Origin of the sequence: Dokdonella fugitiva, from assembly GCF_004342425.1 — a bacterium.
In the GTDB taxonomy this organism is placed as follows: domain Bacteria; phylum Pseudomonadota; class Gammaproteobacteria; order Xanthomonadales; family Rhodanobacteraceae; genus Dokdonella_A; species Dokdonella_A fugitiva.
This window is the reverse complement of the sequence record NZ_SLWQ01000001.1, coordinates 115207-457898: the sequence shown is the minus strand read 5'-3', so window position 1 is coordinate 457898 and position 342692 is coordinate 115207. Positions and strand designations below refer to the sequence as shown.

Annotated in this window: 291 protein-coding genes, 1 tRNA gene and 3 pseudogenes (1 of these 295 running past the window's edge); 180 read left to right on the top strand and 115 right to left on the bottom strand. The window is 69.5% G+C overall.

The window, feature by feature from the left end; translation table 11 throughout:
- Positions 1–1063: InlB B-repeat-containing protein (locus tag EV148_RS18330; protein WP_199222694.1), on the top strand; the 1063-nt coding region annotated here is incomplete at its 5' end.
- Positions 1064–1369: 306 nt separating this feature from the next.
- Entirely contained in the window at positions 1370–1804 is a 435-nt protein-coding gene (locus tag EV148_RS01915) for an LIC_13387 family protein (RefSeq protein WP_131992633.1), read from the top strand.
- Between the two features lie 27 nt (positions 1805–1831).
- Here EV148_RS01915 and EV148_RS01910 read toward each other — a convergent pair whose 3' ends face one another.
- The 5 genes from EV148_RS01910 to EV148_RS01890 form a co-directional block, all read right to left on the bottom strand.
- A complete protein-coding gene (locus tag EV148_RS01910) occupies positions 1832–2935 on the bottom strand; it encodes a hypothetical protein (protein WP_131992630.1) in 1104 nt (367 codons plus the stop codon).
- 2 nt (positions 2936–2937) lie between these two features.
- Entirely contained in the window at positions 2938–5616 is a 2679-nt protein-coding gene (locus EV148_RS01905; protein WP_131992627.1) for a protein kinase domain-containing protein, read from the bottom strand.
- Positions 5603–6262: a cupredoxin domain-containing protein gene (locus EV148_RS01900; RefSeq protein ID WP_131992623.1), complete on the bottom strand. Its 660-nt coding sequence runs from the start codon at positions 6260–6262 to the stop codon at positions 5603–5605. The genes EV148_RS01905 and EV148_RS01900 overlap by 14 nt, the downstream gene beginning before the upstream one ends.
- Positions 6263–6761: 499 nt before the next feature.
- On the bottom strand, positions 6762–8813 hold the full coding sequence (locus EV148_RS01895; RefSeq protein ID WP_131992620.1) for a sodium-translocating pyrophosphatase: 2052 nt from the start codon (positions 8811–8813) through the stop codon (positions 6762–6764).
- A gap of 230 nt (positions 8814–9043) precedes the next feature.
- On the bottom strand, positions 9044–10303 hold the full coding sequence (locus EV148_RS01890; protein ID WP_131992617.1) for a 6-phosphofructokinase: 1260 nt from the start codon (positions 10301–10303) through the stop codon (positions 9044–9046).
- A 151-nt stretch (positions 10304–10454) separates the two neighbouring features.
- Here EV148_RS01890 and EV148_RS01885 point away from each other — a divergent pair, with 151 nt between their 5' ends.
- The 6 genes from EV148_RS01885 (at position 10455) to EV148_RS01860 (ending at position 15055) form a co-directional block, all read left to right on the top strand.
- A complete protein-coding gene (locus EV148_RS01885) occupies positions 10455–11021 on the top strand; it encodes an adenylate kinase (protein WP_131992614.1) in 567 nt (188 codons plus the stop codon).
- Positions 11022–11058: 37 nt separating this feature from the next.
- Positions 11059–11583, top strand: a complete 525-nt coding sequence (locus tag EV148_RS01880; protein ID WP_131992611.1) for a hypothetical protein — start codon at positions 11059–11061, stop codon at positions 11581–11583.
- 32 nt (positions 11584–11615) lie between these two features.
- Positions 11616–13064 (top strand): UDP-N-acetylmuramate:L-alanyl-gamma-D-glutamyl-meso-diaminopimelate ligase, encoded by a 1449-nt coding sequence (gene mpl / locus EV148_RS01875; RefSeq protein ID WP_131992608.1) that lies wholly within the window; start codon positions 11616–11618, stop codon positions 13062–13064.
- Between the two features lie 77 nt (positions 13065–13141).
- Positions 13142–13732, top strand: coding sequence for an LON peptidase substrate-binding domain-containing protein (locus tag EV148_RS01870; protein ID WP_241987942.1), 591 nt, complete (start codon positions 13142–13144; stop codon positions 13730–13732).
- 101 nt (positions 13733–13833) lie between these two features.
- A complete protein-coding gene (locus EV148_RS01865; protein ID WP_131992606.1) occupies positions 13834–14256 on the top strand; it encodes a VOC family protein in 423 nt (140 codons plus the stop codon).
- 73 nt (positions 14257–14329) lie between these two features.
- Positions 14330–15055 (top strand): 2OG-Fe(II) oxygenase, encoded by a 726-nt coding sequence (locus EV148_RS01860; protein ID WP_241987941.1) that lies wholly within the window; start codon positions 14330–14332, stop codon positions 15053–15055.
- A 24-nt stretch (positions 15056–15079) separates the two neighbouring features.
- Here the strand turns inward: EV148_RS01860 and EV148_RS01855 are convergent, their stop codons facing one another.
- The 4 genes from EV148_RS01855 to thiE all read right to left on the bottom strand — a co-directional run bounded on the left by EV148_RS01855 (position 15080) and on the right by thiE (position 18420).
- Complete coding sequence (locus EV148_RS01855; RefSeq protein ID WP_131992600.1) at positions 15080–15730, bottom strand: helix-turn-helix transcriptional regulator; 651 nt, start codon at positions 15728–15730, stop codon at positions 15080–15082.
- 8 nt (positions 15731–15738) lie between these two features.
- A complete protein-coding gene (locus EV148_RS01850) occupies positions 15739–16392 on the bottom strand; it encodes a hypothetical protein (RefSeq protein WP_131992597.1) in 654 nt (217 codons plus the stop codon).
- A gap of 100 nt (positions 16393–16492) precedes the next feature.
- Complete coding sequence (gene hemL, locus EV148_RS01845; RefSeq protein ID WP_131992594.1) at positions 16493–17785, bottom strand: glutamate-1-semialdehyde 2,1-aminomutase; 1293 nt, start codon at positions 17783–17785, stop codon at positions 16493–16495.
- Positions 17782–18420 (bottom strand): thiamine phosphate synthase, encoded by a 639-nt coding sequence (gene thiE / locus EV148_RS01840; protein WP_131992591.1) that lies wholly within the window; start codon positions 18418–18420, stop codon positions 17782–17784. The genes hemL and thiE overlap by 4 nt, the downstream gene beginning before the upstream one ends.
- A gap of 89 nt (positions 18421–18509) precedes the next feature.
- On the opposite strand from thiE, the gene EV148_RS01835 reads away from it, so the two are divergent.
- Positions 18510–18710, top strand: coding sequence for a rubredoxin (locus EV148_RS01835; protein WP_131992588.1), 201 nt, complete (start codon positions 18510–18512; stop codon positions 18708–18710).
- A 26-nt stretch (positions 18711–18736) separates the two neighbouring features.
- Here the strand turns inward: EV148_RS01835 and EV148_RS01830 are convergent, their stop codons facing one another.
- Complete coding sequence (locus tag EV148_RS01830) at positions 18737–20290, bottom strand: DUF6798 domain-containing protein (RefSeq protein WP_131992585.1); 1554 nt, start codon at positions 20288–20290, stop codon at positions 18737–18739.
- 137 nt (positions 20291–20427) lie between these two features.
- Here EV148_RS01830 and EV148_RS01825 point away from each other — a divergent pair, with 137 nt between their 5' ends.
- Complete coding sequence (locus tag EV148_RS01825) at positions 20428–21417, top strand: Stealth CR1 domain-containing protein (protein ID WP_199222713.1); 990 nt, start codon at positions 20428–20430, stop codon at positions 21415–21417.
- Positions 21418–21672: 255 nt separating this feature from the next.
- On the opposite strand, the gene EV148_RS01820 is transcribed toward EV148_RS01825, so the two are convergent.
- The gene (locus EV148_RS01820; RefSeq protein WP_131992579.1) at positions 21673–22113 is read right to left on the bottom strand and encodes a DUF192 domain-containing protein; all 441 of its coding nucleotides are present in this window, start codon (positions 22111–22113) and stop codon (positions 21673–21675) included.
- Positions 22114–22137: 24 nt separating this feature from the next.
- The gene (locus tag EV148_RS01815; protein ID WP_131992576.1) at positions 22138–23073 is read right to left on the bottom strand and encodes a carbohydrate kinase family protein; all 936 of its coding nucleotides are present in this window, start codon (positions 23071–23073) and stop codon (positions 22138–22140) included.
- A gap of 384 nt (positions 23074–23457) precedes the next feature.
- Here EV148_RS01815 and EV148_RS01810 point away from each other — a divergent pair, with 384 nt between their 5' ends.
- From EV148_RS01810 to rodA, 5 genes are all read left to right on the top strand, one after another.
- Positions 23458–24504 (top strand): rod shape-determining protein, encoded by a 1047-nt coding sequence (locus tag EV148_RS01810; RefSeq protein WP_131992573.1) that lies wholly within the window; start codon positions 23458–23460, stop codon positions 24502–24504.
- A 97-nt stretch (positions 24505–24601) separates the two neighbouring features.
- Entirely contained in the window at positions 24602–25540 is a 939-nt protein-coding gene (gene mreC, locus EV148_RS01805) for a rod shape-determining protein MreC (RefSeq protein WP_131992571.1), read from the top strand.
- Complete coding sequence (gene mreD / locus EV148_RS01800) at positions 25537–26025, top strand: rod shape-determining protein MreD (RefSeq protein ID WP_131992568.1); 489 nt, start codon at positions 25537–25539, stop codon at positions 26023–26025. Before mreC ends, mreD begins: the two co-directional genes overlap by 4 nt.
- Before the next feature lie 19 nt (positions 26026–26044).
- Positions 26045–27958 (top strand): penicillin-binding protein 2, encoded by a 1914-nt coding sequence (gene mrdA / locus EV148_RS01795; protein WP_131992565.1) that lies wholly within the window; start codon positions 26045–26047, stop codon positions 27956–27958.
- Complete coding sequence (gene rodA, locus EV148_RS01790; RefSeq protein WP_131992562.1) at positions 27955–29076, top strand: rod shape-determining protein RodA; 1122 nt, start codon at positions 27955–27957, stop codon at positions 29074–29076. Before mrdA ends, rodA begins: the two co-directional genes overlap by 4 nt.
- 85 nt (positions 29077–29161) lie before the next feature.
- Here the strand turns inward: rodA and EV148_RS01785 are convergent, their stop codons facing one another.
- Positions 29162–29641, bottom strand: a complete 480-nt coding sequence (locus EV148_RS01785) for a hypothetical protein (RefSeq protein WP_131992559.1) — start codon at positions 29639–29641, stop codon at positions 29162–29164.
- A 260-nt stretch (positions 29642–29901) separates the two neighbouring features.
- Here EV148_RS01785 and mltB point away from each other — a divergent pair, with 260 nt between their 5' ends.
- From mltB to EV148_RS01765, 4 genes are all read left to right on the top strand, one after another.
- Complete coding sequence (gene mltB / locus EV148_RS01780) at positions 29902–30921, top strand: lytic murein transglycosylase B (RefSeq protein WP_131992556.1); 1020 nt, start codon at positions 29902–29904, stop codon at positions 30919–30921.
- Positions 30918–31901 (top strand): septal ring lytic transglycosylase RlpA family protein, encoded by a 984-nt coding sequence (locus EV148_RS01775; protein WP_131992553.1) that lies wholly within the window; start codon positions 30918–30920, stop codon positions 31899–31901. The genes mltB and EV148_RS01775 overlap by 4 nt, the downstream gene beginning before the upstream one ends.
- Before the next feature lie 113 nt (positions 31902–32014).
- The gene (locus tag EV148_RS01770) at positions 32015–33310 is read left to right on the top strand and encodes a D-alanyl-D-alanine carboxypeptidase family protein (RefSeq protein WP_182517251.1); all 1296 of its coding nucleotides are present in this window, start codon (positions 32015–32017) and stop codon (positions 33308–33310) included.
- A gap of 133 nt (positions 33311–33443) precedes the next feature.
- Entirely contained in the window at positions 33444–33746 is a 303-nt protein-coding gene (locus EV148_RS01765; RefSeq protein ID WP_338419050.1) for a DUF493 family protein, read from the top strand.
- A gap of 955 nt (positions 33747–34701) precedes the next feature.
- Here the strand turns inward: EV148_RS01765 and EV148_RS01760 are convergent.
- Together EV148_RS01760 and EV148_RS18325 are read right to left on the bottom strand one after the other, a co-directional pair.
- Entirely contained in the window at positions 34702–35274 is a 573-nt protein-coding gene (locus tag EV148_RS01760; RefSeq protein ID WP_131992547.1) for a hypothetical protein, read from the bottom strand.
- Positions 35275–35421: 147 nt separating this feature from the next.
- Positions 35422–35568, bottom strand: coding sequence for a hypothetical protein (locus EV148_RS18325; protein WP_158287269.1), 147 nt, complete (start codon positions 35566–35568; stop codon positions 35422–35424).
- A 130-nt stretch (positions 35569–35698) separates the two neighbouring features.
- Here EV148_RS18325 and lipB point away from each other — a divergent pair, with 130 nt between their 5' ends.
- The 4 genes from lipB (at position 35699) to EV148_RS01740 (ending at position 41776) form a co-directional block, all read left to right on the top strand.
- Entirely contained in the window at positions 35699–36385 is a 687-nt protein-coding gene (gene lipB, locus EV148_RS01755) for a lipoyl(octanoyl) transferase LipB (protein WP_131992544.1), read from the top strand.
- Positions 36382–37368, top strand: a complete 987-nt coding sequence (gene lipA, locus EV148_RS01750) for a lipoyl synthase (RefSeq protein ID WP_131992541.1) — start codon at positions 36382–36384, stop codon at positions 37366–37368. The genes lipB and lipA overlap by 4 nt, the downstream gene beginning before the upstream one ends.
- 108 nt (positions 37369–37476) lie before the next feature.
- Entirely contained in the window at positions 37477–39759 is a 2283-nt protein-coding gene (locus EV148_RS01745; RefSeq protein WP_131992539.1) for a carboxy terminal-processing peptidase, read from the top strand.
- Between the two features lie 700 nt (positions 39760–40459).
- The gene (locus EV148_RS01740; protein WP_241987940.1) at positions 40460–41776 is read left to right on the top strand and encodes a chloride channel protein; all 1317 of its coding nucleotides are present in this window, start codon (positions 40460–40462) and stop codon (positions 41774–41776) included.
- Positions 41777–41921: 145 nt separating this feature from the next.
- On the opposite strand, the gene EV148_RS01735 is transcribed toward EV148_RS01740, so the two are convergent.
- From EV148_RS01735 to EV148_RS01720, 4 genes are all read right to left on the bottom strand, one after another.
- Positions 41922–43280, bottom strand: coding sequence for a leucyl aminopeptidase family protein (locus tag EV148_RS01735; RefSeq protein ID WP_241987939.1), 1359 nt, complete (start codon positions 43278–43280; stop codon positions 41922–41924).
- A 109-nt stretch (positions 43281–43389) separates the two neighbouring features.
- On the bottom strand, positions 43390–44112 hold the full coding sequence (locus tag EV148_RS01730) for an HAD family hydrolase (protein WP_131992535.1): 723 nt from the start codon (positions 44110–44112) through the stop codon (positions 43390–43392).
- A 15-nt stretch (positions 44113–44127) separates the two neighbouring features.
- Positions 44128–45414, bottom strand: coding sequence for a substrate-binding domain-containing protein (locus tag EV148_RS01725; RefSeq protein WP_131992533.1), 1287 nt, complete (start codon positions 45412–45414; stop codon positions 44128–44130).
- Between the two features lie 254 nt (positions 45415–45668).
- Positions 45669–47063 carry a DegQ family serine endoprotease gene (locus EV148_RS01720; RefSeq protein ID WP_131992530.1) on the bottom strand — a complete coding sequence of 465 codons (1395 nt, stop codon included), beginning with the start codon at positions 47061–47063 and terminating at the stop codon, positions 45669–45671.
- Between the two features lie 618 nt (positions 47064–47681).
- Here EV148_RS01720 and EV148_RS01715 point away from each other — a divergent pair.
- From EV148_RS01715 to EV148_RS01680, 8 genes and pseudogenes are all read left to right on the top strand, one after another.
- Complete coding sequence (locus EV148_RS01715; RefSeq protein WP_131992527.1) at positions 47682–49829, top strand: adenosylcobalamin-dependent ribonucleoside-diphosphate reductase; 2148 nt, start codon at positions 47682–47684, stop codon at positions 49827–49829.
- Between the two features lie 140 nt (positions 49830–49969).
- Positions 49970–50494, top strand: coding sequence for a hypothetical protein (locus tag EV148_RS18605; RefSeq protein ID WP_199222693.1), 525 nt, complete (start codon positions 49970–49972; stop codon positions 50492–50494).
- Positions 50495–50566: 72 nt separating this feature from the next.
- Positions 50567–51019 carry a histone gene (locus tag EV148_RS01705; protein WP_131992524.1) on the top strand — a complete coding sequence of 151 codons (453 nt, stop codon included), beginning with the start codon at positions 50567–50569 and terminating at the stop codon, positions 51017–51019.
- 414 nt (positions 51020–51433) lie between these two features.
- The gene (locus tag EV148_RS01700; RefSeq protein ID WP_131992521.1) at positions 51434–52231 is read left to right on the top strand and encodes a TSCPD domain-containing protein; all 798 of its coding nucleotides are present in this window, start codon (positions 51434–51436) and stop codon (positions 52229–52231) included.
- Between the two features lie 32 nt (positions 52232–52263).
- Positions 52264–54336, top strand: coding sequence for an AAA family ATPase (locus EV148_RS01695; RefSeq protein WP_131992518.1), 2073 nt, complete (start codon positions 52264–52266; stop codon positions 54334–54336).
- A 160-nt stretch (positions 54337–54496) separates the two neighbouring features.
- Positions 54497–54640 (top strand): annotated as a pseudogene (locus EV148_RS01690) (thioredoxin family protein); the annotation flags it as partial.
- A gap of 97 nt (positions 54641–54737) precedes the next feature.
- The gene (trxA, locus tag EV148_RS01685) at positions 54738–55079 is read left to right on the top strand and encodes a thioredoxin (protein WP_131992512.1); all 342 of its coding nucleotides are present in this window, start codon (positions 54738–54740) and stop codon (positions 55077–55079) included.
- A gap of 61 nt (positions 55080–55140) precedes the next feature.
- Positions 55141–55545, top strand: coding sequence for a hypothetical protein (locus EV148_RS01680; RefSeq protein WP_131992509.1), 405 nt, complete (start codon positions 55141–55143; stop codon positions 55543–55545).
- On the opposite strand, the gene EV148_RS01675 is transcribed toward EV148_RS01680, so the two are convergent.
- Entirely contained in the window at positions 55511–55867 is a 357-nt protein-coding gene (locus EV148_RS01675) for a hypothetical protein (RefSeq protein WP_131992506.1), read from the bottom strand. The genes EV148_RS01680 and EV148_RS01675 overlap by 35 nt on opposite strands.
- Positions 55868–56229: 362 nt before the next feature.
- Between EV148_RS01675 and EV148_RS01670 the strand changes: the two are divergent.
- The 8 genes and pseudogenes from EV148_RS01670 to EV148_RS01635 form a co-directional block, all read left to right on the top strand.
- Positions 56230–56454: pseudogene (locus tag EV148_RS01670) on the top strand (thioredoxin family protein); the annotation flags it as partial.
- A gap of 30 nt (positions 56455–56484) precedes the next feature.
- Positions 56485–56961 (top strand): hypothetical protein, encoded by a 477-nt coding sequence (locus EV148_RS01665; RefSeq protein WP_131992503.1) that lies wholly within the window; start codon positions 56485–56487, stop codon positions 56959–56961.
- A 424-nt stretch (positions 56962–57385) separates the two neighbouring features.
- Complete coding sequence (locus tag EV148_RS01660) at positions 57386–59179, top strand: hypothetical protein (RefSeq protein WP_131992500.1); 1794 nt, start codon at positions 57386–57388, stop codon at positions 59177–59179.
- Between the two features lie 143 nt (positions 59180–59322).
- On the top strand, positions 59323–59868 hold the full coding sequence (locus EV148_RS01655) for an ECF-type sigma factor (RefSeq protein WP_158287268.1): 546 nt from the start codon (positions 59323–59325) through the stop codon (positions 59866–59868).
- A 3-nt stretch (positions 59869–59871) separates the two neighbouring features.
- Positions 59872–62493 (top strand): serine/threonine-protein kinase, encoded by a 2622-nt coding sequence (locus EV148_RS01650; RefSeq protein ID WP_131992494.1) that lies wholly within the window; start codon positions 59872–59874, stop codon positions 62491–62493.
- 230 nt (positions 62494–62723) lie between these two features.
- The gene (locus EV148_RS01645; protein ID WP_131992491.1) at positions 62724–63509 is read left to right on the top strand and encodes a hypothetical protein; all 786 of its coding nucleotides are present in this window, start codon (positions 62724–62726) and stop codon (positions 63507–63509) included.
- A gap of 194 nt (positions 63510–63703) precedes the next feature.
- Positions 63704–64738 (top strand): hypothetical protein, encoded by a 1035-nt coding sequence (locus tag EV148_RS01640; protein ID WP_131992488.1) that lies wholly within the window; start codon positions 63704–63706, stop codon positions 64736–64738.
- A gap of 255 nt (positions 64739–64993) precedes the next feature.
- Positions 64994–65773 carry a potassium channel family protein gene (locus tag EV148_RS01635; RefSeq protein WP_199222692.1) on the top strand — a complete coding sequence of 260 codons (780 nt, stop codon included), beginning with the start codon at positions 64994–64996 and terminating at the stop codon, positions 65771–65773.
- 228 nt (positions 65774–66001) lie between these two features.
- Here the strand turns inward: EV148_RS01635 and bla are convergent, their stop codons facing one another.
- From bla to EV148_RS01615, 4 genes are all read right to left on the bottom strand, one after another.
- A complete protein-coding gene (bla, locus tag EV148_RS01630; protein ID WP_158287267.1) occupies positions 66002–66856 on the bottom strand; it encodes a subclass B3 metallo-beta-lactamase in 855 nt (284 codons plus the stop codon).
- 136 nt (positions 66857–66992) lie between these two features.
- Positions 66993–67358: a hypothetical protein gene (locus EV148_RS01625; protein ID WP_131992482.1), complete on the bottom strand. Its 366-nt coding sequence runs from the start codon at positions 67356–67358 to the stop codon at positions 66993–66995.
- A gap of 219 nt (positions 67359–67577) precedes the next feature.
- Complete coding sequence (locus EV148_RS01620; RefSeq protein WP_131992479.1) at positions 67578–68996, bottom strand: DUF1501 domain-containing protein; 1419 nt, start codon at positions 68994–68996, stop codon at positions 67578–67580.
- 11 nt (positions 68997–69007) lie between these two features.
- The gene (locus EV148_RS01615) at positions 69008–70714 is read right to left on the bottom strand and encodes a DUF1800 domain-containing protein (protein WP_158287266.1); all 1707 of its coding nucleotides are present in this window, start codon (positions 70712–70714) and stop codon (positions 69008–69010) included.
- Between the two features lie 237 nt (positions 70715–70951).
- Between EV148_RS01615 and EV148_RS01610 the strand changes: the two genes are divergently transcribed.
- Complete coding sequence (locus EV148_RS01610; RefSeq protein WP_131992473.1) at positions 70952–72130, top strand: FAD-binding domain; 1179 nt, start codon at positions 70952–70954, stop codon at positions 72128–72130.
- Positions 72131–72196: 66 nt separating this feature from the next.
- On the opposite strand, the gene EV148_RS01605 is transcribed toward EV148_RS01610, so the two are convergent.
- A complete protein-coding gene (locus tag EV148_RS01605) occupies positions 72197–72958 on the bottom strand; it encodes a hypothetical protein (protein ID WP_131992470.1) in 762 nt (253 codons plus the stop codon).
- Between the two features lie 194 nt (positions 72959–73152).
- Here EV148_RS01605 and EV148_RS01600 point away from each other — a divergent pair, with 194 nt between their 5' ends.
- The 5 genes from EV148_RS01600 to EV148_RS01570 all read left to right on the top strand — a co-directional run bounded on the left by EV148_RS01600 (position 73153) and on the right by EV148_RS01570 (position 84010).
- A complete protein-coding gene (locus EV148_RS01600) occupies positions 73153–74385 on the top strand; it encodes a M23 family metallopeptidase (protein ID WP_158287265.1) in 1233 nt (410 codons plus the stop codon).
- Positions 74386–74420: 35 nt separating this feature from the next.
- Positions 74421–76286: an insecticidal delta-endotoxin Cry8Ea1 family protein gene (locus tag EV148_RS01595; protein ID WP_158287264.1), complete on the top strand. Its 1866-nt coding sequence runs from the start codon at positions 74421–74423 to the stop codon at positions 76284–76286.
- Positions 76279–80484, top strand: a complete 4206-nt coding sequence (locus EV148_RS19035; protein ID WP_158287263.1) for a choice-of-anchor Q domain-containing protein — start codon at positions 76279–76281, stop codon at positions 80482–80484. Before EV148_RS01595 ends, EV148_RS19035 begins: the two co-directional genes overlap by 8 nt.
- 167 nt (positions 80485–80651) lie before the next feature.
- Positions 80652–81215 (top strand): ECF-type sigma factor, encoded by a 564-nt coding sequence (locus EV148_RS01575; protein WP_131992461.1) that lies wholly within the window; start codon positions 80652–80654, stop codon positions 81213–81215.
- The gene (locus tag EV148_RS01570; protein WP_131992458.1) at positions 81212–84010 is read left to right on the top strand and encodes a serine/threonine-protein kinase; all 2799 of its coding nucleotides are present in this window, start codon (positions 81212–81214) and stop codon (positions 84008–84010) included. Before EV148_RS01575 ends, EV148_RS01570 begins: the two co-directional genes overlap by 4 nt.
- A gap of 76 nt (positions 84011–84086) precedes the next feature.
- On the opposite strand, the gene EV148_RS19030 is transcribed toward EV148_RS01570, so the two are convergent.
- Together EV148_RS19030 and EV148_RS01560 are read right to left on the bottom strand one after the other, a co-directional pair.
- Complete coding sequence (locus EV148_RS19030) at positions 84087–85748, bottom strand: collagen-like domain-containing protein (protein ID WP_199222691.1); 1662 nt, start codon at positions 85746–85748, stop codon at positions 84087–84089.
- 2 nt (positions 85749–85750) lie between these two features.
- Positions 85751–86062, bottom strand: a complete 312-nt coding sequence (locus tag EV148_RS01560; RefSeq protein ID WP_131992455.1) for a hypothetical protein — start codon at positions 86060–86062, stop codon at positions 85751–85753.
- Positions 86063–86482: 420 nt separating this feature from the next.
- Here EV148_RS01560 and EV148_RS01555 point away from each other — a divergent pair, with 420 nt between their 5' ends.
- Both EV148_RS01555 and EV148_RS01550 read left to right on the top strand, forming a co-directional pair.
- Positions 86483–87568 carry a glucose 1-dehydrogenase gene (locus EV148_RS01555; protein WP_131992452.1) on the top strand — a complete coding sequence of 362 codons (1086 nt, stop codon included), beginning with the start codon at positions 86483–86485 and terminating at the stop codon, positions 87566–87568.
- Positions 87555–89303 (top strand): annotated as a pseudogene (locus tag EV148_RS01550) (glycoside hydrolase family 15 protein); the annotation flags it as partial. The gene EV148_RS01555 and the pseudogene EV148_RS01550, both read left to right, overlap by 14 nt.
- Positions 89304–89657: 354 nt before the next feature.
- Here the strand turns inward: EV148_RS01550 and EV148_RS01545 are convergent.
- The gene (locus tag EV148_RS01545; protein WP_131992446.1) at positions 89658–91109 is read right to left on the bottom strand and encodes a hypothetical protein; all 1452 of its coding nucleotides are present in this window, start codon (positions 91107–91109) and stop codon (positions 89658–89660) included.
- A gap of 380 nt (positions 91110–91489) precedes the next feature.
- On the opposite strand from EV148_RS01545, the gene EV148_RS01540 reads away from it, so the two are divergent.
- Positions 91490–92944, top strand: a complete 1455-nt coding sequence (locus tag EV148_RS01540) for an alpha/beta fold hydrolase (protein ID WP_131992443.1) — start codon at positions 91490–91492, stop codon at positions 92942–92944.
- A gap of 12 nt (positions 92945–92956) precedes the next feature.
- On the opposite strand, the gene EV148_RS01535 is transcribed toward EV148_RS01540, so the two are convergent.
- Entirely contained in the window at positions 92957–94123 is a 1167-nt protein-coding gene (locus tag EV148_RS01535) for a right-handed parallel beta-helix repeat-containing protein (RefSeq protein WP_131992440.1), read from the bottom strand.
- A gap of 220 nt (positions 94124–94343) precedes the next feature.
- Here EV148_RS01535 and EV148_RS01530 point away from each other — a divergent pair, with 220 nt between their 5' ends.
- Both EV148_RS01530 and EV148_RS01525 read left to right on the top strand, forming a co-directional pair.
- On the top strand, positions 94344–95285 hold the full coding sequence (locus tag EV148_RS01530; RefSeq protein WP_131992437.1) for an ABC transporter ATP-binding protein: 942 nt from the start codon (positions 94344–94346) through the stop codon (positions 95283–95285).
- Entirely contained in the window at positions 95282–96043 is a 762-nt protein-coding gene (locus tag EV148_RS01525) for an ABC transporter permease (RefSeq protein WP_131992434.1), read from the top strand. The genes EV148_RS01530 and EV148_RS01525 overlap by 4 nt, the downstream gene beginning before the upstream one ends.
- A gap of 45 nt (positions 96044–96088) precedes the next feature.
- Here EV148_RS01525 and EV148_RS01520 read toward each other — a convergent pair whose 3' ends face one another.
- The gene (locus tag EV148_RS01520) at positions 96089–96424 is read right to left on the bottom strand and encodes a hypothetical protein (RefSeq protein ID WP_199222690.1); all 336 of its coding nucleotides are present in this window, start codon (positions 96422–96424) and stop codon (positions 96089–96091) included.
- A gap of 270 nt (positions 96425–96694) precedes the next feature.
- Here EV148_RS01520 and EV148_RS18785 point away from each other — a divergent pair, with 270 nt between their 5' ends.
- Complete coding sequence (locus EV148_RS18785) at positions 96695–97792, top strand: phytanoyl-CoA dioxygenase family protein (RefSeq protein ID WP_131992428.1); 1098 nt, start codon at positions 96695–96697, stop codon at positions 97790–97792.
- A 1344-nt stretch (positions 97793–99136) separates the two neighbouring features.
- Here EV148_RS18785 and EV148_RS01505 read toward each other — a convergent pair.
- Positions 99137–100495 carry a choice-of-anchor Q domain-containing protein gene (locus EV148_RS01505; RefSeq protein ID WP_131992422.1) on the bottom strand — a complete coding sequence of 453 codons (1359 nt, stop codon included), beginning with the start codon at positions 100493–100495 and terminating at the stop codon, positions 99137–99139.
- 304 nt (positions 100496–100799) lie between these two features.
- Here EV148_RS01505 and EV148_RS01500 point away from each other — a divergent pair, with 304 nt between their 5' ends.
- Together EV148_RS01500 and EV148_RS01495 are read left to right on the top strand one after the other, a co-directional pair.
- A complete protein-coding gene (locus tag EV148_RS01500; RefSeq protein ID WP_131992419.1) occupies positions 100800–101045 on the top strand; it encodes a hypothetical protein in 246 nt (81 codons plus the stop codon).
- A 109-nt stretch (positions 101046–101154) separates the two neighbouring features.
- Positions 101155–101496 carry a hypothetical protein gene (locus EV148_RS01495; RefSeq protein ID WP_131992416.1) on the top strand — a complete coding sequence of 114 codons (342 nt, stop codon included), beginning with the start codon at positions 101155–101157 and terminating at the stop codon, positions 101494–101496.
- A gap of 211 nt (positions 101497–101707) precedes the next feature.
- On the opposite strand, the gene EV148_RS01490 is transcribed toward EV148_RS01495, so the two are convergent.
- Entirely contained in the window at positions 101708–102367 is a 660-nt protein-coding gene (locus EV148_RS01490; RefSeq protein WP_241987938.1) for a gamma-glutamylcyclotransferase, read from the bottom strand.
- A 182-nt stretch (positions 102368–102549) separates the two neighbouring features.
- On the opposite strand from EV148_RS01490, the gene EV148_RS01485 reads away from it, so the two are divergent.
- Both EV148_RS01485 and EV148_RS01480 read left to right on the top strand, forming a co-directional pair.
- Entirely contained in the window at positions 102550–103332 is a 783-nt protein-coding gene (locus tag EV148_RS01485) for a hypothetical protein (protein WP_131992413.1), read from the top strand.
- Positions 103333–103930: 598 nt separating this feature from the next.
- Positions 103931–105094 (top strand): hypothetical protein, encoded by a 1164-nt coding sequence (locus EV148_RS01480; protein ID WP_131992410.1) that lies wholly within the window; start codon positions 103931–103933, stop codon positions 105092–105094.
- Here the strand turns inward: EV148_RS01480 and EV148_RS01475 are convergent.
- Positions 105034–105648 (bottom strand): rhodanese-like domain-containing protein, encoded by a 615-nt coding sequence (locus EV148_RS01475; protein WP_182517101.1) that lies wholly within the window; start codon positions 105646–105648, stop codon positions 105034–105036. The genes EV148_RS01480 and EV148_RS01475 overlap by 61 nt on opposite strands.
- Before the next feature lie 386 nt (positions 105649–106034).
- Between EV148_RS01475 and EV148_RS01470 the strand changes: the two genes are divergently transcribed.
- Positions 106035–106703 carry a hypothetical protein gene (locus EV148_RS01470; RefSeq protein WP_131992404.1) on the top strand — a complete coding sequence of 223 codons (669 nt, stop codon included), beginning with the start codon at positions 106035–106037 and terminating at the stop codon, positions 106701–106703.
- 168 nt (positions 106704–106871) lie between these two features.
- Entirely contained in the window at positions 106872–107546 is a 675-nt protein-coding gene (locus EV148_RS01465; protein WP_131992401.1) for a hypothetical protein, read from the top strand.
- 4 nt (positions 107547–107550) lie between these two features.
- Here EV148_RS01465 and EV148_RS18315 read toward each other — a convergent pair whose 3' ends face one another.
- Positions 107551–108954, bottom strand: coding sequence for an NHL repeat-containing protein (locus EV148_RS18315; RefSeq protein WP_158287261.1), 1404 nt, complete (start codon positions 108952–108954; stop codon positions 107551–107553).
- 153 nt (positions 108955–109107) lie between these two features.
- Between EV148_RS18315 and EV148_RS18310 the strand changes: the two genes are divergently transcribed.
- The gene (locus EV148_RS18310; RefSeq protein WP_158287260.1) at positions 109108–109698 is read left to right on the top strand and encodes a hypothetical protein; all 591 of its coding nucleotides are present in this window, start codon (positions 109108–109110) and stop codon (positions 109696–109698) included.
- Between the two features lie 254 nt (positions 109699–109952).
- Here the strand turns inward: EV148_RS18310 and EV148_RS18305 are convergent, their stop codons facing one another.
- From EV148_RS18305 to EV148_RS01450, 3 genes are all read right to left on the bottom strand, one after another.
- Positions 109953–111764, bottom strand: a complete 1812-nt coding sequence (locus EV148_RS18305; protein ID WP_158287259.1) for a choice-of-anchor Q domain-containing protein — start codon at positions 111762–111764, stop codon at positions 109953–109955.
- A 130-nt stretch (positions 111765–111894) separates the two neighbouring features.
- Positions 111895–114324, bottom strand: a complete 2430-nt coding sequence (locus EV148_RS01455) for a winged helix-turn-helix domain-containing protein (RefSeq protein ID WP_158287258.1) — start codon at positions 114322–114324, stop codon at positions 111895–111897.
- An 86-nt stretch (positions 114325–114410) separates the two neighbouring features.
- The gene (locus tag EV148_RS01450; RefSeq protein WP_131992391.1) at positions 114411–115439 is read right to left on the bottom strand and encodes an NAD(P)H-dependent flavin oxidoreductase; all 1029 of its coding nucleotides are present in this window, start codon (positions 115437–115439) and stop codon (positions 114411–114413) included.
- Between the two features lie 99 nt (positions 115440–115538).
- Here EV148_RS01450 and EV148_RS01445 point away from each other — a divergent pair, with 99 nt between their 5' ends.
- From EV148_RS01445 to EV148_RS01435, 3 genes are all read left to right on the top strand, one after another.
- Positions 115539–116366 (top strand): DUF4097 family beta strand repeat-containing protein, encoded by an 828-nt coding sequence (locus EV148_RS01445; protein ID WP_131992388.1) that lies wholly within the window; start codon positions 115539–115541, stop codon positions 116364–116366.
- A 172-nt stretch (positions 116367–116538) separates the two neighbouring features.
- On the top strand, positions 116539–117087 hold the full coding sequence (locus EV148_RS01440) for a hypothetical protein (protein WP_131992385.1): 549 nt from the start codon (positions 116539–116541) through the stop codon (positions 117085–117087).
- A gap of 243 nt (positions 117088–117330) precedes the next feature.
- Complete coding sequence (locus EV148_RS01435; protein WP_131992382.1) at positions 117331–117762, top strand: hypothetical protein; 432 nt, start codon at positions 117331–117333, stop codon at positions 117760–117762.
- Between the two features lie 206 nt (positions 117763–117968).
- On the opposite strand, the gene EV148_RS01430 is transcribed toward EV148_RS01435, so the two are convergent.
- Entirely contained in the window at positions 117969–120119 is a 2151-nt protein-coding gene (locus EV148_RS01430) for a WD40/YVTN/BNR-like repeat-containing protein (protein WP_131992379.1), read from the bottom strand.
- Between the two features lie 236 nt (positions 120120–120355).
- On the opposite strand from EV148_RS01430, the gene EV148_RS01425 reads away from it, so the two are divergent.
- Together EV148_RS01425 and EV148_RS01415 are read left to right on the top strand one after the other, a co-directional pair.
- Positions 120356–122281 (top strand): CocE/NonD family hydrolase, encoded by a 1926-nt coding sequence (locus tag EV148_RS01425; RefSeq protein WP_131992376.1) that lies wholly within the window; start codon positions 120356–120358, stop codon positions 122279–122281.
- 91 nt (positions 122282–122372) lie between these two features.
- The gene (locus tag EV148_RS01415; RefSeq protein ID WP_158287257.1) at positions 122373–122936 is read left to right on the top strand and encodes a hypothetical protein; all 564 of its coding nucleotides are present in this window, start codon (positions 122373–122375) and stop codon (positions 122934–122936) included.
- Here EV148_RS01415 and EV148_RS01410 read toward each other — a convergent pair.
- Positions 122903–123874: a DUF817 domain-containing protein gene (locus EV148_RS01410; RefSeq protein WP_131992367.1), complete on the bottom strand. Its 972-nt coding sequence runs from the start codon at positions 123872–123874 to the stop codon at positions 122903–122905. The two genes, EV148_RS01415 and EV148_RS01410, sit on opposite strands and share 34 nt — an antisense overlap.
- A gap of 148 nt (positions 123875–124022) precedes the next feature.
- Between EV148_RS01410 and EV148_RS01405 the strand changes: the two genes are divergently transcribed.
- Positions 124023–124775, top strand: a complete 753-nt coding sequence (locus EV148_RS01405; protein ID WP_131992364.1) for an NYN domain-containing protein — start codon at positions 124023–124025, stop codon at positions 124773–124775.
- A gap of 177 nt (positions 124776–124952) precedes the next feature.
- On the opposite strand, the gene EV148_RS18300 is transcribed toward EV148_RS01405, so the two are convergent.
- On the bottom strand, positions 124953–125453 hold the full coding sequence (locus EV148_RS18300; protein ID WP_158287256.1) for a hypothetical protein: 501 nt from the start codon (positions 125451–125453) through the stop codon (positions 124953–124955).
- Between the two features lie 207 nt (positions 125454–125660).
- On the opposite strand from EV148_RS18300, the gene EV148_RS01395 reads away from it, so the two are divergent.
- Together EV148_RS01395 and EV148_RS01390 are read left to right on the top strand one after the other, a co-directional pair.
- Positions 125661–126215, top strand: coding sequence for a CcdC protein domain-containing protein (locus EV148_RS01395; protein WP_131992358.1), 555 nt, complete (start codon positions 125661–125663; stop codon positions 126213–126215).
- Positions 126216–126252: 37 nt separating this feature from the next.
- On the top strand, positions 126253–127263 hold the full coding sequence (locus EV148_RS01390; RefSeq protein WP_131992354.1) for a S1C family serine protease: 1011 nt from the start codon (positions 126253–126255) through the stop codon (positions 127261–127263).
- Here the strand turns inward: EV148_RS01390 and EV148_RS01385 are convergent.
- On the bottom strand, positions 127238–127906 hold the full coding sequence (locus EV148_RS01385) for a TetR/AcrR family transcriptional regulator (RefSeq protein WP_131992351.1): 669 nt from the start codon (positions 127904–127906) through the stop codon (positions 127238–127240). The genes EV148_RS01390 and EV148_RS01385 overlap by 26 nt on opposite strands.
- A gap of 115 nt (positions 127907–128021) precedes the next feature.
- Between EV148_RS01385 and EV148_RS01380 the strand changes: the two genes are divergently transcribed.
- The gene (locus EV148_RS01380) at positions 128022–128513 is read left to right on the top strand and encodes a DinB family protein (protein ID WP_131992348.1); all 492 of its coding nucleotides are present in this window, start codon (positions 128022–128024) and stop codon (positions 128511–128513) included.
- A 75-nt stretch (positions 128514–128588) separates the two neighbouring features.
- Positions 128589–129098, top strand: coding sequence for a TlpA family protein disulfide reductase (locus tag EV148_RS01375; protein ID WP_131992345.1), 510 nt, complete (start codon positions 128589–128591; stop codon positions 129096–129098).
- A 236-nt stretch (positions 129099–129334) separates the two neighbouring features.
- Here the strand turns inward: EV148_RS01375 and EV148_RS01370 are convergent, their stop codons facing one another.
- On the bottom strand, positions 129335–129796 hold the full coding sequence (locus EV148_RS01370) for an OsmC family protein (protein ID WP_131992342.1): 462 nt from the start codon (positions 129794–129796) through the stop codon (positions 129335–129337).
- Positions 129797–129976: 180 nt separating this feature from the next.
- Between EV148_RS01370 and EV148_RS01365 the strand changes: the two genes are divergently transcribed.
- The 9 genes from EV148_RS01365 (at position 129977) to EV148_RS01325 (ending at position 139072) form a co-directional block, all read left to right on the top strand.
- Entirely contained in the window at positions 129977–130219 is a 243-nt protein-coding gene (locus EV148_RS01365) for a DUF1272 domain-containing protein (protein WP_131992339.1), read from the top strand.
- A 224-nt stretch (positions 130220–130443) separates the two neighbouring features.
- Positions 130444–131616 (top strand): phosphoglycerate kinase, encoded by a 1173-nt coding sequence (locus tag EV148_RS01360; protein ID WP_131992336.1) that lies wholly within the window; start codon positions 130444–130446, stop codon positions 131614–131616.
- A gap of 76 nt (positions 131617–131692) precedes the next feature.
- Complete coding sequence (locus EV148_RS01355) at positions 131693–133084, top strand: metallopeptidase domain-containing protein (RefSeq protein ID WP_131992333.1); 1392 nt, start codon at positions 131693–131695, stop codon at positions 133082–133084.
- Positions 133081–133728, top strand: coding sequence for an HAD hydrolase-like protein (locus tag EV148_RS01350; protein ID WP_131992330.1), 648 nt, complete (start codon positions 133081–133083; stop codon positions 133726–133728). Before EV148_RS01355 ends, EV148_RS01350 begins: the two co-directional genes overlap by 4 nt.
- 77 nt (positions 133729–133805) lie before the next feature.
- A complete protein-coding gene (pyk, locus tag EV148_RS01345; RefSeq protein WP_131992327.1) occupies positions 133806–135272 on the top strand; it encodes a pyruvate kinase in 1467 nt (488 codons plus the stop codon).
- A gap of 302 nt (positions 135273–135574) precedes the next feature.
- Entirely contained in the window at positions 135575–136015 is a 441-nt protein-coding gene (locus EV148_RS01340; RefSeq protein WP_158287255.1) for an energy transducer TonB, read from the top strand.
- 45 nt (positions 136016–136060) lie between these two features.
- Positions 136061–137092 (top strand): hypothetical protein, encoded by a 1032-nt coding sequence (locus tag EV148_RS01335; RefSeq protein ID WP_131992321.1) that lies wholly within the window; start codon positions 136061–136063, stop codon positions 137090–137092.
- A 137-nt stretch (positions 137093–137229) separates the two neighbouring features.
- Positions 137230–138240 (top strand): class I fructose-bisphosphate aldolase, encoded by a 1011-nt coding sequence (locus EV148_RS01330; protein WP_131992318.1) that lies wholly within the window; start codon positions 137230–137232, stop codon positions 138238–138240.
- Between the two features lie 121 nt (positions 138241–138361).
- Positions 138362–139072 carry an aspartate/glutamate racemase family protein gene (locus EV148_RS01325; RefSeq protein ID WP_131992315.1) on the top strand — a complete coding sequence of 237 codons (711 nt, stop codon included), beginning with the start codon at positions 138362–138364 and terminating at the stop codon, positions 139070–139072.
- A 284-nt stretch (positions 139073–139356) separates the two neighbouring features.
- Here EV148_RS01325 and cysK read toward each other — a convergent pair whose 3' ends face one another.
- Positions 139357–140313 (bottom strand): cysteine synthase A, encoded by a 957-nt coding sequence (cysK, locus tag EV148_RS01320; RefSeq protein WP_131992312.1) that lies wholly within the window; start codon positions 140311–140313, stop codon positions 139357–139359.
- A gap of 65 nt (positions 140314–140378) precedes the next feature.
- The gene (gene cysG, locus EV148_RS01315) at positions 140379–141842 is read right to left on the bottom strand and encodes a siroheme synthase CysG (RefSeq protein WP_131992309.1); all 1464 of its coding nucleotides are present in this window, start codon (positions 141840–141842) and stop codon (positions 140379–140381) included.
- 323 nt (positions 141843–142165) lie between these two features.
- Between cysG and EV148_RS01310 the strand changes: the two genes are divergently transcribed.
- Positions 142166–143155 carry a LysR substrate-binding domain-containing protein gene (locus EV148_RS01310; RefSeq protein WP_131992306.1) on the top strand — a complete coding sequence of 330 codons (990 nt, stop codon included), beginning with the start codon at positions 142166–142168 and terminating at the stop codon, positions 143153–143155.
- Between the two features lie 15 nt (positions 143156–143170).
- Here EV148_RS01310 and EV148_RS19020 read toward each other — a convergent pair whose 3' ends face one another.
- The 7 genes from EV148_RS19020 to EV148_RS01275 all read right to left on the bottom strand — a co-directional run bounded on the left by EV148_RS19020 (position 143171) and on the right by EV148_RS01275 (position 151446).
- Positions 143171–144040 carry a collagen-like protein gene (locus EV148_RS19020; protein WP_158287254.1) on the bottom strand — a complete coding sequence of 290 codons (870 nt, stop codon included), beginning with the start codon at positions 144038–144040 and terminating at the stop codon, positions 143171–143173.
- Positions 144041–144189: 149 nt separating this feature from the next.
- A complete protein-coding gene (locus EV148_RS01300; protein WP_131992303.1) occupies positions 144190–144912 on the bottom strand; it encodes a phosphoadenylyl-sulfate reductase in 723 nt (240 codons plus the stop codon).
- Entirely contained in the window at positions 144909–146660 is a 1752-nt protein-coding gene (cysI, locus tag EV148_RS01295) for an assimilatory sulfite reductase (NADPH) hemoprotein subunit (protein ID WP_131992300.1), read from the bottom strand. Before cysI ends, EV148_RS01300 begins: the two co-directional genes overlap by 4 nt.
- A gap of 179 nt (positions 146661–146839) precedes the next feature.
- Entirely contained in the window at positions 146840–148657 is a 1818-nt protein-coding gene (locus tag EV148_RS01290; RefSeq protein WP_131992297.1) for an assimilatory sulfite reductase (NADPH) flavoprotein subunit, read from the bottom strand.
- A gap of 112 nt (positions 148658–148769) precedes the next feature.
- Positions 148770–150170, bottom strand: coding sequence for an FAD/NAD(P)-binding protein (locus EV148_RS01285; protein ID WP_131992295.1), 1401 nt, complete (start codon positions 150168–150170; stop codon positions 148770–148772).
- A gap of 14 nt (positions 150171–150184) precedes the next feature.
- Positions 150185–150784, bottom strand: a complete 600-nt coding sequence (locus EV148_RS01280) for a cysteine dioxygenase (protein WP_131992292.1) — start codon at positions 150782–150784, stop codon at positions 150185–150187.
- A 119-nt stretch (positions 150785–150903) separates the two neighbouring features.
- Positions 150904–151446 carry an O-acetyl-ADP-ribose deacetylase gene (locus EV148_RS01275; protein ID WP_131992289.1) on the bottom strand — a complete coding sequence of 181 codons (543 nt, stop codon included), beginning with the start codon at positions 151444–151446 and terminating at the stop codon, positions 150904–150906.
- Between the two features lie 284 nt (positions 151447–151730).
- Between EV148_RS01275 and EV148_RS01270 the strand changes: the two genes are divergently transcribed.
- The 6 genes from EV148_RS01270 (at position 151731) to EV148_RS01245 (ending at position 156819) form a co-directional block, all read left to right on the top strand.
- Positions 151731–152198 carry a MarR family winged helix-turn-helix transcriptional regulator gene (locus EV148_RS01270; protein ID WP_131992286.1) on the top strand — a complete coding sequence of 156 codons (468 nt, stop codon included), beginning with the start codon at positions 151731–151733 and terminating at the stop codon, positions 152196–152198.
- Positions 152195–153310: an HlyD family secretion protein gene (locus EV148_RS01265; protein ID WP_131992283.1), complete on the top strand. Its 1116-nt coding sequence runs from the start codon at positions 152195–152197 to the stop codon at positions 153308–153310. The genes EV148_RS01270 and EV148_RS01265 overlap by 4 nt, the downstream gene beginning before the upstream one ends.
- A gap of 63 nt (positions 153311–153373) precedes the next feature.
- Complete coding sequence (locus EV148_RS01260) at positions 153374–153583, top strand: hypothetical protein (protein WP_131992280.1); 210 nt, start codon at positions 153374–153376, stop codon at positions 153581–153583.
- A 4-nt stretch (positions 153584–153587) separates the two neighbouring features.
- Positions 153588–155117: a DHA2 family efflux MFS transporter permease subunit gene (locus EV148_RS01255; protein WP_199222689.1), complete on the top strand. Its 1530-nt coding sequence runs from the start codon at positions 153588–153590 to the stop codon at positions 155115–155117.
- Positions 155118–155247: 130 nt separating this feature from the next.
- Positions 155248–155841, top strand: coding sequence for a GNAT family N-acetyltransferase (locus tag EV148_RS01250; RefSeq protein ID WP_131992277.1), 594 nt, complete (start codon positions 155248–155250; stop codon positions 155839–155841).
- Positions 155842–155850: 9 nt separating this feature from the next.
- Positions 155851–156819, top strand: a complete 969-nt coding sequence (locus tag EV148_RS01245) for a TrmH family RNA methyltransferase (RefSeq protein ID WP_131992274.1) — start codon at positions 155851–155853, stop codon at positions 156817–156819.
- A 96-nt stretch (positions 156820–156915) separates the two neighbouring features.
- Here the strand turns inward: EV148_RS01245 and EV148_RS01240 are convergent, their stop codons facing one another.
- The 6 genes from EV148_RS01240 to EV148_RS01215 form a co-directional block, all read right to left on the bottom strand.
- Positions 156916–158337 carry a M20/M25/M40 family metallo-hydrolase gene (locus EV148_RS01240; RefSeq protein WP_199222712.1) on the bottom strand — a complete coding sequence of 474 codons (1422 nt, stop codon included), beginning with the start codon at positions 158335–158337 and terminating at the stop codon, positions 156916–156918.
- A 131-nt stretch (positions 158338–158468) separates the two neighbouring features.
- A complete protein-coding gene (mscL, locus tag EV148_RS01235; RefSeq protein ID WP_131992269.1) occupies positions 158469–158864 on the bottom strand; it encodes a large-conductance mechanosensitive channel protein MscL in 396 nt (131 codons plus the stop codon).
- A 126-nt stretch (positions 158865–158990) separates the two neighbouring features.
- A complete protein-coding gene (locus EV148_RS01230; protein WP_131992266.1) occupies positions 158991–159545 on the bottom strand; it encodes a hypothetical protein in 555 nt (184 codons plus the stop codon).
- Positions 159542–160225: a hypothetical protein gene (locus tag EV148_RS01225; RefSeq protein ID WP_131992263.1), complete on the bottom strand. Its 684-nt coding sequence runs from the start codon at positions 160223–160225 to the stop codon at positions 159542–159544. Before EV148_RS01225 ends, EV148_RS01230 begins: the two co-directional genes overlap by 4 nt.
- Positions 160222–160908, bottom strand: a complete 687-nt coding sequence (locus EV148_RS01220; protein ID WP_131992260.1) for a fumarylacetoacetate hydrolase family protein — start codon at positions 160906–160908, stop codon at positions 160222–160224. Before EV148_RS01220 ends, EV148_RS01225 begins: the two co-directional genes overlap by 4 nt.
- 41 nt (positions 160909–160949) lie before the next feature.
- Positions 160950–161372, bottom strand: a complete 423-nt coding sequence (locus tag EV148_RS01215; protein ID WP_131992257.1) for a DUF3052 family protein — start codon at positions 161370–161372, stop codon at positions 160950–160952.
- A 103-nt stretch (positions 161373–161475) separates the two neighbouring features.
- Between EV148_RS01215 and EV148_RS01210 the strand changes: the two genes are divergently transcribed.
- The 4 genes from EV148_RS01210 to EV148_RS01195 all read left to right on the top strand — a co-directional run bounded on the left by EV148_RS01210 (position 161476) and on the right by EV148_RS01195 (position 166053).
- Complete coding sequence (locus EV148_RS01210) at positions 161476–162717, top strand: efflux RND transporter periplasmic adaptor subunit (RefSeq protein WP_131992254.1); 1242 nt, start codon at positions 161476–161478, stop codon at positions 162715–162717.
- 69 nt (positions 162718–162786) lie between these two features.
- Positions 162787–163485, top strand: coding sequence for an ABC transporter ATP-binding protein (locus EV148_RS01205; RefSeq protein ID WP_131993905.1), 699 nt, complete (start codon positions 162787–162789; stop codon positions 163483–163485).
- 70 nt (positions 163486–163555) lie between these two features.
- Positions 163556–164716 (top strand): ABC transporter permease, encoded by a 1161-nt coding sequence (locus EV148_RS01200; RefSeq protein ID WP_131992251.1) that lies wholly within the window; start codon positions 163556–163558, stop codon positions 164714–164716.
- An 11-nt stretch (positions 164717–164727) separates the two neighbouring features.
- Positions 164728–166053 carry an ABC transporter permease gene (locus EV148_RS01195; RefSeq protein ID WP_131992248.1) on the top strand — a complete coding sequence of 442 codons (1326 nt, stop codon included), beginning with the start codon at positions 164728–164730 and terminating at the stop codon, positions 166051–166053.
- Positions 166054–166214: 161 nt separating this feature from the next.
- On the opposite strand, the gene yedA is transcribed toward EV148_RS01195, so the two are convergent.
- Both yedA and EV148_RS01185 read right to left on the bottom strand, forming a co-directional pair.
- The gene (gene yedA, locus EV148_RS01190; RefSeq protein WP_131992245.1) at positions 166215–167135 is read right to left on the bottom strand and encodes a drug/metabolite exporter YedA; all 921 of its coding nucleotides are present in this window, start codon (positions 167133–167135) and stop codon (positions 166215–166217) included.
- A 162-nt stretch (positions 167136–167297) separates the two neighbouring features.
- A complete protein-coding gene (locus tag EV148_RS01185) occupies positions 167298–167585 on the bottom strand; it encodes a hypothetical protein (protein ID WP_131992242.1) in 288 nt (95 codons plus the stop codon).
- Positions 167586–167775: 190 nt separating this feature from the next.
- Here EV148_RS01185 and EV148_RS01180 point away from each other — a divergent pair, with 190 nt between their 5' ends.
- Entirely contained in the window at positions 167776–168105 is a 330-nt protein-coding gene (locus EV148_RS01180; RefSeq protein ID WP_131992239.1) for a Rieske (2Fe-2S) protein, read from the top strand.
- A gap of 6 nt (positions 168106–168111) precedes the next feature.
- On the opposite strand, the gene EV148_RS01175 is transcribed toward EV148_RS01180, so the two are convergent.
- The 6 genes from EV148_RS01175 to EV148_RS01150 all read right to left on the bottom strand — a co-directional run bounded on the left by EV148_RS01175 (position 168112) and on the right by EV148_RS01150 (position 174818).
- The gene (locus EV148_RS01175) at positions 168112–168480 is read right to left on the bottom strand and encodes a hypothetical protein (RefSeq protein WP_131992237.1); all 369 of its coding nucleotides are present in this window, start codon (positions 168478–168480) and stop codon (positions 168112–168114) included.
- Positions 168481–168580: 100 nt separating this feature from the next.
- Positions 168581–170431: an SLC13 family permease gene (locus EV148_RS01170; protein WP_182517137.1), complete on the bottom strand. Its 1851-nt coding sequence runs from the start codon at positions 170429–170431 to the stop codon at positions 168581–168583.
- 132 nt (positions 170432–170563) lie between these two features.
- Positions 170564–171262, bottom strand: coding sequence for a tRNA (guanosine(46)-N7)-methyltransferase TrmB (gene trmB, locus EV148_RS01165; protein WP_131992234.1), 699 nt, complete (start codon positions 171260–171262; stop codon positions 170564–170566).
- Between the two features lie 75 nt (positions 171263–171337).
- Positions 171338–172141: a thiazole synthase gene (locus EV148_RS01160; protein WP_131992231.1), complete on the bottom strand. Its 804-nt coding sequence runs from the start codon at positions 172139–172141 to the stop codon at positions 171338–171340.
- An 80-nt stretch (positions 172142–172221) separates the two neighbouring features.
- On the bottom strand, positions 172222–172422 hold the full coding sequence (gene thiS / locus EV148_RS01155) for a sulfur carrier protein ThiS (protein ID WP_131992228.1): 201 nt from the start codon (positions 172420–172422) through the stop codon (positions 172222–172224).
- Positions 172423–172526: 104 nt separating this feature from the next.
- Positions 172527–174818 carry a DUF6600 domain-containing protein gene (locus EV148_RS01150; protein ID WP_131992225.1) on the bottom strand — a complete coding sequence of 764 codons (2292 nt, stop codon included), beginning with the start codon at positions 174816–174818 and terminating at the stop codon, positions 172527–172529.
- A 277-nt stretch (positions 174819–175095) separates the two neighbouring features.
- On the opposite strand from EV148_RS01150, the gene EV148_RS01145 reads away from it, so the two are divergent.
- From EV148_RS01145 to EV148_RS01100, 10 genes are all read left to right on the top strand, one after another.
- Positions 175096–175169: transfer RNA gene (locus tag EV148_RS01145), tRNA-Gly, on the top strand.
- 91 nt (positions 175170–175260) lie between these two features.
- Entirely contained in the window at positions 175261–175764 is a 504-nt protein-coding gene (locus EV148_RS01140) for an ATP-dependent zinc protease family protein (protein WP_131992222.1), read from the top strand.
- Positions 175761–176675: a 30S ribosomal protein S6--L-glutamate ligase gene (gene rimK / locus EV148_RS01135; protein WP_131992219.1), complete on the top strand. Its 915-nt coding sequence runs from the start codon at positions 175761–175763 to the stop codon at positions 176673–176675. Before EV148_RS01140 ends, rimK begins: the two co-directional genes overlap by 4 nt.
- 121 nt (positions 176676–176796) lie before the next feature.
- A complete protein-coding gene (locus tag EV148_RS01130; protein ID WP_131992216.1) occupies positions 176797–177432 on the top strand; it encodes a hypothetical protein in 636 nt (211 codons plus the stop codon).
- A gap of 102 nt (positions 177433–177534) precedes the next feature.
- Positions 177535–178017 (top strand): hypothetical protein, encoded by a 483-nt coding sequence (locus tag EV148_RS01125; protein ID WP_131992213.1) that lies wholly within the window; start codon positions 177535–177537, stop codon positions 178015–178017.
- Positions 178018–178123: 106 nt separating this feature from the next.
- Complete coding sequence (locus tag EV148_RS01120) at positions 178124–178519, top strand: BlaI/MecI/CopY family transcriptional regulator (RefSeq protein WP_131992210.1); 396 nt, start codon at positions 178124–178126, stop codon at positions 178517–178519.
- On the top strand, positions 178516–180291 hold the full coding sequence (locus tag EV148_RS01115) for a M56 family metallopeptidase (protein WP_131992207.1): 1776 nt from the start codon (positions 178516–178518) through the stop codon (positions 180289–180291). Before EV148_RS01120 ends, EV148_RS01115 begins: the two co-directional genes overlap by 4 nt.
- 415 nt (positions 180292–180706) lie before the next feature.
- On the top strand, positions 180707–181393 hold the full coding sequence (locus EV148_RS01110; protein WP_131992204.1) for a response regulator transcription factor: 687 nt from the start codon (positions 180707–180709) through the stop codon (positions 181391–181393).
- Positions 181377–182675, top strand: coding sequence for a sensor histidine kinase (locus tag EV148_RS01105; protein ID WP_131992201.1), 1299 nt, complete (start codon positions 181377–181379; stop codon positions 182673–182675). The genes EV148_RS01110 and EV148_RS01105 overlap by 17 nt, the downstream gene beginning before the upstream one ends.
- 150 nt (positions 182676–182825) lie before the next feature.
- A complete protein-coding gene (locus EV148_RS01100) occupies positions 182826–184277 on the top strand; it encodes a choice-of-anchor Q domain-containing protein (RefSeq protein WP_131992198.1) in 1452 nt (483 codons plus the stop codon).
- A gap of 37 nt (positions 184278–184314) precedes the next feature.
- Here the strand turns inward: EV148_RS01100 and EV148_RS01095 are convergent, their stop codons facing one another.
- Both EV148_RS01095 and EV148_RS01090 read right to left on the bottom strand, forming a co-directional pair.
- Positions 184315–185232, bottom strand: a complete 918-nt coding sequence (locus EV148_RS01095) for a branched-chain amino acid transaminase (RefSeq protein ID WP_131992195.1) — start codon at positions 185230–185232, stop codon at positions 184315–184317.
- A gap of 58 nt (positions 185233–185290) precedes the next feature.
- Positions 185291–185788 (bottom strand): hypothetical protein, encoded by a 498-nt coding sequence (locus EV148_RS01090; protein ID WP_131992192.1) that lies wholly within the window; start codon positions 185786–185788, stop codon positions 185291–185293.
- A gap of 363 nt (positions 185789–186151) precedes the next feature.
- Between EV148_RS01090 and asnB the strand changes: the two genes are divergently transcribed.
- The 3 genes from asnB to EV148_RS01075 all read left to right on the top strand — a co-directional run bounded on the left by asnB (position 186152) and on the right by EV148_RS01075 (position 190883).
- Positions 186152–187849 (top strand): asparagine synthase B, encoded by a 1698-nt coding sequence (gene asnB, locus EV148_RS01085; RefSeq protein WP_131992189.1) that lies wholly within the window; start codon positions 186152–186154, stop codon positions 187847–187849.
- Between the two features lie 77 nt (positions 187850–187926).
- On the top strand, positions 187927–188484 hold the full coding sequence (locus tag EV148_RS01080) for an ECF-type sigma factor (RefSeq protein ID WP_131992186.1): 558 nt from the start codon (positions 187927–187929) through the stop codon (positions 188482–188484).
- The gene (locus EV148_RS01075; RefSeq protein WP_131992183.1) at positions 188481–190883 is read left to right on the top strand and encodes a serine/threonine-protein kinase; all 2403 of its coding nucleotides are present in this window, start codon (positions 188481–188483) and stop codon (positions 190881–190883) included. Before EV148_RS01080 ends, EV148_RS01075 begins: the two co-directional genes overlap by 4 nt.
- A gap of 3 nt (positions 190884–190886) precedes the next feature.
- Here EV148_RS01075 and metF read toward each other — a convergent pair whose 3' ends face one another.
- Positions 190887–191723, bottom strand: coding sequence for a methylenetetrahydrofolate reductase [NAD(P)H] (metF, locus tag EV148_RS01070; protein WP_131992180.1), 837 nt, complete (start codon positions 191721–191723; stop codon positions 190887–190889).
- A 198-nt stretch (positions 191724–191921) separates the two neighbouring features.
- Between metF and EV148_RS01065 the strand changes: the two genes are divergently transcribed.
- The 4 genes from EV148_RS01065 (at position 191922) to EV148_RS19115 (ending at position 196891) form a co-directional block, all read left to right on the top strand.
- Positions 191922–194348 carry a zinc-dependent metalloprotease gene (locus tag EV148_RS01065; protein ID WP_241987937.1) on the top strand — a complete coding sequence of 809 codons (2427 nt, stop codon included), beginning with the start codon at positions 191922–191924 and terminating at the stop codon, positions 194346–194348.
- 32 nt (positions 194349–194380) lie between these two features.
- Positions 194381–194938: a DUF3228 family protein gene (locus EV148_RS01060; protein WP_131992177.1), complete on the top strand. Its 558-nt coding sequence runs from the start codon at positions 194381–194383 to the stop codon at positions 194936–194938.
- 208 nt (positions 194939–195146) lie between these two features.
- Positions 195147–196343 carry an AAA family ATPase gene (locus EV148_RS01055; RefSeq protein WP_131992174.1) on the top strand — a complete coding sequence of 399 codons (1197 nt, stop codon included), beginning with the start codon at positions 195147–195149 and terminating at the stop codon, positions 196341–196343.
- Positions 196340–196891: a DUF4276 family protein gene (locus tag EV148_RS19115; RefSeq protein WP_131992171.1), complete on the top strand. Its 552-nt coding sequence runs from the start codon at positions 196340–196342 to the stop codon at positions 196889–196891. Before EV148_RS01055 ends, EV148_RS19115 begins: the two co-directional genes overlap by 4 nt.
- 114 nt (positions 196892–197005) lie before the next feature.
- Here EV148_RS19115 and ahcY read toward each other — a convergent pair whose 3' ends face one another.
- The 3 genes from ahcY to EV148_RS01035 form a co-directional block, all read right to left on the bottom strand.
- Complete coding sequence (gene ahcY / locus EV148_RS01045; RefSeq protein WP_131992168.1) at positions 197006–198433, bottom strand: adenosylhomocysteinase; 1428 nt, start codon at positions 198431–198433, stop codon at positions 197006–197008.
- 321 nt (positions 198434–198754) lie between these two features.
- Positions 198755–201694: a hypothetical protein gene (locus EV148_RS01040; protein ID WP_131992165.1), complete on the bottom strand. Its 2940-nt coding sequence runs from the start codon at positions 201692–201694 to the stop codon at positions 198755–198757.
- 79 nt (positions 201695–201773) lie between these two features.
- Positions 201774–202790: a hypothetical protein gene (locus EV148_RS01035; RefSeq protein WP_131992162.1), complete on the bottom strand. Its 1017-nt coding sequence runs from the start codon at positions 202788–202790 to the stop codon at positions 201774–201776.
- Between the two features lie 192 nt (positions 202791–202982).
- Between EV148_RS01035 and EV148_RS01030 the strand changes: the two genes are divergently transcribed.
- On the top strand, positions 202983–204335 hold the full coding sequence (locus EV148_RS01030) for a TolB family protein (protein WP_131992159.1): 1353 nt from the start codon (positions 202983–202985) through the stop codon (positions 204333–204335).
- Positions 204336–204441: 106 nt separating this feature from the next.
- On the opposite strand, the gene metK is transcribed toward EV148_RS01030, so the two are convergent.
- The 7 genes from metK to pdhA all read right to left on the bottom strand — a co-directional run bounded on the left by metK (position 204442) and on the right by pdhA (position 210645).
- Positions 204442–205641, bottom strand: coding sequence for a methionine adenosyltransferase (gene metK / locus EV148_RS01025; protein WP_131992156.1), 1200 nt, complete (start codon positions 205639–205641; stop codon positions 204442–204444).
- Positions 205642–205750: 109 nt separating this feature from the next.
- Entirely contained in the window at positions 205751–206134 is a 384-nt protein-coding gene (locus tag EV148_RS01020; protein WP_131992153.1) for a VOC family protein, read from the bottom strand.
- Positions 206135–206175: 41 nt separating this feature from the next.
- Positions 206176–206643 (bottom strand): cytidine deaminase, encoded by a 468-nt coding sequence (locus EV148_RS01015; protein WP_131992150.1) that lies wholly within the window; start codon positions 206641–206643, stop codon positions 206176–206178.
- A gap of 4 nt (positions 206644–206647) precedes the next feature.
- The gene (locus EV148_RS01010; protein WP_131992147.1) at positions 206648–208060 is read right to left on the bottom strand and encodes a dihydrolipoamide acetyltransferase family protein; all 1413 of its coding nucleotides are present in this window, start codon (positions 208058–208060) and stop codon (positions 206648–206650) included.
- Between the two features lie 34 nt (positions 208061–208094).
- Positions 208095–208451 carry a DUF1304 domain-containing protein gene (locus EV148_RS01005; RefSeq protein WP_131992144.1) on the bottom strand — a complete coding sequence of 119 codons (357 nt, stop codon included), beginning with the start codon at positions 208449–208451 and terminating at the stop codon, positions 208095–208097.
- A gap of 17 nt (positions 208452–208468) precedes the next feature.
- Complete coding sequence (locus EV148_RS01000) at positions 208469–209449, bottom strand: alpha-ketoacid dehydrogenase subunit beta (RefSeq protein ID WP_131992141.1); 981 nt, start codon at positions 209447–209449, stop codon at positions 208469–208471.
- A gap of 116 nt (positions 209450–209565) precedes the next feature.
- Positions 209566–210645, bottom strand: a complete 1080-nt coding sequence (pdhA, locus tag EV148_RS00995) for a pyruvate dehydrogenase (acetyl-transferring) E1 component subunit alpha (protein ID WP_131992138.1) — start codon at positions 210643–210645, stop codon at positions 209566–209568.
- Between the two features lie 182 nt (positions 210646–210827).
- Here pdhA and EV148_RS00990 point away from each other — a divergent pair, with 182 nt between their 5' ends.
- Positions 210828–211685, top strand: a complete 858-nt coding sequence (locus EV148_RS00990; protein WP_131992135.1) for a tryptophan 2,3-dioxygenase — start codon at positions 210828–210830, stop codon at positions 211683–211685.
- Between the two features lie 183 nt (positions 211686–211868).
- Positions 211869–213401 carry a peptide MFS transporter gene (locus EV148_RS00985; protein WP_131992132.1) on the top strand — a complete coding sequence of 511 codons (1533 nt, stop codon included), beginning with the start codon at positions 211869–211871 and terminating at the stop codon, positions 213399–213401.
- 69 nt (positions 213402–213470) lie between these two features.
- On the opposite strand, the gene EV148_RS00980 is transcribed toward EV148_RS00985, so the two are convergent.
- Positions 213471–213911 carry a MarR family winged helix-turn-helix transcriptional regulator gene (locus tag EV148_RS00980; protein ID WP_131992128.1) on the bottom strand — a complete coding sequence of 147 codons (441 nt, stop codon included), beginning with the start codon at positions 213909–213911 and terminating at the stop codon, positions 213471–213473.
- A gap of 68 nt (positions 213912–213979) precedes the next feature.
- On the opposite strand from EV148_RS00980, the gene hppD reads away from it, so the two are divergent.
- The 4 genes from hppD to maiA all read left to right on the top strand — a co-directional run bounded on the left by hppD (position 213980) and on the right by maiA (position 218261).
- Positions 213980–215065 (top strand): 4-hydroxyphenylpyruvate dioxygenase, encoded by a 1086-nt coding sequence (gene hppD / locus EV148_RS00975; RefSeq protein ID WP_131992125.1) that lies wholly within the window; start codon positions 213980–213982, stop codon positions 215063–215065.
- A 56-nt stretch (positions 215066–215121) separates the two neighbouring features.
- Positions 215122–216420, top strand: a complete 1299-nt coding sequence (gene hmgA, locus EV148_RS00970; RefSeq protein ID WP_131992122.1) for a homogentisate 1,2-dioxygenase — start codon at positions 215122–215124, stop codon at positions 216418–216420.
- Positions 216421–216574: 154 nt separating this feature from the next.
- Positions 216575–217567: a fumarylacetoacetate hydrolase family protein gene (locus tag EV148_RS00965; RefSeq protein ID WP_131992119.1), complete on the top strand. Its 993-nt coding sequence runs from the start codon at positions 216575–216577 to the stop codon at positions 217565–217567.
- Between the two features lie 28 nt (positions 217568–217595).
- Complete coding sequence (maiA, locus tag EV148_RS00960; RefSeq protein ID WP_131992116.1) at positions 217596–218261, top strand: maleylacetoacetate isomerase; 666 nt, start codon at positions 217596–217598, stop codon at positions 218259–218261.
- Positions 218262–218275: 14 nt separating this feature from the next.
- On the opposite strand, the gene EV148_RS00955 is transcribed toward maiA, so the two are convergent.
- The 6 genes from EV148_RS00955 to EV148_RS00930 all read right to left on the bottom strand — a co-directional run bounded on the left by EV148_RS00955 (position 218276) and on the right by EV148_RS00930 (position 228202).
- Positions 218276–218704 (bottom strand): CBS domain-containing protein, encoded by a 429-nt coding sequence (locus tag EV148_RS00955; RefSeq protein WP_131992113.1) that lies wholly within the window; start codon positions 218702–218704, stop codon positions 218276–218278.
- Positions 218705–218826: 122 nt separating this feature from the next.
- Complete coding sequence (locus EV148_RS00950) at positions 218827–221835, bottom strand: DUF11 domain-containing protein (RefSeq protein ID WP_131992110.1); 3009 nt, start codon at positions 221833–221835, stop codon at positions 218827–218829.
- A gap of 31 nt (positions 221836–221866) precedes the next feature.
- The gene (locus EV148_RS00945) at positions 221867–222799 is read right to left on the bottom strand and encodes a glycosyltransferase family 2 protein (protein WP_131992107.1); all 933 of its coding nucleotides are present in this window, start codon (positions 222797–222799) and stop codon (positions 221867–221869) included.
- A gap of 71 nt (positions 222800–222870) precedes the next feature.
- Positions 222871–223587: a monofunctional biosynthetic peptidoglycan transglycosylase gene (mtgA, locus tag EV148_RS00940; RefSeq protein ID WP_131992104.1), complete on the bottom strand. Its 717-nt coding sequence runs from the start codon at positions 223585–223587 to the stop codon at positions 222871–222873.
- A gap of 81 nt (positions 223588–223668) precedes the next feature.
- Complete coding sequence (locus tag EV148_RS00935; protein ID WP_131992101.1) at positions 223669–227235, bottom strand: S8 family serine peptidase; 3567 nt, start codon at positions 227233–227235, stop codon at positions 223669–223671.
- Positions 227236–227374: 139 nt separating this feature from the next.
- On the bottom strand, positions 227375–228202 hold the full coding sequence (locus EV148_RS00930; protein ID WP_131992098.1) for a Cif family virulence factor: 828 nt from the start codon (positions 228200–228202) through the stop codon (positions 227375–227377).
- Positions 228203–228520: 318 nt separating this feature from the next.
- On the opposite strand from EV148_RS00930, the gene EV148_RS00925 reads away from it, so the two are divergent.
- From EV148_RS00925 to EV148_RS00910, 4 genes are all read left to right on the top strand, one after another.
- Positions 228521–229510 (top strand): hypothetical protein, encoded by a 990-nt coding sequence (locus tag EV148_RS00925; RefSeq protein ID WP_131992095.1) that lies wholly within the window; start codon positions 228521–228523, stop codon positions 229508–229510.
- 362 nt (positions 229511–229872) lie between these two features.
- Positions 229873–232824, top strand: coding sequence for a TonB-dependent receptor plug domain-containing protein (locus tag EV148_RS00920; protein ID WP_131992092.1), 2952 nt, complete (start codon positions 229873–229875; stop codon positions 232822–232824).
- 70 nt (positions 232825–232894) lie between these two features.
- Complete coding sequence (locus EV148_RS00915) at positions 232895–234703, top strand: tetratricopeptide repeat-containing sulfotransferase family protein (protein WP_158287253.1); 1809 nt, start codon at positions 232895–232897, stop codon at positions 234701–234703.
- Between the two features lie 104 nt (positions 234704–234807).
- The gene (locus tag EV148_RS00910; RefSeq protein ID WP_131992086.1) at positions 234808–235119 is read left to right on the top strand and encodes a hypothetical protein; all 312 of its coding nucleotides are present in this window, start codon (positions 234808–234810) and stop codon (positions 235117–235119) included.
- Between the two features lie 62 nt (positions 235120–235181).
- Here the strand turns inward: EV148_RS00910 and EV148_RS00905 are convergent, their stop codons facing one another.
- Both EV148_RS00905 and EV148_RS00900 read right to left on the bottom strand, forming a co-directional pair.
- On the bottom strand, positions 235182–236768 hold the full coding sequence (locus EV148_RS00905) for a tetratricopeptide repeat-containing sulfotransferase family protein (protein ID WP_131992083.1): 1587 nt from the start codon (positions 236766–236768) through the stop codon (positions 235182–235184).
- Positions 236769–236873: 105 nt separating this feature from the next.
- Positions 236874–237977: a PilT/PilU family type 4a pilus ATPase gene (locus EV148_RS00900; RefSeq protein ID WP_131992080.1), complete on the bottom strand. Its 1104-nt coding sequence runs from the start codon at positions 237975–237977 to the stop codon at positions 236874–236876.
- Between the two features lie 114 nt (positions 237978–238091).
- On the opposite strand from EV148_RS00900, the gene EV148_RS00895 reads away from it, so the two are divergent.
- From EV148_RS00895 to EV148_RS00870, 6 genes are all read left to right on the top strand, one after another.
- The gene (locus tag EV148_RS00895) at positions 238092–238487 is read left to right on the top strand and encodes a DUF4398 domain-containing protein (protein WP_131992077.1); all 396 of its coding nucleotides are present in this window, start codon (positions 238092–238094) and stop codon (positions 238485–238487) included.
- On the top strand, positions 238484–239149 hold the full coding sequence (locus EV148_RS00890; RefSeq protein WP_131992074.1) for a hypothetical protein: 666 nt from the start codon (positions 238484–238486) through the stop codon (positions 239147–239149). The genes EV148_RS00895 and EV148_RS00890 overlap by 4 nt, the downstream gene beginning before the upstream one ends.
- Before the next feature lie 460 nt (positions 239150–239609).
- Positions 239610–239822: an HP1242/YdcH family protein gene (locus tag EV148_RS00885; protein ID WP_131992071.1), complete on the top strand. Its 213-nt coding sequence runs from the start codon at positions 239610–239612 to the stop codon at positions 239820–239822.
- Positions 239823–239963: 141 nt separating this feature from the next.
- The gene (locus EV148_RS00880; RefSeq protein ID WP_131992068.1) at positions 239964–241334 is read left to right on the top strand and encodes a pyridoxal-phosphate dependent enzyme; all 1371 of its coding nucleotides are present in this window, start codon (positions 239964–239966) and stop codon (positions 241332–241334) included.
- A 124-nt stretch (positions 241335–241458) separates the two neighbouring features.
- On the top strand, positions 241459–242469 hold the full coding sequence (locus EV148_RS00875; RefSeq protein ID WP_131992065.1) for an FkbM family methyltransferase: 1011 nt from the start codon (positions 241459–241461) through the stop codon (positions 242467–242469).
- Positions 242470–242683: 214 nt separating this feature from the next.
- On the top strand, positions 242684–243844 hold the full coding sequence (locus EV148_RS00870; protein WP_131992062.1) for a trans-sulfuration enzyme family protein: 1161 nt from the start codon (positions 242684–242686) through the stop codon (positions 243842–243844).
- Between the two features lie 3 nt (positions 243845–243847).
- Here EV148_RS00870 and EV148_RS00865 read toward each other — a convergent pair whose 3' ends face one another.
- The 11 genes from EV148_RS00865 to EV148_RS00815 all read right to left on the bottom strand — a co-directional run bounded on the left by EV148_RS00865 (position 243848) and on the right by EV148_RS00815 (position 257922).
- Positions 243848–246253: a hypothetical protein gene (locus EV148_RS00865; protein ID WP_131992059.1), complete on the bottom strand. Its 2406-nt coding sequence runs from the start codon at positions 246251–246253 to the stop codon at positions 243848–243850.
- 22 nt (positions 246254–246275) lie between these two features.
- Positions 246276–248252, bottom strand: a complete 1977-nt coding sequence (locus tag EV148_RS00860; protein ID WP_241987936.1) for an acetoacetate--CoA ligase — start codon at positions 248250–248252, stop codon at positions 246276–246278.
- A 153-nt stretch (positions 248253–248405) separates the two neighbouring features.
- Complete coding sequence (locus EV148_RS00855; RefSeq protein ID WP_131992053.1) at positions 248406–250499, bottom strand: hypothetical protein; 2094 nt, start codon at positions 250497–250499, stop codon at positions 248406–248408.
- A gap of 315 nt (positions 250500–250814) precedes the next feature.
- Positions 250815–251564, bottom strand: a complete 750-nt coding sequence (locus EV148_RS00850) for a hypothetical protein (protein ID WP_131992050.1) — start codon at positions 251562–251564, stop codon at positions 250815–250817.
- Between the two features lie 50 nt (positions 251565–251614).
- Entirely contained in the window at positions 251615–252079 is a 465-nt protein-coding gene (locus EV148_RS00845; protein ID WP_131992047.1) for a GtrA family protein, read from the bottom strand.
- A complete protein-coding gene (locus EV148_RS00840; protein WP_131992044.1) occupies positions 252076–253023 on the bottom strand; it encodes a WxcM-like domain-containing protein in 948 nt (315 codons plus the stop codon). The genes EV148_RS00845 and EV148_RS00840 overlap by 4 nt, the downstream gene beginning before the upstream one ends.
- Positions 253020–253961 (bottom strand): glycosyltransferase family 2 protein, encoded by a 942-nt coding sequence (locus EV148_RS00835; protein WP_131992041.1) that lies wholly within the window; start codon positions 253959–253961, stop codon positions 253020–253022. The genes EV148_RS00840 and EV148_RS00835 overlap by 4 nt, the downstream gene beginning before the upstream one ends.
- Entirely contained in the window at positions 253961–255076 is a 1116-nt protein-coding gene (locus EV148_RS00830; RefSeq protein ID WP_131992038.1) for a DegT/DnrJ/EryC1/StrS family aminotransferase, read from the bottom strand. Before EV148_RS00830 ends, EV148_RS00835 begins: the two co-directional genes overlap by 1 nt.
- A gap of 168 nt (positions 255077–255244) precedes the next feature.
- Complete coding sequence (locus EV148_RS00825; protein WP_131992035.1) at positions 255245–255565, bottom strand: H-NS histone family protein; 321 nt, start codon at positions 255563–255565, stop codon at positions 255245–255247.
- Between the two features lie 142 nt (positions 255566–255707).
- Positions 255708–257405 (bottom strand): proline--tRNA ligase, encoded by a 1698-nt coding sequence (locus tag EV148_RS00820; protein WP_131992032.1) that lies wholly within the window; start codon positions 257403–257405, stop codon positions 255708–255710.
- 100 nt (positions 257406–257505) lie between these two features.
- Entirely contained in the window at positions 257506–257922 is a 417-nt protein-coding gene (locus EV148_RS00815) for a DUF4124 domain-containing protein (RefSeq protein WP_131992029.1), read from the bottom strand.
- A gap of 150 nt (positions 257923–258072) precedes the next feature.
- Between EV148_RS00815 and EV148_RS00810 the strand changes: the two genes are divergently transcribed.
- From EV148_RS00810 to rimI, 10 genes are all read left to right on the top strand, one after another.
- Positions 258073–258870, top strand: a complete 798-nt coding sequence (locus EV148_RS00810; protein ID WP_131992026.1) for a CDP-alcohol phosphatidyltransferase family protein — start codon at positions 258073–258075, stop codon at positions 258868–258870.
- The gene (locus EV148_RS00805) at positions 258867–260615 is read left to right on the top strand and encodes an ATP-binding SpoIIE family protein phosphatase (protein ID WP_131992023.1); all 1749 of its coding nucleotides are present in this window, start codon (positions 258867–258869) and stop codon (positions 260613–260615) included. The genes EV148_RS00810 and EV148_RS00805 overlap by 4 nt, the downstream gene beginning before the upstream one ends.
- On the top strand, positions 260612–260953 hold the full coding sequence (locus EV148_RS00800; protein ID WP_131992020.1) for an STAS domain-containing protein: 342 nt from the start codon (positions 260612–260614) through the stop codon (positions 260951–260953). The genes EV148_RS00805 and EV148_RS00800 overlap by 4 nt, the downstream gene beginning before the upstream one ends.
- Complete coding sequence (locus EV148_RS00795) at positions 260950–261747, top strand: MlaE family ABC transporter permease (protein WP_131992017.1); 798 nt, start codon at positions 260950–260952, stop codon at positions 261745–261747. The genes EV148_RS00800 and EV148_RS00795 overlap by 4 nt, the downstream gene beginning before the upstream one ends.
- A gap of 1 nt (position 261748) precedes the next feature.
- Complete coding sequence (locus tag EV148_RS18290) at positions 261749–261922, top strand: hypothetical protein (RefSeq protein WP_158287252.1); 174 nt, start codon at positions 261749–261751, stop codon at positions 261920–261922.
- Between the two features lies 1 nt (position 261923).
- On the top strand, positions 261924–262724 hold the full coding sequence (locus tag EV148_RS00790; RefSeq protein ID WP_131992014.1) for an ABC transporter ATP-binding protein: 801 nt from the start codon (positions 261924–261926) through the stop codon (positions 262722–262724).
- A 126-nt stretch (positions 262725–262850) separates the two neighbouring features.
- Entirely contained in the window at positions 262851–263777 is a 927-nt protein-coding gene (locus EV148_RS00785; RefSeq protein WP_131992011.1) for an MlaD family protein, read from the top strand.
- A complete protein-coding gene (locus EV148_RS00780; RefSeq protein WP_131992008.1) occupies positions 263774–264397 on the top strand; it encodes an ABC-type transport auxiliary lipoprotein family protein in 624 nt (207 codons plus the stop codon). Before EV148_RS00785 ends, EV148_RS00780 begins: the two co-directional genes overlap by 4 nt.
- On the top strand, positions 264390–264887 hold the full coding sequence (locus tag EV148_RS00775; RefSeq protein WP_131992005.1) for a hypothetical protein: 498 nt from the start codon (positions 264390–264392) through the stop codon (positions 264885–264887). The genes EV148_RS00780 and EV148_RS00775 overlap by 8 nt, the downstream gene beginning before the upstream one ends.
- 151 nt (positions 264888–265038) lie before the next feature.
- Positions 265039–265473 carry a ribosomal protein S18-alanine N-acetyltransferase gene (gene rimI / locus EV148_RS00770; RefSeq protein ID WP_220484860.1) on the top strand — a complete coding sequence of 145 codons (435 nt, stop codon included), beginning with the start codon at positions 265039–265041 and terminating at the stop codon, positions 265471–265473.
- Positions 265474–265518: 45 nt separating this feature from the next.
- On the opposite strand, the gene EV148_RS00765 is transcribed toward rimI, so the two are convergent.
- Complete coding sequence (locus EV148_RS00765; RefSeq protein WP_131991999.1) at positions 265519–268380, bottom strand: valine--tRNA ligase; 2862 nt, start codon at positions 268378–268380, stop codon at positions 265519–265521.
- A 129-nt stretch (positions 268381–268509) separates the two neighbouring features.
- Between EV148_RS00765 and upp the strand changes: the two genes are divergently transcribed.
- The gene (upp, locus tag EV148_RS00760) at positions 268510–269145 is read left to right on the top strand and encodes a uracil phosphoribosyltransferase (protein ID WP_131991996.1); all 636 of its coding nucleotides are present in this window, start codon (positions 268510–268512) and stop codon (positions 269143–269145) included.
- Between the two features lie 134 nt (positions 269146–269279).
- Here upp and EV148_RS00755 read toward each other — a convergent pair whose 3' ends face one another.
- Genes EV148_RS00755 through EV148_RS00745 form a run of 3 tightly spaced genes read right to left on the bottom strand, consistent with a single transcriptional unit; the run spans position 269280 to position 271646 of the window.
- Positions 269280–269702 carry a DNA polymerase III subunit chi gene (locus EV148_RS00755; RefSeq protein ID WP_131991993.1) on the bottom strand — a complete coding sequence of 141 codons (423 nt, stop codon included), beginning with the start codon at positions 269700–269702 and terminating at the stop codon, positions 269280–269282.
- Between the two features lie 4 nt (positions 269703–269706).
- Positions 269707–270156 (bottom strand): hypothetical protein, encoded by a 450-nt coding sequence (locus tag EV148_RS00750; RefSeq protein ID WP_131991990.1) that lies wholly within the window; start codon positions 270154–270156, stop codon positions 269707–269709.
- Positions 270153–271646 (bottom strand): leucyl aminopeptidase, encoded by a 1494-nt coding sequence (locus tag EV148_RS00745; protein ID WP_131991987.1) that lies wholly within the window; start codon positions 271644–271646, stop codon positions 270153–270155. Before EV148_RS00745 ends, EV148_RS00750 begins: the two co-directional genes overlap by 4 nt.
- Positions 271647–271796: 150 nt before the next feature.
- Here EV148_RS00745 and lptF point away from each other — a divergent pair, with 150 nt between their 5' ends.
- The 4 genes from lptF (at position 271797) to EV148_RS00725 (ending at position 276853) form a co-directional block, all read left to right on the top strand.
- Positions 271797–272948: an LPS export ABC transporter permease LptF gene (lptF, locus tag EV148_RS00740; RefSeq protein WP_131991984.1), complete on the top strand. Its 1152-nt coding sequence runs from the start codon at positions 271797–271799 to the stop codon at positions 272946–272948.
- Positions 272945–274039 carry an LPS export ABC transporter permease LptG gene (lptG, locus tag EV148_RS00735; RefSeq protein ID WP_131991981.1) on the top strand — a complete coding sequence of 365 codons (1095 nt, stop codon included), beginning with the start codon at positions 272945–272947 and terminating at the stop codon, positions 274037–274039. The genes lptF and lptG overlap by 4 nt, the downstream gene beginning before the upstream one ends.
- A gap of 122 nt (positions 274040–274161) precedes the next feature.
- Positions 274162–275292 (top strand): PilT/PilU family type 4a pilus ATPase, encoded by a 1131-nt coding sequence (locus EV148_RS00730; protein ID WP_131991978.1) that lies wholly within the window; start codon positions 274162–274164, stop codon positions 275290–275292.
- Positions 275282–276853, top strand: a complete 1572-nt coding sequence (locus tag EV148_RS00725; RefSeq protein WP_158287251.1) for an FkbM family methyltransferase — start codon at positions 275282–275284, stop codon at positions 276851–276853. The genes EV148_RS00730 and EV148_RS00725 overlap by 11 nt, the downstream gene beginning before the upstream one ends.
- Positions 276854–276865: 12 nt before the next feature.
- Here EV148_RS00725 and EV148_RS00720 read toward each other — a convergent pair whose 3' ends face one another.
- From EV148_RS00720 to gshB, 6 genes are all read right to left on the bottom strand, one after another.
- Positions 276866–278539, bottom strand: coding sequence for a hypothetical protein (locus EV148_RS00720; protein ID WP_131991972.1), 1674 nt, complete (start codon positions 278537–278539; stop codon positions 276866–276868).
- A 71-nt stretch (positions 278540–278610) separates the two neighbouring features.
- Positions 278611–279558 carry an aspartate carbamoyltransferase catalytic subunit gene (locus tag EV148_RS00715; protein ID WP_131991969.1) on the bottom strand — a complete coding sequence of 316 codons (948 nt, stop codon included), beginning with the start codon at positions 279556–279558 and terminating at the stop codon, positions 278611–278613.
- Positions 279559–279574: 16 nt separating this feature from the next.
- On the bottom strand, positions 279575–280021 hold the full coding sequence (gene ruvX / locus EV148_RS00710; RefSeq protein ID WP_131991966.1) for a Holliday junction resolvase RuvX: 447 nt from the start codon (positions 280019–280021) through the stop codon (positions 279575–279577).
- Complete coding sequence (locus tag EV148_RS00705; protein ID WP_131991963.1) at positions 280005–280568, bottom strand: YqgE/AlgH family protein; 564 nt, start codon at positions 280566–280568, stop codon at positions 280005–280007. Before EV148_RS00705 ends, ruvX begins: the two co-directional genes overlap by 17 nt.
- Before the next feature lie 87 nt (positions 280569–280655).
- The gene (locus EV148_RS00700; protein WP_131991960.1) at positions 280656–281516 is read right to left on the bottom strand and encodes an energy transducer TonB; all 861 of its coding nucleotides are present in this window, start codon (positions 281514–281516) and stop codon (positions 280656–280658) included.
- Entirely contained in the window at positions 281513–282466 is a 954-nt protein-coding gene (gene gshB, locus EV148_RS00695; RefSeq protein ID WP_131991957.1) for a glutathione synthase, read from the bottom strand. Before gshB ends, EV148_RS00700 begins: the two co-directional genes overlap by 4 nt.
- Before the next feature lie 446 nt (positions 282467–282912).
- Between gshB and EV148_RS00690 the strand changes: the two genes are divergently transcribed.
- The 6 genes from EV148_RS00690 (at position 282913) to EV148_RS00665 (ending at position 294600) form a co-directional block, all read left to right on the top strand.
- Complete coding sequence (locus EV148_RS00690; protein WP_131993896.1) at positions 282913–283269, top strand: response regulator; 357 nt, start codon at positions 282913–282915, stop codon at positions 283267–283269.
- Between the two features lie 110 nt (positions 283270–283379).
- Positions 283380–283928 (top strand): chemotaxis protein CheW, encoded by a 549-nt coding sequence (locus EV148_RS00685; protein ID WP_131991954.1) that lies wholly within the window; start codon positions 283380–283382, stop codon positions 283926–283928.
- Between the two features lie 60 nt (positions 283929–283988).
- A complete protein-coding gene (locus tag EV148_RS00680; RefSeq protein ID WP_131991951.1) occupies positions 283989–286025 on the top strand; it encodes a methyl-accepting chemotaxis protein in 2037 nt (678 codons plus the stop codon).
- Positions 286026–286132: 107 nt separating this feature from the next.
- On the top strand, positions 286133–292333 hold the full coding sequence (locus tag EV148_RS00675; protein WP_131991948.1) for a hybrid sensor histidine kinase/response regulator: 6201 nt from the start codon (positions 286133–286135) through the stop codon (positions 292331–292333).
- Positions 292326–294068 (top strand): chemotaxis protein CheB, encoded by a 1743-nt coding sequence (locus EV148_RS18285; protein ID WP_158287250.1) that lies wholly within the window; start codon positions 292326–292328, stop codon positions 294066–294068. Before EV148_RS00675 ends, EV148_RS18285 begins: the two co-directional genes overlap by 8 nt.
- A 67-nt stretch (positions 294069–294135) precedes the next feature.
- On the top strand, positions 294136–294600 hold the full coding sequence (locus EV148_RS00665) for a chemotaxis protein CheW (protein ID WP_131991945.1): 465 nt from the start codon (positions 294136–294138) through the stop codon (positions 294598–294600).
- A gap of 5 nt (positions 294601–294605) precedes the next feature.
- Here EV148_RS00665 and EV148_RS00660 read toward each other — a convergent pair whose 3' ends face one another.
- Positions 294606–295040, bottom strand: a complete 435-nt coding sequence (locus EV148_RS00660; RefSeq protein WP_158287249.1) for an RDD family protein — start codon at positions 295038–295040, stop codon at positions 294606–294608.
- Between the two features lie 79 nt (positions 295041–295119).
- On the opposite strand from EV148_RS00660, the gene xerD reads away from it, so the two are divergent.
- The 25 genes from xerD (at position 295120) to EV148_RS00535 (ending at position 324453) form a co-directional block, all read left to right on the top strand.
- Positions 295120–296124: a site-specific tyrosine recombinase XerD gene (gene xerD / locus EV148_RS00655; protein WP_131991939.1), complete on the top strand. Its 1005-nt coding sequence runs from the start codon at positions 295120–295122 to the stop codon at positions 296122–296124.
- 177 nt (positions 296125–296301) lie between these two features.
- The gene (locus EV148_RS00650) at positions 296302–297045 is read left to right on the top strand and encodes a DsbC family protein (RefSeq protein ID WP_158287248.1); all 744 of its coding nucleotides are present in this window, start codon (positions 296302–296304) and stop codon (positions 297043–297045) included.
- A gap of 10 nt (positions 297046–297055) precedes the next feature.
- Positions 297056–297805, top strand: a complete 750-nt coding sequence (locus EV148_RS00645; protein ID WP_131991933.1) for a DsbC family protein — start codon at positions 297056–297058, stop codon at positions 297803–297805.
- Positions 297806–297927: 122 nt separating this feature from the next.
- The gene (gene purL / locus EV148_RS00640; protein ID WP_131991930.1) at positions 297928–301785 is read left to right on the top strand and encodes a phosphoribosylformylglycinamidine synthase; all 3858 of its coding nucleotides are present in this window, start codon (positions 297928–297930) and stop codon (positions 301783–301785) included.
- Positions 301786–301788: 3 nt separating this feature from the next.
- On the top strand, positions 301789–302475 hold the full coding sequence (locus EV148_RS00635; protein ID WP_131991927.1) for an exosortase H-associated membrane protein: 687 nt from the start codon (positions 301789–301791) through the stop codon (positions 302473–302475).
- 76 nt (positions 302476–302551) lie between these two features.
- Positions 302552–304294 (top strand): type II secretion system ATPase GspE, encoded by a 1743-nt coding sequence (gspE, locus tag EV148_RS00630; protein ID WP_131991924.1) that lies wholly within the window; start codon positions 302552–302554, stop codon positions 304292–304294.
- A 115-nt stretch (positions 304295–304409) separates the two neighbouring features.
- Positions 304410–305627, top strand: coding sequence for a type II secretion system inner membrane protein GspF (gspF, locus tag EV148_RS00625; RefSeq protein WP_131991921.1), 1218 nt, complete (start codon positions 304410–304412; stop codon positions 305625–305627).
- 37 nt (positions 305628–305664) lie between these two features.
- Positions 305665–306093 (top strand): type II secretion system major pseudopilin GspG, encoded by a 429-nt coding sequence (gene gspG / locus EV148_RS00620; protein ID WP_241987935.1) that lies wholly within the window; start codon positions 305665–305667, stop codon positions 306091–306093.
- Between the two features lie 86 nt (positions 306094–306179).
- Positions 306180–306641: a GspH/FimT family pseudopilin gene (locus EV148_RS00615; RefSeq protein WP_310734923.1), complete on the top strand. Its 462-nt coding sequence runs from the start codon at positions 306180–306182 to the stop codon at positions 306639–306641.
- Positions 306642–306736: 95 nt separating this feature from the next.
- Positions 306737–307279, top strand: a complete 543-nt coding sequence (locus EV148_RS00610; RefSeq protein ID WP_131991915.1) for a type IV pilus modification PilV family protein — start codon at positions 306737–306739, stop codon at positions 307277–307279.
- Positions 307276–307968 carry a prepilin-type N-terminal cleavage/methylation domain-containing protein gene (locus EV148_RS00605; protein ID WP_131991912.1) on the top strand — a complete coding sequence of 231 codons (693 nt, stop codon included), beginning with the start codon at positions 307276–307278 and terminating at the stop codon, positions 307966–307968. Before EV148_RS00610 ends, EV148_RS00605 begins: the two co-directional genes overlap by 4 nt.
- Positions 307965–308897 (top strand): type II secretion system minor pseudopilin, encoded by a 933-nt coding sequence (locus EV148_RS00600; protein WP_131991909.1) that lies wholly within the window; start codon positions 307965–307967, stop codon positions 308895–308897. The genes EV148_RS00605 and EV148_RS00600 overlap by 4 nt, the downstream gene beginning before the upstream one ends.
- Positions 308898–308901: 4 nt before the next feature.
- Positions 308902–310266, top strand: coding sequence for a PilN domain-containing protein (locus EV148_RS00595; protein ID WP_158287247.1), 1365 nt, complete (start codon positions 308902–308904; stop codon positions 310264–310266).
- A complete protein-coding gene (gene gspM, locus EV148_RS00590; RefSeq protein ID WP_158287246.1) occupies positions 310263–310874 on the top strand; it encodes a type II secretion system protein GspM in 612 nt (203 codons plus the stop codon). Before EV148_RS00595 ends, gspM begins: the two co-directional genes overlap by 4 nt.
- Positions 310871–311593, top strand: a complete 723-nt coding sequence (locus EV148_RS00585; protein WP_131991900.1) for a hypothetical protein — start codon at positions 310871–310873, stop codon at positions 311591–311593. Before gspM ends, EV148_RS00585 begins: the two co-directional genes overlap by 4 nt.
- Before the next feature lie 13 nt (positions 311594–311606).
- Positions 311607–313949, top strand: a complete 2343-nt coding sequence (gene gspD / locus EV148_RS00580; RefSeq protein ID WP_241987934.1) for a type II secretion system secretin GspD — start codon at positions 311607–311609, stop codon at positions 313947–313949.
- Complete coding sequence (locus tag EV148_RS00575) at positions 313939–314349, top strand: hypothetical protein (RefSeq protein ID WP_131991894.1); 411 nt, start codon at positions 313939–313941, stop codon at positions 314347–314349. Before gspD ends, EV148_RS00575 begins: the two co-directional genes overlap by 11 nt.
- 174 nt (positions 314350–314523) lie before the next feature.
- Complete coding sequence (locus tag EV148_RS00570; protein WP_131991891.1) at positions 314524–316029, top strand: hypothetical protein; 1506 nt, start codon at positions 314524–314526, stop codon at positions 316027–316029.
- Positions 316030–316226: 197 nt separating this feature from the next.
- Positions 316227–317666, top strand: a complete 1440-nt coding sequence (locus EV148_RS00565) for a hypothetical protein (protein WP_131991888.1) — start codon at positions 316227–316229, stop codon at positions 317664–317666.
- A 90-nt stretch (positions 317667–317756) separates the two neighbouring features.
- Entirely contained in the window at positions 317757–318731 is a 975-nt protein-coding gene (locus tag EV148_RS00560) for a peptidylprolyl isomerase (RefSeq protein ID WP_131991885.1), read from the top strand.
- A gap of 89 nt (positions 318732–318820) precedes the next feature.
- Complete coding sequence (locus EV148_RS00555; protein WP_158287245.1) at positions 318821–319591, top strand: ABC transporter permease; 771 nt, start codon at positions 318821–318823, stop codon at positions 319589–319591.
- The gene (locus tag EV148_RS00550; RefSeq protein WP_131991879.1) at positions 319588–320793 is read left to right on the top strand and encodes an ABC transporter ATP-binding protein; all 1206 of its coding nucleotides are present in this window, start codon (positions 319588–319590) and stop codon (positions 320791–320793) included. Before EV148_RS00555 ends, EV148_RS00550 begins: the two co-directional genes overlap by 4 nt.
- A complete protein-coding gene (locus EV148_RS00545; protein WP_131991876.1) occupies positions 320786–321676 on the top strand; it encodes a class I SAM-dependent methyltransferase in 891 nt (296 codons plus the stop codon). Before EV148_RS00550 ends, EV148_RS00545 begins: the two co-directional genes overlap by 8 nt.
- A gap of 3 nt (positions 321677–321679) precedes the next feature.
- On the top strand, positions 321680–323545 hold the full coding sequence (locus EV148_RS00540; protein WP_131991873.1) for a hypothetical protein: 1866 nt from the start codon (positions 321680–321682) through the stop codon (positions 323543–323545).
- An 8-nt stretch (positions 323546–323553) separates the two neighbouring features.
- Positions 323554–324453 (top strand): glycosyltransferase family 2 protein, encoded by a 900-nt coding sequence (locus EV148_RS00535; protein ID WP_241987933.1) that lies wholly within the window; start codon positions 323554–323556, stop codon positions 324451–324453.
- Positions 324454–324457: 4 nt separating this feature from the next.
- On the opposite strand, the gene EV148_RS00530 is transcribed toward EV148_RS00535, so the two are convergent.
- The 4 genes from EV148_RS00530 to ettA all read right to left on the bottom strand — a co-directional run bounded on the left by EV148_RS00530 (position 324458) and on the right by ettA (position 330522).
- Complete coding sequence (locus EV148_RS00530; RefSeq protein ID WP_131991870.1) at positions 324458–326440, bottom strand: OPT family oligopeptide transporter; 1983 nt, start codon at positions 326438–326440, stop codon at positions 324458–324460.
- 480 nt (positions 326441–326920) lie between these two features.
- Positions 326921–327739, bottom strand: a complete 819-nt coding sequence (gene pyrF / locus EV148_RS00525) for an orotidine-5'-phosphate decarboxylase (RefSeq protein ID WP_131991867.1) — start codon at positions 327737–327739, stop codon at positions 326921–326923.
- Positions 327740–327854: 115 nt separating this feature from the next.
- On the bottom strand, positions 327855–328844 hold the full coding sequence (locus EV148_RS00520; protein ID WP_241987970.1) for a tetratricopeptide repeat protein: 990 nt from the start codon (positions 328842–328844) through the stop codon (positions 327855–327857).
- 16 nt (positions 328845–328860) lie between these two features.
- Positions 328861–330522 carry an energy-dependent translational throttle protein EttA gene (gene ettA / locus EV148_RS00515; RefSeq protein WP_131991861.1) on the bottom strand — a complete coding sequence of 554 codons (1662 nt, stop codon included), beginning with the start codon at positions 330520–330522 and terminating at the stop codon, positions 328861–328863.
- Between the two features lie 207 nt (positions 330523–330729).
- On the opposite strand from ettA, the gene glyA reads away from it, so the two are divergent.
- From glyA to EV148_RS00460, 11 genes are all read left to right on the top strand, one after another.
- A complete protein-coding gene (glyA, locus tag EV148_RS00510) occupies positions 330730–331986 on the top strand; it encodes a serine hydroxymethyltransferase (RefSeq protein WP_131991858.1) in 1257 nt (418 codons plus the stop codon).
- A gap of 165 nt (positions 331987–332151) precedes the next feature.
- Positions 332152–332670, top strand: coding sequence for a transcriptional regulator NrdR (gene nrdR / locus EV148_RS00505; RefSeq protein ID WP_131991855.1), 519 nt, complete (start codon positions 332152–332154; stop codon positions 332668–332670).
- A 28-nt stretch (positions 332671–332698) separates the two neighbouring features.
- Positions 332699–333766: a bifunctional diaminohydroxyphosphoribosylaminopyrimidine deaminase/5-amino-6-(5-phosphoribosylamino)uracil reductase RibD gene (ribD, locus tag EV148_RS00500; RefSeq protein WP_131993883.1), complete on the top strand. Its 1068-nt coding sequence runs from the start codon at positions 332699–332701 to the stop codon at positions 333764–333766.
- Between the two features lie 52 nt (positions 333767–333818).
- The gene (locus tag EV148_RS00495) at positions 333819–334418 is read left to right on the top strand and encodes a riboflavin synthase (RefSeq protein ID WP_131991852.1); all 600 of its coding nucleotides are present in this window, start codon (positions 333819–333821) and stop codon (positions 334416–334418) included.
- 76 nt (positions 334419–334494) lie between these two features.
- Positions 334495–335592, top strand: a complete 1098-nt coding sequence (gene ribB / locus EV148_RS00490; protein WP_131991849.1) for a 3,4-dihydroxy-2-butanone-4-phosphate synthase — start codon at positions 334495–334497, stop codon at positions 335590–335592.
- A 382-nt stretch (positions 335593–335974) separates the two neighbouring features.
- Entirely contained in the window at positions 335975–336439 is a 465-nt protein-coding gene (gene ribH / locus EV148_RS00485; protein WP_131991846.1) for a 6,7-dimethyl-8-ribityllumazine synthase, read from the top strand.
- On the top strand, positions 336436–336897 hold the full coding sequence (nusB, locus tag EV148_RS00480; RefSeq protein ID WP_131991843.1) for a transcription antitermination factor NusB: 462 nt from the start codon (positions 336436–336438) through the stop codon (positions 336895–336897). The genes ribH and nusB overlap by 4 nt, the downstream gene beginning before the upstream one ends.
- Before the next feature lie 3 nt (positions 336898–336900).
- Positions 336901–337668, top strand: a complete 768-nt coding sequence (locus tag EV148_RS00475; protein ID WP_131991840.1) for a hypothetical protein — start codon at positions 336901–336903, stop codon at positions 337666–337668.
- Positions 337584–338258, top strand: a complete 675-nt coding sequence (locus EV148_RS00470) for a hypothetical protein (protein WP_131991837.1) — start codon at positions 337584–337586, stop codon at positions 338256–338258. Before EV148_RS00475 ends, EV148_RS00470 begins: the two co-directional genes overlap by 85 nt.
- A gap of 18 nt (positions 338259–338276) precedes the next feature.
- Positions 338277–339257 carry a thiamine-phosphate kinase gene (gene thiL, locus EV148_RS00465; RefSeq protein ID WP_131991834.1) on the top strand — a complete coding sequence of 327 codons (981 nt, stop codon included), beginning with the start codon at positions 338277–338279 and terminating at the stop codon, positions 339255–339257.
- Positions 339254–339745: a phosphatidylglycerophosphatase A family protein gene (locus tag EV148_RS00460; protein WP_131991831.1), complete on the top strand. Its 492-nt coding sequence runs from the start codon at positions 339254–339256 to the stop codon at positions 339743–339745. The genes thiL and EV148_RS00460 overlap by 4 nt, the downstream gene beginning before the upstream one ends.
- Positions 339746–339790: 45 nt before the next feature.
- Here EV148_RS00460 and EV148_RS00455 read toward each other — a convergent pair whose 3' ends face one another.
- Together EV148_RS00455 and EV148_RS00450 are read right to left on the bottom strand one after the other, a co-directional pair.
- On the bottom strand, positions 339791–341281 hold the full coding sequence (locus tag EV148_RS00455) for a hypothetical protein (protein WP_131991828.1): 1491 nt from the start codon (positions 341279–341281) through the stop codon (positions 339791–339793).
- Positions 341282–341341: 60 nt separating this feature from the next.
- On the bottom strand, positions 341342–342692 hold the 3' portion of the coding sequence (locus tag EV148_RS00450) for an FAD-binding oxidoreductase (protein ID WP_131991825.1). 14 nt of this gene lie beyond the right edge of the window; only the last 1351 of its 1365 coding nucleotides appear in the window; its start codon lies beyond the right edge, outside the window; its stop codon occupies positions 341342–341344.

Here is a 342692-nt window from a genome sequence, read left to right as displayed (position 1 = left end):
TATCGCGAGCTTCGCGATCGACACGCACACGGTGACGCCGAGCGTGTCGGGTGGCAACGGCACGATCAGCCCGTCGACGGCGCAGACGGTGAACCACGGTTCGACCATCGCATTCACGTTGACGCCGGCCACCAACTACCACGTCGCCAATGTCGCGGGCACCTGCGGCGGTTCGCTCGTGGGCAACACCTACACGACGAACGCGGTGAACGCGGACTGCACGGTCATCGCGAGCTTCGCGATCGACACGCACACGGTGACGCCGAGCGTGTCGGGTGGCAACGGCACGATCAGCCCGTCGACGGCGCAGACGGTGAACCACGGCGCGACCATCGCCTTCACCCTGGCGCCGTCGGCGAACTTCCATGTCGTCAACGTGGCCGGCACCTGCGGCGGTTCGCTCGTGGGCAACACCTACACGACGAACGCAGTGAATGCGGACTGTACCGTCATCGCGAGCTTCGCGATCGACACGCACGTGGTGACGCCGAGCGTGAGTGGTGGCAATGGCACGATCAGCCCGTCGACGGCGCAGACGGTGAACCACGGCGCGACGACGAGCTTCACGCTGACGCCGGCCACGGGCTACCACGTCGTGACGCCGGTCGGCGGTACCTGTGCCGCGGGTACGCTCGTGGGCACCAGCTACACGACGGGACCGATCACGGGCAACTGCACGGTCGTGGCGAGCTTTGCCGCCAATCCGCCCGACCACATCAAGTTCCTGCAGCAGCCCGCCGACGTCCCGCGCGGTGACCGCCTGGGTGCCGTGCAGGTCGCGATCGTCGATGCGTCCGACAACGTCATCGCGACCGACTCCACCTCGCAGATCACGCTGTCGACGAGCGCCTGCGGTGGATCGATCGTGCTCGGCCAGGCCACGGTGAGCAACGGCGTCGCCTCGTTCCCGGCGAACGCGAGCCAGCGCTTCTACACGCTGAGCGCGAGCCGGACGATAGGCGCGGCGAGTGGCGCACTGAGCGGGACGAGCGCCACGTTCAGCGTGACCAACACCGGCAGCCAACTCGTGTTCGCCGACGATTTCGATCTCTGCCGGCTCTGATATCCGCCGGCTTGCGTCCTTCGACCCCGCTTCGGCGGGGTCTTTTTTTCGCGCGGGGCCGGTCAACGCCGCACCGCGCACCGCCTCGAGCGGGGTGTGCCGCCTTGGCCGGCCACATGCCGTCCTTCCTGCGAAAGCGGGACTCCATCCCGATGCTGCGCCTGATGCGCGTGTCTTCCACCGGCGCCGCGGCGGCCCGTGCTACGCTCGCCTCGGCGGGCTTCCGCTCGAATCGCGCGATCCTCCGCCTGCTTGCGTCCACACGGCCGACTGTCCAAACATCGGACACCCCCGGAGATGACGCCCATGTCCGAATCCTCCCTGCGTTCCGGCGTACGCGGCGCCGCCGCCGTGTTGCTCATCGCCAGTGGCGTGCATGCGACCGTGCACTACCGCGCCTTCGTCGACGTCGCTTCGTTCGACGCACCGCGCCGCGCGCTGATGCAGGCGATGCGCGCGTACCCGATCCTGCCGCGCTGGGGCATCGATGCGTGGACGATGTTGTGCGGCTACAGCGTGTGCTTCGCGCTCCTGCTCATGCTGTGCGGCACGCTGCTGTGGTGGATGGGCAAGCACCTCGACGCGTCGCGCCTGCGACCGCTCGCGACGGCGACCGCGATCGTGTTGTTCGCGGGCGTGGGCCTGCTGGCCCTGCTCGACCCGATGCCGGTGCAGATGACCGTGCTTTCGCTCGCGGCCCTGTTCCTCACCGTCGGCGTGCTGCGTGGGCGCCTCGCCTGAGCGTGCCCGCCATCTTCGGCGCGCCGTCTACCAGCGGGCTTCGAGGTCGAACAGCACGCGTCGCGTGTGGTCGGCAAGGCCGTCGCGCTGTTCGCGGAAGCCGGCGAGGCGCAGGCTGAGTCGATCGGTGAGGCCATAGCCGATCCATGGCATCGCGCCGTGCGCGAAGCTGTGGAACCACCAGTCGTCCTCGCTGAACGCGGCGAGCACGGCATCGCGCTGCTGGCGCTGCCAGGCGAAGCCGAGTTCCCATCCGCGCGCGCGGCGGCGATCGCCGGCGACGAGGCTCAGGCGCGCTCCGTCGGCATCGTCGTCGGCGCCGAGATTGCGCACGAGGTCGATGCGCGCCTCGAACGGCCAGCCGCCGAATGCGTGCCGGCCGACGAGCTGCAGGTCGAGCAGGCGGAAATCGCTCGTGAAGCCGTTCGCCGTGCGCAGGTTGGTGCGGCCGAGCCCGTTGATCGCGAGCCGGTGGATGTCGTTGAAGTCGATCAGCGAGAGCATCACCGCGGCATTGCCCGGCGCGCCCTCGTGCCAGCGCCAGGCGAGTTGCAGCGCGCCGATGCGCGAATCGTCGCCGTACAGGTGCTCGCCTGCGAACACGCCGGCGACGAGTTGCAGGCGATCGTAGTCGCCGAGCGCGATCGAATGATCGATGCTGACGCCCGCAGGCCGCAGGTCGCGGTCCCAGACGAGCGGTGACAGTTCGAGCGGCAGTGGCGTCTTGCCGAACAGCAGCGCGGTCGATTCGCCCGCGTGCCAGCGCACGAACAACTGGTCGAGGCCGGCGCCGTCGCTGCGCTCGTTGTCGTTGTTGATGCGGTTGTCGCGGTTGGCATCAGAGCCGAGCGCGAACTTCAGCGCCCCACCGATTTCGAGCTCGGCGCGTGGCGTCCAGGCGAGGCCGGGACGCACGCGTCCGCGCACGCGCTCGAGCGTCGGACTCGGCCGCGCGCCCGGGATGCCGCGGGTATGTTCGTAGCGCACGGTCGCGTCACCGGACCAGGCGAGCGTCGAGCCGGCCGGCGCGTCCTCGGGCGCCTGCAACAGCGGGTCGTCGGTCACCTGCGCGGCGACGGCGCCGGGTGCGGCGAGCAGGGCGAGGCGGCACAGCAGGGCGAGGCGGCGCATGCTCAGACCCTCAGTCCGGCGAGGTCGGCGGCGAGCTCGGCCGCGGAGGCGTAGCGGTCGTCCGGCACGCGCTGGAGGCAGCGGAGGATCACCCTTTCCAGATCCGGGGGCACCTCGGGCCAGAGCGCCGACGGTCGCGTCGGCTCCTGCTGCATCTGCGCCATGTAGATGTCCATCGTCGACTTGCCGGAGAACGGCAGGCCGCCGCAGAACATCTCGGTCATGAGCACGCCGCACGACCAGATGTCGGCGCGCTCGTCGACGTTGCCGCCGGCGAGCTGCTCTGGCGCGCAGTAATTCGGCGTGCCGAGGAAGGTGCCGGGTTCGGTGTGGCCGGGCTGCACGCGTGCGGTCGGCCGGGCGATGCCGAAGTCCATGAGCTTGGCATTCGCGTTCGCCTCGAGGATGAGGTTTTCCGGCTTGATGTCGCGGTGCAGGACGCCGACCGCATGCGCTGCGCCGAGGCCGGCCGCGAGCTGGCGCGCGATGCGCAGGCCGGCCGTGTACGGCACGCGCTTGGCGTCGCGCAGCAGGTAGCGCAGGGTGAGGCCGCGCACGTACTCCATCGAGATGTACGGCAAGCCGCCGATCTCGCCGAAGTCGAACGTGCGCAGCACGTTCGGATGGGTGATGCGCCGGGCGAGCTTGATCTCGTCCTTGAGGCGCTCGAGCTGGGTGCCGTCGGTGAGCGCGCCCGGCTTGACCATCTTCAGCGCGACGAGGTCGTCGAGTTCGAGGTCGTTCGCCTTGTAGACGACGCCCATGCCGCCTTCGCCGAGCACCGAGATGATGCGGTAGCGATTGCCCAGCACGGCGCCCGGGACGATGCCGAGCGTGGTCTTCGCGCCGGGCGACGGCGGCGGCGCGCGCCGCGCGTCGGCCTGCAGGACCGTGCGATCCGCCGGCACTTCGCTTGCCGCGCGCTGCCAGACGTCGGCGAGCACGGCCGCACGCGGCTTGGCGCTGTACGCGCCGGTGACCGCGTGCACGGCGGTCGCGCCGTATTCGCGCGCGAGCGCCTCGCCGAACGCACCGAGCGTCAGCAACTGGCCCGGAGCAGCATCGCAGAGCAGGCGGTGCACCTGCGCCTGCGGCATGCCGAGCAGCGCATCGCCGCCGTGCAGCAGGTCGCCGTCGACGATGCTGCCCGCAGGCGCCGGCTGGTGCTGCGCGCCCGACGCATCGAGCAGTGCCCCCCAGCACGCGAGGGCGCGCCGGTGCGCGTCCTCGCCGTCGAACGCGAACAGCCAGCGCGCGCCTTCGGCGACATGCAGTTCGGCCGCATGCGCGTGCGCGATGTCGTCGAGGCGCGCCTGCAGCGCGCCGAGGTCGGCGATGGCCTGCGCCGGCGTCGTGTCGCCGCGGTCGGCGAGCAGGTGGCGGAACTCGACGCCGAGCAAGGTCGCGGGTGCGCGTCGCGGCAGCGCATCCGGCGTGGTACGGCGGCGTGTCGCCGCGTCCGCCACGACCTCCGCGGCAGGCTCGGGCAGGAAGCGCGCGAGATGGCCGACGTAGCCTTCCATGTCGCTCTTCTCGCGCAGCTCGGACAGCAGCGTGTCGAACGCATGCGACAGGCGGCCGAGGTCGTCGTTGCCGCCGCTGCCGATGCGCGCCTGGTAGTTGCCCGCGGCGGCTTCCTCCGCCGCCTGTGCCATGCGCCGCACCGGACTGAGGATGCCGCGCGAGAGCAGCAGCGAGAGCAGCAGCGCGGCGATCATCGAGGCGATGCCGGCGAGCGCGACCCAGTTGAGGATCGCGCGATAACCCGAGACGAAGCGGTCGGCCGAGGCGAGCACGAGCACGCTGCCGAGCTTGCCGTCCGCGGCGGTGCCCATCGGCCGGGCGCGGCCGATCCAGTCCTGGCCGGCGAAGCGCACGCGGAACTGCTCGACCGCGCGGCCATCGTCGAGCGCCGATCGCACCGACGGATCGAGCGCGGCGATGGCCGGCGCGAGTTCGGCGCCGTTGGCGGCGTCGAGCGAAGTCGCCGCGAGCGCGACCTTGCCGCCGACCGGAATGCGGAACGCGACCTGCGCGCCGCTCGCCTGCGCGACCTTCTTCGCCAGCACGTCGTCGACGCCCTGCGCGACGAGCAGGTAGCCGAGCAGGTCGCGGTCCTGCACGATCGGCATGATCGCGGCCTGGTAGAGCCGGTCGCGCTGGCGCCAGTAGCCGGCGAACGGTGGCGTGTCGTGCAGCGCCGCGGCGACGAGCGGATCGTCGGCGAGCGATTCCTGCACGGACTCGCTGCGATCACTGCGAACGAGCGTGTTGCCCTGGCCGTCGAGCAGGATGCCGAGGTCGAAGCCGAACTCGCGCTGGCGCTCGAGCAGCAGGTCGTGCATCGAGCTGAGGTCGGGTCCGCTCTGACCCTCGACGCCGGGGAGTGCGCCGCCGCCGGCGGCGCTGCCGATGTAGCGCGCGAAGCCCGAATCGGACGCGACGAGGCGCGCATTCGATTGCAGGGTCTCGAGGCGATGCTGCTCGAACTCGCGCTGCACCGCGTCGCTCGTCGCGACCGCCTTGTCGAGCGCGTCGGTGGCGATGCGCTGGCCCTGCGTGTAGGTGACGAGCACCGCGGCGCCGAGCGCGAGCGCGATCAGCAGCGCGGTGGCGAGGAAGAAGCGCAGCGCGAGCGGCAGGGTGAAACCTTTCGCGGGGGAGTGCTCAGTAACCGGCATCGCTGGCCCTTCCGTATGGCTTGCCGAACTTGTTGAGGTGCGGCGGCACGCGCTTCTGCGTGAGATCGAGCTGGATCGCGAGCGGCTTGCCGCCGGCGGCGAGCTTCTGGTGCCACGGCGTCGCGCGGTCGTGCCAGACGACGAGGTCGCCGCTGCCCGCGGGCAGGTTCTTCAGGGTGAATGCCCCGCTCGCGTCGGGGCGCGTGAAGTACGGCGTGTCGAGCACGAGGATGTGGCCGATCATCGACGCGTGCACGTTGCAGAACACGCGCACGTAGCCGGCTTGCGGGAAGGCGACGGTCTCGCCGTCGCCGTTGCCGTACACGCCGACGTCGAACGTGTTCGCGGGCGAGGTCGAGAACGCGTTGTGCAGGATCGGGTCGCGATTCGGGAAGCGTACCGCGCTGCCGACGGTGATCGGCAGGATGCGCGGCATGAACTGCTTGCGCTGCGTGCCCATCACGTACGGCGCCGCCGCGGGCGCGACCTTGGTCGGGTGCGCCGGACGGAAGTAGACGACCGCGTCGGCCGCCTCTTCGCTGCGCAGCGCCTGTCCCTCCGAGACGAGCACGACGCTGCCCGACAGTTCCGCGGCCCGCAACGAAGCCGACACGACCATGGCCAGCACCAGCCATCCTGCACGCATGCGTTTCCCCTCGGCCCGCCGGGCGCACCGCGATCGCGCGCGGCGCGCCCATGCCCCGGCCGCATCATAGAACAAGGTCATGCGCCGGGGCCGGACCGCGGACGCGGAACGGCAGGCGCTCGGCTCCAGTGGACCGGCGATGGCGGGATTGGCTGACAGGTGGCGCGGGTGTCTCTCTTTGCTTGCCCAGGGAGTAGGCACCAAGAGAAAGGGGCGCCCCGCCGCCCGCCGGCGCCGCGGGGACCCGGTGGAGCAGAGCAGTAGAGGAACAGCGAAGCAGGAACAGCGGGAGAGGAAGAGCGGAGGCGGGAAGCTATCCCGTCGTCGTCCCGGGACCCAGCAGCCTTCGGCCTGGCACGGACAGCTCGATTCCGGCTCGCGCCGGAATGACGATGTTCTTGCCTTGCGTGTTTGCTCAGGATGCGCCGCGTCGCCGCATGACGAGCCAAAAACGAAGGCCGCCCGAAGGCGGCCTTCCGATTCGCGTCATGCGCGGCCGTTACAGCAACGGCACGAGCAGCAGTGCGACGATGTTGATGATCTTGATGAGCGGGTTGACCGCCGGGCCGGCCGTGTCCTTGTACGGGTCGCCGACGGTGTCGCCGGTGACCGCGGCCTTGTGTGCATCCGAGCCCTTGCCGCCGAAGTTGCCGTCCTCGATGTACTTCTTCGCGTTGTCCCACGCGCCGCCGCCGGTCGTCATCGAGATCGCGACGAACAGGCCCGTGACGATCGTGCCGATCAGCAGGCCGCCGAGTGCCTGCACGCCGGCCATCGGCCCGCCGATGAAGCGGAAGCCGAACGCGACGATGATAGGCACGAGCACGGGCAGCAGCGACGGCAGCATCATCTCCCTGATCGCGGCCTTGGTCAGCAGGTCCACCGCCTTGTCGTACTGCGGCTTGCCGGTGCCGTCCATGATCCCCTTGATGTCGCGGAACTGGCGGCGCACCTCCTCGACGACCGCGCCGGCCGCGCGGCCGACCGCTTCCATCGCCATTGCACCGAACAGGTACGGGATCAGGCCGCCGATGAGCAGGCCGATGATCACGTAGTGGTTGGAGATGTCGAACGTGAAGACCTGGTCGGGATGCTCGACGCCGAGCTTGTGCGTGTAGTCGGCGAACAGCACGAGCGCGGCGAGGCCGGCCGAGCCGATCGCGTAGCCCTTGGTGACCGCCTTGGTCGTGTTGCCGACCGCATCGAGCGGGTCGGTGACCGCGCGCACTTCCTTCGGCAGCTCCGCCATCTCGGCGATGCCGCCCGCGTTGTCGGTGATCGGGCCGTAGGCGTCGAGCGCGACGATCATGCCGGTCATCGACAGCATCGCGGTCGCCGAGATCGCGATGCCGTACAGGCCCGCGAGGTGGTACGCGCCCCAGATCGCCGCGCACACCGCGATCACCGGCCACGCGGTCGACTTCATCGAGATGCCGATGCCGGCGATGATGTTGGTCGCGTGGCCCGTCGTCGACGCCTTCGCGACGTGGCGCACCGGGCCGTACTCGGTCGCGGTGTAGTACTCGGTGATGACGACCATGGCGCCGGTGAGGACGAGGCCGATCACCGCGCAGCCGAACACGTTCATGGCGCCGTAGGCCGAGGTCGCCATCAGCTGCGTGGTGACCGGATAGAACGCGATCAGCGCGAGCACGCCCGAGACGATCACGCCCTTGTACAGCGCGGTCATGATCTTGCCGCCGCCGTGCTTGACGAAGAACGTGCCGATGATCGAGGCGACGATCGAGACGCCGCCGATCACGAGAGGGTAGAGCACCGCATTCGCGCCGGCGTCCTTCGCCATCACGCCGCCGAGCAGCATCGTCGCGATCAGGGTGACCGCGTAGGTCTCGAACAGGTCGGCGGCCATGCCGGCGCAGTCGCCGACGTTGTCGCCGACGTTGTCGGCGATCACCGCCGGGTTGCGCGGGTCGTCTTCGGGAATGCCGGCCTCGACCTTGCCGACGAGGTCGGCGCCGACGTCGGCGCCCTTGGTGAAGATGCCGCCGCCGAGGCGCGCGAAGATCGAGATCAGCGACGAGCCGAACGCGAGGCCGACGAGCGCATGCAGCGCCTGGTCCTCGGTCCGGCCCATGTGCATGAGCGTGACGTAGTAGCCGGCGACGCCGAGCAGGGCGAGGCCGACGACGAGCATGCCGGTGATCGCGCCGCCGCGGAACGCGACGCCGAGCGCGGCCGGGATGCCGCTGCGCGCGGCTTCGGCCGTGCGTACGTTCGCTCGCACCGAGATGTTCATGCCGATGTAGCCGGTAAGGCCGGACAGGATGGCACCGAGGGCGAAGCCGATCGCCGTCGGCCAATCGAGTGCGAAACCGATCACGACGAGCAGCACGACGCCGACCAGCGCGATCGTGCGGTACTGGCGATTGAGGTAGGCGCGCGCGCCTTCCTGGATCGCCCCCGCGATCGCCTGCATGCGTTCGTTGCCCGAAGGCTTGGCGAGGATCCAGCGGATCGACCATCCGCCGTACAGGATCGCGAGCACCGCGCACGCCAGCGCGATCGTCAAACCGTGTTCATGGAACAGCATCGAACCCTCCCTTGACTCACAGGACTAGACAGGAAAACCCCGGGAAACAGCGCGGCAACTCCGCCCGAGTATAGCCATGCCCCGAAGCCGCGCGCATTGGCGCGGCGCAGCACGCCGCCGTGTCCGTGCGCACGGGATTCCGCGCATCGCGCGCGCCGACCGCGCCAGCCCCGCGCGGCGGGCAGGCCCCGCGACCGGCGGCGGCGCGACGATCGCCGCGCGCCGGCGGATCAGTCGGCGATCTCGTAACGCGGCAGCTTGCGGCGCACCGCTGCGTTCCCGAGGCGCACGTAGTCGGGCAGGCCGTCGCGCAGGTACTTCGGCGGGTCCTCGCCGCGGATCAGCGGCTCGAGGTAGCGGCGCGCGGCCGCGGTGATGCCGTAGCCGTCGCGGGAAATGAAGCCCTTCGGCAGCGTCTTCTCGTGGTTGGCGACACGCTCGAGCGGGGCGGGTTCGATCTTCCAGCGGTATGGCGCGTCGGACGTGCGCACGATGACCGGCATGACCGCGTTCCTGCCCGCGAGCGCGTACTCGACCGCGGCCTTGCCGACCGCCCACGCCTGCTCGGCATCGGTCTTCGAGGCGAGATGGCGCGCCGAGCGCTGCAGGTAGTCGGGCAGGGCCCAGTGGTACTTGTAGCCGAGCTTCTGCCTGACGAGCTGGGCGAGCACGGGCGCGACGCCGCCGAGCTGCGCATGGCCGAACGCATCGCGCGTGCCCGCTTCGGCGAGGAACTGGCCGGCGGCGTTCTTGAGCCCCTCCGACGCGACCACGGTGCAGTAGCCGACGCGCTCGACGGTCGCCTTCACGCGCGCGAGGAACGCGTCCTCGTCGAACGCGACCTCGGGGAACAGGATCAGGTGCGGCGGGTCGCCCGCCTTGCGCGCGGCGAGGCCGCCCGCGGCCGCGATCCAGCCCGCATGCCGGCCCATCACCTCGACGATGAACACCTTCGTCGACGAGGCGCACATCGATTCGACGTCGAGGCTCGCCTCGGCCACCGACACCGCCGTGTACTTCGCGACCGAGCCGAAGCCGGGGCAGCAGTCGGTCACCGCGAGGTCGTTGTCGACCGTCTTCGGCACGCCGACGACGTTGACCGGATAGCCGAGCTCGCGCGCGATCTGCGAGATCTTCAGCGAGGTGTCGGCCGAGTCGTTGCCGCCGTTGTAGAGGAACCAGCGGATGTCGTGCGCCTTCAGCACCGCGATCAGGCGTTCGTACCGCGCGCGGTCCTGCTCGAGCGACTTCAGCTTGAAGCGGCACGAGCCGAACGCGCCGCCCGGCGTATGGCGCAGCGCCTTGATCGCCGCGGCGCTTTCCTTCGACGTGTCGATGAGGTCCTCGCGCAGCGCGCCGATGATGCCGTTGCGCGCGGCGAGCACGGGCACCTTGCGCCGGCGCGCGGTGTCGATGACCGCGGCGGCGGTCGCGTTGATGACCGCGGTGACCCCGCCCGATTGCGCGTACAGCAGCTTGCCCTGGCTCATTCCTGCTCCTTTTCTCCACGTTCCGGCGCGGCCGGCGTGGTTTGACACCATTCAGGCCAGCCGCTAGCGTTGTCGCCATTCTAGGCGCGCCGAGGGGTGCGTCGCGTTCCCCATCGTGAGCATGAGCGCCGCGAGGCGCCATCGGAGCACCATGCGACTCGTTCTACTCGGCGCGCCCGGTTCGGGCAAGGGCACCCAGGCCGAGCTGCTCAAGGCCACGCTCGGCGTGCCGCACGTTTCCACCGGCGACCTGCTGCGCGCCGCGGTCAAGGCCGGCACGCCGCTCGGCCTCAAGGCCAAGGCGGTCATGGAAGCCGGCCAGCTCGTCTCCGACGACATCGTGCTGGCGATGCTCGAGGAGCGCCTCGCGCAGCCGGACGCGAAGGCCGGGTTCATCCTCGACGGCTATCCGCGCAACGTCGCGCAGTGCGCCGCGCTGGAGAAGCTGCTCGAGCGCATCGGCCAGTCGCTCGAGGTCGCGATCAAGCTCGACGTGCCGAGCGAGCTCATCGTCGAGCGCATCGCCGGCCGCGCCGCGGCGCAGGGGCGCAAGGACGACACGCCGGAAACCGTGCGCGAGCGCCTGCGCGTCTACGCCGAGCAGACCGAACCCGTCGCGGCCCACTTCGCGGAGATCGGCAAGCTCGTCGTCGTCAACGGCGTCGGCGAACTCGCCGAGGTGTCGGCGCGCATCATCGCCGCGCTGCCGCGCGCCTGACCCGACGCGGCGCGACGCGCGCCGCCACGCCGCGCGCATGGACGGACGCCCCGCTTCCCTCGCCGCCCGGGTGATCGGGTTGTGCCTGCTGCGCACGCCGCCGCAGGACCTGCCGCATGCACCGCCACTCGTCGTCGGCTTCGCGGTGGCCGGAATTACCCTCGCGACCCTCGTCGGCTTCCTCGTCGGCGAAGCGGACGAGCTGCTGCCGCGTGCGCTCGTCTCCACCGGCGTGCTGCTCGGCTTCAGTGCGACCGCACTGGCGGTGCGCCGCCTCGGTCATCGCTGGGTGCAGACGGCAACGGCCCTGCTCGCGACCGATCTCGCCGTGTCGCTCGTGCAGACGCCGTTCCTGCTCGCAATGCTGCCGATCGCCGATCCCCCGACCGCGGCGCAGGCACTGCTCGGCTGGGTGCTCGTGCTGACATTCTTCTGGCAGCTCGGCATCAATGCGCACATCATGCGCCACGCGATGGACGCGGGCTTCGGCTTCGCGCTCGTGCTCGTCGCGACCTGGGCGATCGCGAACTGGGCGCTGGCCCGCCTGCTGCTCGGCGCCTGAGCGGCGAAGACACGTTACGGAGACATCGCGTCTTGAAGCTGCACATCCTCGGCATCTGCGGCACCTTCATGGGTGGCATCGCCGCGCTCGCGCGCGAACTCGGCCACGAGGTCGAAGGCTCCGACGCGAACGTCTATCCGCCGATGTCGACCCAGCTCGAACGGCTGGGCATCGCGCTGAAGCAGGGCTTCGCCGCCGAGAACCTCATGCCGCCGCCGGACCTCGTCGTCGTCGGCAATGCGATGACGCGTGGAAACGCGGCGATCGAGTACATGCTCGACGAGCGCCTGCGCTACGTCTCGGGTCCGCAATGGCTCGGCGAAACCGTGCTCGCCGGGCGCCGCGTGCTCGCGGTCGCCGGCACGCACGGCAAGACCACGACGACGTCGCTGCTCGCGTGGATCCTCGAATGCGCCGGTCGCGCCCCCGGCTTCCTCGTCGGCGGCGTGCCCGCGAATTTCGGCGTGTCGGCGAGGCTCGGAGGCAAGCCTTCCCTCACGCCACCGTCGGCATCCGCCGACGGTTCCCCCCTCTCCCGCTCCGCGGGGGAGGGACGGTCGCCGACGCCTGCGGCGGCGGATTTCATCATTGAAGCGGACGAATACGACACCGCCTTCTTCGACAAGCGCTCGAAGTTCGTGCACTACCGTCCGACGATCGCGATCCTCAACAACCTCGAATACGATCACGCCGACATCTTTCCCGACGTCGCCGCGATCCAGCGCCAGTTCCACCATCTCGTGCGCACGGTGCCGCGCAGCGGCCGCCTCGTCGTCAACGCCGAGGACGCGCGCCTCGCCGAGGTGCTCGCGATGGGCTGCTGGACGCCGGTCGAGACATTCGGCATCGACGCCGGCGACTGGCGCGCGCGGCTCACCGCAGCCGACGGTTCGTCGTTCGTCGTCGCGCATGCGGGGCGCGAGCTCGGCGAAGCGAGCTGGTCGCTGGGCGGCCGGCACAACGCGATGAACGCGCTCGCCGCGATCGCCGCCGCGCATGCGGCCGGCGTCGAGGCCGCGACCGCGATCGCCGCGCTTGCGACCTTCCGCAACGTCGCGCGACGCATGGAACTCGTCGCGGAACATGCGGGCATCCATGTCTACGACGATTTCGCGCACCATCCGACCGCGATCGCGACGACGCTCGCGGGACTGCGCGCGAAGGTCGGCGCCGCGCGCATCCTCGTCGGCATGGAGCCGCGCTCGAACTCGATGCGCATGGGCGCGCATGCGGACGACCTCGCGCCGTCGCTCGCCGACGCGGATGCGGTCGTGTTCCTCAAGCGACCGGAACTGCCGTGGGACGCCGGGCGCATCGTCGATGCACTTGGCGGGCGTGGCCGCATCGTGGCGAGCGTCGACGCGCTCGTCGCCGACCTGCTCGCGCAGGCACGCGCGGGCGATCACGTCGTGTTCATGTCCAATGGCGGTTTCGAGAACGCGCCGCGCCGGTTCGCGTCCGCCCTTGCCCAACGCCGCTGAAGGCGCCGCCAGGTTCCCGCCGGGCAAACGGCAGGTGCGGGCGCGCGATCCGGCATCGACTTCGCTAGACTGGCCGCGTGCCGCTCGTCGATATACCGCTGTTCCCGCTGTCCGCCGTGCTGTTCCCCGGCGGACCGCTCAACCTTCGCATCTTCGAACGCCGCTACCTCGACCTCGTGCGCGACTGCGCGCGTGACGGCAGCGGATTCGGCGTCTGCCTGATCCTCGCCGGGCGCGAGGCGGGCGACCCCGCGGTGCCGGCGGCGATCGGCACGCTCGCGCGCATCACCGACTTCTGCACCTTGCCCGACGGCCTGCTCGGCATCAGCGCCGAGGGCGGCGAACGCTTCCAGGTCGCGACGACGCGCGTGCGCGACAATGGCCTCGTCCACGGCGAAGTCCGCTTCTGGCCGGACGAGCCCGGCGTCGAGGTGCCGCCCGAGCACGGCCTGCTCGCGACGATCCTCGAGCGACTGCTCGACCAGGTCGGCGGCGCCGCGGCGAAGGTCGACCGCGCGCGCTACGACGACGCGAGCTGGGTCGGCTTCCGCCTCGCCGAAATGTTGCCGCTCGCGCAGCCGGAGAAGCAGCTCCTGCTGCAGATGACCGACCCGGTGCAGCGCCTCGAACAGCTGCAGCACTACATGCCACGTTTCCAGCGCGGTTAGGGCGCGCTCGCGCGCATCGTCGAGCGCATCGGTTTTGGACGACAATGCGGGTCGACCACATCCGGCCGCCAGCCGCGATGCGAGCCTGCGAGGAATCCACCATGAAATACCTGCACACGATGATCCGCGTGCACGATCTCGACGCTGCGTTGACGTTCTTCTGTGACGGCCTCGGCCTGCGCGAGATGCGCCGCAAGGAGAACCCGGCCGGCAAGTTCACGCTCGTCTTCCTCGCCGCCGACGAGTCGCCGGACGCCGAGATCGAGCTCACGTACAACTGGGGCTCGGACGAGGACTACGGGTCGGCGCGCAACTTCGGCCACCTCGCCTTCCGCGTCGACGACATCTACGCGACCTGCGCCCACCTCGCCGCGATGGGCGTGGTCATCAACCGGCCGCCGCGCGACGGCCACATGGCCTTCGTGCGCTCGCCCGACCTCATCTCCGTCGAGCTGCTGCAGAAGGGCGATCCGCTGCCGCCGGCCGAGCCGTGGGCGTCGATGCCGAACTCCGGCAGCTGGTGACGCGCAAGAAGCGGAGCGCGCGGCGGCGTCGTCGCGCGGGATGATCGCGTCCCCGTTCGCCACAGGACCGACCGTGCCCGCTTCCGTTCCATCGCCGCCCGACGCGGCACTCCACCTGTTCGACCGCGCGCGCATCGAGCGCGCACTCGATGCCGACGGCTTCGCGCACGTCGCCCGCTTCCTCGAGGCGGCGAGCTGCCGCGAACTCGCTGCGTGCTACGACGACGATGCGCGCTTCCGCAGCACGATCGCGATGGCGCGCCATGGTTTCGGCCGCGGCGAGTACCGGTATTTCGCCTATCCGCTGCCGGCCGCGCTCGCGCAGTGGCGTGCGGCGTTGTACGAGCGGCTCGTGCCGATCGCCAACCGCTGGCATGCGGCGATGGGCCTGGCGGACGACTTCCCGCCGACGCATGCGGACTTCCTCGCGCGCTGCCATGCGGCCGGCCAGCGCCGGCCGACGCCGCTGCTGCTGCGCTACGGGCCGGGCGACTACAACTGCCTGCACCAGGACCTCTACGGCGCACACGTGTTCCCGCTGCAGGTCGCGATCCTGCTGTCGCAACCGGGTGAGGACTTCGACGGCGGCGAGTTCGTGCTGACCGAGCAGCGCCCGCGCATGCAGTCGCGTGCGCAGGTCGTGCCGCTGTGCCGCGGCGATGCGGTCGTGTTCGCGGTCAACCAGCGTCCCGTGCAAGGCTCGCGCGGCCCCTATCGCGTCGCGATGCGCCATGGCGTGAGCCGGCTGCGCCGCGGCCAGCGCCATACCCTCGGGCTGATCTTCCACGACGCGACCTGACGCGCCGCGTTGCCGCGCGCGGTTTCAGCGCTCACCGCGCGGCCCGAGGCGGAAGCGGCAGGCATGGCCGCCGCGCACGAGGCATTCCAGGTGCTGCACGGGGCGGCCGGTCGCCGCTTCCATGAACGCGAGATCGAAGCGGCACACGTCCGGATGCGCCTTCGCGAGCGCATGGAACACGCAGTTGTACGCCTCGACCTGCGTCTCGCCGTCGCGACGCACCGCGAGCGCCTCGTAGCCGAGCGCATCCAGCTGCTCGGCGAGCGCGCCCGCGGCCTCGTCGTCGTCGACCGTGGCGATGCGCTCGGCCGCGGCGGCGCCGAGTTCGCGCCCGATCGTCGCGAGCAGCGCCTGCACGCCGGCCTTGCCGCTCGCGGCGTAGAGATGTTCGAGCACGCTCGTCGCGATCAGGCCGTAGTGGCGCGGGAACAGTTCGCGCCCCTCGGCCCGCAACACGTAGCGCGCCTGCGGGCGCCCGCCGCTCGGCAGCGCGACGCCGCGCTCGACGAAGCCGGCGGCGATCAACGCGGTCAGGTGCTGCCTGACCGCGTTGTGGCTGATGCCCAGCGTGTCGCAGAGCGTCTCCACGGTCGCGCCTTGCGGCGCGAGCAGCAGCCGGCGCAGCAGGCGTTGCTGCGTGGGGCCGAGCTGTGCGAGCGCGCTGGCGTGCTTCATCGCCGCGCTCAGCTCGCCTTGGCCGGGAACTGCCTGGCGATGCCACCCGCGAGCGCATCGGCAATCGTGTCCATGTGCGCCTGCATCGCGCTCCAGGTCTTCGCCGCGGCGGCGCCATCACCCTTCATGATCTCGCCGACCAGTTGCGCGTGATGGCCGGCGTGCGTGACGAGCAGGCCTTTCACGGCGCTCTCGGCGAGGTTCGGGTTGGCGCCGGAAAGGAACTTCGCGATCGCGTCCGCATTCGCGGTGAGGTCCTGCATCGCCTTCGCGCCCGCTGCGTCATCGCCGGCCTTGCCGGCATCGGTGAGAGCCTTCACGCCGCCCCAGTGGCCGGCGAGGAGTTCGAGCATGCGCTTGCCCGCGGCATCGCCGTAGAAGCCGCCGACGGCGTCGGCGATCTGCTTGGCATTGGCGACGACCGCGTCGGCCGCCGTCTTCGCGGCGCCCGCGTCGGCGGCCTTCACCGCGTTCGCGTAGTCGCGGGTGGTACGGGCATGGCCTTGCCAGAGTTCGCGCATCGCCGCGTGCAGCTTCGGTGCAGCGGGTGCGGCCGCCGGTGTGGCCGCGGACGCCGCCTGCGCCGTCGTCGCGCAGCACGGCACCACGACGAAGCCGAATGCCAGCGCCAGCGCGCCGACGAGGGTAAGGATCGTTTTCATCGGTAGGTTCCTCGAAGGGTCCGCCATGTGACGGAACACCATCGTGCCGGCCGCGGCCGGATAGTAAACCCACCTATGTGCAAAGTCCGCCGGCAGGGCGTCAGCCGGCCGTGGCGGCGTCCCTGAAGGCTGCGCGCGCGGCTTCGATCGTGGCCGCAATGACCTCATCCGTATGCGCGATCGAGACGAAGCCCGCCTCGAACGCGCTCGGTGCGAGATAGACGCCGCGCGCGAGCATCGCGTGGAAGAAGCGGTTGAACGTCGCGACGTCGCAGGCGGTCGCCTGTGCATAGGTTTCCACCTTCGCCGCGTCGGTGAAGAACAGGCCGAACATGCCGCAAATGCGATTGATGGCGAGCGGCACGCCGGCTTCCGCCGCGGCCGCGGCGAACCCGTCCGTGACGAGCCGGGTGCGGCGATCGAGCTGCGCGTGGAAGTCCGGTGTCCGGACCAGGTCGAGCATCGCGAGGCCCGCCGCCATCGCGACCGGATTGCCGCTCAGGGTGCCGGCCTGGTAGATCGGCCCCGCGGGTGCGACCTGCTGCATGATCTCGCGCCGGCCGCCGTAGGCGCCGACCGGCATGCCGCCGCCGATGATCTTGCCGAACGTGCTGAGGTCGGGCGTGATGCCGTAGTGCGCCTGCGCGCCGCCGAGTGCGACGCGAAAGCCGGTCATGACTTCGTCGAAGATGAGCAGCGCGCCATGCTTCGTGCACAGCTCGCGCAGCGCGGCGAGATAACCGTCGCGCGGCAGGATGCAGTTCATGTTGCCGGCGACCGGCTCGATGATCAGCGCGGCGATCTCGTCGCCGTGCTCGGCGAACAGCTGCTGCGCGGCCCCGAGGTCGTTGTACGGCAGGGTCAGGGTGAGGTCGGCGAGCGCCTTCGGCACGCCGGGCGAGGTCGGCACGCCGAGCGTGAGCGCGCCCGAGCCCGCCTTCACGAGGAACGCGTCGCCGTGGCCGTGGTAGCACCCTTCGAACTTCACGATGCGCTGGCGGCCGGTGTAGCCACGCGCGAGGCGGATCGCCGACATCGTCGCCTCGGTGCCCGAATTGACCATGCGCACGACCTCGACCGAAGGCACGATCGCCGCGATCGCCTCGGCCATCGTCACTTCGGCCGCGCATGGCGTGCCGAACGAAAGGCCGTCGCGCACCGCGCGCTCGACCGCTTCGCGCACGCTCGGGTGGTTGTGGCCGACGATCATCGGGCCCCATGAGCCGACGTAGTCGATGTAGCGCGTGCCTTCGACGTCCCAAAGGTACGCGCCGTCGGCGCGCGCGGTGAAGAACGGTTCGCCGCCGACCGACTTGAACGCGCGCACGGGCGAGTTCACGCCGCCGGGGATGCGCGCCTGCGCGCGCTGGAACAGTTCGTGGTTGGTCGTCATCGTCGGCTCGGATCGGATTCGAAGAGGTCGCTGAAGCGGCGCGCCGCCGCGCGCACGTCGCGCGCGCCGAACAGCGCCGAGATCACCGCGACGGCGTCGGCGCCGGCGTCGATGAGTCCCGGCGCATTGTCGTGCGTGATGCCGCCGATCGCCACCAGCGGCAGGCCGAACGCCTTCGCCTCGCGCAGCAGGCGCGGCGTCGCGACGCGCGCGTGCGGCTTGGTAGGCGAGGCGAAGAACGCGCCGAAGGCGAGGTAGTCGGCGCCGGCCGCGGCGTAATGTCGCGCCCGTTCGAGCGAGTCGTAGCAGGACACGCCGATGATCGCGCGCACGCCGAGCCGCGCGCGCGCCGCGGCCGGCTCGACGTCGTCTTCGCCGAGGTGCACGCCGGCGGCGCCGGCGGCGAGCGCGAGGTCGACGTCGTCGTTGACGATGAGCGGCACGGCGTGGCGCGCGCAGAGCGCCTGCAGGGCGCGTGCCTCGTCGAGCCGGCGCGGCGCATCGGCGGTCTTGTCGCGGTATTGCAGGAGCCGCGCGCCGCCGCCGAGCGCTGCCGCGCAGGCGTCGAGCAGATCAGGACGCGGGCCGTCGCTGATCGCGTAGAGTCCGCGCAGGCAGTGGTCGTGGGTGGTCATCGAGGGCGTCGTCCTTGCCGGCGTGCTTTCGCGCGTGCGCGCAAGCTGCGAGAATACAAGGCCTTTCGTTCCCGACCGCCGTTCCCGCAATGTCCGATACCGCCTCCGCCGCCGTCGACGCGCCCTACCGCACCTTCATGTGCGTCGTCTGCGGGTTCATCTACAACGAAGCCGAAGGCTGGCCTGCGGACGGCATCGCGGCCGGTACGCGCTGGGAAGACGTGCCCGAGACCTGGACCTGCCCGGACTGCGGCGTGACCAAGTCCGATTTCGAGATGGTCGAGATCTGAGCCACGCGGTGGCGCGCCGGCCCGCCTCACGGGTCGAGCGCGACCACGCGGTAACCATCGTTGCGGTAGAGCTCGCGCCCCTGCAGCGGGCTCGCCGCGGGTACGACCGCCGTGTGCACGCCGTAGTCGCGCTCGAGCTGGCGGAACCCCTCCGGCGGCAGCCGCGCATAGGCCGCGTCGAGTTCCTCGGCCACGTCGCGCCGCGTCGAGGCCGTCGGCAACCCGTGCGCGGTGACCGCATCGAGGCGGCGCATCCACTCGGCGAGGCCGGCGCCACCATCCGGATTGATCTTGAATTCGACCACGGTCGAGCGATCGCTGCGCGCGGTGAAGCCGATCTGCCCCGGCGGCGTCACGTACGGTCCCGGCGGGCCATGGCGACGGATCCAGCGCGTGACATCGCCCCAGTCGGTCGCGGCCTGCGCTTCGTCGACGAAGCGCAGCGACGGCGGCGCACCGCGAACGAAGCCCGCGACGATCGCGCCGGCGCCGAACAGCAGGGCGAGCGCGAGCGGCCAGCGTTCGCGCCGCTCGCGCGGCAGCGGCGGATTGGACAGCAGCGCCAGCGCGGCGAGCACGGGCACGAACATGCTCAGGCGCAGCAGTTGCAGGCGGGCGATCCAGCCCGTGTGCAGTACGTAGTAGTCGAGGTAGTGCACGAGGGCCAGCAGCATCAGGCAGGCCACCACCTGCAGCAGCGGGCGGAAGCGTTCGCCACGCGCGTCGGCGCGCGCGCGCCAGCGCCGCCACAGCATCGCGAATGCGATGCCGTACAGCGCCACGGCGGCGACGCGGTCGGCGCGGAATTCGAAGTGCTGCGGCATGCGGAACGCGACGTCGTCGGTGCGGGCGATGCCGTCGACGAGTCCCGCCTGCAGCAGCGCCCAGACGTCGAGGAGCGCGGGGCTCGCGATCGCGAGCGCTGCGGCGAGGCCCGGCAGCCAGCGACGCGGCAGCCGCACGACGCCGTCGGCGATCGCGATCGAGCCGAGCACGATGAGCCAGACCGCGCCGATCTGCAGATGGACGAGCGCAGTCGCGCCGGCGAGCGCGAACGCGAGGTTCCAGCGTCGGCGTACGAGCGCGTCGATGCCGAACAGGATCAGCGCGTGGGCGAACGTCGGCGGCATGATCGGGCCGTTGCCGAGGAAGCGGTTCGCCTCGACGCCGCGGTCGAGCCAGGCGAGGCCGATCGCGATCGCGATGCCGAGCAGCAGGCGCCGCGCGGGCGCGAGACCGAGCATGCCGCCGAGGCGCCAGAGGCCGGCGAAGATCGCGGCGAGGCCGGCCACCGTGAGCAGGGCGAGCGCGCCGTTCTCGCCGAACGGGATCGCCAGCATCGCCGCGATCCAGGTGAAGACGTGGTGATGGTGGAAGCGGATCGAGATGCCGAAATCGCCGGGCAGGTAGGCGGGATCGAGGATGCGGCGCATCACCGGCAGCAGGCCGGCGTGGTTCTCGCTGCCGAGGTGGATGCCGTGGTCGAGCGCGATCGCGAGCGCGGTGCACGCGGCGACCATGCCGCTCGCACGGAGCGCGTCGGACGCGCGCGTCCGGCCGGGATTGGAATCGTGGGGCATGGCGCGTTCCGTTCGGGGTGCGACATGCTATCCGCCGCGGCCCGGGGATGTCTCCGCGCGCACCGCTCCGGCACACTACGGGACTTCGGGACGGCCCAGCCGCGGGTCGCCACCAGCGCGCGCGGAGTCCGCACGACATGAACATCGATGCCGTCATCCCCTGGGTCGACGGTGCCGACCCGGCGCATCGACAGCGCCTGGAGGCCCATCTGGCGAGCCGCGGCGGAGGCCGTCCGCCGGCCGCGCGGCCGACGCGCTTCCACGACGCCGGCGAGCTCGACTGGTGCGTCGCCTCGATCTTGCGTTTCGCGCCGTGGTTCCGCCGCATCCACGTCGTGACCGACCGGCAGGAGCCGGCGCTCGTCGCGCGCCTGCGCGGCACGCCCGCGGCCGCGCGCGTGCGCGTCGTCGACCACCGCGAGATCTTCGCCGGCCACGAACACTGCCTGCCGACGTTCAACAGCCGCACGATCAGCGCGGTGCTCTGGCGCATCCCGGATCTCGCCGAGCACTACGTCTGCTTCAACGACGATTTCATGATCCTGCGGCCGATCGAGCCGGCCGCGTTCTTCCGCGATGATCGCGTCGTGCTGCGTGGCGCCTGGCATGCGCAAGCGGGCGCGAGCGCGCTCGCCGGCCTGCGCCGGCTGTTCAAGCGCGCGCGCGGCGATGCGGTCGGGCGCGCGGGCAACCGCGAGGCGCAGGAACTCAGCGCGCGCCTGGCCGGCTTCGGGCGGCGCTATTTCCGCCTGCCGCACGTGCCGTATCCGTATCGCCGCGCGACGCTGCAGGCGTTCTTCGCCGCGCATCCGGACCTGCTCGGGCGGCAGCTCGCGCATGCGCTGCGTTCGCCGGAGCAATTCCTCGCCGAGAGCCTCGCCGCCCACCTCGAGATCGCCGCCGGCCATGCGGCATTCGACGACGACCTGCGCGTCGTCCAGCTCAAGCCCGGCGAGCAGCGCGAATGGCGCCTTCGCGCGAAGCTGCGCGCCGCGGACCGCGACGCGCGCATCGCGTTCGCATGCGTGCAGAGCCTGGATCAGGCGTCGGCCGCGCTGCAAGCGGAGATCGCCGCCTGGCTCGACCGGCGCATCGGGCGGGTCGCCCAGGTGCTTGCGGGCGGGTGAGCGCACGCTGCCCGCGCGGCGCCCCCTCGCGCCCCGATCGCGTCATCCGCGCGACACGCGCGTGGCATCCACGAGCGCTCCAATGGCGCCGTCCAAACGAGGAGGCTGCCATGCGCGTGTTCTTTCCGATCGAAGACGCCGTCGTCGACGACGCGACGGGCGTGCTCGTGCCGTACCGCTGCGGCCTCGCCTGCGCCAACGAACTGCGTGGCGAGCTCGTCCTGCGCGATGGCGTATGGAGCGAGCGGCCGGCGTTCAGCGCTGGATCGTCAGCTCGTCACCCGGAGACACGCCCAGCTTGCGCGCCTGGCCCGCGTTGAGCTCGAGCACGTAGCGGGCCGGCGCGCCGCTCGAATAGGCCGGGCAGGGGTCGGCCTCGCACGGTGGCACGTCGTGCTGCACGCTGACGAGGCGGCGGTCGGCGTCGAAGAACAGCATGTCGAGCGGGATCTTCGTGTTCTTCATCCAGAACGCGCGCGGGATGTCGTCCTGGAACACGAACAGCATGCCGTGGTCGGCCGCCATCTCGGTGCGGTCCATGAGGCCGTGTTCGCGCGTGGCGTCGGTCTCGGCGATCTCGACCGAAAAGCGCTGGCCCTTGAGCTCGACGTGAGGGCCGGAAGCCGCGCAGGACTGGATCAGTGCGCCGAAGGCGACGGTGGCGACGATACGCGTGAACAGGGACGGATGATTCATCGATGGATCTTCTGCGAGGGGGACTCAGCCGAGCGCGTAGCCGAACTGCTGGCGGAACTGGTCGGCGAATTCGGCGTAGCTGAAACGCTGGTTCTGCGTGCCCGGGTGCTCGATCTTCAGCGTGCCCATCAGCGAGGCGATGCGGCCGATGGTCGGCCAGTCCATGTCGCGCATGAGGCCGAAGATGAGTCCCGCACGGTAGGCGTCGCCGCAACCGGTCGGATCGACGACGCGGCGCTCCTGCGCGGGCGGGATCGCGTGCGTCTTGCCGCCGACGTGGATGGTCGAGCCTTTCGGACCCTGCGTGACGATGTACGCCTCGACGCGCTGGGCGATCTCGGCCGCGCTCCAGCCGGTGCGCTGCTGCAGCAGCTGCGATTCGTAGTCGTTGACGATCGCGTAGTCGGCCTGCTCGATCATCGTGCGGAACTCTTCGCCGGAAAACAGCGGCATCGCCTGGCCCGGGTCGAAGATGAAAGGGATGCCCTTCTCGGCGAATTCGCGCGAGTGCTGCAGCATGCCTTCGCGGCTGTCCGGCGCGACGATGCCGAACGTGACGCCCTCGACGTCGCGCACGTGGTGCTCGTGCGAGTTGAGCATCGCGCCCGGGTGGAACGCGGTGATCTGGTTGTTGTCGAGATCGGTGGTGATGAAGCACTGCGGCGTGAACAGGTCCTCGAACACGCTGACGTGGTCGAGGCGGATGCCGCACTGCTTCATGTGCTCGCGGTACGGACCGAAGTCCTGGCCGACCGCGGCGAACGGGATCGGGTCGTCGCCGAGGAGCTTGAGGTTGTAGGCGATGTTGCCGGCGCAGCCGCCGAACTCGCGGCGCATGCGCGGCACCAGGAACGACACGTTCAGGATGTGCACCTGGTCGGGCAGGATGTGCTTCTTGAACTGGTCCTGGAACACCATGATGGTGTCGTAGGCGAGCGAACCGCAGATCAGTGCAGACATCGGGGCTTCCGGAAAGACGGTGGGCAGGGAGCGCCCGCGGCGCCCAAAACCGGAGAAGCTTACCGGGCGGGGCGCCGCTCGGGAATCCTCGCGCGCGGGCCGGCCGGCCGCGGGTCGTGCCGCCGCGGCCGCAAGCGCCGTCGCGGCAAGGGTTTCTTAACTCGAATGTCCTTGCCCACGCATCGGCGCACGACTAAAATCGCGCGCTTTTCCTGCATTTGGAGCGCCCGCGAGGGCGTCTCCGACGCACACGGAACGTGCGGCCGGCCGGCCAACCTGGCCGGACCGGACGCGGCCTGCACGCCGCGGCCATCGCATGCGAACGGGGCAGGACGTCCCGCCCTCGCACCCCACCGGAATTCCAGCAAGGCTCGCGCCGCACACATGTTCAAAGGTCTCCGCGGACTCTTCTCCAACGATCTCTCGATCGATCTCGGCACCGCCAACACGCTGATCTACGTGCGTGGCCAGGGCATCGTGCTCAACGAACCGTCGGTCGTGGCGATCCGCCAGGACCGCGGCCCCGGCGGCCCGCGTTCGATCGCGGCGGTCGGCGGCGATGCCAAGCTCATGCTCGGCCGCACGCCGGGCAACATCATCACCAAGCGTCCGATGAAGGACGGCGTCATCGCCGACTTCACGATGACCGAGGAGATGCTCAAGCAGTTCATCCGCAAGGTGCACCGCGCGCGCATGTTCCGGCCGAGCCCGCGCGTGCTCATCTGCGTCCCGTGCGGCTCGACCCAGGTCGAGCGCCGCGCGATCAAGGAGTCGGCCGAATCGGCCGGGGCGCGCGACGTCTACCTGATCGAGGAGCCGATGGCCGCGGCGATCGGCGCCGGCATCCCGGTGCACGAGGCGCGCGGCTCGATGGTGCTCGACATCGGCGGCGGCACGTCCGAGGTCGCGGTGATCTCGCTCAACGGCATCGTCTACTCGGCCTCCGTGCGCATCGGCGGCGACCGCTTCGACGAAGCGATCATCAACTACGTGCGCCGCAACCACGGCACCCTGATCGGCGAGTCCACCGCGGAAAAGATCAAGGTCGAGATCGGCTGTGCGTTCCCGCAGTCGGAAGTCAAGGAAATCGAAGTCTCCGGCCGCAACCTCGCCGAAGGCGTGCCGCGCATGTTCACGGTCAACTCGAACGAAGTGCTCGAGGCGCTGCACGAGCCGCTGTCGGGCATCGTCAGCTCGGTGCGCAGCGCGCTCGAGCAGACGCCGCCGGAACTGTGCTCTGACGTCGCCGAACGCGGCATCGTGCTCACCGGCGGCGGCGCCCTGCTGCGCGACATCGACCGCCTCATCTCGGAGGAGACCGGCCTGCACGTGCACGTCGCCGACGACCCGCTCACCTGCGTCGCCCGCGGGGGCGGCCGCGCGCTGGAGCTGATCGACCTGCACGGCAGCGATTTCTTCGCGCCCGAATAGCCGGGAATGGGAATGGAGAATCGGGAATGGTAGCGGCGCCCGCTCGTACGATCCCCGCTCTTCCATTCCCCATTCCCGATTCCCCATTCCCCGCACCATGCGCACCGACAATGCCACCACGCTGTTCGCCGAGGGCGCGGTCAGCACGTTGCGGCTGATCGTCTATCTCGCCTGCGCGATCGGCCTCATGGTGCTCGACCATCGCGGCAACTACCTCGAGTCAGTGCGGCGCGCGGGCGGCCTGCTGATCGAACCGGTGTACCGCCTCGCCGCGCTGCCGGCGAACCTCGCGCGCGCGACGCGCACCGCGGTCGCGACGCAGGACCAGCTCGCCAGCGAGAACCGTGCGCTGCGCGAGCAGCTCCTGTTCGCACAGGCACGCCTCAATCGCCTCGACGCGCTGGTCGCGCAGAACGCGCGCCTCAAGGCGCTGCTCGACGCGCAGAAGAACCTCGGCCTGACCGTGCAGTTCGCGCGCCTCATCGACGTCGACCTCGACCCTTACCGGCATCGCATCGTGCTCGACGTCGGCGCGAGCCAGGGCATCGAGGTCGGCCAGCCGGTCATCGACGCGCAGGGCGTAATGGGGCAGGTCGTCGAAGTGTTGCCGAACAGCTCGATCGCGATGCTTATCACCGATGCGACACACGCGATACCGGTCGTGGTCGAACGCACCGGCTTGCGCACGATCGCCTACGGCAGCGGCGCGATCGACGAACTGCAGCTGCCGACGATCCCGATCAGCGCCGACGTGAAGGTCGGCGACCGCCTGCTTACCTCGGGCCTCGGCGGTCGCTTCCCGGCCGGCTTTCCCGTCGGCGAGGTGCGCCAGGTCGGCCAGGACAAGAGCGGCATGTTCATCGCCGCGGTCGCGCGGCCCGCGGCGGCGCTCGACCGCAGCAGCGAAGTGCTGCTGCTGCGCGACCAGCCGCAGCCGTACGGGCCGCCGGCGCCGCAGGACGAGGTCGGCCCGCCGGCCGAACTCGCCGGTCCCGCAGCCGATGCGGCGGCGCCGGCACGGGCGCCGACGCCATGAGTCGCCTGCGTGCGCGCAGCTGGCTCTTCGCCGGCAGCATCGCCTGCGCCTTCCTGCTGCAGCTGATGCCGTTGCCGCCGCTGGTCGAGCCGTTCAAGCCGTACTGGATCGGCCTCGTGCTCGTCTACTGGGCGATCGAGACGCCGGAGCGTGTCGGCCTCGGCTTCGCGTTCCTGCTCGGCGTCGCCGCCGACCTGCTGGTCGGCGAACTGCTCGGCGAACAGGCGCTGCGCCTGCTCGTGATCGCGTTCATCGTACTGCGCTTCCGCGCGCGCCTGCGCTTCTTCCCGGTCTGGCAGCAGTCGCTCGCGTTGCTCGCGCTGCTCCTCAACGACCGCATCGTCATGCTCATGGCACGCGGCTTCTCCGGCGAACCGATGCCGCCGGTGTCGTTCTGGTTCGCGCCACTGACCGGCACGCTCGCGTGGCCGTTCGTGTTCCTGCTGTTCGACGACCTGCGCGCCCGCCTGCGTGCGCACGAATGAAGGCGGGCGAGCGATGCGCATGCGCAGTTCCCGCGTCCGCGAAGGCCGCTACAAGCCGCTGAAGGAAGCGCGCCACGAAGAAGCGCTGTTCCGCCGGCGCGCGCTCGCCGGTTTCCTCATCATCGTCGTCTGCCTCGTCGCGCTCGGCGCGCGCTTCTCGTTCCTGCAGATCGCGCGGCACGAGGAGTTCAGCGCCCGCTCCGATGCGAACCGCGTCCTCACCCGCCCGCTCGCGCCCGCGCGCGGCCTCATCTACGACCGCAACGGCGTCCTGCTCGCCGAGAACGTCGCCGCGTTCCGGCTCGAGATCACGCCCGAGCAGGTGCACGACCTCGCGGCGACGATCGAACGTCTCGGCGAGGTCGTGCCGATCAGCGAGGACGACGTCGATCGCTTCAATGCGCTGCGCAAGGGCAAGCGGTCCTACGAGGGCACGCCGATCCGCCTCAAGCTGTCGGAAGAGGAGATCGCGAAGTTCTCGGTCAACCGCTGGGCCTTCCCCGGCGTCGACGTCGTGCCGTACCTGACGCGCTCCTATCCGCTCGGCGAGGAGTTCGCGCACACGGTCGGCTACGTCGGTCGCATCGACGCGGACGACCTGGCCAAGCTCGACAAGGGCGAGTACGCGGGCACCACGCACGTCGGCAAGACCGGCATCGAGCGCTACTACGAGGAGCGCCTGCACGGCGAGGTCGGCTACGAGAAGATCGAGGTCAATGCCGATCACCGGCCGATCGGCGAACCGCTCTTCCGCGTCGCGCCGAAGCCGGGCGAGAACCTCTACCTCAGCATCGACGCGCGCCTGCAGGAGGCGGCCGAGGCCGCGTTCGAGGGCCGCGCCGGTGCCGCGGTCGCGATCGACCCGCGCAACGGCGAGGTGCTCGCGATGGTGAGCGTGCCGAGCTTCGACCCGAACCTGTTCGTCAACGGCATCGCCAGCGTCGACTATGCCGCGCTGATCGAGGCCGACGACAAGCCGCTGTTGAACCGCCTGCTGCGCGGCAACTACGTGCCCGGCTCGACGATGAAGCCGTTCGTCGGCCTCGGCGGCCTCGAACTCGGCCTGCGCCGTCCCGAGGACACCGTACTCTCGACCGGCGAATTCTTCATACCGGGGCAATCGCGCGCGTACCGCGACGACGTGCGCGGCGGCCAGGGTCGCGTCGACCTCGTGCAGGCGATCGCCAAGTCGGTCAACACTTACTTTTATTCGCTCGCGCTCGACATGGGCATCGACCGCTTCAGCGGCTTCATGACGCGCTTCGGCTTCGGCCAGCCGACGGGCATCGACCTCATGGGCGAGGGCAGCGGCGTGCTGCCGTCGCGCGAATGGAAGCGCGGGCGCTTCAACCAGCCGTGGTATCCCGGCGAGACGGTCATCGCCGGCATCGGCCAGGGCTACTGGGTCGTGACGCCGCTGCAGCTCGCCAACGCCGTGTCGACGCTCGCCGCGCGCGGCGTGCCGCACGCGCCGCACCTGTTGCGCGCGGTGCAGCGGGGCGTCGATGCGAAGATCGAGCCGCTGCCGCCGCCACCGCCGCGCGAGAACGTGATCGAGCGGCCGGCCAACTGGGCGGCCGTGCAGCAGGGCATGCTCGAGGTCGTGCGCAGCGGTACCGCGCGCGGCATCGACGCGGGCTTCCCGTATCCGATCGCCGGCAAGACCGGCACCGCCGAACGTTACTCGCGCACCGGTACCGAATGGACGAGCATCAGCGCGAGCCCGATCGAGCGCCATCAGGTCCTGTTCGAGGCGTTCACGCCGGCGGACGACGCGCGCGTCGCGGTCATCGTCGCGCTCGAGGCCGGGCGCAGCGGCGCGCACGACGCCGCGCCGATCGCGCGCAAGATCCTCGACGCCTGGCTACCCGGCGACCAGCAGCGACAGGCCGAGCTCGGCGCCGGCGGCAGCGAAGGAGCGGCATCGCGATGATCGACGACCTGCTGCACGAATGGCGCCATCGCCTCGCCTCGATCTGGCGCAAGCCGCGCCTCGACCTGCCGTTGCTCGGCGCGCTGCTGCTGCTCATGGGCGTCGGGCTCGCGACCTTGTACAGCGCGAGCGACCTCGACCGCGGCCTGGTGGTCTCGCAGGCGCTGCGCTTCGCGCTCGGCCTGCTGCTCATGATGATGATCGCGCGCGTGCCGCCGCTGACCTTGCGCAACTGGACGCCATGGCTGTACGCGGCGAGCGTCGTGCTGCTCGTGATCGTCGTGATCCACGGCGAGGGCCGCGGCGCGAATCGCTGGCTCGACCTCAGGATCGTGCGCTTCCAGCCGTCGGAGCTGCTCAAGCTCACGATGCCGATGATGATCGCCTGGTACCTCAATGGCCGCCCGCTGCCGCCCGGCTGGGGCACGCTCGGCGCCGCCGGCGCGCTGATCGCGGTGCCGGCCGTGCTGATCGCCAAGCAGCCCGACCTCGGCACCGCGTTGCTGATCACCGCGAGCGGCGCGTTCGGCATCTTCCTGTCCGGGCTCGCCTGGTGGCGCATCGGCGCGCTGCTCGCCGCGTTCGCCGGCATGGTGCCGGTCGCCTGGCATTTCCTGCACGAGTACCAGCGCAATCGCGTGCTCACCCTGCTCGATCCGGAGGCCGATCCGCTCGGCAACGGCTGGCACATCATCCAGTCGAAAATCGCGGTCGGCTCGGGCGGGGTATGGGGCAAGGGCTGGCATCACGGCACGCAGTCGCGGCTGGAGTTCCTGCCGGAGCACACGACCGACTTCATCTTCTCCGTGTTCGCCGAGGAATGGGGGCTCGTCGGCGTACTGCTGCTGCTCGCGCTCTACGTCTTCATCATCGCGCGCTGCCTGTGGATCGCCGCCGAGGCGAAGGACACCTATGCGCGCCTGCTGGCCGGCGCGATCAGCATGTCGCTGTTCGTCTACGTGATGGTCAATGGCGGCATGATCACGGGCATGCTGCCGGTGGTCGGGGTGCCGCTGCCGCTGGTGAGCTACGGCGGCACCTCGGCGGTGTCGCTGCTCGCGGGGTTCGGCGTGCTCATGTCGATCCACGCGCACCGCAAGGTGCTCGCGGTGCAATAGCGGGTCGCCGGGTTCGGCGCGCGATCGCCGGCGTGTCGTCCTCGCCGCCGCGCGCAGCGATGCCTGCGCGCAGCGGCGGCCGCGATCATAGGCAGTGGCCGAGGCTGTCGTAGATCGACGATGCCGTGCCCGGCAGTGCGGTCTGCAGCGGATCGTCGCCGGCGAGCGCCGCGAGGAGTTCGTCGATGGTCGTATGCGGCCCGAGCTGGATCGGGCACTGCCACGTCGGTTGCCGCACTTCGAGCGCGCCGGTGGCCGGATCGATGTCCTCCTCGCTCGCGGCGAACGACCAGACGCAGCGGCCGATGCGGCCGTTGCCGGCCTGCACCGAGCACTGGAAGCGCAGTGGCGCGATGTTGCTGAAGTCGCCTTCGCAGAACGTGTCGCCGCAGATGTCGTCGAAGCCGACGGCGAGGCGCGCGCGCAGGGAATACCAGGCCTCGAACTGCGCGTCGGTGGTGAAGTAGCTGTAGGGGTCGACGTAGCGCGTGCGGTGCGAGTCGGCGTGGGCGGGCCCGGCGACGGCGAGCAGCACGGCGAGAACGGCGATGAAGCGACGGAACATGGACGTCCTCCCTGGACATTGCGCGACGCGGCCACCATGGCGACGCCGCTCCCTGCAGCATCGGCTCGTCGCGATGCGACGGCGATCCGGCGCCGGCGCGCCGGCACGTAGGACAACCGCGTGTCGTGCGTTGCGAAGCAGGCCCGCGCGGACCGGACGCGGTCGCCGCAGGGCAGGCGCTCCGGCCGCGCCCCCCGCGAGGCCTGCACGTTCAGGCATGCGCTCGACGCCGTCGCGCGGCGCGATGGTAGAGTAGGCGCATGCAGGCATCGTTTCGCGCCGCGCGCGCTCATCTGGTCCTCGTGTCGATCTGCCTGCTGGGCGCCGGTCGCGGCTTCGCTGCCGCGACGAACGGCGACATCGGCGCGCCCGGCGCCGACGAACGCGCCTTCGCGGCCGAAGTCGCGCGCGAAGGCGGGCCGCCGGAAGCGGACGTGCTCGCGACACTCGCCGGTGCCAAGGTGCAGCAATCCATCCTCGATGCGATCGCGCGCCCGGCGGAAGCGACGCGGACGTGGCGCGACTACGCGCCGATCTTCCTCACCGACAAGCGCATCGACGACGGCGTCGCGTTCTACCGCGCCAACCGCGAACTGCTCGAGCGCGTCGGCAAGGAGTACGGCGTCGCGCCCGAGATCATCGTCGCGATCATCGGCGTCGAAACGAGCTACGGCGCGATCACCGGCAAGTACCGCGTGCTCGATGCATTGGCGACGCTCGCGTTCCATTATCCTCCGCGCGCCAAATTCTTCCGCGGCGAGCTCAAGCAGTTGTTCCTGCTCGGCGACGCGCATCTCGCCTATCCGATCGATGCATTGCGCGGCTCCTACGCGGGCGCGATGGGCTGGGGCCAGTTCATGCCGACGAGCGTCGCCAAGTGGGCGAAGGACGAGGACGGCGACGGGCGCATCGACCTCTGGGGTTCGCTGCCCGACATCACGGCGAGCATCGCGCACTATTTCGCCGAGCACGGCTGGCAGGCCGGCCAGCCGGTCGCCGTGCGCGCGCAGCCGGCGGCCGATGCGCGCGTGCTGCCCGACCCCGGCCTCGACCCGGTCTACCCGCTGCAGCAGATGGAGGCCTGGGGCTACGCACCGCTCGAGAAGATCGACGCCGACACGCCGTCGACGCTGCTCCGGCTCGACGGCGACCTCGGCGTCGAATACTGGCTCGTGTTCGGCAATTTCCGCGCGATCACGCGCTACAACAAGAGCCCGCTGTACGCGATGGCGGTGTTCCAGCTCGCGCAAGCCATCGCGCGCGGGGCAGGCGAACCATGAGGCGCTGGCGCGTCGCCGCCTGCGCCGGGGCCTGCCTCGCGCTCGCGGCCTGCGCCGGTCATCGCCCCCGCGCCGACGCCGGCGCCTCGGGCGCGCCCCCGCGCACGGCCGCGCGCTGGCCGAACGACACCTCGCGCCCGCAATCGGAGCGCTACGCGCAGCACGCGGACGACGGCCCGGCGGCGCCGCCGATCGACGTCGGCAAGATCCCCGAACCCGTGCCGAAGGCGGAACCGCGCTCGCGCTACGGCAACAAGGAAACCTACAGCGTGCTCGGCCGCACCTACCGCGTGCTGCCCGACGCACGCGGCTACGTCGAGCGCGGCATCGCCTCATGGTACGGCAACAAGTTCCATGGCTACATGACGTCGTCGTTCGAGCCGTACGACATGTACGCGTTCAGCGCCGCGCACAAGACGCTGCCGTTGCCGAGCTATGCACGCGTGACCAACCTCGACAACGGCAAGAGCGTGGTCGTGCGCATCAACGACCGCGGGCCGTTCCACGATGACCGCATCATCGACCTCTCGTACGCGGCCGCGGTGAAGATCGGCGTGTGGCCGAAGGGCACCGCGCGCGTCGAAGTGCGCGCGCTCGACCCCGCCCGCCCCGAGGAGCTGCCGCCGTCGCAGGTCGCGCAAGCGCCGTCGCCGGGCGATCGTCGGATTCGCACGGCCGGCGCAGATCGTGCGCCCGTATCCGCCGCGCCGGTTTCCAGCCCTCGGGCCTCGGCCCTCGGCCCTCCCCGCATCTACCTCCAGCTCGCCGCCTTCGGCGAGCGTGCCAATGCCGAGCGCGCGCTCGCCGAAGCGCGTCGCGCGGGCCTCGATCACGTCGGCATCGAATCGGTCGCGGTCGCCGGCCGCACCGTGCATCGCCTGCGCATCGGTCCGCTCGCCGACACCGAGGCCGCCGACGCGCTGAGCGCGCGCGTGGAGCGCCTCGGCTTCGGTGCGCCGCGCGTCGCGATCGAACGCTGAGCTGCTCCGCCTGAACGGTTCGCATCCGCGGCCGAAATCCGCCCGTGTATTGCCCGACGCGCTCTGCGACAATCGGGGCTTTGTCGTTGGCCGGACCCTACCTCGCGATGAAGCTGCCGTTCCTGTTCGCCCCCGCCGTCCTCCTCGCCTTCGCCGGCGCCGCCGTGCACGCCGAACCGCCCGCGGGCACGCAGGCACCGGCCGCGACGCCTGCGCTGCCGACGCCGCAGCCGGTCGCCAAGCCCGCGCCGGCGATACCGGTGCCGGGCGCGTCGGCAGGCCCGACGCCGCCCGCGCCGGCGATCGACGCGAAAAGCTGGGTGCTCATGGATTACGCGAGCGGCCAGGTGCTGGCCGAGAGCAACATGGACCAGCGCGTCGCGCCCGCGTCGATCACCAAGGTGATGACCTCGTACGTCGTCTCCGCCGAGATCGCGCACGGCAAGATCCATCTCGAGGATCCGGTGTTCATCAGCGAACGCGCGTGGCGCTCGGGCGGTGCCGGCACGGACGGTTCGACCAGTTTCCTGCAGCTCAACAGCAAGGTCGCGCTGAAGGACCTGCTGTACGGCATGATCATCCAGTCCGGCAACGACGCCGCGATTGCCCTGGCCGAACACACCGCGGGTTCGGAAGAGACGTTCGCGCAGCTGATGAACCAGTACGCGGCGAAGATCGGCATGACCGGCACGCACTACGTCGATGCGAGCGGCCTGCCCAATCCCGACCACTACACGACCGCGCACGACGTCGCGCTGCTCTCGCGCGCGCTGATCCACGACTTCCCCGAGGAGTACAAGATCTACGCGATCAAGGACTTCGAGTGGAACGGCATCAAGCAGCACAACCGCAACACGCTGCTGTGGCGCGACGAGACCGTCGACGGCATCAAGACCGGCCACACCTCGGAAGCGGGCTACTGCCTCGCCACCTCGGCCAAGCGCGGCGACCAGCGCCTCATCGCCGTCGTCATGGGCGCGCCGAGCGAGAAGCAGCGCGCTGACGACAACCAGGAACTGCTCAACTACGGCTTCCGCTTCTTCGAGACGAAGAAGCTGTACGCCGCGAACGCTCCGCTGGCGACGCCGGAACTGTGGAAGGGCGCGGTCGCGAACCTGCCGCTCGGGATCAGCGAGGACGTGCTCGTGACCTTCCCGCGCGGTCGCTACACCGACCTCAAGGCGAGCCTCGAGATGCCCGCGCGCCTGGTCGCGCCGATCGGGAAGGGGCAGCAGGTCGGCACGCTCAAGGTGCAGCTCGACGACAAGATGCTCGTGCAGCGCCCGCTCATCGCGCTCGACCAGGGTGCCGAAGGCGGCTTCTTCAAGCGCCTCAGCGACGGCGCCTGGATGTGGTTCAAGGGTGACGCGGGCGCGAACGTGTCCTCGGCCGCGCCCAAGGGCGACTGAGGCCTGCCCGCGGCGGCGGTTGAAAACCGCCGCCCGCACCGTCATCTGGAGGGCATGGACGAAGCGCCGCACACGATGCGGCGCTTCGCGTTTGCGCGGTGCGCCGCGCTTGCCCCGAACCCCTGGATCACCGATGCTGACCGCAATGAAAGACCTCGACGACATCCGCCCGCAGAGCCCCGACCAGGGCTTCCAGTTCCCCGGCGTATTCGAAATCAACGCGATGGGCAGCGCCACGGCCGAGCTCGAGCGCAAGGTCGGCGAGATCCTCGAAGGCCTCGGACTCAGTGTGCTCGCCGGGTCGCAGCGCGTGCGCCCCTCGCGCGCCGGCAACTACGTCTCGGTGTCGGTGAGCTTCACCTGCCCGACGCGCGAGCTCTACGACGCGGCACATGCGGCGCTGCGCGCCGATCCCGCGGTGCGCTGGACGCTCTGACGCAGCACATCGCCGGCAGCACGCCGCTGCTCGTGGTCGTGGAAGCGGCTTCAGCCGCGATGCTTCCGCGGCTCGACGGCGGCACGCGCTGCGCGCGTACCGCCCTACCGGGAAAGCGCATCGCGACCGGCCCAAGCGTGTAGGGCGGTACGCACGCAGTGCGTGCCGCCGACGTGGTGGCCGCAACGTCCGACTGCCATCGTCCGGCAACCGGCATCGGCAATATTCTTTGCGCGACACTGCTCGAAGAGCGATGTCCGCGCCGCTCCTAGGGTTTCGCGACGGCCTGTTTTTCGCTTGGCGATCGCCAGTCCGCGGGTGGCTCGAGCGTGCCCTTGCGCCGATCTCGCCGTGCGCGATCGAATCGCGCAGATAGGCGAGTGCCTCCGCGGACGTCGAGAGGCTGCGCATGCCTCCCTGCCACCCGTCGAGGCGACGCGCGCTCGCGATGTCCGCCGCGGTCATCGCATGCTGCTTGCTCAGCAGCGCGTAGCCGAGGCGCGTGCCGATCAGCGTATCCGAGCGGTCGGACAGGGTCCGGCCGATCGTCACGCAATGCGGCGATTTCTCCACGCAGTTTTTCATGAGCGCGGCAAAAGGCTCGCTGCCCCCCATCGCGCTCATCGTTGCGAACACCGAGGCGGCCATCGCGGCGCGGTCGTCGACGGAGAACGCGACCTTCGTCGAGTCCGGCTCCGTCGGGACGAACCCGGCGAGATGGAGATCGGCGGGCGGCGGAAATTTCCTGACCGCCGCCAGCCACAGGTCGACGGCTTGCTTCACGTGCTGCGAATGGCGGCGGCCCGATGCCATGCGCTCGAGGGTCTGCTTCGGCTCGATCGACGTGTCCGTGAGCGACAGCGCCCACGCCGCCGCATTGTCCGGTTCGAGCCGCTGCAGCCGGGTGCGCGCCGGGGCATCGCCCTGCGTGGCGGCCATCCACTGCACGAAGGCGTCATCGGGGTGCGCCGCGGCGAAGTCGGCCAGCGCGGCCCTCGCGTCGGCTGCGGGATCGGCGCCGGCATCGGACTTCGACGTGGTCGCCGCCATGATCGCGCGCATCGGCGCCGACGCGAGCGCCAGCACGCGCGTGCGCGCGTCGCTGCCCGCTTCCATCGCGTTCGCTGTCGCCATCGGGCGTGCATGCCTGGGCGAGGGCGAATTGGACGGGCGAGGCGCGATAGCTGGTCTGGTTCAGCGCGCCGAGCAGCGCACGCTCGGAAGCGGGCGCCTCGCTCCACATCGGAAGGACAAGGTTGCCTTCCGGATGCGCCATGTAGACCTTGCGCCATTCGGCGATCTCGTCGCCGAGATGATCGTCGGCGCGCGTCGCCGAGGCCATGCGGGCGAGCGCCTCGTCGAGCGCGGCATCGTCGTGTTTCGCCTGCGCGAGCGCGACCGCGTACTGCAGCGCGCCCGCGTTGTCCGGTTCCAGGCGCACGAGGCTGGCGACCTCGGCCACCGGCCACTGCGTCGGGCCGCACTGGCTGCTGTAGTAGCTGCCGGTGTCGGCGGCCATCCACTGCACGAAGGCATCCTGCGGCGCCGCGCGTGCGGCCTGGGCGACGACGTCCTCGCGCTTGCACCGCAGCGCGCCCGGCGTTTCATCTTCATTCCAGGTAGAGCCGTCCCGCGAGGACCTGCTGGCGCGGCGACGTGGCGGCGCGCAGCGCGTCTAGAGATCGCGCTCCACCTGCCGGTAGTCGGTCGGCGTCATGTCGCCGATCGGCGCGTCGTCGATCGGGAGCGGTTCGTCCGAGGCGGCCGCAAGCCCCGTGCCGAGTGCGAAGACGATGCCTGCCACAAGGATTCGTGCCACCATGACCGCCTCCCGCCGCTGTGTAGCAACGCCGCAGCGGCGATTCCGGGGTCGGCGTGGCGATTGCGGGATTTCGCACGCTCGGCCGGTCTTTCCGCTTGCGCCCAGTGCGCCCTGTCCCCATGTCGCCGCGATGTCCCGATCCGTCCTCGTCCGCCGCCTAGGCCGGCAACCCTACGAACCCGTCTGGCGCGCGATGCAGGCGTTCACCGATGCGCGCGGCCCGGATACCCCGGACGAACTGTGGGTGCTCGAACACGACCCCGTCTTCACCCTCGGCCAGGCCGGCAAGTGGGAGCACGTGCTGCTGCCCGGCGAGATCCCGGTGGTGCCGGTCGACCGCGGCGGCCAGGTGACCTACCACGGCCCGGGGCAGATCGTCGCCTACCCGCTGTTCGACCTGCGCCGGCTCAAGGTCGGCGTGCGCGAACTGGTCGACCGGATCGAACAGGCGATCATCGATACGCTCGCGACCTGGAACATCGTCGCCGCGCGCCGCGAAGGCGCGCCCGGCGTCTACGTCGGCGACGCCAAGGTCGCCGCACTCGGCCTGCGCGTGCGTCGCGGCTGCTCGTTCCACGGCCTCGCCTTCAACGTCGCGATGGACCTCGAACCGTTCCATCGCATCAATCCCTGCGGCTATCAGGGTCTCGCCGTCACCCAGGTGCTAGACTTGGGTGGACCAGGCTCGCTCGCCGCGGTGGAAGCGGTCCTGATCGGCGAACTGGCGCGCCAGTTCGGGCTCGACCCCGTGCCCGCCGCCGCCGAAATCCCCCGCGTTCCGACCGGCGACGCCCCGCGCGTCGCGCAGCCCGCATGAGCGACTCCCTGAAGACCATTCCGCTGACCGTCGTCGACGCGCCCGAGAAGCAGCTCGGCGAGGACAAGATCGCGCGCAACCGCGCCGCTTTCGCCGATGCGCCGGTGCTGCGCAAGCCGTCCTGGATCCGCGTGCGCATCCCGCCCGGCAACGCGGTGGCGAAGCTCAAGGCCAAGCTGCGCGAGAACCGCCTCGTCACCGTCTGCGAGGAAGCGTCCTGCCCCAACATCCACGAATGCTTCGGCAAGGGCACCGCGACGTTCATGATCCTCGGCGAGGTCTGCACGCGGCGCTGCTCGTTCTGCGACGTCGCCCACGGCCGGCCGAAGCCGCCCGACCCGCTCGAACCGGCCCACCTCGCCGGCACGATCCGCGACATGGGCCTCAAGTACGTCGTGATCACCTCGGTCGACCGCGACGACCTGCGCGACGGCGGCGCGGCGCATTTCGCCGCCTGCATCAAGGCCGTGCGCTTCGAGAACCCGGGCATCCGCATCGAGATCCTGACCCCGGACTTCCGCGGCAAGGGCCGCATGGAGCGCGCGCTCGAGGTGTTCGCCGCCGAGCCGCCGGACGTGTTCAACCACAACCTCGAGACGCCGCGCGCGCTCTACCGCGAAGTGCGCCCGGGCGCCGACTACGACTGGTCGCTCGAACTGCTCAAGCGCTTCAAGGCGCAGCACCCGGACGTGCCGACCAAGTCCGGCATCATGCTCGGACTCGGCGAGACGTTGGAGCAGATCGAGGAAACGTTGAACGATCTGCGTGCCCACGATGTCGATATGGTTACGATCGGCCAGTACCTGCAGCCGACCGCGCACCACCACCCGGTGCTGCGCTACTGGACGCCGGACGAGTTCAAGGCGATCGAGGAAATCGGTTACCGCATCGGCTTCCAGCACGTCGCGTCGGGCCCGCTGGTACGCTCGTCGTACCACGCCGACGAGATGGCGCACGCGGCCGGCTACGTTCAGGTTGCCTGAGGTAATAGGGAAATCCGGGTGAAATCACCCTCGCCAAAATGCCGTACAGGACGTACGGTGCATCCGTGTCACGTCGCGAAGCGCGTTCGCGCCCAGGAGATCGGTTTCATGCGGAAGTCGCTGCTCTGCCTCGCCCTGGCCGCCGTCGTCGGCCCGGTCGTGTTCGCCAAACCCACGACCGAGGAAGGCGCCGCACCGCTGCTCAAGGCGACGCCGTCGCAGAGCGAAGCCGCGGTCTGGGCGACGCGCTTCCTCACCCACTTCCACTACAAGCCGACGCCGCTCGACGACGCGATGAGCGAGCAGATCTTCAAGCGCTACCTCGACGCGCTCGACGGCGACCGGCTGTTCTTCACCCAGGCCGACATCGACAAGTTCGCGGCCTACCGCACCACGCTCGACGACGCGATCTACAACCAGGACCTCGTCGCGCCGTACGCGATGTTCAACATCTACGAGCAGCGCGTCGCCGAGCGCGTCGCCTACGCGCGCTCGCTGCTGCCCAAGGGCTTCGACTTCAGCAAGGACGAGAGCTACGTCTACGAGCGCGACAAGGCGCCGTGGCCAAAGGACGAGGCCGAGGTCGACGACATCTGGCGCAAGCGCATCAAGAACGACTGGCTGCGCCTCAAGCTCGCCGGCAAGGCCGAGAAGGACATCCGCGAGACGCTCGACAAGCGCTACGCCAACTACCTCGACCGCGTGCGCCAGCTCAACAGCGAGGACGTGTTCCAGACGTTCATGAACGCGTACGCCTCGTCGATCGAGCCGCACACCAACTACCTCGGCCCGCGCGCGTCGGAGAACTTCGACATCGCGATGAAGCTGTCGCTCGAAGGCATCGGCGCGGTGCTGCAGCGTGACGACGACTACACGGCGATCCGCGAGATCGTGCCGGGTGGCCCGGCCGCGCTGTCCAGGCAGCTCAAGGTCGGCGACCGCATCGTCGGCGTCGGCCAGGGCGAGAACGGCGCGATCACCGACGTGGTCGGCTGGCGCCTCGACGACGTCGTCGAGAAGATCCGCGGCAACAAGGACACGGTCGTGCGCCTCGAGGTGCTGCCGGCCGACGCCGGCCCCGACGGCAAGCATTTCACGCTTTCGCTCGTGCGCAAGAAGGTCAGCATCGAGGAGCAGGCGGCGAAGAAGTCGATCATCGAGGTCAAGGACGCGCAGCACACGCGCCGGATCGGCGTGATCTCGCTGCCGACGTTCTACCAGGACTTCGACGCGCGGCGCCGTGGCGACCGCGACTACAAGAGCGCGACGCGCGACGTCGAGAAGCTGCTCGGTGAACTCAAGGCCGACAAGGTCGACGGCGTCATCGTCGACCTGCGCAACAACGGCGGCGGCTCGCTCGCCGAGGCGACCGACCTCACCGGCCTGTTCATCGACAAGGGCCCGGTCGTGCAGGTACGCAACGCGAGTGGCCAGGTCGAAGCCGACGCCGACACGCGCGCAGGCATGGCTTGGGACGGCCCGCTCGCGGTGCTCGTCAACCGCGCCTCCGCGTCCGCGTCGGAGATCTTCGCCGCGGCGATCCAGGACTACGGTCGCGGCGTCATCATCGGCGAGCCGACGTTCGGCAAGGGCACGGTGCAGAACCTCGTCGACCTCGACGACGTCGCGCACAACGAGAAGCCCGCCTACGGCGAGGTCAAGATGACCATCGCGCAGTTCTTCCGCATCAACGGCGGCTCGACCCAGCTGCGCGGCGTCACGCCGGACATCAGCTTCCCGCTCACGGTCGACGCGCAGGACTTCGGCGAGTCGAGCTACGACAATGCACTGCCGTGGACGTCGATCGCGCCGGCGAAGTACCAGCCGGTCGCCGACCTCAAGCCGATCGTGCCGCTGCTCGCCGAGCGCCACGCCGGCCGCATCGCCGCGAACGGCGAGTGGAAGAACTTCGAAGCCGACCTCGCCGACCTGCGCGCACTGCGCGAGCAGAAGACGGTATCGCTCAACGAACAGGTGCGGCGCAAGGAGCGCGACGAGCAGGAAGCCAAGCGCAAGGCGCGCGAGGCGGCCGTTGGCCACGCGGTGCCGGACGCCGATCCGGCCGCGAAGACGCAGCAGAAGCTGACCGACGAAGCGAAGGACAAGGGTGGCCGCAAGTCCGCGGCCGGCGACAAGACCCGCGTCGCCGGCGCCACCGCCGACGACGATGCGGGCGGCAAGCCCGCCCTGCAGGACGACGGCCTGCAACCCGACGAGCGTGGCATCACGACCGAGGTGGCACGCGAGAAGGAAGCGAAGGAGAAGCACGACGTCGTCCTCGACGAAGCCGCCCACATCCTCGCCGATGAAATCAGCCTCGTGCGCTCGGACACCAAGCTCGCGCAGCAGGTGCTGCCGCGCGGTGCGGTGGTGCCACTCGAGGTGAACTGATCGCGCCTGCGGCGACGTGTTGGAGAAGGCCCGGGGTTCCGGGCCTTTTTCGTTGGTGCGCCGTCGCTCATGAGGCGATGCGCTGGCGCGAGCTCCATTCGCGTCCGCGCCGTCATGCGGCGAAAGCCGGAATCCAGCACTTGGGCAAACCGCTCATTCCCGCGAAAGCGGCAATCCATTGTGCTCCTGCTGTCGATGCGCATGGCTTCCATTGCTGGAACGCGGAGCTGTCGCGCGATTCCGCTCGCCTCGGCGGCGAGCAGGTGCCTTCTCTTTGCTTGCCCAAAGAGAAGGCACCAAGAGAAAGGGCACCCCGCGTCGCCGCCCTCGAGCCTTCGCCTCGCGGGTCCGCGGTCGTCCGCACTGCGCGCGATCCATCGCGCGCACCCTTCGGGCCATTTCGGCCGACGCCCGCCGGCGCCGAGGGGACCCCGGCGGAGCAAAGCCAAAGCGCAGAAGCGGAAGCGCAGACGCGGAACCTCCTCGCGTCGTCGCGGCGACTTCGTCTGCATGCAGAGCCGATTCCGGCTTTCGTCGGAATGACGACGTCCAGCATTGCGTCCGTACTCCCGGAGCCCATGCGTCCCGACGACCAGCCGAGGGAATCGCCCTATCATTCGGACATGGCAGGCGCGCGCATGAACCCCTTGGCGAGGATGAGAGCGGATCGAAGCGCGAAGCCGCGCGCGGGAGGCGCCGCGTGACATCGGCCATCGACCGCCTGAAGAACCACGACTGGCTCTCGCCGCAGCAATGGCGGCGGCGTGCGCTGCTCTGGGGCGGCGCGGTGCTGGTCGGGTTGTCGGCGATCCTGTTCGCGCGCGCGAGCGAGTTCGTCTACGGCCTGTTCCTGCGCCTGCTCGGGCACGGCCACTGGTGGCCGCTGCTCCTGACACCCGCGATGTTCGCGCTGCTGTCGTGGGCGACGAGTGGCGCGTTCAAGGCCACGCGCGGCTCGGGCATCCCGCAGGCGATCGCCGCGCTGCAGGTCGACGACCCGGGCTTTCGCGGGCGGCTGCTTTCGCTGCGCGTCGCCGCGGGCAAGATGGTGTTGACGCTGGCCGCGCTCGCGGCCGGCGCGTCGATCGGCCGCGAAGGACCGACCGTACACGTCGGTGCCGGGCTCATGTACGCCCTCGGCCGGCGATTCGGTTTCGCCGATCCGCAGGCGGCCGCGCGCTTCGTCCTTGCCGGTGGTGCCGCCGGCATCGCCGCGGCGTTCAACGCGCCGCTGGCGGGCGTGGTTTTCGCGATCGAAGAGATGGCAGGCGCGTTCGAGTCGCGCATGAGCGGCGTCGTGCTCACCGCGGTCATCATCGCGGGCGTGGTTTCGCTGGGCATCGTCGGCGAGTACGCCTATTTCGGCAAGATCGCCACCACGCTGCCGCTCAGCCGCAGCTGGCTGGCGATCCTGCCGTGCGCGATCGTGTGCGGCCTCGCCGGCGGCCTGTTCGCACGCGTGATCCTGCTCGACGGCAGCGGGCTGCTCGCGCGCGTCGCTCGCGCGCGCGAACGATGGCCGCTGCGTTTCGCGGCGGCATGCGGCCTCGCGCTCGCGCTGCTCGGCCTCGCCAGCGCCGGCAGCGTGTACGGCACCGGTTACGACCAGGCGCGCGCGATCCTCGAAGGCGCCGCGCCGATGCCCGCGGGCTCGTTCGGTGCGCTCAAGTTCCTCGCCAACGTCGTGTCGTACTGGGCGAGCATCCCGGGCGGCATCTTCTCGCCGGCGCTCGCCGTGGGCGCCGGCATCGGCCAGAACATCGCCGCGCTCGTCCCGGGCGCCGAGCCTTCGGCGGTCGTGCTGCTCGGCATGGCCGGTTATCTCGCCGCGGTGACGCAGGCGCCGCTGACGTCGGCGATCATTTCGATGGAACTGACCGACAACCGCGAGATGGTGATACCGATCCTCGCCGTCTGCATGCTCGCGCGTGCGGTCTCGTCACTGCTCTGCCGCACGCCGGTCTACAAGGCGATCGCGCACCGCCTCGTCCGCGACTTCGAACGGCATCGCACGTAGGGGCGGGACGCAGCGCGCGAGCGCGTTGAAAAAAGCGACACGCCGCACCGCGAGTCCCACCGCACCGCGCCGGCCGGGCGACCGCGTCGCGAGCGCACGCGAGCGTTCGGTCGCGTCGCCCGACGAAGCGATCCGCATCGTGCCCCTACGAATAGCGTCGACGCAGGAACTCGAAATACGCGCGCAACCCTTGCGCCTCGCCGCCGCGCGGTCGGCCCGGCTTGTCCGCGTCGTTCCACGAGTAGACGTCGAGGTGCGCCCACGCCTGCGCGTCGGGCACGAAACGCTCGAGGTAGAGCGCCGCGGTGATCGCGCCCGCGTGGCGCGAGGCGCCCGCGTTGGCGAGGTCGGCGACGTGCGAGTCGAGCATCGCGAGGTACGGGCGCCACAGCGGCAGGCGCCAGAGCGGGTCGCGCGTCGCCTGCGCCGCCTCGAGCAGCGCGCCGGCGACGTCGTCCCGATTGGCGAACAGCGCGGGCAGGTCCGGGCCGAGCGCGACGCGTGCGGCGCCGGTGAGCGTGGCGAAGTCGAGGATGAGATCGGGTTTGTGCTCGGCGGCGTAGGCGAGCGCGTCGCACAACACGAGGCGGCCCTCGGCGTCGGTGTTGTCGACCTCGACGCTGATACCCGCGCGCGTCGTGACGACTTCGCCGGGGCGATAGGCATTGCCGGCGATCGCGTTCTCGACCGCGGGCACGAGCAGGGTCAGGCGCACCGGCAGCTTCGCCGCGAGCACGAGCGAGGCGAGCGCAATCGCGTGCGCGGCGCCGCCCATGTCCTTCTTCATCCAGCGCATGCCGTCGGAAGGCTTGATGTCGAGCCCGCCGGTGTCGAAGCACACGCCCTTGCCGACGAGCACGAGATGCGGCGCGCCGGCGGAACCCGCGGTGAGTTCCGCGAGGCGCGGCGCGCGGTGGCTCGCGCGGCCGACCGCGTGGATGGTCGGGAAATTCGCCGCGAGCAGTTCGTCGCCGACCCATTCGCGGTACTGCGCGCCGTGCCGCTCGGCGAGCGCGCGCACGGCGCCCGCGAGTTCGGCCGGGCCCATGTCCTCGGTCGGCGTGTTGACGAGGTCGCGCACCTGGTAAGCGGCGGCCGCGAGCGCCTCGACGCGTGCCGCGACCGCGTCGTCGATCACGAGTTGCGCGGGCTTGCGCGCCGGCTTCCTGTAGCGCGTGAACTGGTACGCGCCGAGGGCCCAGCCGAGCGCGACGTCGCCCGCGTCGAGCGCGAGTCCGCGCGCGTCGAGCGTGTAGCGTCCCTCGGGCAGGCGCGGCGGCAGCGAGGCGAGCGCGAACACGCCCTCTCGCGCGTCGCAGCCGGCGAGCACGACGCCGGCCGCGCCGTCGGCGTCCGGCACGAGCACGAAGCGGCCCGCCTCGCCGGCAAAGCCATTCGCGGCGCACCAGCGCCGCACCGTCGCGCCGAGCGCGTCGGCGACCGCGGCGAAATTCGCGCGGTCGACCGCGATCAGGGGTGTCGCGCCGTCGGCGTCCTTGGTCATGCTCCAGGCATCCATCGCTGTCCTCGTCTGTCGTTCGCCGCTACGCCTGCGGCGTGCGCGGCGGCAAACACGGATTGTGCCTCGTCGGCCGCCTCGCGTGCGCGCCGGTTCAGCCGGCGCGACCGGCCTCGGCCGCATGCAGCTGGATCCAGCGTGCGAGCTCGCCGAGGTTGCGCACTTCGAGGTCCGGGCGCACGCCGGCGAGCGCCGCGTGATCGGGCCATGGGCCGCCGCCGCGGTTGAGCCACGCGGTGCGCAGGCCGGCCGCCTGCGCGCCGGCGACGTCGAGCCAGGGGTCGTCGCCGACGTGCAGCACGTCGCCGGGCGCAAGCCCGAGCGCGTCGCAGGCGGCATGGAAGATGGCCGCGGCCGGCTTGGCGATGCCGCATTCGCGCGCCGAGATGCAGGCGCGGAAGTGCGCGCGCAGGCCGATGCGCGCGAGGTCGGCATTGCCGTTGGAGATGCTCGCGAGCGGCAGGCGCGCGCCGATCGCCTGCAACGCGGGCAGTGCGTCGGGGTAGCAGTCGACGCGGTTGCGCGCGGCGAAATACACCTCGTACGCGTCGGCGACGTGCTCGTCGCCGATGCCGCAGGCGGCGAACGCACGTTCGAGCGTGATCAGGCGCTGCGCGGTGTAGTCGTGGGCGAGATGCGGATGTTCGTCCGAGACGCGCTCGCGCAGTTCACGCAGCGCGGCGATCGGCCACGCGGCGGCGACGGGTGCGTGGTGCGTGCGCAGCCAGTCGTCGAGCGCCTGCTCGGCCGCGACGATCGCCGGCTCGATCGGCCACAGCGTGTCGTCGAGGTCGAGCGAGACCGCGCGGATGCGCATGGCGCCGCACGCGGCTCAGTGGCCGGTGCTGCCCGCGCTGACGTTGCCGAACGACACCGGCTTGGGCGCTTCGGCCTTGGCCGCTGCCTCGGCTTTCGGCTTCGGCGCCGCCGCCTTCGCGACCTTGGCCTTGGGTTTGGCCGGCGCCTTCTTCGGCGCAGGCGCGTCCTGCTTCGCGACGGGCGCCGCATTGGCTGCAGCGGCCTTCTTCGCATTCGCCTCGGCGACCTTCCGTGCCTCGGCTTCGGCCTGCTTCTTCGCCTCGGCGCGGGCGAGGTTCTCGCGCGCGGCCTGCGCCGTCTCGGAGGTCGGCGCGATGCCCTGCTTGGCGGCGAGCGTGGCGCGCGGCGCGGCGACCGGCGCCGGCGGCGTCGTGCCCGCGGCGAGCGCCGCGGCGGCGACCGCATCGCGACCGACGCGCGCGTCGATGAACTTCATGCGCTCGTCGTTCTTCGCGACGAGGTCGCTCGCGTCCGCGTACGGGATCAGCTGGTGCTTCCTGAGGATTTCCTTCGCCGCGGGCGTGGCGAGGAAGTTGCGGAACCTGTCGATCGCGGCGAGCTTGGGCGAGTCGGCGCGGTTGACCGAGTAGAGCGTGATATAGAGCGGATAGGTGCCGTCGGTGACGTTGCGCACCGACGCGTCCACGCCTTCGATCTGCATCGCGCGCACGCCCTTGTTCGCGTGGACGCTGGCGAGCGTGGACAGGCCGAGGCCGGCGGGATCGAGGGTGATCGCTTCCTCGAGCTTGATCGTGTTGAGGTACAGGCGCGGCACCGCGACCGGCTGGTCGCCCTTGCGGTAGACGAGTTCGCGCAAGGAGTACTCGACGCCGTCGAGCGGTGCGGCGATGCCGTACAGGTTGATCTCCTTGTCCTCGCCGCCGAGTTCCTTCCAGTTCTTGATGCGGCCGAAATAGATGTCGTAGACCTGCTTGAGCGTGAGGTTGCGCACCGGGTTCTTCGGGTGCGTCACGAGCACCGCGGCGTCGAGCGCGACGGGCGAGAACTCGAGCGACGCTTCCTGGGCGCGGCGCAGGTACTTGCCGCGCGCGCTGCCGGCGATGTCGGCACTGCCGTTGGCGACCGCGTCGAGGCCGGACACGGTGCTGAACGGTTGCAGCGAGATCTTGCCGAGCTTCTGCTTCGCGTATTCCTTGGCGAGGTCGTCCATGATCGCGCGCCCGGTGGTGTGGTCGCCGCGCCAGACGAGGTCGTCCTGCGGGGCGGCGACGGCGAAGCCCGTGCCGAGGAGGGCGGCGGCGGCGAGCAGCAGCGGGCGGAGGAAGCGGCGTGGCGACATGGTGTGCGGTTCGTGCGGTGAACGGAGTGGAGCGCACCTTAGCACGCGGTTTCACCGCCTGCCGCGACCGCGCGCACAGGCGGCGGCCGGTGCCCTGAACGCCGTTGTACGGGCCGCGAGCCGCGGGTCGGCGCGAGGCCGCGGCGGCACGCGCGTGCACGCGTACCGCCCTACATGACTGAACGAATCGCTCCCACGGGGTTCTCGGTCGTCGCGGCCGCACGCGCGTTGCGCGTACCGCCTGCACGAGGACCTCACTGCAGGAGCAGGTAATACGCCTCGTCCCCGCGCAACAGCGTCAACATGAGCTGGCGCGGACGGCTCGCGAGCAGGCGCGAGAAATCGCTCGGGCCGGAAAGGTCGCGGCGGTTGAGCGCGACGATCACGTCGCCGTTGCGCAGGCCCGCGGCGTAGGCGGGGCTGTTCCGGGCGATGCGGCTCACGCTGACGCCGCTGACGCCCTGGCGGCGCACGTCGTCGGCGAGCTCGCTGAACGTGACGCCGGCAAGGCGCGGGTCGAGCGCATCGCCCGCGAGCACCACGAGTTCGGTCGGCTTGAGCGCCGTGCTGATCGTGATGAGCTTGCCGTCGCGCTGCACGCCGACGGCGACCGCGGCGCCCGGTGCCGTGAGCCCTTCGATGTTGTGCAGGTCCTGCGCGCTGCCGACGTTCTTGCCATTGAGCGAGACGATCACGTCGCCCGCGCGCAGCCCCGCGGTCTCGGCCGGCGAGTTCGCGCGCACGCGCGTGACGACCGCGCCGTGCATGCCGTCAAGCGCGAGCACGCGCGCGAGTTCGGGCGTGAGGTCCTGCGCCTCGACGCCGAGCACGCCGCGCTTGACCTGGCCGGTCGTGACGAGCTGGCGCATCACGTCGCTGGCGAGGTTGGACGGGATCGCGAAGCCGATGCCGACGCTGCCGCCCGAGGGCGTGTAGATCATCGAGTTGATGCCGACGAGTTCGCCGCGCAGGTTCACCAGCGGGCCGCCGGAATTGCCCGGGTTGATCGATGCGTCGGTCTGGATGAAGTTCTGGTAGCCCGCGCCGCGCAGACCGCTGCGGCCGAGGCCGGAGACGATGCCCGTGCTCGCGCTCTGGCCGATGCCGAACGGGTCGCCCACCGCGACGACGAAGTCGCCCATGCGCAGCGCGGACGAGTCGGCGATCGGCAGCGCGGTCAGCTTCTCGGCCGGGATCTGCAGCACGGCGAGGTCGGTGTCGGGGTCGGTGCCGAGCACCTTCGCCTTCAGCGTGCGGCCGTCGGAGAGCGTCACCGAGATGTCGTCGGCGCCATCGACGACGTGGTTGTTGGTGAGGATGTACCCCTTCGCCGCGTCGACCACCACGCCCGAGCCGAGCGACTGCTGCACGCGCTCGCGCGGCATGTTCGGCACGCCGAAGAAGCGGCGGAAGATCGGGTCGTCGAAGTACGGGTTGCGCACGGCGACGTGCGTCTTCGAGGCGATGTTGACCACCGCGGGCGTCACGCGCTCGAGCATCGGCGCGAGCGAGGGCAGCGCCTGGCCGTCGATCGCCGGCGGCAGCGCGGCGGTCGCCGGATGCCCGCCGCCACCCCAGAGCGCACCGAGGGCGAGGCCGAGCAGCAGCGGCAGCGAGGCGTAGGCGAAACGACGGGTGGTCGCGGTCATGGGCAACGTCCTTGGTGTGTTCGATGGATGGAATGCGCTGGAACCGCCCCCGGCGGCAGGGCGGCGCGCCGCGGGCGCCGCATGCACGCACGGGCCGCTCTCTGACCGCACGAATGGGCGTCGGTTTCCGCTCATTCAAGCATCGACATGGCGGGCACGGGTAGCCATTCAGCTTCGCCTCCCGGCGACGATGCAGGGGCGCACCTGTGCGCGACCGCGGCATCGGACCCCGCGCCGGGATTGGATACGCCCCAGGGTGGGCGCCTGCAACGGCATCGAAGCGCTGTCCGGACCGCCGACGCGCTCGCGTTCGGGCGCAGCAGGCGCAGGCAAACGCTAGCCGTGCGCCAGGCCATGACGAGGGCCCGCATGTCACGAATCGCATCAGACCGCGATTCGCTGTGAGTCAAGCTTTACTTCATCCGGCGGGCGGCGTAGTTTTGGGCGCCGGCGTCACAACATCTTGTGTTCGCCTTGTGCGGTGCAACCTATAGATTGTGCCGCGCAACAGGTGGGGTGCAGCAGGAAGCAGGAGGCTGCGTCGCCTCGGGAGGGTGGCGCAGGCATCGGTTGGCAACGTCGGCGTGATGCCGATGGGTACGGGAGCAAGAAAACAACATGAGCACGGTGCGCCTTGAGCAGCTCGCGCGCGGGGCGGCGGACATTCCGCTGCAGCCGGCGTCCTACGACATCTGGGACAAGAAATACCGCCTCAAATCCAAGCAGGGCGAACCGGTCGACAAGGACATCGACCACAGCTACCAGCGCATCGCGCGGGCGCTCGCCGAGGTCGAGGAAACCCAGGAAAAGAAAACCTACTGGTACGAACGCTTCCTGTGGGCGCTGCGCCGCGGGGCGATCCCGGCCGGCCGCATCACGTCCAACGCGGGCGCGCAGGAACACAAGCCGAAGACCTCGACGATCAACTGCACCGTCTCGGCGACCATCGAGGACTCGATGGACGACATCCTCGAGAAGGTGCACGAGGCCGGCCTCACGCTGAAGGCAGGGTGCGGCATCGGCTATGAATTTTCGACGCTGCGCCCGCGCGGCGCGTACGTGTCGGGCGCGGGCGCGTACACGTCCGGGCCACTGTCGTTCATGGATATCTACGACAAGATGTGCTTCACCGTGTCGTCCGCGGGCGGCCGCCGCGGCGCGCAGATGGGCACGTTCGACGTCTCCCATCCGGACGTGCGCGAGTTCATCAAGGCCAAGCGCGAGGACGGGCGCCTGCGCCAGTTCAACCTCTCGCTGCTGATCACCGACGGCTTCATGGAGGCGGTCGAGCAGGACGCCGACTGGCCGCTGGTGTTCCCGATCCACGTCAAGGAGCAGGACGAGATCGACCTCGACGACGCGACCAAGGTCGTCTGGCGCGACTGGCCGACGCACAAGAACTACATCACCCGCGATGACGGCCTCGTCGCGTGCAAGGTGTACGGCCACCTGCGCGCGCGCCACCTGTGGGACATGATCATGGTCTCGACGTACGACTACGCCGAGCCCGGGTTCATCCTCATCGACCGCGTCAACGAGATGAACAACAACTGGTGGTGCGAGAACATCCGCGCGACCAACCCGTGCGGGGAGCAGCCATTACCGCCGTACGGCTCGTGCCTGCTCGGCTCGGTCAACCTCACGACCTTCGTGCGCGACCCGTTCGGCCCGAACGCGCGCTTCGACTGGGAGGAGTACCGGGAAGTCGTGCGCGTGTTCACGCGCATGCTCGACAACGTGGTCGAGATCAACGGCCTGCCGCTCGCGCAGCAGCGCAACGAGATCCTCAGCAAGCGCCGCCACGGCATGGGCTTCCTCGGCCTCGGCAGCACGCTGACGATGCTCAAGAAGCGCTACGGCACGCCCGAGGCCTGCGCGTTCACCGAGGACGTCAGCCGCGAGATGGCGCTCGCCGGCTGGGAAGTCGCGCTCTCGCTCGCCAGGGAGAAGGGCCCGGCGCCGATCCTCGCCCGGGACTTCACCGTCACCGGCGAGATGCTGCGCAAGCGCCCTGAGATGGCCGCCGACGGCTGGAAGGTCGGCGACACGATCCCCGGCCGGGTCCTGCACGCGAAATACAGCCGCTACATGCAGCGCGTGGCCGAAGTGGCCCCCGCGCTGGTCGCCGAGCTCGCCGAGACCGGCGCGCGCTTCACCCACCACAGCTCGATCGCGCCGACCGGCACGATCAGCCTGTCGCTCGCCAACAACGCGAGCAACGGCATCGAGCCCTCGTTCGCCCATCACTACAGCCGCAACGTGATCCGCGAGGGCAAGAAGTCCAAGGAGAAGGTCGAGGTGTACAGCTTCGAGCTGCTCGCCTACCGCGAACTCATCAACGGCAAGGCGATGCCGTTCTCGCAGGACCCGGCCGAGAAGCTGCCGGACTACTTCGTCTCGGCCGACGACATCACCCCGACCGAGCACGTCGACATCCAGGCCGCCGCGCAGAAATGGGTCGACTCGTCGATCTCCAAGACCGCCAACGTCCCGACCGCCTACCCGTACGAAGACTTCAAGGACATCTACCGCTACGCGCACAAGCAGGGGCTCAAGGGTTGCACCACGTTCCGCTTCAACCCGGCGGCCTTCCAAGGAGTGCTCGTGAAGGAGCATGATCTGGCCAACACCACCTACCGCTTCGAACTCGAAGACGGCGAAGTGGTGGAGGTCAAGGGCAACGAAGAGATCGAGTACGATGGCGAAACGCACACCGCGGCCAACCTGTTCGACGCGTTGAAGGAAGGCTATTACGGCAAGTTCTGAACTTGCCGTGCGAGGTTCCGATCGCGCGGGCACGCCCATGGATGCATGGGCAAAAGGCCACCGGCGTTGCGTCATCCGTGTCTCGAGATTCACGTCATCCGTCAAGCTCACAACACCGAGAAACAGGAGAGGGGATCCCCATGCACAGTGAAGGCGGTACGTTCGATGGTCTGAAGGAAGGCGCGTCGCAGATCGGCAGCTCGATCGCCGACGCCGCCAGCGCGGTCGCCAGTTCCGTCAGCAACGCGGCTTCGGACGCCAAGCAGGCGGTCGAGAACACGGCCAAGAAGGTCGCGACCAAGGCGGCCAAGGCGCGCAAGCAGGCGGCCCGCAAGGTCAAGGCGGTCGTCGCCAGGGCCAAGTCGGTCGTCGGCTCCAAGCCGGCGCCGGCCAAGAAGGCGGCGAAGAAGGCCGCCAAGAAGGCAGGCAAGAAGGCCACCGCGAAGAAGGCGGTGAAGAAGGCCGCGAAGAAGGTCGCGCGCAAGGCCGCACCGGCGAAGAAGGCCGCGAAGAAGGCGATGAAGAAGGTCGCGCGCAAGGCTGCCGGCCCGCGCAAGGCCGTGAAGAAGGCCGCCAGGAAGGCGATGCGCAAGGGTCCGGCCCGCAAGGCCGCCAAGCGCGCGCCCGCCCGCAAGGCCGCGAAGAAGGCAGGCCGTCGCCGCTGATTCGCACGCACCTTCGGCCGGTCCGCGGCGGCCGGCCGAAGGTGACGACGTCACGCCGCGAAGGAGCGAAGCATGGCCACCAAGCGCACCACGATGTACAGCCGAGGCGGCAAGAAGCTCTACGCCGTCCGCAACGCCGACGGTTCGTTCAAGGACATCCAGAGCTACGCCCGCGCGCACCGCATGGACATCGCGCGCAAGAGCAAGGACGAACTCGCGGCCGCCGCCGGCACCGCGAAGAAAGCCGTGAAGAAGGCGGCCAAGAAAGTCGCCCGCAAGGCCTCCGCCGCGAAGAAGGCGGTGCGCAAGGCGGTCAGGAAGGTCGCGCGCAAGGCTGCTCCGCGCAAGGCCGCGAAGAAGGCCACCCGCAAGGCCGCACCGCGCAAGGCCGTGCGCAAGGCCGCGCCGCGCAAGGGCGCGCGCAAGGCCGTACGCAAGGCCGCACCGCGCAAGGGCGTGAGGAAGTCCGTGCGCAAGTCCGCACCCCGCAAGGCCGCCCGCAAGGCGACGCGCGGCAGGCGCTGACCCCACCCATGCCTGCGCCGCCGCGTACCGCGCGGCGCAGGCCACCGTTTCCGCTCCACCCGAACACAGAAGCGACGCCCCGCAACACCCGCATCACCCGGACACAGACGCGACGACCGCGACACCCCAACACAGACGCGACGAAGCAACACCCGGACACAGACGCGACGAAGCAACACCCGGACACAGACGCGACGAAGCAACACCCGAACACAGACGCGACGACGCAACGCCCGAACACAGACGCGACGACAGCCTCACGGAAACACCGCAACACCCGTTCCACCCAGCGACGTCATGCCCGCGAAAGCGGGCATCCATTGAAGCCCTGGCCTCCCGCTTCAACACCGACGCCCGTGCCCGCGACACGCACCGAATCACGAATCACCAATAACGAATCACCGGACACCCGCAATGAAGATCAGCAAAAAAATCAAGGGCTACGCCGTCGTCAAGCCCGAAGACACCACCAAGGTCGTCCCCGCCGCCGAAGCGCCTGAGAGCGCGCCGAGCATGCCGATGGCCGAAGTCATCCAGATGCACGAGAAGGTCGAGCGCCCGGAAACGCTGATCGGCGCCACCTACAAGATCAAGTCGCCGCTGTTCGAGCACTCGCTGTACGTGACCATCAACGACATCGTGCTCAACCAGGGCACCGAGTACGAACTGCGCCGCCCCTTCGAGATCTTCATCAACTCGAAGAACATGGAGCACTTCCAGTGGATCGTCGCGCTCACGCGCATCATGTCCGCCGTGTTCCGCAAGGGCGGCGACGTGACCTTCCTCGTGGAGGAGCTCAAGGCGGTGTTCGACCCGCGCGGCGGCTACTTCAAGGCCGGCGGCGTCTACATGCCGAGCATCGTCGCCGAACTCGGCGCGGTCATCGAACAGCACCTCAAGATGATCGGCCTGCTGCACGACCCTGAACTCGACGAGCACCAGAAGAAGCTCATCGCCGAGAAGCGCGCCGCCTACGACGCCCGCTCAAAAAAAAACAGTGAGCCCGCCGGCTTGACCGTCGAAGGCGCCGGCAACGGCGGGTTCAACGTCTCCTTCGCTGGGGCGGGTGCTGAAGCCGCGGCCAAGCCCGCGACCGAAGCGAGCGCCTTTCCGCCGGGGGCCACGATGTGCCACAAGTGCAACACCTCGGCCGTGATCATCATGGATGGGTGTGCTACGTGTTTGAATTGTGGGTATTCGAAGTGCGGGTAGTTTAGCGACTTAGTTCGAGGAGTCAGCGAAGCATGAAGCTTCTCCGATATCGCGTCACTAACTATAGATCTGTGGTTGATAGTGGTTGGATCGATCTCAACCAGGTCACTGCCCTCATAGGGGTGAATGAGTCCGGCAAGACAAACTTATTGCTACCGCTATGGAAGTTAAACCCTGCGCGCGAGGGAGAAATATCTCCAACATCCGACTATCCCAAAGCGAACTACGCAGCAATCCGAGAAGCGCCGCAGGACTACAAGTTTATCGAGGCAGAGTTCGATACCTCCGGACTCGCGCCCAAATTGGCCCAACTTTCAGGTGCGGCGCCGCGTGACCTTCAGAAGGTCATTGTCCGTCGTGCTTTCGACGGCTCATATTCCTTCGAATTCCCCGATTTTACGACCGAGCCGCAAGCCGACTACGCTTTGTTGTCGGAAGCGATAAAGACGGCGTTGGCGGAAGTCGGGGCCATGTCCGCGCTATCTAAAGAAGGCTCACTGAAAGTTGATTCCGAAACGTTATTGCGAGGGGCCTTCACAGAAAATCGACCCATTTCTTTAGCCGATCTGGATGCGTTTATTGACTCTATTAAGGATCTCCTTCCCGGCACACCCGCTGCGACTAGCAGTATCGTTCCGAGGCTGCAACGACTGATAGAAGATCTTGAGCAGATCGCCGCGCCCCTGCGGGTAGCTGATCCTGCCGAAAATGAGAGCGTTCAGGCGCTTTTAAGAAAAGAGATGCCGAAATTTGTTTTCTACTCAAATTACGGCAATTTAGACTCCGAGATATATCTTCCTCACGTCGTAGATAATTTAAGCCGCAAGGATCTCGGCGCGAAAGAAGCCGCGAAAGCGCGAACGCTCCGCGTACTGTTTAGCTTTGTCAGGTTGAGTCCTGAAGACATTTTGGAACTCGGCAAAGACTTTGAGCCCTCTCAAGGGCAGCGGCCAAGCGACAGTGAGATTGCCGAGATAGCTCAAAGAAAGCGCGAGCGAACGATTCTGCTCAACTCCGCAGGCACGGAGCTCACAAAGAAGTTTAAGGACTGGTGGAAGCAAGGAGACTACACCTTTGAGTTCCAAGCTGACGGTGATCACTTCAGGATATGGGTGTCTGATAGCAGGCGACCGGAGAAAATTGAACTTGAAGATCGCAGTAGCGGCTTACAATGGTTCCTTAGTTTCTATTTAATATTTCTGGTAGAAAGCGGCAGAGATCACAAGGGTGCGATCCTTCTTCTGGACGAGCCTGGCTTGTCCCTTCACCCTCTGGCGCAGCATGATCTTTCTGCCTTCTTCAATGGACTGGCAGATACAAACCAACTTATTTATACGACGCATTCACCATTTTTGGTTGACGCTGACAGTCTAGATCGAGTGCGAAAAGTCTTCGTCGCTCCCGACGGTTCTACAAAGGCATCTTCCGATCTCCGGCGGGGCCATGAGAATCCGAGGAAGAACGGCGCGACCTATGCAATTTATTCAGCGCTCAACATGAGCGTTGCGGAAAGCCTGCTTCTGGGCTGTCATCCTGTGATTGTGGAAGGGCCGTCAGATCAGCACTATTTGTCCGCGATCAAGCAGCTTTTGATTGCGTCCGGAAACCTCAATCCCGCTAGAGAGCTGGTTTTCGCACCGGCGCATGGCGCGCCCAACGCACGCGCTTTAGCAAGCATTCTCAGCGGGCGAGATGAAGTGATGCCGCCAATATTGCTGGACGATGATGCGGCCGGCAGCAAGATGGCTAGGGACTTAAAGAATGGCCCGTACCAAACGCAACAAGAGAAGGTGATGCAGACCAAGGAGTGGATCGAATTTGCTGAGTCCGAGGTAGAAGACTTGTTCCCCGCAGCTTTTGTCGCGGAAGTACTAGATCGAATCGAGCGTAGACCTTCTACGCCTTTTTCGGACGTCGTTCAAAATGGGCAGGCAATCGTCCCGCAGATCGAAAAGTGGGCTTCGGAGGCAAACATATCGTTGGCGGATAGTTGGAAAGTCGACCTAGCGAGGGAGGTGAAGCAGCGCGCGCTCCAAAAAGGAGCTGCATTCTTCGCCGATTCAATGACCGCGTGGAAGGAAATGTTTGGCCGGCTCGGAAGCTGAGGGGGCTAAGTATTTTCCGTTTCGGATTATGCAGTGAGTCACTCAGCGGTGACTAATCCGAACGTCTTCACAACCACGGACACCACGTCGCCACCGACGTCCCCGTTCGCGCCCGCACGAGGGGAATAGGGGTCAGGGTCATTTCTCTGGAATGCCGTAGATGAGCGCAGAACACGTCTTCACCACCACCGACACCACCTTCGCCACCGACGTCCTGCAGTCGCCGACACCTGTGCTCGTCGACTTCTGGGGCGAATGGTGCGGCCCGTGCAAGGCGCTGGCGCCGATGCTCGCGCAGCTCGCGGACAGCTAACGGGGTCAGAGTCACTTATCCCGACGTAGTGAGGAGCTAACGGGGTCAGAGTCACTTATCCCGACGTAGTGAGCGCATGAGTCAGCCAATGAACGCGAACGTCTTCACCACCACCGACACCACCTTCGCCACCGACGTCCTGCAGTCGCCGGCGCCCGTGCTCGTCGACTTCTGGGGCGAATGGTGCGGCCCGTGCAAGGCGCTGGCGCCGATGCTCGCGCAGCTCGCGGACGACTACGGCGGTCGCGTGAAGGTCGCCAAGCTCGAGATCGACCGCAACCCGAAGACCGCGCTCGCCTACGGCGTGCGCTCGGCGCCGACGATGCTGCTGTTCAAGGGCGGCAAGGTGCAGGCGACGCAGATGGGTCTTGTCTCGAAGTCGCAACTCACCAAGGTCATCGACGCAGTGCTCAAGCTAGTCGGGAATTGAGCCGGTTCGCCTGGCCGGTGCTATCGTAGTAGCGGAAGACTTGCACCCATGGGGGGCAGGCATGTTCCGCCTGATGCTCAAGATCAGCGCTGTTCTCTTGGCGACCCTGCCGGGTGCTTCGCAGGCGTCAGGCCGGCAGCTCTTTCCGGAAGCTGTTGGCTCTCAGCGCGTCATCTACGACGCGGGCACGCCCTGGGTGATGAGTTCCGGCGCGATCACGGCAGCCATCTCGTTTACCGTCGCGGATCGGTCGTCGATGTGGGTTGGACTGGTCACCAGAAAGATATGCGACCTCAAATCCCTGCTGCGCGGCGAGCGCACCGTATCGCCTTGCATGGTGGAGTCGCTCGAAAGGCAACTCGAGATGAATTCGGGTATGCCATGCCGCCGCCGGCGGACGGGCGGTAACCCTACTGCGCCATCCCTCTCGACTAAAGCCATCGGAATCCATTGTCCAGTCGTTTGACGTGCTCCGCGTCGAGACCCATGGCCGAAGTGACCGCTTCCAGATCCTCCGCGTAGAATGCCTCCCCGTCGACCAGTTCCAGACCGATTTCGATGACGGCTTGGCGCATTTCGGTCTGCGTGAGCGTCGCGAAACGTCCCGTCGATAGCCTCAGGCCAATGTCACGATAGCGTTTCGGAAACGCAAGGCCGTCCTTGAACGTGCCACGTGTCGGACGTGCACCAAGGCGCCGCGCAACGTCGTCGTAATCGACGCGCGCCTCGGCCGCTCGGCAATAGTTGCGCCGCGGCATACTGGCGAGCGGGACGATTTCGACGCTCATATGATCTTCACATTTCTGCATGAACCAACCGACGAATGGTTGCTGATGATGTACCGCGGCGCCTCTGCCGCGAGTATCCCACCGATCGGCAACTTGGTGCGTTGGCCCGGGCCGAGCGCGATCCACGGGCTACCGCCGTATCCAAAGCTTCCGTAAAACACCGTCAAGGCAGCCACGATGGCGCTCCGCCCGGGAGCCGTACGAGCAGCTAACGGGGTCAGAGTCACTTATCCCGACGTAGTGAGCGCATGAGTCAGCCAATGAACGCGAACGTCTTCACCACCACCGACACCACCTTCGCCACCGACGTCCTGCAGTTGCCGACGCCCGTGCTCGTCGACTTCTGAGGCGAATGGTGCGGCCCGTGCAAGGCGCTGGCGCCGATGCTCGTGCAGCTCGCGGACGACTACGGCGGTCGCGTGAAGGTGGCCAAGCTCGAGATCGACCGCAACCCGAAGACCGCGCTCGCCTACGGCGTGCGCTCGGCGCCGACGATGCTGCTGTTCAAGGGCGGCACCGTGCAGGCGACGCAGATGGGTCTCGTCTCGAAGTCGCAGCTCACCAAGGTCATCGACGCCGCGCTATGAATCTGCGCGCAGCCTTCGGGTAGCCCCCTCATGCGCGCGAAGCTACTGAGCTGGTCATTGTTCGCGAGCTTGATCCATGGCGCGAGCATCGCCTCGGCCGGCGTGGCCATCCCGTCCGATGTATCGGTGGATGTCCAGGCGAGTCAGAGCACGAACCTGCATCCCGGTGACCGCGTTACCTTCACGGTTACGGCGACCAACCATGGCCCCAACGTCATCTCCGAGTGGGCCTTCCGCAGCGCGCCAATCTACGATGAACTCGATGTCGGGACCACATCGACGGACTGCTTCGGTCAGTTCATCGTATCGGTCGTCGACCTGGAGAACAGCTTTTACTACAACCTCAACTGGTACCCACCGCACGAACCCGTGCTCGTCGGCCAATCGATCGTATGTCACGTCAGCATGGACTATACGATGTATGCGCCGCCCATCTACGAGTTCGGATGCTCCCTTTCGTCGTACCTGACCGACCTCGACCCTTCAACGCCTCCTTCGTCGCGCTGACGCGCGCCGCGGCGCCGCCGCTGGCGGTACCTGCGACCAGCGGATCGAGTTTGACCGCGCTGTTCCTGGTGCTTGCGATCGCCGCTCGCATGCGGACCTGTCGGGTGGTAAGCAAAGAAGTCCAAGGGAGCGGAGTCAATTCTCTTTGAATTCGCGCGGTGTTAAACAAAGGGGACGGAGCAATTTTCCGTTTGAGTTCGCCCGGCGGATTCCGTGGAAGGCCCGTCCTCCCGATCGACAGTCGCAGGCGGCCTGACCGTGGTCGCGGCGCAAGGCGCCATCCGTCGCACGGAGGCCGGCGCGCCGCCGTCGGCGGCGGCAGCGGCGCGAAGCGGCGCGCCGGGACCGGCGGGGGTGGCACGGTTTCGCGCGCGATTGCGAATGACTCCGGGAGACGCGTCCGTCGTCGTCCCGGAGATCGCCCATGAAACCGATTCGCCTGTTCGTCCCGCTGTTCCTGCTGATCGCCTGCGCGGCGAGCCGAGCCGCGACGTACTCGGTCGGCCCGGTCGGCTGCACGCACGTGAGCCTCGCCGATGCGCTCGCCGCGGCGGCGGCCAATCCGGCCGGTCCGCACCTCATCAAGTTGCGCACCGGCGAACTGCTCACCGGCGGCATTTCGCTGGATGAGCCCGCGGCCGACATCACGATCGAAGGCGGCTATGCGAGCTGCGGCGCGAGCGCGCCGACGCCGGACGCGCGCATGGTGATCCGCCAGATCAATCCCGGCAGCGTGCTGCGTTTCGACAATGCGAGCGACACGCCACGGCGCCTCGAGCTGCGCAACGTCACGCTGACCGGCGGCAGCGTCAACACCAGCGACGTGCTCGGTGGTGGCGGCGCGCTCGTGCTGCAGAACGCAACGCTCGTGCTCGGCGCGGGCGCGATCGTCGAGGGCAACGTCGCCGGCAACGGTGGTGGCGTCAGCCTGTTCGGCGTGCCGTCGCGCGTCGCCAAACTGGTACTGGACGGCGCCGCGGTCATCGATGGCAACCAGGCGGTCGGCCTCGGGGGGCTCGGCGCCGGCGGCGGCGTGTTCGCGCTCGACAACGCCGAGATCCGCCTCGTCTACGGGCGCATCGAAGACAACACCGCACGCCGAGCGGGTGGCGGCGTCGCATTGAACACGGCGAGGACGACGCTGGTCGCGGCGCCGCCGATCCTCACCGACTACCTGCTGCCGCCGGTCGTGCTCGCGCACAACACCGCGGGCCGCGCGACGTTCGCCACCGGCGAGGGCTTCGGTGGCGCGATCTACAGCAAGCAGGGCAACATCACGATCGGCGCGCCGGCGACCAGCCGCTTCACGACCAACATCTCCACCAACACCGCCAACTACGGCGGCGCGATCTACGTCGAGGGCGCCGCCGGGCCGACCGACCCCTTCACCTTCGTCGCGCTGCGCAACACGCTCACGCAGTTCAACACCGCCAAGGGCAAGGGCGGGGCGTTCCATTCGTGGAACGCGGTGGACTGGGTCCTCGACAGCACCGGGCTGCGCTGCCCGTTCGGCCCCCGCTACAGCGCCTGCTCCGCGGTCCTGTACAACACCGCCTACAACAGCACGACGCCGGGCAGCCCCGGCGCCGGCGCGGGCTACATCGGCAACGACAGCGGCAGCCAGCGCGGCATCTTCCGCTTCGCGCGCACGCTGTTCGAGAACAACCGCGACGACGACGGCCAGGTCGCCGTGGCGATGGCGTTCGGCACCAGCGAACTCTCGTTCGAGCGGTGCATCTTCCTCGACAACCAGGCCGATGCGAGCGGCGTCACCACGCTGCTCGCGAATGCGCCCGGCATCAACCTGCGCTTCGTCTACAACACCGTGGTCGGGAACGACGTCGACACGCTCGTCTACATGAACGGCGGCGTGCTGCGCAACCAGGGCAGCATCATGTGGTCGCCCGGCAGCGACGTGTGGACCGCGACCGCGGGGGCGACGATGGCCAACAACAACTGCCTGATCGCCCATGACATGGTGCCGGGCGCGACCGTGCTGGATCCGCGCCTCGCCGACGACTTCATGCCGCCGGCCGATTCGCCGGCGATCGACGCCTGCGACAACCTCGACGTGACGGCCGGCATCGATGCCTACCTGCAGGCGCCCGGCTACGACATCGATGGTGTCGACAACGTCTGGGGTCCCAACGATCTCGGTGCGGTGGAGAACCACGACGCCATCTTCCTCGACGGCTTCGGGCATCGCTATACCGACTGACGCGGGCCGCCATGCGAACCGCGCTCGAATCCGCGCAGGGCCGCGTGTGCGACGCTCCTTCGCCTCGCGCATGCGCGTCCACGCGAATACCTCGCAGCGATCCGCTACGATATCGCCCTTGCCGGCCGCTTCGGGTCGATCGGATGGGCGACATCACCGAACTGCTGCATGCGGCCCAGTCGGGCGATGGGCGTTCGCTCGATGCGGTATTCGAACGCGTATACACGACGCTGCGCTCGCTGGCCGCCTCGCGTTTGTCGGCACACGCGGGCGAGCACACGCTGAGTGCGACCGCGCTGGTCCACGAGGCCTACCTCAAGCTCGTCGACGCGCGCAGGCTCGATCTCGCCGACCGCCACCACTTCTTCGCCTGCGCGGCGCGCGCGATGCGCCAGATCCTCGTCGATCGCTCGCGCGCGCGCGGCGCGGTCAAGCGCGGCGCGGGCCAGGCGGCCGAGCCGCTCGCGCATGCCGAGGGCATCGCCGCGGACGCCCCCGAGCTGCTCGACATCGATGCCGCACTGGACCGCGTCGACGCGATCGACGCCGGCGCGCGCGAGCTGATCGAGATGCGCGTGTTCGCCGGCCTCACGCTCGAACAACTCGCCGAGACGAGCGGGCGCTCGCTGCGCAGCGTCAACCGTGACTGGCAACGCGCGCGCGCGTTGCTGCTCGCGCAGCTGCCCTGAGCCATGGACGCCGCGGACCGCCGTGCATGGCTGGAGGCGGACCGCCTGTTCGCCGGAATGCTTGACCTCGATGCCGCGCAGCGCGCCGCACGGTTCGCGACGCTCGCGGTTCCCGCCGACGTGCGCGAGCGCCTGCAGCGCCTGCTCGACAGCAGCGGGCGCGCGCACGCCTGGATCGATGCGGGCGACGCGCTCGCGCGGTGGTTGCCGCCCGCGGGCGCGGACGCTGGCTCGGCCATGCACGGTCGCCGCTTCGGCGTGTGGGAAATCGACGGCGAGCTCGGCCGCGGCGGCATGGCCGTCATCTATCGCGTGCGCCGCGTGGACGGGGCGGCGGAACAGACCGCCGCGCTCAAGCTGCTCACGGTCGCGAGCCTGAGCCGCGACGGCGCCGAGCGGTTCCGCCGCGAGACCGACATCCTCGCGCGCCTCGCCCATCCGCACATCGTCGGCCTGCTCGACGCCGGCGTCGCCGAGGACGGCACGCCGTGGTTGACGATGCCGCTCGTCGAGGGCGAGCACATCGATGCGTGGTGCGATCGCCATGCGCTCGATACGCACCAGGTCGTGATGCTGTTCCTGCAGGTCGCCGCGGCGGTCGCGGCCGCGCATCGCAACCTCGTCATCCATCGCGACCTCAAACCCTCCAACGTGCTCGTCGATGCGCACGGGCAGGTCAGGCTGCTCGACTTCGGCATCGCGCGCCTGACCGACCAGGCCGATGCGGCGACGCGCTCCGGGTGGCGCGCGCTGACGCCGCAGTACGCCGCGCCCGAACAGTTCACCGACGGATCGCCGACCACCGCGACCGACATCCACGGCCTCGGCGCGTTGCTCTATCGCCTGCTGACCGGATGCCCGCCGCGGGCGGCGACCGGTACTGCGGACGTGACCTTGCCCTCGCGCGTCGCCGCCGGCAGTGCCGCCGGTGCGCGCCACCGGCGCGCGTTGCGCGACGACCTCGACCGCGTGCTCATCAAGTCGCTCGACGCCGACCCGGCGCGGCGCTATGGCACCGTCGACGCACTCATCGCCGATCTCCATCGCTGGCTCGCGGGCCGGCCGGTGCTTGCGACCGCGCCCGGTCGCGCCTATCGCGTGCGCAAGTTCGTCGCGCGGCACCGCCTCGGTGTCGCCGCGGGCGTCGCGCTCGTGATCGCCGTGGCTGCGGGCATCGCGGGGACGTCGTGGCAGGCGCACCATGCGCGCGTGCAGGCCGCGCGGGCCACCGCGATCAAGGACTTCGTGCTCGACCTGTTCGCCGCGGCCAATCCCGACATCGCCCAGGGCAAGGACCCGACGGCTTCGACGCTGCTCCGCAACGGCGCCGCGCGCGTGCGCCGCGAGTTCGGCGCGCGCCCGCTCGTGCTCGGCGAGATGCTCGGCATGATCGGCCGCGTGCAGCTCGAACGCGGCCTGCTCGACGACGCGCAGGCCTCGCTCGACGATGCGCTGGCCGCGTTCGCGCGCAATGGCGTGCCCGATGCGAAATGGGCAGTCGCGATCGGCGATCGCGGCATGCTCGCGTTCGAGCGCGGCGATCCGGTCGAGGCCTTGCGGCGATTGCACGAGGCGGACGCCGCGGCGATCGCCGCCGGCCTCGCGCCGACGCGGCCCGAACGCATCTACCTCGAGGTGCGCAGCGCGGAGATGCAGGTCGAGGCCGGCCACAGTGCGGAGGCCGAACGCATCGCGCGCGACGCGCTGCAGCGGATCGCCGAGGCGAACGCGACCGATGAGCCGATCCATCCGGACGCGCTGTGCGCGCTCGCCACGAGCCTGCACCACCAGGGGCGCACCGCGGATGCGCTCGGCGTCCTGAAGCAGGCCGAGGCCGCGCAACGACGCATCGCGCCGGCGCATCCGAAGATGGCGGTGATCCTCAACGACCTCGCGCTCATGCTGCATCGCCTCGGTCGCTACGACGAGGCCGAGGCGACGATGCAGCGCGCGATCGAGCGTAGCGAGGCGATCTACGGCCCGCTGCATCCGCAGACCCTGCAGACGATGGGCAACCGCGCGTCGCTGCTGCGCGTGTGGAAGGGGCCGGCTGCATCGGCACGCGAGTACGAGCGCCTGTTGCCGCTGGTCGAACGGGCCCTCGGCAGCGCACCGCATCCGCAGCGCGTGAACATGCTCGGCCAGCTCGCGGTCGCGCGCGACGAAGCCGGCGAGCGCGACGCCGCGCTGCAGTCGGCGCGGGAAGCATGGGCCATGCAGGAAGCGCTGCCGCAGGAACAGCGTTCGCGCACGACCTGGGTCGCGGGCGTGCTCGGCGTCATGCTGTTCGAGCGCGGCGATCCGGCGGCGAAAGACCTGCTGCAGCGTTACCAGCCGCCCACCTGCAGCGATATCGAGTCGCGCACGCCATTCACCCGCCACCTGTGCATCACGCGCGCGTTGCTCGCCGCCGATGCCGGCGACTGCACGGTACCGTCGGCGGTGCCGCCGCCATCGCCGGAACCCGCCGACCGCGACTGGTGGCTCGCCTGGTGGCTCCTCGACGCGCGTTGCAAAGGCGCCGACGCGACCGGTGCCGATACGGCGATCGCCGCGCTGCGCGCCGATCGTACCCTGCCGCCATGGCTGGCCACGCGCCTGCGACGCAGCGCCTCGGCCCGATGACGAGATCGCATCGTCCGCCTCGCAGGGCGGCTCGCGGCGCGAAGCGCCGGATGCGCCATGGTATACGTAGGGAACTGGTCCGCGCGCGGCGCGTTCGGATATAACGGCGGTTCCGTTGAGGGGAGGTCGGCGAAAATGGGGAGCGTATACGACAATGCATCCGTGACCGTCATGACGGGCCGCGTGCTGCGCCGGTGTGCGGTCATCACCCTCGTCGCCGTGCTGGCGGGTTGCGCGACGGCCAGGCCGACCGCACGTCGAAGTGGCAGCCGCAGCCTGCATCGCCGGAAGAGCTGCAAGCGATCGCAGCGATCACGGCGACGGGTCGCGCCATCCATCGACAGGACCAGTTCGTCTGGCATGCCTCGGATGCCTTCACCACGGCCCTCGACGGCCGCTCCGTGCCGCGCGTCAGCTATGCGGTGACCGGGCGCGACGGCCTGGTTCGCGTTTCGTTCCTCGGCGAGGACCATGGGCATTGGCGCGTCCTCGGTGACGTCGACATGAGCCATTCCGCGCCCGTGGCGGTGCTGGATCCCGCGCGTGAGCCGGACGCGGAGGAACTTCGACAGGTCCGCGCGCGAGCCACCGCGCTCGAGGCCGCGCCGAACGTCTGCGGCGGGACGCGCAACACCGTCGTGCTGCCCGCCGAAGGCGGGACGATGGATGTCTACGTCCTCTCCGCGACCGACGATCCCCACATCGTTCCGCTGGGTGGGCACGCGCGTGTTCGCGTCTCCGCCGATGGCGGAACCATGCTCGCGTTCGAGCCGTACTCGAAGGCCTGCCTCGATTTCGACACGGGCAGGAAAATGCCGGACGGCGGGGAGCTCAAGGCACTCATGGCAACGATCGTGCTGTCGGACCTGCCGGCGCCGACGCATGTCTACACCAGCCTGACCTACCCATGGCCGATCATGCTCGCGTCGGAGACGCACCTGTGGAAGGTCGCCGACGGTCGCATCACGATCGTCGACCCGGCGCAGAACGGCGGCGCGGATCGGCCGGACATGTAGGCGCGAAGCGCCGGATCCAGGCCCGACCCGCGCGTCATCGAGCGCACGCCCCTTGCAGGGTGGGACGCAGCGGCGCGGAAGGCCGGGGGGCCGGCGCCGCGCTGTCGCTTGATACCATCGCGCGGACGATCCCCACGACCGCCGAGGTCCGCATGCGTTCCGCCCTTTCCATCCGAGGCCGCCGGGGCGCCCTCATGATCGGGCTGCTCGCACTCGCCCATCCATCGCGCGACGCGGACGCCGCCTTTCTTTGCGCGACGACGGCGGACGAGTTGCGCGACGCACTCGCGCAGGTGTCCGACGGTGGCGCCTACGTCGACGAGGACAGCGTCATTGCGATCGGGCCCGGCACCTTCGCGACCGGTGGTACGCCGTTCCGGAGCGAGGCGCTCACGACGACGGCGAAGCTCGACATCATGGCCTCATGGAATCCGCACTGTGGCGGGCGGCCGTCCGGTCCGCCGACCACCGTGCTCGACGCCGGGGGCGTCGGTGGCGTGCTCGTGGTCAAGCGACCGCACGCGTTCGTGTATCTCAGGCGCATGGTGCTGCAGAACGGCAATGCCGATGTCGGAGCCGGCTTGCAGGTGAACTACGGTACCGAGTCGGCCTACGAGGTATCCCTGTACCAGCTGATCGTGCGCAACAACCATGCGAGCGGCAACGGCGGCGGCATCTACATCGCGGCGTCGGCGCCGCCGGACATGGGCGCGATCGGAATCGCCTCGTCGCTGATCGTCGACAACACCAGCGGCAGCGATGGCGGAGGCGCCTACCTCGTCATCTCGGGTGGATATACGTCGATCGTCAACCTGACGACGGTCGCCTCGAACACGGCGGTGGGCACCGGTGGGGGCATCGCGGCAACGGGCTCGGCGGCGACTTACGACGTGAGCGGCGTGATCGCCTGGGGCAACACGCCGGCGAGCCTGCGCTTCGACGTGCCGTCGACGGTCGCCTCCTCCGACGTCGACCTCATCGCGCCGGGTGCGGCGGTCACGACCGAGGAGGTCGTACAGCTCGATCCGATGTTCCTCGACCCTGCCGCGGGCGACTACCGCTTCGGCAACGTCCCGGGGCTGGTCGGTACGGGTGCGCCTTTCAACTACGTGCCGGCGTACCTCGATGACTACCCGCTCCCGCCGACCGGTGGGGAGTACCGTGCCGACATGGGCGCGTATACGGACGTGATCTTCCGGTATGGCGATGACGGCGGCTCCCGCCTGTAAGGGCCCCCCGGACAGGGCGGAAGCGGAAGCAGATGTCGTAGGGCGGTACGCGCGGATGCGCGTGCCGCCGCTGGCGTGGTGGCGGCAATGGGACTCGCGGCCGCGCGCATCGCATCCATTTGATGCGTCGCGCCGCTGCGCCCAACCCAGCGGATTCATGGACGGGGCGTTGCGACGTCCCGCCCTGCGATACCGGCGGGCGCATCGCGGCGCATTCGTGTGAAGATTCACGCGGCGCGATCTTTGGTGGCCTCCGTGGACGACTCGTCGAGCAGGAACACACCGTATCTCCTCTTCGTGCTCGCGCTCAGCGTATTCGCCCTGCTCGTCCTCGCCGCGAGCGTCGTGCTGCCGATGAGCGCCGAAACGCGGCGGCTGCTCGACGTCGCGGACGACGTGCTGTGCGCGTTGTTCTTCGTCGACTTCCTCGTCACGCTGTGGAAGGCGGACGATCGCTGGCGCTACTTCATCCGCTGGGGCTGGATCGACCTGCTCTCGTGCGTCCCGTCGATCGACTACCTGCGCGTCGCGCGCATGGCGCGCGTGCTGCGCGTGCTCCGCGTCCTGCGCGCGATCCGCTCGGCGAAGATCATCGCCGCATTCATCCTCGAGCGGCGCGCGAACAGCGCGATGCTCGCGGCCGTGCTCATCGGCCTGCTGCTGATCGTGCTCGCGAGCATCGGCATCCTGCAGTTCGAAGACGTGCCGGAGGCGAACATCCGGACCGCCGAGGACGCGCTGTGGTGGACGATGGCGACGATCACGACGGTCGGCTACGGCGACCACTACCCGGTCACGACCGAGGGCCGCATCCTCGCGGCAGGGCTGATGGTCGCCGGCGTCGGTCTCGCCGGCATCTACACGGGTTTCATCGCCGCCTGGTTCCTGCGCCCGGCCGCGGCGCGCGAGGAATCGCGCGAGGAACGCCTCGCGCGCCTCGCATCGTCGCTCACGGACTTGCCTGACGAGGACTTGCAGGCACTCGCAGCGCGATTGCAACAGGCGCGCGACACCGCCAATCTCCGTTCGCGCTGAGCGCAGCCCGCGCAGCGGGCGGAATCGAAGCGCCCACCTCGCGCCGCGTGCTGTGGGAGCAACCGTCTGCCGCGAAGCTCATCGCCGTGCGTCTTGTAGGAGCCCACCCTGTGGGCGACCGCAGCGTCGCGATGCACCGAGGCGCGACGGTCGCGCACAGGGTGCGCTCATACAGCGGGTGTCGCAGGGCGTCCGTGCGAGCGGCGGAAGCCCCGATGCTCATGGGCCCTACTTCGCGTCTTCCTTCTCCAGCCGCTTGCGCAGGTTCTCGCGTCCCTCCTGCGCATACGCCGCACACGGCGTCGTCGCCGCGTCCTTGGGCGTGGGCAACTGATCGGGATGCGCGGCCATCGCCACGTCGCACGGCAGCGCGGCGAGCCGGTCCGCGCTCGCGCGCAGTGCGGCGACGACAGCGGGGTGGTCGCTGAAGCGATACGCGTCGGTCGATACCGGATTGAGGCTGTCGAGGTAGACGACGTCGCGGCACGTGCCATCGTGGCACGACTTCCAGCGCCAGCTCATGCCGCCGGGCGCGTGGCCGGGCGATGCGACCGCGGTGATCGTCGTATGGCCGACCGTGATCGTGTCGCCGTTGTCGATTGCGCGCACGTGCTTCACCGATGGATAGCGGGAGGCCACACCGAAACCCGCCTGCGGGTCGTCCGGATGGTACGGCGCGCGCGTCAGCGCGACCACGCCATCGCGCCCGGCCGCGACCGCGGCACCGGTGAGGCGCGCGAGGGCCGCGATGCCGCCGGCGTGGTCGAAATGCGCGTGCGAATTGAGGATCCAGCGGATGCGCCTCGGATCGAAGCCCGCCTTGCGCACGTTGTCGAGGATGACGGCCGCCGATTGTGGCAAGCCGCCATCGATGAGCACGAGCCCTTCATCGTCCACGACGAGCACCGAGGAGAGCCCCTTCGTGCCGACATACCAGGTGTTCTCCGCGAGCCGGTACGGCTCGACGCGCTCGTTCCAGGCCGCGCAACGCGAGCACTCGAACGGCTTCTGGTCCGCAGGCAGTTTGGCCGCGAGCGGCGCGAACGACAGGGCGGCGGTGAAGGCGAGGGGCAGGATCATCATGCAGCTCCTTGGTTTCGGCCGCCCAGCATCGCGCAGGGCTGCAACCCTCGAAAGGCGCACATGCGGCGATTCGCGGGCAATCGCACGCGTGCGCCCGTGCGACTCCCGCGTCGCGCGAGCGAGGCGCTGCGAGGCTTCAACCCTTCGCGGGGAAGAACGGATCAAGATGGAACACGTGCTCGCCGCCCGCATCCGAACCCGTGGTGACGACGATGCCGATACCATCGGCGACTTCCGCGTAGCGCCCGTCGAAACCGAGCCGCACGCTCAGCGCCGCGGTCGTGCCGAGCGCGATGTCGACGACCTTGAAATCCATCTCCTGCCCGTCGTCCCACACCGCGACACGCAACTGGTCGACGCCATGGCCGCGATCGACATTGCCGGTATACCGTCCGCGCACGAGCACCTCCACGCGCGCGCGCCCGTCGACGCCGGTCGCGGTCTGCACGCCGGCGACGTTCCAGTCGGCATTCGAGGATGGTGTGCTCGCTTCGTTCGCCATGGCCGTCTACCCGTCAGGATTGCCAGCGACGGGAGCGCAAGCGCAACCTGCCGCACCCGTGACGGTATCCCCGCGCCACGCCCTTGGCAACGCCGCCGCACGCACGACGCGCATCGCATCATGCATGTTGCGGTACCACCGCATCCACCGCGGAGCGTTCGGTTTGCGCGTAGGGCGGTACGCGCGCATGCGCGTGCCGCCGGGTGCGGAGCGAACGCCTCACGCCTGCATGAACCCGAGGTCGCCCTGCGCGAACGCATGCAGATTCGGGAAGATCGTGTCGAGCGCGGTCGCGTCGGTCACGCCGAACCAGCGCGCGAGCGTCGCGCCGTACTGGTCGACCGCGATGCGCGGAAGCAGGTGGCCGTCCCAGGTGAAATCGGCGCTCGCCGCGGCGAGGTCGGGCATCGAACCATAGATGCGCCCGCCGCGCACGCCGCCACCGAGCACGAACAGGTGGTTGCCCCAGCTGTGGTCCGAGCCGTCGCCGTTGCTCGTGAGCGAGCGTCCGAACTCGCTCGCGACGAAGGTCGTCACCGACGGGTCGACGCCGAGTTCGCGCGTCGCCGCGTCGAACGCGGCGAGCGCGCGCGAGAGACCGGCGAGCAGTTGCGGCTGGTCGCTCATCTGCGCGTCGTGCGTGTCGAAGCCGCCGAGCGAACAGAAGAACACCTGGCGGCGATGGCGAAGGGTCGCGCGCGCGGCGATGAGTTCGGCGGCGCGGCGCAGCTGGCTGCCGAGCGCGAACGCGAAGCGGTCGGCCGCCGGCGCGCCGACCTCGGGCGGCGGCGGGAAAGGCGTCGTGAGCGGCGGGACGCCATCGAGCGCGGTCGCGAGCGTAGCATAGTCGTCGATCGCGCGCCGCGTCGTGCGCCGGTACTCGTCGGCAAGCGCATTCGACTGCGGCGTCGCGAGGAAGGACTGGAACGCCGCTGCGGCGTCCGGATCGCGGCTGCGGATCGCGCGGATCTCGCCGGTGTCGACGCCGATCGACTGCAGCACGTGGCCGGTCTGGAACGCATTCGTGCCGGCGAGCGAGAGGTTCATCGACAGCGTGGCGTCCGCGTTGTAGCTCGCGTGCACGAGGTCGGCGAGGCGGCCGCCCCAGCCCGATACCGGGGTCGGGTCGGCGCTCGAACGCACCTCGAGGTTCTGCCAGAAATCCTGCTGGTCGTTGTGCGAGAACAGTTGCGGCGGCAGCGGCACGCTGCCGTTCTGGTGCTCCTCGCGCGTGACCGGCTGCAGCAGCGCGCCGACGCTGCCGAGGATCGCGAGCCGCCCCTGCCCGAACAGCTGCGCCATCTCGGGCATCGCCGGGTGCAGGCCGACCGGGTAGCCGCCCCAGCCCTGCGGCGAGAGCGGCAACAGCGAGGCCTGCGGCAGCGTGAGCCCACGCCGGCGCTGCGCGTACAGCGCGTACTCCGCGCCGCGCGGCACCACGAGGTTGTGCCCATCGTTGCCGCCGAGCAGGAACACGCAGACCAGCGCCCTGTAGTCGTCGCCGGCGCCCTGCGCCCAGACGCGATTGAGCAGCGAGAGGCTCGCTGGTGCGCCGAAGAAGCCGTAGCCGCCGGCGAGCGCGGCGAGGCTGTTGCGCAGGAAACGACGGCGTGCGCCGCAACGGGGATCGTGGGACATGACGGGCTCCTTCAGCGCTGCGTCGCGAATTCGGGGGAGGTGGCGATGAGGTACGCCGCGTTCTGCACGCGCGCGAGCGTGTCGCTCGCCGGGATCGCGGCGAGGCGCGTCGCGATGAGCTGGCGCAATGCGGGCGACATGCCGCCTCCGAGCAGGAGCTCGTCGAGGCGCCCGATCAATGCGCCGCTGCCCGTCGTCGCGAGCCACGTACGCCAGCGCTCGAGGTGCAGCACGCGCACGCCGGGGTCGACCTCTTCGAGTTCGCCGCCGGCGTAGCCGTAGAACACGCGGCCGTCGACGTCGTTGGCGAGGCGGATCGCGAAGTTGGCCGAGACGATCTGCATCTCCGGCGCGACGAGGCCGGCGCCGGCGAGCGTGCCCGCCGGCGCGTGGCGCGGCGAGAAGAAGTTGAACACCGACGGCGAATACAGCGGCGACTGGTTGTGCGACTCATGGATCTCGCGATCGTCGGGGAACAGCGTGTCGCTCTGCCAGGTCACGTCGAACGCGCGCCACAGCGCGGTCACGCGCAGCAGCGGCTCGCGCACCTTGCCGAACGTCGCCGGCGCGAGGCGATGGCCGACGCGCGCCTCCGGGTCGAGCAGGATCGCGCGCACGACCGCGCCGAGATTGCCGCGCACGCCGTGGCCGTCGTCGGCGAACACCTGGGCGACGCGCGCGACGTAGGCGGGCGATGGGTTGCTCGTCACCAGCCGCTGGATCAGCTGGCGGCCGAGGAACGGGCCGACGTTCGGATGCTGCGCGAGCGCATCGAGCGCGGACGCGAGGTCGCTGCGTGCGTCGCGCCCGGCGCCGAGCACGATGCCGTCGAACAGGCGCTTCTCGTCGCGATCGTGGTACGCCTCGTACGGCACCATCGAATGTTCGGTGCTGCAGGTGAATGTCTCGACCACGAACGGGTCGGCGCTGCAGTCCTGGCCGGCCGCGCAATGGCAGGCCCAGCCGGTGAACACGCGTGCGAGCGCGCGCACCACGCTGCCGTCGTAGGTCGGCACCGTCGCGCCATTGACGAGCACCGGCGAGCCGTCGGGATTGAGCTTGACGAGGCCGATCGAGAACAGCTGCATCACCTCGCGCGCGTAGTTCTCGTCGGCCTGGATGTTGTTCGCCGCATCGGGCTTGCGGTTGCGGTACATGCTGAGATACCGGCCCATCGCGGGCGACAGCGTGACGTCCTCGAGCAGTTGCCGGTAGGTGCCGAACGCGTCGCGCACGAGGATGTCGTGGTAGGCGCCGAGCGCGAGGCCGTCGTCACCGAGCGTGTTGCCGCGTTCGGACACGACGAGGATCTCGCTCAGCGCGAACGCGACGCGCTGGCGCAGCTGGTCGGGCGCGCTCGCGGCGGCGACGAACCACGCCTGGCGATAACGATGGAACGGCAGGTGCGCGAGCGGGTCGGTCACGCCTTCGACGCTGCGCATGTACGGCAGCGCGTAGGTCGCGGGCAGCGCGATCTGCTGGTCGATCCAGCGGTCGTAGTCGCTGTCGGCGAGTTCGTCGATCGCCGCTTCGCTCGGCCCGAACGTCGCCTGGGTGAGGAAGCGCGCGGCCTCGCCGCGGCTCGCCGGTTGGAGCGAGCCGGCGTCGAAGCCGTCGCGCAGGATGAGGTCGTGCTCGCGCGCGCCGGCGGCGCCCGCGAACGTGAGGAACGCGACGAGCGCCGCCACCGCGGCGCCGGAATGATCGAGGATGCGCATGTTGCCCCCTGTGGTCGCGGCGCAGCACGGATCGGCGCGATCGCGCCGCCGTGTGCCGCCGCCCATCGCAGACGGGACGCGGTGGTCGTTCCCATCATGCGCATCGACGAACCGAGACGCTGGTGCGACGAAGCGTTGGCGGCCCTCGCATGCAGGGGCCGCATCAGCCCCGCGTTCACGCGAGGTTGCGCGCGCACCCGAATACTCGCCGGCGTGTACCGCCGCCGGGCGATCCGCATGCGCGTCGCGATCAACGGAGCCGGCATCGCCGGACCGACCCTCGCCTGGTGGCTGCAGCGCGCCGGGCACGAGGTCATCCTCGTCGAACGCGCGCCAGCCGTGCGCGAGGGCGGCTATGTGGTCGACTTCTGGGGCCTCGGCTATGACATCGCCGAGAAGATGGGCCTCGTGCCGGATCTGCGCGCACTCGGCTATCCCGTGCGCGAGGTGCGCTACGTCGACGCACACGGGCGCCGCCGCGGCGGCTTCGACGTCGAGGTATTCAGGCACCTCACCCACGACCGCTTCACGAGCCTGCGCCGCAGCGACCTCGCGGCGACGATCTTCGGCGCGCTCGGCGACGCGGTCGAGACCCGCTTCGGCGATTCGATCGCGTCGATCGAGGACGGCCCGGGCGGCGCGCGCGTGCACTTCGAGCGCGGCGATGCGCGCGACGTCGACGTCGTCGTCGGAGCCGACGGCTTGCACTCGCGCGTGCGCGCGCTCGCGTTCGGCGCCGACGACGTCGCCGAGGTCTCGCTCGGCTACCACGTCGCCGCGTTCGACGCGATCGGTTATCGGCCGCGCGACGAACTCACCTACGTCAGCCACGGCGTCGCCGGCCGGCAGGTCTCGCGCTTCGCGATGCGCGACGACCGCAGCCTGTTCCTGTTCGTGTTCGCCGATGAGCACTTGCGCGAGCGCGAGCCGTCGGACGACGCCGAGCGCAAGCGCGTGCTCACCAACGTGTTCGCCGACGTCGGCTGGGAATGTCCGGCGATCCTCGACGCGATGGCCGGCGCCGGCGAGGTGTATTTCGATCGCGTCAGCCAGATCCGCATGCCGGCGTGGACGAAGGGGCGCGTCGCGTTGCTCGGCGATGCGGCCGCCTGCGTGTCGCTGCTCGCCGGAGAAGGCACCGGCCTGGCGATGGTCGAAGCCTACGTGCTCGCCGGCGAACTCGACCGCTGCGGCGGCGACATCGCCACCGCGTTCGCGCGCCATGAAACGCTGCTGCGGCCCTTCCTCGCCGGCAAACAGGCGGCCGCGGTGCGATTCGCCTCGTCGTTCGCGCCGAAGACCGCGCCCGGCGTGCTCGTGCGTGACTGGGTGACGCGCCTGCTGCGCATTCCGGCGATCGCCGATTACTTCATCGGCCGCGACCTGCGCGACGACCTCGTGTTGCCCGACTATTGACGAGCCCCCGCGCGCCCGGCAGCGATGCCACGCTCACGCGCAATGTCCGTCGCTCTGCCGCCGCGTTCAAGCCGATGGCATGAAGTCGAAGCCGTCTTCGAATACGACATCGTCGACCAGGGTGACGACGACCTCGGCCGTCGTCGTGTGTTCGCCCGCGATGACGAGCGTCGCCGTTTCCGCTGCACTGCCGCCGATCACGATCGTGCAGCTCGCGGCGGGCGCCAATGGCGCCGCGCAGCTGCCGAGGTCGACGAGGATGGAACTCGCGGGCGGTACCTCGACCGCCAGACCCTCCGCGGCGACGGGCGAATCGGCCGCGTTGTCGACGGTGATCACCGCGGTGCTTCCGACCGCGATCGTCAGCGCCGCCGGCGTCGCGGCGATCGTCGCCACCTGCGCCGGCAGCAGCGTCACGTGCAGTTGGGCGTCCGCCGTGGGCTGCCAGCACGCGAGCGGATTGTCGTTGATGCATACGAGCGGTCCGCCATGGACGTCGCCGTTCATCGCGCTGCCGGTGAAATGCAGCGCGAGCACGCACGACGCGTGCGCGGCGAGCACGAACGGCGCGGTGCAGTGGCCGCTGCCGGGCTCGAGCGCGACGCCCGCGATCGGCGTCATCGCGAATGCATGCGCCAAGTTCGACTGGTTCGTCGCGAGGTACTGGACGACCGCCTCGCCATCGGCCGGCAACGTCAGCGTCGTCGCCGTGAGCGGTGTCAGCGTGACCACCGGCTGGCCGGCCGTCGCAGCGGCCGGGTACACGGGCGCGAGGGCGAACGCGATGCCCGCGAGGCGGCGCGCCATCGAAGGCGACAGGTCGTTCATGACAGGCTCGGTCCGGCAGCGGAGCCGCTGATCTCCGGCCCCGGGACATTCGAGGATACCGGTATCCACGGCCCGGCGGCGGCCGCATGGCGTGCACCCGCGGCACCCGCATCGACGGTGCTGGCGATGATCCTCGCCGCCGCGTTCCTGCGCGTACTGCCCCGACGCCCGGAAGAACCGGGCCGGGACCTGTCATGAAGCGATCGCGACCGCTGTACCTCGCCGCCGCGGCGGCGGCCCTGTTCACGACCGTCGCCGCGCGCGCGGCGATCACCCTCGAACTGCATGACCCGCCGGGCGTGCAGCCGACCGCGGCGGGACGCGCGCTCGTCTACGAGGTCAACCTGCGCAACCTCGACGCCGGATGTGCACGGCTCGTCGACGTGCGAGCCCAGGGCGGCGCGCTCGAGCGGCGTTACCACGGGCCGGCGATCGCGGCCAATGCGCTCGTCTACGACGCGACGATGCATCCGTTGCCCAATCCCGCGCCGGGCGAGACGGAGCCGCATCCGGTCGACGTGCCCGCGGGTGGCGGCGCCGTGCTGTACTTCTTCCTCGTGCTCGCCGATGGCGCACCCGCGCCGGTCGCGCTGCGCCACACCTTCACGGTGACCGCCTGCGACGACGCCGGTGGCACGCCGCGCACCATCGTCGATGAAACGCCGTTGCCGCAGGCCGGGCCGGTGGTCGTGGGCCTGCCGTTCCGCGGGCCGGGCTGGGTCGCGGGCGATTCGGTCAATCCGACCGGCGTGCACCGACGCACGCTGATCCCGATCCGCGGCGCGGACGGCGCGTACGTCACCGGCGCATTCCACGTGCCCGAGCGCTATGCGATCGACTGGGTCGTCGTCGACGACGCGGCGCGCCGCGCGGTCGGTCCGCTCGACGCCAACGCGAGCTATCTCGCCTACGGCCGCGAGATCCTCGCCGTCGCCGACGGCACGATCTCGAAGACGCGCGACGGCATGCCGCAAGGCACGCCGCCGTTCAATCCCCCCGGACAGACGACCGAGACCGCGGCCGGCAATTTCATCATGCAGGACATCGGTGGCGGCCACTACGCGTTCTACGCACACCTGCAGCCGGGCAGCCTGCGCGTGCACGAAGGCGACCGCGTCGCGCGCGGCCAGGTCATCGCGTTGCTCGGCAACAGCGGCAACTCGAGCGAAGCGCACCTGCACTTCCACGTGTCCGACGCGAACGATCCGCTGATGTCCGAAGGCGTGCCGTTCGTGTTCGACCGCTTCCGCGAAACGGGCCAGGCCGATGGACTCGACGAGGCGACCGGCCTGTTCGACGACGTCGCGCGCGATGCGCCGGTCACGCGGCTGCTGTCGATGCCGCGCAGCTATTCGATCGTGGATGCCGATCCGGCGCCGCCGGCGCCGTTCGAATGGGCGTTTCCGCTTTCGCATTGCACGCCGTGAGCGGCGTTCCGCAACGCATGTCATCCGGGGGAATCATGAAGGCTGGCGGCAATGGACACGCAGGGGCCGCGCGGTCGAGCGGCGCGACCGAGGCAACGCGCCGCCGCGCGCTGAAGCTGCTCGCGGGCGGCGCGTGCGCGGCACTGTTCGGCGCGCCGGCGCGATTGCCCGCGGCGGTCGCCGCCGCGTTCGCGCCACCGGCGTCGAACGACGCGCCCGCTGCCGCCGACGATCCGCTGATCTCGGTCAAGTCGACCCTTGCCATCGTCGGCTCGATACTCTCCGCAGCCAGCATGGTGTCGCCGCTCGCCGGCGTCGGCGGCATCTTCTTCGGCCTGTTCACGACGCTCGTCGGCCTGTTCTGGCCGAACGCCGGGCCTGGCGCCGACGACCTGTGGCAGGTGATCCGTGCGCGCGTGAGCCAGCTGGTCGACAGCGCGATCAGCGACGCCGAATTCGCCGCGCTGCAGAACGCGATCGCCGGCCTGCAGGCGAACCTCACCGATTACGCGAGCCTGCAGCAGATCCACCTGCAGCTCGGCAGCGCACAGTCGCTCGCCGACCTGCGCCAGAAGTACATCGCGGTCGACGCGTTCTGCATCGGCATCCGCCCGCAGTTCCTGCCGCAGGGGCGCGAGGAGCGATTCCTGCCGCTGTTCGCCGCGTTCGCGACCCTGCACCACATGCTGCTGCAGGACATGGTGCTGAACGGCAAGCGCTACGGCGTGGAGCCGGGCCTCGTCGCCGGCGACGTCGCCAAGCTGCAGCAGGTCGTGGCGACGAACGGCGTGACGTTCGACCACCACTGGGAAGGCGTGCGCTTCCGCTTCATCAACAACCCGATATTCCTCGGCGACCAGAACGCGCCGGTCACGGCGACGCGGATCAGCGCGCCTTCCGGCAACCGCACCTACATCGAGGATGGCCTCTACGACAAGCTCAAGTCGGCGCACGCCACGTTCGCGCAGCTGACCGTGCTGGCCAAGGATTTCCGCGACCTCTGGCCCGCCATGGGCGGGCTGCGGAAGGGCCCGGTCGCGCTCACGCGCGAGCTCTGGCTCGGCCCGTACGGCAAACCGGACGCGCTCGAGCTGCCGGGCGACTACAGCGCGATCCGGCCGTACGACGGCTCCATCGTCCCGGGACTCAACGTCTGGCAACGCACGAGCGGGTACGCCGCCGCCGCGATCCCCGAGCCGTCGCCGCTCGCGCCGCCGAGCAGCGTCGGCTTCGACCTCATCGATTTCCATCGTGCGGACGGCGACGACTGGCGCTTTCCGGCGCAGCCACGCGTCGTGCGCGATCCGGGCATCGCGATGGCGCATGGGCCGATCACCCGCGTGCGCGTCGACACCGGCCACTACGTCAGTCGCGGCGTGTCGGGGTCGAGCGCGTCGATACCGGCCGCGGGGCACCTGGTCGCGCAGGTCTACTTCTGGCACGAGGACGGCACCGAGGTCACCCATGGCGGTCTCGCGACCGGCCCGGGTGGCGACGGCCGCGAGATGAAGTACTACGTCGGAGAGGACGTGGCGATCCCGTCGAGCCACGTGTTGTCCGGCATGCACGTGTGTACGCGCGTGAACAATCTCTACCACCACCTCGGGGCGAACAGCCTGTCGAGTATCGGCAGCATTATGTTCGGTTTCAGGCTGAAGGACCCGAGCCTGGCGCCGACGCCGGCGCTGCTCGTGCACCTCGCCGCGACGCATCCGCTCGGCCTGGATGTCGACGCGCTGCTCGGCGTCGCGGCGGCGAGTGCCGCCGCGAACGGTCGCCGCTTCGACGAGGCGGCGCGCGCGTCGCTGCGCGCGACGCTGTCGCGCGAGCTTTCCGGCGTGGCGTTCGCGGATCGTCGTGCGGCGTTTCGCGCACGCCTGGAGGGCCGCGCGCATGGATGATCGAATTGCCGGCCGCGTGCATGCATCGACCGCGCCCCGGCGCGCGTCCGCGCGTGCGCGTGCATGGGCTGCCGCGCTCGCGCTGTGCGCGGCGACGGCATCGCACGCGGCGACGCTCACCGTCACGACGAGCAACGAGGCCGCATCGCTCGACAGCCGCGAGTGCAACGGCGCTGCCTGCGTCACCTTGCGCGATGCGATCAACGTCGCCGCGCCCGGCGACACGATCGTGTTCGCGCCGTCGCTGGACGGGCAGACGATCGCGCTGACGCTGCATGCACGCAGCGAAGCAGGGGCGAGCGCATTCGTGATCGCCGGTGCGCACGCGAGCCTGACGATCGACGCCGCGCGGGGCATGCGATCGGGCGTGCGCATCGTGCGCGCGAGCGCCGCTGCACCGTTCCGCCTGTTCGAAGTCGGCACGGGCGCGATGCTGACGCTGCGCGGTCTCGCTCTCGGCCAGGGCTTCGCCGTCGGCGGTGGTTCGGGCTTCGGCGGCGGCGGGCTCGGCGCGGGTGGCGCGATCTTCAATCGCGGCACCGTGTTCGTCGAGCGCTGCACGTTCTTCGCCAACCGCGCGCAGGGTGGGCGAGCCGGTGATCCGGACGACGGCCTGTACGGCGGCGGCGGCATGGACGACTTCGCGCGCTCGGCGAGCGGCGGTGGCATCAACGGCGGCGCGGCTGGCGCGGTCGGCTATCGCTTCGACCACGCGGTCGGGCCGATCGGCAGCTATGTCGCCAGCGACGGCGGCCAGGGCGGTGCGGGTGGCTTCGGCGGCGGTGGCGGACGGGGCGGGGATCCCGGCGACAGCATCCACGTCGGTGGCGCCGGTGGCGCGGGTGGCTTCGGCGGTGGCGGCGGCATGGCCGCCGGAATCCATGGCGCGGCAAAAGGCGGCGCGGGTGGCTTCGGTGCCGGCGCCGGAGGCGGCGTCTTCAACGGCACCGGCGTGCCGGGCGGCTTCGGTGGTGGAACGTCGTATGGCGGCATGGGCAGTGGCGACGGCGGCGGCGGTGCCGGCCTCGGTGGCGCGATCTTCAACGATGCGGGCCGTGTCTCCGTGTTCGCCAGCACGTTCACCGGCAACAGCGCGAGCGGTGGTGCCGCCGATGTGCATCAGGGCCGGGGTAGTGGCTACGGCGGGGCGATCTTCAACTATGCAGGCACCCTGCAGGTGGGTTACGCGACGCTCGCCGGCAACGGCGTCGCCGCCGGCACCACGGGGCGTGACGGCGCGGCCGACGGCGGCGCGATCTACAGTCTTGCCGACGCCGGCTGCGCCGCCGGCGGCAATGCCTGCCCCGGCGGTGGCGTCGCCCGGTTCTCGATGGACAACACGATCGCCGCGCGCAGCGGCAATGGCGCGCGTGACGTCGTCGTCGTCGCGCTCGGCGGCGCCACCAGCTACACGAGCGGCGCCGGCAACCTCGTCATGTCGCAGGACGGTTTCACCGGCGGCATCGTTTCGACGGACGATCCGCAGCTCGTCGCGAGCGGTGGTGGCGGCGGGCTTGCGAGCGTACTCGTGCCGGGCGCCGGCAGCGCGGCGATCGACCATGCGTCCACCTGCACCAACTCCGGCTACCTCGACCAGCGCGGCGTCGTGCGCCCGCAAGGCGCGACCTGCGACATCGGCGCGGTCGAGGTCGAGTTGCCGCCGCAGCAGTTCGTCGGCAGCGTCACGGTGACGACGAACGCGGACCAGGTCCTCGTCGACGGCCGATGCTCGCTGCGCGAAGCGGTCGGCATGATCAACGGCAGCGCGCCCAACCCCGATTGCCCGGTCATCGCGAGCGACTACAACCGCATCGGTTTCGACCTCGCCGCCGGCGAGCGCACGATCCTGCTGGGCGAAGGCGCACTCGCATTCGCGCCGAGTGCGTCCGTCGTCGTCGACGGCTCCGGCGCCGAAGGCCTCGTGCTCGACGGCGATGTGTACTGCCACCGCGCGGTCACACTCGCCGGTGGCGCGCAGGTCGCGCTCATGCACCTGGCGCTGACGCGCGGCGGGGGTTGCGATCCCGTCGAGCTCGACGGTGGCACCGTCTTCAACGAGGGCACGCTCGTGCTGTTCGACGTGCGCATCAGTGGCGGCGCGGCCAACGGCAGGGGCGGTGCGATCGCCAACCGTGGCTGGCTCGGCATCGCCGACTCGGAACTCGCGCACAACCAAGCGAGGTACGACGGCGGCGCGATCGACAATGCCGGCGAGCTTGCGATGTACCGTGTGCGGCTGCACGACAACTTCGCCGGCAGCAACGGCGGCGCACTCGCCCTCGCCGCGGGTCATGCGCAGGTGCTCGACAGCACGTTCGAACAGGATCGCGCGCAAGCCGATGGCGGCGCGGTATGGCTGGCCGCGACCGCGACGCTCGACCTCGCCGGCAGCACGTTCGCCGGCAATGCGGCCGACGACGGCTTGAACGCGACATCCCGTGGCGGCGCGATCGCGAGCGATGGCGCGGCGACCATCGCCAACGCCACCTTCCGCGACAATCGCGCGCACGGCGACGGCGGCGCGCTGTTCGTCGGTGCCGGCACGACCACGGTGACGGCGGCGACGTTCGCCGCCAACGTCGCGCTCGACGCATCCGCGCTGCCGCACGACGGCGCCTCGCTGCACGCCGGGGGCGGCACGCTCGCCGTGCGTGCAACGGTCGTCGACGACGGCGCCGGCAGTTGCCACGGCGCGATCACCGACGGCGGTGGCAATCTCGCCGCCGACGATGCGGGCTGCACGGGGTTCGCGCCGGGCGATCCGATGCTCGGTGCGCTCGCCGACAATGGTGGGGCGACACCCACGCTGCTGCCCGCGGCGGGCAGTGCCGCCATCGACGCGATCGACTGCACGGACCTGCCGGCGACCGACCAGCGCGGCACCGGCCGACCCCAGGGCGCGCGCTGCGACATCGGCGCGGTCGAGGTCGCGGCGCCGGTCGAGCTCGCCGTCGAAGTCGTCGGCGACGGCCGCGTCGACGCGGCGGCGACGCCGGCGCCCTGGAGCGGCGCGATCGCCGGCTGCGACACCGCTGGAGGATCGTCCTGCAGTGCGACCTACGTGCAGGGCAGCGTCGTCACCTTGATCGCGCAGGCGGCGACCGGCTACAGCTTCGCCGGCTGGAGCGGCGAAGCGTGCATCGGTGCCGACGACGGCACGGCGACGGTTACCCTCGATGTCGGGCGCACCTGCACGGCGACCTTCACGCGCAACGCCGGGCCGACCAGCCTCGTCGCGAGCCTGTCGCCGGGCACCTCGGTGTTCGGCGAGGCCGTCACGATCGACGTCGAGGTCCATCCCGCGCCGGGCCACGCGGTGCCGACCGGTACCGTCACGCTCGTCGTCGACGACATCGACTACACGCTGCCGCTGGACGACGCCGGCCACGCGACCGCGACCTCCGATGTCGCGACGATCGGCACGCATGCCATCGGCGTGAGCTACGCGGGCGACGCGGCGAACCTGCCGTCCGGTCCGCTCGCGCTCACGCTCGACGTCGTGCCCGCGGCGACGACGGTCGCGATCGACCCGCCGCTGCCTTCATCCGTTCCGCTCGGCATGCCGATCGGGGTCGCCGCGCGGATCGCCGTCGTCGCGCCGGGGCAGGGCGAGCCGGCCGGGACGATCGAGGTGAGCGCCGACGACGGTGGCACCTGCAGCTACGATCCCGCCCTCGAATCCGGTTGCACGCTGACCTTCGCGCAGGCCGGCAAGCGCACGATCACCGCACACTACCTCGGCAATGTCGAGTTCGCCCCGAGCGTGGGCGCGCCGGTCGTCGTCACCGTCATCGGCAAGGGCAGCGTCGCGCTGGACGTGTCCGACGGCAGTGACTATGCGCGCTACGGCGGCACCAACATCTATCTCGTGCGCGTCGACAACACGACCTCGAGCGACGTCGCCGGGCTCGCGCTGGCCGGTGGCGACACCGATGGACTCGATGGCGCGAATGGCCAGTGGTGCGAGTTCGACCAGGACGCCGAATGCGCTCCCGCGGTCGCCGGGCCGTTCGCGATCGGCAGCCTCGTCGTTCCCGCGCACACGACGCGGAGCTGGGCCGTGACGATTCCGGTGCGCGCCGACGCAGCCGGCGCGACGGTCGACTGGCCCGTCACGCTGAGCGGCCCGGCCTTGCCCGCGCCGGTCGTGCGCACGGATTCGGATTGGCTTGTGCTGTTCCGCGACGGCTTCGAGTGAGCCCCAGCGCGCGGGTCCGCGCGCGCGGACCCGCTTCGTGCGGCGCGCGTGCGCGGGGAGGTGCGCCGGCGCGCGCCAACGACCCCGTGCCGTCCGGCTCGCGATACCGCTTCACGGATTGCTATGCTGGGACCCGTGAACGGCGAGGCCACCCCACAGCGAGGTCCATGAGCGACGCGTTCGATCCCGAAGAGATCGCCGCGCTGCTCGATCGTTGCGGCGAGGGCGACGCGGCCGCACTGGCGCACGTGACGCCGGTCGTCTACGCGGAACTCAAGGCGCTCGCCTCACGCGCGCTGCGCGGCGAACGCGAAGGCCACACGCTGCAGACGACGGCGCTCGTCAACGAGGCCTGCCTGCGCCTGTTCGGGCAGCGCCGCCTCGAGCCGGGCAACCGCGCGCAGTTCGCGGCGCTCGCCGCGCAGGCGATGCGGCGCGTGCTGGTCGACCATGCGCGCCGGCTCGCCGCCGCCAAGCGCCCGAGTTCCGATGCGCGCGTGTCGATCGACGAGATCGATCTCGCGATGGCCGAGGTCGACCTGGTCGGGCTCGACGAGGCGCTCCGGCGCCTGTCGGCGATCAATCCACGCCAGGCCCGCGTGGTCGACCTGAAGTTCTTCGCCGGCATGGAACTGGACGAGATCGCCGACGTGCTCGACGTCGCGCGTCCGACCGTCGTGCGCGACTGGCGCATGGCGCGCGCCTGGCTGCAGCGCGAACTCGGCGGATGAGCGTCGAGGAGGACGAGCGCTACCAGCGTGCACAGGCGATCGTGCACGAGCTGCTGGAACTCGACCCGCCGTTGCGCGCGGCGCGCATGCAGCGGGCCTGCGCCGATGACGACGCGTTGCGCCGCGAGGTCGAATGGCTGCTCGAAGCGGTCGACGACGACAGCGGTGCGGGCGCGCTCAAACCCGCGATCGACGCGCTCGCACGCGTGCTGCTCGCCGACGCGCGCGTCGAGGCGGTCGCGCCGCGCCGGTATCGCCTCGTCGAGCGGCTCGGCGAAGGCGGCATGGGCCAGGTCTGGCTGGCCGAACGCGACGATGGCACGACCCGCCAGCGCGTCGCGTTGAAGATGTTGCGCGCGGGAGCGCCGGGGGAGCGCGAACTCGCGCGTTTCCTCGCCGAAGGACGCATCCTCGCCGGCCTCAACCATCCGAACATCGCCCATCTCGTCGACGCCGGCCGCGGTGCCGACGGCGCGCCGTTCCTCGCGATGGAATACGTCGAGGGCGAGCGCATCGATCGCTGGTGCGACGCGCGCCGGGCGGGCCTGCGCGAGCGCATCGAGCTGTTCCTCAAGGTCTGTGCGGCCGTCGAGTACGCGCATGCGCGGCTGGTCATCCATCGCGACCTCAAGCCGGCGAACATCCTCGTCGGCGCGGGCGGCGAGCCGAAGCTGCTCGATTTCGGCATCGCGCGCCTGCTCGACGACGCGCCGGGCGCGAACGCGACCACCGTCGTGCGCGCGATGACGCTCGCCTATGCGAGCCCGGAACAGATCGAGGGCAAGCCGCTCGGCACCGCGACCGACATCTATTCGCTCGGCATCGTGCTCTACGAAGTGCTCGCCGGCACGCGGCCGTTCGCGCACGTGGAGTCCGAACATGCACGCACGAGCGCGATCCTGTCCGGCGACGTCGAAGCGCCGAGCCGCGTCGCGCGGCGCGCGGCGGTGGGGCGCGACGCGCGGCTGCGCCGCATACCGGTCGACGTCGACGCGATCGTGCTGAAGGCGCTGCGACGCGAGGCGGAACGGCGCTACGCATCGGTCGCCGAACTCGCCGACGACCTGCGCAACTACCTCGCCGCGCGGCCGGTGCTCGCGCGGCGCGATGCGTTCGGTTATCGCACGCGCCGCTTCCTCTGGCGCAACCGCTGGCCGCTCGCCGCCGCGGTGCTCGTGGCCGCACTCGCCGGCGGGTTCACGTGGAGGACCGTGCTCGCCGAGCGCGACGCGCGCCTCGCCGCGGACGTCGCCGGAAAGACCACGGACTTCCTCGTGTCGACGTTCGCACTGTCCGACCCGACCAGCGCCGGTCGGCACGACTTCACCGCGCGTGAAGTACTCGACCAGGGGCGGGCGCGGATCGAAACCGAACTGGCCGGCCAGCCGCGCGCACGCGCGCGCCTGCTCGAAGCGCTCGGCAACGCCTATCGAGGCATCAACGAAGGCAACGCGGGCGCGCCGCTGCTCGAGGAGGCGGCACGGCTCGCCCTCACCCCGGCGGTGGACGAGCCGCTCGCGGCGGCGCGCAGCCTGCGCGCGAAGGCGCTTGCGATCCTCGGCGCGCGCGGATCATCCGATGAAGCCGAGCAGGCGGCCCGGCGTGCGCTCGACCTCGTGCTGCGCCATGGCGCCGGTGACCTTCGCCTGCTCGCCGATGCATACGGCACGCTCGCGCAGGCGCTCGACGCCGCGGGCAAGGCCCCGCAGGCGATGGCATCCGCGCGACGCGCGCTGGAATTGCGCGAAGCGTCGCACGCCGCGCCGCCGGAGATCGCGCAATCGCTGCTCGACATCTGCACCGTGACGTCGGACGTCGGCGAGCATGCGGCCGCGGTACCGTACTGCGAGCGCGCACTGGCGCTTCATGCCTCCGCCGGGTCGACGCACACGAACGCGTACCGCCTCGCGTTGCGCGAGTACGAGAACGCCTTGCTCTATGCCGGCGACTACGCCAAGGCCCTCGCCACGCGTCGCGATCGCCTCGCCCTGACGCGCGAGCTCTTCGGGGAGGACAGTGCGGTGCTCGCGATGGACCGCGTCGTGTTCGCCGTGACGCTCGCCGAGCATGGCCTGTTCGACGAGGCGGCCGGATCGCTCGCCGCGGGACTGCCGGTGATCGAGCGCCGCAACGGCAGGCAGAGCACGCAGTACGCATTGGCGATCTTCGATGCGGGCTGGATCAAGTACCTGCTCGGCGAGTTCGATGCCGCGGTGCCGCTGCTGCGCGAAGCCTTGCGCATCTACGAGGCGGCTGTCGGCAGCAAGGACAACGACCGCCTGCCGGTATTGCGCGTCGATCTCGCGATCGCGCTGATCGATGCCGGCCATGCCGGCGCGGAGGCGCGCGCACTGCTGGAATCGGTCATCGAGGCGCGCAGCGCCGCGCAACCGGACACGAGCGAGCTGGCCTACGCGCGGCTGCCGCTCGCGCGCTGGCACGTGGCGCATCGCGAGTATGCGCAGGCCGAATCATTGCTCGACCAGGTCGAGGCGGTCGGTACGCGGGTCGAGCCGGAGCTGCATGCGCGCGCCGCCGCGACGCGCGCGACCATCCTGCGCGCACGCGGCGATGACGCCGGCGCGCTGGCGCACGACCGCCGCGCGTACGAACTGAACCTGCGTGACGTCGGCGCAGGGCATCCGCGCACCGCCTATTTCGCGCTGGCGTACGCACGCGCGCTGCGCGCCGCCGGCAACGCGCGCGAAGCCGAATCGCTCGAGCGTGACGCGCGGCCGATCCTCGAACAGGCGTACCCGGCGGATTCGGCCTACCGGCGCGTCGGACGAAACTGAGCGCAGGGCAGTCCGTTGCGCGGTCGTTCCGGCATGGCCGGCGTTGCGCCGGCCGTGCCGCTACGACGCACTCGCCTCAGCGATGCACCGGCGAGACGAACAGGGGCGACGGATCGCTCGTGATCTTCGTGAAGATGCTGCCGGGGCCACCCGCCGTTGCCGCTGTGCCGATGTTGCCGCTGTTGCCACCCGCGCCGGCGGAACCGCCGCCGCCGCCACCGAACGCGGTATTCGCGTTGCTGTTGGTGCCCGCACCCGCCGCGCCGCCGCTGACGTTGATCGTGCCGTTGCTGATCGTCGGCGCGAGCAGGTTGACGACGCCACCGCCGCCGCCGCCCGATGCGGCCGAGCCGGTCGTGCCGCCGAGCGCATCGGCGCCCTTGCCGCCGGCCGCGCTGATCGTGCCGCCGTTGCTGATGCCGGTCTTCGAGGCGAGGATGATGATGCCGCCGCCACCGCCGCCGCCGCCGTTGCTCGTCGACGGAATCGCAGCCACGCCGACCGCGCCGTCCGCGCGGATCGCACCACCGGCGCCGACCGTGATCGTGCCTTGGGCGAGGATCACGATCGTGCCGCCGCCGCCGGCGGGCGTCTGCACGCCGCCGTTCACGAACGGGCCGATGCCGCCGCCCGCGGGGCCGGGGCTCACGCCGAGGCGCGCGAACAGCGGGCTCGCCGCGCCGCCGCCGACGCCGACGTTGTTGTTGCCGAGCACAGCGGCCGAACTGCCGATGCCCGCGCCCGCGTTCGTATTGGTCGCGACGACGATCTGGCCATTGATCGCGACGTTGCCGGTCGCGCGGATCACGAGGCCGCTCGGCACGGTGAGCGTGCCGGTCACGGTGAGGTTGGTGAACTGCAACGTGCTCGCCGGCGGCGAGGCGGTCCAGTCGACGGTGCCGAACGTACCCGCGCCATCGGAGCCGTCGCCATAGACGTTCGCGACGCCGGCGGGACCCGCCGGGCCGGTGGCGCCCTGCACACCCTGCGGTCCCTGCACGCCTTGTGGTCCCTGCGGTCCGGTGGCACCGGGAGCGCCCGCGGGGCCGGCCGGTCCCGTCGCACCCTGCGCGCCGGCCGGGCCGGTCGGGCCCTCGGGGCCCATCGGGCCGATCGGACCCTGCACGCCCTGGGGGCCCTGCGCGCCCGTGGCGCCGGTCGCGCCAGCAGGGCCGGTCGCGCCCTGCGGTCCCGTCGGACCGATCGGACCTGCGGCGCCGGTCGGCCCCGTGTTGCCCTGCGGCCCCGTCGGACCCATGGCCCCCGCGGGGCCCGTCGCGCCCTGCGGACCGGTCGGACCGGCATCGCCCTGCGGGCCCGCCGGGCCGGTCGGTCCTGCGGGACCGGGGTTGAGCGAGTACTGCGCGACCGGCACCGCGGACACCGCCTGGCGGCCGGCGAGGGTTTCCTGGTTGGCGCTCGTCGTGCCGACCTTGATCTCGAGCCAGTACTGCGTGCCGTTGAACACGGGCCCGAAATCGAGATCGGTGGTGAACAGGCCGTCGACGACCGTGATCGACTGCTGGATCGGCGTCGTGCCGATCACCTGCGCACCGCCGCTTTCGGCGTCGAACAGGGTGAAGGTGAACACGTAGGTGCCGTTGGCGAGCGTGCCGCTCGCATTGAGCTGGCCCTGGTAGGTGAACGCGCTCGACTGCGGCGCGAGCGGCGCCGCGACGGCGCCCTGCAATGCGCAGGCGAGCGCGAGCGCGATCAGCTTGGACGGAAAACGTTTCATCGTCAGCACCCCTCGAATCCGCTGAAGAACATCTGGTCCGGCGGATTCGCCGCGGCCGTCCAGAAACCGGAAATCACTTCCATCGTCGGCCCGCTCGAATAGCCGGGCGCGGCTTCGCCGACGCTGCCGGCGACGCGGTAGCACGCGCCGCGCAGCCGCGCCGCGCCTGAACTGATGCGATGGAAGCCGATCGAATACGTCGGCGTGCCTGCGCGGCTGTCGCTGACCGGCGAGGCGAGCAGCACGGCGCATGCGCCGAATGCGATCGCGGGCGCGAGCAGCCGCGCGCGCCTGCAAAGGCGCGTCGTGAACATGTGCATCGATTCCCCCTGTGGAGTCGAGTAGGCCGAGTATACGCACCTGCCGCGAACATTGTCGCCCGGCGCGACAGCGAAGCCGCACGCCGTCGCTGATGCGCAAAGGCGGATCAGCCGCTGCGCGGCTTGATCCACCCTGCCGGCGTTCGCGCAGCGCGAGCCGCGCCGGTCACCGGAAGCAGCGCGGCTTCCGGGGAAGCGGAGACCGAAACGCGAAGGGCGCGAAGGAAACACAGGAGATCACGATTGAAGCACGGAGCGCACGGAGAAGTAGCTCTCGACCAGAAAGGTCGCCTTCCGGTGTGCTCCGTGTTTCAAGCGACATTTTCTGTGTCCTTCGTATTCAATCTTTTGATCCTGACTTCGAACCCCGCCGCGATAAGGCGCGATTCAGTGCCGCAGGCGTAGTCGTGTCGCATGGACGCCGATCGCCGCCGCCGTGCCGTCACGTTCGTGCCCGGGATCGCGGGGTCGGCGCGACTCGAAACCTTGCCTGCGCCGGAGGCCGACGAAGGGGCGCTCGTCGTCGCGGTCGATGCGATCGGCGTGTGCGGAACCGATCGCGAACTGCTCGCGGGCGACTACGGCGAGGCGCCGCCGGGTCGCGAGCGCCTCGTGATCGGGCACGAATCACTCGGCCATGTGCTCGAGGCGCCGGACGGCAGCGGTTTCGCGCCGGGTGACGCGGTCGCGGGCATCGTGCGACGGCCGGATCCCGTGCCGTGCGCGCATTGCGCGATCGGCGAATGGGACCTGTGCGAGAACGGCCGCTACACCGAACGCGGCATCAAGGCGCGTGACGGTTATGGCGCGGAGATCGTGCGGATCGAGCCGGAGTTCGCCGTGCGCGTCGACCCTGCGCTCGGCATCGCGGGCGTGCTGACGGAGCCGGCGAGCGTCGTCGCCAAGGCCTGGGCCGAGATCGAGCGCTTCGCCGCGCGTTCTTCGGCGAGCACGATCCGCGACGTCTGGGTCACCGGCGCGGGACCGATCGGCCTGCTCGCCGCGATGATGGGCGCGCAGCGTGGTTGCGAGGTCGCCGTCTACGATCGCGCGGAGTCGGGCCCCAAGCCCGAACTCGTGCGCGAACTCGGCGCGCGCTACGCCACGGCGCGCACGCCGCCGCCGGCGAGCGCAACCTTCGACGTCGTCATCGAGTGCACGGGCGCATCGAGCGTGATCCTCGAGGCGATCCGCCGCCTGCGTCCGAACGGCATCCTCTGCCTGACCGGCGTCTCGCGCGCCGGCACGAAGACCGGCGTCGACGCGGGCGCGATAAATCGCGAGATGGTGCTCGAGAATGCCGTCGTGTTCGGTTCCGTGAACGCGCGCCGCGCGCACTACGCCGCGGGCGCGGCCGCGCTCGCCGCCGCCGACCGGCACTGGCTCAACCGGCTCGTCACGCGGCGCGTTGCGCTCGACGCCTGGCAGGACGCGTTCGCACCGCACCCCGACGACGTCAAGGTCGTGCTCGATTTCACCACGCGCCATGGCGCGCATTGAGGACTACGCGCTCATCGGCGACTGCGAGACGGCTGCGCTGGTCGGGCGCGACGGCGCGATCGACTGGTTGTGCTGGCCGCGCTTCGACAGCGACGCCTGCCTCGCCGCGCTGCTCGGCAAGGCCGACAACGGGCGCTGGCGCATCCGTCCGCGTGGCGCCCTGCGCTCGACGAGGCGCGCCTATCGTGGCGCGACGCTCGTGCTCGAGACCACGTTCGAGACGCGTACCGGCCGCGTGACGCTGGTCGACTTCATGCCGCCGCGCGGCGCCGCGTCCGACGTCGTGCGCATCGTGCGTGGCGACGAAGGACGCGTGCCGATGACGATGGACCTCGTGCTGCGGTTCGGTTACGGCGCACAGGTGCCATGGGTCGCGCAGCTCGGCGACGGTGCCCTGCGCGCGATCGCCGGGCCCGACAGCGTCACCTTGCGCACGCCGGTCGGCGTGCGCGGCGGCGGTGAGCGCATGACCGCCGCGTTCACGGTCGAACGCGGCGACGCGGTGCCGTTCGTTCTCACCTACGCGCGCTCGCACGAACCACCGCCGCGCGCGATCGAGCCGAAGATCGCGCTGCAACAGACCGAGGCGTTCTGGACCGCGTGGAGCGCGCGTTTCGAAGGCGAAGGGCGCTGGGGCTCCGACATCCGCCGTTCGCTCATCATCCTCAAGGCTCTCACCTATGCACCGACCGGCGGCATCGTCGCGGCGCCGACGACGTCGTTACCCGAGGCACTCGGCGGCGGTCGCAACTGGGACTACCGCTACTGCTGGGTGCGCGATGCGACCCTGTCACTGCTCGCGATGATGAACGCGGGCTTCTTCGAGGAGGCGGCCGCGTGGCGCGACTGGCTGCTGCGCGCGGTCGCTGGCAACCCGGGCCAGATGCAGATCATGTATGGCCTCGCCGGCGAGCGCCGGCTCACCGAATGGACGGTGCCGTGGCTCGCCGGCTACGAGGGTTCCGCGCCGGTCCGCGTCGGCAATGCCGCGCACGCGCAGCTGCAACTGGATGTGTACGGCGAACTCATGGACACGCTGCACCACGCACGCCGCGGTTCGCTGTCGACGAATGCATCGGGCTGGGACCTGCAGCGCGCGCTGCTCGAACACCTCGAGTCCGTCTGGCAGGAACCCGACGCCGGCATCTGGGAAGTCCGCGGCGAGCCGGCCGCGTTCACCTACTCGCGCGTGATGGCCTGGGTCGCCTTCGATCGCGCCGTGAAGAGCGTCGAACGCCTCGGCCTCGACGGGCCGGTCGCGCACTGGCGGCGCCTGCGCGATCGCATCCACCGCGAGGTCTGCGAGAAGGGCTACGACCGCCGCCGCAAGACCTTCGTGCGCAGCTACGGCAGCCGCCACCTCGACGCGAGCCTGCTGCTCATGCCGCAGCTCGGCTTCCTGCCGCCGCGCGATCCGCGCATCGTCGGCACCGTGGCCGCGATCGAGCGCGACCTGGTGCGCCGCGGCTTCGTGCTGCGCTACGACAGCGAAGCCGCCGGCGACGGCCTGCCCGCGGGTGAGGGCGCGTTCCTCGCTTGCAGCTTCTGGCTCGCCGACGCGTACACGATGCTCGGCCGCCGACGCGACGCCGAGCGCCTGTTCCGGCGCCTGCTCGCGATCCGCAACGACGTCGGCCTGCTGGCGGAGGAATACGACGTCGACGCGAAGCGCCTCGTCGGAAATTTCCCGCAGGCGTTCTCGCACATCGCGCTGATCAACACGGCGCTCAACCTGCGCCGCATCGCGCCCCCCGCCGAACAACGCGCCGACCGCAGCGCCGGGCAGGTCGACGCCGGCACGCGCGCGGGTGCGCGAGCGCCGAGGCTGAATACCAAGCGCCGCACGAAGCCGGGCAAAACCGATTGAACCACGAAGGACACGAAGGAAAAGCGGAAAGCCGGCAAGAATTCGACACGGGCCACGCGCAGCAGACCGGCACGGCTCCACATTCGAGCGCAGGGCCGGGGCACGCCACGAAGGAGGCGAGGCAGGGATATCAGGCGTTCGCCATTCCCTGCGGCCGCTCTTCCTTCGTGTCCTTCGTGTTTCAGTCTTTCCGCTTTCCGCTTCTGTTCCCAGCCGAGCGGCTCAGTGCACGACGAGCCCGTCGAAGCCGTTGGCGAAGATGACGTCGCGGACGAGGCGCGTGACGACGTGGTCGGCGTCGGGGACCGGGAAGATGTAGTCCCAGAGGCGTGCGCCGCCGACGAGCACGCGGTCGTCGGCATCGACGAGCAGTGACATCGGCCAGCCTTGCGGCTGCACCAGCGAGGGATATTCGAACGATATCGTCGCGGTCGGTCCGTTGCCGGCAGCGTCGAACTGGAGCACCGATTGCAGGCTGTCGGAGATGTAGTCGTCCGGCACGAGGCCGTTCGACGGCGTCGACACGAGCAGGTCGCCGTTCGGGCGCACGGCGAAGTCGGTCACCTGCAGGTTGATGCCGGCATCCACGTGCGAGAGGCCGTCGACGCCGAACCCGGGCGACCGCGTGCCGTCCGGCTGCAGCGAAAGGAGCAGGATGCCGGTGATCGAGTTGAAGAACTCGTCGTCGTGGTTCGCGTTGCCGGCGGCGACGATGCGGCCGTCGTCGTACACGTGCAGCGCGCGCACGGTGAGTTCGTCGCTGTGCACGCCGTTCTGCAGCGATGCCCATGCGAAGCCGCCGTCGCCGAATGCGCCGTCCGGCGCGCCGGTGGCCGGGTCCAGCGCGAGCACGTACGCCTTCGTGCCGCGGTCGTACTGCGCGGAGCCGCCGACGAGGATGTCGCCGTTCCCGGCGAAGGCGGCTGCATAGGCGAAGTCCCAACTGTCCTCGATGAGGTTGGGGTCGTACACGACGGAGCCCGGGAGCGGGCCGCTGCCGTCGCCGAAGCCCGGGTCGAGCGCGCCGGTCGCGGCATCGAGCTTGGCGACGACGATCGCGCTCGAATGGCCGCTCTTGCCGCCCGGATCGGTGTTGCCGATCACGTACAGCGCGCCGTTTCGTTCGAGGATGCGCGCGCCGTCGCTGTTGAAGCCCGGTGCATTGAGCGGCAGCTCGACCGAGCCCGCGTCGCCGAAGCCCGCGCAGGGCGTGCCGTCGAGCATGACGCAGGCCGCGACCGCATCGCCGAGCCCGCCATCGAGGTAGTGGATGCCGGTGAGATAGAAGCGATCCTCGACGAGGATCACGTCGCGGATGAGATTGATCGCGGTGTCGGCAAGGCGCTTGCCGCCGTCGCCGTAGCTGGGGTCCAGCACGCCGTTCGCGTCGAGGCGGGCGATCGCGAAGCGGTCGCCGTTGGCGTCGGTGCGATGGAAGCCGGTCATCCAGGTGCCGCCGCCGTCGGCAGGGATCAGCCGCACCACTTCGTCCCAGGTGCCGGCGTCGTCGTTGTAGTTGACGACCGTGTAGCCGCCGGTGGTGCCGAACGACGAGTCGACCACGAGGTCGGTGCCTATCGACGTGCCGATGACGTCGGCACGGGTCGGGGCCGCGGTGAACGCGGCGGCGGCAGCGATCGCGAAAGAACCAATGCCAAGGACGGATGTGCGCATGCGGACCTCTGATCTGATCTGCGAAGGCAGCCAACCCACGAGGCTTCGAGGCACGCGGGCGGCGGCGCCGGAAGCCCACGATCGTCGACACGCCACGCGGCCCTGTCAAACGAATCGGCCGGCAGATTTATGCCATGGCAGAAATGAGCCACCCTCGGCGGAGCCGTCGGCTGCTCGACCCCGATGCCGGCGCCGCATGGCTGCGCCAGGCGGGCTCCGAGCGCATCGAGCCCTTCCATGCCGCGTTCACGTTCCGCGGGTGGGTGGCGTCGGCGCCGTCATGGCAGGCATGGTGGCGCAAGCCGCTTCCCGCAAAAACGGCGGCTCGGGCATAAACGCTGCGCGACCGCTGCGCATCCCATGCGGAAAGGGGGCCATCAATGCTGAATCGACCCGTGCACATGCTCGCGGCGCTGCCGCTGTCGCTGCTGCTGGTCGCTGGGGCGGCGGCCGTCGGCAGGGACGCCGCCTTCGGCGCCGCTTCGCCCCGGCTCGGCGATTGCCGGTTGCCGGACGTGCCGACGCCCGCGCGCTGCGGCGCGTTCGACGTGCCGGAGAACCCGGATCGACCCGACGGGCGCCACCTGTCGATCGCGGTTGCCGTGCTGCCGGCCAGACGCATGCCCGTGCGGCGCGATCCGATCGCGTTCTTCTCGGGTGGGCCTGGGCAGGCGGCGATCGATTCGGCCGCGGACATCGGCCTCGACCTCGCGGCGACGTTCACGGATCGCGACATCCTGCTGATCGACCAGCGTGGTACCGGCCGGTCCGCACCGCTCGCGTGCACGCTGCATGCGGCCGGGGACGAGGCGGCGAGCCTCGCCCATTTCCTGCCGCCGGCGGCAGTGGCGCGCTGCCGCGACGAACTCGCCGCGCGCGCCGACCTCACGCAATATTCGTTCGCGCGCTTCGCCGACGACGTCGAACACGTCCGGCGTGCGCTCGGCTACGGCCGGCTCAACCTCTATGCCTTGTCCTACGGCACGCGCGCGACGCAGGTGTACCTGCATGCCTACCCGGACTCGGTCCGCACCGCCTACCTCGGCAGTGTCGTGCCGATCGACGTGCCGATTCCGTTGCCGTTCGCGCGCGTGTCGCAGGACGTGCTCGACGCGACGATCGGCGCGTGCGAAAGCGACGCGCGCTGCGCCGCCGCGTTCCCTGCGTTGCGCGAAGAGACGAGGCAGGTGTTCGCGCGGCTCGCCGATGGCCGGGTCGAGGTTCCGGTTGCCGGTACGGAACGGCCGGTCGCGCTCGACGCGGGCCGCGTCGCCGAACGCCTGCGCTTCATGATGTATTCGCCGGCAGGTGCCGCCGACGTGCCGTGGACGATCCATCGTGCGCACCAGGGTGACTGGAAGCCGCTCGTCGATGGCATCCTCGAATCGGCGCGCGGGTTCGACCACCAGTTCAGCGCGGGGGTGTTCCTCTCGATCACCTGTGCGGAAGATGTGAGGTACATCACCGACGCGGAAGTCGCCGCCGCGACGGCGCACACGTGGCTCGGCGACTACCGCGTGCGCGAACAGCGCGCCGCCTGCGCAGGCTGGCCGCAGGCGACGCTGCCGCCGGGCTATCGTGCACCGGTCGTGTCGTCCGTGCCGACGCTGTTCGTTTCCGGCGACGTCGACCCCGCGACGCCGAAGGCGTTCGCGGACCGCGTGGCGAAGGGCTTCGCTCGCCACGCCGACCTCGTGCTGCGCGGGCAGGGGCACTCCGGCTGGACGCGATGTGCGGCAAGTGCGCACGCGACGCTCGTCCGCACGGGGTCGGTCGAAGCCATCGATACCACGTGTCCGGCCACGCCGCGACCGCCGTTCAGGATCTCGCCTTGAGGCGAAACGCATTCAGCCGTCGAAGCCGTCGTTGAAGATCGCCTCACCACTCCATTCATAAGCGCCGATGTCGATCGCGCCGCTCACGATACGCGCGGCGACGTTGGCCGGGTGGACGTAGATGCTCGCCGGCTGCAACGCCTCACCGCCGCCGCTGCCGGGGTCGACGCCCTGGTCGATCACGGCGCCAGCATCGGCGCGCAGGCGATAATCGTAGTGCGCCGCGTCGACGAACAGGTCCGCGCTGCCCGCGTAGTTGTGATCGAGCACGGCGCCCGCCTGCGTGCTGATCGTGCCGCCACCGAAGAAGATGTTGTTGCGCGCGAGCGCGGGCGTGCTGCCGCCCACTTGCAGGAACGTACCGCCGCCGCGGTCGTTGACGAACGTGTTGTTGACGACGAACAGGCGGAAATCCGTATTCGACCCCGCGCCTTCGCTGAGGTAGTCGAGCATCGCGCTGTTCTGCGTCGTCGACGGCTGCTGGATGAGATTGCCGATGACGTAGGTGAGGCCGCCATTGGGCAGGTTGATCTCGTAGCTCTCGTTGCCCGCCTCGCCGGTGAGGCGGTTGTAGAGGATGTCGTTGCGCGCGGCGCGCGACTTCAGGAGGTGCCCGACGATCGCGTCGTGCGACCAGTTGGCGCGAAACACGAGATGGCCGACGTGGCCGACGTAGAGATTGTGCGAGAAACCGTCGCCGGCGCCGTTGTGGGCGAACTCGCTGTACTCGATCGTGATCGTGCTCGCGACGTCTTCGCCGGCGAGGATGCCGTTCTCGTTGTCGTGAAACCAGGCGTGCCGCACCGTCAGGTTGGTGCCTTGCTGGCGGATGCCGGCGCCGTTCATGTCGGGCACGTGGCAGCCGGAGAGCTCGATGTTCTCGATCGTCGTGTCGGCGCCGGAGATCACCCAGATCGCCTTGCCCTGCGCGCTCGCGCCGTTCGCATCGATGCGCGGCCGCCCGTTCACGCCGCGCAGGGTCAGTCCGTTCTTCGACCACGCGCAGACGTCGCCCGCGTAGCTGCCGGCGGCGTCGATGAGGATCGTGTCGCCGTCGGCGGCCGCGGCGATCGCCGCGCAAGGCGTCGCATGGGCGTGCCCCGGCCCGACCTCGAGGGTGGCGGCGCGGGTTGCAGAGGTCAGGCAGACGAGCACCGCGACAGCGGATCGAACGTGCATGGTGGCGGTCTCCACGGGGTGCGCCGATCATTGCACCCGGCGTGAGGACGCGAAAGCACGCGGGTGCGACGCAGGTGCCACGGAATCCGGGCCGCCCGCGCTCGTCATGCGGGTGATCGCGGTGACGGGACGCAGTGTCCCTCACCGCGCATGCCTGCGCGCGCGCGGGCGAACGCGAGCTCCGCTAGCATGGAAGGCCCGCCGCCTGCGCGAGTGACTCATGCCGCCGATCATCTCCGTGCGCAACCTCGACAAGGTCTATGCCTCGGGCTTCCACGCCCTGCGCGACGTCAGCCTCGACATCCGGCGTGGCGAGATCCTCGCGCTGCTCGGCCCGAACGGCGCCGGCAAGACCACGCTGATCAGCATCATCTGCGGCATCGTCCGGGCGTCGTCGGGCACGGTCACCGTCGATGGCCACGACATCGTGCGCGACTACCGCGCCGCGCGCGCGAAGATCGGCCTCGTGCCGCAGGAGCTGTCGACCGACACGTTCGAGAAGGTATGGGCGACCCTGCGCTTCAGCCGCGGCCTGTTCGGCAAGGCGCCCGACCCGGCGCACCTCGAGAAGGTGCTGCGCGAGCTCTCGCTGTGGGACAAGCGCGACAGCAAGATCATGACCCTCTCCGGCGGCATGAAGCGGCGCGTGCTGATCGCCAAGGCGCTGGCGCACGAGCCGTCGATCCTGTTCCTCGACGAGCCGACCGCAGGCGTCGACGTCGAACTGCGCCACGACATGTGGCGCATGGTACGGCGCCTTCGCGACGAGGGCGCGACGATCATCCTGACCACGCACTACATCGAGGAAGCCGAGGAGATGGCCGATCGCATCGGCGTGATCGCCAAGGGCGAACTCGTCGTCGTCGAGGACAAGGCGACGCTGATGCGCAAGCTCGGCAGGAAGCAGCTCACCCTGAGCCTGCGCGAGCCGCTCGAGCGCGTGCCCGACGTGCTCGCCGACCAGCCGCTCGAGCTCGCGCAGGACGGCCACGCGCTCGTCTACACGTTCGACACGCAAACCGAGGAAACCGGCATCGCCGCGCTGCTCAAGCGCCTCGCCGAGCAGGGCATCGACTTCAAGGACCTGCATTCGAGCGAGAGTTCGCTCGAGGACATCTTCGTCGGGCTCGTGCACGGCAAGCCGCAGCAGGCCGCCGCATGAACCTGCACGCGGTCAAGGCGATCTACCGTTTCGAGATGGCGCGCACGTTCCGCACGATCACCCAGTCGATCGCCTCGCCGGTGTTGTCGACCTCGCTCTATTTCGTCGTGTTCGGTTCGGCGATCGGCTCGCGCATGGGCGACATCGGTGGCGTCAGCTACGGTGCCTTCATCATTCCCGGCCTGATCATGCTGTCGCTGCTCAACGAGAGCATCTCGAATGCGTCGTTCGGCATCTACATGCCGAAATGGGCCGGCACGATCTTCGAGCTGCTGTCGGCGCCGGTGTCGTTCATCGAGGTCGTGCTCGGCTACGTCGGCGCCGCGGCGACCAAGTCGGTCATGCTCGGCGTGCTCATCCTCGTCACGGCGCGCTTCTTCGTGCCGTACCAGATCGAACACCCGGTGTGGATGCTCGGCTTCCTCGTGCTCACCGCGCTCACGTTCAGCCTGTTCGGTTTCATCATCGGGCTGTGGGCGGACGACTTCCAGAAGCTGCAGGTGATTCCGCTCATGGTCGTCACGCCGCTGACCTTCCTCGGCGGGGCGTTCTACTCGATCGACATGCTGCCGCCGTTCTGGCAGCGCGTGACGCTGTTCAATCCGGTCGTCTACCTCATCAGCGGCTTCCGCTGGAGCTTCTACGGCATCGCCGACGTCGACGTGGCGACGAGTGCGTTCGCCACGCTCGGCTTCCTCGCGCTCTGCCTCGTCGCGGTGTGGTGGATCTTCCGCACGGGCTACAAGCTGCGCAGCTGAGACCGCGCGGTGCGGGGCGGCGCCCGTGCGCCGCCCCGCGGTCCGTCATTCCTCGGTGAACTCGATCGGCGTGTCGAGGTCCTCGCAGAAGTTCTGCTTGCTCGGCGGGCTCGTGCTGCCGTCGCTGAACCGGGCACGGATCCACTGCTCGCAGCCTTCGTCGTCGGTGCTGCTGTCCCATACCAGCGTTTCGGTCTTGCCCGGCGCGATGCCGCGGCCGATGTCGAAGTCGCCCCAGGTCTTCTTGTCCTCCGACACCTGCAGCTTGGTGATGCGCGTTTCGGTCGCGTTGGTCACCTTGAAATGCCATTGGTCCGCCGCGCCTGCGAATGCGGGCAGCGCGAACGCCACGCACAGCAGAGCGGCCCTGGCCGTGTTCATGATCGACATGCTCGTTCCCCATTGGTGGCAGCCCGCCGATGCGGCGGGCCGAAGATGCAGGCATGCTTGGACCGATCGGTCCGACGACCTGCGGGACATCGACGAGCAAGTTCGGTGCCAGCCGCGAGCCGCGGCGTAGGTGGGCAAGCCCGTGCGCGAACGCGCAGGGCGTGTCGCTTCCTGACAGCCGCAGCGCGTTCCAATCGTCCGTTCGCGCGCTCGGCGGCGCGCCGGCTTCGGCCGGCGCTCGCCCGCCGCTAGACTGCAACGATGATCCGCGACCCGTCCGAACTCGACATTCCCGCGCTGCATGACTACTGGGCGCGCCGACTGCGCGTGCTGCGCGGCGAACGGCGCGCGCGCGACCCTCGCCGCGAGCATTTCGATCGCATGCTCAGCGACAGCCTCGGCATCGGCCTCGAGCAGATCGCGCGCTTCTTCTCGACGATGCCTTCCTACGACGCGCTGCGCGCGTTCGTGCTCGAGTGCCACGGCGGCGGCCTGGACCCGCAGCGCGTCGCGTGGGTGAATGCATTGCAGGAAGGGCGTGCGTATCCCGGGCACGTCGCGCGGCACCTCGCCGCCGTGCGCGCGCACGCATCGGTGCTCGACGCGGCCGCGCTGGCGCATTGGGACGAGCACGGCTACGTGGTGTTGCCGCACGCGATCACGGCGGATGAATGCGCCGCCGCGAGCGCCGCGGTGCACGCGCACGTCGCGGCCGATCCCGCCGATCCGCGCACCTGGTACGCAGGAACCCTGCGCCAGGGCATCATGGTGCAGCTGTTCCAGCATGAAGCGCTCGAAGCCGCGCGTCGGTCGCTGCGCATCCACAAGGCATTCGCGCAATTGTGGGGCAGCGAGGACCTCGTGATGACGGCCGACCGTTGCGGCTTCAATCCACCCGAGAACGGACACTTCCATTTTCCCGGCCCGCACCTGCATTGGGACGCGGAGCTCGAGCCACCGCTCGGCCTCGGCATCCAGGGCATCCTCTATCTCACCGACACGCCGGCCGAACAGGGCGCATTCACCTGCATCCCCGGCTTCCACCGCGGCATCGACGACTGGTTGCGCGCGTTGCCACGGGGCGCGGACCCGTATGCGCACATTCCGGCCGACCAGGCGCGGCCGATCGCGGGCGCTGCCGGCGACCTCATCCTGTGGCATCATGCATTGCCGCACGCGAGCAGCGCGAACCGCGGCGTGCGCCCGCGCATCGTGCAGTACGTCGCGATGTATCAGGCGCGCCCGGCGTTCGTGGCCAATGCCTGCGGGACGCCTTCGCCCGAGGATGCTCGCGCGGACGGATCGAAGCCGTCGGTGAAGATCGCGTCGTCGCCGTCGCACGCGCCGTCCGCGTCGTAGCGCGAAACGAGGGCATCGCTGGACCCGGCCTGCCATGCGCCCGTGCCGAGCGTGAGCCAGCCGTCGACGTCGGCGGCCGGCACGGCCTCGCTCGCGTAGCCGAACGCATCGCTCGAGCGGCAGGGCCGGCCACCTGCATCGAACTCGGCGATCCGCGCGGCGACGTGGCCCATGCTGTCGGCGAGGTCGAAGCCGCCGACCAGCAGGCGGCCTCCGGCGCCGCGCACGAGGCGGGTCGGCACGCCCTCGACGGCGGCACGCGCGTCTTCGCGCACCGCGCCGTCGGCCGCATCGAGGCGGAGCAGGCGAAAGCCGCCGGCGCCAGGGCCGTGCACGACGGCGAACACGTCGCCAGCGTGCGCGACGAGGCCGCCGACATCGAGGCTGGATCGGTCGGCATCGGCATTCGGCGCGGCGCGTGTCCACGCGCGCGTGCCGTCGGCGCGCACTTTCCACAGCAGCGCCTTCGGTACGCCGAACGTCGATTCGGGCGCGCCCGCGAAGACGTAGCCATCGTCGACGCCGGCCACGCGCGCGAGGCCGAGCGGGTTGCCGAGTTCGCCGTCTTCGCGGCCGGTGAACACGACGGTGCCGCCCGCGTCGAAGCGCACCGCGAGATAGCCACCGCCGATCGCGACGCCGCGCGCGGCGACGATCGCGCCGCCATCGGGCAGGGCGAGCATGTCGTCGGCCGAGAGGGTTGCCTGGCCCGACGACCAGCGCCAATCGGGCAGCGGCGTGCCCGCCGCGGTGTAGCGCAGCACGACGACCTCGCCGCCGCTGCTGGTGGCGACGAGCAGGTCGCCGCCGGCACTGCGCGCGATGCGCGTCGCGCCGGGCGCGTAGCGACCCGTGCGCGTCGCGTCCGACCAGATGACGTCGCCGCTCGCAGCGTCATGGACGCGCACGTGGATCGGCGAGGCGTCGCCGATGTCGCCGTCGACGAGCGCGATGCGTGCATCATCGAGCAGGGTCATCGCGATCGTTCCGCCGCCGACGTCCTCGCGCAACCATTCGAACCCGCCGTCGGCGGCGAAGCGCGCGAGCGTCGCGTGGCCGGTGCCGTGGTGGGCGACGTGCAGCGCGGCGAATACCGCGCCGTCCGGGCCGCGCAGCATGGCGGCTGCGGTGGTCCCGTGCTGCGGCTCGGGGTGTTGCCAGGTCGACGTCCACTCGGGCGTCCACGCGGCGCAGGTGGTCGACACGACGAGCAGGAAGCTGAGGGCGGATCGGCGCATTCGCGGCATTTCCCGGGGCTTGGACTGCATTACGCAGTTTCGCACCCGCACCCCTCACTCCGCCGCGCCGAGCGGATCCGGCCGCGAGCCGGGAACGCGGCCGTGCTCAGGCCGGGTAGCAGCGCTCGTCCGGTTCCTCGAAGCCGCTCACGTAGATCACGTCGGTGCTGCCGAGTTCGACCGCGCCGATGTCGACCTGCGCACCGATGCGGCGCGGATAGAGGCCGCTCATCGCATACGGGCCGGCCCATGTCCCGCCGCGCTGGTCGCAGGCGAGCGCCAGCGGGTTGGCGCCCGCGTCGATCGCGGGACTGCCCGGCTGCAGCGGCATCGTCATCGTCTGCCCGCCCCAGTCCGCGAACGCCGCGAACAGCGGATCGCCCGAGAGGGTGCCCGGCGGCACCGCGACGCTGGCCTGGCCGATGAGGTCGTGGTCGCCGCTGATCGACGACGCGCCGCCGATGTCGCCGCCGGGCATGTTGCGCGCGACGATCGTGCTGACGAGCTTGAGCGTATGCGAGCCTTGCACGACGATGCCGTTCGCATGATCGGCGCGCACGCCCGTGTTGCCCGCGATCGTGCTGTTGTAGATCGCGAGGTCGGCGCTGGCCTCGATCGCGGCGGCGAAGCCGGTCGCATGGTTGAACGCGATCGTGCTGTCGACGATCACCAGGTCGCCGCTGCCCACGTAGAGGCCGCCGAACAGGCCGAGGCCGCCGCCATAGGCGGCCGTGTTGCCGCTCACGAGCGAGGAGCGCAACTGCACGGGGCCGAGTACGCCGACGCCGCCGCCGTAGCCGAAGCCGGTCGCGGTGTTGCCGGTGATCGAACTGAACGCCGCGGTGAACGCGTACGGGCTGAACACGCCCCCGCCGTAGGCGTAGCCGGTGCTGCCGTGCGCGAGCGCGGTATTGCCCGTGACCGTGCTGGAAACGAGGTCGACCTGGTCGTCGGACCAGATGCCGCCGCCGAGCGCGGCGTCGCTGCCGGTCGATTCGGCCGTGCAGCCGCTGACGACCGTCGCGGTCAGCGTCACGCGGCCCTTCGCGTAGAGGCAGCCGCCCTTCGCATTCGTCGTGCGACCGCGCTTCAGCGTGAGCCCGGTGATCTCGAGCGAGCCGCCCGAGCGGTGTTCGATCACGCGGCTGTGCGTGCCCGCGTCGATCGTCACGCTCGGCTGCGGCTTGCCGCCGGCGACGCGCACCGGCGCGACGAGCTTGAGCGAGTCGGTGTTCGGGTCGATCAGCGCGCCACTCGTCAGCGTGATCGTGCTGCAGGCGAGCTGGCTGAAGTCGATCGTCGTGTTGTTGTGTGCATCGAGCATCGCCTGGCGCAGGCTGCCGGCGCCGCTGTCGTTGCAATTGGTCAGCGTGAAGTTCGCGCCGTCGGGCGAGGCCGCGCGCTCCGCAGGCGCGGGCGGATCCGCGATCGCGGTGGCGCCCGCGACCGCGCCGAGCGACAGCATGAGTGCGCGTGCGAGCGTGCGGGTGGGCGGGGCAGGTCGGTCGGCATGGTCGGTCCTCGACGCACGGAAGGTTGCGCCCGAGGAACGCCGGGCCGGGGCCGCATCGGACATGGCACGGCAAGGACACGGCAGTGCCGGACGGCGGAATCGGGGGCCTCATCACGCACGTTTCGTGACACAAGCCTCACCGATCGGTTCAGGTCGGCACGCGGTCGCCCCGCATTCAGCCCGCGGGGTTAGCCTCATCCCGTGCGCGTCCGCCTCCGCCGCGTACAACCATGAAACCGAAGGGAGTACATCGCGCATGAGCGTCGATTCGAACCTGCGCAACGCGATCCGCGCGATCGAAGCGTTGAAGCGTACCCACGACGCGTCGGCGGCGCTGAAGCCGCTGGGCACGCCGATGTCGGAGGAGGAACTGCGCGAGCGCGCCGAACTCGTCGAGAAGGTGATCCAGACGCGCAGCAAGCTGAAGGCGCTGCGTGACCGCTCCGAGGCCCTGCGCGAATCACTCGAGCGCTTCCGCAAGCAGCGCGCGGCGTCGGCGTGACGCGAGGCGTGCGCGCAGGGCTGAACGGCGGCGTGTCGCGTCATCGCCGATTCATCGCCGGAGCACTATCCGTATTGCCCCCGGAGAACGACATATCCAGAGGATGCCCATGACCGACCAGCACCGACACGGTCTCGAGGAGAGCCTCGAGGTAGGTCCGCCGCACGCCGAGCCCGCCAGGCTCGCCTCGGTCGTGATCGGTTACATGCGTGATCGCCCGCTCGCCGTCTACGTCGGCGACGACGCCACGCTGCAGTGCGTGCCCGCGCGTGCGCTTGGCGAGGTCGAGGTCGACGACATCATCGGCGTGTATTCGCCCAAGGCTGCGCCAGCCGTGATTGCCGAGGACATCCGTGCCTATGTCGAAGCGCGTTTCGGCGTTCGGTCGGCCCCGGCGGCGCCTGGCCGCAGGCGCGCGCGCGGCGCCGCGCCGGCCGTCCACGCGGCCTAGGTGGAGCATCGCCCCCTCTTCGCCGACGCGTCGCAAATTCCCGTTCGCGCTGGGCGCAGCACGCGAAGCATCGCAGTCGACGCGCCTGCCGTCGAGGAGGATGACCGTTCCCACCAGCGCAGCATGACAGCTGCAGGAGTGCCCCCGCGCGCACCCGTCGCCCCCGGCCCTCATCAGGACGCATCGTGGCCAAGCACCGCGCGCAGGGCATTCAGGCCGTTCGCCCTGAACGGTGGCTCTCTCCCATGCCGCGCAGCGCGCGTTCGATCGCGAACACGTGCGGATCGTCGGCCTGTTGCGCGCGCAGCGCGTCGGCGAGATGCAGCACGTAGTCGCGGTTCGCGCCGCTCGGGCCATGGGCCGCGGCGATCTGCCGGGCGATGTCCGCGTCAGGGGCGGGGCCGAGCCAGGCTGCATTGTGTTCGTCGGCGATGTAGACGAGGCCATCGACGCGCGTACCGTCGTCGAATTCCAGCGGGGCGACATGGCGCAGGTACCCATTCTTCTCGCGGTGATCGAGCGCGTCGAACACGGCCGGCGTGACGAGGTAGGCGACACCGGTGCAACTCGCGCCTTCATCACGCGTGAGCGTGAGCACGCGGCCCGGCGCCTCGGGCGTGCCGCGGTGGTCGTGCGAGCCCTGCCAGAAGCGTCGCGACCAGCCGTGCAGGCGCGCACGCCGGCGCTCGATGAAGGCGAAGTCCGCCTTCCAGATCAACGAGCCGTAACCGAACAGCCAGACCTCCGCGGCGCCTTCGAAGCGATGGCGCTCGCGGTTGAGCGCGGTCGTGTCGTGCGTCATGCCGTCCATCATAGCGGCGGCGCTGCGCGATGCGCGCAATGCCGGCACCACACCGCGGCGGAAGGGCATGTACGCTCGGCGCATCCCGATGGTGGAGGGCCGGGCCGGCGATGGACCGGGCAGCGGTGCGGAACCGCGGCGCAGGGCGTCGACGCGGCCGCGCGCGAGGCGCACCGCCTCGACGCACGCACGCCGTCGGCCTATGCTGCCTGTTTCAATCGCGGAGGTGCCACGTGCGAGCACGATCGACTTTGATCGCCACGGTCTTCGTCCTTGCCGGCTGTGCGGCCGAGCCGCCGAAGGCGAATGCGCCGCTCGCCCCGCGCGTCGCATCGACCGGTGAAGCGTCCGCGATCGCGCGCATCGAAGCCGCCGGGCGCGCGATCTACCGCCAGGACATGGTGGCGCAGCGCGCGCGTGACGCACTCGCGGTGCAGGGCGTCGCGATGCCGCTGCCCGACGTCGGTGGCTGGATCGTCACCGAGCTGGCGCAGGGTACGCGCGCAAGCCTGTTCGTCGAGGACGCCGACGCGCAGGCCCATGTCGAAGCCGACGTGTTGCTGCCGCCGCCGGGCCAGGGCTTGCCGCAGGTGACGTTGAAGCCCGCACGCTCGCCCGATGCCGCCGAGGCGGCGATGTATCGCGCACGCCAGACCGCACTGGCCAACGCCGACGAACTCTGCGGCGCGGCGTTCGGCACGGTGATCCTGCCCGGCGCCGATCGTGGCTGGGAGGTCTACCTGTTCCCCGAATCGGATCGCTCGAAGGTGATCCCGCTCGGACCGCTGCTGCGCTTCGACGTGTCCGCCGACGGCAGCCGGCTCGTGTCGACGCAGGCCTACTCGAAGGAATGCATCAGCATGGCCGACGCCGACGCCGACCTGTACGTGAAGCTCGAAGGCCGGCCGCAGGACGAGCTGCCGGTGCCGATGGACGTATTCCTGAGCCTCACCTATCCCAAGCCGATCATGCTCGCGACCGGCGGCCACCTGTGGCTGGTCGAGAACGGCCGCATCAAGCCGAAGGGGCCGTAGGGCGTACGCGCCGGGGCGTCCCGTGTGCATTGCCTCGACTGCAGGCGCCCACCCTGTGGGCGACTGTTGCGTTGCGATGCAGGGGGCGCGACGGCCGCGCACGGGTTGCGCTCCTGCGGATGCTGCTCCCGTGGCATCCGGGGTCGCGCGTACTCGGCGGCGCGTGAAGTCCATGATCCAGTTGGTTTCCCGGTTCTTGCCGCCGTCGGACGAGGTCGCCTGTTCCCGGTGCGCGCGGTCGGCGCCGTCGTGCGACCACTGGTAGCGGGGCGCTGCGGCTTGCCGTTCGACGACGGCCTCGGAATGGAAGCGACCGACGCCGTTCCCGAATCGCCCCTCCACCGGAGGGTCCACCGCGCCGTGGGTTCCGTGCGCCGGGCCACCGGCCCTCGCATCGCGCTTCAGTGCCGCTGATCCATTCGGACCACTGAAGTATACCAATACACCTATATTCCTGTGGATGTTTTGATATGATGCGCGTGCGCCGCCACCGGCCGCGCCAGGGGAATGCCGAGAATCGCCTCACGCCGTCGACGGGCTGCCCGTGACAGCGTCGGCGCGCGCCTCCCCCTGTCCATGTCCAACCGGAGGATGCACCATGAAGGGAGCCACCTTTCTCGCACGCGGCCTCGCCGGCGCGTCGTTGATGTTGTGCGCGACATCCGGAACCGATGTCCACGCGGCCGACGCCCCGTCGCCCGCATGCGTGCCGCCGACGTCGGTCGCTTCGACGCCGGAGCAGACGGCCTGGCAACTGTTCGTCGCCGCGACCTGCCCGGTCAACGCCTCGCAGTATCCGTACGTGACCTGGCAGACCTGGATCGAACAGAACCAGCTCTACGGCGGCGGCGCGGCGCTTGCCGCGGGCGAGCGGCCGCGCTTCCACATGAGCCCGCTCGCCGCGCTGCTGCGCGCCAAGGCCGATGCGATGGACAAGCAGAAGAAGGGCGGAGGAAAGGACGCGAAGGCCGGTGGCGCGCACGCCCGCGCCGCGCTGCCCGACGTCGCCAACCAGAACTGTAACTCGCACACCTGGAGCGGGCGCACGATCTGCGAAGAGGCGCGCCTCAATCCCGACGCGCAGCAATACGTGGTCGCCAACGGCCTGAACACGCGACCGGGGCAGGAGAAGTTCGTCGCTGCCGGCAGCGTGTTCAAGTTCCCCGCGCCGTCGGTCGAGATCAAGGCCGACTGGATCCAGCTCGCCGGCTGCAGCAACCCGCCGCAGGGCGTGCACGTCGAGAACGTCGGCGGCACGTGCTATGCGCTCGGCGGCATCCACCTCATATCCAAGCTCGTCGACAAGTGGATCTGGGCGACGTTCGAGCCCCAGAACGCGACCACCAACCCGCAGCGCTGCAAGGTGCTCGGCTGCAACGATCCGTGGGGCTCGAGCCCCGCGACGAGCCAGGGCGCGTCGACGCAGCTGACCGCACCCCTGAAGGCGCTCATGACGCAGGCGAAGCTCGCGCCGGAATGGTTCAACTACCGGCTCGACGGCGTGCAGGTCGACTTCCTCGACGCGCAGGGCAAGCCGACCCGGCTCGGCAATTCGATCATCGAAGGCGACAACGCGGGGAATCCGCAGGCGATGGCGGTGTCCTCGTGCATCACCTGCCACGATCTGTCGTCGATCAATGCGAAGGGTGACGAGCAGGATCCGGACTTCATCATCGGCACGCCACCGGCGCTGCCGGCCGGTTACGTGCCGCGCGACTTCGTCTGGTCGCTGACCCTCGCGCTGCCGCCGCCGTCGAACTGAGGCGTTCGGGTGCCGTGCATGCCGCCGTGCGCGGCATGCATGGCCGCGTGAACTTCACTGCCTTCGAACGGGATGCGCGTCGTCTCGACCGACAGCAGCGGGCCGAGCTCGTACACATTGGTGTAGCCGTACGACTTGAGCGAGGTCCAGGTCGAGAGGTTCAGCGACGCGGTCGCCGCCTTCGGCGCGAATGCCTGCGGGCTGTCGCGGAAGTTGTTGTTGCAGTAGATGAGGATCTTCGCATCCTTGCGCGGCGCGACGCGCGCGAGCGCGTCGGCGGTGAAATCGGTGAACGGCAGGTTCACCGCGCCCTTCACGTGGCGCAGTCGGTAGCGCGCCTCGCTGCGCGCGTCGAGCACGATCACGCCCGGCTCGCGCATGCCCGCGAGGAAGGCGTCCTCGTCGAGGCGATGCGACTCGTGTTCTTCCCTGGAGGAGGAGACGATGCGTTCGAATCCCGCGTAGTCGACCAGCGGATTCGGCGCCACCTCGCCGGCGCATGCGGACGAGACGGCGCCGGCGAGGGCGAACGCGGCAGCGGTGTACCTGGACACGGCGATCCTCCCGGGCGGGGCTGTCCCCCTTTGCGCCTTGGTACCTGCGCGGCGCGGGGAAGTTCCTCCGGGCGATGCCCGGCATCCCCCGGGTCATCGAATCGCCACGAGGTCGACCATGCGCCGCTCCGCCCGCTTCCAGGCCCCCGCGCCGCGGCCGCTCGCCGCCGCCTGCTGGTCCGGGCCGGTGCCGCCACGCAGGTCGCGAAAATTCCCCGTCAGCCCCTGCCGCCGCGGCCGCTTCCGGGAACGCCGGGCGGGGGCGCGTTTCCGTGATGGTGTGGACAAAAAAAGGTGTGGGATTCCTGATGCTTGCGGAGTATATTTCGCGCACAAGATGGTCCAAAGGCACGCGAGGGATTGCGGCACAGCTCGAGGGAGCCGCAGTGAAACCACGTTGTCCGTGCATCGCGCTCCTGGCCGTTGCGGCGTCATCCGCGCAGGCCGCACCGCCACCGTGGGACGAAGTCGTCTTCGCGGACGCATTCGAAGGCCCGGCGACGTGCCCGCAGACGATCATCATCCCCGACGGCACCCGGCGCACCCGCCTCCTCAATTCCAACATCTCCTACGGCGTGTCCGTCACGGTGCGCCCGTCGGTCTTCCTCGCCGAGTACGACAACATCTGGGGCCACAACACCCCGTATGACGGCATCACGCCGTGGCCGGGCGTCACCGGTTCGGCGCCGGTGCTGAGGAGTTTCCACCGCTGGAACTACGTCGCCGCCCATTTCAGGACGCCGGCGACGGTGCCGCCGGGGTACTCCGGGCGCTTCGTCAATCCGGCGACGATCGCCGGCCCGAACATCACGATGGCGATCAGTCGCGCCTGTGGCGACTTCGCCACCCACCTGCCGTCGCCGGGCTGCATCACGCGCGACGTGCCGACCGCCGACGCCTACATGGTGTTCTGGCAGTTCAATACGTCGAGCCCGCAGATGGCCTGCAACCTCCAAACCGATACCGATTACTACATCAACATCATCCAGTCGGACCAGGAGTCGCTGACCGAATGCGTCGGCGACCTCTGCCAGGTCGCGCCCTGGCGCAACTGACCGTCAAGACCGAACGATCGAACAATGTTTTCCGAACGAAATCGGAATCCGCGCGCGCGCATGATGGCGCGTTGCGGTTTTCGCCGCCGTTCCCCCGTCGTCCAGAGAGCCTGCTGTGCAGTGGTGGACGTTTTTGCTGCCACCCGTCGCCCAGAGGAGGCTACGACCTTGCGTACCCGTTTTGCCCTTGCCGGCCTGCTGTTCGTGCTTGCCGCGCCCTGTTCCGCCATGCCGCCACCGTGGGACGAAATCGTGTTCACCGACTCGTTCGAACCGGAGAACGCGTGTCCCGACTCGATCGTCCTGCCCGATGGCACGCGCCGCCAGCGCCTGCTCAAGTCTGACATCCAGTACGGCGCGCAGCCGTCGTACCGTCGCGACGTGAACCTCGCCGAGTACGATGCGATCTGGGGCTACAACAACACGTACGACAACGTGGCGGCCCCATGGCCCGGCGTCACCGGAGCGGCGCCGGTGTTCAAGCAGTTCCACCGCTGGAACTACGTCGCCGCGCATTTCCGCACGCCGGCGAGCGTGCCGCCCGGCATGTACGGGTCGTACGTCAACCCGGCGTCGATCGCGACTCCGACGACGACGATCGCGATCAGTTACGCCTGCGGTGACTTCACGCGCCGCCTGCCGTCGCCGGGATGCCTCGGGCGCAACGTGCCGAGCGCGGACACGATGCTGCTGTTCTGGCAGTTCCACACGAACAGCCCCGCGCTCGCGTGCGACCTGCGCCCGAACACCGATTACTACATCAACGTGATCCAGTCGGACCCCGTCTACGACCCGGAGTGCATCGGCGAGATCTGCGCGATCGCGCCGTGGCGGGGTGGCTGAGCCATCAGTCGAGTCCGTCGGCGAACAGCAGGTCGTTCTCGACACCCATCGTGGCCTGGGCGACCTTGCCATTGCCGATGCAGGCGCGCACGCCGGCGACGATACGGCCCGGTTGGACCAGCAGCTCGTTCGCGCGCGTGCAGTTGTGGCCGTCCGTCGCGATCGCCGTGAGATGGCGCACCTTGCCGCCGTCGCCGAAGCTCGGGTCGAGCGCGAGCGACGGCGTCAGGCGGACCAGCGTGGTTCCCAGTGACGCGTCCGCGGCCAGGCTTTCGCCCAGGATGAGGATCTTGCCGTCGCCCTGGCGCGCCAGGGCGACCGCGCGATCGAAGTTGTAGTCGTCGTCGGCCGGGCCGGGGCCGGCGAAGTCGAGGCTGTAGGCACGTGCGCCGAACGGACCGATCGAGGTGTCGGGCTGGCCATCGGGCCGCCATTTGACCAGCACGATGTCATTCGCCGAGTGCGGCCCGCCGTAATGGATGCTGTTGCCGACCTGCAGGACCGAACCATCGGGTTCGAGCAGCGAGCCTTCGCTGTACACGCGCATCAACCAGTCGCCGTAGGCGAGGCCGAGGTCGAGATAGGCGATGCCTGGCGCGAAGTTGCCGTAGCCCGCGTCGACCGTGCCGTTCGGCTGCAAGCGGTACACCACCTGCCGGCCCGAGGCGGGATTGGGTGCCCAGAGGCCGGTCACGACGATGCGGCCATCGCGCATGAGGTGCAGCCCTTTCACGTAGTTGATCAAGTCGGTGGCGACGAAATCGGCCTTGCCGTCCACGCCGAAGCCGGCGACCGGCGCGCCGTCGGCGGTGTAGTGGGCAACGGCGAGCCGCCGGTTCGGCAGGGCCGCGGCGAAGCCGGCGACGACGACGCCGCCTTGCGGGTCGATCGCGAGCCGGCGCACGTCGTCGTCGTCGTCGTCACCGAGATCGAACGCGATCGACAGGACGCCGGTGCCGAGCAGGCTCGTGTCGAGGTCGCCCGCTGCCGTGAAACGGTAGATCTTGAAATCCTCGCAGCCACCGAACGCGACCCAGATGCGGCCCAGCGCGTCGATCTGCGCATCGGCCGGGTAGGCGAGCGGACACGGCGCCGGGTAGGTGCGCACGCCCATGTCGCCGAAGGCGAAGTCCGGATAGCCATCCGCGTCGAGGCGACGGATCGACGGGCGCCAGTTGTCCTGCGCGTCCTTCACCTGGCCGACCAGGTACAGCTGGCCATTCGGTGCACGACGTAGCGTCGTCACGCCCGAATCGAGCTGGGTGCCGTAGGGATTGAGGTAGAAGCCGAAACCCGGGAACTCGGCGTCGGTACCGAACGTGTGGTCGAGCGCGCCGTCGACGGCGCGGGCGGGCGCCGTGGCGAACGCGGCGGCAAGGGCGGCGGTGAACAGCAGGGCGGTGCGCATGGCGATCTCCTCGTGGGCCTGCCTTCGCATACGCAAGCCGGGGGCGCGAGGGATCACGCGCGCGCGGGGTTCCGCGCCCGCCCCGAAGGAGGCAAGATCGGCGATCGTGGCCGTCACCCGCGGGGGCGCCCGCCACGCCTGCCCGGAGGTCCGATGCTCGCCACCCTCGCGCTCGCGCTCGCCTTCGCCGCTCCGCCGCAGGAGCTGCCGCCGACGCGCGTGCAAGGCGAAGCGACGACGGTGATCGCCCAGTTCACGCCGGGCGAGCGCTACCGCTTCCGCCTCGGCGGCGAAGCAGGCGAGTACAGCGAATGGGAGCGCCGTGACCTCGCGCACTTCGACGGACTCGCGACGACGATCCGCGTGAAGGCGGCCAAGGGCCGGCGCAGCGCCAAGTGGGCGTCGATCGCGCGCATCGACCTGTATGGCGCGGGCGAGGACGGCCAGCGCCGCGAGAAGTCGATCATCCTCTCGATCGACCGCACCACGCAGCAGGTTTCGCCGCAACTGTGGCGCGGCAAGGACCTGCCGCGCGCGCCGTTCAACGTCGACCTGCCGCGCGGCGAACCGATCGACCTGAAGATCCTCACCGACACGCCGGGCCAGCTCACGATCGGGTTCGGCGAAACCATCTTCCGCATCGAGGACGATTTCGAGATCCGGTCCATCGGCGTGCTCGCTTCCGGCGTCGACGTGCGCTTCGACCCGTTCGTGCTGCTGCATCGCCTGCCGGCGTCGGAGTGAGCGGCGCCACGTAAGGGGATCGAAAGCGGCGAGAGATTGAAACACCGAGCACATCGAGGACACGAAGAATGCCGATGCGGGGGCACCCTTCTTCGGGAGCCTTTCCTTCGTGTGCCCGGTATAGCTTCGTGTATCAGGCCTTGAAGATTTCAGATGGCTTCCCGCTCCCTCTTCGCGCCCCTCGCAGGAGGGAAGGCCCGGGAGCAGCGCGGTCAGCGTGCGACTGCTCCCCGGCGGGCACCGGTCCGCGAGCGTCAGCCGTCGAAGCCGTCGGTGAAGATGACGTCCGCCGAGGTCGGCTGTTGCTCCCAGGCGCCGATGTCGGCGCCCGCACCGGCTTCGCGCGCGTAGCCTTCGCCGCGCTGGTCGAACACGAGGCCGAGTGCGTTGCTGCCCGCGTCGATCGCGGGGCTGGCCGGATCGAGCGCGTGCGTCGGCGTCGCGCCGCCGTTGTCGGCGAGTGGCAGCAGCAGCGGATCGGCGGTGATCGTGTCGGCCGGCATGTCGGCCGGGCCGTCCGCGCTCGGCACGAGGTTGTGGCTGCCGCCCACGGTGTCGGGGAAGGCCCATACGTCGCTCGCCGCGCCCGCGGTGGCGTTGTTCGCGACGATCGTGCTTTCCAGTCCGATCTGGTAGGTGTACTCGCCCGCGCTGATGCCGGCGCCGCGCGAGGCGGCCGTGTTGAACGCGATCGTGCTGTTGTGGAAGTTCGCGTCACCGCCGTCGAGCATGATGCCGCCGCCTTCCTGGCCGCTGGTGTTGCCGCTGATCGTGCTGTCGATGATCGTCGTCGCCTGCGGCGCGTATTCGCCGTAATGGATGAAGATGCCGCCGCCGCTCGCGCCCGCGTTGTTGTCGCTGACCGTGCTGCTTTGCAGGACCACCGCGCAGCCGAGGCAGAGGATGCCGCCGCCCCCTTCGTCGAGCCCCGCTTCGTTGCCCGAGCTGTTGCCGGTCACGAGCGTGGTGTCGAGCGTGACGACGCCCTGCTCCGGACCCATGATGCCGCCGCCGGCGGACGGCGCATGGTTGCCGGCGATGATCGAGCCGGTCACCTCGAGGCTCGTCGCGTGGAACGCGCGCACGCCGCCGCCACCACCGTAGTGGCCGGGTGAGTACACGGTGTTGTCGAGCACGGTCGAGTCGCGCAGGCGCGTGTCGCCGACCGCGGCGATGCCGCCGCCCTGCGGTGCACAGACGCCGCACTGGGTGGTCGCCGTGTTGCCGTGCACGTGGCCACGCAGCACGTCGAGCGAGGCCATCGCATCGTCCGGGTGGGAACCGATCGCGACGCCGCCACCGAACACCTCGGAGGCATCGGATTTCACCGTGTTGCCGCTGATGACGCTGTCGGTGAGGTGGGTGTCGCCGAGCGCGAAGATCGCGCCACCCTCGGCGATGTCGTCGTTGGGATTGCCGTCGGCATGACTCCACGCGACGTTGTTGGTGAACGAGGTGCCGGTCGCGGTCAGGAGGTTGCCGACCGCGATCGCGCCACCGCGCACGCGTTGCGTGCCGTCGACGCGGTTGCCGTCGAACGCGCCGCCGTCCAGCATGGCATTGCCCGTGACCGCGACCGCGCCGCCGGAGACGAGCGCGGTCGTCGCGTTGCCGGCCGCGCAGCCGGTGGCGACGACGTCACCGAGCGTGAGGTCGCCACCGGCGAGGACGCAGCCGCCGTCGCCGCCAGCGCGGCCGTGCGTCAGCGTGAGTCCGCGCAGGGCAAGGCGCGCGCCGGCGGCGGGCTGCTCGAACACGCGACTCGTGTCATTGCCACTGATCGACAGCGCACTGCTGCCCGGGCCCTGCACGGTGAGTTCGGCCACGGCGACGGCGAGCGCGCCGCCGTCGAGCACGATCGCGTTGCAGGCCAGGCCGGCGAAATCGATCGTCTCGCCCGTCGTCGCATGGGCGATCGCATCGCGCAGGCTGCCCGGTCCCGCGTCGTCGCAGTTCGTCACGGTCGCCGCAGCGGCGAGCGGGGCGGCGAGGGCGAGGGCGAGGCCGGCGACGAGGCGGCGTGGTCGCAGGGCGCGCACGCGGGCGCGGGGGCAGGTCCGATTCATGCGGGGAGCTCCGGGATGGTGAAGGGAACACGGCGCGCGTGCGGTCGGCGCAGCGGGCCGCAGCATCGCATCCACGCCGGCCGCGTCCATGCCGCGGCTGTTCCGTTGCCGTTCGGATTCCGTTCCGCGCTCACTCCGCCGCTGGCGCAAGTCGCTGCAAGGCTTGCGGAATCGGTCGTTCGCCGGCGAGTTCGCGCGCATGCGCGAGCGCGCCGCGCCAGGCGGCGTCCTGGCCGAGCGCGTGGTACAGGCGCGCCTGCAGCAGCGCGCAGTCGAAGTCCTGGCCGGCGGCGCGGGCGACCCGGCCGGCGACGATCGCCGCCGCATCGAGCCGACCCTGCGCGACGAGCGCATTGCCGTAGGCGACTGCCGCCTCGGCGACGAGCTCGCTGCGTCCGTCGACGCCGGCGAGCGCGGCCTCGAAGGCGGCCGTCGCCGTGGCCGCGTCGTCCGCCGTCGCGGCACGCGCGAGATCGGCGCGCACGCGCGGGTCGTCGATGTCCTTCGCCCAGGCGGCGAAGGCGGACGCCTGCTCCCGCGCCGCGCCGGCGTCGGTCACCTGCAAGGCTCGCGCGAGGGTGAGCCAGGCATCGGCGCGATCCGCCTCGTCGCCGTTGCCGTCGAGCGCGCCGACGGCGGCGCGCGCGAGCACGGCCGCGGTGCCGGCGTCGCCGAGGGCGAGGTCGAGGCGCGCCTCGATCGCGCGTGCGCGCGCGGCCTGTCCCGGATCGGCCGGCGGCGCGGTGCGCTGGATCAGCGCATCGAGCACGCTGCGCGCCTCGGCGATGCGCCCGTTCGCGGCGAGCGCGTCCGCGCGCGCGGCCTCGAATGCGCTGCGCACCTGCGGATCGGTGACGCGCGCGCGTTCGGCCCAACCCGCGTCGCTCGCCTCGAGTGCATCGAGCGGCTGCAGCAACTGCAGGTGCGAGCCGATCTGGTTGACCAGCGACGTGACGTATTCGTGGGCCATGCCGAAGCGCCGGAACGTTTCGCCCGCACGCACGAGTGTCGGCAGCGCCTCGGCCGGGCGGCCATGCGTCATCTGCACCGTGCTCTCGTTGCCGTCGAGCTGGGCGAGCAGCAGCGGATCGCCGCCGAGCGTGATCGCCACGCGCGAGCGCGAGAAATCCGCGAGCGCGGCATCGGCGTGGCCTTCGCGCGCCTCGAGGATGCCGCGGTCGTTGTAGGCGCGACCGAGCGCGATCGGCTCGCCGCGACCGTCAAGCAGGCCGATTGCCTCGTCGCAGGCGTGCCTCGCCTGCGCGAGCCGGCCGCTGCGCAGTTCGGCGACGCAGAGGTTCTCGAGCAGGCGCGCGTGCATGACCGGTTCGGACTCCACGCTCACGCGCGCGAGCAGCGCCGCGATCGCCGCGCGCGCCGCGTCGAAGCGCCCCGCGCGCAGGTCGATGCGGATCACGCGTTCGCGCACTTCGGGCAGGTCGCGCAGCGCCGGGGGTGCCTGTTCGACCAGCGTGCGCGCGAGCTCGAGGTTGTCGGCGAGACGCGCCGCATCGGTTCGCTGCAGCAGTTCGGTGAGGCCGATGTCGGTGTCGGCGGGTGCATCGCCGGCTTGCGCATGGCCGAGCAGGGCGAGCAGCCGCCGCGCGGCGCGGTCGGTCGCCGTGATCGGACTTTCGCCTTCGACCTGCACCGTGCGCCGTGCGCCGCCGACGTCGACGAGTTCGGCGCGCACGACCCAATCCTTGCCCGAGCGGCGCACCGCCGGCAGCACGAGCGAACGCACCGCGGCGGCGCCGGACAGGCGTCGCTGCGCGTCGTCGCGGCCCTGGCTGCCGGCGACCACGCGCACGACGCTGTCGCTCGGCATGACCGCGACGCCGCGCGCGCGCAGGCGCGTCGCGATCAGGTCCATGAGGCCGAGGCGCAACCAGTCGTCGTCGCTGCCGGCGAGCACCTCGGCGGGCAGCACCGCGATCGCGTCGCCGCGGCCGGCGGTGGTGGCTTCGGCGCGCGGCGGCGCGGTTTCGGGCGCTTGGCGCGCGCCGAACCAGCCTGTCGCGAGCGCGGCGACGACCGCGGCGGCGAGGACCGCGAGCGCGGTGCGGCGACGCTGCGGTGCGGTCGCCGGTCGTCCCGCCGGCGGTGCGGTGGTCGGCACGGCCGCCACGACCATGGCGGGCGCGTCCGCGGCGACTTCGTCGGTCGGCGCGACCCAGCGGTAGCCGTAGCGCGGCACGGTGCGCAGGATCGCCTGCGCCCCGGCGGTGTCGCCCGTCGCGCGGCGCGAGGCGAGGATCGCCTTGCCGAGCATCGTGTCGCTGACCGCGGTCTTGCCCCACACGGCCGCGACGAGTTCGTCACGGCCGACGGCGCGATCGCGGTGCGTCGCCAGGTAGGCGATGCAGTCGAACACCGTCGGAGGCAAGTCGATGCGGCGATCGCCGCGCCAGAGTTCACGCGCGGCGACGTCGATGTGGCCGTCGCCGAAGCGCAGGAACGTGCGAGTCATCACGCCAGCGTAGCGGCGCGGCTGCCGCGCGGGAAGCGCTTCGACGGTCACGAAGCCGGCAACGGACGCGAAAGCGATCGTCGTACGCAAGGCTCCCATCGTCGTGCCGGCGAAGGCCGGGACCCGGCGTCGTTGCTTCGAGGCATCAAAGGCCCTGGATTCCGGCTTTCACCGGTTCAGGCGCCGGCGAGTTCGCGTGTGAGCGCCGCGGCGCCGATGCTGCGGCAACCGCTCGTGTTCTGTCCCGCCCACAACGGCGAGAAGTCGCCGCGGCCGGCGCGTTCGGCATGCGCGCGCAGTGGCGCGATCGCCGCTGCGGCAAGCGGGAACGGCGGCGCGAGCGGATGCATCGGCCCGAGCTCGCGCATGAGCCGGTTGACGATGCCGCGTGCGACGCCGCCACTGAAGAGGTTCGTCAGCGCCGTATGCGCGGCCGCGTCGCTGCGCAACGCGGCGCGATGCACCGCGTGCGTGGTCGCTTCGTCGCAGAGCAGATAGCTCGTGCCGACCTGCACCGCGCTCGCGCCGAGCGCGAGTGCCGCGGCGACGCCGCGCGCGTCGGCGACGCCGCCGGCGGCGATCACCGGGATGCGCAAGCCGCGCACGAGCTGCGGCAGCAGCGCGAACGTGCCAGCCTGACGCGTGAGGTCGTCGTCGAGGAAGTGCCCGCGATGGCCGCCTGCCTCGAGGCCCTGCGCGATCACCGCATCGACCCCGCGCGATTCGAGCCACTGCGCCTCGGCGAGCGTCGTCGCCGACGCGAGCACCTTGGAACCCCATGCCTTCACCTGCGCGAGCAGGTCGGGCGCGGGCAGGCCGAAATGGAAGCTGACGACCCGCGGCCGGTACGCCTCGACGAGGTGCGCGGTGCGCGCGTCGAACGGCACGCGCGATACCGCCGCGGGCACCGCTTCCGGGTCGAGGCCGGCCTCGCGGTAGTACGGCGCAAGCGCGTCGCGCCAGGCGCGTTCGCGCGCCTCGTCGGGCGCAGGCGGCTGGTGGCAGAAGAAGTTGAGGTTGAACGGTCGCGTCGTGCCGCCCTGCAGTGCGTCGAGTTCGCGCCGCAACGCGTCCGGCGGCAGCATCGCGCACGGCAGCGAGCCGAGCCCGCCCGCATTGGATACGGCGAGCGCGAGCGCGCTGCCCTGCACGCCGGCCATCGGCGCCTGGATCAGGGGTAAATCCATGCCGAGCGGGTGGGGCATCGAGGGTCCTCCGGCAGCGGCCACAGGCTAGCGCATCCGCCTTAAACCTTCGCGCCCGAGGCCGCATCTGAAGCGGGGATCCCCCACGGAGCCGCACGCATGCGCCGCCTCAGCCTCGTCCTGTTCGCCCTGGTTCCCGCGTTCGCGGCTGCGAACGACTGCAAGTTCACCGCCCGTCACGACTTCGACGTCGACGCCGCCGGGCTCAAGACGCTCGCCGCCACGATCGGCTCGAGCGACCTCGAGGTGGTCGGCGTGCCCGGCCTCGCGAAAGTCGAAGTGCGCGGCCGCGCCTGTGCTTCGGAACAGGCCCGGCTCGCCGCCCTCGGCGTCGACCAGCAGCGCAGCGGCGACCGGCTCACGATCACGCCGCGCCAGGACCGTTCGAGCGCCTGGAGCTGGTTCGGGTCGAGCTACGCCTACGTCGACATCGAGATCCGCGTGCCGGCTTCGCTCGCGGTCGAAGTGCGCTCGGGTTCGGGCGACGCGCGCGTGCGCGAAGTCGCATCGCTGCGCTATGACGGCAGCTCGGGCGACCTTGCCGCGCGCAAGATCGCCGGCCTGTTCGACCTCAAGCTGAGTTCGGGCGACGTCGACGCCAGCGACATCGGCAGCGTCGAGGTGCGCAGCGTTTCGTCCGGCGACCTCGTCGTGCGCGACGTGCGCGGCGACGTGCATGTGGAGCACGTGGGTTCCGGCGACGTTACCTTCGACAACGTCGGCGGCGGCGTCACGATCGGCAGCGTCGGCTCCGGCGACGTCACGATCGGCCACGTCGACCGCGACGTGCGCGTCGATTCGATCGGCTCCGGCGACATCGACGTGTCCGACATCGGCGGCGACTTCAGCGTGCGCAGCAAGGGTTCGGGCAGCATCCGCCACCGCGGCGTGCGTGGCCGCACCGACGTGCCGCGCGACGACGACTGACGCGCCGGACGTGCGGTCCGTTGCACCGGATGCGCCGCTAACGCGGCGCGATCCGTCGATCTGCTGAAGTAAAAAACTCCCTCATACTCCCGCGTCCATTTTTGCCGCGGCGTCGCGTCGATGCAGGTCGATCCGCGGCAGCAGGACGCTCCTGTACGCCGCCACCGACCAGGTGCGCGACATCCGCGATGCGGCGAACGCTTCGCATGTCGGCTTCGAGTACGGCCCGAATCGCGAGCGCGTGCGGCGCATCGACTACGCCGGCATGTCGCCCGATACCGTGGTGCACGTCGTCGGCGGCGCGGAAATCCGCTATGGCGCGAACAGCAACAACGGTGCGAGCCAGTTGCAGGAAGTCCGTCGCCTGCTCGGCAACGTGATCTCGGTGCAGACGGGTTCCGGCTCGAGCTACCGCATCAAGCGCCAGGTCCTGCTCGCCGACGCGCAGGGCAGCACCCAGCAGGTGCTTGCGGCGACGACGTTGCTGCCGGTGAACGCGGCCGGCAACCACAGCTTCGATGCCTGGGGCCAGCGCCGCGACGCGGATACGTGGGGAGCGGCCACGCCGTGGACGGCGGGCCTCGAAAGCAGGCTGCGGGCGATGACCACGCACGGCTACACCGGCCACGAGATGGCCGAATCCGTCGGCATGATCCAATGGTCAGCTCGTTTTGCGGCAAGGAAGATTTCAAGCTACGCACCGACGTCCACTTCGATCTGAACTGCTATTCGCTGATCAAAGCGAAGGGCGACAAGGTCGAGAGAATCGTCGAGCAAGGTGATGTTGTCCGTTGGAGCGAATCGCTACCTCCAGGTAAATGATGTGCGAGCGCAGGCGCGGAGTCGTCCTGTTTACCCATCACATGCCCGGTGAAGTGGCTCTGGCACATCGAAGGGGTACCGGTTCCGGCAAGCGCCCCGGGACGAAGCAGTCAGGGGGGAGATGGCTTGGCGTTGTCTGCTCATGATCACGGCGGCGATGCTCTCCTCCTGCGTCGACTGGACGTCGATCCAGTGCGACGGGTACAAGAATGTTCTGCGCGATGACGCCAGAAGCGCGCAGCTCCTGGCTTGGGCGGACGCCCAGATATTCTCCAGGACTTTCAAGAGTTCCGACTTCGATCCCTACGCTCCGGCCGGGCCGGGAAGAGGTGGCGGCAACCTCGATGTCGAAAAGATCGGCTTACAGATGCCGGAATTGATCAAGGGCTATGTGGTTCGATCCATCGGGCCCGACAAATTCCACCCGGACGTCATATTGGTCGGCCATCGGGGTTCGCAGGGAATACTGGTGGCTCGTGGCGAGCTCATGGAATCACTGCGAGGCACGACCGTGGACGTTTCGAGGCTTGAAGAGCGGCATCGTCGCTTGGCCATGCTCTGCTATGTCGACTGACATGTAGTCGTGTGGTGCACTCCGAACGATTGCTTGGACCGGAAGCTGACGGTTCGCTCTTCTGGGGGAGGCGCCATATCGCGAGCTGAAGGAGCCGCAAGCGCGAGACGGACGTTCGGCGCTGGCCACCGCGTTGTTGAAGGACGGCGCTACACCCCAAGGTCGGAATGGCCTGGGAGCGGCGCCGAAGCGCCGCACCCACGGAATCACTCGAAGCCGTCGGCGAAGATCGCGTCGCCGACGACGAGCGTCGCGACGTAGCTGCCCTTGTTCGTCGCGAGCAGCAGGCGCGCATCGGCGTCGGCGCGCACCGTCGCGAGTTCGGCCGGCGCTCCGGCGGCGTCGAGGCCGCTCGCGAACGGCGTGAACGTGAGGCCGGCGTCGGTCGAGCGCGCGACGCGCGCGCCTGCGCCTTGCGCGATGTAGAGCGTGTCGCCGTCGGTCGGGTCACAGGCGATGTCGGCGACCGGGGCGCCGTTCCATCCCGTCGGCACCCAGCTCGCACCGGCGTCGTCGCTGCGCATCAGGGTGCCGGTGACCCAGCCGGTCGCGATGCCGAGGTAGAACACCTGCGGGTCGGCGCTCGATGCGCACACGTGGGGGCGCTGCACCCAGGTCGATCGTTCGAGCACGGGCGCCCAGGTCGCGCCGCCGTCGGCGGAGCGCAGTACACCGCCCTGGTCGGGCGAGAAGTAGCCCGTGTACGGCGCGAGCATGACTTCGTCGCCGCCGTCGCGGACGATCTCGATGTCGCTCACGAAGAGACCTTCGTCGCCGATGTACTGCTTGTCCCAGGTCTGGCCCGCGTCGGCCGAGCGCCATAGCGTGCCGGCGTTGCCCGCGACGCCGAAGTCGGAGCCGCCGAGCAGGATGAGGTCGGGATCCGCCTCGCTGAACGCCAGCGCGGCGAGGTCGGATTCGTACAGCGGCCCCTGGTCGGGGCCGAGGCCGATCCAGCTCGCGTCGGCTTCGCGCCGGTACAGCCCTTCGGGCGCCGTCGTCGTCGGGCCGCTCGAGATCGCGTACAGCACGCCCGACGGCGACCAGGCGACCTTGCTGTAGCGCGTCGGCGGCAGCGCTTCCAGCGTCCAGTGCGCGCCGCCGTCGGTCGAGCTCATGACCCCGCCGATGTTGTTGCCCTGGAACGCGACCGCGACCTCGGCCGGATCGTGGGGATTGCCCGCGATCGAAACGAGGTTGAACTCGGAGATGCCGTCCGACGCGGCGACGAGCGGCGCGTCGGCATCGGCCGAGCGGAACACGCCGAGCGCGCTGGTACCGACCAGCAACGCGTCTGAAGCCGGCGCGGCCCAGCGCACCGATTGCGCCGCGAGCGAACCGCTGCCGCCGATGCCGATCTCCCAGTGCGCGCCGCCGTCGCGCGTGCGGTGCACGCCGGTGCCGTCGGTCGCAACGACTATCGTCTGCGCGTCGGCGGGATCGACTGCGATCGCGGTCACGATCGGCAGCGGCCAGCTCGCGTCGTGCAGCGGCGCCCAGCTCTGGCCGAGGTCGGTCGACGCGTACAGGCCGAAATACTGCGAACCGAAGTTCATGCCGCCGCCGACGAGCAGGCGCGTGCCGTCGTAATGCAGCGCGTTGACCGGCGTGCCGGGCAGCCCGCCGCTGCGGTCATCCCAGTGATCGCCGCCGTCGACGCTCGTCCACACTTCGCCGGTGCCGAAGTCGCCGCGGAAGCCGGCGACAACGGTGCCCGGATGCGCCGGATCCAGTGCGATCGCGGTGCCGTTCAGCGGCGCCGCGTGCGGCGGCGTGCGATCCTGCCAGCTCATGCCACGGTCGAGCGACCGCATGAGGTTGACGCCCTGGAATCCGGTGGCGGCCGACACGCCGACCCACACCGTGGCTCCGTCGACCGCCAGCGAGAACGTCGCGTCGAGCTGCGGGTCGATGCCGAGGTCGCGCTGGGTCCACGTGCTGCCCGCGTCGTCGCTGCTCCAGACGCCATCCTGCGTCGCCGCGTAGACGCGGCCATCGCTCGACCAGGCGACGTCGTGCACGCTGTTGCCGATGAGCGAGGGCACGGGCATCCAGTGCGCACCGGCGTCGGTCGAGCGATACAGGCTGCCACCCGGGCCGCCGGCCGGCGCGGTGCCCGCGAGCACGATCGACGGCGTGGACGGCGACGCGGCGACGACCGCGACGTCGCCGCCGGGCGGGCCGAGGGGGTTCCACGTGCCGCCACCTGCGGGGAGAAGATCGTGCGTGCCGGTCGTGTGCCGTGGCGCTCGCGCGCCACGCACGTCGGTCCATGCCTGCGGCGCCGGCGGCGTCGCGACGGATGCCGCGGCTGAGCAGTATACGAGCAAGGCGAAGGGGCGGGGATCGAAGGCCATGGGGAAAACACCTGTTCGGGGCCCCTCATGATCGCCCCGGCTGCCCGGCGAGTCGTCACGGTTTGCTTGCATTTGCCTTGCAAATCGATCATCGATCCATGACGTCACGGCCGGACGGGGGCTTGCAGCGACCTTCGTGCGCTGTCCCGTCGCGCACGCGCCGACCCGGGGCGCGACCCTTCGCAGGGCGCGCGTTTGCGTTTATCGTCGGCGCTTTCGCGATCGAGGAGCCGCCGATGAGGTCGTCCATCCCGTTGATCCGCGCGTTCGCCGTCCTGTCCGCCTTCGCCGCCTGCGCCATGCCGGCGCCCGCCGCGACGCCGCCGCTCTCGCCCGACATCCCGAAGAAGTTCGAGGCGCCGCGCGAGGACGCCGACTACGTCCGCCGCGAGGAGATGATCCCGATGCGCGACGGCGTGCGGCTGTACACGGTGATCATGATCCCGAAGGGCGCGCACGCCGCGCCGATGATCCTCACGCGCACGCCCTACAACGCGAGCAAGCGCGCCGAGCGCAACGTGAGCCCGCGCATGCTCGCGAACCTGCCGCTCGGCGACGAGGTGTTCGCGAGCGACGGCTACATCCGTGTGTTCCAGGACGTGCGCGGCAAGTACAAGTCCGAAGGCGACTACGTGATGACGCGGCCGCTGCGGGGTGCGCTCAACGGCAGCAAGGTCGACCACTCGACCGACGCCTACGACACGATCGACTGGCTCGTGAAGCACGTCGAGGAGAGCAACGGCAAGGTCGGCATGATCGGCTCGTCGTACGAGGGTTTCACCGTGCTGATGGCACTCGTGAATCCGCACCCGGCGCTCAAGGTCGCGGTGCCGATGAGCCCGATGGTCGACGGCTGGAAGGGCGACGACTGGTTCCACAACGGCGCGTTCCGCCAGACCAATTTCGATTACATCTACGGCCAGACCGCGCGCAAGGACGACAGCCTGCGCGTGCCTCGCGGCGCGTTCGACGACTACGCGAACTTCCTCAAGCACGGCTCCGCGGGCGACTACGGCCGGCACTTCGGCTTCGACCAGCTCGGTTTCTGGAACAAGATCGTCGAGCACCCGGCCTACGATGCGTACTGGCAGGGCCAGGCGCTCGACCCGGTGATGGCCGCGCAGCCGCTCGAGGTGCCGCGCATGATCGTCGCGAGCCTGTGGGACCAGGAGGACATGTACGGCGCGATCGCGACGTACGAAGCCGTCGAGCCGAAGGATGCCGCCAACGACCGAAACTTCCTCGTGCTCGGGCCGTGGCGCCACAGTGGCGTCAATTACGACGGCAGCGTGCTCGGTGCGCTGAAGTTCGACGGCGACACGGCGCTCAGGTTCCGCCGTGACGTCATGAAGCCGTTCCTCGATTCGTATCTCAAGGACGGTGCGCCGAAGGCGGATACGCCGCCGGTGTTCGTCTACGAAACCGGCACGAACCGCTGGCGGCGCGAGTCGCGCTGGCCGCTCGCCTGCGCGCAGGGCTGCTCCGCGACGTCGAAGCCGATCTGGCTGCATGCGGGCGGCACGCTCGATTTCGCGCGCGCCGACGGCGCCGCGTACGACGAGTACGTATCCGATCCGGCCAAGCCGGTGCCGTACCAGCCGCGGCCCGTGCATTTCGAGGACAGCGACGCGTGGCGCCGCTGGCTCGTCGTCGACCAGCGCTTCGTCGACGGTCGTCCCGACGTGCTGAGTTACGCGAGCGAGCCGCTCACCGCGCCGCTCAAGATCGCGGGCGCGCCGCTCGTGAACCTGTTCGCCTCGACCAGCGGCAGCGACAGCGACTGGGTCGTCAAGCTCATCGACGTCTACCCCGACGAGGTGCCGTCGCAGCCCGAACTCGGCGGCTACCAGCTCGCCGTCGCGATGGACATCTTCCGCGGTCGCTACCGCGAGAGCCTCGAACATCCGTCGGCGATTCCGTCGGGCGCGGTGCAGAAGTACCGTTTCGAATTGCCGAACGCGAACCATGTATTCCTGCCCGGCCATCGCATCATGGTGCAGGTGCAGTCGAGCTGGTTCCCGCTGTACGACCGCAACCCGCAGACGTACGTCGACAACATCTTCCTCGCCAAGCCGGGTGACTATCGCAAGGCGACGCAGCGTGTATACGTCGCGGGCGAGCAGGCGAGTCACATCGACCTGCCCGTGGTCGCCACGGACTGATGGCCGTGGGCGCGGCCTCCGCCGCTCCCACGCATCAGTCGCATGCCCCCCATTCCCCATTCCCCATTCCCCATTCCCCATTCCCGATCCCATGGACGCCTTCAGCTACCTCTCGGTCCTGCTGTCGATCATCCTCGGCCTCGCGATCACGCAGGTGCTGAAGGGTTTCCGCGGGCTCATGCAGTCGCGTGCGCGGTTGCGCATGTACTGGCCGACCGTGGTCTGGTCGATCCTCGTGCTGGTGATCGCGGTGCAGTCGTGGTGGGCGATGTTCGACTTGCGCCATCACGAGGACTGGACCTTCTTCGCGTTCTCGGTCGTGCTCGCGCAGACGATCGTCGTCTACCTGCTCGCCGCGCTCGTGCTGCCGGACTTCTTCGGCGAAACCGGGTTCGACCTGCGCGCGCACTACTACGACCACCAGCGCTGGTTTTTCGCGCTCCTGATCGCGCTGATCGTCGTGAGCCTCGCCAAGAGCCGCATCGTCTACCACCAGTGGCCGCATCCGCTCGACCTCGGCTTCCACCTCGTGTTCGCGGTGACGGGCATCGCCTGCGCGCTGGTTCGCAACCCGCGCTTCCACGAGGCGATGGCGGCGATCGGCGTGTTCAGCATCGGCACCTACATCGCGTTGCTGTTCACCCATCTGACCTGAAGTGGCCGCGCGCGGCGCCGCCGCGGCCCCGCGTACGGCCGCGGCCGGTTGACCATCGCGACGAGCGCGTAGCTGACGATCAGGAGCAGGAACCACGAGCCGAGCTTGCCGAGGCGCACGAGCATCCAGCCCTGCGCCTGGTGCGGATAGGTCCAGGTGCGTGTCAGCGTGCCGAGGTTCTCGGCGATCCAGATGAACGAGGCGACGAGCAGGAAGCCGAGCAGCAGCGGCATGCGCCGGTGCACGCGCCACACGCGGTAGTGCACTTCGGTGCGCGCGAACAGCAGCACGGTGGCGGCGAACAATGCGATGCGCAGGTCGACCCAGCGATGGTGGGTGTAGAAGTTCGCGTAGATCGCCGACGCGAGCGGCGCGATCGTCCACGGCTTCGGATGGCGCGTGAAGCGGAAGTCGAACAGGCGCCAGCAGCGCGCGATGTAGCTGCCGATCGCCGCGTACATGAAGCCGGAAAACAGCGGCACGCCGCCGATGCGGAAGATCGCCGCCTCCGGGTACGTCCACGAACCGACGCCGGTCTTGAACACTTCCATCGCGGTGCCGGTCACGTGGTAGACGAGGATCACCTTCGCTTCGGCGGGCGTCTCCATGCGCGTGGCGAGCAGCAGTGCCTGCAGCGCCAGCGCGGCGAGGAACAGCGCGTCGTAGCGTGCGAGCGGCGCGCCGGCGGGATACCACAGGTGCGTGGCGACGATCAGCCCGACCATCGCGCCGCCGAACAGGCAGGCCCAGGCCTGCTTGCAGCCGAAGCGAATGAACTCGTAGGCGAACGCGCGCTTGCGCGAGCGTGCGAAGCGCGCGGCGAAACGCGCTTCCGCGGCGGCGAAATGCGCGACGAACGGCCAGCCGCGGCGGGCAGGCGTCGCTTGCGCCACCGCGGGCGAGGGTCGGTTCGGGTCGATGCTGCGTACCGTGTGCATGCGTGCCTCCCTTGTCCGGGAGCGTGGTCGCTGCAGGTGTCGAGCGCCGGGCACGATCGTGGCGGCGCCGGGGCGGCACCGGGCAAGCATGCGGTTTACCGCCCTCGCGATCACGGAGTAGGCTCCGCGCTGGCGGCGGAGAACCGGCATGGCGACACAGTCGACGAAACTCGCGGTGCTCATCGATGCGGACAATGCGCAGCCAGCCGTCGTGGAAGGCCTGCTCGCCGAGATCGCGAAATACGGCACCGCGACGGTCAAGCGCATCTACGGCGACTGGACCGGCCCGCAGCTCAAAGGCTGGAAGGAGGCCTTGCTGACCCATGCGATCCAGCCGATCCAGCAGTTCCGTTACACGACCGGCAAGAACGCGACCGACTCGGCGCTGATCATCGATGCGATGGATCTGCTCTATTCGGGGCGGCTCGGCGGCTTCTGCATCGTGTCCAGCGACAGCGACTTCACCCGGCTTGCCGCGCGCGTGCGCGAAGCGGGCCTGGTCGTCTACGGCTTCGGCGAGAAGAAGACGCCGGCACCGTTCGTGTCGGCCTGCGACAAGTTCATCTACACCGAAATCCTCGTCGCCAAGGACGACGAAGCCGTGTCGCCGGCACCGCCGAGCGGCGCGCAGCTCAAGCAGGACACGCGCCTCATGAACCTGCTGCGCAATGCCGTCGAAGCCGCGTCCGACGATTCGGGCTGGGCCTTCCTCGGCGCGATCGGCAACGTCATCGCCAAGCAGGCGCCGGAGTTCGACTCGCGCAACTACGGCTACCAGAAGCTCAGCGAACTCGTCGCCGCGAGCGGGCTGTTCGAGATCGAGAAGCGCAAGACCGGCGATGGCTCGACCACGTCGATCTACGTGCGCCGACTGGCGAAGCGCTCGCGGCGCGGAGGGTAGCGGCGCCGGCGCTTCGACTCCGCCCGCTGCGCGGGCTGCGCTCGGCGCGAACGGAAGATGCGCGAAGTGTCGACCACGGTAGGGTGGTACGCGCGCAGCGCGTGCCGCCGATCAGCGCGGCGCCAGAAGCATCGCGGCTTCCGCCGCTCCCATGGGCAGCGGCGCGCGCCGCCGCGGTCACTCGTTGGCGGCGAAGCGCAGGTCGCCGAGATCGGCGTCATCCTGCACGCGTTCGCGGCGCAGGCGCTCGATCTTCTCGCTCGTCGACGGTTGCAGCGGCAGCAGTGCGCGCAGGCGGTCGAACAGGCCGGACTTGCGCGCGGCGTGGCCGGCGGTGGTGGCGCGCGGTGTCGCGTGCGCGGCTTGCGGCGGCAGCGGCAGGATGTAGTCGTCGCCGGTGCGCAGCGCCCATTCCTCGACTTCGCGCTGGGCGGAGCCGAGCGAGTCGTGCAGCTCGAGCTCGCGCGCCGGCATCGGCCGTTCCCACCAGGTCAGCGCGTACTTGCCCGACCACGGGCCGGAGATGCCCGCGACCGCCTTGCTGCCGATGTAGGCGACCGTGACCAGGCCGTCGTAACGCGTGCGCCACTGCAAGGCGCGGCCCGGGGCAGCCGTCGCCGTCGCAGCCGGGGTGCGGTTGCCGCAAAGCGTTTCGAAGGAATCCATCGTGGCCAGCATGTCGAGCCGTTCGGTCGTCGTATGTCCATGGGGAATAAGCAAACGTCGTGCCACGCCGCGTACGCGCGTCACAGGGCGGTTTCCCGGCCGGCGCGACGGGGACACCTGCCATTCCTTGGCACTTTCGGCCGATGTGTCGCCCGTCACACTTGCCAGGACCGCGCGAAAGGCGCAGATAAACGCCATCACCCCAGGCGGAATATGGCCATGACCCCGACTGCCCTTGCCCCGGCGGGTTTCGCGATGCTCATCGTGTTCATGTTGTACCGGCGCTTCCGCCGGCTGTTCGGGCGTCAGATCGTGCAGCCGGCACGCATGCGGGCGCGCATCGCGATGCTCGTCGTGGTCGCCGTGCTGCTCATGCTGCGCGGCGCGCGCGACCCGGCGATGGCGCTCGCGCTCACGCTCGGGTTCGGCGCCGGCGCGCTGCTCGCCGTCGTCGGCCTGCGCCTGACCACGTTCGAGACCACGCCGGAGGGACGCAGCTACACGCCGCACGGTGGCATCGGCGTCGTGCTGTCCGCGCTGCTGCTCGGCCGCCTCGCCTATCGCGCATTCGTGCTCGCGCCCGTGCTCGACGGCGCGCATGCGGCCGGCGCCGATCCGTTCGCCGCGTTCCATCGCAGCCCGCTCACGTTCGCGCTGTTCGGCCTGCTCGTCGCGTACTACGTCGCTTACTACATCGGCATCCTGCTGGGCGAGGCACGCCCACCCAAGGGTTCGACGACCGCGGTCGCGCCGCCGCGCGCGCCGGACGCATAGCGCTTGAGCGGCGCGCGCGGACCCCCATCTACGCGCGATGCTCGATGACCAATTCCACGACGACATCCCGGCGCCGGACGGCGACGCGCCAGCGACGGCCGACGCGACCGCCCTCGATGCGTATTCGCGCATCGTCAGCGGCGTCGTCGATGCGTCCGCCTCCGCGGTCGTCGCGATCGGCGTGTCCGGCCGCAGCGACGACGCCGGCCGCGCGCTGCCGGGCGGCGGCGGGTCGGGTTTCCTGTTCACGCCGGACGGCCTGATCCTCACCAATTCGCACGTCGTGCATCGCGCGCGGCGTATCGAAGTGACGACCACCGCCGGGCAGGCCTTCGCCGCCGACCTCATCGGCGAGGATCCGCACACCGACCTCGCGCTGCTGCGCGTGTCCGCGCCGAAGGCGTTGCCGGTGCTGCCGCTCGGTTCGGCGCGCGGCATCCGCGTCGGCCAGCTCGCGATCGCGATCGGCAATCCGCTCGGCTTCGCCTGCACGGTCACCGCGGGCGTCGTCAGTGCGCTCGGGCGCAGCCTGCGCGCGACCGGCGGGCGGCTCATCGAAGACGTCATCCAGACCGATGCCGCGCTCAATCCCGGCAATTCCGGCGGGCCGCTGCTCGATGCGCAGGGCCGCGTGATCGGCGTCAACACCGCGATCATCGCCGGCGCGCAGGGCATCTGCTTCGCGACCTCGATCGACACGGCCAACCAGGTCGTGGCCGAACTCATGCGCCACGGCCGCGTGCGGCGCGCCTCGCTCGGCCTCGGCGCGCAGAACCTGCGCCTGCCGCGTCGCTACGTGCGCTGGTTCCAGCTCGCATCCGACGCGGCGATCCGCGTGATGGAAGTCGCGAGCGGCAGCGCCGCCGCGCGCGCCGGCGTCGAAGTCGGCGACATCGTCGTCGCGTTCGACGGCGCCGAAGTGCAAGGCATCGACGCGCTGCATCGCGCGCTCGGCGCCGACGCGATCGCGCGCCCCGCGACGATCCGCGTGCTGCGCCGCGACCGGCAACTGGACCTGCGCATCACGCCGGACGAGTTCGCCGGCTGACACGCCTTCCGCCCGCGTGCCGCGGGGCGAGGTAGCCGGCCAGCATCCGCGCGCCTTCCTCGACGAGCGCCGCGGCGCGCTCGTCCGAAAGCATCTTCGGGGCGTGCAGCACCGCGTTGTGCGCCAGCGCTTCGATCGCGTTGACGCAGACGAACGCGGCCAGTTCGGGATCGGCGACGCGAAGCTCGCGGCGGCGCGCCTCGAGCCAGGTCCGGAACGCGGCGTAGTTGCCGCGATCGAACGTGGCGAGGCCGGCGAGCTTGCCGACGCGCGGAATCTGCTCCGCCAGCACGCGATGCAACGCGGGGTCCACGCGGTGCGCGTCGATCGCGGCGGCGACGATGGTGCGCATTGCGGCATGCACCGGTTGGTCGAGGATCCCGGCCAGCCGCGCCTGCACCTGTTGCATGATCTCGCGCTGGTGGCGCTCGGCCACCGCGACGACGAGTGCCTCCTTGCCCGGGAAGTACTGGTACAGCGATCCGATGCCGACTCCGGCGACTTCGGCGATCCGGTTGGTGCTCGCCTTGTCGAATCCTTCCCTGACCAGAATGCGAGCGGTCGCCTCGACGAGTGCGTCGACCGTCGCGCGCGAGCGCCGTTGCGTGGCGATCTTCCGCGGTTGGAGTGCTGCCCTGCGCATCGCTGTCGCCTGCCGCCGAATGCGAGTACGAAAAATGCGAGTTATCGCTCATATTTTTCCGCGGGCCGGGCACGCGGGCAAGGAGCCCGGCGAATCCACCAGCGAGGGCGATCCCATGCAACAGACCCTGCAACGACTGTTCCGCTACAAGGCCTGGGCCAACGATGCACTGCTGGCCGATCTCGCCAGGCTCGATGCGCCGGCACCGCGGGAACTCGCGATCAAGGCGCTCGCCCACACCTACGTGGTCGACCGGATCTTCGCCGCGCACCTGCGCGGGCACGCGCACGGCCATCGCGCGGCCAATCCCGCCGTGCTGCCGACACTCGACGAACTGTCCGGCGACATCCGCGCCAGCGATCGCGAATACGTCGACTACGTCGCGGCGCTCGACGCCGACGCGCTCGGGGAGTCGATCGACTTCGTTTTCACGGACGGCGCGGCGGGGCGCATGTCGCGCGAGGAAATGCTGATGCACGTCATCACGCACGGCAGTGGCCACCGCGGGCAGGTGAGTGCACTGATGTTGCTCAATGGCATGCCGGCGTCGAAGGACGGATTCACGACGTACCTGCACGAGGCCGAAGGCGGGACGCGCAGGCGATAGCGCGTGAATGCCGCGACCGGCGCAAGGAATCCGCCGCCGTGCCGGTCCGGATGGCGTTGCCCACGGAGTACCGCCATGCGCGCCATCCTGTTCCGCCTGTCGTTGTTGCTGCTGCTGTCCAGTGCCACCGCCACCGCCGCCGAAGGCGTGCGCGCGTCGCCCTGGGAAGGCAGGGGCGCCGATGGGCATTCGATCCGGTTCGATCCCGACCACCTCGAGCGTCCCGCCATCCTGATGTTCTGGGCGACCTGGTGCCCATACTGCAAGGCGCTGATGCCGCACGTGCAAACCGTGTACGACGCGGCGGGGAAGGCGAAGCTCGACGTCTACGCGATCGACATCCAGGACGACGGCGACCCGGTCGCCGAACTGCGCGAACGGGGACAGACCTTCACGCTCGTGCGCGACGGCGACGCGATCGCAAAGCAGTACGGCGTCAAGGGCACGCCCGGCCTGCTGCTCGTCGACCGCAGCGGCGCGATCGTCTATCGCCGCGTCGGCGGTGATGCGCCCGAAGCGGTCGAGGCGGCGTTGCGCGAGCGGCTCGGATTACCCGCCTTGCCGCCGGCTTCATCGCCTCCCTGAGGCGAGCGGACGAGCGCAGTCTCCATCAGCCTGGAGGAGCGTCGCGGCGGCGAAAGCCGCGACATCCTTCATCGAGCCACGGGACGGGCTTCCCGCAGGCGACCGCGGCGTCGCCGTGCATCGAAGCGCGACGGTCGCGCACACGTTGTGCTCCGACACGGGGGGCCGTACACGTCGCTTCGCAGCTCGCTGTCCCGACCCGGCGGCTCCGGCCTTCGGCCGCGCGCCGCGGAGGGTCATGCCGGCGACTCGACGCGTATCGTCGTCTTGACCGAATTGGCGATGAAGCAGCGCTCGTGCGCGGCCTCATGCAGGGCATCGACGACGCCCGATTCGGGCTGCGCGCCGGCGAACGCGATGCGTGGGCGCAGCACGACTTCGGTGATCGCCTGCCGGCCCGGTGCGATGCGCGCCATCGTACCGACGGCGTCGTCGGCATAGCTGTCGACGACGAGGCCGCGCTCGGCGGCGAGCGAGAGGAACCAGAGCATGTGGCAGCTCGCGATCGCGGCCACGTAGGCTTCCTCGGGATCGACCGCGGTCGCGTCGGACCATGGTGCGGGCACGACGTGCGGCGACGGTGACGCGGCGATCACGCTACCACCGTCGAAGCGCCATTCGTGCCGGCGCGAATAGCGGCCGTCGGCGAAGCTCGCGTCGCCGCGCTGCCAGGCGATCATTGCAGTGTGCGTACTCATGCGCGCTCCGTCGTGGCGGGGAAGCGCATGCTAGCGCCGCCCCCGGCGGCGGGCGCGGGCCATTTCGCGCTTCGCGCCCGGGGCCACGTGGTATTGGCTCCATCCGTGCGGCGTCCTGCGGCCGTCGTCGCGCGGCCGCTGCACGCACACAATGGCGACCCGTTTCCCGCGAGGTGCGCCATGCTCGAACTGCGACCCCATTGCGAATGCTGCGGCAAGGATCTCGCGCCCGATGCCGCGGACGCGATGATCTGTTCGTTCGAATGCACGTTCTGCGCGGCGTGCGTCGCGCAGCGGCTGGATCACGCCTGCCCGAACTGCGGCGGCGGGCTCGAGCGCCGGCCGCAGCGGCCGGCAGCGATGCTCGCGAAATATCCCGCTTCGACCACGCGGCGTACGCTCGTCTGCGGCACGTCGCACTGACACGCGCGGAGCGGGCGGAGGGGCAGCGGCTCGAGGCCGAAGACCGGAGCCGCCTGCGACGACGCGGAGCCGTGAAGGCGGATCCGCGGCTGCGCGGCCTGATCCGCCCTACGCCCCCTCCAGCCCTCAGGCCCGCACCTCGCCCCGCCGCGCGAATTTGCACCCGCCACGGTTCGCCGCTGTAATGACGGGTTTTCCCGCCCCGAAAACCCGAGGAGTTCCCGATGTCCGTCGTGCGCATGAGCGATCTCGACCTTGCCGGCAAGCGCGTGCTGATCCGCGAGGATCTCAACGTGCCGATCGACGACGGGCGCATCACCTCGGAGACGCGCATCCTCGCCGCGTTGCCGACGCTGAAGCTCGCGCTCGAGAAAGGCGCCGCGGTCATGGTCATGTCGCACCTCGGCCGGCCGAAGGAAGGGCAGTGGAGCGCCGAGGATTCGCTCGCGCCGGTGGCGAAGCGCCTCGGCGAACTGCTCGGCCGGGAGGTGCCGCTCGTGCGCGACTGGCTCGACGGCGTCGAGGTCGCGCCGGGCCAGCTCGTGCTGCTCGAGAACTGCCGCATGAACGTCGGCGAAGGCAAGGACGACGAAGCCCTGTCGAAGAAGTATGCCGCCCTCTGCGATGTCTACGTGATGGATGCATTCGGCACCGCGCACCGCGCGCAGGCGTCAACGCACGGTGCGATCCGCTTCGCCGAGGTGGCCGCCGGCGGCCCGCTGCTGATGGCCGAACTCGATGCGCTGGCCAAGGCGCTCGAGCATCCCGCACGGCCGCTGCTCGCGATCGTCGCGGGTTCGAAGGTGTCGACCAAGCTGACCCTGCTCGAGACGCTCGTCGGCAAGGTCGACCAACTGATCGTCGGCGGTGGCATCGCCAATACCTTCATCGCCGCCGAGGGCCATCCGGTCGGCAAGTCGCTGTTCGAGCCCGACCTGATCGACACGGCGAAGAAGATCATCGCCGCGGCGAAGGCGCGTGGCGCCGAGGTACCTGTGCCGACCGACGTCGTCGTCGCGCCCGAGTTCAAGGCCGACGCGCCGGCGACGGTGAAGAACGTCGAGGACGTCGCCGCCGGCGACATGATCCTCGACATCGGTCCGGCCACGGCGAAGCGCTACGCCGGCCTCATCGCCAAGGCGGGCACGGTCGTCTGGAACGGGCCGGTCGGCGTGTTCGAGTTCGACGCGTTCGGCAAGGGCACCGAAACGCTCGCGCACGCGATCGCCGCGTCGGATGCGTTCTCGATCGCGGGCGGCGGCGACACGCTCGCGGCGATCGAGAAGTACGGCGTCGCCGACCGCGTGTCGTACATCTCCACCGGCGGCGGCGCGTTCCTCGAGTTCCTCGAAGGCCAGGAGTTGCCGGCGGTCGCGGCGTTGAAGGCGCGCGGCTGACGAGGATGTGCGCGCGGTCGCAGGCCGCCGTGGCACGGCCTGCTAGGCTGCGCATCCGCTTACACGCCACCACGCCATGAACCGATTGCTGATCGCGGGCCTCGCGCTCGCCTGCACCACGCCGCTCGCCGCGCACGACCTGCTGCAGGGTACGCTCGAGCTGCGCTGGGGCGATCCTGCGCCGGGCTCGGCGCAGGCGAGCCTGTTCGAAGCCGAGCTCGTCGAGCCCGACGGCACGCGCCATGCGCTCGACACCGCCAGCGCGCAGCGCGCGGCCGGCGACCTCTACGCGCTCGCCGGCCGCGAGGTAGCCCTTGCCTCGCAGCCCGGGCCATGGCCGGGCGGCCGCATCCTCGCCGACGCGATCGTCGCCGCCGACGCATCGGTCGCCGCGGTAGCGGCGCCGCGGGTGGCCGGCAGCCAGCCCTGGGTCACGCTCGCATGCCGGTTCAACGACGTCGCCGCGCAGCCCCACGACGTGCCGTATTTCAGCACGATGCTGTCGAACCAGACCGGCCGGCTCGACCACTACTGGCGCGAAGTGTCCTACGACAAGGTCAATGTCGCCGGCAGCGTCGCCTACGGCTGGTTCACCCTGCCGCACCCGCGCTCGTATTACGTGCCCGCGAACGGCTCGGCCAACCTGAGCCAGTTGTTCGCCGATTGCACCGGCGTTGCCGACGCGACCGTCAACTTCGCCAATTTCGTCGGCGTCAACACGTTCTACAACGACGAACTCGACGGTTACGCCTGGGGCGGCAGCCGCTATGCGACGCTCGATGGCGTCACCAGGGTCTGGTACGTCACCTGGGAGCCGCCCTGGGGCTACGCAAACGAGGCGCCGCTCGCGCACGAGATGGGCCATGGCTTCGGCCTGCCGCACGCCAACAACTCCGACGGCGACGGCGATCCCTACGACAACCCGTGGGACGTCATGAGCGATGCCTGGCACAACGCCGGCAACGACGCGACCTACGGCGCGCAGCCCAAGCACATCGGCATCTGGTCGCGCGACCGCCTCGGCTGGATCGACGCCGCGCGCAAGCTGACCGTGTCGACCAACGGCGCCTACAACAACATCGTGCTCGACCGCGCGAGCCTGCGCGGGTCGACCCGCGTGCAGATGATCGTCGTCACCTTGCCGCCGCCGGCGCCGGCCTCGCACTACTACGTGATCGAGGCGCGCAAGCGCAGCGGCTACTACGAGGCGAACCTCGCCGGCGACGCGGTGATCATCCACGAGGTGGATACCACGCGCAACGAGCCCGCATGGAGCGTCGATGCGAGCGTGCCGCCCGCGAACGTCTCCAACAACGAGGGCTCGATGTTCAAGGTCGGCGAGAGCTGGACCGCGCCCGGCAACGCGTTCACGGTCAGCGTCGCCGCGACGAGCGCGGAAGGCTTCGTGCTCAACCTGCAGCGCGGCGCGCTGTCCGACCTCATCTTCAAGAACGGCTTCGACGGATGAGGCTCGCGCTGTTCGATCTCGACGGCACCCTCATCGATTCCGAGGCGGGCATCGTCAACTCGATCGAATACGCGCTCGGCCGCCTCGGCGCCCCGAGCCCGCCGCGCGAGACCTTGCGCGGCTGGATCGGTCCGCCGTTGCGCGCGACGTTCCCGCTCGCGCTCGGCGACGATCCGGCCGCGGTCGAACGCGCGGTCGATCACTACCGCGAGCGCTTCAGCGACGTCGGCTGGCAGGAGCATCGCGTCTACGACGGCATCGCCGGCGCGATCGATGCGCTCGCCGCGCGTGGCGTCGCGCTCGCCGTCGTGACGAGCAAGGTCGATCTCTACGCCGGGAAGATCGTGCGCAGCCTGCCGTTCGGCGGGCATTTCGCGCGCGTGTATGCCGCATCACCGGGCAGCCGCGACAGCGAGAAGACGGCGATGATCGCGCGCGCGCTCGCCGATTTCGACGTCGCCCCGGCGGCGGCCGCGATGATCGGCGATCGCCATTTCGACATCGAGGGCGCGAAGGCGAACGCGGTGCGCGCGGTCGGCGTCGCCTGGGGCTTCGGCAGCGTCGACGAACTGCGCGACGCGGGCGCGGATGCGATCGCCGACGCGCCCGCGCAATTGCCCGGCCTGCTCGCCCCGAGCGCATGACGAGGTCGATGCCGCGATGGACGCCGCCGCGGCGACGCTGTTAGCGTAACGGGCTTGTCCCGAACGGAGCGACGCGGATGGCAGAACAGCTTCGCCGCACCAAGATCATCGCCACGCTCGGTCCGGCGACCGACGCGCCGGGCGCATTGAAGAAGCTGGTTGCCGAAGGCGTCAACGTCGTGCGCCTCAACCTGTCGCACGGCAGCGCGGCCGACCACGCGCAGCGCGCCGCCGCGGTGCGCGCCGCGGCCGCCGAACTCGGCGTCGAGGTCGGCGTGCTCGCCGACCTGCAGGGCCCGAAGATCCGTATCGAACGTTTCGCCGCCGGCCCGGTCGAACTCGTACCGGGCCACCTTTTCACGCTCGACTGCCGCGCCGACGCGCCGGCCGGCGACGCGACGCGCGTCGGCGTCAGCTATCACGACCTCTGGCGCGACGTGAAGCCGGCCGACGTGCTGCTGCTCGACGACGGACTCATCTCGCTCGAAGTGCTCGACGTCGGCGACCGCACGATCCGCTGCAGCGTCCTCGCCGGCGGCCGCCTGTCCGACCGCAAGGGCATCAACCGCCTCGGCGGCGGCCTCACGGTCGCCGCGCTGTCGGACAAGGACCGCGCCGACATCCGCCTCGCCGCCGAACTCGGCGCCGATTTTCTCGCGGTATCGTTCGTCAAGGTCGCCGACGACATCGAGCAGGCGCGCCGCCTGCTGCACGAGGCGGGCGGCAGCGCCGCGCTCGTCGCCAAGATCGAACGCGCCGAGGCGATCGAAAACCTCGCCGAGATCGTCGATGCGTCCGATGCGGTGATGGTCGCGCGCGGCGACCTCGGCGTCGAGATCGGCGACGCCGAACTGCCGGGCCTGCAGAAGAAGATCATCCGCGAGGCGCTCACGCGCTCGCGCGTCGTCATCACCGCGACGCAGATGATGCAGTCGATGGTCGAGTCGCCGATCCCGACGCGCGCCGAAGTGCTCGACGTCGCCAACGCGGTCATCGATGGCACCGATGCGGTGATGCTGTCGCAGGAGACCGCGGCCGGCCGTCATCCGGACAAGGCCGTCGCGGCGATGCGCCGCGTCTGCCTCGGTGCCGAGCGCCAGTTCGAACCGACCGAAGACCTCAGCCCCGGCGCGCATCGCCTCGATCGCACCGACCAGGCGATCGCGCTCGGCGCGATGTTCCTCGCCAGCCAGGTCGGCGTGCGCGCGATCGTCGCGTTGACCGAGAGCGGTGCGACCGCGCAGTGGCTTTCGCGCTATCGCTCGACCGTGCCGATCTACGCGCTCTCGCGCAATGCCGCCGCGCGCCGGCGCATGCTTCTCTACCGCGACGTCTACCCGGTCGAGTTCGACGCGCACGGCGTCGGCCCGACGCAGGCGTCGCGCGACGCGATCCAGCACCTGTACCGCCTCGGCCACCTCGCGGTCGGCGACCGCGTGCTCGTCACCAATGGCGACCACACGGGGCAGGGCGGCGGCACCAATACGCTGAAGCTGCTGATGGTCGGCGCGGACGGGGTCGCGGAGGGCTTGAGTGATCTGTAGGTTTCGAGGGGCGAGGGCCGAAGAGCATCGTGGTTCGCGCCGCACATGAGCAACAGGTGCAGGCGCACCCTTTGCGCGACGCCGCGCCCGCTGCATCGCACCGCAGCGGTCGCCCACGGGATGGGCTCCTGCAGCGGAATGCCGGGCATCGCGCCTGACGCCGATCCTGCATCGGAATGACATCGAGACGGTTGTTCCCCAAACTTCTCCCGCAGGAGTGCCGGAAAGCGCGATGCCGTTCAGCCTCAGGCCTCGCCCTGATCGGCGTAAACTGCATCATCGATCGCACAGGAGGTCGCGTCATGCTGCGTGCCGTTCCACTCGCCGTCCTCGCGTTGTCCAGCACCGTCGTCTTCGCGCAATCGGACTTGCCGCCACGCGTCGTCGTGCCGGACAAGCTCGCCGGTTACTGGACGCTGGTCAATTCGTCGGTCGAGGCGGACGTGCCGATCATGGCGCGCAACATCAGCTCGCCCGGCTGCGCCACCGTGTCGTTCGTGGTCGAGAAGGACGGCCACACGAGCACGATCAAGGTGCAGCGCGTGGTGCCCGCGGGCGACCTCGCCAAGATCGCGACCAGCATGGCGACCAACATGCGCTTCGAGCCGACCGTGACGAACGCCGGGCGCGATCGCGTGTTCAGCTGGCTCATCTTCCCGTTCAATGCACCGACCGACCCGGCCGCGCGCACCGCGGTCATGAAGCAGTGCCAGATCGACAAGCTCGGCTGGAACGACCGCTGAGACATGCCCCGCCCGGCCGGGCGCCGAAACGAGGAACGGATTCCGATGCCCCAGGCGGCCTCCCTGCGCTTTCCGATGATGGCCGCAATCGCGGCTGCAGTGTGTGCGGCGTTCACCGGCGTGCCTGCGAAGGCCGCGCCGGTCGAGGTGCTGTCGCCGTGGCAGGCCGCCCGCGTCGACATCGTCGTCGATGTCGACGGCAAGCCGGCCTGCAGCCTGCGCGGCGACGTCGGCGGCGACGCCGCACGCAGCGTGCTGTGCCGCTTCGAGCTCGTGCCCGGGCCCCACGCGCTGCACGCGCATGGCGAGTACGTGCTGCGTGGCGACGGCGGCAAGGGCCGCACGCGCAAGGGCGAGCAGGCGATCGCGCTGCTCGACTTCGCGCCGGTCTCCGCATTGCTCGCCGGCACCGGCCGGCCATTCGGCGAACGCGTCGCCGCGTTCATCAAGGCAGCCCGCGCATTCGCGCGCGAGCACGACGTCGCGGTCTACTTGGAGGCCGGCAAGCCCGCCGGCCCGGCCGAGCTGGATCGTGCGCGCCAGCGCGTCGGCTACGACCTGCCGGCGGATTTCCTGTCCATGCAGCGCGCGGTCGGCGCGATCACGATCGGCGACCATTCGATGACCCCGGCCGATCGCCTGCGCGATGCCTACAGCGCAATGCTCGAGGACTGGGGTACGTCGGCCGAGGCGATGCAGCGCGACTACTCGCCGAAGATGCAGGAACTGCTGAAATCGAGCACGTTGCTGTTCACCGAGGTCGGCGACGGCCTCGGCGGGCTCCTGTACCGGCCGCCACCGACCAAAGCCTGCGGGGCCGGGGGGATCTACTACTGGACCTCGCAGGAAGGCGGCGACGAGAACCTCTCGGCGAACGGCGCCTGCCCCGATTTCGCCGGCGCGTTCCGCTGGCTGGTCGAGGCGTTCGTGATCGCCGACCTCGCCGATTCGCTCGCCGACGAGCACGGTAGCGTGCTCGTCGACACCTCGACCGGTACCCAGACGCTCGCGCTCGACCTCGCCGACGGCGACGCGTTCGGCGTCGGCCTCGCGCGGCGCTGGCAGTCGCCGCACTGAACGCATGGGTGGCTGGTCGGGTCCGCGGGCAGCGCCTGCGGCGGAACTGACCTATAATCCCCGGCCCTGCAAATCACCCGCCCGGCCGAGCCATCCTGCGGCCGTGGCGTCTTTGCGTTTCGTCACGGAGCCGTTTGATGAGTATCGAAGAGCTTGAAAGCGTTGCCCAGGCGATGGTGGCACCGGGCAAGGGCATCATCGCGATCGACGAGTCCACCGCCACGATCAAGAAGCGCTTCGACTCGGTCAACGTGCCGAACACCGAAGAAAACCGTCGCGCCTACCGCGAGATGCTGCTGACCGCGCCCAAGCTCGGCGAGCACATCTCCGGCGCGATCCTGTACGACGAGACGATCCGCCAGGCGACCAAGGCGGGCGTGCCTTTCACCAAGATCATGATGGACGCGGGCATCCTGCCCGGCATCAAGGTCGACATCGGCGCCAAGCCGCTCGCCGGCTTCCCGGGCGAACTCGTCACCGAAGGCCTCGACGGCCTGCGCGAGCGCCTCGCCGAGTACGCCAAGCTCGGCGCGAAGTTCGCCAAGTGGCGCGCGGTCATCACGATCGGCGAAGACACGCCGAGTGGCACCTGCATCGAGGCGAACTCGCATGCGCTCGCGCGCTACGCCGCGCTGTGCCAGGAAGCGGGCATCGTGCCGATGGTCGAGCCGGAAGTGCTGATGGACGGCGACCACGACATCGACGTCTGCTACGAAGTCACCGAAGCGACCCTGCGTTCGCTGTTCGGCGCGCTGTACGAGCAGAACGTGCTGCTCGAGGGGACGATCCTAAAGGCGAGCATGGTCGTGTCCGGCAAGGACTGCGCCGACCAGGCCGACGTCGAGACCGTCGCCGAGGCGACCGTGCGCTGCCTCAAGTCGGCCGTGCCGGCGACGCTGCCGGGCATCGTGTTCCTCTCCGGTGGCCAGAGCGACGAGCAGGCCACCGCGCATCTCAACGCGATGAACCAGATGGGCCCGCACCCGTGGCCGCTGTCGTTCTCCTACGGCCGCGCGATGCAGACCGCCGCGCTGCAGCTGTGGGCGAAGGACATGCAGGCCAACTTCAAGGCCGCGCAGGACATGGTCGTGCTGCGCGCGAAGCAGAACGGCCTCGCCGCGCTCGGCCAGTGGAAGAAGGTGGCGTGACGCCGCGCGGTCCCGTGGATCGAACCGATGGATGGAAGACGGGCGCTGCGGCGCCCGTTTTCTTTTGCGACGAGGGTCCCGCCGTGGCCTGCGCGGCACGCGTGCCGGAGACGATGTGCCAATGAAGACGATGGGCCTGATCGGCGGCATGAGCTGGGAGTCGACGGCCGGTTACTACCGCCTCGTCAACGAAGGCGTGAAGCGGCGCCTCGGCGGATTGCATTCGGCCAGGCTCGTGCTCCACAGCGTCGACTTCGATGCGATCGAGCGGCTGCAGCACGCGGGTGATTGGGATGCCGCGGGTGCAACCCTCGCCGAGGCGGCGCAGTCGCTCGAACGCGCGGGCGCGGACTTCCTCGTGCTCTGCACGAACACGATGCACAAGGTCGCCGCCGCGATCGAAGCTGCCGTCGCGATTCCCCTGCTGCATATCGCCGACCCCACCGCGGCGGCGATCAAGGCCGCCGGCGTCGCGCGCGTCGGCCTGCTCGGCACGCGCTTCACGATGGAGCAGGCGTTCTACCACGAGCGCCTGCGCGCGCACGGGCTCGACGTGCTCGTGCCCGGCGAAGCAGCGCGCGAGCGCGTGCACCGCGTGATCTACGACGAACTCTGCCTCGGCATCGTGCGCGACGATTCGCGCACCGCCTATCGCGACATCATCCGCGAGCTGGTCGCGGATGGCGCCGAGGCGATCATCCTCGGTTGCACCGAGATCGCCCTGCTCGTCGGTGCGGCCGACGCGACGGTGCCCTTGTTCGACACGACCGCGCTGCACGCACAGGCCGCGGTCGATGCCGCGCTCGCCGGCGAGCCACGCGCGCCGGGATAGCTTCCGCCGGCAGGGGAAATTCCCCCGCACGCGGCTGCGCACGGCCGTGGCAGGCTGTCCGGCGATGCCGGCGGCTTCCGACACACCGCAGAATTCCGTCCAGCGCGAACGTTCGAAGCGTCGACCTGGCGAAGACCGTTGCTCACGCACGAGCGCGATGCACACCGCCTGCAGGAGCGCGCCCCGTGCGCGACCGTCGCGCCTCGGTGCATTGCGGCGCTGCGCCCGCCCACAGGGTGGGCTCCTACAGGGGAACGCCGTGATCGCCGGCAGACCCTGCGGCCTCAGCCCAACCCGGCCAGCCACTCGTCATCCGACCCCTCATTGACCCCCTCGAGCAGGAACGTCGAGAGATAGCGCTCACCGGTGTCCGGCAGCATCGCGAGCAGCACGGAGCCTTGCGGCGCGGACTCGGCGACCTTGAGCGCGGCAGCGAGCGTCGCGCCCGCGGAGATGCCGACGAAGATGCCTTCTTCGGCCGCGAGGCGGCGCGAGGTGTCGCGCGCGACGACGTCGTCGATCGGCTCGATCGCGTGCGCGACCTTGCGGTCCAGCACCTCGGGCACGAAGTCGGGGGTCCAGCCCTGGATCTTGTGCGGCTTCCATTCGTTGCCGGACAGCAGCGCCGCGCCGGCCGGCTCGCTCGCGATGATCTTCACCTCGGGCCGCGCCGCGCGCAGCACCTCGCCGACGCCGGTGAGCGTGCCACCCGTGCCCCAGCCGGTCACGAAGTAGTCGAGGCGGCGGCCGGCGAAATCGCGCAGGATCTCCGCGGCCGTGGTCTGGCGGTGATAGGCCGGGTTGGCCGGGTTCTGGAACTGGCGGGCGAGGAACCAGCCGTGCTTCTTCGCGAGCTCCTCGGCCTTGCGCACCATGCCGGTGCCGCGCTCGGCGGCCGGGGTGAGGATGACCTTGGCGCCGTACGCGCGCATGAGCTTGCGCCGCTCGATCGAAAACGTCTCGGTCATGATCGCGACGAACTTGTAGCCGCGCGCGGCCGCGACCATCGCGAGCGCGACGCCGGTATTGCCCGAGGTCGCCTCGACGATCGTGTCGCCGGGCTTGAGCAGGCCCTTCTGCTCGGCGTCGAGGATGATCGCGATCGCGAGGCGGTCCTTGACCGATCCGCCGGGGTTGAACGCTTCGACCTTCACGTACAGCTCGACGTGCTTGGGGGCGAGGCGGTGCAGCTTGACGACCGGCGTGCGGCCGATGGTGTCGAGAATGCTGTCGTGGATCATGTCGGGGTCCTCAGGGTTCGGTGGCGCGGCGATGAACGCCGAACGGTGCGCGGGCACGACATCGATCAGGCCGCGCGCCGCAGGGACACGTCGCGCACGCCGCCGAGCGGTGGCGCGCCGTACCAGTGCAGCGCCCCGGCGAGCGCGGCGACCTCGCCGAGGATCAGCAGCGCCGGCGTGCATACTTTGTGCGTGTTCGCGACGTCCGGCAACTGGCCGAGCGTGCCGAGCACGACGCGCTGCGATTCGCGCGAGCCGTTCTCGACCAGCGCGAACGGCGTCGCCGCCGCGCGGCCGTGCGCGAGCAGGCGCTCGCGCAGCGTCTCCAGCCCGGCCACGCCCATGTACACGGCGAGCGTCTGCCGCTCCTGCGCGAGCGCGTGCCAGTCGAGCGTGTCGAGCGAATCGCGGCAGTGCGCGGTGACGAAGCGCACCGATTGCGCGTGGTCGCGGTGGGTCAGCGGCACGCCCGCGTAGGCCGCGCAGGCGAGCGCCGCGGTGATGCCCGGCACGACCTCGTACGCGACGCCGTTGGCGCGCAGGAATTCGAGTTCCTCGCCGCCGCGGCCGAACACGAACGGGTCGCCGCCCTTGAGCCGCACGACGCGGCGGCCTGCGCGCGCGTGCTCGAGCAGCAACGCGTGGATGCGTTCCTGCGCGGTCGAACGCGCGCCGCCGGTCTTGCCGACCTCGATCAGCGTCGCGTCGCGCCGCGCGAGCGCGAGCACGCCGGGTCCGACGAGCCGGTCGTGCAGGATCACGTCGGCTTCGTTGAGCGCGCGCAGCGCCTTCAGCGTGAGCAGGCCCGGATCCCCCGGGCCTGCGCCGACGAGCACGACCGACCCTGCGGACGGTGCGTCCGGCGCACGCAACGCCGCTTCGAGGACGGCCTCGGCGAGTGCGGGCTGCTGCCTGCGCAGCAGGTCGGCGACCGGTCCGCCGAACAGCGAGGAATAGAAGCGCCGGCGCGCCGCCGCTTCGGGATGGCGTGCATGGATGCGCGCGCGGAAGCGCGCGGCGAGCGCGGCGAGCGGGCCGAGCGCGCCGTCGAGCAGGACCTCGAGCCGCTCGCGCAACAGCCGCGCGAGCATCGGGGCGGTGCCGCCCGACGAGATCGCGATCTGCAACGGGGCGCGGTCGACCACGGCGGGCACGTGGAAGCTCGACAGTCGCGCATCGTCGACGACGTTGACGAACAGGCGCCGGCGCCGCGCCGCCGCGGCGATCCGGCGATTCAGCGCGGCGTCGTCGGTCGCGACGACGACGAGCCAGTAGCCGGCCGGCTCATCGCCGTCGCCGTCTCCGCCGCGTCCTTCATCGAGCCACTCCTCGGCATAGGCAGCGGCGACGTGGCGGATGCGCGCATCCGCGGCGAGTGCCGCGAGCGCCGGCTCGAGCGTGGGCGCACCGACGGTGACCGCAGCGCCGGCGCGGAGCAGGCCGTCGACCTTGCGCGTCGCGACGACACCGCCGCCGACGACGAGGACGGCACGTTGGCGCAGGTCGGCGAACAGCGGATACAGCGACATGGCGGCACGCGGAAGGACGGCGGCACAGGCTAGGACGGGCGTCGGCGGCGCGGAAATGACCGGCGCCGCGTGGCTTATGACGGCCGGTCATGTCGCCCGGAGAACCGCCGCCGCCGCGCGCGTGGCGGGTTTTTGGACGGATAGACATCCAAACGGGGCTCGGGTAGGCTGCACGATCCGCGCGTCACGCGCGGCGCAACCGAGTCCCAGGAGCCGATCATGAAATCCCCGATGTCCAAGACCACGTTCAAGGCGATGTGTTGCCCGACCACGATCATCGATTCGACCAGCCACCGACACAGACCGCCCGTGGACTCACCGACATGACGCTGACCCAGCTGCGTTACCTCATCGCCATCGCCGATTCCGGCCTCAACATCACCCTCGCCGCCGAGCGCGTCCACGCGACCCAGCCCGGCCTCAGCAAGCAGCTCAAGCAACTCGAGGAAGAGCTCGGCTTTTCCCTCTTCACGCGCCGGGGCAAGAGCCTCGAAGCGATCACCGCCGCCGGCGCGCAGGTGATCGAGCGCGCCCGCATCATCCAGTCCGAAGCCGCGAACATCCGCGCGCTCGCCGCCAACCTGCGCAACGAGGCGCAGGGCGAACTGCGCATCGCGACCACCCACACGCAGGCCCGCTATGCGCTGCCGTCGGCGATCGCCGCGCTGCGCCGCCGCTATCCCGAGGTCGGCGTGCATCTGCAGCCGGGTGGCGACGCCGAGATCCTCGAACTGCTCGAACGCGGCCAGAGCGACCTCGCGATCGTCTCGACCGCGGGCGCGCCGCCGCCGGCGGGCCTCGCCTTGCCGGTCTACCGCTGGGATCGCGTCGTGCTCGTGCCGAAGGCGCACGCGCTGGCGAAACTCGGTCGGGCGCCGACCCTCGCCGATCTCGCCGCGCATCCGCTGGTGAGCTACGAATCCTCGCTCAAGCCCGAGTCGTCGCTGCGCCGCGCATTCGAGGACGCAGGCCTGCCGCTGCGCCTCGCGTTCACCGCGCGCGACGCCGACCTCATCCGCACCTACGTCGGCGCGGGACTCGGCGTCGGCGTGCTCGCCGAGATGGCGCTCGATCCCGCCGATCGCGACGTCGTCGGCCTGCCGATCGATGGCCTGCTGCCGACCTGCACGACCTGGATCGTGCTGCGTCGCGACCGCGTGCTGCGCGAGTACGCGCTCGAGTTCGTCGCGCGCCTCGCTCCGCATCTCGATCGCCGCGACGTGCGCCGCGCGTTCGACCACGGCATCGCGGTCGACGAGTGGCCGGTGCCGCCGCGCTGGCGCGACCTCGATCCGGCACGACTCGCCGCCTGATGCGCCGTGCCCTCGCTATCGCGGGGGCATGGTGCCGATGCGGACGGGGGCGGCGCTGTCCGGCGCGGCGTTCGTCGACGACAGCGGCGTGTCGCCGACTTCGATCAGGGCGATGTTGAAGACTGCGTCGGCGGACAGGTGCAGGTCGACGTTGATCGTCGTACCCGTGCTGTAGCCGGTGTACTCGGTGACGATCGCGCTGCCTAGAGCGGTGACCATGGGTTGCGCGAGATGCCCATTGAACAGCGCTGGTGGACAGGCGAAGAAGTACTGACCCGTACCGGGCTTCGTGATCGTGCATGCGGTCGGGACCTGTGCCGTGCCGTCCGCGTTGACGACGGTCGCAACGATGCCGCGCGTGGCGCCACGCGGGCCGGTCGCGCCTTGCGGCCCCTGCGGCCCCGCTGGACCTTGCGGACCCGTCGCACCGGTCGCTCCCTGCGACCCTGCAGGGCCGGTCGGGCCGGCTGGTCCGGGCACGCCTTGGGGACCGGTCGGTCCCGGATTTCCGCTGAGCGCGTACTGCGCCACCGGCGTCGTCGAGATCGCCTGACGAGGCGAGAGCGGCTGGCCGTTGACCTTGACCTCGAGCCAGCGCTGCTGGCCGTCGAACGCGGCCGGAAACGCGAGGTCGACGGTGAACAGGCCGTCGGTCACGGGGAATTGCGGTTCGGTCTGTTCGGTTCCGATCATGTTGCCGCCGGTCGCAGCATCGTAGAGCGCGAAGCCGAGGTCGTAGGTTCCGTTGGCGGGATGGCCGTCCTGTTGCAGGCGTCCCTGGTAGGTGAAGTCGGGCAGTTGCGCCGTCTGCGCGCAGGCGATCGTCGGCAGCTGGGTGAGCGCGAGTGCCAGCGGGAGGTGGGCGGGCAGGGTGCGAATGCGCATGATGACCTCGGTGTCGTGGGAAGCGGATGCGGGGCCGCGGGGGCGAACCGGTTCGCGACCTCGCCCCCACGAGGCCTCTCCCCATGAAGCGCACATCCGCTCGTGCGGATATCACGACCGTGTTGCGCACCTGCGCCGCCAGCGCCGCCTCAGACCTCGAGGTGCAGCCCGCACTCGCGCTTGAGGCCGAAGAAGCGCGTGTCGTCGGCGCTCATGCCCGGCTCCCAGCGGTGCGTCGTGTGCACGTCGCCGATCGACACGTAGCCCTCGTCCCACAGCGGGTGGTAGGGCAGGCCATGCTGCGCGAGGTAGCGGCCGACGTCGCGATCGCTCCAGTCGGCGATCGGATGCGCCTTCCAGCGGCCGTTGCGCAGCTCGAGGAAGTTCGTGCCGGCGCGGCTCGCCGACTGCGCACGACGCAGCCCCGCGAGCCAGGTGCGCGCGCCGAGGTCGTCGAGCGCACGCTGCATCGGTTCGACCTTGCGCAGGCGGTTGTAACGCTCGATGCCGTCGAGGCCCTGCTCCCACAGCCGGCCGTGGCGCGCTTCCATCCAGGCGATGCCGATCTGCGGACGGTAGACCTTGAGGTTGAGGCCGAGGCGTTCGGTCAGCGCGTCGGCGAAGCGATAGGTTTCCGGAAACAGGTAGCCGGTGTCGATGAGGACCACCGGCACCTCGCGTCGCCGGCTCGTCACGAGGTGGAGGCTCGCCGCGGCCTGCGCGCCGAAGCTCGATGACAGCACGTGCGTGCCAGGCAGCGTGTCGAGCATCCACTCGACGCGTGCCTCGGCGTCCTGGTGCGACAGCCAGCGGTTGAGGTCGGCGAGCGCGCGCGCGTCTTCGGCCGCGCTCACGATGTCGGGCGCAATCATGCGATCACCTCGGAACGGATGCGGGTTGCGGGCGCGAGGATGCCGCTGCGCACGACGAAGTCGCCGAAGCCTTCGCCATGTGCGCGGTCGGCGGCATAACGCGCGAACAGGATGTCGAGTGCGTCGAGGATTTCCCCCTCCGCAATGTTCTCGCGGAAGACGCGGTTGAGCCTGCGCCCGGCGAAGTCGGCGCCTAGGCGCAGGTCGTAGCGCCCCGGCGCGCGCCCGATCAGCGCGATCTCGCCGAGGTATGGCCGCGAGCAGCCGTTCGGGCAGCCGGAGACGCGCAGCAGGATCGGCGCGTCGGCGAGGCCGTGCGCATCGAGCCGGCGTTCGATCTTCGCCAAGAGGTCGGGCAGGTAACGTTCCGCCTCGGCCATCGCGAGGCCGCAGGTCGGCAACGCGACGCAGGCGACCGCATGGCGGCGGATCGCGCTGCCGCGGCGCCAGGCGTCGAGGCCATGGCGCGTGACGAGCGCGTCGATCGATGCGCGCTGCGCGGCGTCGACGTTGGCGATGACGAGGTTCTGGTTGCAGGTGAGGCGGAATTCCAGCGCCGACTCCGCGCGGACATGCGCGGCGGCGATCTCGCGCAATCCGACCAGCCAGGCCTGGCCGTCGCGGTCGACGAGGCGGCCGGCCTCGACCTGCAGCGTGAGGTGCCAGCGGCCATCGCCGCCATCGATCCAGCCGTAGCGGTCGCCGTTGTGGTCGAAATGGAATCCGCGCGCGGGCGCGAGCGCGAAGCCGAGGCGCCGCTCGAGTTCGGTGACGAACGCATCGAGGCCGCGATGGTCGATCGTGTACTTGAGCCGCGCGTGCTTGCGTTCGGCACGATTGCCCCAGTCGCGCTGCACGCCGATCACGTGTTCGGCGAGCGCGAGGACCCGTTCCGGCGTGACGAAGCCGATCACGTCGGCGAGGCGCGGGTACGTCGCCGGATCGCCGTGCGTCGCGCCCATGCCGCCGCCGATCGCGACGTCGAAACCGGCGAGCACGCCGTCCTCGATGATCGCGATGAAGCCGAGGTCCTGCGCGAACACGTCGATGTCGTTCGTCGGCGGCACCGCGATGCCGATCTTGAACTTGCGCGGCAGGTAGGTCGCGCCGTAGAGCGGCTCGACCTCGTCGGTGCCGGCGACGCGGGTCATCGCGCGCGTCTCGCCGCCGGTGCCGGACGTCGCGTCGAGCGGCGTCTCGTCGAGCCAGATCTCGTGATAGGCGCGCGTCCTGGGCAGCAGGTGCTCGGACAGGCGCTTCGCCCACGCGTACGCCTGCGCGTGCGCGGCCGACTCCACCGGGTTGGCCGATGCGACGACGGTACGGTTGACGTCGCCGCAGGCGGCGATCGTGTCGGCGAGGCTCGCATTGATCGCGGCGATCGTCGCCTTGAGGTCGCGCTTTATCACCCCGTGCCACTGGAACGTCTGCCGCGTGGTGATGCGCAGGCTGCCGTTGGCGTAGTCGCGCGCGATCGCGTCGAACGCGAGCCACTGCGCGGGCGTGACGACACCGCCGGGCAGGCGCGCGCGGATCATGAACGCGTAGGCGGGTTCGAGTTTCTGCAGGCGGCGTTCGTCGCGCAGGTCGCGATCGTCCTGCTGGTAGCTGCCGTGGAACTTCAGCAGCTTGTTGTCGGCGTCGCTGATCGCGCCGGTGACCGGGTCGGCGAGGCTCGCCGCGAGCGAGCCGCGCAGGTGGCGGCTTTCGGCCTTGATGCGTTCGAGTTCGGAAAGGGCGGTGGACATGGGACTTCGATGATCGATGGTCGGAACGTGCGGCCGTGGCCGGCCGCGGCATGGCTCAAGGGGGCATCGGTCGACAGGTGCATGGCAGCCGCATCGGGGCGGCTGCGATCGCGGATGGAGCCGCTCCCGCGGGAGCGGGGCCGGACGGTTTCAGGTGTTCCCGCATGCTGCGGCCTTCGCTAGTACACGTCGCGCGCATACCGGCCCTCCTCGGCGAGTTGCAGCAGGCGCTCCTCCGCGCGTTCGCGATCGACGCCGCCGTGCTCGACGAACACGTCGACGAGCGCCGCGTGCACGTCCTTCGCCATGCGCGTCGCGTCGCCGCACACGTACAGGTGCGCGCCACCGTCGAGCCAGGCGTGGAGGTCGCGGCCGTGTTCGCGCAGGCGGTCCTGCACGTAGGTGCGCGCGCCATCGCGCGACCAGGCGAGGTCGAGCCGGTGCAGGCTGCCATCGCGCAGAGCGTCCTGCCATTCGGCCTGGTAGAGGAACTCGCTGCGGAAATGGCGGTTGCCGAACAGCAGCCAGTGCCGGCCGCGCGCGCCGATCTCGCGGCGTTCCTGCAGGAAACCGCGGAACGGGGCGACGCCGGTTCCGGGACCGATCATGACGACATCGCGCGAGGCATCGGCGGGCAGCCGGAAGCGTTCGTTGGGCTCGACATAGACCGGGACCTGCGTTTCGTAACCGGCGTGCGCGAGGAAGTGCGACGCGGCGCCGACGTGGCGCGTGCCCATCGCCTCGTAGTCGACCACGCCGACGGTGAGGTGCGCTTCGTCGCCGACGGCCTTGCGGCTCGAGGCGATCGAATAGAGGCGTGGCGCGAGCGGGCGCAGCGCGGCCACGAGGCCGTCCGCGTCCCAGGCGGCCGGGTGCTCGCGCAGCAGGTCGATCGGCTGGTGGCTCGCGAGCAGCGTCGCGAGTGCTTCGCGCCGGTCCGGCGCGAGCAGGCGGTTGAGCTCGCTGCTGCGTGCGCGCTCGGCGAGCTGCGCGATGAACGGACGCGCGAGGCGCGTGATCTCGCGTTCGCGCGCGAGCCAGTCGCGCAGGGCGAGCGTACGCCCGTCGTGGGCGACGGGGGCATCACCGTCGAGGCCGGTCGCTTCCAGCACGGCCGCGACGAGCGCCGGCGGATTGGTCGGCCACACGCCGAGCGCGTCGCCCGGTTCGTAGGCGAGGCCGGCTTCGGCGAGCGACAGCTCGACGTGGCGGACGTCGCGCGCGCTGTCGCGCGCGACGATGCGCTGGTTCGCCAGCAGCGCGGCCGCGTACGGCCGCGCCCGCGTCCATTCGCTGGCGGGGGCAAGGGGAGCGGCGCGCAGCGGCGTCATGGTCGCGCTGCGCACGGTCGCCGGTTCGAGCGCTTCGCGCGCAAGATGCAGTGCGCGCGCGAGCCATGGCGTCGCCACCGTCTCGATGTCGACATCGGCTTCACCGGCGTCGAGCAGGCGCTGCGCGCCGAGTTCGGCCAGGCGCGCGTCGACGCGACGGCCGATCGCGCAGAACTGCGGATAGCACGAATCGCCGAGCGCGAGCACGGCGTAGCGGAGCTCGGCGAGCCGTGGCGCGCGCTTGCCGGCGAGAAACTCGACGAAGCCGCGCGCGTCGTCGGGCGGGTCGCCGTCGCCCTGCGTGCTGATCACCACGACGAGCAGGCGCTCGGCCTTGAGCTCGCGCTGCGGGTAGGCGCCTGCGCGGACCACGCGCACGGCGAGGCCGGTGGCTTCGGCGTCGCGCGCGAGTTGTTCGGCGAGGCGCCTCGCATTGCCGGTCTGGCTGCCGTAGACGATCGTCAGGCGTTCCTGCGCGGGCGCCTCGCGCGCGGGCGCCGTCGCGCGCGGCAGCACGGCCTGGCCGCGCGCGAGCGCGGCGGCATAGCCCGACAGCCACCACAGCGCGGGTGCATCGAGGCCTTCGAGCAGGCGCAGCGCCTCGGCGGACTGTTCCTCGGGCAGCGGCACGACCGGCAGGGGCGGAACGGCGGACACGGCATCCATCCATCTGGACGTCCAAACGTCCATGGACCACCGATGCTAGGCGTCGCCGCGGCCGCGCGGAAAGAACGCATCGTCATGCGCATATGCGCCGCGCGTGACGTGGGGGCTTGCTTCACCCGGCGGCGGTCGCGACCCCGTGCCCGGCGCGGGCGACGACGCCGGCCGCGATGCCCGCGGCGAGCGAGCGGATCTCCGGCATCGCGCCGCATTCCCACACGCTGCCGCGCAGCAGCGTGCCGAGGGCGTGCAGGTTCGGCCACGGCGTGCCGTCCGCGCGCAGCAGGCGGCCGTCCGCGCGCGCGGCGAGGCCGAGACCGAGCGCGTCGGCGCGCGCCACTCGTTCGTCGACGAGCTGGCGCACCAGCGCATGCGGCGTCGCGCGAGCGTCCGCTTCGAGTCCGGTCGCCTGGATCGCGTGATCGACCGCGAGCGCGTGCGCACGCGCCTCGCCACGCGGATGCAGGCGCACGCGCAGCGGGCCATCGCCGTCGATCGAGGCGATGCGCGCCGCGAGCACGCGCAGGCGCCCGCTCGCGCGCAAGGCCGCGATCCGGGCCGCGGTCTGCGCCGGCTGGCGATGGCGAGCAACCTCCCACAGCGGCCGCAGATGGCGCAGGAAGCGCCGGCGGCGGCCATCGTCGAGCGTCGCCCACAGCTGCGGCGTGCGCGCGCGCACGCCGTCGAGCACCGCGCGCCAGTCGACGCCCGGCTCGCGCGCGGCGGCGCGGAAGCGGCGCAGCCATGCGCGCGGGTCGGCCTCGCGTTCGAGGTCGCGCAGCAGGGATTCCCGGCCCGCATGCGGCGCGAGGGCATGGTCGGCATGCAGCGCCGGCAGGCGGCCATGGCGCGACACCGCGGTGAAGCGCGCGCGTGGCCAGCGCGTGGCGGCGCCGAGCAGCGCATCGATCGCGCTGAGGCCGGTGCCGATCACGAGCACGTGCCCGGGTGCACGCAGCGGCGCCGGGGCGTCCCATGGGTCGGTCGCATACCGGCCGCTCGCGAGTGCCGCAGGCGTGACGCCGGGCAGCGCCAGCGGTGGCAGCGCGCCGATCGCGAGCACGACCTCGTCGGCGACGAGCGGTTCGCGCTCACGCGCATGCACGTCGAAGCGGCCGTCCGCGCGCGGTCGCAGCCCGATTGCTTCGGTCGCGTGCAGCGCGAGATCGACGTGGCGGCCGCTCGTCGCACGCAGGCTCGACAAGGTCGCGTCGAGGTAGTCGCCGTAGATCGAGCGCGGCAGGAACTGGCCGTCGCTGGCGGCGATGCCGCGCGCCTGCGCGTAGCGGAGGAAATCGTCGGGCGCGTCGGCGAACAGGCTCATGTTGGCGGCGCGCACGTTGAGCAGGTGCAGCGGATCGGCGGTGGCATAGGCGACGCCGCGGCACGGTGCGTGCCGGCCGCCGAACCAGTCGAGCGCGAACGCGGATGTCGCGCCCGGCGGTGCATCGCGCAGCAGGCGGGCGACGAACGCGGCGCCGGCCGCGCCGCCGCCGATCACGACGATGCGTCGCATGGCATCCTCCCGGTTCAGGCGGCCGTGACCGCGTCGATGCGCGCGCGCCGCGGACGCGCGACGTAGCCGCCGCGTGCGCCCGCTTCGTACGCGTGGTGATGATCGAGCGTGCCGCCGTAGACGTGCAGCGACAGCGCCGCGTGCGTCGCCGAGAGGTTGCGGCAGCGATGCGCGTAGTCTGCGCCGCCGAAAACGGCCGCATCGCCGGCACCGAGCACGAGGCGGCGCTGCAGCACGGGTGTGGTGCGCCCGTTTTCGTCCTCGCCGATCCGGTATTCCTCGACCTCGAGCGCGCCGTCGAGCACGAGTTCGATGCCCCACAGGCCGGCATGGTCGTGCAGCGGCGTGCGATGCGCGCGCGGCCACGAAATCAGCAGCGCGCTCGGCGAAGCCTCGTCGCCGGCCGTGAGGAGGCGCCGGTGGTAGCGCCCGCGTGGCGCAGGCCCGCCGCCGAGCGTGCGGGTGGCGGCGAGATCCAGGCGCAGCGCGTGCGCGGCGAGGCCATCGGCGAGGCGCGCGATCGCCGTTGGCGGCGGCGACGGCGGCAGCGCGGCGAGCCGGGTGCGGACATCGGCGAGCCACGCGGCGGCGCAGGCGGGAAGGGTGGACGACATGCGGCGTGCTCCGTTCGGGTCGCGTGCATGCAAGCACCGCCGGCGTTAAATGCGGGCTAAACGCGCGTGCGTCCGACAGGACGCCTGCGCCTATGCATATGCCGTCGCGTTTGCATGCCTCACGGCGCGCCGCGCGCGAGCTCGCGCCGGTAGGCGGCCGCGATCGTCGCTCCGAACGCGCAGAACACGAGCGCGCGTGGCGCCTCGCCGCCGCGTCGGGCGAGCCATGCACGGGCCTCGCGCACCGCGATCGCGGTGGCAGCGTCGATCGGGTAGCCATAAATGCCACAGCTGATCGCCGGGAATGCGACCGTCGCGAGGCGATGCTCCGCGGCGAGTGCGAGTGCATTGCGATAGCACGCGGCGAGCAGCGCGGCTTCTCCCTGCGTGCCACCCTGCCACACGGGCCCGACCGTATGGATGACATGGCGTGCGGGCAGGCGGAAGCCGGGCGTGATGCGCGCCTCGCCGGTCGGACAGCGCGCGCCGGGCCGCACCTCGGGCAGGGCCCGGCATGCGGCGAGCAGGGCGGGGCCGGCGGCGCGGTGGATCGCGCCGTCGACGCCGCCGCCGCCGAGCAGGGATGCGTTCGCGGCGTTGACGATCGCGTCGACGGAGAGCGTGGTGATGTCGGCCTCGATGACGGTCAGGGTGGTGTTCATCGCGGGGATCGTCCGGCGCCGGGTCGTCGGCAGGTCGCGATCTTCGCTCACTGGAGGGCGTACGGCTCCGATTCCGTGGCGCGTCGCGCCGGCGGTCGGCCGCGTTCATGGGGTTGCGCCCGGCGGGCTGGCGCGAAACGCATTGGCTCTCCGGCGCGAACGGCGCGTCGCGAATCAGTAACCCGTTGATTCAACGAAAGGTACGCCGTTTTGCTGCGCTGCAAATAATTTGTACCGACAGGTATTGAAATTATATTGCCTAGGACATAATATTCGCAGCAACCATGATCAAGACTACTGACAACACGTTCGCCTACCTCCTCCACGACGTCACGCGGCTGATGCGCAAGCACTTCGACCGCCGTGCGACGCGGCTGGAACTCACGCGCGCGCAGTGGCGCGCCCTCAAGGTGATCGGCCGCCACGAAGGCCTCAGCCAGACCGAGCTCGCCGACTACCTCGACATGGAACCGATCCCGGTCGGCCGCGTCGTCGACCGCCTCGAGAAGACCGGCTTCGTCGAGCGCCGTGCCGACCCGGCCGACCGCCGGCGCTGGCGCCTGCACCTCACCGCGAAGGCGCTCGCGATCGTCGACGAGATGGAAGTCATCGGTGCCGCCCTGCGCGAGGAAGCGCTGCGCGGCGTCGCACCGGCCGACTTCGAAGCATTGCTGCGCGTGCTCACGCGCCTCAAGGACAACCTGGTCGCGCTCGACGACGAAGCGGCCCACGAACAACGGGAAGCGTCATGACCGACAAACAACCGCAGATCGACCCCGTCGCGACGGCGCCGCGCAAGCGCGGCTGGCTGCGCACGGCGCTCTGGATCGCCGGCCCTGCCCTCGTGCTCGGCATCGGCGCGTGGCTCTATCTCACCTCGGGGCGCTACGCCTCGACCGACAACGCCTACGTGCAGGCCGATCGCGTGACGATCGCGCCGCAGGTCGGTGGGCGCGTGGTCGAGGTCGCGGTGCGCGAGAACCAGGCCGTGCACAAGGGCGACGTGCTGTTCCGCATCGATCCCGAGCCGCTCGAGATCGCCGTCGCGCGCATGCAGGCGCAGGTCGAGTCGGTGCGCAGCCTGCTCGATGCTGCGCGCAGCGGTTACAGCGCGGCGCAGGCGGACGTGCGTTCGTCCGCTGCCGACCTCGAGTACAAGAAGCAGCAGTTCGAGCGCATGAAGGAACTGCGCGGCCGCGGCCTCGTCGCCCAGGCGGCGCTCGACGACGCGGCGAACAACCTCGCCGCCGCGCGCGCGAAGCAGGACTCCGACCATGCCGCGTTGAGCAAGGCGCAGAACATGCTCGGCGGCCTGCCGAGCACGCCCGATGAACAGCTCGCCGGCTACAAGCTCGCGCTCGCCCAGCTCGCGCAGGCCAAACTCGACCTCGAACACGCGACCGTGCGCGCGCCGATGGACGGCACGATCGGCAAGACCACGCTGCAGCCGGGCGATTTCCTCGCCGTCGGCCAGGCCGCGATGCCGCTCGTCGCGAACACGCTGTGGGTCGATGCGAACTTCAAGGAAACCGATCTCACCCACGTCGTCGTCGGCCAGCCGGCGACGATCGAGGTGGACACGTTCCCCGGCCGCAAGTGGCAGGCGCGCGTCGCTTCGATCAGCCCGGCGTCGGGTTCGGAGTTCTCCCTCCTGCCCGCGCAGAACGCGACCGGCAACTGGGTGAAGATCGTGCAGCGCATCCCGGTGCGCCTCGCCCTCGACGCGACGCCGCAGGACGGCATGATCCTGCGCGCAGGCATGAGCGCGGTGGTCGAGATCGACACCGGCAGGCAGAACTCGGTGATCGGCCGCTGGCAGGGCCGCGAGCCGAAGCCACGCACGAGCGTCGCGCAGGCGCCGTGATCCGAACGAAAGGCCGCGCCAAGACGGCCCGTCTTCCAACCCCGAACCGAACGGACATTCACCATGTTTCGCGAACAGAGCTACGAACCGCTGGGCGACACCCTCGCATGGCAACACGCCGCATCCGCGCCGCGTGCCGCCGCGCTCGACGCCGAATACGCCTTCACCGACCGCACCGGCGAGCTGACGCCGGTCTACCGCGAGATCGCGCGCCGCATCGCGCGTGAAGCGTTCACGCGCCACGTGAGCACGCTCGGCGACGCGCTGCGCTGACGTCGTGAGCGCCGCCGTCAACACCCATCGCGAAGTCGCCAACCGCGGCCTGCTGGTCGTGTCGGTGATGCTCGCGACGCTGATGCAGGCGCTCGACACGACGATCGCGAACGTAGCCCTGCCGAACATGCAGGGCACGCTGTCGGCGACGCAGGACCAGATCTCCTGGGTGCTGACGTCCTACATCGTCGCCGCCGCGATCGCCACGCCGGCGACCGGCTGGCTCGCTTCGGTGATGGGCCGGCGCCGCCTGCTGCTCATCGCGATCGCGGGCTTCACGTTCGCCTCGGTGCTGTGCGGCATGGCGACGAGCATCGGCGCGATGGTCGCGTTCCGCCTGCTGCAGGGCCTGTTCGGCGCCGCGCTCGTGCCGTTGTCGCAATCGACGCTGCTCGACGTCTACCCGCGCGAGAAGCACGGTGCGGCGATGGCGCTGTGGGGCATGGGCGTGATGGTCGGGCCGATCCTCGGGCCGCCGCTCGGCGGCTGGCTCACCGACAGCTACAGCTGGCACTGGGTGTTTCTCATCAACGTGCCGATCGGCGCGCTCGCGCTACTCGGCGTCGCGGCGAGCCTGCCGACCGACGAGACGAGGGCATCGCGCTTCGACTGGCGCGGCTTCGCGTTCCTCGCGATCGGCATCGGTGCGTTGCAGCTGTTCCTCGACCGCGGCGAACAGCAGGACTGGTTCGGCTCGGTCGAGATCCAGGTCGAAGCCGCGCTCGCGTTCCTCGGCTTCTACCTCTACGCCGTGCACTGGAAGTTCAGCGCGCGCCCGTTCCTCGACCTCGGCCTGTTCGCCGACCGCAACTTCCTCGCGAGCAACCTCTTCATCTTCGTGCTCGGCGTCGTGCTGTTCGCGACGATGGCGCTGCTGCCGCCGTTCCTGCAGGGCCTCATGAACTACCCGGTCGTGACGACCGGCCTGCTGCTCGCACCGCGCGGCATCGGCACGCTGATCGCGATGATGCTGGTCGGCCGCCTGCTCGCGCGCGGGGCGGACGCGCGCGTGCTCGCCGGCATCGGCATGCTGCTCACCGCGTATTCGCTGTGGACGATGACGCGCTTCAACCTCGACGTGCCGCAGTCGACGATCGTCGCCACCGGCGTGGTGCAGGGCCTCGGCCTCGGCCTCGTGTTCGTGCCGATCTCGACGATCGCCTATTCGACCCTGCCGATGGCCGCGCGCACCGAGGCCGCGGGCATCTTCAGCCTCATGCGCAACATCGGCTCGAGCGTCGGCATCTCGATCGTGATGACCCTGCTCTCGCGCAACACCCAGCTCAACCATGCCGAGATCGCCGCGCGCCTCACCCCGTACGGCGACAATGCGGCGCAGCTTGCGGCGACGCTCGGCCATGGCGCGGCGAACCTCGCCGCACTCAATGGCGAAGTCACGCGGCAGGCGAGCGCGATCGCGTTCCTCGACGACTTCTGGCTCATGATGGTCATGACGCTCGTGTCGATCCCGTTGCTGCTCCTGCTCAAGCCGGTGCGCAGTGCGGCGGGACCGGCGGTGGTAGCGGACCACTAGGGCCGAGGGCTGCAGAGCGGCGTTGCCGCGCGCGGCATCGGCGCAACTGACGCCGATGGCCGATGCGCGCTGCGCGACGCGATGCCATGCTTCCAGCCCTCAGCCCAGCCCCCGGCCCTCAGCCCCCGACATGCCCGCCTCCCTCCCGCTGCCCCATCTCGACTGCGGTGTCGCACGGCTCAGGCCGTGGCGGGCGGATGACCTCGACAGCCTCGTCGCGAATGCGAGCCATGCCGACGTCTCGCGCGGGCTGCGTGACCGTTTTCCTTATCCATACACCGGCGATGACGGTCGCGCCTGGCTCGCGCGCGCGGTCGACGAAGCGGATCGCGCCTGGGCGATCGAACTCGATGGCGCCGCGGTCGGTGGCGTCAGCCTGCATCCGGGTACCGACGTGCATCGTCATTCGGCCGAGCTCGGCTACTGGCTCGGCCGGCGCTACTGGGGGCGCGGACTCATGAGCGCGATCGTCGCGACGTTCGCGCCGCGTGCGATGGATGCGTTCCGCCTGCACCGCCTGTATGCGACGGTCTATGCGAACAACCCGGCCTCGATGCGCGTGCTCGAGAAGGCGGGCTTCGAGCGCGAGGGCGTGCACAAGTCCGCGGTGGTCAAGCGCGGCGAACTGCTCGACATCGTCATGTACGCGCGCGTGCGCAGCGAACTGCCTCCGACGCTGCCCGGCGAACCTGCGACAATGGCCGCGCGCGACGAACGGGACTGACAGACGACGATGGCCAAGGACCCGCGGAACGATTCTCCCTGGGCGGGCGCGAAGCCGCGCACCGAGCGCGTTTCCAAGCGCGAACGCGAGGCGCTGGCGGCGCGCGCGCCGGGCCCGCGCCCGCGCGACGACCGCGATGGCGGGCGACGCGACGTGCGTCGCGACGTGCCGCCGCCGGCGCGTGATCCACGTCGCGCCGCGACCGCGCCCGCGAGTCCCGAGGCCGCGCGCGACCCCGCGTCGCGCGAACAGCGCCTGTACGGACTCAATGCCTGCCTCGCCGCGTTCGCGCGGCGGCCCGAGGCGCTGCGCAAGGTCTATCTGAGCGAAGCACGCATCGGCGCGCTCAGGACCGTGCTCGCATGGTGCGTGCAGCGACGCATCGGCTATCGCGTGGTCGAAACCGGGGACCTCGATCGCCTGGCGGCATCTCGCCACCACGAGGGCGTCTGCTTCGACCTGCTGCGTCCCGAGCCGCTCGCGTTGGCCGCGTTGCTCGACGCGCAGCCGCCCGCGCCGCAGGCTTCACTGCTGCTTTGGCTCGATGGCGTCGGCAATCCGCACAACCTCGGCGCGTTGCTGCGCAGCGCGGCGCACTTCGGCGCCGGCGGCGTGATCGTGCCGGCGCAGGCCGGCCTCGACGTGTCCGGCGCCGCGGCGCGCGTGGCCGAAGGCGCGGCGGAAGTCGTGCCGCTGGTGCAGGCCGACGACGCGCAGCACGCGCTGCGCGAACTCCACGCGCGTGGTTACGTGCTCGCCGCGACCGTGCCGCGCGACGGCTCGCCACTGTACGCGACCACGCTGCCGCGGCGGCTCGTGCTCGTGCTCGGCGCCGAAGGCGAGGGCACGAGCGAGGCGATGATAGGCAGCGCCGACCTGCGCCTCACGATTCCCGGCAGCGGCGCGATCGAAAGCCTCAATGTCGCGGCGAGCGTCGCCGTGCTGCTCGGCGAATACTGGCGCCAGGCGCACGCCTGACGCCGGGCGCATGGGGTCGGTGATGTCCGCACCGCGCGATCGCCTTGCGCAGCGCGGAGCATCCTCATCGGACCACGGTGCGCCCCGCGCCGGTCCTCACTCGTGCTCGTTCGCCCACGCGCCCGGCTTCGAACCGAAGTCGCCCTCGGCCTGCGCGGCGAGGTAGGCGGTGACCACGTACGCGGCGACGTTCTGGCGCAACTGTTCGGGATCGATCTTGTCGAGCGTGTCGTTGGCCGAGTGGTGCCAGTCGAAGTAGCGCGTCGCGTCCTGGTGCAGCGATACCGCGGCCATGCCGACCGCGTGCACGGCCGAGAGGTCCGAGCCGCCGTTGCCGGGCTCGCTCGCGTCGTACTCGATGCCGAGCGGCTGCAGTACCGCGGCGATCTGCGCGACGGCGTCGCGTGCCTGCGGCTTCACGCTCGCGGTGATCTTCCAGATGCGGTCGGCACCGGCGTCCGACTCGCTGCCGAGCACGGCCTTGGCGATCTCGGCCTTGTGCGCCTGCGCATACGCCTTGCCGCCGAACAGACCCGATTCCTCGTTGGCGAACGCGACGACGCGGATGCTGCGCGCGGGACGCTTGGGCAGGCCGGCGATCAGCTTTGCGGCGCCTGCGGCGATCGCCACGCCGGCGGCGTCGTCGATCGCGCCCGTGCCCGGGTCCCACGAATCGAGATGGCCGCCCATCACGAAGTACTCGTCGGGCTTCTTCGAGCCACGCAGTTCGGCGATCACGTTCGCGCCGGTGTATTCGCCTTCGACGCCGCAGTCGAGCGCGAGGTGGATCGTCACCGGCTTGCCCGCCGCGAGCATGCGCTCGAGCAGGTCGGCGTCGGGCGACGACAGGGCGGCGGCAGGGATCGGCGTCGCGCCGGTGAAATCGGTGACGCCGGTGTGCGGCAGGCGGTTGTCGTCGGTGCCGGCCGAGCGCAGCAGGAACGCGGCCGCGCCCTTGTGCGAGGCGATGGCCGGTCCGCCGGTGCGGACGGCCGAGCCGATGCCGTAGTCGCGGCCGTCACGGTGCGCGTGCATGCGCGCGCCGACATAGACGATCTTGCCGCGGACGCTCGCCGGGTCCGCCGCCTTGAACGCATCGAGCGTCGGGAAGCCGACCACCTCGGCGTCGAGGCCGCCGGCCGGCGTGCCCGCCGAATAGCCGAGCGCGGCGAGCACGAGCGGTTGGGCATGCGGCGCGAGGATCTCGCCATGCTCGCTGCGGCGCACCCACTTCGGGTAGGTCACCGGTTCGGTCCAGACCTTGTCGAAGCCGAACGCATGGAACTTCGCGATCGTCCATTCGCGACCCTTCGCGTCGTTCGGCCCCGCGGCAAGGCGCGGGCCGACTTCGGTCGTGATGCCGGCGACGAAGTCGTAAGCGGTGTCGTCGTGCAGCGCCTGGTCGCGCAGGTGCGCAGCCGTCTCGAGGTCGGCCGCGGCAATCGAAGTCGGCTTGTTCGCCGCGATGGCGGGCGCCGAGGACAGGAGGAGGGCGATGGCGAGCGGGCGCAGGCGCAGCATGGACGGTACTCCGGTCGAGGGTAAACCCGGAGTATGCGCCGGGCGCGCCGGAACACGGCGGGCCAAACGTCACGAAAACGATGGGACCGCTTGGCGCCATTCGCCCGAAGACGGGTGACGCCGCCGGTTCAGCCCTTCTTGAGCAGGTCGCGGATCTCGGTGAGCAGCACGACTTCCGCGGACGGCGGCGCCGGCGCGGCTTCTTCCTTCCTGATCATGCGGTTCATGATCTTGACCACGATGAAGATCGCGAGCGCGACGATGAGGAACTGGATGACCGTGTTGATGAACGCGCCGTACTGCAGTGCGACCTCGCCCTTGCCGTCGGGGCCGGCGGGCTGCAGCACCCACTTGTAGGCGGAGAAATCGACGCCGCCGATGAGCATGCCGATCGGCGGCATGATGACCTGGTCGACGAGCGAGGTGACGATCTTGCCGAATGCGGCGCCGATGACCACGCCGACGGCGAGGTCCATCACGTTGCCGCGCATTGCGAAGGCCTTGAACTCGGAAAGCATGCCCATTGCGGTTTCCTCCAGGGGTCGGACGTCGCGCCGATGCCTCGGCATCCGCACTTTAGCGCGATCGCGCGACGCGGTCCGTCGCGCTGCAACAGATGTTTGCGAGGATGCGGCCGCGGCGGTCGCTGCTCAGTCGAAGCCGTCGACGAACAGCGCGGTCTCGACGGCCGAGACTTCGAGCCCGAGCGAGCCCTGCGTGCCCGAACCTTCGATGTACCAGTGCACGCCGTCGAGCGCGATGTCACCGGCCGGCATCGGGTCGCCGGCGAGGCCGCGCGCGTCGGCGCACGCGAGCACCTTGCCGAAGTCGATCGCGTAGCGCACGCGCGTGCCCGTCAGCGGCAGGCGCGCGACGTCGATGCCGCAGTAGGTGGCCATCGAGCTTCCGGCGACGAAGAACAGGACCTCCGCGCCGGGATACTGGAAGCTGTCCCGCACCGGCCAGTTCCACTTCGATTCGCCGGGAGGCCCGCTGGAATAGTCGAGCACGCCCGAGCCGTGCAGGTCGACGAAGACGAGGCGCGGAACGCCTGCCCAGGTCGCGTAAGCGTACACGCCGGCATGCACGCCGAGCGAGGACGGCGAGCAGATCGACTCGGTGCCGGCGCGGCAGGCGATCGTGGCGTGGCTGCTGATCCGCGCGTCGAAGACGATCGTGCCCCGCGGCGAGCCGCGCCGGTTCACGTAACCGACCGGACCGTCGTTGCCGCGCGCATCCTGTGCGCCGAGAGGAACGGGATGCTGTATTCGTAGCGGTTCGTCCGCGCGCAGAAGAAATCCTTGTCGCCGAGATCGATCGCGAAGCGCAGGCGCCTGCCCGGCGCCGTCGCGTTCGACAGCACGTCGAGCTTGAACATCGTGCGCGGTTGCGCGCTGGCGCCGGCGACGCGATGCGACGAGCCCGGCGGGCCTTCGTTGCACTGGTCGAAGCTCGGCTCGTCGTTGGCGACGAGTACCCAGTACGCGTCGCCGGGATTGCCGAGCGCGACGTACGGGTTCTGGTCGTACGCGAGGCAGCCGATCCACGAATCGCCGACACGCGTCGGCGATCCGCCACAGGCGACGCTGCGCTGTTGCACGCCGGCCCAGACCGGCGTGCCGTCGGGGCGATCCGGCCAACCGGCGCGGCCCGGGCAGGCGGAGAACGAGGCGGCCGAATCCCACAGGCAGCCCTCCGCGCCGGCCTGGCCGTAGGCGATCTCGAGCCAATGGTCGCCGACGCCGACGCCGGCAGGCAGGTCGCTGCGTATGCGGCCGGCGGCGACGTTCGCGTCGCGGATCGACTGCGCGTGCGCGGCCGCGCCGAACGCCAGCAGCCATGCGAGCGCGGCGGCGATCGGCGTTCGTCGCCGCGCGCCGTTCACACGATCCGTCCCTCCAGACGTGCAATGCCGTCGAGCGAGGCGACCACGTGGTCGCCCCGCTGCAGAGCCGCGACGCCGGCGGGCGTGCCGGTGTAGACGAGATCGCCCGGCGCGAGCGCCCACAGACGCGACAGCTCATGGATGATCGCGGCGACGTCGAAGATCATCTCGGCGATGTCGGCCTGCTGGCGCAGCTCGCCATTGACCTCGAGCGAGATGCGCGCATGGCGCGGATGGCCGATGTCGGCGACGCGGCGCAGCGCCGACGCCGGCGCGGATGCATCGAAGCCTTTCGCGACGTCCCATGGATGGCCCTTCGCCTTCGCCGCCGCCTGCAGGTCGCGGCGCGTGAGGTCGAGGCCGACGCCGTAGCCGAACACGCAGTCGAGCGCGTGCTCCCTCGGGATGTCATGGCCGCCGCGCGCGAGCGCGACGATCATCTCCACTTCGTGGTGCAGGTCGGCCGTGGCCGTCGGGTAGGCGATGTCGCCATCGTCGGCGACGATCGCGTCGGCCGGTTTCATGAAGAACATCGGCTGCGTGCGTTCGACGGCTGCGCCCATCTCCTTCGCGTGATCCGCGTAGTTGCGGCCGATGCAGTAGATGCGCCGGATCGGGAAACGCATGTCGTCGCCGGCGACCGGCAGGCTCGGCACGAACGGTGCGGGGATGGCGAAGGTCATGGGCGATGGTCCGCTGCGCGACCGGCGCAGGATAGCAGTCGTCAGCGCGGGCCGCGCCGCTCGCGACGCCGCACGAGCTTGAGGCCGGACCACGTCGCATCGACCGCGCACACCTTGACGTCGACGAGGCCGAGCGGCAACGCGACCTCGCGCACCGCGTCCTCGACGACGTCGGTCGCGACGCCGGAGCTCTTCTTCGGCCACGACACCCAGATCGTCCCGTCGTCGGGCAGGCGCGCATCGAGCGCGGCGAGTTCGGCGGCGAGTTGCGCGCGCGTCGTGACGAACACGTGCGCGAGGTCGAACGCCGCGCGCGGACCGACGAGCCGCAGCAGGGGCGGTGGCATGCCGACGAGTGCGGCGTAGTCCGACGGCGCGTGGCGCACGAGCACGCGCCGTTCCGCGGCAAGGCCGAGTTTTTGCCAGACCGGTTTGCCGGAATAGCCCGCTGCTGCGCCTGACATCTGTCATCTCCGTCGCGTGATCGCCCTGCCTTGTACGGCAACGGGTGCAACGCCAGTCTATGGCAGACTTGAGGGCTGTGCGTCCACGCGGGAGCGGTGTGGCATGGAGAAATCGGATCTTTTGCAGCAACTTCGCATCGATCGCAACGCGCCGGCGGCGCATGCCGGTCGCGGCGCGGGCGTCTGGATCGGCGCGCTCGTCGGCGTGCTCGTGCTCGGCATCGGCGCGGTCGGCGGCTGGTGGTTCCTGCGCGACGCGAAGGCGATCGAAGTGGAAGCGGTCACCGCGAATGCACCGAGCGCGGCCGGCACCGGTCCGCTCGCGGTGCTGCAGGCGACCGGCTATGTGACGGCGCGGCGCCAGGCGACGGTGTCGGCGCAGATCACCGGCACGCTCGTCGACGTGCTGATCGAGGAAGGCGAGCGCGTCGAGGCGGGTCAGGTGCTCGCGCATCTCGAGGACACCGCGCAGCGCGCGCAGCTCGCCCAGGCCGAAGCCGGATATCGCGCGGCGCAGGCGCAACTCGCCCAGGTCGCCGCACAGCTCGCGCAGAGCCGGCGCGACGTCGCGCGTGCGGAGGAACTGGTCGGGCGCAAGCTCGTGTCGAAGCAGGCGGTCGAACTGGCGCGCACGCAGGTCGACGCGCAGGCGGCCCAGCTCGAGTCGCAGCGGCGACAGGTCGACGTCGCCAGGGCCGCGGTCGACGGTGCGCGCGTGCAGCTCGACTACTGCACGGTGCGCGCGCCGTTCGCCGGGGTGGTGATCGCGAAGGCGGCGCAGCCGGGCGAGATCGTCTCGCCGCTGTCGGCCGGTGGCGGCTTCACGCGCACCGGCGTCGGCACGATCGTCGACATGGATTCGCTCGAGGTCGAGGTCGACGTCAACGAGTCCTACATCAACCGCGTCGCCGCGAAGCAACCGGTCGAGGCGGTCCTCGACGCGTACCCGGACTGGAAGATCCCCGGCCACGTGATCGCGATCATCCCGACCGCCGACCGTGGCAAGGCGACCGTGAAGGTGCGCGTCGCGATGGAGCAGAAGGACGCACGCATCGTGCCCGACATGGGTGTGCGCGTGTCGTTCCTCGAGGATTCGGCCAAGTCGCAGGCGGCCGTGGCCGAACCGCCCAAGGGGGTGCTCGTCCCGTCCTCGAGCGTCGTGCAGCGCGACGGCAGGAGCGTCGTGTTCGCGCTCGACGGCGATCGCGCGCGTCTGCGCCCCGTGACGCCGGGACAGGCATACGCCGACCAGCGGCTCGTCGAAGGCATCGGCCTCGGCACGCGCATCGTGCGCCAGCCGACGGCGGAACTCGTCGACGGCGCGCGCGTCGCGATCAGGAAATAGCGGTACGAGGCAACACGGCGCCGCGGCGGCGGCGAACGGTGAATGATCTGCACATCCGAGGACTACGTCATGGCGAACCTGGTCGAGATCCGCAACGTCAGCAAGGTGTACGAGCGCGGCAAGCAGAAGGTCGAAGTGCTGCACCACATCGAACTCGACATCGCGAAGGGCGACTTCCTCGCGCTGATGGGTCCGTCCGGTTCCGGCAAGACGACGCTGCTGAACCTCATCGGCGGCCTCGATTCGCCCACCGACGGCAGCATCAGCGTCGGCGGCGAACGCATCGATCGCCTCGGCGAAGGCGCGCTGGCGAAGTGGCGCTCCGAGCACGTCGGCTTCATCTTCCAGTTCTACAACCTGCTGCCGATGCTGTCGGCGCAGAAGAACGTCGAGCTGCCGCTGCTGCTGACCAACCTGTCGGCGGCGCAGCGCAGGAAGAACGCGAGCATCGCGCTGCAGCTCGTCGGCCTCGCCGAACGCGCGGCACACAAGCCGACCGAACTCTCGGGCGGCCAGCAGCAGCGCGTCGCGATCGCGCGCGCGATCGTCTCCGATCCGGACCTGCTCGTCTGCGACGAGCCGACCGGCGACCTCGATCGCCAGTCGGCCGAGGACGTGCTCGGCCTGCTGCAGACGCTCAATCGCGAACACGGCAAGACGATCATCATGGTCACGCACGACCCGAAGGCGGCCGAGTACGCGAGCCATACGCTGCATCTGGACAAGGGCACGCTGGTCGAACAGCAGGGGCTGAGGGCCGAGGGCTGAGAGCGGGAGCCCCCGCGCTCCGCCCGCAGCTTCCCGACCCTCAGCCCTCAGCCCTCAAGAGGCGATGCCAATGAAATACCTCCACCTGATCTGGGCGGCGCTGTTCCGGCGCAAGACCCGCACGATCCTCACCCTGTTGTCGATCATCATGGCGTTCCTGCTGTTCGGCCTGCTCGACGCGGTGCGCGTCTCGTTCGCCGAAGCCGGGCAGTCGGCCAATGGCGCCGAGCGCCTGCAGACCGGCGCGAAACTCTCGTTCATCCAGCCGTTGCCGAAGAGCCTGCAGCAGCGGATCGCGCAGGTCCCCGGCGTCAAGGACGTCGCGCACGCGAACTGGTTCGGCGGTGCCTACCAGGACCCGCACAACCAGATCTTCACGTTCGCGGTCAGCGACAACTACCTCGACGTCTATCCCGAGGTCGAAGTCGATCCGGCCGAGCGCAAGGCGTTCGACGCGACCGCCGACGGCGTGCTCGTCGGCGACATCCTCATGAAGAAGTACAACTGGAAGATCGGCGACCGGCTGCCGCTGCAGTCGCAGATCTTCCCGAACAAGGAAGGCAGCAAGAACTGGAACTTCCAGATCGTCGGCACGATGAAATCGAAGGACAACAAGGCGTTCCAGAGCCAGATGATCGTGCTGCACTGGAAGACCTTCGACGAGACGACGCCCTACAACCGCGGTTCGGTGGGCTGGTACGTGACCCGCGTCGACGACGTCAACGAGTCCGACCGCATCGCCAAGGCGATCGACGCGATCTCGGCCAATTCCGACCACGAGACCAAGACGCAGACCGAACAGGCGGCGACGAGGAACTGGATCAAGCAGATGGCCGACATCGGCCTCATCGTCACCTCGATCATGGGCGCGGTGTTCTTCACCCTCGTGCTGCTGACCGGCAACACGATGATGCAGGCGGTGCGCGAGCGCACGAACGAACTCGCGGTGCTGAAGACGATCGGATTCTCGAGCCGCAAGGTGCTCGGCATGGTGCTCGCCGAATCGGTGCTGCTGCTCCTGCTCGGCGGGCTCGTCGGGCTCGCGCTGGTCAGCCTCATCGGCGCCGCATTGCCCGCGATGAGCGGCGGCATGATCAATGGCGCGCACGTCGGTGCGAAGAGCTGGGGACTCGGCGTCGCGCTCGCGGTCGTGATCGGCGTGGTCGTCGGCGCGGTGCCGGCGATCCGCGCGATGCGCCTCAACATCGTCGATGCGCTGGCTGGACGCTGAAGGAGAACGGCATGAAATTCCTGATTGGACTCGCCACGTTCATCGTCGTCATCGTCGGCGTGGTCGTGTTTCTCGTGTCGCCCTGGCCTGGCCTGCTGCTGCTTGCACTCGTGCTCGGCCTGTGGATGTCGCTGACGCGACGCGGCCAGCAGGCGGCGTCGGTCACGGCGATCGGCGTCAGTACCCTGCGCGAACGGCTCGGGTCGTCCGCGGTCATCGTCGTCGGCATCGCCGGCGTCGTCGCGGTGCTCGTCGCGATGCTCGCGATGGCCAACGGCTATCGCGAGACCCTGCGTCGCACCGGCGGCGAGGACACCGCGATCGTGCTGCGTGGCGCGTCGGCGTCGGAGGTCTCCTCGGTGCTCGGCCATGATGCCGCGGTCGTCATCGCGCAGGCACCCGGCATCGCCAGGGACGAGCAGGGCCGGCCGATCGCCTCGCCCGAGCTCGTCGTCGCGGCGAACCTGCCGATGAAGGGTGGCAATCCCGAGGAGGACTTCGGCAGCGTGCAACTGCGTGGCATCGGGGAGATGGCGTGGAAGCTGCGCACCAACGCGAAGATCGTCGAAGGTCGCAGGTTCACGCCGGGCCTGCGCGAACTCGTCGCGGGCCGGGGCGCGCAGCGCCAGTTCGACGGCCTCGAGGTCGACCACGAGATCAAGCTCGGCAACCAGACCTGGAAGATCGTCGGCATCTTCGAGTCGAACGATGCGATGGAGTCGGAGCTCTGGGGCGATGCCGACGTGGTCGGGCCGACCTACCGGCCGAACGGTGCGAACAGCTCGACCTCGGTGTTCGCGCGCCTGACCGGCCCCGAGGCATTCGAGCCGTTCAAGGCGGCGCTCGTCTCGGATCCGCGCCTGCAGGTCGACGTCGAGACCACGGTCGACTATTTCAGCAAGCAGTCGGAAGGCACCTCGAAGGTGATCACCGCGATCGGCATCGTGGTCGGAGCGATCATGGCGATCGGCGCGGTGTTCGGCGCGCTCAACACGATGTTCGCGGCGGTGGCGACGCGCGCGCGGGAGATCGCGACCTTGCGCGCGATCGGCTTCCGCGGCGTGCCGGTCGTCATCGCGATCATGCTGGAGACGATGCTGCTCGCCCTCGTCGGCGGCGTGCTCGGCGGCCTCGTCGCCTGGCTCGTGTTCAACGGCTACACCGCCTCGACACTCGCCGCCGGCACGACCGGCCAGCTCACGTTCCAGTTCAACGTCGCGCCGTCCGTGCTGTGGACCGGCCTCAAGTGGGCGCTCGCGATCGGCTTCATCGGCGGCCTCTATCCGGCGCTGCGCGCGGCGCGCTTGCCGGTGACGACGGCATTGCGCGAACTCTGAGTCCGCGCGTGGTGGCGGCCCGTTTTCCCCTGGAACGGGCCGCCGCAACGCCGTCGCGCGACCGTGACCCGCACCGCATCCGTAGGGACTCAGCGAGCGCGGCACGCGCGACGGGATTTCGTCCCGTTCGCCCCTTGGCGCAGGTCCTCGGCGCGGCGGCGTTACGCCGCTCGCTCCCGCGCCAACGCGATCAACGCCACGCCGCCGAGGATCACTCCCATCGCGACGATGTCGAGGCCGTGCACGGCCTCGCCGCCGAACAGCGCTCCGACGAGCACCGCGACGGGCGGATTGACGTAGGCATAGCTCGTCGCGAGCGCGGGACGCACGGTGTTGAGCAGGTAGAGGTAGGCACTGAAGCCGATCAGCGAGCCGGCGATGGCGAGGTAGACGAGGGCGAGGTTCGCCGACAACGGCGGCGAAACCGGCAGGCGTTCGCCGATGAGCAGCGCGAACACGAGCAGCACGGCGCCGCCGGTGAGCATCTGCGCGGCGGTGTTCATCGCTGCGGGCGGCATGTCGCGGCGCTTGCTCCAGACCGAGCCGAACGCCCACGAGCCCGCGGCGACGACGAGCGCGATCGCACCGATCGGCGAACCGGCCATGCTGCCGCCGAGGTTGAGCAGGATCACGCCGGCGAACCCGACGCCGAGGCCGAGCCATTCGAGCCGGCGCGGCCAGTGGCCGTAGATGCCGCCGAAGATCGCGGCGAACAGCGGCATGCTCGCGACCGCGACCGCGGCGAGGCCGGAGGCGACGCTCTGCTCCGCATAGCAGACCAGGCCGTTGCCGAAGCCGAGCAGCATGACGCCGGTCGCTGCCGAGTTGAGCCATTGGCGCCGCGTCGGTGCGACCATGCCGCGCCAGCGCAGGAACGCGTAGAGCGCGCCGCCCGCGCAGAGGAAGCGCACCGCCGCCATCAGGAACGGCGGCCAGCTCGCCACTGCAACGCGGATCGCGAGGTAGGTCGAACCCCAGACGAAGTACAGCGACAGCAGCGCGAGCGGCACGAGCAGGCGTGGCCCGAACCATCGGGTCGGAGCGGAAGCGTCGAGGCGACCGCTGCGGGACAGGTCGTTCATGGTGGAAAGGTCTCGGATGAGGAGGCGACCGGGAATCCGCGGCCGCACGCGCCGGGTGCTCCCGCGCTCGTGCAGGCCGCGGTTGCGCCCGTGGTCAGGTATAGCGCCGGCGAGCTGACGCAGCGAGGCCCGCCGTGTGTCTATTTCATGGAGCCATCGGCATCAGGCGCCGCTCGGTGCCCGCTTGCGCGCCGGGCCGTCGGCGACCACGGTGAACTCACCCTCGATGACGCCGGGCCGTGCCGTGCTGCGCGCGGGCGCGGCCGCTGGTCGCGACGCCGCGCGCAGCGCGCGCCCGAGCGCGAACAGCGCGCCGCCGACGACGAGCACCGCGAAGGCGAATACGCCGACCGCGACGAGCCCGGCCACGAACACGATCGCGATCACCGCGGCGAGCAGGCGGGCGAGGGGATGGCGGGATTTCACGAGGCGAAGGCCGGCGTGCAACATGGGTACGACTCCGTGGACGGGATGCGGGCCGCTCCGGCCCGCTGACGCTGGCCAGGACGCCTCCTGGCGGACCTGAACCGCGCTGCCTTCCGGGCATGCCGGCGGTTCGTGTGCCAGAATGCGCGCCCTTCCGGACACGCCTTGCCCCAACATAGGGGCTGCTGGCCCGCCCCGACAAGTGCTGGATGCCATGGATCCTTCCGCGCCGCTGTGCCGGCTCGACGACATCGACGACGGCGGCGCGATCGCGGTGCAGGTGGACAGTTCGACCGGTGGTTTCGAACTGATCCTGTTGCGCCAGGGCGAGCGCGTCTTCGCGTACCACAACGAATGCCCGCACGCGGGCCGTCGCCTCGACTATGCGCCGGGGCGCTTCCTCGTCAGCGACGGCCGCCTCGTCTGTGCCGCCCACGGCGCGACATTCCGCGTCGTGGACGGTGCCTGCCTCGGCGGGCCGTGCAGCAACGGCCTTGCCGGGCTGCCGGTCGAAGTCGTCGACGGCAGCGTCCGCCTGCGCTGAGCGGCTTCAGTCGACCTGCACGCGCACGTCCTGGCGCGCGAGCTGGCCCGAGCCGCAGGCGAACACCGGCGTCGTGCCGAGGATCGAGCGGGTCGGGATGCGCGAGCCGGTGACGGTCGTCGGCGCGCTGAGCACGTCGATGCGATAGCGGCCGATGTCGGCGGGCGCGACGGCGTCGAAGCTGAAATCCGCCTTCGCGTCCGCGGCGCTGAACGCCGCCTGCCGCGTCTCGAGGTCGACGAGGCGGAGCACCGCCGAGCGCAGCGGGCGTCCGTCGGCAGCGTAGACCGTGCCGGTCACGCGACAACCATCGGCGAGCGCCGTGCCGCTGGAAGCGGAAGCGGCGAGAAGCACAACCAGGGCGTATCGGCTCATGGGGGCAGCACCTCCTGCATGGGGCGCGTCCGTGCGGTCGTGGTCTCCGCGCCGATCTTACGCCGGGCACGGGTTGCCGGTATTGCGCAAACGCGGCCGGTCAGGCGCGATCGAACCAGAAGTTCACGCTGGCGAGCAGGATCACGAGCATGAGGACGGTCAGCGGGATGCCGACGCGCAGGAAGTCGCGCGCGCGGTAGCCACCCGGGCCACTCACGATCATGATGACCGGGTTCGCGCTCGGCAGGATGAACGCATTCGAGGTCGATACCGCGACGACCAGGGCGTACAGCGCGGGGTTGCCGCCCGAGGCGAGCGCGACGTTGATCGCCATCGGCACCATCATCACGGTCGCGCCGACGTTCGACACGACCTGGGCGATGAGCAGCGTGAGCACGGCGACGACCGCCTGCAGGCCCCATTGCGGCCAGCCGCCGAGGTACTTCAGCACTTCCTGGGCGATCCACGCGGCGGCGCCGGTCGAGTCCATCGCCGCGCCGAGCGGGATCAGGCAGGCGAGGGTGAAGATCGTCTTCCAGTTGATCGCGCCGTACGCCTCGTCCATGTCGAGCACGCCGGTCAGCAGCATGCCTACGGCACCGACGAGCATCGCGATCGACAGCCTGAGGTCGGTGAACAGGCCCAGGCCCATCGCGATCGCGAAGAAGGTCGCGGCGTGCCAGATCTTGCTCGGCCGGTGCTCTTCCTTCGGGTAGTCGGTGACGACGACGAAGTCGCGCGACTCCGCCGTCTGCGCGAGGTCGCGCCAGAAGCTGTGCAGCACGAGCGTGTCGCCCGGGCGCAGCGCGACCTGGCGCACGTCCTCGCGGAACACCTGTTCGCCGCGGTTCACCGCGAGCACCGAGATCGCATAGGTCTTGCGCAGGCGCAGCTCGCCGACGGTCTTCTTGATCCAGGTCGAGTTGGGCGGGATCACGACTTCGGAGATGCCCGCGCGCGCGGGATTGAACAGGTCGGCGAAATTGCGCAGGCGCGACTGCACCTGGCACAGCTGCACGTTGGCGAAGTCGGCGACCGCCTCGCGCTTGCCGAGCACGCCGAGCACGCTGCCGACCCAGATCATCTGGTCGGCCGGCGGCGCGAGGCGCGCCTCGCTGCCGGTCTTGAGGGCGAGGATCAGCGGCGCGCCGCGCAACTGCTCGACTTCGGCGACGCTCATGCCGACCAGCGGGCTGTCGGTGGTGACGGTGAGTTCGAACACCTCGCCGTCGATGCCGTAGGTCTCGGCGAAGTAGGTCTCGGTGCGGCCCGGGGTGACCTTCTGCCGCTCCTCGTCGCCGGGCAGCAGCCGGCGCGTGAACAGCGCGAAGTAGGCGAGGCCACCGAGCAGCAGCGGCACGCCGACCGGCGCGATCGCGAACAGCGTGAAGGTCTGGATCGTCTGCGCGCCGGGCGGCAGGTTGCGGTTCGCGCTGACGATGAGGTCGTTGAGCAGGATCAGCGGCGAGTTGGAGATCATCGTCGTGTTCGTGCCGCACAGGATCATGCACGCCATCGGCAGCAGCAGCCGTTTCAGCGGCAGGCCGGTGCGCGCGCTGACGCGGCTGACCACGGGCAGGAACAGCGCCGACAGCGCCTGGCTCTGGATCACCGAGGACATCGACCCGACCATCGCGTTGACGAGCAGGGACACGCGCGATTCGACGCCGCCGGCGAGGCGCAGGATGAACGAGGCCGCCTTGTTGAGCACGCCGGTGCGGTCGAGCCCCGCGCCCATGATCATCACCGCGATCAGCGAGATCACCGCGTTGCCGGCGAAGCCGTCGAACAACTGGTCGACGGGCAGGAGGCGCGTGATGCCGATCACCACGATCACGAGCAGGGCGACGAGATCGGCGCGGATCCACTCGAGCACCAGCATGAGTACCGTGAACGCGAGCAGCGCGAACACGAGTGCCATGTTGGTGGTGAGGGTCAGGCCGGCATCCATTCTGGGCTCGGTGTCACTCGATCGGCGGCGAGCCGCGCTTCCCGGCGCGGCGTGGCGGCGAAGCGTCGTCGACGCGGCGCTGCCCGCCGGCCGTCGCCGCTGTTGCCGTTGTGTTGTCCGCGTCAGACACGCTCAGGTTCGTACATGGACGAAATCCCATACGCCATGGCCGAGCCGCAGGCCGCGGCGTTCGAAATGCGTCTCGATGCGCCACGGCGGGCGGACGGCCGGATCGGCATGCCCGGCGTCGACGCGCCAGTCCGGCGCGGCGGCGAGCACGTCCCGCATATGCTCGGCATAGTCGGCCCAGTCGGTCGCCAAATGCAAGCGTCCGCCCGCCTGCACGCGGCTCGCCAGCAGCGCGAGGAAGGCCGGCTGCACGAGCCGGCGCTTGTTGTGGCGCTTCTTGTGCCATGGGTCGGGGAAGTAGATGCGCACCTCGGCGAGCGAGGCGGGCGCGATCTCGCGCTCGAGCACCTCGACCGCGTCGTGGTTGTACAGCCTCACGTTGTCGACGCCCGCGTCGGCGAGCGCGTTCATGAGGCGGCCGACGCCGGGGCGATGCACCTCGACGCCGATGAAGTCGCGCGCCGGTTCGGCCCGGGCGGAATGCAGCAGCTGCTCGCCGTTGCCGAAACCGACCTCGAGCACGCGCGGTGCGTGGCGGCCGAACAGCGCATCGAGATCGCGCGGCGCGGTCGCGGCCGGGTCGACGTCGATGCCGTAGCGCGTCCAGTGCTCGTCGAACGCGCGCTGCTGCGCAGGCGTGAATCGCCCCTGGCGCAGCACGAAGCTGCGGATGCGCCGTTCGTGGCTGGCGGGTTCATCCATGCGCGGATGACCCACCGGCGTCTGCGTGGCGCGCGGGCGTGGTCGGGCGCGGCCGGGTGCGGATGGCCGGGCGCACTAGATCATTCCCTCGACCGGGCTCGATGCGGAGGCATGGCGCTTGCGCGGGATGCGCCCGGCGCGGAACGCGGCGCGCCCGGCCTCGACCGCGAGCTTCATCGCGTGCGCCATCAGCACCGGATCCTTCGCGCCCGCGATCGCGGTGTTCATGAGCACGCCGTCGCAGCCGAGCTCCATCGCGATCGACGCGTCGGAGGCGGTGCCGACGCCAGCGTCGACGATGACCGGCACCTTCGCGTTGTCGACGATCTCGAGCAGGTTCCAGCGGTTCTGCACGCCGAGGCCGGAGCCGATCGGCGCGGCAAGCGGCATCACCGCGACGCAGCCGATCTCCTCGAGGCGCCGCGCGAGGACCGGGTCGTCGCTCGTGTAGACCATCACCTGGAAGCCGTCGCGCACGAGTGTTTCGGCGGCCGCGAGCGTCTGCACGACGTCCGGGAACAGCGTCTTCTGGTCGCCGAGGACCTCGAGCTTGACCAGGGTGTGGCCGTCGAGCAGTTCGCGCGCGAGGCGACAGGTGCGCACCGCCTCGTCGGCGCTGTAGCAGCCTGCGGTGTTCGGCAGGATCGTGTAGCGGTCCGGCGGCAGCACGTCGAGCAGGTTCGGCGCGTCGCGGTCCTGCCCGATATTGGTGCGGCGGACCGCGACGGTGACGATCTCGGCGCCTGCGGCTTCCGTCGCGCGGCGCGTCTCGTCGAGGTCCTTGAACTTGCCGGTGCCGGTCAACAGGCGCGAACGATACGGTTTGCCCGCGATGACGAGCGTGTCGGTGGCAGGAGGCGAGTCGGCGAGGGCGGTCATGGCGTCGGAATCGAAGGGACGAACGCTTATTTTCGCCGATTCGCGCGCACCTGCGCACGGTGTCGTGGCGGAGGGTCCGCTCAGCCGCCGCCGATCGCGTGGACGATCTCGACGCGGTCGCCGTCGGCGAGCCGATGCCCGGCATGCCGGCTGCGCGGGACGATCTCGCGGTTGACCTCGACCGCGACGCGCCGGCCGGCGTAGCCGGCTTCGTCGAGCAATTGCGCGAGCGTGCAGTCGCCGGCAAGTTCGCGCCGCTCGCCGTTGAGGAGGATGTCCATGGTCCGATTGTAGCGGGGCATCCGCTGCGCCTTCACCTGGCCGCCGGCCTGATGCAGAAAAAGACGCCGCGCATGAAGCGCGGCGTCCGGTCTGCCCTTCGGCTTCAACGGCGGCGGTGGTCGTCGTCGTCCTTCTTGTCGCTCTGGCGCCGCTCCGGCGGCTGCGAGCGTTGCGGGGCCTGGCGCACTTCGCGCGGCGGGGGCGCCTGGCGCATCTGTGGTGCCTCGCGCACTTCACGCTGCGGCGGCGCCTGGCGCATCTGCGGTGCCTCGCGCACTTCGCGCTGCGGCGGGGCCTGGCGCATCTGCGGCGCCTCGCGCACTTCGCGCTGCGGCGGGGCCTGGCGCATCTGCGGTGCCTCGCGCACTTCGCGCTGCGGCGGGGCCTGGCGCATCTGCGGCGCCTCGCGCACTTCGCGCTGCGGCGGTGCCTGGCGCATCTGCGGCGCCTCGCGCACTTCGCGCTGCGGCGTCACCTGGCGCGTCTGTGGTGCCTCGCGTTGCGGCATCTGGCGCGACTGCGGGGCTTCACGCGTTTCGCGTTGCGGTGGCGCCTGGCGTGCCTGCGGTGCTTCGCGCTGCGGCAATACCGACCGCTCTGCAGCGGCATTGCCGCGCGGCTGCGCGCGCTCGCCGTGCGGTGCGAAGCGCGACGACGGCAGGCCGCGCTCGGGTTGCGGCACGCGAGCATTCTCGCCACGCGGCGCCACGGCGGGCGCATTGCCGCGCGGGTTGGCCGGATTGGCCGGCGCGGCGCGCCCCGCTGCCGGCTGGCGCGCCGCGGCGGCGCCACGCGTCGGCAGCGGCGGCGGTGGCGTCGCGCCACGCCCCTCGCCGACGACCTGCACGCGGCGGGCGGCCGCGGGCTGCGCGGCGGCCGTGCGCGCGGCGAGCTGGCGTTGTTCGTCGCGCGCCAGCGGCTGCGCGTTGTTGCGCTGGATCGCCTGCACGCGCGCCGCCGTCGCGATCGGCTGCGGCGGGGGCGCGGTGCGCGCGATCACGCGGCGGTCGATCGCCGCGGCCTGCGGCACGGCGCGCGCGCGCTGCGCGTTCGCGGCGACGAAGCTCGCCGGCGTCGGCGCGATCGCGAGCCGGCTCGCCACCTGGGCGGTGCGCAGCTGCGCCGGATTGACCTGCACGCGCGACGCGGCGACCGGCCGCGCGCCGACGAACACGTCACGCGACACCGCGGTGACCGCCTGCACGTTGTTGCGGTAGGCGTACTGCGTGCCGGTGATGGGGCGGCCGGCCGAGTAGTTGTTGTACACGTTCGTGATGTAGGTATTGTTGATCACGGTCGTGTTGCGCACGTTGACGTTGTGGAAGTAGTCGCGCGAAGCGCGGTACCACGGCACGTAGACGTCACGCGGGCCGAGCGGGAACCAGCCGATCGGGCCGCCGCCGACCGAGATGCTCGCGCCCCAGCCACCGCCACCGACGAAGGCGACCAGCGCCGGCGCGTACACCGCGCGCACGTGGCGCGGACCCGGGCACCAGCCCCAGCGGTTGCGCGCGTAGACCCAGCGGCCGTAGTGGAACGGCGCGAAGCCCCATGCCGCGTTGTCGATCCAGGTCCAGCCCCAAGGGTCGACCCACGACCAGTGGCCGTAGCGGTACGGTGCCCAGCCGACCGACACCGAGGTCGGATACCAGACGCTGCCGTACTCGCGATCGTCTTCCCACGAACCGGCTTCGTCGAGGTCGGCGTAACCGATCATGTCGTCGGCGACGTAGCGGCTCGACACCGAGCGCTGGTAGCGCTGGTTGCGCGAGGCGACCCAGTTGTCGAAGTCGTCGGCGCGCGGCAGGTCGAGCACTTCGTAGTCGTGCAGCGCGGAATCGTTGAAGCGGTACGAGTTGCCCGCGCGCACGCCGTAGCTCGCGTTGTTCTCGCCGTACACGTCGCCGGCGCCGTCGAACACGGTGACCATCGTCGAATCGCCCTGCGGCGAGATGTCGATGCGGTACTCGCCCGGCTCGCTGACGACGAACGCGAGCGTCGGGGTGTCGACCTCGTAGCTCTCGCCACGCTCGAGCCGGCGCACGCGCAGGCTGAGGACGCCCTCGGTGAGCTCGACCTGGGCGATCTCGTCGTCGAGGTTGAGCAGGCTGAAGGTCGTGCGCTCGTCGATGCGCATGACCGCCGCGCCGGCCTCGAACTCGGCGCGCGAATCCCGATCGGTGTAAACCTTGTCGCCGGTGCCGAGCGGACGGTTCAGCGACGCCTCGACCCAGCGATCGTCGCCCGCCGGCTGGAAGCTCACTTCACCGCGCAGGAACCCGACGCGCGCGACACGCTCGGGTGGGTCCGCCAGCGCGGCGCCCGCAAACGCGCCGAGCACGGTTGCGAGTGCGGCGGCGCACCACGCACGTGGAAAGAAATGCTTCGTGTACATCGATGGTCTCCATGGAGCCTACGCCGACCCCGGCCGCGGTGGGACCGTCATTCCCCCAGTGCATCGGCCGCCCGAAGTCGACAGGCGGGAGAAGTATCCGCCGAACGAGGCTGAATGCCGACTTTCCGCAGCGGGGTGCTTACGCTTCCTCACACCGGCGCTGAACGCGCATTCAGCCGCCCCGCGTGGCCGGCGGTCCGGCGCCCGCTTGTCGGCGTGCGACGCCGCCGCTACGCTTCGCCGACGCCGGTGCGCGTGCGCACCGCGGGTTGTCTGCGCGGGTGTAGCTCAATGGTAGAGCTGTAGCTTCCCAAGCTACTGACGAGGGTTCGATTCCCTTCACCCGCTCCATCCGATCGCGTTCGGCGCGCGCGCCGACACGTCGGTTCCATTGCCGCGATGCCGTCGCACCGGCAGCGATGCGCCGTCCGAGGTTCCGCACGTGTCCCCCCAAGACGCCCCGACCACCGCCGCGTCGCCGGTCGCCGTCCGCACCAGCCTGGGCTGGCGCGAGCGGGTGTCGCTGCCCGGCCTCGGCATCGGGTCGATCAAGGCCAAGCTCGACAGCGGCGCGCGCTCGTCGTCGCTGCACGTCGAGGCGATCGAGACCTTTCACGCCGGCGGCGTGCTGCAGGTGCGTTTCGTGGTGCGGTTGCGGCGCAAGCTGGAACGCTACGCATCGTGCGCGGCGCCCGTGCTCGACCGCCGCCACGTGACCGATTCGGGCGGGCACCGCAGCGAGCGCTGGTTCATCGCCACCGAGGTGGAGATCGCCGGCCAGCGCTTCGCCACTGAAATGAACCTGTCCGATCGCGGCGCGATGATGTTCCCGCTGCTGCTCGGCCGCTCGGCGATCGCCGGGCGGTTCCGCATCGATCCGGACCTTTCCTATACCTGCCCGCGCCCGCCGCGGGTCCCGACCGGTCACTCGCCGCTCCGCGCATGAAGATCGCCATCCTGTCGCGCAACGCGCGCCTGTATTCCACCCTTCGCCTGGTCGAGGCGGCGCGCGCGCGCGGCCACAGCGTGCGCGTGCTCGATCCGCTGCGCTGCTACATGCGCATCGCCGCCGGGGCCTTCGAGATCCACTGCAAGGGGCGCGCGCTGCGCGGCTTCGACGCGGTGATACCGCGCATCGGTGCGTCGATCACGTTCTACGGCACCGCGGTCGTGCGCCAGTTCGAGATGATGGGCGTGCACACGCCCAATTCGTCCGACGCGATCCTGCGCGCGCGTGACAAGCTGCGCGCGCTGCAACTGCTCGCGCGCGAGGGCATCGAACTGCCGGTGACCGTGTTCGGCGACAACCCCGACGACACGCGCGACCTGCTGACGATGCTCGGCGAGCCGCCGCACGTGATCAAGCTCAACGAAGGCGCGCAGGGCCAGGGCGTGATGCTCGCGGAGAAGCGCGGCGCGGCGCTCGGCATGATCGAGGCGTTCCGCAGCCTGTACGCGAACTTCCTCGTGCAGGAGTTCATCCGCGAGGCGGACGGCGCGGACCTCCGCTGCTTCGTGGTCGGCGACCGGGTGGTGGCGGCGATGCGCCGGCAGGCGCCGGAAGGGGACTTCCGCGCCAACATCCACCGCGGCGGCAGCGCGAGCGCGGTGACGCTGTCGGAGGCGGAGCGCGCGACCGCGGTGCGCGCGGCGCAGGTCATGGGCCTCGGCGTCGCCGGCGTCGACCTGCTGCGCTCCGCGCGGGGGCCGCTCGTGCTCGAGGTGAATTCGTCGCCCGGGCTGGAAGGCATCGAGGCGGCCAGCGGCGTCGACGTCGCCGGCGCCATCATCGAGTTCCTCGAGCAGGGGCGCGGACCGCAACGGCGCCCGCCCCGTCGTGTAGCACGAAAAAAATAGTACGACAGCACTCGTTGACACGCGCGCGCGGGGTTCCTAGGATAGGCGCGTGCTCCTCCGCCGCCTGGCGCCGCGAGCGATCCGCGCGGACAGCCGCGCCACGAAAACGAGGGGTAGTCGCATGAAACCGATGATCACGATGCTGTGCGCTGGCGCGCTGGCATGTCTCGCGGGCACGATCCAGGCCAAGGAATCCAGCTACCGGCAGGCGACGAACGCCGACAGCGCCGACACGTTCCAGCAGGTCGTCACCTGGGTCCACGACGAGATGAAGGCGGGTGGCCGCTACGCCTCGCTCGATCCGGCCGATCGCGTGGCGCTGGATGCGAAGTTCGCGCGTATGCAGGATCTTTTCGACAGGAACGGCTCGATCGACCGCATGCGCGCGGAAGACAAGATCGCGCTGTACAACACGCAGGAAGAAGTCAACGCGATGCTCGCCACGCATGACAGCATGCTGGCCGAGCAGGCAGGCCCGGCGACGAGCCGCATGACCCGCGCGGTCGCCAAGGTCAATCGCGAGAACGACCGCGTGATCTGCGAGCGCCGCACCAAGGCCGGCTCGCACATCATGGAAACGTACTGCCACACCAACGCACAGGCCAAGGAAGCGCGTCGCGAGACGCAACGCCAGATGGATACCTGGGCCCACTCGCAGTGCACCGGCAGCGCGCCGAACCGCGGCGAGGGCGGATGCGGCATCCCGCACATGCTCACCGCGACGCAGCGCCTCCAGCTCACCTCCGGCGGGCGCTGAACCCTTCCCGATACCCGCCGCGTGCGGTGATTCCATCCGGTGCCCCGTCCGCCCGGCGGGCAGGGCGCCCCCACCCAGTTCCGTTCCGGAGAACCTGTTGTGATGAAGCCCGTTCTTTCGTTCGCCTTCGCCGTCGCCGTCCTCCTGTCGCTGCCGCTCGCGGCCAAGGACAGGATCGACCCCGCCGTCAACGCCAGCAGCAAGACCGCGTTCGAGACGGTTTCCAGCTGGGTGCGCAAGCAGATGGACGCGGGCGGCCGTTACTCGTACGTGACGCCGGACGAGCGCAGCCGGGTCAACGCGCGCCTCGACGAGATGGAGCGCCTGTTCGGTGACAAGACCGAGGTGTCGCAGATGAGCGACGCCGACAAGACGGCGATGTTCAACAAGCAGGAAGAGGTCAATGCCATCCTCGCCAAGCGCGACAACGAGCGCCTGATCTGCAAGAACGAGAAGCCGATCGGCTCGAACATCCCGGTCAAGACCTGCCAGACCGCGGGCGAGATCGAGGCGCGCCGGCGCAACGATTCGCAGTACCTGCGACGCACGCAGAACACGCCGCAGCTGAAGTCCGGCGGCGGCTGATCCGGTCCCACCGCCCGCTCCGGTCCCGGCCGGGGCGGGCGGTCTGGCATTCGGACCGGGATCGTGTAGTCTTCTCGTACGAAGGGACTGCGACTAGGTGAGCACCGTGTCCAAGACCGAAAACCTGCCCAAGCCCACCGAGGCCGAACTCGGCATCCTCAACGTGCTGTGGGAACGCGGGCCGAGTACGGTGCGCGACGTCCACGAAGCGCTCTATCGCGACGAAGGCGCCGGCTATACGACGGCGTTGAAGCTGCTGCAGATCATGCACTGCAAGGGTCTGGTGCTGCGCGACGATTCCGAACGCGCGCACGTGTTCCGCGCCGCGGTGAGCAAGGAGCGCACGCAGAAGCGCTTCGTCCTCGACATGGTGCAGCGCGTGTTCGACGGCTCGCCCTCGCAGCTCGTGCTGCAGGCGCTCGGCGGCCGTCCCAAGGCGACGCGCGAGGAGCTCGACGAGATCCGCGCGCTGCTCGACAAGCTCGAAGGCACGCAGTCATGAGCGCCGCGCTGCCGTGGATTCATGCGCTGGGTTGGACCCTGGTGCATTTTCTCTGGCAGGGACTGGTCATCGGTGCCGGCTATGCCGCGGCGCGCGCGCTGTTGCCGAAATCGCACTGCAATGCACGCTACGCGGTCGGCCTCGCGGCGCTCGCGCTGCTGGCGCTGTGGCCACTTGCCACGCTCGTCATGTTGCGTCCACAGGGCACGGTCGAGGTCGCGTTCGGCGCGCCTGCGGCCGCGGTCGCCGCGGTTGCCCAGGCGCAGGCATTCGACCTTGCCGCGAGCATCGATCGCGCACTGCCGTGGCTCGTCCTGCTCTGGCTTGCCGGCGTGCTCGGCGTGGCCGGGCGCGCGTTGCACCAATGGCGGCGCTTCTCGCGCATCGCGCGGCGATGGGCCGAGTCGAGCCCGGAACTCGACGCGATGCTGGTCGCGCTCACGCGTCGTTTCGGCTTCGTGCGACGCGTGCGCGTACTCGTTTCCGAACGCATCGACACGCCGATGCTGCTCGGCTGGCTGCGTCCGGTCGTGCTGCTGCCGACGGCGGTCGCGCTCGGTTTTCCACGCCAGCAAGTGGAACTGATTCTCGCTCACGAACTCGGCCACCTGCGTCGTTACGATCATCTGGTCAACCTCGCCCAGGCCGTGATCGAGACGCTGCTGTTCTACCACCCGGTCGTGCACTGGATTTCGCGCGAAGTGCGCAACGAGCGCGAGCTGTGCTGCGACGCGCTGGTCCTGCGCCTCGTCCGCGGCGAACCGCGCGAATACGCACGCACGCTCGCGGCGCTGGAGGAACTGCGCCAGACCGCCGCGCCGGTCGTGCTCGCCGCGAGCGGCGGCCAGCTGGTCGAACGCGTGCGCCGCATCGTCGGCCTGCCCGCGCCGCGCGCGACCGCGCAGGCGCGCCATCCGGGGCGCTGGCTGCTGATCGGCACGGCGTTCATCGGCGCGCTGCTCGTCGCGCAACGGATCGAACGTTCGCATCGCGTGTTCAGCCCGCAGGCACTGGCGGTCGACTGGATCCGTTCGGCCGACGTGCGCACGCTGCCGTTCGCGGCGCTGTCGTTGCCGTACGAGCGCCCGCGCCTGCGGCTCGCGCCCGTGACCCCACCGGAACCCGAACCTGCCGTGACGAGCACGCCCGCGCCTTCGCTGGTGGCCGCAGGCGCGGGCGCCGGCGCGGCATCGCGCGAAGCGGTGCCGGCCGCACCGGCCACCACGACCGCGTCCGAACCCGAGGCGCTGGCGAGCGTGCCTGCGACGCCCGCGCCGGCACGGCCGCTCGAACGCAGCCTGCCGGCCGAGCCGGCCACGGCCCCGGCGTCCACGGTCGCCCGCCCGGCCACGGATGTCGCCGCGGCACCGGTCGAGCCGGTCGCGGCACCGCAGGTGACGAAGCCGCCGGTCGCCACCTATGTCGTCGCGCCGAGTTTCCCGAACTACTACGCGACGCAGAGCGGACGCGTCGAGGCGTCGTTCTCGATCGCACCCGACGGAACGGTCAAGGACATCGAGTTCCTGGGCGGCCAGAACGGCGCTTTCGAGCGTGCCGCGGAGCGCGCGCTGCGCCAGTGGCGCTTCGATCCGGCGAGCCTGCCGGACCATCCGATGCGCTACACGCAGGCGTTCGTGTTCGCGCCGAAGGGGCGGACGACGCATGAGGAATGCGTGCAATCGACCGGTTCGTTGATCTGCCGCGACCCGGCGGAAGGGCGCCCGGCCCAGGTGTCCAACGTGAACAGCTGGCCGCCGAAGACCGGCGGTTAACACAAGGCTCAGAGTGCTTTAACGATCGTTTAATCAATGCCTGCCTATAGTCGATCGCACTGTAGTTCTGCTCGACACTCCTAAGTCAGGTCTGGTGACTGGCAGAGTACGGTAATCGGGGCAGTAGCTTTTTTGGCCCAAGCGAGGTGTGTTCCCCCAATGACACCTCCTTGGGCCATTTTCTTTTGTTTTTGCGATCCATCCCGGATCGCAGGACCCTCGAAACAGGCGCCGGATTGAAGTCACGGCCTTCGTTGGAGTCCAGAAGCGGCCATCCTGGCCGCACTGTCCAACGACAGCACGCTCCGTGCGATGGCGCCCGTTGGGCTTTCGTGCAATCGCCCCCAATTTTCCGAAACTTCCTTCGCGCCGTTGCGCTCCGCATCGGCTGATCCACGCGTTAAAGTAGACACCCATGCGTATTCTGGTCATCGAAGACAACAGCGACATCGCAGCGAACATCGGCGACTTCCTCGCCGACAAGGGCCATGTGGTCGACTTCGCGGGCGATGGCGTCACCGGCCTGCACCTCGCCGTCGTCAACGACTTCGACGTGATCGTGCTCGACCTCGGCCTGCCCGGCATGGATGGCCTCGAGGTCTGCCGCAAGCTGCGCCAGGAAGCGAAGCGGCAGACGCCCGTGCTCATGCTCACCGCGCGCGATTCGCTCGACAACAAGCTCACCGGCTTCGAGTCCGGCGCCGACGACTACATGGTCAAGCCGTTCGCGCTGCAGGAACTCGCCGCGCGCCTCGAAGTGCTCGGTCGCCGCGGCAAGGGCGGCAAGAGCCGCGTGCTTCAGCTCGCCGACCTCACCTACAACCTCGACACGCTGACGATCAGCCGCGCCGGCAAGCAGATCACGCTCAATCCGATCGGCCTCAAGCTGCTGCAGTCGCTGATGGAAGCCGCCCCGTCGGTGGTGACGCGCCAGGAGCTCGAGACGCGCGTGTGGGGCGAGGAACTGCCCGACAGCGATTCGCTGCGCGTGCACATCCACGGGTTGCGTGCCCAGATCGACAAGCCGTTCGACAAGGCGCTGATCCAGACCCGCCACGGCATCGGCTACCGCATGGTCGATCCGGATGCGCTACCGGCGTAGGCTCCGTTCACGCATCATCATTTCCTTCGCGCTGTTCGGGCTCGGCCTGACCGCGCTGTTCGCCGTCGCGACGGTGTACATGCGCACGCGGCTGGAAGACCAGCTCGTCAATACGACGCTCGAGCGCGAACTGCGCCATTTCGTCGACTTCAAGCGCGAGAACCTTTCGCCCGACGCGCAGTTCCCGATGTCGCTGATCCAGCTGCAGATCGTGCGTGCCGGTCGCACCGCGACCGTGCCGCTGGCCTGGCAGAGCTTCGAGGCCGGGGTCTACGACATCGAGGACATCGGCCGCGAGGGCAAGACGCGGCCGTACAAGCTCGCGGTGTACAAGGACGCGGATTTCTGGGCCTACCTGCGCTTCGACGTCAGCACGCAGAAGCTCGGCGAACGGCAACTGCTGACCGTGCTCGCCGCGTCGGTGCTCGCCTTCGCGGTGCTCTCGCTGCTGATCGGCTTCTGGCTGTCGGCGCGGGTGATGAGCCCTGTCATCGAACTCGCCAACCGCGTGCGCGCGATGAGTCGCTCGGGCCGGCCTGAACTGCTGAAGGCGCATTTCGCCGACGACGAGGTCGGCCAGCTCGCCGCCGCGCTCGACGACTACTCGACGCGCCTGACCGAAATGGTCCAGCGCGACCGCGAGTTCAACGCGGACGTGAGCCACGAACTGCGCACGCCGCTCGCGGTGATCGCGAGCACGACCGAGCTGCTGCAGGGCTCGCCCGAGCTCACCGACAAGCTGCGCGAGCGCCTGCGCCGGATCGAGCGCGCGGTGCGCCAGTCGAGCGAGCTCATCGATGCGCTGCTGCTGCTGTCGAGGCGCGAACGCCAGGCGCCGACCGACGGCGAGACGACCGACGTCGCGCGCGTGGTCGAGCAGGTCGTCGACGCGCAGCGCCCGCACGTCGCCAACAAGCCGGTCGAGGTGCGGGTGGAGATCGAGCAGCCGCTCGAGACCGTGGCGCCGTCCTCGGTCGTCGCGGTCGCGCTGAGCAACCTCATCGGCAACGCGTTCAAGTACACGCAGGCGGGCGAAGTCATCGTCACGGTCGGCCATGGCCGCGTGACGGTCGAGGACACCGGTCCGGGCATCAAGCCGGAGGACGCCGACAAGCTGTTCGAGCGCGGCGTGCGCGGCACCACCGTCGGCAAGGGCGGCGGGCTCGGCCTCGCGATCGTGCGTCGCCTGTGCGAACTCTACGGCTGGCACGTCTCGCTCGCGCCGCGCCCACAGGGCGGCGCCACGGCGACGCTGGAGTTCGTCGGCACGCGCCCGGGTTAGGCCCCGCGTTCGCCCGTCGGGAGCCATGCCGTGGGCGACCCGCCTCTCCGTCTGACGCGCCGTCGCGCATGGTTGGGATTTCGGGTGCGCTTCCGCGTACAAGTGAAATGCGCGGCATGAGCCGCGGCGACGCGACGCCTGGAGCATCTGATGTTCGACACGATTGCGCCTGCCCCTGCCGGCTGGCGACGCCGGCCGCTCGCAGCTTGCGCTGCGACATTGTTCTGCGTGAGCGCCACGGCCACCGCCGCCGCCGCCACGATCTGGACGGTCGACTCCTGCAACGAAGCCAGCGTGGGCAGCGGCACGACCGGCAGCCTACGCTACGCGGCGGCGAACGCAGTCAGCGGCGACACCATTGACATGACCGGCCTCGCTTGCAGCACGATCACGCTGGCGACTGGCTCGATCCTGCTGCCGCAGACCAATATCACGTTGCAGGGGCCGGGCAAGGACGCGCTCACCGTCGACGGCGGCCATGGCAGTCGCGTCTTCCAGCATACCGGCAGCGGCACATTGGGCTTGTACGACCTCACCGTGGCCAACGGCTATTTCCATGCCGCTGCCGTGCAGGCCGCCTACGGCGGCTGCATCTATTCGAATGGCTCGGTCAGCTTGGCCGGCGCGGGCGTCCGCTCGTGTTCGGCCATCGCCGGCGGCGCCGGCGCGCGCGCGAAGGGCGGCGGCATCTTCGCCCGCAAGAGCGTCTATCTGTTCAAGTACAGCGAGGTGTCGGACAACACCGCGTCCGCGCCGGATACGTACGATTTCAGCTATGGAGGCGGCGTCTTCGCGCTAAACGACCTCGTCCTGGGAAGCAGCACGATCAGCGGCAACCACGCCCGTCTGGGCGGCGGCGCCCGCGTGTTCGGCAACACGACCATCACTGCATCAACGATTTCCGGCAACACGGCCGGCCGCGGCGGCGGCATTTATGCGCGCAACTTCAATCCCGGCGCGACGAACACGTTTTCGCTGGCCAACAGCACCGTTTCCGGCAACCAGGCCCTCGGCGTGGTCGGCGGCGTATGGACGAATGCCGGAACGATCAATGTCCATAATTCCACCATTGCCTTCAACACGGCCGCGTTCGCGGATGCCTACTCGCGGCACTTCTCACCGGGGCTCAACGTCGACGACGTCGGCGCCTACTACACCGACATCAGCCACTACAAATTCAAGGTGGTGACGCTGCAAAGCTCGGTGCTTTCGAACAACGTCAGCGGGACTTCCTCCCCTGCCGCGGACGACTTCGGCGTAACGCGCTATACCCCGGGCTTCAACTTGGTGCCGACGAGCGGCCAGAACAACCTCGTCCTCGCGTCGTCGTCGGTCGTACCTGCAGACACGATCACGGGCGTTTGTCCCGGACTCGGTCCGCTGCGCGACAACGGCGGACCGACGCGAACGCACGCCTTGCTCGGCGGCAGCCCCGCCATCGACCACGGCAACAACACGGTGCCGTATGCCGCCGATCAGCGCGGCTCGCCATTCCAGCGCGTGTCGGGTGCGGCAGCGGATATCGGCGCGTACGAAGTACAGCAGGAGGACATCGTCTTCATCGAGGGGTTCGATGGACCGCCGACATGCCCGAGTGGATGACTCCGGGCGGACGACGCAGCGCCGCGGTCTAGGGTAGTCAGACCGCTTCGAGCCAGCCCCACTGATCCTTCGTCCTGCCGTCGAACAGGCCGAAGAACAGGTCCTGCATGCGATGCGTGAGCGGCCCCGGCTTGCCCGCGCCGACCGGCTTGCCGTCGACCGAGCGGATCGGCGTGATCTCGGCGGCGGTGCCGCACATGAACAGTTCGTCGCACAGGTAAAGGTATTCGCGCGGGATGTCGCGCTCGACCACCTCGATGCCGTTCGCGCGCGCGAGCGTGATGAGCGTGTTGCGCGTGATGCCGTTGAGCAGCGCCGCGCTCACCGGCGTCGTGTGCAACGCGCCATCGAAGACGAGGAACAGGTTCTCGCCCGCGCCCTCGCTGAGCAGGCCGGTCGACGCCAGCGCGATGCCTTCGCCGAAACCGAGCCGGCGCGCCTCGCGCGCGACGAGCTGGCCGGAAAGGTAATTGCCGCCGGCCTTCGCGCCCGCCGGGATCGTGTTCGGTGCGAAACGCTGCCAGCTCGAGACGCAGGCGTCGATGCCCTGTTCGAGCACGCCCGCGCCGAGGTAGGCACCCATCTGCCATGCCGCGACCGCGACGTCGGTCGGCGTTTCCGCCGACAGGCCGAAGCCGCCGAGGCCGCGATACGCGACCGGACGCAGGTACGACTTCGACAGCCCGTTCGCCTTGATCACCGCGCGACACGCCGCGTTGATCTCCTCGAGCGTGTACGGGATCTGGATGTCGTAGATCTTCGCCGAATTGAACAGGCGCCTGTTGTGGTCGCTGAGGCGGAAGATCGCCGGGCCGTTCGGCGTTTCGTAGCTGCGGATGCCTTCGAACACCGACGAGCCGTAATGCAGCGCGTGCGCCATCACGTGCACGGTGGCTTCGGCCCACGGCTTGATGCGCCCGTTGTGCCAGATGTGATCGGGGTAGGTCTGCGCCATGGCTCCGCTTCCACGCTGGAAACGCCCATGATACCAGCGCCGCGCGCCGGGCTCGCCTTCACCAGCTCAGCCACCAGCAGCCGGCATCGACCTCGACGCCGAAGGCATGCTCGCGCACGCCGCCGGCCGCGTTGCTGCCGGTGCGAACGAGGAGGCCATCGCCTTGCTCGAGCGAGAGCAGCGGTCCGCTGGCGAGATCGCGCAACTCGCGCAGGCGCTGGCTCGCGGCGGCGCGGCCGATGCCGCGCCAGTGCAACATGCCCGCGATCGCATTCGCGTCGTGCCGCGCGATCGCGCCCGCGAGCCGCTCGCTCAACTCCTGCAGCGATGCCGGGCACGCATCGGCCGGCGCTGGCGGCGCGAGCGGATCACCGAGCGCGCCGGCGCTGATGCCGGCCTGTTCGTTCGCGTCGCAGGCGAGGCCCGAGAACACCACTTCGCCGTGCACGCCGACGCAGCGGTGCACGCGCTGGCCGTCGTCGCCCGCGTCCTGCGCGCTCGCGCAGGTTGCGATGGCGAGGAGCAGCGAAGGGACGAAGTGGTTTCTGCGGCGCATGCCCGCAGGCTATCACCCGTTCGTGAACCTGCGCACGCCAAGGCTCTTGCGACCGGACCGCAGGCGTGGTGTAGTGCAGCCATGTCGATCCACGCCACCCGCGTCCCGTCACGCCAGCCCGCGCCATGCGCGTGCGCGGACCTGCGCGCGGTCGCTTCGAACAATAACGCCAGCCCGCACTGGAGGGCCGGCGTGTAGGTACGTTGCAACACCACCGACACGTGACGAAGGCCCGCCCAGTGCGGGCCTTCGTCGTTTTCGGGCCGGCGATCCGCCACGGGTCGAGGCCCGTCGCCAGGCGCGGGCATGGAGGCCCGCTTCATCCGACCCGCGCGGCAAGGACGATCGCCAAAGGAGATCACCATGTGTTCGATATTCGGCCTGTTCGACCTGCAGCCCGGCGACGACCTCGCCGGCCTGCGCGCACTCGCGCTCGAACTCTCGCAACGGCAACGCCACCGCGGCCCCGACTGGAGCGGCGTCTACGTCGATACGGGCGTCATCCTCGTGCACGAGCGGCTCGCGATCGTCGACCCGGCGAGCGGCGCGCAACCGCTGCGCTCGCGTGACGGCACGCTCGCGCTCGCGGTCAACGGCGAGATCTACAACCACCGCGACCTGCGCGCGGACCTCGCCTACGACTACACGAGCGGCTCGGACTGCGAAGTCATCAACGCCCTCCACCGCGGCGCGGATGCGGAGTCGCCGGCGGACTGGCTCGGGCGGCTCAACGGCATCTTCGCGTTCGCATTGTGGGACGCCGCCGCGCAGCGCTACCTCATCGCACGCGACCCCCTCGGCGTCTGCCCGCTGTACTGGGGCCATGATGCGCAAGGACGCCTGTGCGTGGCCTCGGAGATGAAGGCGCTGGCCGGCCTGTGCGCCGACATCGCGGCATTCCCGCCGGGACACGTCTACGACAGCGCCGACGGCAGCCTGCGACGCTGGTACGACAAGCCGTGGCGCGACCACGCCTGGACGCACGGCCGCCGCGTCGAGCCGGCCGCGCTGCGCGAGGCGTTCGAACAGGCCGTGCACCGCCAGCTCATGACCGACGTGCCGTACGGCGTGCTGCTCTCGGGCGGCCTCGACTCCTCGCTCGTCGCCGCCTGCGCGGCGCGCTACGCGCGCGCGCGCATCGAGGACGGCGACCGCAGCGAGGCCTGGTGGCCGCGCCTGCATTCGTTCGCGATCGGCCTGGAAGGATCGCCCGACCTCGCCGCGGCGAAGATTGCCGCCGACGCACTCGGCACCGTGCACCACGGCTTCGTCTATTCGTTCTGGGAAGGCCTCGACGCGCTGCCCGAGGTCATCCGGCACATCGAGAGCTACGACGTCACCACCGTGCGCGCGTCGACGCCGATGTACCTGCTCGCGCGCCGCATCAAGGCGATGGGCGTGAAGATGGTGCTCTCCGGCGAAGGCTCCGACGAGATCTTCGGCGGCTATCTCTACTTCCACAAGGCGCCGTCGCCGCAGTCGTTCCACGAGGAGACCGTGCGCAAGCTCGATGCGTTGCACGGTTACGATTGCCTGCGGGCGAACAAGGCGATGATGGCATGGGGCGTCGAGGCGCGCGTGCCCTTCCTCGACCTCGAGTTCCTCGACGTCGCGATGTCGATGGACGCGCGCGCGAAGATGGCCGGCACGAACGCCGACGGCAGCCGCCGCATCGAGAAGGCGGTGCTGCGCGAAGCGTTCGCCGGCGCATTGCCGGACGCGATCCTCTGGCGGCAGAAGGAGCAGTTCAGCGACGGCGTCGGCTACGGCTGGATCGACGGCCTCAAGGCGCATGCGGAGCAGGCAGTCGGCGACCGCGAATTCGCCGCGGCCGCGTCGCGTTGGCCGCTCAACACGCCGGCGACGAAGGAGGCCTACCTGTACCGGCGCATCTTCGAGCGGTTCTTCCCGGGCGAGGCCTGCGCGGCGACCGTGCCGGGCGGCAAGTCGATCGCCTGCTCGTCGCCGGCCGCGCTCGCCTGGGATCCCGCGTTCGCGAAGGCAGCCGACCCGTCCGGACGCTCGGTCGCGGGCGTGCACGAGGCCGCCGTCGCGGGGTGAAGGGGCCTTGCCACGGCGGGGTTCGACGGCGCGGCGGGCCGCACCGGAGGCGCTCGCGGCTGCATTACCATCGCCGCATGGAAGCAGGGGACGCGGAGGCGATCGACCGACTGCTGGCCGGCTGGACCGGCAAGGCGGGCGCGGCTGCGCTCGACGCGGCGATGCCGCTCGTCTACCTCGAACTCAAGTCGATCGCGACGCGCGCGCTGCGCTCGCACGCGCCGGGAGCCGCGTTGCAGACCACCGCGCTCGTCCACGAAACCTACCTCAAGCTGCGCGAACGCGACGCGGTCTGGAACGTCGGCCGCCACGCGCTCGTCGCGATGGCGGCGCAGGCCATGCGGCGCATCCTCGTCGACGACGCGCGCCGGCGCGACGCGCTCAAGCGCCAGCCGCCGCTCGCGTTCGACGGCATCGCCGACGCCGGCACGATCCCCGACGTGCTCGAGCTCGATGCGCTGCTCGACGAGCTCGCCACGCTGAGCGCGCGCCAGGCGCAGGTGGTGGAACTCAAGTGCTTCGCCGGCATGTCCATCGACGACATCGCCGGGCACCTCGGCGTCGCGCGCGTGACGGTCGTGCGCGACTGGCGCATCGCGCGGGCGTGGCTGGCGCAGCGCATGGCGGGCGAATGAGCGCGGACGCCGCGCCCGCGTCCGCGCAACGCTATGCGGAGGCGCTGCGCATCGCGCATGCGCTGCTCGACCAGCCGCCGGCTGCGCGTGCCGGCGAGCTCGAGCGTGCCTGCGCGGGCGATGCGGCCCTGCGCGCGGACGTCGAATGGATGCTGCGGGCGGCCGAGGACGACACCGGCGAGTACGCGGCCGATGCCGCGGGCGCATCCGCGCCCCGCTTCGACGGCGCGGCCCTCGCCGCGGTCGCGCCGCCCGAATACCGCATACTGCACCCCTTGGGCGAGGGCGGCGCCGGCATGGTCTGCCTCGCCGAGCGTGGCGAGGCGGGCGTGCGCCAACGCGTCGCGCTCAAGCTCCTGCGCCATTCGGCTGCGAACGGGCTCGAGCGCTTCCGCGCCGAACAGCGCATCCTCGCCGGCCTGCGCCATCCGAACATCGCCCACTTCATCGACGGCGGCGTCCTCGCGAACGGCCAGCCGTACCTCGCGGTCGAATACGTCGACGGCGTGACGATCGACCGCTGGTGCGCACGGCAACCGCTCGCTGCGCGCGTCGACGCATTCCTCGCCGTCTGCGCCGCGGTGAGCCACGCGCATGCGCAGCTGTTGATCCACCGCGACCTCAAGCCGGCCAACATCCTCGTCGACACGGACGGCGTGCCGAAGCTGCTCGACTTCGGCATCGCCCGCCTGCTCGGCGACGACCCCGCGCTTGCGCGCACGGCGACGCGCGCGCTGACGCCGGTATACGCGAGCCCCGAGCAGGTGCACGGCGAACCGCTCGGCACGGCGACCGACGTTTATTCGCTCGGCGCCGTGCTGTACGAGCTCGCCACCGGCGTGCGCCCCTACAGCGATGCGCGCTCCGACGTCGCGCTGCTGCAGGCGATCGCCGCGGGCGAACTCGCGCCGCCGTCGCGCGTCGCGCGCGTGCCGGCCGACGTCGAGGCGATCATCCAGAAGGCGACGCGACGCGAACCCGCCCAGCGCTACGCGAGCGTCGCCGAACTCGCCGACGACCTGCGGCGCTGGCGCGCGAGCCAGCCGGTGCGCGCCCGGCGTGGCAGCGTCGCGTACCGCGTGCGCCGCTTCGCCTGGCGCAACCGCTACGGCATCGCCGCCGCGTTCGGCGCAGCGCTGCTCCTGTCCGCGTTCGTCGCCGCGATCCTGCTCGACCTCTGGCAGGCGCGCGCGCAGCGCGAGCGCGCGGACCGCATCAACGAGTTCTTCAATGCGGTGCTCGCGGCCGGTGATCCGTCCGACATGGGGCGTAGCGCGACCGTGGTCGAGGCGCTGGAGCGCGCGCAGCAGCGCGCGGCACGCGAGCTCGCCGGCGATCCTGCGAGCGCGATGCTGACCGAGCTGACGCTCGCGCGGACGCTGCAGCAACTCGGCCGTTACGACGCGGCCCTGCTCAGCGCGCACCGCGCCGTCGATGCGGCGCGCCGCGCCGGCGATACCGCCACGGAAATCGATGCGCGCCTCGTGCTCGGCACGACCCTGTGGAACCAGGGCCGCTACGACGAGGCGTCGGCCGCGCTGCAGGAGGCGCGCGCACGCGCCGAAGCCGACGGCAGCGCGCAGCAGCGCGGCGAGATCGCCAACCGCATCGGCGAGGTCGAGTTCAGCGCGGGCCGGCCGGAGCGTGCTCGCGAATGGCAGCAGCGTGCACTCGAGCTGCTGCCGCGCGATGCGACCAAGGCGCGCGCCTATGCGCTCGGCGACCTCGCCTCGGTCGAGTACCGGCAGGGTGACGTCGGGCGCGCGCTCGAACTCAATGCGCAATCGATCGCGCTGCTGCGCGCGGACCAGCCGCGCGGCAGCGTCGCGCTCGCCACGCAGCTCGGCAACCGCGGCGCGATGTTCACGCGCCAGCGGCGTTTCGCCGAGGCCGAGCGCGTGCTGGAGGAATCGCTCGCGATGAAGATCGAGCTGTACGGCGAATCGCACCGCATCGTCGTCGACGCGCTGACCAAGCTCGCCCAGCTGCGCATCGACGAGGGCGATTTCGCCGGCGCGCTGGGTTACGCCGGGCGCGGCTACGCGCTCGCGCGGCCGATGGCGAACTACGTGACGGCTCGCGCGGCGAAGAAGTACGCGAGCGCGCTCGGCCTCGCCTCGCGCACCGGCGAGGCACTGCCGCTCGCGCGCGAAGCGGTCGCTCTGTACGAGGCGCGCTATCCGCCCGGCTACAACGAGCTGCTCGACGCGCAGAGCGTGCTCGGCTGGCTCGAGGCGCTGGCCGGCGACGTCGTCGCGGGCCGTGCGCGTGCGCAGTCGGCATACGAAACGCTCGTCGCATCGGCCGGTGCACAGGACAGTTTCGCCATCGAGGCGAAACGCCGCCTCGATGCAATCGCGTCGGCCCGGGTCGAGCCGGCCGGCGGGGCGCCGCGCTGAGCGTCAGCGGCGCATGCGTTCGATCACCGCGAGCGTCGCCCGGGCGCGATTGAGCGTGTAGAAGTGCAGGCCGGGCGCGCCGCCGGCGACGAGGCGGTCGCAGAGGTCCGCGACGACGTCCGCGGCGAATTCGCGGATCGACTCGACGTCGTCGCCGTAGGCGTGCAGGCGCTTGCCGAGCCAGCGCGGGATCTCCGCGCCGCACAGGTCGGAGAAGCGCTTGAGCTGCGAGAAGTTCGCGATCGGCATGATGCCGGGCACGATCGGCACGCCGATGCCGGCACGACGCGCGGCATCGACGAAGCGGAAGTAGGCGTCGGGGTTGTAGAAGTACTGCGTGATCGCGCCGTTCGCGCCGGCCTCGACCTTGGTCCTGAAATGGCGCAGGTCCGCGTGCGCATCGTCCGATTGCGGGTGCACCTCGGGGTAGCACGCGACTTCGATGTGGAAGCGGTCGCCGCACTCCCCGCGGATGAAGGCGACGAGGTCGCTCGCGTAGCGGAAGTCGCCGTAGCTCGCCATGCCCGATGGCAGGTCGCCACGCAGAGCGACGATGCGCCGGCAGCCCATCCGCGTGTAGCGATCGAGCAGTTCGCGGATCTCCGCGCGCGTGCCGCCCATGCACGACAGGTGCGGCGCGGCATCGAGGCCGTGTTCCTCGCGCAGGTGGCGGATCGTCTCGGGCGTATAGCTCAACGTCGAACCGCCGGCGCCGAACGTGCAGCTCACGTATTCGGGCGCAAGCGCCTTGAGCTTCGGCAGCGCGGCTTCGAGCGTCGCGCGCTGCTCGTCGGTCTTGGGCGGGAAGAACTCGAAGGAAATCGGGGCAGGAGAGGCCATGGAATCGGGTCGGCGATCGCGGATGCGCAACTATATCTCTTTGTCCGGATAGAGAGATAGATGGCTGGACGGATACCTGCCGGCCGACCGTGATCTCCGGCCTGTGCGCACACGCCATCGCAGCGGGCACAATGGCGGCTTTGCGACGACAGGGTGACGACGATGCGGCAGGCGACGCGCGTGGCAGGCGGGATCCTCGTGGGGCTGTTTGCCGTGACGGTACAGGCCGCAGTGGCAGCGGCGGACAAACCGGGCGGCGCGGTCGCGGATTTCGCGGCGGCGACGCGCGGCCTGCCGTCCCAGCCGGGATTCTTCGACGTGTACCGCGACGAAGCGAAGGGGCGCGTGCTGCTCGGCCTGCGCGCGTTCGGCCAGCCGTTCCTCATGACGAGCTCGCTGCCGTGGGCGCTCGGTTCGAACGACGTCGGCCTCGACCGCGGCCAGAGCAGCGACTCGCACCTCGTCGAATGGCGCCGCGTCGGCACGCGCGTGTTGCTGGTCGAGGACAACACGAAGTTCCGCGCGGTGTCCGACAACCCCGATGAAGCGCTCAGCGTGCGCCAGGCGTTCGCCGAGTCGGTGCTCTGGGCCGGCGACGTCGTCGCCGAGCGCAAGGGGCCCGGTCCCGAAGTACTCGTCGACGTCAGCGCGCTGCTGGTGTCCGATCGCCACGGCATCGCCGAGCGGCTCGAACAGGCCAAGCAGGGCAAGTACGAGGTCGACGACAAGCGCAGCGCGCCCTCGCTCGCCGACGCGAAGAGCTTTCCCGACAACACCGAACTCGAAGGCCTGCTCACCTTGCGCGGCCCGGCCGAGGGGACGTTCGTCAGGGACGTCGCGATGGATCCGCGCAGCCTGACCGTGCGCCAGCACCTGAGCTTCGTGCGCCTGCCGGCGCCGGGCTACGTGCCGCGCGCTTACCATCCGGCTTCGGGCGGCCTCAGCGTCGGTTGGTACGACTACGCGCAACCGCTCGCGTCGTCCCTCGATCATCGCGTGCAACCGCGCTTCCGCCTCGAGAAGACCGACCCCGCCGCGGCGTCGAGCCCGGTGAAGAAGCCGATCGTGTTCTACCTCGACCGTGGCACGCCCGAACCGGTGCGTTCGGCGCTGCTCGAAGGCGCGAACTGGTGGAAGAGCGCGTTCGAGAAGGCCGGCTTCAAGGATGCCTATCGCGTCGAGCTGCTGCCCGAAGGCGTCGATCCGATGGACGTGCGCTACAGCCTCATCACCTGGGCCCACCGGCACACGCGTGGCTGGTCGTACGGCCAGCCGATCGTCGATCCGCGCACCGGCGAGATCATCCGCGGCAACGTCACGCTCGGCTCGCAGCGCGTGCGCCAGGACATCCTCATTGCCGAGAGCCTGCTCGCGCCGTACGACAAGCCAGATGCAGCCGGGCTCAAGGACGAAGCCGAGCGCATGGCGCTGGCGCGCCTGCGCCAGCTCGCTGCGCACGAGGTCGGCCATGCGCTCGGCTTCGCGCACAATTTCGCCGCGAGCCGGCACGGCAACGGCTCGGTGATGGACTATCCGCATCCGCTGCTCGCGCTCGATGCCGATGGACGTCTCTCGCTCGACCATCCCTATGGCGTCGGCGTCGGCCCGTGGGACGATTTCATCGTCGCGCATGCCTACGCGCAGTTCGCCCCGGGCACCGAGCAGGCATCGCTCGCCAAGCTGCGCGCGGACATCGCCAGGGCGGGCTTCCGCTACGTGAGCGACCAGGACGCGCGCAGTCCCGGTGATGCCGAGCCGGACGGCCTGCTGTGGGACTCGGGCCCCGATGCACTCGAGACCTTCGATGCGCTGATGGCCGCGCGGCGCGCGGCGCTCGCGCATTTCTCGATCGGCGTGTTGCCGCCGGAGCGCCAGGCCGGCGAACTCGAAGCGCGCCTCGTGCCGGTGTACCTGCTGCATCGCTACCAGACCGAAGCGGTCGCACGCCTGCTCGCGGGGGCGGCCTACGCGTATTCGGAAGCGGCTGATCGCAGTGCGGGCACCACGCCGGTCTCAGCGTCGACCCAGCGTGCCGCCCTCGATCGCCTCGTCGGCAATCTCGGCGCGCGCGAACTCGCGTTGCCCGCGAGCGTGCTCGACCTCGTCACGCCGCCCGGCAACGAGTACGCGCGCAATCGCGAATACTTCGCGACGAAGGCGGGTCCGGTGTTCGATCCGCTCGCCGCGGCCGAAGCCGCGGCCGCACAGACGACGACCTTCCTGTTCGCGCCCGAGCGCCTCAACCGCCTCGCCTGGCAGCACGCGCGCGACGCGCAGCAGCCCGGCGTGGCCGACGTGCTCGCCGCGGTGTTCCGCGGCACCTGGCAGCAGGACACGCGCGGCGCGGACGCGCCGGCCGCGGCAGCGGTGCAGGAGGCAGCGAACTGGGTCGCGCTCGACGCGCTGCTGCACGTGCTCGACGACGGCGCCCTGCACGCGCAAGTCGACGCCGAGGTACGCGCGTCGCTGCAGCAGTGGCAGGCTTGGCTTGCGAAACACGGCGGTACCGATGCCACCGGCGCAAGCCGCGCACTCGCCGCCGAAACGATCCGCAAGTACCTCGCCGACCCGAAGTCCGTGAAGCTGCGCCCGTTGCCCGTCATCCCGCCCGGCGCCCCGATCTGAGCGCGCGAGTGCCAGCCTTCAGCCCTCGAACCGTGTCCATCGTTCTCACCGATTTCGCCCGCCGCCGCCTGTTCCCGCGCGATCGCCGCATCACCGCGATCCAGGACTGCACGGCCGAAGCGTTCGTGCAGCATCTCAACGCGGAGGCGCCTGTGCGCGTGCTCGACGGCTACGCGCCGTTCTGCAAGTTGCACGTGCACCGCAACTGGACCTCGACGCGTTGCTCCGTCGTCGCGATCACCGACGACAACAGGCATCGCCTGCGTTCGGCCTACGAGGTACGCTCGGATGCCGAGCTGCCCGTGCTCGTGCGCTGGTTCGAAGGCATCGAGCCGCCGGTCGCGCGCTGGCTGCTGCCGATCCTCTACGACCGCGCACAGCTCGCGAAGGAGGGCACGCCGATCGACGCCGAGTGGGGCATCGTCGGCTGCCTCTACACGATGGAGCCGGAGGAAATCCCGATGGTGCCGATCACGATGATGCGCAATGCACTCGGCGTCGAGGAAGGCGGCTCGGGCGTGCCGATCGATCGCGACGCGTATCGGCGCAGCGTCGAGTTCTGGGAGCGCCACGCGAACTGGCGGCCGTAACGCACTCATACTTCCATGCTTTGCTGATGCGACAGGTTGCTGGGCTGGGCGAGTGTTTTTGTTCATGACAAAGCGATAGCATCATCATTCGCATGCACGACTGGCGATACACCGATTTTCGCGTCGACGCGGGATGCAGACCGGAAGCGGGCTAACCTACCTCAAAGTCACAAGGCCAGATGTCATCAGCCATCATGTAGGACCGGAAATGAAGATTGAATATATCAAGCTCAAGAATTTCCGCGCATTTCGTGATGTCGCACTGCGGGATATTCCGGATTTCTGCGTCCTCGTTGGTGCTAATGGTGCCGGCAAGAGCACTTTGTTCTCCGCCTTTGGCTTTCTGCGGGACGCGATGTCTACCAACGTCACTGCGGCGCTTGGTCGCTTGGGCGGCAGCAGAGGGTTCCAAGAGGTTCGATCACGTGGATGTCCAGGGCCGATCGAAGTAGAACTGAAGATACGCGCTGATATCGGGCGTGACCGCACTAGCCTGATTACTTACGAATTGGCAATCGACGAAGTCAATGGCCGCCCAATCGTGGCACGCGAGATTTTGAAGTACCGCCGTGGTAGCGGGGGTAAGCCGTGGCACTTCCTCGATTTCAGTAATGGACAGGGCGAAGCTGTTACCAATGAGCTCGAATCCGTAACGGACGAAAGGCAGCTAAAACGTGAGCACCAAGTGCTACGCAGCCCAGATATCCTTGCAATCAAAGGACTGGCGCAGTTCGAGCGCTTCCCAGCGGCAGTGGCCTTGGGCAGTCTGATTGAGAATTGGCACTTGTCCGATTTCCACATCAGTCGTGCGCGACCGGAGCAAGAGACTGGCTATGCCGAACATCTGTCGCGCGAAGGCGAGAACCTCTCGTTAGTCATTGAGTATCTGCACAAACAGCACCCGGCGGTGTTCAGGAAGGTTCTTGATCGCCTGACAAAGTGTGTTCCCGGAATTACGAGCGTTGAGTCCAAGACTACCGAAGAAGGTCGCGTTCTGCTGCGCTTCCAAGACGGCGCGTTCGAAGATCCATTTCTCGCGCGCTACGTTTCTGATGGTACGATAAAGATGCTGGCATATTTAGTGTTGCTATATGACCCGGCGCCACATCCCTTGCTGTGCGTGGAGGAGCCGGAGAACCAGCTGTATCCCTCGCTCCTGTGGGACTTGGCCGAAGAGTTTCGCGCGTATGCAGCCCGCGGAGGTCAGGTATTCGTGTCCACCCATTCACCCGATTTCCTCAATGCGATCCGCCCTGACGAAGTCTTCTGGTTAGCTAAGACGCATGGCTATACATCGATACGACGGGCAAGCGAAGACACGCAGGTAAAGGCGTTGATCGATGAAGGCGACCAGCTCGGATACCTTTGGAAACAAGGGATGTTTCAAGGGGTCGATCCGACATGACGGAATTGGTAATACTTACGGAAGAGCCATCTGCGGGAGATCTGCTAGATGGGCTGCTACCGAGACTCTTGCCAGAGGGATGGACCTTTCGCTGCTTTCCATATGAAGGCAAGCAGGACCTTGAAAAGCGCGCACCAACTCTTGTTCGAGCGTGGCAGAACCCAGATGCTGCGTTCGTCGTACTACGCGATCAGGATTCCGGCGACTGCCGAGACGTGAAAGCCAGACTCGTGGCGCGGTTCGACGACCCACACAAGCGCCCTATCCTCTTTCGAATAGCCTGTCGCGAATTGGAAGCTTGGATTGTTGGGGATCTTCACGCTTTCGCTGAGGAATTCTCCGTTCCAACAGCAGCGAAAGCGATGGCGAAGGCAAAATTCAGGAATCCAGACACTCTGGGTAGCTGCTATCTCGAGCTCGGTCGATTCGTCCCTGGCTACCAGAAAAGAGATGGGGCCCGTCGCATGGGCCGACTGCTAGATCCGCAAAGGAATGCGTCACCAAGTTTCCAAGCTTTTTGCGACGGCGTGAGGAAGATTTCCAGTTAAAAAAGCGGCTCGCAAAACCGCAAAACCAATTGATCCATGCAAGAAAACGGGCGCCTTGCGGCGCCCGTTTCGTTTCAAGCATCGATCGTAGATCGCTAGTCGAAGATCGCCGGATCAGTAGCGGTAGTGGTCCGGCTTGTACGGGCCCTCGACCGCGACGCCGAGATAGGCGGCCTGTTCGGCGGTCAGCGTGGTGAGCTTCACGCCGATCTTCTCAAGGTGCAGGCGCGCGACCTCCTCGTCGAGCTTCTTCGGCAGGATGAAGACCTTCGGCTCGTAGGTGTCCTTGTTCGCCCACAGGTCGATCTGCGCGAGCGTCTGGTTCGAGAAGCTGTTGGACATCACGAAGCTGGGGTGGCCGGTCGCGCAGCCGAGGTTGACGAGGCGGCCTTCGGCGAGCAGGAAGATCGAACGGCCGTCCTTGAACGTGTACTTGTCGACCTGCGGCTTGATGTTGGTCCTGACCGCGCCGGACGCGTTGAGGCGATCGACCTGGATCTCGTTGTCGAAGTGGCCGATGTTGCAGACGATCGCCTGGTCCTTCATCGCCTGCATGTGCTCGAGCGTGAGCACGTCCTTGTTGCCGGTGGTGGTGACGTAGATGTCGCCGCGACCGAGGGTGGATTCGACCGTGTTGACCTCGAAGCCTTCCATCGCGGCCTGCAGCGCGTTGATCGGGTCGATCTCGGTGACGACCACGCGCGCGCCGTACGCGCGCAGCGAGTGCGCCGAGCCCTTGCCGACGTCGCCATAGCCGCACACGACCGCGACCTTGCCGGCGAGCATCACGTCCATCGCGCGCTTGAGGCCGTCGGCGAGCGACTCGCGGCAGCCGTAGAGGTTGTCGAACTTCGACTTGGTGACCGAGTCGTTGACGTTGATCGCGGGCACGAGCAGCTTGCCGGCTTCGGCGAGCTGGTAGAGGCGATGCACGCCGGTGGTGGTCTCTTCCGAGACGCCCTTCCATTCCTTGACCACGCCCGCCCAGAAGCCCGGGCGCTCCTTCGCGACGCGCTTGAGCAGGTTCTTGATCACCTGCTCCTCGTGGTTGGACGAGGGCGTATTCACCCAGTCGGAACCGTTCTCGAGTTCGAAGCCCTTGTGGATGAGCAGGGTCACGTCGCCGCCGTCGTCGACGACGAGCTGCGGGCCCTTGCCGCCGGGAAAGCTGAGCGCATCGAGCGTGCAGTCCCAGTATTCCTCGAGCGTCTCGCCCTTCCAGGCGAACACGGGCGTGCCGGACGCGGCGATCGCGGCGGCGGCGTGGTCCTGGGTCGAGAAGATGTTGCACGAGGCCCAGCGCACGTCGGCGCCGAGGTCCTTGAGCGTCTCGATCAGCACCGCGGTCTGGATCGTCATGTGCAGCGAACCGGTCACGCGCACGCCGGCGAGCGGCTTGGCGGCGGCGTACTTCTTGCGGATCGACATGAGGCCGGGCATCTCCTGCTCGGCAATGTCGATTTCCTTGCGGCCCCAGTCGGCGAGGGCGAGGTCGCGCACCTTGTAGTCGTGCGCAGGCGGGTTCTTGGCGACAGCGTTCATGGTCAATCTCCGGGTTTTTTCGCGAGCGTCGCACGCGCGGTGCGGCTGCCGCGAAGGATTCGCATATGGCGAACCCGGGGCGCCCTTGCAATGGGATGCATGCCCGCCGAGCGTCGCGGGAAACCCGCTGCAGCGCCCCTCGGCAGAAGGCAGGGCGGGATTATATCGCTCGTTCCGGATAAAGAGATACATCGGCCCGGCTGCCCGACGGCGACGCGAAGCCGGCGTGGCGGCGGCGCGACGTGCGCCATTGGCGGACCGGAAAAAGAAACGGGCCGCGCGAGGCGGCCCGTTTCCCGGAACGAGGTCAGGCGATGCCGCTTACTGGCACGCTTCGACCTTCACGTTGTCGATCACCAGGCCGTTCGGCGCACCCGCCGCGGTGTTCGAGTCGGTCACCATGCGGAAGCGCAGGTTGATCGACTGGCCGGCGAAGCTGTCGAGATCGACCACCGCATGCGACGGCGCCGACGTACCGGCCGGACCCGGGAAGCACCAGCTCAGGCGACCGGCCAGCGGCGCGCCCGGCGAGGACGTGCCGTTGTACGGGTCGGTGAACATGCGGCTCGCGTCGAGGTAGTCGAACGTCGTGCCGTTCGTGCTCGCCTCGAGCGAGGAGCTGTCCCAGCAGCCGCTCGGCGGATCCTGCTCCGACTTGTGGTACGCGTCGTACGACAGGATGATCGCCTGCGCACCGGCCGGCAGCGGGATCGCCGGCGAGGTCAGCGTGCGGTCACTGTTCACGGTGTTGTTCGGCACCTTCCAGACCGGGGTCGTGAAGCCTGTGCCGGCCGGAGCCGCGCCCTGCGTCCAGGCCGTGCCACCGGTACCGCCCGGCGTCCAGCCGCCGGCGCCCGCATCGAAGTTCTCCTCGTAGACCGTCGACGCGGTCGTGCCGGCCGGGCAGGTGCCCGGGATGCCGGTCGTGAACGAGAACGTCGCCGACGGGGTGCTCGGGCCGCAGTAGTTGCTCGGCGTGACGCGCCAGTAGTACGTGGTCGTGTTCGCCAGCGTGGTGTCGACGGTCCAGGTCGTGCCTGTCACGGTCGCGCTCGCGACGATGTTGCTGAACGACGGGTCGCTCGCGACTTCCACGAGGTACTGCAGCGCGTTGGTCGGCACGATGACCGGCGGCGGCGCGACACCGTCGAGGCCGTCGGCGAAGATGCGGTCGTTCGCGTCGATCGTGCCCCAGCTGAGCAGCGGGCGCACCTTGACACCGGACGCCGTGTCGGCCGGCAGGACCAGGGTGACCGGCGCCGGCGCAGTACTGGAGACGCCGAGCTCGAGCGCGATGCTGCGCGAGAGCGAGCCGCCTGTCGCATCGACGCTGAAGTCGTATTCACCGGACGGCAGGGCCGAGCCGCCGACGAGAGTCAGCGCGCTGGTACCCGGCGCGTTCACCGGGTTCGCCGAGAACTGCGCGGTCGCGCCGGAGGGCAGGCCGCTCGCAGCGAGGTTCACCGGGCCGCTGAAGCCGTTGAGCACGCCTACGCGCAGGCCCCAGCTCGGGTCCCCGCTGGCGGTCGCTTCGCAGATCTCGACGCGCTTGGGCGTCTCGGCGACGAGGGCGTAGTTCGGATCACCGCAGTTGTCGAACTTGAACGAGCACACGCGCGTGTGCCAGCTGCTGCTCGCGGTGGTCGGGTAGTACTCGCTCGTGAAGTAGAACGTGCACTGGTCGACCGGGTCGACGGTCATCGACGAGTAGTCGCCCCAGCGCGCGCTCGAGCTGGTCTGCGAACCGTTGGCGATCGTGTCGGTGCAGTTCGACTCGTCGCGCAGCGTGCCCGCCGGATCGTCGAGCGTGCGGCCGGTGATCTCGATCTGCGGGTGCATCGAGGAACTCGACTTCGAGTAACCGACGCCGATGTTGCCGCTCGCGTCCATCGCGATGCCGCCCATCCAGCGCGAGTGGCTGTCGGGCGCGTACACGCCTTCGTCGATGATGTGGCGGCCGAGCGCCGTCGGCGTCGGCGGATTGGGGCTGGTCTCGTCGAGGCTGAAGTGGATCCAGTTGATGCCGCCCTGCTGCACGTCACCCTGCACGACGTGATTGATGACCAGCGAGACGCGCGTCGGCGCGTCGGCGGGGAAGGCGCGTGCGTTGGCGCGATACATGATGTGCGTGCCGAACGAATCGAGGCCGTTGCCCGTACCCTGCTGCGGCACGTCGTCGAAGAACGGCACGAACGGCGCGCCCTGGATGCGCGTCGGGTTCTGCGTGATCGTCGAGCTGCCCGGCGTGGTCCAGTTGAGGCACAGGTCCCAGAACAGGTATTCGCTCGAGACCGAGTCGAAGTGCACGAAGCTCGGGCAGGCGTTCGTCGGCGCGTTCAGCGAACCCATGAGGTTGACCGGTTCGACGCCGTAGGCATCGAAGCCAGGGAAGCGCACCATCGCCGCGGTCGGGTCGCCGGCGAGCATCTTGTCGCGCTCGAGCGCGATCAGCGACGCGCCGAGGAACGCGTTGTTGGTGGCGAATTCGTGCGTCGTGAGCACGTAGGAGTTCTGGCTGCCGTCGTCGGTGGTCCAGACGCCCATGTGCGGGTAGTCGCCGAAGTTCGGCCAGTTGAACTCGTAACGGGCGTAGGAGCCGAACGGGTCGGACGTCGTCGACACGGCGACGCACTGCGCGAACGGCGAGCTCGTCACGAACTGGCTCATCACCCAGCGCTGCGCGCGCGGGTCCCAGATCGCGAGCGGGTCGCCCGAATTGGTCGTTTCGCACTTGCCGCCGAAGCCGACGAAGAACGAATTGCCCGGACGCGGGCTCAGCGTGTTCGGGTCGGGCGCGCCGGTGACCTTGTCGAAGGCCTGCCACGACGAGTTCACCCACTGGATGAAGTGCGTGTCGCTGACGTCGCCGTTGGTGTCGGGTGGCAGGCAGCCGCAGCCGGACGTGGTCGAGCTGATCGCCTCGAAGCTGAGGTCGACCGACGGCGCCGGCACACCGGTTCCGCGCGTCTGCATGCGCGAATAGTCGGGAACGAACGAGCTGCTGCGGCCTTCCGGCTTGAGCAGGATGTTCGGGATCTCGAACGGCTCCTGTTCCGTGCCCATCGGCGAGGCCGGCGGCATCGCGCGCAGGATGTCGCGCAGCGGTGCGGAGATGTCGGCGCGCACGGCGTGCATGACGGTCGGAAGGATTTCAGGTGCGCTGGTGGTCGGCGTGGTCACCGCCACGGGCGCAGCCGAGACGCCGAAAGCGGCGCACACGGCCGTGCCCAGCGCAGCGGGCAGGAAACGCGATAGAACCATGATGCAACTCCCCAAGACGATGGCGGCGCTTTGCTTCTCCGCTGCGGCAGGCGGCCGTCACCTGCCCAGGGAATGACGATCAGTCGGCTCCGCCTTTCCGCGCCTTCAATTTCGCGTCCATGACGTCGAGGCGGCGCAGATGATCGTTCAGGAATTTCCGCGTCTGGGCCGGCAGGTCCGGCTCGGCCAGCGCGTCGCGGATCGCGTCGCGCTCGGCTTGGCCGGAGGACTTGCGCAACATCAGACACGCTCGCTCGGCCACCGGCGGACTCGGGCTGCGCACCCAATGCGCAAGTGCGACGGGGGCGACCGGGACCGCATGCTGGTCGAGCACTTCGAGCGCCAGCAGGATGAGTTCCGCCGACTCCGAAGACGCCCGAGAATATCCGCCTGGAGGCGTAGTTGTCACTACGTCCATCGCCGCGGCCTGCCACCAGTCGCCGAGATCGCCGGGCCGGGCTGCGGCCGACTGCAGCAGCGAAGCGCGGACATTCGCCGGCGTATGCGCGTCACGGGCGACCTTTTCGACCAGGGCGCGCGCGCGCGCGTCGGCGAGCCGCTCGCCGATTTCCCGCTCGAGCGCGATCTCCCCCGCGGCCAGGTACTGCAGCGAGGCGTCGTTGCTGGCCAGGCCGCGCATGAGCAGGTCGAAGAAGCGGCGCGACTCGCGGCCGTGCTCGCTGCGCCCGGCCTTGAGGATCGAACGCACCAGCGGCGTGTCGTCGAACAACGCAGGGTCGAGGCCGATGCTCGTGAGCAGCACGGGGCCGCGCGGGTCGGCGACCGTGCGCAATGGATCGCGTGCATCCGCGCGGGCGAGCGAGTAGCCGAAGATGTAGCGGCCGCCGGGCTTCACGCGGGCGAGGGCGGCGGCGGACGCGCGCACGTCGACCTGGTCGGGCACGCGCCCCTTGCCGAGCACGTCCTTGCGTTCGAAGACGAGGCGCCCGGCGCGCTCGTCGATCTCGACGACCTTGCCGGCGACGAGCAGGTTGCCGGGGGCGTAGAGCAGTTCGACCGGAGGCTCGACCCGCCCGGCAAGTGCGGGTGCGATCGGCCACGCGACGGCGAAAGCGAGCAGGAGGATGGCGCGCAAGGCGCATTTGGACGGGTTGGGCGGCATGGCGGATAGGGGCTCGGTACGGGGTAGGGCTTCGCCGCATCGAAGCGGCGGACCTCGGGGAGGCTACCGGACTCGCCGCGGTGCGTGAAGGCGCGGTGCCGCGCACGTTCGGGGATCGGCTGCGAAACCGCGTAGTGGATGGCGTACCACCATCCGGAGTCCCGAATGAACGCCTCATCGTCCCTGCGCATGCCGGCTCGTGCGCTCATCGCCTGCGGGATCGCCGCGGCGGCCAGTCCCGCGCACGCCGACTTCATCTACGCCCGCCTCGTGCCGGGCCCGGGCCTCGAGGCCAATGGCCTGTCCAGGTCCGTCGATGTCTCCGCGGGCGGCCGCACCGTGGTGTTCGAGAGCAATGCGAACAACTGGGTCGGCGACACCTACAACGGCACGCGCGCGATCGCCGTCGATCTCGACACGGGCGTGGTCGAGGCGGTTTCGGCGCTCGGCGGCACCGTGTTCCGCGGCGCATCCCCGGCGGTGTCGGGTGACGGGCGCTATGTCGCCTTCCTCACCCTCAATTCCGCGTTCGGGCCGAACTGGCAGGTGCTGCGCAAGGATCGCCAGAGCGGCGAACTGGCATTGGCCAGCGCCACGGCGGACGGCCAGGCCCCGGACACCGGCACCGAGGACAACACCGTGTCGATCTCGGCGGATGGGCGCTACGTCGCGTTCCAGACCGTCGCGGCCATGACCGGCGCGGCGGACCAGCCCGACGGCGCGTCGGCTCCCGCGGGCAGCTCCGGCGAAATCTACGTCAAGGACATGGTGACCGGGCAGGTGAAGATGGCCTCGGTCACGGCCAACGGCAGCGCCTCGGGCGGCACCTGCTCGCTCGAGCCGCATGCACTGTCCGCCAGTGGACGCCATCTCTCGATGCTCTGCGGCAGCGCGATGGTGGCCGGCGCGTCGAGCGGGCAGGCGTACGTGCGCGACCTGCAGTCGAACACGACCGAACTGATCAGCCGCAGCACGTCGGCCGCCAACGGCTCGAGTGCGTTCGTGTACCGGCCCGCGATCTCGCCGAGCGGGCGCTTCGTCAGTTTCCAGACCCGCGGTTACGGCGGCCTCGGCTATGCCGACGGCGCGAGCGAGACGAGCAACAGCGGCCTCTACCTGCGCGACCGCCAGGCCGGCGTGACGATCCCGATCCCGCGGCCGCCGGCGCTGCCCTCCAGTTCCTACGACAGCTGCGCCGTGTCCGCCGTCTCCGACATCGGCAGCGTGGTGTTCCATTGCAACTACGCCTGGGTCGGGCCAGGCTCGTATCCGCAGGTGTTCCTGTTCGTACCCGGCGCCGGCTCGCCCGAGATGATCAGCGGGACGACGGGTGGCCAGCCGGGCAACAACTCGGCCGGTTCCTCGCTCGGCGTGAACGCGTCGGGCCTGTCGATGGCCTGGGAATCGAGTGCGAGCAACATCGATCCCGGCGACCACAACGGCGTGTCGGACATCTTCGTGCTCGTCGACGAGTCGGTGTTGACGGACGTGATCTTCGCGTACGGCTTCGAGAACTGAGGCGGCGCCGCGGCAAGCAAGGCAACTCGGGGGGCGAAAAACAACGACGGGCCGTTTGCACGGCCCGTCGTTCATGTGCGCCCTTCCTCGCAGGGAAGGCGCGGGTTCACTTGATGCCGGCGGCCTTGCGGAGCTCGTCGGCCTTGTCGGTCTTCTCCCACGAGAATGCAGTGAACTTGCTGCCGTTCGCGTGCTTGACCTCGTACGGCGTGCGGCCGAAGTGGCCGTAGCTCGCGGTCGCCTGGTACATCGGATGCACGAGGTCGAGCATCTTGATGATCCCGTACGGACGCAGGTCGAAGTGGTTGCGGATGAGCTTCTCGATCTTCTCGTCGGGGATCCTGCCGGTGCCGAACGTCGTCACCGAGATCGAGGTCGGGTGGGCGACGCCGATCGCGTACGAAACCTGCACCTCGCAGCGGTCGGCAATGCCGGCCGCTACGATGTTCTTGGCGACGTAGCGCGCCGCGTACGCGGCCGAGCGGTCGACCTTGGACGGATCCTTGCCCGAGAACGCGCCGCCGCCGTGGCGCGCCCAGCCGCCGTAGGTGTCGACGATGATCTTGCGGCCAGTCAGGCCGCAGTCGCCGACCGGGCCGCCGATGACGAACTTGCCGGTCGGGTTGATATGGAACTTGGTGCCCTTGTGCAGCCACTTCTTCGGCAGCACCGGGTCGATGATGTAGGCGCGCACGGCCTCGATCAGGTCCTTCTGCTTGATCGACGGGTCGTGCTGGGTCGACAGCACCACGGCGTCGATCGCGACGGCCTTGCCGTTCTCGTAGCGCAGCGTGACCTGGCTCTTCGCATCCGGGCGCAGCCACGGCAGCGGCGAGTTCTTCTTCTTGCGCACCTTCGCCTGCTGCTCGACGAGGCGATGCGACAGGTGGATCGCCGCCGGCATGAAACTGTCGGTCTCGTTGGTCGCGTAGCCGAACATCAGGCCCTGGTCGCCCGCGCCCTGTTCTTCCGGCTTCTTGCGGTCGACGCCCTGGTTGATGTCCGGCGACTGCTTGCCGATGAGATTCAGCACGCCGCAGGTCGCGCCGTCGAAGCCGACGTCGCTCGAGTCGTAGCCGATGTCGAGGATGACCTTGCGCGTGAGCGCCTCGAGGTCGATCCATGCGCTGGTCGTGATTTCGCCCGCGACGATCGCGACGCCGGTCTTGACCATCGTCTCGCACGCCACGCGCGCGCGCTGGTCCTGGGCGAGGATCGCGTCGAGGACGGCGTCGGAGATCTGGTCGGCGACCTTGTCCGGATGGCCTTCGGAAACCGATTCGGAGGTGAACAGGTAGTTGCTCATCGCGGCAAATATCCCTCTATACGGATGCATGGATAAACCAAGGGGCGCGCATCATACATGGCGCGGCCCCCGATTGCAGTATGCGCGCTGAACGCCCGGTGTCACATGCTTATTCGGGCCACTCGTTGAGGTGCGGGCCGAACGCCTCTCGCTGGCGCCGGACGACGCAGAAGCGGTGCCCGGTCGGCGCCTGCATGACCCACCAGCGCTCGCGGAACGTGACCCGCCGCGCGCCGAGTGCCTCGAGCCTGCGCACCTCGGCCTCGATGTCGTCGGTCTCGATGTCCAGATGCACGCGCGAGGGGTGCTCGACCTTCTGCAGCAGGATCTGCGGCTCGTCCGCGGCGGTCGCGAGTTCGGCGTACTTGCCGTCGCCGTCCTGGTCGGTCGTGACGATCGGCTTGCCGAGCGCGCGGCTCCAGAATTCGGCGGCGGCCGCGAGATCGTCGACTTCGCAGTCGATCACGATGTTGCTGAGGCGGCTGTGGTGCATACCGGACTCCCGGGGCAGGGTGCGACGGCGCCGGAGCAGGGTCAGCGCCAGGGATTGCGCGCGGCGCGTTCCTCGGCGTCGAGCGCGAACGCTTCCGGCAACAGGTCGTCGGTGCCGCATTCGCGCACGGCGTCGCTGCGACGCGTGAGCAGGAACACGCGCAGGCGCCGCTCGACATCGCACTCGTGCAGCCACTGGCGACAGGCCCCGCACGGAGCGACCGGCTCATCGGTGTCGGCGATCACCGCGATCGCCGACGGATGGCCGCGCCCCTGAGCAACGGCCGCGAACACCGCGTTGCGCTCGGCGCAGATGGTGAGGCCGTAGACGTCGGATTCGACGTTGCACCCGGGCACGAAGCGCTCGCCGCGGCCGTCGTCGAACTGCAGCGCGGCACCGACGCGGAAATGCGAATGTGGCGCGTGCGCGCGCGCCATCGCCGCTTCCGCGGCCGCGACCAGGCCCGGATAGGCGTGCTCGACCGCCGCGCGCGTCGTGTTCGCTTTCATCGCGTCACTGCGCGAGCGCGAGGTCGTCGAGCATCGCCTTGAGGAAGCGCGCAGCCTCGCCGCCGGTCGCGGCGCGGTGGTCGAAGGTCAGCGACAACGGGATCACGCGGTGCGATTCGAAGCCGCCCATGACCGGCGTCATCTGGTGGCGGCCCTTGCCCGCGGCGACGATCGCGACGCACGGCGGCACCACCACCGGCGTCGCGTAGCGCCCGGCGAACACGCCGAAGTTCGACAGCGAGATCGTGTAGCCGGCGAGCTCCGACGGCGGGATGCTGCGGTCCTCGACCTGCGCGCGCAGGCGGTTCACTGCGGCGCGCACGCCGGCGGCGTCGAGCATGTCGGCGTTGCGCAGCGCAGGCACGAACAGTCCGTCGTCGGTGTCGACCGCGATGCCGATGTCGACGTGCGGATGCAGCGTGCGCGTGAGGTTGTCGCCGTCGAACCACGCGTTGAGCGCCGGCACCATCTTCGCGGCGCGCACGATCGCGCGCACGAGGCGCACGGTGATGTCGTTGCCGGGCAGCCAGGCGTGGATGTCGGCGTCGTCGCTGAGCGTGGTCGGCACGACCGCGGCGTGGGCGGCGGCCATCACGCGCGCCATGTTGCGGCGCACGCCCTTGAGCTGTTCCGGCTGGCCGGTCGCGGCGACCGTCGGTGGCGTCGTGCGCATCGGCTTGCCCGCTGCCGAGAGCGTCGTGCGCTGCGCCGCGGGAGCGGCTTCAGCCGCGATGCTTGCCGGAGCCTGCCTGCCGATCGCGGCCGAAGCCGCTCCCGCGGGGGCAGCGCCGATTCTTGCCGTGCCCGCGGCGGCCGCGGATTTCACGTCCTGCAGCGTGACCACGCCACCCGCACCGCTCGGCGACACGCGCGCGAGGTCGACGCCGAGCTTCTTCGCGAGCGCACGCACCGCGGGCACGGCCTTCACGCCGCCGATGCTCGTCGCCTGCTCGGCGTGCACGCGGTCGCTCGACTGCATCGCGCCGACGACGGTGCCTTCGTCGGCGCGCGGCGCCTTGCCACCGCTCGCGATCTCGCCGCCTTCGTCGGAGGCGACCACGCCCTTGTGGTCGGGCGCTTCGGCGCCGACGCCCTTGCCGGGCGTGGCCGCGGCTTTCGGCGGTCCATGGTGGTGACCGGTCGATTCCGCCTCAGCGCGCTGCGGCATGTTCGGATCGAGTTCGAACTCGGCCAGCGCGGCGCCGGTCGCGATCACGTCGCCGCTGTCGCCGTGCACCTTGACGAGCTTGCCGGAAAACGGCGATGGCACTTCCACCACCGCTTTCGCGGTTTCCATCGACACCATCGGCTCGTCGAGCCGCACGGTGCCGCCGACCTTCACGAGCCATTCGACGATGGTCGCGTCGGGCAGGCCTTCGCCGAGGTCGGGAAGATGGAACGTCTTGATGTCGGCCATTGCAGTGTCGTCCTGTCTGGCGCCGCCGGCGCCGTCAGTGGAAATGCAGCAGTACGAGCGCGGCGATCGCCGGCAGCGCCTGCACGTAGAGGATCTTGCGGCTGACCGTCCACGCGCCGTAGAGGCCGGCGACGATCACGCAGGAAAGGAAGAACAGCTTGATGTGGAAGCCCGACGCACCCTCGACGAGGCCCCAGACGAGGCCGGCGGCGAGGAAGCCGTTGTAGAGCCCCTGGTTCGCCGCGAGCGTCTTCGACGCCTGTGCGAACTCGGCCGTCGTCGCGAATGCGCGCCGGCCGGTCGACGTGGTCCAGAGGAACATTTCGAGCACGAGAAAGTACAGGTGCAGCAGCGCGACGAGGCCGACGAGGACGTTCGCGATCGTGGTCATCGTCGGCTCCGGGTCGCTCAGCTCGCGGCGAGCGTGCGCTTGGCCGCGGCGACGATGCGCTCGACGCTCGGCAGGTACTTCATCTCGAGGCGGTACAGCGGGATGTGCGTGTCGTAGCCGGTCACGCGTTCGACCGGCGCGACGAGGTCGTACATCGCATGCTCGGCAAGGCGGGCAGCGATTTCCGCGCCGAAGCCCGCGGTGCGCGGCGCCTCGTGCACGATCACGCAGCGGCCGGTCTTGCGCACCGACTCGTGGATCGTGTCGAAGTCGAGCGGCTTGAGCGTCGCGACATCGATGACTTCGGCGCTGATGCCTTCGTTCGCGAGGGCGTCGGCGGCTTCGAGCGTCTCCTTCACCTGCGCGCCCCAGGTCACGAGGGTGACGTCGCTGCCGTCGCGCAGGACGAAGCAGACGTCGAGCGGCAGCGCCTCGCCGTCGTCGGCGACTTCTTCCTTGTACTGGCGGTAGATGCGCTTGGGTTCGAGGAACACCACCGGGTCGGGGTCGCGGATCGCGGCGAGCAGCAGGCCGTAGGCGCGACCCGGCGAGGACGGCAGCACGACGCGGATGCCCGGGATGTTCGTGAACAGGTGTTCGTTCGCTTCCGAATGGTGTTCGGGCGCGCGGATGCCGCCGCCCCACGGCGCGCGGAACACCGCCGGGCAGGTCATGCGCCCGCGCGTGCGCGTGCGCAGGCGCGCCGCGTGGCAGGCGATGTGCTCCATCATCGGGTAGATGAAGCCTTCGAACTGCGCCTCGGCGACCGGCTTCATGCCCTGTGCGGCGAGGCCGACGGTGAGGCCGGCGATGGTCAGTTCGTCGAGCGGCGTGTCGATCACGCGCTCGGCGCCGAACTTGTCCTGCAGGCCGACCGTCGCGCGGAACACGCCGCCGTTGACGCCGACGTCCTCGCCGAGCACGACCACGCTCGGGTCGGACTTCATCTCGTGGGCGAGCGCCTGGGTGACGGCTTCGATGAGGGTGATCTGTGCCATTCCGCTGATCCGTTGTCGGTGCGTCGATTCGGTGGGAGCGGCTTCAGCCGCGATGGCCTTCCGTGCGATGCGCCGGAAGCCGGGCATCGCGGCTGAAGCCGCCCCCACGCCAATACTCAGTGCGCGGCCTTGTCCGCGGCGAGCGCTTCGGCGCGCTGCGCGACGAGGTCCGCCGGCAGCTCTCCCCAGGTGTAGTCGAACATCGCCGCCGTAGGTTGCGACTTCGTCTCGAGATAGGCATTGACCTCGGCATCGACCCTGGTCGCGCACTCGGCCTTCCAGTCCTCGTCTTCCTTCTCGGTCCACGCGTTGAGCGACATGAGGTACGCCTTCATGCGCTTGAGCGGCTCGCGCGCCCACGCGGCCTTCACCTCGTCGTCGGGACGGTAGCGGCGCGCGTCGTCGGCGGTCGTGTGGTCGGACAGGCGATAGGTGACCGCCTCGATGACCATGCCGCCGTGGCCGTGGCGCGCGCGCTTGATCGCATGGTCCATCGCCGCGCGCATCGCGATGAGGTCGTTGCCGTCGACCTGCAGGCATTCGAGGCCGGCGGCGATGCCCTTCTGCGCGAGCGTCTTCGCGCCGGTCTGCATCGTGCGCGGTACCGAGATCGCCCACTGGTTGTTGACGATGACCGCGACGAGCGGCAGCTGCATCGCGCCGGCGACGTTGATCGCGCCGTAGAAGTCGCCCTTCGACGAACCGCCGTCGCCGACGACGGTGACCGCGACGCGTGGCTCCTTGCGCACCTTGAAGGCGAGCGCGGAGCCGGCCGCGTGCAGGCACTGCGTCGCGATCGGCACGCACCAGGCGAAATCGTGCGCGGGCCCGGAGAAGTCACTGCCGCGCTCGTCGCCGCCCCAGTACAGCAATACCTCGCGCGGCTTCACGCCGCGATGGAATTGCGCGCCGTATTCGCGGTACATCGGCGCGAACACGTCGTCCTCCTGCATCGCGCTGCCGATCGCGACATGGGCGGCTTCATGGCCGAGGCACGATGCGTAGGTGCCGAGCTTGCCGGTGCGCTGCAGCGCGACCGCCTTGGCGTCGAACACGCGCACGAACAGCATTTCCTTGTACAGCTCGACCAGCTGGCGGATGTCGCGTGCGATCGCGGGCAGGTCGTCGCGGACGAGCTTGCCGTCCGCGTCGAGGTATTGCAGGAATTCGATCTCGAAGGTGGCGGCGATGGACAAGACAGCCTCCGTTGCGGTGTCGCACGGCGCGAATGCGCTCGGAATACGGTGCCGGATGGGCCGGTGTGCGGCCGCGGCGACGGGAGCGGAACAGTAAGCAAGAGGCCACCGCTCCCGCAAGGCCCGGCGCAGCATCGTCGATGCGGGTTACACTGGCCAGCTCCCGGGAATACGGCGTCGCGATGAACGATCTGCATAACCTGCGCCCGCTCGAACAAGGCATCGAACTCGACCTGCGTGACCGCACGACGTATGGCGGCTACCTGCAGCTGCCCGTGCTGCTGTCGGCGCAGAAGCCGCTCAGCGACCCGCCGCACCACGACGAAATGCTGTTCATCGTGCAGCACCAGGTCGCCGAGCTGTGGATGAAGCTGATGATCCACGAGCTGCGCGCGGCGATCGCACGCCTGCGCGAGGGCGACGTGAACGCGACGCTCAAGGTGCTCGCCCGGGTGAAGCAGGTGCAGCAGCAGCTGTTCGCGCAGTGGGGCGTGCTGGAGACGCTGACACCGTCGGAGTACCTCGAGTTCCGCCACGTGCTCGGTCCCGCCTCGGGCTTCCAGTCGCAGCAGTACCGCACGATCGAGTTCCTGCTCGGCAACAAGAACGCGGGCATGCTCAAGGTGTTCGACCACGACCCGGCGGCCCAGTCCGAACTGCGCCGCGCGCTGGTCGAGCCGAGCCTGTACGACGAAGTACTGCGCTTCCTCGCGCGGCGCGGCCACGCGGTGCCCGCGGCGTGCCTCGAGCGCGACTTCAGCCGCCCGCACGAGCGCACGCCGGAACTCGTGCCGGTGTTCAAGCGCATCTACGAGCGGGCGCGCGACTTCTGGCCCGAGTACCACCTGTGCGAGCAGCTCGTCGACATCGAGGAAGCCTTCCAGCTGTGGCGCTTCCGCCACATGAAGACGGTCGAACGCATCATCGGCTTCCGCCGCGGCACGGGCGGCTCGTCCGGTGTCGCGTTCCTCAAGAAGGCGCTCGACCTCACGTTCTTCCCCGAACTCGTCGACGTGCGCACCGAGATCGGCGCGGCCTGAGCCGGCGCCGGGGCGCGAGGGTCGGGCTGAATCGGGCCGGCGCCGGATCGCTGCCCGCGGCCGTCGATCCGCCATCAAATGGAGGCCGGCGCGCCTGGCCTCGGCCAATCCCGCTGCGCTGCGGTTTGACGCGGCGGGCGCCAGCGGTTACACGTTCGCGATACGTCACTCCGAGGGGAATCCATGTCCACCGCCAGCCCCGGCGCGCCTGCCGCGCCCCCGAGCTTCCCGCAGCGCCTCGGCCATCCGGCGCCGTTGTGGATGCTGTTCATGACCGAATTCTGGGAGCGCTTCGCGTTCTACGGGATCCGCTGGGCGCTGGCACTGTACGTTGTGGCACAGTTCTACGACGGATCCGGTGAAGGCCAGGCGCCGGCCGGCAAGCTGTACGGCGCCTACCTCGCGCTGGTGTACGCGGGTGCGATCTTCGGCGGCTACGTCGCCGACAAGATCCTTGGCTACCAGCGCTCCATCATGGTAGGCGCAGTGATCATGGCCGCGGGCCTGTTCATGATCGCGATCCCCAACGAGCAGGTGTTCAAGCTGGGTCTGGCCACGGTTATCGTGGGCAACGGCATGTTCAAGCCGATCATCTCCACGCTCGTCGGCAAGCTGTACGCGCAGGGCGACGAACGTAGGGATTCCGGCTTCACCATCTTCTACATGGGCATCAACTGCGGCGCGTTCGTCGCGCCGATCGTTACCCAGATCCTCGCGAAGAAGGTTTTCGGCATCGAATCGATGCCGGCATACAAGGTCGTGTTCATCGCATCCGGCGTGGGAATGCTGCTCAGCTTCCTGTGGTTCTGGTTCGGTCGCGGCCAACTCAAGGGCATCGGCATGCCGCAGGTCGGGCATGAAGGCCTGGGCCGCATCCTGGCGGTCGCCATCGGCGCGTTGTGCGCGATCCCGGCGTTCTATTTCCTGTTGACCATCGATGCCAGCCAGCTGCAGTGGTACGTGCTGACACCGATGTTCCTGGCGCTGTGCGTGCTGATTCTGGTCGAAGGCTTCAAGGAGGGTCGGGTGGCGCGCGACAAGGCCATCGCGATGCTGCTGATCTTCCTGTTCAACGTGCTGTTCTGGTGCTTCTTCGAACAGGCTGGCAGCAGCTTCACCTTCCTCGCCGACCAGATCGTGAACCGCGACATCGGCATGCACGGCCTGTTCCAGGCGCTGGCCGGGGAGGCCACGTTCCCGAACGCGTGGTTCCAGTCGGTGAACTCGGTGGCCATCATCACACTGGCCCCGATCGTGGCGTGGATCTGGGTGAAGATGGGCAAGGCGAATCCGTCGATCCCGCGCAAATTCGGCCTCGGCATCATCTTCAACGGCCTGGCCTTCCTGCTGCTGGTGTACGCATTGTCGTCGCTGGTCGCGCCGGACACCGGCAAGATCCCGTTCTGGACCCTGTTCGCGGTGTACTGGATCCAGTCGGTCGGCGAGTTGTGCCTGTCGCCGATCGGCTTGTCGATGACCACCAAGCTGGCGCCGGTGCGTCTGGTCGGTTTCGGCATGGGCGGCTGGTTCCTGTCCACGGGCATCGGCAACAACCTGTCCGGCCTGTTCGCTGCGGAGGCCAGTGGCGAGGGCGGCATGACCGTGGCCTCGGCACACGCAGCCTACACGAGCGGCTTCTGGATCCTGTTGATCGGCGGCGTCGTGTTGTTCTTGATCGCGCCCTTGATCCAGAAGCTCATGCACGGGGTGAAGTAGCGGCAGGGAATCAGGGATCCGAAGAGCGGATTGCTCTCGACAATTCCCGATTCACCCTTCCCGGCTGCTTTACACCGGTGCGAGCTTGTCGAGGATCGCCAGCAGCGCGCGCTGCTCGTCGGCGCTCAGCTGGGCGAGCATCGAGCGCTCGTGGGCGCGGGCGAGCGGGGCGACCGTGTCGTGCACCTTCCAGCCCGCCGCGCTCAGGCGCAACACCGAACGGCGCTTGTCGCCGTCGTGCGCGCGCCGTGACACGCGCCTGGCCTCGACGAGGCGCGTGAGCGCGCGGCTCACCGCGACCTTGTCCATCTCCGTGCGCGCGGCGACTTCGCTCGCCGACAGCCCCTCGCCGTCATAGCGCGCGAGCACGGCCATCACGCGCCATTCCGTCATCGACAGATCGAAGCGGTCCTGGTACTCGCGCGCGATCGCCTGGCTGACCCGGTTGGAGAGGATCGACAGGCGGTACGGCAGGAAGCGCTCGAGCTCGAGCGGGGCATGGTCGGCCATGTGGCGGTGCCGCTTGAATCAAGTTTCAGATGAAACTATCTTAGCACGTCTCAGTACCGGAGGCCGCCATGAACGCCCAACCCAACCTCGGCATGCAAGTCACGACGTTCGACAACCCGATGGGCATCGACGGCTTCGAGTTCGTCGAATTCGCCGCGCCGGCCGGCCGCGGCGCGGAGCTGCATGCGCTGTTCGGGCGCATGGGCTTTTCCGCCGTGCTGAAGCACCGTTCGCGCGCGATCACGGTGTATCGCCAGAACGGCGTCAACTTCCTCGTCAACGAGGACCCCGATTCCTTCGCCGCCGACTTCGCCGCGCAGCACGGCCCGTGCGCGTGCGGCTTCGCGATCCGCTTCAGGAAGCCCGTGGCGGAAGTCGAGCAGGCTGTGATCGCCAATGGCGGCGAGCGCATCGCACACAAGGCCGCGTCGCGCGCGATCGACGTGCCGGTGGTCAAGGGCATCGGCGACTGCATGCTCTACCTCGTGCCGCGCGACGGCGACGCTTACGCGAACGACTTCGTCGCGATCGAAGGCGCGGACATGAACCCGAAGGGCTTCGGCCTCACGTTCATCGACCACCTCACGCACAACCTGTACTTCGGCAACATGCAGAAGTGGTCGGACTACTACGAGCGCCTGTTCAACTTCCGCGAGATCCGCTACTTCGACATCAAGGGCGCGAAGACCGGCCTCGTGTCGAAGGCGATGACCGCGCCTGACGGCATCGTGCGCATCCCGCTCAACGAATCGAGCGATCCGAAGTCGCAGATCAACGAGTACCTCGACGCCTACCACGGCGAGGGCATCCAGCACATCGCCTGCTTCACCGACGACATCTACGAAACGGTCGAGAAGATGCGCGCGGCCGGCGTCGAGTTCCTCGACACGCCCGACACGTATTTCGAGGTCATCGACATCCGCATCCCGAACCACGGCGAGGACGTGCCGCGGCTGGCGAAGAACAAGATTCTCATCGACGCCGACCCGGAAACCAAGCAGCGCAAGCTGCTGCAGATCTTCACGCAGAACGCGATCGGCCCGATCTTCTTCGAGATCATCCAGCGCAAGGGCAACGAGGGCTTCGGCGAAGGCAACTTCCAGGCGCTGTTCGAGTCGATCGAGCGCGACCAGATGAAGCGCGGCGTGCTGTGACGAACCGAGCCCCTCTCCCGTCGTGAGAGAGGGCTCAAGAACGAAGAAGGCGGGCCATGACGATCGCAGGCAACGGCTACCAATCCGGTTTCGGCAACGAGTTCGCGAGCGAGGCGATCGCCGGCACCTTGCCGGTCGGACGCAATTCGCCGCAGCGCGTCGCGCATGGGCTCTATGCGGAACAACTGTCCGGCACCGCGTTCACCGCGCCCCGCCATGCGAACCGGCGCAGCTGGCTCTATCGCATCCGGCCCGCGGCGATGCACGGGCCGTTCGTGCCGTTCGAGCAGCCGGGCTTCCACAACGATTTCGGCGACGGGCCGGTCACGCCGGACCAGCTGCGCTGGAGTCCGCTGCCGCTACCGCAGCAACCGATCGATTTCGTCGAAGGGCTGTTCACGATGGCGGGGAACGGCTCGCCCGCCGCGCAACACGGCGTCGGCATCCACCTGTACGCGGCCAATCGCGACATGCAGGGGCGCTGGTTCCATGACGCCGACGGCGAGCTGCTGATCGTGCCGCAGCAGGGCGGCCTGCACGTCGAGACCGAACTCGGCGTCCTCGACGTCGTGCCGAACGAGATCCTCGTCATCCCGCGCGGCGTGCGCTTCCGCGTGGCGTTGCCCGATGGTGCCGCGCGCGGCTATGTCTGCGAGAACTTCGGCGCGCTGCTCAAGCTCCCCGACCTCGGTCCGATCGGCAGCAACGGGCTCGCCAACCCGCGCGACTTCCTCGCGCCACAGGCGGCGTACGAGGACGTCGAGGGCGAGTTCGAACTCGTCGCGAAATTCCAGGGCCATCTCTGGCGCGCGCCGATCGATCATTCGCCGATCGACGTGGTCGGCTGGCACGGCAACTACGTTCCGTACAAGTACGACCTGCGCCGGCACAACACGCTCGGCTCGATCAGCTACGACCATCCCGATCCCTCGATCTTCCTCGTGCTGCATTCGCCCGGCGAACACGAAGGCGTCAGCAACATGGATTTCGTGATCTTCCCGCCGCGCATCCTCGCGATGCAGGACACGTTCCGCCCGCCGTGGTTCCATCGCAACGTCGCGAGCGAGTTCATGGGCCTCATCCACGGCGCCTACGACGCGAAGGCGGAAGGCTTCGCGCCGGGCGGCTGCTCGCTGCACAACAGCTTCACCGGCCACGGGCCGGACGCGGCCACGTTCGAGAAGGCGAGCGCGGCCGACACGTCGAAACCCGACTACATCAAGGACACGATGGCCTTCATGTTCGAGACGCGCGCGGTGATCCGGCCGACCGCGCAGGCGCTCGCCGCGGCACACCGGCAGCGCGACTACCAGGCGTGCTGGCGCGGCCTGAAGAAGCACTTCCGCGCGCCGTGAGCGCAGGCACCGCGCGCGCCTGCGCCGTGGCGCGCGTGGATCCGCTGCATCGCGGATGGTGCACGCGAGCAGGTGCGTGGCATGGAATACTTACGCCGGCGCGCGCGCGTGCGCCCGGTCCTGCATCCCAGTCAATTTCGGAACGGTCAGAACCATGAAACTCGGATCCCTCAAGGAAGGCGGTCGCGACGGCACGCTCGTCGTCGTCAGTCGCGACCTGTCGCGCGCCGTACGCGCGGACGCGATCGCGCCCACGCTGCAGGCCGCGCTCGACGACTGGTCGAACACCGCGCCCCGCCTCAACGCGCTCGCGGCGGGGCTGGAAGCCGGCACCGCCGCCGGTGCTTTCGCGCTCGACATGGCGCAGCTCGCGGCGCCGCTGCCGCGCGCCTACGAATTCGTCGACGGCTCGGCCTACCTGCCGCACGTCGAGCGCGTGCGGCGCGCACGCGGCGCCGAGGTGCCCGAGAGCTTCTACGTCGACCCGCTGATGTACCAGGCGACGAGTGCGGGCTTCTACGGGCCGCGCGACCCGATCCTCGCCTCGAGCGAGGAATGGGGCATCGACCTCGAGGCGGAAGTCGTCGTCGTCACCGACGACGTGCCGATGGGCGCCGAGCCGGCGACCGCGGCCGCGCACATCCAGCTCGTCGGGCTCGTCAACGACGTCTCGTTGCGCGGGCTGATCCCGGCCGAACTCGCCAAGGGCTTCGGCTTCCTGCAGTCCAAGCCGCGCTCGGCGCTGTCGCCGGTGTTGGTCACGCCGGACGAACTCGGCGACGCCTGGCAGGGCGAGAAGCTGCACCTGCCGATGCGCACCTGGATCAACGGCCGCTGGTTCGGTGAAGCCGAAACGGGCGTGGACATGCAATTCAGTTTCGCCGACCTCGTCGCGCACGCGGCGAAAACGCGCCCGCTCGTCGCCGGCACGATCGTCGGTTCCGGCACGATCGCCAACGAGGATACCGGCAAGGGCGCTTCCTGCCTCGCCGAGCAGCGCACGGTCGAAACCCTGCGCGACGGCAAGCCGAGCACGCCATTCCTCAAGTTCGGTGATACGGTACGCATCGAGGTAACCGATGGTGCGGGTCGCAGCATCTTCGGCGCGATCGAGCAGACGGTCACGCGGCAGGAGCCGCGCGGCTGACGCAGGCATCGACTGCAAGGGGGCGGGCATGTCGAACCATACGGATCTCCTGCTGTACGACTACTGGCGTTCGAGCGCGTGCTATCGCGTGCGCATCGCCCTGAACCTCAAGGGGCTCGCCTACGCGACGCGGGCGGTGCACCTCGTCGACAACGGCGGCGAGCAGCATTCACCCGCCTACCGCGAGATCAATCCGCAGGAAGCCGTGCCGGTGCTGGTCGACGGCCAGCGCGTGATCCGCCAGTCGATGGCGATCATCGAGTACCTCGAGGACGTGAACCAGGACCGCCCGCTGCTGCCGGCGATGCCGCGCGATCGCGCCCATGTGCGCGGTCTCGCGCAACTGATCGCCTGCGACGTGCATCCGCTCAACAACCTGCGCGTGATGCAGTACCTCGAGCGCGAACTCGGCGCCGACGCGGCCGCGCGCGAGCGCTGGATGAAACACTGGATCGAGCTCGGTTTCCGCGCGTTCGAGGCGATCCTCGTCGACGACGCGGCGACGGGCGAATTCTGCCATGGTGACGCGCCGGGGCTCGCCGATGCGTGCCTCGTGCCGCAGGTCTACAACGCGAAGCGCTTCGGCGTCGACCTCGCGCCGTACCCGACGATCGCCGCGATCAATGAGCGCTGCCTCGCGCTGCCGGAATTCGACGCCGCCCGACCGGAGAACCAGCCGGGCGCAACCGCGTAGCGGGCGCCCTCCGCTCAGCCGGCGATATAGCGCTGCAACTGCTCGATCTGCGCGCCCTGTTCGCTGATCATGGCCTTGACGAGGTCGCCGATCGACACCACGCCGACGACCTTCGCGCCTTCGACGACCGGCAGGTGGCGCACGCGGCTGTCGGTGCACAGGCGCATGCAGGTTTCGACCGTGTCGGCAGGGTTCACCGTGATCACCGGCGAGGTCATGATGTCGCGCACGGGCGTGTCGTTCGACGAGCGCCCCTTGAGGATCACCTTGCGCGCGTAGTCGCGCTCGGAAACGATGCCGACGAGCTCGTCGGCGCGCATGACGAGCAGTGCACCGATGTGCCGGTCGGCCATGGTGCGGATCGCTGCGAGCACGGGTTCGTCGGGGCCGACGGTGTAGATGCGGCTGCCCTTGTCGGCGAGGAGATGCTTGACCTGGAGCATGTGCGCCTCCGCTCGAGCGCGGCGTCGCCGCCGCGATCGCGAGTGTAGCGCCGGCGCGCGGCGGCTGCTTGCCGCCGCGCAACACGTGCCGGCATCGGGCGATGCCGGCACGAGGACCTGCGTCAGCCGCAGTCGAAGCCGTCGGCGAACGGCGACGTCACGAGCGGAGCGGTCGCGCTCGCGCTGTTGTTCGTCGACGTGGGATCGCCCGTCGCCGCATTCGCGCTCGCGCTGAAGGACACCGGATCGGGCGCGACGTAGCCGCGCGACACGCAGACGTCGGTCGTCACCGTGCGTGTCTGGCCGGCCGGGATCGCCGGGAATGCGCACGGATAACCGGTCGTGCAGTCGCCGCTGTTGTGGTGGAACGAGATGCCGGCCGGCATCGGGCTGTCGAGCTGCACGTCGGCCGCGTCGTCGGGACCGTTGTTGGTCACCGAGACCGTGTAACGCTGCTGCAGGCCCGGCTGCACCACCGCCGGCGGCGTGATCGTGACCGAGAGGTCGGCGCCACCGCCGGTGCTCGGCAACGGCCATGCCCAGGCGCCGCGCGAGCGCGTGAACGCCGCGAGCGTCGTGAAGCCGCGGTCGATGTTGAGGCTCCACACCATCACGTGCGGCAGGCCTTCGAAACGCTGCCACACCGGCGTCGCGGCGCTGATGTCGTCGGTGTAGTAGAGGCCCCAGTCCATGCCGACGAAGACCTGGTTCGCGTTGTGCGGGTTGACGATCACCGCGTTGGCCGGGATGTCCGGCAGGTTGCCGCTCTTGTCGGCCCAGGTGAAGCTCGCGCACTGGGCCGTGCAGGTGACGCGGAACACATGGCCCGGCGTCGCCGCGGTGTTGGCGGCGAAGCCGCCGACCGCGGCGTAGCCGACCAGCGGATTGTGCGGATCGGTGGCGACATCGAGGATCGGCCGGTTCGGCAGAACCGCGTTGCCGCCGGTGACGTTGACCGCGGTCGCCGCGCCTGCGGCGCCGAGGCCGAACACGTACTGCACGTTGCCGTCGTTGGTGCCCGCCATCGCGACGGTGGGATCGCTGACCGAGTAGTGGATCTGGTTGATGTAGGAGCGGTTGTCGCTGCCGACGATGAGGTTGTTCTTGGTCAGGTCGCCGGTCTTCGCGGTCCACGAGCTCGACGGCACGCCGCCGCTGAGCGATTCCCACACGCGCTGCGTGCCGAGGATGATGTGCTTGCAGCCGGCCGCGCTCGTGCACGCGCTGCCCGGCGCATCGAGCTCGCCGTAGCGATAGAGGTCGAACGGCGTGAAGAAGCTCGCGCGGTCGCTGCCCCAGTTGCCCGAGATGGATTGTTGGTTGCCGAACGGACCGGTCGTGCTCACGTACAGCGCCGCGTAGTAGATCGACGTGTACCAGTACTGGCCGAGCACCGGCTCGATGCGCGAGACGATGCCGTCGCCGCCGTTGGTCGCTTCCCACGCGGCGGGCCCGGGCGTACCGGAGAACACGACCGAGGCGCTGCCGTTGTCCTGGAAGCCGGCGGTCGCGCCCGCGTTCGCCGAGGTGGCGAAATTCGCGGTGATGTCGCCGTGGTAGATCTCGATCGTCGGCAGCTGCTTGTTGAGGTCGGTCCAGTTCGCGTTGAACGCGCTCGTCGCGGTCAGCGCGTTGTCGACGTAGTAGATGCCGCCGTCGTTGCCGTTGAGCACGTGGTTGGCGTCGTTGCCGACGATCGCGGTGGCGTGGTTGTCCGGATGCACCGGGCCGCCGCCGTAGGCCTGCGTGAGGTTCACGTACGAGCTGCCGCCGTTGGTCGAACGGAACAGGTCGACCGCATTCACGAACAGCACGTTGGGGTCGGTCGGCGACACCTTGAGGCCGGCGTCGTACCACATCTGCGTGCCGGCGCCGCTCGGCGTCGAGACCTGGCTCCAGGTGTCGCCGCCGTCGGTCGTCTTGTAAATGCCCAGGATGCCGCTGCTGCTGACGTTGGAGAACATCGCGTAGAGCGTGAGCGGATCGCTCGGCGCGACCGCGAGTTCGAGGCGCCCGCGGCTCGTGTTCGGCGTGCCGTTGCCGGTGCCGGCGGGAAAACCGTTCGCGAGCAGCGTCCAGTCGCCGACGGCGGGGCATCCACTGGCGGGCATCGTCGCGCGGTAGACGCCATTCGCACCGTTCTTGTTGAGGTTCGGCTGCACCGGCGTCGCGTTGCCGCGCGTGCCGACCGCGGCGTAGAGGTAGGTCGTGCCGCTGCGATTCACCGCGAGCAGGCCGGTCATGTCCTGGCGCTGTTCGCCGGCGCCGCTCGTGAATGCGTTGGTGTAGCACGGGCCAGTCCAGTTGTTGCCCGCGTCATTGGAGAAATACAGGCCGGTCTTGGTGCCGACGATGACGTTGTCCGAGTCGTTCGGGTCGACCACGACCTTGCCGATCGCCTGGTACTGCGGGAAGCTGCCGGCGGAAGGGCCGTAGACGGGATTGAACACGTCGGCGCCGAGCAACTGCCACGTCTCGCCGCGATCGGTGCTCTTGAGCACGCCCGCGGCGCCGAACGACATCGAGCCGTAACGCAGGTCGCCCGTGCCCGCGTAGAGCACGTCGTGGTTGGACGGATCCATCGTGATGTCGCCGATCGCCATGCTCGCGATCTCGGGGAAGTCGGTCTTGACCTCCCAGGTGGTGTCGGCGGTGCAGCAATTGGTGGTCTTCCACACGCCGCCGCCGTCCGAGCCGAGCCAGGCGACTGCCGGGTTGTCCGGATCGCTGACGATGACGTTGGTGCGGCCGGCGGCGCGGTCCGCGCCGAAGCCCTCACCGGTGAGCGGCTGCGGACCGAGCAGGGTGAATGCATCGGGGTCGAGCGCGACGGCCTTGTCCGCGGACGGTCGATAGGTCTTCTTGCCGGCCGGCACGCCGCTCGCGATCGCCTTGTCCTGGCGCGCCGAGGCGAGCAGCCAGGCTGGTTCGAAACGAAGGTGCTGCGCGTCGCCGCCATAGCCGACGCGGATCGCCCAGTAGTCGCCCTCACTGGGCGAACGGCCTTCCTCGCGTTCCTCCGACTCGCCGTGGAAGAACATCGGCCGCTCGCGTTCGGCCAGCTGGACGTAGCCCACATACAGGCCCAGGACGCCGACCGCGGCGCCGAGCCACGCGTACCCCTTCCTCATCGAGCTCTCTCCCCGCAGGCTGATCGGGACGTCAGCCAACCGACGGATGATACTCGTCCACGAGGTACAGCGGGCGCTGCTTGGATTCGACGTATAGACGTCCGAGATATTCGCCGATCACGCCAAGCGCCATGAGCTGCAGGCCGCCCAGGAAAAGCACGACGACCATCAGGGAGGGATAGCCGCGCACCGGGTCGCCGAACAGCAGCGCCTTGCCGAGCACCCACAGCGCGAACCCGAATGCGACGAGCGAGGCGGCGAGGCCGATGTAGGTGGCGAGCTTGAGCGGCGCGCTGGAGAACGAGGTGATGCCGTCGATGGCGAAGTTCCAGAGCTTCCAGTAGTTCCACTTGGTCTCGCCCGCATGGCGCGGATCGCGATGGTAGACGACCGCGACCTGGCGGAAGCCGACCCAGGTGAAGAGGCCTTTCATGAAGCGCTGCCGTTCACGCACCTGGCCGAGCGCGGCGAGCGCGCGGCGCGAGATGAGGCGGAAGTCGCCGGTGTCGCGCGGGATCGGCGTCGACGACAGGCGTTCCATCACGCGGTAGAAGCCCGACGCGGTCATCTTCTTGAAGCCGGTCTCGCCCGCGCGCGAGGCACGCGTGCCGTAGACGACGTCGTAGCCTTCGCGCCAGTGCCGGACGAAGGTCGGTATCAATTCCGGCGGGTCCTGCAGGTCGGCGTCGATCACCACCGCGGCGTCCGCGTCGACGTGGTCGAGCCCGGCGGTCAGCGCGAGTTCCTTGCCGAAGTTGCGCGACAGCCTGAGCGTCGACACGCGTGCGTCCGCGTCGCGCAGCGCGCACATCACCGCCCAGGTGTCGTCGCGGCTGCCGTCGTCGACGTAGAGCACTTCCGTGTCGAGGTCGAGGCGATCGAGCACCGCGGCGAGGCGTGCGTGGAACTCGCGCAGGCCTTCGCTCTCGTTGTAGGCGGGCACGACGACGGTGAGCTTGGGCATGGCGGATCCGGCGCAGGATGCGAATGACAGAATGCTAGCGGACTCCGCGCGCGCCGGGATGACGACCGCGTTCAGCGTGGGAGGTAGGCGGCGCCGCCCAGCTGGTTCGCCTGGCGCTGGATCCAGGCCGCGCGCCGCAGCACGTACGGGCTCGGTTTGTCGACGTGGAAGCGTGCAGGGTTGGGCAATACGGCGGCGAGCAGCGCGGACTGGCGCGCGTCGAGGCGGTCGGGCGTGGCGTGGAAGAACCGTTCGCTCGCGGCGCCGACGCCGTAGATGCCGTGGCCGAACTCGGCGATGTTGAGGTACACCTCGAGGATGCGCCGCTTCGGCCACAGCGTTTCCAGCAGCACGGTGAAGTAGGCCTCGAACCCCTTGCGCACGAAGCTGCGCCCATTCCACAGGAACAGGTTCTTCGCCACCTGCTGGCTGATCGTGCTCGCGCCACGCAGCCGTTCGCCGTCGTCGGCTTCCTCGAGCGCACGCTGGATCGCCTCGAAGTCGAAACCGTGGTGGAGCGGGAAGCGCTGGTCCTCGGCCGCGACGAGCGCGATCGGCAGCGCGGGCGAAACGCGTTCCCACGGCGTCCAGCGATGGCGCAGCACGAACGTCCGGTCGCCCGAGGCCTTCGCCTCGAGCCAGTCCGCCGCCATCACCGCCGACAGCGGCGGTGGCACGAAGCGCAGCAGCAACACCAGCAGCACGCTGCCGGCGAACCAGGCCAGGGCGGCGAACAGCAGCCAGCGGGCAAGGCGTCGCGACCAGCGGCGGCGGGGTGGTGCGGGCAAAGGCGGCTCCTGAAACGACACCGGCGCGGAAATCCGCGCCGGTGTCCTACAGCTTAGCCCGCTCGCGCGGTCAGTGGTACGTCACGGCGTGCACATGTAGCTACCCGTGCCCGGCGCGCCGGTGATCTGCACCTGGTCGAGGAAGAAGCCCGCGAACCCGGCCGCCGGATCCGACGAGAAGCGCCAGCGGATCTGCACGTTCTGGCCGGCGTAGCTCGCGAGGCTGGTCGTGAACGGCTTGAACACGGCGGTCGCGCCGCCGTTGTTCGGATCAGCATTCGATCCCGCCGTCGTCACGCCGTTGAAGGCACCGTGGCTCGCCGCGTAGCCGCACGCGTTGACCGGGGGATTGGTCGTCTGCGCGAAGCTGCTCGGATAGCCGCCGGTCGGCGGCAGGTCGTTCCACGTATTGCCGCCGTCGGTGGAGATTTCCTGCACCACGCCGTCCCACTGGTACTCGAGGTCGTACTTCGCCTGGAAGCTCAGCGTCGCACCCGCGGTGATCGCCAGCGTCGGCGTCGTGATGCTCGCGCAGGTGTTGTCGGGGTACGGTCCCGTGTCGCCGCCGTTGTGATAGCTGTAGCTGCCGGCGGACGCGGTGACGTTGGTGATCCGCCAGGGCGCCTCGAGCGTGACGTAGCTGTGCGTATCGACGTCGTCGAGGTAGTTGCCCGGGTCCGGACCGTCGACGCCGCTCGGCGTCGCGTTCGCGACCACCGAGGTCACCGAGGCATTGCCGACGCCGTCGACCGCGTGCACGCGGTAGTAGTACGGCGTGCCGTTGCTCACGTTCGTGTCGGAGAACGTCGTCGCCGCGAGCGCGCTCGCGATCGTCGTCGGTGCGGTGAAGTACGGGCTGGTATCGCGCTCGACCGTGTAGGTGACCGTGTCCGCGGCCGGGCAGTTCGACGCGCCGGCGGCCCACGACAGGTTCACGCTGCAGCTCGCGTTGGAGGCGTCGGTCGCGAGCGAATGCACGTCGAAGCTCGGCTGCAGGGTGCAGTCGTCGAGCGAAACGACGTCCACGCACTGCGATGCGTCACCCTCGATGTCGTCCTGCACGCCGCGCAGCTTGTACGCGTAGCTGTAGCCGCCCTGGCTCGTGTCGTCGTTGAGCGGCAGGCTCGGGCCGTTCGCGACCAGGTGGAAATCACCCGCGGCCGCGGTCGCGCAGGTGCCGTCCGCACGATACAGCTGCCAGCTCTGCGGGGTGCCGGCGGCGGTTGCGTCGACACTGATGCCGCCGGCGCCATTTGCGCCGATCGTCGGCGCGGTCGGTGCCGCGAACGGCGTCGGATCCGGCATTGCGAACTTGCCCGAGACGGCAAGGCCGTAGCCCTGGCGATCGGTGCCGGCGCGGCCATTGCCCGGGATCGACGTGCCCTTCACGCGGATGGTGTAGCTGCCCGCGGCCGGCGCGGTCAGGCGCACCTGCTCGACCGTGTTCTTCGCGTCGGCCGTGCCGCCCGTGACCGAGACGTTGCCGCTGAACTGGTTGCCGAGGTAGGTGCCGCCGGGACCGACGACCTCGAGGTCGAGGTTGTTGACCAGCGTCGATGCGGCGCCGACCGAGGCTTCCGGATCGAACCAGGCGAGAGTCACGCGCAGTTCGACGCCGGCGCCGACGTTGGCGATCGTGTACTCGTTGACGTCGCCGGTCTCCAGGCCGGCCGCATTCGTGCGCTCGAACACGCGCAGGCGGCGGCTGTCGTCGCCGTTGGGCATCGTGTCCTTGAACCACAGGTTGCCGTCGAGCCAGGGGCGGCCCCAGCCCGTGCCGGTGTTCGGGAACGCGCTCGGGCTCGTGGTCGGCACGGTGCCGTTGAGCAGCACGGCCTTCATCACGGCGCCGGTCGGGTTGTATGCGTCGAGGCCGGCCTCGGTGAACGGGAAAACGCCGTCGAAACCGTCGGCGAACACGAGGTCGGACGGGATGCCCGTGCCGGTCGTGCCGCGCGGATAGAAGCCGTCGGCGAAGTACTGGCGCAGCAGCACCGCGTTGCCGGCGATCGTCGGCGTCGCCATCGACGTGCCCGAATTGGACACGGTCTGCGGCGCGGTGATCGTGCTGGTCACGCTGGTGCCGTTGCGGGCCGAGATCGTGCCCGTGCCCGGCGCGGCGACGTCGGGCTTCTGGCGGCCGTCCGCGGTCGGGCCGGCGTTGGAGAAGCCTGCCTTGGTCAGGCTGCCGGCATGGCCGAGCGCGGCGACGGTCACCGCGTTCTTCGAGTTGCCGGGCGAGCCGACCGCCATCGCACCGGGCTGGTCGTTGCCGGCGGCGATGACGACGAGCAGGCCTTCGTTGTTGCGCGTGGCGCGATCGGTGTTCGCATCTTCGGTCGTGTACTGGCCCGAGCTCGACGAGCCCCAGCTGTCGCTGTGGATGCGCGCGCCGCCGGCATAGGCCTGCTCCAGCGTGCCTTCGAAGTCCTGCGTGATGACCGCGGTTGCCTGGTTCGGGCCGATGTCCTGGAACAGCAGCTGCGCGTTCGGCGCCATGCCGTCGGCTAGCTCGTGGTTCGGCGCGTACGGCGTCGACGGCATGTAGGTCGTCGCGCCGAACGTGCCGGCCGCGTCGCCGACGACGGTGCCGGTCGTGTGCGTGCCGTGGCCGGAGACGAAGTCGTAGTCGGTCGGACCACCGGGTTGCGTCCAGTAGGCGATGATCTTGTTGTCGGGATGGAGCGTACCGATTGCTGGCGGCACCGGCGGCGGATTCTCGGCGAACGTGACTTCCGTGTGCGGGCCATTGCCCTTGTCGAGCGTGGCGAACCAGGCCGCGTTCGGCGTCGTGCCGGAGTCGGCGACGGCGACGATCTGGCCGCCGCCCGTGATGCCGTGGTCGAACAGCGGCGTCGGGCCGCAGATCGGGCCGCTGCCGGCGCAGGTGCCGCTCAGGTTGCCCTGGATGGCGCCGATGCCGCCGGCATTCATCGTATGAGGCGCGATCCACGGCGACACGAATGCGACGCCGTCGATGGCGGTGGCCGCGTCGACGAGACGGTCGAGCGCTGCGGCATCGACCTTCGCGCGTACGTACGGCAGTGCTTCCGCGCGCATGCTGCGCATCGTGATCTCGACGCCCGGAACCTGCTTGACGAGCTGCCCTTCGATCGCGGCCGAGGAGACGCCGTCGAAGGCCTGGATCATGAGTTCGTAACGGCCGTCGTTCTGCAGCGCGGCCGAGCTCGCGCGCGTCGCCGACCACAGGGCGGGATCGAGCTTCATCGCCGGCGCGACCGCGCCCGCCCAACGCACCGCCGCATCCTGGGCGAGGTCGGCGAGTCGCACGCCGTTGAGGCGCACGTAGTAGGCGTTGTTCGGCACGTAGCCGAGGATCTCGGCGCCGCGCGCGGCGAGTGCCTTGCGCGCGGCCTTGAGCCCGGCCGGCTTGAATTGCACGATCGCGTAGTTCGACTCCGTCGCCGCGCCCACGCCGGCGTCACGCAGGTCGAGCGTCTGGCGCGCCGGATCGAACACGCCTGCGCGCAGGAGGATCAGGTCGGGATTGCCACGTGCGGCCTCGATCGCGTCGAGCGACGGCTGGCCGGCGATGACCGTGTTGGCGGCGATCGCTTGCGGCCCGAGCGCGCCGAGCGCGATCGTGAGGGCCGCCGCGAGTGCTGTGCGTGCAGGCAGTGGTGTCATGGGCGGGATCTCTCGCTGGGGAAGGGCGTGCACCCGGCCCGGGGCGGGGCGCAACCGCCCGAATATGCTTCCGGAGGTCCCGGTGCGACAACTGCCGATAGGCCCGGTGCGCCTCCCACTGCAGGCGTAGCGCCCCCCGTCAGCGATTCGACAGGCTGAGATCGACGAGCAGCTTCCAGGCGCCGTCGCGCCAGTGCCACGCGCGCATGTAGCTGCCGCATTCGACGCAGGCCGGATCGCCACCGAGGGTATAGGCGAAGTCGCCGCTCGCGGAGAGGTCGAGCGCACGCCGCGCGCCGCGCCCGAGCCCGCTCGCGTCCTTGCGCACCAGCTCCAGCGCGGCGGCGCCGTCCGCCGGCAGCTGGCCGTCGCGCATAGCGTGCAGTGCGGGATCGGCGAATGCGTCGAACGCGTGCGCCGGATCCCTCGCGAGTGCGGCGCGCAGCGCATCGTCGGCGTTCTCGAGCGCGATGCGCCGTTGCGCCAGAGCGGCGGCATCGAGCGGGGCGGTCGCCGACGCATCGACGAGCGCCGTCACGCCGGGGGTCGGCGGTGCAGGTGTCGGATGTCCCACGCCGGCGTCCGCCTGCACGCGCCAGATGCCGTCCGCGCCGCGCTTCCAGAACGTGAGGAAATGGCCGTGCGCGTACTGTGTCGCGCCTGCCGCATGTGCAGCCCACGGGCCGGTCGACACGGCGAGCTCGCCGCTCGCGGCGATCGCCACCTGTTTCGGGCCCCACTCGAGCAGGCGGCCGTCGTCGGGATCGCGCGCGAGCGCGGGCAGCGCCGGCACCGGCGTCGGCCGCAACAGCCACGCGTCCGCGTCGAAATGCGCGAGGAAGGCGAGCCGCGTGCCGAAGCGATGGGCATCGAGCGCGAAGCCGCGTTCGGCGGCGACGACCGCGGCGAGGTCGGGCGACAGGCTGGTTGCGCCGAGCGCGCCGGTGACGAGGAGGGCTGCAAGCATGGGAAGTGACATCCGCGAAAGGGGTGCGTATTGCACCAGCGCAGGCGCCACCGGGGCGGTCGCGAAGCGGCACCCCGGCTCGCCGCGGTCACGGTTCGTCGAAAACGCGACCATCGCGCCTGCTGGTGCGTCTGGTACCCGAGCGGTGGACACTCGACCTGTGACCGGATCGACGCTCCGCGCGCCCCCGGGTGCTGTTAGTTTTTCGTGAATCGCGCTATCCTTAAACTGTGTATCAATGCGCGTCGGAGGAACTCCGATCGCGCATCCGGGTCCCAATCCAGCCGAATGTTTCCGCCGTCCAGTCCACGTCCGCGCATGAAGTTCCGCCTCGCCACGCTGCTGCTTTCGCTGCTCCCGCTCGCGGGAACGGCACAGCCGTTGCCGACGCTGGCGCTGCAGGCGCAAACGACGCCGCTGGTCGAACAACTGCTCGCGCTCGACCCTTCCGGCCAGCCGCTCGACAATGCATCGGTACTGCCGATCTGGTCGCGCGCGAACGGCGAGCTGCTCGCCGTCGTCACGTTGCCGCGCGACTGGATCGTTTCGCCGGTCGATGCCGTGCCGGCCTACCGCGGCCCGTCCTCCTGGGCGCTCGCGGGCAGCAACGGTGCCGCCAACGGACTGGTGTGGAGCCTCCCGGATGGCCTGCGCATCGATGCAATGCTCGGCCAGTACCTGCCCGCGATGCCGATCGCGTGCGCGGCACCGGGTTGCACTGCCGCTGCATCGTGGTCGCGCGGCACCCTGACCGGTGCGCTGGGCATGGGATGGGCGAGCGCCGACGGTGGTCTCGATCTTTCCTACGGCCTGTCCTGGCTGCAGTCGCCGGCCAATGCGCCGAGCCTCGGGGACCTCGCGATCACGTCGTTGCCGACGCTCGCGCTGCCGGATGCGCCGCTCTATTCACTCGGGCGCGAAACCTCCATCTATGCGCACGGTCGCTGGCGCTTCGAGCAGGGCCCCGCGCTCGACATCGCGGCGAGCTACGGCCATGGCAAGCTCTCGGCGATCGACGGCCTCGCCGGGCCGGCGTCCGCGATCGACCTCGACCAGCTCTCGCTGAGCCTCGGTCTCGATGCCGGTTCGCTGCGCGGCGCGATCGTCGGCCACGTCCTCAGCAGCGACGATCCCGCGCTGGCGGGCAAGCGCTGGACCACCCTCGACCTCGGGGTTTCGTGGCGCACGCCGTGGAGCGGCGAGCTCAGCGTGGGCGCACAGAACCTCTGGTCGGCGCCGTTGAACTCGCCGCGCGACAGCGACAACCAGGCGCGCACGCCTTACATCCAGTACCGTCAGGACCTCTGACGCGCCGCATCGACGTCCGCGCTTCCGCCACGCGCCGGACTTCCGCTTCCCGTGATGCCGATCCTGCGCCTCGAGGTGCCGGCGATGTGCTTTCCGCGTGTCGCCGATTGCGTGCCGATGCACGTCGCGCGCGCTTGCGCAAGTGTCCCCACGGTGCGCTGCGGCAAAATTTGCACGCCGTAACTTACTGATCCCTAAGCCTTTTTAGCGAATGTTAAGGCTGCGCTCAGGGATTCCCATGGCGTAAGAATGTTGTTAGTATCGCCCACTGCCGAGGGTTTTGGTGGACCGTTTTGGTCGTTCCCAGGGATGGGAGAGCACATGTCCCGAGCTGTGACACAACTCTGACGTTGGAGAGTGTAATGAATCATACGAGCAACGAGCTTTTCAAAGCCGTGCGCTATGCGTTGTACGCAGGCACCACGGCGGTGGTCGGTTTGTCGGCCGCGCCTGTGCTTGCGCAGGATGACACCAGCAGCCAGAAGCTGGAAACGATCACGGTGACGGGTTCGAACATCCGTCGCGTCGATATCGAAACGTCCAACCCGGTCGTCACCATCGATCGCGCCGCGATCGAGAAGACCGGCAAGCTGACCCTGGGCGACCTCGTCCAGCAGCTCCCGGCCGTCACCGGCCCGAACACCAACCCGCAGGTCAACAACTCCGGCGGTACCGGCTTCTCGAGCATCGGCCTGCGCGGCCTCGGCTCGTCGCGTACCCTCGTGCTGATCAACGGCCACCGTTACCTGTCCGGCGATCCGAACGCGATCCCGGCGAACATGATCGAGCGCATCGAAGTGCTGACCGACGGTGCGTCGTCGGTGTACGGCTCCGACGCGATCGCGGGCGTCGTCAACTTCATCCTGCGCAGCGACTACCAGGGTGCGGAGTTCTCGGCCGACTACGGCATCTCCGACCGCGACGACGGCGCCTCGAAGGGCTACTCCTTCACGTTCGGTCAGAGCTCCGACAAGGGCTCGATCATGGCCGGCGTCAACTACAAGAAGATCGACGGCGTCCTCGCCGGCCACCGCGAGTTCTCGAAGAACTCCGTGTCGCGCCTCGGTTCGACGAGCAGCGACATCGGCACGTTCGTCGGCGGTTCGTCCTCGTCGCCGTACGGCCACATCAAGATCCCGGCCGGCATGGCCGACCTGTTCCCGGGCTGCAGCTCGGGCTTCCTCGCGCGCAACCCGAGCGCGAGCGGCCTCAACGTCGCGACCGACTACCACTGCTATCGCAACAACGCGACGGCGGAAGGTCCGAGCGACAAGTACAACTACGCGACGGTCAACCTCGTGATGACCCCGCAGGAACGTACCGGCCTGTTCCTCAACGGCAACTACAAGATCACCGACAACGTCGAGGCCTACCTCAACGTGCTGCACAACAAGACCTCGGCGGCCTTCCAGCTCGCCCCGGCCGTGTTCGGCACGCCGTACGGCGCCTTCATTTCGAAGGACAGCTACTACAACCCGTTCGGCGTCGACTTCGCCGGCAACACGTTCACCGCGCGTCTCGAGTCGCTCGGCAACCGTAGCGCGTCCTCGGGCACCTCGAACGACCAGCTGTCGACCGGCTTCAAGGGTTCGTTCTCGGTGTGGAACGACCAGCAGTGGAACTGGGAACTCGGCTTCGACTACGGCCACGTCCACCAGTCGACGACGACCTACGGCCTGCCGAACATGTCGGTTCTGAACCCGGGCATGGGCCCGTCGTTCTACGACCAGACGAGCGGCCAGGTGTTCTGCGGCACCGGTCCGGACGACATCATTGAAGGCTGCACGCCGTTCAATCCGTTCAACCTGCAGGATCCGAACACGATCGCGGCCCTCCAGGCGGCGGCTTCGCCGGGCGTGAGCAACCTGTTCTCGAAGGAGACGGTCAAGCGCCTCGACCTGAACGGCGGTCTGTTCGAACTCCCGGCCGGCACGATGCAGCTCGCGGTCGGTTACAACTACCGCACCGAGTACATCCACTCCAACGTCGACACTGGCCTCATCGTCGACTTCAACGGCAACTGTACCCTCGGCAGCCAGTGCGGTTCCGCGCTGCAGGGTGGTTACAACGTGAAGGAAGCGTACGCCGAACTGTTCGTGCCGATCCTCAAGGATCTGCCGTTCGTGCACGCGTTGAACCTGACCGTGGGTGACCGCTGGTCGAAGTACAACACGTTCGGCAGCACGAACAACACCAAGTTCGCGCTCGAGTGGCGCCCGATCGAAGACCTGCTGCTGCGCGGCACGGTGTCGAAGGTGTTCCGCGCGCCGACGATCGGCGACATCTTCGGCGGCGCCGCGAGCGACGCTCCGAAGATCTCGCGCGACCCGTGCGACGGCTACACCGGTGGCGGCAACCCGGCCTGCGTCAACGTTCCGACCGACGGCAGCTTCGTCAACGAGAACGTGCGCCAGGCGCTGCAGCTCAGCGCGATCGCGTCGGGCGCGGCGTTCGCCGGCTTCCCGATCGGTCCGGAGAAGGGCAAGTCGTTCGACTTCGGTATCGTGTATGACCCGCATTGGCTGGAAGGCCTGTCGGTCAGCGCCGACGTGTGGCGCGTCTACCTGAACGAGAACATCACCGGCATCGGCGCGCAGCAGGTCATCGACCTCTGCTCGGCTGGCCAGACGGCGTTCTGCCCGCTGATCCGTCGTTACCCGAGCGGTCCGAGCCAGGGTCAGATCCAGACCCTCATCGAGCCGACCGGCAACCTCGGTCGCGTGGACGTGGGTGGCGTCGACTTCGCGCTGAACTACCGCCTGCCGGAGTTCTCGTTCGGTCGCTTCAACGTCGGCCTCAATGCGACGTACCTGAAGAACTACGACCTGCAGACGGCTCCGGGTCTCGAAGGCAACACGACCTACCACTTCGCGGGTCACTTCGAGAACTACGGTTCGGCGCAGGCTGCGGCGTGCCCGGGTGCTGGCGGTGGCGTCTGCCTCTTCCCGCGCTGGCGTGCGCAGAGCTCGGTCGGCTGGCAGATGGGTCCGTTCGATGCGTCGTGGGCGATGCGCTACATCCATCGCTTCCGCATGGGTTCGGCCTCGCCGTCGCAGGACAGCCATCCGTACGGTACGGGTAACCCGTCGCTGGACGGCCTGTACACCGACTACGGCTCGACCGTCTATCACGACATCCAGTTCGGCTACAACCTCGAATCGCTCAACACGCGCTTCGACATCGGCGTGAACAACGTCGGTGACAAGCAGCCGCCGTTCCTGTACGCGAACAACACGCTGAACGCGAACACGGACCCGAGCGACTTCGACCTGATGGGCCGCTACTACTGGGGCCGCGTGACGGTCAAGTTCTAAGATCGAGTCACGTTGTAAGCTACACGGCCGCGCGGGGTATCCCGCGCGGCCTTTTTTTTCAATGAAGACGATGAATCCCGACCTGATCCCGATTGCCGCAGCGGTTCGCGTCACCGATTGGCGCGAAGCCGAGCGCCTCGCGCGCGCCCTCCTGCAAAGCGACGATGCACGCGAAGATCTGTTGACGATGCTCGCCATCAGCCTGCACATGCAGGGGCGCGTGGGCGAGGCGATCGACACGTACGAGCGCCTGACGAGGCTCTTTCCCGAGCGTGGCGAGCATTGGGGCAACTACGCGACGTCGCTGCGTGAAGCGGGCCGTCTGGCCGAGGCAGCGACGGCGTACGAAGAAGCATTGCGGCTTACCCCCGCAGATGCGGGGCAAATATTGAATTACGCCTTGCTCCTGCTCGAAGAGCGAAAATATGCGGAAGCGCGGGATCACGCGCTGAAGGCCTATTCGCTCGACCGCAATTCACCGCACATCCGCATCGGAGCTGCGCAGATATGCAGCGCATGCCGCGAGGACGAGGAGGTGCTGGAGCTGCTCGACGGATGGCAGGGCTGGTCCCTGCCGGACGAGGAGGCCCGGCTCAAGCTGGCCAACCTCCTGCTTACCATAGGAAATGGGAACGACGCCGTTGCGCTATTCGAGGCCTGCGCTCGCGATTCGGGCGGATCAACGTCATCCGTGCTGAACCTCAGCGCGGCTTATGAGCGGGTCAACCGGATCAAGGATGCCGAACAGCAGCTATTGGCACTCGAGTCGAGGAAGCTCAGCAGTACCGAAGAGTACGCCAGGCGGCGCATCATGGCGAAGCTCGCAAAACGCACGGGGGACCTCCCCATCGCGCGATCGATTCTGGAGGAGCTCGGGCCGATCCATGCAGGTGACTTCACTCACTACTTCACGCTGGCCGAGGTCTACGACAAATTGGGCGAGATCGATCTCGCAATGGACGCATTGAGGACGGCGCACGAGCTTCAAGGAAGCGACGTACGACAGATCATTCCCAAGCGTTTCGAGCCGGGCGCCGCCCCGTTTCCGGTAGCGCTCAAGCGCGTGACACAGGCCGCATTCGCGAAGTGGCAGGACACGATAGCGCCGTCCGCCGCGCAATCCCCCGTACTGATCGTCGGCTTTCCGAGGTCCGGTACGACGCTACTTGAGCAGATGCTGGATGCACATCCCCGCTTTCAGTCGATGGACGAGCGTCCATTCTTCAGCAATCTCGTCGATCAGTTGGCCGAGCATGACATCCGATTTCCCGAGGACATCGAGAAACTGGGACAACGCGATTGCGATGAACTGCGCAGGCGCTATATCGCAATGGTCTGTGGGGCGCTGAAGCGTCGATGGGACACCCGGATCGTCGACAAGAACCCGTTGAACATGCTGTGGATGCCGCTGATCCATCGCATGTTCCCCGAGGCGAGGTACATTCTTGCATTGCGGCATCCCTGCGACGTCATCCTGAGCTGCTACATGCAGAACTTCCGTACGAACATGCTGGCGGCAGCATCGACGGACCTGACCAAGCTCGCAGTCGCGTATGTCGATAGCATGACCAATTGGCTGCACCACGCGGACCTCCTTCGTCCGCATGTTCTCGAGGTCCGGTACGAGGACACGGTGACCGACATCCGGGCGCAAGCGGAGAAGATCAGCGCGTTCCTCGAGGTCGACAGGGCGGAGAACCTGCTCGGCTTTGCCGAGCACGCGAAAAATAAGGGATTCATCGGCACGCCGAGCTATACCGAGGTCATCAAGCCGGTGAGCACCCGCGCCCTCGGCCGCTGGCGCAAATATAAGCAGCATCTGGAGCCGGCGCTGTCCATACTCGAGCCGATGATCGCCCACTGGGGCTACGAGGCCTAGGCTACAACGGGCGAATATGTTAACAAAGGCGCAATTGCACCAACAAAATTTTTGTATACATTGACTGCCCGGGCTCTTCCGGGCATTCAACGAAGGGTGGCTCCATGAACCGTCACATTCTGTCGACGCTGCTGGTCTTGGCTCTTGCTCCTGCGACGTCGTTTGCGTCGTGCGAAATCGACTGCACCGCTGGCTCGGCTTGCGCCCCCGTGAACGACAGCAACCCGGTAATCGTCAATCTCGCAGTCAGCGAGGCCCAGTCGTGCGGCGCGACGGTGAACCAGTCCATCGCGGTAATCTACGAGAATCCAAATTCGCATCTGTGCCTGTACAAGTTCGCCGAGTTCGTGGTGACGAGTACACCCGTTACGAGCGGCAGCAACCTGTCGTACGAAGCCACATATTGCATCAACTGATATTGGATGCCGCCGGGACTGGAGTGCTCTCCTCGCTCCGTCCCGGCGCCTTGGCTCGCGCGTCAGGAAAGGGCGGCACGCAAGGGATCCAACAGCGCGCCGTAGCGATCGCTGCGCGCGGTGTCATGGCGCAACGGCTCGCGCACCTGCATCGCGCTCGGCGAGCGCACGTCGCGCTCGGTGCGGTGGAATTCGAGGCAGGATGGTTCGAACGACAAGCCAAGGAAGTCGAGCAGGCTGCGGATGCGCTGCTCCGGCTGCGCGAGGAGGTCCTCGTACACGCTTTCGTGCACATGCCCCGGGTGCCGCGCCAGCGCATCGCGCGTGGCGCGGTCGAATGCGCGCCAGAACCCGGCGAGGTCGGCGAAGCTGCGCGTGTATTCGTTGTTGTAGAGGAATTGGCGGTAGCATGAAAAGCAGGTCTCGAGCGGATCGCGGCGCACCGCGATGATGCGGGCGCCCGGCAGCATGCGGCGGATCGCGTCGATGTAGTACCAGTTGTTCGGCAGCTTGTCGGTGAACAGCGCGCGTCGCCGGCGCCAGTGCGCGGTGCGATCGAGATAGGCCTGGCCGAGCCGCCGCCAGTCGTCGGCGCGCATCGCGCCGACCCAGCGCGGATACGGCTGCTGCCGCCGGCGTGATTCCCCGGCGATGAGCAACGGCAGGTCGGCGAGCTCGCCGGCGCCCTCGACCGCCGGATGCGAAGCGAGGATCTGTTCGATCAGGGTCGAGCCGGAACGCGGCAGGCTGGTGATGAAGATGGCTTCCTGGCCGAATGCTTCGTCCTGCGGCGAGTCTTCCGCATCGGCAAGCGCGGCGTAGGCGTCGCGGATCGATGCCATGAACGCGTCGAAGCCCGCGGCGTCCCAACGCCGTCGCCGCCGCGCGACGGCGTTCGCCTGCTCCAGCGCCGCGAGCGACGCCGCGTACTCGCCGCGTTCGTCGAATGCCTTCGCGAGGGCGAAGCCGGTCGCGACGATGTCGTCCTCGCTCGCGTGCGCATCGCGCAACGCGGCCTGCATGCGCGCGACGTCGCCGGCTTCGAAGCGCGAGGTACGGATGTCGGCCAGCCCCCACCAAGCGATGCCGGTGCACGGGCGTTCGGCAAGGATGCGCCGGTATTCCGCCGCCGCTTCCGTCGGATGGTTCGCGACGCGCAGCATGTCCGCGAGCAGGGCGCGGGCCTGCACGTGCGATGGCGCGAGTTCGACCGCGCGCCGGAGAGCCGTCACGGCCTCCTCGTGGCGCACGCACCGCGTGAGCAGAACGCCGAGGTTGAACCACGCGAGCGCGAGGCCCGGCTGCAGTTCGCAGCAGCGCCGCAGTGCCGCGATCGCACCATCATAGTCGCCAGCTTCGGCGAGCACGGTGCCCAGCGTGTTGAGGTACAGCGCATCGGCCGGCCGTTGCGCGACCGCCGCGCGGATCGCGCGGATCGCCGCCTCGTGGTCGCCTCGCTGGCTGCGGATGCCGGCCCAGAGGCGCAGCACTTCCGCCTGATGCGGGAACGCGGCGATCGCCGCGCCGATCTGCGCTTCCGCCTCGTCGACGCGGCCGGCTTCGAGCGCCTGCGCGGTCGCGACGACCTGTTGCACCGCGCGCGGCGTCAGGCCCTGCAGGCGGGACGGGAGGGAAGGAGTCGTGGCCATGAGCGACCGTCGAGTCTAGCAGGGGCCGGCCGCGGGCCGCCGCGCCGCCCATGGGCAACGCCGCCGCGGCGGCGCCCGTCCGCGCGGCACGCCCGACGCGGTGCGTCAGTAGTTCGACATGTCGAAGTTTTCGGCCATCGGCGCGTCGCCGCCCTCGGCGAGGCGCACCTTGAGCGCGAGGCCGTCGCGCGAGTCGGCGTGGTTGAGCGCTTCCTCGAGCTCGATCTTGCCTTCCTTGTAGAGCGCGTAGAGCGACTGGTCGAACGTCTGCATGCCTTCCTGCAGGCTGCGGTCCATCGCCTCCTTGACCTCGTGCACCTGGCCGCGACGGAGCAGGTCGCGGATGTGGGGCGTGTTGAGCAGGACCTCGACCGCGGGCAGGCGGTGGCCGTCCTTGCCCATCACGAGACGCTGGCTGATGACCGCGCGCAGGTTCAGCGCGACGTTCATGAGGATGTTCTTGTGCGCCGACTCGGGGAAGAAGTTGAGGATGCGCTCGATCGTCTGGTCGGCGTTGTTGGAGTGCAGCGTCGCGAGGCAGAGATGACCGGTTTCGGAGAACGTGATCGCCGCCTCCATCGTCGTCGCGTCGCGGATCTCGCCGATGAGGATGACGTCGGGCGCTTCGCGCATCGCGTTCTTCAGCGCTTCGTGGAAGCTGTGCGTGTCGAGGCCGACCTCGCGCTGGTTCACCACCGACTTCTTGTGGCGGTACAGGTATTCGATCGGGTCCTCGATCGTGAGGATGTGGCCCGAGCTGTTCGCATTGCGGTAGTCGATCATCGACGCGAGCGTGGTCGACTTGCCCGAGCCGGTCGCGCCGACCAGCAGGATCAGGCCGCGCGGCTCCATGATGATGTTCTTGAACAGTTGCGGCAGGCGCAATTGTTCGATCGACGGGATTTCGCTCTTGATCGCGCGGATCACCATGCCGACTTCGCCGCGCTGCTTGAACACGTTGACGCGGAAGCGGCCGGCGTCCTTCACCGCGATCGCCATGTTGAGTTCGAGCGCCTTTTCGAACTGCGGCACCTGGCCTTCGTCCATGAGCGAGTAGGCGATCTTCTTGACCATGCCGTTCGGCAGGCCCGTGTTGCCGAGTGGATAGAGCTTGCCCTCGACCTTGATGTTCACCGGAGCGCCGGTGGTCAGGAACATGTCCGACGCACCCTTCTCGGTCATCAGTTTCAGGAAATAGCCGATATCCATCGCGGTTCTCGCTCTCGTTCGTTCGTCACATTCGCCGGTTCGTCGGTCCAGCATTGCCAAACCCGGCGTCGCCTTCCCAAAATAGGGGCCCCTGTGCAGGCGAGCGGCGAAGTTATGACACCAGCACGCAAAAAAATCCATGCGGCGATCGTCGTTCTCGTGACCGCGCTGGCCGCCGGCTGCGCCCCGACCAAGCCGCCGCTGGACGAACTCGACGCCGCCTCGCGCGCGCTCGCCGCCGCGCGGCAGGCCGACGCGCCGCAGCTCGCCGCGGCGGAGTACCGTGCGGCCGGGCGCCATTTCGACCAGGCCCAGGCCGCCCAGCGCGACGAGGACTACGACGCGGCGGCTCAGCTCGCCGCCGAGTCGCTCGCCGACAGCGAACTCGCGCTGGCGAAGGCCAAGCTCGCCAGGGCGCGCGCCGAGGTCGAGCGCCTGACCCGCGAAAACGAGGGCCTGCAAGGCGACCTCGACAGCCACCCCGCCGGCCTGCAGCAGGAGCAGCCATGAACTTCGCCCGTTCCGCCCGCTGCGTCCTCGCGATCGCGCTCGTGGCTTGCGCCACGAACGCCGTCGCCGCGCGCGACGACGACTACCTGCGCCTGCTCGACCGGTTCAACACGCTCGCGACCGATCCCCTGCTCGGCAGCCGCGCGCCGATCGCGATGGACCGCGCGCGCCTCGCGCTCGCGCATCTCAAGGAAGCGCGGCGCAGCGAGCGCGAACACTGGATCTACATCGCCGAGCGGCGCATCGACAGCGCGCGCGCGAGCGCCGAGGCCGAGTCGCTCGACGAGCAGCGCGCCAGCCTGCAGCGCGAGAATGACCGCCTGCAGCTCGCGATCGCGCGGCGCGACGCCGAGCAGGCGCGCGCGGAGCTGGAGCGCCAGCGCCTGCAGGCGCAGATCCGCGCCGAGGAAGCGGAGCGTGCGCGGCGCGAGGCCGAGGCCGCGCGTGCCGAGGGTGCGCAGGCGGCGCAGGCCGCGGAATCGGCGCGTGCGGAAGCGGAGCAGGCCAAGCGCATGGCCGCGGCGCAGGCCAAGGCGGCCGCGCTCGCGAAGAAGGAAGCGGAGCTTGCGGCGGCGCTGTCGGACGGCGGGTCCAAGCCGAAGGCCGCAGCCAAGGACGTGTCCAAGCCCAAGCCGAAAGCCAAGCCGCCAAAGTCGAAGTGACGGGCTGCCGGCGGGCAGCGCCCGCATCTCATTGATTTGGCGCAAGTCATTGTTTGCGTTAAAAATTCATCAAGCCCGTCGGGTCGATCGCGGGCGCCTGATCGCGCACTTTTCCGGTTGCCAAGGCAGGGGCATCGGAGTAGCGTCTAGCTCCCAAGTGGCCCGTTTTTTCCTGGACCCCACTTGGGCCAGAGCCCATGACAGCAGCGATCGCGACAGAGGATGGCACTCCCTCGGTTTCCCGAGGCGCGGGCCGTGCGTACGGACGTTTCCTGGCAGTGGCGTCCGCAGCAAGGCCCGACGATTTCCGCTCCGCGTTCGTGGCATCGTCGACGGTGACGGCGGCTCATTCCGAGCCATTTCGCAACCTCGCGGTAACTCGTCCCGCTCCGCAGCGGCACGGCCGAAAGGCCGTGCCGCCGCGTGCGTGTGTGTTCCTTGCACCTTAGGAGGCCGGCTGATGTTCGAGCAGAACCAGAAAGAAGTCGAAGCGCTGATGCAGAGCAACGCGGAGTTCCGCAGCCTGTACCAGCGGCACAAGGAGCTGGACAGCAAGGTGCGCGATGCCGAACTCGGCGTCCTGCCCATGGATGACGTCACCCTGCACAACATGAAGAAAGAGAAGCTGCACGCGAAGGACAAGCTCACCTCGATGTGGGCCGCGGCGCACTGACCGGATTGCCGTTGCCGGCGCCGCCGCAGAGGCGGTGACGTCGGCGACATCCCCGCCCTCGGGTATCATTCCGCGATCACCTCCGGCCGGAGGTGGCGACCGTCGCCGGGCCGTGCCCGCGACGCCCTACGCGGAGCCCGCATGACGATCCACCAGAGCGTACTCGAGTTGATCGGCCGCACGCCGATGGTCAAGGCGCAGCGCCTCGATACCGGCGCCTGCGAACTCTTCCTCAAACTCGAGAGCGCCAATCCCGGCGGTTCGATCAAGGACCGCATCGGCCTGTCGATGATCGAGGGCGCCGAGAAGGCCGGCAAGCTCGCGCCGGGCGCGACGCTCGTCGAAGGCACCGCCGGCAACACCGGCCTCGGGCTCGCCCTCGTCGCGCAGGCGAAGGGGTACCGCCTAGTGCTCGTCGTGCCCGACAAGATGAGCCGGGAGAAGATCTTCAACCTCAAGGCGATGGGCGCGGAAGTCGTGCTCACGCGTTCCGACGTCGCCAAGGGGCACCCCGAGTACTACCAGGACCTCGCCGAGCGCATCGCGCGCGAGACGCCGGGCGCGTACTTCATCAACCAGTTCGGCAATCCCGACAACCCGCTCGCGCACGAGCAGACGACCGGCCCGGAGATCTTCGAGCAGCTCGACGGCAAGGTCGACGCGATCGTGTTCGGCTGCGGTTCCTCGGGGACGATGACCGGCCTGTCGCGCTATTTCGCCAAGGTGTCCCCGCAGACCGAATTCATCCTCGCCGACCCGGTCGGCTCGATCCTCGCCCAGTACATCAACGAGGGCACGCTGTCGACCAAGTCGTCGAGCTGGATGGTGGAAGGCATCGGCGAGGATTTCCTGCCGTCGATCAGCGATTTCTCGCGCGTGAAGAAGGCCTATGCGATCAGCGACAAGGAAAGCTTCCTCGCCGCGCGCGAGCTGCTGGCGAAGGAAGGCGTGTTCGGCGGCTCCTCGACCGGCACGCTGCTCGCCGCGGCGCTGCGTTACTGCCGCGAACAGGCGCAACCCAAGCGCGTCGTCACGCTCGTCTGCGACACGGGCAACAAGTACCTGTCGAAGATGTACAACGACTACTGGATGCTCGACAACGGCTTCCTCGAGCGCCAGCCGACCGGCGACCTGCGCGACCTCATCCTGCGCCCGTACGCGCAGCGCGACACCGTCGTGGTCGGCCCCAACGAGCTGCTCGTCACCGCGTACAACCGCATGAAGCTCTACGACGTGTCGCAGCTGCCGGTCATGGACGGCGACCGCATCGTCGGCATCCTCGACGAATCAGACCTGCTGCTGCACGTGCATGCGGACGAGAAGAAATTCCGCGACTCCGTATCGACCGCGATGGTGGAGAAGCTGCAAGTACTCGACGTCAAGTCGCCGATCGAGTCGCTGATGCCGGTGTTCGACGCCGGGCACGTCGCGATCGTGATGGACGGGGCGAAGTTCCTCGGCCTCATCACGCGCATCGACCTGCTCAACTACCTGCGTCGGCGGGCAGGGTGATGGCCTCGGCGCCGGGCTTGTCTCCGGAATATTTCAAGAGGCAACGTGTCTTCGACTTTCCTTGATCGGGGTGGGCTCGACAAGGTCGTGACTGCCAACTCGCTTACTTGGGGCTGATCTTCTGATGTTGAAAAATCCGCGTTGGTGGAAGGGCGATGGAAAATTGGTAGCCACGAAGAATGACATTCGTGCGGCGTACAGGATGTTGCTCGGCCGCGAGCCCGATGCGCGGGGTCTGCGTGACCATCTCGAGTGGGTGACCCGGTACGAGGCTCATCCTTCCGTACTCGCGGACCGCATCATGTCGTCTGACGAGTATCGGATGAAGTCGCAGCAAGGCGCCTCCATGTTGCCGATCGATATGGGTGGATATGTGGTACTCGCCCACCCGGGTGATCGGTTGATCAGCGCAGGGGTCATTGCAGATGGAAACTACGAGCCGCATGTGATCGAGCGCTTCGCACAAGCGCTACATAGCGGTGCGTACGTATTGGATGTGGGTGCAAACATCGGTCTCTACACGATGAAGGCCGCGGCGATTGCCGGAGAACACGGGCGTGTGTTCGCCGTCGAGCCACTGCCGCAGAATCACCGCGCCTTGTACGGCGGAATCGTGCGGAACGGATACTCGAATGTGAGCGTGTTGCCGTTCGCCGCTTCCGACGGGCCGGGTTTGATACCGGCAATCTGCGCCCTGGACTCGTCCAATGGCATTGTGGGCGTGCGCAGTGCAGGTAATAGCGAGGAGATCATGGTCCCGACACAAAGACTCGATGACATCCTGGCAACCATACCGCGCTTGGATGTCGTCAAGATCGATATCGAGGGGCACGAACCGGTGGCTTGGCGTGGAATGTCGGCGCTTCTGCAGAAACACCGTCCAACCGTATTCAGTGAGTTCAGTCCCGTCGCAATACGCAATGTCGGCAACGATCCTCTGGAGTATCTGAATATGATTTTCGCGTACTCATCCGATGTCACTGTGCTGCGCCGCGATGCAGGTACTGTCAGGTGCGACGAGCCGCAAGCCTTGATGCAGGAATGGCATCAGGCCAATCGTGCAGCGGGCCTCGATGGCCAGATGCATCTTGACCTGCTCATTGCGCCTCGCGGGCGCGCCGAGACCGTAAACTGAAGCACACTGTTCTGCGCATGAAGCAACCTCCGGCATGCTTGAGGTCATTCGTCCCACGCAGCGCGCGGCCATCCGTGGCATACCCGCCTTGGCTGATCCATCCTGACCATATACTCGGGTACGAGCCTTCTCAACGGGAGGCTCTGCTCGTGGCTATGTGTTTGCCCTTTGCAGCGGCCGCCGAGAAGTCTCGAGGCCTTACGGAAACCTACTCATGAAATCGACATCAACCCATGGCCTCGGTACCCGAGCTATTCATGCCGGCCAAAGCCCCGATCCGTCGACCGGCGCGATCATGACGCCGATCTACGCGACGTCGACCTACGTGCAGAAGAGCCCGGGCGTGCACCAGGGCTACGAGTATTCGCGCACGCAGAACCCGACGCGCATGGCTTACGAACGCTGCGTAGCCGACCTCGAGGGCGGTCGCCAGGGTTATGCGTTCGCGTCCGGCCTCGCCGCGGCAGGCACCGTGCTCGAGCTGCTCGATTCGGGCAGCCACGTGATCGCGATGGATGATCTCTACGGCGGCAGCTACCGCCTGTTCGAACGCGTGCGCCGGCGCAGCGCGGGGCTCGACTTCACCTTCATCGACCTCAACGACGCGGCGGCGCTGAAGGCGGCGCTCAAGCCGAACACGCGCATGATCTGGGCGGAAACGCCGACCAATCCGATGCTCAAGCTGGTCGATCTCGCCAGGGTCGGCGCGTTCGCGAAGAAGCACGGCCTCATCTTCGTCGTCGACAACACGTTCTGCTCGCCGATGCTGCAGCGGCCGATCGAACACGGTGCGGACATCGTCGTGCATTCGGCGACCAAGTACCTCAACGGCCACTCCGACATCGTCGGCGGCATCGCGGTCGTCGGCGGCAGCGCCGAGCTCGCCGAGCAGATGGCGTTCCTGCACAACTCGGTCGGCTCGGTCGCGGGTCCGTTCGATTCGTTCCTGGCGATGCGCGGCCTGAAGACCTTGCACCTGCGCATGCGTGCGCATTGCGACGGCGCGCTCGCGCTCGCGCAGTGGCTGGAGAAGCACCCTGCGGTCCAGCGCGTGATCTACCCCGGCCTCAAGTCGCACCCGCAGCATGCCCTCGCGAAGAAGCAGATGGACGGCTTCGGTGGCATCGTCTCGGTCGAAGTGAAAGGCGGCCTGCGCAAGGCGCGCAAGGTGCTCGAGCGCTGCGAGCTGTTCGCGCTGGCCGAGTCGCTCGGCGGCGTCGAAAGCCTGATCGAGCACCCGGCGATCATGACGCACGCGTCGATCCCGCCGGCGAACCGCAAGCGGCTCGGCATCAGCGACGGCCTGATCCGCCTGTCGGTCGGCGTCGAGGACGTCGCGGACCTGCGCGGCGAACTCGAACGCGCGCTGGCCTGAGCCTCATTCGAAACGCAGGGATTCGATGTCGACGCCGAGGCGGCGTTCGTCGTCGTTCAATCCCAGCTCCCGCGGCACGAACGACCTGGACGTGATGCGCAGGTCGATGTCGCCGCGGGTATCGATGCCGCCTGCATCGAAGCGCAATTCCTTCGCCGTCGCGCTGGTTTGCGGCAGCGGGTGGCCGTCGATGTAGACGCGCACGTCGGCGTCGCCGTAGTCGCGCAAGCCGTGCATCCCGATCACGAGCAGGCGGGCTGCCGTGGACGCCCCGGGCAGGCGGATGCGGGCTTCCGCATCGGTCCAGAGGTGATCCGCGTGGATGCCGCTGCAGCAATCGGCGGGAAGATCGCTCAGCTTGACGCCATCGGCGGATCGCAGCGCCGATGACAGCCACGCGCGCTCGTCCAGTGCGTACAGGGACAGTCGCGCCGCATGTTCGTTCGTCGTGCGTGGGATGTACGGTGCCGGCGCCATCACGCGCTGGTCGTAGGTGACATGTTCCACCAGGGCGAAGCCGTCGGCGGCGACGTCCTGCCCGCTTACCAGGTAGAGGTCCGATGCGTTCGCGGCCTTGAGGTCCCGTACGACATCCCGCAGGTGCCCGGGCTCGTCGAGGATGTAGACACGCTTGTCGAACCAGAGCCTCAGCGGCGTGGTGATCATTCCCGGCACGGGTATGCCGCGCGTGTCGACGATGAGCACGTCGTCCCGGTCGAGGTGGCGCGCAATGCGGGCCAGCGACGCTTCCGCTCCCTGCGCTTCACGAAACCCGATCAGGGGCCAGGTGAACCATGCGCACCAGGCGAGCGTCGCCACGGCGGCAGTGGCCAGCCAGCGGCGCAGCCGTGGCTGCTGCCACCAGTCGCCCGCGCGCACGAACACCAGCAGCATCGCGAATGGAACGGTCTCGCTGAGGAGGTAGCGCGCGTAGTAGTACTGGTACGGAACGAACCATTGCACGACCGAGCTGTAGGCACACGCGATCGTGACCAAGGCGACGAGCAGCAGGCGAGGCGGCTCCCTGCCTGCGTTCACGAGTGCAAGGAGCAGCGCCGCGGCGACGAGCGGTGTTGCGTGTTCGACGAAGACCGGGACGACGCCGAGCCGAAGCACCTCGATGCCGCCATGCGAAACGTGCCATTTCAGGTCGTAGAAGGCATGTCCCTGGAAGCGGTCTGTGAAGGCGAGCTGGCTGATGCGCAGCGAGGCGTACAGCGCGCCGCCTGCGACCACCAGCGGCGCCGCGCGCGCGCCGAGTGCGACGGCGCGGCCGAGCCACGGCCGCAACGAGCGGCGCGCTGCCGCCGATCGCGTGGCAAGGAAGGACAGGACGATGAGTGCGAGCGCCGCGGGCAGCCACCAGCGGATGGATGCGTAGAGCGTCGCGCCGAGGCCGGTCGAATAGATTTCATGCGAGTACGGCGCGGCCCAGATCGAGCCGTAGACCACCGTACCGGCGTACAGGAGCAGCGTGCCGAACCAGAACAGCAGCCAGCGGCGCCGCAGCCGTTCGTCGTCCACGCCGATGTGGCTCGCCGTCGCGCCGAGCAGCAACAACGGAAGGTAGAGGAAGCCCGAGATGCGCATGAGGAAAACGCACAGGAACGCGAGCGCCGCGCACAGCAGCCAGCGCGGTGCGGCAGGATCTTCCGGCCGCTCGTGGTGCCGGAGCATCGCGTAGCCGGCCATCGCCGCGAACGCGAGGGTCGGCATTTCCGAAATCGGGAACTTCGAGAAGAAGACGTGCAGCGGAAGGATCGCCAGCACCGCCGCATAGGCGATGCCGAAGACCGGGTCCCTGGCCAGCCGGACGGCCACGAGCGAGAGGAACAGGATCGCGACGATGCCGAAGAATACCTGCGCCGCCGCCGCATCGGCCATGCCGAGCAATGCACCCGCCATCGCCAGCCATAGCGATTGCAGGTGGTAGAAGCGCGGGAAATAGTGGCCGGGCCGGTCGACGTCGATGTAGATGCCGGGCTCGTACACGCCGCCTGCATTGCCTGCATCGAAGCGACTCTTCGCCTCCGGTGACGTCAAGGCCGCGCGGACCGGATCTTCGATGTCGATGTGCCCATGGCGATCGTAGTGCGCCGCCATCGCGACGTAGACGCCCTGGTCCTGGCCGCCCTGCACGTGCAGCGCGCCGGGCCAGCGGATGATCGCCGCGAGCAGCAGGATGACGACGAGCGCGAGCGGGCCCCGCGCCGGCCAGCGTACCGGGTCCTCGGCGTTCCACAAGGGCCGCACGAGCAACGCCGCGGCCAGCGTCCCGAGCAGGAACGCGCGCTGCGCGGTGTAGGCGTCCGCAAGCAGCAGCCCGAGTGCGGCGATGCCGGTGGCTGGCAGCCACGCGAGGAGGAGCGAAGCTCCCCGGTCAAGCATGCGCGCTAGGGGCGGCTGCATGACGCTGCATGCGGGCGGCGGTTCAACGTTGCAGCTCGGCCAGGTCGCGGAAGCACGCCAGCGCCTGCGGATTCGCCAGCGCATCGGTGTTCTTCACGGGACGACCATGGATGACGTCGCGCACCGCGATCTCGGTGATCTTGCCGGAGATCGTGCGCGGGATGTCGGCGACCTGCAGGATCTTCGCCGGCACGTGGCGTGGCGTCGTGTTCGCGCGGATCTGCCGCGCGATGCGCTCGCGCAGCGCATCGTCGAGCACGATGCCCTCGCGCAGGCGCACGAACAGGATCACGCGCTCGTCGTCGCCCCAGTGCTGGCCGACCGCGACCGATTCGAGTACTTCCGGCACCTGCTCGACCTGGCGGTAGATTTCCGCCGTGCCGATGCGCACGCCGCCCGGATTGAGCGTCGCGTCGGACCGACCGTAGATGATCACGCCGTCATGCTCGGTGAGCATCGCATGGTCGCCGTGGCACCAGACGCCCGGCACGCGCGAAAAATACGCGCTGCGGTACTTTTCGCCGTCCGGGTCGTTCCAGAAGAACACCGGCATCGACGGGAACGGTGCGGTGCACGCGAGCTCGCCCTTCTCGCCGCGCACGGGCTTGCCATCGTCGTCGAGGATCTCGACCTTCATGCCGAGGCCGCGGCACTGCAATTCGCCGCGATACACCGGCAGCACCGGGCAGCCGAGCGCGAAGCAGGAGATGATGTCGGTGCCGCCGGAGATCGACGCGAGCAGCACGCGGTCCTTGATGTCGCGATAGACGTAGTCGTAGCTCTCCGGCGCGAGCGGCGAGCCGGTCGACAGGATCGTCTTCAGCTGCAGCAGCTTGTGCGTCTCGCGCGGCTTCACGCCGGCCTTCTCGATCGCGCTGAGCCACTTCGCACTGGTGCCGAACACGCTGATGCCGACTTCGTCGGCGAGGTCCCACAGCGCGTTGCCGTCCGGGTGCGAGGGCGAGCCGTCGTAGACCACCAGGGTCGCGCCGACCGCGAGGCCGGAGACGAACCAGTTCCACATCATCCAGCCGCAGGTCGTGTAGTAGAACAGGCGGTCTTCGCGCTTGAGATCGGTGTGCAGCACGAGCTCCTTGAGGTGCTGCAGCAGGGTGCCGCCGACGCCGTGCACGATGCACTTGGGCACGCCGGTGGTGCCGGACGAGTACATCACGTACAGCGGATGGTCGAACGGCACCGGCACGAACTCGAGCGCGTGCTCGCCTCCTTCACAGAAATCCGGCAGCGCGACCGCGTTGCGCAGCCCGTCGAGGACGAGCGGCTCGCCGCTGTAGGGCACGACCACGAGATGCTCGATGCTCGGCATCTCGTCGAGCACGCCGCGGATCTTCTCGAGGCAATCGAAGCGCTTGCCGCCGTAGCCGTACTTGTCGGCAGTGAACAGGACCTTCGGCGCGATCTGGCCGAAGCGATCGACCACGCCACGGATGCCGAAATCGGGCGAGCACGAGGACCAGGTCGCGCCGAGCGACGTGGTCGCGAGCATCGCGATGATCGTCTCGGGGATGTTCGGCATGAAGCCGGCGACGCGATCGCCGAGGCCGACACCGGCGCGCTTGAGCGCGTGCGCGACGCGCGCGACCTCGGCGTGCAGCTCGGCGTAGCTGAGTTCACGGCGATGGCCCCACTCGTTGCGGAACACGATTGCCGTACGCTCGTCCTTGAAGCGCAGCAGGTTCTGCGCGAAGTTCAAGGTGACGTTCGGGAACCAGCGCGCACCGGGCATGCGGTCGCGGTCGACCAGCACCGGTTCGTGGTCGCCGTGGGCCCGGATGCCGCAGAATTCCCACACGAGCGACCAGAAGCGCTCCGGATTGCGCACGGAGAACTCGTGCAGCGGTGCGTAGCGACGGATGTCGTCGTTGCCGGTGCTCTCGCGCACGAAGCGCATGAAGCGACTGATGTTCGCGCGCTCGATGCGCTCGGAGCTCGGCTCCCACACTGGCTTGTCCATCGATGACGTCGTGTCCTGGATCATGCGTGCCTGCGGAGTTTGATGGCGGCCCGGCCGGGCGCTGCACGTGCGTGCCGCGGACGGGGCCGGCGGCGACGGGGTCGGGCGATTATCGGGCAAGCGCGACGGCCTCGCCAACCACGCTGCCGTGGTGCGCCGGAAGAACGGCGCGGGTGATCAGAACCGGCCGGTCACGCCCCAGGCGAGGCCGCTTATGCGCACCGACGGCTTCGTCGCCGCGTCCTGCGCGGCCGCGGCGATCGGCGCTTCATTGCCAACGAGCAAGCGTGAGACGCCGGGTTGCGCCTGGATCGATACCGACGCCTCCACGCGTTCGCCGCCGCGCACGGAATAGGCCGTGATGACCTGGTCGCCATAGGACAGGACGAGCTTGCGCGACGTCGCGCTGTCGAGGCGGAAGCGCAAGGCGAGGGAAACCGGCGACGACGTGGGGTTGGCGACGACGAGATCGGCGTCGCCCGCGGCACTCGCGGCATCACCGCCGGCGGCTTTCCAGCCGCGGCCGAGGTCCACCGCGACGTGCGGAACCATGCCCGGCCGCGGCGGCGGCACGCGATAGACGGCGCGGCCGAGGTTCGCATCCTCGACGATCGGGGCACCGAAGTGTGCACGCAGCCCACGCTCGACCGCCGCGCCACCGTCCTCGTAGCCGCGCCGGTCGACGTAGATCGCGCTGAAGCCCGCGAGCGCGAGCGCGCCGGCCAGGTCATCGCCGTCGAGCGCGGCGACCTGCTCGTTCCACACGTCCGCAGGCCGGCCATGCATGTCGCCGAAGCTCCATTCGAGACCCTGCGTGAACAGATACGGTTCCAGCAGGCTGTAGCTTCCGACCCGGTGCGGGCTTTCCGGGAAATAGGTGTAAGGCAGCTCGAACACGCGCGCGCCGCCCGGCAACGCCGCGCGGATGCGCGCATAGAGCGCCTTGCGCGGCGCGATCACCCTTGCGCTCTGGTGTACGAGGCCCTTGCCGGGGATCTGGTCGAAGCAGGCGACCGCGACGACGACGGCAGTGAACGCGACGTCGACCGCCCGGCGCCGCCGGCCGCGCGTCGCGATCTCGAAGGCGCAAAGCAACGCGTACAGGGCGAAGAACCCGATGAAGACGCTGATCCGGTTGAGTCCGCGCAGCTCCGGAGTCAACAGGCGCCCGACGATGGCGCCGAAGCCGCCGATGGTCGCGTAGAGCACGCCGGCCGCGCACGCCGCGCCGGTCGCCCACAACGCCGCGTGCCTGCGCGCGTCGCCGAAGAACACTGCCCCCAGCGCGATCATGAAGCCGATCGCGCCGACGATGCCGAGCGCCGCGGCCGAGTTCTCGTTGACGTACTGCACCGAGTCCTTGTAGTCGGCCATGAACGCGTCCAGCACGGCGATCCTGTGCCCGGGGGTCGGAAACAGCAACTGCGTGATGCGCAGGCCGTACATTTCGGACTCAAACGCCTGGCGCGCGGCGACCGCGGCGTTGGCGCCTTCCGAAGCATGGTAGAGGGCGTTCGGCAGCAGCGAAAGCGCGATCACCGCGACGATCGTCGCCGCGAAGGCAGCGCCCACGCGCAGCGGCTGCCACCGTCGCGACTGCGCCGCCCCGAGCGCCGCGGCGAACACGATGAACAGCAGTCCGAACCAGGCGTAGTACACGCCGGTCCCCGCGGCCACGGCGATCGCGAGCAGCGGCAGCGCGCCGATGCGGACCGTGCCGGGCACGTGCGGCGCGCGATACGTCGCCAGTTGCAGCGTGTAGTGGGCGAAGACCGGGATCGCCGCGTACGAAGCGAGGAACACGTGGCCGAAGCGCCGGAAATGGAACGGCAGCAAGGCGAAGGCGATCGCGCCCGCGATCGCCGGCCAGCGGCCGATGCCATTGCGCCTCAAGGCCCAGCAGGCGGTGTACGCGGCGACCGCGAAGCCGAGCAGGTAGAACAGGTTGAAGGCGAGGAACGGGTCCTTGCTGAACAGGCCCAACAGCCGGAAGAACGCATGATGCGTCGGCTCCGGCATCGGGTAGTCGTACATCGTCGCGCCGAACGGCGCGCCGACATCCGGGTTGCGGGTATAACTGCCGTGTTCGAGGATCGACTTGATGACGTACTGCGCGGAGGTCGCGTCGCCGCCGGTCACGATCGGCGTGTGCAGGTCGAGCGGCCACGACAGGAAGACGCACGCCCCTACGGCGAGGGAAAACAGAGCGGCGACGACATCGTCGACCCATGCAGGAATGCGCGGCGGCACGACACGGGTTTCGCTCGACATGCGTTCCTCCTCGGGAAGGTCGGGTGATGTCACGAGCCGGCGTGACGAATTCCGGACCCGGCTTGCGTCGACGCCTCACGCTCCGGGTGCGGGCAGGCCCTTTCCCCTGGCACACGATTCCGGGCGAAGCCGCGCGCGAGGTTGGGAACCGGCGCACATCCACTTGCGCCACCATGCATCGCCGCGCCGGCTGCCGCCTGCGCGGATGCCGCACAATCCATTGCGAGAGACGAGGATGCTTGGGACATGTGGATTATCGGGCGGGCCCGCGCGTGCCGCCAGTGCGAACGTGCGCAGCGGACACGGCGGCGCCTTTCATTCCACGGTCACGGACAGGTCGCTGAGCCCGAATCCGAGGCGTCGCGGGTCGCCATCGCCGGACGGTTGCGCTGGCACGTCGGTGTCGAGGTCGAGCCAGGTGATTCCGGGTGCAGCGGGAAATGCGATCGAAATGTCGCTCGGCGCGGCCGCGGTGAGCGCCACGCCGGACAGAACGCGTTTCGCATAGGCGATGTCGACCTTGCGCGGTGATCGGGATGCGAGCCTGAACGTCACGTGGACGCGTTGCGAGGCGTCCGTCGGGTTGGCGATGGCGAGTCGCGCGGAGCCCGTGCTCCACGTGAGCGTCGCGCTCGCCGCTCCCTGGGTGTGCCATCCACGATCGGTGCTCGCGACCACCAAGGGGCGCGCCCGCGGGCGCGCGGGCGGAACGCGGAACAGCGCACGGTGGGTGGAGGCATCCTCGATGATGGGGCCACCGAACAGTGCGCGGAGGGATGCCATGATGGCGGCCCCGCCGTCGTCGTACGCGCGGCCGTCGACGTAGGCGGCGGCGAAGCCTGCCGTGGCCAGTGCATCGGCGAATTCCTGGCCCGTGAGGCGCGACGCGCGTTCGTACCAGACGTCTCCGGGTCGCCCTCGCATCGTTCCGAAGCTCCAGCGGAGGCCGTGCGTGCGCAGATACGGCTCGATCAGCAGATAGCTTCCGCCGCGCTGCGGACTTTCCGGGAAGAACGTGTACGGCAGTTCGAACACCGAGCTGCCGGCGGGCAATGAGGCCTGCAAGCGATCGTCGAACGAGCGCTCGGCGAAGTAGGCCTGCGGATCCTGCCGATTCAGTCATCGATGGCCGATATCCGCCCGGCAGGCGATGCATCGCCGGCCCCGCGTGCTTCGCCGGCCGGCGCGGACGAGCCGCGCGCGGTGAGTATCCATTTCGACAGGAAATAGGTCAGCGGCAGCGACGCGATCACGACGACCAACGGGCCGATGCTCGCGGGGACATGCATGCCGTCGACCGCGCCCACGAGGACGATCGAGCCGAATGCCCACTGCGCGAGATAGACCAGTGGGAACGCGAGCGCGCGCGCCATGGTCGGGCGGGTACGGAACACGAACAGCGTGTTGGTCAGGTACGACCAGGCGATACCGACGGCGAAGGCGATCCAGTAGGCGCCGAGGTACGGCAACCAGTGCAGCAGCCCGAGATAGACGGCGTAGGAGACGAGCGTCGTGCCGGCCCCGCCGACGAGGAACCTGGCCGCGGGCCTGTCGAGCGCGCGGTGGAGCTGGGACATCATGCGATGTCGCTTCCGTCCCTGCCGATCGCGGCGAGATAGGCGTCGTAGTCGCGTATGTACTCGCTCGCATCGTAGTAGTGCGAGGCGAACACGAGCAGCACGGCGTCGTCGGAGTAGCGGTACTGCGTTCCCCAGGTCATCGGGGGGATGTGGATGCCGACGTCGGGCGCGTCGAGCAGCACTTCCGCGCGCCGGCGGCCGTCGTCGACGAGCACGGCGACCGAGCCGCGCACGCAGACGAGGAACTGGTGGCACTCGCGGTGCGCGTGTTCGCCGCGCACTTCGCGTCCGGGCACGTCGAAGACGAGGAAGTAGCGTTTCGGCGCGAACGGGACCGTGCGCTCGAATTCGCCGACGCTGAGGCTGCCGCGCATGTCGACCACGCGCGGCAGGCGGTGCACGCCGACTTCGCCGACGCCGAGGCGGCGCGCGCCGGCCAGCGCCGGCACCGCATCGACGGCGAGCGCGGCTTCGTTCTTCGCGTTGACATAGCCGACGATGCGCGCCGGATTGCCGACGACGATCGCATTCGGCGGCACCGATCGCGTCACGACCGCGCCCGCGCCGACCATCGCGTTGCGACCGATCGTGATGCCGGGCAGCAGCGTCGCATTGGCGCCGATGGAGACGTGGTCCTCGAGCAGCGTCCGTGCGAACCGCTCCGGATACGCCTTGCTGCGCGGGAAGCGGTCGTTGGTGAAGGTCGCGTTGGGGCCGATGAACACGTCGTTGCCGACGCGCACGCCGTCCCACAGCTGCACGCCGCACTTGATCGTGACGCGATCGCCGACGACGACGTCGTTCTCGACGAACACGTGGTCGCAGATGTTGCAGTCCGCGCCGATCGTCGCTCCGGGAAGCACGTGGGCGAAGGCCCAGATGCGCGTGCGCTCGCCGATCGCCGACGATTCGCACAGGCCCTGCGGATGCACGAAATGGCTCATGGCGCCTTCGTCCCCGTGTAATCGTGCGCGCGCTGAACGATCGCCAGCGGGCGCTGCTTGGTGTTTTCGTATGCGCGCCACACGTAGGCGCCGACGAGGCCGAGCCCGAACGTGTTGAGGCCGCCGAAGAACGACAGCGTGAGTATCGTCATCGCGTAGCCGGGCACCGTGATGTAGCCGAGCAGGCGCGCGATCCCGACCGCGCTGCCGAGCATCAGCGAGGCGCCGAGGCCGAGTCCGCCGACGAGGATGAGCAGGCGCACCGGCAGGTCGGAGAACGCGAACACGCTGTCCATGAGGTACTTCAGCTTGCGCGAGAACGACCAGGCGCTGCGGCCGTGGCGGCGCGGCAGGCGCTCGTAGGGCAGCACCGCGCGACGCATGCCGACCCAGAACAACTGGCCGACCAGGGACGTGTTCGCCTCGCCGAGCGCGAGCAGTTCGGTGCGGAACGCGCGGTTGCAGGCGAACACGTCGACCCCGCCCGGTGGGATCTGAGGCAACACGAGGCGGCGGTAGAGCCACCAGAACACGCCCGAGGCGACGCGCGACAGGAACGGGTCCGCGCGCGCGACGCGCGTGCCGATGATGACGTCGGCTTCGTCGCGCGCGAGCACGTCGTAGAAGCGCTCGATCAGCTCGATCGGATCCTGCAGGTCGGCGGCCATCACGGCGACGTCTTCACCGCGCGCGGCGGCGAGCCCGGTGCGGATCGCCGCGAACGCGCCGAAATTGCGCGAGTGGACGAGCAGTTGCGCGGGAAAAGGCATTCGCGGCAGCGCGTCGCGCAGCAGCGCATAGCTGCGGTCGGGACTGCCGTCGACGACGAACACGGCCTCGAGCGGCTGCGACAGCCGTCGCGACAGGCCCGCGATCGCCTCGAGCAGCTCGCCGATCGAGGCCTCGTTGCCGTATACCGGAATCACCAGCGAGTACATCAGCCGCTCCACCGGTTGGACGCGTCCACGACGAAGTCGACTTCCGCGTCGTCGAGTTCGGCGAAGCACGGCAGCGACAGCGACGTGCGCGCGAGGCGTTCGGCGACCGGCAGCGACAACGCCGCGTAACGCTCGCCGAAGACCGGCTGGCGATGGTCGGGGATCGGGTAGTGCACGTCGACGCCGATGCCGCAAGCGGCAAGGTGCGCGCGCAACGCGTCGCGCCGCTCGCTGCGCACGACGCAAAGGTGGGCGACCTGGTCGTCGCCGTGAACGGGAGGCACCTCGATCGCGGGATGCCGGATGTCGCGCGCGTAGCGCGCGGCGATCGCGCGCCGACGCGCGTTCCAGCCATCGACGAGCGGCAGCTTGAGGCGCAGGAAGGCCGCCTGCATTTCGTCGAGGCGGCTGTTGCGACCGCGCGCGACGGTGACGTCGTATTTTTCCTTCCAGCCGTACTGGCGCAGCTGCCGCACGCGTGCGGCGAGCGCGTCGTCACTGGTCACCACGGCGCCGCCGTCGCCGAGCGCGCCGAGGTTCTTGGTCGGGTAGAAGCTGAAGCAGGCGAGCGTGCCGAACGACCCGGCGCGCCGACCGTCGCGGCTCGCGCCGTGCGCCTGCGCGCAGTCCTCGATCACCGCGAGGCCATGCTCGCGCGCGATCGAATCGATCGCGTCCATGTCGGCGAGCGTGCCGTACAGGTGCGTCGAGACGATCGCGCGCGTCCGCGGCGTGAGCGCGCTGGCGAGTGCCTGGGGATCGATCGTCGCGCGCCGCGGATCGACGTCGACGAACAGCGGTTCGAGCCCGTTCGCGACGATCGCGAGCGTCGCGTACATCGCCGCGTTCGGCGCGACCGCCACCTGCGCGCCGGCCGGGAGTCCGAGGCTCGCGATCGCCAGCTCGAGCGCGTCCGAACCGTTGCCGACGCCGATCGCGTGGCGCGTGCCGCACCACGCGGCGAATTCGCGTTCGAACGCGTCGACTTCGCCGCCGAGCACGTACCAGCCACCGGCGACGACGCGACGCGCGGCATCGGCCATGCGCGCACCGAGTTCGCCGCCGTTCTGGCGATCGAGTGCATTGAACGGGACCTTCCGCTGGGGCGTGGGCATGGCTGGCGTCGGAAAAAGGGGGCGCCGCAGGCGCGCGCCGAGCGGGAAACATGGAAATCTTGCCAGAGGCGCCATGCCACAAGCCACCACGGGGTGCAGCCCGCCCCGATCGTGCAAACGAAGACGCCGGCGCGTGGCCGGCGTCATGGTATCCGCGGATCCGGCCTTTCAGCCGATCAGCAGGTCCTTCTCCTTCTTGCCCGCCGACAGCGCCGCGCTGAACCAGCGCGGCCGCTTGCCGCGGCCGGTCCAGGTCTCGCCGGTGGCCGGGTTGCGGTATTTCGGCTTCACCTTGCGCACGACCGCGCTGCGCTTGGCGCGCGAGCCGAGCACGTCGTCGATGCCGAGGCCTTCGGCTTCGACCAGGGCATGGATCTTGTCGCGCAGCCGCGCGGCCTTCTCGCGCACGAGCTCGCGCTGCCGCGCCTGCGCGCGCGCGATCAGGTCCGACAGCTGGGAATGATTCATCGACTTGAGGTCAATCGCCATGGATTCTCGCCTTCCGACGCCGGGCGCGGTGGCATCGACAAACCCGCGATGCTAGCAAAACGTGCGCACGTGCCCGCGACGCGCCCGCCGATCTGTGATCGGCTCCGCAGTTTGGGATGGCGCGCAGGCCGGCGCGCCCGGCTCAGTCGAACAGCCGGGCGAGGTCGTCGCGTGACAGCGAGCGGTTCTCGCTCTCGCCGCGGCGACGGTATTCGAAGGTGCCCGTGGCGAGCCCGCGTTCGCTGACGACGATGCGATGCGGCACGCCGATCAGCTCGATGTCGGCGAACATCGGACCGGGGCGCAGGCCGCGGTCGTCGAGCAGCACGTCGATGCCGCGCGCGGCGAGCTCGTCGTAGAGCTTCTCCGCTTCCTCGCGCACCTGCGCGCTCTGCGCCGCACCGATCGGGCAGATCGCCACGCGCCACGGCGCCATCGGTTCGGGCCAGATGATGCCGGCGTCGTCGTGGTTCTGCTCGATCGCGGCGGCGACGATGCGGCTGACGCCGATGCCGTAGCAGCCCATCTGCATCACCTGCGCCTTGCCGGTGTCGTCGAGCACGGTCGCGCCGAGCGCCCGCGCGTAGCGGTCGCCGAGCTGGAACACGTGGCCGACCTCGATGCCGCGCGCGATCTTCAGCGTGCCCTGGCCGTCGGGCGAGGGGTCGCCTTCGACGACCTTGCGGATGTCGGCGATGCGCGTGATGCGCGCGTCGCGCTCCCAGTTCGCGCCCGTGTAGTGACTGCCGTCCTGGTTGCCGCCACAGACGAAATCGGCGAGCACCGCGGCGCTGCGGTCGACGATCACGGGGATCGTGTCGGGCAGTCCGGCCGGGCCGATGAAGCCGGGTTTCACGCCGGTCATGCGCACGATCTCCGCCTCGTCGGCGAGCAGGGCCTCGCCCGGGAGTTCCGCGAGCTTGGCCGCCTTGACCTCGTTGACTTCGTGGTCGCCGCGCACGCACAGCGCGACGAGGCCGTCGGAGCCCCGCACGAGGATCGTCTTGACGCACTGCACGGGCTTCACGCCGAGAAAGGCGCTGACCTCGTCGATCGTCTTCTGCGTCGGCGTCGCGATGCGCTCGAGGGCCTGCGCCGGCGCGGGGCGCGGCGTGGCCGGCGCGAGCGCTTCGGCCATCTCGATGTTGGCCGCATAGTCCGAGCCGGTCGAGAACGCGATCGCGTCCTCGCCCGAATCGGCGAGTACCTGGAACTCATGGCTCGCGTTGCCGCCGATCGCGCCCGTATCGGCCTGCACCGCACGGAACTTCAGGCCCAGACGCGTGAAGATGCGGCCGTACGTGTCGTACATGTTGCGGTATTCGTTCGCGAGGCAGTCCTGCGTGAGGTGGAACGAATACGCGTCCTTCATGAGGAACTCGCGCGCGCGCATGACGCCGAAGCGCGGGCGGATCTCGTCGCGGAACTTGGTCTGGATCTGGTAGAAGTTCACCGGCAACTGCTTGTAGCTGCGCAGTTCGTTGCGCGCGTAGTCGGTGATGACTTCCTCGTGCGTCGGGCCGTAGCAGTAGGCCGCGTCCTTGCGATCCTTGATCTTGAGGAGCTGGCCGCCGAACTTCTCCCAGCGCCCGGTTTCCTCCCACAGCTCCTTCGGCTGGATCGACGGCATCAGCAGCTCGAGCGCGCCGGCGCGGTCCATCTCCTCGCGCACGATGTTCTCGACCTTCGACAGCACGCGCAGGCCGAGCGGCGACCAGGTGTAGATGCCGGCCGCGAGCTTGCGGATCATGCCGGTGCGCAGCATCAGCCGGTGGCTGGCGATCTCCGCGTCGGCGGGGACTTCCTTGACGGTCGCGAGATGGAAGCGGGACAGGCGCATGACGTTCCGGGGACTGAGGCGGAACCGTCGATTCTAGCAGCGCGGTCGCGAGCCGCGCAGCGCCTGCCGGGCCGCCGCGCCGCGCGCGGCCGGGGGCGGGTCAGTGCGAGCAGAACAGCTTGATCTGCCCGTTCGCGCGGTCGATTTCCTGCTGGCGCGCCTTGGCCGCGTCGAGGTCGGTCGGGTAGCCCTGCGCATCGACCGGGATCTTGCGGCCTTCGGCGACGCCGAGGTTCTGGCGCGCGATCGCGCAGTTGCGCTTGATGTCCTCGGGGGCATAACCGGCGGCGGCGGCGAGCGCGGGGCCGGCGTTCTTGTCGGCAGGCTGCTGCTGTTCGGCCGGCTCGTTGGAGGTCACGCCGCCCTTCATCTTGACCTTCTGCGCCTTGACCGAAGCCGGCGGAGGCGAGTCGGAGAAGTGCTTGGTGCCGTTGGCATCGGTCCACGAATACATTTCCCCGGCAGCCACGGGCAGGCTGGTGGCGAGGAGGGCGAGCAGTAGCCAATTGCACTTCATGAGGTGACCTTCGTTCACGGCGCGCCGTCAGGGGCGGCGCTTGGGGCGACTGGATAGCACCACTTCGCCCGCGTTACAAGCAAGAACGCCCGGAATTGCGGATCACGGTACACTCGCGGTCACAACCCCCGCCACGGCCGCTGATCGACCATGGAAGCTCCTTCGACCGGCGCGCGCAAACCGCCGCGCGGTATCTACCTGCTGCCGAACCTGTTCACCACCGGCGCGATGTTCGCCGGATTCTACGCGATCGTCGCCGGCATCGGCGGCCGCTATACCGATGCAGCGGTGGCGGTCTTCGTGGCCGCGATCCTCGACGGCCTCGACGGGCGCGTGGCGCGCCTGACCGGTACGCAGAGCGAATTCGGCGTGCAGTACGACTCGCTGTCCGACCTCATGAGCTTCGGCCTCGCCCCCGCGCTCGTGCTCTACACCTGGTCGCTGTCCTCGCTGAAGGCCTACGGTTCGGGCTGGGGCAAGGTCGGCTGGGCCGCCGCGTTCATCTATGCCGCCTGCGCCGCACTGCGCCTGGCGCGCTTCAATACCCAGGTCGGCGTCGCCGACAAGCGCTATTTCCAGGGCCTGGCGAGCCCGGCCGCCGCGGGCCTGTGCATGTCGTTCGTCTGGGCGATCGAATCGGGCGGGCTGGGCCTGCGCGCGAGCGAAATGGACTTCGTGACGCCGGTCGTCGCGATCGTCGCCGGCCTGCTCATGGTCAGCCGCGTGCGCTACTTCAGCTTCAAGGCGTGGCCGAAATCGGACCGCGTGCCGTTCATCTGGATTCCCGCGGCGATGTTGATCCTCGTCGCGCTCGCGGTCGACACGCCGCGCGTGCTGTTCGGCATCGCCGTACTGTACGTGCTGTCCGGTCCGGTCATGACGCTCTGGGGCCTGCGCCGCAAGCGCAGCGAGCGTGCCCTGCGCGGCTCGGGCAGGAACGAGGGATGAAGGCGCTGCGCGCCCGCTCCGCCGGTGCGCGCACCGCGGGCGGCGTGCGCCCGGCGCATCGGCCGGAGGCCGAGCCGCGCGCCGGCGAGGGCGGCACGCTCGCCTTCCTCGCCGAGCTGTCGCAGGCGCTCGCGGTCTCGCTGGACCTGCGCCAGACGTTGTCCGAGACGGTCACGCGCGTGGTCGACTTCATGCAGGTCGAGGCCGCCTCGCTGTTCCTGCTCGATCCCGCCACGCTCGTGCTCGACTGCCGCATCTGCATCGGTCCTGTCGACATCACGGGCGTGCGCCTCGCGGTCGGGCAGGGCATCGTCGGTGCCGCGGTCGCCGGCAACGCGACCCAGCTCGTCGTGGACGCGTCGAACGACGCGCGCGTCTGGCGCGCCGCCGACGAAAGCACCGGCTTCGTCACGCGCAGCCTCGTCTGCGCGCCGCTGCGCACGGCCGCCGGCCCGATCGGCGTGCTCGAGATCGTCAACCGCCGCGACGGCACGCCGTTCTCGACCGCCGACGCGGAGCTGCTCGACCTCGTCGCCGCGCCCGCCGCGCTCGCGATCAACAGCGCGCGCATGGCCGCGAGCCTGCTCGAACAGCAGCGCCTCAAGCGCGAGTTCGACCTCGCGCGCCGGCTGCAGAAATCGCTGCTGCCGCACCGGCGTCGTGATGGCTTTCCGGTGATCGGCGTGAACCGCCCCGCGCACGAGATCTCCGGCGACTTCTACGATCATTTCGAGCTCGCCGACGGCCGTATCGGCTTCGTCGTCGGCGACATTTCCGGCAAGGGCCTCGACGCGGCGCTGCTGATGGTGCGCGCGGCGAGCCTGCTGCGCTGGGCCGGCAAGGATGGCATCGAGCCCGCGGCGTGGCTCGCGCGCGCGAACGACGAGCTGTGCGAGACGACCCAGGATGGCCGTTTCGTCTGTGCCCTCGTCGGCTACTGCGATCGCGCCGCGACCCGGGTGCGCTTCGCCGGCGCGGGCTTCCCGCCGGTGATCGTGCAGCGCGGCGATGCGTTCGACGAGTACGCCTCGGGCGGCCCGCCGCTCGGCATCCTGCCCGGCGTCGTGTTCGAACAACGCGAGATCGCGCTCGATGGCGGCACCTTCTACGCGTTCTCCGACGGTGCGACCGACGTGCGCGACGCGGACGGAAGACCGATCGGGAATGCCGGCGTGCGCGCGCTGATCGCGCGCCATGCGCACGCATCGCTCGAACCGCGCCTGCGCGGCCTGCTCGCCGACCTCAAGCAATTGCGCCTCGTCGACGACACCACCCTGTTGCTGGTGGAAGCGCCGCGCGCGGAACACCCCGAACTGCTCGTCGAGCGGCGCATGCCCGCGCGTGCGGAGTCGCTGCGCGAGCTGCGTGGCTCGGTCCGCGCGGCACTCGACGCGCTCGGCGTCGAACCGCGCCTGCGCGACAGGCTCGTGCTCGCGGTCGACGAGGCGTGCGCGAACATCATCCGCCATGGCTACGGACCGTCGTGCGAGGGCGACATCGAACTGCGCCTCGCGCGCACCGGCACGACGCTCGCGTTCGAGCTGCGCGACACCGCGCCGTGCGCGGACCCGGCGGCGCTGCGACCCAGGCCACTCGGCGAGATGCGCTGCGGCGGCCTCGGTATCGCGCTCATCGACGAGGTCATGGACGACTGGCGCGTCGAGCCGGCCGCGTGCGGTCGCGGCAACCGCCTGGTCATGCACAAACGCATCGAAGACATCGCCGGGGAGGCGAACGAGGCATGAGCGTGTCACCGAATGGCGTCGCTGCCGAACGCGGCGACGGTTACGTGCTGGTCCGCCTCAGCGGCGAAGTGGACCTCTCATGGTCGCAGGAGGTGCGCCGCGCCGTGCTCGACGCGCTCGCCGCCGGCACGCCGGTCGGCGTCGAGCTGTCCGCGGTGAGCTACATCGACTCGTCCGGCATCGCCGCGCTCGTCGAGGGTTTCCAGCAGGCGCGCCAGAACGGCGGCCGCTTCGCCCTCGTCGCGGTCAGCGATGCGGTGCGGGCGGTGCTCGAACTCGCGCGACTCGATCGCGTGTTCGTGATCCTGCCCAGCGCGGATGCGCTGCTCGCGGCGTGAACGCGCTCGCCCGACCGCTCGGCGACCTCGGTCGCGCCACGCTCGGCGCGTTCGCGGGCGTCGGCTACGCGGCGATGCTGCTGTTCGAGGCGCTCTACTACGTGTTCGCCGGATGGCGTATCGGCCAGCCGGTGCGCATCGCCGCGATCGCGCGGCAGATGCGCGAGATCGGTGCGAACGCGCTGCCGATCGTCGCGCTGCTCGGCTTCACGGTCGGGCTCATGCTCGGCATCCAGTTCATCGCCTCGCTGTCGGAGTTCGGCGCGCAGTCCCAGGTCGTCGTCGCGGTCGCCAAGTCGGTCACGCGCGAATTCGGCGCACTGATCACCGCGATCCTCGTCGCCGGTCGCTCCGGCTCCGCGCTCGCCGCGCGCATCGGCTCGATGTCGGTTTCGCAGGAAGTCGACGCGCTCGCGGTGATCGGCATCGAACCGGTGCGCTACCTCGTGGCACCGGCGCTGGTCGCCATGCTCGTGATGCTGCCCGCGCTGACGATCTTCGCCAACGCGGTCGCGATCTTCGGCGCCGCGCTGTACAGCGCGCCCGCGCTCAACGTGACGCCGACCGCGTACCTGCTGCAGACGATGTCGCTGCTGTCGGCCGGCGATCTCTGGCAGGGCCTGTCCAAGAGCATCGTGTTCGCGGTGCTGATCACCCTGATCGGCGTGAGCACGGGCTTTTCCGTGAGCGGCGGCGCCGAAGGCGTGGGCCGCGCGACCACGCGTGCGGTCGTGCTGTCGATCTGCTGGATCATCGTGGTCGACATGGTGTTCTCGTTCTTCCTCAACCGATGACATGACCGACGACGCCGTCCCCCCGCTGATCGATTCCGCTCGCGTCCTGCACTACGCGATCGTCGACGCGGCCGTTCGGCCTGCGCCGAAGGGCAAGATTTTCGCGAACGGCGACGAGGCGGGCGCCGTCCCGCGACTCGCGATCGTGCGCAACCATGACGGCGGTGGCGGCTGACATGAATGCGCCGCAACCACTCATCGAAGTCGAGCAACTCGAGGCCTGGTACGGCCGCCGGCGCGTGCTGCACGGGGTCGACTTCGCGGTCAACGCGGGCGAGATCCGGGTGATCATGGGCGGTTCCGGGTCGGGCAAGAGCACGCTGCTGCGCCACCTGCTCGGCCTGCAGCGACCGGTGTCGGGGCGCGTGAGGCTGTTCGGCGTCGACCTCGGCGAGGCGAGCGAGCGCGAGATGCTCGACGTGCGCAAGCGCATCGGCGTGTCGTTCCAGGGCGGCGCGCTGCTGACCTCGCTCACGGTCGGCGAGAACGTCGCGCTGCCGCTGCGCGAGCACACCACGCTCGACGAATCGACGATCCGCATCATGAGCCGGCTCAAGCTCGAGGTGGTCAACCTCGGCGGCTTCCAGGACCTCATGCCGAGCCAGCTCTCGGGTGGCATGGTCAAGCGCGCGGCGCTCGCGCGCGCGATCGTCATGGACCCGCGCCTGCTGTTCTTCGATGAACCCTCGGCCGGGCTCGATCCGGTCGTCTCGGCCGAACTCGACGAACTCATCCTGCGCCTGCGCGATGCGCTGCGCATGACGATCGTCGTCGTCACGCACGAACTCGAAAGCGCGTTCAAGATCGCCGACACGATCACCGTGCTCGACCAGGGCAACATCCTCATGACCGGCACGGTGGCCGAGGTGCGCGCGAGCGACAACGAGCGCATCCAGGACCTGCTGAACCGTCGCCCGCGCGAGGTGCAGGTCGACGCCGACGCGTACCTAAAGCGCCTGACCGAAGAGGAAGCTTAGAATGCGGAGCTTCGGCATCTGCGGGAGCGGCTTCAGCCGGGATGGCTCCGGGCGTCGCGGCATGGCGCGAGCATCGCGGCTGAAGCCGCTCCCACGGGCGCCGCGCGGGCGGAAGGGGCGCTATCGATGAAACGCGACACCATCAACTACACCCTCGTCGGCGCGGTCGTCGTCGGCGCGATCGCGTTGCTGCTCGTCGCGCTCGCGCTGATCACCGGCAAGGGCGTCGCGAGCACCGACTACGTCGTGCGCTACCGCAACGTGACCGGCCTGCGCTACGGCGCACCGGTGTTCTACGAGGGCTACCGCATCGGCCAGGTCGGTGCGGTGACGCCGGAGCGCACTGCCGAAGGAACGCGCTACAAGGTCGTGCTGGCGATCCGCCGCGACTGGCCGATCCCGGTGGACAGCCCGGCGCGGCTGCAATCGAGCGGCCTGCTCGCCGACGTCTCGATCGGCATCCACGAGGGCACGAGCAAGGACAAGCTCGCGCCCGGCGGCGAGCTGAAGGGCATCGAGGGCGCCGACATCTTCGCCGCGATGAACGAGCTCGCGGGGCAGATCAGCGACCTCACGCGCACGCAGATTTCGCCGCTGATCGCGACGCTGTCGCAGCGCGTCGATTCGATCACCGGCACCATCGACAAGACGACGCCGGTCATCCTCGAGCAGACGCGCGCGCTGCTCGAACGCGCGAACCACGCATCCGATTCGATCAACGACCTGCTCAGGCCGGAGAACCGCGCCGCGGTGGGTGCGATCCTCGGCGAGGTGAAGAACCTCGGCGCCGAACTGCGCAAGACGCGCGCGACCCTCGACGGGGCGCTCGACGAGCTCGCCGGCATCGCCAGGGACAACCGGCCCGACGTGCGCAGCGCGGTGCAGGATCTCGCGAGCGTGCTCGGCGCGTTGTCGGCGCGCATGGACGTGATCACGCACCACCTCGAATCGTCGAGCCGCAACCTCGACGAGTTCAGCCGCGAGATCCGCAGCCATCCGAACCGCCTCATCCTCGCGCCGAAGGCCGACAAGCTGCAGGAAGAACCGCAATGAGGACATCGACGACGATCCGCGCCGCGCTCGCGTCGGCCTTGCTCGCGCTCGCCGGTTGTGGCGCGCCGACGGTGCCTGATTTCACCTATTTCCGGCTGCCGCGCCCGCAGCCGCTCGAGCTGGCGACGGCGCCGCTGTTCGCGGAACCGCTCGTCGTCGACGCGTTCGGCGCCGACGGCCTCTATGCCGACCAGGCGCTCATCTACGCGCTCGATCCCGGTGCGCAGCAGCTGCGCCAGTACCACTACCAGCTCTGGACCGACCCGCCGACGCGCGTGCTGCAACGGCGCCTGATCGCGCTCCTGCGCGAATCGAAGATCGCGCGGCAGGTCACCGACGAGCTGCCGGCGAGCACGCCGGCAATCCGCATCAGCGGCATCATCCTGCGTTTCGACCGCGTGCCGGCCACGACCGGCGGCTGGAACGCGGTGGTCGCGCTGAAGCTGCGTGCCGACGGGCGCGACGGGCAGCCGCTCGTCGACGACTACTACCGCGCCGAGCAGGCCGCCTCCGGCAACGACATCAAGTCGACCGTGGATGCCTACGGTGCGGCGCTGGATCGCATCTACGCGCAGTTCCATGCGGACCTGCGGCGGCACGGGGACGCCGGGCATGGATGAGCAGGACCTGCGCCGGCTCGCCGAGATCGGCATCGACGTCTACCTGCCGCGTGGCACGTCGCGGTGCATGCCGGCCGCGCCTGCGGCAGCGACGACCATGCCGGCCATCGCGCCACCCGCCGTGGCCGCGCCCGGCACGCCGGCCGCCGGCGGGGTACTCCTGCTCGGTGATGCGTCGAGTCCCCGCGGCGCCGCGCTGCTCGCGGCGGTCACGCGGGCGCTCGCCTTCGCCCGCGTCGCCTGCGTCCAGGCCGGTTCGGCGGAGGAGGCTGCGCTCGCCGATGCGCGCGCGCTCGTCGCCTTCGGCGAGGCGCGCGCGCGCGCCGCAGGCGCGGCATTGAGCGCACAGCGGCAGCGCGAAATGGACTGGGTGGTCGCCGCCGAGGCGGCCGTACTCGCAGGCGACGCGCGGGCCAAGCGCGCACTATGGAGCGAGCTCAAGCGCATCGTGCGCCCGCTGCGCCGGCCCGCGAAGGGCGACGAACGGTAGGCGAACGCCGCCCGGCGCGCTCACGGGCGACATTCGCGCGCGCCATTCGTGGCAAGATGCCCTCGGCTTCCGGCGGTTCCGGAAGGTAGGCGCTCGCTCCGGTTCGATCGTGGTCGCGATCCTCAGGCAGGCACAACCCGAGTTCCGCCGCATGCAAGCCGACGACCTCGACCGGGTCGCCGAGATCGAGGCGCTCGCCTACGAATTCCCGTGGAGCCGGGCGATCTTCGCCGACTGCCTGCGCGCCGCCTACGAATGCATCGTACTGGTCGACGTCGAGTCGATCGTCGGCTACGGCGTGCTGTCGAGCGGAGCGAACGAGGCCCACGTGCTCAACGTCTGCGTCCTGCCGGGCCTGCACGGGCGCGGCTACGGCCGGCGCATCGTCAAGCGCCTGCTCGACATCGCGCGCTGGCAGCGTGCCGAGCGCGTCTACCTCGAAGTGCGCCCGTCGAACCCGCGCGCGATCGCGCTCTACGAATCGCTCGGCTTCAACGAGTTCGGCCGCCGGCCGAACTACTACCCGGCGAAGAAGGGGCGCGAAGACGCGCTCGTGATGGCGATCGAGCTGCTGCCGCCCGAGTGATGCGCTTGCCCATCGCGCCCCGCGGAGCGGGGCGCGACCGTCGACTCAGCCCTGCAGGCGCGCGAGCTGTTCGCGCAGCGCGGCGGCCGTCGAGGTGAAATCGGCGAGGCGCTGCTTCTCCTGCTCGACCACTGCCGCGGGCGTCTTCTCGCCGAAGTTGCCGAGCTTGGTGCCCGACTTGGCGATCTCGCCGTCGAGGCGCGCGATTTCCTTCTCGAGGCGCGCCCGTTCGGCGCCGAGGTCGATCAGGCCGGCGAGCGGGATCAGCAGCTTCATTTCGCCGATGATCGCGGCGGCCGCCGCCGGTTCCGCATCGCCCGCGTCGAGCCAGCGCTGCGATTCGGCACGCGCGAGGAAGCCGAGCTGCGCGTCGAATTTCGTCGTGCGCGCGCGATCGGTCGCGTTGCCGCCGGCGTAGAGCAGCGGGATCTCCTTGCGCGGTGCGATGCCCATCTCGCTGCGGATGCGCCGCACCTGGGTCAGCACCGCCTTCAGCCACTCGATTTCGGCGGTCGCCGCATCATCGGTCGCGAAGTCCGCCGCGCGGGGGTAGGGCCGTACCGAGATGCTCTGCCCTGTCGCGGCGTCCGGCGTGGATGCCGCTCCACCCTGCGCGTCCGGGGAGGAGCGCAAGGTTTCATGCCAGAGCTCTTCGGTGATGAACGGCATGATCGGATGCAGCGCGCGCAGCACCGCTTCGAGCACGACGAGCAGGGTGCGGCGCGTCGATGCCGCCGCCGCGTCGCCGCCCTCCGGCGCCGGGCCCTCCGCCTTGGCCAGTGCCGGCTTGGCGAGCTCGAGGAACCAGTCGCAGTAGTCGTTCCAGACGAATTCGTACAGCGCCTGCGCGAGCAGGTCGAAGCGGTACGTCGCGAAATGCGCCTCGACCTCGGCCAGCGTGCGCGACAGGCGCGTGAGGATCCAGCGTTCGGCTTCGGTCGCGGGCGCGGTGTCCGCAGGGGCGACGTCGCCCTGTGCATTCATGAGCACGAAGCGCGTCGCGTTCCACAGCTTGTTGCAGAAGTTGCGGTAGCCGTCGGCGCGCTTGAGGTCGAAGTTGATCGTGCGCGCGTAACTCGCGAGCGCGGCGAAGGTGAAGCGCAGCGCGTCGGCGCCGACCGCGGGGATGCCGGCGGGATAATCCTTGCGGATGCGCTTCTCGACCTTCTCGCGCACCTGCGGGATCAGCAACGAGGCGGTCGACTTCTTCACCAGCGACTCGAGGTCGATGCCGTCGATGAGGTCCAGCGGGTCGATCGTGTTGCCCTTCGACTTCGACATCTTCTGGCCTTCCGCATCACGCACGATCGCGTTGATGTAGACCTCGCGGAACGGCACCTTGCCGGTGAAGTACTGGGTCGCCATCACCATGCGCGCGACCCAGAAGAAGATGATGTCGAAACCGGTGACGAGCACGTTGCTCGGCACGAAGGCCTTGAACTGTTCCCACTCCGCCGCGCGCGCGGGCGTCTCGCCCGGCCAGCCGAGCGTCGAGAACGGCCACAGCGCGGACGAGAACCAGGTGTCGAGCACGTCCTCGTCGCGACGCAGCGCGCCGACCGGCGGGGTCGACGCGTGCGCGAGCGCGTCCGCTTCGTCCTCGCCGACGAAGATGTTGCCGGCCTCGTCGTACCACGCGGGGATCTGGTGTCCCCACCAGAGCTGGCGGCTCACGCACCAGTCCTGGATGTTCTCGAGCCACTGGTTGTAGGTGGTCGCCCAGTTGTCGGGCACGAAGCGGATCTCGCCGTCGCGCACCGCGGCGAGCGCGGGTTCGATGATCGCCTTGCGTCCGCCGGGCCGGCCGTCCGGCAGCGTCTCGCGCGTGAGGTCGAGGAACCACTGGTCGGTCAGCATCGGCTCGATGACCGCGTCCGAGCGCTGGCTCACCGGCACCTGCAGCTTGTGCTTCTTCGTTTCGACCAGGAGGCCGGCGGCCTCGAGATCGGCGAGCACCGCCTTGCGCGCGGCGAAGCGGTCGAGGCCGCGGTACTTCTCCGGCGCCGCTTCGTTGATCTTCGCGTCGAGCGTGAGCACGACGATCGGCGTGAGGCCGTGGCGCGCGCCGATCTGCCAGTCGTTGAAGTCGTGCGCAGGCGTGATCTTGACGCAGCCGGTGCCGAACTCGCGGTCGACGTAGTCGTCGGCGATGACCGGGATCTCGCGGCCGGTGAGCGGCAACTGCAACGTCTTGCCGATCAGCGCCTGATAGCGCTCGTCTTCCGGGTGCACCGCGACGGCGACGTCGCCGAGCATGGTTTCCGGGCGCGTGGTCGCGACGACGAGGCCTTCGCCGCCGTCGCTCGCCGGGTAGCGGATCGACCACAGCGAGCCGTCCTTCTCCTCGTTGTTGACCTCGAGGTCGGACACCGCGGTCATCAGCACCGGGTCCCAGTTGACGAGGCGGCGGCCGCGGTAGAGCAGGCCGTCGCGGTACCACTGCACGAACACGCGGCGCACCGCGGCGGACAGGCCTTCGTCCATCGTGAAGCGCTCGCGCGACCAGTCGACCGACGCGCCGAGGCGTCGCATCTGGTTGGTGATGGTCGAACCCGACTGTTCCTTCCACGCCCACACGCGCTCGACGAAGGCCTCGCGGCCGAGGTCGTGGCGCGTCTTGCCTTCGGCGGCGAGCTGGTTCTCGACGATCTTCTGCGTGGCGATGCCGGCATGGTCGGTGCCGCCCTGCCAGAGCGTGCGGTAGCCGCGCATGCGGTGGTAGCGGACCAGCGCGTCCATGATCGTCTGCTGGAACGCGTGGCCCATGTGCAAGGTGCCGGTCACGTTCGGCGGCGGCAGCTGGATGCAGTAGGGCTCGCCGCTGGCCGAGGGGGCGAACAGGCCGTTCGCTTCCCATCGCGGGTACCACTTCGATTCGATCTGGCCGGGTTCGAAACTATTGTCCATGCGTGCCGCGGGCCTTCGTGCGGCCCTTTCCGGAGGGGGTCGGCCATTCTAGCAGGGGCCGGCGCAGCGTCCGCGTACCGCCGCACAGGCGGCCCGCGGTATCGTGGGGAAAATCACGGAGGGAACGCGATGACGGCAGGCGTGCAGGTGATCGGGCATCCGCTGGTGCAGCACAAGCTGACCCTGCTCAGGAAGAAGCAGACGAGCACGATCGAGTTCCGCCGCCTGCTCGGCGAGCTCGCCGCGCTGATGGCCTACGAGGTCACGCGCAACTTGCCGCTGCGCGAGGTCGCGATCGAGACGCCGGTCGCCGCGGCGACCGGGCAGGCGATCGACGGCAAGAAGGTCGTGCTGGTGGCGATCCTGCGCGCCGGCATCGGCCTGCTCGACGGCATGCTCGACGTCGTGCCGGGCGCGCGCGTCGGCCATGTCGGCCTGTACCGCGACGAGCAGACCCTGCATCCGGTCGAGTACTACTTCCGCATGCCGCGCGACCTCGAAGCGCGCGACGTCATCGTGGTCGACCCGATGCTCGCGACCGGCAATTCCGCGATCGCCGCGCTCGACCGCATCAAGGCGCAGCGCCCGCGCTCGCTGCGTTTCGTCTGCCTCGTGAGTTGCCCGGAGGGCATCGCCAACCTGCGCGCGCGCCACCCGGACGTGCCGATATTCACCGCCGCGATCGACGAGCGCCTCAACGAGCACGGCTACATCGTGCCCGGCCTCGGCGACGCGGGCGACCGCTACTTCGGCACGCGCCCGTAGAGCAGGGCGGGAGACTGAAACACGAAGGACAAGCTCAGGATTGAAACACGGAGCACACGGAGCACGCGGAGAAAACAAGAACCGAGTTCGCTTTTTCTCCTCCGTGTCCTTCGTGTTTCGCTCTATTTGGGTGGCTACATGTCGTGCTTGGCAACGTCGAAGCCGGCGGCCTTGTAGGTTTTCCAGCGTTCGCGCGAGCCGGCGCGTTCGGCTTCGTCGGCGGGCACGACTTCGAGGACGCGTTCGAACAGGCCGGGCGCGCAGGCGTCGCGCAGGTTGATCACGAGCGGGCGGTCGGCGGCGGCGGCGCCGGGCGGGACGATGAGTACTGCGGTGATCGCGTCGTCGTCGTCGCCGGCGATCTGGTGCGGGATGAACGCGTTCTCGTCGAACGACCACAGGAGCTCGTCGAGCGCCTCGGCCTGGTCCTGCGAGCGCGCGAGGACCAGGGTCGGTTGCTCGCTCGCGAACGCCTTCTTCGCGAGCTCGCACACGAGCAGCAGAGGCTCGGCGCGGAAGCGCGGCTTGTCGATGAGGTAGAAGTCGGCGCGCGGCATGCGGTCAGATTCCCTTGCCGGGCGGCGGCGCGGCGAAGAAGGATGCGGCGAGGACCATGCCGGCCAGCATCGCGAACACGCTGCCGCACAGCACGCCGAAATAGGCGAGGACGGCGCCGCCACGCTGGCCCGGCGCGCGCGTCTTGTAGAGGTAGTACGGGACGAACAGCGAGGTCAGGAACACGACGCCGAGGTTCAGCCACCAGGGCCTGCGGATGCCGAGCTGGCGTGAATCCATTTCCAGCCAGGCAAAGCACAGCAGCAGCACGGCGAACTGGTAGGCGAGGTTGAGCCCGCTGCCGCGGATCGACTCCATCGCCGCGGGCACGGCCGCGGGATTGGCGAACAGGTCCGCGTGCTGGGCGGCGAGCAGGCCGCCGACCACGAGGCTGACGCCGAAAACCGCGGCGAGCACCTGGGTCTTGCGCTTCTGCAGCAGGTCCGTTTCGGTCATGGGTTGCAGCGGTCGATGAGGTACTGCACCAGCAGCGGCACGGGCCGGCCGGTCGCGAGCCCCTTGCGCCCTTCGTCCCAGGCGGTGCCGGCGATGTCGAGATGGGCCCAGCGGCGGCCATTGGTGAAGCGCGCGAGGAAGCAGCCCGCGGTGATCGCGCCCGCATTCTTGCCGCCGATGTTGGCGACGTCGGCGAAGCCCGACTCGAGCTGGCCCTGGTAATCGTCCCACAGCGGCAGGCGCCAGGCGCGGTCGTGCGTCAGCGTGCCCGCGGCGAGCAGCTGCTCGGCGAGTTCGTCGTCCTTGGTCATGAGGCCCGACGCGTGCTTGCCGAGCGCGACCACGCAGGCGCCGGTGAGCGTCGCCGCGTCGATGATGACTTCGGGGTCGAACTTCTGCGCGTAGGTGAGCGCGTCGCAGAGGATCAGGCGGCCTTCGGCGTCGGTGTTGAGCACCTCGATCGTCAGGCCGGACATGCTGGTCAGGATGTCGCTCGGGCGGTACGCATTGCCGTCGGGCATGTTCTCGACCGCGGGCACGATGCAGACGAGGTTGAGCGGCAGATTCAGCTCCACCGCGGCGACGAACGCGCCGAGCACGCCGGCCGCGCCGCACATGTCGAACTTCATCTCCTCCATGCCCGCGCCGGGCTTGAGCGAGATGCCGCCGGTGTCGAACGTGATGCCCTTGCCGACGAGCGCGTACGGGCGACTCGCATCGCCCTTGCCCTGCCAGCGCAGCACGACGAGCTTGGGCGGATTGGCCGATCCTTGCGCGACGCCGAGCAGCGAGCCCATGCCGAGCTTGGCCATGTCCTCGCGCTCGAGCACCTCGAGCGTGACGCCGGCATGTTCGTCGGCGATCCGCTTCGCCTGCGCGGCGACGTAGGACGGGTTGCAGATGTTCGGCGGCAGGTTGCCGAGTTCCTTGGCGAAGCGCACGCCGGCGGCGATCGCGGTCGCCTCGGCGAGCGCGCGCGCGCCCGACCCGGCCGGCGCGGCGAATTCGACCGCCTGCAACGCTTTGCTCTTCGGCGCTTCCTTCGGCTTGAACGTGGCGGTGTAGCGGTACGCCTGCGCGTCGGCCGCGAGCGCGGCGGTGCGCAGCTTCCAGGCCTCGTCGCGGCCGGGCACGTCGGCTTCGGTCAGGGTCGAATACGCCGAGGCGATCGGCAGCGCCTTGAGCGCGCGTGCGGCGTCGTTGGCGGCGCGGTGGTAGGCCGCGGCGTCGAACTTCCTCGCATCGCCGAGGCCGACCACGAGCACGCGCTCGGCGGCGACGCCGGGCAGGCCGAACAGCACGATCGACGTGCCGGCCTTGCCGGTCGCATCGCCACTCTCGACCAGGCGCCGGATCGCGCCACCGGAGGCGGCATCGATGCGTTGCGCCGCGGCGCCGAGCACGCGTTCCTCGTGGATGCCGACGACGAGGCACGGGGTCGCGGCGCCTTCCGGCGCGTCGCTGCGGATGCTGAACTTCAGGGTACTCATCGGGAGGTTCCGCCAGGGTGTGGGTGTTCCGGGTGCGCGCGCGGTTACACTGCGCCCTTCGTCGGACTTGAGGCCGGATCGGCCGGACCGCGTGACGATGCAGCGGTGGCGCCCCGGCGCGACCGGCCTGCGCCGCCATTGCCAGCGCGCATGAAGCTTTCCATTCTAAGGCAAAACAACCCGCTTGCCCTGCGCATCATCGATCGCTACCTGCTGCGCGAGCTCGCCGTGGGCTTCCTTGCCGCGACCGCGATCCTGCTACTGGTCATGGTCGGCGGCGCGGTCGCCGACCTGCTCGCGAAGATCGCCAAGGGGCGCATCCCGGCCGAGCTGCTGTTCACCCTGATCGGCCTGCGCGCGATCGGCACCTTGACCATCCTCCTGCCGCTGGCGGTGCTGCTCGGCGTGCTCGGCGCATACGGGCGGCTGTGGCGCGACAGCGAGATGGCCGTGCTGCAGTCGTCGGGCCTCGACGCGTCCGGCCTGCTGCGGCCGCTCATGCTGTTCGTGCTGCCGGCCATGGGCGTGCTCGCGGTCATCTCGTTCTGGCTCGCGCCGGCCTCGGACCGGCTCTCGCAACGCCTGCTCACCGAGGCGAGCCGCTCGCTGATCGTCGCCGGCCTCGAGCCGGGGCGGTTCGTCGAGCTGCCCGGGCGCGACGGCGTCATCTACGTCGGCGAAATGTCGGCCGACGGCACGCAGTTCAAGCGCATGTTCATCGAAAGCGAGCGCCCCGACGGCGGCACCGGCAAGACGCGCATCGACGTGATCACCGCCACCCACGGCTTCCTCTACCACGACGCCGACGGCGAGGGGCGCTACATCGCGTTGCAGGACGGCTTCCGCGTCGAAGGCAAGCTCGGCGAGGACGATTTCCGCCTCATGCGCTTCGCGCGCAACGACATCCGCCTGCCCGACAGCGTCAACGATGAAGACGAGGCGGCACAGAAGCGCGCCGCGCCGACGGCAGTGCTGCTGGCCGGCCGCGACGATCCGGTCATGCAGTCCGAGCTGCACTGGCGCCTGGCCGCGCCGCTGTCGGCGCTCGTGCTCGGCCTGCTCGCGCTGCCGCTGTCGCGCACGAGCCCGCGCGAGCCGCGCTATGCGCGCATGCTGCTCGCACTGCTCGCATGGCTCGTCTACTACAACGGCCTGCTGCTCGGCCGCGCCTGGATCGGCCAGGGCAAGCTCGCCGCCGGTTTCGGCCTGTGGTGGGTCTACGTGCCCGCGCTCGCGATCGCCGCCTGGCTGATCTGGAACGGCGAGCGCCTCAAGGCGCCGCAGCAGGGGCGTCGCGCATGATCCGGCGCCCGGTGTTCAAGCGCGTCGACCGGCTCGTCGCGGCGGCGGTGCTCGGTGCGGTCGCGGTGGCCTGGGCGGTCATCGTCGGGCTCGACGCGTTCCGCATCTTCATCGGTGAACTCAACGACGTCGGCCAGGGCCAGTACACGCTCGCGCGTGCGGCTGCCTACGTGCTGCTGACGGTGCCGCGGCGCTGTTACGAGATGTTCGGCTACGCCGCGCTGATCGGCGGGCTGCTCGGCCTCGGCGGCCTCGCCGGCACCGGCGAACTGACCGCGTTGCGCGCGGCCGGGCTGTCCAAGCTGCGCATCTGCGCGTCGGTCGCGCTCGGCCTCGGCGCGCTCACGCTCGGCGTGGTCGTGCTCGGCGAGACGCTCGGCCCGTACGGCGAGCGCAAGGCTCAGGCGCTCCAGCTCGCGGCGAAGTCCAGGGACGTCGCGCTCGCCAAGGGCGTGCTGTGGGCGCGCGATGGCGAGAGTGTGATCGGCGCGCGCCACGGCCGCACGCGCGGCTCCGCCGGCGAGGTCGACCTCGACGGGGTGCGCGTGTTCGAGTTCGACGCGGACGGCCGCTTGCGCACCCTCTCGCTGGCTGGCCATGCGGTCCATGTCGACGGCCGCTGGACCCTGCACGACGTGCGTCGCACCGTATTCGGCGACGGCTCGGCCACGAGCACCAAGCAGGACACCGAGGCCTGGGATTCGCAGCTCGATCCCGGCCTGCTCGCGAGCAGCATCGTCAAGGCGCAATACATGACCCTGCGCGACCTCGACCAGAACATCGCCGCGCTCGACCGCAACCGGCAGGACGCCTCGACGTTCCGCGAGGCGTACTGGGCACGCGTGTTCTATCCGCTGGACGTGCTCGTGCTCGCGTTCTGCGCCGTGCCGTTCGCCTTCGGCGCGCTGCGCAGCGGCGGCCTGTCCAAGCGCCTGTTCATCGGCATCGTGCTCGCGCTCGGCTTCTACCTGCTGCAGCGCGCGATCGTCAGCATCGGCTCGGTGTACGGGTTCCACCCGGCGCTCGCCAACCTGGCGCCGCCGCTGCTCCTCGTCGCGCTTGCGACCGCCTATTTCCGCCGCCACGCCTGACCGGCGCGGGCGGCCCGGGTGCGCTCCGCCCGTGGTGAAATGTGCGCCGGTCGCCGCGGCGCCGGCCCGCTGCGGTGTAAGATGAAGCGACGCCGGTTGGACGACCGGCCCGGGGAATGGCCATGAGCAGCAGCGTCGATTTCACCTCCTACCTGAAGCTGATGACGCACAAGAAGGCGTCGGACCTGTTCATCACGGCCGGCGTTGCACCTTCGATGAAGGTCAACGGCCGCATCACGCCGATCACGCAGAACGCGCTGACGCCGCAGCAGTCGCGCGACATGGTCCTCAACGTGATGACGCCGTCGCAGCGCGAGGAGTTCGAGAAGACGCACGAGTGCCAGTTCGCGATCTCGGTCACCGGGGTCGGCCGCTTCCGCGTGTCGTGCTTCTACCAGCGCAACTGCGTCGGCATGGTGCTGCGCCGGATCGAGACGAAGATCCCGACGATCGAGGAGCTCAGCCTGCCGCCGGTGATCAAGTCGCTGGCGATGACCAAGCGCGGCATCATCATCTTCGTCGGCGCGACCGGCACCGGCAAGTCGACCTCGCTCGCGGCGATGATCGGCTACCGCAACCAGAACTCGACCGGCCACATCATCACGATCGAGGACCCGATCGAATACGTGCACAAGCACGAGGGTTGCATCGTCACGCAACGCGAGCTCGGCATCGACACCGACAGCTGGGAGAACGCCCTGAAGAACACGCTGCGCCAGGCGCCCGACGTCATCATGATCGGCGAGGTGCGCACGCGCGAGACGATGGAGCACGCGATCAACTTCTCGGAAACCGGCCACTTGTGCCTGTGCACGCTGCATGCGAACAACGCCAACCAGGCGATGGACCGCATCATCCACTTCTTCGCCGAGGACCGGCGCGAGCAGCTGTTCATGGACCTCTCGCTCAACCTCAAGGGCGTGGTCGCGCAGCAACTGATCCCGACGCCGGACGGCAAGGCGCGCCGCGTCGCGATGGAGGTCATGCTCGGCACGCCGCTCGTGCAGGACTACATCCGCCAGGGCGAGATCCACAAGCTCAAGGACGTGATGAAGGAATCGACCAACCTCGGCATGCAGACCTTCGACCAGAGCCTGTTCCAGCTCTACCAGGCCGGCGAGATCAGCTACGAGGACGCGTTGCGCCATGCCGACTCGGCCAACGAAGTGCGCCTGCGCATCAAGCTCGCCCAGGGCGGCGACGCGCACACGCTGAGCCAGGGCCTGGACGGTGTCGAACTCGTTGAAACCTGACGCGACCGACGCAACGCACAGTCCGCCGAACACGCCCGAGCTCGAACGCCTGCGCCGCGTCTGGGAGACGCTCGGGCGCGACGATCCATTGTGGGCCGTGCTGTCGCACCGCGACAAGCGCGGCCGGCGGTGGGACCTCGACGAGTTCCTGGCCACCGGCAGCCTCGAGGTCGACGCGCAGCTCGCCGTGCTGTCCGCGCGCGGTTATCCGCGCGGTCGCGCGCTCGCGCTGGACTTCGGCTGCGGCGCCGGCCGCCTCACGCGCGCGCTGGCCGCGCATTTCGAACGCGCGATCGGCGTCGACGTGTCCTCGACCATGGTCGAAACGGCGCGCCGGCTCAACGCCGACGTCGCCAATGTCGAGTTCCGCCGCAATGCGTCCGCGCGCATCGAAGGCATCGCCGACGCGAGCGTCGACTTCGTCTTCTCGCACATCACCTTGCAGCACATTCCCGCCGACCTCGCCGCCGGCTACGTCGACGAGTTCTTCCGCATCCTCGCCCCCGGGGGCGTCGCCGCGTTCCAGTTCGTCGACAGCCACGACGACAGCCTGCGCGGGCGCCTGTTCGGCGTCGCTTCCAATCGCTGGCTCAATCCGCTGCGGCGGATCCTCTGGCGCAGTCGCGACGTGTTCGAGATGCATGCGCTGGCGGAACGGCGCCTGCACGCGCTGCTCGCGTGGCGACCGCAGCTGCGCCTGCTCGACGCGATCGACGACGGCGCGGCCGGGCCGGGCTGGCGTGGCCGGCGCTGGATCGTCGCCAACGACGAGGCGGCGCCCGTGCGCGTGGATCGCACCGGCTATGCGCTGTATGCCGACCCTCGCGACGAGCACATCGGCGCGCCGCTGCTCGCCGGCGCGGCGCACGATCCGCACGTGCTCGCGGTCCTGCAGGAGCGCCTGCGCGAGGGCGACGTCATGCTCGACGTCGGCGCGAACATCGGTGCGATCGCGTTGCCGGCGGCATCGCTGGTCGGGCCACGCGGCCGCGTCATCGCCGTCGAACCGATCGCCGCCAATCGCGTGCTGCTCGCGCGCGCGGCCCAATACGCGGGCTTCCGCCAGGTCGAGGTCGTCGCGGCCGCGGCGGCGGACCACGACGGCGAGATCGTGCTGCGCACGCACCCGTCGACGTCCAACAGCGCGACGCCGCCGGCCTCGGGCGAGCGCCTCGCAGCGCCGGAGGGTGCCTCGGTGCGCGTGCGCGCGCGCGCGCTGGACGGCCTGTTCGCCGACCTCGCGCGGCTCGACCTCGTGAAGATCGACGTCGAAGGCATGGAGCCCTTCGTCCTGCGCGGCATGGCAGGCCTGCTGCGGCGCTTCCGCCCCGCCGTGCTGACCGAGTTCCATCCCTGGGCCATCGAGCGCGCGACCGGCACGTCGCCGGAGGACTACCTCGCCGGGCTGTTCGCGCTGCATGCGGTCGCCGAAGTCCTACACCGGGACGGGACGCGCGAGCGCTGCACGGATCCGGCCGCGGTGATGGCCGCGTGGCGTCGCGTCAACGACGCGGCCGGTCTCGCCGGCCGCGTGCACCTGGACCTGCTGTTCGCCGGGTGAGCGGCGGCGCGCTCAGTGCGCGCCGAATGCGACGCTTTCGACGATGTCGATGCCTTCCGGCACGATCGCCATGCTTGCATCGACGTGGTCGAACCATTGCGCGTAGAGCGCATAGAGCTTGCGCTGCGTGTCGAGCTGCTTGCGCGATTCGGGCGGCAGCGCCGCGCCGAAGCGGCTGATCGCCTCGCCGAACTTCGCATACACCTCGCCGCGCATGCGCGACGTCATCAACGCGCCGTTCGCGACCGCCGGCACCGCGAGCGCGGTGGCGAGGCGTGGCGCCTCGTCCTTGCCGAAGGACACGCCGATCGCGTTGGTCGTCATCGCGACGTCGAGGTCGAACTTGCCGGCGACCTGAGGCGGCAGTGCCGCCGCCGGTATCGCGACCGGCTTGCCGTCGGGCGCGATCGCCACGCCGGCGAGCGCGGGCGAGGCCATCTGCGCGAGGCTCGCGAGCAAGGCCGGATTGCCGCTGCCGAGCAGGAACGTGCCTGCGACGTCCGGCATCGCGTCCTCACCCTCGCCCCACGAGAAGCGATCGAGCGTGACGCGCGCCGCGGTCACGTCGCCGAGGGGCGGCGGGATCGCCTGCGCGAGCTTGGCCCTCGCATCCGCCATGTCCTGGTTGACCGCGGCGAGCTCGGCGCAGCGGAACGGCGCCTTGGCCAGCGCATCGGCTTGCGCGACGAAGAAGTCGCGTGCCTTGAGGACGGGCATCGCGAGCGCGAAATCGAGCAGGGCATCGTCGGGGGCGCTGCCCGGCAGCGGCACCGCGAGAGCCGACAGCGCCTTGGCCAGCGCCGGATCGAGGTCGATGCGCGCGTGCATCGTCATGCGCTTGTCGTCGAGCTCGCGGTAGCCGAATGCGACGCGCGGCGCCTTCGCCGCGAGCGCGTCGATCTCCTCGCGGCAGGTCGCATCGAGCGCCTTCGCCGGATCGCCTTCCGAAGCCTTCGCCGCGATCATCGAGACGACGCGGCGCGTGTCGACCCAGCCGCTGCCGTAGGGCAGGTAGCCGCGCGCGTTGTTGAAGTCGACGAACGCGGCGGCATCGAATGCCTGCGCGGGGCGGTCGAGGCCAAGCAGCCGGCGTTCGAGCGCTTCGTCGGCGGCGCCCGTGGTCAACGCGAGGACGAGATGCTTGCCTTCCACCGCGAGCAGGCCGTGCGCTTCGTCGTTGCCGAAGGTGCGCACGTCCTGGTCGCCGACACGCTTGCTGCCGAGCGCCTTGCCCGAGGCCTGTTCGACACGCGCGACCATCGCCCGGAACGCGTCTGGATCGGCGAGTTCGAGGCGCAGCACGGGCCACAGGTCGACGCCGTAGAAGGCGATGCGCGCCCGGTAGTCCAGGCCGAGCTCGCGCCACTGCTCGGGCGTGCTGCGCTCGCGCACTTCGGCGAGGACCGCCTTCAGCACCTTCGCCGCATCGGCGTTCCCATCCTTCTTGCCGGCCTCGGCGAGCGCCTCGTCCATGAGCTCGGTGAACAGCGGCCACGCGCCCTGCATCTGCGAGCGCCAGTGCGCGATCGCGGTTTCCGGCGCGGGTTCGACGTTGGCGAACAGGTAGGGCGTGTCGGCCGGCACGAACGCGAGCGGCGCGCTCGTGTCGACCGTCTTGCCGCAGGCGCCGACCACCAGGGCAGTGGCGATGGCGAGGTGGCGCAGGATCCGTGTGCGCAGAGGCATGTGCAGGCTTCCCCGGGATGAAGCCGCCAGTCTAGCAGGGCGGCCGGCGCCGCCGTGGCCTGCGCCCGGCCTCAGCGCGGAGCGAGCAGTTCGGCGAGCACGGCCATGCGCGCGTGGATGCCGTTCGCGACCTGCTCGAGGATGACCGACTGCGGGCCGTCGGCGACGTCGCCGGCGATCTCGATGCCACGGTTCATCGGCCCCGGATGCATCACGATCGCATCGCCACGCGCGCGCGCGAGGCGCGTGCGATCGAGGCCGTAGCGCGCGAAGTACTCGCGTTCGTCGAGGCCGGGCAGGTGCTCGATGCGCTCCTTCTGGATGCGCAGCATGACGATCACGTCGACGCCGTCGAGCGCGGCGTCGAGGTCGCCGCAGAGGATGCAGCCGGGAAATCCGGCGGCCTCCGGCAGCAGCGCCGCGGGGCCGCACAGGCGGATCTCCGCCGCGCCGAGCGCGCGCAGGCCGTGCACGTCGGAGCGCGCCACGCGCGAATGGCGGATGTCGCCGCAGATCGCGACCTTGAGACCGTCGATGCGACCCTTGTGGTCGCGGATCGTCAGCAGGTCGAGCAGCCCCTGGGTCGGATGGGCGTGGTTGCCGTCGCCCGCGTTGAGCACCGATGCACGACGCGCGTGCGCGGCGAGGCGCGCCGGTGTTCCGTTCTCCCGATGGCGCACGACGAACGCGTCGGTGCCCATCGCCTCGATCGTCGCGAGCGTGTCCTCGAGCGTTTCGCCCTTGCTGGTCGAGGAGCTCGCGATGTCGAAGTTCACCACGGTCGCGCCGAGGCGGCGCGCGGCCAGTTCGAAGCTCGTGCGCGTGCGGGTCGACGCCTCGAAGAACAGGTTGACGACGGTGCGCCCGGCGAGCAGTGGCAGCGACGTCGCGCCGGCACGGAATTCGCCCCGCAGCGCAGCGGCGCGGTCGAGCAGGCCTTCGATGCGCGCGCAGCCGAGCCCTTCGAGCGTGATCAGGTGGCGCAGGCGGCCATCGGCGCCGCTGGACGGATCGGACATCGTGTTTCCCTCGGGATCAGTTCGCGCGGCCGTCGACGTGCGCGCCGCCGGCCAACCAGCTTTCCAGGATGATCTGCGCGGCGAGCGCGTCGATCGCGGCGGCGTCCTTGCGCCTGGCCGCGCCGCTGGCGCGCCGGGCGGCGAAGCGGCGCGCCGCTTCGCGCGACGTGTTGCGCTCGTCGACGAGATGCACCGGCTTGGCATACCGCTGCCGCAGCGCCTCGGCGAACGCGCGCGCGCGCCGGCTCATCGGTTGTTCGCCGCCGTCGAGCGCGAGCGGCAGGCCGACCACGAGGTGGTCCGGCCGCCAGTCGGCGACGAGCGCGTCGAGCTTGGCCCAGTCGTCGGCGCCGAGCGCGGCGAGCGGTCGCGCACTCGCGGAGATCGAGTTGCCGACCGCGATGCCGACCAGGCGCGTGCCGACGTCGAACGCGAGCGCGGTGCCTTCAGGCGTGCCCGGCATAGCTCGCGAGCTGGAACAGGTTGACGCCGACGAGGCCGGCGGCGGCTTCCCAGCGTTCCTCGAGCGGCGTCTCGAACAGCACGTGCTCGGTCGCCGGCGCGGTCAGCCAGTGGTTCTCGTACAGTTCCTGCTCGAGCTGGCCCGGGCTCCAGCCGGAATAGCCGAGCGTGACGACCGCGTGGCGCGGGCCCTTGCCCGCGGCCATCGCGACGAGGATGTCGCGCGACGTCGTCACCGCGATCTGCTCGGAGATGCGGAACGAGGATTCCCATTCGCCGCCGGGCGAATGCAGCACGAAGCCGCGCTCGGGCTGCACCGGGCCGCCGATCAGCACCGGCGCGTCGACGACGTCGGCGAGCTCGGAATGCATGTTCATCTGCGCGAGCACGTCGCCGAGGCGGTATTCGGACAGGCGATTGATCATCAGGCCCATCGCGCCGTCCTCACCGTGCTGGCACAGGAACGCGACGCCGCGCGCGAAATTCGGGTCGCGCAACGTCGGCATCGCGATCAGCAGCTGGTTGGTGAGCGGCGTGGTGTCGGCCATGGCGCGATTGTACGCGAGCGCCGCGGGCGGGCCTAAGGACGCGCTGAACGGGAATCCCCGTCGCATCGCGCGGACCCGCGTCCGCGGTCAGCGGTTGACGAGGATGTCGCCCGGCAGGAACTGCCAGGTGCGGCTGATGTAGAGCTCGTCGACCTGTTCCTTGCTCTCGGGCAAGGCCGGGAACGGCTCGGCCAGGCGCACGATGCGCATCGCCGCGTCGTCGAGCACCTTGTGCCCGCTCGACTGGATCACGTCGATGCTCTTCACCTTGCCCTTGCGGTCGAGCCCGACCGTGAGCACGAGCTGGCCGTGCAACTGGCGTCGCCGCGCCTCGTCGGGATAGTTGAGGTTGCCGATGCGTTCGATGCGCGCGACCCAGGCACGCATGTAGGCGGCGAACTCGTATTCCTGCGTGTTCGCGGAAATGTACTTGCGCTTGGGCCGCTTCGCGTACTGCTCCGCTTCGTGCTGGATCTCCTGCGCGAGCCGCGCCATCTCGAGCTTGCGCTGGTCGGTCTCGCGTTCGAGGCGGTCCGGTTGCGGCTCGGCCTCGGCGACCTGCTGGTCGGTCGTGATGCGATAGGTCGACGTGCGCTGGGTGAGCATCTCGGTCGGGCTCGGCGGCGTCGGCCGCGGCGCCCCGTCCTCGAGCGGGATCGGGGCCACGCCCGGGGTCGCCTTCGGCACCGGTCCCGACAGCGGCTGCGACGGCCGGTGCGGCTTGTCGGCGTCGCCGCCACCGCTGTTGCTCGCCTGGGCGATGAAGTCGGCCTTCTCCGGCTTCTCGCTGTTGGCCGACTGCACGAGGATCACGTCGAGCGACGGCAGGCGTGGCGGCGCCTTTTCGAACTCGAACGTGATGCCGAGCGCGAGCACCGCGTGGGCGACGGCGGAAAACAGCAGGGTGACGCCGAGGCGGTCGGCGCTGCTCGTCGTCGGGTCGCTCATCCGTCGGCGGCACCCGCTTCGAGCCGGTCGAACAGCAGCCCGGCGATGTTGAGGCCGAATTGCGCGTCGAGCTCGCGCACGCAGGTCGGCGAGGTCACGTTGATCTCGGTGAGCCAGTCGCCGATCACGTCGAGGCCGACGAAGCGCATGCGCCGCCGGCGCAGCTCCGGGCCGACCTGGGCGGCGATCCAGCGGTCGCGCTCGGACAACGGCACGCCGACGCCCTTGCCGCCGGCGGCGAGGTTGCCGCGGAAATCGTCGCCCTGCGGGATGCGCGCGAGCGCGTACGGCACCGGTTCGCCGTCGATCATGAGGATGCGCTTGTCGCCGGCGCTGATCTCGGGAATGAACTTCTGCGCGATCGCGAAGCCGTGGCCGTTGCCGGTCAGGGTCTCGAGGATGACGTTGAGGTTCGGGTCGCCGTGGCGGGAACGGAAGATGCTGCGCCCGCCCATGCCGTCGAGCGGCTTGAGCACGACTTCGCCGTGTTCGGCGACGAAGCGCTTGAGCTCGGCGGCGTCGCGCGCGATGGCCGTGGGCGGGCAGCATTGCGGGAACTGCAGCGAGAACAGCTTCTCGTTCGCGTCGCGCAGGCCGCGCGGGTCGTTCACGACCTCGACCCCGTCGCGCTGCGCGACCTCGAGCACCATCGTGTCGTAGATGAACTGCGCGTCGACCGGCGGGTCCTTGCGTGCGAGCACATAGTCGATGCCGGCGAGCGGCCGCCAGGCGCCGGCGCCGAGGCTGAACCAGTCGTGCGGGTCGTCGCGCACGGCCAGTGGCGCCAGCCGCGCCCAGGCCGCGCCGTCGCGCACCGCGAGGTCGCCCTGGGTCATGTAGTGGAGGGAATGGCCGCGGCGCTGCGCTTCGAGCAGCAGGGCCAGCGTGGTGTCCTTCTTCGGGTTGATCGTGCCGATCGGATCCATCAGCACGGCGAGGCTAGGGGTCATCAGTCTTCCGGACGCGGTTCGTGGGAGCATAGCGGTGCGGCCGCGAGGCCGGCTGCGAACCATGCCACGGCGGGGCCGGGAGCGTCACTTTGCGCCGATTTTTGCTGTGCACAACGGCGATGCAAGCGCGAAACCCGTCGCAACCGCAGGGCGGGTCGCATACTACACTCGGAACGCTCGCGTGGCGCCTTGGTCGGGGGGCGAACTTTCGTCGGTTCGTACACTTACGCCAACAACTTGACAGCTTCGCTAGCTATGTTGGATAAGGGGCACGGCCGCGTGGTGCGCCAGATCAGGCGCTTCGTATTCCGTCATTTCAGGCATGCGGATTGCATGCCATGGCGACGCGTCCGAATTCACGGGCGCGGCCGCGAACTACAGATGTCGAGTGGCGAGGGGGTTAGGTGGACGACACAAAAGAGGGCGGCCTGAACGGCGTCAAGGTCATGGTCATCGATGATTCGAAGACCATACGCCGCACTGCCGAGACCTTGCTGCGCAAGGAAGGATGCGACGTCGTCACTGCGACCGACGGCTTCGAGGCGCTCGCCAAAATCTCTGACCAGCAGCCGCAGATCATCTTCGTGGACATCATGATGCCGCGCCTGGACGGCTACCAGACCTGCGCGCTCATCAAGAACAACCAGCTGTTCAAGAACACGCCGGTGATCATGCTGTCGTCCAAGGACGGCCTGTTCGACAAGGCGCGCGGGCGCATCGTCGGCTCGGAGCAGTACCTGACCAAGCCGTTCACCCGCGAAGAACTGCTCGGCGCGATCCGCCGCCACGTCGACGGGACGTGAGCACGGGCGCCTTTGGGGAGGGGAGGACATGGCAGCGATGCGTACCACCGCAAGTGTCGCGACCGCGGCGAAAGGCCGCGCGGGCGCGCGCGTGACGAGGGCTCGCTGACATGGCCGCGCAGAACTATTCCACCACGCCGTACGAGGTGCTCGCCGAGTACGAGCAGCGCAGCCTCGCCCACGCGGCCGGCGCGCCGGAGCAGGTCGACGCGCCGGGCTTGTGGCGTGGCATCGGCTTCCGCATCGGCGACCGCCACTTCGTCAGCAGCATCGCCGAGGTCAACGAAATCCTGACGCCGCCTGTGGTCACGCTCGTGCCCGGCGCGAAGAGCTGGCTGCTCGGCGTCGCCAACGTGCGCGGCAACCTCGTGCCGGTGGTCGACCTGCGCGACTTCGTCGGCGGCGGCCGCAGCCCGAACACGGAGACGACGCGCGTGCTGGTCGTGCGCCAGCACGGCGGCAGCGTCGGCCTGCTCGTCGACGAAGTGCTCGGCCAGCGCAGCTTCTCCGAGGAACAGCTGACCGCGGCGGTCGGCGAGGCGGACGAGCGCTACAACCATTACGTCGGCGAGAACGTCCAGTTGGGCGAGGTGCAATGGGGGCTGTTCAGCATGGCAGCCCTCGTGCGCAGCGCCCATTTCCAGCAGGCCGCGGCATGAGATGTCCCGCACCGGCGACCCTCGGGGGCCGGCGGTGAGAAGAACGATAGGGGGTGAAGTGTGAGTACTACGTCGGGTGCAGTCGGACTCGAGCGCGGCGGCCGCGCCAACACGGTGCTGTTCATCGTGCTGGGCGTGTTGTTCATCATCGCGATCGCGAATTTCGTCCTGTTGTACTTCCAGAACGTGCAGGATCGAAAAGCCGTCGCGTACACGACGCAGATCCAGGTGTCCTCGCAGCAGCTCGCCAAGTACGCGGCGGAAGCGGCGGGCGGCAACGAACTCGCCTTCCAGGAGCTCAAGAGCACGAGCGAGAACATCAATGCCTACGTCGAGGCGCTGAACCAGGGCGACAAGACCGGCATGAAGGGCTACGCGACGCGCATGCCGAAGGAGGTACAGGCGCTCACCTCGGCATGGAAGCAGCTGCAGGCGGACGCCAAGAAGATCATCGACAACCAGGCGGTCGTCCTCACCGCGAACACCAACGCCAAGGACTTCATCGACAAGGTGTCCGCGCTCAACTCGCGCATGAGCGAGGTCGTCAACATCCTGACCGACCGCAACGCGAGTGCCTCGCAGGTCTACATCGCCTCGCGCCAGATGCAGCTCGCCGACCGCATGAGCAACCGCGTCACGCGCATCCTCGTCGGCGGCGCCGACACGCAGATGTCCGCCGACGGCCTCGGCCGCGACTCGCGCCTCTACCAGACCGTCGTGACCGGCCTGCTCGAGGGCGCGCCCGAGCTCAACATCAAGCCGCTCGACAACGCCGCCGCCAAGCAGATCGTCGGCGACGTCGCGCAGCAGTGGACGTCGGTGACCGAACCGGTCAAGACGATCGTCGACTCCGCGCCGAACCTGCAGGAGGTCAAGGACGCGTCGGACAAGTCGTTCACGGACAGCCAGGACGTGCTGCTGCGCGCGGTGACCGCCGCGCAGACGATCGACGCGATGTCCTCGACCAAGAACCTCGCGAACTTCCGCAACCCGGTGTGGGGCGCGCTCGCCGCCGCCATCGCGATGCTGCTGCTGCTGTTCCTCGGCTACAACCTGATCCGCGACCAGCGCCGCCGCCTGCAGCAGACCAACGAACTCAACCAGCGCAACCAGGACGCGATTCTGCGCCTGCTCGACGAGATGGGATCGCTCGCCGAAGGCGACCTGACCGTCAAGGCGACCGTCACCGAGGACATCACCGGCGCGATCGCCGACTCGGTCAACTTCGCGGTGGAGGCGCTGCGCAGCCTCGTCACGACGATCAACGAGACGGCCGTGCAGGTGTCCGCCGCGGCGCAGGAAACGCAGGCGACCGCGATGCAGCTCGCCGACGCCGCGCAGCACCAGGCGCGGCAGATCAGCTCCGCCTCGGTGGCGATCAACGACATGGCGACCTCGATCGACAACGTGTCGAAGAACTCCGCCGAAAGCGCGGACGTGGCGCAGCGCTCGGTGCAGATCGCCGCGAACGGCGCCCAGGTCGTGCGCCAGACGATCCAGGGCATGGACTCGATCCGCGACCAGATCCAGGAGACGTCCAAGCGCATCAAGCGCCTCGGCGAGTCGTCGCAGGAAATCGGCGCGATCGTCGAACTCATCAACGACCTCGCAGAGCAGACCAACATCCTCGCCTTGAACGCGGCGATCCAGGCCGCTTCGGCCGGCGAGGCGGGCCGCGGCTTCGCGGTCGTCGCGGACGAAGTGCAGCGACTGGCCGAACGCGCGTCCGGCGCGACGAAGCGAATCGAAACGCTCGTGCAGACGATTCAGTCCGACACCAACGAGGCGGTCAGCTCGATGGAGCAGACGACCTCGGAAGTGGTTTCGGGCGCGCGCCTCGCCGAGGACGCGGGCCACGCGCTCGGCGAGATCGAAAACGTGTCGAACAACCTCGCCGCGCTGATTCAGGGCATCTCGACCTCGGCGCGGCAGCAGTCCGCCGCGGCGACGAACATTTCCGCGACGATGAACGTGATCCAGGAGATCACCTCGCAGACTTCGGTCGGCGCGAGCCAGACCGCGGAGTCGATCGGCAACCTGGCGCAGCTCGCTTCGGACCTGCGCCGGTCGGTCGCCGACTTCAAGCTGCCGGGATGAGTCGAGACGAATGAAGCGACCCCTGATCACCCTCCATCCGTCCCGAGCGGGCGCCCCTGCGGCGCCGCGCACGGTGCGCGCCGGTCGTCGCAGTCGAGGCTAGTGGCATGAAACTGTACGACGATGGCGAATTCACCGCCCTGAACTGGGTCAAGCCGGCGCTCGACGCGACGCTCGCGCAGGCGCGCGAGTCGCTCGAGACCTACGTCGAGGAGCCCGACAACATCACGCTGATGCGCTCGTGCGCCGAGCACCTGCACCAGGTGCAGGGCACGCTGCGCATGGTCGAGCTGTACGGCGCGGCGATGGTGGTCGAGAACATGGAGCGCCTCGCCGAAGCGCTCGTCGCCGACACGATCAAGCAGCGCGACGAAGGCTATTCCGTGCTCATGCGCGGCATGGTCCAGCTGCCCGATTACCTCGAGCGCCTGCAGAGCGGCCACAAGGACATCCCGATCGTCCTGCTGCCGCTGCTCAACGACCTGCGCGCGGTGCGCGGCGAGAACCTGCTGAGCGAATCGGCACTGTTCTCGCCCGACCTCGGCCTGGCCCTGCCCGAAGCCGCCGCCGGCAGCGCGGCGCCGGCCGCGCCGGCCGAGCTGCGCGCGCAGGCGCTGCGCCTGCGGCTCGCATTCCAGGCCGCGCTGCTCAAATGGTTCCGCGACTCGACCAACGGCGAGCACCTGCGCCGGCTCATGGACGTGCTCGATCGCCTGCGCGCGATCTCGCACGGCGTCGAGCCGCGCCGCCTGTGGTGGGTCGCCGCGGGCGTGGTCGAAGCCGTGGAGAACCGCGGGCTCGAGCCGAGCGTCGCGGTCAAGCTGCTGTTCGGCCGCGTCGACCGCGAGATCCACCGCTTCGCCGAGGGCGGCGAAGCCGCGTTCGCGGCGAGGCCGCCGCGCGAACTGGTCAAGAACCTGCTGTACTACATCGCGCACTCGGGCTCGAACGGCGTTGCGCCGGGCTCGCGCAGCGCGGAGATCCGCCGCACCTACCGCCTCGACACCCTGCTGCCGACGCAGAGCGAACTCCAGCACGCGCAGGGCTCGATGACGGGCCGCAACAAGAACCTGCTCGGCACCGTGTCGGCGGCGATCAAGGACGACCTCGTGCGCGTCAAGGAAGCGCTCGACATCTTCCTGCGCGGCCACAACACCGACGCGTCCGAGCTCGCGGCGCAGGCCGAAGTGCTCAACCGCGTCGGCGACACGCTCGGCATGCTCGGCCTCGGCGTGCCGCGCCGAGTCGTCGGCGAACAGCGTGAAATCATCGAGGAGATGTCGCAGCACCGCCGCCCGGTCGACGAAGGCGCGTTGCTCGACGTCGCCGGCGCGCTGCTCTACGTCGAGGCCTCGCTCGACGACCACATCGAACGGCTCGGCGACGGCGGCGACGGCGAAGCGCCGAGCAGTGGCGAACTGGAGCTCCCGAAGGCGGAGGTGCGTCGCATCCTCGACGCGCTCATGCGCGAGGCCGCGGTCAACATCCAGCAGGCCAAGCAGGACATCATCGCGTTCATCGAGTCACCGTGGGACCACCAGCGCGTTCAGCAGATCCCGCGCCTGCTGGAGGAAATCGCCGGCGCGCTGCGCATGCTCGGCCTCGCCAACGCGGCCGAGCTCATGACCGCGGTCGTGCGCTTCGTCGAAGTCGAGCTCATCGCGCACAAGCGCGTGCCGACCGCCGAGCAGATGGACAAGCTCGCCGATGCGCTCGCCGCGATCGAGTACTACCTCGAGGCGACGCGCGAACAGCGCCGCAACCGCGACAAGATCCTCGACGTCGCACGCGAAAGCCTCGAAGCGCTCGGCTACTGGCCGCTGCCGCCGGCGGAGCTGCGCGAGAAGCCGGTTCAAGCGCCTGAGCCGCCGCGCGCCGCGCCTGCCGCGGAGCGGACGGGCACGGCGCCCGCGGCACCACCCGCCGCGCCGTCACCCGTCGCGCTCGAGCCCGGCGTGATGGAGCACCCCGCCGCGAATGCGACGCCGACGATCGACGTGCTGCCCGGTCGCGACCTGCATGACCTCGTGGTCGGCGAAGCGCGCCAGGCCGAACCCGAATCGCACGACATCTCCGGCCTGCGCCTCGCCCAGACCGATTCGACCGGCGGCGTCGCTGCGGACGAGCAGTGGATCGAAGTCGAGGAAGAGATCGAGGAAGAAGTCGCCGCGGGCGAGCAGCCCCTCGCCGGCTTCGAAGGTGCCGCCGCCGAGGAAATCGACGACGACATCCGCGAAGTCTTCCTCGAGGAGGTCGACGAGGAGATCACCAACCTGCGCAACCAGCTGCCGGTGTGGAAACGCGACACGGGCAACCTGGAGGAACTCAAGCCGATCCGCCGCTCGTTCCATACCCTCAAGGGGTCGGGCCGCCTCGTCGGCGCGCTCACCCTGGGCGAGTTCAGCTGGAAGGTCGAGAACATGCTCAACCGCGTGCTCGACCGCACGATCCTGCCGGGCGACGCGGTCGTCTCGCTGGTCGACCACGCGGTCGGCACGTTGCCGGCGCTGCTCGCCGCGCTGCGCGGCGACGCCGGCGCCAGCGCCAACGTCGCCGGCATCATGGACACGGCCGATCGGGTCGCCGCCGGCGAGGATGCGCGCGTTCCCGCTGCCGCGTCCGGCACGCGCACCGTTCGCCGCACGGTGCGCCGGCGCGTCCCCGCGCCGGTGCGCGAACAGCCTTCGCTGCACGCGGAGGTGCAGGCGACGGGCTCGCTCACGGGCGACACTGCAGCCGTCGCTGCGCCCGCCGCGGCCGCGCAGGTCGTCGCGGGCCCGCTGCCGAACATCGATCCGGTGCTGTTCGACATCCTGCAGAGCGAGGTCGCCGCGCACCTCGGTGTCGTCGACGAGTACGTCGCGAACTGCGAGCCCGAAGCGATCCGCGCGAGCGAATCGCTGCTGCGCGCCGTGCACACGCTGAATGGCGCGATCGCGATGGTGGACATTCCATCCATCGGCAACGTGCTCGCGCCGCTCGAGACCTACATCAAGCGCCTGCGCGCGGCGGACCGTCCGCCGTTGCGCGTCGGCGTCGCCGCGATGCGCGACACCGCGGCGCTCACGCGCGACGTGATGCACCGGCTGGAAACCGGCGATGCGCAACTGCCGGACTCCAGCGCGCTCGCCGCACGCATGGTCGCGCTGCGCGACTCGCTGCCCGAACCCGAGGCATCGCTGACCTGGTACAGCGACGTGGCCGAGATGCCGGCGAGCGTCGCCCCCGACGCGGCCCCGGCCGAAGCGGACGTGCCGCCCGAGCCGTTCATGGAGGCAGCGTCGCTTTCGCCTGCGTCGACGACGGAGACCTCGGTCGACGACTGGCTGCGCGATGCGCATGAAGCGATCGCGATGGCCGATTCCGAGCTGCCGCCGCAGGCGCAGATCCCCGACGACCTCGCCGCCGCGCTCGCCGAATTCGAGAAGCTGCCGACGCTGCCGACGGGCACGCAGGAAGAAACCCCGGTCATCGAGCAGGCGACGGACATCGAGGCGATGTTCGCCGGCCTGCCCGTCGAGGAAATTTCGCTGGAAGCATCGTCGATCGACGTGCCGGAGGTCGAGGACATCGCGCCGGGAGCACCGGCGATCGACGCTCCCCCGGCCGTGGACGGGGCCGGGATCGCCAACGTGCCGTTCCCCGATGCCGGCGAACTGCAGGTCGAGGAGGTCGAACTCGATTCGACCTCCGCGCCGGACACGGACTTCGGTGGCTTCGACGATGCCGCGGCGACTCCGCCGGCCGTCGAATCCGAGGCGGCCGGCCCGTCGTTCCCCGCGGACGCGGAATCCGCGCCCGAACCGGCCGCGCCGGCGGCGCCGGTCGGTGTCGTGCCCGGCGTGCACGCGCCGCTCGGCGGGCGCGAGGCCCCGCCGCTGGCCGAAGATCCGCAGCCGGACGGCGCCCTCGAAGCCGCCGATGCCGATGACGACCTGCTCGACATCTTCGTGACGGAGAGCGAGGACATCCTCGACCATGCCGACACGGTCGTCGCGAGCCTGCGCGAATCGCCGCACGACCGCGCGCACATCGTCGCGCTGCAGCGCGACCTGCACACCCTCAAGGGCGGCGCGCGCATGGCCGGCCTCGCGCCGATCGGCGACCTCAGTCATGCGATGGAATCGCTCGTCGACGCCGTCAGCGACGGCCGCCTCGCGGTCGATCGCGCCGCGGTCGAATCGCTCGAGCGCGGCTTCGACCGCCTGCACGTGCTCGTGCAGCGCGTCGCCCAGCGCAAGGCGCTGGCGATGCCGCTGCATGCGATCGCGCGCTTCGAGGCGCTCGTCGCGGGTGAAGACCTGCACCGCGGGGTCACCCCCGCCGCCGCGGCGACCCCGGCGGCGACGCAGCCCGCGGCAGCGCCGGCGGCAGCCGACACGGCGCCGGCGTCGCGACCGGTACCGCGCCACCTGACCGCGATGGACCAGGAGGACGTCGAGCGTGCGCCGCAGGAAATGATCCGCGTGCGTTCGGAGCTGCTCGACTCGCTGGTGAACTTCGCCGGCGAGGTGTCGATCTACCGCTCGCGACTCGAACAGCAGATCTCCAACTTCCGCTTCAACCTCGTCGAGTTCGAGCAGACCGTCAACCGCCTGCGCGAGCAGCTGCGCAAGCTCGAGATCGAAACCGAAGCGCAGATCATCGCGCGCTACCAGCGCGAGCAGCACGATTCGACCAGTACGTTCGATCCGCTCGAACTCGACCGCTTCTCGCAGCTGCAGCAGCTGTCGCGCGCGCTCAGCGAATCGGTGTCCGACCTGGTGTCGATCCAGGGCATCCTCGACGAGCAGACGCGCCAGTCCGAAACGCTGCTGCTGCAGCAGTCGCGCGTGAGTTCGGAGCTGCAGGAAGGCCTCATGCGCACGCGCATGGTGCCGTTCGACTCGCTCGTGCCGAACCTGCGGCGCACGCTGCGCCAGGCGGCGCAGGAAATCGGCAAGCGCGCCCAGCTCAAGGTCGACGGCGCGCACGGCGAAATGGATCGCAACCTGCTCGAGCGCATGAAGGCGCCGTTCGAGCACATGCTGCGCAACGCGCTCGCGCACGGCATCGAGAAACCCGACGAACGCGTCGCCGCGGGCAAGCCCGCCGAAGGCACGGTCAACATCGCGGTCAGCCGCGAGGCGACCGAAGTCGTGTTGCGCATCACCGACGACGGTCGCGGCATGGACCGCGACGCGATCCGCCGCAAGGCGATCGAGCGCGGCCTGCTCAAGCCCGACGTGCAGCTGTCCGACCGCGACCTGTACGGCTTCATCCTCGAAACCGGCTTCTCCACCGCCGAGCAGGTGACCCAGCTCGCCGGCCGTGGCGTCGGCATGGACGTCGTCAACAACGAGATCAAGCAGCTCGGCGGTTCGCTGACGATCGATTCGAAGATCGGCCAGGGCACGCAGTTCACGATCCGCCTGCCATTCACCCTCGCGGTGACCCAGGCGATCCTTGTCAAGCTCGGCGAGAGCAGCTACGCGATCCCGATGTCGTCGGTGCAGGGCGTCGCGCGCATCGCGCACGACGACCTCGAGCGGCGCATCGCCGAAGGCAACCCGAAGCACAACTACGCGGGCGAGGAATTCAGCATCTACGAGCTGTCGCAGCTGCTTGGCCTGCCGCGGCCGCGTACGACCAGCGACGACACGCAGATCCCGCTGCTGATGACCCGCACGGGCGACCAGCGCGCCGCCGTGCGCATCGACGGCGTGGTCGGTTCGCGCGAGATCGTCGTCAAGTCGGTGGGTCCGCAGGTGAGTTCGGTGCCGGGCATCTTCGGCGCGACGATCATGGGCGACGGTTCGGTCGTGATGATCCTCGACCTCGCGCCGCTCGTGCGCCGCCTGGCGGCGCTGCGCGCGCGCATCGACGCCGGCGCTATCGAGGAACTGCCGGCGTTCATGGCGCCGGAGCCGGAACAGCCCTCCGACGTGCGCGCGAAGCCGCTGGTCATGGTCGTCGACGACTCGATCACGATGCGCAAGGTCACCACGCGCGTGCTCGAGCGCGCGGACTTCGAGGTGCTCACCGCGAAGGACGGCCTCGACGCGCTCGAGAAGCTGCAGGAGACGGTGCCGGACATCATGCTGCTCGACATCGAGATGCCGCGCATGGACGGCTACGAGCTGGCGACCTACATGCGTAACGACTCGCGCCTGCGCAAGGTGCCGATCATCATGATCACCTCGCGCACCGGCGAGAAGCATCGCCAGCGTGCGTTCGAAATCGGCGTCGAGCGCTACCTCGGCAAGCCGTACCAGGAAGACGACCTGCTGCGTCAGGTCCAGGAAGTATTGAGGCGCGAACGTGTCTAGCTCATCCGGCGTCGCGGTCGCGCTGCTGTACGAATCGAGCACGCGTGCCGACCATCTGCGCGACACGCTGACGGCGCTCGGCGCGCCGATCGTCTACGAGGCGGCGGCCGCCGCGCTCGATCGCGAGGCGCTCGCGCGCTCGCAGGCGAACGTCGTGATCGTCAACCTCGAGGACGAGGACAGCGCCGACCTCGACGGCGTGTACGCGCTGCTCGACGACGCGCGCTACAAGGTCGTGTTCAACGACAGCGGCGTGTCGAGCGCCCTGTCGGGCTGGGACCAGGCGCGCTGGATGCGCCATCTCGCGGCGAAGGTGCTCGGCGAAGGCGACCTCGACCCGCCGCGGCCGGCGGACGCCGAACCGGTGCCGCTGCGCCGGCAGGACGAGCAGGCGCGCGCGCCCGAGGTGCCCGCCGCGCGCGAAGCATCCGCGCCCGCCGCACCGGGGCCGGCGCTCGCCGACGAATTCGCCGCACCGGAAGCGCCACCCCCGGCGCCTTCCGCTCCGGCCGACGTGCTGGCGACCGCCGCGGTGCCGGGCTTCGATCCGACCGAGTTCATCGACCTGCTGCGCACGGACGACGTGCCGACGCCTGCGCCCGCCGAGAAGACGGTGCCGTCGATCGATTTCGACGCGCCTGCGGAAGAGAACATCGAACTGTCCGGCATCGACGACCTGCTCGCCGATTTCGACGTCAGCGCGCCGGAGCCGCTCGAGGATGCGCCGCTCGACGAGGAGTTCGTCGTCGAAGTGCCGCCCGAGGCGATTCCGGTCGCGTCCGGCATTCGTCCGAGCGAGGACGTCGAATCCGCGATCGACGAGGCGGCGACGGACTTCGGCCTCGATTTCGATCTCGGCGAGGCAGCGGCCGCTCCCCCCGGACCGTCTGGGGGCAAGCCGGCCACGAGCGCTTCGGCGATGTGGTCGCTCGCGGATCTCGACGGAGGCGATGCGGGTGAGCCCGCACCGACCGGTCGGGCCAACTTCGGCATCGAGAAGATGAGCGCGGCGGAGTACCTCACGCCCGAAGGCGGCGACGAGGCGGCGCAGCCGCCCATCCCGTCCATGTCGGAGCTCTCGCTGGAGCTGATTCCCATCGAGGAAGCCGTGCAGCCGACGGCGGAGCGGCCCGATCACGAGAACTGGCTCGATCCGGACCAGGTCAAGGCGAAGATCCAGCGCGTGTGGGTGCTCGGCGCCTCGGTCGGCGGCCCGGAGTCGGTGCGCGAATTCCTCGCCGACATCCCGCGCGACTATCCGGCGCTGTTCCTGCTCGCCCAGCATCTCGGCGACGAATTCGTCGACATGATGGCCAAGCAGCTCGCGCGCGTGACGCCGCTGACGGTGCGCACACCGTCGCACGGCGAGCGTGTCGCGCACGGCGACATCGTCATCGTGCCGAATTCGCAACGGCTGCAGGTCGACCCGATGGGCGTCGTCGTGCTCGAGAAGCTGACGAGCGAACCCGCGTACAAGCCGTCGATCGACCGCGTGCTCGAGGACACGGCCAACCGCTACGGTGCGGCGGCCGGCGCGATCATCTTCTCCGGCATGTCCGACGACGCGGTGTCCGGCTGCGTGCACCTGGCCGGCCGGGGCGGCACGATCTACGCGCAGTCGCCGGAAAGCTGCGTGGTCAGCACGATGGTCGACAGCGTCACCGAGACCGGCGTGGTGAGCTTCTTCGGCACGCCGAAGGAACTCGCCGAGAAACTGCTGGCGGAAAAGGCATGAACACGGCGCCCGTGCGCCACCACCGTCGTCACAGCCGCGTCGCTGCGGCGGCGCAAGGGGATGAGAGATGGCCGAACTACCGCGTGAAATCCGTGGCGTCATGGTGCCGATCACCGAAGGCCGCGTGCTGCTGCCGAATGCGACCGTCGCCGAAGTGATCAGCTACACGCGGCCGGAATCGATTCCGAACGCACCGGCGTGGCTGCTCGGTCGCCTGCCGTGGCGTGGCTGGCGCCTGCCGCTGTTCTCGTTCCCGATGCTCACCGGGCAACTCGCCGACGAGAGCCGCACCAATGCGCGCGTCGCCGTGCTGAAGGCGCTCGGCGGCAACGCGAGCATGCCGTTCCTGGCCCTGCTCGCGCAGGGCTTCCCGCGCCTGACCACGATCACGCAGGAACTGCTGATCCCGACCAGCGACGAACATCCGCACGCGCCCGGCGTGCGTGCCGAAGTGCTCGTGCGCGACGACCGCGCGATCATTCCCGACCTCGACGCGATCGAAGGCATGGTCGCGCGCGCGCTCGCGGCCTGACCGCTTCAGCGTCCGGTCCGGACGAGCCTGCTGCGGCTGGCGAGGTCGTGCCAGCCGCGCCGGTCGTGGTCGACCAGGCACCACAGGAAGCCGATCCCGCAGGCGGACAGCGAGACCAGCGCGACCGCGAAGCGCAGCAGCGCGCGCGGCCAGTGCAGCGGCATGCCGTCGGCCGACACCACGCGCAGCCGCCATGCGCGCATGCCGATGGTCTGGCCGCCGCGCGTCCAGGACAGCACGAAATACGCGGCGGTCACGCCGAGCAGGGCCGTGCGCAACAGGTTGCGGTAGAGCGGGGAGGGATGCGCGACGTCGACGTCGCCGTGCACGGCGAGCAGCGCGAGGCCGACCGTGAGCATCCATAGCCCGATCAGCGGGAACAGGTCGTACGCGGCGGCGGCGAGGCGCAACCACAGGGAAGCGGGAGGCGCTTGGGACATCGTCGGAAGGATGGAGTGACGCCTGCTAGCGTCGCGGTTTAGGCTCGGCGGCGCAAGCAACCCGGGACGCCGCCGCCGCATGACCCGCACTTCGAAGCCACCGCGCGCGCGCGCAGCGACCGCGACCGCGGCGCCGGCGCGTCCGCGCGGTCGGCCGCGCGCGGCCGCGGTGGCGCCGGCCGACGCTGCGCTGATCGACTTCTTCCTCGAGCGCGCGTGGTCCGAACTCGGCCTCGCCGCCAACACGCTCGCGAGCTACCGGCGCGACCTCGAGGGCTGGTCGCGCTGGCTCGGCGGGCGCGGCCTCGGGTTCGCGAATGCCGACCGCGAACACGTGCAGCGCTATCTCGGCGAACGTTCGCATTCGGGCGGTGCCGCCGGCGGCGGCTACAAGGCGCGCTCGAATGCACGCCTGCTGTCCGCACTGCGCCATTTCCATCGCCTGCTCGTGCGCGAGGGGCGGCTCGATGCCGATCCGACCCTGCTCGTCGACGCGCCCAAGCTGCCGCGCAGCCTGCCCAAGGCCCTGTCCGAAGCGGACGTGGAGAACCTGCTGCGTGCGCCGCGCGACGACGCACTCGGCCTGCGCGACCGCGCGATGATCGAGCTCATGTACGCGACCGGCCTGCGCGTGAGCGAACTCGTCGGCATCACCGCGGCGCAGGTCAACCTGCGCCAGGGCGTGCTGCGCGTGCTCGGCAAGGGCGGCAAGGAGCGCCTGGTGCCACTCGGCGACGAAGCGGCGCACTGGTTGCAGCGCTACGTCGCCGAAGCGCGTCCGGTGCTGCTCAAGGGCGCGCGCAGTGACGCGCTCTTCGTCAGCAACCGGCGCGCGGCGATGACGCGGCAGATGTTCTGGACGCTGGTCAGGAAGCACGCCCTCGCGGCGGGGATCGCGCCCTCGCGCATCTCGCCGCACGTGCTGCGCCATTCGTTCGCGACGCACCTGCTCAACCATGGCGCGGACCTGCGCGCACTGCAGCTGATGCTCGGGCACAGCTCGCTTTCGACCACGCAGATCTACACCCTGGTCGCGAAGGAAGGCCTCAAGCGCCTGCACGCGCGCCATCATCCACGCGGCTGAATGGCGCAGCTGAACGCGGCGGCGCGATCGGTTTCACTTCCGCCAGCCGGGGGCGCGTGCGAGAATCCCGCATTGGCCTGGGAACCTTGGCTGCCACGCGCGGTCGAGGGGACGATGCAAGCTTCTTCCGCCGCAGCCGGTCCCCCAAGTCGATCCGTACTCTCGCGCGAGGTATCCATGCGTTTTCCGCTGATTGCATCCGGCCTGCTGCTGGCCACCCAGGCGTTCGCCGCGACTCCCGCCGAGGACACGGTGCGCCAGGCCCTCGGGCAGATCGCCCCCAACGTGAAGATCGAGGCGGCGCAGGAATCGGCGGTGCCCGGCTTCTACGAGGCGATCGCCGGCGGCGAATTCGTCTACGTGAGCAAGGACGGGCGCTACCTCCTCAACGGCAGCGCGTTCGACATCGCCGCCAAGCGCGACCTCACGCAGGTGTCGCGCGGCAAGGTCCGCAAGGCCGCGCTCGACCGGATCGGCCCCGACAAGCGCATCGAATTCGCGCCGCAGGCGCCGATCGCGTCCAAGCATCGCGTCACCGTGTTCACCGACGTCGACTGCCCGTTCTGCCGCCGCTTCCACGAGCAGATCGCCCAGTACAATGCGAAGGGCATCACCGTCGATTACCTGTTCTTCCCGCTGTCGATCCATCCGGGTGCGGACAAGAAGGCCGAGGCGGTGTGGTGCTCCAAGGACCGCCCGAGCGCCTTCACCAAGGCGATGGCGGGCCAGGACCCCGGCAAGGCGACCTGCCCGAACCCGGTGGCCGAGCTCACCGAGCTCGCCCAGGCGCTCGGCATCGGTGGTACGCCGACGATGCTCGCGGCCGACGGCACGATGATCCCGGGACAGATCGCGATGTCGCCCGATCGCCTCGCCGCCGAACTGGATCGCCTGGCGCAGGCCAGCGCCGCGAAGAATTGAGGACGCCACGATGATCCGACGCCACCTTTTCGCCGCGCTGCTCGCCGCGCTGCCGTTGTCCTTCGCCGCCCGCGCGGCGGAGTCCCCCGCCGACGCCGCCGCGCGCAAGGCGCTCACCGAACTCGTGCCGCAGGCCAAGGTCGACGCAGTCGAGCAGGCGCCGTTGCCGGGTTTCCGCCAGGTCATCGTCAGCGGCCAGATGGTCTACGTCAGCGACGACGGCAAGTACCTGTTGCAGGGCTCGCTGTACGACACCAGGAGCAAGCGCGACCTCACGGCCGCGCGCCTCGCGGTCGACACCAAGCGCAAGGTCGACGCCGTTCCGGCGGACAAGCGCATCGTGTTCGCGCCGTCCGGAAAGCCCAAGTACAAGGTCACGGTGTTCACCGACATCGACTGCGGCTATTGCCGCAAGCTGCATTCGCAGGTCGCCGAGTACAACCAGCGCGGCATCGAGCTCGACTACCTGTTCTTCCCGCGCAGCGGCCTCAACACGCCGTCCTTCGACAAGGCGGTGTCGGTATGGTGCGCGAAGGACCGCAAGGGCGCGTTCACCGCGGCCAAGAGCGGCGCGAATCCTGCACCGCTCAAGTGCGACAACCCGGTCGCCGAGCAGTTCACGCTCGGTACCCAGATCGGCGTGAATGCGACGCCGGCGGTCTTCGCGCCCGACGGCACGCACATCGGCGGCTACCTGCCGCCGGACGAGATGCTCGCGCGCCTGCAGTCGCTCGCACCGCCTGCGCTCGCCGGTAACTGACCGCTCGCCAAGCGCGTCCCGCGACGCCCGGCACCTGCCGGGCGTCGTCGTTCAGGGCCCCGTGCGCCTCGGTCGCGGACCGCATCGGCTACAATAAGCGGCTCCCCATCGCCGCCCGCGCCATGATCGCCCTCGACGGCCTGCCCGCGCTTTCCCCGTTCCGCATCGATCGCCTCAACGCCGATCTCGCCCGCCAACTGCCCGGCACGCGCGTGCGCGCGACGTGGCACGTGTATTTCGTCGCCGCAGGACCGGACGCCGGGCTCGATCTCGCGCACCTGTGCGAGGTCGTCGAGGCCGGCACGCAGCCCGCGCGCGCGGCGTCGCTGTGGGTCGTGCCGCGCCTCGGCACGCGTTCGCCGTGGTCGAGCAAGGCGACCGACATCCTGCTCGGTTGCGGTTTCCCCGTGCACCGCATCGAGCGCGGCCTGGCCTTCGACCTCGACGGGGCGCCCGCGCGCGGCAGCGAGGACTGGCAGCGCCTCGCGCGCGTCCTGCACGATCCGATGACGCAGTCGGTCGTCGATTCGCTCGACGAAGCCGCGCACGCGTTCGACGCGGGCCCGGCGCAGCCGCTCGCGCGCGTCGCACTCGGCAGCGATGCCGTCGCCGCGCTGGAAGCCGCCAATATCCGCCTCGGCCTCGCCCTCGCCGCCGACGAGATCGCCTACCTCGCCGACCGCTACCGCGAGCTCGGGCGCGACCCGTCCGACGCCGAGCTCATGATGTTCGCGCAGGCGAATTCCGAGCACTGCCGGCACAAGGTGTTCAATGCGTCCTTCACGCTGGACGGACTCGCGCAGGCGAAGTCGCTGTTCGCGATGATCCGCAACACCCACCAGCAGTCGCCCGCGCATACGCTGTCGGCGTACCACGACAACGCGGCGGTGATCGAAGGCACTGCCGCGCGCCGCTTCTTCGCCGACCCGGCGGACGGCGTGTTCCGCGCGCATGCGGAGGACGTGCCGTACGCGATCAAGGTCGAGACGCACAATCATCCGACCGCGATTTCGCCGTACCCGGGCGCATCGACCGGTTCTGGCGGCGAGATCCGCGACGAGGGCGCGACCGGGCGCGGCGGCAAGCCGAAGGCGGGCCTCGTCGGGTTCAGCGTCTCGGACCTGCGCATCCCGGGCCTGCCACGGCCATGGGAACGCGAGCGGCCGCTGCCGCCGCGTTTCGCGAGCGCGTTCGAGATCATGCGCGACGGCCCACTCGGCGGCGCCGCGTTCAACAACGAATTCGGCCGGCCCTGCCTCGGCGGCTACTTCCGTGCGTTCGAGCAGGACGCCGGCGCGCCGGGCCTGCGGCGCGGCTACGACAAGCCGATCATGATCGCCGGCGGCCTCGCCAACCTGCGCGCTCCGCATGTCGACAAGGGCAGCCTGCAGGATGGCGACGCGGTGATCGTGCTCGGCGGACCGGCGATGCTGATCGGCCTCGGCGGCGGCGCCGCCTCGTCGGTCGCCGCGGGTTCGAGTTCCGAGCAGCTCGACTTCGCCTCCGTGCAGCGCGACAACCCCGAGATGCAGCGGCGCTGCCAGGAAGTCATCGACGCCTGCTGGGCACGCGGCGACGCCAACCCGATCGTGTCGATCCACGACGTCGGTGCCGGCGGCCTGTCGAATGCGATTCCCGAGATCCTCAACGACTCCGGCGTCGGTGGCCGCATCGAGTTGCGCGACATCCCGAGCGACGACCCGCAGCTGTCGCCGATGCAGATCTGGTGCAACGAATCGCAGGAGCGCTACGTGCTCGGCGTGCGGCCGGCCGACCTCGCCGCGTTCGAGGCGATCTGCGTGCGCGAGCGCTGCCCGTTCGCGGTGGTCGGCCATGCGACCGCCGAGCGCCGCCTGCGCGTGAGCGACCGCCTGCTCGGCGGCGAGGCGATCGACCTGCCGCTCGACGTGCTGTTCGGCAAGCCGCCGCGCATGCAGCGCGACGCCCGCCGCAAGCCGCCGCGCGTCGACATCGTGCCCGACGTCGAGGGCATCGCGCTCGCCGACGCGATCGGCCGCGTGCTGCGCCTGCCCGCGGTCGGCAGCAAGTCGTTCCTCGTCACCATCGGCGACCGCACGGTCGGCGGCCTCTGCTCGCGCGACCCGATGGTCGGGCCGTGGCAGGTGCCCGTCGCCGACTGCGCGGTCACGCTGGCCGACTTCGACGGCTATGCCGGCGAAGCGATGGCGATGGGCGAACGTACGCCGCTCGCGCTGCTCGACGCGGCCGCGAGCGCCCGCATGGCGGTCGGCGAAGCATTGACGAATCTCGCCGCGGCCGACGTGAAGCTCGACGAAGTGCGCCTGTCGGCGAACTGGATGGCGGCGGTCGGCCACGATGGCGAAGATGCTGCGTTGTACGACGCGGTGCACGCGGTCGGCGAGGAATTGTGCCCCGCGCTCGGCGTGTCGATCCCGGTCGGCAAGGACTCGCTGTCGATGCAGACGCGTTGGCAGGAGGGCGCCGTCGAACAGCGCACCGTATCGCCGGTGTCGCTGATCGTGAGCGCGTTCGCGCGCACGCGCGACGTGCGCCAGGCGCTCACGCCGCAACTGCGCCTCGACGCGGGCGATACCGAAATCTGGCTGATCGACCTCGGCGCCGGGCTCAACCGACTCGGCGGCAGCAGCCTGCTGCAGGCGTTCAACCGCGGCGGCGGCGCACCGCCCGACCTCGACGACGCGCAACGCTTCAAGGCGTTCTTCGCGGCGATCCGGCAGGCCAGCCATGATGGCCTGCTGCTCGCCTACCACGACCGCAGCGACGGCGGCGCGATCGTCGCGCTGCTCGAGATGGCCTTCGCCGGCCACTGCGGCCTCGACGTGCGGCTCGACGGCTGGGGCGACAGCGTGATGGCCGCGCTCTTCAGCGAGGAACTCGGCGCACTCGTGCAGGTGCGCAGCGCCGACCGCGACGCGTTCGGCGCAACCCTCGCCGCGCACGGCATCGATGCGCTCGCCCATCGCGTGGCCACGCCGACGGCCAAGCCGCGCGTGCGGCTCGAACTCGACGGCGAAACGCTCGCCCGGTTCGAATGGCGCGAACTCATGCAGGCGTGGTCGGAGACGAGCCATGCGATGCAGCGCCTGCGCGACAACCCGGCCAGCGCCGACGCGGAACTGGAATGGCGCATCGACGAAGCCGACCCCGGCATCACGCCGGTGCTGAGCTTCGATCCGGCCGAGGACATCGCGGCGCCGTACATCGCGCGCGGCGCGCGTCCGCGCGTGGCGATCCTGCGCGAGCAGGGCGTCAACGGCCAGGTGGAGATGGCGTCTGCGTTCACCCATGCCGGGTTCGATGCCGTCGACGTGCACATGAGCGACCTCGCCAGCGGACGGCACACGCTCGCCGGTTTCAGCGGCTTCGCCGCCTGCGGCGGCTTCAGCTACGGCGACGTGCTCGGCGCCGGTCGCGGCTGGGCGGCGTCGATCCTCTACAACGCGCGCCTGCGCGACGCGTTCGCGGCGTTCTTCGCCGACCCGGCGAAGTTCGCGCTCGGCGTCTGCAACGGCTGCCAGATGCTCGCCAACCTCAAGGCGATCATTCCCGGCGCGACGCACTGGCCGCGTTTCGTGCGCAACGCGAGCGCGCAGTACGAGGCGCGCCTCGTCACGCTCGAGGTGCTCGATTCGCCCTCGATCTTCTTCGCCGGCATGGCCGGGTCGCGCATCCCGGTCGCCGTCGCCCACGGTGAAGGCCACACGCGCTACGACGATCCCGCCGACGCCGGCCGTGCAATCGTGGCCGTGCGCTTCGTCGACAACCACGGCCGGCCGACCGAGCGCTTTCCGCTGAACTCCAATGGTTCACCCGGTGGTGCCACGGGGTTCACGGCCGCGGATGGCCGCGTGACGATCCTCATGCCGCATCCGGAACGCGTCGTGCGCAGCGTGCAGCTGTCGTGGCGGCCGCGCGAGTGGGGCGAGGATTCGCCGTGGATGCGCATGTTCCGCAATGCGCGGGCCTGGGCAGGCTGAAGCGTGGCGCTCTCGCCGATCCGCGAGTTCGGCCTGAAGGCGGTGCTGTGGCTGCCGCTCGCGTTCGTCGTCTGGTTCTGGGCGGCGCCGCTGTGGGTGTGGCCGGCGATGCTCGTCGCCAAGCAGGTGCTGCTCGGCCATTGGGGAACCTTGTTCGAGAGCGTGCGCCTCGGTGGCGAGCTGCTCGACGCGGGCGGCCGGGTGGTCGCGCGGGCGGGTTACCTCGTCAGCCTCGGCACGCGCGTGACGGTCGACGTGCGGGGCGCGACCGGCGTGCTCGAGCCGACCTTGAACCCGATGGTCTACGCCTGGTCGCTGCCGTTGTTCGGTGGCCTCGCGATGGCCACGCCACTGTCGACGGGCCGCCGCATGCTGCAGTTCGCGCTCGCGCTCGCGGTGATCTGGCTCGGCCAGGCGTTCGGCATCGTCGCCGAGGCACTCAAGACGCTCGCGTTCGACGCGGGCGCAAGCGGCGCCGCGGCAGTCGCTCAGGCAGGACTCGACGCCAATGCGATCGCGCTCGCCTACCAGTTCGCGACGCTCGTGCTGCCGGCGATCGTGCCGGTCGCCCTCTGGATCGGCTTGAACCGCGCGTTCATCGAGACGCTGGTCGGCCGCGGCCGGGAACCCCGGCCCGGCGATCGAGGTCTGAACTCGCGCGAGGGCGGCGGGCCCGCCGCTCCAGGCTGATGTCCCCTGCAGGTCCCGACGAGGGCGCCGGATGTGGAACAATGCCGCCCCGTCCGATTTTCGTGTTCAGGAAACCATGGCTGCCGTCGCACCCGTAGAACATGCCGCCGTCGCGGCGGTCGAGGCCAGCCTCGACGAGCGTATCTGCCAGTTCCTGGTCGCACGCGGTCGCCTCAAGGAAACCGATCTCGCGCGCGGCCGCCGCCTGCACGAGGAAGATCCGGCGGCCGGCAGCCTCGTGTCGTTGCTCACCCGGCTCGGCCTCGTGTCGGAGCGCGAGATGGCCGATGCGGTGTCGGAGCTGCTCAAGCTGCCGCTGCTGTCGTCGAAGGAATTCCCGGAGTCGCCGCCGGCGAACGTGCAGGCCTCGGTGCGCTTCCTCAAGCACCACCACGTCTGCCCGATCGCGGAGAGCGACACCGACGTGACCCTGCTCGTCGCCGATCCGGCCGACGCGTTCCCGGTGCAGGCGCTCGAGCTCGCAACCGGTCGCGAAGTCAAATTGAACATCGGCCTGCGCAGCGAAATCGACGACCTCATCGAGCGCTACTACGGCTCCGGCCGTTCAGCGATGGGGACGATCGTCGAGAACCTCACCGACGAGAACAACCGCAGCGAGGACGACATCGAGCACCTGCGCGACCTCGCATCGGAAGCGCCGGTCATCCGCCTCGTCAACCTGATCATCCAGCGCGCGGTCGAGCAGCGCGCGTCGGACATCCACGTCGAGCCGTTCGAGAACCGCCTCAAGGTGCGCTATCGCATCGACGGCGTGCTGCACGAGGTGGAATCGCCGCCCGCGGCGTCGACCGCGGCCGTGATCTCGCGCATCAAGATCATGGCCAAGCTCAACATCGCCGAGCGCCGCCTGCCGCAGGACGGCCGCATCATGATCCGCGTGCAGGGCAAGGAGCTCGACCTGCGCGTGTCGACCGTGCCGACCGCGCACGGAGAATCGGTCGTCATGCGTATCCTCGATCGCGAAGCCGTCGTGTTCGATTTCAAGACGCTCGGCTTCACCGACCAGTTCCTGCAGAAGTTCCTCAACGTGCTGGAACTGCCGCATGGCATCATGCTCGTCACCGGCCCTACCGGCTCGGGCAAGACGACCACGCTGTACACGGCGCTGAGCCAGCTCAATACCGCCGACGTCAAGATCATCACGGTCGAGGACCCGGTCGAGTACCAGATCGAAGGCATCAACCAGATCCAGGCCAAGCCGCAGATCGGGCTCGACTTCTCGCACGCGCTGCGTTCGATCGTGCGCCAGGACCCGGACATCATCATGATCGGCGAAATGCGCGACCTGGAAACCGCGAAGATCGCGATCCAGTCCGCGCTGACCGGCCACCTCGTGCTGTCGACCTTGCACACCAACAATGCCGCGGGTGGCATCACGCGCATGCTGGACATGGGCGTGGAGGACTACCTGCTCACGTCGACCGTCAACGGCATCCTCGCGCAGCGCCTCGTGCGCCGGCTCGACAAGTCCGTTGCGACACCGTTCGAGGCGATGCCCGAGGTCGTGCGTGAATACAAGCTCGACACCTTCACCGACGAACGCCCGATCAGGCTCTACAAGCCGGGCTCGAGCCCGACCAACCCGACCGGCTATTTCGGGCGTACGACGATCATGGAATTCCTCGTGATGTCGGACGCCCTGCGCCGTCTCATCATGCAACACGCCGGCATGGGCGAGATCGAGGAGCAGGCGCGCCGGGAAGGCATGCGCACGATGTTCGAGGATGGCCTGGTCAAGTCGCTGCAGGGCCAGACGACGATCGAGGAAGTCCTGCGCGTGACCTCGTCGGAAGGCTGATGAGACCGAGGCTCGTGATTCGGGATTCGGGATTCGTGCGCGTGGCACTCGTGGATCCGTCGGCTCGTTTCCCGCTTCACCGAAGCACCCATTTCCATTCACCGATCGCGGCGCCATGACCCTCTTCTACTACAAGGCCGTCACGCCCTCCGGCGAAACGCTCGAAGGGCAGTTCGAGCTCGCCACGCGCGACGAGGTGATCGGCAAGCTGCAGGATGCCGGCAACATCCCGCTCGAGGTGCGCGAGGCCGACAGCGGCGATTCGGCCAGCCTGTTCGCGGCGCTGTTCAAGCGCGCCACCTTGCGCGAGTCGCAGGTCGTGCAGTTCACCCAGCAGCTCGCGACCCTGCTCGGCGCGGGCCAGCCGCTCGACCGCGCGCTGCAGATCCTGCTCGACCTGCCGGAGAGCGAAAAAGCCAAGCGCATGCTCGAGCGCGTGCGCGACCAGGTGCGCGGCGGCACGCCGCTGTCGGACGCGCTCGAGGCCGAGCACGGCAGCTTCTCGCGCCTGTACGTCAACATGGTCCGCGCGGGCGAGGCCGGCGGTTCGCTCGACGACACGCTCGCGCGCCTGGCCGACTACCTCGAACGGAGCGCCAACCTCAAGAGCAGCGTGATCAACGCGATGATCTACCCGGCGTTCCTCGTCGGCATGGTGCTCGTGTCGCTGATGGTGCTGCTCGTCTACGTCGTGCCGCAGTTCGCGCCGATGTTCGAGGACATGAACATCGAGATGCCGCTGATCACGCGCGTCGTGCTCGGCGTCGGCTCCGCGCTGCAGAGCTTCTGGTGGCTGATCCTCGTCGCGATCGTGCTGGCGATCGGCTGGCTGCGGCGGCAGATGGCCGATCCGCCGTCGCGCCTGAAGATCGACGAGCGCCTGCTCGGCATGCGCGTGGTCGGCGACATCGTGCGCAAGGTGGAGACCGCGCGCGTGGCGCGCACGCTGGGCACGCTGCTGAAGAACGGCGTGCCGCTGCTCGCGGCGCTGACCGTCGCGCGCAACGTGATGACCAACACCGCGCTGGCCGAGTCGGTCGGCGCGGCCGCCGAGGACGTCAAGACCGGCGGCGGGCTCGGCTATGCGCTCGCGCAATCCAAGCGCTTCCCCAAGCTCGCATTGCAGATGATCAGCGTCGGCGAGGAGTCGGGCGAGCTCGACACGATGCTGATGAAGGTCGCCGATACGTTCGACGTCGAAGTGAAGAACACGCTCGACCGCCTGCTCGCGGCGCTCGTGCCCGCGACGACGATCGTCATGACCGTCATCGTCGCGATGATCATGCTCGCCATCGTCATGCCGATCATGAACATCGCCGGCGCCGTGCGCTGACGCGCCATCCACCGATCCACAGAGGGCCATACCGACCATGAACATGCATTCGCACCGCAAGACCCTTTCGCGTTCGCGCGGCTTCAGCCTGATCGAGATGCTCGCGGTCATCGTGCTGATCGGCATCGTCGCCGGCATCGTCGTCAACCAGGTCGGCAAGAACGTCGACAAGGGCAAATGGGGCGCGGGCAAGGCCGCGGTGGGCAAGCTTTCCGGCTCGGTCGACTCGTACGCGCTCGACAACGGTTCGGCGCCCGCGCGCCTCGAGGACCTCGTGACCAAGCCGGGCAATGCGCAGAACTGGCAGGGGCCGTACGCGAAAGCGTCGGACCTCAAGGATCCGTTCGGCCACGCCTACCAGTACAAGTCGCCGGGCGAACACGGCGACTACGACATCGTGTTCCTCGGCAAGGACGGCCAGGCCGGCGGCGATGGCGCCAATGCGGATTACGGCAACTGGCAATGAAACGCAGGGAATCGGGAATCGGGAATAGGGAATGGTCCGGACGCGACGCTTCGCTGCGCGCGGTCGTTCCCCATTCCCCATTCCCCATTCCCCATTCCCGGCGCCCACGCTCCGGCGGCTTCACGCTCATCGAGCTGATGGCCGTGATCCTGCTGCTCGCGATCGCGCTGACGATCGTTTCGGTGGGCTTTTCCAAGAGCCTGCAGGCGGCGAAGGTGCGCGCGGCGAGCCGCGACCTCGTCGCCGCGCTGCGCTATACGCGCGGCCAGGCGATCGTGAAGGGGCAGGCGCAGGCGCTCGTGCTCGACCTCGGTGAAAATTCCTACACGGCGCCGGGCAAGGGCGCGAAGAAGCTGCCGCCGGACATGACGTTGCGGCTGACCACGGCCGACACCGAAGTCGTCGGCGATCACCGCGGCGGCATCCGTTTCTTCCCCGACGGCAGTTCCACCGGCGGGCACATCTCCGTGCTGCTCGGCCAACGCGAGTGGCGCATCAACGTCGCCTGGCTGACCGGCGAGATCGCCCTCGACGAGAAGCCCGAATAGCGCCCATGCCGACCACGCACGCGAACTCGGGCGCGACCTCGCTGTCCATCTGAACGATGACCTGCGCACGCCGACAACCTGCCGCCCGCATCCGCATGCGCGGCTTCAGCCTGATCGAGATGATCGCGGCGTTCCTCGTGTTCGCCATCGCGATCGGCGTGCTGATGTCCGTGCTCACCGCCTCGATCCGCAACACGCGCATGTCGTCCGACTACACGATGGCGGCGTTGTGGGCGCAGTCCAAGCTCGACGTCGTCGGCGTCGGCGAGCCGGTCGAGGAAGGCCACACGAGCGGCCGCTTCGACGACGTGTACAGCTGGGACCTCGACATCAGGCAGGTCGATCCGAGCGCGGTCGAGCCGCCGCCGCAGCAGCCGGTGGCGATGGCCGGCCCGCAAGCGCAGGGGCGCGGACAGCCTCCCGCGACGGTATCGGCGACCCAGGCCGGCAACAGCGGCGCAATCGACATGTCGCCGTTCGACATCTACCAGGTCGATCTCGTCGTGTCGTGGGGCGGTCGTGCCGGCGGGCAGCCGCGCACCGCGCACTTCGGCACGCTGCGCGCGGTCAATCCCGATCCGAATCGCCCGCAAGGCGCGTCCGGCGGCTTGTCGATGCGTACCGGTGGGAAACGATGAAGCGCGGGTCCGCCGCCGGCTTCACCCTGCTCGAGGTGATGCTCGCGATCCTCCTGCTCGCGTTGCTGCTCGCGGGCAGCTATGGCGCGATCCGCACCGCCGTGCACGCGATGCATTCGGGCGAGAGCGCGATCGACCGCACCAATCGACTGCGCGTCGCGCAGGAGTTCATGCGCCATCAGATCAGCCGCATCATGCCGCTGCCGTTCGGGCGCGACGAGAGCACGAACACCAACCTGATCTTCGAGGGGCGGCGCGATTTCATCCGTTTCGTCGCGCCGATGCCGGGCTATCTCTCGAAGGGCGGCCCGTACGTGCAGACCCTCGCGTTCAAGGGCGGGCGCGGCGGGCGGCAGCTCCTGTTCAACGACGAAATGCTCAACGGCTTCGATCCCGAGGCGAAGTCGGACAACGAACCCTCGCTGCTGCTCGACCAGATCGAAGAAGGGCACTTCGAGTTCCGCACGCTCGACGAGAACGGCGAACTCACGGACTGGTCCGACGACTGGGACGATCCGAGCATGACGCCGGTGATGATCCGCATCGTCGCGCGCATGAGCCCGGAGGCGCGCGTCGAGTTCCCGCCGATGGACATCCCGCTGATGCTCGACGCCGGCTCCGCGCGGCGGCAGCAGCCGTTCCAGACCTTCGGCGCGCGCAGCGCGCTCAAGCCGGTGAAGGCGCGATGAGCCGGCGCCGCATCCCCGGCCGGCACACGCCTGGCGCGCAGCGCGGCGTGGCGTTCCTGCTCGTGCTGTGGGTCGTCGCGATGTTGTCGATCCTGCTCGGCAGCTTCGCGCTGGTCGCGCGCACCGAGAACCTGCAGGCGCGCCACCTGTTCGACACGACGCAGGCGCGCTACGCCGCCGAAGCCGGACTCAACCTGGCCGTGTACGAGCTGCGCAAGAACGACCCACTGCAACGCTGGGTCGGCGACGGCCGGCCGTACGTGTTCGGCTACGGCGACGCCGAGATCGAAGTCCGCATCAACGACGATTCGGGCAAGCTCGACCTCAACTCGGTCGCGGGCGGCGATCCGCAGATGCTGGTGCGCCTGTTCACCTCGCATGGCGTCCCGCTCGATCAGGCGCAGGCCCTCGCCGACGCGGTCGCGGACTGGGTCGACCCGGACGACGAGTCGCGCCTGAACGGCGCGGAGATCGCCCAGTACAAGGCGGCCGGCCTGTCCTACGGCCCGCGCAATGCGCCGTTCGACACGATCTCCGAGCTGCAGCAGGTGCTCGGCATGAATTACGACCTGTACACCCGCCTGGAGCCGGCGCTGACGATCTATTCGGGCCGCTCGGCACCCGACGTCGGCTTCGCCAACTACGACGCGATCCTCGCCCAGGAAGGCATGACCCCGGAGTGCGCCCAGCAGATCGTCGATGCGCAACGGGCCATGCAGCCCGGCGACGCGGCCGCGCCGCAGACGATCTGCGACGTGACCCTGTCCGGCGTAGCGGGCGGCGGGGGCCTCACGTATAGTGTCAAATCCCGTGCGAAGCTGCCCAATGGCGCAAGCACGACCCTGGATGCGACCATCCGCATGGGCGGAATCAATCCGGCCGGCCGGCCTTACGTGATTCTGCGCTGGCGTGATGGGGAAACTTCCTGAAACCGTGAACCCGACCCTCGACAGACAACTGGCGCGTCTGCGGACACGCCTTGCCAAGACGCCGCTGCCGGGCTTTTTCGCCTGGTGGGGGCGCGAACTGCTCGCGTGCCTGCCGGCGCGCTGGCGCGCCATGCTGTCCGAGCGGTCCGAGTCGCTGCTGCTCGGCCTCGATGGCGACGAACTCGTCGTGTGGCGCGAGAAGGCCGGCGCATCGACCGAGTATGCGCGCATCCGCCGCGACCAGCCGGTCGAAGCGCAGGACGCGGAGTTCCGCCGCCTGCGTGCCGCGATCGAGGACCCGCAAGTGCGCACGGTGTTCTGCATCCCGGCTTCGCGCGTGCTCGCGCGCGTGCTGAGCCTGCCTGCCGCGGCGACCGACAACCTGCGCCAGGTGCTGTCGTTCGAGATGGACCGGCAGACGCCGTTCAAGGCCGACCAGGTCTATTTCGACAGTCGCGTGCTCGGCCACGACGCGAGCGGCCGCAACGCGCAGGTCGAGCTCGTGCTGATCCCGCGTGCGCAGCTCGACCAGGAGCTCGGCGCGCTGCCGCCCGCGGCGGCGGAACTCGACGCGGTCGACAGCTGGAGCGCGGCGCCGGGCGCGTCGCGTCGCCAGACGAACCTGCTGCCGCCGGAGAAGCGCACGCGCCGGCGTGACATGCGCCTGCCGCTCAACCTCGGCCTCGCCGCCCTCGCGGTCGTGCTGCTCGTCGTCAACATGGACGAGTCGCTCGCCAATCGCACCGCCGCGCTTGAAGCGATGCAGGCGGAAGTGGAGAAGGCCGGCAACGAGGCCAAGCAGGTCGCCGCGCTGCGCAAGACGCTGGCCGATTCGATCAGCGGTGCGAACTTCCTCACCGACAAGAAGCGCAAGGGCCCGCTCACCGTCGCGCTGCTCGACGACCTCACGCGGCGCCTGCCGGAAGACACGTATCTCGAACGCCTGCAGATCGAGAACAAGCAGGTGCAGCTGCAGGGCCAGGCGAACGAGGCGGCCAAGTTGATCGCCTTGCTCGGCGCATCGCCGTGCCTCGGCAACCCCGGCTTCCAGGGTCAGGTGCAGCCGGATGCGCGCACCGGCAAGGAGCGCTTCCAGATCAATGCGGACCTCAAGGAATGCAGTCCGCAGAACGAAGCGAAAGCGCCGCCCAAGCCCGAGGGCGCGGCCCGCAAGATGCTCGACGCCGCCGCCGGCGACAAGCAGGCTGCCGCCGCTGCGGCGAAGTCGCCGGGCAAGGACGCGCCCGCGGACTCTCCCGCGGAGCCGAAGAAGGGCGACGCATCCGCCGCCCCGCGCAAGGGCGCCCCTGCAGCCGGCGCACGCGCGGACAAGCATGCAGCAGCCGCCGGCGCGGAGAAGAAGAAGTGACGCCGAGTCGATTCCAGCCGAAGGATGGACGCTTCCTGGCCGTCGTCCTGCTCCTCATCGTGCTGATGCTGGTCTACCTGGCCGGCATCCACTGGTGGTTCGTCGCGCCGCACCTGCAGGTATCGAGCGACATGCAGGACCTGCGCGATCAGCAGCTGCGCTTCCGCCAGACGATCGCCGAAAAGCCGGAGATCGAGAAGCGGCTCGCCGAAGTGCGGGCGTACGAACAGGGCAACCAGGCGTTCCTCTCGGAAACCGACGTCAATGCCGCGTCGGCCGCGCTGATCCAGCGCCTCAAGGCGGCGATGAGCGAGCACGCCAAGGACGAGAGCCGCTGCCAGAACGTGAGCACGCAGAGCTACAACGGCGGCGAGGAGGAACTCTACAAGCGCGTGACGGTGCAGGCGCGCCTGAAGTGTGACCTCGAGCCGCTCGCCGCGATCCTGTACGACCTCGAGAATGGCAAGCCGTACCTGTTCATCGACCAGGTCATGATCTACAAGCAGCAGACCTACACGCCGCCGGGCGCGAAGGTCGCGCCGGTTCCGCTCGACGTGCGCTTCAATGTCAACGGTTACCTGCGCCAGCCGGGCAAGGCGGCCAAATGAACGTCCGCGCCGCCCGATTGACCACGAACGTGCTCGCCGGCACCTGTGCCTTGCTCGCGCTGGTCGCGATCCTGCAATACGCCGGGCTCGGCCGCGGCTACACCTGGGCGCCGGATGCGGAGCCCAGCGACGACCATGCGCCGCTCGCGAACATCGACAAGCGCGCGGTGCAGATGCCGCCCGCGTCGGCGTTCGCCGCGGTCGAGGAGCATCCGTTGTTCAACGAGGACCGCAAGCCCACGCCGGTCGATCCGAAGGCCGGCGAGGAATCGATCGAGCCGGCGAGCCCGCTCAACATCGCGTTGACCGGCGTCATCCTCGACGAAGCGAACCACGTGCGCGTGGCGATGTTCCAGGACAAGGCGCGGAACCAAGCGGTCGCCCTGAAGGTCGGAATGCCGCTCGAGGGCGAACAGGCCAGCTGGACGCTGGTCGAGGTCAAGCCGCGGAGTGCCGTGTTCAGGAATTCCGCGAACGAGACGACCGAAGTCGAGCTCGAAACCGCGCTGGCGCCGACCCAAGGCGCCGGGGCGCGCGCGGCGAAGCCGGCGAATCGGCCCGGCAACAAGCCGCCGCCGCCGCGCGGCGGCAATGCGGGGGCGAAAGGGGGCGATGCGAGCCAGGACCTGGCGCGGCGCATCGAGGAACGGCGCAAGCAGATGCGCGAAGATGCGGAACGCCTGCGCAACGGCGGCAGACCCGCGCAACAGAAAAAGTGATGGAGTGAGCCACGTGCGATTCCGACTGACTATCCTCCTGCTGAGCCTCGGCCTCGCGCTGCTGGGCGGCTGCGCCACGCCGGGGCCGAAAACCACCAAGCGCACGGGCGGCGACATCCTCACCGCCGAGACGATCCTCAAGCCGGCGGCGCCACTGCCGACCGACGATGGCGTCAGTGGCATCGCGATCTCGCCCGAGGCGAGATCCGATCGCCCGCCGCCGAAGCCGGAGATCGAAGTCGGCACCGCGCAGTTCTTCAAGAAGCAACCGGCGCCGTCCACGGGTGGCGGCGGCGAGGGGCAGGTCACGTTCAATTTCGAGAACCAGCCGATCCAGGCGGTGGTGAAGGCGATCCTCGGCGACATGCTGCAGGAGAACTACACGATTGCGCCGAACGTCGGCGGCAACGTCACCTACTCGACCTCCCGGCCGATCCGCCGCGAGGATGCGATGGCGGTGCTCGAAATGCTGCTGTCGTGGACCGGCAACGCGATGGTGCGCGAAGGCGGGCGCTACACGGTGCTGCAGTCCAAGGACGCCATCGCCGGCAAGCTCACGCCGCGCGTCGGCGCGACGCAGCAGCCCGGCTACGCGCTGCGCATCTATCCGCTCAAGTACGTGTCGCCGAGCGAGATGGCCAAGCTGCTCAAGCCCTATGCGAAGCCCGACGCGTTCGTCAGCATCGATCCGAACCGCAGCCTGCTCGTGCTCGCCGGCAACCCGGCCGAGCTCGACAACTACCAGCGCACCATCGACACGTTCGACATCGACTGGATGAAGGGCATGTCGATCGGCGTGTTCGCGATGCAGCACGTCGAAGTCGCCAAGCTCATGCCCGATCTCGACGCGCTGTTCGGCGCGAAGGGCGAGTCGCCGCTCGCCGGCATGTTCCGCTTCATGCCGATCGAGCAGACCAACTCGATGATCGTGATCACGCCGCAGCCGGAGTACCTCAAGCAGGCGGAAGAGTGGCTGTACCGCCTCGACCGCGGCGGCGCGGAGAACTCGACGCAGCTCTACATCTACAACGTCAAGAACCTCAAGGCCGTCGACATCGCCGACTACCTCAGCCAGATCTTCCTAGGAACGTCGGGGACCTCGCACAGCAGCAGTTCGGGTCGCGTCGGCCAGGGCCTGCGCCCGATGACGATCGGCGGGATCGGCGGCGCCGGTGGTTCGATGAACTACCAGAATTCGCTGCGGCCGCAGGCGAAGGAAGAGAAGGCGGCGCCGGTGTCCTCGCCGGCCGCCGCGCCCGGCGCGACGGGCGGCAAGAAGGAAACCGACATCCGCATCTCCGCGATCGAAGAAAACAACCAGCTCATGATCATGGCGCAGCCGGTCGAGTGGGAGCAGATCCAGGCTGCGATCCGCAAGCTCGACGTGCAGCCGCTGCAGGTGCAGATCGAAGCGCGCATCCTCGAGGTGGGGCTTACCGGAGGTTTGTCGTACGGCGTGCAGTGGTATCTCAATGGCCTCATGGGTACGGCGACCGGTTCGGCGCAGGAGAACGGGCGCTATCCGATCGATTTTTCCGGCAACCGCTGGGATCGCCACCGCCTCTCGCTCGGCGCAACGAACAACGTGGCGCCCACCAGCACCGGTGGGTTCTTCTATTCGTTCCTGAGCAAGAACTTCGAAGTCGCGATCAACGCGCTCGAGAAGGAAGGGCAGGCGAAGACCCTTTCGGCGCCTTCGCTGGTCGTGCTCAACAACCAGGAAGCGCAGATCAACGTCGGTAGCCAGCTGCCGGTCACGCAGACCTCGGTGATCGGCCTCAACGGTGTCGGTGGAACGACGGGCACCGGCTACAACAGCGTGCAATACCTCAATACGGGCGTGCAGCTTTCGGTCACGCCGCGCGTGAATCCGGGCGGCCTCGTCTACATCGACGTGCAGCAGGAAGTGAGCAATCCGCCGGCGGGCTACCGATCCGATTCCGGTTCCAATCCGGCGATCGAGCAGCGCCAGCTGCAGACGCAGATCGCGGTGCAGAGTGGTCAGACCGTCATGCTCGGCGGCCTCATCCGCGACATCGACAACACGACCGATACGCACGTTCCGCTGCTCGGCCGCATTCCCGTCATCGGCAATCTCTTCGGCAACACGAGCCACGACAAGCAGCGCACGGAATTGATCGTGCTGATCACGCCGCGCGTGATCGCCAACAGCGACGACGCGCGCCAGGTCACCGAGGACTACATCCGCCAGTTCGAATCGCTGGCGCCGCTGCGCACGAGCACCTCGGTTGCACCTGCGCCGGAGCCTGCGCCCGAGCCAGCCAGCACCTATCCCGCGCAGGATGCCGCCGCGCCGCGCGACGACGCCAACAAGGAGCCGCCCCGTGATCATTGACAGACTGCCGAAATCCGTCACGCTCGTCGCGTGTGCGCTCGTCGCGCTCGCCGGCTGCACCGACAGGGCCAATCCCGACAACGTCGACCGGCGTTCGGTCGAACGCTGGAACCATCTCATCGCCCACGAAGCGGAGAAGGCCTACGACTACCTCACGCCCGGCTTCCGCGAGACGCAGACGCGCGAGGTGTACGCCACGGCGATGAACAACCGGCCGATGCAATGGAAGAGCGCGACGTTCAAGCGCAAGGAGTGTGAGGAAGACCGCTGTACGGTTTACGTGGACGTGGCATACGCGCTCAAGATGCCCGGCGGAATGGCAGGTACGGTGTCTTCGACGAGCACCCAAACCGAAACCTGGATCCGCGTCGACGGCGAGTGGTATTTTCTTCCCAAGTAATTGAATTCGCGGCCATATTGGGGTGTTGGGAAGAGGGATTGCACGACCCTTTCCTTTGTCTTAACATGGCCGCGCTGTTGCCTGACCTCGCCCATGCCCCATGGGGCACGTGGCTATCGGAGCGGGGTTGGCGGTAAAGCAAAAAGCCCTGTGGTCAAATTTAGGAGTGTTGCGATGAAGAGAAACAGCTTGACGACTGCCGTCGTCGCCGGTATCGCCGGCGTCGCTGGCTTCGCGGGCCTGGCGAACGCCGTCGACCTTAATCCCGATGGCGTCGGTCAGGTTCTTATCTATCCGTACTTCACGGTCAACAAGAGCCAGGACACCCTGCTCTCGGTCGTGAACACGGCCGACGTCGGCAAGGCGGTGAAGGTGCGCTTCCTCGAAGGCTACAACAGCCGCGAAGTGCTCGACTTCAACCTGTTCCTGTCGCCGCACGACGTGTGGACGGGTGCCGTGACGCAGGTGTCGGACGATGGTGGCGCCCAGCTCATCACGTCGGACCACAGCTGCACGGACACGATCTCGAACCCGCAGCCGTTCCTGCCGTACGCCTACGACGGTTCGCTCGCTCCGGCGCAGCCGGCCGACAACGGCCCGCAGGACATCACGCGTACGCGTGAAGGCTACGTCGAGATCATCACGATGGGCGACATCATCCCGGGCAGCGACCTGGATGCGGTGACGACCCACAACCAGACCGGCACGCCGGACGCGGGCACGCCGGATTGCGGCGCGCCGGTCGGCAACGACACGGCCACGGCGGCTGACCTGCAGACCCCGACCAGCGGTCTGTTCGGTGGCGGCGCGATCGCCAACGTCGGCTCGGGCACGTACTTCGCGTACAACGCCGATGCGATCGAAGGCTTCTACGACAACCCGACGGGCAACCTGTACACGCCGGCCGGCTCGCTGCTGCCGTCGCTGCAGTCCGCCAGCAACGCGGCGGTCCCGGGTGGCGCGCAGGCGTTCCTGTTCCTGAACAACGGCCAGCTGCTGACCGCGAACTATGCTCGCGGCATCGACGCGGTGAGCGCGGTGTTCATGGCCGACGCGGTGTACAACGAGTACTTCGTCGACGACGTGAACTTCGGTGCGGCTTCCGACTGGGTGCTGACGTTCCCGACCAAGCGCTTCTACGTCGACAAGTACGTCTATCCGTTCGCGGTCACGGCTCCGTTCGTCGAGCCGTTCGACAACACGGCTGACGGCGAGTCGCGCGTGAACCTCGCGATCGTCACGTACGACCGCGAAGAGCTGAACTCGGTCGTCAACGTGCCGCGCTGCCCGTCGCCGGTCAATCCGGTGACCTGCTTCTCGCAGTCGCCGTTCCTCGGTCACGAAGTCAACGTCCTGTCGTTCCTCGGTCCGGACACGGCGACGCCGTCGGAGTCGACGGTGCTCGGCTCGAACCTGTTCAAGACGGTCAATGCGGTCGGTCTCGACGGTTGGTCGAACCTCGACCTGTACAGCGGCGACGGCGGCCACGTGCTGGCTGGCGGCCTGCTCGCTGGCGGCGGCGCGGTCAACCTGAACGGTCTGCCGGTCACGGGCTTCTACGCGATGAACGTGATCAACACCAACGCGAACCCGGGCATGCTGGCGAACTACAGTGGCGTGTGGCGTCATCGCACGCACCGTTCGTGCTCGGCCAATGGTGCGGATCCGGCCTGCTCGTAATATCGCAGGTTGTTGCACGATGTACCGGAGGGGCCCGCAAGGGCCCCTTCTTTTTTGCCGGAAGCGCCCTTTTCTGCCGGGACTGCGACGCGGGCCGCAGCTTCGGAGTGCCGATTAACAGGTTGTTTATGGCGGCGTCATCGTCCCGCGAGTAGAATGAAGACGCCGTCTTTTGCCCTCATTCAGGTCACATGCCCGTGAAATCTACGCGTTTGCTGCCGATCGCAGCCGGTGTCTTCCTCCTTGCGTGTGCCGCAACCACGCACGCGCAGACGACGATCAACCTGAATACCGCCAACGGCAATTGCGTGGCCGTCACCGATGCGGCCGGCCTGAGCACGGATTCCACGCCGGGTAGCGTCAGCCTGCGTGCGAATGGCGTCACGCTCACGGCAGGCGCGCCCGGTGCGTGCAACCCGGTCGGTGGTTCGTCGTCGATGTTCCAGGCCAACGTGCAGACGTCCGGCAGCCAGACGCCCGGCACGCCCTTCACGCCCGCCGTAGGCTCGCCGTTCTACGTGATCTGGTCCGCGTCGGCCGACGCGACCGCATGTACGTACGGCGGCAATTTCAGCAGCGGCATCACGGGCTGGAACCTCGGTTCGCGCGCATGCACCGATGGCGCCTCGTGCTCCGCGACGCATGCGGTCCAGGTCACGCCGACGGCGGCGGGCAATTACAGTTTCAGTGTCACCTGCACGAATGCGAGCGGCTACGCCGCGACCTCGGGCGTGAACGTTCCGCAACCGGCGACGCCGGCGCCGACGCCCAATCCCATTCCGCTCACTGCACCGGCCGGCGCCTCGGCCGGAGTCGCCTTCGCGGTGACGTGGCCGCAGATGCAGAACGCCGCGCGCTGCGTCGGCACGGGTACGCTCGGCGGCACGCCGACCACGTCACTCGGCGACTGGAACACGATCACCACGGTCAGCAATACGGCTGCGAATTCGCGTAGCGTCGTCGTGCCGTCGACAGCGACGGGCACGCTCAAGCTCACGCTGACCTGCTGGAACGCGGACGACTCGGCCTCTGCGACCGGCACCACCGGCGACATCGCGATCACGCCGCCCGCCGCCGGCAACTGCCCGGCGACGATCACCGCCGCCGATGGTCCACGCAACCTGCTGACGACGAGTGACGTGCGCTACGGCACGCAGAGCGGCACGCGCATGAACGTGAACCTCAGCGAATGGGACAACGTCTGGGGCCACGGCACCGGCAGTCCCACCGAAGGCATCACGCCGTGGCCGGGTGTGTCCGGTTCGGCCCCGACGATCCTCGCGTTCAAGCGCGACAGCTACGTCGGCATCCATTTCAAGACACCGGTGTCGCCGGCGCCGGGCACCGCGGGCACGTGGTTCAACCCGACGTCCAACCCGGGTCCCAACCTCACGATGGCGATCAGCACCCAGTGCGGTGACTTCACCAACCACCTGCCGTCGCCCGGTTGCCGTGTCGAGAACGTTCCCACTGCCGATGCGCCGATGGTCTACTGGTGGTTCGGCACGACGTTCCCGAACACGAGCTGCAACCTGCAGCCGAACACGAACTACTACGTCAATATCATGCAGACGGACAAGGCGTCGACGCTCGAGTGCAGCGGCAACGTCTGTCCGGCCGCTGCCTGGCGCCAGTAGCAGCAACCGACCAGCCGGTGCCTCGGCACCGGCGAAGCAGGAGCGCGGCACTTCGGTGCCGCGCTTCATTTTTCAGACGAGAACACGACGATGCCGAATCCATTGCGGTCGCTGCTCCTGGCCGCCTTCTTCATCAGCAGTCTTCCTTGCATCGCCGCGGGAACGCAGGACCGCCCTGGTGAAGTCGTCGCGACGCAAGGCAGCGCGACCATCACCTTCGCCGATATCGACGCGTTCGCCGAGCGGATCCCGGAGGGCAAGCGTCCCGGTTTCTTCAGCAGTCCGCAGCGCATCGAAACCATGATGATCAGCCTGCTGCTGCAGCGCCAGCTCGCCAACGAGGCCCGCAAGCTGGGCATCGACAAGGATCCGGCGCTGGCGAAGGATGGCAAGGCGCCCACCGACGAAGTGCTCTCCGCCGCGCGCGTCGAGCGTTTCAAGGCCGACCTCGTGCTGCCCGACTTCAGCAAGCTCGCGCAGGAGCAGTACATCGCGCACAAGGACGCGTACGCCATCCCGGCGGACATCACCGTGCAGAACGTACTCGTCACGATCAAGGATCGCGGCGACGGCAAGACCCCGATGGATCGGACCGAGCAGATTGCCGCGGCCAAGGCGATCGCCGAGAAGGTGGCGGCCGAGGCGACGGCGCATCCCGACCAGTTCGATGCGCTCGTCGACACCTACTCCGACGACCCGGACAAGGCGACGGGCAGGGGCCGCGTCGAGGATGCCGGCAATGCGACCAAGTACGCGAAGGAATTCGCAGCCGCCTCCCGCGCGTTGCAGAACCCCGGCGACATCTCGCCCGTCACGCGCACCACCTACGGTTTCCACGTGATCAAGCTGCTCGAGCGCAAGCCGGCCCAGCAGCGCTCCTTCGCCGAGGTGAAGGACGAGATCATCAAGCGACTGCGCGACGAGTATGTCGAGAAGGAGGTCCGGTTCCATACGGACAGCCTGCGCAACCTGCCCATCGACGCCAATGAACAGGCTGTCGCTTCGCTGCGCTCGCGCTATGGCGCGCTCGCGGAAGTTCCAGCCGCGGCGGGCGCCAAGCCCTGAAAGGGTCGGAGCCGCATTCGCGGCTCCGCGAGCACGCATTCTCGGCCGGATATCATGGCGACCGGCAAACGGGCCAACGCATGAACGCCATGTCTTCCACGACGCTGACCCTGCGCTTCCTCCAGCGCGAGTTCCGCGAGCGCTTCACCGGCAGCCTTTCGGGAAGCGCGTGGGCGTTGCTGCAGCCCTTGCTGCAGCTCGGCGTCTACTCGTTCGTGTTCGTGCACGTGTTCAAGGCCCGCATACCGGGCGCCGATGCGCCAGGCTACGTGCCTTTCCTCGTCACCGCGTTGTGGCCGTGGACCGCGTTTTCCGAAGCGGTTCTGCGCTCGACCACCGTGATACAGAACAACGCGGCCCTCATCGGCAAAGTCGCCCTGCCGCGCGAGGTACTCGTTTTCGCCAGCGTGTGCACGAGTTTCGCCGTGCACGTCGCCGGCTTCGTCGCGATCCTGCTGGTGCTGCGCGTCGGCAATGCCGGGATTGCGCTCGGGGGACTGCCGCTCGCACTGATGTCGTACGTTCCACTCTTCGCGCTTGCGCTCGGCATCTCGCTCGCCTGCGCAGCCGTACAGGTCTTCGTGCGCGACCTTGCCCAATTGCTCGTGCAGCTGCTGCCGCTCATGATGTTCGGCGCCCCGGTGTTCTACGACCGCGCATTGCTGCCGCCGGCGGTGCAGCCGTGGCTGTCGCTCAATCCGTTCACGTTCTATGCCGATGCGTTCCGGGTGACCCTGCTGCACCACGGCAGTGTCGCCTGGTCGTCGGTCGCCATCGCCGTGGCCGTCGCCGCCCTCGTCCTCGTCGCGGGAATCGGCGTATTCCGTCGCCTCGACGCGCACTTCGAAGATTTCCTGTGAGCGAACTCCTGATCGAAGCGCGCGGCCTCGGCAAGGCCTATCCGAAGGTCCATCGCAGCGGCGATCGCCTGCGCGCGCTCGGTCGGCTGCTCTTCCGCGGCGAGGACGGCGACCGCATCAGCGTGTTGCGCGACGTCGACCTCGAAGTGCGGCGCGGCGAGTCGCTCGGGCTGATCGGCGCCAATGGCGCCGGCAAGTCGACGTTGCTCAAGCTCATCACCGGCGTGCTCACGCCGAGCAGCGGCAGCGTGCGCGTGCGTGGCAAGGTCGGCGCGTTGCTCGAGCTCGGCGCCGGCTTCCATCCCGAGTACAGCGGGCGCGACAACATCGCGATGGCTGCCGCGCTGCATGGTCTGGACGGCGCCGAACTGCGCCGACGCCTGCCCGAGATCATCGCCTTCGCCGACATCGGTGATTACATCGATGAGCCGGTCAAGCACTACTCGTCGGGCATGGTCGTGCGCCTCGGTTTCGCGGTGATCGCCTCGCTCAAGCCGGACCTCCTCGTCACCGACGAGGTCCTCGCGGTCGGCGACGAGTCGTTCCAGAAGAAGTGCGTCCGCTGGATGCAGGACTACCTCGACGGCGGCGGCACCCTGATCCTCGTTTCGCACAGCATGTACCACGTGCAGAAGCTGTGCCGGCATGCGTGCTGGCTGCGCGACGGCGAGGTCGCGATGACCGGCGATGTGTTCGACGTGACGCAGGCGTACCTCGCCTGGCACGAGCGCAAGTCCGCGCCGCAGGAAACCTCGCCGAACCCCGACCGCCGCAACGTCGAGTTCAGCGTGCTGGACATGAGCCTCGACGGGCAGACCGGCGAGCAGCCGGTGTTGCTGGGGCAGGGCGAGCCGCTCGAGGTCCGCTGCCGCATCCGTTCGCGCGAGGACCGCATGCCGAGCGTCGCCATCGGCGTCACGCGCGCCGACGGCACGCCGGTGTATGGCGTCAGCACGGACATGGACGGCCACCATCCGCAACGCCTCGCTGCCGGGGAATATGCCTGCCGCCTCGTCTTCGATGCGTTGCCGCTGCTGCCCGGCAGCTATACCGTACGCGTCCATCCGCTGGACCCGGAGGGCGTACGCGTGTTCGACACGATGGAACGCACCCTGACGGTTCGCGGCGCCACGCGCGAATTCGGCCTCGTGCGACTCGCGCACCGTTGGGACACGCTGCCCGGGGAGGCGCGCCATGAATGACGAAACCGCGCTGCCGTTCACCGGCGAGCGCTTCACGCCCGAGTGCGTGCGCGAGATCTGGTATGAACACTGGCACCGCTATGCCTTCGCGCGACGACTGGCGACCGGCCGGCGCGTGCTCGACGCGGCATGCGGCGAAGGCTACGGGTCGGCGATGCTCGCCTCGGTCGCCGCGGACGTCGTCGGCATCGACGTCGATGCCGCGTCGATCACCCACGCGCGCGCCCGCTACGGCGGCGCTCCCCGGCTGCGCTACGAGCAGGCCGATGCGACGGCGTTGCCGTTCGAGGACGGTGCCTTCGACCTCGTCGTGTCGTTCGAGACGCTGGAGCACCTCGCCGCCCAGGAAACGCTGCTGGCCGGCTTCGCGCGCGTGCTCGCCGACGACGGCCTGCTGCTGGTTTCCTCGCCGGACAAGCACACCTACAGCGACGTGGCTGGTTTCCGCAACGAATTCCACGTGCGCGAGCTGTACCGGGACGAGTTGCTCGCGTTGTTGCGGCCGCACTTCCCGCACGTGCGCCTGTACGGTCAGAAGCTGTTGTTCCAGTCGACCCTGTGGGAGCTCGACGCCGGCGCGCCGGCGACCTGCGAAGCCCTCACGGCCGACGCGGGCGCCGGGCAGGTCGTGCCCGGCCTCGGCTACGCGCCGCTGTATTTCGTCGCCCTGTGCGGCCGGCGCGGCCTCCCCGCGGAGCTGCCCGCATTGTCGTTGTTCGGCGACGCGGGCGAATCGGTTTATGCGCACTACAATCACGAAATCCGCAAGAACATTGGCGCCGGTGGGCGCATCGCCGAACTCGAAGCCGAACTCGAGCGATTGCGTGCCCGGCCGGAGCCCGCGCCAGCGCGCGATTGGCGCTGGTGGCGACGAAAGCGATAGGCCATGAGCGAATTCAACTACCAGATCAACTACGGCACGCAGCCGGCCAAGCTTCCCGCGCAGCCACGCATCGATCCGGCCGCGCCGCTGTATGCGTCCGAGGACGGCGTGGTCGCATCGTTGTCGAACAACGAGTGCATCTTCCAGGTCAAGCGTAGCGGCGAGACGCACGTGATGACCTTCCAGGTGTTGCAGGCGCTCGACCAGGCGCGCGAGTTCCGCACGCTCGACGAGCACGTCGCGCGCATCCTCACGACGATCCCGAGCCTCACCGCACAGCGCGATGACGTCATGCGCGTGCTCGACAGCCTGGTCAAACGCGAGCTGCTGGTCGCCGACCGCGACTTCCTTGCGCGTGCCGCGGTCGCGCCGGCGCGCGAACCCGCGCCGCTTCGCGCGGTGTTCATCCGCGCCTGCGACCGCCCCGATCAGGCCGCACACCTGTTCGCGTCGCTGGCCGACTACGAACGGCGCCATCGCGCCAACCGGCACTACGTTCTGGTCGACGATTCGTCCTCGCGCGAGGCGGCGAACCGCCACCGCGACCTGCTGCGCGAATTCGCGCGCGCGACCGGCTGCAAGCTCACCTACATCGGTTCGGCCGAGCGCGAGCGCCTGGTCGAGAAGTTCGCACGCGCGGTGCCGCAGGCGGCACCGATCCTGCCCGGACTGCTCGGCGGCAGCGGCGAGCGCGGCCGCTTCGGCGGCGGCAGCGGCTGGAATCTCGCGCTCCTGCTTTCGGCGGGCGCGCGCGCGGTGCTGCTCGACGACGATCACCGCCTGCCGCTGCGGCGGCTCGAGGATGCACGCGAAGGCCTCGATCCGAATCCGGCTGCCGCGGCCACGACGCGCTTCTTCCGCAACATCGAGAACGCGCTCGGGGCCGGCGAGGAAGTCGAGGAAGATCCTTTCGAGCTGCATCTCGCCGCGGTGGGCCATACGCTCGCCGCGGTGACCGGCCAGCGCCGCTACGCGATCGAGGCCTCCGCCCTGCGCGGCCTGACACTGAGCAGGCTCGACCATCTGCGCGGCGACGCACCCGTCCTGGCCACGCACCACGGCGCCTACGGCAGCTCGCGTTCCGAGGCGGGCCAGTGGCTCTACCAGCTGTCGCCGGCGGATCGCGCCGAGTTCACGCGCGATCGCGACAGCTACCTGCGCAACGTAGAGATGGGCAGCATCTGGTACGGCTTCCGCCAGGCGCGCGCGAGCGGGGTGGCCAACTTCACGCCGTTCGCGCTCGACAACAGCGTCATGTTGCCGTGCACGAACCCACTCGGCCGCGGCGAGGACGCATTGTTCTCGCGCGTGACCGAGCTTTGCCACGGCGGTTCACTCATGCTCGAACTGCCGGTCGCCGTCGGCCACGTGCAGGAGACGCAGCGCAAGCGTTCGCCGCTCACGCTCGCCGCCCACACGCCCCGCTTCAACTACTTCGTCGCCGACTTCATCCGTACCCGCCTGCCGGAATTCAGCGCGGATGATCCGGCGCAGCGCCTGCACCTGCTCGCCGCGCACCTGCGGGACATCGCTGGCGCTAGCGAGGCCGGCCGCGTGCGCCAGTTGCAGGAATACCTCGCCTATTCACGCGCGGATCTCATCGAGCGGCTGCAGGGACAGTACGACGCCGCGCCGGACGCGCCGATCTACTGGCAGGCCGACGTTCGCTCCATCATCGAAGCCAACGGGCGCGCGCTGATCGCGCCCGCGGCGCCCCGCCTCGGCGACTGGCCCGAGGCCATCGACGCGCCCGGCTGCGCGCAACGCCTGCGCACGGAGCTGGGCGAACTCGCCGGTTGCTTCGAGGCGTGGCCCGCGCTGTGGAACTGCGCGCGCGAGCAGGGCGAGCGCCTGCTCGGCGCGGTCTGAACGCAGCCGTGGCGGCGACCGGCAGCGGACTCACGAGTTTCGTCGTCGTCGCTGCCGACAGCGGGCCATTGCTCGACGACTGCATCGCGTCCGTACTCGGCGCAGCCGATGCGTTCGAGCTCGTCCTCGTCGACAACGCGTCCACCGACGGCAGCATCGGACGCGTGCTCGCCGCGCATGGGCACGACGCGCGGCTGCGTCTCCTGCGCAACCCGTCCAACCTCGGCTTCGGTCCGGCCTGCAATCGCGGCGCCGGGTTCGCGCGCGGCGACGTGCTGGTGTTCCTCAATCCCGACTGCATCGCGCCGACCGATCTCGCCGCGCGCCTGCGCGCGACGCTCGCGTCCGCGCCGGACCTCGGCGTGCTCGGCGTGCAGGTGACCGATCCCGCCGGCGTGCCCGCGCGCGGCAACCGTCGCCGCGATCCGACCCTGCGTCGTGCGCTGGTGACGCTCAGCGGACTCGCGCGCTTCGAGCCGCGCTGGCCGGCGTTGCAGGGCGTCGAGATGCCGCCGGCAACGGACGAGGACGTGGAAACGGTCGAGGCCGTGTCGGGCGCCTGCCTCGTGTTGCCGCGGGCCGCGTTCGAACGCGTCGGTGGCTTCGACGAGGGGTATTTCCTGCACGCCGAGGATCTCGACCTGTGCCGCCGCGTGAGGGACGCGGGCCTGCGCGTCGCGATCGATCCACGGATCCGCGTCGCGCATGCGCAGGGCGCGTCGAGCCGTTCGCGCCCGCTGTTCGTCGCGCGCCACAAGCATCGTGGACTCTGGCGCTATTTCCGCAAGTTCGACCCGGCCGCGCGCAACCCGCTGCTGCGCGCGATCGTATTCATCGGCATCTGGGCGCACTTCGCGCTGCAGGCGCCGCTGCTCGTGCTGCGCGGCCTGCGCCGCGCAGCACGATGACCGGTCAGGCGGACTTCTTCGCCGCGCTGCGGTAGAGCAGCCAGCCGACGAAGGCGAGGACGACGAGGCCGACGTACTTGTTGAAGTGCAGCGCCTCGGGTGCCGCCAGCACGTCCGCGCGGCTCGACACGACGATCGGGATCGCGATGAGGATGCCCATGAGCGCTTCGCCCGTGATGAGGCCGGCCGAGAACAGGGTGCCCGGACGATGCACGCGGTCGCGTTCCTCCTCGTCGTGGGGGTGCACGCCGTGCGCACGCTCGACGAGCCAGGAAATCAGGCCGCCGAGGAAGATCGGCACCATGAGTTCGATCGGCAGGTAGATGCCGATCGCGGCACCGAGCACGGGCACGCGGAAATGCGAACCGCGGCGCTTGAGCCACTCGTCGAGCGCGATGATCGCCGCGCCGATGAGCGCACCGATGCCGATCATGTCCCATGGCAGGTGGCCGCCGAACAGGCCTTCTGCGACCGACTTCATGAGCATTGCCTGCGGCGCTTCGAGCGAGTTCGGGTGATCGGGTGTCTTCGGGCCGATGCCGTACGCGGCCGACAGCAGGTTCAGCACCGGTGCCATCACGAGCGCGCAGGAGAACGCGCCGATCATCAGCATGAGCTGCTGCTTCCACGGCGTCGCGCCGACGAGGTAGCCGGCCTTGAGATCCTGCAGGTTGTCGCCGCCGACCGCGGCCGCGCAGCACACCACGGCGCCGATCATGATCGCTGCGACCGGGCCGATCTTCGATTCGTGACCGAGCAGGAGCATGAGCACGACCGAGGCGAACAGGATCGTCGCGATCGTGATGCCCGAAACCGGATTGTTCGACGAGCCGACGAGTCCGGCGAGGTAGCCCGATACCGACACGAACAGGAACCCGGCGACGATCATGATGATCGTCATCGGCACGCTCACCGTCCACATGCCGACGATCGCCTGGTAGAGCGCGAGCAGCGGCAGGGTGAACGCGACGAGGGCGATCAGCATCCACTTCATCGGCAGGTCGCGTTCGGTTTCGGCGACCGCGACCGCGCCGCCGCTCTTGCGTGCCGCGGCGATGCCGCTCCGGATGCCGGAGACGAGCGATTTGCGCAGGGAGAACAGCGTCCAGACGCCGCCGATGAGCATCGCGCCGACGCCGAGGTAGCGCACCTGCGCCGAGCGGATCAGTGCGGCCGCATCGGCTGCGCTCGCGCCGGCGAGCTGGGCGGCGAGCGCGGGGTCATGGTTCATGAAGAACGCGTGGTAGAGCGGAATCGCGATGTTGTAGGACAGGATGCTGCCCGACACGACGACGATGCTCACGTTGAGGCCGATGATGTAGCCGACGCCGAGCAGCGCCGGCGACAGGTTCGTGCCCATGTAGCCGAGGAACTTGCCGAAGAAACCGGACCAGGTCGCGTTGTCCGGGATGAGGCGCATGCCGCTTTCGGCGGCGAGCTTGACCACGGCGCCGATCGCGCCCGCGACGGCGAGGATCTTCACGCCCGGCCCGGGATTCTCGCCTGCGCGCAGCACTTCGGCGGCCGCCTTGCCTTCAGGAAATGCGAGCGGCTCTTCGATGATCATCGAACGGCGCAGCGGCACCGAGAAGAGGACGCCGAGCAGGCCACCGAGGCCGGCGATCGCGAGCACCCACGAATACTTGAAGTCCTGCCACGCGCCGAGCATGACCAACGCGGGGATCGTGAAGATCACGCCTGCCGCGATCGACGAGCCGGCCGAGGCGCCCGTCTGCACGATGTTGTTCTCGAGGATCGTGCCGCCGCCGAGCAGCCGCAACACGGCCATCGACACGACCGCCGCCGGGATGGCCGTGGCGATGGTGAGGCCGGCGAACAGGCCGAGATAGGCGTTCGCGGCGGCGAGGATCATCGCCAGGACGATCGAGAGGACTATTGCACGTCCAGTGAGCTGTTGATTCGGCCGGGGGGCTCCGGATGCCGCATCGATTGTTGCCAGGATGCCGCCAATCAGCACCAATATCATGCAGATAGCGACCAGGATTCCGCCGGAGACCGCTCCCAACACGCTACACAGGATCAAGCAGCCACCAATTGCTCTGGATCTTGTATTGATCGCCAGCGCACCAAGGACTACTGCGGCGAACGAAAACAGGAGCCCTAGCCAGCCTGCGCCTATGATCGAACCGGCGTGCTCGATTTCAAAAGCAGTCCCTAGGCCCCCGAAAAACAAGGTAGTTACGGCCGCAAATATTGCGAGAATTCCCGCAATCAGTGAGATGATTCCGCCGCTCTTTCTCACAAGGCCCCCGAAGTGTGTAGATAGTTGGTCATCATAGATCGGTCCAAAATAAGCGTCGATTCTCGGTCGACTCGACTAGTCCCGAGGCTTCCCGAACAGGACCGACCTCGTGTCTTTGAATGGCCAAGCCCATTGCGACAAGTGAAGGCTCCACGGTGGCACACCATGGCGGGTTAGGGCGGCGGTGTAAAGACAGAGTTGCCCCTATGGGTTTCGATGCCGATTGATGCCGTCGCGCAGGCTCATTGCGGCACGCCGCGCTGCATCGGCGAAGCCCTCGCCGTTGGACGCGTAGAGGATTGCGCGCGACGAGCTGATCATGAGTCCCGTGCCATCCGCGGTGCGGCCATTCTTCACCACGGCTTCGACGTCGCCGCCTTGCGCGCCGACGCCGGGCACGAGCAGCGGCACGTCGCCGATGCGGCTTCGCACGTCGGCGAGTTCTTCCGGCCAGGTCGCGCCGACGACGAGCGCGCAGTTGCCGTTGCCGTTCCATTCGCGCGCGACGAGTTCGGCGACGTGCTGGTAGAGCTTGCGGCTGCCGACGTCGAGTTCCTGCAGGTCGCGCGAACCGGGATTGGAGGTGCGGCAGAGCAGGATCACGCCCTTGTCGGCACGGTCGAGGAATGGCTGCACCGAATCGCGGCCGAGATACGGGTTCACCGTGACCGCATCGGCGCGATAGCGCTCGAAGGCTTCGGCGGCGTAGTGCTGCGCGGTCGAGCCGATGTCGCCGCGCTTGGCATCGAGGATCACCGGTACGCCGGGATGCGTGGCGTGGACGTGCGCGATGAGCCGTTCAAGCGCGTCTTCCGCGCCGTGCGCGGCGAAGTGCGCGATCTGCGGCTTGAACGCGCAGACGAGGTCGGCGGTCGCGTCCACGATCGCGCGGCAGAACGCGAACACCGCGTCGGGATCGCCGGCCAGGCATGCCGGGAACCTGGTCGGTTCCGGATCGAGGCCCACGCAGACGAGCGTGTCCGCATCCTGCCAGCGCCGTCGTACTGTTTCGAGAAAATGCACGCCGTGTTCCCGCGGTGGTCCGCCTGTCCGGCGGAGATGAAGGTCGTGTACCGACGTCCGTCGGGCGACGCGCGCGCCTCGCGCGACAACGACCACCTGCCGGAATATACATCACCTACTTCCTGGCGGCCTTGCGGGCGGCGCGCACCATGGCGAGGTTCTCGGCGATCCCCGCGTGCGAGGGCAGCATGCGCGAGGCATTCAGGAACAACGCCTCCGCGCGCTCGAGCCTGCCGGTCTTGTAGTTGGCCATCCCGCACAGGTTCAGGGCATTGATGTCGTTCGGCGCGAGTCGCAGGGCGCGTTCGAGATGGTCGATCGCGCGTTCGCCGTCGCCCGAGCGCAGCGCGTGCTGGCCGAGGAAGAGCAGCGCCTCCGGGCGGCCGGTCCAGTCCGCGAAGGCGTCCTTCCATTTCTCGCGCAGCTTCGCGTAGTACGGCTCGAGTCGTTCCGGCGTGTAGTTGTGGCCGAAGCCGGCGCCGGATTCACCCGCGTGCGCGTGCCAGATGCCGGTGACCTCGTCGACGAAGCGGAACGCCGTGCGCGTCGCGAGGTTGACGAAGAAGTCGTGGTCCTCGATCAGGTCGAACTGCTCGTCGAAACGCGCGCCCTCGTCCAAGAGGCTGCGGTGGAACAGCGTCCCGGCCGGAGTCGAGCGCGACTGGTAGTAGAGCTGCGCATGGAATCCGGCGAATCCGCAATGGCCGATCGTTGCGCCCGCGGGATCCACCACGCGCGTGCGCGAATACACGACGCGCTCACCGGAAGCACGCGGCGCTCGGAGCAGGGTTTCGAGATGGCCCGGCAGGAATTCATCGTCGTCGTCGAGGAAATTGAGCCATTCGCCGCATGCCGCGCCCAGGCACAGGTTGGCGGCCACCGGCCGTGGCAGCACGCCGTCGGCTTCGGCACGGACCAGCCGCAGCGGGCGGCCGCGATGGTGGTCGGGCAGCGGCCGGTGGGCATGTCCGCAAGCCGCGGCGACCACGATCTCGACCGACGGCCACGTCTGCGCGGCGATCGAATCCAGGGTCCGACCCAACGTTGCCCGATCCATGCTGCGCACGAGCACGGATACCTGTTCGACCGCGCTCGCGTGCTGCATGTCCACGGCTGCTCCGTCAGGCGAGCTTCTTGTAGCGCAGGCGGTGCGGCTGGGCGGCCTCGTCGCCGAGGCGGCGCTTCTTGTCTTCCTCGTACTCGCGGTAGTTGCCCTGGAAGAACTCGACGTGCGAGTCGCCTTCGAAGGCGAGGATGTGCGTGGCGATGCGGTCGAGGAACCAGCGGTCGTGCGAGATCACGAACGCATTGCCCGGGAACTCGAGCAGCGCATCCTCGAGCGCGCGCAGGGTTTCGATGTCGAGGTCGTTCGACGGTTCGTCGAGCAGCAGCACGTTGCCGCCCTGCAGCAGGGTCTTGGCGAGATGCAGGCGGCCGCGTTCGCCGCCGGACAGCGAGCCCACCATCTTCTGCTGGTCCTGGCCCTTGAAGTTGAAGCGGCCGATGTACGCGCGCGACTGGATCTCGATGCCGTTGATGTTCAGGATGTCGGCGCCGCCGGAGACTTCCTGGAACACGTTGTGGTTGCCTTCGAGCTTTTCGCGGCTCTGGTCGACGTAGGCGATCTTGACCGTCGGACCGACGATGATCTCGCCCTTGTCGGGCTTTTCCTGGCCCGTGATCATCTTGAACAGGGTCGACTTGCCGGCGCCGTTCGGGCCGATGATGCCGACGATCGATCCCGGCGGCACGATGAAGCTGAGATCGTCGATGAGCAGGCGGTCGCCGAACGACTTCGAGACGTTCCTGAACTCCATCACCGAGCTGCCGAGGCGCTCGCCCGGCGGGATGAAGATCTCGTTGGTCTCGTTGCGCTTCTGGTACTCGACCGATTGCAGCTCCTCGATGCGCGCGAGGCGCGCCTTGCCCTTGGAGCGGCCGCCCTTGGCATTCTGGCGCGCCCACTCGAGTTCGCGCTGGATCGCCTTCTGGCGCGCTTTCTCCTGGTTCTCTTCCTGCTTGAGGCGCTCGTCCTTCTGCTCGAGCCACGAGGAATAGTTGCCCTTCCACGGGATGCCACGGCCGCGGTCGAGCTCGAGGATCCATTCGGCCGCATTGTCGAGGAAGTAGCGATCGTGGGTGACAGCGACGACCGTGCCGGGGAAATCGGCGAGGAAGTGCTCGAGCCACTCGACCGATTCGGCGTCGAGGTGGTTGGTCGGTTCGTCGAGCAGCAGCATGTCGGGCTTGGACAGCAGCAGGCGGCACAGCGCGACGCGGCGCTTCTCGCCGCCCGACAGCTTGCCGACGACCGCGTCCCACGGCGGCAGACGCAGCGCGTCGGCGGCGACCTCGAGCTGGCGCTCGAGCGCATGGGCGTCGGACGCGGCGAGGATGTTCTCGAGGCGCTGCTGCTCGGCGGCGAGCTTGTCGAAATCGGCGCCTTCCTCGCCGTACGCGGCGTAGACCTCTTCGAGGCGCTTCTGCGCGTCGAGCACTTCCGACACGCCTTCCTCGACGGCTTCGCGCACGGTCTTGCCGGGGTCGATCTGCGGTTCCTGCGCGAGGTAGCCGACCTTGATGCCCGGCTGCGGTCGCGCCTCGCCCTGGAAGTCGGTGTCGACGCCGGCCATGATCTTCAGCACGGTCGACTTGCCGGCGCCGTTCAGGCCGAGCAGGCCGATCTTCGCGCCCGGGAAGAACGACAGGGAAATGTCCTTGATGATCTGGCGCTTGGGCGGGACGACCTTGCTGACGCCGATCATCGTGTAGATGTATTGCATGCCTGGGCTCCGGGCGTGGACGCGCCGGCGGCGCGGGTGCGCTCCGGGCGTGGAATCTGCGGGATAGCCGGGCATTATCGCCGATCGGCGGGGCAGCCGTCATGCGCCCGGTTCGGACGGCCAAATCGGCGCGCGGGCAAAGCCCGCCGCGGCGCGCATAAACCGGTAAAATGAGCGGTTCCCCCGTCCTGCCCAGGTGACGCGCCGATGTTTTCCAAGGATGCCCGTATCGAAGGCTTCGATCCCGAACTCGCCCAGGCGATCGCCGCCGAGCGCCGCCGCCAGGAGGACCACGTCGAGCTGATCGCGTCCGAGAACTACGCGAGCCCGCGCGTGCTCGAGGCGCAGGGCTCGGTGCTGACCAACAAGTACGCCGAGGGCTATCCGGGCAAGCGCTATTACGGCGGCTGCGAATACGTGGACGTCGCCGAGTCGCTCGCGATCGAACGGGTCAAGCGGCTCTTCGACGCCGACTACGCGAACGTGCAGCCGCACTCGGGCTCGCAGGCCAACCAGGCGGTCTATTTCGCGCTGCTGAGCCCCGGTGACACGATCCTCGGCATGAGCCTCGCCCACGGCGGCCATCTCACGCACGGCGCGAAGGTCAACCTCAGCGGCAAGATCTTCAACGCCGTGCAGTACGGCATCGATCCGGCCACGGGCCGCGTCGACTACGACGAGATCGAGAGGCTCGCGCTCGAGCACAAGCCGAAGATGGTCGTCGCCGGTTTCTCGGCCTATTCGCAGGTGCTCGACTGGGCGCGCTTCCGCGCGATCGCCGACAAGGTCGGCGCCTGGCTGTTCGTCGACATGGCGCACATCGCCGGCCTCGTCGCCGCGGGCGTCTACCCGAGTCCGCTGCCGCACGCGCACGTCGTGACGTCGACCACGCACAAGACGCTGCGCGGCCCGCGCGGCGGCATCATCGTCGCGAAGAACGCGTCGGAAGACCTCGTCAAGAAGCTGCAGAGCGTCGTCTTCCCGGGCATCCAGGGCGGTCCGCTCATGCACGTGATCGCGGCCAAGGCGGTCGCCTTCAAGGAAGCGCTCGAGCCCGCGTTCAAGGACTACCAGCGCCAGGTCGTGAAGAATGCGCAGGCGATGGCCGGCGCGTTCATCGCGCGTGGCTACAGGATCGTCTCCGGTGGCACCGAGAACCATCTCATGCTGATCGACCTGATCGGCCGCGACGTGACGGGCAAGGATGCCGAGGCCGCGCTCGGCGAGGCGCACATCACGGTCAACAAGAACGCGGTGCCGAACGACCCGCGCTCGCCGTTCGTCACCTCGGGCCTGCGCGTCGGCACGCCCGCGGTGACCACGCGCGGCTACAGGGAGCAGGACTGCGTCGACCTCGCCAACTGGATCTGCGACGTTCTCGACGCGCCCGGCGATGCCGGCGTGATCGCGCGCGTGCGCGAGCAGGTCACCGCGCAGTGTCGTCGGTATCCGGTGTATGGCTGAGAAGCCGTGATGGGTGATTCGTGATTCGGCCACAGCCGGCTCGACGGAGCCGGTCGACTCCTTTCGAACTGCCGTTTTCATCCACTGGCCGCGATCGAATCGTTGCCGCCAATCACCACCACCAATCTCCACCACCAATCACGAATCACCAATCACGTCTCTCCGATGCACTGCCCGTTCTGCCAGCACGAAGACACCCGCGTCATAGACTCGCGCGTCTCCGACGACGGCAGCACGATCCGCCGCCGGCGCGAATGCGAGGCCTGCGGCGAGCGGTTCAACACGTTCGAAACCGCCGAAATCAAGCTGCCGAACGTCGTCAAGGGTGACGGCCGGCGCGAAGCGTTCGACGAAGGCAAGCTGCGCACCGGCTTCATGCGCGCGCTGCAGAAGCGCCCGGTCGGCAGCGAGCAGGTCGATGCGGCCGTGCGCGCGGTGGTCGAAAGCCTGCGCCGCAGCGGCGAGCGCGAGGTGCCGTCGATGCGCATCGGCGAACTCGTCATGCGCGAGCTGAAGACGCTCGACCACGTCGCCTACGTGCGCTTCGCCTCGGTGTATCGCAGCTTCGAGGACGTGCAGGCGTTCCGTGAGGAGATCGAACGGCTCGAGCGCGACCTGCCCTCGCTCGAAGGCCTGCAACTGTCGCTGCTCGGCGACCCCAAGCCGGGCAAGGCCAAGAGCTGACGTGTTCGCGCCTCACGACCACGCGCTGATGGCGCACGCGCTGCGCCTCGCCGCGCATGGCCTCGCGACGACCCGACCGAACCCGCGCGTCGGCTGCGTGATCGCGCGTGGCGACGCGATCGTCGGCGAAGGCTGGCACCGGCGCGCGGGCGAACCCCACGCGGAAGTGCTCGCGCTGCAGGCGGCCGGCGCCGACGCGCGCGGCGCGACCGCCTACGTGACGCTCGAACCCTGCGGCCTGCACGGCCGCACGCCGCCGTGCGCCGATGCGCTCGTCGATGCCGGTGTCGCGCGCGTGGTGATCGCGGCCGAAGATGCGGCCCAGCGCGGCGGCGGTGGGCTAGAGCGCCTGCGCGCGGCGGGCATCGCGGTCGAAACCGGACTCATGCGCGACGCCGCGCGCGAACTCAACAGAGGCTTCTTCGCGCGCGTCGAACGCAACCGCCCGTGGCTGCGGCTCAAGCTCGCTATGAGCCTCGACGGCCGCACCGCGCTCGCCGGCGGCGAGTCGAAATGGATCACCGGCGAAGCTGCGCGCACCGACGTGCAGCGCTGGCGCGCGCGCAGTTGCGCGCTACTCACCGGCAGCGGCACCGTACTCGCCGACGATCCGCGCCTCACCGTGCGCCTCGACGACGCGCCGGCCGACGCCGTCGGGCCGCTGCGCGTCGTGCTCGACTCCGACTTGCGCACGCCGCGCGGCGCGCACGTGCTCGACGGCTGCGCGCCGACGCTCGTGCTGCATGCGCCGGGCATGCGTGCCCGGGACGACCGTTTCGCCGCGGTCGAACTCGCCGCCCTCGAGCGCGCCGGCAGCGGACTCGACCTCGGCGCGGCACTCGCGCTGCTCGCCGCGCGCGGCATGAACGAAGTGCAGGTCGAAGCGGGCCCGACCCTGGGCGGCGCGCTGTTCGCTGCCGGGCTGGTCGACGAGCTGCTGCTGTACGTCGCCCCCGTGCTGCTCGGCGACGATGCGCGCGCATTGCTCGCGCTGCCGCCGCTCGCGTGCATGGCTGATCGCGCGCGGCTGCGCGTGCACGAGCAACGCATGGTCGGCGACGACATCCGCCTGCTGTTGCGCCCGGCCGCCGACTAGGTTCGAGTCCCTTCTTCCCACGGGAGAAGGCCACCACCAGGAGAGAGACCCCGTGTTCACCGGAATCATCCAGGCCGTCGGCCGCATCGCCTCGCGTGAGTCGCGTGGCACTGGCGCGCGACTCGTCATCGACGCCGGCGCGCTCGACCTCGCCGACGTGACGATGGGCGACAGCATCGCGGTCGCCGGCGTCTGCCTCACCGTCGTCGCGATCGAGGGGGCGTGCTGGGCGGCCGACGTGTCGGCCGAGACGCTCGCGCGCACGACGATCGGCAACCTCGCCGTCGGCACCGGCGTGAACCTCGAGAAGGCGCTGCGCCTCGCCGACCGCCTCGGCGGGCATCTCGTCTCCGGGCACGTCGACGGCGTCGGCCGCGTACTCGGCGTGGACGGCGACGGCGCGTCGCAGCGCTGGCGCTTCGGCCTGCCGCGCGCGCTCGCGCGCTACGTCGCGGTCAAGGGTTCGATCTCGGTCGACGGCACCAGCCTCACCGTGAACGAGGCCGGCGACGACGACTTCGGCGTGACCCTGATCCCGCACACGCTCGCGGCGACGACGTTCGGCGAGCGCAGCGTCGGCGACGCGGTGAACATCGAAGTCGACCTCATCGCGCGCTACGCCGAACGGCTCGCGGGACACGCGCCCGCGTGACGACGACGCGGCGACGCGCCGCCCACCGAAGCTGCCCGCGCGCGGGCACGACCGCACACCGAAACAGGCTGCCAGCATGTCCTTCGCCACCATTCCCGAACTGCTCGCCGACATCCGCGCGGGCCGCATGGTCGTCATCGTCGACGACGAGGACCGCGAGAACGAGGGCGACCTCATCATGGCCGCCGAGAAGGTGCGCCCGGAGGACGTCAATTTCATGGCGCGCGAGGGGCGCGGGCTGATCTGCCTGTCGATGACGCGCGCGCGCTGCCGCCAACTCGGCCTGAAACCCATGGTCGAAACGAACACGTCGCCGCACCACACCAACTTCACCGTCTCGATCGAGGCCGCCGAAGGCGTCACGACCGGCATTTCCGCCTACGACCGTGCCCACACGATCCGCACGGCGGTACGCGTCGGCGCCGGGCCGCAGGACATCGTGCAGCCGGGCCACATCTTCCCGCTCGCGGCGGCGCCGGGCGGCGTGCTCGCGCGCGCCGGACATACCGAGGCGGCGAGCGACCTCGCCGCGCTCGCCGGGCTGGAGCCTGCCGGCGTGCTCGTCGAGGTGCTCAGCGAGGACGGCACGATGGCGCGCCGGCCCGAACTCGAGGCGTTCGCGGCGAAGCATGGCCTGCGCATCGGCACGATCGCCGACCTGATCCGCTACCGGCTCGAAACCGAGAAGTCCGTCGAGCGCGTGCACGAGGCGACGGTCGATACCGAATTCGGCCGCTTCCGCCTCGTCGCCTGGCGCGACGTGCTCGCGCGCGAACTGCATTTCGCGCTCGTGCGCGGCGTCGTCGACGACGGCGCACCGGTGCTCACGCGCGTGCACGTGCGCAACACGCTTTCGGACGTGCTGCACCTCCAGCGCGACGACCTCGGCCTCACCGTGACCGCCGCGCTGCGGCGCATCGCCGCCGAGGAGCGCGGCGTGGTCGTCGTGCTCGCGGCGGACGACGACGCCGATGCACTGCTCGGGCGCCTGCGCGGCGCCGCACCCGGCGAGGCCGGCACGCCCGCGCAATGGCGCCGGCTCGGCCTCGGCGCGCAGATCCTGGCCGACCTCGGCGTGCGCCGGCTGCGCGTGCTCGGCACGCCGCGCAAGCTCGTTGGCCTCGCCGGGTTCGGGCTCGAGGTCGAGGGGTATGTGGGGGAGAGCGAGGACTGAGGGCCGAAGAGCGTCGCGGCTTCCGCCGCTCCTGCAGATGCGGCCCCCGCTTCTGTGGGACCAACTGTCTCGATGCCACCGCGATGCTCTCGCCCTCGCGCGAACGCCTGGCGTTCACTGCAGGAACCTGTGGGCGACCGCGGCGTCGCAAGGCACCGAGGGGCGACGGTCGCGCGCAGGGTGCGTGCCTGCAGGGGGCGTGCGCCGTGCGCATGTGGGAGCAACTGTCATGTCTGCAGCGGCGCTTCCAGCGCTCCCCTTCAAGGGGAGGGTTGGGTGGGGATGGCGTTGCTTTGTCGCTTCCCAGCGTGCCGGCGCCCGCGCAACCACCGCGACGCCCCGCTAAACTCCAGCCCTCAGCCCTCGACCCTCGTTCCCGCCCATGCCCACCCTCACCGGCGAACTGCGCCCCGTCGCGCAAGCGCGCTACGCGATCGTCGCGAGTCGCTGGAACCCGCGCATCGTCGATGTGCTGGTCGACGGCGCGCGCCGTGCGCTGCACGACCATGGCGTCGCCGACGAGGCGATCGACCTCGTGCGCGTGCCCGGTGCGTGGGAGATCCCGCAGGCCGCAGCCAGGCTCGCCGGCGGCGGTCGCGTCGCGGCGATCCTCGCGCTCGGCTGCGTCGTGCGAGGCGACACGCGCCACTACGAACACGTCGCGGACGGCTGCGCCGAGGGCCTCATGCGCGTCGCGCTCGAGCACGGCCTGCCCGTGCTGAACGGCGTGCTCGCGGTCGAGCGGCACGCCGACGCGGAAGCACGCGCAGGCGGCGTGCACGGCAACAAGGGCGAGGAAGTCGCGCTCGCCGCGCTGGAAATGACCGATCTGTGGAGACAGCTGTGACGACGACCCCGCAACCCGCCGGCATCGACCCGGCCGCGCGCTCGCGCGCGCGCCGACGCGCGCTGCAGGCGATCTATGCCTGGCAGATGAGCGGCAATCGCATCGATGGCGTCATCGACCAGTTCCGCCACGAACAGGACATGCAGATCGCCGACCTCGAGTACTTCGAGGAACTGGTGCGCGGCGTCGTGCGTTCGCACATGGAACTCGACGCCGCGATCGCGCCGTTCCTCGATCGCGAGATCGCGCGCGTCGACCCGATCGAGCGCGCGGTCCTGCGCATCGCCGCCTACGAACTGCGCGACCGCCTGGACGTGCCGTATCGCGTCGTCATCAACGAGGCGGTGGAGACGACCAAGCGCTTCGGTGCCGAACATGGGCATACCTACGTCAATGGCGTGCTCGACAAGCTCGCCGCGACGTTCCGCGCGGCCGAGTACGGCGCGACGCGGCGCTGACGGGTGGGCGCGCATCCGATGGGCGCGGCGACGCTCGTCTTCGCAGCTGCTGCGCTGCTCGGGATCCTGCAGGTCGCCGGCATCATCACCGGTGTCGACGTGCTGATCGCGCCCCCGTACTGGCACCATCACTGGCACGACCACGGTGCCATTCGTACTGCCGCGCTGCTGGCGCCGCCATTGCTTGCGCTCGCATGGGCATTGCGCGGCGGTGCCGCCCCCAGGGGCGATATCGCCATGCGCGTGGCCCTGCTGGTACTCGCGAGCTTCGCCTGGCAGGTGCTCGCGATGCTCACGTATCCGCAGGCGTTCGATCGCCTGCATGCGATCGTGTCGTCGCCCGTAGCGACCAGCTACCTGACCGACGCGCTCGCCATTGCGGACGTGCGTACGTGGTTGGCTGGTTTTGACCACGCGACGCTGTCGCTGCATTCATCCACTCATCCGCCGGGCGGCGTGCTGTTCTACTACGGTTTCCTGTGCCTGTTCGGAGCCTCGGCCGCGCCCTTGGCCGGGGCGCTCGCGATCGCGCTGCTGGCGGCCTGCGGAGTGGCGGCGATGTGGCTGTTCTCGCGCTTGTGGACGACCGATGCCGCGGCGCGACTGCAGGCCTGCGCGTGTACGCGGTGTTGCCGGGGCTGGTCGTGTTCTTGCCCGCGTTCGATCAGATCTATCCGATGCTGGCGATGCTGGTCATCTTCGCCTGGGTGCGCGCGACGGAGGGTTCCGCCATACAGGCGGTCATGCTTGGTGCGCTCGTCTTCGTCGTGACCATGATGGCCTGGAATTTGCTCGCACTCGGTGGGTTCGCGGTCCTGCACGCGGTTCATCTGCTTCGTCGCGAGCGCTTCGCGAAGGCCGCTTGGCTGCGCCTCGCGATGATCGCGTCGATCGCGTCCGGCGTCGCGATCGGACTGCATGCCGTGCTGTACCTGCTGACCGGCTACGATGCGCCGGCCAGCTTCGTGCGTGCGCTTGCGACCCAGCGGGCGATCGCGCTGCCCGACCGGACCTGGGCATTGTGCGCCGGGCTCGATCCGCTGTACTTCCTGCTCGCTGCAGGGCTGCCGTTGTTGCCCTTGCTGGCGTGGTCCCTGCGCGACGCGCGCGAGTGGTCGTTCGTGAGTCGCTCTGGCCCGGCGCTGGCGTGGCTGGGCGTCGCGACGATCCTGCTGATCGACGTTTCCGGCCTGTTGCGTGCCGAAACCGCACGCGTGTGGCTGTTCCTGCAGCCGTTCGTCGTGGCACCCGCCGCGTTGGCGCTGTCGCGAGTCGGGCGCGCGCAACGAGCGACCGTATTCGTGTTGCAATGGCTCATCCTCGTCGTGCTGGTCGCGCGGGTGCCGTTCATCGAACCGTGAAGCGAGGGGCGGGGGCGCATGGAATTCGACCTGATCGAGCTGATCCGCACGCGCTGCGCGGTGCAGCGTGCCGACGTGCGCCTCGGCATCGGCGATGACGCCGCGCTGCTGGCGCCGCCGGCCGGGCACGAGCTCGCGGTCAGCACCGACACCCTCGTCGGCGGCGTGCATTTCCCGTTCGCGACATCGGCACACGACCTTGGATGGAAGGCGCTCGCGGTGAACCTGTCCGACCTCGCCGCGATGGGCGCGACACCGGCCTGGTCGCTGCTCGCGCTGACCCTGCCCGAGGCCACGCGCGAATTCGTCGCCGAGTTCATCGACGGCTACGCCGAACTCGCCGCGCAGCACGGCGTCGCCCTCGTCGGCGGCGACACCACGCGCGGCCCGCTCGCGATCGGCGTGACCGTGCACGGTTTCGTCGCGCCGGGTCGCGCGTTGCGCCGCGACGGCGCGCAGGCAGGCGATCTCGTGTTCGTGACCGGCACGCTCGGCGACGCCGCGGCCGGCCTGCGCTGCCTCGATCGCCGCGATACGCGCGCGCAGGCGCTGTTCAATGCGCCGCCGGATACGCGCGAGACGCTCGTCGCGCGACTCAACCGGCCGACGCCGCGGGTCGCCGCCGGCGCTGCGCTGCGCGACGTCGCGAGCGCGTGCATCGACGTCTCCGACGGCCTGCTGGCGGATCTCGGCCATATCGCCGAGCGCAGCGGCGTCGGCATCGAGATCGATGCCGGTGCGCTGCCGGCGTCGTCGGCGCTGCTGACCTTGTTCGAACGTGAAGAGCGCCTCGTGCTGCAGGCGACCGGCGGCGACGACTACGAACTCGCGTTCTGCGTGCCGGCCGCGCGTGCGGGCGACGTGCAGCGCGACCTCGCGCGCATCGGCTGCGGCGCGACGCGCATCGGCCGCGTCGTCGCCGGTGAGCGCGTGCGCCTGTTCGACGGCGACGGCAGCGAGCTCGTGCCCGAACGTTCCGGCTGGGACCACTTCGCGTGAGACTCGACGCCGCGCAGCGGCGCGCGCTGCTCGTCCACCCGGGCGGGTGGATTGCGTGCGGCTTCGGTTCGGGCCTCAGCCCGTGGGCGCCGGGCACGGCCGGATCCGCGGCGGCGCTGGTGCCGTGGCTCGCATTGCGCGAGCTCGACGTGCCGTACTACGTGCTGGTCGTCGCGATCGCGTTCGCGATCGGCGCATGGGCGTCGAACGTCGCGATCGATCGCCTGCGCATCGCCGATCCGGGCGCGGTCGTCTGCGACGAATTCGTCGGTCAGTGGATCGCCCTGCTGCCGCTCGTGCTGGCGCCGCGCGGATGGCCGTGGGTCGCCGTCGCATTCGGCCTGTTCCGCCTGTTCGACGTCTGGAAACCGTGGCCGGTATCGTGGGCCGATCGCCGCATCCACGGCGGCGTCGGCGTGATGCTCGACGACGTCATCGCCGGAGCGTACGCGGCCTTGGTCCTCGCGCTCGCATTGCGAGCGACCTGAGCCGCGCCCGCCGAAGCATCGGCGGCGCGGCAGACCGGCGTCGGGTCACTGGCAGGGATCGCCCGCGTCGGCGTCCGACGTGCAGCGCGCGCGCGAGCGATGGCGGAACGTGCCGCCGTAGTTCGCGAGCCGTCCGGGCGCGGCCTGGGTGTTGATGACGTTGTACGCCATGAAGCCCGTGACCGGCAGGCCGGCGAGTTGCACGTGCACGCCGTCTCCGGTCGTACCGGCACGCAGGCGATGCTGGCCGTCGCCGTGCGCGAGATCGAGCGTGAGCGCGCCGGTGTCCCCATGCGTCCAGAACGAATCCCAGGCACTGGCCAGCATCGGCGGGACCGCGAGGCGCGAGCCGAACACGCCGCTGGTGCCTGCGTCGGCGAATGCGAGCACGCCGACCTGATGACCGAACGTGGCGACGTGGCTGGGGCATGGGATCGGCGAGCCGCAGTTGCCCGCCGGCGGCCACGCCGACGCGCCCTCGCGATCGAACATCGACTCGGTCGACGCGGATACGCGTGACTCGCCGTTCGCGGTGGCGCCGAACGGCTCGACGAACGGGGCCACGTCGACGCCGGGATAGCGGGCCTTGTCGACGTAGAACTGGCGTGTCGGGAACGTCACGACCCAATCGGTATTGGCGCCGAGCGCGGCGCCGATCACGAATTCGTTGTAGATCGAGTCGGCCATGAAGACGGCGCTGACCGCGTCGATCGCGTTCTCGTAGTCGAGCGCGAGCGCGTCGCCGGACGGCGACGACACGCTCGCGATCGCGCCGTCCGGGAACTGCGAGGCGGACGATCGCGCGCTCGACAGGTCGGGCGCAGTCGCGGTTCCCGTCCACAGCAGGGAAGGGGTGAAGCCGACGAGCGCGTCGGCGGCGTAAGTGTAGAACGTGCCTTCGCCGACGTTGGCGATCGCGCCGCTCCCTGCCAGACCGCCGGTCGGCGCGACGAGGTCGGTGGCAACCTGTTCCGGCAGGTTGCACGAGCGCGCGCCTTCGCCGGTACTGCCCGCGGGCGTGATCGCGATCGCGGTCGGGCTTCCCGGCACGATGTCGCCGAGCGCGATGACTTCGAGCATGCCCTCGCGCGTGCGCGCCGGCGTGGTCGGCCCGGTATCCTCGCGCGACGGTGCCGGCGCGTTCGCGTCGAAAGACGTCGTCGTGAACGGTGCCGGGTAGGTCAGCGACTGCACGCAGCTCGAGTCGCTCGACAGCAGGCGCGCGCCGCTGCCCGCGCTGCCGTCGATCGTCGACACCGCAGCGCTCCAGGCGTCGTGCGGGGACAGGAACAGGTTGAACGTGAGCGTCTCGCGACCGTTGTAGGCCTCGCGGAACGCGACGTGCACGGCCTTGCCGACGTCGGCCGTGTTGAGGATCGTCAGCAGCGTGTCCTGGCCGCTGTTGACCGTGTAGTACGGATAGACGAGCACCTGGCCCAATCCGCGTTGATCGAGCATGACGGCCTGCGCGGCTGGGACGGCGGCGCAGGCGAGGCAGGCCGCGACGAGGCCTCGGCGGATCCGGATCGTGGACATGGAGCGCTCCTCAGGGGCTGCGGAAGGATGCAACCGTTGCCGCGTTGTCTACAACGGCATTTACAGTAGCTTGCCGGGATTCAGGATGCCATCCGGGTCGAACTGCGCCTTGACCGCGCGCATCAGCGCGAGCGCATGCGCATCGAGCGCGCGCGGCATGAACTCGCGCTTGGCGAGGCCGATGCCGTGTTCACCCGACAGCGTGCCGTCGAGGCGGATGACCACGTCGAACAGCTCGTCGAGCGCGCGCGCGGCGCGCGCCTGCTCCGCTTCGTCGCGCGGCAGCAGGTTTACGTGCAGGTTGCCGTTGCCGGCGTGGCCGAAGCAGACGATCGGCAGTGCGTGCTTCGCGGCGATCGCGCGCGTCGCCGCGACGAGCTCGGGCACGCGGCTCACGGGTACGACCACGTCTTCGTTGATCTTGTTCGGCGACAGCGTGCGCAATGCGGGTGAGAGCGCCTTGCGCGCGGCCCACAGTGCGGCGACTTCGGCCTCGCCGTCGGCGACCGCGAGATCCTCGAGTCCTTCACCGCGCGCGGCGCGCGCGATCGCATCGACCGCGGCGGGCAGCGTACCGGCCTCGCCGTCGATTTCGATCACGAGCATCGCGCCGGCGAGCGGGATCGCGTCGCCGCCATGGCCGCGCGCGAGGCGCAGGCATTCGTCGTCGAGGAATTCGAGCGCGCACGGCGTGACCGGCTGCGCCATGATCCGGGCCACCGCCCCGGCGGCCGCGCCGACATCGGCGTAGGTCGCGCGCAAGGTGCGCTTCGTGGACGCGAGCGGGACGAGCTTCAACGTCGCTTCGGTGACGAGGGCGAGCGTGCCTTCGGAGCCGACGAGCAGGCGCACGAGGTCGTAGCCGGTCGAGCCCTTCGTCGTCGGCGTGCCGCAGCGGAATTCCGTGCCGTCGCCGGCTACCGCGCGCAGCGCGAGCACGTTGTCGCGGGTGGCGCCGTATTTCACCGCGCGCGGCCCGCCGGCGTTGCAGGCGATGTTGCCGCCCACCGAGCAGAACGGTGCCGAAGTGGGGTCGGGTGCCCAGAACAGCCGGTAGGGCGCCAGCGCGGCCTGCAGGTCGCCATTCAGCACCCCCGGCTCGACCACCGCGATGCGGTCGTCGGAGACGATGCGCAGCACGCGGTTCATGCGCTCGAAGCTCGCGACGACGCCGCCCTGCACCGGTACGCTCGCGCCGGTCGTATTGGTGCCGCGGCCGCGCGCGACGAGTGGAACCCGATGCTCGCGGCAGGTGCGCACGAGCGCGACGACCTGTTCGTGCGAGGCCGGGAACACCACTGCGTCCGGCATCGCCTGGCGCCGGGAGTTGTCGTACCCGTACACGAGGCAATCGGCGGGCTCCGTGCTCAGCGCATCGCCCGCGAAGACGCGTTGCAGGTCGGTGAGGGCG

Coding starts and splice junctions, on each gene's coding strand:
- EV148_RS01390 (WP_131992354.1), top strand. CDS start 126,253: ATGCTCGATGACCAATTCCACGACGACATCCCGGCGCCGGACGGCGAC.
- mreD (WP_131992568.1), top strand. CDS start 25,537: ATGAGTCGCCTGCGTGCGCGCAGCTGGCTCTTCGCCGGCAGCATCGCC.
- EV148_RS01385 (WP_131992351.1), bottom strand. CDS start 127,906: ATGCGCAGGGCAGCACTCCAACCGCGGAAGATCGCCACGCAACGGCGC.
- EV148_RS01215 (WP_131992257.1), bottom strand. CDS start 161,372: ATGTCAGGCGCAGCAGCGGGCTATTCCGGCAAACCGGTCTGGCAAAAA.
- EV148_RS01030 (WP_131992159.1), top strand. CDS start 202,983: ATGAACGCCTCATCGTCCCTGCGCATGCCGGCTCGTGCGCTCATCGCC.
- EV148_RS01490 (WP_241987938.1), bottom strand. CDS start 102,367: ATGCCCTTCCGCCGCGGTGTGGTGCCGGCATTGCGCGCATCGCGCAGC.
- EV148_RS01890 (WP_131992617.1), bottom strand. CDS start 10,303: ATGAGCCAGGGCAAGCTGCTGTACGCGCAATCGGGCGGGGTCACCGCG.
- EV148_RS01250 (WP_131992277.1), top strand. CDS start 155,248: ATGCCCGCCTCCCTCCCGCTGCCCCATCTCGACTGCGGTGTCGCACGG.
- mrdA (WP_131992565.1), top strand. CDS start 26,045: ATGCGCAGTTCCCGCGTCCGCGAAGGCCGCTACAAGCCGCTGAAGGAA.
- EV148_RS00700 (WP_131991960.1), bottom strand. CDS start 281,516: ATGAGCGACCCGACGACGAGCAGCGCCGACCGCCTCGGCGTCACCCTG.
- hmgA (WP_131992122.1), top strand. CDS start 215,122: ATGACGATCGCAGGCAACGGCTACCAATCCGGTTTCGGCAACGAGTTC.
- EV148_RS00785 (WP_131992011.1), top strand. CDS start 262,851: ATGAAACGCGACACCATCAACTACACCCTCGTCGGCGCGGTCGTCGTC.
- EV148_RS01110 (WP_131992204.1), top strand. CDS start 180,707: ATGCGTATTCTGGTCATCGAAGACAACAGCGACATCGCAGCGAACATC.
- EV148_RS01785 (WP_131992559.1), bottom strand. CDS start 29,641: ATGTTCCGTCGCTTCATCGCCGTTCTCGCCGTGCTGCTCGCCGTCGCC.
- EV148_RS00470 (WP_131991837.1), top strand. CDS start 337,584: ATGCTGGTCATCTTCGCCTGGGTGCGCGCGACGGAGGGTTCCGCCATA.
- EV148_RS01815 (WP_131992576.1), bottom strand. CDS start 23,073: ATGTCTGCACTGATCTGCGGTTCGCTCGCCTACGACACCATCATGGTG.
- metF (WP_131992180.1), bottom strand. CDS start 191,723: ATGGCCTCTCCTGCCCCGATTTCCTTCGAGTTCTTCCCGCCCAAGACC.
- EV148_RS01150 (WP_131992225.1), bottom strand. CDS start 174,818: ATGTACACGAAGCATTTCTTTCCACGTGCGTGGTGCGCCGCCGCACTC.
- EV148_RS01010 (WP_131992147.1), bottom strand. CDS start 208,060: ATGGCCGACATCAAGACGTTCCATCTTCCCGACCTCGGCGAAGGCCTG.
- EV148_RS00870 (WP_131992062.1), top strand. CDS start 242,684: ATGAAATCGACATCAACCCATGGCCTCGGTACCCGAGCTATTCATGCC.
- EV148_RS01200 (WP_131992251.1), top strand. CDS start 163,556: ATGAAATACCTCCACCTGATCTGGGCGGCGCTGTTCCGGCGCAAGACC.
- EV148_RS00665 (WP_131991945.1), top strand. CDS start 294,136: ATGGCCGAACTACCGCGTGAAATCCGTGGCGTCATGGTGCCGATCACC.
- EV148_RS01855 (WP_131992600.1), bottom strand. CDS start 15,730: ATGAAGCACGCCAGCGCGCTCGCACAGCTCGGCCCCACGCAGCAACGC.
- EV148_RS00930 (WP_131992098.1), bottom strand. CDS start 228,202: ATGCTTGCAGCCCTCCTCGTCACCGGCGCGCTCGGCGCAACCAGCCTG.
- EV148_RS01520 (WP_199222690.1), bottom strand. CDS start 96,424: ATGAACACGGCCAGGGCCGCTCTGCTGTGCGTGGCGTTCGCGCTGCCC.
- lipA (WP_131992541.1), top strand. CDS start 36,382: ATGAGCGACTCCCTGAAGACCATTCCGCTGACCGTCGTCGACGCGCCC.
- EV148_RS00920 (WP_131992092.1), top strand. CDS start 229,873: ATGAATCATACGAGCAACGAGCTTTTCAAAGCCGTGCGCTATGCGTTG.
- upp (WP_131991996.1), top strand. CDS start 268,510: ATGACGGCAGGCGTGCAGGTGATCGGGCATCCGCTGGTGCAGCACAAG.
- EV148_RS01410 (WP_131992367.1), bottom strand. CDS start 123,874: ATGCACACGGTACGCAGCATCGACCCGAACCGACCCTCGCCCGCGGTG.
- EV148_RS01745 (WP_131992539.1), top strand. CDS start 37,477: ATGCGGAAGTCGCTGCTCTGCCTCGCCCTGGCCGCCGTCGTCGGCCCG.
- EV148_RS01280 (WP_131992292.1), bottom strand. CDS start 150,784: ATGTCGTCCACCCTTCCCGCCTGCGCCGCCGCGTGGCTCGCCGATGTC.
- EV148_RS01570 (WP_131992458.1), top strand. CDS start 81,212: ATGAGCGTCGAGGAGGACGAGCGCTACCAGCGTGCACAGGCGATCGTG.
- ahcY (WP_131992168.1), bottom strand. CDS start 198,433: ATGAACGCTGTCGCCAAGAACCCGCCTGCGCACGACTACAAGGTGCGC.
- mltB (WP_131992556.1), top strand. CDS start 29,902: ATGCAGGCATCGTTTCGCGCCGCGCGCGCTCATCTGGTCCTCGTGTCG.
- EV148_RS01625 (WP_131992482.1), bottom strand. CDS start 67,358: ATGGCGAACGAAGCGAGCACACCATCCTCGAATGCCGACTGGAACGTC.
- EV148_RS01880 (WP_131992611.1), top strand. CDS start 11,059: ATGGACGGACGCCCCGCTTCCCTCGCCGCCCGGGTGATCGGGTTGTGC.
- EV148_RS01725 (WP_131992533.1), bottom strand. CDS start 45,414: ATGTCGCCACGCCGCTTCCTCCGCCCGCTGCTGCTCGCCGCCGCCGCC.
- EV148_RS01680 (WP_131992509.1), top strand. CDS start 55,141: ATGTTCCGCCTGATGCTCAAGATCAGCGCTGTTCTCTTGGCGACCCTG.
- xerD (WP_131991939.1), top strand. CDS start 295,120: ATGACCCGCACTTCGAAGCCACCGCGCGCGCGCGCAGCGACCGCGACC.
- ribD (WP_131993883.1), top strand. CDS start 332,699: ATGGCGCACGCGCTGCGCCTCGCCGCGCATGGCCTCGCGACGACCCGA.
- EV148_RS00455 (WP_131991828.1), bottom strand. CDS start 341,281: ATGTCCACGATCCGGATCCGCCGAGGCCTCGTCGCGGCCTGCCTCGCC.
- gspE (WP_131991924.1), top strand. CDS start 302,552: ATGGCTGCCGTCGCACCCGTAGAACATGCCGCCGTCGCGGCGGTCGAG.
- mscL (WP_131992269.1), bottom strand. CDS start 158,864: ATGGGCATGCTTTCCGAGTTCAAGGCCTTCGCAATGCGCGGCAACGTG.
- EV148_RS00555 (WP_158287245.1), top strand. CDS start 318,821: ATGTCTTCCACGACGCTGACCCTGCGCTTCCTCCAGCGCGAGTTCCGC.
- EV148_RS00815 (WP_131992029.1), bottom strand. CDS start 257,922: ATGAAGTGCAATTGGCTACTGCTCGCCCTCCTCGCCACCAGCCTGCCC.
- EV148_RS01020 (WP_131992153.1), bottom strand. CDS start 206,134: ATGCACCACAGCCGCCTCAGCAACATCGTGATCGACTGCGAAGTCGAC.
- EV148_RS01430 (WP_131992379.1), bottom strand. CDS start 120,119: ATGGCCTTCGATCCCCGCCCCTTCGCCTTGCTCGTATACTGCTCAGCC.
- trmB (WP_131992234.1), bottom strand. CDS start 171,262: ATGGATGAACCCGCCAGCCACGAACGGCGCATCCGCAGCTTCGTGCTG.
- EV148_RS01900 (WP_131992623.1), bottom strand. CDS start 6,262: ATGCGTGCAGGATGGCTGGTGCTGGCCATGGTCGTGTCGGCTTCGTTG.
- EV148_RS00965 (WP_131992119.1), top strand. CDS start 216,575: ATGAAACTCGGATCCCTCAAGGAAGGCGGTCGCGACGGCACGCTCGTC.
- EV148_RS19115 (WP_131992171.1), top strand. CDS start 196,340: ATGACGGAATTGGTAATACTTACGGAAGAGCCATCTGCGGGAGATCTG.
- EV148_RS01730 (WP_131992535.1), bottom strand. CDS start 44,112: ATGCGCATCCGCGCGGTCTCGCTCGACCTCGACGACACGCTGTGGCCG.
- EV148_RS01055 (WP_131992174.1), top strand. CDS start 195,147: ATGAAGATTGAATATATCAAGCTCAAGAATTTCCGCGCATTTCGTGAT.
- EV148_RS00660 (WP_158287249.1), bottom strand. CDS start 295,040: ATGTCCCAAGCGCCTCCCGCTTCCCTGTGGTTGCGCCTCGCCGCCGCC.
- EV148_RS00985 (WP_131992132.1), top strand. CDS start 211,869: ATGTCCACCGCCAGCCCCGGCGCGCCTGCCGCGCCCCCGAGCTTCCCG.
- EV148_RS01525 (WP_131992434.1), top strand. CDS start 95,282: ATGAACCTGCACGCGGTCAAGGCGATCTACCGTTTCGAGATGGCGCGC.
- EV148_RS00520 (WP_241987970.1), bottom strand. CDS start 328,844: ATGCAGCACGCGAGCGCGGTCGAACAGGTATCCGTGCTCGTGCGCAGC.
- EV148_RS00765 (WP_131991999.1), bottom strand. CDS start 268,380: ATGGACAATAGTTTCGAACCCGGCCAGATCGAATCGAAGTGGTACCCG.
- EV148_RS01720 (WP_131992530.1), bottom strand. CDS start 47,063: ATGACCGCGACCACCCGTCGTTTCGCCTACGCCTCGCTGCCGCTGCTG.
- ettA (WP_131991861.1), bottom strand. CDS start 330,522: ATGCAATACATCTACACGATGATCGGCGTCAGCAAGGTCGTCCCGCCC.
- EV148_RS01075 (WP_131992183.1), top strand. CDS start 188,481: ATGAGCGCGGACGCCGCGCCCGCGTCCGCGCAACGCTATGCGGAGGCG.
- EV148_RS01275 (WP_131992289.1), bottom strand. CDS start 151,446: ATGAACACCACCCTGACCGTCATCGAGGCCGACATCACCACGCTCTCC.
- EV148_RS00540 (WP_131991873.1), top strand. CDS start 321,680: ATGAGCGAATTCAACTACCAGATCAACTACGGCACGCAGCCGGCCAAG.
- EV148_RS01535 (WP_131992440.1), bottom strand. CDS start 94,123: ATGCACGTTCGATCCGCTGTCGCGGTGCTCGTCTGCCTGACCTCTGCA.
- EV148_RS01375 (WP_131992345.1), top strand. CDS start 128,589: ATGCGCGCCATCCTGTTCCGCCTGTCGTTGTTGCTGCTGCTGTCCAGT.
- EV148_RS00885 (WP_131992071.1), top strand. CDS start 239,610: ATGTTCGAGCAGAACCAGAAAGAAGTCGAAGCGCTGATGCAGAGCAAC.
- EV148_RS01310 (WP_131992306.1), top strand. CDS start 142,166: ATGACGCTGACCCAGCTGCGTTACCTCATCGCCATCGCCGATTCCGGC.
- EV148_RS00755 (WP_131991993.1), bottom strand. CDS start 269,702: ATGCCGCGCGCCGACTTCTACCTCATCGACAAGCCGCGCTTCCGCGCC.
- EV148_RS00860 (WP_241987936.1), bottom strand. CDS start 248,252: ATGATCCAGGACACGACGTCATCGATGGACAAGCCAGTGTGGGAGCCG.
- bla (WP_158287267.1), bottom strand. CDS start 66,856: ATGATGATCCTGCCCCTCGCCTTCACCGCCGCCCTGTCGTTCGCGCCG.
- EV148_RS01360 (WP_131992336.1), top strand. CDS start 130,444: ATGTCCGTCGTGCGCATGAGCGATCTCGACCTTGCCGGCAAGCGCGTG.
- EV148_RS00980 (WP_131992128.1), bottom strand. CDS start 213,911: ATGGCCGACCATGCCCCGCTCGAGCTCGAGCGCTTCCTGCCGTACCGC.
- EV148_RS00840 (WP_131992044.1), bottom strand. CDS start 253,023: ATGAGCCATTTCGTGCATCCGCAGGGCCTGTGCGAATCGTCGGCGATC.
- EV148_RS01205 (WP_131993905.1), top strand. CDS start 162,787: ATGGCGAACCTGGTCGAGATCCGCAACGTCAGCAAGGTGTACGAGCGC.
- EV148_RS01290 (WP_131992297.1), bottom strand. CDS start 148,657: ATGGATGCCGTGTCCGCCGTTCCGCCCCTGCCGGTCGTGCCGCTGCCC.
- EV148_RS01615 (WP_158287266.1), bottom strand. CDS start 70,714: ATGCGCATCCTCGATCATTCCGGCGCCGCGGTGGCGGCGCTCGTCGCG.
- EV148_RS19020 (WP_158287254.1), bottom strand. CDS start 144,040: ATGCGCATTCGCACCCTGCCCGCCCACCTCCCGCTGGCACTCGCGCTC.
- EV148_RS01810 (WP_131992573.1), top strand. CDS start 23,458: ATGTTCAAAGGTCTCCGCGGACTCTTCTCCAACGATCTCTCGATCGAT.
- EV148_RS01125 (WP_131992213.1), top strand. CDS start 177,535: ATGAAGCCCGTTCTTTCGTTCGCCTTCGCCGTCGCCGTCCTCCTGTCG.
- EV148_RS00810 (WP_131992026.1), top strand. CDS start 258,073: ATGGAAGCTCCTTCGACCGGCGCGCGCAAACCGCCGCGCGGTATCTAC.
- EV148_RS01355 (WP_131992333.1), top strand. CDS start 131,693: ATGAACCGATTGCTGATCGCGGGCCTCGCGCTCGCCTGCACCACGCCG.
- EV148_RS01530 (WP_131992437.1), top strand. CDS start 94,344: ATGCCGCCGATCATCTCCGTGCGCAACCTCGACAAGGTCTATGCCTCG.
- EV148_RS01015 (WP_131992150.1), bottom strand. CDS start 206,643: ATGAAAGCGAACACGACGCGCGCGGCGGTCGAGCACGCCTATCCGGGC.
- EV148_RS00945 (WP_131992107.1), bottom strand. CDS start 222,799: ATGCCCAAGCTCACCGTCGTCGTGCCCGCCTACAACGAGAGCGAAGGC.
- EV148_RS01445 (WP_131992388.1), top strand. CDS start 115,539: ATGCGCCGCCTCAGCCTCGTCCTGTTCGCCCTGGTTCCCGCGTTCGCG.
- EV148_RS00530 (WP_131991870.1), bottom strand. CDS start 326,440: ATGATATTGGTGCTGATTGGCGGCATCCTGGCAACAATCGATGCGGCA.
- EV148_RS01545 (WP_131992446.1), bottom strand. CDS start 91,109: ATGCGCACATCCGTCCTTGGCATTGGTTCTTTCGCGATCGCTGCCGCC.
- EV148_RS00790 (WP_131992014.1), top strand. CDS start 261,924: ATGAATGCGCCGCAACCACTCATCGAAGTCGAGCAACTCGAGGCCTGG.
- EV148_RS00545 (WP_131991876.1), top strand. CDS start 320,786: ATGAATGACGAAACCGCGCTGCCGTTCACCGGCGAGCGCTTCACGCCC.
- thiL (WP_131991834.1), top strand. CDS start 338,277: ATGGAATTCGACCTGATCGAGCTGATCCGCACGCGCTGCGCGGTGCAG.
- rimI (WP_220484860.1), top strand. CDS start 265,039: ATGCAAGCCGACGACCTCGACCGGGTCGCCGAGATCGAGGCGCTCGCC.
- EV148_RS01300 (WP_131992303.1), bottom strand. CDS start 144,912: ATGATTGCGCCCGACATCGTGAGCGCGGCCGAAGACGCGCGCGCGCTC.
- purL (WP_131991930.1), top strand. CDS start 297,928: ATGATCGCCCTCGACGGCCTGCCCGCGCTTTCCCCGTTCCGCATCGAT.
- lptG (WP_131991981.1), top strand. CDS start 272,945: ATGATCCGGCGCCCGGTGTTCAAGCGCGTCGACCGGCTCGTCGCGGCG.
- EV148_RS00800 (WP_131992020.1), top strand. CDS start 260,612: ATGAGCGTGTCACCGAATGGCGTCGCTGCCGAACGCGGCGACGGTTAC.
- EV148_RS00675 (WP_131991948.1), top strand. CDS start 286,133: ATGAAACTGTACGACGATGGCGAATTCACCGCCCTGAACTGGGTCAAG.
- EV148_RS01655 (WP_158287268.1), top strand. CDS start 59,323: ATGGGCGACATCACCGAACTGCTGCATGCGGCCCAGTCGGGCGATGGG.
- EV148_RS01715 (WP_131992527.1), top strand. CDS start 47,682: ATGAGCACGGTGCGCCTTGAGCAGCTCGCGCGCGGGGCGGCGGACATT.
- EV148_RS01735 (WP_241987939.1), bottom strand. CDS start 43,280: ATGACCAAGGACGCCGACGGCGCGACACCCCTGATCGCGGTCGACCGC.
- EV148_RS00570 (WP_131991891.1), top strand. CDS start 314,524: ATGAAGAGAAACAGCTTGACGACTGCCGTCGTCGCCGGTATCGCCGGC.
- EV148_RS01575 (WP_131992461.1), top strand. CDS start 80,652: ATGAGCGACGCGTTCGATCCCGAAGAGATCGCCGCGCTGCTCGATCGT.
- EV148_RS00950 (WP_131992110.1), bottom strand. CDS start 221,835: ATGAGGAAGGGGTACGCGTGGCTCGGCGCCGCGGTCGGCGTCCTGGGC.
- EV148_RS01105 (WP_131992201.1), top strand. CDS start 181,377: ATGCGCTACCGGCGTAGGCTCCGTTCACGCATCATCATTTCCTTCGCG.
- EV148_RS01605 (WP_131992470.1), bottom strand. CDS start 72,958: ATGAACGACCTGTCGCCTTCGATGGCGCGCCGCCTCGCGGGCATCGCG.
- EV148_RS00685 (WP_131991954.1), top strand. CDS start 283,380: ATGGCCGCGCAGAACTATTCCACCACGCCGTACGAGGTGCTCGCCGAG.
- EV148_RS00645 (WP_131991933.1), top strand. CDS start 297,056: ATGATCCGACGCCACCTTTTCGCCGCGCTGCTCGCCGCGCTGCCGTTG.
- EV148_RS01185 (WP_131992242.1), bottom strand. CDS start 167,585: ATGTTGCACGCCGGCCTTCGCCTCGTGAAATCCCGCCATCCCCTCGCC.
- EV148_RS01450 (WP_131992391.1), bottom strand. CDS start 115,439: ATGCCCCACCCGCTCGGCATGGATTTACCCCTGATCCAGGCGCCGATG.
- EV148_RS18325 (WP_158287269.1), bottom strand. CDS start 35,568: ATGGTGGCACGAATCCTTGTGGCAGGCATCGTCTTCGCACTCGGCACG.
- EV148_RS01365 (WP_131992339.1), top strand. CDS start 129,977: ATGCTCGAACTGCGACCCCATTGCGAATGCTGCGGCAAGGATCTCGCG.
- EV148_RS01415 (WP_158287257.1), top strand. CDS start 122,373: ATGGACGCCTTCAGCTACCTCTCGGTCCTGCTGTCGATCATCCTCGGC.
- EV148_RS01500 (WP_131992419.1), top strand. CDS start 100,800: ATGAGCGTCGATTCGAACCTGCGCAACGCGATCCGCGCGATCGAAGCG.
- EV148_RS01910 (WP_131992630.1), bottom strand. CDS start 2,935: ATGCGCCGCCTCGCCCTGCTGTGCCGCCTCGCCCTGCTCGCCGCACCC.
- EV148_RS18300 (WP_158287256.1), bottom strand. CDS start 125,453: ATGCTGGCCACGATGGATTCCTTCGAAACGCTTTGCGGCAACCGCACC.
- EV148_RS01505 (WP_131992422.1), bottom strand. CDS start 100,495: ATGCTGTCGCTCGGCGCGGTCGCGGGCGCCACCGCGATCGCGGATCCG.
- EV148_RS01495 (WP_131992416.1), top strand. CDS start 101,155: ATGACCGACCAGCACCGACACGGTCTCGAGGAGAGCCTCGAGGTAGGT.
- maiA (WP_131992116.1), top strand. CDS start 217,596: ATGTCGAACCATACGGATCTCCTGCTGTACGACTACTGGCGTTCGAGC.
- EV148_RS01220 (WP_131992260.1), bottom strand. CDS start 160,908: ATGACCTTCGCCATCCCCGCACCGTTCGTGCCGAGCCTGCCGGTCGCC.
- rodA (WP_131992562.1), top strand. CDS start 27,955: ATGATCGACGACCTGCTGCACGAATGGCGCCATCGCCTCGCCTCGATC.
- EV148_RS00690 (WP_131993896.1), top strand. CDS start 282,913: ATGGTCATCGATGATTCGAAGACCATACGCCGCACTGCCGAGACCTTG.
- EV148_RS19030 (WP_199222691.1), bottom strand. CDS start 85,748: ATGAAACGTTTTCCGTCCAAGCTGATCGCGCTCGCGCTCGCCTGCGCA.
- EV148_RS01660 (WP_131992500.1), top strand. CDS start 57,386: ATGAAACCGATTCGCCTGTTCGTCCCGCTGTTCCTGCTGATCGCCTGC.
- EV148_RS01285 (WP_131992295.1), bottom strand. CDS start 150,170: ATGCGACGCATCGTCGTGATCGGCGGCGGCGCGGCCGGCGCCGCGTTC.
- EV148_RS00915 (WP_158287253.1), top strand. CDS start 232,895: ATGAATCCCGACCTGATCCCGATTGCCGCAGCGGTTCGCGTCACCGAT.
- EV148_RS00835 (WP_131992041.1), bottom strand. CDS start 253,961: ATGTACTCGCTGGTGATTCCGGTATACGGCAACGAGGCCTCGATCGGC.
- EV148_RS01270 (WP_131992286.1), top strand. CDS start 151,731: ATGATCAAGACTACTGACAACACGTTCGCCTACCTCCTCCACGACGTC.
- EV148_RS01695 (WP_131992518.1), top strand. CDS start 52,264: ATGAAGCTTCTCCGATATCGCGTCACTAACTATAGATCTGTGGTTGAT.
- EV148_RS00905 (WP_131992083.1), bottom strand. CDS start 236,768: ATGGCCACGACTCCTTCCCTCCCGTCCCGCCTGCAGGGCCTGACGCCG.
- EV148_RS18785 (WP_131992428.1), top strand. CDS start 96,695: ATGATCCGCGACCCGTCCGAACTCGACATTCCCGCGCTGCATGACTAC.
- EV148_RS01620 (WP_131992479.1), bottom strand. CDS start 68,996: ATGTCCCACGATCCCCGTTGCGGCGCACGCCGTCGTTTCCTGCGCAAC.
- EV148_RS00745 (WP_131991987.1), bottom strand. CDS start 271,646: ATGAGTACCCTGAAGTTCAGCATCCGCAGCGACGCGCCGGAAGGCGCC.
- lptF (WP_131991984.1), top strand. CDS start 271,797: ATGAAGCTTTCCATTCTAAGGCAAAACAACCCGCTTGCCCTGCGCATC.
- EV148_RS01325 (WP_131992315.1), top strand. CDS start 138,362: ATGAAGACGATGGGCCTGATCGGCGGCATGAGCTGGGAGTCGACGGCC.
- EV148_RS01370 (WP_131992342.1), bottom strand. CDS start 129,796: ATGAGTACGCACACTGCAATGATCGCCTGGCAGCGCGGCGACGCGAGC.
- EV148_RS00805 (WP_131992023.1), top strand. CDS start 258,867: ATGAAGGCGCTGCGCGCCCGCTCCGCCGGTGCGCGCACCGCGGGCGGC.
- EV148_RS01175 (WP_131992237.1), bottom strand. CDS start 168,480: ATGAGCCGATACGCCCTGGTTGTGCTTCTCGCCGCTTCCGCTTCCAGC.
- EV148_RS01640 (WP_131992488.1), top strand. CDS start 63,704: ATGATCGGGCTGCTCGCACTCGCCCATCCATCGCGCGACGCGGACGCC.
- EV148_RS00865 (WP_131992059.1), bottom strand. CDS start 246,253: ATGCAGCCGCCCCTAGCGCGCATGCTTGACCGGGGAGCTTCGCTCCTC.
- EV148_RS19035 (WP_158287263.1), top strand. CDS start 76,279: ATGGATGATCGAATTGCCGGCCGCGTGCATGCATCGACCGCGCCCCGG.
- EV148_RS01820 (WP_131992579.1), bottom strand. CDS start 22,113: ATGAATCATCCGTCCCTGTTCACGCGTATCGTCGCCACCGTCGCCTTC.
- ribB (WP_131991849.1), top strand. CDS start 334,495: ATGTCCTTCGCCACCATTCCCGAACTGCTCGCCGACATCCGCGCGGGC.
- EV148_RS01115 (WP_131992207.1), top strand. CDS start 178,516: ATGAGCGCCGCGCTGCCGTGGATTCATGCGCTGGGTTGGACCCTGGTG.
- ribH (WP_131991846.1), top strand. CDS start 335,975: ATGCCCACCCTCACCGGCGAACTGCGCCCCGTCGCGCAAGCGCGCTAC.
- EV148_RS00900 (WP_131992080.1), bottom strand. CDS start 237,977: ATGGATATCGGCTATTTCCTGAAACTGATGACCGAGAAGGGTGCGTCG.
- EV148_RS00560 (WP_131991885.1), top strand. CDS start 317,757: ATGCCGAATCCATTGCGGTCGCTGCTCCTGGCCGCCTTCTTCATCAGC.
- EV148_RS01830 (WP_131992585.1), bottom strand. CDS start 20,290: ATGCCCCACGATTCCAATCCCGGCCGGACGCGCGCGTCCGACGCGCTC.
- EV148_RS01560 (WP_131992455.1), bottom strand. CDS start 86,062: ATGTTCACGACGCGCCTTTGCAGGCGCGCGCGGCTGCTCGCGCCCGCG.
- thiS (WP_131992228.1), bottom strand. CDS start 172,422: ATGGACATCCTCCTCAACGGCGAGCGGCGCGAACTTGCCGGCGACTGC.
- EV148_RS01090 (WP_131992192.1), bottom strand. CDS start 185,788: ATGCGCCGCAGAAACCACTTCGTCCCTTCGCTGCTCCTCGCCATCGCA.
- EV148_RS01195 (WP_131992248.1), top strand. CDS start 164,728: ATGAAATTCCTGATTGGACTCGCCACGTTCATCGTCGTCATCGTCGGC.
- EV148_RS00880 (WP_131992068.1), top strand. CDS start 239,964: ATGACGATCCACCAGAGCGTACTCGAGTTGATCGGCCGCACGCCGATG.
- EV148_RS00820 (WP_131992032.1), bottom strand. CDS start 257,405: ATGCGCCTGTCCCGCTTCCATCTCGCGACCGTCAAGGAAGTCCCCGCC.
- EV148_RS01895 (WP_131992620.1), bottom strand. CDS start 8,813: ATGCTGTTCCATGAACACGGTTTGACGATCGCGCTGGCGTGCGCGGTG.
- gspF (WP_131991921.1), top strand. CDS start 304,410: ATGACCCTCTTCTACTACAAGGCCGTCACGCCCTCCGGCGAAACGCTC.
- EV148_RS01210 (WP_131992254.1), top strand. CDS start 161,476: ATGGAGAAATCGGATCTTTTGCAGCAACTTCGCATCGATCGCAACGCG.
- yedA (WP_131992245.1), bottom strand. CDS start 167,135: ATGAACGACCTGTCCCGCAGCGGTCGCCTCGACGCTTCCGCTCCGACC.
- mreC (WP_131992571.1), top strand. CDS start 24,602: ATGCGCACCGACAATGCCACCACGCTGTTCGCCGAGGGCGCGGTCAGC.
- EV148_RS00585 (WP_131991900.1), top strand. CDS start 310,871: ATGAACGTCCGCGCCGCCCGATTGACCACGAACGTGCTCGCCGGCACC.
- EV148_RS01040 (WP_131992165.1), bottom strand. CDS start 201,694: ATGGTTCTATCGCGTTTCCTGCCCGCTGCGCTGGGCACGGCCGTGTGC.
- EV148_RS00830 (WP_131992038.1), bottom strand. CDS start 255,076: ATGCCCACGCCCCAGCGGAAGGTCCCGTTCAATGCACTCGATCGCCAG.
- EV148_RS01160 (WP_131992231.1), bottom strand. CDS start 172,141: ATGACCGCCCTCGCCGACTCGCCTCCTGCCACCGACACGCTCGTCATC.
- EV148_RS01435 (WP_131992382.1), top strand. CDS start 117,331: ATGATCACGGCGGCGATGCTCTCCTCCTGCGTCGACTGGACGTCGATC.
- cysI (WP_131992300.1), bottom strand. CDS start 146,660: ATGTCCACCGCCCTTTCCGAACTCGAACGCATCAAGGCCGAAAGCCGC.
- EV148_RS01080 (WP_131992186.1), top strand. CDS start 187,927: ATGGAAGCAGGGGACGCGGAGGCGATCGACCGACTGCTGGCCGGCTGG.
- EV148_RS00925 (WP_131992095.1), top strand. CDS start 228,521: ATGAAGTTCCGCCTCGCCACGCTGCTGCTTTCGCTGCTCCCGCTCGCG.
- trxA (WP_131992512.1), top strand. CDS start 54,738: ATGAACGCGAACGTCTTCACCACCACCGACACCACCTTCGCCACCGAC.
- lipB (WP_131992544.1), top strand. CDS start 35,699: ATGTCCCGATCCGTCCTCGTCCGCCGCCTAGGCCGGCAACCCTACGAA.
- hemL (WP_131992594.1), bottom strand. CDS start 17,785: ATGACGACCAACCACGAACTGTTCCAGCGCGCGCAGGCGCGCATCCCC.
- EV148_RS01905 (WP_131992627.1), bottom strand. CDS start 5,616: ATGCCGGTTACTGAGCACTCCCCCGCGAAAGGTTTCACCCTGCCGCTC.
- EV148_RS01775 (WP_131992553.1), top strand. CDS start 30,918: ATGAGGCGCTGGCGCGTCGCCGCCTGCGCCGGGGCCTGCCTCGCGCTC.
- asnB (WP_131992189.1), top strand. CDS start 186,152: ATGTGTTCGATATTCGGCCTGTTCGACCTGCAGCCCGGCGACGACCTC.
- EV148_RS01350 (WP_131992330.1), top strand. CDS start 133,081: ATGAGGCTCGCGCTGTTCGATCTCGACGGCACCCTCATCGATTCCGAG.
- EV148_RS00705 (WP_131991963.1), bottom strand. CDS start 280,568: ATGGCCGACACCACGCCGCTCACCAACCAGCTGCTGATCGCGATGCCG.
- EV148_RS00935 (WP_131992101.1), bottom strand. CDS start 227,235: ATGACACCACTGCCTGCACGCACAGCACTCGCGGCGGCCCTCACGATC.
- EV148_RS01260 (WP_131992280.1), top strand. CDS start 153,374: ATGTTTCGCGAACAGAGCTACGAACCGCTGGGCGACACCCTCGCATGG.
- EV148_RS01000 (WP_131992141.1), bottom strand. CDS start 209,449: ATGGCACAGATCACCCTCATCGAAGCCGTCACCCAGGCGCTCGCCCAC.
- nrdR (WP_131991855.1), top strand. CDS start 332,152: ATGCACTGCCCGTTCTGCCAGCACGAAGACACCCGCGTCATAGACTCG.
- EV148_RS00855 (WP_131992053.1), bottom strand. CDS start 250,499: ATGTCGAGCGAAACCCGTGTCGTGCCGCCGCGCATTCCTGCATGGGTC.
- EV148_RS01835 (WP_131992588.1), top strand. CDS start 18,510: ATGTCCGATACCGCCTCCGCCGCCGTCGACGCGCCCTACCGCACCTTC.
- EV148_RS01425 (WP_131992376.1), top strand. CDS start 120,356: ATGAGGTCGTCCATCCCGTTGATCCGCGCGTTCGCCGTCCTGTCCGCC.
- EV148_RS01865 (WP_131992606.1), top strand. CDS start 13,834: ATGAAATACCTGCACACGATGATCCGCGTGCACGATCTCGACGCTGCG.
- EV148_RS01340 (WP_158287255.1), top strand. CDS start 135,575: ATGCTGCGTGCCGTTCCACTCGCCGTCCTCGCGTTGTCCAGCACCGTC.
- EV148_RS00910 (WP_131992086.1), top strand. CDS start 234,808: ATGAACCGTCACATTCTGTCGACGCTGCTGGTCTTGGCTCTTGCTCCT.
- EV148_RS18315 (WP_158287261.1), bottom strand. CDS start 108,954: ATGCGCACCGCCCTGCTGTTCACCGCCGCCCTTGCCGCCGCGTTCGCC.
- EV148_RS00845 (WP_131992047.1), bottom strand. CDS start 252,079: ATGATGTCCCAGCTCCACCGCGCGCTCGACAGGCCCGCGGCCAGGTTC.
- EV148_RS01610 (WP_131992473.1), top strand. CDS start 70,952: ATGCGCGTCGCGATCAACGGAGCCGGCATCGCCGGACCGACCCTCGCC.
- EV148_RS01330 (WP_131992318.1), top strand. CDS start 137,230: ATGAGTATCGAAGAGCTTGAAAGCGTTGCCCAGGCGATGGTGGCACCG.
- EV148_RS01245 (WP_131992274.1), top strand. CDS start 155,851: ATGGCCAAGGACCCGCGGAACGATTCTCCCTGGGCGGGCGCGAAGCCG.
- glyA (WP_131991858.1), top strand. CDS start 330,730: ATGTTTTCCAAGGATGCCCGTATCGAAGGCTTCGATCCCGAACTCGCC.
- EV148_RS18310 (WP_158287260.1), top strand. CDS start 109,108: ATGCTCGCCACCCTCGCGCTCGCGCTCGCCTTCGCCGCTCCGCCGCAG.
- EV148_RS01405 (WP_131992364.1), top strand. CDS start 124,023: ATGGCGACACAGTCGACGAAACTCGCGGTGCTCATCGATGCGGACAAT.
- EV148_RS01170 (WP_182517137.1), bottom strand. CDS start 170,431: ATGGATGCCGGCCTGACCCTCACCACCAACATGGCACTCGTGTTCGCG.
- hppD (WP_131992125.1), top strand. CDS start 213,980: ATGAACGCCCAACCCAACCTCGGCATGCAAGTCACGACGTTCGACAAC.
- metK (WP_131992156.1), bottom strand. CDS start 205,641: ATGAGCAACTACCTGTTCACCTCCGAATCGGTTTCCGAAGGCCATCCG.
- cysK (WP_131992312.1), bottom strand. CDS start 140,313: ATGATCCACGACAGCATTCTCGACACCATCGGCCGCACGCCGGTCGTC.
- EV148_RS00780 (WP_131992008.1), top strand. CDS start 263,774: ATGAGGACATCGACGACGATCCGCGCCGCGCTCGCGTCGGCCTTGCTC.
- EV148_RS01265 (WP_131992283.1), top strand. CDS start 152,195: ATGACCGACAAACAACCGCAGATCGACCCCGTCGCGACGGCGCCGCGC.
- EV148_RS00605 (WP_131991912.1), top strand. CDS start 307,276: ATGAAGCGCGGGTCCGCCGCCGGCTTCACCCTGCTCGAGGTGATGCTC.
- EV148_RS01675 (WP_131992506.1), bottom strand. CDS start 55,867: ATGAGCGTCGAAATCGTCCCGCTCGCCAGTATGCCGCGGCGCAACTAT.
- EV148_RS00875 (WP_131992065.1), top strand. CDS start 241,459: ATGTTGAAAAATCCGCGTTGGTGGAAGGGCGATGGAAAATTGGTAGCC.
- EV148_RS00955 (WP_131992113.1), bottom strand. CDS start 218,704: ATGCTCCAGGTCAAGCATCTCCTCGCCGACAAGGGCAGCCGCATCTAC.
- EV148_RS18305 (WP_158287259.1), bottom strand. CDS start 111,764: ATGAATCGGACCTGCCCCCGCGCCCGCGTGCGCGCCCTGCGACCACGC.
- EV148_RS00890 (WP_131992074.1), top strand. CDS start 238,484: ATGAACTTCGCCCGTTCCGCCCGCTGCGTCCTCGCGATCGCGCTCGTG.
- EV148_RS01005 (WP_131992144.1), bottom strand. CDS start 208,451: ATGACCACGATCGCGAACGTCCTCGTCGGCCTCGTCGCGCTGCTGCAC.
- gspG (WP_241987935.1), top strand. CDS start 305,665: ATGAACATGCATTCGCACCGCAAGACCCTTTCGCGTTCGCGCGGCTTC.
- EV148_RS01915 (WP_131992633.1), top strand. CDS start 1,370: ATGTCCGAATCCTCCCTGCGTTCCGGCGTACGCGGCGCCGCCGCCGTG.
- EV148_RS00610 (WP_131991915.1), top strand. CDS start 306,737: ATGCGCGGCTTCAGCCTGATCGAGATGATCGCGGCGTTCCTCGTGTTC.
- EV148_RS00825 (WP_131992035.1), bottom strand. CDS start 255,565: ATGGCGATTGACCTCAAGTCGATGAATCATTCCCAGCTGTCGGACCTG.
- ruvX (WP_131991966.1), bottom strand. CDS start 280,021: ATGCCGGGCACGCCTGAAGGCACCGCGCTCGCGTTCGACGTCGGCACG.
- EV148_RS01665 (WP_131992503.1), top strand. CDS start 56,485: ATGCGCGCGAAGCTACTGAGCTGGTCATTGTTCGCGAGCTTGATCCAT.
- EV148_RS00600 (WP_131991909.1), top strand. CDS start 307,965: ATGAGCCGGCGCCGCATCCCCGGCCGGCACACGCCTGGCGCGCAGCGC.
- EV148_RS01335 (WP_131992321.1), top strand. CDS start 136,061: ATGCCCCAGGCGGCCTCCCTGCGCTTTCCGATGATGGCCGCAATCGCG.
- EV148_RS00650 (WP_158287248.1), top strand. CDS start 296,302: ATGCGTTTTCCGCTGATTGCATCCGGCCTGCTGCTGGCCACCCAGGCG.
- EV148_RS01600 (WP_158287265.1), top strand. CDS start 73,153: ATGAAGCGATCGCGACCGCTGTACCTCGCCGCCGCGGCGGCGGCCCTG.
- EV148_RS01130 (WP_131992216.1), top strand. CDS start 176,797: ATGAAACCGATGATCACGATGCTGTGCGCTGGCGCGCTGGCATGTCTC.
- gshB (WP_131991957.1), bottom strand. CDS start 282,466: ATGACCCCTAGCCTCGCCGTGCTGATGGATCCGATCGGCACGATCAAC.
- EV148_RS00895 (WP_131992077.1), top strand. CDS start 238,092: ATGACACCAGCACGCAAAAAAATCCATGCGGCGATCGTCGTTCTCGTG.
- cysG (WP_131992309.1), bottom strand. CDS start 141,842: ATGTCGCTGTATCCGCTGTTCGCCGACCTGCGCCAACGTGCCGTCCTC.
- pyk (WP_131992327.1), top strand. CDS start 133,806: ATGGCAGAACAGCTTCGCCGCACCAAGATCATCGCCACGCTCGGTCCG.
- thiE (WP_131992591.1), bottom strand. CDS start 18,420: ATGACCACCCACGACCACTGCCTGCGCGGACTCTACGCGATCAGCGAC.
- EV148_RS01100 (WP_131992198.1), top strand. CDS start 182,826: ATGTTCGACACGATTGCGCCTGCCCCTGCCGGCTGGCGACGCCGGCCG.
- EV148_RS01480 (WP_131992410.1), top strand. CDS start 103,931: ATGAAGGGAGCCACCTTTCTCGCACGCGGCCTCGCCGGCGCGTCGTTG.
- EV148_RS01850 (WP_131992597.1), bottom strand. CDS start 16,392: ATGAAAACGATCCTTACCCTCGTCGGCGCGCTGGCGCTGGCATTCGGC.
- EV148_RS01395 (WP_131992358.1), top strand. CDS start 125,661: ATGACCCCGACTGCCCTTGCCCCGGCGGGTTTCGCGATGCTCATCGTG.
- EV148_RS00730 (WP_131991978.1), top strand. CDS start 274,162: ATGAGCAGCAGCGTCGATTTCACCTCCTACCTGAAGCTGATGACGCAC.
- EV148_RS01180 (WP_131992239.1), top strand. CDS start 167,776: ATGGATCCTTCCGCGCCGCTGTGCCGGCTCGACGACATCGACGACGGC.
- EV148_RS01765 (WP_338419050.1), top strand. CDS start 33,444: ATGCTGACCGCAATGAAAGACCTCGACGACATCCGCCCGCAGAGCCCC.
- EV148_RS00775 (WP_131992005.1), top strand. CDS start 264,390: ATGGATGAGCAGGACCTGCGCCGGCTCGCCGAGATCGGCATCGACGTC.
- EV148_RS01540 (WP_131992443.1), top strand. CDS start 91,490: ATGCTGAATCGACCCGTGCACATGCTCGCGGCGCTGCCGCTGTCGCTG.
- EV148_RS18605 (WP_199222693.1), top strand. CDS start 49,970: ATGCACAGTGAAGGCGGTACGTTCGATGGTCTGAAGGAAGGCGCGTCG.
- EV148_RS00720 (WP_131991972.1), bottom strand. CDS start 278,539: ATGCCTCTGCGCACACGGATCCTGCGCCACCTCGCCATCGCCACTGCC.
- EV148_RS01650 (WP_131992494.1), top strand. CDS start 59,872: ATGGACGCCGCGGACCGCCGTGCATGGCTGGAGGCGGACCGCCTGTTC.
- EV148_RS00750 (WP_131991990.1), bottom strand. CDS start 270,156: ATGACCGAAACGGACCTGCTGCAGAAGCGCAAGACCCAGGTGCTCGCC.
- EV148_RS18290 (WP_158287252.1), top strand. CDS start 261,749: ATGACCGACGACGCCGTCCCCCCGCTGATCGATTCCGCTCGCGTCCTG.
- EV148_RS00715 (WP_131991969.1), bottom strand. CDS start 279,558: ATGTCCGATCCGTCCAGCGGCGCCGATGGCCGCCTGCGCCACCTGATC.
- EV148_RS01555 (WP_131992452.1), top strand. CDS start 86,483: ATGGACGCCGATCGCCGCCGCCGTGCCGTCACGTTCGTGCCCGGGATC.
- EV148_RS00990 (WP_131992135.1), top strand. CDS start 210,828: ATGAACGATCTGCATAACCTGCGCCCGCTCGAACAAGGCATCGAACTC.
- EV148_RS01825 (WP_199222713.1), top strand. CDS start 20,428: ATGAACATCGATGCCGTCATCCCCTGGGTCGACGGTGCCGACCCGGCG.
- EV148_RS01705 (WP_131992524.1), top strand. CDS start 50,567: ATGGCCACCAAGCGCACCACGATGTACAGCCGAGGCGGCAAGAAGCTC.
- EV148_RS01380 (WP_131992348.1), top strand. CDS start 128,022: ATGCAACAGACCCTGCAACGACTGTTCCGCTACAAGGCCTGGGCCAAC.
- EV148_RS01700 (WP_131992521.1), top strand. CDS start 51,434: ATGAAGATCAGCAAAAAAATCAAGGGCTACGCCGTCGTCAAGCCCGAA.
- rimK (WP_131992219.1), top strand. CDS start 175,761: ATGAAGATCGCCATCCTGTCGCGCAACGCGCGCCTGTATTCCACCCTT.
- EV148_RS01095 (WP_131992195.1), bottom strand. CDS start 185,232: ATGGCGCAGACCTACCCCGATCACATCTGGCACAACGGGCGCATCAAG.
- EV148_RS01885 (WP_131992614.1), top strand. CDS start 10,455: ATGCGACTCGTTCTACTCGGCGCGCCCGGTTCGGGCAAGGGCACCCAG.
- EV148_RS01595 (WP_158287264.1), top strand. CDS start 74,421: ATGAAGGCTGGCGGCAATGGACACGCAGGGGCCGCGCGGTCGAGCGGC.